At 41.0% G+C, this 352250-nt stretch carries 289 protein-coding genes, 4 tRNA genes, 1 other RNA gene and 1 pseudogene (1 of these 295 only partly in view); 176 read left to right on the top strand and 119 right to left on the bottom strand.

Annotation, left to right across the window (positions count from 1 at the left end):
• Positions 1–1224: 1224 nt before the first annotated feature.
• From EGC86_RS13705 to EGC86_RS13695, 3 genes are read left to right on the top strand one after another with little or no spacing between them, the layout of a single operon-like run.
• On the top strand, positions 1225–2250 hold the full coding sequence (locus EGC86_RS13705) for an HlyD family secretion protein (RefSeq protein ID WP_123777913.1): 1026 nt from the start codon (positions 1225–1227) through the stop codon (positions 2248–2250).
• 15 nt (positions 2251–2265) lie between these two features.
• Positions 2266–5022 carry a ribosome-associated ATPase/putative transporter RbbA gene (rbbA, locus tag EGC86_RS13700; protein ID WP_123777912.1) on the top strand — a complete coding sequence of 919 codons (2757 nt, stop codon included), beginning with the start codon at positions 2266–2268 and terminating at the stop codon, positions 5020–5022.
• Positions 5023–5025: 3 nt separating this feature from the next.
• Positions 5026–6150: an ABC transporter permease gene (locus EGC86_RS13695; RefSeq protein WP_123777911.1), complete on the top strand. Its 1125-nt coding sequence runs from the start codon at positions 5026–5028 to the stop codon at positions 6148–6150.
• Between the two features lie 89 nt (positions 6151–6239).
• Here EGC86_RS13695 and EGC86_RS13690 read toward each other — a convergent pair whose 3' ends face one another.
• Positions 6240–6470, bottom strand: coding sequence for a hypothetical protein (locus EGC86_RS13690; RefSeq protein ID WP_011637032.1), 231 nt, complete (start codon positions 6468–6470; stop codon positions 6240–6242).
• A gap of 372 nt (positions 6471–6842) precedes the next feature.
• On the opposite strand from EGC86_RS13690, the gene EGC86_RS13685 reads away from it, so the two are divergent.
• Positions 6843–7289 carry an Hsp20 family protein gene (locus EGC86_RS13685; protein WP_123777937.1) on the top strand — a complete coding sequence of 149 codons (447 nt, stop codon included), beginning with the start codon at positions 6843–6845 and terminating at the stop codon, positions 7287–7289.
• A 144-nt stretch (positions 7290–7433) separates the two neighbouring features.
• On the opposite strand, the gene soxR is transcribed toward EGC86_RS13685, so the two are convergent.
• A complete protein-coding gene (gene soxR, locus EGC86_RS13680) occupies positions 7434–7874 on the bottom strand; it encodes a redox-sensitive transcriptional activator SoxR (protein WP_102037787.1) in 441 nt (146 codons plus the stop codon).
• 101 nt (positions 7875–7975) lie between these two features.
• Here soxR and EGC86_RS13675 point away from each other — a divergent pair, with 101 nt between their 5' ends.
• Positions 7976–8398, top strand: a complete 423-nt coding sequence (locus EGC86_RS13675; protein WP_123777910.1) for a VOC family protein — start codon at positions 7976–7978, stop codon at positions 8396–8398.
• Positions 8399–8496: 98 nt separating this feature from the next.
• On the opposite strand, the gene pepE is transcribed toward EGC86_RS13675, so the two are convergent.
• Complete coding sequence (gene pepE, locus EGC86_RS13670; protein ID WP_123777909.1) at positions 8497–9204, bottom strand: dipeptidase PepE; 708 nt, start codon at positions 9202–9204, stop codon at positions 8497–8499.
• A 268-nt stretch (positions 9205–9472) separates the two neighbouring features.
• Here pepE and htpX point away from each other — a divergent pair, with 268 nt between their 5' ends.
• Positions 9473–10336, top strand: a complete 864-nt coding sequence (gene htpX / locus EGC86_RS13665) for a protease HtpX (RefSeq protein ID WP_059746198.1) — start codon at positions 9473–9475, stop codon at positions 10334–10336.
• Positions 10337–10909: 573 nt separating this feature from the next.
• Entirely contained in the window at positions 10910–13429 is a 2520-nt protein-coding gene (locus EGC86_RS13660; RefSeq protein ID WP_123777908.1) for a putative bifunctional diguanylate cyclase/phosphodiesterase, read from the top strand.
• 66 nt (positions 13430–13495) lie between these two features.
• Here the strand turns inward: EGC86_RS13660 and EGC86_RS13655 are convergent, their stop codons facing one another.
• Both EGC86_RS13655 and EGC86_RS13650 read right to left on the bottom strand, forming a co-directional pair.
• Positions 13496–13858, bottom strand: a complete 363-nt coding sequence (locus tag EGC86_RS13655) for a hypothetical protein (protein WP_102037205.1) — start codon at positions 13856–13858, stop codon at positions 13496–13498.
• Between the two features lie 63 nt (positions 13859–13921).
• Positions 13922–14185, bottom strand: coding sequence for a hypothetical protein (locus EGC86_RS13650; protein ID WP_102037204.1), 264 nt, complete (start codon positions 14183–14185; stop codon positions 13922–13924).
• Positions 14186–14321: 136 nt separating this feature from the next.
• On the opposite strand from EGC86_RS13650, the gene EGC86_RS13645 reads away from it, so the two are divergent.
• The 5 genes from EGC86_RS13645 to EGC86_RS13625 all read left to right on the top strand — a co-directional run bounded on the left by EGC86_RS13645 (position 14322) and on the right by EGC86_RS13625 (position 19728).
• Positions 14322–15818 carry an ATP-binding protein gene (locus EGC86_RS13645; RefSeq protein ID WP_165872412.1) on the top strand — a complete coding sequence of 499 codons (1497 nt, stop codon included), beginning with the start codon at positions 14322–14324 and terminating at the stop codon, positions 15816–15818.
• Positions 15819–15820: 2 nt separating this feature from the next.
• A complete protein-coding gene (locus EGC86_RS13640) occupies positions 15821–16525 on the top strand; it encodes a response regulator (RefSeq protein WP_059745107.1) in 705 nt (234 codons plus the stop codon).
• Between the two features lie 748 nt (positions 16526–17273).
• Complete coding sequence (locus EGC86_RS13635) at positions 17274–18146, top strand: 6-carboxytetrahydropterin synthase (RefSeq protein WP_123777906.1); 873 nt, start codon at positions 17274–17276, stop codon at positions 18144–18146.
• Positions 18147–18272: 126 nt separating this feature from the next.
• Entirely contained in the window at positions 18273–19106 is an 834-nt protein-coding gene (locus EGC86_RS13630; RefSeq protein ID WP_245423161.1) for a M23 family metallopeptidase, read from the top strand.
• 217 nt (positions 19107–19323) lie between these two features.
• Positions 19324–19728 carry a GFA family protein gene (locus EGC86_RS13625; RefSeq protein WP_123777904.1) on the top strand — a complete coding sequence of 135 codons (405 nt, stop codon included), beginning with the start codon at positions 19324–19326 and terminating at the stop codon, positions 19726–19728.
• A gap of 176 nt (positions 19729–19904) precedes the next feature.
• Here the strand turns inward: EGC86_RS13625 and EGC86_RS13620 are convergent, their stop codons facing one another.
• Positions 19905–21524 (bottom strand): NAD(P)/FAD-dependent oxidoreductase, encoded by a 1620-nt coding sequence (locus tag EGC86_RS13620; RefSeq protein ID WP_011637046.1) that lies wholly within the window; start codon positions 21522–21524, stop codon positions 19905–19907.
• Between the two features lie 205 nt (positions 21525–21729).
• On the opposite strand from EGC86_RS13620, the gene EGC86_RS13615 reads away from it, so the two are divergent.
• Entirely contained in the window at positions 21730–22395 is a 666-nt protein-coding gene (locus tag EGC86_RS13615; protein ID WP_123777903.1) for a DUF3047 domain-containing protein, read from the top strand.
• Positions 22396–22464: 69 nt separating this feature from the next.
• Here the strand turns inward: EGC86_RS13615 and cls are convergent, their stop codons facing one another.
• Complete coding sequence (gene cls / locus EGC86_RS13610; RefSeq protein ID WP_123777902.1) at positions 22465–23919, bottom strand: cardiolipin synthase; 1455 nt, start codon at positions 23917–23919, stop codon at positions 22465–22467.
• 417 nt (positions 23920–24336) lie between these two features.
• Here cls and EGC86_RS13605 point away from each other — a divergent pair, with 417 nt between their 5' ends.
• Positions 24337–25146 (top strand): endonuclease/exonuclease/phosphatase family protein, encoded by an 810-nt coding sequence (locus EGC86_RS13605; RefSeq protein WP_123777901.1) that lies wholly within the window; start codon positions 24337–24339, stop codon positions 25144–25146.
• Positions 25147–25473: 327 nt separating this feature from the next.
• Here EGC86_RS13605 and EGC86_RS13600 read toward each other — a convergent pair whose 3' ends face one another.
• From EGC86_RS13600 to EGC86_RS13585, 4 genes are all read right to left on the bottom strand, one after another.
• Entirely contained in the window at positions 25474–25809 is a 336-nt protein-coding gene (locus EGC86_RS13600; RefSeq protein WP_123777900.1) for a TehB family protein, read from the bottom strand.
• 259 nt (positions 25810–26068) lie between these two features.
• Complete coding sequence (gene norW, locus EGC86_RS13595; RefSeq protein WP_123777899.1) at positions 26069–27214, bottom strand: NADH:flavorubredoxin reductase NorW; 1146 nt, start codon at positions 27212–27214, stop codon at positions 26069–26071.
• On the bottom strand, positions 27211–28725 hold the full coding sequence (gene norV, locus EGC86_RS13590; protein WP_123777898.1) for an anaerobic nitric oxide reductase flavorubredoxin: 1515 nt from the start codon (positions 28723–28725) through the stop codon (positions 27211–27213). The genes norW and norV overlap by 4 nt, the downstream gene beginning before the upstream one ends.
• Before the next feature lie 346 nt (positions 28726–29071).
• Complete coding sequence (locus tag EGC86_RS13585) at positions 29072–29893, bottom strand: LysR family transcriptional regulator (RefSeq protein WP_245423154.1); 822 nt, start codon at positions 29891–29893, stop codon at positions 29072–29074.
• A gap of 114 nt (positions 29894–30007) precedes the next feature.
• Between EGC86_RS13585 and EGC86_RS13580 the strand changes: the two genes are divergently transcribed.
• The 3 genes from EGC86_RS13580 to EGC86_RS13570 all read left to right on the top strand — a co-directional run bounded on the left by EGC86_RS13580 (position 30008) and on the right by EGC86_RS13570 (position 32424).
• Positions 30008–31219: a YbfB/YjiJ family MFS transporter gene (locus EGC86_RS13580; RefSeq protein ID WP_123777896.1), complete on the top strand. Its 1212-nt coding sequence runs from the start codon at positions 30008–30010 to the stop codon at positions 31217–31219.
• 410 nt (positions 31220–31629) lie between these two features.
• Positions 31630–31938: a hypothetical protein gene (locus EGC86_RS13575; protein WP_123777895.1), complete on the top strand. Its 309-nt coding sequence runs from the start codon at positions 31630–31632 to the stop codon at positions 31936–31938.
• A 24-nt stretch (positions 31939–31962) separates the two neighbouring features.
• Positions 31963–32424, top strand: a complete 462-nt coding sequence (locus EGC86_RS13570) for a GNAT family N-acetyltransferase (protein ID WP_123777894.1) — start codon at positions 31963–31965, stop codon at positions 32422–32424.
• Between the two features lie 109 nt (positions 32425–32533).
• On the opposite strand, the gene EGC86_RS13565 is transcribed toward EGC86_RS13570, so the two are convergent.
• Positions 32534–33136 (bottom strand): VOC family protein, encoded by a 603-nt coding sequence (locus EGC86_RS13565; RefSeq protein ID WP_123777893.1) that lies wholly within the window; start codon positions 33134–33136, stop codon positions 32534–32536.
• A gap of 51 nt (positions 33137–33187) precedes the next feature.
• Positions 33188–33691 (bottom strand): L,D-transpeptidase family protein, encoded by a 504-nt coding sequence (locus EGC86_RS13560; RefSeq protein ID WP_123777892.1) that lies wholly within the window; start codon positions 33689–33691, stop codon positions 33188–33190.
• A 166-nt stretch (positions 33692–33857) separates the two neighbouring features.
• Here EGC86_RS13560 and EGC86_RS13555 point away from each other — a divergent pair, with 166 nt between their 5' ends.
• Together EGC86_RS13555 and EGC86_RS13550 are read left to right on the top strand one after the other, a co-directional pair.
• Entirely contained in the window at positions 33858–34688 is an 831-nt protein-coding gene (locus EGC86_RS13555; protein ID WP_123777891.1) for an ion transporter, read from the top strand.
• A gap of 60 nt (positions 34689–34748) precedes the next feature.
• The gene (locus EGC86_RS13550) at positions 34749–36314 is read left to right on the top strand and encodes an MATE family efflux transporter (protein ID WP_123777890.1); all 1566 of its coding nucleotides are present in this window, start codon (positions 34749–34751) and stop codon (positions 36312–36314) included.
• 208 nt (positions 36315–36522) lie between these two features.
• Here the strand turns inward: EGC86_RS13550 and EGC86_RS13545 are convergent, their stop codons facing one another.
• The 4 genes from EGC86_RS13545 to EGC86_RS13530 all read right to left on the bottom strand — a co-directional run bounded on the left by EGC86_RS13545 (position 36523) and on the right by EGC86_RS13530 (position 41412).
• The gene (locus EGC86_RS13545) at positions 36523–36720 is read right to left on the bottom strand and encodes a DUF2986 domain-containing protein (RefSeq protein WP_011637061.1); all 198 of its coding nucleotides are present in this window, start codon (positions 36718–36720) and stop codon (positions 36523–36525) included.
• Positions 36721–36936: 216 nt separating this feature from the next.
• On the bottom strand, positions 36937–37383 hold the full coding sequence (locus EGC86_RS13540) for a phospholipase D-like domain-containing protein (protein WP_102036798.1): 447 nt from the start codon (positions 37381–37383) through the stop codon (positions 36937–36939).
• Between the two features lie 165 nt (positions 37384–37548).
• Positions 37549–37905: a glutathione S-transferase N-terminal domain-containing protein gene (locus EGC86_RS13535; RefSeq protein ID WP_011637063.1), complete on the bottom strand. Its 357-nt coding sequence runs from the start codon at positions 37903–37905 to the stop codon at positions 37549–37551.
• A 120-nt stretch (positions 37906–38025) separates the two neighbouring features.
• Complete coding sequence (locus EGC86_RS13530; RefSeq protein WP_123777889.1) at positions 38026–41412, bottom strand: DUF748 domain-containing protein; 3387 nt, start codon at positions 41410–41412, stop codon at positions 38026–38028.
• Positions 41413–41724: 312 nt separating this feature from the next.
• Here EGC86_RS13530 and EGC86_RS13525 point away from each other — a divergent pair, with 312 nt between their 5' ends.
• The 4 genes from EGC86_RS13525 (at position 41725) to EGC86_RS13510 (ending at position 43580) form a co-directional block, all read left to right on the top strand.
• Entirely contained in the window at positions 41725–42120 is a 396-nt protein-coding gene (locus EGC86_RS13525) for a GNAT family N-acetyltransferase (protein WP_011637065.1), read from the top strand.
• 146 nt (positions 42121–42266) lie between these two features.
• The gene (locus tag EGC86_RS13520) at positions 42267–42968 is read left to right on the top strand and encodes a DUF445 domain-containing protein (RefSeq protein ID WP_123777888.1); all 702 of its coding nucleotides are present in this window, start codon (positions 42267–42269) and stop codon (positions 42966–42968) included.
• An 83-nt stretch (positions 42969–43051) separates the two neighbouring features.
• A complete protein-coding gene (locus EGC86_RS13515; RefSeq protein ID WP_011637067.1) occupies positions 43052–43402 on the top strand; it encodes a VOC family protein in 351 nt (116 codons plus the stop codon).
• Entirely contained in the window at positions 43383–43580 is a 198-nt protein-coding gene (locus tag EGC86_RS13510; RefSeq protein WP_011637068.1) for a DUF1289 domain-containing protein, read from the top strand. The genes EGC86_RS13515 and EGC86_RS13510 overlap by 20 nt, the downstream gene beginning before the upstream one ends.
• A 46-nt stretch (positions 43581–43626) precedes the next feature.
• On the opposite strand, the gene EGC86_RS13505 is transcribed toward EGC86_RS13510, so the two are convergent.
• Complete coding sequence (locus EGC86_RS13505; protein WP_011637069.1) at positions 43627–44142, bottom strand: GNAT family N-acetyltransferase; 516 nt, start codon at positions 44140–44142, stop codon at positions 43627–43629.
• A gap of 192 nt (positions 44143–44334) precedes the next feature.
• On the opposite strand from EGC86_RS13505, the gene EGC86_RS13500 reads away from it, so the two are divergent.
• A complete protein-coding gene (locus tag EGC86_RS13500; RefSeq protein WP_123777887.1) occupies positions 44335–45087 on the top strand; it encodes a TerC family protein in 753 nt (250 codons plus the stop codon).
• 126 nt (positions 45088–45213) lie between these two features.
• Here EGC86_RS13500 and asnB read toward each other — a convergent pair whose 3' ends face one another.
• Positions 45214–46878, bottom strand: coding sequence for an asparagine synthase B (gene asnB, locus EGC86_RS13495; RefSeq protein ID WP_123777886.1), 1665 nt, complete (start codon positions 46876–46878; stop codon positions 45214–45216).
• Between the two features lie 536 nt (positions 46879–47414).
• Here asnB and EGC86_RS13490 point away from each other — a divergent pair.
• Entirely contained in the window at positions 47415–47816 is a 402-nt protein-coding gene (locus EGC86_RS13490) for an ACT domain-containing protein (protein ID WP_123777885.1), read from the top strand.
• 158 nt (positions 47817–47974) lie between these two features.
• Here the strand turns inward: EGC86_RS13490 and EGC86_RS13485 are convergent, their stop codons facing one another.
• Complete coding sequence (locus EGC86_RS13485; RefSeq protein ID WP_123777884.1) at positions 47975–49633, bottom strand: M28 family metallopeptidase; 1659 nt, start codon at positions 49631–49633, stop codon at positions 47975–47977.
• Between the two features lie 158 nt (positions 49634–49791).
• A complete protein-coding gene (locus EGC86_RS13480; protein ID WP_011637074.1) occupies positions 49792–50538 on the bottom strand; it encodes an HAD-IIA family hydrolase in 747 nt (248 codons plus the stop codon).
• A 638-nt stretch (positions 50539–51176) separates the two neighbouring features.
• On the opposite strand from EGC86_RS13480, the gene EGC86_RS13475 reads away from it, so the two are divergent.
• From EGC86_RS13475 to EGC86_RS13460, 4 genes are all read left to right on the top strand, one after another.
• Entirely contained in the window at positions 51177–52853 is a 1677-nt protein-coding gene (locus tag EGC86_RS13475; protein ID WP_123777883.1) for an AMP-binding protein, read from the top strand.
• A gap of 1060 nt (positions 52854–53913) precedes the next feature.
• On the top strand, positions 53914–54852 hold the full coding sequence (locus tag EGC86_RS13470; protein WP_123777882.1) for a 5'-nucleotidase: 939 nt from the start codon (positions 53914–53916) through the stop codon (positions 54850–54852).
• A gap of 122 nt (positions 54853–54974) precedes the next feature.
• Entirely contained in the window at positions 54975–56003 is a 1029-nt protein-coding gene (locus EGC86_RS13465; RefSeq protein ID WP_123777881.1) for an SH3 domain-containing protein, read from the top strand.
• Between the two features lie 118 nt (positions 56004–56121).
• Entirely contained in the window at positions 56122–56739 is a 618-nt protein-coding gene (locus EGC86_RS13460) for a hypothetical protein (protein WP_123777880.1), read from the top strand.
• A 552-nt stretch (positions 56740–57291) separates the two neighbouring features.
• Here EGC86_RS13460 and EGC86_RS13455 read toward each other — a convergent pair.
• Positions 57292–58335 carry an IS110-like element ISShfr7 family transposase gene (locus EGC86_RS13455; protein WP_123777879.1) on the bottom strand — a complete coding sequence of 348 codons (1044 nt, stop codon included), beginning with the start codon at positions 58333–58335 and terminating at the stop codon, positions 57292–57294.
• Positions 58336–58544: 209 nt separating this feature from the next.
• Between EGC86_RS13455 and EGC86_RS21075 the strand changes: the two genes are divergently transcribed.
• From EGC86_RS21075 to EGC86_RS13440, 4 genes are all read left to right on the top strand, one after another.
• The gene (locus EGC86_RS21075) at positions 58545–58832 is read left to right on the top strand and encodes a hypothetical protein (protein WP_245423153.1); all 288 of its coding nucleotides are present in this window, start codon (positions 58545–58547) and stop codon (positions 58830–58832) included.
• 90 nt (positions 58833–58922) lie between these two features.
• Positions 58923–59999 (top strand): AAA family ATPase, encoded by a 1077-nt coding sequence (locus EGC86_RS13450; protein WP_245423152.1) that lies wholly within the window; start codon positions 58923–58925, stop codon positions 59997–59999.
• Positions 59996–60859, top strand: coding sequence for an HNH endonuclease (locus EGC86_RS13445; RefSeq protein ID WP_123777878.1), 864 nt, complete (start codon positions 59996–59998; stop codon positions 60857–60859). Before EGC86_RS13450 ends, EGC86_RS13445 begins: the two co-directional genes overlap by 4 nt.
• Before the next feature lie 126 nt (positions 60860–60985).
• A complete protein-coding gene (locus EGC86_RS13440) occupies positions 60986–61426 on the top strand; it encodes a hypothetical protein (protein WP_123777877.1) in 441 nt (146 codons plus the stop codon).
• Between the two features lie 582 nt (positions 61427–62008).
• Here the strand turns inward: EGC86_RS13440 and panP are convergent.
• The 8 genes from panP to EGC86_RS13400 all read right to left on the bottom strand — a co-directional run bounded on the left by panP (position 62009) and on the right by EGC86_RS13400 (position 75694).
• On the bottom strand, positions 62009–63649 hold the full coding sequence (gene panP / locus EGC86_RS13435; protein ID WP_123777876.1) for a pyridoxal-dependent aspartate 1-decarboxylase PanP: 1641 nt from the start codon (positions 63647–63649) through the stop codon (positions 62009–62011).
• 230 nt (positions 63650–63879) lie between these two features.
• Positions 63880–65049 carry a glycerate kinase gene (locus EGC86_RS13430; protein ID WP_123777875.1) on the bottom strand — a complete coding sequence of 390 codons (1170 nt, stop codon included), beginning with the start codon at positions 65047–65049 and terminating at the stop codon, positions 63880–63882.
• A 20-nt stretch (positions 65050–65069) separates the two neighbouring features.
• Positions 65070–66428 carry a GntP family permease gene (locus EGC86_RS13425; protein ID WP_123777874.1) on the bottom strand — a complete coding sequence of 453 codons (1359 nt, stop codon included), beginning with the start codon at positions 66426–66428 and terminating at the stop codon, positions 65070–65072.
• A 129-nt stretch (positions 66429–66557) separates the two neighbouring features.
• Positions 66558–67715 carry a sugar diacid recognition domain-containing protein gene (locus tag EGC86_RS13420; protein ID WP_123777873.1) on the bottom strand — a complete coding sequence of 386 codons (1158 nt, stop codon included), beginning with the start codon at positions 67713–67715 and terminating at the stop codon, positions 66558–66560.
• A 369-nt stretch (positions 67716–68084) separates the two neighbouring features.
• Positions 68085–70172 (bottom strand): MtrB/PioB family decaheme-associated outer membrane protein, encoded by a 2088-nt coding sequence (locus EGC86_RS13415; RefSeq protein WP_123777872.1) that lies wholly within the window; start codon positions 70170–70172, stop codon positions 68085–68087.
• 12 nt (positions 70173–70184) lie between these two features.
• Complete coding sequence (locus tag EGC86_RS13410; protein WP_011638088.1) at positions 70185–71174, bottom strand: DmsE family decaheme c-type cytochrome; 990 nt, start codon at positions 71172–71174, stop codon at positions 70185–70187.
• 97 nt (positions 71175–71271) lie between these two features.
• Positions 71272–73233 carry an OmcA/MtrC family decaheme c-type cytochrome gene (locus EGC86_RS13405; protein WP_102036320.1) on the bottom strand — a complete coding sequence of 654 codons (1962 nt, stop codon included), beginning with the start codon at positions 73231–73233 and terminating at the stop codon, positions 71272–71274.
• Between the two features lie 286 nt (positions 73234–73519).
• A complete protein-coding gene (locus EGC86_RS13400) occupies positions 73520–75694 on the bottom strand; it encodes an OmcA/MtrC family decaheme c-type cytochrome (RefSeq protein ID WP_123777871.1) in 2175 nt (724 codons plus the stop codon).
• A gap of 618 nt (positions 75695–76312) precedes the next feature.
• Here EGC86_RS13400 and ffs point away from each other — a divergent pair.
• An RNA gene (ffs, locus tag EGC86_RS13395) (signal recognition particle sRNA small type) lies at positions 76313–76409 on the top strand.
• 163 nt (positions 76410–76572) lie between these two features.
• Here the strand turns inward: ffs and EGC86_RS13390 are convergent.
• The 6 genes from EGC86_RS13390 to dinG form a co-directional block, all read right to left on the bottom strand.
• Positions 76573–76872, bottom strand: a complete 300-nt coding sequence (locus tag EGC86_RS13390) for a late competence development ComFB family protein (RefSeq protein ID WP_123777870.1) — start codon at positions 76870–76872, stop codon at positions 76573–76575.
• Positions 76873–76970: 98 nt separating this feature from the next.
• The gene (locus EGC86_RS13385) at positions 76971–77894 is read right to left on the bottom strand and encodes a histone deacetylase family protein (protein ID WP_123777869.1); all 924 of its coding nucleotides are present in this window, start codon (positions 77892–77894) and stop codon (positions 76971–76973) included.
• Positions 77894–78604: a DUF2057 domain-containing protein gene (locus EGC86_RS13380; protein WP_123777868.1), complete on the bottom strand. Its 711-nt coding sequence runs from the start codon at positions 78602–78604 to the stop codon at positions 77894–77896. The genes EGC86_RS13385 and EGC86_RS13380 overlap by 1 nt, the downstream gene beginning before the upstream one ends.
• A gap of 9 nt (positions 78605–78613) precedes the next feature.
• Positions 78614–79276 carry a primosomal replication protein gene (locus EGC86_RS13375; RefSeq protein WP_011638082.1) on the bottom strand — a complete coding sequence of 221 codons (663 nt, stop codon included), beginning with the start codon at positions 79274–79276 and terminating at the stop codon, positions 78614–78616.
• Positions 79273–80046 carry a TSUP family transporter gene (locus EGC86_RS13370; RefSeq protein WP_123777867.1) on the bottom strand — a complete coding sequence of 258 codons (774 nt, stop codon included), beginning with the start codon at positions 80044–80046 and terminating at the stop codon, positions 79273–79275. The genes EGC86_RS13375 and EGC86_RS13370 overlap by 4 nt, the downstream gene beginning before the upstream one ends.
• Positions 80047–80054: 8 nt before the next feature.
• On the bottom strand, positions 80055–82130 hold the full coding sequence (gene dinG / locus EGC86_RS13365) for an ATP-dependent DNA helicase DinG (protein WP_011638080.1): 2076 nt from the start codon (positions 82128–82130) through the stop codon (positions 80055–80057).
• Between the two features lie 135 nt (positions 82131–82265).
• Between dinG and EGC86_RS13360 the strand changes: the two genes are divergently transcribed.
• The 15 genes from EGC86_RS13360 (at position 82266) to glnS (ending at position 102188) form a co-directional block, all read left to right on the top strand.
• Positions 82266–84644 carry a DNA polymerase II gene (locus EGC86_RS13360; protein ID WP_123777936.1) on the top strand — a complete coding sequence of 793 codons (2379 nt, stop codon included), beginning with the start codon at positions 82266–82268 and terminating at the stop codon, positions 84642–84644.
• A gap of 575 nt (positions 84645–85219) precedes the next feature.
• Positions 85220–87826 (top strand): TonB-dependent receptor domain-containing protein, encoded by a 2607-nt coding sequence (locus tag EGC86_RS13355; RefSeq protein ID WP_123777866.1) that lies wholly within the window; start codon positions 85220–85222, stop codon positions 87824–87826.
• Positions 87827–87925: 99 nt separating this feature from the next.
• Entirely contained in the window at positions 87926–88885 is a 960-nt protein-coding gene (locus tag EGC86_RS13350; RefSeq protein WP_123777865.1) for a class I SAM-dependent methyltransferase, read from the top strand.
• Between the two features lie 384 nt (positions 88886–89269).
• Positions 89270–90052, top strand: a complete 783-nt coding sequence (locus EGC86_RS13345; protein WP_123777864.1) for a DUF3450 domain-containing protein — start codon at positions 89270–89272, stop codon at positions 90050–90052.
• Positions 90052–91407 carry a MotA/TolQ/ExbB proton channel family protein gene (locus EGC86_RS13340; RefSeq protein ID WP_011638075.1) on the top strand — a complete coding sequence of 452 codons (1356 nt, stop codon included), beginning with the start codon at positions 90052–90054 and terminating at the stop codon, positions 91405–91407. Before EGC86_RS13345 ends, EGC86_RS13340 begins: the two co-directional genes overlap by 1 nt.
• A complete protein-coding gene (locus EGC86_RS13335) occupies positions 91407–91934 on the top strand; it encodes a MotA/TolQ/ExbB proton channel family protein (protein ID WP_011638074.1) in 528 nt (175 codons plus the stop codon). Before EGC86_RS13340 ends, EGC86_RS13335 begins: the two co-directional genes overlap by 1 nt.
• 13 nt (positions 91935–91947) lie before the next feature.
• Positions 91948–92352: an ExbD/TolR family protein gene (locus EGC86_RS13330; RefSeq protein WP_011638073.1), complete on the top strand. Its 405-nt coding sequence runs from the start codon at positions 91948–91950 to the stop codon at positions 92350–92352.
• Between the two features lies 1 nt (position 92353).
• Entirely contained in the window at positions 92354–92974 is a 621-nt protein-coding gene (locus tag EGC86_RS13325) for an energy transducer TonB (protein WP_011638072.1), read from the top strand.
• Positions 92974–94221, top strand: coding sequence for a tetratricopeptide repeat protein (locus EGC86_RS13320; protein WP_123777863.1), 1248 nt, complete (start codon positions 92974–92976; stop codon positions 94219–94221). Before EGC86_RS13325 ends, EGC86_RS13320 begins: the two co-directional genes overlap by 1 nt.
• A 585-nt stretch (positions 94222–94806) precedes the next feature.
• Entirely contained in the window at positions 94807–96636 is a 1830-nt protein-coding gene (locus EGC86_RS13315) for a DUF885 domain-containing protein (protein WP_123777862.1), read from the top strand.
• A 93-nt stretch (positions 96637–96729) separates the two neighbouring features.
• Positions 96730–97008: a peptidylprolyl isomerase gene (locus EGC86_RS13310; protein WP_101087820.1), complete on the top strand. Its 279-nt coding sequence runs from the start codon at positions 96730–96732 to the stop codon at positions 97006–97008.
• A gap of 69 nt (positions 97009–97077) precedes the next feature.
• Positions 97078–97614 carry a GNAT family N-acetyltransferase gene (locus EGC86_RS13305; protein WP_123777861.1) on the top strand — a complete coding sequence of 179 codons (537 nt, stop codon included), beginning with the start codon at positions 97078–97080 and terminating at the stop codon, positions 97612–97614.
• 200 nt (positions 97615–97814) lie between these two features.
• On the top strand, positions 97815–98054 hold the full coding sequence (locus EGC86_RS13300; protein ID WP_011638067.1) for a FeoA family protein: 240 nt from the start codon (positions 97815–97817) through the stop codon (positions 98052–98054).
• Complete coding sequence (gene feoB / locus EGC86_RS13295) at positions 98047–100359, top strand: Fe(2+) transporter permease subunit FeoB (protein WP_011638066.1); 2313 nt, start codon at positions 98047–98049, stop codon at positions 100357–100359. The genes EGC86_RS13300 and feoB overlap by 8 nt, the downstream gene beginning before the upstream one ends.
• Before the next feature lie 158 nt (positions 100360–100517).
• Positions 100518–102188: a glutamine--tRNA ligase gene (glnS, locus tag EGC86_RS13290; protein ID WP_102036464.1), complete on the top strand. Its 1671-nt coding sequence runs from the start codon at positions 100518–100520 to the stop codon at positions 102186–102188.
• A gap of 68 nt (positions 102189–102256) precedes the next feature.
• Here the strand turns inward: glnS and EGC86_RS13285 are convergent, their stop codons facing one another.
• Entirely contained in the window at positions 102257–102853 is a 597-nt protein-coding gene (locus EGC86_RS13285) for a Yip1 family protein (RefSeq protein WP_011638064.1), read from the bottom strand.
• Between the two features lie 359 nt (positions 102854–103212).
• Between EGC86_RS13285 and miaE the strand changes: the two genes are divergently transcribed.
• Positions 103213–103980 (top strand): tRNA isopentenyl-2-thiomethyl-A-37 hydroxylase MiaE, encoded by a 768-nt coding sequence (gene miaE / locus EGC86_RS13280; protein WP_123777860.1) that lies wholly within the window; start codon positions 103213–103215, stop codon positions 103978–103980.
• 65 nt (positions 103981–104045) lie between these two features.
• Here miaE and EGC86_RS13275 read toward each other — a convergent pair whose 3' ends face one another.
• Positions 104046–104771, bottom strand: a complete 726-nt coding sequence (locus tag EGC86_RS13275; RefSeq protein ID WP_102036466.1) for a UDP-2,3-diacylglucosamine diphosphatase — start codon at positions 104769–104771, stop codon at positions 104046–104048.
• 2 nt (positions 104772–104773) lie between these two features.
• Positions 104774–105268, bottom strand: a complete 495-nt coding sequence (locus EGC86_RS13270) for a peptidylprolyl isomerase (protein WP_011638050.1) — start codon at positions 105266–105268, stop codon at positions 104774–104776.
• A 143-nt stretch (positions 105269–105411) separates the two neighbouring features.
• On the opposite strand from EGC86_RS13270, the gene cysS reads away from it, so the two are divergent.
• Positions 105412–106794: a cysteine--tRNA ligase gene (cysS, locus tag EGC86_RS13265; RefSeq protein WP_123777859.1), complete on the top strand. Its 1383-nt coding sequence runs from the start codon at positions 105412–105414 to the stop codon at positions 106792–106794.
• 99 nt (positions 106795–106893) lie between these two features.
• Here cysS and folD read toward each other — a convergent pair whose 3' ends face one another.
• Positions 106894–107748 carry a bifunctional methylenetetrahydrofolate dehydrogenase/methenyltetrahydrofolate cyclohydrolase FolD gene (gene folD / locus EGC86_RS13260; protein ID WP_011638048.1) on the bottom strand — a complete coding sequence of 285 codons (855 nt, stop codon included), beginning with the start codon at positions 107746–107748 and terminating at the stop codon, positions 106894–106896.
• Between the two features lie 291 nt (positions 107749–108039).
• Here folD and EGC86_RS13255 point away from each other — a divergent pair.
• The 11 genes from EGC86_RS13255 (at position 108040) to EGC86_RS13205 (ending at position 119017) form a co-directional block, all read left to right on the top strand.
• A tRNA-Pro gene (locus tag EGC86_RS13255) sits at positions 108040–108116 on the top strand.
• Between the two features lie 85 nt (positions 108117–108201).
• Positions 108202–108278: transfer RNA gene (locus tag EGC86_RS13250), tRNA-Arg, on the top strand.
• An 8-nt stretch (positions 108279–108286) separates the two neighbouring features.
• Positions 108287–108362 (top strand) — tRNA-His (locus tag EGC86_RS13245).
• 394 nt (positions 108363–108756) lie between these two features.
• A complete protein-coding gene (tig, locus tag EGC86_RS13240) occupies positions 108757–110061 on the top strand; it encodes a trigger factor (RefSeq protein WP_011638047.1) in 1305 nt (434 codons plus the stop codon).
• A gap of 90 nt (positions 110062–110151) precedes the next feature.
• Positions 110152–110763: an ATP-dependent Clp endopeptidase proteolytic subunit ClpP gene (gene clpP / locus EGC86_RS13235; RefSeq protein WP_011638046.1), complete on the top strand. Its 612-nt coding sequence runs from the start codon at positions 110152–110154 to the stop codon at positions 110761–110763.
• A gap of 130 nt (positions 110764–110893) precedes the next feature.
• Positions 110894–112174: an ATP-dependent protease ATP-binding subunit ClpX gene (gene clpX / locus EGC86_RS13230; RefSeq protein ID WP_011638045.1), complete on the top strand. Its 1281-nt coding sequence runs from the start codon at positions 110894–110896 to the stop codon at positions 112172–112174.
• A gap of 131 nt (positions 112175–112305) precedes the next feature.
• Positions 112306–114657 carry an endopeptidase La gene (lon, locus tag EGC86_RS13225; RefSeq protein ID WP_011638044.1) on the top strand — a complete coding sequence of 784 codons (2352 nt, stop codon included), beginning with the start codon at positions 112306–112308 and terminating at the stop codon, positions 114655–114657.
• A gap of 261 nt (positions 114658–114918) precedes the next feature.
• Positions 114919–115191 carry a nucleoid-associated protein HU-beta gene (gene hupB / locus EGC86_RS13220; protein WP_059745462.1) on the top strand — a complete coding sequence of 91 codons (273 nt, stop codon included), beginning with the start codon at positions 114919–114921 and terminating at the stop codon, positions 115189–115191.
• 220 nt (positions 115192–115411) lie between these two features.
• Complete coding sequence (locus EGC86_RS13215; protein WP_123777858.1) at positions 115412–117289, top strand: SurA N-terminal domain-containing protein; 1878 nt, start codon at positions 115412–115414, stop codon at positions 117287–117289.
• A 75-nt stretch (positions 117290–117364) separates the two neighbouring features.
• The gene (locus tag EGC86_RS13210; protein WP_123777857.1) at positions 117365–117988 is read left to right on the top strand and encodes a pentapeptide repeat-containing protein; all 624 of its coding nucleotides are present in this window, start codon (positions 117365–117367) and stop codon (positions 117986–117988) included.
• A gap of 123 nt (positions 117989–118111) precedes the next feature.
• Positions 118112–119017, top strand: a complete 906-nt coding sequence (locus EGC86_RS13205) for an AraC family transcriptional regulator (RefSeq protein WP_123777856.1) — start codon at positions 118112–118114, stop codon at positions 119015–119017.
• Between the two features lie 279 nt (positions 119018–119296).
• Here the strand turns inward: EGC86_RS13205 and fabV are convergent, their stop codons facing one another.
• The 7 genes from fabV to pspF all read right to left on the bottom strand — a co-directional run bounded on the left by fabV (position 119297) and on the right by pspF (position 127079).
• Complete coding sequence (gene fabV, locus EGC86_RS13200; RefSeq protein WP_123777855.1) at positions 119297–120499, bottom strand: enoyl-ACP reductase FabV; 1203 nt, start codon at positions 120497–120499, stop codon at positions 119297–119299.
• 105 nt (positions 120500–120604) lie between these two features.
• Entirely contained in the window at positions 120605–121390 is a 786-nt protein-coding gene (locus EGC86_RS13195; RefSeq protein WP_059746011.1) for a peptide ABC transporter ATP-binding protein, read from the bottom strand.
• Positions 121371–122378 carry an oligopeptide/dipeptide ABC transporter ATP-binding protein gene (locus tag EGC86_RS13190; RefSeq protein ID WP_011638033.1) on the bottom strand — a complete coding sequence of 336 codons (1008 nt, stop codon included), beginning with the start codon at positions 122376–122378 and terminating at the stop codon, positions 121371–121373. Before EGC86_RS13190 ends, EGC86_RS13195 begins: the two co-directional genes overlap by 20 nt.
• Before the next feature lie 3 nt (positions 122379–122381).
• Positions 122382–123272 (bottom strand): ABC transporter permease subunit, encoded by an 891-nt coding sequence (locus EGC86_RS13185; protein WP_011638032.1) that lies wholly within the window; start codon positions 123270–123272, stop codon positions 122382–122384.
• Entirely contained in the window at positions 123259–124290 is a 1032-nt protein-coding gene (locus tag EGC86_RS13180; RefSeq protein ID WP_123777854.1) for an ABC transporter permease subunit, read from the bottom strand. The genes EGC86_RS13185 and EGC86_RS13180 overlap by 14 nt, the downstream gene beginning before the upstream one ends.
• Positions 124291–125916: an ABC transporter substrate-binding protein gene (locus EGC86_RS13175; RefSeq protein ID WP_011638030.1), complete on the bottom strand. Its 1626-nt coding sequence runs from the start codon at positions 125914–125916 to the stop codon at positions 124291–124293.
• Between the two features lie 83 nt (positions 125917–125999).
• Complete coding sequence (gene pspF, locus EGC86_RS13170) at positions 126000–127079, bottom strand: phage shock protein operon transcriptional activator (protein WP_123777853.1); 1080 nt, start codon at positions 127077–127079, stop codon at positions 126000–126002.
• 192 nt (positions 127080–127271) lie between these two features.
• On the opposite strand from pspF, the gene pspA reads away from it, so the two are divergent.
• From pspA to EGC86_RS13140, 6 genes are all read left to right on the top strand, one after another.
• Positions 127272–127955: a phage shock protein PspA gene (gene pspA / locus EGC86_RS13165; RefSeq protein WP_123777852.1), complete on the top strand. Its 684-nt coding sequence runs from the start codon at positions 127272–127274 to the stop codon at positions 127953–127955.
• A 19-nt stretch (positions 127956–127974) separates the two neighbouring features.
• Positions 127975–128214 carry an envelope stress response membrane protein PspB gene (gene pspB, locus EGC86_RS13160; protein ID WP_086019761.1) on the top strand — a complete coding sequence of 80 codons (240 nt, stop codon included), beginning with the start codon at positions 127975–127977 and terminating at the stop codon, positions 128212–128214.
• Positions 128201–128596, top strand: a complete 396-nt coding sequence (pspC, locus tag EGC86_RS13155) for an envelope stress response membrane protein PspC (protein WP_011638026.1) — start codon at positions 128201–128203, stop codon at positions 128594–128596. The genes pspB and pspC overlap by 14 nt, the downstream gene beginning before the upstream one ends.
• A 53-nt stretch (positions 128597–128649) precedes the next feature.
• Positions 128650–130092, top strand: coding sequence for a YcjX family GTP-binding protein (locus EGC86_RS13150; RefSeq protein WP_123777851.1), 1443 nt, complete (start codon positions 128650–128652; stop codon positions 130090–130092).
• A gap of 35 nt (positions 130093–130127) precedes the next feature.
• On the top strand, positions 130128–131219 hold the full coding sequence (locus EGC86_RS13145; RefSeq protein WP_123777850.1) for a TIGR01620 family protein: 1092 nt from the start codon (positions 130128–130130) through the stop codon (positions 131217–131219).
• A 140-nt stretch (positions 131220–131359) separates the two neighbouring features.
• Positions 131360–131698 carry a ComEA family DNA-binding protein gene (locus EGC86_RS13140; RefSeq protein WP_123777849.1) on the top strand — a complete coding sequence of 113 codons (339 nt, stop codon included), beginning with the start codon at positions 131360–131362 and terminating at the stop codon, positions 131696–131698.
• An 89-nt stretch (positions 131699–131787) separates the two neighbouring features.
• Here the strand turns inward: EGC86_RS13140 and EGC86_RS13135 are convergent, their stop codons facing one another.
• Positions 131788–132525, bottom strand: a complete 738-nt coding sequence (locus tag EGC86_RS13135; RefSeq protein ID WP_011638022.1) for a YciK family oxidoreductase — start codon at positions 132523–132525, stop codon at positions 131788–131790.
• A gap of 259 nt (positions 132526–132784) precedes the next feature.
• On the opposite strand from EGC86_RS13135, the gene EGC86_RS13130 reads away from it, so the two are divergent.
• Together EGC86_RS13130 and sohB are read left to right on the top strand one after the other, a co-directional pair.
• Entirely contained in the window at positions 132785–135274 is a 2490-nt protein-coding gene (locus EGC86_RS13130) for a VolA/Pla-1 family phospholipase (RefSeq protein ID WP_123777848.1), read from the top strand.
• A 122-nt stretch (positions 135275–135396) separates the two neighbouring features.
• The gene (sohB, locus tag EGC86_RS13125) at positions 135397–136407 is read left to right on the top strand and encodes a protease SohB (protein WP_011638020.1); all 1011 of its coding nucleotides are present in this window, start codon (positions 135397–135399) and stop codon (positions 136405–136407) included.
• A gap of 86 nt (positions 136408–136493) precedes the next feature.
• Here the strand turns inward: sohB and EGC86_RS13120 are convergent, their stop codons facing one another.
• Both EGC86_RS13120 and EGC86_RS13115 read right to left on the bottom strand, forming a co-directional pair.
• Entirely contained in the window at positions 136494–137561 is a 1068-nt protein-coding gene (locus EGC86_RS13120; protein WP_011638019.1) for a DUF3083 family protein, read from the bottom strand.
• 175 nt (positions 137562–137736) lie between these two features.
• The gene (locus EGC86_RS13115; RefSeq protein ID WP_041413097.1) at positions 137737–138294 is read right to left on the bottom strand and encodes an arylesterase; all 558 of its coding nucleotides are present in this window, start codon (positions 138292–138294) and stop codon (positions 137737–137739) included.
• A gap of 61 nt (positions 138295–138355) precedes the next feature.
• On the opposite strand from EGC86_RS13115, the gene EGC86_RS13110 reads away from it, so the two are divergent.
• Positions 138356–139105, top strand: a complete 750-nt coding sequence (locus tag EGC86_RS13110; RefSeq protein ID WP_123777847.1) for an ABC transporter ATP-binding protein — start codon at positions 138356–138358, stop codon at positions 139103–139105.
• Complete coding sequence (locus EGC86_RS13105; RefSeq protein WP_123777846.1) at positions 139105–141588, top strand: ABC transporter permease; 2484 nt, start codon at positions 139105–139107, stop codon at positions 141586–141588. The genes EGC86_RS13110 and EGC86_RS13105 overlap by 1 nt, the downstream gene beginning before the upstream one ends.
• A 66-nt stretch (positions 141589–141654) precedes the next feature.
• On the opposite strand, the gene EGC86_RS13100 is transcribed toward EGC86_RS13105, so the two are convergent.
• On the bottom strand, positions 141655–141909 hold the full coding sequence (locus EGC86_RS13100; protein ID WP_123777845.1) for a TIGR03643 family protein: 255 nt from the start codon (positions 141907–141909) through the stop codon (positions 141655–141657).
• 438 nt (positions 141910–142347) lie between these two features.
• On the opposite strand from EGC86_RS13100, the gene EGC86_RS13095 reads away from it, so the two are divergent.
• The gene (locus tag EGC86_RS13095; protein ID WP_123777844.1) at positions 142348–143211 is read left to right on the top strand and encodes a DUF4010 domain-containing protein; all 864 of its coding nucleotides are present in this window, start codon (positions 142348–142350) and stop codon (positions 143209–143211) included.
• A gap of 148 nt (positions 143212–143359) precedes the next feature.
• Positions 143360–144049, top strand: a complete 690-nt coding sequence (locus tag EGC86_RS13090; protein ID WP_123777843.1) for a pseudouridine synthase — start codon at positions 143360–143362, stop codon at positions 144047–144049.
• Between the two features lie 89 nt (positions 144050–144138).
• Here the strand turns inward: EGC86_RS13090 and EGC86_RS13085 are convergent, their stop codons facing one another.
• Positions 144139–144642 carry a lactoylglutathione lyase family protein gene (locus tag EGC86_RS13085; protein WP_123777842.1) on the bottom strand — a complete coding sequence of 168 codons (504 nt, stop codon included), beginning with the start codon at positions 144640–144642 and terminating at the stop codon, positions 144139–144141.
• 326 nt (positions 144643–144968) lie between these two features.
• On the opposite strand from EGC86_RS13085, the gene EGC86_RS13080 reads away from it, so the two are divergent.
• Positions 144969–145868 (top strand): LysR family transcriptional regulator, encoded by a 900-nt coding sequence (locus EGC86_RS13080; protein WP_123777841.1) that lies wholly within the window; start codon positions 144969–144971, stop codon positions 145866–145868.
• Between the two features lie 45 nt (positions 145869–145913).
• Here EGC86_RS13080 and EGC86_RS13075 read toward each other — a convergent pair whose 3' ends face one another.
• Together EGC86_RS13075 and folX are read right to left on the bottom strand one after the other, a co-directional pair.
• Positions 145914–146813 carry a TIGR01777 family oxidoreductase gene (locus EGC86_RS13075; protein ID WP_123777840.1) on the bottom strand — a complete coding sequence of 300 codons (900 nt, stop codon included), beginning with the start codon at positions 146811–146813 and terminating at the stop codon, positions 145914–145916.
• 81 nt (positions 146814–146894) lie between these two features.
• Entirely contained in the window at positions 146895–147263 is a 369-nt protein-coding gene (gene folX / locus EGC86_RS13070) for a dihydroneopterin triphosphate 2'-epimerase (RefSeq protein WP_011638009.1), read from the bottom strand.
• A 158-nt stretch (positions 147264–147421) separates the two neighbouring features.
• Between folX and EGC86_RS13065 the strand changes: the two genes are divergently transcribed.
• The 7 genes from EGC86_RS13065 (at position 147422) to EGC86_RS13035 (ending at position 154009) form a co-directional block, all read left to right on the top strand.
• Positions 147422–148636 carry an AI-2E family transporter gene (locus EGC86_RS13065; protein ID WP_102036331.1) on the top strand — a complete coding sequence of 405 codons (1215 nt, stop codon included), beginning with the start codon at positions 147422–147424 and terminating at the stop codon, positions 148634–148636.
• A 40-nt stretch (positions 148637–148676) separates the two neighbouring features.
• Entirely contained in the window at positions 148677–149585 is a 909-nt protein-coding gene (locus EGC86_RS13060; RefSeq protein ID WP_123777839.1) for a class I SAM-dependent methyltransferase, read from the top strand.
• A gap of 392 nt (positions 149586–149977) precedes the next feature.
• Positions 149978–150136 (top strand): periplasmic nitrate reductase, NapE protein, encoded by a 159-nt coding sequence (locus EGC86_RS13055; protein WP_011638006.1) that lies wholly within the window; start codon positions 149978–149980, stop codon positions 150134–150136.
• Between the two features lie 33 nt (positions 150137–150169).
• Positions 150170–150427 (top strand): chaperone NapD, encoded by a 258-nt coding sequence (locus EGC86_RS13050; RefSeq protein WP_011638005.1) that lies wholly within the window; start codon positions 150170–150172, stop codon positions 150425–150427.
• Positions 150428–150429: 2 nt separating this feature from the next.
• Entirely contained in the window at positions 150430–152919 is a 2490-nt protein-coding gene (gene napA, locus EGC86_RS13045; RefSeq protein ID WP_011638004.1) for a nitrate reductase catalytic subunit NapA, read from the top strand.
• An 11-nt stretch (positions 152920–152930) separates the two neighbouring features.
• The gene (locus EGC86_RS13040; protein ID WP_011638003.1) at positions 152931–153401 is read left to right on the top strand and encodes a nitrate reductase cytochrome c-type subunit; all 471 of its coding nucleotides are present in this window, start codon (positions 152931–152933) and stop codon (positions 153399–153401) included.
• 8 nt (positions 153402–153409) lie between these two features.
• A complete protein-coding gene (locus tag EGC86_RS13035; protein ID WP_011638002.1) occupies positions 153410–154009 on the top strand; it encodes a cytochrome c3 family protein in 600 nt (199 codons plus the stop codon).
• A gap of 80 nt (positions 154010–154089) precedes the next feature.
• Here the strand turns inward: EGC86_RS13035 and EGC86_RS13030 are convergent, their stop codons facing one another.
• On the bottom strand, positions 154090–155100 hold the full coding sequence (locus EGC86_RS13030; protein WP_123777838.1) for a D-alanine--D-alanine ligase: 1011 nt from the start codon (positions 155098–155100) through the stop codon (positions 154090–154092).
• Between the two features lie 555 nt (positions 155101–155655).
• Positions 155656–157758: a TonB-dependent siderophore receptor gene (locus EGC86_RS13025; protein ID WP_123777837.1), complete on the bottom strand. Its 2103-nt coding sequence runs from the start codon at positions 157756–157758 to the stop codon at positions 155656–155658.
• A gap of 254 nt (positions 157759–158012) precedes the next feature.
• On the opposite strand from EGC86_RS13025, the gene EGC86_RS13020 reads away from it, so the two are divergent.
• Both EGC86_RS13020 and EGC86_RS13015 read left to right on the top strand, forming a co-directional pair.
• The gene (locus EGC86_RS13020) at positions 158013–159185 is read left to right on the top strand and encodes a PepSY-associated TM helix domain-containing protein (RefSeq protein WP_123777836.1); all 1173 of its coding nucleotides are present in this window, start codon (positions 158013–158015) and stop codon (positions 159183–159185) included.
• Positions 159185–159661 carry a hypothetical protein gene (locus EGC86_RS13015; RefSeq protein ID WP_123777835.1) on the top strand — a complete coding sequence of 159 codons (477 nt, stop codon included), beginning with the start codon at positions 159185–159187 and terminating at the stop codon, positions 159659–159661. The genes EGC86_RS13020 and EGC86_RS13015 overlap by 1 nt, the downstream gene beginning before the upstream one ends.
• A gap of 93 nt (positions 159662–159754) precedes the next feature.
• Here EGC86_RS13015 and EGC86_RS13010 read toward each other — a convergent pair whose 3' ends face one another.
• Positions 159755–160114 carry a YkgJ family cysteine cluster protein gene (locus tag EGC86_RS13010; protein WP_245423151.1) on the bottom strand — a complete coding sequence of 120 codons (360 nt, stop codon included), beginning with the start codon at positions 160112–160114 and terminating at the stop codon, positions 159755–159757.
• 247 nt (positions 160115–160361) lie between these two features.
• Here EGC86_RS13010 and EGC86_RS13005 point away from each other — a divergent pair, with 247 nt between their 5' ends.
• Both EGC86_RS13005 and EGC86_RS13000 read left to right on the top strand, forming a co-directional pair.
• Positions 160362–160919 (top strand): hypothetical protein, encoded by a 558-nt coding sequence (locus EGC86_RS13005; RefSeq protein WP_123777834.1) that lies wholly within the window; start codon positions 160362–160364, stop codon positions 160917–160919.
• On the top strand, positions 160916–162823 hold the full coding sequence (locus EGC86_RS13000; protein ID WP_123777833.1) for an alpha/beta hydrolase family protein: 1908 nt from the start codon (positions 160916–160918) through the stop codon (positions 162821–162823). The genes EGC86_RS13005 and EGC86_RS13000 overlap by 4 nt, the downstream gene beginning before the upstream one ends.
• A 109-nt stretch (positions 162824–162932) precedes the next feature.
• Here the strand turns inward: EGC86_RS13000 and EGC86_RS12995 are convergent, their stop codons facing one another.
• The 4 genes from EGC86_RS12995 to EGC86_RS12980 all read right to left on the bottom strand — a co-directional run bounded on the left by EGC86_RS12995 (position 162933) and on the right by EGC86_RS12980 (position 168223).
• Positions 162933–163382, bottom strand: a complete 450-nt coding sequence (locus EGC86_RS12995) for an excinuclease (RefSeq protein WP_123777832.1) — start codon at positions 163380–163382, stop codon at positions 162933–162935.
• 465 nt (positions 163383–163847) lie between these two features.
• On the bottom strand, positions 163848–164579 hold the full coding sequence (locus EGC86_RS12990) for a hypothetical protein (protein ID WP_123777831.1): 732 nt from the start codon (positions 164577–164579) through the stop codon (positions 163848–163850).
• Between the two features lie 100 nt (positions 164580–164679).
• Positions 164680–166599 carry an alkaline phosphatase gene (locus tag EGC86_RS12985; protein ID WP_165872411.1) on the bottom strand — a complete coding sequence of 640 codons (1920 nt, stop codon included), beginning with the start codon at positions 166597–166599 and terminating at the stop codon, positions 164680–164682.
• Between the two features lie 19 nt (positions 166600–166618).
• Positions 166619–168223, bottom strand: coding sequence for an alkaline phosphatase (locus EGC86_RS12980; protein WP_041413089.1), 1605 nt, complete (start codon positions 168221–168223; stop codon positions 166619–166621).
• A gap of 494 nt (positions 168224–168717) precedes the next feature.
• Here EGC86_RS12980 and EGC86_RS12975 point away from each other — a divergent pair, with 494 nt between their 5' ends.
• The 6 genes from EGC86_RS12975 to EGC86_RS12950 all read left to right on the top strand — a co-directional run bounded on the left by EGC86_RS12975 (position 168718) and on the right by EGC86_RS12950 (position 174367).
• Entirely contained in the window at positions 168718–168963 is a 246-nt protein-coding gene (locus EGC86_RS12975; protein WP_101088214.1) for a penicillin-binding protein, read from the top strand.
• 320 nt (positions 168964–169283) lie between these two features.
• Positions 169284–169628, top strand: coding sequence for a DUF6508 domain-containing protein (locus tag EGC86_RS12970; protein WP_123777829.1), 345 nt, complete (start codon positions 169284–169286; stop codon positions 169626–169628).
• Positions 169629–170429: 801 nt separating this feature from the next.
• Positions 170430–171680 (top strand): hypothetical protein, encoded by a 1251-nt coding sequence (locus tag EGC86_RS12965; RefSeq protein ID WP_123777828.1) that lies wholly within the window; start codon positions 170430–170432, stop codon positions 171678–171680.
• 249 nt (positions 171681–171929) lie between these two features.
• Entirely contained in the window at positions 171930–172289 is a 360-nt protein-coding gene (locus tag EGC86_RS12960; RefSeq protein WP_123777827.1) for a hypothetical protein, read from the top strand.
• A gap of 336 nt (positions 172290–172625) precedes the next feature.
• A complete protein-coding gene (locus EGC86_RS12955; RefSeq protein ID WP_123777826.1) occupies positions 172626–172976 on the top strand; it encodes a DUF4870 family protein in 351 nt (116 codons plus the stop codon).
• A gap of 515 nt (positions 172977–173491) precedes the next feature.
• The gene (locus EGC86_RS12950) at positions 173492–174367 is read left to right on the top strand and encodes an SIR2 family protein (protein ID WP_123777825.1); all 876 of its coding nucleotides are present in this window, start codon (positions 173492–173494) and stop codon (positions 174365–174367) included.
• Between the two features lie 429 nt (positions 174368–174796).
• Here the strand turns inward: EGC86_RS12950 and recD are convergent, their stop codons facing one another.
• From recD to rmuC, 8 genes are all read right to left on the bottom strand, one after another.
• A complete protein-coding gene (recD, locus tag EGC86_RS12945) occupies positions 174797–176860 on the bottom strand; it encodes an exodeoxyribonuclease V subunit alpha (protein ID WP_123777824.1) in 2064 nt (687 codons plus the stop codon).
• On the bottom strand, positions 176854–180687 hold the full coding sequence (locus tag EGC86_RS12940) for a UvrD-helicase domain-containing protein (protein ID WP_123777823.1): 3834 nt from the start codon (positions 180685–180687) through the stop codon (positions 176854–176856). Before EGC86_RS12940 ends, recD begins: the two co-directional genes overlap by 7 nt.
• Positions 180687–184484 (bottom strand): exodeoxyribonuclease V subunit gamma, encoded by a 3798-nt coding sequence (recC, locus tag EGC86_RS12935; protein WP_123777822.1) that lies wholly within the window; start codon positions 184482–184484, stop codon positions 180687–180689. The genes EGC86_RS12940 and recC overlap by 1 nt, the downstream gene beginning before the upstream one ends.
• Positions 184485–184587: 103 nt before the next feature.
• Entirely contained in the window at positions 184588–186645 is a 2058-nt protein-coding gene (locus EGC86_RS12930; protein ID WP_123777821.1) for a transglutaminase TgpA family protein, read from the bottom strand.
• Positions 186642–187760, bottom strand: coding sequence for a DUF58 domain-containing protein (locus EGC86_RS12925; RefSeq protein WP_123777820.1), 1119 nt, complete (start codon positions 187758–187760; stop codon positions 186642–186644). Before EGC86_RS12925 ends, EGC86_RS12930 begins: the two co-directional genes overlap by 4 nt.
• A 12-nt stretch (positions 187761–187772) precedes the next feature.
• Positions 187773–188684, bottom strand: a complete 912-nt coding sequence (locus tag EGC86_RS12920; RefSeq protein WP_011637982.1) for an AAA family ATPase — start codon at positions 188682–188684, stop codon at positions 187773–187775.
• Positions 188685–189129: 445 nt separating this feature from the next.
• A complete protein-coding gene (locus tag EGC86_RS12915) occupies positions 189130–191058 on the bottom strand; it encodes a transglycosylase SLT domain-containing protein (protein ID WP_011637981.1) in 1929 nt (642 codons plus the stop codon).
• A 156-nt stretch (positions 191059–191214) separates the two neighbouring features.
• Positions 191215–192711, bottom strand: coding sequence for a DNA recombination protein RmuC (gene rmuC, locus EGC86_RS12910; RefSeq protein ID WP_011637980.1), 1497 nt, complete (start codon positions 192709–192711; stop codon positions 191215–191217).
• Positions 192712–193018: 307 nt separating this feature from the next.
• Here rmuC and msrP point away from each other — a divergent pair, with 307 nt between their 5' ends.
• Together msrP and msrQ are read left to right on the top strand one after the other, a co-directional pair.
• Positions 193019–194056 (top strand): protein-methionine-sulfoxide reductase catalytic subunit MsrP, encoded by a 1038-nt coding sequence (gene msrP, locus EGC86_RS12905; RefSeq protein WP_011637979.1) that lies wholly within the window; start codon positions 193019–193021, stop codon positions 194054–194056.
• Positions 194056–194661, top strand: coding sequence for a protein-methionine-sulfoxide reductase heme-binding subunit MsrQ (msrQ, locus tag EGC86_RS12900; RefSeq protein WP_123777819.1), 606 nt, complete (start codon positions 194056–194058; stop codon positions 194659–194661). The genes msrP and msrQ overlap by 1 nt, the downstream gene beginning before the upstream one ends.
• A gap of 12 nt (positions 194662–194673) precedes the next feature.
• Here msrQ and EGC86_RS12895 read toward each other — a convergent pair whose 3' ends face one another.
• Both EGC86_RS12895 and EGC86_RS12890 read right to left on the bottom strand, forming a co-directional pair.
• Positions 194674–195003 (bottom strand): hypothetical protein, encoded by a 330-nt coding sequence (locus tag EGC86_RS12895; protein WP_102037716.1) that lies wholly within the window; start codon positions 195001–195003, stop codon positions 194674–194676.
• 240 nt (positions 195004–195243) lie between these two features.
• The gene (locus EGC86_RS12890) at positions 195244–195417 is read right to left on the bottom strand and encodes a DUF6435 family protein (RefSeq protein WP_011637976.1); all 174 of its coding nucleotides are present in this window, start codon (positions 195415–195417) and stop codon (positions 195244–195246) included.
• A gap of 410 nt (positions 195418–195827) precedes the next feature.
• On the opposite strand from EGC86_RS12890, the gene EGC86_RS12885 reads away from it, so the two are divergent.
• From EGC86_RS12885 to EGC86_RS12865, 5 genes are all read left to right on the top strand, one after another.
• On the top strand, positions 195828–196211 hold the full coding sequence (locus tag EGC86_RS12885) for a BlaI/MecI/CopY family transcriptional regulator (protein WP_123777818.1): 384 nt from the start codon (positions 195828–195830) through the stop codon (positions 196209–196211).
• A 37-nt stretch (positions 196212–196248) separates the two neighbouring features.
• A complete protein-coding gene (locus tag EGC86_RS12880; RefSeq protein ID WP_245423160.1) occupies positions 196249–197193 on the top strand; it encodes a M56 family metallopeptidase in 945 nt (314 codons plus the stop codon).
• Between the two features lie 156 nt (positions 197194–197349).
• Complete coding sequence (locus EGC86_RS12875) at positions 197350–198048, top strand: HupE/UreJ family protein (RefSeq protein ID WP_011637973.1); 699 nt, start codon at positions 197350–197352, stop codon at positions 198046–198048.
• A 13-nt stretch (positions 198049–198061) separates the two neighbouring features.
• Positions 198062–198583 carry a hypothetical protein gene (locus EGC86_RS12870; RefSeq protein WP_123777816.1) on the top strand — a complete coding sequence of 174 codons (522 nt, stop codon included), beginning with the start codon at positions 198062–198064 and terminating at the stop codon, positions 198581–198583.
• Between the two features lie 41 nt (positions 198584–198624).
• Entirely contained in the window at positions 198625–198960 is a 336-nt protein-coding gene (locus EGC86_RS12865) for a DUF6488 family protein (protein WP_123777815.1), read from the top strand.
• Between the two features lie 172 nt (positions 198961–199132).
• On the opposite strand, the gene EGC86_RS12860 is transcribed toward EGC86_RS12865, so the two are convergent.
• Both EGC86_RS12860 and EGC86_RS12855 read right to left on the bottom strand, forming a co-directional pair.
• A complete protein-coding gene (locus tag EGC86_RS12860) occupies positions 199133–199540 on the bottom strand; it encodes a MarR family winged helix-turn-helix transcriptional regulator (protein ID WP_102035743.1) in 408 nt (135 codons plus the stop codon).
• 8 nt (positions 199541–199548) lie between these two features.
• Entirely contained in the window at positions 199549–200682 is a 1134-nt protein-coding gene (locus tag EGC86_RS12855) for a cation diffusion facilitator family transporter (protein WP_123777814.1), read from the bottom strand.
• Between the two features lie 625 nt (positions 200683–201307).
• Between EGC86_RS12855 and EGC86_RS12850 the strand changes: the two genes are divergently transcribed.
• From EGC86_RS12850 to EGC86_RS12840, 3 genes are all read left to right on the top strand, one after another.
• On the top strand, positions 201308–203014 hold the full coding sequence (locus EGC86_RS12850) for an AMP-binding protein (protein ID WP_123777813.1): 1707 nt from the start codon (positions 201308–201310) through the stop codon (positions 203012–203014).
• Positions 203015–203353: 339 nt separating this feature from the next.
• Positions 203354–204238, top strand: a complete 885-nt coding sequence (locus tag EGC86_RS12845; protein ID WP_245423150.1) for a DMT family transporter — start codon at positions 203354–203356, stop codon at positions 204236–204238.
• 445 nt (positions 204239–204683) lie between these two features.
• Complete coding sequence (locus EGC86_RS12840) at positions 204684–205442, top strand: spermidine synthase (RefSeq protein ID WP_123777812.1); 759 nt, start codon at positions 204684–204686, stop codon at positions 205440–205442.
• 152 nt (positions 205443–205594) lie between these two features.
• Here the strand turns inward: EGC86_RS12840 and EGC86_RS12835 are convergent, their stop codons facing one another.
• Positions 205595–206251, bottom strand: a complete 657-nt coding sequence (locus EGC86_RS12835) for a glutathione S-transferase (protein ID WP_123777811.1) — start codon at positions 206249–206251, stop codon at positions 205595–205597.
• A gap of 1154 nt (positions 206252–207405) precedes the next feature.
• On the opposite strand from EGC86_RS12835, the gene EGC86_RS12830 reads away from it, so the two are divergent.
• The 4 genes from EGC86_RS12830 (at position 207406) to EGC86_RS12810 (ending at position 212432) form a co-directional block, all read left to right on the top strand.
• Positions 207406–209484, top strand: coding sequence for a hypothetical protein (locus tag EGC86_RS12830; protein ID WP_123777810.1), 2079 nt, complete (start codon positions 207406–207408; stop codon positions 209482–209484).
• Between the two features lie 117 nt (positions 209485–209601).
• Positions 209602–211053: an ankyrin repeat domain-containing protein gene (locus tag EGC86_RS12825; protein ID WP_123777809.1), complete on the top strand. Its 1452-nt coding sequence runs from the start codon at positions 209602–209604 to the stop codon at positions 211051–211053.
• Positions 211054–211441: 388 nt separating this feature from the next.
• Positions 211442–211597, top strand: a complete 156-nt coding sequence (locus EGC86_RS21235) for a hypothetical protein (protein WP_425376032.1) — start codon at positions 211442–211444, stop codon at positions 211595–211597.
• A 256-nt stretch (positions 211598–211853) separates the two neighbouring features.
• A complete protein-coding gene (locus EGC86_RS12810) occupies positions 211854–212432 on the top strand; it encodes a hypothetical protein (protein WP_123777808.1) in 579 nt (192 codons plus the stop codon).
• Between the two features lie 602 nt (positions 212433–213034).
• Here EGC86_RS12810 and EGC86_RS12805 read toward each other — a convergent pair.
• A complete protein-coding gene (locus EGC86_RS12805) occupies positions 213035–213262 on the bottom strand; it encodes a hypothetical protein (RefSeq protein WP_123777807.1) in 228 nt (75 codons plus the stop codon).
• Between the two features lie 1145 nt (positions 213263–214407).
• Here EGC86_RS12805 and EGC86_RS12800 point away from each other — a divergent pair.
• Together EGC86_RS12800 and EGC86_RS12795 are read left to right on the top strand one after the other, a co-directional pair.
• Complete coding sequence (locus EGC86_RS12800) at positions 214408–214800, top strand: hypothetical protein (RefSeq protein ID WP_123777806.1); 393 nt, start codon at positions 214408–214410, stop codon at positions 214798–214800.
• A gap of 114 nt (positions 214801–214914) precedes the next feature.
• Entirely contained in the window at positions 214915–215355 is a 441-nt protein-coding gene (locus EGC86_RS12795; RefSeq protein WP_123777805.1) for a hypothetical protein, read from the top strand.
• Between the two features lie 372 nt (positions 215356–215727).
• Here EGC86_RS12795 and EGC86_RS12790 read toward each other — a convergent pair.
• The 3 genes from EGC86_RS12790 to EGC86_RS12780 all read right to left on the bottom strand — a co-directional run bounded on the left by EGC86_RS12790 (position 215728) and on the right by EGC86_RS12780 (position 218162).
• A tRNA-Pro gene (locus EGC86_RS12790) sits at positions 215728–215804 on the bottom strand.
• Between the two features lie 269 nt (positions 215805–216073).
• On the bottom strand, positions 216074–217864 hold the full coding sequence (locus tag EGC86_RS12785; protein ID WP_123777804.1) for a DUF3413 domain-containing protein: 1791 nt from the start codon (positions 217862–217864) through the stop codon (positions 216074–216076).
• A gap of 85 nt (positions 217865–217949) precedes the next feature.
• Entirely contained in the window at positions 217950–218162 is a 213-nt protein-coding gene (locus tag EGC86_RS12780; protein WP_011637946.1) for a YejL family protein, read from the bottom strand.
• A 183-nt stretch (positions 218163–218345) separates the two neighbouring features.
• On the opposite strand from EGC86_RS12780, the gene yejK reads away from it, so the two are divergent.
• Complete coding sequence (gene yejK, locus EGC86_RS12775; protein WP_011637945.1) at positions 218346–219374, top strand: nucleoid-associated protein YejK; 1029 nt, start codon at positions 218346–218348, stop codon at positions 219372–219374.
• Between the two features lie 451 nt (positions 219375–219825).
• Complete coding sequence (gene corA, locus EGC86_RS12770; protein ID WP_011637944.1) at positions 219826–220773, top strand: magnesium/cobalt transporter CorA; 948 nt, start codon at positions 219826–219828, stop codon at positions 220771–220773.
• 176 nt (positions 220774–220949) lie between these two features.
• On the opposite strand, the gene EGC86_RS12765 is transcribed toward corA, so the two are convergent.
• Entirely contained in the window at positions 220950–222200 is a 1251-nt protein-coding gene (locus EGC86_RS12765) for a cyclic di-GMP phosphodiesterase (protein ID WP_011637943.1), read from the bottom strand.
• A gap of 115 nt (positions 222201–222315) precedes the next feature.
• On the opposite strand from EGC86_RS12765, the gene EGC86_RS12760 reads away from it, so the two are divergent.
• Positions 222316–223011 (top strand): 2OG-Fe(II) oxygenase, encoded by a 696-nt coding sequence (locus tag EGC86_RS12760; protein ID WP_123777803.1) that lies wholly within the window; start codon positions 222316–222318, stop codon positions 223009–223011.
• A gap of 70 nt (positions 223012–223081) precedes the next feature.
• On the opposite strand, the gene EGC86_RS12755 is transcribed toward EGC86_RS12760, so the two are convergent.
• Positions 223082–224434, bottom strand: coding sequence for an ATP-binding protein (locus EGC86_RS12755; protein WP_123777802.1), 1353 nt, complete (start codon positions 224432–224434; stop codon positions 223082–223084).
• Complete coding sequence (locus tag EGC86_RS12750) at positions 224425–225099, bottom strand: response regulator (RefSeq protein WP_123777801.1); 675 nt, start codon at positions 225097–225099, stop codon at positions 224425–224427. Before EGC86_RS12750 ends, EGC86_RS12755 begins: the two co-directional genes overlap by 10 nt.
• 238 nt (positions 225100–225337) lie before the next feature.
• Here EGC86_RS12750 and EGC86_RS12745 point away from each other — a divergent pair, with 238 nt between their 5' ends.
• From EGC86_RS12745 to EGC86_RS12735, 3 genes are all read left to right on the top strand, one after another.
• Positions 225338–226192 carry a putative selenate ABC transporter substrate-binding protein gene (locus EGC86_RS12745; protein WP_123777800.1) on the top strand — a complete coding sequence of 285 codons (855 nt, stop codon included), beginning with the start codon at positions 225338–225340 and terminating at the stop codon, positions 226190–226192.
• On the top strand, positions 226192–226869 hold the full coding sequence (locus EGC86_RS12740) for an ATP-binding cassette domain-containing protein (protein WP_123777799.1): 678 nt from the start codon (positions 226192–226194) through the stop codon (positions 226867–226869). Before EGC86_RS12745 ends, EGC86_RS12740 begins: the two co-directional genes overlap by 1 nt.
• Before the next feature lie 65 nt (positions 226870–226934).
• Positions 226935–228443: a PhnE/PtxC family ABC transporter permease gene (locus EGC86_RS12735; RefSeq protein WP_123777798.1), complete on the top strand. Its 1509-nt coding sequence runs from the start codon at positions 226935–226937 to the stop codon at positions 228441–228443.
• A gap of 113 nt (positions 228444–228556) precedes the next feature.
• On the opposite strand, the gene EGC86_RS12730 is transcribed toward EGC86_RS12735, so the two are convergent.
• The gene (locus EGC86_RS12730; RefSeq protein WP_123777797.1) at positions 228557–229231 is read right to left on the bottom strand and encodes a LysE family translocator; all 675 of its coding nucleotides are present in this window, start codon (positions 229229–229231) and stop codon (positions 228557–228559) included.
• 198 nt (positions 229232–229429) lie between these two features.
• Entirely contained in the window at positions 229430–230743 is a 1314-nt protein-coding gene (locus EGC86_RS12725; protein WP_123777796.1) for a dicarboxylate/amino acid:cation symporter, read from the bottom strand.
• A 223-nt stretch (positions 230744–230966) separates the two neighbouring features.
• On the opposite strand from EGC86_RS12725, the gene EGC86_RS12720 reads away from it, so the two are divergent.
• On the top strand, positions 230967–233429 hold the full coding sequence (locus EGC86_RS12720) for a hypothetical protein (protein WP_123777795.1): 2463 nt from the start codon (positions 230967–230969) through the stop codon (positions 233427–233429).
• A gap of 158 nt (positions 233430–233587) precedes the next feature.
• Here the strand turns inward: EGC86_RS12720 and astB are convergent, their stop codons facing one another.
• On the bottom strand, positions 233588–234922 hold the full coding sequence (gene astB, locus EGC86_RS12715; RefSeq protein ID WP_123777794.1) for an N-succinylarginine dihydrolase: 1335 nt from the start codon (positions 234920–234922) through the stop codon (positions 233588–233590).
• A gap of 391 nt (positions 234923–235313) precedes the next feature.
• Here astB and topA point away from each other — a divergent pair, with 391 nt between their 5' ends.
• A complete protein-coding gene (gene topA, locus EGC86_RS12710; protein ID WP_123777793.1) occupies positions 235314–237953 on the top strand; it encodes a type I DNA topoisomerase in 2640 nt (879 codons plus the stop codon).
• Positions 237954–238238: 285 nt separating this feature from the next.
• Here topA and pta read toward each other — a convergent pair whose 3' ends face one another.
• Both pta and ackA read right to left on the bottom strand, forming a co-directional pair.
• The gene (gene pta / locus EGC86_RS12705) at positions 238239–240386 is read right to left on the bottom strand and encodes a phosphate acetyltransferase (protein ID WP_011637931.1); all 2148 of its coding nucleotides are present in this window, start codon (positions 240384–240386) and stop codon (positions 238239–238241) included.
• Between the two features lie 62 nt (positions 240387–240448).
• Positions 240449–241651, bottom strand: a complete 1203-nt coding sequence (gene ackA / locus EGC86_RS12700; RefSeq protein WP_011637930.1) for an acetate kinase — start codon at positions 241649–241651, stop codon at positions 240449–240451.
• Between the two features lie 229 nt (positions 241652–241880).
• Between ackA and yfbV the strand changes: the two genes are divergently transcribed.
• The gene (gene yfbV, locus EGC86_RS12695; protein ID WP_011637929.1) at positions 241881–242318 is read left to right on the top strand and encodes a terminus macrodomain insulation protein YfbV; all 438 of its coding nucleotides are present in this window, start codon (positions 241881–241883) and stop codon (positions 242316–242318) included.
• A 53-nt stretch (positions 242319–242371) separates the two neighbouring features.
• On the opposite strand, the gene pflA is transcribed toward yfbV, so the two are convergent.
• The 4 genes from pflA to EGC86_RS12675 form a co-directional block, all read right to left on the bottom strand.
• Positions 242372–243109 (bottom strand): pyruvate formate lyase 1-activating protein, encoded by a 738-nt coding sequence (pflA, locus tag EGC86_RS12690; protein ID WP_011637928.1) that lies wholly within the window; start codon positions 243107–243109, stop codon positions 242372–242374.
• Between the two features lie 78 nt (positions 243110–243187).
• Positions 243188–245470 carry a formate C-acetyltransferase gene (gene pflB / locus EGC86_RS12685; RefSeq protein WP_123777792.1) on the bottom strand — a complete coding sequence of 761 codons (2283 nt, stop codon included), beginning with the start codon at positions 245468–245470 and terminating at the stop codon, positions 243188–243190.
• Positions 245471–245875: 405 nt separating this feature from the next.
• A complete protein-coding gene (locus EGC86_RS12680; protein WP_123777791.1) occupies positions 245876–247408 on the bottom strand; it encodes a DUF3360 family protein in 1533 nt (510 codons plus the stop codon).
• A 685-nt stretch (positions 247409–248093) separates the two neighbouring features.
• Positions 248094–250967: a TonB-dependent receptor domain-containing protein gene (locus tag EGC86_RS12675; protein WP_011637925.1), complete on the bottom strand. Its 2874-nt coding sequence runs from the start codon at positions 250965–250967 to the stop codon at positions 248094–248096.
• Positions 250968–252500: 1533 nt separating this feature from the next.
• On the opposite strand from EGC86_RS12675, the gene focA reads away from it, so the two are divergent.
• The gene (focA, locus tag EGC86_RS12670) at positions 252501–254093 is read left to right on the top strand and encodes a formate transporter FocA (RefSeq protein WP_425376040.1); all 1593 of its coding nucleotides are present in this window, start codon (positions 252501–252503) and stop codon (positions 254091–254093) included.
• A gap of 66 nt (positions 254094–254159) precedes the next feature.
• Here focA and EGC86_RS12665 read toward each other — a convergent pair whose 3' ends face one another.
• Both EGC86_RS12665 and cysK read right to left on the bottom strand, forming a co-directional pair.
• A complete protein-coding gene (locus EGC86_RS12665; protein WP_011637923.1) occupies positions 254160–255053 on the bottom strand; it encodes a LysR substrate-binding domain-containing protein in 894 nt (297 codons plus the stop codon).
• Between the two features lie 314 nt (positions 255054–255367).
• Positions 255368–256333, bottom strand: coding sequence for a cysteine synthase A (cysK, locus tag EGC86_RS12660; protein WP_011637922.1), 966 nt, complete (start codon positions 256331–256333; stop codon positions 255368–255370).
• A gap of 386 nt (positions 256334–256719) precedes the next feature.
• On the opposite strand from cysK, the gene EGC86_RS12655 reads away from it, so the two are divergent.
• Both EGC86_RS12655 and EGC86_RS12650 read left to right on the top strand, forming a co-directional pair.
• Positions 256720–257841 (top strand): beta-ketoacyl-ACP synthase III, encoded by a 1122-nt coding sequence (locus EGC86_RS12655; protein WP_123777789.1) that lies wholly within the window; start codon positions 256720–256722, stop codon positions 257839–257841.
• A 37-nt stretch (positions 257842–257878) separates the two neighbouring features.
• Positions 257879–259105 (top strand): response regulator, encoded by a 1227-nt coding sequence (locus EGC86_RS12650; protein WP_165872410.1) that lies wholly within the window; start codon positions 257879–257881, stop codon positions 259103–259105.
• 113 nt (positions 259106–259218) lie between these two features.
• On the opposite strand, the gene EGC86_RS12645 is transcribed toward EGC86_RS12650, so the two are convergent.
• Together EGC86_RS12645 and cysZ are read right to left on the bottom strand one after the other, a co-directional pair.
• Complete coding sequence (locus EGC86_RS12645; protein WP_123777932.1) at positions 259219–261585, bottom strand: carbohydrate binding family 9 domain-containing protein; 2367 nt, start codon at positions 261583–261585, stop codon at positions 259219–259221.
• Positions 261586–261916: 331 nt separating this feature from the next.
• Complete coding sequence (cysZ, locus tag EGC86_RS12640; RefSeq protein ID WP_123777788.1) at positions 261917–262690, bottom strand: sulfate transporter CysZ; 774 nt, start codon at positions 262688–262690, stop codon at positions 261917–261919.
• A 160-nt stretch (positions 262691–262850) separates the two neighbouring features.
• Between cysZ and EGC86_RS12635 the strand changes: the two genes are divergently transcribed.
• From EGC86_RS12635 to EGC86_RS12600, 8 genes are all read left to right on the top strand, one after another.
• Positions 262851–266285 (top strand): chromosome segregation protein SMC, encoded by a 3435-nt coding sequence (locus tag EGC86_RS12635; protein WP_123777787.1) that lies wholly within the window; start codon positions 262851–262853, stop codon positions 266283–266285.
• A gap of 21 nt (positions 266286–266306) precedes the next feature.
• Complete coding sequence (zipA, locus tag EGC86_RS12630) at positions 266307–267365, top strand: cell division protein ZipA (protein WP_123777786.1); 1059 nt, start codon at positions 266307–266309, stop codon at positions 267363–267365.
• Between the two features lie 101 nt (positions 267366–267466).
• On the top strand, positions 267467–269479 hold the full coding sequence (gene ligA / locus EGC86_RS12625; RefSeq protein ID WP_123777785.1) for an NAD-dependent DNA ligase LigA: 2013 nt from the start codon (positions 267467–267469) through the stop codon (positions 269477–269479).
• Between the two features lie 54 nt (positions 269480–269533).
• Entirely contained in the window at positions 269534–270055 is a 522-nt protein-coding gene (locus EGC86_RS12620) for a DUF2919 domain-containing protein (RefSeq protein ID WP_123777784.1), read from the top strand.
• A gap of 154 nt (positions 270056–270209) precedes the next feature.
• Positions 270210–271409 carry a cyclic di-GMP phosphodiesterase gene (locus tag EGC86_RS12615; protein WP_123777783.1) on the top strand — a complete coding sequence of 400 codons (1200 nt, stop codon included), beginning with the start codon at positions 270210–270212 and terminating at the stop codon, positions 271407–271409.
• Positions 271410–271436: 27 nt separating this feature from the next.
• Positions 271437–272243 (top strand): SDR family oxidoreductase, encoded by an 807-nt coding sequence (locus EGC86_RS12610; protein WP_123777782.1) that lies wholly within the window; start codon positions 271437–271439, stop codon positions 272241–272243.
• 50 nt (positions 272244–272293) lie between these two features.
• Positions 272294–272527 (top strand): RNA-binding S4 domain-containing protein, encoded by a 234-nt coding sequence (locus EGC86_RS12605; RefSeq protein ID WP_011637911.1) that lies wholly within the window; start codon positions 272294–272296, stop codon positions 272525–272527.
• A gap of 10 nt (positions 272528–272537) precedes the next feature.
• A complete protein-coding gene (locus EGC86_RS12600; protein WP_011637910.1) occupies positions 272538–272924 on the top strand; it encodes a ribonuclease E inhibitor RraB in 387 nt (128 codons plus the stop codon).
• Positions 272925–273016: 92 nt separating this feature from the next.
• On the opposite strand, the gene EGC86_RS12595 is transcribed toward EGC86_RS12600, so the two are convergent.
• Both EGC86_RS12595 and EGC86_RS12585 read right to left on the bottom strand, forming a co-directional pair.
• Positions 273017–273220 (bottom strand): hypothetical protein, encoded by a 204-nt coding sequence (locus EGC86_RS12595; protein ID WP_101088078.1) that lies wholly within the window; start codon positions 273218–273220, stop codon positions 273017–273019.
• Between the two features lie 384 nt (positions 273221–273604).
• Positions 273605–274282, bottom strand: coding sequence for an SDR family NAD(P)-dependent oxidoreductase (locus EGC86_RS12585; protein WP_123777781.1), 678 nt, complete (start codon positions 274280–274282; stop codon positions 273605–273607).
• A 296-nt stretch (positions 274283–274578) separates the two neighbouring features.
• Here EGC86_RS12585 and EGC86_RS12580 point away from each other — a divergent pair, with 296 nt between their 5' ends.
• From EGC86_RS12580 to EGC86_RS12530, 12 genes and pseudogenes are all read left to right on the top strand, one after another.
• Complete coding sequence (locus tag EGC86_RS12580; protein ID WP_041413055.1) at positions 274579–275340, top strand: TSUP family transporter; 762 nt, start codon at positions 274579–274581, stop codon at positions 275338–275340.
• 106 nt (positions 275341–275446) lie between these two features.
• Positions 275447–276775 (top strand): exonuclease subunit SbcD, encoded by a 1329-nt coding sequence (sbcD, locus tag EGC86_RS12575; protein WP_123777780.1) that lies wholly within the window; start codon positions 275447–275449, stop codon positions 276773–276775.
• The gene (locus EGC86_RS12570; RefSeq protein ID WP_123777779.1) at positions 276775–280473 is read left to right on the top strand and encodes an AAA family ATPase; all 3699 of its coding nucleotides are present in this window, start codon (positions 276775–276777) and stop codon (positions 280471–280473) included. The genes sbcD and EGC86_RS12570 overlap by 1 nt, the downstream gene beginning before the upstream one ends.
• A 312-nt stretch (positions 280474–280785) precedes the next feature.
• On the top strand, positions 280786–282072 hold the full coding sequence (locus EGC86_RS12565; protein WP_123777778.1) for a peptidoglycan DD-metalloendopeptidase family protein: 1287 nt from the start codon (positions 280786–280788) through the stop codon (positions 282070–282072).
• A gap of 99 nt (positions 282073–282171) precedes the next feature.
• Positions 282172–282330: an IS3 family transposase gene (locus EGC86_RS20890; protein WP_165872409.1), complete on the top strand. Its 159-nt coding sequence runs from the start codon at positions 282172–282174 to the stop codon at positions 282328–282330.
• A gap of 458 nt (positions 282331–282788) precedes the next feature.
• Entirely contained in the window at positions 282789–283151 is a 363-nt protein-coding gene (locus EGC86_RS12560; RefSeq protein ID WP_123777777.1) for a carboxymuconolactone decarboxylase family protein, read from the top strand.
• Positions 283151–283666: a VOC family protein gene (locus EGC86_RS12555; RefSeq protein WP_123777776.1), complete on the top strand. Its 516-nt coding sequence runs from the start codon at positions 283151–283153 to the stop codon at positions 283664–283666. Before EGC86_RS12560 ends, EGC86_RS12555 begins: the two co-directional genes overlap by 1 nt.
• Positions 283663–284106, top strand: coding sequence for a DMT family transporter (locus EGC86_RS12550; protein WP_123777775.1), 444 nt, complete (start codon positions 283663–283665; stop codon positions 284104–284106). The genes EGC86_RS12555 and EGC86_RS12550 overlap by 4 nt, the downstream gene beginning before the upstream one ends.
• Complete coding sequence (locus EGC86_RS12545) at positions 284103–284570, top strand: DMT family transporter (RefSeq protein WP_123777774.1); 468 nt, start codon at positions 284103–284105, stop codon at positions 284568–284570. The genes EGC86_RS12550 and EGC86_RS12545 overlap by 4 nt, the downstream gene beginning before the upstream one ends.
• Positions 284554–284883, top strand: a complete 330-nt coding sequence (locus tag EGC86_RS12540) for a hypothetical protein (protein ID WP_123777773.1) — start codon at positions 284554–284556, stop codon at positions 284881–284883. Before EGC86_RS12545 ends, EGC86_RS12540 begins: the two co-directional genes overlap by 17 nt.
• A 66-nt stretch (positions 284884–284949) precedes the next feature.
• A pseudogene (locus EGC86_RS12535) lies at positions 284950–285537 on the top strand (cytochrome b).
• Positions 285538–285672: 135 nt separating this feature from the next.
• Positions 285673–286596, top strand: coding sequence for a LysR family transcriptional regulator (locus EGC86_RS12530; RefSeq protein WP_123777772.1), 924 nt, complete (start codon positions 285673–285675; stop codon positions 286594–286596).
• A gap of 839 nt (positions 286597–287435) precedes the next feature.
• On the opposite strand, the gene EGC86_RS12525 is transcribed toward EGC86_RS12530, so the two are convergent.
• From EGC86_RS12525 to EGC86_RS12515, 3 genes are all read right to left on the bottom strand, one after another.
• Complete coding sequence (locus EGC86_RS12525; RefSeq protein ID WP_123777931.1) at positions 287436–288038, bottom strand: M48 metallopeptidase family protein; 603 nt, start codon at positions 288036–288038, stop codon at positions 287436–287438.
• 126 nt (positions 288039–288164) lie between these two features.
• Positions 288165–288602, bottom strand: coding sequence for a DUF3010 family protein (locus EGC86_RS12520; protein WP_059746685.1), 438 nt, complete (start codon positions 288600–288602; stop codon positions 288165–288167).
• A 159-nt stretch (positions 288603–288761) separates the two neighbouring features.
• The gene (locus EGC86_RS12515) at positions 288762–290117 is read right to left on the bottom strand and encodes a DEAD/DEAH box helicase (RefSeq protein WP_123777771.1); all 1356 of its coding nucleotides are present in this window, start codon (positions 290115–290117) and stop codon (positions 288762–288764) included.
• A 181-nt stretch (positions 290118–290298) separates the two neighbouring features.
• On the opposite strand from EGC86_RS12515, the gene rssA reads away from it, so the two are divergent.
• The 3 genes from rssA to nrdG all read left to right on the top strand — a co-directional run bounded on the left by rssA (position 290299) and on the right by nrdG (position 294489).
• Positions 290299–291237: a patatin-like phospholipase RssA gene (gene rssA, locus EGC86_RS12510; RefSeq protein ID WP_011637898.1), complete on the top strand. Its 939-nt coding sequence runs from the start codon at positions 290299–290301 to the stop codon at positions 291235–291237.
• Positions 291238–291904: 667 nt separating this feature from the next.
• The gene (gene nrdD / locus EGC86_RS12505; protein WP_123777770.1) at positions 291905–294022 is read left to right on the top strand and encodes an anaerobic ribonucleoside-triphosphate reductase; all 2118 of its coding nucleotides are present in this window, start codon (positions 291905–291907) and stop codon (positions 294020–294022) included.
• Positions 294022–294489, top strand: coding sequence for an anaerobic ribonucleoside-triphosphate reductase-activating protein (gene nrdG, locus EGC86_RS12500; protein ID WP_123777769.1), 468 nt, complete (start codon positions 294022–294024; stop codon positions 294487–294489). Before nrdD ends, nrdG begins: the two co-directional genes overlap by 1 nt.
• A gap of 104 nt (positions 294490–294593) precedes the next feature.
• Here the strand turns inward: nrdG and EGC86_RS12495 are convergent, their stop codons facing one another.
• Together EGC86_RS12495 and EGC86_RS12490 are read right to left on the bottom strand one after the other, a co-directional pair.
• A complete protein-coding gene (locus EGC86_RS12495) occupies positions 294594–295832 on the bottom strand; it encodes an NADH:flavin oxidoreductase/NADH oxidase family protein (protein ID WP_123777768.1) in 1239 nt (412 codons plus the stop codon).
• A 206-nt stretch (positions 295833–296038) separates the two neighbouring features.
• Positions 296039–298516: a TonB-dependent receptor gene (locus EGC86_RS12490; RefSeq protein ID WP_123777767.1), complete on the bottom strand. Its 2478-nt coding sequence runs from the start codon at positions 298514–298516 to the stop codon at positions 296039–296041.
• Positions 298517–298964: 448 nt separating this feature from the next.
• Here EGC86_RS12490 and EGC86_RS12485 point away from each other — a divergent pair, with 448 nt between their 5' ends.
• The 3 genes from EGC86_RS12485 to EGC86_RS12475 all read left to right on the top strand — a co-directional run bounded on the left by EGC86_RS12485 (position 298965) and on the right by EGC86_RS12475 (position 300918).
• Positions 298965–299321, top strand: coding sequence for a YibL family ribosome-associated protein (locus tag EGC86_RS12485; protein ID WP_011637893.1), 357 nt, complete (start codon positions 298965–298967; stop codon positions 299319–299321).
• A gap of 37 nt (positions 299322–299358) precedes the next feature.
• Positions 299359–299967: a GTP cyclohydrolase II gene (gene ribA / locus EGC86_RS12480; RefSeq protein ID WP_011637892.1), complete on the top strand. Its 609-nt coding sequence runs from the start codon at positions 299359–299361 to the stop codon at positions 299965–299967.
• A gap of 66 nt (positions 299968–300033) precedes the next feature.
• Positions 300034–300918 carry a hypothetical protein gene (locus EGC86_RS12475; RefSeq protein WP_245423147.1) on the top strand — a complete coding sequence of 295 codons (885 nt, stop codon included), beginning with the start codon at positions 300034–300036 and terminating at the stop codon, positions 300916–300918.
• Positions 300919–300945: 27 nt separating this feature from the next.
• On the opposite strand, the gene EGC86_RS12470 is transcribed toward EGC86_RS12475, so the two are convergent.
• The 9 genes from EGC86_RS12470 to suhB form a co-directional block, all read right to left on the bottom strand.
• Positions 300946–301377 carry a VF530 family protein gene (locus tag EGC86_RS12470; protein WP_123777765.1) on the bottom strand — a complete coding sequence of 144 codons (432 nt, stop codon included), beginning with the start codon at positions 301375–301377 and terminating at the stop codon, positions 300946–300948.
• A gap of 109 nt (positions 301378–301486) precedes the next feature.
• Positions 301487–302947, bottom strand: a complete 1461-nt coding sequence (locus EGC86_RS12465) for a carbon starvation CstA family protein (RefSeq protein ID WP_123777764.1) — start codon at positions 302945–302947, stop codon at positions 301487–301489.
• Between the two features lie 174 nt (positions 302948–303121).
• Entirely contained in the window at positions 303122–303832 is a 711-nt protein-coding gene (gene btsR, locus EGC86_RS12460) for a two-component system response regulator BtsR (protein ID WP_011637888.1), read from the bottom strand.
• Positions 303829–305505, bottom strand: a complete 1677-nt coding sequence (locus EGC86_RS12455; protein ID WP_123777763.1) for a sensor histidine kinase — start codon at positions 305503–305505, stop codon at positions 303829–303831. The genes btsR and EGC86_RS12455 overlap by 4 nt, the downstream gene beginning before the upstream one ends.
• Positions 305506–305800: 295 nt before the next feature.
• Positions 305801–306151, bottom strand: coding sequence for a replication protein RepA (locus tag EGC86_RS12450; RefSeq protein WP_123777762.1), 351 nt, complete (start codon positions 306149–306151; stop codon positions 305801–305803).
• Complete coding sequence (locus tag EGC86_RS12445; protein WP_123777761.1) at positions 306138–306806, bottom strand: AAA family ATPase; 669 nt, start codon at positions 306804–306806, stop codon at positions 306138–306140. The genes EGC86_RS12450 and EGC86_RS12445 overlap by 14 nt, the downstream gene beginning before the upstream one ends.
• 102 nt (positions 306807–306908) lie before the next feature.
• Positions 306909–307211, bottom strand: a complete 303-nt coding sequence (locus tag EGC86_RS12440; protein ID WP_011637884.1) for a PilZ domain-containing protein — start codon at positions 307209–307211, stop codon at positions 306909–306911.
• Between the two features lie 259 nt (positions 307212–307470).
• Positions 307471–307875: a phosphate-starvation-inducible protein PsiE gene (locus tag EGC86_RS12435; RefSeq protein ID WP_041413049.1), complete on the bottom strand. Its 405-nt coding sequence runs from the start codon at positions 307873–307875 to the stop codon at positions 307471–307473.
• Positions 307876–308145: 270 nt separating this feature from the next.
• Positions 308146–308949 carry an inositol-1-monophosphatase gene (gene suhB, locus EGC86_RS12430; protein ID WP_011637882.1) on the bottom strand — a complete coding sequence of 268 codons (804 nt, stop codon included), beginning with the start codon at positions 308947–308949 and terminating at the stop codon, positions 308146–308148.
• Between the two features lie 150 nt (positions 308950–309099).
• Here suhB and trmJ point away from each other — a divergent pair, with 150 nt between their 5' ends.
• The 12 genes from trmJ to EGC86_RS12370 all read left to right on the top strand — a co-directional run bounded on the left by trmJ (position 309100) and on the right by EGC86_RS12370 (position 321293).
• A complete protein-coding gene (gene trmJ, locus EGC86_RS12425; RefSeq protein ID WP_123777760.1) occupies positions 309100–309822 on the top strand; it encodes a tRNA (cytosine(32)/uridine(32)-2'-O)-methyltransferase TrmJ in 723 nt (240 codons plus the stop codon).
• Between the two features lie 18 nt (positions 309823–309840).
• Entirely contained in the window at positions 309841–310662 is an 822-nt protein-coding gene (gene cysE / locus EGC86_RS12420; RefSeq protein ID WP_011637880.1) for a serine O-acetyltransferase, read from the top strand.
• Between the two features lie 232 nt (positions 310663–310894).
• Positions 310895–311356, top strand: a complete 462-nt coding sequence (gene iscR, locus EGC86_RS12415) for a Fe-S cluster assembly transcriptional regulator IscR (protein WP_011637879.1) — start codon at positions 310895–310897, stop codon at positions 311354–311356.
• Between the two features lie 81 nt (positions 311357–311437).
• The gene (locus EGC86_RS12410) at positions 311438–312652 is read left to right on the top strand and encodes an IscS subfamily cysteine desulfurase (RefSeq protein WP_011637878.1); all 1215 of its coding nucleotides are present in this window, start codon (positions 311438–311440) and stop codon (positions 312650–312652) included.
• 72 nt (positions 312653–312724) lie between these two features.
• Positions 312725–313108 carry a Fe-S cluster assembly scaffold IscU gene (iscU, locus tag EGC86_RS12405; RefSeq protein ID WP_011637877.1) on the top strand — a complete coding sequence of 128 codons (384 nt, stop codon included), beginning with the start codon at positions 312725–312727 and terminating at the stop codon, positions 313106–313108.
• Positions 313109–313122: 14 nt separating this feature from the next.
• Entirely contained in the window at positions 313123–313446 is a 324-nt protein-coding gene (gene iscA, locus EGC86_RS12400) for an iron-sulfur cluster assembly protein IscA (RefSeq protein ID WP_011637876.1), read from the top strand.
• Positions 313447–313502: 56 nt separating this feature from the next.
• Positions 313503–314027 (top strand): co-chaperone HscB, encoded by a 525-nt coding sequence (hscB, locus tag EGC86_RS12395; RefSeq protein ID WP_011637875.1) that lies wholly within the window; start codon positions 313503–313505, stop codon positions 314025–314027.
• Between the two features lie 72 nt (positions 314028–314099).
• Positions 314100–315959 (top strand): Fe-S protein assembly chaperone HscA, encoded by a 1860-nt coding sequence (hscA, locus tag EGC86_RS12390; protein ID WP_102036406.1) that lies wholly within the window; start codon positions 314100–314102, stop codon positions 315957–315959.
• Positions 315960–315967: 8 nt separating this feature from the next.
• Positions 315968–316303 (top strand): ISC system 2Fe-2S type ferredoxin, encoded by a 336-nt coding sequence (fdx, locus tag EGC86_RS12385; RefSeq protein ID WP_011637873.1) that lies wholly within the window; start codon positions 315968–315970, stop codon positions 316301–316303.
• Between the two features lie 172 nt (positions 316304–316475).
• A complete protein-coding gene (gene rimK / locus EGC86_RS12380) occupies positions 316476–317372 on the top strand; it encodes a 30S ribosomal protein S6--L-glutamate ligase (RefSeq protein ID WP_102036407.1) in 897 nt (298 codons plus the stop codon).
• A gap of 165 nt (positions 317373–317537) precedes the next feature.
• Positions 317538–317969 carry a nucleoside-diphosphate kinase gene (gene ndk / locus EGC86_RS12375; RefSeq protein ID WP_041413046.1) on the top strand — a complete coding sequence of 144 codons (432 nt, stop codon included), beginning with the start codon at positions 317538–317540 and terminating at the stop codon, positions 317967–317969.
• Between the two features lie 795 nt (positions 317970–318764).
• Complete coding sequence (locus tag EGC86_RS12370) at positions 318765–321293, top strand: TonB-dependent receptor plug domain-containing protein (protein WP_123777759.1); 2529 nt, start codon at positions 318765–318767, stop codon at positions 321291–321293.
• Between the two features lie 128 nt (positions 321294–321421).
• Here the strand turns inward: EGC86_RS12370 and EGC86_RS12365 are convergent, their stop codons facing one another.
• Both EGC86_RS12365 and dusC read right to left on the bottom strand, forming a co-directional pair.
• The gene (locus EGC86_RS12365; protein WP_102037040.1) at positions 321422–321793 is read right to left on the bottom strand and encodes a TraR/DksA C4-type zinc finger protein; all 372 of its coding nucleotides are present in this window, start codon (positions 321791–321793) and stop codon (positions 321422–321424) included.
• A gap of 332 nt (positions 321794–322125) precedes the next feature.
• Positions 322126–323070 carry a tRNA dihydrouridine(16) synthase DusC gene (gene dusC, locus EGC86_RS12360; protein ID WP_123777758.1) on the bottom strand — a complete coding sequence of 315 codons (945 nt, stop codon included), beginning with the start codon at positions 323068–323070 and terminating at the stop codon, positions 322126–322128.
• Positions 323071–323395: 325 nt separating this feature from the next.
• Here dusC and EGC86_RS12355 point away from each other — a divergent pair, with 325 nt between their 5' ends.
• From EGC86_RS12355 to EGC86_RS12320, 7 genes are all read left to right on the top strand, one after another.
• The gene (locus EGC86_RS12355) at positions 323396–323842 is read left to right on the top strand and encodes an HvfA family oxazolone/thioamide-modified RiPP metallophore (RefSeq protein WP_123777757.1); all 447 of its coding nucleotides are present in this window, start codon (positions 323396–323398) and stop codon (positions 323840–323842) included.
• A 78-nt stretch (positions 323843–323920) separates the two neighbouring features.
• Positions 323921–324784 carry an HvfB family MNIO-type RiPP peptide maturase gene (locus EGC86_RS12350; protein WP_123777756.1) on the top strand — a complete coding sequence of 288 codons (864 nt, stop codon included), beginning with the start codon at positions 323921–323923 and terminating at the stop codon, positions 324782–324784.
• On the top strand, positions 324784–325545 hold the full coding sequence (locus EGC86_RS12345) for an HvfC family RiPP maturation protein (protein ID WP_123777755.1): 762 nt from the start codon (positions 324784–324786) through the stop codon (positions 325543–325545). Before EGC86_RS12350 ends, EGC86_RS12345 begins: the two co-directional genes overlap by 1 nt.
• A 376-nt stretch (positions 325546–325921) precedes the next feature.
• Complete coding sequence (locus tag EGC86_RS12335; protein WP_011637863.1) at positions 325922–326287, top strand: YbaN family protein; 366 nt, start codon at positions 325922–325924, stop codon at positions 326285–326287.
• Positions 326288–326421: 134 nt separating this feature from the next.
• On the top strand, positions 326422–326973 hold the full coding sequence (apt, locus tag EGC86_RS12330) for an adenine phosphoribosyltransferase (protein WP_041413043.1): 552 nt from the start codon (positions 326422–326424) through the stop codon (positions 326971–326973).
• A 150-nt stretch (positions 326974–327123) separates the two neighbouring features.
• Positions 327124–329955, top strand: coding sequence for a DNA polymerase III subunit gamma/tau (gene dnaX, locus EGC86_RS12325; RefSeq protein WP_123777754.1), 2832 nt, complete (start codon positions 327124–327126; stop codon positions 329953–329955).
• 143 nt (positions 329956–330098) lie between these two features.
• Positions 330099–330431, top strand: a complete 333-nt coding sequence (locus tag EGC86_RS12320) for a YbaB/EbfC family nucleoid-associated protein (RefSeq protein WP_011637860.1) — start codon at positions 330099–330101, stop codon at positions 330429–330431.
• A 61-nt stretch (positions 330432–330492) separates the two neighbouring features.
• On the opposite strand, the gene EGC86_RS12315 is transcribed toward EGC86_RS12320, so the two are convergent.
• Complete coding sequence (locus tag EGC86_RS12315; protein ID WP_123777753.1) at positions 330493–330765, bottom strand: hypothetical protein; 273 nt, start codon at positions 330763–330765, stop codon at positions 330493–330495.
• Between the two features lie 360 nt (positions 330766–331125).
• Here EGC86_RS12315 and yegD point away from each other — a divergent pair, with 360 nt between their 5' ends.
• A complete protein-coding gene (gene yegD / locus EGC86_RS12310) occupies positions 331126–332532 on the top strand; it encodes a molecular chaperone (protein ID WP_123777752.1) in 1407 nt (468 codons plus the stop codon).
• Between the two features lie 332 nt (positions 332533–332864).
• Positions 332865–333332 carry a CreA family protein gene (locus tag EGC86_RS12305; protein ID WP_011637857.1) on the top strand — a complete coding sequence of 156 codons (468 nt, stop codon included), beginning with the start codon at positions 332865–332867 and terminating at the stop codon, positions 333330–333332.
• A 207-nt stretch (positions 333333–333539) separates the two neighbouring features.
• Here EGC86_RS12305 and EGC86_RS12300 read toward each other — a convergent pair whose 3' ends face one another.
• Positions 333540–334916, bottom strand: a complete 1377-nt coding sequence (locus EGC86_RS12300) for an L-serine ammonia-lyase (RefSeq protein ID WP_059746214.1) — start codon at positions 334914–334916, stop codon at positions 333540–333542.
• 233 nt (positions 334917–335149) lie between these two features.
• Here EGC86_RS12300 and nagZ point away from each other — a divergent pair, with 233 nt between their 5' ends.
• The gene (gene nagZ, locus EGC86_RS12295) at positions 335150–336175 is read left to right on the top strand and encodes a beta-N-acetylhexosaminidase (RefSeq protein ID WP_123777751.1); all 1026 of its coding nucleotides are present in this window, start codon (positions 335150–335152) and stop codon (positions 336173–336175) included.
• A gap of 137 nt (positions 336176–336312) precedes the next feature.
• Here nagZ and EGC86_RS12290 read toward each other — a convergent pair whose 3' ends face one another.
• Genes EGC86_RS12290 through EGC86_RS12280 form a run of 3 tightly spaced genes read right to left on the bottom strand, consistent with a single transcriptional unit; the run spans position 336313 to position 341485 of the window.
• A complete protein-coding gene (locus EGC86_RS12290) occupies positions 336313–337305 on the bottom strand; it encodes a peptidoglycan binding protein CsiV (protein ID WP_102036627.1) in 993 nt (330 codons plus the stop codon).
• On the bottom strand, positions 337295–340831 hold the full coding sequence (gene mfd / locus EGC86_RS12285; RefSeq protein ID WP_123777750.1) for a transcription-repair coupling factor: 3537 nt from the start codon (positions 340829–340831) through the stop codon (positions 337295–337297). The genes EGC86_RS12290 and mfd overlap by 11 nt, the downstream gene beginning before the upstream one ends.
• 54 nt (positions 340832–340885) lie before the next feature.
• Positions 340886–341485, bottom strand: coding sequence for a hypothetical protein (locus tag EGC86_RS12280; RefSeq protein WP_123777749.1), 600 nt, complete (start codon positions 341483–341485; stop codon positions 340886–340888).
• Positions 341486–341642: 157 nt separating this feature from the next.
• On the opposite strand from EGC86_RS12280, the gene EGC86_RS12275 reads away from it, so the two are divergent.
• From EGC86_RS12275 to EGC86_RS12255, 5 genes are read left to right on the top strand one after another with little or no spacing between them, the layout of a single operon-like run.
• Positions 341643–342887, top strand: a complete 1245-nt coding sequence (locus EGC86_RS12275; protein WP_011637851.1) for a lipoprotein-releasing ABC transporter permease subunit — start codon at positions 341643–341645, stop codon at positions 342885–342887.
• Positions 342887–343606, top strand: a complete 720-nt coding sequence (lolD, locus tag EGC86_RS12270; RefSeq protein ID WP_011637850.1) for a lipoprotein-releasing ABC transporter ATP-binding protein LolD — start codon at positions 342887–342889, stop codon at positions 343604–343606. Before EGC86_RS12275 ends, lolD begins: the two co-directional genes overlap by 1 nt.
• Complete coding sequence (gene lolE / locus EGC86_RS12265; RefSeq protein ID WP_011637849.1) at positions 343603–344844, top strand: lipoprotein-releasing ABC transporter permease subunit LolE; 1242 nt, start codon at positions 343603–343605, stop codon at positions 344842–344844. Before lolD ends, lolE begins: the two co-directional genes overlap by 4 nt.
• A 24-nt stretch (positions 344845–344868) precedes the next feature.
• A complete protein-coding gene (locus EGC86_RS12260) occupies positions 344869–345450 on the top strand; it encodes a GNAT family N-acetyltransferase (RefSeq protein ID WP_123777748.1) in 582 nt (193 codons plus the stop codon).
• A gap of 14 nt (positions 345451–345464) precedes the next feature.
• On the top strand, positions 345465–345707 hold the full coding sequence (locus tag EGC86_RS12255; protein ID WP_123777747.1) for a DUF3624 domain-containing protein: 243 nt from the start codon (positions 345465–345467) through the stop codon (positions 345705–345707).
• A 200-nt stretch (positions 345708–345907) separates the two neighbouring features.
• Here EGC86_RS12255 and EGC86_RS12250 read toward each other — a convergent pair whose 3' ends face one another.
• Entirely contained in the window at positions 345908–346702 is a 795-nt protein-coding gene (locus tag EGC86_RS12250; RefSeq protein WP_123777746.1) for a siderophore-interacting protein, read from the bottom strand.
• 197 nt (positions 346703–346899) lie between these two features.
• Here EGC86_RS12250 and EGC86_RS12245 point away from each other — a divergent pair, with 197 nt between their 5' ends.
• Positions 346900–347331 carry a MarR family winged helix-turn-helix transcriptional regulator gene (locus EGC86_RS12245; protein WP_011637845.1) on the top strand — a complete coding sequence of 144 codons (432 nt, stop codon included), beginning with the start codon at positions 346900–346902 and terminating at the stop codon, positions 347329–347331.
• Positions 347332–347390: 59 nt separating this feature from the next.
• Here the strand turns inward: EGC86_RS12245 and EGC86_RS12240 are convergent, their stop codons facing one another.
• The gene (locus EGC86_RS12240) at positions 347391–347900 is read right to left on the bottom strand and encodes a DUF2062 domain-containing protein (protein WP_011637844.1); all 510 of its coding nucleotides are present in this window, start codon (positions 347898–347900) and stop codon (positions 347391–347393) included.
• A gap of 31 nt (positions 347901–347931) precedes the next feature.
• Between EGC86_RS12240 and EGC86_RS12235 the strand changes: the two genes are divergently transcribed.
• Both EGC86_RS12235 and msbA read left to right on the top strand, forming a co-directional pair.
• On the top strand, positions 347932–350427 hold the full coding sequence (locus EGC86_RS12235; RefSeq protein WP_123777745.1) for a DNA internalization-related competence protein ComEC/Rec2: 2496 nt from the start codon (positions 347932–347934) through the stop codon (positions 350425–350427).
• Between the two features lie 37 nt (positions 350428–350464).
• Positions 350465–352250, top strand: the 5' portion of a protein-coding gene (msbA, locus tag EGC86_RS12230; RefSeq protein ID WP_123777744.1) for a lipid A export permease/ATP-binding protein MsbA. The gene runs 17 nt beyond the window's last position; the window shows 1786 of its 1803 coding nt (coding positions 1–1786); it begins with the start codon at positions 350465–350467; its stop codon lies beyond the right edge, outside the window.

Raw genomic sequence — 352250 nt, 5'->3', positions numbered from 1 at the left:
AAACACAGTATCGCCGATGGTAGTGTGGGGTCTCCCCATGCGAGAGTAGGTCATTTCCAGGCGCCTAATTGACTTGAAAGAGTCGTGAAACAGCCCGCTATTATGTAGCGGGCTTTTTTACGTCTGTTATTTGTTGAATTACGGTTTGGTTAATATGAGCATAATGCTTGTGTGGACGATATACCCATGCGAGAGTAGGTCATTTCCAGGCGCCTAATTGACTTGAAAGAGTCGTGAAACAGCCCGCTATTATGTAGTGGGCTTTTTTACGTCTGTAATTTGTTGAAATTACGGTTTGGTTAATATGAGCATAATGCTTGTGTGGACGATATGCCCATGCTAAATAGGTCATTTCCAGGCGCCTAATTGACTTGCAAGAGTCGTGAAACAGCCCGCTATTATGTAGCGGGCTTTTTTACGTCTGTCATTTGTTGAAATTACGGTTTGGTTAATATGAGCATAATGCTTGTGTGGACGATATGCCCATGCGAAGTAGGTCATTTTCAGGTGCCTAATTGACTTAAAAGAGTCCCGAAACAGCTCGCTATGATATAGCGGGCTTTTTGTGTCCATAACTTAGGCAATGTTTATAAAATTGACAATGTGAAGATATAGCTAAGTTTTCAATTATTGGTATTTGACATATTAATGAGCAAAATTGATTAATTAAGTTGAAGATAACGGTACGATTTGATGGGTTTAATATTTGTTCAATATCACCGACTTATTAGCCAATAATGAGGCATAGATCAAAGTTTACTTCAGTTTGTTGTTACAAAATAAATTTAAGTTCTCGATCTTATTTATTATTTTGGTTGAATTAGGCGTTGTTCAGAGTGAACCATTGAGCCATTCAATAACGACTTAGGGATTATGCGAGAAGAATAAACATATCAACAAATGATATCCGAATTTAACGGTGACAATAGAACATTTTGCCACCATCGCCCATATGAATTTTCCGTTTATGCGATGCTAGATCAATTTTGCAAGGCTGTTATATCTGCTCATTTTATATATGACACGCTTATGCATATCTAGGCTGCCTAGCCGATTATTTAATGCTTAACAGTTCCAATGAAAACATTAAATAGGCATGTAATAACCATAGTTGATCGTACATCAGTTTGAAATAGTTAAAGGCCTTTGGTTTAAGCATCATGCAATGCCAATCTCCAGTTTTGAAACGATACTTATTGTTAAATAAAGAAGGATTTTTAGACAATGAATAACACTATTAAGAAAGCAATATATGGAGGCGTTTTAATAATTGTCATCGCTGGGTCTTGGGCTGTATGGCAGTATTTTCAAGCACAACCATTGGGTGCTGGTTTCGCCTCCGGTAACGGAAGGATTGAAGCTGTACAGGTTGATATATCAACAAAAATTGCAGGTCGCGTCGATACAATCATGGCGCAGGAGGGCGATCTTGTTCAGGCAGAACAGGTTGTCGCAAAAATCAATACAGATCAACTGCGAGCTCAGTTAATCGGTGCAGAAGCAAACGTTGCCAGTGCAGAAAGCCAAGTCGCATCCGCTTTGGCAGCCATAGAGCAGGCAAAGGCGGAACAATTACTGGCTGAACAAGAGTTGCATCGGGCACGCGAGTTGGTAAAAAATAATCACATCAGTAAGGAAACCTACGATACACGAGTAAGTCAGGTAGCCGTTGCCAAAGCCGCCCTTGAGGCTGCAAAAGCTGGACTAGTATACCGAGAACGTATGGTCGATGCTGTGAAGGCTAGCACTACAGAGATCCAGACTCAAATCGACGATTGTGTTCTCAAATCACCGGTTATTGGCAGAGTTATTTATCGACTTGCCGAACCCGGTGAAGTGCTAGGAAGTGGCGGTAAAGTACTAACCGTTGTGAACCTCGCCGATGTCTATATGGAGGTCTTTCTTCCGTCAGCTCAGGCTAATAGTATTGCTATCGGTGCAGAGGCTCGAATTAAGCTGGATATCTTAGATTTCGCTATTCCTGCGTCTGTCAGTTTTGTGTCACCGGAATCCCAATTCACACCAAAGCAAGTTGAAACACTCAGTGAACGCGAAAAACTTATGTTTCGTGCCAAAGTACGAATACCGCAAAATTTAGTCCAGAGACATATTGATGATGTAAAGACAGGGGTTCGCGGGGTTGCTTACATTCGACTGACAACAAAATCTGGAGAAAAACCTGCTCCGTGGCCGGACTTTCTTCAGAAATTACCACCGCAAGCCGAACCCGTCTCAGTCAATAATAACTAATGTGGGTGCAGTACCATGGACCAACAAGATTATCCTATCGTCTGCATTAAGGGTGTTACGCATACCTATAAGAAAGTGAATGCTATCGAAGATGTGTCACTGACCATTCCATCTGGGATGATGGTTGGCTTACTCGGTCCTGATGGTGTTGGTAAGTCGACGCTATTGGCCCTTATTTCGGGTGTTCGCAAGTTACAGCATGGCAGTCTTGAGGTGCTTGGTGGTGACATGGCTTCGGCCCGCCACCGCTCCGAAGTTGGCCCTCGGATTGCCTACATGCCCCAAGGTCTGGGTAAAAACCTTTATAGCGAGCTTAGTGTTGCCGAAAACCTGGACTTCTTTGGAAAGTTATTTGGTCAGGGGGCCTCTGAGCGTAAAGCTCGAATCGATCGTTTGACTAAAGCAACAGGGCTTCACTCTTTTCTATCAAGGCCAGCGGGCAAGTTATCTGGTGGCATGAAACAAAAACTAGGGCTCTGCTGTTCGCTTATACATGATCCTGATTTGTTGATATTGGATGAGCCGACGACTGGTGTCGACCCATTGTCAAGGCGACAATTTTGGCAACTAATCAACGCTATTCGCAGCGAAAGACCCAGTATGAGTGTGATTGTGTCCACTGCGTACATGGACGAAGCAGAAGACTTTGACTGGCTGGTTGCAATAGATGCTGGACATGTTTTGGATACAGGTACTCCAGCAGAGCTAAAAGCCAAAACCAACACCAGTAATTTAGAAAAGACGTTTGTGCGCTTACTACCGGAAGGGAAGCGGGGAAGTGGTAAAGAGCTTGTTATCCCTCCATTTGAAAAGACTGCTGGCACACCTGCTATCATAGCGAAAGGGTTGACTCGACGCTTCGGTGATTTTACCGCTGTGAACAACGTTAGCTTTGAAATTCAAGCTGGCGAGATTTTTGGTTTTCTCGGTTCTAACGGTTGTGGCAAGACCACCACAATGAAAATGCTGACGGGTTTGCTGCCCGCTTCTGAAGGTGAGGCTTTTTTATTCGGAAAGTTAGTTGATGCGAACAATCTAGAAATGCGCAAGCGTGTCGGATTTATGTCACAAGCTTTTTCGCTGTATGGCGAACTAACGGTGATGCAGAATTTAACCTTGCATGCTCGCTTATTTCATCTGTCACCGTCAAAAACAACAGAGCGGATAAATACGCTGGTTGACCGTTTTGGTCTGCGCAAACAAATAGATGATCTAGCTTCATCGCTGCCACTTGGCATCCGTCAGCGGCTTTCGCTCGCGGTTGCGGTGATCCATGAGCCCGAAATGCTCATTCTTGACGAGCCTACTTCAGGAGTTGATCCTGTCGCTCGTGACGAATTTTGGGAGCTGCTTGTTGAATTGTCACGTCGAGATAAAGTGACCATATTTATTTCTACCCATTTTATGAATGAGGCTTTACGTTGCGATCGCATTTCGCTTATGCACGCTGGTGAAGTACTTGTTTATGATGAACCGCAACATCTAGTAGAAGCCAAAGGTGCAGCCTCGCTCGAGGAAGCATTTATCAATTACCTGAAAGATGCCATTGGAACGACTGCCGAAGAATCAACCGATTTGGCTTCTGTGCAGCCAGATGATTCATCAACGTTAATAAGTTCACCTTCAACCACATTAAAACGCCACTATTTTAGCTTGAATAGGTTATTGGCATACAGCTATCTCGAAATGATGGCGGTAATGCGTGACAGGATACGTTTGGCATTTGCCTTTTTTGGCAGTGTGATCTTATTAATTGTTATTGCTTACGGTATATCGCTAGATATAGAGGATCTCACTTTTGCCGCGCTGGATCTGGATCGTACTCCAGAGAGCCGCCAATATTTAAGTAACTTTCAAGGGTCACACTATTTTATTGAGAGACCAGAACTGCAAAGTAAAGATGAACTTGAATGGCGTCTTAAGTCTAACGATATAACCTTAGCGATAGAGATCCCTCCGGGCTTTGGCCGTGATTTAAAAACGGGCCAAACACCTAGTATTTCTGCTTGGATTGATGGTGCTAATACCACCAGAGCAAGCACTATAGAAGGATATGTCACTGGTGGCCATATACGCTATCTTACCGAGTTAGCAACAAATGCAGGTATCGACGCAAGAGCTCTATATAAAGTAGATCTACAATCTCGATATCGTTATAACCCATCATTTGAGAGCATATTTTCGATTGGGCCGAAAACGCCTGCCTTGCTGTTGCTCTTTTTCCCCGCAATCTTGATGGCGGTGAGTATCTCGCGTGAGAAGGAGGTTGGCACTATCACCAACTTTTACGTCACGCCAACAAACAAACTTGAATTTCTGATAGGCAAACAGCTGCCTTATATTGGCATTGGCATGGCTAACTTTTTTATTCTGACATTCTTAGTAGTATTTTTGCTACAAGTACCGCTAAAAGGTAGCCTGCTGGGCTTAACTGTGGGAGCTTTCTTTTACGTTTGCGCTTCAACGGGTATTGGGTTAATTGTTTCCGCGTTAACTAAGACACAGGTTACCGCTGTTTTTGCGACTACAATTGTGTCTTTATTACCCACAGCACTTTTCTCCGGGTTAGTTCAGCCAACATCAACGTTAGAAGGTGGGGGATATCTTATCGGTATGGCGTGGCCCGCAACCTATTACATGCATTTGAGTGTCGCTGCATTTACCAAAGGATTGGATTTCTTTGCCCTATCAGGGGATTTAATGATGCTATCCATTTATGGTCCGCTCTTTGTCGTTTTGGCTGCAGTATGTTTGACAAAACAAGAGGCATAATTGATGAAAACCTGGAGTAACATTTTTTGGCTCGGTACTAAAGAGTTACGCAGCGTTCTTGGTGACGTTGTTATGGTAATGCTAATTATTTTCCTATTCAGCGCCCAGATTTATTCACGGTCAACAGCCATCAGCGAGTCGGTTAATAACGCTTCGATTGCCATTGTCGATGAAGACCACTCTACGCTTTCTCGTAGCATTGCCAATGCTTTTTACCCGCCTTATTTTAACCTTGCAGAGCAAATCTCTGCTACTGAGATTGACCAAGTTATGGATCAAGATCGTTTCATGTTTGTGGTCTCCATTCCACCAAAGTTTGAAGCAGATGTTCGTGATGGGCGCTTGCCGAGTGTACAGATAGATGTTGATGCTACCGCAGTGACTCAAGCGAGTCTAGGTAACCACTATATTCAAAATATCATAACTAACGAGGTGAATTTTTTTGTTAATCGTTCAAACGAAACAACAACCTATCCAGTGGCTTTAGTTCAACGCCGAGCCTTTAACCCAAATGGCACAATGACCTGGTTTAGTTCGATTGGTGCACTGCTCGATAACGTAACCTTGTTGGCCATTATACTGACTGGCGCTGCGTTATTGCGTGAGCGTGAACATGGTACCATTGAGCACTTGCTTGTTATGCCACTGACTTCGTTTCAAATTATCATGTCGAAGGTATGGGCTAACGGATTAATTGTTTTAGTAGCTTTCTCGTTATCATTGTTCTTTATGGTTGAGACCTTGTTAGATGTACCCATTGCAGGATCTCGATGGTTACTACTTGGCGGGACGACCATTTATTTATTTGCAGCAGCAGCCATCGGTATTTTTCTCGGTACAATTGCCCGTACGATGGCACAATTTGCACTACTGTTGATGATAGTGATAATACCCATGATGTTACTCTCTGGTGGGATCACTCCGATTGAGAGCCAGCCAGCTATTATTCAACCATTTACATGGCTTTTCCCTTCGCGGCACTTTATGGCTTTTTCTCAGGCCGTTGTTTTTCGGGGTGCTGATATCAGCATAGTGTGGCCAGAATTACTCAATATCATTGGTCTAGGGGCTATCTTTTTTGCTTTCAGCCTTGCGCTTTTCCGTCGGTCAATTGCCGTTAGTAAGTAGTTTATATTCTTACTTTCCATATTGTGGGTTTAATGCCTTTAAACCACAAAGCCACCAATTACGGTGGCTTTGTTATGTAGAGCACTTGATTATGCGTTATTTATTTTTTGCTTTAGATCATAAGCATCGTCGGTAACAACACGTTCAAGTACTTCAATTCGTTGACGCAGGGCGTTAATTTCATCATGCAGTGCTTTATTGTTAGTTGCTTGTTCTGCCGTCGTATGTGATTGCCGTTGCTTGAGCTTCATTATAGTGACAATAAAGCTGCCTAAAATGGCCAGAATAGGAATTAATAATGCCAATGTTGGTGGGTTCATAATGCGTCCTTAATTGTTTTTATTTATTGTCTATTATTGTGACGTTTTCAAGCAGAATTACTAGTGACAAAAGTCATCATTGTGAAATTAGCACCAACTTATTCATTATGGTATAAATTAATTATTATTTTACTTATTGATTATAAAGCCTATTTTTTATTTTCGATTATTAGTAGCAAACATTTATATCCACTGCACTTGATATAGCGCCGGTGGTCCATATATCTAATTCTGTAGCAGGAATGAATAATGAAATGCTCGATTGAGGTTTCAGTTAACTGTCTACCACAGTGCCGTAAGGGCTGTGAAAACCAAACACCACAAACATACAGTGGTTATTTTTTACATATTGCTTTAGACAAGGGTATGAACATGCGTAATTTTAATATTTCTCCAGATTTAACACCTCTTTACCGTAGTGCAATTGGTTTTGATCGTTTAGCACAACTTGCTGAACATGCAGCAGCTAACAATAGCAACAGTGGTTATCCTCCATATAATATTGAGCTTTTAGGCGAAAATCGTTATCGGATCACCATGGCGGTAGCGGGTTTTTCTATGCCAGAACTCGATATTATGAGTGAAGGTGAAAAGCTATTAGTAAAAGGTAATAAGACTGCTAACAGTGATGAACGCAAATATTTGCATCAAGGGATTGCTGAGCGTGGTTTTGAACGTAGTTTTCAATTAGCGGATTATGTGCGGGTCGTCGGTGCGGAATTAGAACACGGCTTATTAAATATTGATTTAGTACGTGAAATTCCAGAAGCTATGAAACCTCGTAAAATAGATATTGTGACTACCAAAACGCTTTGTTAAGCCTTTATTGTGAGTCTAATACGATTAGTGGCTTAGGTGTTAACAGCATTTAAGCCATATTCTCTACCTAATCGTTTATCTCCCCCCTAATTTAGCTAATTGCTTAGGCCTAGTTTGTTATTAAACTAGGCTTTTTTGTATTTATCATTTATTCAAAAGCACTGGACCAGGGCCTTGTTCTACAAGAATATCGTTTGGATTATACAGTGGACAGTTTTTCATCGATAAACAACCACAACCGATGCAACCTTCGAGCGAATCTTTCAATTTTTGCATCTGGGCTATCCGCAGCGTAAGTGATTTATTCCAAACATTTGATAATTCTGCCCAGTCTTCTTTAGTCGCTGTTCGTTCATTGGGTAAAGCAGCAAAAGCATGCTTGATATCATCCAACGATATCCCTAATTGTTGCGCAGCTTTGATGAGCGATATTCGCCTGATAACGTCTCGTGTATAACGACGTTGATTACCATTATTGCGCCAACCGCTGATGAGACCTTTTTGCTCATAAAAGTGAATCGCAGAGATGTTTATTCCACAACGTTTGGCGACTTGGCCAACACTCAGTTCTGCATCTATTGACATTCAACCTCCGATTTTTTTTATCATTTTGGCAAAAATAATGCTTTACCTCAAGTTAGCTTGAGGTATTAAGCTGTGTTGCATTAACCATAAGGAGATAAGTGATGCGATTAGAACATTTAAATTTAGTAGTTAATGACTTAGATGAATCATTAGTATTTTATAAAGCGGCCTTTCCACACTGGCGAGTGCGTGGTGGTGGCGAGTCTGTTTGGCATGGTACGCCGCGGAAATGGCTTCACTTTGGTGATGATTATCATTATTTATCGTTAAATGATTCAGGTAGTGGCGAGGTGCGCGATCTTAAAAGTAATGCATTGGGTTTGGCACATTTCGCTTACGTTGTGGACAATATTGATGCATTAGTTGCTAGATTGTCACAAGTGGGTTTTGAGGTGGCGATTATGGGCGGACATGATCCTTTTTATAAAAGCCGTTACTTTATTGACCCAAGCGGATTTGAAGTTGAGTTTGTTGAATACTCAACGGATATTCCCAGTGAGCGAAATCAATACGATGGCGAGTAGCTTATCAATATGCACCATTGGGCTTATAGAGTAAGCCCAATGGTTTTGATCAAAACCGATTATCAGCAAACGTAATAGGTTAAGAGCAGGTAAGCTGACTAAAGGTAGTGTGACAAGTCGGTGTTAGCGGTAAGTTCAACTTCTTGTTGTTTACCATGGAATAAATAAGCCGTCTCATTACCAATAAGGTGTAATTTATCGCCTTGGCGCCATAGAGCGCTGCCTTCTTGGATTCCTATCACCGGTGTCAGTGGATCGACCATGGTAAATTCTAACAGCCGTTGCGCACGAGTTTCACCATTATGGCCTGGCATTTGGTAGTTGGTGTAATGCGGATTTAATTGGAATGGCAATATACCCAATGCGGTAAAAGAGGGCGGCTCGACAATTGGCATATCATTGGTGGTACGAATGCTGGCACCAGTAATGTTTGATCCCGCACTCCAGCCCACATACGGCATGCCATTTTCTACTTTTTCACGAATTAAGTGCAGCAAGTCGTAGCGATACAATTCGTTGAGCAATTGGAATGTATTGCCGCCACCAACAAAAATACCTGCAGCATCTTGAATGGCTTGTTTTGGGTCTGCAAACTGATGAATGCTACTAATGGTAATTGGCAGAGGTTCAAGCGCTGTTTGTACTTTTGTTAAATACTCATCATAACTTACACTGACGCCAGCATAAGGAACAAACAACCATTGTTGTCCTGGCTGAGTGAGTGGACGAATAAGCTCAACGGTATGGCTTAGATATGTCGAATTACCGACCCGTGAGGCGCTCAACATTAATGCATTAATGGGCATAAAAAGTCCTTTTTGGTTTTAGTTTTTGACAGTTTATCAAAGATTAATCATTGCCGACACTGAGTTTGTTTTTGTAGTCTATTTTTCAGTTTCAATTAATCAACCCTCCCTAGAATCTGCTCGCGTGAATTTCAAGACGATGTTTTATCTAGCTATAAAAGAGTCATAAATCTTTTTTAATATAACTAAGCTTGAATTTTCATTTTATGGACATATTATGTCTATAGTAACAATCGTAAATCGGCACTTTTGCCATACAGGAGCTTTAATGAAGCGTATATTTTTGTTGATTGCAACCAACTTTGCCATTTTACTGGTTGCCTCAATTGTAATGTCTATTCTTGGGGTTAATACCTCAACGATGGGTGGACTGTTAGTATTTGCTGCCATTTTTGGTTTTGGTGGCTCGTTTATCAGTTTAGCCATTTCAAAATGGATGGCTAAGAAAACCATGGGTTGTGAAGTTATCACTCAACCACGTGACAGTATGGAACGTTGGTTAGTCGAAACGGTTGCACGCCAAGCTGAAAAGTCTGGTATTAAGATGCCAGAAGTGGCTATATACCAGTCGCCAGAAATGAACGCATTTGCAACCGGTCCAAGTAAAAATAATGCCCTTGTTGCTGTGAGTTCTGGTTTGCTTTACGGCATGACCCAAGATGAAATTGAAGGCGTACTTGCCCATGAAGTGAGCCACGTGGCAAACGGTGACATGGTGACATTAACCTTAATCCAAGGTGTGGTGAATACCTTTGTTATTTTTGCTGCACGCGTTGTTGCTGGTATTATTAACAATTTTGTTTCCAGTAATGATGAAGAAGGTGAAGGCCTAGGTATGTTCGCGTACATGGCCGTAGTATTTGTGCTTGATATGTTATTTGGTATTTTGGCATCAATGATAGTGGCTTACTTTTCACGTATTCGTGAGTTTAAAGCTGATGAAGGCGCGGCACGTTTAGCAGGCAAAAATAAAATGATTGCCGCATTAGAACGATTACGTCAAGGCCCTGAATCCGGTGCAATGCCAGCGCAAATGTCAGCCTTTGGTATTAATGGTAAACGTTCAATGGCTGAGTTAATGATGAGCCATCCGCCACTAGAGAAGCGCATCGCTGCACTAAAAAATAGCTAGTATTCATGCGTTTATCATCATTTACAGTGACATTATATTAAGGAGCCTTTTGGCTCCTTTTTTATTGGTTTTGATAGGTTATGATTGAATATGAAGTGTCATACCAATCTCTTTAAATATCTGATCAGTTCAGAGTCTCTCAGGTTTTTTAATTCAAGGCGCATTGATGTAGAAATGGTTATTCCCTTTTAAATCGATGCAACACAGAAGTGGAATACCTGAGAGACTCCATTCTGGCGGGTTTCAAAGTACTTTATGCTTAGTTAGATGTTTTCAAAATAGAATCACTATTCGCTTCAATCATCTGCCTTGCCTATAGCACTTTGAACTCCCGCTGAAAGATCACATATTTAATAGGATTGGTATTAATCGGGTAACTATAGTTAACTAATAGTATTAATCGCTCGAATCGATTGCATTTGGTTGTTAAATCACAGCGTATAGGATAGGTTCTGATGTATAGTTCAACTCGGCACTTATATTCATAACATTACTCGTGACAGAACTAAGCTTCATACACTTGTAGTACGACTCGTTTCACATGCTCAATAAAACATTATTCAGGATATTAATATGCTTAAAAAAGCTATTTCTCAAGTGCAACTAAGAGAATGGCAGCTAGAAATAAATGATATTTCTGCCGAGTTTCGTCTTACCATTATGTTTTACCAGATCAATGCTGAAAACAGTATTGAAGCTATTTGTACAAGCCAGGGTATTGATGATAATACTCAGCGACAGCATCAAGAGAGCTTGTTACAACATCTTAAAGCGGCAGACGCTCATAGTGTCAAAAAGATAGACCAACACTTTACTGTTTATCATCAGCCAATTCGTTCATCAAAAGGTCATATCATCGGTGTGATCACTTTTAGCGACAAAGCTAACGCACCGTCTGAACAAGGATTATTTCAACCCTTGTCGGCAATGCAAACACGCATTGCGGATATGTTAAGTAATGCCATTCGTTATTATATAAACTCCTTAACCATTGATTCCAATGCCTCTGAGCCTGTGTCGCTCGATGTTGATTTACAGTCATTTATTGATGCCTTTGAAGAGCATATGTGGGTTAAAGATGCTAACGGCCACTATGTTGCTTGTAATAAAAGTGTTGAACGAGCTTGGCGTAAATCTACAGAACAAATTGTTGGCAAAACTGACTTTGACCTTTTTGATCCGCGCACCGCAAATGAATTTATTGCGAGTGATAAATTAGCCATCAGTAACGGTTCGACTGTAGTGGTGTCTGAATGTGAAGAAGTTGATGTCAATTTTAATAAAGTCTGGCTCGAAACCATCAAAGCGCCCATTTATAATACCCAAGGTCAATTGACCGGGGTTATAGGTATGACACGTAACATTGCCAAACACAAAGAAGCGCAGGATCAACTCATTTTAGCTGCCAATGTGTTTCAAAATGCAGTCGAAGGGGTAGTGATAACCGATAGTAATGGCAATATTACCGAGATCAACCAAGCATTTACCGACATTACTGGTTACAGCCGCGAAGAGGTTATAGGCCAAAATCCTAGAATGCTGAGTTCAGGACGCCATCCTAAAAGTTTTTTTGAACGATTGTGGAATACCTTATTAGTTCAGGGGAAGTGGCACGGTGAAATTTGGAATCGTCGTAAGCATGGTGCTATTTTTCCGCAAGCGATAACCATCAGTGCAGTATTCGATAAGCTCAATATCATTCAGTATTATGTTGCTGTTTTTGCTGATATTTCAGCGCAAAAACAAAATGAAGAAAAACTGAAAAATTTAGCTTATTTTGATCCGTTGACACAATTGCCTAATCGGATGCAATTTATGTCACTGTTAGAGCAAGAGGTGAACCACTCTCATCGTGCTAAAAAGCAGCTGGCTATTGTGTTCTTAGATATCGATTTCTTTAAGCACATTAACGACAGTTTAGGCCATGTTATTGGCGACGAAATTCTCGTTGAATTGGCTAAACGCTTATCTTACGCTTTATCTGATTTTGACGTATTAGCACGTTTAAGTGGTGATGAGTTTGTGGTCATGTTGCCGAGCATTATGGGAACTGATTCTGTAACGTCATCGGTTGACCGTATTCGCAGTGTATTTGAACGCCCATTTATATTGGATAATACCCAATCTGTGCGTCTTACCGCCAGCATGGGAGTGGCGATATACCCAAGTGATGGTGATGATCACGACAGCTTATTACGTAATGCCGACGCGGCTATGCATCGTGCCAAGTTAGATGGGCGAAATAATTATGCCTTTTATACCGAGTCGATGACCAAGCAAGCTGTAGCACAATTAAAGCTGCAAAATGCATTACATCAAGCATTGGTTAATGAAGATTTTTATCTCGTTTATCAACCTAAGTTGAAACTGTCTGATTTATCACCAAGTGGCTTTGAAGCGTTAATTCGTTGGTCAGATCCTGTCTACGGCAATATCTCTCCTGCAGAGTTTATTCCATTAGCAGAGAAGATTGGTTTGATTTGGGATATTGGTTTATGGGTTTTAAAGGCCGCTTGTTTACAAGGGGTGGAATGGCTAACTCAAGGTAAAATGTTTGAACGTATTTCGGTCAATGTGGCCAGCTTACAGCTGCAAAGAAATGATTTTGTCGATAAAGTGCGCTCGATTTTATTGGAAACCGGATTACCAGCCAAACATTTGGAATTAGAAGTCACCGAGTCTTGCATGATGAATGATCCAGACGCGATTATTCGTGATTTGAAATTGCTTGGCGCCATGGGCATTGCTTTGAGTATTGACGATTTTGGTACAGGGTACTCATCTCTCAATTATCTCAAAAAGTTACCGATTGATAAGTTGAAAATCGATCAATCTTTTGTCCGTGATATTCCTCATGATGTGAATAATACAGCGATTGCGAAAGCGGTTATTGCATTGGGACATGCATTGAATTTGCAGATTATTGCTGAAGGTGTTGAAACCGTCGATCAAGCAGATTTTCTGCGGCTCAATGGTTGTGATTTGGTTCAAGGGTATTTGTACAGCAAACCGCGATTGCCAGACGAGCTTAATGAGTTTTTACCGATGTTCCGTAACAACAATAACATAGTCAATGAGATTAAAGTAAAGTAAGCAAAAAGGCAGCTTACACAATATGTAAGCTGCTTTAATATCACCATTGCCATTTTGAGTACTGTATTAAGCGTAAATGTCTACGTTCACAGATGTTGAATTACCGTTGGCCGTTTCGGTGTCATCACCATTATAAATACTGCTCAATGCCTCAAAGAAAATACTGCCGATGTCCTCGTCAGATAAGCCTTCCGTTAGTGGTTTTAATTCATCTAACATAGATTTCAAAGACTCTTGCTGCTCGTCGGTTAATGATGACAACATGTCTGTGGTTAATTGCTGTTGATCATCAGACAATGTCGATACCGCAGTATCTAACCCTGGTGGGACTCCGCCTTTTGGTGGCGGTGGTCCATCAGGACGTGGAGGTCTTTGTGTGCTCTCTGTCGATGTCATTTGCATCGCAGTGTTACCACTAGTCACTTGCATATATACTCCTTTGGTATTCTCTGTAATCAATTTTTGATGAAACTACCTAGCAACATAGGATTGTTAATTACGTTGTTTTGGTGGTTGTTTCATATCATCAGGACCATTAGCAGGTACAGCAACAAGCTCGCCATCGATAATTTGGCAAGTTGCTTCAAGGGTGTCGCCACGCGGAGTGTCAAAACTAACCTGATCATTTTCAGCACTGTTAGCACAGGCTTCAACAGCTTCTTTAGGTGGTTTTCTATTATGAGGATTAGCATTAGCAGCGAAAGATGCAAATAACATAAAGCTAAGTACACCAATATAGATTGGCTTCAGGGTCATAGTGACACTCCTTGGTTAGGTAACTAAAGTCAATATAACCTAACAATGTGGAGTAATTGTGCAGAATTGGAGGAGATTTTTATCAGTTATTTATCGCGACTAGTTTGTGCTTATATAGCTGGTTATAATGTATTTTATGCAAATATCTCAAAAGCTTTTCTTGGCCTTCGTTGGCCTAACCAGTATTGTACTTATCGCCACGTTATCGTTAGCGAGGTGGAGTTTTGACCAAGGTTTTTTAGACTATATCAACGGATTAGAACAAGAGCGTTTACAGCATTTATCGGATGAGCTGTTGACACTTTATGCTGCTAATCCTGAAGCGCAAACCGCTCCATCAGTAATGACAGATCAACAATCTACACGAGTGTGGCAATCGATTAATCAAGCAACATTAACACAAGCCATTTCGCTTCACGCTCCATTTCCAAAAAGAAATAGACCCGGCGACGGGGCAAGACCGCCAAGACCTGCAGGTGATAATCGGCCTCCAATGGGACCTGATCGACGTTTAGGTCCTCCAAGGCAACGGCCACCATTTTCACCACCTTCTGGTCCACCGACGGGGTTATATTCTGCTGAACAACAGTTTATTAGCGGCGTTGATATTGGCAATGTGGATAATCGGATTAGCTTAACCTTGTTATTCAATGAACATATTGTGGGCTATTTATACAGTAGCCCTATTCGTGAAGTTGAATCGTCTTCAGCTACCGCATTTTCACAGCAACAACGTTGGACCAGTGTCGGGATCGGTTTATTGTGTTTACTGCTTGCAAGTGCAATTGCTTGGTGGTTATCACGTTTTCTACTGATCCCAGTCAAACAAGTTATGCTGGGTGTATCGTATTTATCTCAAGGTAATTATGATGAACGTTTATCACCTCAGCGTGCAGATGAGTTGGGGCAATTAATGGCCAATATTGATCATCTCGCCATGACGCTATCGAAAAACCGCAGCGCTAAAAATCGTTGGTTAGCTGATATTTCTCATGAACTGCGCACGCCATTGAGTATTTTATGTGGTGAGATTGATGCGATTAAAGCAGGGATCAGAACGTTCGATAGCACTCAGCTTAACTCGCTTGAACAAGAAGTGCTGCGTATGAAGCACTTAGTCGATGATTTGTATGAACTGTCTTTATCTGATGTTGGTGGCTTACGTTATCATTTCCAACGAGTGAACGTCAGTGAGTCATTACAGAGCACGCTTAATAGTATGGCTACCAGCCTAGAAGAGAAAGGCCTAACACTACAAAGTCAGTTCCAGCCTGAGGTGTATTTATCTGCCGATGTACTTCGTCTTGAACAGCTATTTATTAATTTACTAATGAATTCTATGGCTTACACAGACAGTCCTGGGGTAATCGATGTAAGATTATCACAACAAGCTAAAACAGTAATATTAACCATCAATGATACTAAGCCCAGTGCCAGCATTGAAGAGTGTGAACACTTGTTTGAGCCATTATACCGCCAAGACAGTGCCCGCACACGTCGTGGTAGTGGTGCTGGTCTTGGTTTAACCATCTGTAAGAATATTGTCGAAGCGCATGATGGCACCATTAAAGCCATCCCATCACCATTGGGTGGGCTTTGTATTGAAGTACAATTACCTATGCACAGGGAATGACTATGAGTGGACATGTTCATCAACAACCATTGACTATATTAGTGGTAGAAGACGAGCCTAAAATAGCGCAGATTTTAGTCGACTTTTTAACCCTCGAAGGTTTTAACACCTTGGTACAACACGATGGTCGTGATGTGATTGAAACGATTAAGTCTCAACAAATTGATTTTATGATTCTAGATTTGATGTTGCCCTATAAAGACGGATTAACCATTTGTCGTGAGTTGAGGCAATTTTCAATGTTGCCAGTATTAATGTTAACAGCGCGAGTAGATGAAATTGACCGTTTAATGGGCTTAGATATCGGCGCAGACGATTATGTGTGTAAGCCATTTTCGGCTAGGGAAGTTGTTGCTCGGGTAAAAACGATTTTAAGGCGAGTCGAAAATACTCACGGCAGTCAAAGCGAGCAGGTTATTCGTTATAAGCATCTACAAATCAATATCGAACGTTTTAAATGTCAGGTCGACCAACAAGACGTAGAATTAACCCCAGTTGAATTTAGACTACTGCATACGCTGCTAAAACGGCCAGGCGTAGTGCACTCTCGAGATAGCCTCATGCAGGTGTGTTATGTCGACGATCGTATTGTTAGTTCGCGTACCATTGACAGTCATGTGAAGAATCTACGTCATAAGTTAACCCAAGCCAGCCAACAAAAGGAGTTGCTGCACTCCATTTACGGTGTGGGTTATAAGGTAGAGTAGTGCTGCATTTTATTGGTAAGTCTATTTTTACGTTTTAAAGCCGTTTAATAAACATCCTAATAAAATGGGTAAGCTTAGTAGCTGGCGATTAATGTGTATTACTGATCTGCTTTAGTTTCGGCAAAACTCCACTAAATCTGCACTGTTTTTGCGCTTTTGATTGTTAACATCACTATACCTAATGCTCCTAGCTGTATGGATTAACAAGGAATAGTTTTATGCCGTCACTAATTTTATTATTACTGCTGTGCTGTCAGGTTTTTCTGACCATTACGTTGGTCGCAGTATTTATTGGTGGTTACCAGGAACCGTCATAATTTGGCCTTAACACTATTAATATCGTTTACCTTTCAAGTAAACACGTTAATCCTTTTCTAAGCGTTTTATAAAATGCTCAGCATATCGTTGTTGCCGTTTCCTCAAGCAAGATAATTATCCAATTCAGGCGCATTGAAGCGGATTTATTGATTTATTCCATTTATCTACGATGTTTGCTCGCTCATAGCATGGCTTTTGTTTAGAATGTCGTTGATATCATTTCGGGTATCAACGTGGTCTTGTGCTGGTATTAAATATACTGGCGCGTTATTACTCATCGCTAACAGAGCGTGGCCATTAACCCGTGAATGTTAGACTAAGAGTTGATAGTCGGATAAATTCCTATCACGTAAGATAGACCTTCCACTGGCATGCGCCGTTAGGAATACATTTATACTGAGGTGGACTGTTTTTCTGCCTAGGAGCATTAATGCAACTGTTTGTAAAAGATTTAACTGTTATCGATTTCTCTTACCTTTGTCCTGTTCGTGGCATGGTTGGTGAAAGCTGGATTGTCGATGTGCTATTAGATGGCGGCCTAGATGAGCAAAATATGGTGCTCGACTTTGGTAAGGTTAAACGCATCATCAAAAACACCATTGATGATGTAGCCGATCATCGCTTGTTAATCCCTACTGCTTGTAGCGAAGTGCGCTGGCAGCAAAAGGGCGACCGAGTTTGGATGGATTTTAGTAGTGAAAAAGGCGACATACATTTAGCATGTCCTTCACAAGCATTTGCGCTTATTCCTACAGAAGTGATTGACTACCAAAGCGTTAATGACTTTTTGAAGAAAGCCTTACGTGAAGTGTTACCTGAAAATGTCCAAGGCATCAGCCTCACATTGCGCAGCGAAGTGCTCGATACCCCATTTTACCATTACAGCCATGGATTACGTAAACATGACGGTAACTGTCAGCGTATTGCGCATGGTCATCGTAGCCCGGTAACCGTATTTGAAAATGGTATTGCAGAGCCGAAATGGGACCAATACTGGGCAGAACGTTGGCATGATATTTACCTCGGCACTGAAGAAGACTTAGCGTCAGTGAAAACTCTAGAATTGTCGAAGCAGACTAAAATCAGCGACGAAACTCATTTTGGTTTTCACTATGTTGCGCCTCAAGGTGATTTTCAATTAGCGATGCCTAAGCATTGTTGTGACTTAATTCCTCACGACACCACGGTTGAGATGCTAGCTGAATACATGGCAAAGACATTGGCAAGTCAAGCGCCTGAAAGTCATTTTAAAGTTATTGCTTACGAAGGTATTGGCAAAGGGGCCATTGCGGTAAGAGGTTAATCAAGTATTATTAATGGGCTGCCTAAAGGTGGCCCTTTTTTTATGTTTTTTGTCGCTATTAACAAGGAATGCGTTTCGATTATGTTATTAAAAAATACCGTTTTAAAATCGATATCTACAGTTGCAATGCTGGTGGTCAGCTTTTGTGGCTTTTGTGGCTTAAGTGCTAGTGCGATTGCCGCTGTGGCATTTCAAGGCCAGTTTGAACAAGGTGCATTAGTGCGTGGCGCAGTGCCGGTCGGCAGTAAAGTATTACTTAATGGCCAATCGGTAAAGGTCACCCCAAATGGTCAGTTTGCCATTGGATTTGATAGAGACGCTAAGCCAGAACAAGTGTTTAAAGTCATTTATCCAGACGGATTAACAGAAATTAAGCCGTTAACAATAGCCGCAAGACAATACAAAATTGATCGGGTCACAGGCATCAGCCAAAAAATAATGAAACCGGATCCAGTTGCCCAAGCCAGAGCGGCTAAAGACGCCAAACAGACTCGCGCTGCCAGAGACTTATTTAGTCAACAACAGGCATTTATGCAAACATTTATTTGGCCGGTTACTGGCAGAATTTCAGGGGTTTATGGCAGCCAGCGGGTTTACAACGACGTACCTGGTAATCCGCATTTTGGTGTTGACGTTGCGCGTCCAACAGGCACGGTAGTGGTTGCGCCAGCAGATGGTGTTATTACATTAGCTGAGCCAGATATGTTTTATTCTGGTGGCACAGTGATTATCGACCACGGTTATGGTGTTAGCTCTACCTTCTTACACCTGAGTAAACTGTATTTAAAGGTTGGTGATAAAGTTGTGCAGGGTGATAAGGTCGCTGCCATTGGTGCCACTGGTCGAGTGACTGGCCCGCATTTAGATTGGCGCCTAAACTGGTTCCAAATGCGTTTAGATCCCGTCTCGATTGTACCGCCAATGGCGACAGTACTGGCTGCAGAGAAAGCGGCAAAATAGTGCTAAGCAATATGTTAGGGTTTCGGTACGACAATTGAACCGGAACCCTTTATTCAATCGTAATGCTATTCGCTTGATAACTTGCACTTCACGCACCACAAGGTCAACGCTATTTGCCTCACTAAACTGATTATGTTTAAACGTTTTCTCATTTTAAGCGACAAACTTATATCGAACGACTAAATGTTTATCGTCAACATCACAAAGGACTCTGGTCATGATCAAGCAAGTGGGTAATACCGTTATTCAGTTAAAGCACAAAGCAACATGTCATTGTGGCGCCGTTGAACTCGAACTCACTTTACCCAATGGTATCGAAAATCCACGACGTTGTGATTGTTCAATTTGTCGTAGAAAAGGCGCGATTGTTGGGTCTGTAAAACTTGACGGGATTAGGGTGGTAAAAGGTCAAGATGTGTTAACGCTTTATCAATTTAACACCAATACGGCAAAACATTATTTCTGTTCTCATTGTGGTATTTATACTCATCATCAACGTCGATCAAACCCGACTGAATACGGTTTTAACATAGCTTGTTTAGATGGTGTTAATCCATTTGATTTAGGTGATGTACAAACGAGTGATGGGGTAAACCATCCATCAGACCGAGACGTTGTATAGCAAATGGTAAGGCGTGTTAATAAAAGGGATTAAGTATTGTATTTCCATCTCTGAGTATCTAATAGAAAACCTCATCATGAATCGCTCTGAATTTGACAGTAAATCTAATGTTATTGTTGCGATGAAGCAATAAACAGAGCATTCAAATATGACTGCTCTGTTTATTAAAGATGGATTTAACTGTTTGTCATTTCTTTAATCATGTCTAATGCAACGGCTTCTGCAATACTGATACCGTCAATACCCGCCGATAAAATCCCGCCAGCATAACCGGCACCTTCACCCGCAGGATATAAACCTTTGGTGTTAATGCTTTGGAAATCGGCACCACGTTTAATTTGTACCGGTGAAGAGGTACGAGTTTCAACGCCGGTTAACATGGCATCTTTACTGTCAAAACCACGAATTTTCTTACCAAATGCAGGAATGGCTTCACGAATAGCATCGATAGCGAATTGCGGTAATGCATCGCTTAAATCGGTCATTTTTACGTTAGGTTTATAAGACGGCTCAACGTTTTCAAACGGTTTCCCAACGCCTGCAGCTAAAAAGTCGCCGACCATTTGCGCTGGAGCATCGTAATTGCTGCCTCCCATAATATAGGCGTGGCGTTCCAATTTTCGTTGTAGCGCAATACCTTGAAGTGGATCGTTGTCAAAATCACTTGGATCAATGCCAACCACTATGGCACTGTTGGCATTACGTTCACTACGAGAATATTGGCTCATGCCATTAGTCACTACCGCATGTTCTTCAGACGTTGCCGCCACAACCACACCACCTGGGCACATACAAAAGCTGTAAACACTGCGACCACTTTTGCAATGGTGGACTAACTTATAATCTGCTGCACCTAACATTGGGTGACCAGCGTTAATGCCAAAGCGATCTTTATCAATCATCTCTTGCTTGTGTTCAATACGAAAGCCAATCGAAAATGACTGCGCCTGCATATACACGCCTTTATCATGTAACATTTGGAAAGTATCACGGGCACTGTGACCAATCGCAGCAATGACATGTTTAGAATGCAGTACTTCACCATTTCTCAGAGTGACACCTGTCACTTGACGGTCAGTAATATTGATTTCATCAACACGGGTTTCAAAGCGAATTTCACCGCCTAAACGGATTATTTCGCGGCGCATTTTTTCCACCATGGTGACCAACTTAAAGGTACCTATGTGTGGTTTACTAACATAAATGATTTCAGCTGGTGCACCCGCAGCGACAAATTCTTGTTTGACTTTTAAGCCTTTAAATCCGGGATCTTTAACTTGGCTATATAACTTTCCATCCGAGAATGTACCAGCGCCACCTTCACCAAATTGTACGTTTGATTCAGTGTTTAACTCACTGGTACGCCAAAAGCGGAAGGTATCTTTAGCGCGTTCGTGGACAGATTTTCCACGCTCTAAAATAATCGGTTTAAAGCCCATTTGTGCCAACATAAGCCCAACAAATAAGCCGCATGGTCCCATGCCTATCACCAATGGACGTTCCGTTAAGCCTTCTGGTGCAGTAGCGACATATTTATAGTCGGTATCTGGCGACACGCGGATATTATGGTCGTCAGCAAGTGATGCCAATAACGCGGCTTCGTCTACGTTGGCTAATGTCACATCTAATGTATAAATTAACGAAATTAAATTCTTTTTACGGGCATCGTAGCCACGCTTAAACACATGTATATCAACCAGCTGATCCGCTGAGATAGAGAGCCTTTGCAAGACGAGTTGTTGCAGCGCATCTTCATTATGGTCGAGAGGCAATTTTACTTGGTTTAAACGGATCATGATTTACCTAAAAAGAGACTTAAAAAACAGCGCGTAGTTTACGTGATTTAACATTAAAATGAAATTATCTATTGATGGTACATGCTCTATGTCATGCTGCATTAATTACCATGATGATTAATGAGTAAAATAGATCACTCAGTTTAGCTCATTCTAGCGGGTGAACTCGGTGTTATATAAGTGAGTAGGGGGATAGGAAGTGCATATGTTGCGATGGATTATATTTCTTTATAGCGTAGCTGTTTGTGTGAACGTGCAAGCTGCAACCAATGTGACTTTATTGAGTGATAACGGGATTGAGAGTTGGGCTTCTAAAGTATTCTCTGGTGAATCAATTTACAGCGTTGAAGACTATAAAGGGCGCCTAGCATTAAAAGCACTCAGTCATCATTCTGCATCAGGACTGGTGCTAGAAAAGCAAATTGACCTCATTGCAACGCCTTATCTAAACTGGAGTTGGTTAGTTGAACAGACGTTGTCGCAGTTAGATGAGCAAAGTAAAACAGGTGATGACTTTGTGGCGCGAGTTTACGTAGTGATTGATGGTGGTTTTATGGTGTGGAACACCAAATCATTAAACTATGTTTGGTCGAGTAATCAAGACAAAGGCTTGGTTTGGAACAACGCTTTTGCTGGTTCAAGTGTTAAAATGATGTCTGTGCGAGGGCAACAATCGCAACAAGGTCTGTGGTATGAAGAAAAACGCAATGTGTACCAAGATTTGATTGAAACATTTGGGGATAAAGGCAGTCAAAAAGCTAACCGCAAAGCGTATCAATACATCGATATGATTGCGATTATGACCGATACCGACAACAGTGGTAAAGATGCAGAAACGTATTATGGAGACATAATATTTACTGAAAAATAGCAGCTGATCAACCGGAATTTGCTGGGTACTTAGTGGCTTAACTCAGCCGCATTGCTTTTTACTTTACCATTAAAGTAGAGGGCTAAATAAGTAAAAAAACTGCTCGACTAATCGTTTAACCAACGGTCTTTTACGCCACTGGCGCGCATCCATTTTTATCGAATTAGCCATATATTGATGTTGGACTTCACTAAGCGATTGAGTGAATTCTAAATTTTCAACAGAAAGAGTCACTTCAAAGTTAAGCCATAGGCTGCGCATATCAAGATTAACAGTGCCGATTAGACTATGGTGCAGGTCAATGACTACTGACTTTGTGTGCAGTAAACCACCGCGAAAACGATGTATATTGACACCTGCATTCAGTAACTCACCAAAGAAAGATCTGCTGGCCCATTCCACCATCATTGAGTCGTTTTTGTCGGGTATGATTAAATTCACCTCCACGCCACGTAATGCCGCTGCAGTTAATGCAAACAGTAGGTTTTCACTGGGGACAAAATAAGGGCTAGTGATGGTGATGCTGTGTTTTGCTTGATAAATACTGAGCAATAAAACTTGCTGGATCATATCCTCAGGCATACCAGGTCCTGAAGGTATCACTTGAACCATGTCAGATGGCTCTTCTTTTTGCGGAAGGCATTTTGGCGGTTCGGGTAACATTCTTTGGTCTGTTTCTGTTTCCCAATCCCACACGAGAATACAGTTAAGCACTGGCACACTGGAGCCAGTAATCCTCACCATAACATCTATCCACTCACCAACACCGGCGCTTTGATTAAAACATTTGGGGTCGACTAGATTCATTGAGCCGGTATAACCGATTTGGTTGTCTATCACGACTATTTTTCGATGAAGGCGGAGATCTAAACGGCGGAAGAGCATACGCACAAGAGAAACAGACAGTGCGGAAACCAGCTGTATACCTGCTTTACGCATTAGTTTTGGCCATTTACTGTTAAAAAAGGTTCGACTTCCTGCAGCGTCTAATAATATTCTCACTGCCACATCATGTTGAGCTGCCTGTATAAGTGCTTCGGCAACTTGGTCTGCAAGTCCGCCTGGATACCAAATATAGAACTCTAAATGAATTGAGGTTTGCGCTTGTTGTATGTCTTCAATCAGGGTTGTTAATATTGTTTCTGTAGACGATTTTAGTGTCAGTTGATTATTGGCTAACGTAGGAATACCAAGGCGTTTTTCACACAAATGGCTAATGGGAGTCGCGTAATCACTTAAGTTATGAGGGCGATATTGCTGAATGGCAAACAGCCGCCGAAACCATTCTCGATAGGGACCGTACATTTCTTTAGATCTCACGGCGCGGGTTTTGCCAAGATTCATCTCGCCAACGAGAAAATAAAGTAAAATCCCTAAGATGGGGACAACATAAATAAGCATCATCCAAGCTAAGGAAACACCAATAGATCGTCGTTTATAGACAATACGTGTGGTGATACCTGCAATGAGCAGCCAATAAGCTAATACGCTGATTATCGTTAATATTTTATAAAGCTCAACCATAGCTCGCCAATGTATCAATCATGTAGAAAAACATGCACTTATCATATCAGGTTTTCAATCAGTATTGTCTACTGTCATCCGTCTGTACGGCTGGGTATATCAAACAGTTTGTTTTATTATAAAGACGCAGATGTTAATTAATTCATCTAACTTGAACGAACCAAGCGTTAATCAGTCAAATGTTAGTAAAGCTAGAGTTACTAAAAGTTACTAACGCTAAGGAGCTAAGGAGCTAAGGAGCTAAGGAGCTAAGGCTAAAGCTACAGTTAACCAATTTCTAGCAACAATTTTAGATAGCACACCCAAAACTAATAGAGGTATTTATCCATCGGTATTTTTCGCTCAAAGCCAACATCGACCTTACAGCCAAAGCGTAAATTGCTTGGGCTTGCTCGATGGGGAAGTCTGGTTATCGTCATGTTGTTGATGACGACAGTTGTGGTTGCGCCAAAATTTGTGCATTTAGCGACAGAACCTCAAGTGATTAATAATGAACAAGAGTCGTTTGCTGCTCAATGTGTTGCTGCTACACCTATCGCTAAATTGGATGCTGATGGCCAATTGGCAGTCGCGAGCTGGAATGTCTATAAGCAGCAAAATGCTGGCTGGCAAACGCTGCTCAGTCGGTTAGCTGAAAAAAATCAATTATTGTTGCTGCAAGAGGTGAAGTTATCTGACGAATTTCAGTTATGGCGTCAACAAAATCACCAACAATTGGCAATGGTGCAAGCATTTAGCCAGGACCATATACCACTTGGAGTAATGAGTTTATCTCAGGTTGCGGCGAGTGAAAGTTGCGGTTATTTGACAGCCGAACCCCTAATACAGTTTCCCAAGTCGAGTTTGTTAAGTTACTTCCCCTTATCGAATGGTGAAACTCTGCTGGTGGCTAACCTGCACAGTATTAACTTTGAGTATGCTCTAGACAGTTATGCTGTGCAGTTACAGCAGCTACTGCCAGCGTTGAGTGCTCATAAAGGACCGATTATTTTCGGTGGTGATTTAAATACTTGGCGCCAAGCTAGGCTGACGATGTTAACTCTGATGACAAATCAATTAGGCTTAATAGCGGTCATCCCTGAAGATGACAAACGTACAACAGTGATGGGTTATCCTATTGATCACCTTTATTATCGGGGACTAACCTTAGAGTCATCCGAGGTGATTACAACCCAAAGCTCGGACCATTATCCTTTGTTAGCGCAATTTAGGTTAGGCGAAAGTTAACGATGATTGTTTTGATGATGGCTATTAATTGATTAAAATTGTATTAAAAGTCATAAAGACTGCATGGGTTTGCTCAAGATAAATTGATTGATGCGGTTGGAAAGCACAACAGTATGAAAATTGATTCACAGTCGTTTTTCAATTCGAATAAAATAAACTTTAACAATTTGATGTGTGTTTTACGCAAACTAAAACGATAAGAGCATAATACATTATGATCTTATCGTTAATTAAGCCGTTGATTAAACTTCTATATCAGTAGCTTGATATGTATCTCATTACAAGCGTTTTATCTACAACAGCTTTATCTGCCACACCTTCAATAAGTTATTTCTTATTAAACATCGCTTGGCCGGTTTTATCTTTTTCAGACCAGAAATTAATATTGAACTGGGCATCAGGGCTTAATTCAATACGGTGCCAGTATTCAGGTGGGCTGGTTGCAAACTGTCCGGCATTAATCACCACTTTCACTTCTGGCTCAGTTGCTTCGCTGTTAGCAAAACCAAAATATGTCACTACACCTTCCATTACACATAACTGCCCAAATACTCCATCGGCGGTATTGTGGTGACTCAGCAATGCATCTGGCACATTGTCTTTAGTGAAAAATGGCGTAGACCGCTGAATAGTCCAATTTGCTGGGATACGTTGATGAGACATAATGTTCTCCTAAATAACCTGAACTCGGGATAATAAACGCCTTTCAAACAGTCCTTTGCCCTGCTAACTGCGTTGAATCGACTTACAATAGGCTAGCTATTGACGCGTCAATTAGCCTTGTTAGCATAACAAATGACAAGCTTGAAAGTGAGGAGGGTAACATGCTGATTTTTAATAGCATAAGTTCATCCCTTATCCCAAATCCAGATTAAGTTGATTGATGAGTAGGCTTTATGAGTAAAGCCTACTCGATAAAATACTAAAGACTTGCTGGTAAGGCTCTGAGTAGCGGGAAGGTATTGTTCATGTGTCCTTCTGTTACTACAAAACCGATAATCTGTTTTTGCTCGTTGTAGGCTTTTACTGAACAACCCAGAGCATCAATATCCACCTGCCAAGAGGCGACATCGGTTACGGTGCTACCGCCTAATTGGATAGGCATGTGCGGCGTTTTAACTTTGACTAACATCGCCGGTAACTTCAAATCTGTTGGTTGGCCGAGTAAGGTTTTTGCTAATGCATTGGCACTTAACAAAATTGGCTGTAAGTAGGACATCACCTTGCCGTTTATTTCGGCGCAATCGCCTAAGGCGTAAATGTTATTCACTGAGGTTTGCAGCTGATTATTAACCACTAAACCGTTATTCACTTTACAGCCAGATTGACGTGCTAAGCCAACATTAGCCTTTAAGCCTGCGGCTGAAATAACACAATCCACGGTATATGTTTGGTCAGAGCTGAGTGTGGCACAAATACCTAATTCAGTTTTATTTAGCGAACTAATCGTACGGCCAAACTCAAACACCACGCCCATATTAACCATTTTCTTTTGTAAAGCACTGGCGACTAACTCTGGCAACATACTCGCCATCACGCCGTGGCTTGGGTCAACTACCACGACTTTTTTACCACTATGGTTAAGATCCATCGCTATTTCAGTGCCGATAATGCCTGCACCAATCACTAGAACCGTCTGTGCATTTTGTAGTTGCAACTGCGCGCTATCAAACTCACGTAAACTGTTTAAGGTAATAACACTGTCAGTAGCATTGCCAAGCATAGGGGGTACAAAGGTTTTTGCTCCCGTCGCTAACACCAGTTTTGCATATGGATAAGCAACGCCATTAACAAACACTTGTTGTTGAACGCTATCAATACAATCAACCTTGGTAAAAGCATGCAGAGTAATATTATTCTCGCTGGCAAATTCTTGTGCACTCAGACGGATTAAATCAGCACTGTTTTGCTTGTTACTAAATACATGGCTCAAATCTGGTTTATTATAATCGTGGCCTTCATCAAGGGTAAAAACGGTTATTGGTAAGTGCTTATCTGTGCGTCTAATGGTCTTGATAAGTTGATATGAGCCAAAGCCGCTACCAATGATAATGACAGGTGCACTCATGATGCTTTCCTCTCAGCAATAGGGACAAATACATCTTTGCCAAGGCCACAATCTGGGCAAAGGAAAAAGTCTGGTACTTCGCTCCACGGTGTTCCTGGTTCTACTTCTTGATTAGGCTCACCCAATACTGGCTCATATACCCAATTACACACAGTGCAGAGCATATTTTGTGAATCACTCATTGCTGTCGCTGTTGTACATGTCGGTTTGATTGCTTGCGTTGTTTGAACCGCTGGTGTTGGCTTAGTGGTTACAGTGGCTTGAGCGCTCTTAGCTAGCGATGCAGGTGAAATGGATTTTACATTACTTAAATCATGCCATGCCCAGCTTTTGGCTATCTGGCGACCATGCTCACGGCATTCGCGCATCGCTTTACCATCAGGTCGCCATTTTGCTTTTAAGCCGACAATGGTTTCAAATCCGGCATCCGTAAGACGGGTGTGAATACGGTCAACCGCGCCGCCGTTCCAACCATAACTTCCAAATGCACCGGCTTTTTTATCTTTAAAGCGCAAGCCTGTGATCTCTTCTAACATGCCCGCAACTTTTGGCATCATGACATTGTTCATGGTTGATGAACCCACCAAAATACCTTTAGAGCGGAACACGTTAGCTAAGATGTCATTTTTATCATGGCGGGCCACATTAAACACTTTAACTGACACCACAGGGTCAACGTCGTGGATCCCTTGGGCAATGGCATCGGCCATCATACGGGTGTTATTAGACATTGAGTCGTAAAAAATGGTGATTCTGTCTTCTTGATAATTATCTGCCCATTGCAGATATTGATGAATAATCTGGGTTGGGTTGTCGCGCCACACCACGCCATGGGCAGTAGCAATCATGTCTACAGGCAGGTTAAAACTTAGCACTTCGTTAATTTTAGCGGTAACCAGTGAGCTAAACGGGGTTAGAATATTGGAGTAATAACGTAAACACTGATCCATTAATTCAATTTGGTCTACTTCATCATTAAATAAATGCTCATCACAATAATGCTGACCGAACGCATCATTACTAAAGAGCACAGCATCTCCCGTTAAATAGGTCATCATACTGTCTGGCCAATGCAACATTGGGGTTTCAATAAACACCAACTGCTTGCCATTACCAATATCAAGAGTATCGCCGGTTTTAACGATATTAAAAATCCACTCGGTATGGTGGTGTAAGCCAGTAATGGAGTCGATAGCATTTTCGGTACAATAAATTGGCGTATTAGGGATTTTAGCCATCAAAGCAGCTAACGCACCTGAGTGATCTTCTTCTGCATGGTTAATGACGATGTAATCAATCTTATCGAGATCAATTTCCATCTCAAGGTTTTGAATAAATTGCAGGCTGAAACGATGGTCAACAGTATCGATTAATACATTTTTTTGTTCACGGATAAGGTAACTATTGTAACTCGTTCCTTTAGTTGTTTTATATTCAGTGCCATGGAAGTCCAATATTTCCCAGTCACGTTGTCCAACCCAATCGATGTTATTTTTAATGTGAATTGTCATATGTACACCTGTAATAAATGAGAAGTTAATGTTCAAAGATAAAGTTTCAAAAGTTAACTTCGTTATTGCAGGTGGCGTGCCAACTAGTTAAGTGGCTGATTAATATGAAAAGTATGATAGCCTATAAAATGTTTGGTGTCATTATAACAATTGATAGTCATGTCTTTATGACTGCCAGGTGTCATTATGACTTTGTTGGTGTGACTCTATCGGAGTGATTGTCAGAATAAATGGTCATGTGGTTGATTGTTGTATTTTATAAATAGTTAGCTGATTGATATGGCAAGGCCATGGCCGTAACGGTTATTAATAAGCCGATATTAATGACTTAGATAGTCAGAATTAATTACTTGGTTAATAGCTTTGCAAGGGTCAATATACCTGACTCTAATGGACTATCTTTACGATAGACAATTGATAGTTGAACATGTTTTGGACCATGGCTTACTGGCGTCATAACCAGAGACTTTTCATACCGACTGCCCGCCACCATATTTTTGCCAATAATGGTGTAACCTAAACCCGCCGCGATACAACCTAAAACACCATCAGCACTGCTCATTACCATGAGTTCATCATTACCTCGGCCAGCCTTTTGTTGCCAAATAAGGGCATGTTTTCTATAGCCACAGCCTTCATCGCGTACAAACAAAACCGGATCATGTTCACTGTCTCGTGGAGTCACCATAATCAGTTCTTCTTTCACAATCGGGATAATAATAAGGTTTTCATGTTTAGGCGCATTACCTATCGCAGCGCAGTCAACCTTATTGTTCAACACCGAAAATACCAGTCTTTCGCTGGTGTCAGTATGAATTTTCGTTCTAATTTCAGCGTGATTCAACTTGAGTTTTTTGAGTGCCATAGGCATATGAACCGCTGCAAATGTTTCTGGCATACCAACTCGTAATTCGTAAGTTCCTTTATTGCGCAAAATGGCAGAGGTTGCTTGGTATTCTAATTGTAAAATCTGATCTGCATACTCGCAAAGCTGTTGTCCACTAGGCGTTAACTGTAATTTTCGGCCAATGATAGTAAATAGCTTAGTATCCAGTTCTTTCTCGAGTTTTTTAATCCGGTTGGTGATGTTGGACTGAACCGTATGCAACTTATCAGCAGCACCTTTAATGCCGTCTTCATCAACAACGGCTTTAAACGTTTTTAGCATTAATATTTCCATATGGTTCTCTTAATAAGAAGTGTTTGTTCTAAATAATTCAATTTTTAAGATTAACAGATTGACGTATTGTTTGTTAATGGTTTCATTTAAAAAGTGACTTTGATGTTACTAGAGCTAACAAAAGTCCGCGTCTATTTTGCTGGTATCTGTAGTTTAATTGTCACGGTTGGGGTGGCTAGATTTTCCTATAGCTTGTTGTTACCGATAATGCAGGACGGTGCAGGCCTAACTGAATCTGGTGGAGGTTGGTTAGCCAGTACTAATTTTATGGGGTACATGTGTGGGGTGTTACTTGCCGCTAGCATGCACAATCTTAACTACAAATATAACTTACACCGGCTGTACCTTATATTAAGTGTCGTCACTTCAGCTGCAATGGTAATGACCACCGATATGGTGACTTGGGCGGTATTACGCTTTATTGCAGGAATCTGCGCCTCAGGAGGCTTTATTATTGCCTCTGGCCTGATATTAAAATGGCTAGTTAACCATAATCACCGTGCAGAATTGGGCATTCACTTCTCTGGCGCGGGGCTGAGCATCATTGTTACCTCAATACTAATAGAAGCTATGCTGACCATGTCAGCCGACTGGCAGCAACAGTGGCTAGCGTTAGCGGTGATGGCAGCAATATTCTCGATCCCAGCATGGTTATGGATGCCACATCCTTTTGTTGGTGGTAAAGCGGGAGCAGGCTTCAAAGATCATCCACCAAGCAAAGCCTTTAAATCGTTAATGATGTTGGCTTATTTCTGTGCCGGTTATGGTTATGCCGTCAGTTCGACTTTTATTGTTGTTATTGTCGAACGTGTTGAAGGTTTACAAGGGCAAGGAGGTGTTGCTTTTCTATTGGTAGGCGTCGCGGCAACACCAGCACCTTTAATATGGGATCAAATCGCCCGTCGAGTGGGTTACTTAAAAACGCTATTAGCCGCCTATATCTTACAAGCCGTAGGCATTATTCTTCCTGCAATCAATGACAGTTTACCTGTTGTTATATTAAGTGCGCTGTTGTTTGGTGGCACTTTTATCGCATGTGTCAGCCTAGTCTTGACCATGGCGGGCAAGTTTTACCCGAGTAACCCGGCTAAGTTTATGGGCACAATGACCTTAGCTTATGGTGCAGCACAAATTATTGCCCCCGTGTCTACCGGATATCTTGTTGAAGCACTGGGGAACTATGATATTGGCTTATACCTATCTGCCACTGTGGTAATGATGGGCACGCTGTTTTTGTTTGGATTATTAAATATTGATAAAGACGCGATAAAAAATACAACCATTAACATAGAAACTAAGCGCATTATTGGCTAAATTAATCGGCACTAAAATTGAGCGATATATGCGCTAATCATTTTTAAGGTTTTTATCTATTAGTGTTTCTCGAGTAAACCCATTGGATAGTAAGTGACACTCCAAAACCCGTTTTTGTCGACTTGATTAAATAGATGTTGGTCGTTTTATGGACCAGCCCTGGTGCACATGATGTTATTGGATGTTGCTTGGATGAAATTAGCTCTATTGGTATAAAGGTGCACTTACGAATAAGTGGCTTATGTCTTATTTTCTTTTATTGATGAAACGACTCGTTATGTTATTAAAAATAAAAGTAATTTATACTGAGTTAGTTTACTGCAATGAATAACGTTTAATGATGTATTAATAAAAAGCTTATTTTATTAAAGTACATTAATTGAGAAAATTTTTACAATGGAAGTGTAATAATGATTGAAATCCAAATAGATAATGTTGTTGAATCAATGGAAACGGGAAAAAATAACCAACTACGTGCTGATTTAGATAAACTGAGACCCAAACCATATACTTGGTTAATCCAATGGCTGATGTGTTTGGCGACTATTGGCGCTATTTTATATATTGCAAAAGTAGACTTACTCGTAGAACAAAACTTTGTGTGGTTGCTACTGTTATTTGTCGTTATTGGTTTTAGTCATAGGGATGATTATTTAGCTCATAAGCGCAACGATTTGGTCATTAAGCTACTTGATAACAATGCATTTCATAAACGGTAATAGTTCGACAGGAAGCCTTGGTACATGGATATTATGATTGATGATTTACAGGGCTCTGGCGTGATTGAGTTACTGCAAGCACATTTGGCTGACATGTATGCAACGTCGCCACCAGAGAGTGTTCATGCATTAGATATTGAAGCCTTAAAACACCCATCAATTACTTTTTGGTGTGCCAAACAAGGTGACATAGTACTAGGGTGCGTAGCGATAAAACAGTTAACGCCAACCCATGGCGAAATTAAGTCTATGCGAACGGCTGCAATGGCCAGAAACCAAGGTGTAGCGTCGACATTGTTACTGCACATATTGGACGTCGCTAAGTCTCGTGGTTATCAGCGGTTGAGCTTGGAGACGGGGTCTATGGACTTTTTTGCTTCAGCAAGGCGTTTGTATGAACGACATCAATTTGATTACTGCGGCCCATTTGCGAATTATGAGCTAGATCCTAATAGCTTGTTTATGACGCGATTAATTGAACGTTAAGCATTAACTGACCCAAACGCGCTACAAAGCAAAAAGCAGACATAGGTTTGATACTGGCTAAGCCTTATACCATTCCTATGTTTGTACGATGTGATATTGAATTACCCGTTTAGCCGATTTGTTCACTCTCAACAATCTTTTGAATATCGTGCGGGTGTACTTTAACGCAAATGCCATTGGCCTTAAACGCGATAGTTGGGTTAGCAAGGCGCTCTTTATCGCCTTTTGGCGAACTTTGTTTAACCTTAATATCATTGTTTTCGTCACTACCTGCAATAGCATTACTTGCAATAGTATTACCCGCAATAACATCAGCGAGTCGTGGCACTTTTTCGATAAGCTCTGCGACTAGTTCATAACAGGTTTGTGCCTGCGATGGAAACACTAATTCGATATGTTCCCAACCTTCAACCGGATAGGCTTTTTCAGATGGAAAGGGCAGCTCAACACACTGAATTTTCATCGCACCGATAACTAATGGCTCGGCTAATTTAATGATTAAAATCGGCCGACCATTGATGATGTTATTAGAGATGATTTTGCCGTGCTGACTAAATTCATCGACGAGTAACTGCGCCGTTTGATTATCGTTCACCCGCAAAGCAGCATGATCACAATCCAATGCTAAGTTCTCTAAACCTAACCGATGAATAAACGCGCTAATGCGCTGGCTAAAGTCTGCCCAAGTATGTTGTAGATGTTGGTAATTCATTTAATAACCCAAGAAACAAAGCAAAAATGGTATGGTTGAGATTGAATGAGCTTATGGCCATATTTCAATCGGTGTACCAGCATCAATCATTTGCCACAATTCATCCATTTCTTTATTGGTGACGGCAATACATCCATTGGTCCAGTTGTACTTTTGTGCTTCTTCTGGCGGTAAAGTTGAACGAGGGTTTTCACCGTGGATCATAATCATGCCACCGGCTCTAATGCCTAATGCATCAGCTCGTAATTTATCTTCTTCATTGGGATAAGAGATATGAATCGATTTATAAAATGCACTATCAGATTTTTTATAATCTAATACATAACGACCTTGCGGAGTACGTTGATCACCTTCTTTAAGCTTATGACCACTTGGCACATCGCCCATGGCAATAAGGTAACTTTTAACCACTCTTCCATCACGCATGACAGATAAGCGAGATTCAGATTTATTGACAACAACTAAATCTACTTTTGCTGTTGTTTGGCTTGAAGAAGCGACCGCCAATGACGGGCTGAAAATTAAGGTGATAAATAATATGTACAACGCGCGCATGAAATCTCCGTAAACCAATGACCTTTTTAATTTTTATTGTAAAATGACTCTATTTCGAATGTTAAAACTCGACAGTCAATGTTAGATTTTAACGACAACAAGGGTTAATTGATATTAGTTAACTGAGTTTATTTGCAATTTATTGCCCGAGACAGTGAATAATAAGATGAATATCGAAGAAAAATCCGACAGTCCAATAAAACAACAGCTTAGAAGTGTTATTTTTGGTACCGAAACCCCAGCTGGAAAACGTTTCGATATTGCCCTTATGGTCTGTATTGTACTGAGTGTGATATTGATTTTTATCGATACCACAGAATATGTTAATTCCCTTTACGGCGACTATATTAGTATCGCCGAATGGACCTTTACAGTATTGTTTACCGTTGAGTACATATTAAGACTCTATTGCTCGCTTAATCGGTTACACTATGCACGCAGTTTTTTTGGTGTAGTGGATTTAGTGTCAATTTTACCCAGTTATTTAGGGTTGATTTTCCCTGGTGCCAATGTCGCATTAGCGTTAAGAGTACTGCGTTTATTCCGTGTGTTTAGAGTATTAAAGTTACTTCGATACTTAAGCGATGGCCAAATATTGCTCAAAGCCATGGTGCAGTCCGGTCGAAAAGTGTTTATGTTTTTCTTCTCGGTAAGTCTGATTATTATGGTATTAAGTGTGGTTATGTATGTGGTCGAAGGGCCTAATAATGGCTTTACTTCCATTCCTAAGTCGATGTATTGGACCGTTGTGACCATTACCACCGTTGGCTACGGAGATATTACGCCGCAAACTCCATTGGGCCAGGGGATTGCGGCACTTACTATGCTGATTGGTTATTCGATTATTGCGATCCCCACCGGTATTTTAACAGCTGAAATTTCACATGAAATGGTCAGAACCCGTGATTTACGTAAATGCAGCAATTGTGGCAAAAAAGGCCACGATAAAGATGCTGAATATTGTAATCATTGTGGTAGCGAGCTTGAAAAACTCTAGGGCAACGGCCCTTAAACCTGAGTGAGGTTTGCTTTTTACTATTGACAATCAAGGATACTAATGACCGCCGCTAAATTTGTTGAGGGTTCTATTTTACGCCATATTTTGGTGATGAGCTCTACTGCTGCAGTGGGTATTTCGGCGCTGTTTGTGGTCGACTTACTCGATATTTTCTTTTTAAGCCTGCTTGGTGAAGTAGAGCTTGCCGCTGCAGCTGGTTATGCCAGCACAATTTCATTTTTTACCACATCAATAGGTATTGGTTTATCCATTGCTCTTGGGGCTTTGGTGTCAAAAGCCGTGGGTTCTAAGAACATCAAGTTAGCTAAGAGATTGTTTTTAAACAGTGCCATAGTGACCTTAATTACCAGTGTGCTGGTGGCCGCAGTTGTCATCGCGTTTATTCCAGAATTGTTAGCGTTAGTGGGGGCTACTGGGCGCACTGCGGAATTGGCTGAAAGCTACTTGTATATTCTGGTGCCATCCTTACCGTTTATTTGTTTAGCAATGGCGCTTGGCGGCGCACTGCGCGCTGTGGGTGATGCCAAACTATCGATGATGTCGACGCTAGCCGGTGGTGGTGTCAATGCCATACTCGATCCTATCTTCATTTTCTCCTTATCAATGGGCATTGAAGGGGCGGCGGCCGCATCAGTACTTGCTCGTATAGCCGTGTTCATTATTTCTGCCCGCGGTGTGGTGGTAAAACATAAATTATTAGGTCGCTTTTCGTTTGATGAGTTTAAGCAAGATTTAGGGGTTATTTTTTCAATTGCCGCGCCTGCAATGTTAACCAATGTGGCAACCCCAATTGGTAATGCGGTGGTAACCCGTGCAATAGCAGATTTTGGTGATAGTTATGTGGCTGGCTGGGCGGTATTAGGGCGTTTAATCCCGGTATCGTTCGGGATGATTTTTGCACTATCTGGCGCTGTTGGGCCGATTGTGGGTCAAAACTTTGGAGCCAATGAAATTGAGCGTGTCCGATTGAGTTTAACCAAAGCGATTCAATTTTGTGTCGCTTATGTGTTGATGATGTCTCTTGGGCTGTATCTGTTACGAAATGTCATTATTAGTAGTTTTGATATGAAAGGCGATGCGGCAGAACTTATTTTGTTTTTCTGTCAGTACATCGCGGTGTTCTTTATCTTTTCGGGCATTTTGTTTATTGCTAACGCCTCATTTAATAATTTAGGTAAGGCCAAATACTCGACCTTTTTTAATGTGGGTAAAGCAACTATAGGCACCATACCATTTGTGTATTTTGGCGCCCAGTGGGGCGGTGTATTTGGAGTATTAATTGGTCAGGTGATTGGGGCAATTATATTTGGTGTGATAGGTATTTTATGTGCATATCGATTAGTCGACAAAATTAGCCGCCAAGGTATGCTTTCAGCGGGTGCTAATCGACAACTACTAGAAGACGATGCCATCAACATTGATATGGTGGCCGCTCCTTCACCTATGCCTGGGCGCACTCAGATGGCCCAATTAGATGAAGAGCCGCTGTGTAAACAATTAGCTCAACAAGATAACGCCGATACAGACGATATTGAAAAAGTGGGTGCTAATAACACGAGTACCGATAAAACCGCTAGTCACAAAAGCACCGACAAAACCAATTGATCTGCAGGATGCTCTTTAGATTTAATTCTGTGTAGATGTGATTGAGTGCAGATCTTATTGGATTTAGATTAGATTGGGATCTAGGCGTGATGCTCTGGTCGATATTTAATCTCTGGCTAATGCCCTAAGAGCAGACAATAAAAAGCCCCTATTTTTGGTCAAGGCCAAGAGTAGGGGCTTTTTGATGCTGACACCTTGTAAATGGGTGTTAGTCTTTGTCTGTTTCTGTGCTGGCTTCTGTGGCAACCGTTTGTTCAGCCGCTTCTGCTAACGCAATTTTCTCACGTTCAGCTTTAGAGATATAACGCTCTACAGGCTTGTTACTTGGGTTAGCTGGCACCACTTTATTTTGGCGAGCCTTGGCACGTTTGGCCAATTTTTTGATCATCTCTTGCTTTCTATTCATCTGATTTCTTACTTTGTAAACGACAAACTATTAATATCATTTTAGACGATAAACGGCTTATCGGAGCGTGATGGCGCTGGTCTTGGAGCCTACGGCAACATCACGAGAAAATTTGGATGCTAATTTTAGCTTAATTGCTTAGCTGGATATAGTGTTTTATCCGTCGGCGACAATAATTAACCTATTAAGTCAGTTAAAGCCGCATCGGCTTGGCAATTAGGCGCCGAATTTTTTCATATCTTCAGCGGTAGCACCATCGTTACATTCGCCACGAATTTCACCGCGCTCAGTTTCAACATAACGACTTAATTCAATATAACCGGCTTTACAATAACCATTCATTTCGATGGTTTTTCTAAGGCCAAGATCAATTTGTTGATGCCATAATTCTAGGCGATTCTCTGCGTTACGTTGTTCAATTTGATAACTCTGGGCATCTTGTTTACTGCGAATTCTTCTTTCATGCGGGGCGTCACCAGGAATGCTGCGATCAAGGGCAGTAGCTAATTTGGCTTTATAAACAAATAATTTAATCCCATTGCCTTTAATTTGAGTACTGAATGCATCGCGAAACTGCCCCGCAAAGTCCATAGGATCAGGTTCGCTTGCGCTACAGGCGCTAAGCAGTATGAGACTGCAGATGATTAAGCTAATTTTTGACACTCATAACCTCATTCGTTTTGATGTTAAATGAAACGTGAATAAATGCTGCAAAATATTGTCATGACCTTTATTGATACAAGCATGGCCCGATTTGAAAATATCTATGCAGCAATATGTTAGCCACAGTGCTGAAAGAAACTGTGGCGACATGACATAACCAGTGCTTTATGCGAAACGTTCGTTGAGGTAGCTGGTAATGGCTTTTGATTCATATAACCACTGGGTGTTGCCGTCTTGCTCAATACGCAAACAAGGCACTTGTAGCTTGCCACCTTGGCTTACTAACACGCTTTTGTTGTCATCTTGTTTGGCGTCGACTAAGTTAATGGTTAAATTTTGGCGACGAATATCACGACGAACTTTGACACAAAAAGGGCAGGCGGCGTATTGATACAATGCCAATGATTGAGTTTGTTGATCGACAATAGCTTGTTGATCTTGCGGACGTTGGCGCTTTTTAGGAGCAAACACAAAATTTAACAACAAAATAATTCGACCTAAAATCCAGCGAACGATAAACATAGATAACCTCAATCTTAACAATATTAATGATACGTCATGATTGCAAACGCTTGTTATTACTCGTTTGCAATGTATGCGCAGTCTACCCGATGTCGATAGCGGTTAACAGCCACAGACAGGTTATTTTACTTGTAACTCCAGCAATGCTTCAGCGGCATCTTCTGCGGTGTTGATACGGCTTTCAAGCACAAATATTTTTCCTGGGTCAATCTCTGTTTGAGCAATGAGATAGGCTTTAACCGCCTTAGCACGCTTTTGAGCTAAAAGGCCAAATTCATCTGCAGTAAACTGTTGGTGATTTTTAAGCATATTGTACAAGCCAATGTGCCAGCGCGTAATGAGCTCTGCTTCAGTCAGTTTTGGTTTTTTCTGCTGTAACTTTTGTTTTATGTCTAATGGGTCCTGCGATAACTCTTGCTCAACCAATTGATACAATGCATCTGCTAACGGCCCCGTAGCAGGGTATTTACTGGCAGATATACTCTTTGGGAAATCTTTGAACTTTATCCCTGCAGTGTTAGCCAGTTGTTTATGCAGTTTGGTTTCAGCTAATGCTTGTTTATCGTTAATTAAGTCAACACTGCCTTTAATATTCAGATTAAGCAGCGGCCTGTCTATTAACGCTTTAGCCAGTTTGTCTAAAGTACTTTTTTGTTTAAGTGAGATGTTGCTACGTCCATACTCAAAACTGATTTTATCTATTTGTTCATCACTGTCCACAAGGCCAGCTAAGAATGAAAATGGTGAGGTAACCGCTTTGGTTATGATATTGCCTAATGCATTAATGATGATGCTACCAAAACTAAAGCTAGGAGAATCAATGTCTCCAGACACATCAACGCCTAAATCAATTACGCCATGTCGGTCTTGCAATAATGCTATCGCTAATGTCACAGGTAGGCTGGTTGCTAAACTACTGTTACTGCGTTTACCTAGCTCGAGTTGATCAATCACTACATGATTACTGCCAACTAATTCATTGTTTTTGAGCTGGTAGGTTAGGTCCAATGACAGTTGGCCTTTATCAATATAATAACCAGCATAGGTGCCAGAATAAGGGTTAACCGAGGTGAGCTCTACTTTGTCAAAGTTCAAGTTAAGGTCAAGGTAAGGTTGTGCTAATAACGGGTTAACATCGCCTTTTAATGTCACCGGAGCGTATTTGTCTATTTTGCCGGCTAAATCCACTGATGCGGTGGTTTCTGGGTTTGATGATAAGTTGGTGATTTGACCATTAAGCATTTCAATGCCCGAAGCAAAATTGGGCGTTAACGAATTGTCAGCAAAGAAGGCCGAGCTGTCTGTAAAGCCAATCTTATTAATGTTGAGCTTCATTTGCGGTGCATCGACGGGTTGCTCATTACCTGCCGATAAGGTCGCTTGGTCAGCTTTACTTGGACTAACAGCAGCTTTAACTGTCTCAACACTAGCAGTGGTTTGCTTTATGTCTGCAGGAGTGTTGATTAACTCGCTAATATTGGTGCTGCGGTCGGGTGAGATAATCAGGCGACTAAAAAGCTTATCAACGTTTATTTCATCAATATCAATGTTAGCTTGTTGGCGATCAAACGATAACTGGTTGATGTCCATAGTTTGCCATGTCAGCAAAGGTTGTTTTAACACGTTATCGTTAATGTGTAATTGGCTGATGTTTGCGCTGCCAGAGTAGGTTAGCGTGTCTTTAGCGTCTGCATGCAAAATGCCCTTAGTGGAAAACATGCCATCTTCAATAGTGATATTGATGTAAGGAGCAATATAAGGTTGTAAGCGTGACAACAACATATTACTAAAGTCGATTTCAGCATTCACCGTTTGCGCTAATGCATCTACTTGTCCTGTTGATGTTAATAAGCTTTGTTGATTGATTCCAGCCGAAAATTGATAATCAATCGGGCTGGATAGATCTGATTTTATTACCCCTGTAGTGATGTCAATTGGGCCGATTTGCCAAAGAATAATCTTATCACTGGCAATGCCTTCACCCAGTTTAACTTGATACTGCGCGATACTGATTTTGTCTAGTGTGATTAACCAAGGAGAGTCAGCCTCGATGGAGTCTGCCGCTATTGCTGTATGTTGTTGAGTAATTTGTGAGCCTGACTCAGCCGTCGCTTCTTTTGGATCATCTTGTGTCGCTGATGGTGGTGATTGCTGCGCTAATAGTGGCTCTGCATCTGTATCTGTTTTTTCAGTTGCATCGCTAGCTGCTTTTGTTTTGAGCTCAGTGGTGACTTTTTTCACTGTCTCGATGGCTTTATCAGTAATGGTATCAGCCACATCTGTGCTGTCAGCTTTTGGATCATCTGAGTTAGCAGTCTCTGAATCTGTCGTGTCTATAATAGCAGATTCGGTAGTCGTTGAGGCTGTAGAAGATAAATCTGAGGTATCTACGGTAGTTGTTAACTCAGTGTCTTTAGGCAGCAATAAAGCAACCAAATCAGCACCAGTAGGAGTGATATTGAGTTTGATATTACCTTTTTCGGTATGGAACTCACCAATGCTAACGCGCTTTTTGTGGCTATCTAGGTTGATGTTGTTTAACGCTAGTACATCAATGGCGATTTTTTCATCTTGCTGATGTAGCGCTTTAAAATGATTAATCACTATTTGTGCTTTGGTGAAATTGATATGGCTTATTGGTGCTAAGTTTTTGTCTTGTAAAGTCACTGCATACTGTCCGTTTAGGCTCAGCGTGCCTTCAGCTAAGTTAATCGCAAACAGTTGATCAACAAAAGACCAGTAACGCGATAAATCAATCCCAGTCACCTTAACATCGCCTTTTATTGCCAGTGGCGCTAACTGGAATTGTCCTTGCAGTGCGACCGAGCCTTTGAATTGATCTTCTATGCGTAAGTTATAACGATTTACTTGGTCTTGCTTGTCGTTTAATGCGCTACTCAAGCTATTGAATTGTGCCAATGACACATTGATATTGGGATAATTAATGTGGGTATCTGTGACGTTGTCGTCTAGGGTAAACACGCCTTGTTGGATTTGAATGTTAGCAATGTTTATCGCCGGTATAATAGTCGGTTCAGTACTGGTTTGCGCTGGCTGAGTATTTTGGCTTAGGCGGGTAATAATGTCACTGAAGTTAAATACAAAGTGTTGATTTGCTGTTTCAGAACGCGCCACTCTAAAGGTGGGTTGTTGTAGGCGGATATCTTCAATCACTACCGCCCAAGATGTGATCGATTGCCATAATTGAATGTTGCCATAGGCCGTGGCGAATGATGCAAAGGTTTTCGGGCTATCAAGCTCATTGATCGCAAAACCCGATACCGTTAGTTCTAACGTAAATGGGTTGATACTAATGTCTTGTAGGGTAACGTTTCTGCCTAATTGCTCGGTTAATATCGTTGGTGCTTGTTGTTTGGCAATATATGGAATTAATCCGCCAAGAACAGCACAACCCAATAGATAAACAGTAAATCCATAAAGGGCTAACTTTAGAATACGAGAGCGCGGTTTAACCGCTGAGCGCAATTGCGCGAAAAACGAGGTCATATGAGGTAATCTTGATACAAAACAGTGGCAACAGCTGGCTATTTTACCAAAGAAACAATCGTAACGGATGATTATTTTGTTTGTGAAATAGATTAATTTACATTTATGTTTATTGATGTTAGCTTTATGTTTAAGCTTATGTAATTAATAGATTTTCTATTTATCTTATTTACATCGGTTAATTTTGTTTTATGCGTTAAATACTTATAGTGACATATTGTTTTTAACCTGGTGGCTCGATGCCATCACTCAATAGGCATAATACTTGCGATATTCATACGCGGTATTTAATTCTATTTTCAAGGATGAGAAATGCAAATACGTCTAGCTTCGAGCGTCGATTTAGAACCATTGAGCCTGCTATTTGATCTATATCGGCAGCAATTACAACAACCCTCAGACTTTCCCGCGTGTCATCATTTTTTGAAGCACCGCTTGGCCGAAAATGATTCGATGATTTTTGTCTCCATCAGAGACGATGAAATGGTGGGTTTTATTCAATTGTACCCGTCGTTTTCTTCATTGCGCCTTGCTCCCGTGTGGTATTTGGAAGATGTGTTTGTAAAACCTCAATATCAGCAGCAGGATGTTGTTAGCCAAATGTACCAAAAGGCCCAATTGTTGGCACAAAGTACTGGGGTATTATTGATTAACCACCATGATTCTCAAGTACCTATCGAACCTGAATCCTTAAGTTGTACGGCGTAAATTGATCAGTATTATTTGTTTACCATTAACGATGGTAGTCAAGCCTGCGCTGAGATGAACGATGAATTATGTAGACCTCAGTTATTTCTGATAAAATAGCTGAGGTTTTTTATTATTTTTTCATCATAGATGTTAAGGAAAAGAGATTGAATAAGAGCGTATTAACCAACCTTATCGCGGCTATCTTCATGCTGGTTGGGTATGTGTTACAACAACAAATCGTCATGACAATAGGGTTATTTGCGTTGTCGGGTGCATTAACCAACTGGTTAGCAATCCATATGTTGTTTGAAAAAATCCCCGGTTTATATGGTTCCGGTGTGGTTCCATCACGATTTGAAGAGTTTAAAGCGGGCATTAAACATTTAATGATGCAGCAATTTTTTACTCAAGAGAATATCGATCGCTTTTTGACAACCAGCAGCGCCAGCAGTATTGATTTAACCCCTGTGATTGAAAAGATTGATTTAGCGCCATCATTTGATGCATTAGTGTCGACTATCGAAAAGTCATCGTTTGGTGGCATGTTAGCGATGTTTGGTGGTACTGAGGCGTTGATCCCACTGAAAGAGCCGTTTATTGAAAAAATGAAACTGTCGTTAGTTGAACTGGCTCAAAGTGAAGAGTTCAATGCTATTTTAGTCAATGAGCTTGAAAAGCCGGATGTCATCGCAGACATGCAAGCTAAAGTGGCCAATATTGTGGAACAGCGTTTAAATGAACTTACGCCAGAATTAGTGAAACAAATCATTCAAGACATGATTAAAACCCATTTGGGTTGGTTAGTTGTGTGGGGTGGTGTGTTCGGCGGTATTATTGGTGCCGTAGCGGCATTGCTGCAGCAATAACGTTAATCTACAATCTTATTATTTTTGTGGCACTGTCAGCCATATAATATTGTCAGCCAAATAACAGAGTAACAGAGGTGAGTATGAGTCAACATCATAGTATTAATTATTTAGAAATACCCGTGAAAGACCTCATCGCAACCAAAGCCTTTTTTACTCAGGTTTTCGGTTGGCAGTTTCAAGACTATGGTCCTCAATACAGTTGTTTTTTGCAGGTCGGAATTGATGGTGGTTTTTATCAAGCAGACTCTCAATTCACCTTAGCAAATGGCAGCCCGTTAATTGTGCTTTACAGCCAAGATTTGGCCGCCACAGAAGCTAAAATCATTCAGGCTGGTGGACTCATCACCAAAGCCGTATTCAGTTTTCCTGGCGGTAGGCGTTTCCATTTTAGCGACGTCAATGGTAACGAATATGCCGTCTGGTCAGAATAACGACAATCAAATTGCCTCACCTTGTGTGAGGCAATGTTGTTTAGACCAGCGTGATATCTGCTTAGGTTGTCATCGTTCGCTCGATGAGATTTTGGCTTGGCATACTATGGACCAACAACAAAAAAGTGCGTTGCTGGAAACATTACAACAACGCGCTATTGCACGTAAAAAACGCTAGTAGGGCGCTAATCTATAATTGTTGATCACTACAATATCGTATTGAGCTACACCGCTGTTGGGTTAGTTCTGGGTTCGGTATCTGTTCTAAATAAGCTAAACCCGCGAGCTTGATAGTTTTGTAATGCGCTTGGGTGATCTAACGAGCAAGTATGCACCCAAACTCGGCGAGTGTTAGGCAGCGACCATGCTTGTTCAATCGCTTGAGTCAGTAAATAGCCGCCAAAGCCTTTACCGATAAAGCGTTCGCCTAAACCAAAATACATAATCTCGACAGTTGCATCATCTTGCTGCTGTAATTCAAAATAACCCGCTGGTGCACCGTCTTTATAGGCCACAAACAAATGCAAGTTATCCGCTTCGCTGTATTCCTGCCATTGGCTATCGGACAACGCTAATTTGTCTGTCCACTCCCAGGCAGCACCCACAAATTGATATAAAAAACGATTGAATTGATATTGTTTTATTTTCACTTCAACCACGGTTAAGCCGTTGGCATCGTGCTTAGGTTTTAATTGACTGCGGTCGGTCATCTCAAGATTAAAAATGCTGATGTCTGTCATGGTATCTCAATATAAATAAAGTTTATTTCTTAAAACTAACTTTTAAAATCATTCATAGCAAATTTAAAATAAATGCTTAGAAAAAATATATTTTCACAAAACAAATGTTGTCTATTGTGGTTGATTTTTGGCTAATGTAGATTCTCTGCGAGAGTAACCTATGGCAATGTAATTCAATTATAGAGGTAGTATATGTTCGAATGGATAGCAGATCCGCAAGCATGGGTGGCACTTTTAACCCTGATAGCACTCGAGATTGTACTCGGTATTGATAATATTATTTTTATCTCGATTGTGGTTGGAAAGTTACCTGTTCATCAAAGAGATAAAGCAAGACTCATTGGGATAGGTTTAGCGATGGTAGCTAGATTAGGTCTACTATTAAGTTTATTTTGGGTCATGGGGCTCGTAGAGCCTATTTTTACCTTGCTAGATAATGCTATTTCAGGCCGTGATTTGATTTTAATTTTTGGCGGTTTATTTTTATTAGCCAAATCAACTCATGAAATTCATACGAGCTTTGATATTCCGACCGAATCAACTCATGGTGTTGCACAAGTTGGCTTTTACTCAGTGTTAATTCAGATCGCGATTCTCGATATTGTATTTTCATTAGATTCAGTCATTACTGCTGTTGGCTTGGTTGATAATATATCGATAATGATTATTGCTATCGTTTTATCTGTCATTGTGATGTTGTTCGCCGCCAAACCAATCAGTATATTTGTTGAAGAAAATCCGACGATTAAAATGCTCGCCTTGTCATTTTTATTGTTAATTGGATTCACTTTAGTTGCTGAGGGGCTCGATTTCCATGTACCAAAAGGGTACATCTATTTTGCAATGGCATTCTCGTTAACGGTGGAACTTATCAACATAAAAATCAAGAAGAGAAAAGAAACTGGCACTATTCATCTCAATAAAAAAATGTCAGAAAATGACTAGTTATATATGAACTTTTTTAAGGCGTAATTTTTTAAAATAAAAAGCACACCATTAATTGGTGTGCTTTTCTGTTAATGCCATCAGTTCTTGAAATGCGTTTACATTTTAAGAACAGAACACGTAAATCTAATATGCGCTAGCGTGAACATTTTTAACTGCGCGGCCCGATGGGTCGTTAAGTCCTTGTAAACTTGCATCCCACAATAGTGCTTCAGGGGTTGAACAGGCAACTGTTTTTCCACCTGGCACTGTTTCAGCTGCACTGGCTAATGGGAAAAACTCTTCAAAGAAGCTGCGGTAAAAATAGGCTTCTTTCGACTCTGGTGTGTTGTATGGGAAACGGAATTTTGCGTTAGCAAATTGCACGTCATCTACGTTTTCTGCTGCATGGGCTTTTAAGCCATCAATCCACGAGTAACCTACGCCGTCACTGAACTGTTCTTTTTGGCGCCATACCACTTCTTTTGGTAATTTGTGCTCAAATGCTTGACGTAAAATGTGCTTCTCGATGCGACCATCTTTAGACATCTTCGCTTCAGGGTTGATGCGCATTGCTACGTCAATAAACTCTTTATCTAAGAAAGGCACACGTGCTTCAAGTCCCCATGCTGCCATGGCTTTGTTGGCACGCAAGCAATCAAATAAATGCAGCTTATCAAGCTTACGCACTAATTCTTCATGGAACGCTTGGGCGTTAGGCGCTTTATGGAAATACAGGTAACCACCAAATAGTTCGTCAGCACCTTCGCCAGACAACACCATTTTAATGCCCATGGCTTTAATTTTACGTGCCATTAAATACATTGGCGTAGCGGCACGAATAGTGGTTACGTCGTAAGTTTCTAAGTGATAAATCACTTCTTTAATCGCATCTAAGCCTTCTTGGAAGGTATACACAATAGGGTGATGAATTGTACCAATAGCATCTGCCACTTTTTGCGCCGCGACCAAATCAGGAGACTCAGCTAACCCTACTGCAAATGAATGCAGTTGTGGCCACCATGCGCCTGTTTCGCCGTCGTTTTCAATACGGTGTTTTGCATATGTTTGAGTAATGGCAGAAATCACTGATGAATCTAGGCCACCAGACAATAATACTCCGTAAGGAACATCAGACATTAACTGGCGTTTTACCGCTGCTTCTAATGCTTCACGTAATTCTTCAATGCTAGCTGGGTTATCTTTAACGGCGTCAAAATCGCGCCAGTCACGGTGATAATACTGGGTTGGTTTACCGTCGGCAGAATATAAATACTGTCCAGGGTAAAACTCTTCAACCGTTTTACACACGGGCATGAGAGCTTTCATTTCAGAGGCAACATAGAAGTTACCAGACGAATCTAGACCTGTATAAAGTGGGATAATGCCCATGTGGTCGCGACCGATTAAGTAAGTGCCTTTGGCTTTGTCATACAGTACGAATGCGAAGATACCGTTCAGTTTGTCTAAAAAGTCACAACCGTATTCTTGGTACAGTGACAAGATCACTTCGCAGTCTGAGTTAGTTTGATACTGGTATTTGTCACCTAGCTGAGCTTTTAACTGCTTGTGGTTATAAATTTCACCGTTTACGGCTAATACTATGTTGCCATCAAGGCTGATAAGCGGTTGCGCTCCGTGGTCAACGTCAACAATCGATAAACGTTCATGCGCTAAAATGGCTTTGTCATCAGCATATATGCCAGACCAATCTGGGCCGCGGTGACGCAGTAGTTTTGACATTTCTAACGCCACTTGGCGAAGTTTGCTTGCATCAGTTTTGATGTCTAAAATTGAAAATATTGAACACATAATACGGCTCCAGCTGCGTTGGCTAATCTTTATCTGGTTCCTACTTTGCCAGCATTTGCGTTAACTGCCAAGCATGTTTTTTGAGATAACATCATAAATATGGCTATTTTAATGATTTTATCTCTTTTAAATATCTTTTTGTTTGAGTAATGTATTGTGAAACAATTGCTTCGCTGAAGTATCTTCATTTTTATCTCGATTATGGCTATTTTTTTTAAGATTTCATAATCAAATACCACTAAAAGCCATAATTGCACTAATGCTGTGCGCTTGATGTTTATTTGAACAAAATTGGGGCTTAATGGTCATTTTACGACGTTAACATCGCCATAATAGCGCCAGTGTCACATGTTGATGCGCGATAATGGGGCTTTTATTCACTCGGTGATAGCCAACCAATCAATGCCAAACTTGTTAAGTGTTTTAATTCTCGATAGGGTTATCTTGGTCACTCCTGTCAGTGACTTATATTGGTCACTTAGAAGATCGTGATTAATAAAATCACTTTATAACGAAAACATATTTAAGGAAAAGGTATGGTAGGTGAAACAAATTTAACGGCACTACTCGCATCGATGTCACCGGTATTGTTAGATGACGAATACGTTTTTTGCTCAGTGCCGGGCGGCCATTATGGCGATTATCACAGCTTATCGCCACTTGCGACCTTTCGCGAATCTGAAGGGTTGACGTTAGTATTAACCAAAACGGCAGCTATAAAGGGCGGCTTGTCTTTTGAATCAGTATTTAAAGGCATTACCTTAACGGTGCATTCTAGTCTTGATGCCGTTGGTTTAACGGCCGCCGTAGCCAATAAGCTCACCGAAAAAGGCATAAGCGCCAATGTTATTGCCGCTTATTATCATGACCATATTTTTGTGCAAACAGAAAAGGCGGCTTTAGCCATCGAAGCGCTAAATGAATTTAGTAAAGTGTAAGTCACGTTTATCTACAGGCTTAGCTTAGAGGCTAATGACACAAAGCTTGATGACACAGATGCTAATAGCCAGTACTAGCCAAATACCAATAAAAAAAGCCCATCAAATACATGATGGGCCAATCCTTGCTTGGGGGGAAGGAATAGGGTGGTGCGGTACTAATCTGCAGGACGTAATTGATTAAATTCAGAACCGGCAAAGTATCCTGGCCAATCTTGATTATTACCTAACTCAGCAGCGGCTTGGTAGTACACGCCTAAATCTTGTAATGAACCGGATAAATCCCATTCAGGACGATAATGATCGCAAACGTTATGGTAACAGCCCTTCATTTTGACCAACATTGCCGTTTTGTATTGTGCGGTAGCTTCATCAAGTGGTTCGTTACCACCACCGGCAAATACTGCTGGCACGCCTAATTTAGCAAAGCTGAAGTGGTCTGAACGAAAAAAACCGCCCGATGCAGGGTTTAGCTCGCCTTGGCTGGTGCGATTTTGTTTAGCGACAGCGCGGTCTAAATAGTTTTCTAATTCAGACTGGCCTTTACCGACAATCGTGTAATCTTTGGTTTTGCCATAAATATTGGTGCTGTCGAGGTTAAATACTGCTACGGTTTTATCAATTGGATAAATTGGGTTAGCGGCATAATAACGTGAACCTAATAAGCCTTGTTCTTCACCAGTAGTAGCAATAAAGGTTAATGAACGGGTTAAGCCATGCCCTTGTTTAGCTTGCTGGGCAAACTGACGGGCAATTTCTAAAATACCGGCGGTACCAGTGGCATTATCTAACGCGCCATTATAAATTTGGTCGCCGTCTTTGGTTTCATCTGTGCCGATATGATCCCAATGGGCAGTAAATAAAATCTGCTCATCAGCTTGTTTGCTGCCAGCTAATGTTGCAACCACATTATAACTGTCGGCATATTCGGCTTTATTGGCAAATTCAATTCTGGCTGTTTGGGCTAAATCGACATTGAGTGAATTGGTTGCGGCGCGATCCATTAATGACGTTAATGACAGGCCCGCTTTATCGAATAAGGCTGTAGCACTGTCTAAGGTTAACCAACCTTCAACTTGGACCCGCTGATCTTGTTCTGCTTTGCTTTGAACTAAATCTTGTTGAGTACCAGTCCAGCTGTTTTCAACTACCGACCAAGGGTAAGAGGCAGGTTCTGTATCATGAATGATAATTGCGCCTAACGCGCCTTGGCGACTGGCTTCTTCAAACTTATAGCTCCAACGACCATAGTAAGTCATCGCCTTACCATTGAACTTGGCACCTTCTGGATGTGCAAAGCCTGGATCGTTGACCAAAATGATGGCAATTTTGCCTTTCATGTTGAGGTCTTGGTAATCATTCCAGCCATATTCAGGCGCATTAATACCGTAACCAACAAACACTAATGGCGCATCTTTAATACTCACTTGATTGCTATCGTGACGACTGCCTAACACGATATCTTGGCGATACTGTAAATCCATCCCAGCTAAAGTAACTTGTTGTTGCTCGCTTGCGGTGTAGCTCACCATTGGAACCGGTTGCAAAAAACTTCCTTTATAAGCGCCTTTAAGCCCCATTTTGGTGAAGGCGGCAGACAAATATTCTAGGGTAAGCTTTTCGCCTTGGGTTGTCGGCGCGCGACCTTCAAATTTATCTGACGATAATGTTTCGATATCAGTTCTAAAGCGTTGTTCATCAAAGGTTACCGCAGTCACTTTAGCCGGAATAATATCGTCGGTTGCAGTATATTTAGCATCATCGCCGTTACATGCTGACAGTAAGGCAATGGCGCAAAAAGGAAACAATCGTTTCATGCTATATCCTGTTATTGTTATTAGTTTTTATTTCAGACAAGCATAATGAAGCAAGCCAGTGCTTGAAAACAAGTTCACTGGCTTGGAATTGTGTTACCTAATGTAAATTGTGTCTTGGATGCTCAGCTTATTAACTGGCGGACATTAACTGGTGCAAATTAAACGACGTCGATATCACCAGCGCAGGCAAACACGTGATTTGGTCTGAAAGGTTCTTTGTCTATATCACTCATTTGGCTCACACCAGTCGTCACCAGAATCGTTTCCAGGCCCGCTTGGAAGCCAGCCAGAATATCGGTGCGCATGTTATCGCCGATAATAACGGTGTTTTCAGAATGACCCTGAATATGATTCAACGCCGAGCGAATAATCCACGAGCTAGGCTTACCCACATAAAATGGCATCTTACCTGTAATACGCTCAATGGCTGCACATAATGCGCCACATGCTGGGCTAAATGCCGGGCCGTGGGTGTCTGGGTTGGTTGCAATAAAGCGTGCGCCGCCAGCAACAAAACGAGATGCTTTATGGATCATGTCCCAGTTGTAAGAGCGGGTTTCACCCACAATGACAAAGTCTGGGTTAATATCAGTTATGGTAAAACCTGCGTTGTAAAGCTCGTGAGTCAGTGCACCTTCGCCAATCACATAGGCTTTATTCCCTGTTTGGTGTTTCAGAAAGTCTGCTGTAGCCATGGCTGAGGTATAAAAGCAGGTTTCTGGTACATTAATACCTGCAGCGCCGAGTCGATTTTGTAAGTCTTTACCAGTTTGAACGGGATAATTAGTGAGGATAACCAGCGGATTGCCTTGTTCAAGTACGCGGTGAATAAACTTGTCGCTTCCTGGGATTAGCTTGTTGTCATGCAGTAGCACACCATCAATATCGCAAATAATATTTTTCATTCAGTCATTTCTTCCTTCAAATACAACCTGCTTACATCTAATGCTAATTCAATTAAGAAAACAACGATTAAATATAAAAAATGCCTGTTGGGTGATTGATTTACTCTTTGTGAGTGAGGGGATATTGGTTGCTTATTACTGTTTGGGGAGTAGGGGATATTGATTATAGCGTTTGTTGTTGTCGATATGGTCTGCGGCCACTAACATCGTGGCGCATCACACACACCAAAACAACAGGAAACCAACGGCTGTCACCTGTTTATTTTTTATAAATGAATAGGCCCAGCCCGCAACATTTTCTTTAATGACTTAAACACAGATACGAAAAATCGCCATGGGGATTTATCCTGCTTTTTAGTTCATTTGTCTGACTGACTAAGCTTTCTTTAATAACAAACCCTGATACACGCATGTGCCACAGTAGAAACTGTCATGATAGTGCAGTAGCTGAATGCTTTTTTCATTGATGAAGAAAGATAGAGTTAGGCGGAAAAGCGATAAAAGTAGGGACGAGTCACACTCCGAGATATTAACTACTGCCACCCCCCTAGAACAGTAGTTAATCCATTGAATTCAAGCTATTATTTTTATACTAATTAGGTGAGTTAATTTACAATAGTGATGTTTAAACAACATTAATGATGGCTATAATGACAAATGATAAACCGTGGCTAACACAATATCCTGAGGATGTGCCCACAAAAATAGATTCAAGTATGTATAACAATATCAATGATTTGTTTAAAGAGTCTTTTAATGCGCATGCTAAAAAAGCAGCATATATTAATATGGGACATAGCTTATCCTATCAAGATCTCGAAAGTAAAAGTAACGCTTTTGCTGCTTATCTGCAATCTGAACTAAAAATGAAAAAAGGCGAACGGATCGCCTTGATGATGCCTAATTTATTGCAATATCCGATCACTATTTTAGGTGCATTAAAAGCAGGACTCATTATTGTCAATGTTAATCCACTTTATACCCCTCGAGAATTAAAACATCAATTACGAGACTCAGGGGCCAGTGCTATTGTTGCCGTAACAAATTTTGGTAATAACCTTCAGCAAATACTGCATGAGACTAACATTAAGCATGTTATGTTAACCAAAATCGGCGATGAGTTAGCGATGCATAAGCGCACATTGGTTAACTTTCTTATCAAACATGTCAAAAAAATAGTGCCTAAATATCATATTCCCGACGCTATTTCATTGCGTAGAGCATTAACCGAAGGCAAGAAACTTCCCTTTATTGATCCCCAAATAACAGTAGATGATTTAGCATATCTCCAATATACAGGTGGAACGACGGGGCCTGCGAAAGGGGCAATGCTGACTCATAGTAATATTATTTCTAATGTTCTACAGGTTCATGCTCATTTTAGCCCAAGAACCTTATATGATAAGGAATATGCCGTAACCCCACTTCCGCTTTATCATATTTTTGCCAACTCAGTGAGTATGATGTTTATGCTCTTTCTCGGTGCAACAAATTTACTCATTACCAATCCAAGAGATATAGATGGTTTCGTAACAGATTTAAGTAAATATCCATTCACAATGGTTTTTGGTTTAAATACACTTTTTAATGGTCTAAACAATCATGCTGGTTTTCAAAAATTAGATTTTAGTCACGCTCGTTTTACTATTGCAGGTGGAATGCCGACGCAGAAACATATTGCTGATCGTTGGCAACAGCTCACTGGAATGCCTGTCATAGAAGGATATGGCTTAACTGAATGTTCCCCAGTAGTCGCTGCAGGTACTCATCAACAACAATCATTTATTTCTTCAATTGGTGTCCCTTTACCCAGCACTGAACTCCGTATCGTTAATGATGAAAATGAACCTTTAGGTCCTAACCAAATTGGTGAAATTCAAATTAGAGGGCCCCAAGTGATGAAAGGCTATTGGCAACAAGAAGCCGAAACCAATACTGTAATGCATGCAGGAGGGTGGTTAAGCTCTGGCGATATAGGAATAATGGATGACGATGGAGTTTTTTATATTGAAGACCGTAAAAAAGATATGATTCTAGTGTCGGGATTTAATGTTTATCCAACTGAAATTGAAGAAGTTGCAACCCTTCATCCTCACATCATCGAAGCTGCGGCCATTGGCATCCCTGATGACGCCACAGGAGAAAAAGTTAAATTATTTATTGTACGCAAAGGTAATGTGACCGTTGATGAAATAAAAAAACATTGTAGAAAATATCTTACTGGTTATAAAAACCCAAGGATAATCGAATTTAGAGATGAATTGCCAAAATCAAATGTTGGCAAGATCTTACGTCGAGAATTGCGAGATTCATAGGCGCTATTAATGATGTCCTAAGGATAACTAACATATTTGCTATAGATATGAGGCGCAGCCGAACAAATTCGACGAAACCTTATTCACATGCTGACTTAGGTCCCCGTCAACGGCCATTTCAGCAATTTGGTGCGAGAAAGGCCATGTGAGCATCATGCATTCTTGTATAAAGAGTTCTCAACGGCTTCAAGTTCAGAGTTGAATCACACCTTTTGAAAGTAAAATCTTTAACTTATTTATGCCCCAAAGCTTGTTTAGGCTATGGCCTGCGGCCACACCAGACCAAAAGGAAATCAACGGCTATTCCCTCTTTACTCTTTATAAGAATTAGCCCAGCCGCCCCGCAACATTTTCGCTATTTACAAAACAACAGCGGCGAAAAGGTCGCCATGGGGATTGATCCAGCTTTTAGCTTCGTTTGTAGTCCGCTTCGGCCAACTCTTTATAGTAAAGAATGAAAATGCTAACGCTAACGCTTCCGATGGTACATCCTGTACCGCGAAAGCTAGCCTGACATCCTGTCAGGCTCACGCTATTTTCTTCAACGACCTCAATTTTAATGTTGAATCGGTCCATTTCCAAGTCAAGAAAACTAACTTTTTTTGAGACAAAGTTACTTAGAACCAAAGCTCTATTTAACAATGCTTACCTTCGTTTTCCATACAAAATTTAATTGATATTGCTCTTTTACAGATGTCATTTTTACTGCATAGATTGCATAATTTAATGAACTGGTTTTATATACAGGTATAATGAGATTTGGCTTAATTTAAATCAAACAATTCATTAAGTAAGCCTAAAGTCGTAACGTAGGCTTAATTAGAAAACTATAATTGATTGATAATATTGAAAATAAATTTCATTGCTTGTTTTTTAAATGACATTAACACGCAAGCTCGTTTTGTTTTAGGATGTTGAGAGTGTTTTATCGCTTTACATCAAAGACATAGAGAATGTAGGATGATATAAATCAATAACTTGAACAGCCGACTTTATCGGGCGAGCCGTTCAATAAGCTGTTAGAGTTCTTAGCGATTCATCAACAATTTGGAATGTAGATATGGCCTATGAGTTAGGTAAAAGATTAGTTATTGGCGTTGCTTCAAGTGCTATGTTTGATTTAATCGAGTCGGATACTGTCTTCCGAACAAAAGGTGAGGAAGAATATAGGAAATACCAATCAGAAAATGTTGATAACCCACTTGATAAAGGTGTGTCATTTTCATTTATTAAACGCTTATTGTCTCTTAATAATTTGAGTGATAATCCAGAGACAGATCCACTTGTTGAAGTTGTACTGCTTTCACGTAATGATCCTGATACTGGACTACGAGTTATGAAATCAATTAAACACCATGAACTTCCCATTTCTCGAGCTATTTTTATGCAAGGGAAATCTCCTTATGAATATATTCCAGCATTAAGTATTTCATTGTTTTTATCTGGTAATTCGTCTGATATTAAAGAAGCAATTGGGATGGGATACCCTGCTGGTCATGTTCTAAAGTCAACTATTGTGGATGAAGACGATAATGATTTAAGAATTGCGTTCGATTTTGATGGTGTTTTAGCTGATGATGAGTCCGAAGCGGTTATGCATAATACAAGCCTTAGTGAGTTTCACGAACATGAAACCAAAAATGTATTACAACCACATAATCCTGGGCCATTAAAGGAATTTCTTGTTAAAATATCTGATATTCAAAAGCTTGAGGAACAAAAGAAACGGGATGAGCCAGAGTATAAAAATAGGCTTCGTGTATCAATTGTTACAGCTCGTAATGCACCATCGCATGAACGAGCGCTAAATACCTTAAAGGAATGGGGTGTAATGGCTAATGATGCATTTTTCCTTGGCGGTGTAGATAAAGGTTTGATATTGGGTGTTCTTAAACCTCATATCTTCTTCGATGACCAATCAGGACATTTAGATTCTACAAGCTCAGTAGCTCCTTCGGTTCATATACCTTTTGGAATTAAAAACACTGATGTCAGCTAGGAAACGAACTCTAACAAGAACTTCAAACGGAACAAAAACAGTTGGTTAGGTTCCGCTTCGCTACACATTTTAACCAACTATTTTTGTCCGCTTAAGTGGGCGTTAGATTACTAGGGAAAAGTATGCTTTCAATTCCATTTCAAGATATGCAACCAGAATCCTTCTTTGTTGGTAGAACAAAAGAGCTTGAAAGGCTGGTTGAATATACTTCTAAGAAAAATTCTGTAACTGTTATTACAGGAGTCGGAGGGATTGGTAAAACCTCTTTGTTAAGGATGTTTGAAAGAGAGTATTCTAATTTATTTTCGGGAGGGATTTACCATCTTTCTGCACATATTGGTTGTGCAAGCATACTAAATGAAATTTCTATTTTAAAACAATCATTTGAAACACAAGCTCTGGTGGTGATTGATGATGCGGAATTATTAAAATTATCTGATCTAAATAAAGTAAAAGACTTTCTTTGTGATACTACTGCATCGCTCGTTATAGCTGGAAGAATGGTTGTTCTAGAAGGAATAGAGAATATATTACCCTTATCAGGTCTTAATGCTAAAGAGTTATTACATCTTAGATCTCTGCATTATAAGATGAAAAATGAAATAGCAAGCCCAGATATAGATAAGGTAATAAATTTTATAGAAGGAAACCCTCTATTATTAAAGCTTCTTCTCAATACTCCTAGGAAGGCTCTTGAATATATTCATAAAAAAAGTAATGGCAACGATGAAAATGTTATTTCTAATAACGATAATTTAAAAGTTAATATTCAAAGTGATAAAGATTTGAATGTTGATTATATAAGTTTAATATTTGGATTTATTTTATTTCTTATTTCATATGCTAGTTCTTTAGAAACAGAAGAAAAGTTAACTCTTCAATTATTAGAATTCGAAAAATACATATCACAAGAGCTTGTTCTGGAGAGTAAAGATATTAATAACCCGCATTACTCAACTACATTTCTTAATGTAAGGAAAGAGCCGAATCCAAATGTAAATAATATTTTAATAGTATTATCTCCAAATCAAGTAGTAAACCTTCTTTTGGTCAAAAATCAGTGGGCTCAAGTTGAATTTACAAATTTAAATTCTTCTGAAATATTCTCTGGGTGGGTTCATACAAAATATATAAGTCCAATTGTCAGATAATAACCTAACAAGCACTTTAAACGGAACAAAAACAGTTGGCTATTGTTCGTTCCTCACAAAATTATAGCCAACAATTTTTGTCCGTTTAACTGGGCGTTAGCTCTCAGGGAGCATTACTGTGTCATCGGATGTCGTAAAAGAAATAGCACTTAATGCTTGGTTTGAGCCCAAAGTAATTGTTCCTGCTGTCTGTGTCATATTAGCATCCGTTTTAATACCTATCTTATTGCATTATTTGAAAGGAAAAAGGGAGCGAGAAGATCGAATTTTAGAAATAAGAACTAAAGTTTACTCCGAATACTTCAAAAAATTTGAAGATGCGGCTTCTGGTGTTGGCAACGACTATGAAGAGTTTTCTCAGGTGACGCTAAAAGATCAATTCAAAAAGCTATTGGATTCAGATAACTCAAACGATGCTTTGATTGAGTTTCAGGACGCAGTAAATGAATTCCCAATGAAGATCCAAACAGCACATAGAAAAGCAACTCAAGAAAGCACCACATTAAAGGTTTTAGGATCTCCAAAACTATTTGCGTTAACTAATGAATTTGAAGAAGCTCATCAGGAAATATTAGAGTTATCTGCTGAGTGGCTAACTGAAATGAAGCAGGCATTTACTATGCCTGATTTTGAATCGCCAATTGCTATCCAAATGAAGAGTAAGGGTAAAGAAATTGGATTTCTTCAAAAGGAAATAATTAAGCAAATGAGAGTTGAACTAAAATTAGAACAATAGCTAAATCGAGCTAACACATATGAGCCTTCCGCCAGTCAATAGGCGAGCCTAACTTATTTGACTGCTTTTGCAGTCAAATTTAAATCAATCAACAAATTCATCTACTTCGCCTGTCATTTAGCTGTCAAATCATCGTTTACAGCAAACACATATAGAGGCTCTCTTAGCGCGATCTTATCGCTGCCTGCCGCTTATCAATCCAGGGGCACTACGACTAAATGGATTTAGGAGGTAGAGCGACGCAGGAGGCTAAAGCCGAGACATTTATCGGTTAACCCTAAGATGGCACTATTCAAGTCAGAGGTGCTTTTTGCACAGTTAGTTTCAGGCTCATTTAGGGTGTAAACGACTTTGTTGATTGTATTTATTAATGCGCGCCAATAAGGTGTCATTCTTTGTAAAATCAACAGCAGGCAATGTAGCTTAAATAGCATTTGGCATAGTGATGATGGTGAGAAGTCATTGCTTCATTAGCCACATCATTCACGGTCATGCTCGCTTCTCCTTTTTAAGAGTATCTAGTTAGACGTTCAGCTCACCTTATTGCGCGACTTATCCTTTTAAGAATCGTTGTTCATCAAACACCGTTTTGTTCTTCAGCATGAAATAGACGCAGCGACCAAGCTTATGTGCCAGTGCAGACAACGCCTTTGCTTTACTCATTCGTTTTTGTAATCGATTAAGGTAGTTACGTGCTTTGTCATTGCCTCGCAGGTACAGCACCGCTGCTTCTGAGAATGCCCATTTCAAATGAGCATTACCGATTTTATTGCCATTGGTGCCATAGGTTTTACCCGCTGATTCTGCTTTGCATTTGACCAATCGAGAGTATGAAGCAAACTTTTGTACTGACTCAAATCGACTGATATCACCGATTTCATAGAGGATTGTCAGTGACAAAATCTTGCCAATACCTGGTACTGTTTTCAGTAATTCTAAATAGACGGGATTATGATTTTTGGCCTGTTTTTCAATGAACCATTCAACCTGTGCGAGTTCCTTTGCATAACAATCAAGTAGTGCCATGTCTAAATCAATGTTGCGTTGTACGATAGGATCTTGATATTGCTCGCGAAGTTTTTTTCTTGCAGAGATGTTTTTAAGGTTAAGTTCAGTGGCAGGTAAATTGTATTGGCTGTTGGTGTTAACCACATGACCTTTGAGCATGGCCCCGTGACGGACAATCTTCATTCTTCGGCGCAGTAGATCACGAGCTGCGCGCATTTCACTTGGATAATCATAAGCTATTGGAAAGTTACCACCACGCAGTAGTGTGGCAATTTTAAAGGAATCGACTTTATCATTTTTGGTTTTACCACCGTGAATCGCCTTCATATAAAGCGCATGACCTAAGATAAAATCAATCCCAAGTTCAGCACACCAGTCTGACACCCAATACCAGCAATGCATGCACTCAACCCCGACAATTACATTGCCGATATAAGGTTCTAGAATGAGTAATAAGTCATCTTTACTGGCACCTATCTTTTTATGAGCTACAACTTCCCCTTTAGAATCAATGATACAGACATAAAGTAAACGCGCATGTAAATCGATACCACAGTAGTATGGATGTGAGTTATTATAAAATCTCATTGAGCTTTCTCCTGTTGGTTTAGTCACCTTAAGCATACCGCTGATGCGGCTTGCTAGGGAGGGGGCTCAATGAGTATCAAGGCATTCAATCGGACAAAAAAAGCTTGTCTCGTTTTTTGCAAAGTAACGCAAAAAAGCAATCCAACTTATTTTGCCGTTTAATTTAGCGTTAGTTGCAAACCATCATTCTCCGAGGTATCTAATAATCTATGTTTAAAGTCAAAGGATTCAATACACCATTAATTAGCGATGTTTACCCTGTTTTTAGTTTGTCTACTGATAATTGGGATGATTTTGGTACAGTGTGTACTTTCCATCTTCGGTACCATAAGAGTAAAGCTGATGTTGTACAAATAGGTGAAATAAAGATATTACAGAAAGGTAAGGGACATAAATTACTTCCTCCTGAATTTTCAAATCTTGAAGATGAATATATCAGTTTAGGGCAAAATCTTGAATTTTATAAAAATCTCTTTAAAGCTATTGGATCTAATTAGTCTGCAGTTATCTTAGAGTCTTTAAATGATATTTCGTGGCAATCGAATAAGGCTGATGTATTCGAGAGCAAATCAGCATATAGAAATGCATTGTTTAGAGAAAATAGTGCTAGCAGTTCATTCCGTTTTGGTCGGTCTATTATCCTTGATGAAGAATACGATGAAGATTTTTCCTTTGAATATACTGTAGATATTGAAGGCGCTGATAACCCATTCAGTATTTCAGTTGATTTTGATGAGTATGATTATTTACCTGGCAGAATAGTAGGCATAATTGGTCGTAACGCAGTAGGAAAAACTCATTTAATGGGGGAATTAGCTAAGGATTTAGTTCAGGTTGGTAGAGTATCTCAAAAAACAATTGATGATAAAAATGAAAGGTCCAAAGGAAATAGACCAATATTCAATCGTGTAATAACAGTTTCATATAGTGCTTTTGATAAGTTTATTAGACCTAAAAACCCTCAGGCAAGCTATGCCTATTGTGGAATTAGAAATGAAAATGGGAATTTGTCAAAAACATCTCTTATTGAAAATTACAAAGGTAACCTGTTAAAAATTAATGAGTTGGGGCGTTCAAGTACATGGATTTCGTTTATGTCGCAAATTCTTGATAATTCAAGTGTTGAGTTTAATTCTAAACTTGAAAATGAGATAAATAATGATCATGAGTCTGATGATGGTGCATTATCATTATTAAGTTCTGGTCAATCTATTCTAGCCCATTTCGTTACTGCGCTTGTTGCTAAAATACAAGATAATACCTTGGTTCTATTTGATGAGCCAGAAACTCATTTACATCCTAATGCTGTTGCACATCTATTTAATGTGATGAATAAAATGCTAAAACAATTTAACTCTTTTGCAATTATTGCAACGCATTCTCCGATTGTTATACAAGAAATCCCTAGAAAAAGAGTGATCTTGCTGACGAGAGAAGGTAATAGTACATTGTCGTCAATTATGAATTTTGAAACATTTGGGAAAAATATTTCTGAATTAACAAGGCATGTATTTGATACAGTTAATATTACGAATCACTATAAAACAGTGTTAAAGGGGTTATCTAAAACAATGCCTTTTGAAGAGGTAAATAACTTATTTGAAAATGGATTAGGTTTTAATGCAAAAGCATACTTGCTTGCACAGTATGGTGATGATAAATGAAAACAATGGTAGCTCCTTCGGCAGTTGTAACTTACTCACAAAGGCATAAAAATGTGGTGAGTTCAAAAGCAAATACCGTTAAAGGTAACCCAAATACAACAAAAACTAATTTACTACTATTAGAGCCTCAAATACTTGCACGGTATAGTCTATTTGAACAAGCGATTGTACAGAATACGTTATTTAGCTTCCCCGAAGATCCTGCTCTTGCCGCGCATAAAGATGATTTATTAAGCTGTTATAAAGGCCGTACGAAAAAAGTAAAAGAGATCTTTAAATTAATAGAAGATACACAACCTACTAGGTTTTTAAAGCGGTGCCCCTATTGTGGGGTTACCCTACCTAAAACATATGATCATTATTTACCAGAAGCACACTTTCCAGAGTTGTCTGTCCATGCATTAAATTTAGTCCCTTGTTGTGGTTCATGTAATTCGACTAAGAATAATTTTTGGAAAAATAACACTCACAGAACTTTCCTGTATTTCTATAAAGATATAATTCCTAATGTTCAATATATTAATGTAAATATTGTTACTGGGGCAGGTTCTATAGGCGCTCAGTTTTCTATACAAAGGCCTATCAATATACAAAACGCTTTGTGGGAAGTGCTCTTATCGCATTACGAAAAACTTGGATTAATTTTTACATATAATGAATTGGCAAGTGACGAGATCACGGAGCTTTTTAATTCTTGTGTTGCCCACATTAGATGTGGGGGAGCAAATGTAAGGCTGTTTGTTGAAAATTTATTGGCTACTGAAGAAACCCTATATGGCATAAATCATTGGCGTGTAGTTCTAATGAAAAGTCTAGCCATAAATGCATATTTTTCGCGTATAGTAAACGCCAATGTTTGACTCTCCATATAGCAACTAACAAGGTGTTTAAACTGAACTAAAACAGTTGGTTACGTTTCTATTCGCTACACATTTTAACCCACAATTTTAGTCCGCTTAACGCGGCGTTATAAGCCATAGGAAGGTATGGAGTTTGTAATTAAGCCTCATGATGGAATTGGACCCATCAAACTTGGAATGTCTAGAGAACAAGTTAAAGAACTATTCTCTGGTTTTTTTACTTTGTCCGATGGATCTAGCGATTTCTATTTTGATAGTTGTCTTCAAATTGAATTTGAAAACGACTTAGTAGACTTTATCGGTGTATCTCAAAACGTTAATTACCAACTTATGTTTGGTGGTATTGACGCATTTGATGTTGAAGGCATTACTTTATTTAATGCAATTTCCGCTAATGAATCGGAGAGTCACTCGTTTAATGAGTCGGAGTATATTTTCCCTGATCAAATAGTTACTCTCTGGGACATGGACGAACAATACGATTACCTTGGCAACCACAAACGTAAAGTTTGGGCACAGGTTGGTATTGGTTCTAAGTCTTACCTTGAAGTGGCAAATGGCTTATAACAAGCGCATCAATTCAGACTTACAATTTAGTCCGAATTTTTGCAAAGAGAAACGACGCAAAAATGCGTCCAAAATTGTTCCGCTGTTTATGCGGGCGTTACACATAGAAATTTTAACCTGAAACTCACGAATTAGAATTAATGTTCTAACTCGGAAATGTCCAAAAATAAGTTAGCTTTGCTTAAAGTTTTATAAATTCAACTCTGCACTTGAGGCCGTTGAAGAAAATAGCGTGAGCCTGACAGGACGTCAGGCTAGCTTTCGTTGGCCATGGATGGCCTATCGGAAGCGATAGCATTTTCGAATAAGGCCGAAGCAGTCTGCAAATGTAGGTCAAAGTTAAATCTGACCCCATGGCGACTTTTCGTTTTTCAGAAAATGTTGCGGGGCGGCTGGGAGTTCCAAGAGGGAACAGCCGTTGGTTTCCTCTTGGTCTGGTGTGGGCGAAGCGCCACGACGTTAGTGGCCGTAGGCCTATCTTAAATCCACTTTTGTCGAAATATGAGCTAGTTCATTAACCTTTATCATGTTCTTATGCAGATAAACATAAAGTTAAATAGACTCTATATAGATAAGTCCGGCCTATAAGGCGAGTAGTTGCGGTAAATATTCGCTGTCTAAAGCTGCAATTTCGACTTGCTCGGTGAGCACATCATGCAATATTTGATGACTGGTCAACGGATTGGCCAGTACCACACGAAATACTGTCGTTGGTTGGCGTAAGTATTTTGCCGGTTTAATACGTGTGCGTGACACAAACGATTTACCTTGTTCGCGTTGATGCTTTTGAATAAATTGTGTCAGTCCATCGAGTAGTTCATTGATTGATGCAACTAAAACGCTATCTTGGTTGGCTAGAGCTGTAGTGAGTATGGCTTGCACCGATTTAGGTACATAGCGATAGGTCAGCAAGCATAACTCCGGTGCGGTGACTAACTCAAAGTCAGCATGTTGGTCGATGATTGAGCCAAAGTAACGGGCTTTTTCTAGGCTGTTATTAATGAGAATTTCATAGCCATCACGGCCAATAATCTGAAGACAAGCATGCACTAGCATTGCCATCCCAGGGCGCGAACCTTCCAGCGTTTGACTACCTAAGTCTTTTGAACCTACCCGTAGAATATATTCAGCATGGTGCACTATGGCTTTAGCCAGTTCAGGATCTTTAAATAGCACCATACCGGCGCCCATTGGAACATACATTTGCTTATGAGCATCGATAGTGACGGAGTCAGCTAATTCGATGCCTTTCAATAAGTGGCTATATTTTTTAGATAATAAACTCGCGCCGCCCCAGGCAGCGTCGACATGAAAATGGCAATTTAGCTCGCTGGCTAACGCTGCTAATTCAGTTAAGGGATCCACATTGCCTGTTTCAGTTGTGCCAGCGATACCGACAATGGCCATCACTTTAATATTTTGTTGTGCCAGCTTTTCTGCTGCATCTCGCATGGCGGCAACATCGACTTTATGATGCTCATCTGTTGGGATGCTAATGATGTTATCTCGGCCAATACCCAGCAAGTCGGCAGTTTTACCCAAAGAGTAATGACCGCGATCTGACACTAAAATAGCAAGGTCATCATAGCCATAAAAGCGCAATGCTTTCGTCATTCCTTCGCGGGTGACGCCTTTAAAATCGCCGCGTGGTTGTAGCAGCCGGTTTCGGGCAATCCACAGTGCGGTGATATTAGCAACGGTGCCACCTGAGCAAAATGCCCCGAGTGAGTGGTTAGCACTGTGCATCCATTGATGATAGAAATCATCAGATTGCTGATACACCAAATTATGCATCATGCCTAACACTTGGCGTTCTAATGGAGTAAAGGCTTTGGATGTTTCAATTTTGACTAAATTTTGGTTTAGCCCGACCATCATTTTTGACAGTGGTAACACAAAATAAGGCAAGGCCGAGGTCATGTGTCCAATAAAACTGGGTGCTGAAGTATGGACTGAATGAGCGACTAGGTTTTGCATTATTTCGTCGGCATAATCAGAAACGAACTTGGGATCTGTCGGGATCTGATAGGCGCTAAAGTCGGTTTCAATTTCTGAAAGTGGTTTTTCCAGTGCGGCGATACTATTACCTAAAAAACCTGCGAGGTCTTGAGATAGCTTTTGCTCAATAATGCTCAACGTCGAGGTTGAATCTTCAGGGGCGGTAAAAATTCGCAGTAAACTGTCTTCTGAAGCGTTTGCTTGACGGGTCATTTTCGAGGTCATTTTGCTTGCCGTAATGATGAAAACTTCATCCTGATAGCATTGACGGGTGCTTTACGATTAACGCTGCACCTTCAGGACGAAATGAGGGTGCTAACTTTACTGTATGGCTGGTTCCGCTTCAAGCATTTATCGTGTTATTACTACGGATTAGCTGCGGTTATTCAGAAGATGAAAGATGTTGATATGAATAATCCAACACAAATGTGGTAAGGCATTTGTGTTGGATATGATTACTTACTCGCAAATGAAAGTGACATGATTGCAGCAATGTTGCGCGCGGTATTGGTTAGATTAACCTGAGCTTCAGACAATACTTGCTCTAAGGGCTGCAACGCAGGAATGATAGGGAAAATAGCGTGCATACCTTCGGCTAAAATAACATCTGCATTTTTACCAAGGCATCCTGAAATGCCAATTACCGGAATATTCTGTTGTTTGGCGACATTCAATACTCCCATGGGGGTTTTACCAAATACGGTTTGACCGTCCATTCGACCTTCACCGGTGATAATGAGATCAGCATTAAGACAATGTTGTGCCAGCTTAACGCTTTTTGTGACAATATCGACCCCAGGTTTTAAGGTTGCATTTAACATTGTCATTACGCCAAACCCCATACCACCAGCAGCACCAGCCCCAGGGTGCAATTGACAGTGTCCATCAATTGGTTGGTTAAGGTGTTGGTTAATGACATGAGCAAAATGCCCCAAAGCGAAGTCAAGTTGCTCAACCATCTCGTTTGTAGCGCCTTTTTGTGGACCAAAAATAGCACTGGCGCCTCGCGGTCCACATAACGGATTATCGACGTCGCACGCCACTTCAATCACGCACTCCTTAATGGCTGGATGGCATAATTGCATGTCGATGTAATGTAATGTGGCTAGGGCTGCACCACCCAAAGGTAATGGAGTATTAGTTATATCACTGAGTTTTACGCCTAAGGCCTGCATCATGCCAGCGCCGGCATCGTTAGTCGCACTGCCACCTAGGCCTAAAATGATGTGTCTTATGCCTCTGTCTAATGCATCGGCAATCAACTCACCAGTACCAAAACTGGTGGTTAATAATGGATTACGTTGAGCGGATGGCACCAGGTGTAAACCTGATGCCGCAGCCATTTCGATTATTGCAGTTTGGTTTCCATCCTCATCTAGTTGTCCTAACACGCCATAAAATGCGTTTACAGGTAAACCTAAAGGCCCAGTGACAGTAAGATTAATAATCTGTCCTTGGGTGGCATCGACCATCGCTTGCACAGTACCTTCACCGCCGTCGGCCATTGGCACCTTATAATATTGCGCGTTTGGGAATACCTGTTTAAATCCATCTTCGATGGCATTAGCTACTTCAAGTGCGCTTAAGCTTTCTTTAAATGAATCTGGTGCAATAACGATTTTCATATAAGACTCTGATTAATAATTTACAGTAAAAATAAACTCAGTAGATAAACGGTAATCATCGCCGTGACACCTTGGACTAAAGTCGCCATTGTTTGAGCTCGATACGCTTGCTTGACGCTCATGCGGCTAAATTGAGTTACCACCCAGAAGAAGCTATCGTTTGCATGTGAGACTGTCATCGCACCCGCACCAATTGCCATTACAGTTAACACTCGGCCCATTTCTGAGGCTAAACCAATATCGCCTAGTAATGGTGCCACTAACGCTGAGGTAGCGACTAATGCCACGGTAGATGAACCTTGTGCTGATTTGAGTGCGGCTGCCACGATAAATGGCATAAAAATGCCCACACCTAAAGCGGATAAACTGCTACCTAAAAATGCGCCAATCTCGGTGGCTTTTAATACCGCACCAAATGCGCCGCCAGCCCCGGTGATTAATAAAATAGGCGCTGATACCACTAAACCTTGGCTGATACGATCGCTAAACTCTTTGATTTTTTGGTTACTTTTTAATAGTGATAATGATAAAAATAAGCCGATCATTAAGGCGTTAACAGGTTGGCCCAAGAATACTAATAAATCGAATAAGCCTTGTTCACCTAGTGGTTTTGAAGGGAAGTTAGCCACCGAGCCTAAGCAGATTAAAATGATAGGCACAAAAATAGGCGCAAATGCTTTGGTAGGACTAGGTAATTCACCATAGGTTTTCTTTAGATCATCAAAATCTTCTTGTTGTAGATTCAGTTCATCGGCGCCTTCGCCGTCAGGTTGCTCATTGGCAAAACGATTGGCCCACAACATACCGGCAAAAGCGGCAATGGCAGCAACAAACACACCGACAGCAATAACGAGTCCAAGTTGTGATTCAAGACCAAGGTTACCCGCCGCAGCAATAGGACCTGGGGTTGGCGGCACAAAGGTATGAGTTGCGTATAACCCAGTTGCTAGGGCGACGCTCATGGCAACTTGAGACACTTTCATCCGGTTTGCCATTGACTGTTTTAATGAATTTAAAATCACAAAACCTGAATCACAAAAAACAGGGATCGACACTAAGTAACCAATCATTGACATTGTTAACGTTGGGAACCGTTGACCAAACAGTTTAATCACTACATCTGCCATGGTAATGGCTGCACCACTTTTTTCGAGAATGGTACCGATAATGGTACCGATCACAATGACTAAGCCGATATAACCTAAAATACCACCGAAACCGCCAGTGATGGTTTTGGCGATTTCATTGCTAGGTAAGCCATAGGCAAATGCGGTGAGGAACGACGCTAAAATGAGGGTTAAAAAAGGGTGGAGTTTAAATTTAGAGGTGGCGATGACGATAAAGGCTATTACGCCGAGTAAGATCAATATTAGTCCCATAGAGTACTCGTTATTTATTATTGTAGGGGTGGTTTAGTATTCATCATAGTAAACCATTACCCATAAATTACTCTGTGCGTTTGCACTAATAAATAAGCAAGCTGACACTAAATTTGTGCGCACGCACAGCTAGGTGCTGGGTTGGTGAATTAACTGGCCTAAATATAAACTCAGTAATCCATTAAAACTGCGTAGGTCAATGTTGGTAATCGTTTGAATTTTATCGAGTCGATAACGCAGTGTGTTTCGATGGATAAACAAACTGTTAGCACAGGCTTGGATATCTCCCATGTGATCTAGATAAGCGGCAAGTGTTTTTTGCAATTGCTGGTTATTGTCGACTTCAATGAGTTTTAGGTACGGCCCGGCAAGCGCATTACCTCGCCAGTGGTGCCGCAGTCCTGATAACAGCACTTGTAAGCTGTAGTTTTGGTATAAATATTTGGTTTTTGTTGGATGTAATTTTTTGCCAATATCTAACGTTTCTTTAGCGGTACGATAAGAGTAACTAATACCGAGTTCACCACCGAAATAATGCCCCAATGAAATATGCAGGCTAAGCTGCATATTGGCGGGTAAGCGTTTGAGCAATTTGTTGATGCGTTGATTTTCAAGCTCTGGGTCAAATTGCTTACCATCTAAAAACGCCGGTTTTAAAATCACTAATTGAGTGAGTGATGTCATCGCAATTAAGTTATCGCGTACAGGATTTTGTAATAAATACAGTACTTGTTTTAATGCTTGATTGTCTTGTTGATATAGTGGGTTATTACTATCGAGTTCAATGATGGCAGCCACTCTCGGCACGCTTAAATCGATACCCAATTGCAATGCCCATTGTTGTAAAGAAGGTAAGTCTTGTTCATTGGCATGAATGAGTTGCGAAATAAACTCCTCTGTTTGACGATTTTGCCACTGTAATTGCTCTTGCAAGTTTGCTTGCTCGACAATCATCTCTGCTGTCATCTTAAGCAGTTCACCATAGTGGCTTAATGTGTCTGGCTCGCCAGTGATACCGATAACGCCAACCACTTGGCCATGGTAATGTAATGGTAAATTTAGCCCAGGTTTGACGCCATGTAAGTTTGAAGCGATGGCTTGGCTTATTTCAACATTGCGATTTTGGCTGATAGCTAATAGTGCGCCTTCATGTACAGTGCCAATTCGATCGATATCGCCTGAACCTAATATCACCGCCTGAGCATTCATGACATTGATATTATGCCCAATAATTTTCATGGTTCGGTCGACAATTTTAGCAGCAATTAGCGTATCAATTTGAAACATGAATTTCTCTAGGTAATAAATATTGGTACTGAATGATACCTGATGTTGGCTAAGTATTGGGAGGAGGTTGATGCTTAAATGCATTAGAGGTTAAAAAGTAAGAGGGAGTCTTGAACAGGCAATAGGGTTGTAGGATGAACAATGTAAAATGGGGGGCAACATCCTTTTGCCCAAACTTCAATCACAAGCTATTCACCTTGTTAATATAATGTTAAATCTGGTGTGATTGCAAGTTTTTTATACAATAGGATGTTAGCGACTGTTTTTGTGTCCAAACGTCATTAAATCAAATGATATAAAAACGCCAACCTAGATAAGGTTGGCGTTATTTTTTTTGTGAACGGCTCCGTTATATAACGGTTAATTCACTTACAGACTATAATTTACGTTGAGCATGATCATGTGTGCAGTGTAGTCATGCTGTAAATTGCCAAAACTCATGACATTCCAAATGGTATCTGGCTCAATATCATTGGCGTCATCATTATCAAGATATTTTTCCATTTTGTAGTCTATACGCAAGGCCATTTTTTCGGTGGCTTGATATTGTGCATACACATTAATATTATGCACTTTGGCAAAATAGTCACCGTAATCGCCACTAATACCTTGTCTTACTTGGGTATTACTGTCTGAGTCTGAGTAGGTATAATCCAAACCTAAGCGCAAACGACTGTCCATTAAATTGTTGTAGCTTAAGCCTGCGCCAACAACATCGACAGTGTCTTCAATATCGGCTTGCCAAGTCGCTATACTTAAATTGGCACTGCCAGATTGAGCGGACTTGATGATTTGATGATTATAAAATGTATTAACATTCATATCGTCATTAATCATGTAGCTCAGATTAATATCGTAGTTTGTGTCTTTTGATTCAGTTAAGCCTATTTGCGTATTTGTATAGTCATCCAATGCATAGCGAACCCCAAAATCGACGTTCAAGTTATCAAGTGGACTATGGTTAAAGCGCGCCTCTATTTGAGTGCGGTCACGGTCGGCCAAATAGTATCGACGTAGCAACGGATTTTGTTCTGCAGATGACGATTCTGATGCTTTATATTCTGAACCATCTCTCTTGCTCAAACTACCTTTAAGCCACATATCCCACATGTCAAAACTATTGACCCGTAAACGTGCCCAGACGTTATTATCGTCAGTGGTTTCTCTACCTTGATTACTGCGTTCATCTCGTTTGAAATCATAACCCGCATCGAGTTTTAAACCATGATTGATTCGATAGTCAGTTGATAATTTAGCGTTATGGGTAGTGAGATCGTATGGGGTGTTGTACCGCACTTTGCCAGTAACATCGTTAATACTAATTTGGGTCCATTGTTCGATTTGGGTGTTGTTTTCTCTGTCGTTATAATCATAACTGCCAGTGAGACGCCATGCTCGGTTGAGCTTGGTCACCGCTTTAAGTGTCATGCCGGTGATATCAACTTTCGCATCTATAGAATCTGCCGGTAATGAATAACCATAACCTATGCTAGTTAATTGCTGATCTTGAGTCATTTGGCCCAAGAGCAAACGACCACTTAAGCTGGTAATGGAATCATTATATTGGCCCATTAGTGAAATAGTATGGGCCTCGTTATCTGGGTCTAGCGCCATGTAACCACGACTTTGCGCCCCAAACGTAGGGTTAAAGGCACTGTCAAAGCCAAGCTGTTGATTGTTATTGCTAAACACTGAACCATTGTAGTTTATGCTAGTAAACCAGTTATCACCACGGAGTTTAATCCCAGCGTTTAAGATGTCTGTCGTGTAATCAACAGGCTCTGCCAACATCATTGATTGGTTGAAGAAACTGCCAGAAGCAACTTTGGTTCCGGTTTTCTCTTCACGTTGAAAATTAACGTAGGTTGTGAACAGTGATTCTGTTTGATATTCAAACCCAAGACCGGCACGTTCACGTTTAAGCGATAATTCAAATGGGGTTAAACTGCTATAAAGCATTGGCATATCTGCGCTTGAACCTGCCGTTACCCAATTATCCGCTAAAGTAAGATTATCGCTGCCGATATTCTGATAAGGGCTTAATGCATTGTTGCTTTGATACGTCGCAATGGAGCGATAGCCTAGATTAAGACGATACAATCCAAGTTTACCGACATCTATTTCCATACGGCCATTGTCCATGCCCATGTTATTTGCGACGACTTTTGCTTGGTAGCCATTGTCACCGCGATACTTTATATCGGCATCAATTTTGCCAGCAGTTTGATTACTGCTATTAAAGGCGTTAGCTGAGTTAATATCGTCTTCGCTGTTGTAACCAATACCGACACCGACATTTCCAGTGGTACCAGTTTCGACAGCACAAGCCTTACAATTCCAAGCATCATATTTAATGTTGTCGGTTTTAGCATTGGCTAGGCCATAACCATCAGCCATCAGGCTAAAGCTGGTACTAGTGAGTAACGCTAAGGTAATGAGGTTCAATTTAGTATTCATAATATAATCTCCTTAGCGCTGCAGTAACTTACCAGACGGATGGTTAGAACCATGCACCTGACTATGACAATTTAAGCAGCTACGACCACCAGTAAAGGCATTACCATTTACTGTTGAACCCATATCAGTGTTACCTAGATAAGCGTTGCTTGTGTGATTGTCACTCGCATGACATTGCTGACACAGTTGTGGCGCACGAGTTTTGAGCATTGCATCGTTCACAGAACCGTGTGGATTATGGCAATTGACGCAATTTTCGGTGACGGGTGCATGCTCCCACAGCTTTGGGCCGCGTTTCTCAGCGTGACATGAATAACACGTTTCATTGACTGTTGGCTGAACAAGATCTGAATCGCTCAAACTGCCATGTGGATTATGGCAGTCGCTACAGGTCATTTGATTCCATTTCATTGGATGACTGGTGCGCTTGTTCATGTCTGCTTTTTGTCTAGTGTGACAAGTGGTACATACTTCGACTTCTGTTTGCTTTGACAGTACTGGGTCATGTTCAGCATGTATGCTATGACAAGATGCACATGCCACATCGGCATTGGCGTGATGACTACTGTCCCATGCCACGCGTTTGTCGTCGAGATGACAGCTCATGCATACACTGTTTTGCTTGTCTGCAGCGAGTGTTGAAGTTGGGCCAAAGGTAATCATTGGCTCTTTACCACCACGATTATGTGAACCTAGTGGACCATGACACGCTTCGCACTGTAATCCAGCCATTGGACTTTTTGATGAATCAATTGCGCCATGAGCACCTTTGAATAAGTCCATGACCTTTTCTGATTTTTTATGACACATTAAACAAGTGTCGGCACCCTTTGGTGAGTATTTCCCCTCGGCGAATTTTTTATCGAGTGTAGCTTCAACTTCTGCCGGTGTCATGCTGGCATCCCACTTTGCCGCCTGTACATGACTCGACATAAACAGCGTCGATGCAGTAAGGCAGAGCAGGGCTAAAAATAAGGTATTTATTGAATGTGTGGTCTTCATAAGTAGACTTCCTAATTTGTCCATTTTGATGATCAACAAGTTGATTACGTAAGCCATAGCATGAGAGAGAAGCAGGGCTTCTCTCTCAATGGACAAATTAAAGCTTCACTTGTGTGTGGTTTTCAATGGTGGGTGCATGGCAGAAGAAACAGGTTTCTAACTGCGCAGCATCATTGGCTTCTTGATAGCTACCATTAACAACCGCACCTTGACTTTGTGCATGCTGCGAAATCGTGTCAAATCCATGACAAGATGCGCACGTTGCAGTGATAGGTGTTGTATAAAGGCCTTGCGACGTAGCAAGTGCACCTTTAACTTTGAATGCATCAAGATTAAAGTCGCTGTGACACTGAGTACAGTCTTTGATAATGCCTTGTTCACCATGAACACTGTGCAATTTCATTTCAATGGCACCTTGATTAGCACCAGAAGCATAAGTGCCATCTGGCGTATGACAAGCAACACAACCATCTAAACCTATGGTAACTTCACCATTAAGTTCACGAGCTAATTGTTCTGACATCACAAAACCAGCATGGTGTCCTTTATGTAACTCGAAGGTGTCGCCATGGCAATTATCACATGAACCAAAATTGACCGAGTCAGTGTGACGATAGCTAGGCGCATTACCAGAGAAAGTACCTACTGTGAATTCGGCTTTCATACTGGTAGTTGCTACGCCATCGACACAATCAATGGCTTGAATACCATCGTTACACATTTCAAGACCAATAAAGCTAAAGGCAGTATCTGTATCGCCAGCACCAAATGGCAGAGATGCAATGTTATAGACCAAGTTACCTGATTCAATGATTACATCTGCTTGTAACAGACCCGCTTTGATAAAGTCTTTACTGATTTTTGCTAAACCGCTGCCTGGGCTAGGGTTATATCCCATAATTGGGAAGTTAGGTCCGACGTTCGTAATGGTTTCAACGCGTTGAATTTTGCTGACTAAGCTTGTTGCGTCAATGGCCGTACCATTAGCATCTAAAATTGTTACCGATAGGGTCGCTGATTTGTCTTCAGCGCTTGATTTATTAGCCGTTAATGTTGCTGTCATTCCGTATAAATCGATAAATGTTTTTTTCTGAGTATACGAAGTTGTGTGCAACTCTTCTGTCCAACTTGCATTATGACAAGCTATACAATTTGAATTATCGACTTGTTGCGGATGACCTTGACCCGTTTTAAAGTCAATGTCGGTATGACAACTTGAACAGGCTTCCATGGTTGGAATACGAGACCAGTTGTTCGATTCGCTCAGTTGTTCTGAATTAACATGACAAGTGGTGCAATTATCTTGCACTATCGCATGCGCTGTTTCTGCACTCTTGTCTAAGTTGCGTCCATACATTTTGGCATTGTTATGAACATTATGAATTAAGTGACTGAACTCATCTTGAACCTTGCCTTTTTCAATAGCCAATTCATTGGTATGACATGATGTACAGGTTTCTAAATCAGTGTAGCTATGATAAATGCTTTCACCTTCTGCATGACAGGTATTACAAGTGGCGGTGTTAACGATGTTTTTAGTGTATTTAGCCTCGAATCCTTCACCGTCAAAATCTTCGGTAATTTCAGTGCGCGGCACTCCGGTAACGCCGTCTTGCAAGGTTGATGCACTTGCAATTACATTATAACGTTGGGTTAGCTCAGGATTAAACCCTTCAACATTGACTGTGAAACTGTAATTGCCGTTACCATGGTCGGTAAAAGCTTTTTCGGAGCCAATAAATTGCCATTGGGCTGAATTACCTGCACCGCTTGCGCCAGCTGGAATGAGTTGGACGACTTTTTTAATTTCAAAGTCTTTAAGACCTGCTACAGGGAGATCTTTTTCATTGGTCGCAAATACTTCAATAGTCGGTTTGCTGTCTTGATAAGTGACTTTAGTGATATCTAAGTTTAGTGTCTTAATCGCTTCAGCAGGCTCGCCACCAGGATTACCTGGATTACCAGCTTCACCATCATCGCCTCCGCCACAACCAACCAGTGTCATTGATGCTGACATAGCAAGTAACAATGCCATTTTTGTGTATTTTTTATTCATCATATTTTCCCTGCAAAGGTCATCCATCTAACTCACTGGCAGTATGTTCTGCAATTATCTTATTCAGTTAAGTTGATGTTGGAATTAATTTTCCCAACACTAAGATTACTTTACAAACAGCAACTCGTCTTTAAAACGAACGTAATTGTGTGATGATGATCAGCCTATTAATAAAGGGGTATATAAAATACGGAGTTTAGCGGGGGAAGATTGTTCGGATAACAAAAGACCTTAGTTATAAACTAAGGTCTTTGATGGATAAAACGCCAAGGTTGTTTATTTGTGTAGCTTAAAAACCATGTGTTTTAGTGACGCGATCTACGGTATGACAGGTAGAACATATTTCCGATGCACGATTACGAGCATCTTCCTCACTTATTCCATCTACTATACCGCCGTTAGATTCAATATGTGACACGGTGGCATCAGTACGATACTTTTGATGACAACTTAAACATGCTCCAGTATCTGATGACATCCATACATCAGCGCCTGTTTCGATATCGCCATAACGCCATACTCTGTCAGTGGCTCTACCAAGTTGGATCCCATCAGCGGTATGACAGGTTTTACAATCGGTTTTCAACACGGTTCCAGATTCAACACCGGCATATTTTAGGTAATGACCTTCAGCGCTGTGTGCTTTAAAGGCAAAGCTGGTCGATTTTTTGCCACCAGGGTAAGTGTCATCACTCCTAAGGGTCTTATCAGCGGTATGACAGGTTTGGCAATTGACACCATTGTCATAGTGATACACCTCTTGGTTATGGCAACCTTGGCAGCTTTCTGTGTTGATAATGTTTCTACGTGTAGCAGTGGTTTGGCTAGTGTCTATTGCACTTGCAGCCATAACAAAATGGAATGGGCTACTTTTAATTTCCACTTTTTGGACATCATCAGTACTACAAGCCGTTAGTTTAACTTCCGGTCTGCCGTAACCACCATAGTTAAAACAGGCTGCAACTGCTGACCATAGCTCAAATGTTTTACCCACATAATCTGTTGGTAAGGTGATCTTATCCCAAACTAAGGTCCAGCTATTATCTGTGTTGGCGGTACCTTCACTTAATTTAATACGACGATTACTGTAACTGGCATCTTGATACGCTGGATAGTTTTTGTCGCTGTCCCACGCCATAACGATGCGGCTACCTTGGTCGATAAATTCCGCTGCAATAACATTAGCTGAAGCATCGGTAAATTTAACCGTAGTACTGAATTTTCCATCTGCAGTGACAATTACGTCACTGAATACGGCGCTCATTGCTTGTGTTTCGTTATAGGCTTTCATGACATCGCCATGAGCTTCTTTTGCACTGCGACCATAGCCTTCTTCAACATGGCATGAAGTACAATTTGTGCCGACACCAACATGTTGTTGAGACGCTAATTCTGTGTGACATGCAATACAAGCAGTATTACTTTTATTAGCATTAAACAGGGCGGCATCTTTGGGAGCGTTCGTGCCCTCTACGTGACATGCACTGCAATCGGCAGCAGGTTTTTGCGGATACATCACGTTACCGTAATCGTGTATTCCACCGCCATAGCCAATCACTTTATAAGGTGCGGCAACATTGCCGTCAGCTGTGCTGGTTACGCGGTCTTGGCCTTTATGAATAGCATGGATCATGTAGGTAAAATCAACACTGTTACCGGTTTCAGGATCACCAGATGTTGCGGTATGACATGATGCACAGTTTTCAAGATCGATTCGACGACCGCCGTGCAATGCTAAGCTTTCTGGTTGGTGACAGGTATAACAAGCATTGATCGAGACGATGTCGCGCGTTGCAATATCTTCGGTTAAGCCAGTTGAAGGTTGAAAATCGTAATGAGCATTGGCTGTGATTAATGGCTGTTTTAATTCCAATGTAATGCGCTGGGTGTCGTCGGCTTGATAAGTGATGCTTAACGGCTCTGTGACTTGAGCAATATTGGTTTGAAAGGTGTACGAGTATGAACCATCTAGATTATCGACTAAGCAGTCAGCACATTTTGATGCAGCCTCAACTTCAGCCTGAAATTGTGCAGAAGGAGCGATATTGGTTTCACCATCAGGGATCCAAGTTGCATTAGGTTGTTTTGTTGTATTGATATAAGACTGCCATTGATAACCACGATCTACTTCAACTGTAGTGCCATCAGTTCCGACCATTTCGGTAACTGGGGTTAATTGCGCAATACCAAAACGAAGGTCATGATCTTTTGTTAGTCCCAATACCGCAACACCATTGGCATTTTTAAGGATAAAGCCAACACTGACTTTTCCATCGACTACGGTTGCATCGGTAAAGGTCGCTTTTAGGGTTGATGTCGCATCTATGTTTACACCAATAATACCATCTGGCCCATCTTCGCCATTGGTACCATCACTGCCTCCACAACCCGATAATGCTAGAGCAATAAGCCCTGCATTCAATACCGCTTTTGCAGCGGGACTAACTGTTATTGTATTCATCATGTATTCCCTGCATTTTTTTGTTATCTCGCATTCACTACTGGTTATAAGTGTGCGGATTTTATTCAAATCTAATGTTAGCTAACCTTGGCCACTTACTCATTGAATTATGTCTAGAGTTGTGACTAAGATCTGACTATTCCTTTATGGGTAACGTTGCTTGATGAAGATCTGCCGGTATTACTGGGATAAATAGGACAGTTCCAAGATGTTAATATTGTTATTAGCATATTCTCGAATACGACATGTGATGTTAACTTGCACCAGCATTCGTGCTCGATGTTATAAACGATTATCTAAAGGCTGTTTTCTATTTCATCTGGCTATGTATTTATTTTCAATAGATTAATGATTCACGTCTGAATTTGTATTATTGACAACATAAATAGTGTGTTTGGCATACATTACTTGTGAATAGTTCGATTTATGTCGATTAACCTATCTGTTATCCCACCCCTTATTCCATCTAGTATTCCCCGTTAAGGTTAAGTATTGCGCAGTTAGGTAGAGGATTGAAAACTTATTAAGATAAAGGCTTGATCCAGCCAATGGGTTAGGGGATAATCGCCCCGTTCTGACACATAAGCTTTGTATTTTATGATTCAGAAGTCAATGGTGACCCTAGGGTCCCCCCGCAACGATAACTTGTGAACTCGGCCAGGCCTGGAAGGGAGCAACCGCAGCAAGTGACTCGTGTGCCGGGGTGTGGCTCTAGGGGAACCTCCAATATTCCCCGTATGATTTCACCGTATTAATTCAAAACTCAAATCAAAACATATCCATGTTATATGAATGAACTATTCATTAAATGAACATAGCTAATACTGGTTTAACATATATTCATTCAATATCCCGTAAAATATCAGCTAATGCTGATTAAATTACTGTTGTTCGGCTGCGAGCTCAGCTTCTTCCTTTAAGCGTTTTTGCAAGTTTGCTTTGAGGAATTGCCTTGAACGTTCAAGTGCTTCACTGATCTCAGTTTTCATCTGTTTTAATTCTTGATAATTTTCGAAAAAATACGTGTCAACTAAATGGCGAATGTACCTGACGGGTAACTGATTCAATGTGACGCAGCATAAATCCGCTAAGTATTCTTCTGGCAATTCTTCCATTAAGCCTTCATCTCGCAGCATTTCCATTAATAGAACTTCATAATAGTTTCGGATCTCTAATTGCATTATTACGCTCCATTGAGACAGTTTAGTTTATCGACATCAGCTTAAATGCCGAGATGGTTGTTTAATTTAGTGGTGCATTATTGTTGGTTTTGTATTGCCTAATACTGTGATGCCCATAATTCATTGGCCGCAACTAACAATTGGCTATGTCGGATTGTTAATTCTTCTTCACTACGACTATAGCCTCCCCCTATTACTGCTGCAAGTGGGATGCCATGCATTTTTGCTATCGATATTACCTGTTTATCTCTAGCGAGAATACCTTGATTCGAAATGGCGAAATATCCAAGGTCATCATGTTGATGAATGTCGACCCCTGCATCATATATGATCAGATCTGGCTGATGAATGCGAATCAGGTAAGGTAATATTTGTTGTATATGTTCAAGATATTGTTTATCGGTACAACCTTTATCCAGAGCAATATCGTGATCAGATTGTTGCTTTCGGGATGGGAAATTTTGCGCACAGTGGATAGAGCAGCTAATGATGTCTGGGTTGCCTTGGGTGAGTGTCGCTGTTCCATCACCTTGATGAACATCACAATCAAAAATAAGTACTTTGTCTGCTCTTCCTGAGTCAATGGCTGATCTCGCTGCGATGACCAAGTCATTAAAAATGCAAAAACCACTGCCAAAATCATAGTGTGCATGATGATAACCACCAGTTAAATGAACCGCGATTCCATGGTCAAGCGCCAATTCAGCGCACAAACGGGTGCCATTTACAGCGTGTAAAGTGCGGGTAACTAACTCTTGGCTCCATGGAAAACCAATACGTCTTTGGGCTTTATGGTCTAAGGCACCATTGATAAATTGCTCGACATATTGCGGGCAATGCACTGTATAGAGCGTATCTTTCGATATCGGTGTAGGCGTATGGCGATATTGCTCAAACAATAATTGTTGTTTGAGCGCGTGCTGGTATAAATTGTGATATTTAGTGGTTGGAAAACGATGGGTGCTAGGTAACGCCAGCTGTGAATAGCTGGCGTGGTAAACAAAAGGGATCGATAGAGACATTACAGTTGTTTTATTGCCCAGCCCATAAATTCTTTACGGGTTTTGTCATCGGCTTGTAACCACCAATATTGCAGCATTTGTTCTGCTTGTGCTGGAGTCGGCTTTTGAGCCGTTGCTGCTGGCACTGCTGCTGGCACAGTTGCGATAATAGGTGCACTCATCGTAGCAGATTCAATATCTGATTTGACTGCTAATGCTTGTATCGGTTGACTGCCGTCACCCGTAGCTGAAGCTGATAAGGTTTCAATATCATGCTGGTTTTTATTGTTAAACAGACTAGTTATAAATGAGTTCTCAGTAAAATTAGTTTGTTCTACATTGTAAGTTACCGCAGCATTATCTTGGCGTTTAATGCTGATTTGTGGTTTTTTTGCGAATGCTTTTGGATTCTTAATGATGTCGCCATCAGCGGGTTGTAATAGATATTGATGATCGCCATCAACCGTTAACGTCACAATTAAAGGCGTTGATTTTACAAAAGATTGACTGTCACTAAAGGAATCATCAATCACATCATGATAACGAACAGCAATTTTATGGACACCATTGGTTAACGCTAAATCTGATTGATGGCTGAACATACTGGTTTCAACTTCTGCACCATCAAGTGCTAGGTACTCAAATGACATTGGAATGGTTAAATTAGCTGCTAATACTGACGATGATGTTAAAAATGCCAAAAGCGCACTTGTGGTAAATAAAGATTTCATTGTTGCTCCTTAACGTGGGTAACTTTGGCGAGGTCGTTCAAAAAGTTGAATACGCTCTTCAATATAACTGGTTGCTTGTTTACACTTTCCTAACCGACGGTGCATAGAAAGAATATCATTTTGCAGTTTTATTTTGTCATCACTATGACAGAATTCAAGAGATGCTTCCATTTGTTGTATTTTTTGCTCTATTTTTTTTGCCCAATTTAAATGTTTATTGAGTTCAGCATAGAGTTGATGGCTGTTTTGCATCACATTGCTGGCTATCCAACCAAATCCACTGTCTTGTATTGCTTGTTGTTGTTTTTTTGCATATCGGGCACGGTTACTGGCTTTGCGCTGTTGTTCAGATTTAAGATTGATGTGAGTGGTCAGTAATGCTCTGCGTAACGCACTAAATCGGTCTTGAATACGATCGCAACTGAGTTGGATAACATTACCACCCAACTTAAGATAAAGCTGTTTTTCGAGTTGTTTAATGTCTTGACGTAACTGGGTGATACAAGGGCTAAGTTGGGCTCCTTGTTGGGCAAATAGTTGACTGTTAAAGCGTTCGATTTCTTGTAAAGACTGCCGTTGTGAAGGCGCTAAATTCTGGTCGTGTATTAATGCGTCTTGTTCAAGTTTCGCGAGCTGTTGTTTTAACATCGAGACCAATTGTTGGGTGTTCATGCCCATGCACTCCACGTAAGATGGACTGCTATCGACAATACCATAATAATGAATATTGGCTTAATAAAAGGTATCCCAAATCTAATTGCACTTCTTGCACCAATAAATGAACCTGCCATCATGCATATTCCCATCCATAAGCCGAGTATCCATTGCACTTGTCCCATTGATGCAAAGATAATGAGCGCTGTGATATTACTCACCGCGGTCATCACTCGAGCTAATCCACAGCTGTGTAATAGAGGCAGTTTATGCAGCGAGATAGACGATACTGTCCAAAAAGCACCAATTCCTGGCCCTGCAAATCCATCGTATCCGCCCAAAATAAAACCTTGGCTAATCTGCTTGTATTTGGGTGAGCGATATTTTGGAGCGATAGTATTTTTGTCCCCCATCGCTTTGGGGCTAAATAAGGTATAAATCGCAATGCTAATGATCAGTAGTGGTAGTATTTTGTCTAGCCATAGTGGGTCAATTAGAAATACTAAACCACAACCTGCAATAGACCCTACCAGAGTGGCAAAAAAACATGCTTTCCATAATGCAGGGTTAAATAGATGTTGTTTATAAAAAGTATAGCTCGATGTAAGAGAACCAAAACATGCTGCTAACTTATTGGTTCCTAATGCTAAATGTGGTGGGATTCCAACCGTTAGTAATGCTGGAATAGACAGAAGTCCACCACCGCCAACAATGGCATCAATAAAACCAGCAAGTATACCGATGACCGCTAATATAGCCCAATGGCTAGGGTCTAATAATAAATCCAACTCAATACCTATTCAATAACACGTCTAAAAGGAGGAAGGGCATCAATTAATGATTTGCCATAACGTTTAGTGACCAAACGACGGTCTAAAATGGTAACTCGACCATAATCTTGCTCTTTTCGTAACAGTCGGCCACAACTTTGGACTAATTTACGTGAAGCGTCAGGAATTGTCAGCTGTAAAAAAGGATTACCACCTTTTACTTTTAAGTATTCTGCGTGAGCTTGTTCTACTGGTGAGGTTGGGACGGCAAACGGCAGTTTGGTTATGATTAGGTTTGTTAAGTAATCACCTGGTAAATCAAGCCCCTCAGAAAAACTGCCAGTACCGAAAATAACACTGGGTAGACCGTCATCACAGCGTTTTTTGTGTTGTTCTAATATCTGTTGACGCGGAATAGCGCCTTGAACAAAAAGCTGATCTTTAGGGATTTTACCTTCAACTAGCTCAACCACTTTATCCATTTGCCAATATGAAGCAAACAGCACTAATGTGGCCATTTCACCATCGATGAGTGTCACAATATGTTGTGCTAGTTCGGTGGTGTAATTATCGTCAGTCGGTTCGCACACCATTTGAGGTATAAATAAAGTCGCATTATTTTCGTAATCGAAAGGGGATAACAAGGCCAAAAAACGACTACCATCATTCATTGATAATCCCACTTGATGAGCAAAATGGTTGAAGCTGTTTAAGGCTCGAAGCGTTGCGCTGCATAACACCACTCCAGCGGCTTTTTGCCATAACATAGATTCAAGCATAAAACCGACTTCTATAGGTGATGAACAAAATAAATAATCTTGTTGTTTACCAGTAATTAATTCAGCCCAACGTGCCATTGGCGCGCCTTTTTTACTGTCTTCTTTAGCCATCATCTTCCACAACTTATGTAAATTATCCAGCCGTTGTAAAATGAATCCAGTTTCTGATAACAACCCTTCTGACTGGTGTTTAGGCACTTCACCATCTTTTATTGCTTCAGTTAATACTGATACCACTTTGTTAAATTGCTTTACTGCTGAACCTGATGCTGTGGCAAGATTTTCTGCCTGTATTAATAATGATTGAGGCAATTGGCCATGTTCAAAACGAAGTCTGGATTCAGGGTTAGCGAATAACTGCGGTTGGGTATCACAGAAATGAGCAACCTGAGTCAGTAAATTGGTTAACTCTGTGGTGTGATCAAGCATTGCTTGTACAGGGGCAATGATATGAGTGGTTTTTAGTTGATTTTGTAACTTAGAACAGGTCTTCGATGCTTTTTCTAACCAATCGCATGCTCCACGAAGTGTGGCTTGAGCACTGGAGAAATCTCTGGCGACAATAGGTAAGTGATGAGCTTCGTCGATAACATAAAACATGTCTTCTGGTTCTGGTAAAATGACGCCGCCGCCAAGTTCTAAATCGGCAAATAGCAGACTGTGGTTAACAATGAGTACATCCCAAGTGTCGACATCTTCACGGGCTTTATGAAACGGGCAATTATGGTGCGCCGATACTTGACGATGACAGCTGTGCTTATCACAGCAAATTTGCTGCCACAAAAAATCAGGGATAGGGTGCTTTAAGGTATCAATTTCACCATTCCAGCGTTTTTGATGAAAATCTTGATGCAATTTTTGTAATTCGTTAATTTGACTTTGGTCGGGTTTAGTTTGCCACATGGCTATTTGCGAGCTGTCTTGTGCCCCGATCATGGCTTCAAGCTTGGCTAAACATACGTAGCGCTGACGACCTTTTACCAAACCAAATTTAAACTCAATACCTGATTGTTGTAAAAAATGAGGTAGATCTTTATGGAGTAATTGTTCTTGAAGTGCCACGGTTGCAGTAGCAATACAGACTTTCTTTTTACTCGAGATGGCTAAAGGGATTGCACCTAAGATATAAGACAAGGATTTACCAATACCGGTACCTGCTTCAACCACAATGATACGACGGTCTTTGTCATACTCACCCGCTAAGGTTTTGGATATTTCAGCTACCATATAGTTTTGTTCGCGACGAGAACGAAATTGCGGCATAGAGGCTGCAATTTCTTTGTAAATGGTGCGAATTTGACTTTTTATGTTATCCGGTAGCATAGGAAGTATGATTTCTACATAGACTGAATTATGCTGTACATAATAACAGTGAATTAGCATGCCACGAAGTAATAAATCAAATTGAGTAAACTTGTGCAGGAATTCAAACCCGTTGTGAAGCCAACAGATTATCCAATGACTAATACCCATGTGAAGGGACGAGTATTAACTCGCCATGCTATTTATCGGCATGGAAAATTAGTCCTTCAGTATTATATCAAAACCGCTGAAGGACCTGTATTAGCTGAACTATATCACAGTGAAGTGATCTGTTTCTGTCGTCAGCAAGATGTGGATCAATTAAGTCAAAAAGTCGGTTTTGCTCTTAAGGCTGAGACAATATCATTGCTGAGTTTTGCACATGAACCTATCAGTGCGCTGTATCTTAAATCAAATACTCAATTGAAATTACTTGGTCGTATTGCTAGTGATATCGGTATTACCTTATTTGAAGCCGATATTAGGCCTGAGCAACGCTACCTAATTGAACGGTTTATCGCCTTAGATATTGAATGCTCAGGCCATTATCAAGAGCGTAATCCAACTTCAACTATTCCTTTGTTATCGATTAATCGGGCCAGAAAAATGCCCAGCAACGAACTAGTAGATATCCCATTAAAAATGGTTTCACTGGATTTTGAGTGTAGTTTTACTGGGGAACTTTATTCGGTTGGTTTATATGGTGCCGATTATCAATGTGTGTTTATGGTGGGCGAACCGCAAGCAGAATGTCATGATTTTATCGTTTGGGTACAAAATGAGATTGAACTGATACATCATTTAATAGCGTGGTTTAGCGACTATGATCCCGATATTATTATCGGTTGGGCAGTAGTGACCTTTGATTTAGCCTTGTTGTTCAAACGCTGTGTTTTACATCAAATTCCATTATTAATTGGTAGAGGACATACCGAACTGAGCTGGAAAATTGCCGATAAATATAGGCCTGAAACACTCTCTTTACCTGGGCGCGTGGTGTTGGATGGTATTGATTGGCTTAAAGCGGCATTTTATCAGTTTGATAGTTTTTCGTTAGAGTCTGTATCACGGCAATTATTATCTGAAGGTAAAGCCATTGATCATGTAGAAAATCGTGGCCAAGAAATTACCCATTTATTTGAACAAGATAAAAATGCATTGGCTTTTTATAATATTACAGACTGCCGGCTAGTGTGGGATATTTTTGAAAAAACACAGTTGTTAGATTTTGCTATTGAACGTGCTAAGTTAACGGGTTTGGAGTTCGGCCGAGTGGGTGCATCGATTGCGGCATTTTATCATTTGTATCTGCCTCACTTACATCGAAGTGGTTTTGTAGCACCTGCACAACCCGCTAGCCAAGGCTTAGAAAGCCCTGGTGGATATGTTATGTCTTCTATACCAGGTTATTATAAAGATGTTTTAGTATTAGATTTTAAAAGTCTATATCCGTCGATTATTAGAACATTCCTTATCGATCCTAAAGGCTTAGTTGAGGGGCTTTACGCTAGTGAAGTAAAAGGTGATGCAACGACAGTGGCTGGATATTTAGGTGCTCAATTTAGTCGGAAATCGCCTATTTTACCTGCATTAGTTGCCAGCCTTGCAGAGCAAAGAGAACTGGCCAAACGAGATAGAAATGCGCCGTTATCACAAGCGATAAAAATTATTATGAACTCATTGTATGGCGTACTAGGCTCACGAGGTTGTGTATTTCATGACGCTAAGTTAGCCAGTTCGATTACCATGCGCGGTCATCAAATTATGAAACTCACAAAGCAATGGATAGAAGAGTGCGGCTATCAAGTGATTTACGGTGATACCGACTCTACCTTTGTCTGGTTAGGGGGTAATCATGGTATTAAAGATATCCAAGCGGTTGGTAAACACCTATCAGTATCAATAACCCAACGTTGGCTTGAATGGTGTGTAGAAGAATATCAATTAGACAGTTATCTTGAGTTGGAATTTGAAACCCACTTTGAACAATTTATTATGCCTACTTTAAGAGGCTCGGATGAAGGCAGTAAAAAGCGTTATGTCGGCGCGATGTCAAATGATCAGCAACAATTAACTCTGACTTTTAAAGGTATGGAGCAAGTGAGAAGTGATTGGAGCCCTATTGCAAGAAGGATGCAGTACCATTTATATGAATTATTTTTCAAGGGCGAGGATGTCATTGATTTTTTGAGTAATGAGCTCGCGGCAATTAAGTGTGGTGCTCGAGACAATGAACTTATCTTTAAAAAACGATTAAGACGCAATGTTGAAGATTATACCGCAAAGTCGTCACCCCATGTTAAAGCCGCGAAACAGCTTGCCGAACTACTCGGAGATGTAAGCGTTACCCGCAAGGGACAACAGATTCGATATATAATGACGCTCACAGGTGCACAAACCATAGAAGCAAAACCTCAAAATATTGATTATGAATACTACATTTGTAAACAAATCCAACCCATAGCAGAGCCCATTCTACAACTGTGTGGTCATAGCTTTGACTCACTGGTAAATAATCAACTCCTATTGCTTTAAATTAACTCACTAAACCTTCAACTTTAAGTTTTCCAATGTCAACTAACATAAATGGTGTTTTGTTCGTATCCTTCCTTAATTAAGTCAGTAAAGACATCAAGCATGGTTTGATGAAGCACAAATCTGACTAACTCTATCAACGAAGATTTATCTAGACGATTAATGTTAAGCAATTGCTTACATAGCCTTATTTATTGTCACTTAACATTTTTATGTTTACTAGAAGTGATAAAAAAGTACCTCCATGGGGTAAATGTCTTTTTTAAACAAATAGTTAACTTTTTTACTTTAGGCCTCGTATGATATTTCTGTAATAATTAATTAAATTTAACTCATTGTTTATAATAATAAAAATAATGACCTGTTCATATTTGTTAACAGTTAAAGTTGTTACATTTGATTAACTTTTGCACTTACGACCTTTCAAATGTTGATTAGTTGTTTCAAATGTGATTTTATTGCATCTGTAGTTGAGAGGTTGTGATTGTTTTTTGTTGCATCCCCTCATTGAACTAACACCTAAAAAGGTTGTTAGCATTATAAGAAAGACATAAAAAAGTCCAGGGAGATAGACAATGCATAAGAACGTATTAGCTAAGTCGGTGCGCTTAGCACTGATCAGTGGTGCAGCAGCAGCCGCATTTGCTTCACCAGCAGTTTTTGCTGCTGATGAAGATGGCGCAAAAGTAGAACGTATCGAGGTTACTGGTTCGCGCATTAAGCGTTCTGACCTTGAAGGCGCTTCGCCAATTACGACCATTACAACTGAAGATATGAAGATGGAAGGTAACTTTACAGTTGCTGATGCACTTCGTAACAGTAACTTGAACTCTTTCGGTTCATTCTCTGAGCGTTCAGGTAGTTCTGCACAATCTCAAGCAACTATTAACCTACGTGGTGCAGGCTCAAGCCGTACTTTAGTACTTATTGACGGTAAGCGTTTCCCAGGTTCACCAACGCTAGGTGGTGCATCTGCTAACTTGAACGCTATTCCAATGGCTGCAGTTGAACGTATCGAAATTCTAACTGATGGTGCATCTTCAACTTATGGTTCTGACGCGATTGCTGGTGTTGTTAACATCATCATGAAAAAGAACTATCAAGGTATTGAATTCAATGTCGGTGGTGGTTCACGTGACCGTGATGGCGGCTTAACGAGTAAAGAATTCTCGGTTGTTGCTGGCTATCAAATGGATAAAGGTAACATTACTTTTGCATTTGATCATCAAGATCGTAAAGGCATTGCTGATGCAGACCGTGACTTTACTGCACCATGGATGGAAGACTTAAATGGTGACGGCGTTATTCAGGCATATTCTGAGACCGATGGCTGGAGTTATTATGGCGCAAGCGTAAAAGGTCCTGATGGCATTTATCAGCCATCTCCGCTTTGTGGTGATTTAGCTGCTGAATATGGTGATAATGTATTTAAACAAGTACGTGGTGATGATGCATTTGGTGCTGGTTCAGATTTGTGTATGTATGCATATGGTAACGTGTCATATAACAAAGCATCTACAGATCGCAATACGGTATATGTTGATGCTAACTATGAAATCGCTGAAGACCTAGAATGGTTTGGCCGAGTAATGGTTACACAAAACAATTCATTTGGTCGTTATGCACCTCCTGCAGCGCCTTGGAATAACATGGCAGCAGATAACCCACATAACCCATTTGATGTAGAAGCAAAAGGTTATTTCCGTTGGGTTGGTATCGGTACTCGTGATGGGAACGTAGATGATTACAACCAAGATTACCTAACTGGTTTACGTGGTACAATCAGTGCGCTTAATGATGCAGAGTGGGAAGTTTACTACCACCACAACATTGCCGATAACAAATCTATCGGTGAGTATTACTTAAGTTATTCAGGTCTTGCTTATAACCAAGCAAATGGTATTGACTTAGGTTCTGAAGCTGGCATCAATAATATGAAAGCCACAACCTTAACACAAGGTAGTGCGATATTTGATCAATACAATGCTGGTATTGGTTTTGATGCCTTCGAGTTACCAGGTGGTTCTGTAGCTCATTATGTAGGTTTAGAATATTTTGACCAACAGTTTAGCGAAGTGTATGACGCTCAGTCAGAAGCAGGTTTAATCGGTGGTAGTGCTGGTAACTCCGCAGCAGGCGATCGTCAAGTGTGGGCAATGTTCTACGAAGCGGTATTGCCGTTAACAGATGACATTGAATTAAACTTAGCGGCTCGTTACGATGATTACAGTGACTTTGGTGATAACATTGCACCTAAAGCAGCTATACGCTGGCAAGCACTTGAAAATGTTGTTGTACGTGCATCATATTCAGAAGCTTTCCGTGCTCCAGCATTGGACCAACTATTTGCAGCAACTACATACAGTGCTGAAGATGGTATTGATAAACCATACTGTGAAGCAACAGGGACACCTTGTACCGAAAGACAATTTGACACTTATATCAGTGCAAACAAAGAACTTGGTCCAGAAACATCTCAATACGTTAACTTCGGTGTAGCATGGGATATTATCGATGATGTTGGTTTAAAAGTTGATTATTTTAATCTAAACATTGATGACGTAATTGCTCAACGCTCTATTACCGGTGTAATGTCTGGTATTAATGATGGTACGTTAGCGACCAGTAATACATTCTATGTAAAACGTGATCCAGCAGCTGCAGGTCAAACAATTGGTTCTGCATATGAAGTCGGTACTGGTTATAGCAATGCTAATACCCTAGAAATTACCGGTATCGACGTTGCGTTAAACGCGAAATTTGAAACTAATATCGGTGACATCGGTTTTAATTGGACAAATAGTTTTGTTCTTGATTATACCGAAGAAGTTGATGGTGGTGCTGAGTCGCGTGATACATCAGGTTGGAACGGTCAGCCAGATTACAAGTCTGTATTCACAACTAATTATCACATGGGTGATCATAGTTTATCTTGGAATATGAATTACACTTCATCTACATTCTATTTTGAAGATGATGCAGAACAAGGTAAATTGGATTCATGGTTAATTCATAACATTAGTTATGTTTATGATGCCGGTAATTATGGTTCGATTTTACTAGGTATTAACAACCTAACTGATGAAGATCCAGTTCTTTCTCCTGATGGAAAGTTTGAGAACGCTGATCTATATAACAACTACGGTCGTGAGTATCGTGCAAGTTATACTCTTAAGTTCTAAATACTAATTAGTCATTAATTAGATATAAGAAAGGCTCCTTCGGGGGCCTTTTTACTTGGTGTATTATAACAATATGATGTGATTAATTGAGGAGTTTACATGAATAGTCACTGGAGTGAATATTGGCAGCAAGGACACACAACGTCATTCGGTGAAGCATTATCAGGTAATTATGAAGGTGTATTGAAAAATGTGTGGGAACTGGTGTTCGATGGGCTTACAGAAAATTTTTTGGTCGTCGATGTTGGCACGGGTAATGGCTCGTTACCGCTGTTATTACGTGACGGGTTATCTACAAGTGATCTAACCGGTAAGATTATTGGTGTTGATTTAGCTGAAGTCAGTTTAGCCAACTCAGTAAGTAACAATAATCAAAATATAGACATCGCTTTAATGTCTAGCACTCGCTGCGAACAGCTTCCTTTTGAACCTAACTCTGTTGATCTTTATATATCTCAATTTGGTTTTGAGTATTCAAATATTGAGCAGTCACTCGAAGAAGCGACTAGAGTATTAAAGGATGATGGTCAGTTTGTCATTGTTTGTCATCATAATCGTTCAATGATCCTTAATCGAAATAGAAGAATTTTGACGTTAATTGATAAAGATGAAGTCAATTTATTAATTAATTGTTTAGGTAAAATGGCAAATGCCATGGGCAATGTCAGCAATCAAGAAGATGTTGAGCGAATTAAGAAAGACCTTCAATGTGAACAGATTAGAGCGGAAATTAATCACTTGATTAAATTGTTAGTCATGTTTGATGAGGCAGCAGCTCAGGATTGTGATTTAATGCGTTTCGTTGCTCAATTTTTTAAAGCTGGATTATTTTGGCCTGTTACAAAAAAGTTAGAATTTATTGAATTTATTACAATACAAATGGATACGTTAAGGCTACGATTAACAGAGTTGGTTAATGCTGCATTTGATGAAACTAAATTGGCAACATTTATAGCTAAATTCCACCAAAACAATATGATTTTAAATGAACTCAAAGTATTAAAAAATGAACAAAATGAAGTCTTAGGTTGGTATTTACATGGTTCAAAATTTATTTAGTAATGATGAATAAGCTAAATAGAGAGTATTATTGGATTGACATCTTTTTATAACCCACTGAATAAAAAGAATTATTTTTTTTAGCTTAGCATTAAATTATGATACATTTATGTTGAAGACGTTTATTTATTAACCTTTCGACAACATTAACGCCTCTAACTGCTCTTTCCACAAGTTTTTAAACTTTGCAAATGTTGACATAGGTCAACATTTTGTGAAATGATGCCAACGGGTCTACGCTTTAATAGGCGTAGAAAAGGGAAGAAAAACTAACAATCACAAGAAAAAGACGTGCTTAGTTGAAGTAACATTGATTAACAATTTTAGATCATGGTTATTTTGCAAAGTTGAACTTTTTAATTCACTTCAAATTGGTTGGGAACTATGTCCAAGGTAAGCAATAGAACAAAAATCGCTACTGCACTTGTTGGCGCTCTGGCTTTAGCTGGCAGCAACTTCGTTGTTGCAGATCCTCTAGCTGACGTTCAAAAAGCCGATAGCAGCCTTAATGCTGCTTCAGCTGCGTCGCAACAGAAAGTCGACAAATATTTTGACCAAGCACAAGACATGCTTTTTGAGTATGGCAGCGTTGCTGATGAACGTGAATCATTGAAGTCATACAATGATTACGTTGCAGGCTTGGTAGCTGATCAACAAAATTCACTTGATTTAATTCAAACTGATATCAACGGCGTAGATAAACTTCGCCAGGGTGTTGTGCCATTAATGTTTAAAATGGTTGACGCTTTAGAGCAGTTCGTAAATTTAGATTTACCATTTAACATTGAAACTCGTCAGAATCGTGTTAAAAATTTAAAAGATATCCTTGATACTGCAGAAGTCACATTGGCAGAAAAATACCGTCTAATCCTTGATGCTTATAGCATTGAGCGTGAGTACGGTAGCTTTGTATCGGTTCATACTGGTAAGTTAAATTTAGATGGTAAAGAAGTACTCGTTGATTTCTTCAATTTAGGCCGAGTTGCACTTTATGCACAAAGCTTGGATCAGAAAATCGCATGGATGTACGACCCAGATGCGAAGTCTTGGAATAAGTTAGACGATAGCTACCTACGTGATATTACAAAAGGTATCCGCATTGCTCGTAAGCAAGGCGCTCTTGACCTATTCGCATTACCAATCCCTGCTGCGGAGACTGCACAATAATGAAGAAGTTAATTACATCAGTGCTAGTGGCTGCAACTTTCTCTTTAACAGCTGGTATGGTTTCTGCTGCAGATGCACCAAAAACTATCGGTCAACTGTTACAGCAAGTTAAAGCCGACCGAGCTAACGAAGGTAAGACAAACGCTAAGCGTGAAAGAGAATTTCAAGCGGAACGTGGCGATAAAGCTGAATTACTTAAGCGTGAAAAAAATGCCTTGTCTGCTGAAAAGCAACGCGGTAAAGATTTGAACCAAGCATTCTTGGATAACGAGCGTAAAATTGCTCAGTTAGAAGAAGATTTAAAAACTGCTCAAGGTGACTTGGGTGAAATGTTTGGTGTTGTTAAAGGTGAAGCTGGTGATTTCGCTGGTAAGTTAGCTGCGTCTAACATCAGTGCTCAGTTTCCTGGTCGTGACACCTTTATTGCTGAATTGGGTGCACGTAAATCACTGCCTAAAATTGAAGAGTTAGAACAATTTTGGGAAGCACAGTTATTTGAAATGGTTGAGTCAGGTAAAGTTGTTAAATTTGATGGTGATGTTACTGCTATCGACGGCAACGTAGTAAATACTGCAATTCACCGTGTAGGTCCTTTCAACTTAACTGCTGAAGGTAAATATGTTGTTTACAAACCTGAACTTGGTTTAATTCAACAGTTATCACAGCAACCAGAAGGTTATCAGGTTAGCGCAGTTGGATCGTGGGAAAATACTACTTCAGGTGTTGCTCCTTTCTATATAGATCCAGCTCGTGGCGTGCTACTGAACATCTTTACTAACAAAGCTAGTTTAGAAGATCGTTTAGAAGCCGGTGGAACTATTGGTTACATCATTCTTGCCTTGTTAGCTTTAGGTGCATTAATTGCTATTGAGCGTTTAGTGACTCTAACTATTATTGGCGCTAAAGTTAATAGCCAACGTAAAAACATCGAAAATCCTGGTAACAACGCTTTAGGTCGTATCCTAAAAGTATACCAGTCAAATAAAGATGTTGATGTTGAAACACTTGAGCTAAAACTTGATGAAGCAATCTTAAAAGAAACGCCTGCTTTAGAAGCTCGTATTTCAATCATCAAAGTTATCGCTGCTATTGCTCCTATGATGGGTCTATTGGGTACAGTTACCGGTATGATCGCAACCTTCCAATCTATTCAATTGTTCGGTACTGGTGACCCTAAATTGATGGCTGGTGGTATTTCAATGGCGCTTATTACTACCGTTCAAGGTCTTATTGCTGCATTGCCTCTAATGTTATTACATGCAATTGTAGTTGCTCGTAGTAAGTCTATTGTTCAAGTTCTTGAAGAACAAAGTGCCGGTATCATTGCAGAACATGCTGAGAAGAGGGCTGACTAATGATGCTAATCCTGATGGACGTATGGGATTCCGTCAGGGGCTTCATGGCCTCCGGAGGCGATGTCCTCTGGCTGGTTGCAGCAGTGCTATTCCTAATGTGGGTGTTAATGCTTGAACGTTATTGGTATCTAAATTGGATATCACCAAAACAACATCAAGCCGTTATCGCCTCATGGGAAGCAAGAGAAGAAACAACTTCTTGGCATGCTCACCGTATCCGTGAAGCTTGGGTATCCCAAGCGAAGCAAGATTTGAATGCACGTATGCTGTTAATCAAAACCTTAGTAGCCATTTGTCCAATGATTGGTCTATTAGGTACTGTAACCGGTATGATTTCAGTATTCGATGTGATGGCAGTTCAGGGGACGAGTAATGCTCGTTTAATGGCCGCTGGTATCTCAATGGCCACAATGCCGACAATGGCAGGAATGGTTGCAGCTCTATCGGGTGTTTTCTTTAGCACACGTTTAGACTCAAAAATGAGAATCAGTTTAGAAAAGCTAAAAGACAGCATGCCTCACCACTAGAGAGAGATTGAACATGGCACGTAAGAAGCATTCCACTATGGAAGAGGAAGCGCAAATTGATATGACCCCGATGCTAGACATCGTGTTTATCATGCTGATCTTCTTTATTGTAACAACATCGTTTGTTAAGCCATCAGGCTTAGACTACAACAAGCCTAAAGCGTCACAGGCTACGTCTAAACCTTCGGCGAACATCTTTATTGGTATCAGCAAAACTGGTGTCATTATGATGGAAAACCGTCAGGTTGATATCGAACGTGTAACTGCAAACGTAGAACGTATGTTGGCGGAAGCACCTGAAGCAGCTGTACTGATCCAAGCAGACAAAGACGCTTTACATGGTTTAGTCGTAAAAGTGCTTGATAACGTTAAAGCTGCAGGTATCGATAAAATTTCAGTATCAGCGGGGAATGAGTAATATGCTAAGAGCACTCGTATCAATAATCATTGGTGCTGCAGTGACTTTTGGGCTGTTTGCTTTCATGGCTTTCCTGGTCGGCGGCGGCGCACAACGCAACGGCGAATCAGCGGAATCCCCTGTTATTGAAATTACGATGGATAAACAGGATTCGAAGGCACAGAAAAAACCAAGGGTTACACCTAAGCCACCTCCACCACCGGAGCAGCCACCGAAGCCGGATACTACTCCGCCTGATTCATCATCTAATATTGACACTAATATGGCGTTCAATATGGGTGGGATCGAATCTGGTGGACCAAGTACTGGTTTTAAGCTTGGTAACATGATGACTCGTGATGGTGATGCTACTCCTATTGTTCGTATTGAGCCTCAGTATCCAATTGCTGCAGCTCGTGATGGTAAAGAGGGTTGGGTTCAACTTACCTTTACAATTAACGAACTAGGTGGTGTTGATGACGTTTCTGTTATCAAAGCTGAACCTAAGCGTTTATTCGATCGTGAAGCGATTCGCGCATTGAAAAAATGGAAATACAAGCCGAAAATTGTCGATGGCAAGCCATTAAGACAAAGTGGTATGACAGTACAACTTGACTTCACACTAGAGAAGGGAGGTAGATAATGCGTAAAGTTACTAGTATCGCTACAGCGTTATTACTTTCCGTCTGTGGAAGTGCATTATTGTCTAACACTGTAGTTGCTGCGGAAAAGTGTGAGATTGACAAGCGTCAATCTCGTGCCGTTGGCGAAAGCGCTGCAAAAAAAGTACAAAAATCTTTTGGAGCATATACTGAAGGAAATTTAGACCAAGCAATTGCAATATTGCTTGAGGCTAATGCTAAAAACGACTTCGACAAAGCGTATGTCGATCGTATGTTAGGTAACTTCTATGCCGAAAAAGGTCAGATGAAGACAGCAATCAAATATTTGAAGACTGCTGTTGATGCTGACATTCTTGGTGGTACAGATCATGCTGCAACAATGCGTTTGTATGCTGATTTGTTACTACAAGAGAAAAAGTTTAAAGAAGCGATTCCATATTATTACAAGTGGATGGATTTTACCTGTAAGGCAGATGCTCAAATGTATCGTCGAATTGGTATTGCCTACACTGAGTTAAAAGATTGGAATAAAGTACTACAAGTCGCTGACAAAGGTTTATCTTTAGCTGAATCGCCTGATAAAGGTCTGTATCAGATGAAGTTAACCGCTTACTTTAACCAGAAAAAGTACAAAGAAGCCGTAAAAGTATTAGAAACTATGGTGCCTTTGTTCCAAGACGACAAACGTCTCTGGGTTCAGTTAGCTCAGTTTTACTTGATGACTGAAGACTATGATAAATCACTTGCAACATATGATTTAGCATATAAAAATGGCTTTTTAGAGACTGACAGTAATATTACTCGTTTGTCTCAATTGTTAGCGCAAAAAGGTTCGCCTTACAAAGCTGCTACCATTTTTGAAAAGCACATGAAGTCTGGTTTAGTTGCTGAAAACGAGAAGAGCTTAACTACACTCGCTGGTTTTTATCATAATGCTAAAGAGCTAAAAGAAGCTGCTTACTATTATGGCAAAGCTGCTGCAGTTAGTAATAAGGGTGAACTGTATTTAAAACAAGGTCGTATTCTTGCTTTAGAACAAAAATACAATGATGCTATTCCTGTGCTTAAAAAAGCACTTGATGCAGGTATTGATAACCCGGGTGAAGCTCAATTTGAGCTAGCTTTAGCATACTTGAGCCTTAAAAAGTACAAGTCTGCTTATAACCGAGCTGTTCTTGCTGCTAATGATAAAAAGACTGAACGTAGTGCTAAGAGCTATATTTCTTACATCAAAGAAAAAGCTCGTATTCACAACGTAACGCTTTAACTTAAGCTTGATTTAAAAAGCCCCTTTTTAGGGGCTTTTTTATTTGCACAAGAAAACTACTAATACATTTTTTTCTTTATCTAGGTTAAATATTTTGTCTTATTAATGGCTTCGATTTCGTGAATTAAACGTATTGACTGATGTTCTAAATCAATAAATTGTTAGATAGTGTGTATTTGTTAAAGTTTAGTTTCATGAACCGTAATGCAAAGATACAATAAGTGAAATGATTATGTCTGCTTAGTCATGTGGCACATTGTAATGATATCGCATATTAGGAAATCAACTATCCAGAACGAGCAAACTCGATTTAAGTGTCCCTTATACACTTAAGTCGACATTGGCGGGCTGTATGAGTGAGAGCTTATGTTGTGCAATCGAATTTACGTCAGGCATAGATAAGCATTATTGGATTGTGAGGTAACTCCTCTTCTAATTAGCATACAATTACTTGGTAATGAACCCTAATAGCAGGTCTCATAAGAGTAATAACAGAGTCATATTTTTATCGAGATTAAATAGTTACACTGAGATAAATCGACACGCTAATAAGGCGTGAGTGAAATTGTGTTAAGGAATATAAAAATGAATAAAACATTGCTAGCATTGACTGTGTCCTTATTATTGGCCGCTCAAGGTTGTTCTGAAGCCACTACTGTCTCATCTGCGCCTGAAACCACCGCCGAATCTAGTGCTGCCGTGATGCTTCAGTCTGCCTCAGAGCAGTATTTGGCGATGGTCGATAATTTTTTTAATGATCAATTAAAGCTTGAGCCGATTTACGCCACCTTTGTGGGAGTCAATGACTATAACGACCAATTCGGTGGTGCATTAACTGAGGAGTATTTAAAGGCTCGTCATGATTTAAATAGCCATTATTTTAGTCAAGCTAAAACAATTGATGTTGATAAACTTCCTGCATCACTTAAACTCAGTTACGACATGTTTATTTATGATCGTAACATGGAGCTTATTGGAGAAACTTATCCTGAGTACTTTTTACCTATTAATCAATTTTATAGCACAGTATTCACAATGGTCCAGTTGGGTAGTGGAGAAAGTGCTCAACCATTTAAGACTGTTGAAGATTATCAAAATTGGTTAAGTCGCTTACGTGGGTTTATTAACTGGACTAAACTTGTACAGCAACGTATGGATGAAGGTATTGCAAGTAAAGTTGTATTACCACGAGTGCTTGTCGAGCGGATTATTCCTCAGTTGGATGCCCAACTTGTTACTGATGCACAGAGCAGTTTTTTTTATTCCCCAATTAATTTACTGCCTGAAAGTTTTACAGCTGAACAAAAAGCACAATTAACCAAAGAATACTCTCAACTTATTGATTCTGAGCTATTACCGGCATTGACTCAGTTACGTGACTATGTAAAAAATGTGTATTTACCCAGTTCACGAGCTTCAGATGGTTGGTGGGGTTTACCAAATGGTAAAGATTGGTATCAACACTTAGCTAATAGCCACACAACAACAACTTTATCAGTGGATGAAATACATCAAATTGGTTTGTCTGAGGTTGCACGTATTTTATCCGAGATGGACAAGGTGAGAGAGCAAGTTGGTTTTAAAGGTGATTTAACCGCATTTTTTGCCTCCTTATCTTCAGAATCACAGTACTTTTTTACTGACAGACAAGATTTGATTGATGGTTATATGGCAATTAAAGATCATATAAATCAAGTGTTACCTCAGTATTTTAATGTAATGCCTAAAGCGGATTACATTGTTAAGCCCGTAGAGAGTTTTCGTGAGAAATCTGCCGCTGGTGCATCGTATGAATCACCTGCTGTGGACGGTTCACGCCCAGGTGTATTTTATATCAATACTTACAACTTAAAAGCACAACCTAAATGGGGCATGACAACCCTATCATTGCACGAAGCCGCTCCAGGTCATCATTTTCAGATTGCGATTAAACAAGAGTTAACCGACGTCCCACAGTTTCAGCGCTTCCAGGGTTACACTGCGTTTGAAGAAGGTTGGGCGTTGTATGCAGAGTATTTAGGCATTGAGATGGGCGTATTTAATGATCCATATCAGTACTTTGGTAAGTTATCAGATGAAATGTTAAGAGCAATGCGGTTAGTCGTTGACACTGGACTTCATGCGAAAGGCTGGAGTCGCGAACAAGCTATTCAATACATGAAAGATAATTCTCCAATGGCGGAGTCCGATATTGTTGCAGAAGTAGAGCGTTACATGGCTATACCTGGTCAAGCGCTATCTTATAAAGTTGGCCAGTTAACTATTTTGCGCTTACGTGCAGATGCAGAGAAAGCTTTGGGTGATAAATTTGACTTAAAGGGTTTTCATGATCAGTTGCTCACGTCAGGGTCGTTACCAATGGCGGTGATGGAAAATAAAATCGCTGATTGGATAAAAGCTGAATTAGCAAAATAAATACCGTAAAAGGAACGATGACTTAAGTATGTCATCGTTCTGTCGTTATGTTAGTGTTACATTTTTATTTTATTATATTTTAGGAGCCAAATTATGGTACAAGCAACTGCTAGACACTTACTCGTAAGCACTCAAGAACAATGTGAATCACTCAAGCAACAAATCGAAGCTGGTGCTGATTTCGCTGACGTAGCCAAGGCAAATTCTTCTTGTCCGTCTGGTGCGCAAGGTGGTGAACTAGGTTCTTTTGGACCAGGAATGATGGTTAAAGAATTTGACGAAGTGGTATTTAGTGCACCATTAAATGTTGTTCAAGGGCCAGTAAAAACACAATTTGGTTTTCATTTACTTGAAGTGACTAGTCGCGGCTAGTCAATATTGAGTGAGTGACATAAAAATGGCAGCTTAGGCTGCCATTTTTATGTATTAAAAAGAGGGTATATGGATATAAATCTTTATAGTGATCGGCTTAAATTACGAAATTTACAGAGCAGGGATTGGGATTTTTTTCTTCGCTTACATCTTGATAAAGATGTTAATCAATATATTCGAAGTATTGAACCTGAATTAGATATAGTCGCTAAATTTGAGCAGCGTAAAGCTGTATGGCTTTTTGAGTCAGGAGATTGGTTAACGCTTGTTATTGAGCGAATTGATAATAGTCAGGCCGTGGGACTTATTGGTTTTAGATGTGATGATGCACAGCTAAGGCGGGCTGAAGTAGGTTATTTAATTGCGCCAGAACAGCAAGGATTAGGGTTTGCCAGTGAAAGCTTGCTCGCGGTAACCGATTGGGGGGCACTACAATTCAGTATGCATAAATACATTGGTATTTGCGCTCATGAAAATACTGCTTCGCGAAAAGTATTAGAGAAGGTGGGCTTTGTTCTGGAAGGGACACTAAAACAGAATAACTGTGTTGATGGTAAATGGTCCGATGATTGTTATATGGGGTTGTTGACCGCCCAGAGAACATAATCATTATTGAGCCAATTTTACTTCAAAATAAAAATAAAATCTTAGTTGCACTATATTCTAACGGGCATTTGTCACATAATACGTAATACAACTGAAAACTATTCTCGTTAACAAGTGAAACTTTGATCTAGATTTGAGTTTAACTTGTTTAGTTCCGATAAAATTTTTAACGTTATTAATGTTGTTGAAGGTAGTGTTACATGAAGCTGAGTGAACTTAAGCCAGGTGATCAGGCTATTATCTCTGAAATCGGTCAATTAACGTTACCGCAAACTGTTAAACGTAAATTGTTATCCATGGGCATTACACCCAACACCCGTTTTCATTTTATACGACGAGCTCCTATGGGGTCAGGTGTTGAATTAGATTTACGTGGAAGTAAATTATGTATGCGTTGTGATTTAGCCGATATCATCGAGGTAGTGCTCAAAAATGACTAAACAATTTCACTGTGTCACCGTGGGTAATCCCAATGCAGGTAAATCGACTCTTTTTAATGCACTTACTGGTGCTAGCCAGCAGGTTGGCAATTGGTCGGGTGTTACCGTCGAAAAGAAAACCGGTAAGCTAAATTATTCAGGGACTGATATTTTTCTCACCGATCTCCCTGGCATCTACGATCTACTCCCTGCAGGTAATAGCTGCGATTGTTCATTGGACGAGCAGATTGCTCAGGCTTATCTTTCTAATCAACAAGTGGATGCAATCATCAACCTAGTTGATGCCACAAATGTCGAACGTCATCTATATTTAACTACCCAATTACGTGAGTTAGGTATTCCGATTATTGTTGTTATTAACAAAATCGATGCTGCTAAAAAACTTGGGATCAACATTAATGTTGACGACATGTCAGCACGTTTAGGTTGTCCTGTTGTTGCTATTTGTTCACGAAGTAAAGCCGATGTAGAACAACTACAGGCAGAGTTAATGTCACTATTGGAAAAAGGTGACTCAACAAAATCGTTAATGCTCCAGTATCATACCGATATTGAAGCCAGTGTAACTGCATTACAGATGCAAAATGATAGCCAAGGCCTCACGGCGTTAAGCCGTGGGCAAGCGCTTGCTATTTTAGCAAATAGCCATGGAAATGGTTGTGGTACGAGTGAAGTACAATTACATGACACGGTAAAGCAATGTACTTTACGAGTCGAACAAGCAGGCGAAGACATCGATATTATGATCGCCACAACCCGTTACGATTTTGTACAGCAGGTGTTTGAAGCATCAGTAAATCAAGGGAAACATATAAGCGCCACAGATAGGCTTGATAAAGTAGTGTTACACCCGGTATTAGGTATCCCTATTTTCTTATTTGTTATGTACCTAATGTTTTTATTCAGTATTAACGTGGGTAATTCTTTTATCGATTTCTTCGATATTACTGCTGGGGCTATTTTTGTTGACCATTTTGGTGTCTTACTGTCGTCAATGGGATCGCCTGATTGGCTTGTGACTATTTTAGCTGGCGGTGTAGGGCAAGGTATCCAAACTGTCGCGACGTTTATTCCTGTTGTTGCTGCATTATTTCTTGCTCTTTCAGTACTTGAAGCATCTGGATATATGGCTCGGGCAGCGTTTGTTGTCGACGGCTTGATGCGTCGTATTGGCTTACCAGGTAAAGCTTTTGTGCCGATGATTGTTGGTTTTGGCTGTTCGGTTCCTGCCATTATGGCTACCAGAACATTAGGCAGCGAGCGTGAACGTATCGTTACTGGAATGATGGCGCCTTTCATGTCTTGTAGTGCTCGACTGCCTGTTTATGCGTTATTTGCAGCGGCATTTTTCCCTCAATCAGGCCAAAATTTGGTGTTTTTACTGTATATTATTGGCATTTTTGCCGCGATTGGCACAGGTTTGTTACTGCGTAAAACAGTATTACCAGGAACAAGCAGTGCCGTTGTTATGGAATTGCCAAGCTACGAAATGCCTAAAAGCAAAGCAGTATTTTCACGTACAACAAAACGAACTAAAAGCTTTATTATGGGCGCTGGTAAAACCATCATTATTGTTGTGACACTGCTTAACTTTGTTAATGCAATTGGCACAGATGGATCTTTTGGCCATGAAGACAGTAAAGAGTCTTTGCTCAGTGTTGCTAGCCAACAAATCACACCGCTGTTTTCTCCTATGGGAATAGAACAAGACAATTGGGCTGCAACCGTTGGTATTATTACCGGTATTTTTGCTAAAGAAGCCGTAGTCGGTACATTAAACAGTTTATATAGCACCTCAGCAGGTGATGATGAAGAGTTATTGTCTATTTGGGACAGTGTTAAAGTCGGCTTAGCGACAATTCCAACAAACTTATTAGGTATTGAACCTGGTGACCCATTATCAATTGCGATAGCAGGTATCACAGATTTAGATGAAGCAGCAATGGAGTTATCTGTTGATACATCTACCTTCAGTGCGCTTCAAACAGGCTTTAAAAGCCAGATAGCCGCATTCTCATACTTGTTGTTCATCTTGCTTTATACACCTTGTGTAGCAGCGATGGGGGCCTTGGTTCATGAATTTGGTGCGAAGTGGGCCCGTTTTGCTGCAATTTGGACATTTTCTTTAGCATATGGTTCAGCAACAGTGGTTTACCAAGGGGCTACATTTAATCAGCATCCGGTACAGTCTGCTAGTTGGATCAGTTTCTTTGTCATGGCTTTGGTTGTGTTTTATTTCTGGTTAAATAAGAAAGGTCGTAAAGCACAACAAATTATTCCTGGAATACGAATTGTCACAGAATAGTTAACTGAAATATGTTTGAATTAAACAATAAACCCAGCTTTGCTGGGTTTATTTGCTTTAACAAGCTAACTTTTTCGGTACTAGCAGTTGTAACTACATAAGATCTGTAGGATCATCTATTTTTATTCATATTGCCATTGTGCGCCAAGAGGAATTCCATGAGTCATGTGGACACCGAAGTACGTCCAAGTAACTTCATTCGTAATATCATAGACGAAGACCTAAAAAGCGGTAAGCACAGCCAAGTACATACACGTTTTCCACCAGAACCTAACGGGTATTTACATATTGGCCATGCTAAATCTATTTGCTTAAATTTTGGTATTGCAAAAGATTACCAAGGTCAATGTAACTTACGTTTTGATGATACAAACCCTGAAAAAGAAGACATCAATTATGTTAAGTCTATTCAGGAAGACGTGCGTTGGTTAGGCTTTGAATGGTCTGGCGATATCCGTTATTCATCAAACTATTTTGATCAACTACATCAATATGCAGTTGAGCTCATTACCAAAGGCTTAGCGTACGTTTGCTTCTTAAATGGCGAACAAACCAGAGAGTACCGCGGTTCATTAAAAGAGCCGGGTAAAAACAGCCCATACCGTGACACCAGTGTTGAAGAAAATCTCGCGTTATTTGAAAAAATGCGTAAGGGAGAGTTCAAAGAAGGTGAATGTGCTCTGCGTGCCAAAATTGATATGGCATCACCCTTTATGTGTATGCGCGATCCTATTATTTATCGTATCCGATTTGCTCATCATCATCAAACAGGCGACAAGTGGTGCATTTACCCAATGTACGATTTTACTCATTGTATCTCTGATGCTATTGAGAATATCACTCATTCGATATGTACTTTAGAGTTTCAAGATAACCGTCGTTTATATGACTGGGTATTAGATCATTTAAATGATTTCCAAGCGCCAAATCGCACTCGTCAATATGAGTTTTCACGCTTAAATCTTGAATACACTTTGATGTCTAAGCGTAAACTAAACGATTTAGTCACACGTAAATTGGTTGATGGCTGGGACGATCCCCGTATGCCAACTATCGCAGGGTTACGTCGTCGTGGTTACACATCAGCTTCTATTCGCGAGTTCTGCTTACGTATTGGTGTTACCAAGCAAGAAAACTTAATTGAAGTCGGCATGTTAGATGCGTGTATTCGCGAAGAATTAAATGAACATGCACCTCGTGCAATGGCAGTATTAAGACCGATTAAAGTTGTTATTGAAAACTACCCAGATGCACAGCCTGAAACTATTACAGCACCTGCTCATCCAAATAATGAAGCCATGGGCACGCGTGAACTGACGTTTGGACGAGAGTTATTCATTGATGTTGAAGATTTTAAAGAGGAAGCTAATAAGCACTTTAAACGACTTGTTTTAGGTAAAGAAGTCCGTTTACGTAATGCTTATATTATTAAAGCTGAACGTTGTGACAAAGATGCCGATGGTAATATTACTACAGTCTATTGTACTTACGATGCAGATACTTTAGGTAAAAACCCTGCTGATGGACGTAAAGTTAAAGGGGTTATTCATTGGGTTGAAGCCTCAACAGCGAAACCTGCTGAGTTTCGTTTGTATGACCGTTTATTTACCAGTGAAAATCCTGCTGCTTTTGAAACTGTTGATGAAGTGCTAAATCCCAATTCACTCACAGTAGTGAAGGGACTCGTTGAACCTGGCTTAGTCAATGCTCCGGCTGAGAAAGCGTTTCAATTTGAACGAGAAGGCTATTTCTGTGCAGACAGTAAAGATTCAAGCGCTGAACATTTAGTGTTTAACTTAACGGTACCGTTAAGAGATACCTTTGCGTAATCAGCATTATGAATAACAAAAAGGCGCTAAATGCGCCTTTTTTGTTTTATTTTTCAATAATCAATAAATTATTGCATCATCGGCCCGAAGCCAATACTCCATAAAATGACACTACTTGCCATCAGTGCCACTAATAGTACAAGACCTGCAGTAACCACTGAGCTAGCGTAAATAAAACCCTTTTCTTCAGGGATATTCATAATAATAGGAACACCTGCATACAGTAGATAAACGGAATAAGACAAGCCAATCAAACCGACTATCATAATGAACCATAACACGGGGTAGAGTGCCGCTAAACCAACCATAAATAATGGGGTTGCAGTATAGGACGCTAATTCGAGAGCTTGAGTATAAGTTGGATCAGCATCAAATGTTTTGCCCATCCAATATGCTAGATAAGCAAGAGCCATAACGCCAATAATCAAGCCGAAATACATTCCAACAGACATGAATAGTGCGCTTTTTGATGTTAGAAACAGAAGCTCTCCGGCTCCGGGATGCCAACCAATGTGTGCTGTCGCAAAATAAGCACAAATTGCAGGGATCAGTGCGATAAGCAATACATGACTCAAGCTGCTCTTTAGCGCTTCGTGATTCTTTTCAATTGTGTGCCACTCTTTTTTTGGATGAGTGTAAAGTCCCATTAAGTGATTCAATACCATTATAGTTATCCTTGTTTAGCATTTTTGACCTAGCTCGCCAAACAACGACGAACTGACTACAGCTTTTTACCAATCGCCTTAATCAGTCCACATCTACTTATCAACAGGGGAATGGTGTTGGCATAACACTGAGAGGGTTCCATTGCCAACATCTATGTTGTTAAGTTATGACTCTATCCCAATTTAGAATCATCATTTAAGGTGATCGATGGCATCTGTTATTAAATCGTTAAATTAGATGCTCAGCTTATTTATTGAACATAATTAGACTTTCGTCAAGTTGTATTACGTTTTTGGCTTCAGAAAAGATCGCTCTAAAGGTAAAATGAACCTATATTTTTGAAAGGATTATCCATTTTATGCAGCAATTACTTGTCCCTATTTACAACTTTTTAGGTTGTGAGACGCCAAACCGTTGGGTCGAACAAGCTAAACAACCCGAACAACTCACTGCATTACTGATTGATCATTGCAACTGTGAACTTAAAGCTGCACAAACTGCAATGTTAATGATCCGCAAATATGCGATTGATAAAAGTAGTTCACATCTATTAAAGACCTGGGCAAAGCCTTATGAAGATTTCGTTTATCAACAAGACCGAAATGCTCATGAATTTTTAGCTCGAGATAGCAAAAAGAATGACATTACTAGTGAATTAGTGGCCAATAAAAGTCTCGCTAATAGCACTGATTTAATGAGTAAAATGGTGCGTTTGATTAAAGAAGAGTTTCATCACTTTGAACAAGTTTTACAAATTATGACTGCGCGTGGCATCGATTACAGTAATATTCGTGCTGGTCGTTACGCCAAACAGTTAATTATTCATATGCGGACTCATGAGCCACTTACGTTAATTGATAAGTTAATAATTGGCGCGTTTATCGAAGCGCGTTCATGTGAACGATTTGCCAAACTTGCGCCGCACTTAGATGATGAGCTCGCCAAGTTCTATACTTCATTACTTCGTTCAGAAGCTCGACATTTTCAAGACTATTTGGCTCTTGCTGAGGATATTGCAGGTGAAGATATCAGTGAACGGATTGATTATTTTCGCAACAAAGAAATGGAATTAATTTTGACAGAAGATAGCGAGTTTCGTTTTCACAGCGGTTTACCGCCACAATAACCAACAAGTGCGCGATATAAGCCAAGACTCACTGATGATATCAACGTTGATACTGTTTAGTGAGCCTAGTTTGTTTCGGAAAAGGGCAATGTTACTAACTCGCAACCTTTCTCGCTGACGTTTAGCACGCTGCCTTGAGTATACCAATCACCGACCACAACACGTTGTTCTTGTGCGGTGAGTTGATGAATAGCTGGGCGATGAGTATGACCATGGATCATTCTTTGACAACCAGTACTTGCCAATAGCGCAGTAACAGCACTTGACTCAACATCCATGATTTCGTAATGTTTTTGTTGATTACCTTGAACACTTTTTTGACGAATTTTTGCCGCAATGTTTAAGCGTGTCTTTTTAGGTAGGTGGGAGTAAACCCAACGCACTATATCAAGACTTCGAAAGCGTCTGAATCGCTGATAAGCAATATCAAGGGTACAAAGGCTATCACCGTGTAAAATCACAGTGTTAACACCGTACAAGTTGATACAATACACTTCAGGCAATATTTTCATGCCCGCTCGTAGGCAAAATTGTTTGCCAACCATAAAGTCACGATTACCATGAGTAAAATATACAGGTATTGAATTCGATACTGTTTTGATGGCTTCTGCGATGGCAATGGTAAAGGATTCTGCAATATCATCACCCATCCAAACTTCGAATAGATCGCCGATGATATAAAGCGCTTCAGTATTGTCTAAACCATGGTTTAGGAAATAGATGAAGGCTTGAGTAATATCTGGGCGATCTGCACTTAAGTGCAAATCGCCTACAAAGATTGTTTTCTTCAAAATTACGCTTTAACGCTAACGCTTTTGATCACAATGGCTTCTAATGGTACATCTTGATGCATACCATTATTACCAGTGGCAACATTTTTGATTGTTTCAATAATGTCTAAGCCTTCAACCACTTCACCAAATACACAATAACCCCAGCCCTGTGAAGTTTCTGATTTAAAATCAAGGAAAGTATTGTCTTTTACGTTAACGAAAAACTGTGCTGTTGCTGAGTGCGGATCAGAAGTACGCGCCATGGCAACTGTGCCTTTACGGTTAGATAAACCATTGTTGGCTTCATTTTTGATTGATGCTTTAACACTTTTCTGGCTCATATCTTCAGTGAAACCACCACCTTGGATCATAAAACCGTCAATAACACGGTGAAAAATAGTACCCTCGAAAAAACCATCTTCAACATACTGCATAAAGTTAGCCGCTGTAATTGGCGCTTTTTCTTCATTTAGCTGTAAAGTAATATCGCCCATATTGGTATGTAAAGTAATCATGTTGTCTCACTTGAAAATAATAATTTGCGCGATTCTAACTTATCTTAACTGCCGCATAAAGTGCAGTGTTCAAAACAGGTGACATCATGTTAGACTCAGCGATAACATTTCCCGTTATAAATTAGTGTAAAAGAGAACAATCGATGTTAAAGATTTACAATAGTATTAGCCGTGATAAACAAGAATTTAAACCAATAAATCCAGGTAAAATCGGAATGTACGTCTGTGGCGTAACCATTTACGATTTATGTCATATTGGTCATGGGCGTACCTTTGTTTCGTTTGACATGATAGTGCGTTATTTACGTTATATCGGTTATGAGGTGAATTTTCAGCGCAACATTACCGATGTTGATGACAAAATTATCAAACGGGCGGCTGAAAACAACGAATCTTGTGAGTCGCTAACTGAGCGTTTGATCGCCGAAATGCACCAAGATTTTGATGCCTTGAACATGAAACGTCCAGATTTTGAGCCTCGAGCAACGTTACATATTGAAGAAATTATCGATATGGTTCAGCGTTTACTCGATCGCGATCATGCTTACGTAGCCAGTAATGGGGATGTATTATTTAGCGTTGCATCATTCCCTGAGTACGGACAGTTGTCAGGTCAAAACCTAGACCAGCTTCAAGCCGGTGCTCGCGTTGAGATAGATAATGCTAAACGCAATCCTATGGATTTTGTGTTATGGAAAATGTCTAAACCGGGTGAACCAACGTGGGAATCACCTTGGGGACCAGGTCGCCCAGGTTGGCACATTGAGTGTTCAGCCATGAACAGTAAACATCTAGGTTTACACTTTGACATTCATGGTGGCGGGTCTGATTTACAGTTTCCACATCATGAAAATGAAATTGCACAGTCTTGCTGTGCTCACGATACCCCGTATGTTAATTACTGGATGCACACCGGAATGGTGATGGTTGACCGTGAAAAAATGTCTAAATCACTGGACAATTTTTTTACCATTCGAGATGTGCTTAAGCATTATGATGCTGAAACTGTACGTTACTTCTTATTATCTGGTCATTATCGTAGTCAGTTAAATTATTCTGAAGACAATTTAAAGCAAGCTCGTGCAGCGCTAGAGCGTTTATACACTGCGCTTAAAGGTTTAGACTTAACAGTTGATGTTGCGCCTGCTGAAGCGTTTGTAGCCAAGTTTAAGTCGGCAATGGATGATGACTTTAATACTCCTGAAGCCTATTCAGTGTTATTTGAGATGGTACGTGAAATCAATCGTCTTAAAACAACCGATATGGCAGCGGCATCGGCATTAGGTGTCAGCTTGAAGCAATTAGCAGATGTGCTTGGCCTTATCAGCCAGACGCCAGAAGCTTTCTTTAAGGGGGAGGGCAGTGACGATGAAGTGGCAGAAATTGAAGCGCTTATCGTTGAGCGTAACCGTGCTCGTACTGAAAAAGATTGGCCAGCAGCGGATGTGGCCCGCGATCGCTTAAACGAGTTAGGCGTTGAGTTAGAAGATGGCGGCCCTAGCGGCACGACTTGGCGTAAAAAGTAGTTTACTTCAAGTATAAAAACAAAAGCCTGCAATAGCAGGCTTTTGTTTTTATTAATCAGCATTGTTTGCTTATCTGAGATTAGCTTATCTGAGATTTAGTTAACTATGATACTGCTCGCATGCGTATAGGGTGTTCTCTAATAAACTTGCTATCGTCATTGGGCCAACTCCACCAGGAACCGGCGTAATAAATGCAGCCTTTTCAGCGGCAACATTAAATTCAACATCACCCACTAAACTGCCGTTCTCCAAACGATTGATACCAACATCAATTACAATCGCGCCTGGCTTGATCCAGTCACCAGGAATAAATCCAGGTTTGCCAACGGCAACTACTAATAAATCTGCTTGACGCACTTTTTGTTCTAAGTTTTTGGTAAAACGATGACAGGTTGTTGTTGTGCAACCTGCTAATAATAATTCTAGTGTCATTGGGCGGCCAACAATATTCGACGCACCTACTACAGTAGCATCAAGACCATAGGTATCTATACCGGTTGATTTGATTAACGTCATAATACCCATCGGCGTACAAGAGCGGAGCACTGGGATGCGTTGAGCTAAACGGCCAACATTATAGGGATGAAAACCATCAACATCTTTATCTGGGCGAATACGTTCAATGACTTTTGAATCATCAATATGAGCGGGCAAAGGTAGCTGTACTAAAATCCCATCAATGCTTGGATTGGCATTACACTCATCGATTAGCGCTAATAGCTCTGCTTCGGTTGTCTCGGTGTCAAGGTCAAAAGATTGAGATTCAAAACCGACTTCCTCACAAGCTTTACGTTTACTGCCAACATAGACTTGAGATGCGGCATCACTGCCCACTAAAATAACCGCAAGTCCTGGCGCGCGAAATCCAGCTTGTCTACGTTGTGTTACTTTTTGTTTTAGTGTGGTGCGAATAGATTGTGCAATGGCTTTACCGTCAATAATTTGAGCAGTCATGGCTGTAGAGTTTCCTTTGAGTGACGCAGGTGTTGAAGTCAATTGTCGATCGGCCGTTATTCTAGCAGGCGTATTGAAGGGTGTCATTTGCTAGACGTGGAAAATACAGTGAATAAACTATTCGCGCTATGATGCTAATCACGATTTTTGCTGTTAAATTCGACATATAGCATTTAGGGTTAAAAAAATCGTTGACGATAGCAAAGTGACTCGTTAATATGCGCTCCGTTCTCGGGACAACATCGTTATTGTTTATAGATAATATGTGTTTCGAAAACAACGTAAGATTTTCGGTGATTAGCGCAGCCCGGTAGCGCATCTCGTTTGGGACGAGAGGGTCAGAGGTTCGAATCCTCTATCACCGACCAAATTAATGTTATTTGCTCTTGCAGTGAGTAACAGAACAAGTAAACTTGTTCAGCCAGACAGGATGCAGTATCTAACTGTAACCATGCGCCCGTAGCTCAGTTGGATAGAGCACCCGCCTTCTAAGCGGGTGGTCGCAGGTTCGAATCCTGCCGGGTGTACCATTTCAATGGTGATTGTAGCTCAGTTGGTAGAGTCCCGGATTGTGATTCCGGTTGTCGTGGGTTCGAGCCCCATCAGTCACCCCATTTTTCTGATTAAATCAAATTATCGTATAAATACCCTTTAATGGGTGTGATAGGTTTGGTTTAGTCACGATAATTGTTTTGCTGCTAAGCTTTTTGAGCGTAAGTCAAAAACTCATTTCGCACATTAAACGTGCAAACACATCAAAATTGAACATAAGTCGGCTTTTTTATCATGTAAATCGACCTTTTCAGGCTCGACTCTGTTAAAAACGGTAGCTATAATGTCGCGTCTTGATAAATATCAAAAATAAGCTATCTGTACCAACAGCGTCTTCAGCATCAATAATATCGCTGTGCTGGGTATCAGAGCTAAATTCATGGTCAAGAAACGAATATCGAATGGTTGAGTTGTCGACCATTACAAAGAACGTCAGACATATTTCGAGGTAAAACAATGCAAGTTTCTGTTGAAACAACTCAAGGCCTAGAGCGTCGCCTAACTATTTCTGTACCTGCTGAGCAAATCGAGAAATTGGTTAAAGACAATGTATTGCGCGAAGCTAAGCGTGCTCGTCTTCCAGGTTTCCGCCCAGGTAAAGTGCCTATCGGCGAAATCAACAAGCGTTATGGCAAAGCCATTCGTCAAGACATCACTGGTGAAGTGATGCAACGCAACTTTATTGAAGCTATCGTAGCTGAAAAGTTAAACCCTGCAGGTGCGCCAGTATTTACTCCTGGTTCAACTGAAGGTGATTCTTTTGAATTCGTTGCAACATTTGAAATCTACCCAGAAGTTGTTCTAACGGGTTTAGATAGCATTGCAGTTGAACAGCCTAAAGCTGAAGTTAATGATGCTGACGTTGATGTTATGATTGAAACATTACGTAAACAACATGCAACTTTTGCACCTGTTGAACGTGCAGCAGTTGCTGACGATAAAGTTAAAATGAACTTTATTGGTTCTATTGATGGCGAAGAATTCGAAGGCGGAAAAGCTGATGATTTCGAACTTCAATTAGGCAGCAACCGTATGATCCCTGGTTTTGAAACCGGTATCGTAGGGCATAAAACAGGTGATGAATTCGAAATCGAAGTGACTTTCCCTGAAGATTACCATGCTGAAAACTTGAAAGGTAAAGCGGCTAAGTTCGTTATTACGTTGACTGAAGTTCAAGCGGCTAACCTGCCAGAAGTGAATGATGAATTTGCCTCATTGTTTGGTATTGCTGAAGGTGGCTTAGATGCACTTAAAGCTGAAATCCGTAAAAACATGACTCGTGAACTTGAGCAGGCGTTAAAAGCGAATGTGAAAGAGCAGGTTATTACAGGTTTACTAGCAGCAAACGATATCGCTATTCCTAAAGCACTTGTTGAGGGTGAAGTGAATGTACTTCGTCAACAAGCTATGCAGCGTTTTGGTGGTCAAACTGAAAATATGCCTGAACTTCCGGCTGAACTTTTCACTGAACAAGCTGAGCGTCGTGTTAAAATTGGTTTGCTATTAGGCGAAGTGATCAAGACAAACGAGCTAAAAGCAGAAGATGATCGTGTTAATACATTGATCGAATCTATGGCTTCAGCGTATGAAGATCCATCTGAAGTTGTTTCATACTACAACTCAAACAAAGAACTCATGCAAAACATGCGCAACGTAGCGCTTGAAGAGCAAGCGGTGGAAGCATTGTTAAAATCATCAAAAGTAACCGTTAAAGACGTTGCTTTTGAAGAATTTATGAACAAGGCTACCGGACGAGCGTAAGCTAAGCTTGACTTAACAGGTCGTTCGCCATTTATAATGGCTCGTATGAGGTTCCTCATGCGGGCCATTTTTATTTTAGGGAAATGAATAATGCATAATGCACCAGAATCAGTACTCAACGCTCTTGTTCCAATGGTTGTTGAACAAACAGCGAAAGGTGAACGTTCTTATGATATCTACTCTCGCCTATTAAAAGAGCGAGTGATCTTTTTAGTTGGCCAGGTAGAAGAACACATGGCTAACCTCATTGTTGCTCAATTATTATTCCTTGAGTCTGAAAGCCCAGATAAAGATATATATTTGTACATTAACTCACCTGGTGGCTCTGTCACAGCTGGCATGGCTATTTATGACACAATGCAGTTCATTAAGCCTAATGTGAGTACCGTATGTATGGGTCAAGCTGCGAGTATGGGCGCATTTTTGCTAGCTGGTGGTGCTAAAGGTAAACGTCATTGCTTACCTAACTCTCGTGTGATGATCCATCAGCCATTAGGTGGCTTCCAAGGTCAAGCATCAGACATAGCAATTCATGCAAAAGAAATTCTTGGTATTAAAAATAAATTAAACCAAATGTTAGCGGAACATACTGGCCAGCCTTTAGATATTATTGAACGCGATACCGACCGTGATAACTTCATGAGTGCTACTCAAGCTGTTGAGTATGGTATTGTCGATTCATTACTCACTAGTCGCGGCTAAAACTGGTAGCTGATTTTCTAGATACTTTCAGGTATTCTGTATTGAAAGGCGTTCAGTCATCAATGTGGTTATGATAAGTATCTACAAGCAGGGCTTAGGTTCAACCTAAGTTGTAAACAGAGGTAGAATAATGGGCGATAACAAAAATAACGGTGACAGCGGCAAACTGCTGTACTGCTCTTTTTGCGGAAAAAGTCAGCATGAAGTCAGAAAACTCATTGCTGGTCCATCAGTTTATGTATGTGACGAATGTGTTGATTTATGTAATGACATTATCCGTGAAGAAATCAAAGAGATTTCACCTAAACGTGATGAAGACAAATTGCCGACACCGCATGAGTTACGCAAGCATCTTGATGACTACGTAATCGGTCAGGATCAGGCTAAGAAAGTGTTAGCCGTAGCGGTATACAATCATTATAAGCGTTTACGTAATGGCGCTATCAAAGATGGTGTAGAGCTAGGTAAAAGTAACATTTTACTATTAGGCCCAACCGGTAGTGGTAAAACTCTATTGGCTGAAACGTTGGCTCGCTCACTTAATGTTCCTTTTGCTATGGCAGATGCAACCACACTAACCGAAGCAGGTTATGTGGGTGAAGATGTTGAAAACATCATTCAGAAGCTACTGCAAAAATGTGATTACGACGTTGAGAAAGCGGAACGCGGTATCGTCTATATTGATGAAATTGACAAAATCAGTCGTAAATCTGACAATCCTTCAATTACTCGTGATGTATCGGGTGAAGGTGTTCAGCAGGCGTTGCTTAAGTTAATTGAAGGCACCGTTGCTTCTGTTCCTCCACAGGGCGGACGTAAGCATCCACAACAAGAATTCTTGCAAGTGGATACCTCTAAAATTTTGTTCATCTGTGGTGGTGCGTTTGCTGGACTTGAAAAAGTCATTGAGCAACGTGCACACACTGGAACCGGAATTGGCTTTGGTGCAGAAGTAAAAGGCGAAGCGGATAAAGCGACTATTTCACAAATTCTTAGCCAAGTAGAGCCTGGTGATTTAGTGAAGTTTGGTTTAATCCCTGAGTTTATTGGTCGTTTACCTGTTGTTGCTACGCTAACTGAGTTAGATGAAGCTGCATTAGTACAAATTCTATCTGAACCTAAAAACGCATTAACTAAGCAATATAGTGCATTATTTGAGATGGAAGATGTCGAACTTGAATTCCGTGATGATGCATTACAAGCCATCGCTCAAAAAGCAATGTCACGTAAAACCGGTGCTCGTGGATTACGTTCTATTGTTGAAAGCATCTTGCTTGATACAATGTATGATATTCCGTCGACACAAGGCGTGATTAAAGCTGTTGTTGATGAATCAGTAGTGAAAGGCGAGTCAGCCCCTATTTTGATTTATGAAAACACTGAGACACAGGCTGCTTCAGGCGAGCAATAATTGCACTGATAGTCAAGAAGTTGAAAAATAAGGAGTCCATTGGGCTCCTTTTTTCGTATTAGCCATTGAAACTGATAACATCACCCCAATATACTCAGTAATAAGTCAATTTCATTAAACGGAATCGAGCCATGACTAAAGAGCGTGAAGCGCATATCGAACTCCCCGTATTACCACTGCGAGATGTGGTAGTTTACCCGCATATGGTAATTCCGCTATTCGTGGGACGGGAAAAATCTATTCGTTGCCTAGAATCGGCAATGGAACAAGACAAGCAAATTTTATTAGTCGCTCAGCGAGATGCTGATCTTGACGAACCTACCAAAGACGATATTTTCGATATTGGTACCGTTGCCTCTATTTTACAATTGCTTAAATTACCTGATGGCACGGTAAAAGTATTAGTTGAAGGTGGCCAGCGTGCCAAAATCAAGAAATACACCCAAGAAGAAGAATTTTTTGCCGCCACAGCTGAATACCTCGAATCACAAGAGTTAAGTGAAAAAGAAGAAGAGGTGTTGGTTCGCAGTGCTATTGGTCAATTTGAAGGCTACATCAAGTTAAATAAAAAAATCCCACCTGAAGTATTAACTTCATTGTCGGGCATTGATGAAGCCGCTCGTTTGGCAGATACCATGGCTGCACATATGCCACTGAAGCTTGAAGACAAACAATCTGTCCTCGAGATGATCAATGTCGGTGAGCGTCTGGAATATTTAATGGCGATGATGGAATCGGAAATTGACTTGCTTCATGTCGAAAAACGAATCCGTACTCGTGTTAAAAAACAGATGGAAAAAAGTCAGCGCGAATACTATTTGAATGAGCAAATGAAAGCCATTCAAAAAGAGCTAGGCGATATTGACGAAAGTCATGACGAATTTGAAGTGTTGGCGCGTAAGATTGAAGAAGCTGGCATGCCAAGCGACGCCAAAGAAAAAGCCACTGCTGAGTTAAACAAACTCAAAATGATGTCGCCTATGTCAGCAGAAGCCACGGTTGTGCGCAGCTATGTAGACTGGATGACAGCGGTACCTTGGAAACAACGCTCTAAAATAAAGCGTGATTTGGCCAAAGCGCAAGAAGTACTCGACACCGATCATCATGGGCTTGAAAAAGTCAAAGAACGTATTCTTGAGTATTTAGCGGTTCAAAGCCGAGTTAAGCAGCTTAAAGGGCCTATTTTGTGTTTAGTAGGACCTCCTGGTGTAGGTAAAACCTCATTGGGCCAGTCGATTGCTAAAGCAACCGGCCGTAAATATGTTCGTGTTGCATTAGGCGGCGTACGTGATGAAGCGGAAATTCGTGGTCATCGTCGTACTTATATTGGTTCTATGCCAGGTAAAGTCATTCAAAAGATGGCTAAAGTGGGCGTTAAAAACCCATTGTTCTTGCTCGATGAAATCGACAAGATGAGTTCTGATATGCGTGGCGACCCATCATCAGCATTATTAGAAGTACTCGATCCTGAACAGAATGCGACCTTTAACGATCATTATCTTGAAGTTGATTATGACTTATCAGATGTGATGTTCGTTGCTACGTCAAACTCAATGGATATTCCAGGCCCTTTACTTGACCGTATGGAAGTTATTCGTTTATCGGGTTATACCGAAGATGAAAAACTCAATATTGCTAAGAAGCATTTACTGACTAAGCAAATTGAACGTAACGGTCTTAAAGAAAAAGAAATCAAGGTTGATGACAGCGCTATTTTAGGCATTATTCGCTATTACACTCGTGAGGCGGGTGTGCGTTCATTAGAACGTGAATTGTCGAAGATTTGTCGTAAAGTGGTTAAGCATATCCTGCTTGATAAAACGGTCAAAGTGGTTGAAGTTAACCAGGAAAATTTAAAGTCATTCCTTGGGGTGCAACGTTTTGATTTTGGCAAAGCCGAATCTAATAACCAAATCGGTCAAGTGACCGGTCTTGCATGGACTCAAGTAGGCGGCGATTTATTAACAATCGAAGCCACCTCAGTCGCAGGTAAAGGTAAACTGACCTATACCGGTTCGCTGGGCGATGTGATGAAAGAGTCTATTCAAGCGGCAATGACCGTAGTACGTGCTCGTGCTGAAAATCTTGGTATTAACAATGATTTTTATGAAAAACGAGATATTCATGTGCATGTACCAGAAGGTGCGACGCCAAAAGATGGTCCATCTGCGGGTGCGGCAATGTGTACAGCGTTAGTGTCTAGTTTAACAGGTAACCCTGTACGTAGTGATGTAGCCATGACAGGTGAAATTACTTTACGTGGCGAAGTATTGCCTATTGGTGGTTTAAAAGAAAAGTTATTAGCAGCCCATCGCGGTGGAATTAAGCATGTATTAATTCCTCAAGAAAATGAACGCGATCTGGAAGAAATTCCTGCAAATGTGATTGCTGATTTAATCATTCATCCAGTGCGTTGGATAGATGAAGTGTTGAAATTGGCGCTTGAGCGACCAGTTGAAGGCTTTGAAGTGGTTAAAAAATAGCTTGTTAGTTAAAAAATTGCTGTAGAGCATGAAAAAAATGAAAAAAGGGGCTTAACAAAACGCTGACCTGTGGTAGCCTAGGTTTGTGGATAGTCAGACGCACCAAGCCCTTGGGGCATCTGGCGTTGAGCAGTATCCAATTTCATTTTTTGGTTTTCGTACTAAGTTTGGTGTGTTATCAAGCTTATAAAATAAAGCCTCCGCAGACCGCTCTAAACATAGATTTGGTTGCGGCGCGACAATAACATTCAAGGGGATGACATGAACAAATCTGAACTAATCGAGAAAATCGCATCTGGTGCTGATATTTCTAAAGCTGCTGCTGGCCGCGCACTAGATTCTTTTATCGCTGCGGTAACGGAAGGTCTTAAAGATGGCGATAAGATTTCTCTAGTTGGTTTTGGTACATTTGAAGTACGTCAACGTGCTGAACGTACTGGCCGTAACCCACAAACGGGTAAAGAAATTAAAATTGCTGCTGCGAACATTCCAGCGTTCAAAGCTGGCAAAGCGCTAAAAGACGCTGTTAACTAAATAGTTAATAACGTGGCCTTTGTAAGGCATTCGTAATACAAGCACTGCTTAGGCGGTGCTTTTTACGAAAAGCAATATTGTTATGCAAAGCATAATACATATTGGGAGTATTGGGTCATACCCGTGGTAGCGTCTGATAACTCCATATAATTTACAATAAGGCGCATCCACAAGGTGATGCGCCTTTTTATTTTATTAATCGCAACAAGCGAGAATTCAGATGTTAGAAAAAATTCGTGAAGGATCACAGGGGATTGTTGCTAAAACAATTCTAGTACTTGTGATACTTTCTTTTGCTTTTGCCGGTGTGAGCAGTTATTTAGGCTCAAACACGGGTGTACCTGCTGCAGTTGTTAATGGTGACGAAATTGGCGCCAACGAACTTGAACAGGCTTTTCAAAATGAACGCTCGCGTATTGAGCAACAGCTAGGCGAAATGTTTACTGCATTAGCGGCTGACGACTCCTACATGAACGGAATTAAGCAAGGTGTATTGGATCGTTTAATTGCCGATAAGCTCATTGATCAAGCTGCCAACAAGTTGGGCTTACGTGTATCAGATGAGCAAATCAAGAAAGCGATTATCGAAGAGCCTGCATTTCAAACCGACGGTCAATTTGATAACGAACGCTACCTAGCGGTATTGCGTCAACTAGGTTATCAAACCACAAGCTTTAGAAACATGATGCGTGTAGATATGACCCGTCGTCAGTTATTAAATGCGCTTGTTGGTAGTGAGTTTGTGCTGGACGGTGAAGCTAAACAGCTTGCAGAAGTTCAAGGCCAAACCCGTGATATTCGCTACTTAGTCGTCGACTCAACACCGTTTTTATCAACTGTTTCTGTCGCTGATGAAGAAGCTCAAACTTATTACGATGCTAATGTTTCGCAATACATGAGCCCTGAAAAAGTCAGCCTTGAGTATGTTGAATTGAATGTTGCCGACATGGCTAAAAACAGCGAAACCTCTGATGAAGAAGTGAAAACTTATTACGAAGAGAATCAAAAGCAATATCAAACGGCTGAAAAACGTCTTGCTGCGCATATTTTTGTCGCCGCAACTGACGATGACAGCGCAGATAAAGCCAAAGCTGATGCCATTGAAGCCAAGTTAACCGCGGGTGAAGATTTTGCTGAGTTAGCAAAAACTGATTCTGACGATCAGCTTAGTGCTCAGCAGGGCGGTAAGTTAGATTGGTTTGAACAAGGCGTAATGGACCCAGCATTTGATGAAGCACTTTTTGGATTACAAAAAGATCAAGTCTCGTCAATTGTGAAAAGTGAATTTGGTTACCACATTATTAAGCTGCTTGATTTACAAGCTAGCCAAGCAACCGCTTTTGAAAACGTTAAAGCGAAAATTGTTGCTCAGCTACAAGAAAAGAAAGCCTTAGATGTGTTTTATAGCTTACAAACTAAGTTGGCTGATACCAGTTACGAAATCCCTGATACTTTAGCTGAAACTGCGCAAGCGGTTAATGCAAAAGTACAATCAACGCAGTTATTCTCGCGTGATGACGTTCCGGCTAAATTTAACAATCCTGAATTTATCAAAGCCGCATTTTCTGACCAGGTGTTAGCAAGTGGTTTAAACAGCGATGTGATTGAACTTGCGCCAAACCATGTAGTGGTTATTCGCATGAAAAAACATCAGACAGCTGGCGTTATGGGATTTGCTGAAGTAAAAGCTGGTATTGTTGAACGCTTACAGCAAGATAAAGCGAATGACGGTGCTCGTGACAAAGCTGCGGAATATATGGCACAGTTAAAAGCGGGTAATAATACGCTAACAGGTGCTTCATTGACGACATTAGCTAAACTAGGTCGCTTTAATCAGGATATTGATCAAGCTATCACCAATAAAGCCTTCAAAATTGCCGCTCCTGCTGAAAATAGTGTCACAATTGATACTGCAGCGTTAGCGACAGGTTATGCGGTTATTGTGGTTGATAAAGTCAATAAAGCTGAAGGCATTAATGACAACCTCATCAATACGCTTAAACAACGTATTGCGCCTCAATACAGCGAAGCTGATTATCGAGCAGTGGTTGCCTCACTTAAAGCTGATGCTGAAATTGAGTATCCAGTTGCCGACTAATTAAGTCGTCGCAGATGAAATACAAAAAGACCTAGGCTCACGTCTAGGTCTTTTTGTTTATAAGGTGCTTAAGGCATGAAAACCATCTCAAATATACAACCTAGTGAATTGTTTGGGTTATCAAATTACAGTGATGACTTATTCGAATCGATCAAGGGCGTTGCTTTACAGTTCAAACATATTACTTTTGAGCGCTGCCATTTTAACCAATGTGATTTTAGTCAAAGTGATTTCTATCATTGCCATTTTATTGAGTGTGTTTTTAGCCAATGTAATTTAAGTGTAATGTCAGTGGTTGCTACAGAGTTTGATGACGTTACTTTTAGCGACTGTAAAGCCATAGGTATTGATTGGACTAAAGCTCAGTGGCCACAGTTTATGACTCAAACCACGATTAAATTTGAAAGAAGTTTGCTCGATGGCAGTAATTTTTATGCTCTGCATTTACCTGAGTTTTCACTTGTAGGTTGCCGCGCCCATGATGTCGACTTTAGAGAAGCTAATTTAAGCAAAGCTGATTTGCGTTTGACCGACTTTAATTTAAGCCAATTTAGTCATACAAATTTAACTAAGGCGAATTTTACTGATGCGTTGAATTATCAAATCGATATTACTGCTAATAACGTTAAGCAAGCCAAATTCAGTCGGTTCGAAGCCTTAAGTTTACTAGAAGGTTTGGATATTCAATTAGTCGACTAGTGTACATTGCCACATTGTTAGCACAAAAAGTGTGTTTTATTGCATGTGTACAAATCGTTAATTTACATTGGGTTAGTTATAATAAATAATCAATCGTAACAATTCAATCCAAAAGGAGAGGGCATGAGCCACAGACTTGATCAGGCATTTGAGCGTGCATTAGCCTATTTAGATCAACACTTAAATGAACCTTTTGACCTACAAGTGTTGGCCGATATTGCCCACATCCCACGATGTCATTTCGACCCATTGTTTACATCGCTGTACCATATGTCTATTGACGCTTACGTTGAATTGCTCAAAAGCCTAGAAGCAGCCCATTTATTAGGTTTTGGCAAGCAAGTTTCTCTGGCCACAATAGCGGCTAAATTGGCGTATCGCAACGAGCAACACTTTATCGAATCGTTTACTCGCAGTATAGGTCAAAGCCCTGAATCGTTTCAGCAAGCTCCTGATTGGGGCAATTTCTTTGCGAAGCAACAACCGCTTAAATCCTTTCAAGCCGATGTTAGTCAGCAAATTGAACAATCTTATTCTGTTGATATTGTATCGTTTGATGCGCAGTCATTAGCGGTGATGGAACATCATGGTGATCCGGCTTTATTACCTCAAACCATTGCGCGATTTATTGAATGGCGTCGACAATTTGCTTTATCTCCTACAAGTTGCAGAACCTTTAATCTGCTTTATTCAAGCCCGGAGTTATCTGCTAAAACTCAATATCGGATTGATATAGGAGTATCGTTAAATGCCGAGACACAAGCTTTAGTGTCTGAGTCGAGTCAGATTATGCTCAAATCAATCCCTCAGGGACGATGTGCGATGATAAAATACAGTGGTGATGATAACGGTCTTGCGGCGGCAATAGATTACCTGTATCGCGATTGGGTTAATGCAAATGATATTACTCTACGCAATTACCCGTTATTTTTAGAACGACTCGACATTAATGATAATGAGTTAGCGCAATATCAGCCAAGACAAGCGTTACATCCACAACAGATACTCATTTATTTACCCGTTGTCTAACATAAGTTGTTAAGCCTTGATGAACTCATGGCTGGGTTACATATAGTTGTATTATAAAATGATGTCGCTGAATTCAATCCGAAATACTTCAGTCCCGAATTCAGATAATAAGACGGTTGTTTTAGCACGGCTTAGCAATAACGGTATGTTGATTAGCTAAACTCGCCGCTTTTTTACAGACTTTACTGTTATAAATATGAATCTTCACAATGTATCGCTCATAAAAAAGCCATAATGCAGTGCATTATGGCTTTACGTTAACAACGGTTGAAACTGAGCTTATAGCTCAATAACATCAAATATCACATTAGGATCAACTTCTGCTTCGTAATCGATACCATCAATACCAAAACCGAATAGTTTTAAAAACTCTTCTTTATATTCGTTGTAATCGGTTAATTCGCTTAAGTTTTCAGTGGTCACTAGTGGCCATAAATCACGACAATGTTGTTGGATTTCTTCGCGAAGTTCCCAGTCATCAAGGCGTAAGCGATTTTCGCTATCAACGGCTGGTGCTTGGCCATCAATACGGTATAGGCGTTCACTGAATAAGCGGTATATTTGTTCAATACAGCCTTCATGTAAGCCTTCTTGACGCATTTTCTTAAATACCATGGCGATATAAAGAGGCATTACTGGAATGGCTGAGCTCGCTTGAGTCACGACACTTTTTAGCACTGCAACGTTAGCTGAGCCACCAGTAGCTGATAATTTGCTATCAAGGGCGTGAGCTGCACGATCTAAATCCATTTTGGCTTTGCCTAAAGCGCCATGCCAATAAATAGGCCAAGTCAATTCGGTACCAATGTAACTATAAGCAACCGTTTTGCAATTGTCAGCTAATACGCCAGCGTCGCTTAGCGCACTCATCCATAATTCCCAATCTTGGCCACCCATTACCGTGACGGTATCAGCAATTTCTTGCTCAGTCGCAGGCTCTACAGAAGTGTCGATAATGGTGTTTTTATTGGTATCAACAGCCGTTGCAGTATACGTTTGGCCAATTGGCTTAAGTGATGAACGGATAACTTCACCGGTGTCGGGCATTTTACGTACTGGAGAAGCCAGTGAGTAAACCACCATGTCGATTTGACCTAAATCTTGCTTGATAAGCTCAATAACTTGTTGCTTTGCTTGATGGCTGAATGCATCGCAATTAATGCTTTTTGAATACAAGCCTTCTGCTTTAGCAAACTTATCAAATGCCGCAGTGTTGTACCAACCTGCTGTACCGGGTTTGGTTTCAGAGCTTGGTTTTTCGAAAAACACACCAATAGTGGCAGCGTCGCTACCAAATGCTGAGGTGATACGTGATGAAAGGCCATAGCCACTTGAAGAACCGACCACTAAGACTTTTTTAGGCCCATTAGCAATTTTGCCTTTGGCTTTAATGAGTTCGATTTGTTCTTTAACGTTGGCTTCACAACCTACTGGATGAGTAGTGGTACAAATAAAGCCACGAATTTTAGGTTTAATAATCATATTTAAGCTTCTTCCTTTAACATTGGCTCTAGGATAAATAGTTCGACGGCCAAATGGCACTGATTTTTTCTAAAACGCCCTCAAAACCACAGTGGTTGGAGCAGTTTAGCGCTTTTGCATAAATTGACTTTGTTCTTGAATGAGTCGTTGGGTGTATTCATGTTGTGGTGAAGTAAATAAGGCCTCAGTAGTTGATTTCTCGACCATATGACCATTTTGCAACACCATAATTTTATCGCTAACATGGCGGATAATATTCAGATTATGTGATACAAAAATATACGATAACCCCATCTCTTTTTGCAGCTTTAATAGCAGATTAATAATCTGAGACCGGACAGATAAATCTAATGCTGTTAGTGCTTCATCTGCAATAATAATTTTAGGGTTAAGCATTAAGGCACGTGCAACAGCGACACGCTGTTTTTGGCCTTCGGAAATCATGTGCGGATAAAATTCAGCGTGTTCGGGTAATAAACCGACTTTTCTTAGGGTTTCAATCACCAATGTTTTTCGTTCAGTTGAACTCAATTGAGTATTAAAGCGTAATGGTTCTTTAAGCAAGTTACCAATCGATAAACGTGGATTAAGTGAAGTTGTAGGATCTTGGAAAATCATCCGAATTAACCGACAACGTTGTTTTAAATTACGCGTTTCTAAGGCTTCACCTTCAAAAAATATGTCGCCGCCACTACGTTGTTCAGCACCTACTAAAATACGGGCGAGGGTACTTTTACCGGACCCCACAGTCCCCACAATAGCCAAGGTTTCACCGCGACCGAGTTCAAATGAAACCGGAGAGAGTGCCTGATAATATTGAGGTTTAAAATGCTTATAACCGGTTAAGTATTGTTTACTTAAATTGGTTACTTTAAGCAATGGCATCGTCATCTTCTTGCTCACTTTGGTAAGGGAAATGGCAGGCAAAATAGCGGTCTTTAATATGTTCAAGATTAGGCTGTTTTACACATTGGCGTTGAGCTTCTGGGCAACGTGGGCCAAGTCGACAACCGGCAGGTAAATGCTGCAATGACGGCGAAGAGCCTTGCAGTGTGGGTAAATTAGCTTTGTGGCGCATTTTTTCAGTATGATCGGGTAGGTTTTTTAATAACGCGCGAGTGTAAGGGTGATACGGCATTGCTACCATTTCGCTAACAGGCCCTGATTCCATAACCTGACCACTGTACAAAATCGTTAAGTTATCACACCAGTGCACCATGGTTTCTAATTCATGGCTAACCAATAAAATAGACACGTTTTGCAGTTGATTTAGTTGCGATAATAGTCTGAAAATTTGCGCTTGGGTGTTGAGCTCCATTGAGTTAGTTGGCTCATCGGCAATCAGCAGTTTAGGATGATTTGCCACAGCCATCGCAATCATCACTTTTTGACATTCGCCCTCAGACAACTCCCATGGATAGCATTTCATCAGCTGTTTTGGTTTTTTTATACCGACCTTGTGAAGCCATTTCTGCGCGTTTAAATAAGTTGCTTTTCCACGTCGCCAAAAAGGAATGTTTTTGTTGGGCACCATCGCTTCAATCAATTGACTGCCAATGGTTTTTACCGGGTCTAAACTGCCAGATGGGTCTTGGAAAATCATCGCCATTTCACTACCCATCAGGCAGCGTCGTTGCTTGGAACTCATTTCTAATAAGTTTTTTCCGTCCCACATCATACGGTCAGCAATAATATGCCAATTAGGACCTAGCACCCCTAGAATCGCTTTGGCCAATAAACTGCGCCCAGAACCTGATTCGCCAACAAGTCCATGGATTTCACCGGGATTGATAGTCAAACTGACTTTTTCGAGCACTTTTACTGTGCCCTCAGGTGTATCTAATTCAATGGTGAGATTACGAATATCGAGTAAAGGCATAGGTTAATTTCTTATCGGTGCTAGGGCTGAACGTAAACCATCGCCGACCAAGTTGACCGATAATACGGTAAACAAAATCGCGACACCTGGAATAGTAACGGTCCAAGGCGCAAGCAGTAAATTATCAAGCCCTTGTGCGACCATGGCGCCCCATTCTGGACTCGGTGCTTGTGCACCAAGGTTTAAAAAACCGAGTGCGGCAATATCGAGAATTGCTGCCGATATTGCCATAGTGACCTGAATAATCACCACATCCCATACGTTGGGCATAATGACATACCAAAAAACTTGCAACGAGTTGGCACCATCTAATTTTGCCGCTGTAACATACTCTTTTTGCAGCTCTTCATGAACCGCTAGATGGATAGCTCGAACAAATTGTGGAACCATCGCAATCCCGACGCCCCAAAACACATTATTAAGCCCAGGCCCCATAACGGCGACGACCAGAATAGCCATTAATAACGATGGGATAGACAATAATGCATCGAGCAAGTGGCTTAACACACTCGACTTTATGCCGTGCATCATTCCTGAAAGAGAACCAATAACAAAGCCAAATATCAGCGATGCAGCAACAATTAATAATGACATGCCAAAGGTTAATTGTACGCCGTGTAAGATACGACTAAAAATATCTCGTCCTAGATCGTCTGTTCCAAGGAAGTGTTCTACAGTACCTGCGGGATCCCATGATGGCGGTAAAAGTAATACTTGTTGGTCTTGCATCTCTGCTGAATAAGGCGCTATAAACGGGGCGAAAATAGTTAATATTAATAAAAAAATCACCGCCCATAGACCGATCACCGCAAATGGGTTCGCAGAAAATGTTTGCCACATTCGCCACATAGGCGAGGCTATATGGTCTTCTTGGTATATTTTAATTCGAGGCATACAATTCCTTTCTGCTCATTGGGTTGATTGCGGTATGCAGTAAATCAATCAATATGCTTAAGAAAATAATTAATAATGACACAGCTAAGATGCCCGCTTGAATAACAGTATAGTCACGCTGGTAAATGCCTGATACTAACCAACTGCCAACCCCAGGCCACGAAAATATCACTTCAACCACAATGCCATAGCTGGCGAATGATCCCAGCATTAAACCAATACTTTTTATTACCGGGATTAAGGCGTTGGGCAGTACATGACGAAGTAGTATTTTAGCCGTGTGTAAACCGCGAGCTTCAGCTGCACGAATATAAGTCTGATTCATCACATTTAAAATGGCTTGTCGAGTGATCCTTACCACCAATGTAAAAGGAAGCACTGCTAAAGTGACAGCCGGTAAAATTAAGTGTAATAAAGCATCATGAAATGCAGGAATACGGTAACTAGAATCGGATAATAAAGTGTCGACCAGCATGAAACCTGTCACAGGTTCAATTTCATAAAGTAAATTGATTTGACCTGAAATGGGCAGCCAACCAAGATTCACCCCAAACCACATAGATAAGGTCAAGCCGAGCCAAAATACCGGAATAGAATAGCCTGTTAAGGTGATGGCTAAAATACTGCGTTGCAGTGCTTTGTTATTACCTAATGCGGCTAGCACGCCAATGGGTACACCAAAAAACACAGCTATAAAACCTGAAAACAATGATAATTCAAAAGACGCAGGTAGTACTGCTTCAAGCTCTTCTAAAACCTCTTGCTGCGAGTTACTGGAAATACCAAAGTTACCCGATAAGCGTTGGCGCAAGTAGGCAGTAAACTGCAGTAATTGGTTATCATGTAGTTGATAGTCTTGGTCTATTTGCTGTTGTTGTTCAAGCGTTGGATATTGAACCCCTGATAGTGAGTACGCTTTACTGACAGGAAACTGTCCCGACGCCATAAAGAGTACGGCCACCATGACTAGAGATGTGGCCATAAACAGGGTTATGCGACTAAAAAGATAACGCCACATTTATTCAGTTCCCTCTATTGCTTGAGTTGTTTTGGCGAAGGAAATACCGCCATAAGGCCTAATTTGCATGGCGGTAATATTGCTTTTCTTCAACACCACTTTTTTGGCATGTGCGATTGTTACTAGCGGAACTTGATCGCTAATAATAGCTTCTGCTGATTGATAAAATGCTTTGCGTTCAGGTTGAGTCGATACACTCTGAGCTTGGGTTAGCAGGTGTTCAAAGTCTTTGTTGCACCAGCGAGAGCGATTATTGTTAGAGGCTAATGCGGCGCAGCTTAACAATGGAGTAAAAAAGTTATCTGGATCGCTATTATCCGCATTCCAACCAATCAACACTGAATCATAATTCGAACTGGCTAGCTTTTGGGTGAATACACTCCAATCATAGCTAATGATATTCAGTTTTACGCCAATACGGGCTAAATCGGCCTGAATGAGCTCCGCTGTTTTCAATGCACTCGGATTATAAATTCGTGCAACAGGCATGGCCCACACATTAATGGATAAGTTAGATACACCTGCTTGGTGCAGTAATACTTTGGCTTTTTCTGGGTTATATTCATTTGGAGATAAGTTTTTGCTGTAAGCCCAAGATGCTGGCGGTAAAACACCTGTCGCCTCCACAGCGGTATCGTTATATACCACGTCTAGAATATTGTTTTTATCAATAGCATGCGCAAGTGCTCGTCTTACACGAACATCATCTAATGGCGGTTTTTGAGTATTAAATGCCCAAAATGCTACGTTTAGTCCAGGTTTAGCATCGATAATAATATCTTTATGTTGGTCAAGCACTGCCAACTCACCAGCTTTGGGTAATGCAGACACGCTGCAGTCTCCGGTAATTAATTTAGCAATTCGTGCGGTGCTTCTTGGGGTGATATCAAATACTAATTGATCAATTTCAACCGTAGGGCCCCAATAGACAGGATTCTTTTTAAAGCGAATATATTCGTTTTTCACATACTGGCTGAGCTGAAAAGGTCCTGTGCCTACTGCGTAGTAATCGATATCTTCAGGAGTGCCTTGGGCTAACAGTTGATAACCATATTCTGCCGATAATACAACGGCAAAATCAGTAGCCAAATTAGATAAAAAAGAAGCGTCTTTTCGAGTTAAATGAAAGATAACCTGGTAGTCGTTTACTTTTTCAATGTAGCCAATTAAATCAGCAAAACCAATACTTTGAAAAAAAGGATAACCGGTTCTGCTGACTAGATGATATGGGTGTAATGGATCAATAATCCGATTAAATGAAAACAACACATCATCGGCATTAAAGTCTCTTGCGGGAGTAAAATGGCGAGTTTTATGAAAACTCACATGTTCACGTAAAGTAAAAACATAGCTTAAACCATCATCGGACACCTGCCATGATGTGGCCAATCCAGGTGTGATCTCGGCTTTTTCTTGGCTGTAATTAACGAGTCTACTGTAAATTTGATGTGAAGTGGCATCAATAGTGGTACCTGAAGTAACAAGTTGAGGGTTAAAGCTTTCAGGGTTACCTTCGCTGCAATACACAAGGCCAGAAGGCAATTGCACTTGTCCGCATGCAGCCAGCACGATACTGGAGAGACATAAAGACATCTGCTGATACCAGCGTTTTACTATAACAGGCATAGAGTGATCATTTTTTATCGACTTTGAGTGGGTATTTTAACAGTGTTCATTGCATTGGGGCAATGAGCATATCCTAGCTAGATTCAGCTCTTGTCGAGTAAGTTGTACTTTTTCAAAATACCTCGAAGCTGATGATAGCTTAAGCCTAACAAATCGGCGGTTTTTTTCTGATTATATTGGCCTTCAGCTAATGCTCGTTGCAATAATTCTATTTCACTGTTTTCGGTGTATTCTTTAAAATCAATCGGGAATTCGATGCTGTTAAGCACGACTGATGTTTCCGTTTTAACATTTAACTCAGTCGATTCAGTCACAGATGCTGGAGCGTGTTCAATTGGAATTGATTGACGCTCACGGGTTTTGACACGATTTACAGGGCGATAGGGTGATGCAAAAGGATCTAAAATAATATGATCAATTTCTTGGCCATCAGCCCCTTCGCGGTAAACACTTCGCTCGACGACATTTTTTAATTCACGGATATTTCCTGGCCAACTGTGCATCATTAATTGTTCTACTGCCAGCGGGCTAAAACCACTGAAATATTCCAGCGATAGTTGTCTTGCCATGCTAATCGCAAAATGTTCAGCTAGTGGCATAATGTCTTCGGTTCTATGTCTTAATGGTGGCAAGGTGATCACATCAAAGGCTAAACGGTCGAGTAAATCAGCTCGAAATTCACCATTATCAGCCAAAGTAGGTAAATCTTCATTAGCAGCACAAATAAGTCGAACATCAGATTGAACCGTTTTACTGCCACCCACTCGTTCAAATTCACCATATTCGATAACACGTAATAGCTTTTCTTGGATCAACCCGGAAGTGTTGGCTAACTCATCTAAAAACAGTGTTCCACCATCGGCACGCTCAAAACGGCCTTCGTGTCGTCCTTTTGCACCGGTAAATGCACCTGACTCATGGCCAAAGAGTTCACTTTCAAGTAAGTTTTCACTTAATGAAGAACAATTGAGTTTAATAAAACTTTGATCCCAACGAGGGGATAAGTAATGAAGTCGTTCGGCAATTAATTCTTTACCCGTACCACGCTCACCAATAATGAGCACCGGCTTAGATAATGGCGCGACTTTAGACACATGTTCTAATACTTCAAGTAGTGCATTAGATTGGCCGATGAGATTGTCTTGCTGGAATTGTTTGCTCACAGTTAGCTTACTCGCAAAATTGTTAGTGAATTAGACTAATAATTGGTGAAAATCATAATAAATGGCTTGAGTGTTAAAAGAAAGCAAAAGTTAAATATTTGTTTAAGCCTATGATGTTGTTGCATTTGTAAATGTTGGCACGTAATGTGTAATACCAACTGCGACATCCACGTTAATTATGAGGAACACATTATGGGAATTTTCTCTCGCTTCGCAGATATCGTTAATTCTAATATCAGCGCAATACTTGATAAAGCCGAAGATCCAGAAAAAATGGTCCGTCTTATCATTCAAGAAATGGAAGACACACTTGTTGAAGTACGTTCAACCTCCGCTAAAGTATTGGCAGAGAAAAAAGAATTACTTCGTCGGATTGCTCGTGTTCAAGAGCAAGTTCAAGATTGGCAGAATAAAGCTGAGTTAGCGTTATCCAAAGATCGTGAAGACTTAGCCAAAGCCGCGTTGAGTGAAAAGCAAAAAACAGTGGGTTTATTGCAAACACTTGAAATGGAACTGCAAGTTGTTGAAGAGCATGTAGCTCGTTTAAAAGATGAAATCGCTCAACTTCAAGAAAAATTGAATGATGCTCGTGCCCGTCAAAAAACCATCATAATGCGTAAGCAAACTGCCACTTCACGTTTAGAAGTCAAAAAGCAGCTTGATTCAAGCAAAATCGATGATGCAATGATGAAGTTTGAACAATACGAGCGCCGAGTTGAAGGACTTGAAGCACAAGTAGAAGCATATGATTTAGGTAAAAAGAACGTTCTAGCTGACGAGTTTGCAGCATTAGAAGCAGAAGACTCTGTGAATGATGAATTAGCAGCATTAAAAGCAAAAATGAGTGCGAAAGCACAACCTAAATCTAAAGCGTAAATTTATTCAGAGGTGAGTTATGGATATGGATCTTCTTATTGCACCAATTATCATCTTTATGGTTGTTGTGGCACCTATCTGGTTGGTTCTTCATTATCGCAGTAAGCGACAAGTGAGCCAGGGGCTCACCGAGGAAGAATTTAACCAGCTTAATGGTCTCATTGCGAAAGCTGAAAAAATGAGCGGTCGCATTGAAACATTAGAAGCGATTCTAGATACTGAATCACCAGAATGGAGAGCGAAACATGGTCCCATCTAATGGTCGTACTCTATACCGCAACCCAAAAAATGGTAAAGTGGCTGGGGTGTGTTCAGGTATTGCAGATTACTTTAACTTTGAAACATGGCTAGTGCGAGTCATTGCTGTGTCGATATTCTTACTCGGTGGAACAGGGATTGTGTTTGTTGTTTATATTGCCTTATGGATGATATTAGACATCAAACCACAAAACTTAGACAACAAAGAACATCACAAAGATATTGAAATTAAAAAGAAAATTTGGCAAGCAGGTGAACCTGCAAAGCAAGCGTTGTTTGATGTTAATCGTCAATTTAACGGATTAGAACTCCGTTTAAGACGACTCGAAGAACATGTCACCTCAGACAACTTTGATCTTAAACGCCAAATCAATAGTCTTTAATCCTTCTAATGGGCGGTTATCCGCCCGTGTTTTTTGGGGAGCCATCAGCCATCATGAGATTTTTAGATCGTTCCTTGTTTAAAGTCAGCCAAACGGCTCAGTCTATTGTTAATCGCAGTACCGATCGTCATGTTAGATTAGCCGTCACTGGGTTATCCGGTGCAGGTAAAACCGCTTTTATTAGTGGCTTAGTCAATCAGTTATTGCATGCCGGCAAAGGTGCCAAGCACAATCCTTTACCATTATGGCAAGTGGCTCGCGAAGGTCGACTAATTGCTGTCAACCGCGCCATGCAACCCGATTTAGACATTGCCAGTTTTGATTATCAAGGCGCAATGAATGCATTATGTTCGTCACCTCCGTATTGGCCTGCTTCAACCAAAAACATTACCGAATTACGTTTAGCCATTAAGTATCAGCCTCAACAAGGTTTGTTAGCAAAGCTAACTGATACCGCAACCTTGTATGTGGATATTGTTGATTATCCAGGTGAGTGGTTACTTGATTTACCTATGCTTAAACAAGATTTTACTCAATGGTGTTTATCACAACAGGTTAATGTGACATGTTTACGTCATTCCCCCTTATTTAGCGCATTTACCCAAGCTGTAGAGAAGTTAGAGTTAAGCCAATTAGCTGATGAGCAGCAACTTAAGTACATTGCTGATTTGTACCAAACTTTATTGGTCGACTTGGTTAGACAACAGGGATTTTATCACGCTCAACCAGGGCGTATGTTGTTACCGGGCGAATATGAAAATACCCCGTTATTGACATTTTTCCCATTGCTTACCTTAAGCCCAATTCAGCATTCAGAGTTATCAGCAAGTCCAAGCGATTCAAATTATCATGTCCTTAAGCGCCGTTATGAACAGTACGTATCACAAGTTGTTAAGCCATTTTACCGCGACTACTTTTCTCGATTTGATCGCCAACTAGTGTTGGTTGACTGTTTAAATGCACTTAATCATGGTCAGGCACAGTTTAATGATATGGGGCGCGCATTAAACAGCATTATGGAAAGTTTTCAGTTTGGCCAGTCGAGCTTAATTAGGCGATTATTTTCACCGCGGATAGACAAAGTGCTTTTTGCTGCCAGCCAAGTAGACAGAGTGACCCGTGATCAGCAAAGCCATGTGCTTAGTTTGTTAACCGCAATGCTGCAACAAAGCCAGCATTATGCCAACTTTGAAGGCAGTGAAGTTGAAACCATGGCGATAAGTGCGATTAAGGCTACTCAACACGGGATGGTTAATATAGAGGGTGTTCAACAAGAAGTGGTAAAAGGCACTGGGCTTGATGGTAAGCAAGTCACCGTATACCCAGGAGATGTGCCCACATCATTACCCGATGCAGAGTTTTGGCAACAACAAGGGTTTAGCTTTAGTGCTTTCCTACCGCCCAATTTGAGCCATATCCATGATAATAATCCGCAATTCGAACACATTCGTCTCGACCATCTCTTGGAGTTTCTATTAGGCGATAAATTGTCTTAATGGTTTTATTTTGAGAATAAATGTGAGCATTAGTTATGAATGAACCTACACGTAATTCGCCGATAAAAAAATCGCAAATATTTACCGAGTCAGATCTTATTGTGACAGATGAGAACCCATCGGCTGAAGAAGCAATTAAGCCGACTAAATCATTTGAAGAAATTGACTTTATTTGTGAGCAATCGCTATCAGAATTGCCAGCAGCAATGGACGACAGCATTAAACCTGCAAAGGCTAAGCGTTGGTCGTTATTGGCTACACTATCGGTAATTGGTTTGGTGTTATTGGTTATCGTACAAACCGTGATGGGGTTACTTGACTCTTTTCAACAAAGTCCGTGGTTATTTGGTTTTTATGCCTCTGTGTTATCCATTGTTAGCTTATGGGCCACAGTCATTACGGTTAAAGAATGGCGTAAGTTGGTTAATCTTAAACAAGTCAGTGATCATCAAAGCACAGCTGAGCGATTATCCCAAAGCATGCAAATGGGCGAAGCCAAAACGTTTTTGGCACCAATATTAGCCAAATACCCAAATAATCAGGCTAAACAACAATATTTACAAGCCTGTAGCCATGAACATAATGATGCAGAAATCGTGTTGTTATTTGAAGATATTGTGCTATCCGAGCGCGATTTACTGGCGAAGAAACGCGTTAACCGCTTTGCTGCTGAGTCGGCATTATTATTAGCAGCAAGCCCATTAGCTGCACTGGATATGGCGATTATCTTGTGGCGAAATCAAAAAATGATTAATGAAGTCGCTGCCATTTATGCCGTGGAGCTGGGTTACTGGAGCCGCATAAAACTGATTCGTAGTATTGTGACGAATATTATTTATGCTGGCAGTACCGAGGTGATTACCGATTTAGGTACCCAATTATTATCAGTAGAAATGACCGGCAAGGTGTCTGCTCGAATTGCACAAGGGCTTGGCGGTGGTTTACTTACTGCAAGGTTAGGGTATCAAGCCATGAGCTTGTGTCGGCCGATCGCATTTAACAAACACAACAAGCCTAAATTATCCCACGTTCATCAACATTTACTCGGTGAATTAAAGCAGTTTACTTCGTCAATGATGTCTAAAAGTAAACCGAAACAAAGTCAGACTGTTGATAGTAGCGAATAAAATAGTGTTTTTTTTGTACAATTCGATTTTGTTGACTACAGTTAGCCTCCGATTCGGAAATCGTATAGCGTTCTGAATCTTTCGAGCTTGGTAATGGAGCAGGATGCATACCAGCAAACTAAGGAAGAAAGGAGATTTTCATGAAGTTATCATTGACATTAACTGCATTAATTACGTGTTTATGTTGTTTACTCAGCAGTAATTCTTTTGCTGCAGAAGCGGCAAAAGCAATGGCAGAGCCTACAAAGAAAGTCACAAAATCGATTGAGAAAAAGTCAACGGCTATGCAAAAGGTCAATATCAATAAAGCCAGCGCTGAGGAATTACAAGCACTGAAAGGTATTGGGCAAGCCAAAGCAAAAGCGATTGTTGACTATCGAACCAAAAACGGCAAATTTACCGATCTGAAACAGTTAACCATGGTGACAGGAATTGGTGAAAAGTTAGTTAGCCAGAATACCGAGAATATGAGCTTCTAACTGAGACGCTTATTAATACAAAAACGGAAGCTATTGCTTCCGTTTTTTATTTCAGCGAGCCCAAATACAGGTTAACTAATACAGGTTAACTATTGTGCATTAAGTGCTTGGCCATTGGTGTCGATAGATTCATTACCCATTAAGAATAAATAAGTCGGCATAATTTGCTCAGCTGTTTTTAGTGTTTGTGGATCTTCAGCTGGATAAGCTTTTGCTCGCATTTCTGTACGAGTCGCACCTGGGTTAATACTATTAACCCTTACAGAGGTATTATCACACTCATCAGCTAATACTTGCATCATGCCTTCGGTGGCAAATTTAGAAAATGCATAAGGACCCCAATAAGCACGACCTTTACGTCCAACACCGCTTGAAGTAAACACAATTGAAGCATGCTCGGCTTTACGCATAATAGGCAATAATGACTTGGTCATGATGGCTTGAGCCGTGACATTAACCTTTAAAATGGTTTCAAGCGAGGTTAAATCAATATGCTCAAATGGACCTAATGCCCCCAACTGAGATGCGTTATGCAATAAACCATCTAAATGACCAAACTGCTCGGCAATGGTGTCTGCCATATCAATATAATTCTGTTCGGTCGCGCCTTTCATATCTAACGGCACAATGGCTGGCTTTGGATAACCGGCATTAACAATTTCATCGTATACATTTTCGAGTTTTTTAACGGTTTTACCTAGTAAAATTACCGTTGCGCCGTGTTTGGCAAATTCGATTGATGCTGCACGACCAATACCGTCTCCAGCGCCCGTAACCAAGATTGTTTTGTTATTGAGTAAATCTTTTGCAGCTTGATATTCCAACATGATTGATTATTTCCTCTTAGCGCAATCGCCCGTCAAATCTAGTACCGGATAAAAAATAAACGACCGTTTGAAACAAATGATTAATAATTGTATGTGAATAGGTCATTTGCATGTAACAAACTTGTAGCTAACTCAATAATTTTACGTTAACTTGAGAATAGTTAAGGACTAACATAAGTCCTTATGGTCGCATGATAGGACTATTGTGACCAATTCTTGGGGAAAACAAAATTATTAAAACAAGATTTGGGGAAAAAAGATGAAAAGACTCATTTTGGGTGTTGCAATAACATCTGCTCTTGGCTTGACAGCATGTGGTGGCGACAGTTTTAACGAAGCAGTAGATAATGCTGAGCCGTTAGTACCTGTTTCACATATGCAGTTTGATCCGGCTAATAGCAAATTACCATTACCAAACGATTTACTTTTTAGTGGCACAACCGATGGCACATTAAATATACCTGGTGAGGATGGCGTAGATTATGTTAACCCTCAGCTGGCATTAGGCGCATTAGACGGCTGGTCAACGAGTTCTCCTATTTCAATCACTGTCGAACTTGCTAATGATTTACAGGGCAATGCATTAACGTTGGATGCCGCCTCGGTATTTCAACCAGGTGCAGTACGCATGTTTGAAGCGACAGTAGGCGGCGCATTATCAAGAGATGCAGAGTGTCAATCAGCACCTTCAGTTTCAGCCTGTAAAGTGGGCGAAGAGCTTCAATTTGGCGTTGACTTCGTATCAAAAGCATCAGGCAATAAAGTTGCCATCGTACCGATTAAACCATTAAAGGCTGGCCAGTCTTATATCTATGTGACTACCGATCTTATTCAAGACTCGTTAGGCCGTGGTATTGCTCCGTCGACAACCTATGGTCTGTTAAAGTTAGATTTTGAAACTCAGCAGCTTGAAACAGAACAACAAAAAATGCTGCAGTATCTGGTCAACAGTTATGAAAAAGGTGTTGCTGCAACACATGGCGTTGACCCTGAATCGATTAGTTTTTCTGGTTTATTCACCACTCAGTCAGTCGCTGATGTGTATGAAACCACTAAATTATTGATGGCTTCTAATCCTGCTTACACACCTTCATTTGTGCAAGCTCCTACGCCAACAGGATTCACTGTTGCTCAGGCTGCTGGGTTAACGCCAGCATCGGGTGCAGCCTATGTAGTCGCCGATATGGCTGATCTTTATACTGCCAAAATTAAACTGCCAATCTACGGTGATTGTTCATCAGCTGGCTGTGTGATCCCAATCGTCGATGGTGCTCCAACAGCACCTAATGGCCGTTGGTTTGCTCAAGGCGACAGCCCTGTGTCGGTATTGCTAGCTTTACAGGCTGGTACATTAAGCCAAGCTAACTTTTTTGCACAAGCATCTGATAACGGTGTAGATCCTCAAGCAGCGTTGGGTAATCCTGCATTGCTTGCAGGTAAACAGTGGAAACTTGACGATGGTACTGCTGCAGATAAAACAAAACATTTAACTAAGTTTAACCCTATCCCGGCTATCAAAGGTTATGAAACTGTTTCAGTTCAAATTACCTTACCGAATGCGGCTAAGCTTGCAGCATTTACCGCTGCGCAAGGTGGAACTTTTGTCCCTCCAACAAGTGGTTGGCCAACAACAATTGCAATGCATGGTTTAGGTGGTGGTAAAGAAATGGCACTAGCTTATGCTGGTACATACGCAGCAGCTGGTGTTGCTACTATTGCGATTGATATGCCATTGCACGGTGCTCGTTCATTTGACTTAGACAAAGACGGCACTTATGAGATCTCTGCTACAGCCCCTGCATTTGGTCCTGTAGTAGGTACACCTGATGCGTTCACGAATGGTAATCCATTAGTGTTTGTTAACATTGCCAGCACATTAACTGTGCGTGACAATTTCCGTCAAGCAACTTTAGACCATTTAGGTTTAAGATTATTATTGACTGGAATGGCGCAACAACTCGCTGCAGCAAATCAACCTCAAGTATTTGATGTGTCTAAAATCAGTGCTCAAGGTTTGAGTTTAGGTGGCATTGTGGGCACTACGTTCTCTACTTATGCCAGTACTGGATTAGTTAATCCTATGACGGGTGATGCTTTGCCTAACGCTTATGCAATTAATGCAGCATCGTTAGTCGCACCTGCTGGTGGTTTAGCTGGAGCATTTGCGGGTTCTGCTGCATTTGGTCCACAGTTATTTGCTAATGTCACAGCCTCTAGTACGTTTGCCGCTCTCGTTACTGCTGCAAATACTGCAGGTTATGAGGAAGGTAGCGCCGAGTATGCTGCTTTAGTTCAAGCTGTGTATGCTGAATTTATACCGACATTTGCTTTTGCAGTGCAAACAGCAGTCGATTCTGCTGACCCAATTAACCATGGCGAAAAATTAGCTGCTACTGGTTTACCGGTGCATTTAATTGAAATAGTTGGCGATGGTGCAGGTAACTTAGGTGACCAAACATTACCTAACAGCGTTGAAGGTTTCCCATTATCGGGTACTGAACCGTTAATTGCCTCGCTAGCGCTAGGATGTGTAGATACAACTACACCGGGTTCTGGTGCTGTACGCTTCTCTAAAGGTCATCATAGTTCGATTGTTAGCCCTGGTGAAGTAGATGGCGTTACCGACGGTATGGCTGCTGCCGCGACTGTTGAAATACAGTCTCAAGTTGCAGGTTTTGCAAAATCAACGGGATTAGGACAAGCAACGATTGTTGTGACTAATAGCGATGTGATCCAAAGCTGTAACTAATGCTTACTAATTAGTGCGCAATATCTTAAAAAACCCAGCAATTAGCTGGGTTTTTTATTGTCTACTTATTGGTTATTACTGTTAAAATACCGCGAGATTGTCATCCCTGTATGGAGCGAGTTTTGGAATTTTTATATGAATACGGCCTATTTTTAGCAAAAGCGGTAACCATTGTTGTCGCTATTCTAGCGGTAGTAATATTTGTGCTGGCGGCTAGCATGAAAAATAAATCTGATAAAGGTGAGCTAAGACTGACTGATATTTCAGATGAACTTATGCAGTTAAAGCATCAGTTGAAAGAAGAGTTACTGCCTAAAAAGCAATTTAAAGCCTATGAAAAGCAAGTAAAAGCAGCCGAAAAAGCTGCTGAGAAACAAAACTTAACCAAAGGCAAAGTATTCGTTATCGATTTTAAAGGCAGTATAGATGCCAATGAAGTCTCGTCATTACGCCAAGAAGTGACCGCAATTATAACCATCGCAGATAAAGACGACCAAGTGTTGGTCAATGTTGAAAGTGGTGGCGGCATGGTTCATGGATATGGCCTCGCTTCAAGCCAGTTAGACCGTTTGCGTCAAGCCAATATCCCGTTATCTATTTGCGTAGATAAAGTGGCTGCAAGTGGTGGTTATATGATGGCGTGTGTGGCTAATAAGGTTTACGCCGCACCGTTTGCGATAGTGGGCTCAATTGGGGTGATTGCGCAAATCCCCAACTTTAATCGTCTGCTAAAAAATCATGATATTGATTATGAGCAGCACACTGCTGGTGACTTTAAACGTACCTTAACCGTTTTTGGTGAAAACACTGATGAAGGCAGAGCTAAGTTTCAACAGGAATTAGAAGAAACTCACGTGCTTTTTAAAGAGTTTGTCGGCCGTTATCGTCCTAATATGGACATTGCTAAAGTCGCCACTGGTGAACATTGGTATGGCCAACAAGCAATTGATTTAGGGCTTATTGATGCGGTTTCTACCAGCGATGATGTAATTTTAGACTTGGTTAACACCCATCAAGTGATTAAAATTCAATATCAAATGAAGAAAAAGCTAGCGGATAAAATTGCTCATGGCGTTTCACTATCAGTGACCACTATGATGAATCGTTTTGCGGAGCGTAATCAATCGGTGTAGTACAGTAACAGCAGTACACCGCAATTGATTAAAGAAAAAACGACAGCCAAGGCTGTCGTTTTTTATATTGCAAAGCTTATGAGTGGCTAAGCTTTGTAACTGATGTGTTGATGGAAACGTAAAATGACATCGGCGTGTTCTTTATCAATGTCGAACTCATTGGTAAATACACGTATAGCTTCTTCAACTTGATTCATAAAGCGACCATAACCTTCATCAGTTTCATCACTTTTACCTGCGACAATCACAAATCGGAAAACGTCTACAAGCTTGTTCGCATCCCAGTGACAAATTGGCTCAGGTGATTCGGCATGAGGATCAAACCCGACCATCTGAAACTCATTTGTACTGGTTAATTGCTCATACTTACTGTTACGTACTAGCGGTATTTTACCATTAGCAACTACTGCAACACGATTAAGCTGTTTGCTTTTTGTCGCTTCGATAAATTTGTCACATACCTTTTGATAAACACTGGTAAAGTCGGTGGTATCATTTGCAAGTAACTGCTTCTTGATACGACGATCAACTGGAATGTTAATGGTGACATAATTGAGCGTGCTGACATTTTCTGGAAGCTCGCAATGACGTCGGTGATAGCGACTATCAACAGCACGTAATTTATAACCGTAGGTTTCTTTTAGTCCTTTGGCTTTGGCAAAGAAGTCATAAGAAATATGCTGGTGGTCACGGACTTTAATTGGCACATTTTTAACAGGTAATAATGGTTTTAATTCAGCTATAAATTTTTTCACATGAGAGTGAAATTCCGCCGAATTACTGCGAAGGTCATTGCCTGTGGCTAAAAATACAATTCTAAGTTTTCTAGCTCTAAAGCCTGCAACGCTGTGTAAACGGTTAGCTTCATGGTGTGCAGGGTTATAGAAAAAACGTAATTGCTCGTCTGTGGTTAAGCAATAAGCCTCACTGTGATAGCGGACCATAGGTAATTTATCAGTGGTGACAACGTGAACGTTGTACAATTCTTGTTTTTCGGCTAGTTGATAGACAAGTTTACTAAACTCATCATAACAAGTTTCTAAATCACTGTATGCATTAAGATATTCATCAGTTAACGGAAAACCAATGGTAATGTATTGATTTTTACGTGTTGCTGTTGGCAGGTATACTTTTTTTTGACGACTGACGGACATATTATTTCCTTATTGCCTTTGTTGTTGTCTAAAGTTTATCGTTATATGTTTATGCTTATTTAATGCGCTTGCTGAGTGTCCATTTTAAACATTGATGCTTAAATTAAAATGACTTTCGATCACTTTATTAAAATGTTTTTAACATGCTGAACAAAACTTGTTCAATTTTAAGTGTTTACTCGGATAAAGCTTGTGTGATCCAAGGTAACATTAACAGCGTAATAGTGTCTTGAGCTTGTTCATTTGGATGAATTCCATCGCGCTGCATAAGTGCTTTGTCGGTGGCAATATCTTGCATGAAAAAAGGGATCAACTTAATTGTATATTGTTCGGCCAGTTGATGGTAAATCTGAGTAAAAGATTTGGCATACCTAGGGCCGTAATTCGGTGGTACCATAATCTCAGTTAATAACACTTTGGCGCCTTGTTGCTGCGATAGGGTAATGATTTTTGTAAGATTTGATTTCAGTTTATTAGGCGGAAAACCTCGCAGTCCGTCGTTACCACCTAGTTCAATGACAATCAGATCAGGTTTGCTTGAGGCCAGTAAACTCGGGAGTCTACGCAATCCTCCCGCCGTTGTTTCACCACTAACAGAACCATTAATTACCTGATGTTGAGGCAACTGGTTACGTAACAATTGTACCCATCCCTGATCTTCTGGCATGCCATAACCTGCACTTAAGCTATCACCTAATATCAAAATCGTGGCAGCATAGGTTGGTACACTCATAACTATCAGTATAAACACGCTGGTAAGCACGCGTTTAAGTGACGAATATAAGAAGGATTGTATGTCTAATAATATCGATCGAAATACCAGTGCCATTACTGTAACTAACCTCAATAAAACTGTCGTGACCCAAGAGGGAGAGTTGACTATCCTCAACGGCATTAATATAGAAGTCAAGCAAGGAGACAGTATCGCCATTTTGGGGCCATCAGGTTCAGGTAAGTCGACACTATTGGGGTTACTTGCAGCATTAGATACTCCTACCTCTGGTGAGATAGTGTTAGATGGCGTGGCATTATCTGGATTAAATGAAGAGCAAAAAGCAGCGCTTCGTAAGCAAAAAGTCAGTTTTATTTTTCAGTCATTTATGTTGGTTGATACCTTAACCGCGCTTGAAAACGTTATGCTACCCGCAGAGCTTGCTGGGGTGAAAGATGCCAAGCAGAAAGCCCAAACCATGCTTAATCGCGTTGGTTTATCTCATCGATTAAATCATTTACCTAAACAATTATCGGGTGGTGAACAGCAACGAGTGGCGATTGCCAGAGCTTTTATTTGTGAACCCAAAGTGCTGTTTGCAGATGAACCAACAGGCAACTTAGACATTGTAAATGGCGATAAAATTGCTGATATGTTGTTTGCGTTAAACCAAGAAAGTGACACCACGTTGGTGCTAGTGACGCATGATTTGCATTTAGCAAAACGTTGCGCACGCCAATTAGTGATGGAAAATGGTCATTTATCTGAACCATACGCAGATAATCTGAAGGCTGCCCATGTGAGCGCGGAACATGTTGAGGAGGTTAATTAATGGAGTGGCAAATTGCGTGGAGATTGTTTAAACGTGAACTCGCTCAAGGGCAATTAATTCTTATCGTGTTGGCTATTACGTTAGCGGTGTTGTCCGTGACCGGGCTAGCGCGGGTTAGTGAGCGTTTACAAGTGGCCATTAATGGCGAAGCCTCTAACTTTATTGCCGCTGACCGTATTATTGACTCTCCGGTTGAACTTGATTCACAAGTCCTTACTGTTGCCGATGAGTTAGGCCTTGCCCACGTCACTAACATGCAATTTAACTCGATGGTGTATTCGGGCGATAAATTTCAATTAGTGACCGTTAAAGCAGTAGGTGAGGGCTATCCGTTAAAAGGCGATATAGAGCTGAGTAACGGTGTCACTCGAGCATTACCAAGCAAGGGACAAGCATGGTTTGAAAATCGCTTAGGTGGTTTGCTTGGCTACCCTAAAAGCATTGAATTGGGTAATAGTGAGTTATCGCTAACCGAAGAGATTAGTCGTTTACCGGATGCGGGGTTTAATCCGTTTGCGTCTTCACCAGTATTACTCATCCGTTTAGATGATGTGGCTGCGACGGGTATTATTCAACCCGGTAGTCGGGTGACGTATTTATACCAATTTACTGGTAATGCAGAGCAATTAACAGCATTTGAACTGCAAGCTAAACCTTTGCTCAATAACAGTCAACGTTGGGTAGATGTGCAATCGGGAGATTCCCCGATAGCTTCAGCTGTGCAGCGTGCGGAGCGTTTTTTACTGCTAGCCAGTTTACTTGGGATTGCGTTGGCGTGCGCTGCCATTGGTATTGCAGCGCAGCGTTACTGCCAACGCCATTATGATGTTGTGGCCATGCTGAAAACCTTTGGCGCTTCAGGCAAGCAAATTCGGGTGTTATTCGGACTGCATTTGTCGTTAGTGACCTTGTTGGGTATTGCACTGGGGTTACTGGGCGGGTTATTGCTCGACATTGGCATTACGGCATTTTTACCACCAGAAATAGCAGCTTATTCTCCACCGTATTTACGCCCTGTTTTATTAGGTGTAAGCACGGGACTGATCAGTGCATTTATGTTTTCTGCTTATCCGTTAATGCGGCTGTTAGCCATTCCGCCATTAAGAGTATTGCAGCGCCAATTAGAAGGCTTGCAGCTGGGCATGTGGCTCCATTTACTATTAAGCTTGGCCGCAATGGCCTTGTTGGGGTATTTGTATTCAAGAAGTTTAGCATTGACGATGACAGTGGTACTTGCAGTATTGTTGTTAGGTTTTTTACTCAGTGTGCTGGGCTTTGTGATGATCCGTTTTGGTCATGGCATTGGCATGAAAACCACCAATCCTTTTCAATTAGCACTAGCCGGTCTGCGTCGTAGAGCTCGTCAAAATGCTGTGCAATTGGTTGGATTTAGCAGTGCATTGGTATTATTGCTAACCATCTTGGCTTTGCGTCAAGATTTACTCAATGAATGGCAAAAGCAGTTACCAGAAAATGCACCTAACTACTTTCTAGTTAATATTGCCCCTGAGGATGCTAAGCCGTTAAACGACTTTTTAAGCCTAAATCATATTAACGCGACTGATATTTATCCTGTGGTGCGCGGTCGACTCACTCATATAAATGACGAAGAATTGATTTCAGGTAAACAAGCTGAAAACGGTGCTGAAGGGCGAGTGGGGATTTCTCGCGAACTAAACTTGACCTATCGAGATACTTTACCGCCAAATAATAAGTTGCTTGAGGGCAAGTTTAATCAAGCTGCTGATGATGTTTCGGTTGAGTCCGGTGTCGCTGATAGGCTAGGAATTATACTTGGCGACAAGCTCACTTATAGCATCGATAATCAATCATTTTCGGTGAAGGTTGCCAGTATTAGACAGGTTCAGTGGGAAACCCTACAACCTAACTTTTACATGATATTCACCCCTGAAGCGTTGGCGCCATTTGCCTATACTTCGATGGCCAGTTTTCACCTTAATGATGCGCAATTAGCGGCGGATGGTAGCTTACTGAGCGCCAATCAAGTGGTATTACAACTAATCCAACAATTTCCAACAATATCGATTATTGATGTTGGGGCGATGGTTGAGCAGTTGCGACAAATTATCGATCAAGTGTCGTTGTCATTGTCATTGGTGTTGGCATTAGTGTTGTTGGCCAGTGCTTTGGTGTTGATTGCGCAAACGGAAGCTGGCATGGCGACTCGACAACGAGAACTCGCGGTGTTGCGAACTTTTGGCGCATCGGGTTGGTTACTTCGTGTTTCTACTGGAATTGAGTTTGCTTTGCTTGGTGCAATTGCCGGTTTATTAGCGGTGATTGTGGCAGAATTTGCTTTATACATGTTAAAAACTCAAGTGTTTGAGCTGGTTGTATATATGCATTGGCCGTGGTGGGCTATTACTCCAGTCGCAGGGGCGGTAATTGTGGCTATTTTAGGTGTTTGGCGTTGTCGACAGTTATTGAATATGTCTTGCAGTGAGATGCTAAAAGCGGGTTAAAACACCGGCTAAAAGTATAAAAGGGAGATGCTTAGTCATCTCCCTTTTTTACATTAGTTCATATGGCTACTTTGATCGCATTTTATATTGGGTTGGACAATACGCTCTATCAGTACCTTCAGGTCGTAATTTAAGGTGTTTAGTTTTACGGCCACTGACTCGTGCACGCCATAATTTAAAACTACTGTGTTTAAGTGAATTGCGCATGAGTTTAATCACATTAGATTCATTTAAACCGTAAAGATGTTCAATAGCTTCAAATGGCGTTCGGTCTTCCCATGCCATTTCAATTATCCTTGAAGTCTCGTGCGGTGATAGCATGGCGTTTGATAATGTTTATTGGGTTTGCACCTTAGTACGTGAGTTATCAGCATTTAGATTAATCAATTTAGAATATGTGTTTAACGTATTGGATGTTGAATGATTATCTGAACAGCATATTAGCGGACAGCTAGATTCTGACATTACTAGGTTGTTGCTCATTATCGATGATGAGTGCGGTAGGTTAATATTATTTCACCCGCCAAACAGTGTTATAAAATATACCAAGTCACATTAACTTCGGATTACTCAGCAGGGCAAGCACTTGTTTTATCTCTTAATCGTTTTTAAGTTGGTTTACTGTATAGTTAAGTTATATTGAATAGTGCTCCGAATCGATCTCGTGGAGTGTAGGGCTAATTTTGTGACAAAGTGTAAGTGCTGAAGATTCATAATTTAGTCCATCACGATACATAGTTGTAGAGGCAAATATTGTCGATGGAACATAAGACACCACTCTCATATCATTTTAAAGACAAACATATATGGTTTGACATGACCATGTTGGCGGCTTTGTTCGTGGTGGCAGCCTACGTCCCTCTATTAAAAATTGTTCCTTTGGTTGCCTGTCTAGAGTTATTCAGCTTTTTTAGTTTTCACTTGCTAGCAAAGCGCAGTCGCTTCCAGTTACAGGGTTTTCTGGGGGGATTTATTTCCAGCACGGCTGTTTTTTTACAAATATTGAATGATAAAAAATTTGCATCAACAAGTGAGCGTGACTTGCTACTGACATTGTTGTTTGCTTTATGTTCTATGTTACTGGAATGCCTATTTATTATCTTTTTTTTGGCAGACCAATTAGCCTTTATTTTTTATATTCCCTTTGTCATGCAATTATTGTTTTTTATTACGGCGATAATATATGCGCAGTTTCACTCCAATTTACTTTTTTTAAGTAACCAATCAGGGCAACCAACAGTTGATATTGAGTTATTAATTGATCATCCGATAAATTGGAAAAATGTTGCTAAGCTATCTATTTTTATTCTCGGACTTGTATATGCCATGCATTTTATCGGCAGTGAACTCGGTCTCTCGCGAGGGATCAGTACTTTACTGGTATCATTTTTTGAAGCTCATGCCATTCTTGTATCGGTGATGACCGAATGGTCTATGAATCCACAGGATATTGATTTAATCAATTTATTGTTGTTAATTTTACTCGGTAACACCATCAGTAAATCGTACTTGGTATTTAAAGGAAGCAATTTTTCTCACAAATGGTTTTTTATTGCGATGATGTTTGTGGGGTTTGCGTTAAGTGTCGGTGCTACGTTTTTTTGCTCTTTTTTACTTGAGTAATGTGTTTGCGATTCTCCCTAATAAAACAAACCGCACTTTACGTCTGTGGCATAATACCCTCCACCATTGACTGCATATTTGACGAGACAAAGCATAATATCCGCTTAAGTAGCCAATAATAAATGATTATCCCAAGTTAAGGTTATTTATGCGTCTTGATCGATTTATTTGTAAAAGTACTGAGCTAGTAAAGTATGACGCGATCCAGCTAATTCATAATGGTGAGGTGTTCGTTAATGGTGTGGTTGTCAGGAATGAAGCTGTTCAAGTTCATGAAAATAATGACATTAGCTTAAACGGTCAAAAGCTTGCAGCTCGAGCGTTTCGTTATATGTTAATCAATAAACCTGCAAAGACTCTTTGTTCTAATGTCGATGGTGTCTATCCGTCGCTATTCTCATTAATTGACGTCGAACGACCATCTGAGTTGCATATTGCCGGACGGTTAGATGCCGATACAACTGGGTTAGTGCTTATTACCGATGATGGCCGTTGGACATTTGCTATCACGTCCCCGTATGGACAATGCCATAAAGTTTACCGGGTTAAATTAGCTAAGCCGATAGCAGCAGATGCCGGAGAGTCTTTTTTACAAGGCATTGCTTTGCAAGGGGAGCAAGAGCTGACATTACCGGCACAGTTGCAAATTATCACACCCCAAGAAGTATTACTGACCTTAACTGAAGGTAAGTTTCATCAAGTAAAAAGAATGTTTGCTGCGGTGGGCAATAAAGTGGTGTCACTGCATCGTGAAAGTATTGGTGCTGTGAGTGTCGATGTAGCCGAAGGGGAGTGGCGTTATTTAAGTGTAGATGAAGTTCAGTCTTTTTATACATAAAAGAGCGCCGCAGAACTACAGTGTTAGTATCGTTCTGAGGCGCAACCTAGCAGGATTAAGAGCTACTTATGTTGGCTAATTAACACAGGTTAATTATAAGCACCGCTAGCATAATGTAGCTCGTAACTGTGGCTATAGATTTCTAGAATATTACCAAATGGGTCTTCCATGTAGATCATGCGATATGGCTTTTCACCTGGGTAGTAATAACGTGGTGCTTTCATGCGTTTTTTACCGCCAGCAGCAACAATTTTTTCAGCGAGTTCTTCAACATTTGGGTCTTGCACGCAAAAATGGAAGATGCCGGTTTTCCAGTATTCAAAATTATCCTTTGGATTTTCCTGATTGGTAAATTGGAATAATTCGACACCGATTCGGTCACCAGTTGAAAGGTGAGCGATACGGAATGATCCCCAACCTGCACCAAATACGTCAGTACACATTTCGCCGATAGGCGTGTCTTCTTCAACAATTTCTGTTGGCTGCATAATGAGATACCAACCCAATACTTCAGTATAGAATTTAACAGCGGCATCTAAGCCTGGTACCGAAATACCAATATGGGAAAAACTGCGTGGATATGTATTACTCATTTTAACCTCTTTACACTGAATTAATGTGTTGCCATGTTACTCGTCATTCCGAGTTGATAACGTCAGTATAGGAAGTTCAGATATGAATGTTAAATTATCAAAAATACTCATAATGATAATTTTTAGTTATTAATCGTGTCGCTATAGTATTAAGAATTGCTATGATAGCGTTGTGGTTTTTATCGTTTCGGTTAATAGCCTTAAATTAATAGCTTTAAATTAATAGCTTTAAATTAATAGCATTCAGGTGAATAACATTCAGATTAAAGCCATCCGTGAGAGTGTCATGGGTGAGATTAATATTTGGGGCAGAGTAGAGGCATGACATGTTAAATCAACAATGGTTAACAACATTTATTAAACTCGTCGAAGTTGGGCATTTTACTCATACTGCAGAGCAACTTTTTATGACGCAACCTGGCGTGAGTCAGCACATTAAAAAGCTCGAGCAGCAAGTGGGTGTTGATTTACTCATTAGAATTGGAAAAAGCTTTGAGCTAACTGAAGCTGGAATTGTGTTGTATCAACAAGCATTAGTTTGGCAGCAGCAACAACAGCAAGTTTTGTCGCAATTAGCGGTTGATGATGAGCATGTTGGCGAGTGCCGTTTAGCGTGTTCGGGATCGATGGCGTTGCTTTTATATCCTCACCTTATTGACTATCAGTTGCCATATAGTCAATTACAAATCTATCTGGAAGCGGCGCCTAATAAACGCATTATTGACAGTGTTATGACCAATACCATTGATGTGGGTATAATTACGCAGCCGATTAATATGGATGAGCTGGTGGTGACTCCATTAGCTGCGCAGTCTCTGTGTCTGGTGCTACCTCAGTCGTACTCACATCAATCGGTTACATTTGAACAGCTCATGGAGCTTGGAATGGTGAGCCACCCTGATGCGATGCATTATTGGTCGCAAATAGTCGGCCAGTATTTTACTGAAAAACAAGCGTTGGCATTGCAGGTGCCCATTCGCAGTTACGTTAATCAGTTGAACCAAATTCTTGTGCCAGTGGCTAAAGGGCTCGCATTTGCTGTACTACCACAATTTGCAGTTGACCACTTTGGCCAACAACAGCATATCCGCATAGCATCTTTTACCACCGAGCAAACCAACAATGTGGTGGTCAGTGAGCCATTGTTCATCATTTACAAAAAACACCGACCACTTGCACGTCGTTATGGACCGATAATCGACAAAATTAGACAGCTGGTGAAGTGATACTCTTTAGCTCGGTGAATTAGTTCGGTGAATGAGTTCTTTAAGTTAGCTCTTTAAATTAATAATGTGTTGTAGTGCGTTGTTGATATCAGTGTATTGAAACTCAAAACCTGCTGCTAAAGTTCGTTTAGGTAACACAAATTGACCGGTAGTAAGCAACTCTGACATTTCACCCATTGCTAGTCTTAGGGCCAATGGTGGTGTGGTTATTTTGGCCGGACGGTTTAACGCATTGCCTAATGCTTTAGCAAATTTGGCATTGCTAACAGGCTGAGGTGCGGTAGCATTAAAAATACCTTGTAAGTCTGTGTTGCTGAGTAAGTAGGCCATCAATGAAATTAAATCGTCAACATGGATCCAACTCATACCTTGCTCGCCACTGCCTATTGGGCCGCCTAAACCAAGTTTGAATGGAGGTAACATTTTTGCTAATGCGCCGCCATTCTTCCCAAGCACAATACCTATGCGAGTAATACACACTCGGGTCTGTTGTGACTGGGCTTGAAGTGCGAGATCTTCCCATTTTTGGCATATATCATGGCTAAATTCTGCATGAAAACCACTCGTTTCATCAACTGGATTTTGGTCTTGTCGGCCATAGTAACCTACTGCTGAGGCACTAATAAACGTATGCGGTGGCGTGGTACTTTTACTAATAAGCTGAGTTAACGCTGCCGTGATGTCCCAACGGCTGTCGCATATCAGTTTTTTCTGCTTGTTACTCCAACGTTTATTGACTATCGGTTCGCCGGCAAGGTTGATCACTGCATCAATATCGTTAAGGTCTGATTTATCAGTAAGGGTTTGCCAATATTGATGATGGCTACCAAGATTATTTTTAGCGTTATTAATATTTCGCGTCAATATGATCAGTTGATGCTCACTAAGCGATTTAACTAAGCGTCTGCCAACAAACCCTGTTGCACCTGTGATTAATATTTTCATCTAAGCTCCCCTTTACTCATTAGAACAATATACGATGGTAACCTTAAAAAATGATCACAAATACTGCACGTAACATGTCTGTTATTGCGGTTTTTGATAGCATAATTCCATCGACACTGAGTCTGCAAAGCGCAGTGCATGGGGTTTATCAATTTCAACACTGGCAAATTCAACCCAATCATGTTCGCTAGCAATGGCAAGAGTTTGGTTTGTTAGGTTTTCCAGTAAAGAAAAACGATTATTTTCAATCAAGGCAATGATTTTTTTAGTAATGGTGCGATAATTCAACGCATCAGCGACATTGTTGCTGTTTCGCGCTTTGTCGGCACAATAATGGATAACCACATTGATGATGACATCTTGTTGGTTATTGATTTCATCTTCTTTAATGCCGATATAGGTGCGTAAACGTAAGTTTTTAATGCGTATAATAGCGGTTTCTGGTTTCATATTGAGTGAGTGGATCCCTAAAAGTAGTTGTAAGCCAATATTGTCATCAATTGATATATGAATCGACAATTAATTTTAACTTAGTTTGCAATATGTTACTGAGTTTAGCTTAGCATATAGAATCATTTTAATAAGCAATAATAAGGATTTTTAGTTCTATGAATGGATTACAACAATCGCCCATGGCTGTACGAAGTTTTGTGGTGATGGCTTGCGTAGTGATTATTTTGGCTGGAATTAAAACGGCCAGCCCAATAGTGGTGCCGTTTGTATTATCTGCATTTTTAGCGGTTATTTGTAATCCTGCTATTGTGTTGATGACGCGCTACCGTATTCCTAAATGGTTATCGATCATCTTAATGATGGGATTTATTGTGTTAATGGGCTTGTGGCTGGCCAGTTTAGTGGGCAGTTCGGTAACTGAGTTTTCCAAAGAAATGCCCAAGTATCGGGAGCAATTGATTGAACAATTTGCGTGGATCCTTGAAAAACTGCAAGATTTTAATATCCAGATTTCTCAACAAAAAGTACTCGATTATTTTGACCCCGGCATGGCGCTATCCATGACCACCAATATGTTGTCTGGTGTTGGCAATGTGATGGCTAATTTATTCCTGATTATTTTGACTATCGTATTTATGTTATTTGAAGCGCAATCAATGCCTAGAAAGTTTCATTTAGCCCTTGATGCTCCAGATAAGCGTTTAAAGCAAATAGACAAGTTTTTGCAGTCGGTTAATCAATATATGGTGATTAAAACCCTGGTCAGTTTAGCGACAGCAGTGGTTGTTGGTATCGGTTTGACAATCATTGGCGTTGACTATGCTTTGTTATGGGCTGTCATCGCTTTTCTGTTTAATTATATTCCTAATATTGGTTCTATTATTGCCGCAATTCCGGCTGTGTTATTAGCTTTTATCCAAATGGGCCCAGGGGCTGCAGGTATTACCGGTTTATTGTATGTGGGTACCAATATGGTGATGGGTAATATGGTTGAACCCCGTTTTATGGGGCGTGGCTTAGGCTTGTCTACCTTAGTGGTTTTTTTATCATTGATTTTTTGGGGTTGGCTGCTTGGCTCTGTCGGCATGTTGCTGTCGGTACCCTTAACCATGATTGTTAAAATTGGTCTTGAATCGAGTGACTCGGGCAATTGGCTGGCAATTTTGTTGTCGGATGATAGTGATGACTCATTTAATGAATCCGCCAATAGTGTTAAAGCAGAAGCCGAAATTGCAGCTGAGGATGAACACACAAACGACGATGAAGAACAGGTTAATAATGACGTTGATAGTGGAGTCAGTAGTGACGCTGATAATGACCATCGCGTGGACAGCGACGCTAAAGCTAAGTCATCAACCACCAATGCATAACCCTATTGATTGTATTTAGTTTATTGAGTTAAGAGAGTGTATGAAAGGTTTTTTACAAATAGTTCCAAATTTGACGTTCGGTGATGATGTTTGCCGTTTATTTCATGGCCGTGGCGGATTATTCGTCGGCGATGAACACCTGTGTTTAGATTGGTATAAGCCAGTATTATTACTCACCAGTTTTAAGATGCTCGAAACCGAACAACTGGATGAATTAGTGATTGCAATAAAGGCCCTTTGGCAGCAACAGCGACCAACTGAAACACTTAATTTGGTGTACCAATACCGTCACGGTGGCCAAACATTCAGTGAGTTATTGCATGGCGAAGTACCAGAACAGCATATAGTGACTGAAAATGGCGCGCGTTTTTTAGTCCATTTATTACGCGGACAAAACCACGGTTTATTCTTAGATATGGCCAATGGCCGAGCATGGGTGAAACAACATGCAAAACATAAGAAAGTGCTAAATCTATTTGCTTATACTTGCGGATTTTCGGTAGTGGCTTTGCAAGGCGGCGCAGATGAAGTGGTCAACATGGACATGAGTAAAGGCGCGTTAAGCATTGGTAAGCAAAACCATGTATTAAATGACTTACCCGCAGGTGCGCGTTATTTAGGCCACGATATTTTTAAATCTTGGGGTAAGTTAACCAAGCTTGGACCGTATGATTTGATTGTGGCCGATCCACCCAGTAATCAACGTGGCAGTTTTGTGGCCACTAAAGATTATGAGCGCTTATTGAAACGTCTGCCGGATTTGCTTGCCCCGCAAGGTGAAGTGTTGCTGTGCTTAAATGCCCCTGAACTGGGTTGTGATTTTTTAATGCAACAAGTGGCTAATACCGCGCCACAATTATCTTATGTTGAGCGAATTGCTAATCCGTCCGTATTTGCTGATATTGATGAACAGAAATCATTAAAAGTATTACGTTACCGCATGAGCTAATTTGTTCACGAGTGACACCTAAACCGACAGTTATGTGGCTGTCGGTTTTTTTATGGCTGTAAAAAATGCCAAGGCATATCTCATGATTAACCCCTTAATAACATCTTGGCCGTGCAAGTAGTTTTTAGTGTCTTATACTTGATACCAATCAAAGAGAATACTGCTCAAAAAACCGTTAAATAATCCTTTATTTAATCGGTATTTATGCTTGATAAGCCTGATCTAGCTAATGATTTATTTAAATTGATGATCTAGATCATATTAACCTCGTTTTACCAATTTGTGAGTATATAGATTGTTACTGCATTAACGATAAAATTCACCCGAGTCGTAATAAAGAAGCAATGAAGCGATGATGATTTGTTGTTTTTATCCCCACTCTTGGAGGGTCCATGAGTAATGAAACTGAAAGTAAAAAGGGTTTAGAGCTAAAGATTTTTATCTTTTTGACCGTATTTCTAGCCCCAATTTTATCTGTCTTACTGGTTAGCGCACTAGGTTTTACTATCTGGTTTAGCCAAATTTTAACTGGGCCTCCAGGCGCAGGCTAATCCTAAAAATAATAAACAATGTGAGAACGATGTATGAGCAATGAACTTCACGTAACCAGCCTAATTGTCCAAGTACACCCTGAGCAAATGGCTGAAGTAAGACAAAAAATTATGGCCATCAAAAATGCTGAGTTGTCAGCTAATAATGACGTTAAGTTAGTTGTTGTCGTTGAAGGTCCGAGCCAACGATCGTTGATGGATGATATATCAACAATTAATGCCATTCCGGGTGTGTTGACTGCCACCATGGTGTATCACCAAAGTGAAGAGCTTGAAGAAGGTGAAGTATGAAAATGAATAGACGCGATTTTATGAAAGCAAATGCCGCTATCGCAGCGGCAAGTGTTGCAGGATTAGCACTACCTACAAGTGCAAGCAACCTGATCACTAGCTCAGAACAAACCAAATTAGAATGGAACAAAGCACCTTGTCGTTTTTGCGGTACAGGTTGTTCAGTTATGGTTGCCACCCGTGACGGTAAAGTTGTTGCAACTCATGGTGATGCCAAAAGTGAAGTTAACCGCGGCTTAAACTGCATTAAGGGCTATTTCCTTTCTAAAATTATGTATGGTCGTGATCGTCTGCAAACGCCAATGTTACGTATGACTGATGGTAAATATGACAAGCATGGCGAATTCACTCCTATCACATGGGAAAAAGCATTCGACACTATGGCCGAACGTTGGAAAGCGACCATAAAAGCCAAAGGCCCAACTGCAGTTGGTATGTTTGGTTCTGGTCAGTGGACTGTATGGGAAGGCTATGCAGCCGTTAAGTTAATGAAAGCTGGCTTTGGTTCAAACAACATCGATCCAAACGCACGTCATTGTATGGCATCTGCGGTAGGTGGCTTTATGCGTACCTTCGGCATTGATGAACCAATGGGTTGTTATGACGATATGGAAGCGGCTGATGCGTTTGTGCTTTGGGGCTCAAACATGGCAGAAATGCACCCAATTTTGTGGACTCGTGTAACCGATCGTCGTTTAAGTGCTCCACACGTTAAAGTTGCTGTGTTGTCGACCTTTGAACATCGTTCATTTGACCTTGCTGATTTACCGATTGTATTCACGCCACAAACTGATTTGGCGATGCTTAACTTTATTGCCAATTACATTATCCAAAATGGCAAAGTGAATAAAGATTTCATCAAAAAGCATGTTAACTTCCGCAAGGGAACCACTGATATTGGCTATGGTTTACGTCCAACGCATCCATTAGAAATGAAAGCTAAAAACGTTGCGACAGCAGGTGACTCTACACCGATTGATTTTGACGAATTTGCTAAATTTGTGGCTGATTATGATGTTGAATCTGTCAGTAAGTTGTCTGGTGTACCAGAACATAAGCTTATCGAGTTGGCAGAGCTTTATGCTGATCCAGATCGTAAAGTGACTTCATTCTGGACCATGGGCTTTAACCAACACACTCGTGGTGTGTGGTGTAATAACCTGATTTATAACATTCACTTGTTAGTCGGTAAAATTTCTACTCCAGGTAACAGCCCATTCTCATTAACGGGTCAACCTTCTGCTTGTGGTACAGCACGTGAAGTGGGTACATTCTCACATCGCTTACCTGCTGACATGGTGGTGACTAACCCTGAGCACAGAAAACATGCTGAAGAAATTTGGCGTATTCCGAGTGGTATTATTCCTCCTAAACCTGGCTACCATGCGGTAGAGCAAAACCGTCGCTTAAAAGATGGCGACCTAAATTGCTACTGGGTTCAAGTGAACAACAATATCCAAGCTGGCGCCAATATTAACGAAGAAGGTTTACCGGGTTACCGTAATCCAGAAAACTTCATCGTAGTGTCAGACGCTTACCCAACAGTGACGACTCAAGCCGCCGATTTGATTTTACCAACAGCAATGTGGGTAGAAAAAGAAGGTGCTTATGGTAATGCTGAGCGCCGTACTCAATTTTGGCACCAAATGGTTACTGCGCCAGGCGAGTCACGTTCAGACTTATGGCAGTTAATGGAATTCTCTAAGCGTTTCACTACCGACGAAGTTTGGCCAGCCGATGTGTTAGCTGCTAATCCTTCATTTAAAGGTAAAACCTTATATGAAGTACTTTATCAAAATGGCAACGTTGAGAAGTTCCCGTTAAGTGATGCCGATCCTAAGTACTTAAATGACGAAGCTAAGCATTTTGGTTTTTACGTTCAAAAAGGCTTATTCGAAGAGTACGCTACTTTTGGTCGTGGTCATGGTCATGATTTAGCTGATTTTGATGTATACCATAAAGAACACGGTTTACGTTGGCCTGTTGTTAATGGCAAAGAAACCAAATGGCGTTTCCGTGAAGGGTCAGATCCATACGTTAAAGCCGGTAAAGACTTTGAGTTCTATGGTAAGCCAGATGGTCGTGCGGTTATCTTCGCATTGCCTTATGAGCCAGCAGCTGAATCACCAGATGAAGAGTTTGATATTTGGTTATCAACAGGTCGTGTGCTTGAACATTGGCACTCTGGTTCTATGACACAGCGTGTACCTGAGCTTTATAAAGCCTTCCCTGATGCAGTGTGTTTTATGCACCCAGAAGATGCTAAAAAGCGCGGTTTACGCCGTGGTGATGAAATTAGAATCGTCTCTCGTCGTGGTGAAATTAAAACCCGAGTTGAAACGCGTGGACGTAATAAGCCGCCTGTTGGCTTAGTGTTTGTGCCTTGGTTTGATGCTAGTCAGCTCATTAATAAAGTGACGTTAGATGCGACAGATCCTTTGTCAAAACAAACTGACTATAAAAAATGTGCTGTAAAGATTGTTAAGGCTTAAGGAGACAGACCATGAAAACAGGTAAATTATTATCGATTATCGCGTTATTAGGTTTCTCTGTAAGTGTAATGGCTACCAGTGTACCTGAAGACAAAATCGACACATTACGTTTAGCGCCAATTAACGTAGAACCGACACCGCCTGCAATGCAAGCGGTGATCAATACCGATGTTAAGCAGGTACGTAATTACCCAATGCAGCCACCGGTGATCCCGCACAAGATTGATGGTTATCAAATCGATCTTAAAGTGAACAAGTGTATCCAGTGTCATGCCCGTACCAGTACTGGTCACTCACAGGCTCCAATGGTGAGCGTGACTCACTATATGGACCGTGATAATAATTTCTTGGCTGATTTATCACCACGTCGTTATTTTTGTACTCAGTGCCATGCACCGCAGTTAGATGCCAAGTTATTAGTTGAAAATGACTTTGTCGATATTGATCACTTAATGAAGGCGAAAGCCCCAGTTAAGCACTAGGAGTCACTATGATTGCAAAATTGTTTGAGCAACTAAAAATAGTGTGGAAAGTGCTGTGTCGTCCGAGTGTCCATTACAGCCTTGGCTTCTTAACCATTGGTGGATTCATCGCAGGGGTTATTTTCTGGGGCGGATTCAACACCGCGCTGGAACTGACTAACCGTGAGCAATTCTGTATTGGTTGTCATGAAATGGAAAACAACGTTTATCAGGAGCTGCAAACCACCATTCACTTCACTAACCGAAGTGGTGTGCGTGCAACCTGTCCTGATTGCCATGTGCCACACAACTGGACTGACAAAATTGCCCGTAAAATGCAAGCGTCTAAAGAAGTGTGGGGCAAAATATTCGGCACCATTAATACTCGTGAAAAGTTTGAAGCAAAGCGTCGCCATTTGGCTGAAAACGAATGGAACCGACTCAAAGCTAACGATTCTTTAGAGTGCCGTAACTGTCATAACTTCGACTATATGGATTTCACTCGCCAGTCTAAGCGTGCATCACAAATGCATTCAACGTCACTGGCTAGCGGCGAAAAAACCTGTATCGATTGTCATAAAGGTATTGCACACCAATTACCTGATATGGCGGGCGTAGAAGGGTTCTAAACTGTTTAACATTGTAAGTGTATAGAAAAGGCCAGCAAATTTGCTGGCCTTTTGTTTTATGCATTTTGAACTAAAATTGTTTACGTTAAATCAACCTGTTGTCCAATCACATCAATTAAATATTCAGTGAAATCATGTCCATGGTTTTGCAACATTTTCGGGAACATTGAAATAGGCGTTAACCCAGGGAAGGTGTTAATTTCATTCAAGAGAATTTGGTTATCGGCAGTTAAAAAGAAATCGATGCGCGACAAGTGACGTAACTTCATCCCTTTAAAGGCTTTTACCGCGTAATCACGGATCAGCTGACTGATCTCTGGGTTTAGGTTATCAGCAACAACGTCGGTGCGAGCCTTACTATTTGTAGCGTACTTTTCATCAAATGAATAAAAGGTATTGCTGTCGCAAATAATCTCACCCGGTAAGGTAGCTACCACTTCACCCTGGTATTGATATACGGCGACCTCTAATTCACGCGCATGGATGGTTTGCTCAACCACAACGTAAGGTGCATAACTGAATGCATCCTTAAGTACGTTAGCGATATTGGCTTTCACATCGACTTTATAGCATCCCACAGACGATCCTTGTGATGCTGCTTTAACGAAAACAGATCCCCAATTATCAAATGCCGTTTCAGTTTGCTTGATTGCATCATCATCTAGTTGATGTAAAAAGATGTAAGGCGTGTTTGGGACGCCTAAAGCTGAAAACCACATTTTAGCGGTGATTTTGTTAAAACAATTACTTGAGGCTTCAGATTCACAACCAAAGTAGGGCAGTTGTATTAAGTTAAAATACGATTGAATATCGCCGGTTTCACCCGGGAAACCATGAATACACGGGATCACATAATCAACTGACCATGCTGGCGTACTGTTATCTTCAAAACGAATTTCACGACGATTAGTCAGGTCGCATAATTTACCGTCTTCAGTGTGGTAATGGCCATGTTTATCGAGTACTAACTTAAGTACCGAAAATTTATCTGACTTTGCCAGTGATGACTCAAAAAAACGTGCAGACATTAACGAAATATCGTGTTCTGCACCGCCACCGCCGCACAATAACAGCAGATTAATCTTTGGCATGGTTGCTCCTGAAAGACCAAAAAAATGGGCTAGATTTGAATTAGATTAGCCCTAAAAAAGTAATGCTTATGATAAAGACCCACAGCCATACAGTGCAAGTAAGAGTTAATAATATTTCAGCTAATTAGGTCAATTTTAGAAGGTAAGTCGATTAAATAGCCACAAGGAGATAATAAACAGCTGTCACACCTTCATTGTCTCACGAACCAGTTATGTTTATTAGCTATGCCAGTTTTGGCTTCACAGGCTTCGGTTGTCATAGTCTTTTAAGCGGCAACACGTGTGGCTGATGAGTAAGTAATAAGGTGATATCGTTTTGCTGTCGACAAGATCAACGCCATCATTTGTGTAGGGCTGGTAAATAATGTTGTGTCTATGTTGAAAAAGAAAACCTCTTTTTATTTTCATAAAAAGAGGTTTTTTATCAATCAATATAATGTCTGCTGTCGTGATCAACCACATTGATTATATCGGTGTGGTAATAAACGCATTACAGAAGAATACTTAAGCTAATGGCATAAATTTCAGTCATTGGCTTTAGCATTTTCATGCCACCTAGAAGCGATAAGTTAAGTTCACCGAACCATTCACAGGCGCGCCGTAATAACCTATGGTCGCCAAGCTATTAATGTATTTTTCATCGGTGAGGTTATTAATGTTAGCTCTTAAATTGAGGTCCTCAGACACATCCCAACTGGCAAAAGCGTTAACCACTAAATAGGCATCTTGCTCTACATTAGAATCAACGTTTTTGGTTTCTGATTGCCATCTGCCGCCGAATCCAACGCTTACTTCTGGCAATTGTGGAATGGTATAATCCATTGAAAAGTTAACAACGTTGCGGGCTGCCCACTCATTTGCTTCAGCGCCGTTGTCATCTTCTACATCAAGCAGCGTATAAGCTAATACTGCATTGAGGTTGTCTGTTATATATCCAGTGACTTCAACTTCAAACCCTTTCGATTCGACATTGGCACCTTTATAATAATAATTTCCGTTGGCATTAAGGCCGGCGTAGCTAGCGAGGTTATTTTGCTCAGCGCTAAATAGTGCAAAGGTAGCCATTAAATCATTATCAAGCCATAGGGTTTTAAGCCCAAGCTCGTAATTTACGCCTTTAGTTGGGTCTAAAAAATACCCATCGTAATCATACTGCTCTTGCGGTTGGTAAATATCTGAATAACTGAAATAGGTGTTTATATCCTCTGTGATGCTATAAACCACACCTGCATAAGGGCTAAACTCGCTCTCGTCATTGTCTATATCAACGCCGCTATTAATACCTTCGCGGGTATATTTAATCGCATTAAAACCAGCAACCACGAATAGGCTGTCATTGATATTGAACTTAGTTGAACCATAAGCGCGAAGTAAGCTTACATCTATGTCAGAGTACTCTACTTTATCGCCCCATTCCGGTTCAGGGATCGCATTGAGATCGTAAGGGAAGGCTGGGGTTGGGCCATATGCAGGAGTCGCTGCAAAATCAAATGGGTGTTGGTACATGTATTTTTTACTTTGAGAACCGCTTAATCCCAAGGTGAGCTCATGATCTTGACCAAATAAGCTGTAATGACCAATTGTGGTGATGTCTACAATATCGGCTGAAAATTCAGTGTCGTAGCGACCAGGCCAACCATTTAATCCTAAGCCTGTGTCCTTATCAATGGTTCCAGAAGCATAAAATAACTTACTTTCATCTTCTAAACCTTGATGGTTATAGGCAACCTTGAGATCCCAATCGTTAGGCAGAATGTAAGTATACTCAACAAATGCGGTTGTGTTGCTAGTGTCCCACATGGTCCACTCTTGTGTTGTGGTCGCACTGGTATCCCACTCAGCTTGGGTGCCGTCAGTATAGTTAAATACTAATCCCCCCCAGGTATTGCCGTCTGTGTTGGCATCTTGGTATGAAAACCCTAACGTTAACGTTGAATTGTCTGTTAATTGGCCATCAACAACAGCGTAAATATAGCCACGATCGTTTTCTAGGCCATCTAGGTATGACCTTTTGTCTTCTACCACCGCAACAACTCTACCAGCCCAACTACCGCTTTCTGTTAACAGGGCAGAGTAGTCAGCTTGTACGCGCTTAAAGTCATCCGAACCGTAGGAAACGCCTACTTCGCCTTCATTTTCATTCGTTGGGCGTTTACGGACATAATTAATGGTACCAGCAGAATTACCTATTCCGGTAAGTAGCCCGTTAGCACCACGAATAACTTCAATTTTTTCATAACCATAAGCTTCCATTGCACCAGTGACGATACCCCAGTCATTAGGTAAACCGACGCCATCAATTTGGGTACTTTTAATTTCAAAACCGCGAGAAGTATATTGTGTGCGGTTAGTTTCCCATTCTTCAACATTAATACCCGTCGCAAGACGAAGTACGTCATTAAGGTTGTTGGCCCCAAAATTAGTTATCTGTTCGTTGGTCACCACACTGATTGACTGAGGAGTTTCATCAATCTCCATGGTTAGCCCGGTCGCGCCTTGGCTAACGCGTTTATAACGAACACCCAAGATTTGGATTTTTTCGATATTTTGATCATTGTTGTCAGCATTTTGTTGTTCGGCTGCAAGGGCGAAGGGCTGTACTAGAAAGCCCATAGCCAAAACTAATGATGAAAGTGCAAAGATGTGTTGAGGTTTCATGTTTTGCCTTATCTTTTTTAGCGCTAAATAATGTTAATGAGGGTACATAATAACTATCAGGTACTAATGTTATTGCTAATGATTATCATTAGCAACCGTTGATGGCGGTTACATTAATAGAAATGGGACGATTAGCACAAAATTTACAATTGATAATAATTATCACTCAATAGTTATTGAGATTCGTTATCAATCGTATTAGCATATGCGGGATATTCATCTCTATAAAGACAACGGACAAATTTGGAAAACAGATGGCAAAACTTAGTAATAAATTTTGGTTTAAGCTTCATGGCTGGTTTTCATTGCCCGTATGGATAATTTTTTGTTTCGTGTGCCTCACAGGAACAATTTCAGTGGTAAGTCATGAATTAACCTGGCTTACAAATCCTGACTCGAGGGCAAGTAACCCGCAAAATCTGGCAGAAAAACCGATGTCAGAACTCGTTGAAATTGTGCAACAAGCGCACCCCACAGCAAACATCACCACAGTGATGAGCTTTGAGTCTTATCTGGTTAATGCGGTTATTTTTAACGATAGCGATGCGCCTTTTGCCATTGCTTATGTCAATCAATACACCGGCCAAATACAAGCAATTAATCTTGGCATGACCTTCACTAATTTTATGCGCTCATTACACGGTTGGTTACTGTTTCCATGGCATGTTAATTACAGTGTCGGCTATTACATTGTCTGTTTTATGGCAATTGTGATGTTGGGTGCATTGGTTTCTGGACTGGTGATTTATAAAAAGTTCTGGCGTTCATTTATCCAGCCAAAATTACGTTTAAATCAAGGTAAAAAAACATTGCTTGCAGATTTACATCGATTGGCAGGAGTGTGGTCAATGTGGTTTTTAATGCTTATGAGCATTACGGGTTTATGGTATTTAACACAAGCTATTATGTGGCACAACCACATAGATTTGGAGCCACACGCGCCATTAATTGAAGCAAGCCAAGTGCCTACATCAGCAAATGATGCTCCCATTAGACCGTATACGTTATCTAATGCGCTGCAAGTAGCCGAGCAAAAATTTCCGGGTTTTAAAAGTACCTACATTATGCTTCCAGAGCACAATCGAGATACTTATAAAGTGTATGGCCAGGGAGATCATATTTTCTATGATCAGTATGCTTATGGTGTGACAGTGAATCCCTGGAGCGGCACTATTGAAAGTGAAAGATCGCCAGCGGCAATGACAACCTTACAAACCCTATCGCATATTGCTGATCCACTGCATTACGGCACAATAGGTGGTTTGTGGACCAAAGTGATTTGGTTTATCTTCGGTATTTTTCTAACGGGAATGTCTATCACAGGATTTTTAATGTGGGGAAGTCGAACCGTAAAAGCCGCCAGAACCGACCTAGATGCTCCGTTGGCAATACACAACCCACAACTTGTCGAGCAGGAAGGTAACTAATGGCCCGCATTAAAAACACCATATGGAATCGTTACAAATATAAAATAAATGGCTTAGTGCTAGTGCTAGTTTGTTATTTTCTATATCAGTCTCTATTCCCGCAATTCCCTGATGCATGGGAAACTAAAGCGGTTGGCGCTTTTGAAATAACACCTATGCCGTATGATCTTGATCCGCCATATCTTCACGATGGTACCTACACTAAGGATTTTTTATTATTGTTTAGTAAGGGGCAGGTAAACAAGATCCGTCAAGCATATTTAAATATTGGCACAGAGCCTCTACCATTAGAAACATTACAAATGGGCGATGCAGGTATCTTGCACGGCAGTCAGCACGGACAAGAAGTTCATGCTATTGCACCAGAAGTATTAACAGCAGAACATAAGGCTTGGTTAACCATTGAAAATTGGCAGGGGCAACAAAAAGTCATTAGCTGGAAGTTACCTAATGCACTTTTTCAGCCATCAAACTAACCGATTATAGTCCTTGGAACGGCTTGGTATTATCAAGCCGTTTGTCGATGTTAAATGTAATAGCATTGCATTTAACATCGTATTCTTAGGCAGTTAAATGCCAAAGGCTTCGCGTTCAGAAACACATTCGTATTCAGCCATTTCAAATTCACGGCATATCAGCGGCCGAACTTCGTAAATCGAACACATCATAGTATCTCGGTCTAGCGCTGCACACCAACCATCATCAAGTCGGCGCATCACTTCTCCGCCCCAATTATCTTTGGCTATATACACTTTAGGCACACCAGTTTCGGTTATTAACATTACTTCTAAACGGCAACAACAGGCTTGGCAATTTGAACAGGTCACAGCCACTGGTTGCTCTACAGCGCTTATCGATGCGGGAGTCGATGTGGGAGTCGATGATTTATCGGACGACTCAGGGAACATGGTAATGATATTGGTGGGCATTTAAGGGCTGCAGTTGAACATTTGGGATAAGGATAGCGTAAATTTGTTCATGAAAGATAAATTTACTTCAAATAGAGGTGATATTTAATTTTTGATGACAACCAAATTACTCCAGTAATCAGAATTTATATTTTATTTCAACAGTTTATTTGTTATATTTTTGAGGTAAAAAGGTTGAAAGTAATGGTGAAATCAGCTGTTTACTCATTTCATTAATAAGAATAACAAGTCAACAAGGAGTTGTTGTGTGAAAGGATATCGACGATTGCTGCAAAGCGCATTTTGCGTGGTTTTATGTTGCGTTTCAACATTGGGTTATTGCCTAACCGAACTGAGTAAAGATGAGGGATATATTCTTGTTGCGATGAAAATTGAGCAAGGTTACGTACCGAGTCATATTACGTTAGACACTGAAGGATGGTTGTCGGACTTAAGGTTTGAAAAACTTAAGTCAAACTATAATTACTGGCTCGTAGTGGTAGATGCAGGCAGCTACACTTGGAATCGCGTGTACCTAGGAAAACAGACTTATATTGACTTAGCGGATCAGAAGTACGTGATTAATGTTGAGGCCGGGAAAATCAATTATGCAGGCCATCTTTCAATGTACACCGAGATGAATGGCAGCTTAAATTACTTGATTGGTGGTGCTCGGTTTTATTTTAATAACAAAGCCAGCAAAGCGTTGGAATACATGGAATCTAGCTATCCTGAAGTATTGGCTCAATATAATTTGAACTACACAGGCAAAGAAAAAGACCACTTTTTTGAATATGCTAAAGCAATTGAAGGGAATCAATTATGAAGCTGATTAAATGTATTCTCATTGCATTATCGCTTTTCTCGATGACCGTCGCAGCAAGCCTTGAAGACGACTTCTTCAGAAATCCAGATGTCGTTGCACCGAAGTTAAGTCCGCAGGGGCAACATTTACTATATAAAAAACTGGTCGATAACAATTATACAGTGATACTTGCTGGCACAGATTTTAGTTGGGATACCAAGGTGATTAGTTTTACCCAGCAATCTAGACGGTCCATTAGTGATTTTGGCTGGTTGGGTAAAGAGTATTTTAGTGTCACGACATTTGATCGCCATTCTGGTATCCAGTTATTGATTTACAAAGTTGATACAGCCAATAGCGTCACTCAGGTTGCTTTACTAAAACAAACTTACTTATTTGATCCATTACTCGCTGTTGACGATATCTTTATCGCCCAGCGCTATAAAAATGGCAAAGCACATTTATTTACTATTAATGTAACTGATGATGCTTTTGAAGCGCAGTTTCGCAGTAAAAAGAGTATATCAATAGGGCCATTTCCTGAAGGTGCATGGTTACTTAATCCTTTTGGTGAACCTAACGTTAATTTTATTAGCAAAGGGGGCGTAACAGAGGTTCATGTTAAAAAAGCCGACAGTCGTAAGTGGCAACAAGTTTGGCGGCAAGATGATCAAACTAAATTTATACCAGTATGGTTTGATGATGCTAAAAATGAATTATTAGTGTTATCCGAACAGCAAAATGGTTATCAAAGCTTATCTCGATATGATGTTCAGTCTAAGGCTTTTACTGGTGAAGTTTACAGTCTGCCAGGGCGTGATATTGTCGGCATTATTCAAAACCCTTACGACAGCAGCATCATAGGTTACACCTATATGCTCGGTGGAGTGTTAGTGCAAAATTATGACAATAAGTTGTCAACATACACTGGTGCATCAGAGGGTAAAGGAGATAAAGAAGACAATTATGTTATTCACTTTGATCAAGATTACCAAAAAATAGTGACGATTAGTCAATCGATCGATTCACCTTCTGCTTATTATTTATTCGATGCCGAAACAGGTAAAAGCCAGCTTATAGGTGAAGAGCGACCTTGGTTAAATCAATACTCATTAGGCAAAAGTTTAGTGATTAAATCGACTTCTTCAGATGGTGTTGAAATTGAATCTTATTTAACGATGCCAAGCAATTCTGCCGCTAAAGACGTCCCCTTACTTGTGATGCCTCATGGTGGACCGTTAGGTGTTAATGATACGAGACACTTTTCAGTTGATGTACATTATTTTGTTCAAAAAGGTTATGCAGTATTAACCCCAAATTATCGCGGATCATCAGGCTTTGGCAAAAAATTTCTTAATAGTGGCAAGCGTCAATGGGGCCGACTAATAGAAGACGACATTGAGTCTGCCGTTACCAAAGCCATTGCTCGAGATGATATTGACGGCCAAAAAGTGTGTGTGTTTGGGATCAGTTATGGTGGGTACTCAGCATTAATCAGTGCTATAAGACGACCAGACTTATATAAATGTGCCATCTCTTATGCCGGTGTGACAGACATACCATTACTGTTTTCTGATCATAATATTTCTGAAAAAGATGATTCTCGGCGGGTTTTGATCGATATTCTTGGTGATCCAAATGAATCTTGGGATACCTTAATTGAGTATTCACCGGTGTATAGAATGAATGAATTATCTATTCCAATTTTTATTGCTCAAGGCGGGAGGGACCGCGTAGTCGATTCGGAACATTATTTTCGATTGAAATATGTGTTAGATAAATTAGGCAAGTCGTATGAGTCTATGTTTTTTGAAAATGAAGTTCATGGATTTAACTACATCATTACACAACAAGCGCTATACAATAGTATTGATAAATTCATGCAGCAAAGTTTTGCTCAAAGTGAAATCGCTTCATCCTTATAATCTTAAACAGTTAATCAAAGCCACTGTAATTCAGTGGCTTTGCATGCCAGTTAATAGTATTAAACCCTATCTGGCCCTGTGAATGAAAAACTTACGAAAAAATAGATGCTTACAACGTAACCACTTTACCGGTTAGTGCAACGCCTGCAACAATATTGCCAGCACCGCACTGGAAAGTGTCATTGCTGCTAGTAAGATTATTTTTATAATTTGATTTTATTTCAACGACAGCATTACCGCCTTCTTTAACCGCTCGCTCTTTTAGCGCGATCATTGCCGATAGAAACACCCAATGGCAAGCTTCGATATCAGATTTATTAAAGGCATTGGTCTTTTTGTTAGCACTGAATTCACCGATAATTTTTACTGGTTCTGAATAAGCCTGATCACCAAAATAAAACGCGACATTGCTGCCAAGTTTATTTTTTGCGTGTTCTGTACTCAGCGCATCTGCTACCGAATAACTGCCGACATCGTCGCGGGCATAAGAGATAGAAGGGGCAATAGCGAGTGCAAGAGATAACGCGATGATTTTATTTTTCGTACTATTGTTTTTCATACTTAGAAACATCCTTTTAATTGGTTTGGCTTTTACGGTGAAAATCCTTTGTGCGAAGCAAAATAACATTAACTCACTGATTTTACACCTATCAATGAGAAATATTCAATTTTTAGGTAGATGATAACGTTAGACAGATGATAACGTCAGATAGAAACAATAAAGCATCAACAGGTGTAATACAGTGTGTTGATTTATTTTGGGTAAAAATAATGTCTATGCAGTGACAACGTCTAACTGGTGTTGTCCAAATGTGAGCATATAAGCCTTATCTCATCACTTTGCCATGGCGTTACGTTGAATCAGCTTCATTAAGGGTAACGCTTCACTTCCCTGTGATGGCGAGACAAATAGCATGGTTATTACTTTGTTTGTCTTAAACAGAGGCGGGGAGAGCGGAGATAAATGTAACGGCTTGCATTACTTAAGCCCATAAGTTTTTAAGTACGATAGCTAATGCTGATGTTAATGCTGATGTGCCGACGATAATGAATTTCCTTCGCTGTCATAAAATCCTGAAGCGCTGTGTTCAATAAAACCTAAGTTGATCATTTTTCTAAAAAACGGGTCAGATTCATTATCGCCAATATCAGCAAAGTCGGTAGATTGGTACGTAGAGAATGTATCTAACTGTTGTTGAATCATTTTGTTGTCGTAAGTCACTTCGGTTAATTGCCAATTTACGGCTTTATCTGCGGATTCACCTTTATCTGACAATACAGTACTAATGCGTTGTACTAGTTTTTTTGCTGGAAACCACCATATATCAACCGTTTTTGTATTTGTTTGTTGTTGATAATGTTCTAGTTTATCGCAGCCTTGCCCAGTAGTTTCAATGAGTGTTGACTGTTTTTGAAATAATGGGTGCAATAATTGTGCATGATATTGCCATGCTTGATTAGATATCGTCTTGGTTGCTTCATATTCAATGGCGCGTTTGTCATCAATAAAGTATGAGGTTTTTTTCATGTGATTATGTGGCAGTGTTGTCCATTGTGTTGCTACTTGTTGATTGCTGATGTGAAATACAGAATTTTGGGCTCTTAATAGTACCAGTTGGTTTTGTTTGTTTGATGCTGCATCGTGAGTCGTTTGTTCAATGTTATAGGTCGCCATAAGCGTAGTTGATTGGCAAGTGTCACTTGCTGAAGCAAATAACGGGAAAGTAATAGCGGTTAGTAACAATAGAGTTTTCATGTGTTTCATCTTATTGGCTGATTAAGTATCAAGGTGGAAGCTAAAAGTTAAAGAATAGGGGCGAACCCCTATTCTTTATTGATGACTTATATAGCGGTCTTTATTGAGTTGCACCAGAAAGGTTGCCAGCGTAATCCATTACATGGAATATTAAGCTTTGCTCATTAGTCCCTGTAATTAAGTGAGCGCCAGGTCCTACAGCAAAAACGCCAACGTCTTCACCTGCATGCGTTTCACTGCCTAGTGGCACTAGCGACTCTTGGTGGAAACCTGCTGTTGATGTATCAATATCGGTTAAGTCAACACGGCCAGTTACCGCAGCCGCTGCATAACTGGCATCGGCATCAGTTTCTGTCCCTAAGTCTCTAAAGCCAAGGCCGTTGGTGTAACCTACCGTGGTATAAGGCATATCGTCTGAGGCTAAACTTGGCTCAGTCGCACCAATACCAACCACTTTACCTAAGATTGGGTTACCGCGTTTAGGGTAGCCTGCAATGGTAAATACATGGCTGTGATCAGCTGTAACAATAATTAAAGTGTCTTCTTGGCTTGTTGCATCAACCGCGACTTGCACCGCTTTAGCAAACTCAATCGCGTCATTTAGCGCGTTGTAAGCATTTCCGGCATGGTGAGCATGGTCAATACGACCAGATTCAACCGTTAAGAAGAAACCTTTATCGTTATTATTAAGCACCTTAATGGCAGTGGCGGTCATTTCTGACAAGCTAGGTTCACCGGCAATATCATTTTTACGGTCAGCTTCGTATTGCATGTGCGATTCGTTAAATAAACCAAATACCCGTGGTGTTGTTTCAGTGTCTATAGCATTAAATGAAGCCTGGTCAAATACATAAGCACTTGTTGCGTACTTCGCTTGCCATTCTGCGGTTAAGTCACGGCCATCAGTACGGTCACCTTCAATAGTACTGACTGCGTCATTGCTGTTATATGCGGCATCTTTAGGTAAAAAATGACGACGACCACCACCCATAACCACTTCAATACCATCAACATCTACACCGGCATATCGAGCTTCTAAGTTGGCTTCAAAATTGACTAACTGTAATGCAATATCTTCACAATTAGCGCGCTCAGGGTTGTTGGCAATATCCATATCTGAGATATCTTCCCAGTTACGATCTGCTGACTTTGCATAAGTTGCTGCCGGTGTCGCGTGGGTAATACGTGCGGTAGAGATAACACCCGTTGATTTACCTGCAATTTCAGCTAACTCTAACGCAGTGATCATCTCAATGCCTTTCGTGCTAGCACAGTTGCCACGAACCACATCTTCGTCAACACCTAGTACGCCAGCATCTGTTTTAATGCCTGACATCATCGCTGTCATTGTTCCTGCTGAATCTGGTGTTTGTGCATCAACGTTGTAGGTTTTTGCTAAACCAGAAAATGGGAATTTATCAAAGCTTAATTGGTTTTCTTCACCCATCATGCCTTTATTTTGACCATCTAAAATACGCGCTGCGGTTACAGTTGAAACACCCATACCGTCACCAACAAATAAAATCACGTTCTTAGCTGAGCCTTTAAGTGCGGTTATTTCTGCTGCGGTAGATGCAGTTGCAATCGATACGTTGGCATTGTTTGCTAATTGGGTATCAATTTTATTCCAAATATCGTCTGCTGTTTCTATTTCGGCAGCACCTTGTTTAAACCATGAGTTATTTAAACTGCTTAGTAGTTCGGTATCGTTTACTGTGGTCGCTGCAGGCGAACATACATATTGAGTTGATGTGATTTCTGACGCATCTAAAACGGTATCAGCATTTGTATCGATACCCGAGTCGATTTGCACACCACCATTGAGACAATTAGCATTACCTACCGCTAAAGGGGTTTGGGTAATTAACGCGTTGGATCCGTTCGTACCATTAGTACCGTTTGATCCATCAGAACCATTGATACCGTTAGTTCCATCTGTGCCATTGTCACCGTTATCGCCACAAGCTGATAATGCAAAAACCAATGAAACTGTTAATGTTGATAATATAAATTTATTCATCATAAAAACCTTATAGGGTCTATTGACCAACTAAACCAAGAGCACGATTGATTAAATGGAATACAACGCTTTGTTCAACAGTACCTTGAACTAATTGCGCACCTGGGCCTGATGTATGAATAGCCACATCTTCCCCCGCGTGAGTTTCGCTGCTCAATGGAACCGTCACTTCTTGGTGATAACCAGAGGTTGTTGTATCGATTGCGGTGATGTCTTGACGGCCTGCAACAGCTTCAGCAGCATAAGATGCATCGCCATCTGTTTCAGCCCCTAAGTCTCTGAAACCAAGTCCATTGCTATACCCTAATGTGGTGTAAGGATTACCAGCTGAATCTTCGCTAGGCTCAGTCGCACCAATACCAACCACTTTACCCAAAATAGGATTACCACGTTTTGGATAGCCTGCAATGGTAAATACATGGCTGTGATCAGCAGTGACAATGATTAGCGTTTCTTCATCATTTGTTGCGTCTAATGCCGCTTGAACAGCATTTGAAAACTCAATGGCATCATTAAGCGCTGTGCTTGCACTGCCAGCATGGTGTCCATGGTCAATTCGGCCAGACTCAACCGTTAAGAAGTAACCTTTTGGGTTATTATCAAGTATTTTAATGGCTTTTTCTGTCATTTGAGACAGGCTGGGTTCGCCTGCAATATCATTGGCTCGGTCAGCTTCGTATTGCATATGCGATTCATTGAATAAAGCAAAAACACGTTCAGTGGATTCTGTATCAATAGCATCAAATCCAGTTTGGTCGATAACGTATTGACCATTTGGATACATAGCACTCCATTCTGCGGTCAAATCGCGGCCATCGGTACGGTCGCCTTCAATAGCGCTAACGGCATCGACACTATTAAATGCGGCATCTTTAGGTAAAAAATGACGACGACCACCGCCCATCACAACATCAATGCCATCGACATCAACACCGGTGTAACGTTGTTCTAGATTTTTTTCAAAGTTAACCAGTTGAGATGCGATATCTTCGCAATCTGCACGTTCAGCATTATTGTCAATATCCATGTCTGAGATATCTTCCCAGTTACGGTCTGCTGATTTTGCATAAGTGGCGGCTGGCGTTGCGTGAGTAATACGTGCGGTTGATAGCACACCCGTCGATAAGCCTTTTATTTCGGCTAACTCTAAGGCGGTTACTACTTCATTGCCTTTGACTGAGGCACAAGTACCACGAACGACATCTTCATCAACACCCAGAACACCAGCGTCTGATTTTAAGCCGCTCATCATGGCGGTCATGGTGCCTGCTGAATCTGGTGTTTGTGCATCTACATTGTAAGTTTTAACCAGAGCTGAATAAGGAAATGTTTCAAAGCTTAAGTAACCTTCTTCACCAGAATTACCGGCTAATTGGCCTTTTAAAATCCGAGCAGCGGTAAGTGTGGAAATCCCCATACCATCGCCAACAAACAAGATGACATTTTTTGCTCTTGTTGATCTTGATTGTTGTAATTTTTCTGTGATGGTTGCTTGGCCGTCTTTATACCAAGCATTATTGAGTTGTGTGTCAGTCGTTGTCGCTGCGGTTGCAGAACCTGCGTATGTTGCCGAAGACAATATACTAGCGATAACCACTGATAAGCCTTGTTTGAGCATATTCATATTACCTATGTTGTAGTTAAGTTATTTGAGAACCTGGCCATAACATAGAGGTTTACAATGAACGTTAAGTAACACTGCGATTACAATTTGATTACAAGAGCGTTTAGGTTTTATGTGTATATAATCAAGTTGTTGATTTTATAGTTATTTGATAATAATCCTAGTATTGGCGTTATTACAGAACAATAAGTTTGCTTGGCCGCTATGCTTTTGAGTTTTTTGTATGCAATTAACACCCAACACCATGATTAAATTAACTAATACATTAATAAACGAGCATAAAACCTATCGTAACCAGAGTTGAAAGAGGTTAAGTTGATTAGCTATAAAAGAGGGGGCATAGTTGAACTCCTACCTTGCTTATGTGTTTATTGACACAATCAATCGCAACTCTACCTTATGGCAGAATAGTTAAGTAAGATGTTATTAATTCCAACAATTAGATAAGGACTGTTTGTATGGGGGAAGTTATAAGTAATCAGATGAGGGAAGTTATGAGTGAAGTAAATAGTGAAGTAAATAGTGACAAAATGAGTGAGTCTGCATTAAACGCATTGAAAATTGCGTTTACCTACATGCCTAAATCAATTGAAGTGACTAAATATGAGTATGGTGACAGCTACCAAAAAATATTAGATCACATTGAAACCGTTAGGGAAATATTACTGATTAATGATGTTGATCCTGAAGAAGTTTATGGTGAGGTTAACCCTGAGAGTACGCCCAATTCAACCTATTGATTGAGTGCAGTGAATGTCAGTTAGGGGCGGATAAAAATGGATCACTTGCCTTTTTAAAACCTCATGGTCAGTAAACGGTTCTTGTTGCAAAACTATGTTGGCGTATCTTGTCATATATTTATGATATCAAAAGATATGCTTTTATATGTTTACTCCACCATGTCGACGTTTTTAGTTGACGCTGCTACAGCATCATTTTTACCTGAATATTTTGTTAATTAATACACTGTTAGCAAGTAACATTTGGCGAGCATTCATTACTCACTATTTTAGCTATGAATACTTGCTTGTTGCTGTGGTATAGGTTTTATGGAGTAAGTATGTTTTTAAAAAATGATGTAGAAAAGCTTGAAGAGGGCTATATGCTGGCCAAACAGGCATTAGCTGATATTGATAGATCGAGTGGTTATCCCAACTATCCAGATGCCATCTCAAAATTTATGAGGGCTCTTTGTGGTCCACCATGGGGGAAAATTGATTACGATCCACGACAAATAAAGAATATTATGTCTAACATAACAACAGCATCAGCTGATGATCTTTGTAATGTCTTAACGTATGTTAATCGGATTGAACGTTTTGGTGATGGTCAATGGGCTGTTATTTTGGAAGGAGATCTTTTCCCTTTAGTTATCTCCCGTGCATACGAACTGACAAAAACCTAAGAATCAATAAACAAGGGCAAAAACAGTTGATTTGGATTTATGTTGTTAACTCATATAATACTATTCATTAAAACGCTGGAGAGTTGCTTTAGCCATTTTTTCTAAACGGTTAAATACTAAAACCTGTGGCTGGAACTGCAGTGAATGTTGGAATTAAACGCATATAACGGAGCGTTATATTACTAAGGAAAGTATAAATTATCGCATTTAAAATCTTGTTGTTAATTGGCTTGATGCAACTTTTGCTCAAAACGGAACGTCCAGGCTTGTGTGCTGGTATTTATGCCGCAATTGTTTTTATTTTCAGCTTAATAGTTGATGTTAGTTTTATCGATGTAATAATTGGTACGGCAGTTTCAGGCGTGTTAGCATTTATTTATTTTTGGTTACTCGATCGCTTCAGAGACACATTTACTTTCTGGATAATATTTGTAGTGGGGCTTGTTCTAGGTGTTATTTAGGTTCACTTGTAATCGTGATATAACAATTGTATTTAATAAGTCTACAAGATGTTTGGCTTTCACCTGCTATCACAATCTTTAGTTAAACGTTATAGTGCTTGATAATTATTGAATTATGAACAAGGATGTCATGTGTTTAAATTGAAAAAATAGTATTCATACTGGTATTAGTCTACGCCATTCATATCAATAACATGGCCATGATTATAATCCATTATCGTTAACAAAATATGATCCCGGCCAAGCTTGAGTGTTATCATTAAAATGTTACTGATTCATGTGTAAATATACATATTTTAAATTTTACCACCACTTAAAAATTTTAGCAGGATATATTCACATGTGCATAAAACATAAGTTACTTATAATGCGAAATATCTACTTGTCGGCCTTTGTATTGCTGGTTTATACAAATCACTTATATGCTAATGAACCTAGTGAGTTAGGTTTTTTGTATAAGCAAGTCATCGATGCGCCAAAAAACAAATCATATAATGATACAATTAGTAAAGTCATTGAAGTGAAAGATAAATATAAAGGCGACCTACAAAGCCAGTTTGCAATAAATCAGCCGTTAACAACGTTATATTCATATGTAGGACAGTATGAAAAGGCAATTAGTTTTCCTACTGATGATCCACTTATTACCGAAGATCTTATTGAAAGCCTTTTTCCAATATCGGCAGTAGACAAAATACTAACAATGTCCAAAGAAACTCAAATTGTCATGATAAATGAGGCGCACCACATCGCTCTTCATCGTACTTTAACAACATCTTTACTGCAAAAGCTATGGAGTAGTGGGTATCGTTACTTAGCAATTGAAACTCTATCAAAGAGAGATGTTGACATCAATATTCGAGGGTATGCTATCGAACGCTCTGGCACATATTCTAACGAACCCGTATATGCCGAAATGATCAGAACAGCTAAAAAACTTGGTTATCAAATTATAACGTATGATGATTCTTCGGGTAATGAAAGAGAGAAGGTAGCAGCTAAAAAAATATATAACGCGTCATTTTCTATTAATAAAAATGCCAAAGTTATAATTCATTGCGGCTATAGTCATATTTTAGAAAAAAATCTTAAAGACAAAAGAACCTGGCTAGCAAACGAATTGGCTAATCTTACCGGTGTCAATCCGCTTACCATTAGTCAAACTAATTTAATGGAATCGAAAACGTTAGAATTTGAAAATCCGATTTATAATAAAATTTTAAACAAATTTAACCCGATAAATCCAACCATTTTAACTGATAATTTGGGGGCCGTATGGTCAACCATGCCAGGGCAGCACGATGTTGATGTCATTTGGCCGAGAACGACATACACTAATACTCGACCAGATTGGTATATTAAAAATTACGACTTAATCTCATTTGAAGGCAAATGGTGTAGAGATAAATATCCATGCATTATTGAAATCAGAAGGGAAAATGAATTGAACGCTGTACCATTTGATCGACTACGTATTGAGCGGAAGCCAAACGAAAAAATCGTACTGCGTTTACCTTCACATAAATCCATTATATTTGGTTTCAATGAACACGGAGAACAAGTGTTTAAAGGACCAACAAAAAATCATTAGTAACGGCAGATGTTATCATAAACAAAAAATAATATGGCCATCTTAACTGAATGAATATTGGACACTCCACTACGCTTTAATTACTCATGCTAAAAATGAAGATGGCTAGATAAAGACAAACTATTGTGAGCTTAGTATCATAATAATGGATGACTGATTAATTGTATCAATTGTTCAAACTGCCTGATGGTTTAGGTCGAATGCTTGCAAATGACTTATCTAAAATAATTTCAACGGATTTTTTATAAAATGAAATATATTCTAAAAATGTTAAGTGTTACTTTTTTGTTTTTAATTTTTGCTCTGGGCTGTATACCTAAGTCTTCAGCGAATAAAGATGAAATTAATGGCAAATGGCAATTAATCGAAGTGCAGTACGAAGATGATAGTTCTAACTTTTTAGACGGTGGTAATGTTGTCGTCATTGAAGATGCTAGAATAATCGAAATTTTCTCAAATCAAAGTCGTAAAGCTTATAGTTATTATAGGGATGATAATATCCTTTATGTAACTTCAGGTGATGAGATTATTGAATGGAAAATACTGTCATTAGATAATTTTAATTTGCATCTAAAAACACCAATAGGTGTTTATATATTAAAGCGCTAGAGGCTATATTGTAGTGATCAACTACTTTTGAGCAATAAATTTGGTTTAGCGCCTGAATAGCTTCAACTCCTTAAACGTCAGGCTGTACAAATATCCAGATCTCAATAAAGCCGCGAGTGCTGCTTTTACTCTACCGTATTGCTCATCAGTTTCCATATGCCACTCAGTTTGTTGATGATTTTCGTTCAACTTTTACATTTGAATAGTCAGAAAGCTATCGCAATCAACGCTAGAAGCAGTTATGTTAATTGTCTTAAAAATGAGAGGCATAGTTTCTTGTTCAGCAAATATTGAAGAATCAATTATAAAATTCATCACAATTAAAGGATAAAATAGATGAGTGAAGTAGTAGAAAACGTCCCTACGACAAAGGAACAAACCAAAATAGTTTACTTACTTTACATGGTAGGTTTACTGTTTGGTATTACAGGTATAATCGGTGTAGTAATGGCTTACATCAATAAAGGTGATGCCCCTGAATGGTTAAAAACCCATTATCAGTTTCAAATTAGGACTTTTTGGATTGGTGCTATTTATATCTTCTTAGGCTCAATTTTATCCTTAGTTATCATTGGTTGGTTTGTACTCTTATTCTGGGCGGTTTGGCTAATAATCCGCTCACTCAAGGGCATGAAAGCACTTGAACTGGAAAAACCAATTGAGAACCCTACTGGTTGGTTATTTTAAAAGCCTAACTACCTAACAAATAGGGATACGCTGCGTCCTTAGCTCAAGTGTTGAGCCAGCCCCAATACTTGAGATGTTACTCTTTATCAAGTCAATAACAAATCAAGAATTGAAACTAAAAAAGCCACCCTGCTTATTAGCAATAAAATGGGTGGCATGATTAATTTAAACCGTTTGCTGTTGCTTTTTAGTTAAAATTATTGGCACACTAAATGGGCGTTGAACTAAGCCGCTGTGCGGAGCCAAATGATGACCAAACAAAACAATGATTAACTCCCCACTATTATTGGCTATAAAAATGGATGGCACACTTTAGGTTATCGAAATAGTGGCTTCAATAGAACCACTTATAAAAGTTAGTTAGTGTTGATTTTAATAACAAATAAAATGAAACGAGTAAATCTACAAGCTCATTATCATTATCATTATCATTATCATTATCATTTTCCATTTTCCATTTTCCATTTTCCATTTTCCATTTTCCATTTTCCATTTTCTACGAGAACTCGTTAAATATGAAACTTAAAGTCTCCCCAGAAGAAATAGCAAAATATCACCGAAATGGGGAACTTTCCTTATTTATTGGTGCTGGTATTTCTGTAGGTTGTGGTTTGCCACATTGGGATAGCTTGATAGAAACAATGGTTACTAAAGTATGGCGATACAAGAAACCAACTCCAAGCAAGGAGGTTATAAATTATATAACATCGCAATCACCAACAGACATCGCTAGGTTGGCGAAGATTGAAGCTGGTATCGATTTTAATCGAGTTGTTGCTGATTCACTTTACTCAGATCGAAGTATTAATATATCCGAAACAATAATATCAATAGTTAACTCTGGAATTCGGCATATTTGCTCACTTAATTATGATGATCTACTCGAGGAAGGTTTCGGTTTGGAAATGAAGGAGTGTCAATCCGTAGTTAAAGGCAGTAAATTTAATATACATAATCCAAGACCAATAATTTACCATCCACATGGTTATTTACCGAGGTGGGGAGCGCATGCTGAATATAGAAATTATGATGTCGTTCTTTCTGACGATGATTATAGTTCCCTATATTCTGACCCTCTCTCATGGGCAAATACTGTTCAGACTTCACTATTAGTAACTAAAAGTGTGTTGTTTGTTGGTTTGTCGATGCAAGATCCTAATTTAAAAAGGTTATTAACCCTAACTAAATCAATAGGATGTCAGCATAAACATTATGCAATTTTACCAAGTCCTAGACTTACGATGGGGGCTTTAAAGTCTAAGAGTTATGAGAATATCCAAGAAACAATCACAACAGATATGCTCGAACGTAATGTGAAAATACATTGGATCGAAAACTATGACGAAATACCTCATTATATAAATGAGATTTCTAAAATTAGTGAAAATTAATAATAAACGCTTTAATGGAACAAAACAGTTGACTACATTCCATAGTTTAACCAATGATTATTTTGTCAGTTATTAGGACATTACGACTCTAATCACCTTATTTTTTCTAATAAAAATAAGCATTATCCCTAACGTATTCTTGTTTCAATTTTCGCTAGCACCTTCGTTCTTTACCAGTAGAAATCCATAAAGCCACATCGAAGATAATAAAACGATAGAGGCCGATGAGTTAGCGAGTATCCAAAACATGGATGTTTTGGCTAAGCTCACATGGAGGTGCTTGCCGCGTCTCGCTTAATCATCGGCACTATGAGTTTCCCGTGTTCATCAATATTATGTCGTCATTATCTGTTTGTTATTGAGCACTTGCTTACCCTGAAATAGCGCTCACTACTATCTCTACAATCAGCTCTACAATAAGCTACTCAATCAACCCCACAATCTCCACGCTAACCCCGATGCGCGTGATGTCGCTTGTTTGCTGGCTTTTTCAAATATCATGCTCGTGCCTAAACAATAAAAATGATTTTTGGCGCGTGTTATGGCGGTGTAAAGCAGTTCTTTGCTGAGTAGTTGCCATTGGGCGGAGCTGGGTTTATGTGGCAATACAAAGCTGACTTCATCAAACTCGCTGCCTTGGCTTTTGTGTACTGTCATGGCGTAGCAAGTGTCGTGGCTTGGTAAGCGTGCGGGCAATACTTTAAGCAGGCTGGCATCGGCCATAACAAAGTGGGCCATTAAGCGACTTGGCTTAGTGCTGTCTTGCAAGATTAAACCAATGTCGCCATTAAATAAGCCTAAGTTGTAATCGTTACTTTGAATAATGATTGGTCGACCTAAATAGAACTCATTTTGAGGATTAATCAGTTTGGCGTGTTTAAGACTGTCGGTGATGGCGATATTCATGCCCTCAACCCCAAACTCTCCAGCTCGCATGGCACACAAGACTCGATATTGGTTAAAGCTGTCGATGATGGTTTGTTCAGAATGAGGCAGTGTTATGGCGTTGTCTTGTCGATCCGCTTGATCGATAATGGTCTGTTGATTTATCCTTTGCTGATTTTCTTGTACCAAACTCAGATACTCACCATAAGCGTTTACCGATAATGCCAATAACGCTTGTTTGCCAGTGTTATCTCCCTGGGCATTATGCTGATGTTCAAACCAATTCAATTCGGCATGATCATGTTGCCACACTTGACGAATCGCATGCACATTAGATTGATTAACCGCATTGGCTAATAGGCCAATACCGGCATCGCCTTTAAAACGATGGCTGTGCATCAACATACACAAACTGTCACCAATTTTAGGCTGTTGATGAATAAACTGACTGACATCTTGTTGGGTTAATTGCTCAATGAGCTTTGCCTGTGCTGCGCTGTAACGCATTGACCATGGTGATGCCTGTTGCGGGTTGGCTTGTTTTAAGCCAACACAAATATCCGCTAGCACTGCGCCAGCTTCTACTGATGCGAGTTGATCTTGGTCGCCTAACAATATCAAACGGCCATGAGACGGTAGGGCGCTGAGTAATTTGTACATCATGGGTAAGTCGACCATCGACGCTTCATCGACCACCAGTAAGTCTAAGCGCAACGGATTATCCTGATGATGCCTAAATTGATATGAGTTTGGGATAACCCCTAATAGTCGATGCAATGTTGAGGCTTCTTCAGGTATTTGTTTTAGCGAATCGATTAATACTTTCGCCAATGCTGGGTCGCTCACTTGGGTTAGTTGTTGCAGTAAACGATGTTTAGACGCCTTGATAGACTCACTCAGCCTTGCTGCAGCTTTACCTGTGGGCGCGACTAAACGGATGGTTAGCGGCGACTGGGTTAACAGTAACAATAATAGTTTAGTTACTGTGGTGGTTTTACCGGTTCCTGGGCCGCCAGTGATCACCGCTAATGCTTTTGCTAAGGCTGTTGCCGTGGCTATTTTTTGCCAATTAAACGGGCTGCTATTGCTGTCTTCTGCGGTAAATAAACATTCAATGAGTTGCGGCAGATTACTGTTAGCTAGGTCGATTTCAATTTGTTGATTGGCTAATTGGGTCAACTTAGCCGCCACTTGAGTTTCAAAGAAATGGTACTTATTTAAATATAAGCGCCCATGTTCAAAGATCATCGGTTTATTGTCACCGGGCTGGCCGACGGCATCAAATAGCGCGATTTGTTCAATCAATTGTTGATGGTTAAGCTCAATCCGACAATTGATTTCGGCGTTGCCGCGGTTGTCTTCTGCCATGGGATTGGCTAAATCAATTTGCTCGATGACTAAACAACTGTGCTGATTCGACAATTGCTGGCTAAGCATGGCGCAAACAAGCAAGAACAGTTGCGGCTGTTGTTCGCTAATTGCGGGATCGTTATTGATGGTTTCAATACTGGCCAGCTCTATAGCAAAATGACGATCGAGTGCGGTAATGAGCCGCTGTTCTTGCCAAAGGTGCAATAACTCAGTGATTGGATGGGTGAGTATTAGCATGATGACGTCTCCGGCGCACGATTGTCTGTATTACCTGTAAATAAACGGTCGAGTTGTTCGATTAACGCTTGCGGTGGTTTGTCATAAAACACCCCTGCGCCAGGATGCTCAGGATGCATGCCGCGTAAAAACAGGTAATAGCAGCCGCCAATATGTTGCTGATAATTGTAGCTTGGTAATCTAAGCGATAAGTAACGATGCAACGCCAAGGTATACAAGATGTATTGCAAATTATAACGATGAGCATCAATGGCTTTAGCCATGGCTGAGTGAGTGTAGTCGCTATAGTTATCGCCCAAATGGTTGGACTTATAATCGGCAATATAAAATTGGCCTTTGTGCTCAAAGGTTAAATCGATAAAGCCTTTTAACATGCCTTTTAAAGTATCAAAGTCGAGTCCAGCGACATAACCGTGCTGTTGCAAAATATGATTTAATTGCGATGCTTGTAAGGTTGAAATAGGCAAGTAAAACTCCATTTCGACCATTTTTTGCTTCATGCCTAATTGGCTTAATGTCAGTGATGTGTCCTCTGACGATGGCTCAATAAACAGCGGTGCGACCAATATTTGCTGATACCACGTCATTAGCGGCTGTTGCCATAGGGCTTCGTCAAACCCATATTGTTTCATGGCTTTCGTTAGCGCAGGTGTCAGCTCGGTGTTTGCCTGGGTAAAATCAAACAGTTCTAACACTAAATGCATAAAACTACCGGCATTGGCGCCACGTTCAAAGGTAAAACGATCAAGTTCGGGTTCGCTGGTGAGTTCATCTTGTAACTGTAATTGGATTAACTCATCGGTGAAGTCTTCATCGTCGGCACCGGGCGCGACTCTCTCGTGAGGAAGATGTTTTACCAAGCCAGAATAACTGCCCACTCGCCAAGCAAGGCTTTGTACTCGAGTGACTTTTTTGGCCACTAGCGGGTCATTATTGTCGTGGATATCGGCGAGCACTGAATCGTCAATATCGTTGCCTAAGCATTCCACACTCATCGCTGGTAAGGTGGCAATTGCATTCACTTTGGCTTGAATAAGAGCAAAGTCAGTTTTCTTGTCGGTAATGCCCAACAGATAACCAATACCTGTTTCATGTAATTGGCTGCTGATCCCCGCCTTTAATTGACGGCTTTGGTTAGCAATATACAAATAACACACGTAAACCGGCCGTGTTAACGCCACATACAGTAGGCGTAAATCTTCAGCGAGGGTTTCTTGTTTAAGTTGTTCCCAGCCTTCGTCGGTGGCGTCGATATCCCATATGAGCTGCTCATTTTTATGGTACATCATTGGCGCAGGGCGTTTTTTATTACCACGGGCTAAGCTGACAAACGGCACAAAACAGACCGGATATTCTAAGCCCTTACTTTTATGAATAGTGACAATTTGCACCAAGTTCTGTTCGCTTTCTAAGCGCAGTTGCTGCTCATCACCACCATTGTTACCAATCAGTTGTTGCTCGTACCAATTGATTAGGGCGCTGCTACCATCTAGCTCAGTGGCCTTTTGCTGCAGTAATTCGGCTAAATGCCTAAAGTCGGTTAAGCGTCTTTCACCTGAGGCTTTAAGATCTGCTGCGTTGTCGTCATCAGCATCATTAAAGCTATTGTCACTATTGTTGTCATTATTGCTGCTATAAGTACTGTCATTATTGATGTCAGCCGTGACAGATTGCGACAGATAACGATGGATCAGTTTGGTTTCGCTGGCAAAGTTAAGCAGCGCAGGCATAACGCCGCGTTGTTGCCATAACTGATGCCAATGAGTGAATTGATCTAATACCTGCTGGCGTTGTTCTTCATCTTGGTTAAATTGATGGATCCGCTGGGCATTAAAACCGACAAGCTCAGTGGCCAGTGCGGCGCGGATAGCACGCTCATCTTTAGGCGTGGCTAAGGCATACAATAAAATAGCCATTTCACGGGCTTCAATGGTGTTAAATACACTGTCTCGGCTTAAAAATACCGCGCCAATTTTACGTGCTGATAATTCCGCTTTCATCACGGCCGCTTCGTTACGGTCGCGCACCAATATGGCAATGTCTTTGGCAATGAGCGGTTTAGCTTCCTGTTCAATGCTGTTATTAACTTTACATAATCCTTGTTGCGCTTCGGTGAGTAAGCGCTTTATTTCACTGGCAGCATCAGCGGCTAAGCGTTGTCTTGCGGTAGTTTTATTGAGGCCATTAACATCGTCTTCGGCTAATAAGCGGATCCGCAACGCCGTAGGATTTGTTGTCGCTTCACTTAGGTGTTTATTGGCTGCCGATGATGGGGTTTTAACAATATCATAGGGGATAGCTTGGCTAATAAACGGATCTTGATGTTGGCTAAATAGCTGATTAACGCCATTGACTAATTGAGTCGATGAGCGGTAATTGGTGTCAAGATTATAATGAGCCTGTGTTTGTTGGCGCGCGGCAATATAAGTGTAAATATCGGCACCACGGAAAGCATAAATAGCCTGCTTAGGATCGCCAATCATTAATAAACTTAAGCGCCCCTTGTTAGCGTCATTACCAATGTTGTCATTACCATTATCATCATTACTTTTACTGTCATCATCATTTGGGCTGTGCACAGTGGTATCTGCGATTAGGTCTAGCTGTGATGCTAGCGGCTGTTGATACACCTGATTAAAAATGGTGAATTGTAGTGGATCGGTGTCTTGGAACTCATCAATTAATGCGACCGGAAAACGCTTAGCAATGGCATGGGCTAGGGTGATTGGGTTTTGGCTGAGCGCCATGGCTAAACTGAGCAATAGGTCATCGGGTGTCATTAAATTGCGTTGCTGTTTTTGGCCAGCAAAGCGTTGGCGAATTCCCTCTCGGGCACGCACTAAAAATGACGGAATAAGCTGATTAATTAACTCAAGTAAGCGCTCAATATGATCAAGTAACGGCGCTTCATCCGCACTGGGGATAACGCCACCTTTATTAAGTTTAAGCTCGGATAATGCCAATTGCTCCAGCGCTTTTATTGGCGGTAATCCTTGACCAAATTTTACCCAGTTACTAATGCTATCAAACAATTGGCTAAGTTTAGGGTAGCCGTCGGCGCCTTTACCAAATCGTTGACCGTTTAATGGCAGCGATTGCAATAATTCAAGGGTGCTGTCGTGCAGGCTTTGCCACAATAAGGTAAAGCGGCTGATGCTTTGGCTTAGCTGTTGTTGCAGGGTTTCAAAGGCCAGAGGCTGCTTTGACAGCACTGCTTGGCTTGCACCTAATAACGGTCGCAGCTTTTGTGCTAACACGTCAGGTTCGGCAAACACATCACTAATGGCTTGGGCTAAAAAGGGCGGTAAGGGATAACAGACTTCACGCCAGAAATCGCGCACCGCATGGTGTAAAAACTCACTGTCGTCGAGGGTGAATTCGGACTCAAATAGTAATGACGACTCAAATGCCATGTCTGACAATACGCGTTGGCAAAAGGCATGAATGGTAAAAATGGCCGCTTCATCTAACGACTTTAACGCTAAGTCTAAGCGTCTTAACGCAATAGGCCGTTCATCTTCCGATGTGTCTTGGTAAAGCTGTTCAATAAACTCATCGTTTACGGCTAAGCCTAAAAAGCGTTTAAACGCTAAGTTAATCCGCTTACGAATTCGGTCTCTGAGTTCTTCTGTGGCGGCGTTGGTGAAGGTAACCACCAAAATTTGCTCACAACTTAACGGCGCTTTACCACCGTGGCCTAACAATAAACGTAAATACAAACCGGAAATGGTATAGGTTTTCCCTGTACCGGCACTGGCTTCAATTAAGCTGGAACCGCTAAACGGTAAGGTGAGGGCATTAAGTGGTGTCACGGTAATAGCGTCCATTAATGCGCTCCTAGTTTAGCTGCGTTGGCAATGAGTTGCGCTTGAATATCAACCGCGGTGCCACTGACAAATGTGTCTAATTCTGCCAATTTATCTTTGTGATACTGGCTTAACATGGGTTGCAGCAAATGGATGGCTAATGCACCAAACCTAGCTTCGCTAAAGTCTTCTGGGAAATGGAATAAACGCTGGTTATGTGGGTCGTGTCCTTCGCCGAACTGGTTTTGGCCGTCATCCCATTTTTGCTGGGCTTTAAGCAGCTTTTCTTCATGGTCGCCATCAGTTTCAACATAGGCGAAAGCCGTTTTAGGCATAAAGCACAAGGGTTGAGTTTGCCCCTGAATAAAACCACTGATAAAGCGCATGAGTTGTGCCTGCGCTTGTTCAGCAGTAATAGGCGCAAAGGCATGAAAATGGCCAATGTCGAGTAAGTAACTGAATTGATTTTTACCCATGCCTGAGGTGGACGAATTTGCCATGGCGTTGATGCATAAATGACGTAAATACACCCGAATAAAATCTCGTCCGTGGGCTGTGCCGGGGCGGTAATTGACTAAGCCTTTAGGCAAAATATCGTCAATACGGCCGACAAGATTGACTCGCACGATGGACGAATGGGTTGTATCTGCTTGTTCTGGTAAACCCTGCACAGATAGAGCATGCGCTGGAAAATCTTGCATCGGTAAATCAAAGTTAAGATCAACATTCAGCGTATGCATGGTTTGTTGGTCTTGTAAAAACTGCACCCGATTAATCAACGGCGATATATCGCGTAAATATTGATTAATTAACAAGTCGTCAAACGGAGCCATGGGCAATTCTCCGCTGGTTTTGAGCTTGCTGAGTAATTCGTGATCTGGGCTGTCGAGTTGATGTTCAATGGCATTGTCGAGCATGCGTGATTGCAATAAATAGCGCTCGAGTGCATTTAAGCTAAACGGTTCGTCATTGTCATCGGCTTGAATATCCAGTGATAAATCGACTTTTAAACTGCGGTTGAAAAAGAATTGCGCTGGATTACGATAAAAACGGATTAATGCCGACAATTCGAGTTCGACCACTTTAATGCCTTCATTATTAATATGAGTATGGGCAAATACTTCATCTGCCTGTTCGGCCGACAAGGGTAATGCTTGCTCAAAAAAGTGATTGTTAATGGTCGCATTTGTGGGTGGAGGACACCATTGGGCATTATAACTGTGTTGTAGCTTAGTCACGCTATGCGCAGATAGTGGTGTTTCTCGAAATAGTTTAGCGTCAAATGGTTGTAAAGGTTGTGCTTGAATAAGCTGTGCCAGTACGGCTTTATCGGCATCATCAAGGTTGATTTCGGCTTGTTGTTCAAGCTGTTGCTGTAAGGATTGCGGTAGGTAGCTGAGTTGACAATATTCGACCAATTCAGACACTAGCATTGAGGCAATGCGCTCAGCATTATCGCGCTCACTGTGGCCAATATAACTGATGTAAAATTGTTCTCTGGCCGACAGTAATGCTTCTAAAAATAAGTAGCGGTCGTCTAATCGGCGCGAGCGATCGCCTTTTTTAGGGCCAAAATGCGCCATTAAATCAAACCCGACAGGATGTTGAACCCGCGGGTAAACGCCGTCATTCATTCCCAGCAAGCACACCACTTTAAAGGGGATTGAGCGCATTGGCATTAAGGTACAAAAATTCACGCTACCAGCCAGGTAACGTTGGCCGACCCGAGATTCAGTTAAGCGCTGATTAAACCACTGCTTTAGGACTTCAATATCGACTTGGCCTTGATGTCCAGCACTTTCAAGCTCAGTGTCTAGGGTGACTAATGCATCTCGAATGGCTTGAATTTGTTCACGCTCGTCATCTGTGGTGTCGTAGCAATCGGCGAGTAGTTGTTGTAATTGTTCAAGGCGCTCTGCGGTGCTGTAGTCATTGGCAAATAAGTTGAAATAAGTATCGATGGTTTCTAAAAAGTTGAGCAACTTACCTAATGCTTGCGATGATTGACCTTCAATGCCTTGCACCATCAAGGTATCGCGATAAATATCGGCATCGTCGTTAAAGGCGTAGCCTAGGATTAAACGCTTAATGCCAAATGCCCATGAGTTTTGCGTAAAAGGCTGCACACCTAGTTGGCTGCGAGTTTGCTCACTGCGGCCCCAACGGACATTCGCATCGTCTAGCCAACGGCGGATTAATGACAATTCGTCATCATCGAGTTGGAAACGACGCAAAATAGCAGGCACTTCTAAAATACCAATAATGTCTGTGAGGCCAAAGCGACTTTGATTGATATTTAGCAGGCTTAAAAAGCTATTAATCAGCGGTGATTCTTGCGCTGCGCCCCTGTCGGCAATGGCGTAGGGAATGTAGTAATCGCCTTTTTGCGGGTTTTTATCAGCAAAATACTGACTGTTGGCGGTGCCAAATACCGCATCAATATACGGTGCATAGGCCGCGACATCGGGCATCATGATCACGATGTCTTTAGGGCTTAAGTCGCTGTTGTTTGATAACAGCTCTAAAAGGTGATCATGTAAGGTTTCAACTTCACGCAGGGCACTGTGGCAACTGCGTAAGGTAATTGAGTCATCACTTGGCAATAAGGTGCGGCGGGCATGAATGTCTTGATACAAACTGGCGTTTGGCCCTAATGGCTGGCCGAGTGTTTCCATTTGTAAGATATCGTACTGCACCCCGTGCAGCAGATTATTCGGCTCGGGCTCAACATAACAGTCGTAACCAAAGTCGGTGTGTTCTGGCGGCAGAGACAGTAATAAATCTAAGAGTTCGCGGCCCATTTGACCATTATTAGCCAATATGGGATTACCTACTTCGAGTTTGTCTTCCCAGTCTTGGTCGAGTTGTTTTTTGTTGGCATATTGCAGCGCCATGCGGGCGCGGGTTTTCGGCTCAATAATATCGCCCCAATAATGCTGGCAAGGGCTGAGAGATAACATAATGACATCAATTCGACTGGCTAAATGGTACAGCACATCGAGGGTTTGTGGCGGCATGGATGAAATACCAAACACGTATAATCGAGCGGGCAACATCGATAAATCGGTATCTGGATTAGCCAAGGTTGCAATTAAATTGGCATGTAAATTGGCGCGATGATAATGGCTGGCGTGCAAATGATGTTGATTATAGTCGATTAATGCTCGCCACAGGATCGGTTGCCATTGCTGGTTTTCATCTAATGCTAGGCGGTTGTCTAGGCTCGATAATGGCTGGTTTTGCTCCCACGCTAAAATCCACTCGGGGCGATAGACTAAGTATTGGTCAAAAATATCAGCAATGCGGCCACACAATTGAAATAGCTTAATTGCATCATGTGATTGGTTGAGTTGCAATATGGCGTGGCTGTTTGTTGTATGAATATTAGTTTCAGTATCAGTATTCGCGTTTACATCGGTATCAAGAATATCTGTAGCAGCAATATCAGTTGTGGTATCAACTTGAGGCGATAAGTACTGTTTGAGTGGGCTAAAATCTGGGTTATCTAGCAGACTTGGTAATAAGTCTATTAACTTCCACGTCATCGCCGCTTTGGTAAAAGCGTTATCTTTTGGCACATCGGGCAGCAAGTCGTGGCATAACTGCCAAGTAAAACTCGAGGGTAACGGGAACGATAATGCGGCGGCGATACCATTGTGTTTAGCTATTTCTAAACGCAGCCAAGTCGACATCCCCGGGCTTTGAACTAACACATGCTCACTGGCTAATAAACTGACGTTATCTAAACGAATAGCCAACAGTTTGGCCAGTTGTTCAGACAACACTTCCATCTGATTAGATTGAATTAAAGTAAGCATGGTCGACCCGCTAATTTGAGATTAATTCATTCTATGGACTCTGCCTTAAATCATCAATCAAAACCGTTAATAATCAGGATGATTGCTGATGTTGTGCACAAGATCAATTGCGCAGCAGTCGCAAACGCAATCGGCGATATAACCGCTTAAAGTGTTGTTGCTGTTGCTGGGTTTGTGATTCCGACAGCGGTTGATATTTAAGTGCCACATAGGCATTGCTTAGGGCTGTAAAGTCAGCTGCCACTTGAGGGGACAGGGTACTTAAATGGGCGCTAACCGCTGCGGCGTAATCAAACGGGGCTTGACCTTGCTGGCGTGCGATGCCTTTTTTCGCTAAACGTTTGCAAATAAGTTGATAACGTTTATTAAGCGGATCTTGGTGGCGATCAACATTGAACAAACCGGCGTAATAGGCAATAACCAGTGCGATAATGATAAAGCTAACAATCATCAGTAAGGCTATTTTGGTGCTGCTAACATCACCCAATAACTTTGCTAATACTTGCTGTTTACGTTGTTCGTCAAAACCTAATACCCACACACTCCAGTAGTAATCGACACTGGCAAACTGCTGGCGTAATTCATTTAACCATGGGTATTGTTTCATGTGCAGCGTGCTAAAAGGGCTGTCTTGTAAGTAGCTGCTTTGGCTGTCAAAGGTGGCATCAAAGCCATCTAACACCCGCTGCGGTGCAATCATTGCGGTAGGGTCAAAACGTTGCCAACCTTGGCCTTCAAACCACACTTCGGTCCACGCATGGGCCATGTATTGATAAACACTGTAATAGCCCGCTTTAGCATTATAATCTCCACCCTGATAACCCGTTACCATACGGGTTGGAATGCCGCTAGCACGTGCCATAAACACTAGCGCAGAGGCGTAATGAGCACAAAATCCAGCACGGTTTTCAAACAGAAAATCATCAATTTGCTGCTCGCCGACACGGGGCGGGCTCAAGGTGTAGTAATAGGCTTGTTCAGCAAAGTAATTCATCATCGCATTAATGCGCGCTTGTGGATCTGGATAATCTTTGGCGAACTGCAAACCGAGTTTTCGGGTTTTTGGATTGCTATTGGCTGGCAACGCAAGGTTTAGCTGCTGAGTATGTGAGTCGAGTTTGAGATCCATGATCGTCTCAGGATATGAGGTCACTCTATAGCTCATACGCTGATCGACAGGCCTTAACGAATATAAGCGATAATCTGCTAATTCAACCACTTGATCATTGCTACTAAACGCTTCATCTAAGCCATATAGCCATTTTTGATGACTGGGTTCGCTAATGACCACATAGTCGATTTTTTTACTGCTAGCATTAGCAACGTTGTTAGGGGCTTGGCGCTTGGGCTTGTTAAAGTATGCTTGTCGCTGAATTTGTTGAATACTGGGGTCTTGACGCCAGGTTTTGCCGTCATAATTTTCCATCACCAGAGTACGCCAATACAAATCCTGATTGGCAGGTCCTAGGGTGCTGCCATCTGGATTATCAAAACCAACTCTAAAGGCTAATTCTGCTGAACGAGTGAGTTTACTAATGTCACCAAATGACACTTCATCAGACAAACCGGTTTTGGCCGTTTTCATGTTCGGCACTAACCATAGTGGCCCGAGGCGTGGGAACACCACAAACAGTAATATGGCTAACGGTAGGCTTTGGAGGATTATTTTAAGGCTAAAACTGAGGTTAGCGACTTTGTTTGATTTGTCTTGATAAACACTGATTAACACGCCGGTATTGAGCACCGCTACGGCCAATAAGTGCAGGGTATTAAGCATGCTTTGTTGATCAAGTAAAGTGAGGCCGATAAGGAAATAGCCGACTAACACAATGGCTTTGACGTCTCTGAGTTCGCGCATTTCAATGTACTTTAACGCGTAACCTAATATTAATAAGTTAACCAATGCATTGAGCAAACCTATTTGGCTCGACACTAAGGCGAGGGTGGTTGCGGCGCCAATGGCCAAAGTGGTCACCAATAGTTTAGGTGGCGCGGCTACTTTGCCAAGAAAAATCCCCAGGCGCCAAACAAAGCAAATCGCACAAATTCCAATGCTCCATAAGGTGGCTTGTTGATGCAAAGGGCTCAGAATGGCGACATTGGTGATTAATAACCAAAACAAGGTATTACGGCTAATGATGGCATCAAAGTTATCGGTCATGATGGTTCACCCACAGATGATTTTGCCACATTACTGGGATTAACATCGGGATTCATATTTGTGGGAGCATGATAAGTTGCAATGGCGGTATGACAAGCCACTCGATGGGCTTCGCCTGTTTGCTGATTGATAATATGCTCATCCAGAATTAAGCCAAATATTTGCTGCGATTGACTTAACTTATCGACTTGCCATGCGAGTTTGCTGAGCTTGTGTTCAATGTCATTGCCCGATGTGTTGGCCAAGGTTAACCAAACGGGTAATCCTTCTGGCTCAGCAAATTCTTTGGATAACATGCCTTTGCCCTGAGCCCATTTTTTCCACGCCACTTGTTTAAGTGATTCACCGGGAATATAGCTGCGTAAGCCTTTGTAGTCGTCAACACCTGGGCGTAATTTACCGTGTTCATTGTGGTTATCATTGTCGCTAATGTGGCTTGCCAATTCGATATCACACATTTCTGGTTTAGCGAAAATAACATGGTGGATGTCTAAGTCGACATAGGACCATGCGCGGCATAATCCTAACGGAAAGTAGGATGAGACTTTGATTCGCCCAGGGTTTAATTTGCCACGCTTAGGCTGTTCAAACGGCACAATCGCAATGGTTTGCTCGTGCATTTGTTTAACGCGAACATGGCGCTGATAACTAAATTGCAAACAAATCTGCTGGTGGGTGGTGTCGGGATTATTTTGTCGAGTATGGCCGGTTAACATGATGGGAAATGGCATGCTGTCTTCGGCATAACCTTGCGGTGGCGTGACGGCATTAAATGTTAACCCGGCGAGGTTTTTATAGCTGTATATAATGCAGGTATGGAACACACTGGCGAGTAATAAGCTTAAGCCTATCACTAAGTTATTTTGATAATTGGTGCCAAACAAATACAGTAAAACGATCAACCCAATCCACACTAATCCAAAACCACTGGGGAGAATAAAAATACCTTTGTGGCTGAGGGTAATTTGCTTTTGCGGTGGCAGGCGTTTACTTATCCACCTTGACCAGCGTTGGGTTAACGATGCTGGAATTAACCGACGTAACCGAGACGGCTTAATAGCGCCATTGGCATAGATTGCTGAAGAGTGCTTGTTTGCTGTCGTCGATTTAGCCATGTGCCTGCGCCGTTAACGTATTGGGTTGACGCTGGCGAGAATAGTGTCAGACAACGCTTGGCCTTGAAATTGACTACTGCTGCGAATGCGGTGTTCGGCAACCGAGGCAAATACTGCTTGAATGTCTTCGGGTACCACGTACTGACGTTGGTTGATAAAAGCCCATGCTTTGGCTGCTTGTAGCAAAGCAATACTGGCACGTGGCGATAACCCGTTAGCGACATTGTGTTGCCGAGAGTAATCAACCAAGGCAATTAAATAATTCAGTACCGCATCCGATGCAGACACTTGCGCCACTTGTTGTTGCAGTAGCATTAGTTCTTGCGGCGTTAAGCATTGTGATAATGATGCTGGTTTATTGGCTTGAGTGCGCGACTTTAACATGGCTAACTCGGCTTCTGCGCTGGGATATCCGATGGAAATCCGCATCATAAATCGATCGAGTTGCGATTCTGGCAACGGGAAGGTACCAGCTTGATCAACCGGATTTTGGGTGGCAATAACAAAAAATGGTGAACTCAGAGGGTGGGTGATGCCATCGATAGTAATTTGTTGTTCAGCCATGGCTTCGAGTAAAGCACTTTGGGTTTTGGGGCTGGCGCGGTTAATTTCATCTGCCAACAACATTTGATTAAATATCGGGCCTTTATGAAAGATAAATTGTTGCTGTTCTTTGCTGTAAATGGATACCCCAAGAATGTCCGCTGGTAGCATGTCGCTGGTAAACTGGATCCGCTGGTAACTCATGCCTAAACTGCTGGCAATACCTTGAGACAAACTGGTTTTGCCCATGCCGGGTAAATCTTCAATCAGTAAATGACCTTTGGCGAGGATACAAGCGACGGCAAGTTTTATCTGCTCAGGTTTACCGAGCAAAACTTGGCTAAGTTGGTTAAGTAATGTTTGAATAGTTGATTGCGACACGAAAACTCCAACTGTTGGTAATAAACCGTTGTAGGTTTATTGTAAATGACGGTTTGTAGTGATGGTTTGTCGTTTTATTCTAGCGCTCTTTCTCGCTATGGTTACTCGCTATGATTTCTAGCTATGGTTTAGCGTTTCGGTTTCTAACTTTGGTATATTGCCACGATTGCTCATTATCTGATCCAAATCGCTTACTGCATTTACCCGCAAGTGATTTGCAACATTCAGCGAGCCTGTAACATATTTAAAGCATACGTTATCTTGCTGACGGGTGTGAAACAAAATACACCGCCACAGAGTGGCGGCTATTGTAAATAAAAAAGAATAAAAACGAATACGAACTAATAAAAACTAACAACTGCAAACAACTGCAAACAACTACAAACAACTACAAACAACTACAAACAACTACAAACAACTTACAGCTAACAACGGCGACTAGCGGTTAATAAAGGTAGCTGAGCTCTTTTGCACTAAACATACCTTCATTTAATGATTTTTGTTGTTGGAATATCATTCGGTAACTTAGTACTGCTTGAACGTATTCGCGAGTTTCGGTGTAAGGAATCGTTTCAATAAAACTCATTACATCTAAGCTGCCATTAGACTGTCTTAACCAGCGCCTAACACTACCTGGACCGGCATTATACGCTGCTGTTGCTAACACGCGGTTTTGACCAAACTGCTTAAGTAATTCACTGTAATAGGCACTGCCTAACATAATGTTCACTTTCGGGTCGTACAGGTCTTTTACGTTATTAAAAGGTATTTTGTTCTTTTTGGCGGTTTGTTTGGCTGTAGCGGGCATCAATTGCATTAAGCCTCTAGCCCCCACACCAGAGGTGGCATACAGATAAAACGCACTTTCTCGACGAGAAATAGCGCGGATTTCATCAATGTCTACCGAAAACTTTTTACTGGCTTTGAGGAACTCATCGTTAGCCGCTTCAGGAAAACGCAGTGCTATTGAATCCCATAACTTGCCTTGAATACTGGATTCAACACTAAATGCATGCCAGCCATTTTTTAAAGCTAATAGACCATATTGAGCGGTCATTTCACTGTTGTGGCGGCGCATTAAATACAGCCATTCGTTACGAGCATCAATTTGCTTATCTAAGGCCATTAATTCCACAACGCGCGCTAAACCAGGGTCTTGGTTTAATGTTGCTTGCAGCTCAGGATTAGGGGTTAAATTGTCGTCGTTCATCGCCAGAGGTTTGCCTAATGCTTCAGCCGCATTAAAACCGTAAAAATTACGCTCGCCACTTAAGGTCGACTGTAATTGCGTCGCGCGGTTTTTGTCATGACGAGAGGTCATTTTAGCTTGCCAATATTGCCAGCGAGAATCAGCTTTACCTTGATCGCTCAATAACGCTAAATACTTTTCTACTGTGCTGAAGTCTTGTTCACGAATAGCCCAACGTAGGCGCATTTCGTACAAATCATCAGATTTTAGTAATGGCAGCATGGTATCAATATGCGCCACCAATTTATCGTCTTGCTTAATCAGCGCTCGGCGGACTAAATAGCGATTGAGCTGGCGCGCTTCAAGATCGCTGAAACGGTTGGCCTTTTGATATTTAACATACAATTTAATCGCTTGATGTAAATCCTTTTGCGCTAGCTTACGTAAGCCTGCATCAACAATATCACCCACTATGGGTTTAGAGCTGGAAAACTTGTTCATGTGACGCAAAATATTAGGATCGCGATACACCGACAATAGTAGTTTGGCTTCATTATTGTGTTGGGTAACTTTTTGCGATAAATAACTCAGCAAACTGGATTGCCTAGCATTAAAGCTGAGCAACATCCGCGCCCAAATGAGCTCTTGGGTGCGATAGCCCGCTTTAGTCCATTGGTTTATCACCGCATCGCATTCATTGGGACGTGAATAGCCATGAACCCATAAACGTTCTATGCCTTTGTAAGCCATGGTTTCGTTACCAGCATCAAGTTGAGCTTGGTAGTAATAACACTGTAAGCGCACATCGTTAGGTGTGTCTGGCGCTATCACTAGAAAGTCTTGCCAACGTTGTTTTTTACCAGCATTGAGCAGGTAGCGATAACGCGCATTGTTGTAAAGCGGCGTGGTATCAAATTGGTTGATGGCATTGAGCGCTTTGTCGCCAGAAGATTGCACTATGCTGTCGATTTTGGCGTGGTAATCAAGGTAAACCGTTAATGGATAGTCGCCGAGTTGGTTGCGTAGGGCTTGATACTTGTCGAGCTGCTTTTTATCCAGAGCTTGGCGGGCATCAAGATAGCGTTGCTGTTGTGAAGTCAGCGCATTAGCTTGGCCAATAAAGGCCAATGATGTGCTGAATAATAATGCGCCTGTAATTAAAGTGTTCGCCCAAGTGTTACGCATTTAAATGAGAATCCCCGCCTCTGTATTTCGTTTGCTATCAGTATGTGTGTGATAAATGATTGCTAATAAGTGTTGCTGTAAATAAATCTGTTACGGCGTTGAGTGACTATTAGCCTTGTTGCTTAAATAAAGATTAATAATCACTCATTTTATCGATTAACTATTACTGGCGTGCTTTTCAACTGACTCATCAAGTGCACGGTTGAGCAATTGTTTATCTAACTGCTTGCTGGTGTCGACGCCTAATTGCTGCATGTAATGCGCTTGTCTAATGACATTGCCTTTACCTGAAGACAGCTTTGCCATGGCACTTTGATAGGTTTTATCTGCCGTATCTAGGGCGCGTCCGAGTTTTTCCATGTCTTCAAGATAGCCGCATAATTTGTCGTAAATACGACTTGCTTGTTTGGCGATATTTTGGGCATTTTGATTTTGGTACTCATAACGCCATATATTATTGATAGTACGCAAAGCCACTAATAAATTAGTTGGACTCACCAGCATAATATTTTGCTCAAGGGCGAAATTAACCAAGCTAGGGTCGTATTCAATGGCCAGTAAAAATGCCGGCTCAATAGGAATAAACATTAGCACATAGTCCAAGCTCTTGAGGCCATGCAACTTATGATAATCTTTTTGACTAAGGCCTTTAATATGCTGCCTAATCGATAATGCATGTTCTTTTATGGCTTGGTCGCGAATGACTTTGTCTTCGCTATTAAAATAACGTTCGTAGCTGACTAGCGACATTTTGGCATCGATGACTACGTCTTTTTGCTCGGGTAAATGCACGATAACATCGGGCTTAAAACGTTTGCCGTTATCGTCTTTTAAATCTTGTTGGGTTTGGTACTCATGGCCTTCGCGTAAACCACTTTCTTGTAGTACGCGCTCTAAAATAACTTCGCCCCAATTACCTTGTTGCTTGTTGTCACCTTTAAGTGCTTTGGTGAGGTTAATGGCGTCTTGGCTCATTTTTAAGTTGAGATCGCGCAAATTATCTAACTGGTGTTTCAACGCGCTTCGTTCAGATTGCTCATGAGTATACGACTCTTGAATTTGACGTCTGAAACCTTCTAATTGTTGTTTCAGCGGCCCGAGAACGCCGTCTATTTGCGAGACATTTTGTTGTTTAAAGCTTTCACTGCGTTCTTCAAAAATTCGATTAGCAAGGTTTTCAAATTGCAGTTTAAGGCGTTCTTCAGCAGACTCGAGTAGCACTATTTTATCTTGTAATGACTTTTGCTCGGTTTCTGCTTTTACTAAAATGGTTTGTTGCACCGCGTTTGACTTGGCTAAGTTGAGCTGCGATTCCATTAAACGATGTTGGGTGTCGACCATTTGTTGTTCGACGAGATTAACCCGATCCGCTTTAGTTTCTGCGCTAGAAAGTTGGGCAATCAAATCTTCTATTTTACTTTGCAGATGATTACTGTGATCGATTTTATCATCGAGATTATCTTGTAATCTCGACATTTCAATTTGAACTTCGTTGAGCTGTTGAAGTGTTTGTTGTTCATGTTGCAGTTTAAGCTGCTCCCATCGTTTACGAGTTAATCGTTGATTGATTAGGGCGCCAATTAAAAAGGCAACAAACGCGACAGCAATCACAGCTGCAATTTGAGGAGGAGTTAACGACACTGCAAAAGGCATAACAAAAACCGATAGAAAATAATGGTTAAGGGTCGCACGGCTAATAAACAGCTGCAAGGGATAAAATAAGGATTTAATGAAATATTGTTGTTAATGATTAAATTTAAATCTACTCGCTATATTGGTTCGTATAGACAACTATGATGGCATGTTCAGTGTGTTATTTTATCGATAGATAAAGGTTGACGGTTTTTAAGTCTTTTAACCATCAGCTGAAATAAAAATAGCTTTTTACCTGTCTATTGAGAGACGTAAGGCAGATTATGTTAATACTTGGCTGTCGACAAATATTTTAACGAGGTGATTTATGACCGGTAAAAAACGTTTTACTCAAGGCATACAAAAACGTGCATCTTGGCATATTCCTGATAACCAAGTTACGCCTGAGTCGGTATTTAATGATCGTCGTAATATCATTAAAGCTTTGGGGTTAGGTGCATTGGGAGCGAGTTTACCTGGTCAAGTTCAAGCCGGTATTTTTGATTTATTTGGCGAGCAAAAAGCGCAAAATCCTTTTGTAACTCAAGGCTTGCAATACGCCACCCCTGCCAAGTTTGTGTTACCTAATCCGAAAACCCCTGAAGATAAAGTGACTCGTCACAATAATTTCTATGAGTTTGGTACCAGCAAATCGGACCCGGTTGATAATGCCCAAGGGTTTAAGGTTGATCCGTGGACGCTAACCATCGATGGTTTAGTCGATAAGCCGATCACCCTAGATTTACATGAACTGACGACCCGTTTTGCCCTTGAAGAACGCACTTATCGCTTACGCTGTGTTGAAGCTTGGTCGATGGTGGTTCCGTGGGTCGGTTTTTCGTTAGCCAGCTTACTTAAACAAGCCGGCGTGCAAAGTAATGCTACCCACATTGCCTTTGAAACCCTGTTTGACCCAGACCAAATGCCTGGGCAAAAGAGTCGCCTAATGGGCGGCGGGATCCATTACCCGTATGTTGAGGGTTTAACGGTTGCCGAGGCCATGAATGATTTATCGTTTTTAGCCGTAGGCTTATACGGTAAAACCTTGCCGCCACAAAATGGTGCGCCAATCCGCTTAGTCGTGCCTTGGAAATATGGCTTTAAAAGTATTAAGTCTATTGTGCGTATTCGGGTGATGGATAAGCAGCCACCGACAAGCTGGAATCAATTGGCCTCAAGTGAGTATGGTTTTTACGCCAATGTAAATCCAGAAGTTGACCATCCTCGTTGGTCGCAAGCATCTGAGCGCAGTATTGGCGAAGGCGGTTTATTTTCTGCTAAACGTATTCCTACGCAAATGTTCAATGGTTATGGCGATTCAGTGGCCGATTTATACAAAAATATCGATTTGAGGAAGTTTTACTAATGCGGATAAGCCCTCGAGGTCTGTTTTGGCTAAAGGTGTTGTTGCATATTAGTTTTTTGTTGCCTGCTTTTTATCTCGTGGCACTAGTGTTAACCGACAATGCGGGCGGCGATCCGGTGCAGTACATTATTCACTACACCGGCATGGGCGCGATTAATAGCCTATTAGCGACGTTGCTTATTTCACCTATCGCCAAGCGATTTAAAATAGCAGCGCTGATGCAAACTCGCCGATTGGTGGGCTTGTATGTGTGCGCCTATGCGCTGCTGCACATCAGTGCGTTTATTAGCTTAGATTTGCTGTTTGCGTGGGGATTATTGTTTGAAGAGGTCATAAAGCGGCCTTATATTTTGGTTGGCGCTGCAACCTTGATTATCATTTTATTACTGGCGATAACTTCTCCTAAGCGGATTAAACGCAGTATGGGTAAGCGCTGGCAATCATTGCACAATTGGATTTATCTGGCGGCAATATTGGCGCCTATCCACTTTTATTGGTCGGTAAAGTCTGAAATTATTGAACCTAGCATTTATATTGCGTTATTTGCGGTGTTATTGTTTTACCGCAAAGACAGTATTTATAAATGGCTGAAGCCGAAAAAATAACCCTCGCTATGACTAACGCCTCAATCTTTGATTGAGGCCGTTGGTTGAAAACGCCGCAAACACGGTAAAGATCATCACTGATATCATGATAATGGCCAATCTTAACCAAGGTTGTTCGAGTGCAATGCGCATATCAATGAAATTGAACGTGGTTACCGCCCACACAAATACCACGCTGATCAGTAACCCCAGTTTGAGCAATGTACGCACAAATGAATGTCTAATGAACATCAGCAATGGTAAACAAATGGCGATAATAGCCATTATGTGCTGATCGAATCGTAAGAAATGTGCGCCCAATAATAGGTAAGCCAAGCTAATAATGGTTACTCGCCACCACATACAAATTCTCCTCAATAACGTGCTATAACAAATGTCATCAGTAACGAGTCAATAACATCATTGCCAGTATTACTAGCGTATTAATTGACCTTGACTGACGCAGCATAACGTTAAATGGGGGCCGAATCTTGATTGTGGTTCACATATTACTTAATTACATCTGCTTAGAATATTAACGGCTATCAAACCGATCTTTGTTCCGCTAACGGCATTGCGCCTTGTTAGTAAAACAAATGACCTTTATTTTACAGCTTCTAAAGCGGCAATTTTAGCCCAAACCTGTTCTGATTCTGCAGTGAGCAACGAATAGGTTTTTATATCGCCTTTACGCTGTGCTTGCATGGCTTGCTCGAGTATTAAATCGTAGCTTTTACGTAATTTTTTGACTGGGTCTGGCTTTAAAAATGAAAACATTGTGTAGCCCTTCGTGATGATTAATTGCATATGGTACGAATGCAGCGGGGTTTCAGCCCAATATCATTCACGCTCTTTTACACCGTGTTCCTCGTTATGCAAATCTGATTACTGGGTATAAAGCGCGTTATTGCTAAAAGTATATTATGGTTGCCATTATGGTTATTGATTCATTTTCGCCATAAAAACAAATCATTACCGTGCTGGTAATGAACGGCATCGAAAGATTAGCGCTGCTAAATTATCGTTAGCGTTGCGAACTCTGAGGTTAAAATAGAAATCGTTTCAGTGATAAAATATTATTAATTATCAATACTATAAATTACCGATCACTCATGCTTACAAAAACCTATTGCCGATAGGTTTTTAGTTTGACATACTATTGCATACGTTGTTAAGAGAACTATGTAATGCAATTAGGCGATCTAGAAAAGTTAGTACTTCAATTCCTTTGGTCTGAAAAAGAAGCCGATGCGAAGCGTGTTCATATTGCCGTTGGGATGAGTCGTGGTAACTCGTTAAACACGATTCAAACTACATTAGATCGATTATTTAAGAAGAGTCTGTTAAGCCGAACTAAGCAGGGGCATGCACATTTGTACACCGCTATAGTCGATCGTGAATCTCTCATCGCCACGTTAATTACAGATGTTACAGCCGATTTTATCGAAGATGGCGAGCATAGTCTTATTGCTGCTTTTGCTTCCTCATCAGCCAATCTCGATGATGCTCAATTTGAAGTGTTGGAAAAACTTATCGAACAGCAACGCCAGTTACGTAGCAGGCAAATATAAAATGCTAGAGGGTAACGAGGCTATTTTCTTGAATTTAATGAGTGTTGCAATAACGGCTTTCGTTATCGTGACGATATTAATATCTGCCATTATCCCGTTGATTAAAAATAACCTCAATTCATTTGGTTTTATTGCTCGAAAGCGAACGTTATGGCTATTAGCAACCGCGCCTTGGTGGATAGCTTTATGTTGCGTTGTCATATTTTTTCCACGTCAGGATACTAATAATTTAATCGCTTTGATGGAAAAAATTGCTCATTGGCACCATATTGATGTGTTCAAGTTTACAAGCTGGCATGGCTTAACGTTGGTTGTTGCAGCCCTCATATTGGCTGTGATGATTAACCTTATGTTTGTTCAAGTTCGTCGACACTCAATCGCGATGCACAACCTTTTTAAATTTTCAGATGTGCAACCTATAAGTTGTGATAATAATCAGACTATTTATTCTATTGCATTAAGCATCCCAGCAGCTTTTACAATTGGCTTGCTCAAGCCTAGGGTTTATCTTACCACTGGATTACTTCAACAACTTGAACCATCGGCTCTGGATATCATTATCCAACATGAATTGGCGCATGTTCGTGCAAGAGATCCTCTATTTAAAAGTATTTACTCTTTTTTCTGTCTGCTTTATCCAAAGCCAATTCGCCGCATTTTACAACAGCATTTTACCTTGCTCACAGAACAACAAGCAGACTCCGTCGTAACGGGTTATCACGATAACCTTGATGTGGCACAAACATTAATTTCAGTAGCCAAGAAACAACGTCAGTTTCCCCAAAGTTGTGAGGGGAGTCTGGTTAGTCATTTTAGTCATGATCAAATTACTTTGCGGGTACAAAAGCTTCTATCACCACAGAGCCAAATATCCGAACTTACTCTGGTATTTACGGGACTGTGTTTTCTAACTGCAATGCTATTTACGGTATTAATGGTAGATGGTCTCCATCATCTAATTGAGACTTATTTTATCCATTGAATCAGGACTATGAATGAATTAATTCGTTAGAACCGTAAAAGTAAAAACTGATGACCAACTGATTTATTTGTTTTGCTTACCGCATTCCATTATATCGAATGTTACACACCCATAAGGAAGCTATTTTGACTGAAACAGACACTTTGGAGCCATCCAATGCTAAGTAAATTATCAAGCTATTGCGTGTTCGCAATCCTCATTGGCTGTGCTTTTATCAGTATCGAAGTATTTGCCCATGGGGTTGATGACAACACTCGAGCTTTTTTAGAACAAAATAGTGGCGTGCAGTTTGTACCTTTTCTCTACATTGGTGCTAAGCACATGATTACCGGCTATGACCACTTATTATTTCTGGTTGGTGTTATCTTTTTCTTATATAGAAGCCGGGATGTTTTCTTATATGTCACGATGTTCACTATTGGCCATAGCACTACCTTACTACTTGGTGTTTTAGGCGATATTCAAGTTAATGCCTACCTCGTTGATGCGATTATTGGTTTATCTGTCGTGTACAAAGGATTTGATAACTTAGGCGGCTTTAAGCGTTGCTTTAATTGGCAGCCTAATACCCAATGGGCAGTATTAATTTTCGGGTTGTTTCATGGTTTAGGTTTAGCGACTAAGTTGCAGGAATTCAATTTACCAAAAGAAGGCCTTTTTACCAATCTAGTGGCCTTTAATATTGGGGTAGAACTTGGTCAATTTGCTGCGCTAGTGGTTATTTTGATTGTCATTAATGTATGGCGGAAATGGCCTTCATTTCAGCGTTTTTCTACGCTTACAAACACTCTATTAATGAGCGCAGGTGTCATGTTGATTGTGTATCAACTGACTGGCTACGTAATTAACAAATAAAAAAGAGATAAATATGCAACATACAGTCAGCAGCAGTACGTTAATTAAAGCCGCTCTATCAGCGATTGTCGTAGCAGGCATTGTTTTAGTTACGCTAATTTTACCCGCCGAATACAACATCGATCCGACTGGTATTGGACAAAAAATAGGTGTCACAGTATTAGCGCAAGCGGCAGAACCAGAAGTGCAACAAAGCGTTCCTGCCGAAGGCTCTAATGAGTTTCAAACGATAGAAGTGATGGTACCTGCAGGGCGTGGAATAGAATATAAATTCGACATGCAACAATTTGAAAAAATGACCTATGAATGGATAACAGATGGGACGGCTTTATTTGTTGACCTCCATGGTGAGCCAAAGGGAGATACCTCAGGATATTACGAAAGTTATGTCATCGCGACGTCGGCTGATATGAAAGGTAGTTTTACGGCACCTTTTGCTGGTTCCCACGGATGGTATTGGAAAAATAAGTCTAATCAACCGGTAGCAGTGCAGTTATTGGTAAAAGGACAATACAAAGTCATCGGTTTAAAATGATCGGTTTAAAGTGATCGGTTTAAAATAATAAGGGGAAATTTATGAGAACATTACTTTTTACAATGGTGCTTTTGAGCAGCTTAATCAGCAGTTATTCGCTGGCACATTCAAGCCATGGCCATATGAATGATAATGCTGCCATCAGTGTTGTCATCAAGTCTGCAAAACAAATGACATTTAAGGACTTCGGCTATGCGGTTGGTCAGCTTCCGGAATCATGGAAAAATATTACCGTTGCAGATGTAACGGTCTTTAGCGTTACAGGAGGCGTTTATATTGTGAGTGCCACTAATGCAGAAGATAAAAAGACGTTATATTTTCAAATCGCTGACGATGGTGAAGTCATGGCTGTATCTGAAAGTAACACTTTTAAATAATAGATAAATAGTTTTGGACACAAACTTCGAGTGTCCAAAACTAACATTGATTCAAAAACAAGTACTAGCTAAATTAGTTTTTTACGCCCAATGTGCTGATGTATAACAGATTTCTCGTTATCTTAATAGCACTTCATTTGACGTTGTAACATCATATTCTACAATCTGAAGATTAGAATTCACGGTTCATTTTTTCAAAACTCTTGGTCAGAACATCTATCGAATTTTGATCTAAATGACGAGTAATATCTTCTGTCAGTTGTATATGCATGCGATTGTGGTGCTTATGAAGCGCCATGCCTTCGCTTGTTAATCCAACTAATATTGAACGTCTATCGTCTTCATGTGGAGAGCGGGTTATAAGTCCAAACTTTACCAGTTTATCTACCTGAACCGTTAAGGTGCCAGTGGTAATTGCAAGCCTATCTGCTAGCTCTTTCATTCTCATGGAACCGTGAGAGCCTAGCACCTCAATAGTGTGCACTTGTGCCAGTGAATAACCGGTATCTTTAACGACAGACTGCTCCCAAGAAGACAGTTTGTCGTAAAACTCAATGATTAAATTATTCAAAGAATGCATAAAGGGCCTCAGCAGTAATTCACTTCGATAGTTAAGTGGCTTAGCTTATCAAACTTATTCAATGAGTGTTTAAATGATTCTACGCTGGCGTCAGTTGTTGTGCAGATAGCGATAGACGCAGAATAATGATCTGCACTAATTCTCCAAATATGAATATCGGTGACCTTGGTTTGTTCATCATCAATAGTATTAACAATGTCTAATTGATAATCTTCGTCGATATTTTCATCTAATAGAATAGGGCTAGTTTGCTTCATTAACCCTAGAGCCCATTTAGTAATCACCACCGCACCAACGATCCCCATGATAGGATCTAACCAATACCATCCAAGGAATTTCCCTACCAAAAGTGCACAAATTGCTAACACCGATGTTAATGCGTCAGCGAGTACGTGGAAGTAAGCTGCCTTCAGATTGTGGTCGTTACCACTATGGTGCTCGTGGCTATGGTGCTTGTGGTCATCATGCTCGTGACTATGATGTTCGTGGTCATCATGCTCGTGGCTATGGTGTTTGTGGTCATCATGCTCGTGGCTATGGTGTTTGTGGTCATCATGCTCGTGGCTATGACGCTCGTGGTCATCATGTTCATGGCTATGAAGTTTGTGGTCATCATGCTCGTGGCTATGGTGTTTGTGGTCATCATGCTTATGGCTATGATGCTTGTGGTCACCGTGATCATGGCCGTGATGTTCATGTCCCAATATAAACATACTGGCGATGTTAACGACTAGACCTATGATAGCCACAAGAATAGATTGGTTAAATTGGATCTCAATAGGTGACCATAAACGGTGTAGAGATTCGACCAGCATAATGATAGCGACAATGGCTAATGCGATTGCACTTGTATATCCACCGAGAACGCCGACTTTGCCTACGCCAAAAGAGAATTTGTCACTATTAGCATGCTTTTTTGCATAACTATAAGTGAATAGCGTAATACAAAAAGCGGCGGCATGAGTCCCCATATGCCAACCATCAGCGAGCAAGGCCATAGAGCCATATATCGTACCCGCTATCACTTCGATGGCCATGGTGATGACTGTGATAACAAGCACATACCAGGTGCGTTTGACATTTTGCTCGTTAACGGAGGTGAAATTGTGTTGGTGAATATATTTTTCGGCAATTTTATTCATAAGAAAGTAGTTTGATTATCAAGTAATTCTCGATGTTATATTGTTTGATAGTCAAAGTAAATAAATGGTTACTTTATATTAAATATCCCAAATCGTTAGCTTGAGAGTCTGATGGTGATATATGTTTTGATTAAAAAGGGGTAGTTTGTTTTTTTTATAGCATGGGGAGCAAGTAATGATCACTAAAAGTGTCTAAAAAATTTGTGTTTTTCAGTTCCATTCTGTAGTTAACTTACATGATGTTGTAGTAATGTTAGTTGGTGGTGTATTTAGGTATTTAGGTATTTAGGTATTTAGGTATTTAGGTATTTAGGTATTTTAGTTTGGGCTATGGTTAATTTTTCGATTTCATCTATCGTTTCAATTATCGCTCCGGTTATCACTCCAGTTCGTCGTTCACTTTTGTTTATTGTTTTTAGGGGGCGTTAAAAAGTCGTTTTAATAAGGTTGTTTAGACATCATCAAACCGTTATTGACAAAAATGAATGCGTTACTGTTAATATTAGCCTTTGCTGTAAACATTACTCACCATGCCTCTTTAGTCTAATGCAGTGCTTTTTTACTTGTGAGTCAGGCCGTTAATTGGTTAGCTTGAGCATGACGAAACACATGCAAGGAGGCTTTAATGGTCAAACAACATCAAGCACAACTACCGCTTACCCAAAGTGAATATCATGGTGTCACCTCAACGACGCTTACCGATAAAACCATTGGTCAATATTTTGATGATATTGCCAATGCTTACCCAGACAATCTTGCGGTAGTCGTTCATCATCAACAAATCCGTTGGAATTACCGAGAATATCAAGCAAAGGTTGATGCGCTTGCCACTGGTTTGTTAGCGCTAGGTATTCAACCTGGGGATCGAGTCGGAATTTGGTCTCCTAACAATATTGAGTGGTGTTTAACCCAATTTGCTACGGCTAAAATTGGCGCCATTATGGTGTGTATTAATCCGGCTTATCGGCCTGAAGAGCTAGAATACTCCTTGAGTAATGTGGGTTGCCGAGCAGTCATTTGCGCAGATAAATTTAAGTCCAGTGATTACTTACAGATGTTAAATGAGTTACTGCCAGAGTTAAGCACCAGCACAGCAGGTAAGCTCACCACACTCGCACTGCCTCAGCTTGAGTTTGTTATTCGAATGGGCACCGACCGTACTCCCGGTATGCTCAATTTTAATGATTTGCTGCTGGAGGTTAACGACGAAGCTCAACATGTGTTGGCCACCATTGCTGACTCTCTCGATACTCATGATTCGATTAATATTCAATTTACATCAGGTACCACAGGCAGCCCCAAAGGCGCGACGTTATCACATCATAATATTTTAAATAATGCCTATTTAGTCGCAGATGCTATGGGCTTTACTCAGGCCGACAAGTTATGCATCCCAGTCCCTTTGTACCATTGTTTTGGCATGGTATTAGGCAGTTTATCCAGTATTATTCATGCATCGGCGGCGGTATATCCTGGGGAGTCTTTTGACCCACTCACCACGTTACAAGTAATAGAAAATGAACGCTGCACAGCGTTACATGGTGTACCGACCATGTTTATTGCCGAATTAGAACATCCACAATTTAACCAGTTTGATCTTAGCTCATTGCGCACAGGCATTATGGCGGGCGCCACATGCCCCGAAGAAGTTATGCGCCGAGTGCAAGAGTTAATGTACATGAAAGAAGTACTAATTGGTTACGGACAAACCGAGTGCAGCCCGTTAAATCACATCACTGAAATTGACTCCCCAATCGAAAAACAAGTGCTCACCGTCGGTCGAGCATTGCCGCATACTGAAGTGAAAATCATCAATGAGTTTGGCGACGTGGTTGCTATTGGTCAGCCCGGAGAAGTGTGCAGCCGAGGTTACTGCATCATGCAAAGTTATTGGAATGATGCAGTCAAAACCGCTGCAACCATCGACAGCGCAGGCTGGTTACATTCGGGCGATATTGGCCAAATGGACGAGTTAGGCTACGTGCAAATTGTTGGCCGCATTAAAGACATGATTATTCGCGGTGGTGAGAATATATATCCGCGTGAAATTGAAGAAAAACTTTATAGCCACAAAGACGTGCAAGACGCGGCAGTATTTGGAGTACAGAGTGACAAATACGGCGAGGAGGTATGCGCATGGATTAAAGTCCGCGCCAATGCCGATATCACCGAAGACGATATTCGCCACTTTTTAACCGAAAAATTTGCCTATTTTAAAGTGCCTCGCTACATCAAGTTTGTTGACCAATACCCAATGACAGTAACGGGTAAAATTCAAAAATTTAAGATGCGTGAGTTGATGTATCAAGAGTTACATGAAGCCATAAACTGATATTTTGCGTGTAATCATTAAAGCCCAGTGTTGAGTTATCGCACTGGGCTTTAATATTGATGGGCTATCTACTTAAAAGTGAAGTAGAGACAACACGCGACAACGAGTGAATCATTAAATAGCTGAGTCATAAGTACTGGCGTAGTTGAAATAACCTACTTGCGACAAGCGCTTCAAGTGTTGAGTTCAAGTTCAAGTTAGACACAGTTGTAAACAAATGATGTTTTCTCGATAGCATATGGTGAGTGATACCATTGCCGGCTTATATTTTTATCGGCTGAGTTCGTCAGCTTTTCCGCTTTTTCAGCTGGATACAATCGACCCATTGTTGGAGTTATTTTGAATAATACTAAAGGTAGTCTTTTTATGGTTGCTGCTATGGCGGCATTTTCTATTGAAGACATGTTGATTAAATCGGCTGCCGAAACCACTTCTATTGGTCTGATTTTAGCGTTATTTGGATTGGGCGGAATGTTGATTTTTATGCTGCTGACTTGGCGTAAAGGGCAAACAATTTTACACCCAGCACTGATGTCCAAGCCAATACTCATACGTGCAGTTTGCGAAGTTGTGGGTCGATTCTGTTTTGCATTGGCTATTACGCTAACGCCGTTATCGAGTGCCTCGGCCATTTTGCAAGCCACACCGTTGATCGCAATGATAGGTGCAGCCTTATTGTTTGGTGAACAAGTGGGTTTTAAACGCTGGATTGCTGTATTGGTTGGTTTTTGTGGTGTGCTGATGATCATTCGCCCTGGCCTTGATGGCTTTGAAGCAACGTCTTTATTTGCCGTCGTGGCGACCTTAGGTTTTGCGGGCCGCGATTTAGCCACTCGTGCAGCTTCACCAGTGTTGTCTAATATGCAACTTGGAGTATATGGATTTTTTGTATTAATCCCGGCAGGCATTGCCATACAGTTATACCAACACGAGCCATTACAACTTAGTTCTACCGCCGCAGTGCAAATTATCGGTGCAATTGTGTTTGGGGTGATGGCGTATAATGCCCTCACAATTGCTATGCGTGCTGGCGATGTATCGGTTATTTCTCCTTTTCGTTATACGCGTTTATTATTTGCCTTAGGTTTGGGGATATTTATATTTGGAGAGTCACCAGATTTAGCGACCCTTCTTGGAAGCCTGTTGGTGGTATTAAGTGGCGGATATACCTTAATTCAAACGCGTAAAACAGTCTCAGCAAGTTTGATAAAGAGTCGCGCATGAGCAGGGGGAGTCGATTCAGCCTGCTGTAAGGTATAACAAGGTTAAACACTGCAAGGTTAGAGAGTACTAAGTTAGAGATTATTAGGTTAGACATTACTAGGTTAGAGATTATTAAGTTAGGCATTACTAGGTTAGATATTAGCGATAGACATTAATGATAGAGAAAATGTTTCGCATAAGCTTGATGACGGATAAAAAGCGACCAACGTTAAATTAACGGTGGAAGATTCATTTTTATAAACCAGATATTTTTGATCTAAAACTCATACTCTGTAGCATGAAGTGTCATACTTTGTTGCGTGATAACGGTAGCAAATAAAAGTGGCTACTTACTAAATACTTTCATTTATTAAACGATAAAAATCAATAACAAAGACCTGAGCTTATTTTCCGTTATACTGCCTTACCCGCTACATACCCTTATTTAAGAGGTATCAAAAATACCATGGATATCAAAGGAACCTGCATTTCATCTACAGCAGATGAGCACGGCCCCATTTATGTTTATCAAACAAGAAACAGCCGCATTCTTAGCTTTGATGGAAAAATCTATCAAAGCTGCATGAAAATCAATGATATTAATGGATTACATCTAGGTTACACCCAAGCCATGATGGCCGGTTTATTTTTTATTCCCGCAGTAACAACAGCCACAATCATGGGGCTGGGTGCTGGTTCAATGGCTAAAATATTGCTCAGTAGTTTCGTCGATTTGAAGGTGCACGCGGTTGAATACCGTGAAGCAGTAGCGAAGGCTGCAAAAGAATATTTTTATTTACCAGAAACTGAACGTCTTGCTATTCATATAGACGATGCGGTGAATTACATTAAAAATACCGACATAAAAAGCGATATTATCTTTTCAGATCTATACAACTCACAAGGTATGGAGCCGAAACAAGTACAATCATCCTACTTACACAATTGTAAAAACGCACTCAATCAGCAAGGGGTTTTGGTGCTCAATATCTGGCATACCTCAGCTGAATTACGCCAAGAGTTAGATGAATTACTCGCGCTCGAATTTGAAAATCGATTACTCAGTTTTGACGTCGAAAGCGGCAATACCATCGTGCTTGCATTCAAAAACGACATTCCTGCGATAAAAAGCCACGATCTACTGGCGAAAGGCAAAGCGTTACAAGAGCAAATGAGTATTCCAATGGAACGTTACGCCAACTTACTCTGCGATGCACAAGGTTGATAGGCCACCGATTGTTATCTTAGGTGACGTTTATCTTAGGTGACGTTTAACTTAGATGTCTTTTATTTTAGACGGTTTTAGTTCATGTTCTGAGGCGAAATATTTTATATGTTACCGCCGCGAGTTTTTATGACTGGCTTATCAAGCCGGCCTTATACATTGGCCCCAAAAACAACTTCTTGTTTTGAGTCTAACCACATTGGGTTTTGTACCATCACCTTGCTGAACATTCGACTCTGTAAATAATCATTGAGCCATTGTCGTAATTTGGGGTAGGGGGATTGTAAATACCATTGTCGCTCAACTCTGGCAAACTGACGAATAAACGGCATTAATGCTAAATCTGTCAAACTTGGTTGGTCAGACATTAAATATGAGTGCTGGCAAAGCCTTGATTCGAGATCCGCAAGATAACGCTCACATTGTTGTCTATCTTCTACAAGCGACGGTTCATGGTAGCGTTTAGAACAGCGATATTTCTCTAAATGTCCTTTGAATTCATTATCAAATATCGCAATAACCGCCAACATTTCAGTTAACGCGTTTGGTATTGCTTTACTAATGTAATCGTCAGGGTCTGTTTGTAAAAAAGCCCATAGCATGATAGATAAACTTTCATCGATGACCTCATTATCTGCGGTGACTAAAACTGGCACTGTACCTTTGGGCGACACCGTAAGCATTTCGGCAGGCTTGTTACTTAGCGCTAAGTCGCGCAGGTTTACTTGCTGATTAGATGCATAAATGGCCAGTCTAGCGCGCATTGCGTAAGGACAATTTCTCAACGAATAGAGTACAGGTAATACCATGATGTTGTTTATTATCTCTCAGTCAGTAATGCAGTTAACAAAATAATTCTCTTCATTTTATCACTAATACATCACCCTATAAATATTGATTACGGTAGCCTTTTATGAAGATTCAACGGTATCGTTTGAAGCTCATTTCTGACTAGATAGCGGTCTACCTAATTAGAATCAGCAATAGTATCGGTGTAAATCTGTAGTAGACGTTTTATGTTAATCAGCAAGGGAATAACGTGCTGTGCTGATTAAGTGTTGCATCTTAAATGCACTGCCATCGTTGACAGTTTATTTCTCCCTGGTGTGCTTTTACTTGGCCTATTAGGCTTTAAATGTTGGATGCATTTATTTTATATGGGGAAGTACTAATGGCACCTTTTTACCCAATCAACCATTGTGGATGACTAAGCTTGCTCTTTTGTTCAATGTTTCAAACAGCAAAATAGCCATGATTTTTGCCATCTAAAGTGAGTGTTTGAGCATTAACAATGCGTGCCATATTTTATGGTGCATTAGTATCACTTTGTAGGTAAAAATTATTATAAATTATAAAAAATAATAATTATTTAGTCTGATTTATTCGTTCGAATTACTCTGTTTTTTCATCAACATTACCTTTTGGTAGTATCTAAAACGTGGTTTTTGTCTCCATTACATCATCGCCTGATTCATTTCTATGTTACTAGCCAATACAGCCTATTCGGGCTGATTTCTCAATTTTTATTTAGGCGTCATTCTAAAGGATGATGATGCTAAGCTATTGAGTAATATAGGTGAAAATATGACTTTTTATTGATCTGACCCCGTATTATTTTAATAGGTTGATGTTGAAGGATTTCCCTCGCCAAAAACGTGTTTAACGCTACTTTTATGGTTTTTTGCCTCTTGAATTTAACCATGGTTTTTCTATGGTTAATAACAGGTGCAAAAGTAAATATCTCGAGTGCTGTAAAAGTAAGATATAGCATCGTGTGGTTACAAAAATAATGTACTACTTATTGCTTACTTGCCGTCAGTTTTTTATTGAGTGACGACATTTGTTGTCAATTTGCAGTGCGTGTAGGTGTTGAAGCAGAGTTAACGTGTTTAGGTTAAAAATAAATCCAGGAGGTCGTTATGTCTAACTAGTTTAACCCCAACAATAATTACAGGAGGTTGTTATGTTATTTGTTAAATACTTTAATAAAAGGCCAATTGCCCTTGCTATCTCTTTAGCATTGCTGGCTTCAATAGGAAGTGCGGTGGCTTATGAATCGCCAGTGCATGTGTTTTCTGTTAATGACGTACTGGGAGGGTTGAATGGAGTGACCTTCGCAGACGATCAAACGATCATTTGTGGTCTTGGCCCAGTGAGTTGTCCTGATGATAATCCAGCGCTTCTCGACAAGTCGGGGGTGATGTTATATCCAGTGGATAGCGAGTTTGGCTTTTATGTGGTTGATTTTCTAGGCGCGCAGCCCAAAGCGCGTAATGGCGATTACCTAGAAGGATTCGTTGGTAATATTGACGAAGGCGGAGGGGTGATTGGTATTCAAGTTGCGAATGCTGCCACCGAAAAATACAAGGTAAAACCACCTTTGGGAACATGGTGTCAAGGGCTTGGCGGCACCTCGGTAAAATGTGAAACAGAACATTATACCGTTATGGAACATGCGCTTAGTTGTTATGAGACCATCCCATACTTTTTTGCCACCCCTGATGGTACACAAGCAACTATATCAACCCCAGACGGTAGTTTGTCTTTTGACTGTGCTGGTGCGCCACTAGATGATAATGTCCAAATTTTAGTCGGTGGACAGCCAGATCATCGTTTAACTACAGCTGTACCCTGTGAAACAGATGGTCAGCCTGAAGGGTGCCAAATGTTTCCTAACGACAAGACCAACATGCTTGATAACATCGCCTTAAGCAGTGATTATTCCGTGCAGCTTAAAGATGATGGTAAGCCACTTTATGGTTGGGGCGGAATACATAAACGGCCGAACGATATCCGCATGTATGCCCAGTTGGCACTCCCTGAAGAATGGAAAACATCCACAGAAAACTTTGTCGTTACACGTGCTGAGCTTGTGGTTAACCACTGGATCACCAATAACCCTAATGACCAACTTCGTCCAGAAGACCTGGAAAACGAAGCTGCAACAGGGCGTAAACCTTCCTATAGAATTGAAGGTGATGGTGATGCAGCCGTATGGAAAAGTACGGTCCCGTGTTATGAAGGCGACAGCGATATAATCGATACTGAAAGTGGCGCTTTCGATCCATCCTTTATCGGTGTCGGTACAATATTAAAGAATACCCCTAAAGCACTGGATCCTTTGGCTACACCAGGTGAAAGCGCTTCAGAGCACCCTTATGCTTTCTCATCAGATCTCGCTGGTGGCTATTCTAATGCTTACTATACCACCATCAATCGTGACCCATTTGAATGGTCTTATGATGCCAATCCTGATCCAAAAGTTCAGGATTTCATCGGTAGTGCACTGCCAAATGCGTCACTCGGTGAGCTTGTCTCAGGCCCCCGTTGGAGACTTAAACCTAATAAGTTTGGTCAAGACTTGCCTGGGCTGGAGATCCCGTTGATTGAATGTAGCGCGCCGCCTTTTGCCAAAGAAAATATTAAGTATGAAGTAGGTACGCCAACGACCACTGTGATCAATTTACTTGACTGGGAAGAGGGAGAAATATCTCCGCTGGCAACCAGTCGAGGTTGGGTTGATGTGACTGCAAATGAGTATGTCACTATTGTCACTGAGGACGGCGAACCAGCGGTTACCAGCAATGGTTTACCGATGACATCAGATTTTGACCTTGCGGTTTACATTAAGGGTGATAGTAAATCAACAGCCTTATATAACGCACAGCTCATTATCGAATATGAAGGCGAAGTTCCTGTGGTGAATACTGATGTCGATGTTGCACTGACTGCTTTTGCAGCATCAGCTACAGTGTCCTTTAATCAAACGGTTGCAATGGTTGTCGATGTGAGCAATCTTAAACCCAGCAGTGTCAGTGGTGAGGTAACCATTACTGGAGTCACTAACCAAGGCGTGGTTATTGAACTGCCGCCGATGGCTTTCAGCGACTTGGCTGAAGGAGATACGATTTCATTAAATGCAAGTTGGACAGCCAACATCATCAGAACGTCCGCTGTTAGCTGGACGGCGACGGTGACAGCTGAAGGCGATCTTAATAGTGATAACGATACTCGCACCGCAACAACAAAAATCCGTAGATGATAATTAAGGATTAGCAGGTGAATCAAAGGGGGAGAACTTTTGTTTCTCTCCTTTTAACTTAACCTAATTGATATTGTTATTAACGGTCTTTACGGACTTAGAAGATAGGAATAGCAAATGCGCATCATACGAATAATCTTTGTCTCGGCCATTATTTTATCCTCGGCGATTACCTCGTTATTCGCTGAAGAAAACAGCGATCCAATCCAACCGGCAACTACCATTCCACCGGCTACTGCAACCACGCCGGTGCTAGTCACACCAGCTGTCACGCCAGCTATCACAACTCCGGCAGTAACGTCGGCTGCGCCAGTAACGCCAGTTATAGCAAACCCTGCAGTAACCCCGCCAGCGCCTAAACAAAGTGCGAAAAAACCGGCAATGGGTCACGATTACCAAAAAAATATGCCCAAGCTTGGCAAAGGTGATCCCAATTATCGTGGTGGGAAGGAGGTTGTATCTGATGCTCAACCCATAATCAACAATCCAGAGAGTCAATCAAAAGAGCCATCAATCATAGATAACCAGCGCAAAAGTGGTGCAGATGTAGGTTTTCCTGGCTACCGCGGCGAGGGAGACTCGGCTTACCCACAACATCAACAATATCAAAATCCGCCACGGTTTCCGGCTGAATCAATAGAGACTACTCCAGCAGATACGTCTCCAGTACAGACTAAACCAACCGAACAAAATAGTGATGTACAGACAAATAAACCATCGGTTGATGCTTCAGCAAATAAGGTCAAAACACGTGCGATCATTAACCAACAGCGCAAAGGAATACTTCATGCAGCCGCATTTGGCGACGAGCCAGCGGTAAAAGCATTGCTCAAGCGAGGAGCTAGTCCAGATGCCAGAGCAAAAGACAGAATAGGGCGAACAGCATTAATGCTAGCGGCATTGAGTGGTCATGAAAACGTGGTTAATACACTGCTTAAACAAGGTGCTAACGTGGATTTAAAAGATAGAACAGGCCATACCGCACTTAACTGGGCGGCAAATCGCTCACACCTGAACATAGTCTCGTTACTACTCAACTATGGCGCGGATATTAATATCAAAGATAATGGCGGTACTTCTCCTTTGTTATATGCGGTTGCCACTAGCAATGTGGCAATGGTGAGTTTATTGCTTTCACATGGCGCTGAAACTGAGTTACAAAGTGCTGAAAGTAAGATGACGCCACTGCTACTGGCCATTGAGCATAACGATATTGAATCGATTAACCTTTTACTAGATAACGGAGCTGATGTTAATGGCACAAACAGTGATGATTTTTCGCCATTAATGGCCGCGGCAGAGCAAGCTCAGCCCAAGATAGTGCAAACACTCCTCTCTCATGGTGCTGAGGTCAATCGATATGATAATAAGCATTTTACGCCATTGTTCTACGCTGCCGACAAGCAACACATCGACATCATGCAGCTGTTATTAGCCCGAGGTGCAGATGTCAATTTACGCGATAATAAAGGCCGAACCGTTTTAATGCGCGCCAAGCAGCAAGGGCATGCAAACGTTGTAGCGTTATTATGCACAAAGGGAGCTAAATATAACGCCGATGGATGTTGAGATTGAAAAGAAAATCGAGTTTGGTGTTTGACCGGATTAATCAAATTAACGTTTGTTTTTAAATACAAAAAAAGCCTGTAAGCATTTTATGCATGCAGGCTTTTTTATTTTAGATTTGGTCGGTATCTTCCTGTGTTAGGAGAGGATTCTAATTTCCGCCCTATGGCAGAGCCATGAAAGCTAGCTCTGAAGCTGGTAATCACAGGGTTGTCATAGTCTAACCCCCAAATAGTTACCATAAAAGGTGACCCTTATTTTGAGCTTGAACTTATCAGCGTTGGGAACGGGGTGATGTGAGAGTGCCGTTTGATGATGTGTCGGCAATATGCGCCCAGGTGTTTAAGTTAGGGATAGATGACATAAGGGCGATGATTGATGGTGAAGAATAATGATGAAGATTAATGTGCAGCAGCTGCAACATCAACAAGTGACGCTGAACATGAAGGCGTTGCGTCATGGGTTAACACGCTGGGGTAACTATTGGGCCTATCAAGAATATGGCCAAGGGTTCGCAGGCCGAAGCCAGTGCTACAAGTTAGGCTAGGTGATTGTTTAAGGTAGTTCGGCAGTAGTCGAGGTAACGCCCCCACTAGAAGTAAGACAGTTCGACCAGATGATTGAGCGGTTAACACCGCAATGCATACGGGCCATTAGAGCGCACTACATCTGCAAAGGGCATTGGGCATTGGTGGGATTTGATAGCAAGAAGTCTTGTGTGTATTGGTTGAGAAGGGCAGAGATTTCTTTAATTAATTGATGTGGTAAAGTCAGTATAATTAATATAAATGGATTGAATTTAATTGAAAATTTATTTTTTGGTATCATGTTGTTTACTTTTTATAGGCGTCATTCTTGGTCAAGGAGTCGAGTTTGATACTTCTTTGTGGCTTGGGTTCATTTCTTTAGTTGTTACTATTGCCACTTTGGGAATTGCTTATCGTGCTTATAAAGTATGGAGAGTACCGATTTTAACCGGCTATGTTAACTCATTATCTGAAATCATGATGGAGCGAGAAATAGCTTTTTCAAACTTATCTTATTCGATGTTAAAAGGCTCAAAGGGTGGCGAAATATGTAACGTTGTAATGTTTGCTGAAGTGTCACATTTTATCAATGTAGACCGAGGCTTGTGGCTAAGAGGCCTGTTTCTCATTGAGATTATTAATAAATCTATACCTGACTCTGCTTCATTCTTAAATTTCTGGCTCGAATATCAATTAGATAAATCATCATCTTATGAGCCAGTTATTTTGGATGAGGGTGACGACAAAAATTATGACCTTTGGAAAGAGATAATGGATAAGCACAGCGAACTTCAACCTCAAATCTGGAACCAGCATAATTCATTATCAACGTTAATAATTATGAATGACAAATGACCTACGGCTATAAAAATTAACAAGTATTTTATGGGTTCTTCTGGCTCGGTGTACTGCGGGGGAGGACAAGCGCAGAGCTTCACTACATATGAGAAATTTAGGTGGTTGTGTTGTTGTTTTATGGACTATGTAAACTCTATTCGCGTTAATACCCCGTTTTAGTTTTGTTAAGTCTATGAAAGTGATGTTTAAATACTGATTTGTTAGGCATTCATTTTGGGAGTTTGTTCGATCTTTCTATATACCAACTTTTTGAACACTCAAATAGATCTAGTCGATCTGAGTGGCTGAATGAGTTTAGCAACCTAGTTAAATACTCTCGGCTTTAGATTGATAATGACTCTAGCCTATTGAATTAATGTGCTTTTGTTAAAAATCATTTACATAACGAGCCATATCATTTTCGGTTATCTACATTCTCGCTTCATCCAGACTAAAGAGTGATTGATTCGCGAGATTTAAGCTGATAAGTTACTAAAATTATTAATAATTAAAGTGGTATAGATGCTGGGTTTTGGTTGACTTCTCAAGATGTTTATCGAAATTCTAGCTAATACGCTGTTAAGCATCAGTAGAGTTTAGGCAATGTTTTATCAATCAAATTATAATAAAAACCTATTAATTGCCCCTATATGGAAATGGCTAATTATTGTCTTCTGGGTTTTATTGGTTGCAGTAATATTTTCTCCGGCCACTGAGCAAGGAAGTATCATCTGGTATCTCGGGCTTTCAGCATCCATTTTTTTAGTGGCTGCTTGTATATTGTTGGTTGCTTTTGCACTTGTTGTCATTTTCATTAAACGGAAGAAACTGGGTGTTTTGAGTTCCATGCTAGCTTCGTTATTTGTGATCATATTTAATGTACCTGGAAGCATGGTTTTATATGCATACTTAAAGAATCAGAGAGTTATTGGGTAATGCAAAGCAAGTCAATCTGACAGCTTACTCTCCACTTGTGTATGTGCGGTAAAATATTCGCGCATGCACAAGTTATGTTACTGCTGCAATTGCTTGCAGCGTTGAACTAAGCCGCAGCGCTAATGCTGACTCAATCGAGTGTATTAACCTCATTGAATCAGTTAGACTTAAAAAAGATGTGATGGAACACCATAATGACAAGGGATTTTCAATGAAATACGTACAAACCAAGCCATATTGCCAGTTCAAAATTGCTCTACAGCCCAGTGCTAGCTTCAAAAAAAGCAAATCCCTATAGCATAAAGCGTACCCATTAACCTGGACTCGGCATCGGCCAAGTCCAACAAGCGATTTATGCCTTGCAAATAGCGCAACGCATAAATACTAAAACGTTATGTATAAACCGAGACTTAGTGAGTGATCGAAATATTTTTACTTATGTATATTCCGTTGGGTACATATCTTCTAAATAAGTGGAGAATGTATTTGAGCACAACAGCTACTGGCCGGAGCGGTTCATATATCATTGTTTCAATTATTACGGGTGCAGCTCCATTGATATATGCGCGGTCAATAGCGCCAGACCATTCTGCTTTACTAGTGGTTTTGGCTGGTATAGCTTTATTTTGGTTTGCCATAGTTGGGGCGCGCAGTGTTTCCACATAACAAGTTAAATCATCGAAAAACCACTCACTGGCTGCGCCAAAGCGTTCGTGTTTTCCTCTGTTTAAAGCGTTGAACTAAGCCGCTGTGCGGAGCCAAATGCTGACTCAATCGAGTATATTATCCTCATTGGATCAGCTAGACATAAAAGAGATGTGATGGAACACCACAATGACAAGGGAATTGCAATGAAACACGTACAAACCAAGCCATATTATCAGTTCAAAACGGCTCTACAGCCCAAAGCCAGCATCAAAAAAAGCAAATTCCTTTAGCATAAAGCTTACCCATTAACTTGGTCTCGGTATCAGCCCAGGTCCAACAAGCGATTTATGCGTTGTAAACAGCGCCGTAACGCATAAATACTAAAGCGTTATACACAAGGAGTTTGTAAATGCCTTTTTCTGCCAAAATGACTTTAATGTTGCTTTACTTGAGTTCAGGAGTCAGCATTACTCTTGCTGCATGGATGATGTTCGTCGTAGATGCTAGGCCATCAACTGCAGTTTCACAGTTAATTGCTGGAGCAGCCTTTTTTTTGGTTGCTTCTGCTTTGAAAAAGCGAGATGAAAAATCTTTGATTATTGGTTTAATAGGGACTGGTGGATTACCTCTTTTTTGGCTTTGGAAGGCTTATGACCAGTATTTTTACGATCTTTCTCTGTTTGAGGCATTTAGAATTTATCCGATATTGGGAATATATATCATCCCCTTATTTGCAATGATTTTTTTGCTATTACCAGCCTCAAAAAACTACTTTAGACCTAAAGCTGAAAGTTGCGTATAACAAGCCTTTAAATTCAGACTCACCAAGGTTGTCATGCCATTTGCTGCGCAAATCACCCGCCAGCACCTAGCTCACTTATTAGAGGGACGTTAGGCAATCAATAAGGAAAGCATTATGAAGTTAATCTCCACTATTATTTTAATAGCAGCTGTAATGAGCCCGCATGCATTAGCAAGCACAGTCTCTGCAACGCAGCAGTTAGGTGTCTGTTTAACAGATTCAATGAATGGAAAAGAAAGGAAGAATTTAGCTAAATGGATCTACTTTGGTATGTCCCAGCATAGCACTATAAAACCTTATTCAAATGTCTCAGATGCTAACTTAGATCAAATGAATAAATATGTTGGAGAGCTTATTACTAGATTAATAACTAAAGATTGCAAAGAAATATCCAATAAGGCTATGGAAGAAAATTCAGCAGCATTTGAGTCTGCATTCAGTATTGTAGGGAAAGTGGCAATGCAAGAGTTAATGACAGAATCATCTGTCTCTCAAAGTTTGGGTGCATTTGAGAAGTACTTAGATACCGAAAAAATCGAAGCTGCTTTTAAATAGCGGCCTAACAAAAAGTGGGTGTTAGCACCTGCGGTGCTGGGACGGTTAAACTTCGTTGGTTACAATCGATTTAAGGCAGGTTTAAACGTTATTCAATTGATGTATTTTTGATTTGTCTCAAACCAAGTGACGTCACTCAGTTTGAGAAATATACGATATTGCCGGTCTCAAACCACCCGTTTTCATTTCTCAAACCTCGCGACCCGCTACATTTAGACATTAAAAAAAGTTATGACAGAAATAACGTAAGTTGTAATTGTAGAGCAGAGGATTTGACCGGAGTTTGACCGGATTAATAAAATTCACGTATTATCTTTAGACACAAAAAATCCTGTAAGCAGTTGATGCGTACAGGATTTTTTATTTTTAATTTGGTCGGTATGAGAGGATTCGAACCTCCGACCCCTGACACCCCATGACAGTGCGCTACCGGGCTGCGCTACATACCGAAATGACTTCGTTTGACTTTAGATATAATGAAAATATCATCATACATATCAACCACTTAGTACGGCTGTGAGCCTCGGGGTTACTAAGTGAGTAATTACTGTATCAATTGCGATTTGTTTACGCAAGTAGTTAGTTATCAGTCGGTTATCGATTGATTATAAACTATCCATTCAATAAAACGTTCGACCTTATCTATGCATAAGCAAGCATAAGCATGCATGATAGTGCTTAATGAAGAGCTCGTTTACAACGCGATATTATAAATACCTTATTGATTATAAAGTCTACGACCTTCACGCATTACTTGGATCAATTCTGGTGCGCTCATTTTCTTATCTAAACGTTTTTTATAGTCTAAATCGTAAATGCGGTATTTACCGAAACTATCCAATACTGTTATTTCAGCTTTTTGATAAATGGCAAAGCGGCGGCTGTCGCCTATGTAAACCCAGGTTTCATTATTAGGTTCTAACAAGCTGCGGCCTGAACTGTAATCTGTACTTGGATTAGTGCAGCCTAACACATGGCTTAGCAAGGTTGGCGCTATGCCGTAATGGCTGGTGCGGTAATTCACTTTATTACCATGGCTGTCGGGCCAATGGATGATCAGCGGCACTTTAACATTACCTGGCGATAAATCGCTGCGGGCGTCGCTGGTATTACTGGTAAAGACCTGGCCGTAAGTGCCAGTGATGAGCACAATGGTATCATCACTAACGTTATTGAGTAAGCTTGCCAGTTGTTGGTCTATAAAGTTAAGTGATTGACGATATTGATTAAACAGCACCTTTTGCGCAGGCTTTAATGCCATATGCGGTTTGATGGTTTGTACGCCTAAAAATCCGACTGGGGTGTCGTAATCTTTTGGTGCGGTAAGATTCACTAAGGCAAACCACGGTTGTGTTTGTTTTGGCTGCCAAGCATTCACCGCATTAATGGTGTTGATATCGGCATCTGCGCTGCCATTATCGCCTTCGCTGATATGAATGTTTATACCGCTGAACATTGCACTATTAGCAGCGTATTGATCATTTTCAGGCGCAAACATGGCTAATTGATAGCCTTGTTGTGACAGAGTGTTGGTCAATATTGGGCTGGTGCTATCAAACTCTTTGCGATCGCTATAATTGCCTTGTAAGCCATACATGAGGGTAAACATGCTGGTTTCAAAGTCTGTACCACCGCTATAGTGATTCATAAAGCGCTGATTTTGAATACGATACTGGCTTAAGAACGGCATGGTGACACTGTCGACCATGTCTGCGCGTAGGCTGTCTATGCTGATAACCATAACATTGGGTTGGTTGTCTACAGTACATTGCATCGGACTGATGGGATAGCTCAGCTTACGTGATTTAGTGTTGCGAGACTCTGTTGACTGCATGCTGCTGTCAATGCCGTGATTTTCCATAAACGAGCGTGCTGTCGCAGGGTATGACACTGGATAGGCGTCGTCAAAACGGGTGACTTCAGTCATATTGGTCGCGTCGGCCCAAATATGAAATAAATGGCTGCTGACAAAACAGATACCGACAAACAGCACCACTTTGTTGCCCCATTGTTTTTTCTGAATTTTGTCTATGCGTTTCCACAGATAATTGGCTGCGGTAAGCTCTACAATCACAATGACGATAGGTGTCACTATATATGAAGTGCTGTGTAATAGCGCGTTGAGATCTTGCCAGGCTAAGTCGAACGCAAAAGGACTTAAATGGATACCGTAGTCGTCATAAATAATGGTGTCATACAGTAGGGCATATAAACCAAGAGAGGCGATAAATGCAGCAAAACCACGTAAAATTTTGGAGTAAGGTAATAATAAGGTAATCGGGAAGATAAAAATTAAGTAACCGATAAAGGCCAAAAAGGTAAAATGACCAATGGTGCTGATTGACAGGTAAGCCCAACCAATAATGGTTTCTGGGTAGCCGACACTGCCAATATATCGAGCGCCAATTAACATCGCTAATATGCCATTAAAGAAGGCAAACCAGTGACCCCAATTAACTAAGCGTGACACTTTATCACGCGTCATTTGCTGCTTTTTGCGCTCGATCATGTTAACTCGTATTCCTACGTTATTATCACAGACTATTTTCAGTGTAACTGATTGTTAGCATTGGTGATAAATTTTATTTAGTCGATTACTTAACCGACTGTGTTAAGGCTTTAGCAAATTGCTCGGCAACTTTTTGACGTGATTCACCTGGGACTTTTTTGTCGAGTAAATGGGTCACGCAATTGCCCAATACCATTAGGCTTAAATCGGTAGGAGCTTGATGCTTAGCTAGTACTGCAAGCAGCTCGCTGATAAGAGCTTCAACTTGAGTGTTTGTGTATTTAGATTGAATTGCCATAGTCAGAAAACTTCAATAAATAATGAATTAGCTGCACATAATAACGGATTTAGCCGGCGCTCGCCTCAAGTTTTATTCGCTGTATGTGAGGAATATTGTAAACCCTTGTTCGATTTATACGGTTGGTCTGATATCATTCTTTTTTAAAATAACATCTGCGACAGACTAGGATTAACAAGGCTTATGAGCATTAGTATTGAGCAAGCAATTATTCACGAAATTTCTCAAGACAGTCAGGGACAAATGCGTTGTCGTTTACGTCCGCAACCGTTGTTGAATACTCACGCCGTTGAAACCATGTTAGAAGAGTTGCATCAAACCTATTCGGGTAAAGCGGGCAAGGGATTTGGTTTTTTTGGAACCCATGGCGATGATGGCGAAGCCAACAGTGAATTTTCTGATGCTCTGACCGGTTATCGTAAAGGCGATTTAGGTTTTGTTGAGTTTAGTGGTCAAGCGAGCCAACTATTGCAACAAGAACTTGCCAAGTACGATTTTAGCCAAGGCGGTTTTTTGTTGATGTCTTGCTACACCAGCATGACAAGCGACTATTTATTTGTGGCGTTATTAAGCGCTAAGTCGTCGATGACAGTATTAGATGACATGGAATTGTCGCAAAACAACCATTTAGATTTAAATAATATTCAGTTAGCGGCGCGTATAGATTTAACCGAGTGGCAGGCAGATAAAAGCTCACGTAAGTATATTTCGTTTATTCGTGGCCGTGCTGGCCGTAAAGTTGCCGATTTCTTTTTAGACTTTATGGGTTGTGTCGAAGGGGTGAACACTAAGGCGCAAAACAAAACCTTGATCCATGCGGTTGAAGATTTTGTCGCGGGCAGTGAGTTAACCAAAGATGAACGCCAAGATTGCCGTAACAAGGTATTTGAATATTGTTCTGAGCGCGCTGACGCTGGTGAAGTGATTGAGGTTAAAGACTTAGCTGATGAGTTAGCGGATTCTGGTATGGATTCATTTTACGATTTTGCTTGTGGCGGCAGCTATGAGTTAGATGAAGAGTTTCCAGCTGATAAAGCCAGTTTACGCAGCTTGAAGAAGTTCTCGGGTACCGGCGGTGGGGTGACATTGAGCTTTGATGGCGGCCATTTAGGTGAGCGGGTTATTTATGATCCGATATCTGACACTATTTTGATTAAAGGCGTGCCAGCTAATTTGAAAGACCAATTAGATCGTCGCTTAAAAGGCGAATAACGTAAGCTTAATTGGTGTTGTTACAACAGCGTCCTATTTGGGCGCTTTTTTATGAGCGAAGATAATAGCGAGTCTAGGTTTAACGCGTGCTATGCTTTGGTGAGTTAGTAAGTAAAGCGAGCTAACATGTTGTAGCATCTAGTATTGCGTGTGATTTTTGGGTTCAATAGCGTGCAAAGTGACATTAACTTACGCAGATTTTTTATCTCAATATACTGATGCGTAAACATTGTCAGTGGCGGTGAACTTTGCAACGTTTTGTTTGGATTTATCTAACGGCTTAGCTCATGGCTTATTTAGCAAATTACCGAACAAATTATCTAACTGGTACGATTTTTGGCGCAGTTGAATATTTTACTTTTCATTCATTTGTAGTTGAGTAAACTAGCGCCACTTTTTGAGTGTTTTTGTTTGTTATGCTTGTAATAGCCTAACGGACTTTGGGGGAGCGATGATCACTGCATACGCCTATCAAAATAGAGAATTAATCACCACCGAATTGAATGTGGGCGATAAAGTCCCTGAATCAACCTTGTGGTTAGATTTATTAAAACCCGATGATGCAGAGCGTCAATGGTTGAGGCTATTCTCTGCTGAAGAAGTTCCTGACGAAGAAGATATTAAAGAAATTGAGGCTTCGGCGCGTTTTTATCAAAACCAAGACGGGTTACACATTAACTCGTTGTTTCCTCAGCGTGTGAGTTCAGATGTACGCGCAGTGAACGTGTCGTTTAATTTGCGAGAACGTTTTTTGCTAACAATGCGTGAAGAAGATGTCGGCCTTATTCGTTTACTGCGTAATTACCTACGTTTAGGGCGCTTAGATATTACCACTCCACAAGGCTTGTTGTTAGAGCTCTTTACTTTGAAAGTTGATTATCTATCTGACTTAATTGAAGATATTTATAGTATTTTAGAAAATGTTGGCGAGCAAGTATTTAATGACGAAGAGCTTGATGGCGTTTTTAAACTGATTACCTTACAAGAAGATTCGAACGGTAAAATTCGATTAAGTTTGTTGGATACTCAGCGTTCATTACGTTATATGCAACGTTATTATCGTGATCGATTGTCGGATGAAAACTTGAAAGACATTCGTGAGATGTTATCGGATATCGAATCATTGATGCCACACAGCCAGTTTATTTTCGACAAGTTACAATTTTTACTGGATGCGGCGATGGGATTCAGTGGCTTGCAACAAAACAAAATCATTAAAATATTTTCGGTGTCGGCGGTAGTATTTTTACCCCCTACGCTAATTGCCAGCAGTTATGGGATGAACTTTCATATTATGCCAGAACTCGATTGGCGCTTTGGCTACCCAATGGCAGTGGCATTAATGCTAGCCAGTGCAGCAGGAACCTACTTTTTCTTTAAACGGAAAGGTTGGTTATAGCAGTAACTTATTTTACACAAAATAATGCCATCAATTGTTGCCGATTGATGGCTTTTTTTATGCCTCAAATACTTGAGTTAGGCGGAAATAAGTCGACTGAAAAGTGTTATGTAAGCCACTATTTAAAGGGATGAAATAGACTATTCAATATTGATTAATTCATCTCCGGCACAACACTAGTTTTGACCAATTCCTAAGCTGATTTGTTCTCTAGGATTGAGGTATTTATGGATTTTTTCTGGCAATGCTGCGGCGGGTAGACTGCGTACAATGCTCAAGCCTTCATCTTGTAAACTAATGATGGGGGCTAAATCTTTGGGTACCAGTTGATCGTAAACCACAATATTTGGGCACAATAGCTTCTGTAAGTTTACCGACATAACCATAGCAAATTGGCCACTGGATAATTCAATAATACTGCCAGGCGGATAAATACCTAACATTTTGATTAACTTGCTAATATATTCAACATTGAGTTTGTTTTTATAGTTTTTATACAGCAACCCCAAGGCGATACTGGGTGGTTTCCCTTTAGCTTGGTTGGTGCCATTACACAAATTGTCGTATTCGTTAACCACGGCGATCAACTGCGACAGCTTGTCTAATTTGTCGGCTTTGAGCCCTTGTGGGTAGCCACTGCCATCTAGATATTCGTGATGATTAGCAATTAACGGTTTGGCTTCATCTGGAAAGCTGTCAGCGAGTTTAAGAAAGTTAATACTCATCAATGGGTGCTGTTTAATAAAGTTTTCTTCTGGCGTGGTAAGCGGCACTCGCTTGTTGAGAATGTTGCTCGGAACTTTGAGTTTACCTATATCGTGAAATAACCCACCAATACCAATCGTTTCAACTTCTTCGCGGCTCCAACCTAGCTCTTTTGCCATTAACATACATAACATAGCGACGTTAAGTGAATGGTGATAAATATGCTCATCATTTTTAGCATCGCCCATTAAGTGCAAGGCTAAATTATCACTATTGAGTAACATGGTGGTCATGTTGCTGATGAGGTCTTTCGCTTCACTGACCGCATTGAGTGGTCGGCTACTGATTTTAGAGACCATTGAACGCATCATAGACACAGAACGATTAAATTGTTGTTCAGTTTTCTTTAAATCTCGTTTGAGTTTCTGTTGCTCATCGATTTTGGCCGACTTCTGGCTAATCATTTGTTCTTTTAGCGCGTTGAGAGCCTGCTCGTCGGGTTTCTGGGTGCTGGCATTCTCGGACGTTACAGGTTCAACATCACTTTTTTCGGGATCAAAAAAAACATCTTTTAGGCCTAAGCCTTTGATGAGTTCTATTTGTGCAGCGTCTTTAATTTTAAAACTGCTAAACAGGAAAGGGTGGTCTTTCCAGGAAATTGGCAAGCGGATAAAGGTGCCCACTTCTAACTGTTCTACAGAGATTTTTTGGTTTTTTTTCATATTCAATCGATAGTTACTTTGAAGAACAATTAGCTATGTTATGCATTGCCCTTTACAGGCACTTTAATTGCGTGGCAGCATACTACTATAAATTTATTAACAATAGTTACTCCCTATGGATTTTATTGAAGTATATCCCAATGCGATAAGTAATGACTTATGTGATCGTTTAATTGCTGCATTTGAAACGCATCCGAGTGTGGGTCCTGGTCATACGGGTTTTGGTGTAGATACCGAGAAAAAGCGCAGTCGTGATTTAATGTTAGATGCTTTTGATGATTTAGCCGAATTAAAAAATGAACTCTTAGCGTCGACATTTACCCATATTAGCGATTATTTTACCCAATACTCATTAACCTTAATGGGGGCTGTTTCTGTACAAGTAGCAGATGAAAATGGTCAACCACAAACGTTAACGCCTGATAATTTTGATGCGTTAGGTCGGCCAAGGTCGGCGGCATTAACCAAGTATTTGTACCGCAGTGGTACCATTAATGTGCAGCATTATCAGCAAGGTGTCGGTGGATATCCGCATTGGCATTCAGAGCAGTTTCCACAGAATGGCCATAATGAGGCGCTTCATCGGGTGGTGTTATACATGTTTTACCTGAATGATGTTGAAGAGGGCGGTGAAACGGAGTTTTATTATCAACAACGTAAAATAAGCCCTAAAAAAGGCACTATGGTGATTGCTCCAGCGGGTTTTACACACAGCCATCGTGGCAATGTGCCCATTAGTAACGATAAATATATTGCGACTTCTTGGGCGATGTTTAATCGTGCCGAGCAACTTTATGCGCCATTAAGTTAGTGATTACTGTTGAGCAAAACCAGTTGTGGCTTTATATGCTTATTTGATTGATGACTTTGCTGCTGCGTGCTTATGCTGTTGCGGGGAGCTGAATGACAAAAGCTGCTCCGCCAAGCTCGCTAGTACCAATAGTCATTGTGCCGCCATAACTGCTAACGAGCTCATGGCATACTGCTAGACCAATTCCTTGCCCAGATGATTGAGTATCGGCTCTCATACCGCGCTGGATTATATTTTGTTTAATGGCGTTGTCTACGCCGGGGCCGTCATCTTCCACACTGAGTTGGATAAGATTGTTATCGAGGCTAGCGGCGCTGATCATGACGTTATTGCCACATAAGCGAAATGCATTTTCCAGCAGATTACCCAATAGCTCCATAACATCGCCTTTGCTGAGTGGTAGTTGCAATGAAGGTGATATGTTTAGGGTGAATATGACATGTTTGTCTCGATAGATTTTATCGAGCATTTGCGCAAGTTGTTGAGCAATTGGCGCGATAACGGTTTGTTGCTGACGTAAACCTTGTTGGCCTAACATGGCGCGTTTAAGTTGATATTGTACTAAATGATCCATGTCGTTTATTTGTTCAAGTATTTTTTGATGCTGTTGCTGGCGATCTAATGAGTCATCATCAATGATGGCAATACTGGCGGCGAGACGCGTTTTTAAGCTGTGAGCAAGGTCGTTCATGGCATTTTGATAGCGAGTTTGACGTTGGTCTGTTTGGTCCATAAGTTGATTTAACGCTGTGGTGATGCCTTGTAATTCGACGGGGTAATCTTGTGATAGGCTGTTTTTACGTCCTTGTTGTAGCTGCAATAACTCTTGTTTTAGCTGAGTTAACGGCCGCATTCCCCAGTAAGCTGCACTCACTAAAAGCAGTAGTGCAATAGCCATTACCATTGCCAATCTAAAATAAGTAAGTCGATTAAATTGATTGAGTTCAGCTTTCAGTGCAGTGGCATCTTTCAAAATCAATAAATGATACATTTCGGTTTCAACGTCAATGCTGAGCAAGTAAGCAAAGTAGCTTTGTTGGCCATTAAAGTTGAGGTAGAAAGGCGGTAAATCATCTTTTATATCAAGATATTGTTCACAGATGTTATTCAAGTTTAAGCTGATAGCGTAGTCAGATCGCCATAAGGTGTTATAGCTACTATTGCAGGTAGCCATAATGTATTGCGTGTCGACGTCATCACCTTCACGGGCTTGGGTGATAGGGATTAAATTGTTTTCGCGAAACTCTGCGGCAATGATGGGTAATTGGGCGATTAAAGCGCTGGTGGTTTGGTTATAGCGGTTTTGGGCATGAAGTAGGGTAATTAACCACGCCAGACCAAATCCCACTAACGCGATAATACTCAAGGACGTTAAGAACATCCTTGTAAGCAGGCGTTTTTTAGGTTGTAAAATTAGTCGCATGGGTGATTAAATTTATATCCTTGGCCGCGAAGGGTAATGATGGACTGTTCTATTCCACCTTGAGCTAGTTTCTTTCTTAATCGGCTGACCATCACTTCAATGGTGTTGGGGTCGCCTTCTTTGTCGGCATAGACCACATCCAGTAAACGCTGTTTAGCGACAACCTCATGGCAATGACGCATCAAGTATTCCAGAATTAGGTATTCAAAGGCAGTGATCTCTAATGGTGTTTGATTTAGTGTTACTTGTTTTGCTGCAACATCTATTTGCAGTGCACCGCTGGTGATGGTTGAGCGAACAAAACCACTGCTGCGGCGCACTATAGCGTCAAGTCTGGCGATGAGTTCTTCTTTTTGAAATGGTTTAACTAAGTAGTCGTCTGCACCTGCATTGAGCCCTTCGACTTTATCTTGCCACGTTAGTCGAGCGGTTAAAATTAGAATAGGTGCTTTAACATCTGCATTACGCAGCATTTTGATGAGGCTTATTCCATCTTGATCGGGCAAACCCAAGTCAATAATGGCAGCATCAATAGGATAATTAGTGGCTTGATAAAACCCTTCTTTTGCGGTTAATGCCACTTGCACTTGATTACCTTGAGCTGATAACTGCACCTGTAAATGGTGTGATAAAAGAGGGTCGTCTTCAATAACCAATATGCGCATAATTCATCCTTGTTAAGCAGTCACTTTATGTGAAATGTGCTGGCTTATATTACCTTACTAGCCTTAAAGGTTAAATATTAAACAGACTTTTATGATAACCATATTCAAACTGAATACCATCATGGTGCTAGTGATAATTATTTTGCTAACATTTTTGCCCTGAAAGGGCTTAGTCGATGTAATCAAGTATCAGGTAAGTTAGAATAGCGTCATTGACCGACTAACTTTTAAGATTGAGATGAAACTAACACATTTATTATCGGCTAGCTTTTTAAGTTTATTTTCGACAGTTGCATTAAGTGCAACTTTTACCTTTACTGCTATCCCAGATGAAGATGAAAGTCAGCTTCGGACTCGCTTTGATAAAGTGGCTGATTATTTAACCGAGCAGTTGGGCGTGGAAGTGAAATATATTCCGGTAAAGTCATATTCTGCAGCGGTAACAGCATTTCGTAATAACCAAGTACAACTAGCTTGGTTTGGTGGTTTATCTGGTGTGCAAGCGCGTCGTTTAGTGCCCGGTTCTGAGGCTATTGCCCAAGGTTTTGAAGATCAGTTTTTCAAGAGTTATTTGATTGCTCATAAATCTACTGAAATGGCTGCTTCAACTAATTTCCCATTATTGAACGATTATACCTTTACCTTTGGTTCTAAAGACTCAACTTCAGGGCGTTTAATGCCACAGTATTTTATTGAAAAAAATACCGGTAAGCCAATTGAACAAATTTTTAAACGCATCGGTTTTTCTGGTGACCATAGCCGTACTATTAGCCAAGTTGAAGCAGGTGTTTATCAAGTCGGCGCAGTTAATTATAAAGTATGGGACACTGCAGTTGAAAATGGTGACGTTGATACCAGTAAAGTGAAAGTGATTTGGGAAAGCCCTACTTATCCTGATTATCAATGGACGGTACATTCGGGAGTTGATGAAAAATTTGGTGCAGGCTTTAAAGAAAAGCTGACTAAAACGTTAATTGGTATGACGGATAAAGATTTGTTAGCCAGTTTCCCGCGTGAGTCGTTTGTACCTGCCAAAAATAGCGATTATGAACCGATTGAGCGCGTGGCAAAAACAATTGGAATGCTCGATTAATGTTGTCGTTGGTTGATGTTGATTTAGGTTATAACCAGCAAATTATTTTACCTAAAGTGAATTTGTCATTTAAGGCAAATGAGCATGTGGCTATTTTAGGCCCTTCAGGCGTGGGTAAAACTACGCTGTTGCATCACCTATATCAACAATTGGCCGAACAAACCTGCTTGTGCTCTCAAGCACAAGGGTTAGTTGATAACCTGTCGATGTATCACAATGTGTTTATTGGTGGGTTAGCGCGTTATTCCCGTTGGTATAATTTAGCTAATTTGTTGTTGCCATTTAATAAGCCGCAACAACAAATTGCCGCTATTTGCCAGCAATTAGAACTAACCGTGCCTTTGCAACAGAAAGTCAGTGAATTGTCCGGTGGTCAGCGCCAACGTGTGGCATTGGCCAGAGCGTTATTTCAACAACAATCAGTGTTTATGGGCGACGAGCCCTTTTCTGCATTAGATCCACTAATGGGCTTACGATTACTAAACTTGATTAAGCAAACGCATCAGAGTGTTATTTGTGTGCTACATGATGCCGAGCTAGCGTTAGCAAACTTTGATCGTATTATTGTCATTAGTGATGGCAAAGTAGTACTAGATGACAAAGCGGGCCAATTATCTCTGGCTCATTTATCACAGCATTATGCTTTAGCTGATTCACCAAAGCATGCAGTGGCATAAATATGAATATGTCGATGCTGCTAAACTATTTATCTTCATTCTATCCCCGTTTTTATAATGCCTAAATGATTGCTTACAGTCGTTACTCTTTTGTAGGGCATTGGCAGAAAATCACTCTGTTGCTTTTACTTATGGTCTCCGTGTGTTGGTTTTTTGCCGATACTGAGGTGATTGCACTCGACCCTTGGTCTGAGCTTGGCCGCATGTGGCAAGGCTTCGTGCATCCTGACTTTTTCGCGACAGAGTATTTACTTGATGCGCTGTGGCAAACCATTAGTTTTGCATTGTTTGGGATTACGATTGGGTTGCTATTGGGTTTTCCACTCGCATTGTGGTATCAACATCCTTTGGTTGCGGCAATGTGTGCATTTATCCGTGCTATACATGAGATATTTTGGGCATTGATATTCTTACAGATATTTGGTCTTTCAGCCATTACCGGTATTTTAGCAATAGCGCTTCCTTATGCTGCTACTTTTGCTCGTGTGTTTGCAGATATTTTACAGCAAGCACCAATGCATACCTTATTTTCACTGCCTAAAGGCACCGATAAACTGTCTGCATTTATATATGGTCGATGGATGCACATGTATCCGCAGATTGTCGATTATATTCGTTACCGTTTTGAGTGCGCGCTCCGGAGCAGTGCCGTGTTGGGCTTTATTGGTATGCCAACATTAGGGTTTTATTTAGAATCCGCTTTTCGTCAGGGGCATTATCAGCAAGGTGGTGCACTATTAATCTTATTTGTGTTGTTAATTGGTAGTATACGTTTTTGGGCTAAACCGATAATGCTTTGGCTGTATTTACCGCTTGCAGTGTACTTCTTACCCCCCATTCCTGTTATCGACTCACAACTCATTTGGCGCTTTATCAGTGTCGATGTTTTACCGCCTATGCTTCAAGGACAACCATTTTTGAGCTGGTTTGACACAGATAAACTGGCGCAGCTCGTTAACTGGAGTTATACATTAATCAGCCAGCAAGTGTTTCCTGGGATGGTCGCGACCTTAGTTCTGGCTTTTTGTGCCTTGGGATTAACCCATGTGCTAACGCTGGTATTATTGCCTTTTAATACTCGTTTGATGATGCCAAAAGTGGTTATTTTAATCATGAGGGCCGTGAATTTAATATTACGTTCATTGCCTGAGTATTTATTGGCTTTTGTGTTTATGATGCTATTAGGGCCGTCGATGTTGCCAGCGATTATCGCGTTAGCGCTGCACAATAGTGGCCTGATGGTCTTTTTAATGTCACGTCAAGCCGACAGTGTTAGCGTTCCGCTGACATATCGACCGCGGATTGATCAGTACAGTTATTTGGTGCTGCCAGCTATATACCCTCATTTTATGGGACTGTTGTTTTATCGATTTGAAGTGATTATCCGTGAAACGGCCATCTTGGGCATGCTTGGGGTAATGACATTAGGCTTTTATGTCGACAGTAATTTTTCTGAAATTCGTTTTAGTGGGGCATTATTGCTGCTGGTGTTCACTGCGGGTTTGAATGTGGTGGTGGATTATTTAGCGCGACGATTATTGCATTACCCTCGCAACCGTTTACAGGCTTGCTAAAGTATCTTGGTTTAGAGCGATAGAAGGTTAGCGTCATTGCTCAAACAGGTAACTGTTTGAGCAAAATAGTCAGTTTATTCATCTTTTTATTTACTCGAATTCAATCATGTTTATCACTGAGAGATAATTTGATGGATTATATTATTAGCAATCGTGACTGCAACGGCAATAAAAATAATCCCAACGAGTAGATCTATAACGGTATTGGCCGCGAGCAATTTTTGCTGTACTCGAGGTTTTGATAAGATCAGTGCGAGTAAGCTAAACCACGCCAATGACAACACAAATAATAATACCGTGGCGGCAATTTTTGTTTGGTAATTGACTAGCGGTGTAATTAATACAGAAAATAAAGTAATAAAAAATATCAATGCTTTAGGATTCAGTAGGTTGGTATATAGTCCAATTTTAAATCCCTTTAATGATGATACCAGCGCCGCTTTTGCCACATTTTGCTGCATTGATGGCGTGTCTACATTACGGCGTTTGCTGATAATACTGGTGATCGCTGATTTGAGCGCCCCATATCCCATCCATGCTAAATAGCTACTGCCAATCAGTTGCACGGCCATAAAGGCAACATGAGACTGTTGGATCATCACACTGATGCCCATCAACGACAAAAAAGTGTGAATTAAGATAGCGACAGCAATGCCTAAGGCACAATAAAGCGCTGTTAAGCGTGTTTGCTGTGTGGCCATTTTAACGATAATGGCAAAGTCAGGTCCTGGGCTCATTAATGCCACAATGTGAATAACCGCTAAACCAGCCAATAAAGTCATGTCCATATATATTCCGTTTTTTTATAAATTCAAGCTGGTGAGATTTTGTTGATATCTATTTGTTGATATCTATTTGTTCATATCAATTTGTTGATGTCTATGAGAGCTTACTTCAATGTAAGTTGATGATAATGGCACATTTATGCAGGAAAAAGATAATAAAAAAGCGCTAAATTAGCGCTTTTTTATATAGGTTAAGCTTAATTATTGTTTTTTGGCATTAAGCACTTGCTCTTCAAAACTTTTGGCGGCTTTACCTGCTTGCGAATCGTTGAATACTTCTTCATTAAATTCGCCTTCAGATTTGGCAATGATCACCGTAGCTACCGCATCACCAGTGACGTTCACCGCTGTGCGGATCATGTCTAGCATTCTGTCTACACCAATAATCAAGGCAATACCTTCAACAGGTAAACCTACTTGGTTTAATACCATTGCCAGCATAATAAGGCCTACACCAGGCACACCCGCAGTACCGATAGATGCCAGCGTGGCCGTTACCACAACAGTAGCGTAATCCATGATGCTCAGTTCAATACCAAATACTTGAGCAATAAATACCGTAGCAACACCCTGCATAATGGCGGTGCCATCCATGTTGAGTGTGGCACCAAGTGGTAAAGTGAATGACGCTATTTTGTTGTCAACGCCCATTCTGTGCTCAGCCGTTTCAATGGTAACCGGCAATGTTGCATTAGAACTTGCGGTACTAAAAGCAAACAGCTGTACGTCGCGGATTTTACGTAAAAACATTAACGGGCTGAGACCCGAGAACATTTTTAATAACGTCGGGTAAACCACTAAGCCTTGGATAAATAAAACGGCAACCACGAGGAAGAAGTATTTGACGACACTACCAAATGTTTCTAATCCCAACGTTAAACTCAGCTTAGCCATTAATGCGAACACACCATAAGGTGCCAGTTGCATAATTAACGTCACCACTCGCATGATCACATCATTCAAATCATTAAAGAATGAAGCAACACGAGTACCTCGTTCACCAATATGAGAAATGGCAAATCCAAAAATTACCGCAAAAATAATGATCTGCAGCATATTGCCTTCACTCATGGCTTGCATCGGATTTGTCGGTACTATATTAATAAGAACCTCGGACAAACTTGGTGCATCTTTAACGGTATATTCTAAAGCATTACCTGCCAGACTGGCATTACCCGGGTGGATAAGTACTGCAGCTAAAATCGCAATAGTGAGTGCTATTGCAGTGGTAAATAAATAGAAAGCAATCGTTTTACCCCCTAGGCGACCTAATTTAGACGGGTCACTTAACGAGCTTGTGCCGCATACCAGTGAAATGAACACCAATGGTACAACGAGCATTTTTAAGCTTGAAATAAAGATAGTACCGATGACATGAAGGAAACCTTCAGTAATATATTCTTTAATGAATAGACTGTCTGGGAACACATTCCTTAACAACAGGCCTAAAATTATGCCTGCAGCCATACCAATTAAAATTTTGCTCGTGAGCCCGAGCTTGCGTTGTTTACTCACAGAGTGTTCCTTCTCATCATATTATTTTATGTCTTTATTGAATGCGCTAAAGACTAGCAGGAATCGACAACTTAGGAAATGGCCTAAAAGTGAAAGTTTTCGCCAATAAATAGCGAAGAAAATAGTAGAGTTATGCTAAAGTTATAAGATGTTTGCGTATTGTTAATGTATAAGTAACTATAATAATTCTTAAGTTTATTTTAATGTAACAGGGAGCCTGACAATGAGGTCAGCATATAAAGTTTATTTCGCGCTTTTATGTTCTTTTTTTCTCGTCGCATGTGGCGGCGGTGGCAGTATAACCGATGATGGAACCGGAGGTGGGACTACACCAGACCCAACCATATCTATTTCATTAAGTATCGACAACGATCAAGTTTCTGTTGCTGAACCTGCAGTTATTACTGCAACAGTGAAAGACTCAACGGGTGCAGCTGTCAGCACGCTTGTTTCATTTACGCTTAATAATGATGATTACGGTACATTTTCACCAAGTACCGGTGAAGTTGTCACCAATTCAAGCGGTGTTGCTACTATCCAACTCAATACCGCAGAAATTAATACTGGAGCAACAGTAACCGCGACTACCACGTCAGGTGAAAGTGCATCATTATTTGTCACTATGACGGGTGATGGCGGCGTTGCTGGTGGTGGTGCTCAAGTGTCATTGGTGTTAACTGATGCAGCTGGAAACGCTATTCAATCGATTAGCACTTTATCACCAGGTAAATTAACTGCAACAGTTACAGGTATTACTAAGTCCTCTATTGTTACATTTGAAAGCCCTATCGGTGATTTACCCGTTAAAACTGCAGTAACTAATGCACAAGGTAAAGCTACCGTTGATATTTATGCAGGCAGCTCGCTAGGTGCCGGTGAAGCAACAGCGACATTATCAACCAATGAAACTGGTTCAACTATTGTTGTTGTCGGAGCTACCAACGTTGTGATGGGCAGTGGTACACCATTTGTTGAAGGTGTCGCTGCTATTAGTGCTACTGATTTATCCGCGGGTGGAACAGCGACTGTAACCGTGTCTATTCAAGATGATTTAGGTAATGCTTTTACACAACCTGTGGACGTAAATTTTTCATCTACTTGTGCTACTAAAATTCCTGCGCAAGCAGTGATAAGCTCACCAGTATCGTCAAGTAATGGTGTCGCAACCTCAACGTATCGTGCTGAAGGTTGTGTGGGTGAAGACCAAATTAATGTGACTGCCAATGCTGGTGGCATCAGTTTATCTGCAGTAGGTACCATCAATATACTTCAGGCTGACGTTGGCAGTATTGTGTTTGTATCAGCAGTACCAGAGAACATCAGTATTTTAGGGACTGGCGGCACTGAATCATCAGTGGTTAAATTTAAAGTTTTGGATAAAAATGGCAATGTGGTTGCTAACCAAAATGTTAAATTTGCACTAAATACTACTGTAGGTGGGGTTAAAATCGATCCCCTGCAAGCTACTACAGATAATAGTGGTATTGTGCAAACGGTAGTAACCACAGGTACAGTAGCGACTTCTTTACGTGTGACTGCAACGGTAGACAATGGTGCAATTCCGACAATATCGAGTCAGTCTAGCCAGTTAATTGTGTCTACGGGTATTCCAGATCAAGACAGTTTCTCATTAGCTGCAACGATATTAAATCCAGAAGGTTGGAATGTTGACGGCACACAAGTGACTGTAACTGCTCGTATGGCTGATGCGTTTAACAACCCTGTACCCGATGGGACAACGGTATCTTTTACCACTGAGGGTGGTTCTATTGAGGATGCCTGTCAAACACTTAATGGTGCATGCTCTGTCGTGTGGACGAGTCAACTACCAAGACCAGAGGGTCAGACAATTCTGAATGGCGCCGGTCAGATGTATCGTAATCCTAATGCTGCATTAGCTTATGATGCCACTTTAGATCTTTATGGAAATATCTATGGCCAAAAATACGGTGGACGTGCAACCGTTACAGCCACTGCAATTGGTGAAGAGTCTTTTCCAGATTTAAATGGTAATGGTCGTTTTGATGCATCAGAAGCAAATACGTTTCTTACGGGGACAGATGTGACTGGTCAGTCATTTGATTTAAATGATGCATATAATGACTATAATGAAGATGGCCTCTTTAATCCGCAACAAACCGGTGGTCAAGCTGGTGGCACATTAGAAGAGTTAATCGATTTTAACTCCAATGGTATATTTGATGTAAAAGACGGTAAATATAATGGTGTGCTTTGTTCTGACCCTGTGCACAGTGCATGTGCTGATGGCGTAAGTGATTCAAAGTCATTATTTGTTCGCAGAAGCTTAACATTAGTGATGTCTGGAAGTACTGCGTATGCTACTGCTCCCGCTGATATTGTAGTGGACGATAGCACTGGCATTCATTCTGGTTCAAGCAGTATGGTTATTGTGGGTAAAGGCTCTGCAACTGCAACATTTACGATTTCAGATTTGCATAATCAACAAATGCCAGCAGGTTCGATCGTAAGATTTACAACGTCAGCGGGCTCGGTGGTGAGTTCAAGCGAATATACATGGCCAAGTACCAACTACAATGGTGGTCGTCAGTTTACAACAACTATTAAAGGCGAAGATGAGCCGAACTCTGGTGTCTTCCTTGTAGAAGTAGAATCACCAAATGGCTTAGTCACTCCAGTGGTATCCATTGGTGTAACAATTCTATAATTGATGTTGGTAGCTAGCTTGTTAGTTTAAATTGATTAAAAGGCGCATTTAGCGCCTTTTTTATTGGTTCGATTTTAGAATGTAAACAAAAAAGCCAACAGCTAATACTGTTGGCTTTTACAAATATGTTACTCAATTATTTATTCGGTCAGTTCAGACTATCTTTGGAACTGATACACGCTACCTAATTTTAATATTTGTGTTAATTCATCTAATGCGGTGCGTGATTCAATAATTAATTGTGGGTCGGCTAGATCGCTTACTGTGAGTTGATCACGATAATGTCTATCAACCCAGGTATTTAAGCGCGTAAATAAACCGTCATTCATTAATGTGTTTTGATTAACTGCAGCGACTTCTTGTTCGTTCATCGCGACTCGTAAGCGTAAACACGCTGGACCGCCACCGTTTTGCATACTTTGCTTAACATCGTAATAACGCACTTGTTTGATTGGTGTGCCTAAAGTAACGAGTTCATTTAAGTAAGCAAATACTGCAGGGTTTTCTTGGCAATTTGTGGGCGCAATAATAGCCATTTCACCAGAAGGTAAAGTAATAATTTGTGTATTAAACAAGTAACTACGAACTGCATCATCAATGGATACTTGCTCTGTGGTTACTTTGACAAAATACATGTCAGAGTTCATTTTTCGACGAATTTCGTCAAACTTTGTTTCGGTATCTAAAAACGCTTGTTCGTGATAAAACAGCACATTTTTATTACCCACTGAAATGACGTCATTGTGGAATACACCCTGGTCAATTACATTTGGGTTTTGCTGCATAAATACGCAGCTTTCATCTTCAAGTTGATGTAAGCGTGCTACAGCTTGAGATGCTTCCAAAGTTTGACGTGCTGGATATTTTGTTGGTTTAGGGGCGTCAGGATTAGTGGCTGTTTGGCCATAAACAAATAGTTCAACGCCAGCATGACCGTATTCAGAACATAAACGTGTGTGATTAGCGGCGCCTTCATCACCAAAGCTTGCGTGTTCTGGTAAATGTTGATGATGTTTAAAGTAGCGATCATTGTTAAATGTTGCCTGCAAAATATTGCCCGTGGTGACAGGTTCAATACTGCGATGTAATTTATCAACTAAATTAGCAGGAGTGAAGTGAACTTTTCCGTCACGAGTGTCAGCACTGGGAGAAACTGTAGCCGCATTAGCTGTCCACATACTTGATGCACTGCAACAAGCATTAAGTAACGCAGGAGCCTGCTGAGCGGCTTTTTGTAAAACCTCAGCGTCAGACCCAGAAAAACCAATTCGACGCAATGTATAAAGGTCTGGGCGCTCCTGTGGGGCTAATACACCTTGTATCATACCTAAATCTGCTAATGACTTGGCTTTTTGCAAACCTTGTTTCGCTGCCGCTTTAGGATTTGAGGTTTGGGCCGCATTACTAAATGAGGCCACATTACCAAATGATAATCCGGCATAATTATGGGTTGGTCCAACCAAGCCATCAAAGTTCGCTTCAAAATGCTTCATTCGTGATCCTTGAGAATTTTAGTGAATAATTATTATTGTAGTTACACTTATTTGTGTTACTTATAAAAAAGGAACGTGATTGTTCATGTCAGTTAACGCTAATTTAACCCCAGTATACTGAAGCTATAAGGGTTAACAAGGTGTGGTTAATTTGTACAAATGTGTATAAATGACTAAAAATGCACTGAAGGTGCTCGCAAGTATCATTAAGTGAAAAATTACGTTTAAAAAACGCATATTATTTTTTACATTTTTTATTTTTGATTCAATTCTGATTAAAAAATGACTTACTAGCCATGTAAAAGAGGGATTAACTTGAAACTATTGTCTCAACCCTCTATATATGGAATCAATTTTCTTTTTTTCGAGACTTTTTGGCGCAAATAAAACTATGGGTAAATCGCTAGTTATTGTCGAATCGCCGGCCAAAGCCAAGACAATTAATAAATATCTTGGTAAAGACTTCATTGTGAAGTCGAGTGTAGGTCATATACGTGACTTACCAACTTCGTCTACTTCTGACGGTACAACTGTGACTAAAACCGCAGCAGAAGTTAAGAAATTATCTCCTGAAGAAAAAGCTAAATACAAGCTAATCAGAGACAAACAAGCGCTTGTGGCGCGTATGGGTGTTAACCCAGATAAAGGCTGGGCAGCCAAGTATCAAATCCTGCCTGGTAAAGAAAAAGTTGTTAAAGAATTGAAAGCGTTAGCAGAAACTGCTGACCAAATATATCTCGCAACGGATTTGGACCGTGAAGGGGAAGCCATTGCCTGGCATTTACAGGAAATTATTGGTGGTGATCCTTCACGGTATCAGCGAGTTGTGTTCAACGAAATTACTAAAACTGCGATTCAAGATGCGTTTAGTAAACCGTCGGTACTTGATACCAATATGGTTAATGCCCAGCAAGCTCGTCGTTTTTTAGACCGCGTTGTTGGCTTTATGGTGTCACCATTATTATGGAAAAAAGTCGCTCGTGGTTTATCTGCTGGGCGTGTTCAGTCGGTAGCAGTTCGCTTAGTTGTAGAGCGTGAAAGTGAAATTAAAGCGTTTGTTCCAGAAGAGTTTTGGGATATCCATGCTGAATTAAATACACCTACCGCCGCTAGCTTGAAAATGCAGGTGATGAAATATCAATCTGCTGCATTTGAACCGATTAATGAAGCGCAAGCTAAAGTTGCTGTCGATGCGTTGCGTGATGCAACGTATGTTGTCACTGCGCGTGAAGATAAAGCAACCTCAAGCAAACCTTCGGCACCTTATATTACGTCGACGTTACAGCAAGCTGCCAGTACTCGTCTTAGTTTTGGTGTTAAGAAAACCATGATGATGGCGCAGCGTTTGTATGAAGCTGGTCACATTACGTACATGCGTACCGATTCAACCAATTTGAGTAAAGAAGCGGTTGAAAACTTACGCGAAATGATTGGTGCCGAGTTTGGTGACAAGTATTTACCGGCAGAACCTATTCGTTATGGTAGCAAAGAGGGCGCTCAAGAGGCGCATGAAGCTATTAGACCGTCAAACGTGGCTGTGCAGTCCGCTTCGTTAACCGATATGGAAAGAGACGCTCAGCGCTTGTATGAGCTTATCTGGCGTCAATTTGTGTCCTGTCAAATGACACCAGCTCAATATGATGCAACACGTTTAACGGTAACCGCGGGTGATTACGAATTAAAAGCCAGTGGCCGTACCTTACGTTTTGATGGTTGGACTCGTGTTCAGCCACAAGTGAGTAAGAAAAACGAAGAAGATAAGACACTGCCAGTCGTTGCAAAAGGCGACAAATTAGTGCTTGAAACGTTGTCGCCAAAACAACACTTTACCAAGCCTGCGCCGCGTTACAGCGAAGCATCTTTAGTTAAAGAGCTTGAGAAGCGTGGTATTGGTCGTCCTTCAACGTATGCGACGATTATTTCAACCATTCAGGATCGTGGTTACGTTAAAGTTGATAACCGCCGTTTCTTTGCTGAAAAAATGGGTGAGATTGTCAGCGAACGCTTAGTCGGCAGTTTTAAAGAATTAATGAGCTACGACTTTACCGCCAGCATGGAGCAAACATTAGATGATGTTGCTCAAGGTAAGCTGGACTGGAAAAAAGTATTAGACGGTTTTTATGGCGACTTTACCAAGCAGTTATTGTTGGCCGAGTTAGATCCTGATGAAGGTGGTATGCGCCCTAATGAGATGGTATTAACAGACGACATTAAGTGTCCAACCTGTGGCCGTCCAATGGGTATTCGCACTGGTTCAACAGGGGTTTTCTTAGGTTGTTCTGGTTATGCGTTACCACCTAAAGAACGTTGTAAGACCACGCTTAACTTAACCCCAGGTGAAGAAGCTGTAAGCGACAATGAAGATGGCGAAACGGAAGCGTTACGTGCTAAACATCGTTGTGGTAAGTGTGGTACGGCGATGGATAGTTATCTCATTGACGAGACGCGTAAATTGCATGTTTGTGGTAATAACCCGTCATGTGATGGTTACGAAGTTGAAGCCGGACAATTTAAGATTAAAGGTTATGAAGGTCCAATTATTGAGTGCGATCGTTGCGGCAATAATATGGAACTTAAAAATGGTCGATTTGGTAAGTATTTTGGTTGCACCAATAGCGAGTGTAAAAACACCCGTAAGTTGCTGAGAAGCGGCGAAGCGGCGCCACCAAAAGAAGATCCTATCTTCTTACCTGAATTAAAATGTACTAAATCGGATGCTCACTTTGTGCTTCGTGATGGTGCTGCGGGCATATTTTTAGCTGCCAGTACTTTCCCTAAATCGCGTGAAACACGTGCGCCGTTAGTGGAAGAGTTAGTTCAATATCGTGATTTATTATGGCCTAAATATGCGTATCTTGCTGATGCGCCAGTCGAAGATGATGAAGGCAATAAAGCCTCGGTTAAATTTAGTCGTAAAACGAAAGAGCAATATGTTGCTACTGAAGTTGACGGCAAAGCTACCGGTTGGTCTTCTAAGTTTATCGGCGGTAAATGGGTTAGTGAATCAACTAAGAAAAAAGCGAAGAAATAACTTTAGCTTTGGTTGCAACATAACCCTGTTCATTAACGCTACCCATACGGGTAGCGTTTTTTTTGTGTCACAAATGGGTATAGGCCGTAATCCGTTTTGGTAAAGATAATAGGGTTAGCGAGCAAACCTGTTTTAACTCTCGATAAGCAAGAACACTCGATATATAAGAACTTTCGATATAAAAACCAAAGATGACAGATACAAAAAAACACTGATTATTATCAGTGCTTTTTTAGTGACAAAACATTACCAATCTACATCGATGTTAAGCCGAAATATAGCAAATTATTTGGCACTATTTTGAGCAGCTTGAATGGCCGTTAACGCAATGGTGTAGACAATATCATCGACTAATGCGCCGCGTGATAAATCGTTAACCGGTTTACGCATACCTTGAAGCATTGGACCGATGCTGATTAAATCAGCACTACGCTGTACCGCCTTGTATGTGGTGTTACCCGTGTTTAAATCTGGGAACACAAATACGGTTGCTTTACCTGCGACAGGGCTGTCTGGTGCTTTAGAGAGCGCTACGTTAGGCATGACTGCTGCATCGTATTGCAATGGACCATCGATAATCAAGTCCGGACGTTTTTCTTTCGCGATTCGTGTGGCTTCACGTACTTTATCCACATCAGAACCGGTGCCAGAAGTACCCGTTGAGTAACTGATCATCGCAACGCGAGGCTCAATACCAAAGGCTTTAGCTGATTCAGCTGACTGAATCGCAATATCGGCTAGTTGTTCAGGATTTGGATCTGGGTTAATCGCGCAATCGCCATACACTAGCACTTGATCAGGCATCAGCATGAAGAAAATCGACGACACTAAGCTAGAACCCGGTGCCGTTTTGATCAACTGCAATGGTGGGCGAATAGTATGTGCCGTGGTATGAATAGCACCGGATACAATTCCATCTACTTCATCTTGTGCCAGCATCATGGTACCAAGTACCATGTTGTCTTCAAGTTGCTCACGGGCAACAACTTCTGTTAACCCTTTGCTACGACGTAATTCGAGCATAGGCTCAACGTACTTTTCACGCACGCTTTCTGGCTCAATGATTTCGATGCCTTCACCTAAAATAACATCTTGTTGCGATGCAACGCGTAAAATCTCTTCGCGATTACCGATTAACACGCAACGAGCAATACCCCGTTCAGCACAGATAGATGCTGCTTTAACGGTTCTTGGCTCTTCACCTTCAGGAAGCACGATAGTTTTACGGGCAGCACGGGCTAGCTCGGTTAACTTGTAACGGAATGCCGGAGGAGATAGACGGTGTTCACGTGGAGAATCCTGGGTAACACTTTCAATCCAGGTTTGGTCAATATGACTGGCCACGTATTCTTGCACTTTTTCAACGCGCACAGCATCATCCACTGGCACTTCATGATCAAAGCGTTGAATATTGAGCGAGGTCTGCCATGTATTTGAATCAATTAAAAATACTGGCAAGCCTGTTTCAAAAGCTTGTTCACATAATTTCATTATTTCTGGTTCAGGCGGGTAGCCCCCAGTAAGCAACAACGCGCCAATTTTAACGCCGTTCATCGCTGCTAAACATGCAGACACGATCACGTCGGAGCGATCGCCAGAAGTCACTAACAATGAATTTGTTTTGATGTGAGTAACCATGTTAGGCAGGCTACGGGCACAAAATGTTACACGGCGCATACGACGAGTATGCATTTCACCGGCATTAATGATTTTGGCATTTAAGTGCTTGGCCAAATCAGATGCACGCGGGGCAATTAGCTCTAAATTGTATGGCACACTACCTAATATACGCAGCGGACTTTTACCCGGAAGTTGGAACATTCCTGAGCTATCAACGGCATTCATATTTTTATCATCAAATACTTCAGATAAATCAGGACGAGTGCGACCTTCGTTGTCAACTGGAGCACCAATTTTATTGATGATAGCGCCAATTAAACGTTTGTTTTTCTGTCCACCCCAAGAGTTAAAGGCGATTTCTAATCGATTCATTAATCCATTAGGCGTATCGTTACCAGGGGTTGCGATGAAAATAACATCGGCGTCTAATGCTTTGGCAATTTCATAGTTAATGTCATCAGCAAATGGATGGCTACGTGTTGGTACTAAGCCTTCAACCACTAGGATTTCAGTATTACTGGCGCATTCTGCTGCGCGGGCAATAATCTGTTCCAGTAGGACATCAGTTTGCTCTGAACGGATTAACGCTTCAGCATGGACCATTGAATAAGGTTCCAACGGATTGACGGTTGGAGAAGTACTTAAAATAGTGGTTGAACGTTCTGGACCAGTATCACCAGATCGAATTTGAGCAATAGGTTTAAAAAATTGGACTTTAACGCCTTTGCGTTCAAGCGCACGAACCATACCTAAGCTTAGTGATGTTAATCCCACTCCAATACCGATTGGAATAAGCATAATATTACGAGACATAACGACCTCTTGTGTGCGTATTGTTCATATTAATTAACCGAATATAAGACCGAATAGGCTGCTTATTTAGCTGTGATTAGCTTAATGGCATCTTCGGCAATAACCCATTCTTCATTTGTCGGTATGACCATAGCAATTGGGCTACCTACTTGAGTAATGATGCCTTGTTGGCCAAAGCGAGCCGCTTTATTCAAGTTATCATCGACTTTGAAGTTAAATATTGCTAATAAATTAAGCACTTTCTCACGAATAAGGTCTGAGTTTTCGCCAATACCGCCAGTAAAGATAATGGCGTCTAAACGCCCTAATGGCACAGTGTAAGAGGCGATATATTTGGCTAAACGATAGCAGAAGATATCTAAGGCTAATGTGGCACCTTTGTGACCGTCTTGATAACCTTCTTCAATACCACGACAATCGTTGGTGAGTTCTGAAATGCCCAGTAAACCACTTTGCTTATTCAATAGGTTATTGACTTCATCAAGGGTATAGCCAAGCTGTTTAACTAAATGGAAAATAATTGATGGGTCTAAATCGCCGCAACGTGTACCCATGACTAAACCTTCAAGCGGGGTTAAGCCCATTGAAGTGTCGACACTTTTACCATCTTTAATCGCGGTTACTGATGCGCCATTGCCTAAATGAGCACAAATAATATTGGTGTCTTTAGTCTCTTTGCCTAAGACTTTGGCTGCTTCACGACAAATATAGATATTGCTAGTACCATGCATGCCATAACGACGAATGCTATGTTCACGATACAATTTGTAAGGAAGGGCATAAATATATGCCTTTTCGGGCATGGTTTGATGGAATGCGGTGTCAAATACTGCAACTTGTGGTAACGCTGGGAATGAGGCAAGTGCGGCACGAATACCAATTAAATGCGCAGGATTATGCAAAGGTGCTAATGACGCACAATCTTCAATACCCTGAATGACTTCAGGAGTAACAATAACCGAGCGAGTAAACTTTTCGCCACCATGGACGATACGATGACCAACGGCTTTAATTTGTGCCGCAAGTTCTGGGTGTTCTGCCAAGATGTTATTAACGATAAATTCTACCGCTTCGCGATGCGCAGTAAAGGCACCTAATTTGGCTTCATTCTTGCCGCCATCAAATTTCCACTTAATGCGCGAATCTTCTAAACCAAAACATTCAGCTAATCCAGAAACTTTATCATCGCCTGATTGAGCATCAATGATGGCAAATTTTAATGATGAGCTACCGCAGTTGAGAACGAGTACTAATTTGTCTGACATGTTAACGCCTTTTAAGTCAATGAAACTAAATAAAATAGTAAAATTCCATTTTGATTAAGGTTTATGATGATTCTTTCATAAACGCCACACTTCGTTGTTTTTACCGTGATTTACGACTGAAAGTTAAATCAGTATAGATGCAAATCAGCCAGTGCATTTGGGGCATGACACTGTATTATGTTATCGTTATACTCATGTCCTAAGCAGTAAAGGTAGCCGTATATTGAACATGAATTTGGTTAAATTACTTGGCGATGGTCAACGTTATATGAAGACCTGGCCAATGGTTAGGCAACTTGGGTTTTATTTCCCAGAGTACCGCGTCGTTAAAGCGACTCAATTAGCGATTATTGCTATGCCTGTGTTGGCATTAGTCGTTGCGTCTAGCCAGCTATACGTATTTGGCTGGGATTATTTACCGCAAGCATTAACTATGTTGCTGTTTTTTATTAGCCTGCCATTACAAGGCTTATTATGGCTAGGTTGGCGAGCGAGCCATCCGTTACCGTTATCATTATTTGATTGGGGCAACCAACTCACCTCAGCATTGACTAAGATGGGTATCCATTGCCAACCTTTGGGCGCAAGAGCCTGTTATTCTGATATGGCTACCATTTTGAAACTGGCTTTTGAACGTTTAGACCAAAGTTACTGGGATGAATTGTAATTCATCTTATGTATAAGTCAGTGCTAATTTACATCTGTTTATCGTTTTTGTGACTAAAATGTAGCGTTAATACCTCGGTCGACAAACACTTGCTGAATTCTCTGCATAATCTCTGTACTTGGCGGTGAAATATCCGCCAAAGTATACGTTTCGCCAAAAGCTTGCCATTTATGTTCCCCTAACGGGTGATAAGGCAGTAATTCAACTTTTTCAACATTGCTCATCGGTTTAATGAACTCAGCGAGTGCGATGGCTGATTCGACATCTTCAGTAAATCCTGCGACAACCACATAACGGATCCAGGTTTTTATATTTCGTGTGGCAAGATATTGTGCAAATTGTAGTGTTCGATGGTTGCTGACTTTCGTCAGTTCGATGTGCTTGGCATCGTCCATTTGTTTGATATCAAGTAACACTAAGTCGGTATTGTCGAGCAATTCATCTATCACCGGTTCGTATTTACGCACAAAACCGTTGGTGTCTAAACAGGTGTGTACCCCCTGGCTTTTGCAGGCTTTAAACAACTCGCTGACAAATTGAGCTTGTAAAATTGCTTCACCACCACTGGCTGTAATACCACCACCGCTGGCTTCTAAAAAGGGTTGATAAGAAATGACTTGGCTCATTATTTCATCAACAGAAACTTCCTTGCCGCCATCTAGATCCCATGTATCACGATTATGACAATATTGGCAGCGCATAAGACAGCCTTGCATAAAAGCGATGTAGCGAATTCCTGGACCGTCAACGGTTCCGAATGATTCCACTGAATGTATGCGACCTAACGTCATTGTTGTTCCTTAAAATGAATATAAAAAAGGCTGTATCGATAAGATGTTACACATCGATACAGCCAATTTTAGCAGAGACTACATACTTTTAGTAAATGTACGAGTAATCACGTCTTGCTGCTGCTCAGGGGTGAGCGCATTAAAGCGAACGGCATAACCCGATACACGAATAGTTAATTGTGGATATTTATCCGGATTAACAATTGCATCCTCTAACATTTCACGGTTCATCACGTTAACGTTTAAGTGTTGACCACCTTCACGGTTAGGCTTGCTTAAGAAGTAGCCATCCATCAGTGACGCTAGGTTAGTACGACGACCCGTATCATCTTTACCTAATGCATTCGGCACGATAGAGAAAGTATAAGAAACACCATCTTGTGCGTGGGCAAATGGTAGTTTAGCCACTGATGTTAATGAAGCAATTGCGCCATTTTCATCACGGCCATGCATTGGGTTTGCACCAGGCGCAAACGGTGCGCCTGAACGACGACCATCAGGAGTGTTACCGGTTTTCTTACCATAAACTACGTTTGAAGTGATGGTTAAGATTGATTGTGTTGGAATGGCATTACGATACATTTTTTTAGTGCGAATTTTCGCCATAAAACGTTCAACTAAATCGCAAGCAATGTCATCGACGCGAGCATCATTGTTACCAAATTTTGGATAATCACCTTGAATGTCAAAATCAACCGCAATACCATTTTCATCACGAATAGGCTTAACTTGAGCAAACTTAATCGCTGACAATGAATCGGCGGCAATTGATAAACCAGCAATACCACACGCCATTGTACGGCGGACATCACGGTCATGTAATGCCATTAACGCAGACTCGTAAGAGTATTTGTCATGCATAAAGTGAATAGCGTTAAGTGCAGACACATACTGCGTTGCAAGCCAGTCCATTAAACCATCAAGACGTGACATAACATCATCAAACTCAAGCACATCAGCAGTGATTGGATCAGCTTTTGGTGCAATTTGGGTTTTAAGCTTTTCGTCAACACCACCGTTAATGGCGTATAACATGGTTTTGGCTAAGTTAGCGCGAGCACCGAAGAACTGCATATGTTTACCCAAAATCATTGGGCTAACACAACAAGCAATGGCGTAATCGTCTGACTCAAAGTCTGGACGCATTAAGTCATCGTTTTCGTATTGAATTGAACTAGTGTCAATTGATACTTTGGCACAGTAACTTTTAAAACCTTGTGGCAATTTTGTTGACCACAATACAGTAATGTTTGGCTCTGGGCTTGGGCCCATGTTGTACAAGGTATGTAAGAAACGGAAGCTTGATTTAGTTACTAATGTGCGACCATCAAGACCCATACCTGCGATAGATTCAGTTGCCCAAATTGGATCGCCTGAGAATAGTTCGTCGTATTCAGGTGTGCGAAGGAAACGAACCATACGTAATTTCATGACGAAATGGTCAACCATTTCTTGGGCTTGCTGCTCAGTAAGAACACCATTTTTAATGTCACGTTCAATATAAGCATCAATGAACGTTGAAGTACGACCAAGTGACATTGCTGCGCCATTTTGGCTTTTTACTGCAGCAAGGTAACCAAAGTAGGTCCATTGAATGGCTTCTTTAGCATTTTTGGCTGGGACAGAAATATCACAACCGTATTTAGCTGCCATCACTTTCATTTGGCCTAAAGCACGATGTTGCTCAGCAATTTCTTCACGTAATTGGATCACACTTGATAAGTCTTCGCCTGCTTCAAACTGCGCTTGCAGTGAACTGAATTGGGCAAACTTATCTTTCATTAGATAATCAATACCGTACAAAGCAATACGACGGTAGTCACCAATAATACGACCACGACCATAAGCATCAGGTAAACCCGTTAATATACCTGACTTACGGCAAGCCATAATTTCAGGAGTATAGACATCAAACACGCCTTGGTTATGGGTTTTACGTAATTCAGAGTAAACGTAATTTACATCGCTGTTCAGTTCACGGCCATAAGCTTTGCATGAACCTTCAACCATACGAATACCACCATTAGGCAGCATGGCACGCTTTAATGGCGCTTCAGTTTGCAAACCAACGATAGTTTCAAGGTCTTTATTGATATAACCAGCATCATGAGAGGTAATGGTAGAAACCATTTCTGTGTCGAAATCGACAGGAGCATGAGTTTGGTTTTCTTGCTTGATGCCTTCCATTACTTTGTCCCACAAAGTTAATGTTGCATCTGTTGCACCTGCTAAGAATGATTCATCACCCTCATATGGTGTGTAATTTTGTTGGATAAAGTCACGTACGTTAACTTCAGTTTTCCAATCGCCAGCTACGAAACCTTCCCACGCGTTGGCAAATAGTTCGGTTTTATCTGTCATTTACTTAACCCTCTGGTTGATTTTCTACGGATATCATCACAATTAACACTAAGTGTTGTTATCCGTTGAGTACTTACATTCTGTAGTCTAGGTTGATTCGCTAGACTGAGCCGTTTACATCTTCTGCGACATTGATGGCAGAAATGTTCCGCCTGGCTTGTGTAATGACGCTAATCGATATTGTTTCGGTTAATGAACTAATTGGTAAGACCAATTATCCATGGCTTAATAATAGCACAGCGCGATGACGATATCGGCTGCTTTCGCTAACGGAATATCAAAAGTGTTAACTGGCTAACAAATCTGTTTAGAAGTTGGAGTAGCACGCGGCAATTTTTGACAAATAAAAAGCGAGATCGTTGCCGATCTCGCTTTTTATTGATGGTATTACCGAGCATAACTGGATTATAGCAACGCTGGAATCCCTTCGATCATGCCTACTGCTAACATCGCCGCCAAACAAATCACAAAGGCTAGGCTTGGGATAACAATACGGTCTGCAAACGACAAGGTTTTAGGACGTTCTTTATCACCAATCAAGCCATTGTTATCAAGTAACATGGTCAAAGCCCAAGCTAATACTGGGTTAGCAACGAATGCAGCGAAAATACAGATACCTGCGGCCTGGCTGCTAGTTGTGTCTTTAACCATCTGTAAACCCGCTTCTAATAACGGTAGGAATACACCGACTAAAAGCGCAATCGACATAACAGGACGCCACACGGTGATATCCATAGGATAACCAATGATAGCCACAATAATACATAAGCTACCGAGTAGGATAGCGCCAGCAGGAATAGGGCGTTTGGCAATGGCTGCGGGGATCATGTAAGTGCCCCACGATGAGGTAATATTACCGCCACCTACTGCCGTACCAACGATCTGTCTTACTGAACAGGTTGTCATTGTGTCATCAACATCCATCAGCACTTTTTCAGCACCTTTTGGATAATTTAACTCTTGGAAAATACGATGGCCAAGAAAGTCAGGTGACCACATGGCAACAGCAAGAATAGCGAACGGTAATGATGCAATAAAATGAGCAGCATTTGGTAAGCCTAACTGCCAACCATGTTCAGTTGAACCCCACCAATAAACAGGATTGAGATTTGGGATGCCTGGAGCGGTAGTAAATTGTAGATCTAAGCCTGCGCCAAGACCAAATGCCAGAGCAACAGCCGCGATAGAGCACAGCGGAATAGCTAACCAACGCTTACCGTATTTGGCTAATGCAGCATAAATAATGACATTGATTAACAAGATGGTAAATGCAACATAACCGAGTGAATAGTCAAGACTATGTTTGGCTTGCAGTCCTCCAGCCCAGTCAAACAAAGAACCTATCTGACTTTTAGCCCCCATAAATCCTAAGAACACTAATAAACCGCCAGCTACACCGCTACTGGTGAGGTTAACCAGTTTCGATCCCCCTTTGAAATAACTTAAAATTAAGCCAAATATACCAATGAGGATTGCTAACGCTAACGGATGAGCACCAGCGAGCGCGATGGTACCAATCAACGGGATCATTGGTCCATGGTTGCCACCAAGGTTTGCTCTTGGGTTAATAAAACCGGAGCTAATAATGCAGAAGAGTAAAGCAGGGATGAGCATTTCTACGCGGACAATTTGGATAGCAAATTCTGCCCCAAGATTGACGTGGTCCCATTTTTCACTTAAGCCTGCAGCCCAAGCAGCCATTACTGCAGAATACATAACAGTAATACCAATGGTTCCTGCTATTGCTGGGACTAAGTCTTCCCATTCAAAACGAAAATCACGCCCAGGAAGATTGAGTCCCCAGCGTTTTGGCTTCATTATCTTGAGTTCATTTTCTAGATAGGCATCGCGAGTATCAAACTCGCTAGCAGGGCGGTGAAGCTCGCTATAGCTTGCTTCATGAGCTTGTGTATCTGAATTACTGACTGTGTCTGACATAATTTCTCATTCTCCGAAAAGAACAGGTTAATCCATCAAATGATGAAGTTTAAGTGTGTTCCATTGAAGTGATGGCTATGTCCATAAGAGCAGCTTGCCGGTGAGCCGCAATGGCTCTTATCACTTTGCTCAGCTGCGATGCCTTTAATTAGGGAAGCATTACAGTGATGTCCTTATTATGATCTTTTTTGGTAAGACCAATTTACCTTGTGGATTTTAGCATAGCGATGCGATTGCATCACTTGGTATCAAGAAAGTTGATGTTTTGTTTGCTAGAAGTGAGATCTGGATAACAAGTTGACTGCAAAATTAGATCAGTAAATTAGTCTAGATTTGAAGTTTGATTGTTATACAGATGACAAATTAATACTCAGCATCAATATAATTGATATAGAGTATCATAAATTAAAAGTTTTACTTAAGGTGTTCAGACGTTATTTAAAGGTGCGACTTGGCTGGTAATGCTTGACGACATCAACATTAAAGTGATTTGCTTAATCAGTTAATGCGGTAACGCTCATAATACTGTGAGTATGACTCTGTGGTTGTTTTTCACTATGGTGTTGATACTGAGACTAGGGGAAACTTTATTGCTAGGCGATATTTAAAATAATTTTATATACATAAAAAAACGGCATCCGAAGATGCCGTTTTACAAATAAACCTATCGCTTATAACGAATAGTTTAGAACTTGTAAGTAGCCGTAGTATGGAAGAAACGGCCTACGTTATCGTAAGCAGAGCTATCAGTATCGGTACCTGTGTAGCCGTAAGGTAATTCACGGTTAAACACGTTATCGATACCAAACTTCAATCTTATACCTGAATCGAAGTTGTATGCAACTGCCATATCGTTGATAAAGTAATCGCCAAACTCCATGTTGCTATTAGGATTCGCGTTTAAGGCTAATTCCTTATCAGTATAAAGGCTTACACCCTCGACATAGCGCGTTCTCCAGCTAACATCCCAGCTATCGATTGAGTAACTTAGGCTCCAGTTTGCTTGCCATTCAGCATAGCCTGCCGTGCCTGCAAGTTCTTCAAACGTATCTGGTTCATCCTGGAATGAAAAGTCTTTACGTTTTAGTAGACGAGTCGCAATAAGGTTAGTGCGCACGTCACCACTAAAGGCTTCAAAGTTATAACCAATATCAAAGTCAATACCAGCAGCTTCAAGCGACGCAATGTTCAACGAGAACTGTCTAATTTGAGTGATTTCGTGGCTAGTTGAATCACGAGTAATCAAACTACAGTATTCATTATTCACACCAGATTTAGAATCAACACAACGATCGATAATATCTTGAGCACCAACAGCACTGATAGCGTTTTCGATCTCAATATTCCAATAATCGGTAGTGATCGATAAACCATCAATAAAATCAGGTTGATAAACAATCCCTAACGTGAAACTTTTCGATTCTTCTGCTTGTAGCTCGCGATTACCACCACTTAATCCTTCAAGCGTTTTATCGTCGTAGTCAGCGTCAAAACCAGCAGGGATCCCTAACGCCGCACAGTTAGCTTGGCGTTGAGTTGGATCAGCCAGATCATTTAAGTTTTTAGCACGACAAGAGTCATCTACAGAGAAGAATGTTTGGCTTGCAGCACCATAAAGCTCACTGATGTTAGGTGCACGAATAGCTTCTGAGTATGTAGTACGAACGCGGATCTGATCATCAACTTCCCAGCTTAAACCAGTTTTCCATGTTGTAGCATTACCAATGGTGCTGTAATCAGCAAAGCGTATTGCAAGATCTAAGTCTAGCTGACGTACCATTGGTAAATCGGCTAACAAAGGAAGCGTGATTTCAGCAAAGATTTCGCTTACATCAAAATCGCCTTTATCTTCGCCTAATGCATTGAAGAAAGTACCTGCTGCATTTGAAGGTTCAAATATCTCACTTTCTTCTTTACGGTATTCAACACCAGTAGAGAAGCCTGCATAACCGGCAGGTAATTCAAATAAACTAGAGTTAGTTAGTGAGCCACCTAATACGGTTTGCTTAATAATCGATGTACCAGTTGAAGCGGTATTAATATAATTAATCGCATCTTGACTTGGTGCACCAAAACCAAAAATGTTGACTGGCACACAGCCTGCATCTCTAGCTGACTGATCACGACATACCGCAATCCCGTTTTCTAATACAGAATCAAGGGCGTTGGTGTAATTGTCATAGATTAAGTTATTTTTATTAACGCGCTCTAAATCAGTTTGACCATAAATAGCATAGGCATCGTAATCCCAATCTTGGAATACTATACCTTCAAGACCGATAACATAACGTTGAGTTTCGCGAGTATCATCTTCAATGCGCGCACCCAAGTCCGTCATAAAACGACGAATATTAAGTGTATCTAATGGCGCTGAATTACCGTCGCTATCCTTGTTTGCTTTCATTAAAGCAACCAGTTCAGGATTGATAAAAGCGTTATCAATTTTGATATCGTTAACCGGATTGCCAAAGAAAAATGCTGGTTGACCTTCATCTGTTGATTGGCTGTTAACGTATTTAGCTTCAAAATAAACGTTATGATTATCGTTAAGCTGGTAGTTTGCTTTAAAGTTAATATTGTAACGTTCGAATTCAGGTTGTAATTCTACAAACTGGTTTAAGTTAGTGACATCGCAATTTGCACAACGAATACCATCAACATTTTGACCGCTATAAACATCGCTTAATGAGCCATCAGGGTTAAAGCTTTTCCAACCATCTAAATTGAAGGTACCGGCATTACTAATTGTGTAGTGACCTGCATTAGGAGTCCATATTTTGTCTGGATCAGATGGGTCATTATTATCTTCAGTGCGGTTTTTATTTGCTAGGCTCGAAAAAGCAGTTGAAGTCTGATCGCGATCAAATGCTCTTAATTGCTCTTGAGCGCTGTACTCAACCGCAAAGGCAACGTTACCATCACCCTGGGCAAAATCAGAACCATAAGATAATGAGAAACGGTCTTTATTGTGACCACTATCGTCAGCCCAACCTTTGGTTGCGGATACATCTAAGCCATTAATATCTTTCTTTAAAATGAAGTTTACAACACCGGTTACCGCATCGGCACCGTAAATTGCAGATGCACCGCCGGTAATTACTTCAACTCTATCGATCCATACACTTGGAATGGTATTGACGTCGACTGAAGAAGTACCTGCAGAACTTGATACATGGCGTTTACCGTCCACTAACACTAGTGTTCTGGCGGTACCCATGCTTCTTAAATCGAGCAAGTTAAGACCCGAAGTACCAATAAAGCGGCCTGAGTTGGCAAGTGAGTAGGTGTTACCCAGTGCAGGTAATTGGTTTAGCGCTTCACCAATATTTGTTACACCAGTTGATAATAACTCGTCGCCAGTAATTACTGTAACTGGTGTTGGTGCAACAGCACCTTCGCGAATAATTCGTGAGCCCGTTACCGAGATTCTTTCGACAGCTGGTGCTGTATTCGCTGCGTCTTCTGCTGCAACAGTATTGAATGTGGTTGCTGCAGAAACGGCAACTCCACTGATTAGCGCAAAGCGAATAGCTTTGGCTAAATGTGAATTAGCTTGCATATTTTAACTCCCTGAAATATTTTTTTATTATGATGTAATCATTGAGATCATTTTTAATATAAAAATGAAACAAAGTTACACAGCTATTGATATAAGCACACCTAAATAAAAAAACAATATCAGGTCATCATGTTGATGACTTGCAACACACATACAATTAAACTCATTTTTATTAACATTTATAGATCACAATCATCATAAAGTTATGATAATGTAAATCTTATCATTACAGTGTAATTTTAAATGAGTTTATTTGTTAATTAAATGATTGTAAATTATTGGTTTATTGTTTTGTGGATAGTTAATTTAGGTTAACTTGTTAATGTTATGTATATAAATTATTTTTAATTTTTATGTGAAAAAATATAACGTAGCGTTTTTTTTAGTTAAATTACACATTTCACATGTTTATAAATTTGTTTCATGCACATAATTAATATGGTTTTTACGTAAATAAATCTTGGTATTGACCTTTTTTATATTAGAACATCATTCATTAATTGAATAGTTATGGTGTTTAAGTAATTTGTTATTCGATTGTTTAACATTCGGAGCAACATAGTCTTGATTGCCTTAGTTAAATTTTTTTAAACAAAAACGCCAGTAATAAGCATTGCAGATACCTTATCAATAAGAATTATCAATAATGGCTACGATCCATGATTGATAATGCGTAATAAAATCCTGTTTTATTGATGTAGGTTTTTATAATCACAAAACCAATCTGTAAATAACACCGATGATAAAGCCTAATGTCGATAGAACGCTGCCACATAAATGAAGGTGATTCCAATTTTTTATTGGCAAATGTAGGCATATGAATTTCTGTCGTAATAGCGGATGCAAAGTAAATACTCATTAAGATATCTACTTTTTTATTAAACAGTGAACTGTAGGGATAGACTTTGCATGGGTTACTGTTTTAGCTCGGTTAATAATCATAAGATTTAAGAGTGCAACGACAAAACTAGCGATAATACTATCGGGGAAATGCGGAAGTAGTTGTACAGGTTGCCGTATTCATGCTTGCACGATAACGATGAGTTAACTGGCTCAGCAGCCGCAAAAATAATGGTTTACATTGCACTGTGACAAAACCACGTATAATAGTTAATGCGCATCACTAATAACATCAATAGTAACATCAACATCAACATTCACATCAATATCAGTACCAGCATCAGTTATAAATCCATCAACTCTTTCATCAACTTTACCACCGGTATCATTCTATTTTATGGATGCTGATATTACAGAATCGTGAATCAATAATATTGATGGTCGCCATCATTATTATCAGATTTTATTCTGATTATTTCAAAGGTAGTCTTATGTCTGACAAGAAGGCTGCCATGAATATTAGAAACAACGATGATGTGTATCTGTATATTTCTTTAATATTTATGCTGCAGCCAAAGAATAACCATTAGTGTATTTGGAATGTAGTTTATGACTGCTTTAACAACAAAAACGTCAACGGTGCCGATACAGAATGTTTACACACAAGACGCTGCGAATAGTGCAGTTATCAACATGTGCCAGCAAGCTGAACAATACGGGCAATCTAAAGTCATTAAGTCGCACTTAGAGTCATTCGGCTTAGCTATTTTTGCCGGTGCTTTCATTGCGTTGGCTTTTGTTTTTTATATTACGGTAACGACCGGAACAATTGGTCCTTGGGGGCAAGTGCGCTTTATTGGCGGCTTAGCGTTTAGCCTAGGGTTAATTCTAGTGGTTATTTGTGGAGGAGAATTATTTACCAGTACGGTATTAAGTAGTGTTGCATGGGCTCAGAAACGGGTAAATACCAAAGATTTATTGATGTGTTGGACTCGTGTCTATGTTGGCAATTTCATTGGTGCTATGTTGATGTTGTTGTTGATTTTAGGGGCTAAAATGCACCTGCTCAATGGTGGTCAATGGGGCTTGAATGCATTAAATATTGCGCAACACAAAATACATCATGATTGGAGCCAAGCATTTATTTTAGGCATTTTATGTAATGTTTTGGTGTGCCTTGGTGTCTGGATGACGTTTTCCAGCAAAGACGTACTAACCAAAGCCTTCTTACTTATGCTGCCCGTCGCCATGTTTGTCAGCAGTGGTTTTGAACACAGTATTGCTAACTTGTTCATGGTGCCGCTGGGGATCATGTTGCAGCAATTTGCATCGGCTGATTTCTTTAATGCTATTGGTGTACCCGCAAGCCAGTTTGCAGATATTACCATAACGCATTTTCTGTTTAATAATCTTATTCCTGTCACGTTAGGCAACATCGTCGGCGGTGCTTTATTCGTCGGCCTTGCTTATTTAATGATCGAACGATTAAAGCACTCTAATGCTAATCATACAGCGCCTATGGCGTTAGCAACGTTGGCATTAGCTGAATGTATTCCGGCGATTGACGCGCATATTTTAAACCAGGCTATGTCAAACCAGGCTGTTTCAAATAAGTCAGCTTCTAACCAGTCTAATTCAGATAAGCCAATACCCAACGTAACAATATCAAGTCGATCAATGGTCAGTCAATCGACCACAGACTTTTCCAAATCACATTCAGTATTAACCCAAATCCACCATGAATCTAACCTTACACCTTCGCTAAAAACGAATGGGAGAACTGCTATGCCTAAATCAATTATTAATCTTACTGTCAGTGAATTAATGGAAGCCACACCTTTTACATTGTCACCAGAACTCTCTATTCATGAAGGACTGATGCAACTCACTGCTGCGCAAGAACGCGGTGCACCAGTTGTCGACAAGCAAAATCGTTTATTAGGATTTGTATCTCAGCAAGATTTATTAAGATGCTTATGGTCTGAAGAATATAACAAACACATTAACAGTCATGTTGCTGATTTAATGCAGACGCAAGTGATGACCGTATCTGGTAACGATAAAATTGCTGATCTTGTTGAGTTAATGGTTGTCGATAGAGAGAAGCTGTTTCCTGTTACCGCTAGCGGGATGTATACCGGAAGCCACTTTATGAGTTATGAAGAACGCTTAAGACATGCTTCTGCGAATAAACCGAGTAGTTTTCCTGTGGTGAATGAAGGGTTATTGCTTGGGGTTATTACTCGAGAACAGATAGCCACTAAAATTTGTTCGGTGATGGGATAGTTAACTCAATCGATAACGCCTTTAACGAGCCATCTAGTGGTTAAGTAAAGGCGTTACCAAATACCATTAAAGCGTTTTACTCATGCGTCTTGCTTCATTTAGGACGCAATCGCGCAGCGGATTATCACCCGCATCATTACGCCATACAAAAGACAATTGACGCTGTAGGTTAAGCTGTGGTGTATCAATAATAACCAGCTTACCTTCGGCAACATCTTGCTCTACGGTAATATGGGGCAGGCAGCTTAAGTAAGCCCCATTTCTGACTAATGCCTTTAACAGCAATACATGTTCGTACTCTTTCCACACATTGAGCTTTTCAAGCACACCATGGATGGCGCCCTCAAAAATACGCCTAGTACCAGCACCTTGCTCTCTAAGTACCCATTTTGCTTGTTCCAATTGCGCTAAACTAATTTTTTCAGCATTGGCATAAGGGTGATGCGGCGCAGCAACCACCACAAGATGGTCATCAATCCACTTCTCTTGATGTAAGCGGCTATCGTCATTACGCCCCTCAATAATACCAAGGTCATAGTCGTAGTTTATTAAGCCTTCAACAACGTGTTCGGTGTTTTCAACCTCAAGATCAATCCTTAGCTCTGGAAAATCATTATCAATTTTACTGATTAAGTTCGGCAATAAATATTCAGCCGCAGTTTGGCTAGAACATAACTTAAATTGACCACTAATTACGTGTTGTTCATGCAAACCAAATTGAATTTGTTGTGCATCTTGAAGTAATTGGCGTGCTTTGGGTCTTAACCAATTACCCCAATGGCTTAGGGTTAGTCGGTTGCCTTGTCTAATAAACAGCGGACGGTCTAATAAATTCTCAAGCTGAGAAAGTGACATACTCACCGCTGATTGGGTCATCGATAACTTTCTAGCAGCTGCGCTCACACTTTCAAGACTGGCCACAGCATCAAAAACGGTAATTTGTTTAAGCGAGTATTTCATATCAGCGTAATAGCTCCGTTTTATGAATCATTTAAGTATCAATAAAATTGATGTTTACTAGTATTTGTTTCAATAAGTAAAACGGAAGGCTGTTGTATAGGCAAGCGACTTATAGCAACTTTGCAACTGAGGTTTAGTTTTTATTACAAATAAACAATAATTTATCGAAAGTTAGACAGGAAGATAGCGATATATACGATGAGCATAATGCTTTTAGTTGATCAATATTTAGGCTTTATGACGAAAATGAAACAAAAAACCAGCCGAAGCTGGTTTTTATAATAGACAAATGTAGAGTCTATTCATGCAATTTATTACTGTACGTTTTCGCTGTCGCTAAATTCGCCAGCAAATAATACTGAAGATAAGTAACGCTCAGCAGCTGAAGGCAATATCACCACAATGGTTTTGTCTGCAAATTCGGGTAATGCAGCAATACGGTTCGCGGCAACAACAGCAGCACCAGAAGAGATACCGACTAAAATACCTTCTTCTTTCATTAAACGACGAGCCATTTCAATAGACTCTTCGTTAGTAACAGCTTCAACACGGTCAATAATCGACAAGTCTAGGTTACCAGGGATAAAACCAGCACCAATACCTTGAATCTTATGTGGACCAGGTTGAATCGGTTGGCCTGCTAATGCTTGTGCAATAACTGGTGAGTCAACTGGTTCAACAGCAACAGAGGTAATGGTTTTACCTTGTGCTTTAAGATAGCGGCTTACACCTGTTAGCGTACCACCAGTACCTACACCAGCAACGAATACATCGACTTCGCCATCAGTATCATTCCAGATTTCTGGACCTGTGGTTTTTTCGTGAATTTCTGGGTTAGCAGGGTTATCAAATTGACCTAGTATTAGGTATTTTTCAGGCGCTGACAGACGAATTTCTTCAGCTTTATCAATAGCACCTTTCATGCCTTTAGCGCCTTCAGTTAGCACTAAGTTTGCACCTAATGCTTTAAGCAATTTACGACGCTCAAGACTCATGGTGTTTGGCATGGTTAAAGTTAATTTGTAACCACGTGCTGCAGCAACATAAGCAAGTGCAATACCGGTGTTACCTGAAGTAGGTTCAATTAACTCGATATCTTTGGTGAGTAGGCCTTTCTTTTCAGCATCCCAAATCATGTTGGCGCCAATACGACACTTAACACTAAAGCTTGGGTTACGTGCTTCTACTTTAGCGAGTACCTTGCCGTTACTGACGCGGTTTAAACGAACTAGCGGTGTGTTGCCTAAAGTATATGAATTATCTTCGAAAATTTTGCTCATGGATTATTTGCTCCTATGGTTGCATTGTCTAATCATAATCTGCTCAGCAGGATTTAGAAGTGAAAATTTGTTCTTCTTTATTCTTTTTAGTTATTAAGGAGTTTATTTTTATTCTAAAAACCTTATAGATGCTGCTATATTAGGCTTTCGGAGTAAATTGTCATCATTCAATGGTCTGACCATCAAACAAATTTAATTTAGTATGACGAGATTAAATCATAAAATACTAGAATAGCGTTAATCAGCAAAATGTTTCTCTGTCGTGCCACCCAAATGATCAGTAAGGTTATCGATAAGCGATGTTAAAACCTTCAGTGATTCATGTCGATATATCTGGCACTCAAATGAGCTTTCGCTAACTCATTCACTAAAAATGGTAGAGTAAAATGAATAAAGTTGTGATTTCAGGCAGTGGTTTATACACACCACCTTACAGTGTCTCTAACGACGAATTAGTTAACTGTTATAATAGTTATGTTGACCAATTTAATCAACAGAATGCGGCCGAGATAGAGGCCGGGAATACGCTTGCGTTGGCATATTCGTCAAGTGAGTTTATTGAAAAAGCCTCTGGGATTAAAAGCCGTTATGTCATGGTAAAAGACGGTATCCTCGATACCAACATCATGATGCCATTAATTGCTGATAGACCTTCTGAATCGTTGTCTATGCAAGCTGAGATGGGTATTGAAGCCGCTAACCAAGCATTACAGCAAGCAAACCTAACGGCTGAAGACATCGATTTGGTGATTGTGGCGTGTGCTTATACTCAAAGAGCTTATCCAGCCATTGCAATTGAAATCCAACAAGCCATGGGCACTAAAGGTTTTGCCTACGACATGCTAGTGGCATGTTCATCGGCTACGTTTGCGATTGTGAATGCCGTTAATGCTATTCGTGGCGGCACAGCTAATCGAGTGCTGGTTATAAATCCTGAATTAACCTCGCCGCAAATTAACTTTCGCGATCGTGACAGCCACTTTATTTTTGGTGATGTGGCAACTGCAGTGGTAGTTGAACGTGCAGAGCTATCAACATCGACGAATGCCTTTAGTGTGTTATCGACTCGCTGTGTGACCGAGTACTCAAGTAATATTCGCAGTAACTTTGGCTTTGTTAATCGCTGCGATCCAGAAAATGCAACCACATCAGATAAGCTGTTTCATCAACAAGGCCGTAAAGTGTTTAAAGAGTTATTGCCGATGATTTACCAACATTTAGACGCACAATTTACTGATGAACAAATAAAACCTGAGGAATTTAAGCGCTTATGGCTTCATCAAGCCAATATAAACATGAATTTGTTTGTAGTGAAGAAGCTGCTTGGTGATAATGTAGAACCAACTCAAGCGCCTATCGTATTAGATGAGTATGCTAATACCGCTTCTGCGGGATCGGTTATTGCTTTCCATAAGTTTAACCAAGACTTTAAAACGGGTGATTTAGGCTTGTTGTGCTCATTTGGTGCAGGTTATTCTATCGGCAGCATCGTACTTGAAAAGTGTTAAATGATTTGAGTACTAGACAGAAATAAAGGTGACTATATTGCGAGTGTTGATTGTAGAAGATAGCACCACTGTATCGAAAATATTAAAACACATGATTGTTCAGGATCTTGGATACCATGTGGACATAGCGCCTGATATGTCGAGTGCATTGACTTTTTTAGAAGAAAATCAATATTTTGTAGTGGTTGCAGATTTAAATTTACCCGATGCTTCTGACGGCGATATCGTCAAGTTAGTGGCATCGTATTCGACTCCTTGTATCGTACTGACTAGTAATTTAGATGCTGCTCAACGTCGAGAAATCTTAAAACTCAGCATCGTTGATTATATTCCAAAGGATAAACGCCACAGTTATCAATATGTGGTCAAGTTAATTGACAGACTTTATCGAAATCAAGACGTTAAAGTGTTGGTTGCCGATGATTCGTTAGTGAGTCGTAAGTTTGTAAAAATGCTCCTTGAACAGCATTTGTTCAAGGTTATAGAAGCCAATGATGGCGAAGAAGCATTAGCCGTACTACAAGCGCAGCCTGATATTCAGTTGCTTATTACTGATTACAACATGCCAAAAGTTGATGGTGTTGAACTTGTTTTACGGGTACGTGAGCAGTTTAACCGTGAAGATATCGCCATTATTGGTTTGTCTAATGACAATGATGAAAGTTTGTCGGCAAAGTTTATTAAAAACGGCGCTAATGATTTTTTGCAAAAACCGTTCGTGCATGAAGAGTTTCATTGTCGAGTGCTTAACACCCTTGATTCACTCGATATGATGCGTAATTTGTGGCGTAAAGCCAATCGTGATTATTTAACTAAAGCCTACACTCGGCGTTACTTTTTTGGTCAATACCAACAAAATGATTCGGAACAAAAACTGTTATCGGTGGCACTATTAGATATAGATTTCTTCAAAAAAATCAATGATACCTATGGCCATGATGTCGGCGATGAAGTGTTAATTGAATTTGTGCAGCGTTTAGAAAACGCCTTTGCAGCGAATTTTACTGTAGCGCGTTTTGGTGGCGAAGAATTTGTTGTAGCGTTTAAAGGTTTAGATGCCACTAAAGCTAGCCTACTAGTGAATAAATTTCGGGAACAATGTGAAAGCAACCCGATAAGAACCTCGGCAGGTGATTTGCCTGTTTCATTCAGTTGTGGCGTGTCTACCGTGAGTAATGAAACATTAGACCGGGCACTGCAACGTGCCGATGAGCTACTGTATAAAGCTAAAAATGCAGGTCGTAATAGGGTTGTTTCTCAGTAAGTTACTTCACCTGATGAGTTAGCTAATATAAGGCCGTTGATACTTGAGTATCAACGGCTTTTTTGCCTCGATGGCTGTCCCGACAAGGTTAATTGTAAACCTATTGGTTATGCCTAAAGCAGCCAAGCGTAACTGAGTTTCATGAAATAGGTTTTTTCGTCTTGGGTTAACGAGTCGATATCATCATTGGCAATAAATGCGTCTGAATAACCGAGGTAAAACACACTTTGGGGATTAAGTTTATAGCCATAGAGCAATTCATTACCAATATCTTGATACAGTGTATTTGGACGTTGGTAACGATATAAGTCAGGGTCGCGCTCTATGCGAGTATACACACTGCTTAAGCGTATAAAACTGTTTAGCGTCAGCTGCCAATTGAGTCGCATATCGGTTAGGTTAGCTGTAAATAAACGACCATCATCGACGTCTAATGTTTGGTAGCGGTGTGATATATCAAGCACTAATGATTCGGTTAATTTCCATTCGATGCCAGGATTCAACATAGTGATAGTTGCAGGCCTGTTATTAGCGAAATCAATGTCATCGCCATAGTTCACATCTAGTTCTAATTTCAGCGATCCAATAGGGGTGAAGTTGGTGTAAAACCAACCTAAGGTTTCATTAAATTCACTAGTGTTATTCTCTATATCAATAATGCTCGGGTTGTGGCGTCTGCCCACTCGTTGTCGTTGCACGATCCCTGTGGCGATAAAACTTTGAAGTCCGCCGTCAAACTCGATATACATTTCTGCTTCTTGCTCAAGTCGTTCATTGTTTTGATTATGGGTAATGTCCCAATCGCCGCCGAGGTTAATTTTGCTGAAGAAATGATTGTCTGGATACCAAATGTAGCCACCGCCAGCGACAAATTTTGCGACATCAATTTTGTCGATAAAGCCAAGATCGGCACGAAAGTCATCGCCTGTTGATTCATAATGAGTACTGGCATACCAATTACGACGTTCGTGTTGATAACTGATAGCGTACATGCTGTCGTTAAAGTTATCGTCTTTATGGGTACGTAAAACGCGTTCGTTGATATTACAATCACCAAATTCGCATTGTTCAGATTGCTGTAAACAATCATCCGTATTGCAAAATTTAGTGAATAAATCGTCCGGATAAGCTGTTTGTGAATGCGCATATTGCGCAGTGAAAGTATCTTGTTTCGTCGGTTGGTACTTTATATCAACACTGGCAACATAGTTATGATAATCATCGGCTTGCTTTAACGTCACTAAGCCACCAATTGAAAACTCTCTGCTAGGGTCAAATCGATAGCGAGCCGCCATGTTATGACTTTGCTGATCCAATATCGCCACATCAGAACTTAAATTGCCAGGGACTAAAAACTGGGTTTGAGTGTCATTGGCCGCTAATATTGCGACGGTATGGTTATCGGTTTTGTTGGTCAGCTTTACCCCATAATCGGGCGAACTAATATTGCGGGTGTGCAGTAAATCTAATTGGGTATCAAAGTAATCTTTGTTGTCTAAGAAAAAGGCGCGTTTTTCCGGAAAGAAGAGTGCAAATGTGTTGTTTACATCTAGCTGACCCGCATCAGCTTCTACTTGAGAGAAGTCTGGGTTAATTGTGGCGTTAAGTAAGGTAGTCGGTGTGATCCCCCAACGTAAATCTAATCCAACATCAACATTACTTTCATCACTCCAAGGTTGGGCCTGCGCTACGTCTCGTTGCTGGCTTTGATTTGCCACAATCGAGGGTGTTAGTTGGAGGTCTTTCCCTTGAGTTGCGCCGGCTAAACCCGATGCGATACCTAATTGGCATAACTGACATGACACGTTACGGTCTATTTTATGAGTGGATAAACGATGGGTTTCATTGCGGGGATAAAAGCGAATAAGCTCAATGCCCCAAGTTTGAATTGGATTACTGTCATCAAAATTAAACAGTCTTAAAGGGAGTTGCACCTCAACTTGAAAACCATTTTTGGTGAGTTTACCTTTGCTATACCAAATCCCGTCCCAGGCATCACTTTCTTGACCAATGAGTTCATTTTCAATGGAGTCACTTTGCGCCCCATAAGGGTTAATAAAAAATTGGTAGGCTAAACGAGCATTATTGAAGGTATCCAGTTTAATACCCACCATGTCATCGCCCCAGGATTTATCTCGATCACGTAGATTTGCTCGAATATTGTCTGGATTAGGATCGTGGGCGGTAAACGCAAAATATAGGCTGGTGTTTGACGCATAGACTTTAGCTGTGGTTATTACTGGTGCAGCGGTATTCTCACCAGGAGAGGTTTCATAACGAAGCATTACCTCGGTAGCGTGTTGCCAAGCTGATTCGTTAAAGTCGCCATCCATCTCAATATCTTCATTGATGGTCGGGATGTCGAGATGAAATTGCTGGCTCGAACCGGCAAACGCAGCGAAAGATAATACACTGCTCAATAATGCCAAAATTAATATAGCGCCACAGGTACGTGCACAGGTTTGAGTTAATCGGTTGATTGGTGTAAAGCTGTTAGTTGGAATTAAGTTGTTGATCACTTTTACTCTGTTTTTATTTTTTGTTATTTCTCTTATTGTCGCAAAAAACTCCTTAAAACGTAGGTCCGACTTGTACCAAAATAATCACTAAATTGTTACTGAATGTTAAATTAACTTGCGTGAATGTAATAAAAAGCCCGATAGTCGCTATCGGGCTTGTCTTTAAGCTGTACAGTTTAGGTTGTTCTACTACGAGAAAAGACCATGCTTCTATTGAGCCATTACCTTCCAACTGATTATTTTTCAAAAATAATCAGTTGGATTAACTCTCTACAGCTTAATTTTCTAAAGATTAATCAGGGGCGACAATACTATTTTTATAGGCATCACGATATTTATCGACCCACATAGCCGTTGCACCACAAATGGCTACCGGCATAACGATAAAGTTTACAATCGGGATCATTGAAAACACTGTCACGGTAGCACCGAAGCTAAAACTCGAACCCTTGGTATTTTTGAGAGCGAACTTCATATCGTCAAAAGGCACTTTATGATTATCAAATGGATAGTCGCAATATTGAATTGCCATCATCCACGCGGTGAATAAAAACCATAAAATGGGCGCTGCAGTTTGGCCGATAATCGGCAACCAAAATAACACTAAAAACAGTAATGCTCGTGGTAAATAGTATTTGAGCTTAATCCATTCACGACCAAAAATACGCGGCAAATCTTTGATCATATCGACCGAACTGCCAGTATTTAAGTTTTTTCCAGTGAGATGCTGCTCGACTTTTTCGGCCAATAAACCATTAAACGGCGCCGCAATCCAGTTCATGACTGAGCTGAATAAAAACGACATTACCACTAACATTGTCAAGACGGCTAATGGCCACAATAAAAAATTCAACCAGCTTAAATATTCTGGAAGTTGCCCGTTCATCCAGGTAAATAGCTCAGTTAATTGTCCTAGTGCAAAATACATCGCTGAGGCGAATAAGACTAAATTGATCATCAGCGGGATAAATACAAATGAACGTAAACCCGGCTGTTTAATTAATTGAAACCCTTGGATAAAATAATTCACACCACTTTTTTTGGCGATTATTGAATTGGTAACCATTGAGACTGCCTATTTTGTGACTTATATTGTTGATTTTGACGAGCCAAGCACAATAAAACAAGTGATAAACGGTATCAAAAGGATAAAAATCGTTACAAAAAGCTGCTCAATTGCTAAAGTGAGCTGCTTTTTCCTTTTAATGCGTACCTGAACTGGCAACATGAGATTAAAACAAATAAAACTTGCTGGATTTAAGTCGTTTGTAGACCCAACTAAAATCCCATTTGATAACGCCTTATCAGCGATTATTGGCCCTAACGGCTGCGGAAAATCCAATGTGATTGATGCCGTACGCTGGGTGCTGGGTGAAAGTTCGGCAAAGCATTTGCGCGGCGATTCGATGACCGACGTTATTTTTAACGGTTCATCGGCACGCAAACCCATTTCTGTTGCGGGTGTCGAACTGGTATTCGAGAACATTCAGGGAAGGCTCACTGGTCAATATGCCAGTTATCAAGAGATCTCGGTAAAGCGACAAGTTAACCGCGACAGTGAATCAAGCTATTTCCTCAATGGTCAAAAATGTCGTCGAAAAGACATTACCGACTTATTTATGGGGACGGGTCTTGGGCCGCGTAGTTATGCCATTATCGAGCAAGGTACTATTTCACGCTTAATCGAATCTAAACCTCAAGAGTTAAGAGTGTTTATTGAGGAAGCAGCAGGTATTTCGCGTTATAAAGAACGCCGCCGAGAAACCGAAAATCGTATTCGTCATACCCGTGAAAACCTCGAACGTTTAAATGATATTCGAGTTGAACTCGGTGCCCAATTAGACAAGCTATCGCAACAAGCTAAAGCCGCTCTACAGTACCGAGAATTAAAAAATAGTGAACGAGAGTTGCATAGCCAGCTATTAGTGATGCGCTATCAGCAATTGTTGCAGCAAACAGACAGACTTGATGCCGAAACGGCCGAAGGTGAGCTTAAATCTGAAGCGTTAGCCAAAACCGCACAGCAGGGCGACACCAGTGTTATTCAACTTAAACAGCAATTGGCTGAGCTCAGTGATGCTGAACATAAGCTGGTAGAGCAATATTACCAAGCCGGTAATACCATGACCAAGCTTGAGCAACAGCTTGCTCATCAGCAACAGCAAGACTCTCAGTTGCAGCAACAAATTCAAGTATTACAACAGCAAATCAAACAAGCTGACGATAATATTGTCAGCATGACCGATGTTCATCAACGATTGGTTGCGCAATTGGATACTCACCAACCCGCTTATGAACAGGCGAGTATTGTACTTGAGCAAATCGATGAGCAAGTTTTTGCTATCGAAGAAGCGTGTGATGATCAGCAGCAACAAGTAACCCAATATGCTGAAATCTTAGCGACAAATAAAATGCAGTTGGCACTGAGCCAATCGACGCTCAGCCATCAACAGCAAAGTTTGGTACAAAACGAACAGTACTTAGCTCAATTACAAACAGAGTTAGCTGCTTTAGCTCAGCAAGACAACCAACAGCAGTTGCACAACAGCACGGCAGAATTAGCTAATGTTGAACAACAACTAAATGATAAACAGCTGCAGCACAGTCAACTTGAGCTTTCCTTACTTGAGCAGCAACAAGCCGTCACTGAAGCGAGTGATGCTTATCAAACCCTAAAGCAAACTGTCACTCGCCATCACTCTCGATTGCAATTTATTGATGAGTTGCTGGCTGATCACACTCAAGATGATGGCCAACAATTGTGGCAAGTTATTGAGGTTGTGCCTGGTTGGGAGAAAGCGGTCGATAAAGTGTTACAAGGCTTAAGTCAATTACCTGTTCTAGGGTTGGGTCAAACATCTTCATTGAGCGTTTCTCCGCCTACAGTGGGTTTTGAGCCACAGCATCAAGTGACGTATCCTGCTTTAACAACCCCAGTTAATTTAACGCCATGGTTACAACATGTTGTGTGGGCGTCCAGTCTCAGTGAAGCAAAGGAGTTATTACCAACATTGCTTCCTGAGCAATATATTGCCACTCAAGAAGGTTACTTGATAGGCAATGGTTTTGTGCTCAATCATACTCAGGCAGGGCAATCCGCTATTGTACTGAGCCAAGAGCGAACAAGCTTAAGTCAGCAATTAATAGAACTTGAGCAACAACTGCTATTGTCTCAGCAATCTCTGACTTCGTTAACTCAACGGGCTGCGACCACTCAGGTAGAGCTGAATCAATGCCAACAGGCTTGTCATCAGTTGCAAATAGAGCAGACAAAACTGCACTCTTTGGTGACAAGTTTAACTCAACAAGCCGTTGAGAAACGCGATAAACAACAGCAATGCAGCCAATCAATCGCCAAGCTTGAACAGCAAATTGGTGATAAACAAATGCATGTCGATGCCCTTGAAGAACAAGTGTTGACGCAAGAAGATGCATTATTGCAAGCGATGAACCAACACGATGTTGCTCAACAAGCTTGGCAAACAAGCCAAGCCAAGCTGCGTGAAACCAAAGTTGTTCGCACTGATGCTGCAAATAGCGTTAAGCAGCTGCAAGCACAAGTGCAGCAACATGCTACCCAACAAGCATTGAGTGAACAAAAATTAAAGCAACAACATGAAAAACAGACAGAATTAGTCAGTCAATTGACTCAGTTACAACAAATGTTGCTCGACAATCAGCAGCAACAAGGTCAACATGATTTAAGTCAATTATCAACACAGCTGGCGCAAGCACTCGAGCAGCAACAAGCATTACAGCAGCAATTACAGCACAATCGGTCTCAACAAGCTGAGCTTCAAAGCAGTTTAGACCGTTTAGTATTGATGCAAAAACAACAGCTTGTAGTGTTACAAGACTTGACTCAAAAGATAAGCACGTTAAAGTTACGTCGTGAGGGCTTAAAAGGGCAGGCTAATGGGCAGCTGCAATTGCTGCAAGAACAGCAAATTCAGCTACAACAGGTCATTGCCGACATACCGGAACATGCATCTGTTGATGTTTGGTCGCAACAGCTTGAAAAAGTAAAACAGAACATTATACGTTTAGGTGCTATTAACCTTGCAGCCATTGAAGAATTTGAATCGCAACGAGAGCGAAAAGCTTATTTAGACAGTCAAGATGACGACCTAAATAAAGGATTAGCGATTTTAGAAGACGCTATCCGTAAGATAGATAAAGAAACCCGAAGCCGTTTTAAAGCCACATTCGAAACGGTAAACCATGATTTAGGGCTGCTATTTCCTAAAGTTTTTGGTGGGGGAAGGGCTTATTTGGCATTAACCGGTGATGACCTGCTTGAAACGGGGGTTACTATTATGGCGCAACCGCCAGGTAAGAAGAATAGCACCATACATTTACTTAGTGGTGGAGAAAAAGCGTTAACCGCTTTATCATTAGTCTTTGCCATTTTTAGACTGAATCCAGCACCTTTTTGTATGCTAGATGAAGTAGATGCACCTTTGGATGACGCCAACGTCGAACGTTTTTGTCGGTTACTGAAAGAAATGTCACAGAGTGTGCAATTTATTTATATCAGTCATAATAAAATAACAATGGAAATGGCCGATCAACTTATTGGCGTTACTATGCATGAACCAGGCGTTTCAAGAATAGTCGCAGTGGACATTGAAGCCGCCGTCGCCATGGCAGACGCGGTATAAATTAGCAAGACAGGGAATCTAATGAAAGATCTACAACTGGTGTTATTCGTATTAGGCGCTATCGCAATAATTGCGGTGTTAGTGCACGGTTTTTGGTCGATTCGCAAACAACAACCTAAATCAATGAAGCAAAGTCCGATGGCTGGATTTTATAAAGACCAAGCTAAACGTCGAGACTCTGAAGGTTTTGACGCAGATGGTATTGGCCAAGTGCGTGTACGTAAACCTGGTGAGGTTGAAGAAACTGTCATTAAGCCTGTATTAAAGACTAATTTAAGTCAAAAGCCGCACTCGGGTACAACTAAGCTAACCGATACTCCTTTACAAGATTCATTGCGTCAGCCTGGTCCGCACAAAACTGAGCCAGAACATGTTGAACCTAAAGTGGTACAGCCTGCACAACAAAGCTTATTTGTTGGAGATGATGTTAAACCTGCTCCAACGGCAAGTACGTCAATGAATACTCCTAAAAAGATATTCAATCCTTCAACCAGTACCGCCAAGTTAGAAAGCTACACAGGTAAGCCTGTTGCCGCCAGGCCAGAGCCGATTAAGCCACCAATACAACCAGCAGCGCCAAAAGTCGACGTTAAAGCTGAAGTTGAAGAGGTTAAAGCTGAAGTAGAGGTTAAATCAACCCTGAAAGCGGATGCTCCTGTAAATGAACCTTTAGAGCCGACCGATGTGTTAGTACTGCATATTGTTGCTAAAGCGGGCGAGCAAATTCAAGGTGCAGAATTATTGCCAAGCTTGTTGTCGCTCAATTTTAAATTTGGCGATATGGATATTTTTCATCGCCACATTGACAATGCAGGTACTGGGAAAGTGCTGTTTTCACTCGCTAACATGCTAAAACCAGGGATATTTGATCCAGATAATATGGAGCAATTTGTCACCCAAGGTGTGGTGCTGTTTATGACCTTACCGGGTTATGGCGATCCATTAATGAACTTCACCATTATGCTGAACTCAGCTTATCAAATTGCCGAGGATCTCGATGCTGAATTATTGGATGGACAACGTCAACCTTGGTCCGATGCCACCAAAAAAGATTATTTACGACGACTCAATGCCGCGTAGGTTGATGTGTTAATTAAGGCCGCAGCAGCGGCCTTAATTGTTTTATACCTTTACACTTTATCAAGCAAACCACGGTTACAACTTGTATGACGGATGCCACAATGCACGCTATTCAAACTGAAATGGATCAACTTACTCACACCATTAACCAACATAATATTCGTTATTACGTTGATGATGCTCCGTCAATACCCGATGCTGAATACGATAGATTAATTAAGCGCTTAACTGAATTAGAACGCGACTATCCGCAATTTAAATCGGTAGATTCACCGACACAGCGCGTAGGTGGTATGGCATTACAAAAATTTGCTCAAATTACCCACCTTAAACCGATGTTAAGTCTCGATAATGCGTTTGAACAAGCTGATTTTGCAGCATTTAATAAGCGTATAACTGATAAAGTCGATAACGTTGATTATGTTTGCGAACCAAAACTAGACGGATTGGCCGTGAGTATTACTTATCGTTTGGGCGTTCTTGAACGCGCCGCAACGCGAGGTGATGGCAGTGTCGGCGAAGATATTACCGCTAATGTGCGTACTATTCGTTCTATTCCGCTCAAGTTACGCGGTGAAGGATTTCCTGATTTAGTTGAAGTACGTGGCGAAGTGTTTATGCCTAAAGCGGCATTTGAGGCATTAAACCAGCGTCAAATAAGCAAAGGTGACAAAGTCTTTGTTAATCCCCGCAACGCAGCCGCCGGCAGTTTGCGCCAATTAGACAGTAAAATTACCGCTTCAAGGGCTCTTGGGTTTTATGCTTATGCATTAGGTGTAGTCGAAGGCGAGTCACAACCGATGCAAACAAGCCACTATGGCCAACTAACACAGCTGCAACAATGGGGTGTCCCCGTCAGTAACGAAGTGAAAGTGACTGATTCATTAGAAAAAGTCTATGCATATTACGCTGATATTATGGCCAGACGAAGTGCGCTTGAATATGAAATCGACGGTGTCGTCATAAAGGTCAATGACATTGCTAAGCAGCAAACTCTAGGTTTTGTCGCTAAAGCCCCTCGATGGGCCATAGCCTATAAATTTCCAGCCCAAGAAGAAATGACCTTGTTAGAGTCAGTTGACTTTCAGGTTGGCCGAACGGGTGCTGTTACCCCTGTCGCTCGCCTCAAACCAATATTTGTCGGTGGCGTGACTGTGTCGAACGCGACCTTGCACAATGCTGATGAAATTGCCCGTCTTGGGGTAAAAATAGGCGATACAGTGATTATTCGCCGCGCAGGTGACGTTATCCCGCAAATTGTTGCTATCGTGCCAGAAAAGCGCCCCGATGATGCACAAGATATTATCTTTCCACAGCATTGCCCTGTGTGCCAAAGCATTGTTGAGCGTTTAGAAGGCGAAGCTGTAGCGCGTTGTAGTGGTGGACTCTTTTGTGAAGCGCAACGTAAAGAGGCGATTAAGCATTTTGCATCCCGTAAAGCATTAAATATTGATGGTATGGGCGATAAAATCGTTGAACAGTTAATTGACAAAGAATTAGTCAAAACGCCTGCAGACTTGTTTTCACTTACCGCTTCAAGCGTCACGATGTTAGAACGCATGGCGATGAAGTCAGCAACAAATATTGTTGCGGCGATTAAACAAGCTAAAACCACCACGTTGGCGCGTTTTTTATATAGTCTTGGGATCCGTGAAGTCGGGGAAGCTACCGCCGCGAATTTAGCGCAACACTTTGCTGAATTTGAGCGTATTCGAACCGCTAGCGTTGAACAACTGTTAGAAGTTGCTGATGTTGGTGACATCGTTGCCAAGCACATTCGACAATTTTTTTCTCAGCCACATAACATTGAAGTAATAGATCAATTGCTTGAAGCCGGTATTACTTGGCCTGTTATTGAACAAGCTGACGAGTCGCAGCTTAGTCTTAAAGGGCAAACATGGGTGTTAACCGGTACGTTAACCCAGCTTAATCGTAACGATGCCAAAGCCCAATTACAGGCTTTAGGCGCCAAAGTGGCTGGCAGTGTCTCGAAAAATACTGATTGCCTTGTCGCTGGCGAGGCTGCTGGCTCTAAGTTAGCAAAAGCGGAAGAGTTGGGCGTTAAAGTGATAGATGAACAAGCTCTGATGGATCTATTGAATGCGGCTAACTAACATGAAAGCTGGTAGCGCTTTATTTATGCTGGTGCATGCCGATAAGAGTTTATTGTGAATTTTAGTAATATTACTTGGTTAGATGATCGTGGTCATATAAAACCGCCATTATTTTTGTATTTAATTTTGGTTTTTTTAGCGCGTGGCTGGTGTATTTTTATAGCATCCTTAACCCAGTTTAATGACCGCGCGGGTTTAGTGCGGTTATTTTATCCTGAAAAAAGCGATTTTGTATCGGCGCTAATTGCTGGTGTAGGGGCGGTACTGATTTATGGACTTATTATTGCTGAACGTAAACGCAGCTGGCCGATATTAATACCTTTGTTTAGACATAGTGGTTGGTTTTTGTGGGGATTACTCATTATTGATGGACTATTTTTGTTCCAGCGAATGATGCACGATGACTATTTGTTTAAAATTGGCTATTCGATTGATGCACTTTTTCTCTTTTGGTCAGTTATTTATGTCTTCAAATCAAAGCGGCTATATTACTATTTTGCCGACTGGACACCGGATGACAGCACTATGCAAGCTGAAACCTTATCTGATGATGAGATTAAGCCAGATACGAAATAATGTACGATTTGGTATAAATGCACTATTATTTATTGGTTTCCAAAAAAATTAAAATGTAAGACCTTGAAACACATAACTCTATTCTTAGAATGTTAGTATAAAATGACATTATCATCTCAGCCATAATGTGGCGAATGTGAAAAGGATCAATACTTTGGCTAAAGCAGAATTAACACAAATACCTGTTTCGCAAATGGTTATCGGGTTAACCGTTAAGCTGCCTTTGTCATGGACAAACCATCCTTTTTTTCGCAGTAAAGTTAAGCTAGAGCAACAAGTGCAAATCGAGATGATCAAAGGCCTCGATGTGACATTTGTGTACGTGATTGATGGCCATGATTTACTGCCTAAAGTTGATGAACCTGTTGAAGTTGAACAACCTGAAGAGGTTGTTGACCAAGAAATTGATTATCGACCATTGGCTAAAAAAAGTATGCGAGTTAGCCAACAGCGCTTTGTAAAATCGGTTAACGATAGTAGAACGGTTTTTGGTAAAATAGTTAGCGACCCTGAGGGGGCGTACCGAGAAGCTGCCACCTTAGTCGAAGATTTAGTCGATCATTTGTATGAAAGTGAAACACCTCATTTAACGTTGGTGGGCAGTGGTGAAGTAGATGTTAGTGTAACTCAACATGGTATTTCAGTTGCAGTACTTTCTATGATGATTGCCCATACACTATCACTGTCTAAAAAAGATGTTCGTGACATTGCATTAGGCAGCTTATTTCACGATATTGGCAAACTCAAAGTACCAGATGCGATTAGACGCAAACGTGGTGATTTGACCGATCATGAAAGTAACTTTTTAAAAATGCACCCCAATTTTGGTTACGACATGCTTAACCGCACCGGATTATTCCCTGAAGCCATGTTAGACATAGTGTTGCATCATCATGAGTTTATTGATGGTAGTGGATTCCCCAACCAGTTAACCGAAGCTAAAATTTTACCGACTACGCAGATAGTGTCATTAGCCAATGACTACGAAACCTTTTTACATCAATACCAGACTCCGCAAATTGCACTGGGTATTTTGTTTAAAACTCACAGCAATAAGCACAGTAATAATTTAATTTCAGTTTTAGTTAAAATATTAGGTATTTACCCTCCAGGTACTATAGTGCGCTTGACTGACGATAGTATTGCCAAGGTGATGATGACCACCGCTGACGTCAAGCAGCCGCATGTGTGGTCTTGTAATGACAGTGGTGCTGAGCCTAGCTTTCGATTTTTAATTAATGAAGATGTCCAAGTAAAGGAAGTCGTTAAGTTAGAAGACTTATCTGAGGGCGCTATTAAAACGTTGCAAGCCAATAGTCCGATTAGCTTTTATTTCAATAACTTCGATCATTAAAATTTAACAGCGTAATATCGAGAATACATGAACACAGTTACTATTATCGGATGTGGTTGGTTCGGTTTGCCGCTCGCCACACAATTAGTTAAGCAAGGTATTAAGGTAAAGGCTTCAAAACGTCACCCTGAAGACTTAGTCCAATTACAGCAAGCCGGTATTGATGCTTATCAATTAAATTTAGCCAATGTGACTAGCCAGGCAAAAAACTCGTCTTTATTCGATGCAGACGCCATCGTGATTAACTTACCACCGGGACTTAGGCGAGGCGAAACTGATTATCTAGGCTATTTAACTCAGTTAATAACCTTGATGGGTGAACACCAATATCAAAAAATTATTTTTATCAGTACGACTGGGGTTTATCCTTCGCTAGATCAAACAGTAACCGAACAAGATGCTGCAGCTTTTAATGATACCAGTGGCACATTATTACAAGCAGAGGCAATGTTTTCAGCTATGAAAAATAGCTGCATTGTAAGATTCTCAGGCTTGGTTGGGCCTAAACGGCATCCCGGACGTTTTTTTGCCGGAAAAACCGATGTCAGCGGCGCCAATGTTGCGGTTAATCTGGTGCATTTAGATGACTGTATTGCTGCTGTTAGCTTAATTCTTTCTCGCAACGATACTTTACCAATTTATAATCTTGCTGCAAACGCTCACCCTACTCGTGGGGAGTTTTATGTTGCTGCTGCAGAGCATCTTGGATTAACTGCGCCAGAGTTTAATCAGCAACAACAACCCAATAAAACTATCGACGGTCAGTTAATTTGTCATCATTTAGGGTTTACATATGCGTTTAATAATCCATTCAAAATGCTTGATGCTTGCTAAACTAGCATAGGCTATAATAGCCGGAATATTTTGATTAAAAGGCGATTATTGTGACGACTCAAACTCAAGCGTTTGCATTACTTCAAGGTGATGAATTCGTAGAACTGTACAAAGTACTCAAAGTACTCGGTCTAGTGAACGGTGGTGGCGAAGCAAAGCATGTCATTACCGAAGGTCAAGTGACCGTCAACGGTGAAGTTGATACTCGTAAACGTAAAAAGTGTGTTGTTGGCGATATCGTTTCGTTCAATGGCGCGACAATTGAAATTGTTCCTGCACAGTAAGGATTGATAAATGCAATTCCCAGAAGATGATAATGGCCAAATGTTGGCAGCAATGGCAGATGCCGGTATTGACCTTACTCAATCAATAGAAGTCGATTTCTTCTTGGTGTTTGACGATCAACGTGATGCCGAGTCAGCCTTAGAAGCATTAAGCCAAAAAGACATGCAAGGTGAGCTTGAGCTTAACTTTGATGAAGAAAGCACTAAGTGGGAAGTGATTGTTTGCCTGCAAATGGTACCTGAATACGCAACGCTTGTGGCTAAAGAAACTGAGTTGAATAACTTTGCCAAAGAGTTTGACGGTATTTCTGATGGTTGGGGCGTGATGCAAAACCAAGCCAGCGATAATGAGTTTGCAGATGATGACCATGTTCACACTGAGCATTGTAAGCACTAATATAGTCATCACTAAAGATTGATTGATTCAAGTAAACAAAAACCGTTAATGCCCTGCATTAACGGTTTTTTGATTATATAAAGCGACGTAGTTTAGTCTTCTTTTATCTCGTTAATGACTTCTTTGGTCTCATGTCCAATAGCTTTAACGGTATCGCGTGTCCCGTGACCGATAGCTGTGGTCACTTTTTTTGTGGTGTGACCGATTTCTTTGCCAGTCTGTTTTAATTCAGCACAGGCGGACAAAGATAGAATAAAGCTAAACGATATCAGTATTACGATGATTTTTTTACACATTGTAGTAGCCTTATCAATAATCTAATATGAGATGTATCATCAGCTTAGCGTCGTTGCTATTTCAGCATAACGGGTTTGATGGTTAAAGGGTGTAATCATGGAGTTAAATGGCACATTGATTGGCCAAATTATTTTCGTTTTAACCTTAGTTGTGGTGTTCTTCACCTTAAGATTTGCCAAGGGGAAAACCACAAATTTACCCTTGGTGGGTTTTTACGCTCTTGTGTTAAATCTTATTTTTGCCCCTGCTGGGTGGATATATTGCTGGTACTGGTCAACCAAACCGTTTTTATCCAAATAAACCTAAACTTAAGAACATCACGAATAGCTAACTTGGGATAATAAACTGTTCGTTCTATTTTAGGTTAACTAATTTATGGAATATTAACCGCGGTTAATGGTGATATCGGAGACATAACCATGTTCTGTCGCTATTAAGGCTTGCTTGAGCATTGTGGCGGCTTCTGTTGCCGTCATAAAGCTTGATGTATTAATGTCTTTGCCACTGGTGTGCCAAAAGTCCGTTGCCATCCCGCCGGGATACACCGAAATCAATTTCATTGGGCTGCCTTTCAATTCTAATCGTAACGATTCAACTAATCCCTTTACGGCCCACTTTACGGCACAGTAAGTCGACTCATTTGCTTTGCCTGCTTGCGCTGCGGTCGACATTACCACAACGACAGTAACGTTGTGATCACGATAGCGACTAACAAGCTCACGCAACACTAGAATGCTTGAAGTGAGATTGTTATGAATTAACTGATTAATCGCTTCTGGTGCTTGTTGTTCGATAGGGCCAAAATAACCACTGCCAGCACAATGAATAACCTTGCTTGGCGGCGCTGGTAATCGCGAAAATAATGCACTGACATCTTCGGCCACACATAAGTCAGCAGCGTAAGTTTTCACGTTTTTTTGCTCTGGCTGAGTTAGGCCAGCTATTACATCTGCTAATTTTTGCTCACTGCGACCTGTCACCAATAACGGCTGATTTTCTGCCGCATACAGTTGTGTTAGTGCAGCACCTAAGCCACTGCTCGCGCCGGTAATAACAATCATAATAAAACCTTCAGCTCAATATTTACTAGGTTGGCTACTATAACAATGCCTAAGTGAAGCGCAAAGCGGTTGTCGTCCATTTCTCAAATCGATTTTCAAATCTGTTGTTTGAGTCAATATAAGCTTATTAATAGGTAATATGTTATTTGGTCAGTGTTTATTAGCCCAAGCAGAAATTAGTTGGGTAAAGCTGAATAAATTACACAGAACGCTTTGTATTTTGACGATAAAGATTGTCTAATAACGCCTTAATTATGTCTGCCGACTTCACGCTATTCCTAATAACGAGACTCTCCATGCTTGAACTCACGCTCCAACTCGCGGTTATTTTATTTTTCGTTGCTCTGGTTGCGGGGTTTATCGACTCGATTGCTGGTGGCGGTGGCTTACTGACCATTCCCGCATTAATGTGGGCAGGATTACCTCCAGCAGCGGCATTGGGTACCAATAAACTGCAAGCATGCGGTGGGAGTTTTTTTGCGAGTTTATATTTTGTACGTAAAGGGATGGTTGATTTACGCAGTATCAAACTGTCGTTGATATGCGCTTTTATTGGTGCATCAATTGGCACAATATTAGTACAAATGATCGACGCTAAATTATTAGAAGTGGTGCTGCCATTTTTGATTTTGGCCATTGGTTGTTATTTTTTATTCTCTAAAAAAATAAGTGAACAAGATCGCCAACAAGTCCTCACTCCAAGTGTGTTTGCTTTTACTGCCGCATTGGGCGTTGGTTTATATGATGGTTTCTTTGGTCCTGGTACTGGCAGTTTTTTTGCCTTAGCATTTGTGTCATTGGCTGGCTTTGGCTTGGCTAAGGCAACCGCGCATGCAAAACTACTTAATTTTGCCACTAACATAGCGTCGTTAATTTTCTTTTTAATCGGTGGTCAAGTCGCAGTGGTATTGGGATTAATTATGCTGGTAGGCCAAGCCATTGGTGCTACGTTAGGTTCACGTTTAGTGGTGACTAAAGGCGTTAAAATTATTAAACCTTTGGTGGTAGTGATGTCATTGGGCATGAGCGGCAAATTATTGTGGTCGCAATATATGTGATAGCAGTGCATGTGATCGCGGTACATGTGATCATAGTATCGATAATTTGGGTTTATTAACGCCATCATTATGTGGTGTACGTGTTTGTTTTTATTGAAGGGATGTTATGCGCATTATTCACACATCAGATTGGCACCTTGGCCAATATTTTTATGGTAAAAGTCGCGCAGCTGAGCACCACGCTTTTATGCAGTGGTTACTTGAACAAATAAACATTCACCAGGTTGATGCGCTTATTGTCGCTGGCGATATTTTCGATACCGGCACACCGCCAAGTTATGCCCGTACGCTATATAATCAATTTATTGTTCAAATTCAACAAACAGGTTGCCAGCTAATTTTATTGGGCGGTAATCACGACTCTGTGTCGACGTTGAATGAATCTAAACATCTCCTTGCCTGTCTAAATACATTGGTTATCCCTGGTGCGTTAGAGCATTTTGAAGAGCATGTTTTTACCCTGAAAAACCGTCAAGGTGACGTTGGTGCTATTTTATGTGGCTTACCTTTTTTACGCCCACGTGATGTGGTGCTAAGTGAATCAGGTGAATCGTCGATAGATAAACAACGTAAATTGGGTGATGCCATTAGCGAGTTGTATCAGCGCTGTTTTGAGCAAGCTGAACAACTCAATAATACCTTTACCACGCCAGTACCCATTATTGCGACAGGTCATTTAACCACAGTGGGTGCAAGCACCTCAGAATCCGTGCGTGATATTTATATAGGCAGTTTAGATGCTTTTAATGCAGCGCTGTTTCCTGCCGCAGACTACATTGCATTAGGTCATATTCATCGGCCCCAAGTGGTGGCTAAATCTGAACATATTCGTTACAGCGGTTCACCAATAGCGTTAAGTTTTGATGAACTCGCGGCAGATAATACCACTAATAAATCGGTATTCTTGGTCGAATTTAGTGATGCCAAATTATCTCAAATTACACCATTAATGGTGCCTGTTTTCCAGCAGATGCAGGTGTTAAAAGGCGACTTAGATAGCATTGAGCAGCAGATAAGTGCATTTGCTTTGCAAGCAGAATCTGCAAAAACGACTTGGTTGAGCATTGAAGTGTCACAACAAGATTATTTGTCTGATTTACAATCGCGCATTGCCGACATGACTCAAGACAAAGCGGTTGAAGTATTGCAGTTAAAGCGTGCCCGTAGTCAACGACAGCAACACATTAAGCAGCTCGATAATGAAACTTTATCTGAGCTCAGTGTCGACGAAGTATTTGGGCGACGTTTGTCGCAAGAAGAGTTTGAGAGTGAATCGCAACAGGCACAGTTAGGGCGAATAAAGCAACGCTTTAACCAAGTGTATGCCGAGGTTGAGTCTGAGCGAAACAGTCAAGAAACGGCCGCGAGCCATGTGTTACAAGAAGCCTCGACAGAAGCCGTTGCTACAAAAAGTGCAACAGAGGGTGAGCAATAATGAAAATTCTAAGCCTTCGCTTTAAAAATATTAACTCACTTAAAAATGAGTGGAAAATCGACTTCACCCAATCGCCATTTGCTGAAAACGGTTTATTTGCTATCACAGGTCCTACTGGCTCAGGTAAAACAACCATTCTCGATGCGATTTGTTTAGCGCTTTACCATCGTACTCCGCGGTTAAGTAATATTTCTAAAACCACCAACGAGTTAATGACTCGTGGCACCGCAGAATGTTTAGCTGAAGTTGAATTTGAAGTTAAAGGTGTCGCTTATCGCGCTTTTTGGAGCCAGCGCCGTTCGCGCGATAAAGCAGATGGCAATTTACAAGATGCTCAAGTCGAGTTGGCAAAATTGAGTGACGGTAAAATTCTTGCCAGCCAGATAAAACGCAAAACCGAGTTAATTGAAGAAATCACCGGGCTCGACTTTGCTCGTTTCACTAAATCAATGATGTTGTCACAAGGCCAGTTTGCCGCTTTTTTAAATGCCGAAGCCAATGAGCGTGCAGAGCTATTGGAAGAGCTAACCGGTACTGAAATTTACAGCTTAATTTCAGCGCGAGTACATCAGCATTTTTCTGATGCCAAAACGAACTTGAAAGTACTTGAAGCTAAGCTTGGCAGTGTTGAGTTATTTGATGAACAACAAGTTGTGGCGCAGCAACTACAGATTGAACAACTCAATCAGGCGCTCGTGATCGATCAACAGCAATTAGCTCAATTAAGCCAATTTATAACCTGGGCAGACAGTACTGAGCAATCGCAGCAGACATTAGTTAACACTCAGGCTCAACAGCAACAAGCACTGTCTAGCGTACAGCAACATAGCGATGAACTCACTCGACTTGAGCACAGTGAGCCAGCACAGCAAATCCAGGCTCTATTTGAACAACAACAAAAAGCCCAGTTAAGCGCCCGAGCATTATCGGAACAGATTGAACAGTTAACTGAACAAGTTGGTGTAGCTGAGCAAACACTGCAACAGCATACCCAAAAGCAAACGCAAACTAAGCAAAGCGTTGATAAAACCAACCAAGCACACAAAGATTTACTTACGCTTATCGACAAACAGGTGTTGCCGTTGGACCAACACCTTAGCCAATTGAACTATCAATTGTCTCAGGTCAGATTAAGCCATCAGCAAACCGCTGAGCAACAACACAAAACGATTGAGCAGCAGCAACAGTTGATGGCATTGCAACAACAACTCACGTCTGCAAAGCAGGATATACAGCAACAACTTGATAATTTGCCGCAAGGCCAAGAAGTGGCGAAAAAGTTTGCGGCTTGGCAGACACAGTACAGCCAAGTATTGCAATTAAACCAGCAGTTGAGCCAACTTGACACTCAACGAGTTCAGCAACAACACAATATCGAGCAAACTCAAACAACGTTAACTGAACTTTCGCCACAAATTAAGCTTGCCAAAACGACGGTCACCCAAGCGTTGGCTCAACAAGCCGACAGCCAACAAGCAATAACGACATTATTGGCTGGCCAAGACGAAAATCAGATTAATCATGAATACCAACAACTGGTCGAGCAACAAGCTGGGCGTTATCAGTTAACTCAGCTATTTAGTCACTATGTGCGTCAGCAGCAACAATGCCAACAATTAAGCAGTCAATCGGTGCAATTTAATACTGATTTACAGGCCCTAGCGCAGTCACTTTCGCTGGTAAGAACCCAGTGGAGTGAAAAAAATCAGCAAGTAAAAGATCTGCAAACCATACTGCAACAAGAACAGCAAATTGCCAATTTAACCTTAGAGCGCGCCAAGCTTAAAGCCGGTGAACCTTGTGCATTGTGCGGTTCGACAGATCACCCATTAGTTGAGCGTTATGAAGCATTGAATGTGTCTGTTACCGAACAAAGAATGCAGCAACTACAAATTGAACTTGATGCGATTAAACAGCAAGGTGAGCAGCTTAAAAATCAACAAACGGCGTTGCAAGTTAACTACGACAACTCGCTCAAGCAATTGAGCCAAGCGCAAACTGAATTACAAACAACTGGGCAACAGTGGCAACAACACACTCAGGTGCTTGCGGTAACGTTTGAATTACATGAGCAGCAACAACATAAGTTAACTGATTATATTGCCCAGTCAGAAGCCAAACAGCAGCAACTTGCCCAAACGATAAGTCAGCTTAACCAATGCCAAAAAACCTTACATCAACATCAGCACAATGCTACCCAAGCAGAACAAGCGTTGGCAGTGTTGGTTAATCAGCAAGGGTTATTGCAACAGCAACTTGATAATTTATCCCAAGGCTTAGTGAGTCAGCAGCAGCAAATAGAATCTGTTAACAAGCAACTGCAGCAACTTAACAGCGCACTGGATGCACACATTATTGCCACAGGGTTAACACCGCCGACGTTAGAAAATGCCGACACTTGGCTACATCATTTACAGCAACAACTTGAACGTTGGGTTGCAGCGCAGCAGCAGGCTATTGATAACCAACAGCAGCTCAGTGTCACCGCTGAAAAACTCACCGCAAACAATCTGCACGCCACTGACATGGCAACCAAGCTAGCAGAAGTGACTGAGCAAGTGGTTACGCTTAACGAACAACTCGATGCGGTACTCGCACAGCGTAAAGCCGTGTTTGGAGATAAAATAGTTGAAGATGAAAAGCTGTTTAGCCAACAAGCAGTAGATCAAGCTCAACAGGTATTTGTCTCAATTCAACAACAATTGCAAACGGCGGATAAACATTTTGCTGGCTTACAAGCGCAGCTGCAATCGACAACGCAGCAAGTAACTAAGGCTAATCAAGAGTTACAGCAGTTGCAGGCCAAATGGCAAATGGCATTACAATCAAGTCCATTTACAGATCAACAGTCATTTGAGCAAGCCTTATTGACGCCAAAAGAGCGTCACACATTACAGCAACTAAAACAGCAACTGGATAACGACATTGTCAAAGCCAATACGTTAGTTGAACAAGCCAAAATAAAACAAACGGAGTTAGCACAGCTGGCAGAGCAACACGGATACGATATTACTCAACACGGCAATATAATGCTGCAACATCAAACGATGGAAGCTAAGCACCAACAAGACAAGCAAACACTGTGGCGCTTAAGTCATGAGTTAGAGCAAGATACCAATAAGCGGGCAGGGCAACAGCAACTGTTAGCGGAACAAGCCCGAATGCAACAAGATTACGACGATCTTGCGTACCTGCATTCGTTAATTGGCTCACAAAAAGGCGATAAGTTCCGTAAGTTTGCTCAAGGGCTTACTTTAGACCATTTAGTGGCATTGGCGAACAGGCAGCTGGAACGTTTGCAAGGCCGGTACTTACTTGAACGCAAAGAGTCCGATGCGTTAGAGCTACAAGTGCTCGATACCTGGCAAGGTGATGCTGTGCGAGACACCCGAACCTTGTCGGGCGGTGAAAGCTTTTTAGTGAGTTTAGCCCTTGCGCTCGCATTATCTGACCTTGTTAGTCATAAAACGAGCATTGACTCACTGTTTTTAGATGAAGGCTTTGGTACGTTGGATAGTCAAACGTTAGATACCGCTTTAGACGCATTAGATAATTTAAATGCGTCGGGCAAAATGATTGGTGTAATTAGCCATATTGAAGCCATGAAAGAGCGGATCGACGTACAGATAAAAGTGACTAAAATGAATGGCCTTGGTATTAGTAAATTGCAGGGTGAGTTTGCTGTAAGTGGGTCTTGATCTGCTTCAAACTCCCATGATTACTGTAATCGAGTTCAAATTAAATATTAATTAAATATCATTTTATATTTGTAAAATGATTATTTTTTGATATAAAAGAGCGTTGATATGCAGTTTGAGTGCAAAAGTCCGTATTTTTAGCTGTTTATACCGGATGCCGTAGTATCAAATATTGGGTCATATTCACCATAAAAAACGACATGAAGGCATAGAGTTAACAGACTTTATGCTCAATATCGCAATAACAATTTGCAGTAAAAGAAAAATAAAAAATATAAAGCGTCATCTTTTAGGGTGGATTAGACATTGCTAATGAGTAAAATTATGGGCTTCCAAAGGCCAGTGGTAAGTCAAGTGAACTTGCCAAACTTGCACAAGAAAATCTTGCTCGCAAGTGTGTTTGTTGTCGGTGCGGCTTTATTATGGCCAACACAACAAGAGTTTTCATCACAACGTATTCCAGTGGCAATCGATATCGATTCGTTATTGCCACACATAGCTCAACAAGAAACTACGTTGAAGCTTGTAAAGCCTATCTCACCGATTTTAGATCGCGTGATCGAAAGTGGTGATACCTTAAGCCATTTATTTGAGTTAGCCGGTATCGACCAACGAACCATGTATAAAGTACTTGAAGCTGATTTAGAAGTATTAGCGTTAGATACACTACTACCGGGTAACCGCATCCAATTTTGGGACAATGCCAATGGTGAACTTGATAAGCTAGAGCTGTACTTTAACCCTGCTCACCAAGTGGTATTCACCCGTTTTAAAGACGGAACTTACGGTGTTAATGACATTAACATCGATGGCATTTGGCAAAATCGCATCGTTGGCGGCGAAATTAACGGCTCTTTCTATGTGTCGGCTAAAAATGCTGGTTTGAGTGCAGCCGAAATTCAAAAAGTCGAATCACTGTTAAAATCCAAATTAAACTTTTCTCGTGAGCTACATGCTGGTGATACGTTTTCGGTGTTAGTTAACGATCAATTTGTTGAAGGCGAACCAACAGGTATCACATCGATAGAAGGTATTCGCATTAACACCGGCCGTCGCGACGTTACAGCTTTCCAAAATATTGATGGCAACTATTACGACATTCAAGGTCAAAGTTTAACTCCAGCTTTCCAACGTATTCCGCTAAATAGAAAAGTCCGCTTGAGTTCTCGATTTAACCCTTATCGCAAACACCCCATTACAGGCCGCGTTCGTCCTCACAATGGTACCGACTTTGCTACGCCTATTGGTACTCAAGTCGTGGCTCCTGGTGATGGCGTGGTGACGTTAGTGACTAAACATGCTTTTGCGGGTAATTACATTGTGATTGATCACGATAATAAAGTGCGTACTCGTTACCTGCATTTATCGAGGTTTTTAGTTAAAAGAGGTCAGCGTGTCACTCGTGGTCAAGTGATTGGCTTATCAGGCAATACAGGTGCTTCAACAGGCCCACATTTGCATTATGAGTTCATTGTTAATGGTCGCCCAATTGACGCAATGAAAGCCAATATTGCAGAAGCTAAAGTCTTACCTAAAAAGCAACTACAAGCGTTTCAAGCTTTGGTACGTAGCCGCAGCATGATGATGGACTTAGGCTAATAGACTTAATCTAATGGACTTAGGTTAATGAACTTGGGTTCATGAGTTGAGGCTTATTACGTAGAATTTAGATGTGATAGAACGATTAAATGCAGCCAATTGGCTGCATTTTTTATGGTCGATGTTTATCAATGCTTTGATTTTAGTTTGAATGACATCACAGTGTGGTACAACAGCCAACGGATGCATTTATACCTAAATTATCAAAGTCCTAATGAATTTGAGCGTATGGGTAAGCCGTTAAAAGAAGTGGCTTAACGAACTTAACTAGGGTGACCGAATTCAGTTAACCAGGTCATCATCTGGTGATACAGATGGTTCACTCGTTAAGCGGTGAACAGCGCTTCATACGACTTCACGTCGCACGCCCCAAAGTGCGTTAGAGCTTTAACTAAACCGCGATATTTCCTGATCGATTTGCCATACATTTTCTCATGTTAGGAATAGAAGTGTTTTGTCATATCACAACTACTCACGTTAACCCTATTGCGAACCTGCCAAAATTAGCTTGGATATTGCAAAGGCACTTTCCCCCCCATAATGCTACGTGTATCCAATTGTCCTATAAATTCAAACCTAAAACGTACCCTTTACCTGTGCATTTTTTGCATAAGTGATATGCAGCCTAGCTAGTTTTCCAATTAATTATTTTCTCTATAATCCACCTCAATCGCAAAGACGAACAAGTTATAAAGTTGAATACAGAGGAAATCACTATGACAGAAAATAAACACAAAAATGCAGTATTAGATGACCAAACACTTATCGCAGGCCTTAAATCAATTAACCCAGTTTGGGGCGATTTAACCGTCCGTGTTGCTGGGGAAGCATTTGCAATGCCACTCATTGACCAAAAAACTAAAACGCTTATCACCATTGTCATCGACCAGATGGCTTTAAATGTAAGCGGTGATGGGAATCCCTTCGGTGCCCATGTAGATATGGCACTAAAACAAGGCGCTAGCTATGAAGAAATTGAAGAGTTGATTGTATTTGCTTCTGTGTACACAGGTTTCAATAAAGGCGCGACTACGATGGGCGCATTAAACAAATTACGTCATGAACGAGGAGACATCTAATGGCTATTCCAGGATTAAAAAAAACAGATCACATTGGCTTTACTGTACCAAACATTGATGAGGCGATTGCGTTTTTTAGCCAACACTTTGCTTTCGAGCTTGCTTATAAATTCGGTCCCTTTATTGCTGAAGATAACTGGATGGCGGAGCACTTGAATGTAAACCCTCGCGCAGAAATAAAAAAAATTGCAGTGATGAGTGATAGCAGCATAAATCTAGAAATTTTTGAATACGCTGACAACATTCATCGTAGTAAAACAGCACCAAACAATGCCGATATTGGTGGTCACCACATAGCATTCTATGTCGGCGATATGGATAGCGCCGTTGCTTACTTAAAAGAACAAGGCATCGAAGTTTTAGGCTCGCCAAATATAATGACTGATGGTCCAACGGCAGGTGAAAGCTGGGTTTATTTTATGTCGCCATGGGGAATGCAACTTGAGCTGGTCTCTTCCCCTAATGGTAAAGCTTACGAGCGTTCTTCATCATTGTCATTATTTGACCCTCGATGAGAATTATAGTCATATTATTGGTGGTTTTTGCAGGTATGGGGCTGTCATTTGAGGCTGGCCTGCTTGGGCCATTAGGACATCAAGTTGGGCATCTATGGGCTACGTTAAGTATCTTTGGTGTTGGTGCCGCTTTACTTTGGTTAATCAGTATTTTCACCTCTACGGGTAAAAATCAAGACATGCGATCAATCCCTAAATGGCAATTGACGGGTGGCCTACTTGGGCCTATTTATGTGGTGGTATTAACGCTTGCTACGCCCGTGTTAGGGGTGGCAATGACAATGATTGGAGTGCTTGTTGGGCAAGTAGGTAAGAGCTTTGCCATTGATTACTTTGGTTGGTTTGGCACCTCAAAGCAACCTGTTGACAGCTTAAGAGTCACAGGAATGTTGTTTGTTATTGCTGCTCTGGTATTAACTTATTTAGGAGTGCAATCATGATGTTATTTATGCTGCTTGCTGTTATCTCTGGTATGGCATTAAGTTCACAGGCTGCTATTAACGGTCAGCTAGGGGCAAAAGTAGGGGTTATACGTAGTTCATTACTGACGTTTTCTGTCGGAACGGTAGTGACTTTATTATTAATATTTTTCTTTGAACCCAGCTATGAAGCAAATCTACTCACGGTACCTAAATGGCAACTGATGGGCGCACTGTTTGGCATTGTTTATATGGTTGTGATGGTCGCTGCGGTGCCAAAAGTGGGTGTTGCAATTGCCACTGTAGCCACAGTGTTTGGTCAAATGGTAATGAGTTTAGTCATCGATACCCAAGGGTGGTTAGGCAATGCACCGATTGAGCTTAACTATTGGCGTCTAGCGTCCATGATTTGTATTGCATGCGCACTTATTTGTATTTATTTATCTAACAAACAACAGGAAAAATATAATGTCTCAACAAGCTAGAACATTGATTGTCTTTTTTAATCTTAAAGAAGGCGTAAAAGAGTCTGAGTACCTGGAATGGGCAAAAGAAGTTGACTTGCCAACAGTCAGTAAACTCAATAGCGTGAGTTCATTTGAAGTGTTCAAAGGCATTGGCGTTTTCGGTGAGCAAAAAGCATCACCGTGGGCCTTTTTTGAAATGATCAAAATTAATTCAGAATACGAATTTTTAGCTGACATTCAAACAGACGTAATGTCGAAGGTTATTGAACAATTTCAAGTATTTTCTAAAGATGCAACGTTTGTATCAACGCAAGATATTACCACTCTTTAATCAAGTAAACGATTAGGGCCGCTATTATCATGCCGCAAAGACAATATTATCGAAGATACATTAAATATGAATTTAAAAAATAGTAATGAAAATTATGGCATGATAGCGAAGGCACTTCATTGGTTTACTGCTTTTCTATTTTTAGGTGCCTACATAAGTGTCTATTATCGGCATTGGTTTACTGAGGCAAAAACACCGGAAAACTGGAATGCGTTGCAACTGTATTTGTCCCTTGGGATATCTATTGGTGTTTTAGTACTATTAAGAGTTATATGGCGATTGGTAAATATCCAGCCATCCGAGGAACCAGGAACACGATTGGAGCATAAATCAGCGAAGGTTGGACATTATTTACTTTACGCAATAATGATTGCTATGCCAGTGACTGGTTATTTGGGTACGGGTGTTGCTACTGAATTCTTCTTTCTTTTTGATATAGCTGAATTTCCAGATACATGAGGTTTTACTTATTTTATTGAACAGGGGATGGGAGTAAACTTTCTAGACTTTGAAAAACCAATTGATTTTATACATAAAGAGATACTTGGAGCTTGGCTCGTTTGGATGCTTTTTTTGGGCCATGTTTTCGCGGCTTTCTATCATCATTTGGTTAAGAAAGATCGTACATTAAAGAAGATGTTCTTTAATGATTAAAATTTGAATTACGTATATCTCAACATGAGACATTTCCATTTTTAATCAAGTAAACGATTAAGGCACGCTATTCATATAGTTTGCCTTTTTTCCCTACAATTAACACTTTAGTGATTAAATTCATGGAAGATGCTTATGAACTACGATGTATCTCTGCTCGAGATTAAACTTTTTTTGATGACCAACCAGTTTGGTAATTTCTCTGAAGTCGCAAGACGACAAGATATGACGCCTTCGTCGGTTTCTAGAAAAATGGCGCAACTGGAAAATAAGGTGGGAACCAAATTGCTCCACCGTCATACAAGAGCTATATCACTGACAGAAGAAGGCGTGGTTTTTGTTAAGCACTGTAGTGAAATAATCAGACAGTATGAGCAAGTGACAGAACGGATCGAGCAAAAAGCCGATACGCCTCGTGGTACTGTTAAAATAAGTGCGCCAGTGGCATTTGGGCGCTTACATATTGCCCCTTATATTCCAGAGTTATTAAACAAGTACCCCCTGCTTAAAGTTGAAATTCATCAAACAGACAGTTTTGTTGATCCAGCACAAGAAGGTGTAGATTTATTGATTCGCATAGGTGTGTTGCAAGATTCTTCTATGCGAATGAAGCGGTTAGGTGTACAACAATATGTAATGGCAGCGAGTCCGGATTACATAAAGTTACACGGTATGCCAGAGGTACCGGAACAACTTGAAGGGCACAATTGTTTGGTATTTAAAGGTACCAAGGGCCTGCAACGGTGGTTTATAGGTAAAGAAGACCTATTGCCTTTTGATGTAACTGGTTCGTTATACAGTAATAATGCTGAAACCTTGGTCACAAGTGCCGTCGGTGGTGTCGGGATAGTGATGTTCCCAACCTGGCTAATAGGTAAAGCATTAGAAATGGGAAAACTAGTCCCCATTATGGCAGACCATCGTGTTTCTACTAGCTCAGAAACTCAAACTATTAATGCTTTGTATCTTGAAACCGATAATTTAGCACCTAAAGTACGTGTATTTATTGATTTTATGACAAAAAAATACGGTACACCATGTTACTGGGATGTGATTTAACTAAAATACTTGCTAGTTAGCTTATTTAGGGCAGGAAGAAAGATAAACACTGCCAATCCTACTATAACGATGTCGATTAACAGAGTGGCTAAAAGTGATGCCACTGATAATGACAGTGCTTCAAGTAGTGGCATTATCATTCTTGGGATGATAAGTGTAAGTGGAAAAATTATAATTAATACATGCCAAAATTCAAGCACTGTTTGTTTAGTAAATATTCTCATAGATATAATCCTCTAAAACCTTGAGAGGAGTTTATCGACAAACGGAGGCTTGATTAAGTAGTCAAGACAGCTAACACTTGTGCAGATCTGGCAAAGTGAAGATGGCCACTTGCTTAGACGTTTTTAATACAAAACCTTATCTAGAGAGATACAAACAGAACTAGCTTTCTAAATCGTTTATGTCCAAAACTGATTTAGATGCCTTGATTAAAAATGCTTGAACTCAACTCTGAACTTGAGGCCGTTGAAGACTCTTTATAAAAGAATGCGTGAGCTTGATAGGACGTCAGGCTAGCTTTCGCGGTACAGGTCGTTCCTTAGTATCCTGCCATCACGATATTCGTGAATCCATTCACATCAGATGTACCATCGAAAGCGTTAGCATTTTCACTCTTTATTACAAGAGGGGCCGAAGACGGTTATAAACGAAGTCCAAAGCTGGATTAATTTCCGTCGCAATTTTTTGCTGCTGTTGTTTGGTTAAAAAGCGAAAAAGTTGCCGGAACGCTGAGGGTTTGCAAAGGCTGATTCATAAACAAGAATGCGCTTTACCCCTTTGCTCTGGTGTGGGCGACGCGCCACGACGTTAGTGGCCGCAGGCCAAAAGCTTATCGATTACTTCGCGTAGGGCGATTGTCCGACTTCTTCTGCTACTAACCATACTCGCATATCAAATTCTAGCTGGTGGTAATCTGCTAGCATAAAGCTGCATAACTGATAAAAAGCTTTGTTGTGTTCTTTTTCACGCAGGTGGGCCAGTTCGTGCACTACTACCATTTGTAATAGCTCAAACGGAACGTGTTTTAAGTGTGCTGCAATTCGAATTTCATTTTTGGCTTTAACTTTATTACCTTGGCGGCGATTAACATAAGAATGCAAACCTAGGGCATGGTGGCTTACGCTGATTTTTTCGTCAAAAATAACTTTAGCTAACGGATCCGATTGACGCATATAGGTATTTTTTAACGTTATCGCCATATCGTATAAGGCTTTGTCTGTACGAACGTCGTGTATTTTGGGGTAGCGTGTTAAAAAGTGGGCGCCTAAGGCATTAGCATCAACGAGTTGGCGAATTTTCTCGACCACGTCAGGACGATAACCATTTAAATAACGTAATGCACTTTGTTCACTTTGCTGCTTTTTAATGTCGGCACTGGTGACTAACAGGCTGAGATCTGTTTTTGGTTTTAATGATTGGCTTGCCAATTTGACTGGCATTTTAGGTGGGGCTTTAGGTATTTTAGTTTTGGTATCTGACATGGCTGTAGTTCAACTGATTTTTTGGCGTTACCGCTATCTGAGTCGGTATCGATAACGCCAATATAGAACGGTGAAAGCTGTGGGTTACACTTTACCGAAGATGAGGCGGTTATGCTGAACATAAGCAACGTCAAATGCATTAAGCTGGACGCGTTTAAGATCCAATGATTCAAAGTCAACTTGTGGCGGGTTACGCTTTAATTGCTCTTTAATAGTCAATGGAGAAATAAGCGAAACAGGCATGTCCATTAATTGGAGTACCGCTTCAAGTTTGAAGCTGGTGGCACTGCCGGCAAACTTACCTTTTTGTTCACGTTCAATTATGGCTATTTCATCGACTTTATAGTCGCTCATTAGTTTTTTAAACGCAAAATCGAACTCACGAATTGAGTCCGTGCTAGCTGATTGTGAAATACTGAATGAAACTTTACGACATGCTGGCACGTTATAGGTTTCGCCTTCATAGGTCAGTAAACAGATAATGGCTTCGCCGCCTTTTAATTCCACACCACAAATTTTCATGTTAATCCTTACTGGTTTATTCATACGAGAATGCCGTTGGCATGCTCGTTATCGTTCATTTGTTGCAGGGCAGTGTTTTACCAGTACCCTACATTCATTATTCTGTTATCGCAGTTTATTGGTCATCTAGCTGGAGATTATCTGCGATTTATGAGTCATTTAGTTTTCTGTTGTGCCGTCGTCTTCGATTATGACAATAGGCTTAACTTTACGGCGCACTGGCGCATCACCGACATCGACGCCAGTAATAAAGCGTTTATCACTCTTTGGTGCCGCTTTAGCTTTTTTAGGCGCGCTAACTCGTTTACTGACGACATCTGCTTTTGCACTGGTGCCAGCTTTACCTGCTTGAGGCTTATCTCTGAGGCCGCTAAATTTGGCTTTTAGGCCTTCAATTACAGTCGGCTCAAAGTTTTTACGTAAAAACAGTTGTACCTTTTTAAAGCTGTCCCAATCTTTAGGGCCTACAAATGAAACTGCATCACCTTTAGCGCCTGCACGGCCTGTACGGCCGATTCGATGGACGTATTCTTCAGCAAACTTTGGCATATCAAAGTTAATCACTAACGATACGTTGATTAAATCAAGGCCGCGTGATGCTACATCTGTGGTCACTAATATCTGTGATTGGCCTCGAGCAAATTGATCCATAATCTGGTTACGAGCCGATTGCTTTAAATCACCACTGAGCGCGGAGGTGGTAAAGCCTTGTGATGCTAATAAAGTGGCTATACGGTCTGTATCTGAACGTGTTGCCGTAAATACAATCACTTGCTTGTGTTGCTCTTGAGTTAAAATGTGCTGCAGCAAGGCTTGCTTATGGTCTAAATGATCCACCAAAATTATACGCTGCTCAATGTCTTTATGTTCTGTGTAAGACTCACCAATCGATACATGACTCGGTGTTTTGAGTAGCGTTGCGGCAATATCATTAATTCTGTCATGATCTAACGTAGCTGAAAACATCAAGGTTTGGCGACGTTTATGATCGGCTGCATCATTAATCGCTTTTAACTGCGGAGCAAAACCTAAATCGAGCATACGGTCAGCCTCGTCAAGAACCAACAATTCTAGGCCATTTAAATACAAGTGACGCTGTTGTAAGTGGTCCGCAATACGGCCAGGCGTGGCGACAATAAAGTGAGGATCCCTCGACAAGGCTTTGGCTTGGTCATTAAAGTTCTCACCGCCGAGTACGCTAATGGCCTTATATTGGGTATTGGCGACTAATAAACGTAATTGGCCATAAACTTGCTGGGCTAATTCACGTGTCGGTAATAAGATGAGTACCCGAGGGTCTTTTTTCGACAATGCTCTTGAAGAGATCACCCGTTGCATTGCTGGCAATAAAAACGCTAAGGTTTTACCTGAGCCCGTTTTAGACGATGCCATTAAATCTTTACCTGATAAGGCAATGGGAAGTGCTTGCGCTTGAACATCGGTAGGCGTAGAAATGCCAAGGTGCTTTAAACTGTCAAGCAGGCGCTTGTCCAACGAAAAATCGGTAAATTGCAAAGGTAAATCCCCTAAAAAATGCTAGCCGGGGATTATAGCTGTTTCACCTTGCTATAGCCAACAAGAGTCGCTTTAGTTATGCTATTTTTTAGCTTTATATTATTGCCTGAGTTAGACGTCACTATGGGACGATTCAGGCAGGCGTATTAAAAATGAATACCGAGCATGGAAGGAACGAAAGATGACAAAGCTCACCGTGGGATTAGCGCTAGGCAGTGGAGCCGCTAAAGGTTGGGCACATATTGGTGTATTGAATGGTTTAGCCAAGTTAGATATTTATCCTGACAAAGTGGCAGGTTGTTCGGTAGGGGCATTAGTGGGTGCTGCCTATGCCAATAATCATTTGGGTGAACTTGAAACCTGGGTGAGTGGGTTTTCGAGTTGGGATGTACTTGGGTTAATGGATTTAGGTTGGCGTAAAGGTGGCTTAATTAGCGGCGAGAAAGTATTTGATGTGTTAGCCAATCGCATTGGCGATATTGATATTGAACAGTTAAACCGTCCCTTTGCTGCAGTGGCTACCGATTTATATTCTGGGCAAGAGATTTGGTTTAAAGAAGGTGATTTACGCCATGCTGTTAGGGCTTCATGCTCAATGCCAGGTTTTTTACCCCCAGTACAGCAAGGGCATCGCTGGGTTGTAGACGGTGCGGTAGTGAACCCTGTACCTGTATCACTGGCTCGATCTATGGGCGTTGATGTGGTTATTGCGGTGGATTTAAATGGTCATCGTCGTGGCCAAATGCACTTAATTCCAGAGCAAGTAAAAAGCCGCAAAGCCTCTAAGTCTGAACCTATTGATGAAAAGCGCGAACTTGAATCTGGCTTTATGGATTTATGGGGTAAAGGCAAAGATTACATGAATGGCTTAACCGATAAATTTTCTTTGGGGAGTTCAAAATCGCATCCGGGTATGCTGGCGGTGATGTCGCAATCGATGGATATTTTAGAACAACGCCATAAACGTTCACGTTTAATGGGCGAGCCACCTGATATTTGTATCGTGCCGGATGTGGGTGACATTGGTACCATGGAGTTTCATCGCGCTAAAGAAGCGATTAAAGCCGGTGAGCAAGCCGTAAATGACATTAAGCATTTAATCGAAGCAACCTTAAAGTAACCTTGAAGCGGTATCGAATATTGTGGTGTGTTTATCATAAATACGCCCGTTAACCGCCGCTAGGTGAATATTTGCTAGTTAATAGATGTGTTCCATTAATTCTGGGTTGTTATCCCGCAAGGGTATTGTCTAACCTGCGCAGTCTGATGTGGTTGATAAGATTATTCACTCTCTCATAGTTAACTCATAGTTAACTCATGGTGATTTAGTCATTATCTAGTAGTGACTTGCCCTCAATTATCTATCCGCAATGATCTACCCGCAACTATCTAACGATAACTACCGAGTCATTAGATACAATGAGCACGTTAGTTATGTTGTTGATCTAGCCATTTAAGGTTCGAACAATGACTTAATATCGTCATTTTGCACCATTTCAAGCCAGCAAAATACATCACTTATGGTGTTTGCACATCAGGTTATCCATTCAGAAAAACACCCAAATCGTTAAATTATGTCGATTTTCTGCCATTGTATTAGCCTGTCAAAATCAGTTGTTATTCCTACAATATCTATCGCTTATCGCAAGTGTTTTTTCAATATTAAGTACTGCCGACAATTATGATCTGGATCAAGGTAATGCTCAGCGTTAATGTGTCTAATACACTCTATCTTGTGTTGTGTGTGTATTAAAGCGCTATATATAGTGCTTGTAAAGGATGGTTGTATGCTTGTAGTAGTGAAAAGGGATGGATGCCGAACTGCGTTTGATGGATGTCGAATCAAAGAGGCTGTTGTAGCAGCAATGGAGTCTGCAGGTATAGCCGACCATCAATATGCACAGCAGTTAGCGCAGACGGTAGAGCAGCAAATGACTGTGAAGACCGAAGTTGATATTCACGAACTACAAGATGCAGTCGAAAACTTATTGATGTCGGGCCCGTTTAAGTCGGTGGCTCGTCATTACATTGAGTACCGTCACGATAGAGATAAACACCGTGAAACCCAGAGTAAATTAAATTGTGCTATTCGCGGTTTAGTTGAGCAATCGGATAGTGCGATTTTAAATGAAAATGCCAATAAAGATGCCAAAGTCATTCCGACCCAGCGTGATTTATTAGCGGGCATTGTGGCCAAGCATTATGCCAAAACCCATTTACTGCCAAAAGATGTGGTAGCCGCCCATGAAAAAGGCGAAATTCACTATCACGACTTAGATTATGCACCTTTTTTCCCGATGTTTAACTGCATGCTAATTGATTTGGCCGGCATGTTAACTCATGGTTTTAAAATGGGTAATGCTGAAATAGAACCGCCTAAGTCTATTTCAACTGCTACTGCTGTTACGGCGCAAATTATTGCTCAGGTCGCGAGCCATATTTATGGTGGAACAACGATTAACCGTATCGACGAAGTGTTAGCTGAGTTTGTGCAAATCAGTTACCAAAAGCACCTTAGCGTCGCTAAAAAATGGCAAGTGGCTGACGTAGAAGGTTATGCCATGACGCAAACCGAAAAAGAGTGTCATGACGCATTCCAGTCACTTGAATATGAAGTGAATACCTTACATACCGCTAATGGCCAAACACCGTTTGTTACCTTTGGTTTTGGTTTAGGCGTGTCGTGGGAGTCGCGTTTAATTCAGCAATCGATGTTAACAGTACGTATGGCGGGTTTAGGTAAAAATCGCAAAACAGCAGTCTTTCCAAAATTGGTGTTTGCCATTAAAGATGGCGTGAATCATAAAGCGACTGATGCTAATTATGATATTAAAAAGATGGCCTTAACGTGTTCAAGCATGCGCATGTACCCTGATATTCTTAATTATGATCAGGTAGTGAAAGTCACCGGTTCGTTTAAAACCCCAATGGGGTGTCGATCATTTTTAGGAGCATATGAAGAAAATGGCCAACTGGTCCATGAAGGTCGCAACAATATAGGTGTCGTCAGCCTTAATTTACCGCGCATAGCGTTGGAAGCAGGCAAAGATGAACAGCGCTTTTATCAATTACTTGATGAGCGGTTATTGATTGCCCGCAAAGCATTAGAAACGCGTATTGCTCGTTTAGCTGGCGTTAAAGCACGAGTAGCACCAATCCTTTATATGGAAGGCGCTTGTGGTGTACGCCTAAATGCTGATGATGATGTGAGCGAAATCTTTAAAAATGGCCGAGCATCAATTTCGTTAGGATTTATTGGCCTTCACGAAACCATTAATGCTTTATATAGCAATGCTGAACACGTGTTTGATAATGCTCAATTGCGCGATAAAGCTGTCGCCATTATTAGTCATTTAAAGCAAGCCACTGAGTCTTGGAAACAAGAAACAGGTTATGGTTTTAGTTTATACAGTACCCCAAGTGAAAACTTATGCAGCCGTTTTTGCCAGCTTGATACCACCCAGTTTGGCGTTGTGGCAGGTGTGACCGACAAAGGGTATTACACCAATAGTTTTCACTTAGATGTTGAAAAGAAAGTAAATCCTTTTGATAAGATTGATTTTGAACAACCTTATCCAGCCATCGCCAATGGCGGGTTTATTTGTTACGGCGAATATCCCAACATGCAGCACAATATTGAAGCGCTCGAAAACGTTTGGGATTACAGTTATAGCCGAGTGCCATATTACGGCACCAATACCCCCATTGATGAGTGTTACGATTGCGGTTTTATTGGTGAGTTTAATTGTACCAGTAAGGGGTTTGTATGCCCTAAATGTGGTAATCATGAGCCAAGCCGAGTGTCTGTTACTCGTCGCGTGTGCGGTTATTTAGGCAGCCCAGATGCTCGACCATTTAACTTTGGTAAGCAAGAAGAAGTTAAGCGCAGAGTGAAGCATTTATAATGCATTACAGTGCATACCATAGTGTTGATGTGATCAACGGCGAAGGCACCCGCTGTACGTTATTTGTCAGCGGTTGCGAGCATGCTTGCAAGGGTTGTTATAACCAAAGCACTTGGCGTGTAGATGCTGGCCATGTTTTTAGCCAAGCACTAGAAGATCAGATTATTGATGATTTAACCGATACTCGTATTCACCGTCGAGGATTGTCGTTAAGTGGTGGCGATCCGCTGCATTCCGCCAATCTTGAAGGTGTCTTAAAATTGGTTACGCGGGTAAAGCAGGAATGCCCTGGTAAAGATATTTGGTTGTGGACCGGTTATCAACTAACCGAACTCACACCGCAGCAACAAGCTTTGGTGAACTTTGTTGATGTGTTGATTGACGGCAAGTATGAGCAAGAGAAAGCCGATCCTGCGCTTTTATGGCGCGGTAGCAGCAACCAACAAATCCATCGTTTTACGCGCTAGCGTTTTATATGAAGGCGTTAGGACTCGTTGTTTAATGTTCAGCACGTTAACTGTTAGCGCTAATCGTTAGCAAATAAATGTTTAACCCGCCAATCGTTAACTCGTTAATGATTTGAAAGACCTACAATATGGCGATAACGTTTAGTGCGCTGTTTAGTTTTATATTGATCGATTAATAAACTCCACAATGGTGAATCATTAGTGCGTGGCTGCTTACCTTGGCTTATGCGGCGAAGCTGACGTTTAATGACGGCCATCGTCGCCAGTCCAGCCAAAGGTTTACTCTGCCAATTGACTGTTGGAATTGACGGGACAAACTCTGGCTGAATTTGCCATCTATTGGCTAAGTCGGGATAGAAGGCGAGGGCGCTAGCGATACCACACAATGCAAAACCAGCATCGATAACTTGTTGAGCCACAGGTAGGCGATGAATACCTCCCGTTAGCATTAATGGAATAGGGCTACGCTGGACCAACTGCGCTGTTAAACTTAAAAAATAAGCCTCTCGAGCTAACGTTCGTTCATCAGCACTGCGACCTTGCATGGCTGGTGCCTCGTAGCTGCCACCAGATAATTCGACCATTTCAACTTGATACTGTGCCAACATATTAATGACCTTTTCGGCGTCGTCGACATCAAAGCCACCGCGTTGGAAATCGGCAGAGTTGAGTTTTACTGCTATGTCGAAATCGGCACCACATTTAAGTCTTACTTGCTTAACCACTTCGAGTAATAACTTGGCACGATTTTCAAGCTTTCCGCCCCATTGGTCATTACGTTGATTGGTTAGCGGCGATAAAAATTGAGCCAGCAAGTATCCGTGTGCGGCATGAATTTGTACTCCATCAAACCCAGCTTGTTGAGCCAATTGTGCAGTGGTAGCAAACCGTTGGATAACCTCTTCAATGTCTGCTGTTGTCATCGCTTTTGGTTGAGAGAACATGGATGAGTGTTTGCCTAAATCCAGTGCGATGGCAGAAGGGGCTAGATTTTTACCGCCCATCGCTTTAAACACCTGACGGCCTGGATGATTGATTTGCATCCATATTCTGGCGTTATTTTGCTTAGCTGTTTTGGCCCATTGGATGAACGGCTCAAGTGCGCTGTTGGGATCTAATACTACTCCGCCAGGACCTGTCATGGCTAAGGGATCAATCATCACATTACCGGTGATCATTAATCCGACACCGCCTTTTGCCCATGCTTCATACAAGTTGAACAATGCATCGCCTGGTTGTTGCAAGGTATTGGCGAGGTTTTCTTCCATTGCGGCTTTGACCAATCGATTGGAAATGACTGCACCATTGCTCAAGGTGTATGGTGTGAAAATGGTATTAGCCATGAAATAATGTCCTAAGGTAAGCCGCTGAATTAATGTGTTGTTTATCCTACAAGTAGCCTAGATAGTCAATTATTCTCATTGGATAGCGATAAAAAAAGCACTGCCACAGGCAGTGCTTTCATCATCTCGTTACTCTATTTAGCGTTAGATTTAGCGCTAAATTGAGATCTAGATTTCGAGCAAGCAAAATCCAGATTGATATGTTTTTAAATACGATAAGTTAGGGTTAACTTCGCATTACGCTCTTCGCCGGGTAATCCGCCTAAGAACATCGCCTTATCGTAATATGTTTCATTAAATAAGTTATTAATGTTCAATTGGATTTTATAACGTTCAACGTCATAACTAATCGCTGAATCGATTACCGTATAACTTGGCACATAACCATCTGGAATACCAAATGAGCTAGAGTGTGTGCTGCGTTCATCGACATATTTAGCCCCAAGACTGATTGATACCGGTGCTGGTAAGGCAAATTCTGCGGCATAAGTTACCCAAGCGCCCGCTGTGACGTAAGGTACACCTTTTTGGCGTTGGCCATAATCACTGCTATTTGGATTTTGATTGTCTCTAGCATCTTGGTAAACCGCGTTAACGTTGACTTTCCATTGGTCACTTAAATATGCATTCAGATCTAGCTCCACCCCTTTAGTATCTTCGCTGCCGTCGTAAAAATACGGGAAGATATCTGGTGTTGCTTCGCTGCTTTCGTATTCTGGATTGGTATAAGCCACATTAGTACGTGATGTTTTGAAAAAGACCAAAGAGGCGAGCAATTGATCATCAAATGCTTTGGCACGAATACCTAAATCATTACTGATAGATTGAGAATCTTCACGGTCTGCTTCATTACCTTTTACATCGCCTAACACACTGTATGCTGTACGGCCTTTAGAATGATTCACGAAAATAGAGATATCGTCAGTAGGCATATAAGTTAGGCCTAAATTGTAGGTTACACCGTTATCTGTGGTATCCGCTTCTGGTTGAGGGTCTGCTAAGCTACTACTGTAACGAGCATCGACACCCAAGTGTTCGTAACTTTGTTTAATTTCATTGAATGCGACACCAATACGGCTAGTAAATCCGCCACCTAAATAACCCACATGTTGTAAGCCCAAGCCCCAAGCTGTGACAGACTTATTGTAGTTACTGGTTAATAATGGATCGTAGTCTTCAAATTCACCTTCGCCCCAATTTGGGTTACGGATATCATAAATATACGGTAGCGAACCTTGATATGACAAATTACCATCGGCATCTTTCAAGGTGTAATCTGCGTCGTAAATTGAATACTGTTTAAAGCGTATATCGCGATCTTCAAAGTTAGCATTAACTAATAATTCGTTACTGATATTGCCAATGTCGAAGTCATAACGTAAGTCGGCAAAATACTGCCATGACTTTTCTTCTGCCGAGACTTTGCGGTATTCCTGACGACGAGCTGCATACGGATATAGGGTGCCATCTTCAACCAAAGGTGCGCGTGGGTCGGCGTTAATTACGCCACTACGTTGCCAGTAAACATAATTGTAAGCCCCTGTTTGACGAGCAAAGCTGGTTTCATAATTACGGTATTGCAGTTGTTGGTTTAAAAATAAGTCATCGGTTAAGTACACATTATGGCTTAGTTTAAAGCGCAACTCTTCGCCTTCATTGTCTTTCGCCATTGGTGAGATAAGACCGTTATGACCAAACTCATACGGTGTTAGACCATCATTTGCGCTTAACGAGTCGGTTAATTGTTGGCGCTGATCGTCTGTTAGTTGTAAACCCTTACTGGTAGGGTCGTTGACTAAGTCTTGCCAGCTGACTTCACCAGCGGTTTTTCCATCGACTGAAGCTGTGTTATAAATGCGGATAGGATGGCCGATTGAATCAACGGGGATCGCATCGCTAATATATGCTGTTGATAGCATAATATTTTGGTTTTCATTCAATACATATTTAAGCGAGCCGTATATTTCATCGCGGTCGGTACCAAGATCTCGATAACCTGTACTACGAGCCGTTTTTGCCACGAGGCGATAGGCTAAATCGTCAGTTATTCCGCCCGTAGAATCAGCCATGAGAGAATAACTATCCCATTGACCCACTTCAGCTTCAAACAACTGTTTACTGTCAAATTGAGGTTTTTTCTCAATAAGGTTAATCACGCCACCCGCGCTGCCCATACCATATAGACCAGTGGCAGGGCCTTTGAGTACTTCAACAGAACTCACGTTGGTTAGCGAACGAGTTGGATTAAAGGTGTTACCTAATCCTGCACCGCCATACATACCATCGTAGGTGTAGTTGGCGCCTAATCCGCGAACAACTAAATTGTCGCCAATACCATAATTATTACCCGCTTGGGTTACGCCGCTGATATTACGAACTAAATCTTGCATGTTGGTGATGCCTTGCGCATCAATTAATGCTTCATCAACAATCACTACCGCCGCAGGCGTTTCCATCAGCGACATATCAGATTTGGTTGCTAAACCTGAGTTCATCACTACTTGGTTTTGTCGGCCATAAACCGTTATTCGTTCATAGCTGGCTGAGGGTGATGCATTGGCCGTATCATTTGAAGATTGTGCAGCAACCTCAGATTGGGCAACTGGTGTTTGTGCGTGAGCATAAACGGGAAACAATACACTTTGACAAGCAAGGGCAAGTAGAGATAAACGTAATGGCGTCATAACAGGTTAGGCTCTTTATTAACAATGTCGCGAATGATAATGATTATCATAAGTATTGCAATAGCGGGTTTGTTATATGTGGCAAAAAACGGGTTTTGAAGATTTGGTTGCTGATAAATCAAACAATTCCAATAAACGATTAGCATGAGTAATTGACCATTAAAGGGATCAGTCATCCATAAACTTAGCGCTTCAGCGCTATAAACGTACATTAGCGTGAGTTAACCGATGAGTGTGCTATGTGGTCGCGCTAATGGAGGCTGGTAATGTGATAATATCCAGATTGTTTGTTCTAGGTAAAAAACTTTGCCTGTACATCCATATATGAAACGTTTGCTATTCGCATCTTGGGTGCTTTTGGGTATATAATCTGCCTCCGAAACGGTGTTGTGACAAACGTATAAGCGTAAACGATTCACTAACACACCAAAGCACTTAAGGTAATCAAATGAATTTAAAGCTAGAACTGCAGACATTGAATGATAAATTAGACAAGTTTCGTCGCAAGTTAGCTGCGGCGGAAGCACGTGGCGATGCCACGATTGTCCTGCAGTTTAAGAAAGAAGTGGCGACTGTGACTAAGCGAATCGCCAGCATTAAAGGCCAGCAAACTCGCCAGTTCAGCCAAGAAGGCGTGGCGTTGAAAGCGTTAGGTTTTAAGCGTGTGCTGACTAAAGCCGAACAAGCCGATATGGGTAAGTTAAATAAGTCGGTAAAAGGTTTAGTCGTTGTGCATCCTTTAACGGCATTAGGCCGTGAAATGGGCATAAAAGATGTGACGGGTTTTGCGCCTGCTAAGTTCTAATATTTTCTTTTACAGTTAGTTGTCGTAAGGTTAATTCATGTCGGTAAAGTATATCGCAACATCTAAGTTACCCACTCCTTGGGGTGTTTTTGCTATGCACGGTTTTGAAGAAACCGCCACAGGTAAAGAACACGTTGCATTGACATTTGGTCAACTGGATCCCACGGAGCCAATGTTAGGTCGTATTCATTCAGAATGTTTGACCGGTGATGCATTATTTAGTTTACGTTGTGATTGTGGTTTTCAATTACAAGCGGCCATGCAGAGTATTGCTGAACAAGGGCAGGGGTTTCTTTTGTACTTGCGCCAGGAAGGCCGTGGTATTGGGTTACTTAATAAAATAAGAGCTTACGAGCTGCAAGATGCTGGTGCCAATACAGTTGAAGCTAATGAGCGTTTAGGCTTTGAAGCTGATATGCGTAAATACGACATGATTTTGCCGATGTTAACGCAAATTGGCGTGACTAAAGTAAAGTTGATGACCAATAACCCGCGTAAAGTGATGGCGATGCAAAATATGGGTATCGAAGTCGCAGAACGTATTCCGTTACAAGTGGGTAAAAATCGCTATAACGAATCATATTTAAAGACCAAATCAACAGAGTTGGGTCATATGATGTCGGAATACCATTTCCACGATGAATAGTCTGGCACAATAATAGTCTAAATGATGATGAAACAAGGGCAGAACATACCGCTTATTGGATCATCATTGTTTGATTATCTGCGTTTTATGTCTGTAACCTGCCGTTTTACCTTGATGATATTGCTGATTGTTTATAGCAGTATTAGTTATGCTGAGTTAACACCGTCTACACCACCTGAGCTTATCACTGAGCCTGATGCGTCTCATTATGCATTTGCCAATTACCTAGGCAGCGGTGTGTATCGAACTTCTGGCCAAAGCGCTGCAGTCGCCAATATTCCCATGGGCTTTGTGCTTGACTCAACAGATGATTATTTGTTGAAGTTACGCTTTACTGCATCATTCGGCTTTTTTGATTATTCCTTTAATGACCTACCTCAAGGCAGCATTCCTAACAGTGTGGGCACAATAACTCTCACCCCAGGTCTTGAATATCACTGGCTGGTGGACGATAAGCTAACGCTAGAAAGTTATGTTGATTTAGGCTATGGACACAATTTTTCAACCTATAGTCATGTGGGTATTTTTTCCACTGGCGTTTCTGCACTCTATAAACTTGATGCGCCATTATTTACCCCGGTTTGGGTAAATAGGATTTATTATGCGGGTTATCAAAGCAATCAAAACGACAGCACAGAAGGCTATTCGGTATTTAAAACCGGTGTAGATTTTGGCGTCAATTACGATTGGCAATGGAAAGATGTCCGGGTTGAGCCGAGATTTTTTATTGCTGGCCACTGGTATTTCGACAAACTGAAATTTGTTACCCCAGTTGGGAACGATGTTTTAACCTCATACACCTATGAAGTTGGCACAACGCTGGCATTCTCAAAGCCCATCAACTTCAGTGCGATAGGCTTAGACAGTGTCGAAATTGAACATTTTGGATTAAGTTATCAAGTCGGTGGTGGGCTTAAAGTGTGGCGCTTAATTTTCGAATTTCCGTTATAAACCCTACTGATAATTTATATTGATAAACTAATTTGAGCTCGAACCCCATATATCAGCATTAACGGGTGCCGCTGGTCCTGCTGTGGTGTTATCTGAGCTTGCTTGAGGTGATGCCGCTTTATTTGGGACTGTTTTATTTGAGCTCGCGTTAACTGAGACTGCTTTAGTTGAAATAGCTTTCCCCTTAGCTGGCCTCGCTTTACTCGCAAAAGAGCCACGGCTGTCTTCTTTTGGCGGCGGCAATGGTAACTTGTTTGCTTTAAGATACAAGTATTCAACTTTGTCGCGAGCCCAGGGCGTTTTACGTAAAAACTTCAAGGTTGATTTTACACTCGGATTATCTTTAAAACATTGAATGTTTATCCTAGATCCTAATTCTTCCCAGCCGTATTTTTCTACAAGTTGAGTAACGATAGTTTCTAGTTTAATGCCGTGAAGCGGATTGTTTGCTTGTGTCATGGGCCGTGCGAGCTAATTAAGTTTGACAATATTATACCCACATTGTCGTCAAAGTGATATCAACACAAAAAAGGCAGCCTAAGCTGCCGTTTATTGATGATAGTAACGTCTATAACTCGTTGGCTAGTTCAACTTTGTCTTCTTCGTCAGTATCAATATCGCCTTTGCCTTTGGTCTTAATAACAATCATTGTCGCAATGATTGCGGTAGTGACTAAACCTGCAATGGTTGACACTGTCATTGGTAAACCAGCACCCAATGTTGATGAGTTCAACATAAAGCTAATCACAACACAGGTCATGAACATAGCCGGTACAGTACAAATCCAATGGAATTTATTGTGTCGTAGTAAGTAAGCTGAAGCGGTCCATAACATCAATACCGCTGTGGTTTGGTTTGCAACACCAAAGTAGCGCCAGATAATGCCAAAGTCTACTTGGGTCAACACGGCACCGACGACAAATAATGGTAACGCGAGCATTAAACGCTTCGGTAACTCTATTTGCTTGATGTTAAAGAACTCTGCCAAAATTAATCGCGCTGAGCGAAATGCTGTATCGCCAGAGGTGATAGGCAATACAATGACACCCAAGATAGCCAAGAAGCCACCAAATGTTCCTAATAACCCATTAGATGCTTCGTACACAACGTTTGCTGGGTTGCCTGCCATTCCTGCATTCAATCCTTCTACACCACCAAAGAATGATAATGCAATTGCACACCAAATTAATGCAATAACACCTTCACCAATCATGGCACCAAAAAACACAAAGCGACCGTTTGATTCATTTTCAACACAACGCGCCATTAAAGGTGATTGTGTTGCATGGAAACCCGATACTGCACCACATGCAATCGTGATGAATAAGGCTGGCCATAATGGCATGTCATTAGGGTTTAAGTTGGTAAAGAAGTCACCCATTTCAAAACCAGGTAACATGGTATGTTCGGTTGATAATGCTAACGCTATAATCAGTCCGAGTGACATAAAGACCAGTAATGCGCCAAAGAATGGGTATAAGCGACCAATAATCTTGTCGATAGGTACGATGGTAGCAATTAAATAATAAACAAAAATGATACCAACAAAGAGAGTGATATCCAGTCCGGTAAGTTTGCTTAGTAATCCTGCAGGAGCAGAGATAAACACTACGCCAACTAGTAACAATAAGATAATGGCAAACAAGTTCATAAAGTGTTTGGCATTGTTACCTAAGTATTTACCGGCCAAGTTAGGAACTGATTGACCATTATTGCGTACCGATAACATCCCCGAAAAGTAATCGTGCACTGCACCGGCAAAAATACAACCAAATACAATCCATAGCATCGCCGCTGGGCCATAAAGGGCGCCTAGAATTGGACCAAAAATTGGACCGACACCAGCAATGTTTAACAATTGAATTAAATAGACTTTCCCTTTAGACATCGGTACGAAGTCGACACCGTCTGTTTGAGTGAAAGCGGGCGTTTGTCTTTGAGTGTTAATGCCGAACACTTTTTCGACAAAAGCGCCATAAATAAAATAGCCACCAATTAGCAGGCCTACACAGAGTAAAAACCACGTCATTTTGTTATCTCCCCATTTTTATAGTGACACTATTTTAAAACATCACAATAGGCGGTTGGAGGCTAACTGAGTAACAGGTTAAAAAGGCTGTGTAAGCGGTAAATTGTCATCCTGAGCGGTTTTCGTTGTTAGGTTAGTGTGGTGCATATCACGCTTAATGTGGCGTAAACAATGTTACTGAAATCCAAGCAACTGCTTTAACTCTCTAAGATAACGACGTGACACTGGCACTTTTGATCCGCTATGGGTGGTAACTTCTGCGCCCGTGTCGGTGATTTCAATTTCTGAAATAGCACTCGGGGCCAGTAGGTATTGTTTATGGCAACGAAATAACGCGGTTTTTTGCTCTAATACTTTTAGCGTTAATTGAGTGTGACTGAAACCTTTATTTGAACACACATGAATACCGCCTACATCACTGACAATAAACTCTACATCAGCGGTAGCGACAACTTTAAGTTTATTGCCACTGTAGCAGGGTAAGTGCGCTAATTGAGTTGGCAATATCTGCGTCATTGGTTGCGGTGTCATGTTGGTGCGTACTTTGTCTAAGGTTTGGTTAAAGCGCTTTTCATCGATGGGTTTAAGTAAGTAATCAAATGCATTGTTATCAAATGCTTTGATCGCATATTCGTCAAATGCGGTAATAAATACTGCTCGTGGCATTTGCTCAGGATTAAGCATGGCAATTAATTCCATGCCATTTATCCTCGGCATTTGAATATCAACAAAAATCAAATCAGGCTTTAACAGGTTAATTTGTTGTAAGGCTTCTATGGCATTACTACATTGACCTAACACTTTGATGTCAGGATGTTTGTCGAGCAAATCTGCCACTTCTTGGCGGGCGAAGGGTTCATCATCAATGATTAAGCACGAGATCATTGGTCCATTTCCTTTAACGGTAAACGCACACTAACACGAGTGAATACATCTGGTTCACACTCAACTTCAATGCCGTATTGGCTGCCAAATAAATTCTGAATTCGTTTATGGACTAAGTTCATTCCTAAACCATCAGTGTTGTTAGAGGGTTGATATAAACCTGCATTATCGGTCACGTTGAGTAATAAATCATCGCCATCCAATGTGGCTTTAACATCAATCACACCGGCATCAAGCATCCGCGATGTACCGTGTTTTACTGCATTTTCAATTAACGGCTGTAAGGTAAATGCGGGCATTTTTTGGTGATGATAAATCATAGCAATATCTATGTTGACTTGCAGTTTGTCGATAAACCGAGCGCGTTCGATAGCGAGATAAGCGTCGATGTGCTCAAGTTCATCAGCCATTGTCACCAGCCCTGTAGTTCTGGTCAAGTTGATGCGCAAAAATTGCGATAACTGCTGTAATAATTGCTTAGACATTTGCGGGTCACGCTTAATAATTGCACTGATGGTATTGAGTGCATTAAATAAAAAGTGCGGATTAACCTGAGCCTGTAACAACTTTATCTCTGCTTGCATCAATAAGCTTTGCTGTTGCTCAAAGCGGCCATAAAGAATTTGGTTAGACATTAACCTCGCAATACCTTCGCCTAATGTGCGATTAATGTTTAAAAACAATTTGTTTTTAGCTTCGTATAATTTAATTGTGCCAATGACTTCGTCGTTGCTGCGCAGCGGAATGACTAGGCTTGAGCCTAAACTACAATTGGGCGATATAGAGCAGGAATAAGTGGTATCGACCCCATCAGCAAACATCACACTATTTTGTGCGATGGCATCGAGGGTGATTTTTGAGGAAATAGGCGTATTAGGAATATGGTGATCGGCCCCAAGGCCAATAAATGCCAGTAATTTAGTAGTGTCGGTAATGGCGACTGCGCCAACTTGAGTTTCTTCTATTATGATTTGGGCGACTTTTTTACTCGACTCCAAATCAAATCCTTTAGACAGTAAGCCGACACTGCGCTCAGCTATTTTAAGTGCTTTAGTCGAAAAACTGGAAGAAAGTTTATCAAACATGGCTTTTTGGTCGCGAACAATACTCATAAACATCGCAGCGCCGAGTGAATTAATCAGTAACATGGGCGGGGCGATCAGTTTGACCAATTCCCAAGCCTGATCAAAGGGTTTTGCGACTAATACAATTATCGACATCTGCATTATTTCAGCCATAAACGTGACCCCAAATACCACAATTGGCTGATAAACCATTTCTGATTTACCGGCTTTTTTGAAGTAATAACTGATCATACCTGCGGATAAGCCTTCTAAGCTGGTGGATATGGCGCAAGCAATATCGGTGAATCCACCCATAGAATAACGGTGTAACCCACCCGTTAACCCAACCAGTAAACCAGTTACAGGTCCACCTAGCAATCCGCCTAATACAGCGCCCATAGCTCGAGTGTTAGCAATGGCACCTGAAGTTTGCTCGCCAAAATAAGTCGCCATAATGCAAAAGCTGGAGAACACCAGATAGATAAAAATTTTATGGGGTAATCGTTTTGACGTTTCTGCGAAAAGTTTAAATAATGGTGTTTTACTGACTAAGTAAACGATAACTAAGTAAACACACATTTGCTGTGTTAGCAGTAATATTAACGACATATATTCTCTTTGGATTTATTAAACGCAGTCAAATTGTGGTGGATAAATGAGTTGTATTTATACGAGCATGAGTGTGTTTGCTCGTTTGCCAATTGCTACTTGCAGCAACTCGTTTGTTGAGAAACAGGGGGGATATGGATCCATACTATTTCAATTTAAGTTATGTTCAATTTAAGTTAGTTAATTAAAAATCATCAAAAGTGAGCATAAACTTCAATCCAATACTGTCATGGAAAAGATTAATATCTGTAGATGCTCAGCTCAATGCTTACGGATTATCATTAGTGATAAGCCGTTAACGTGATGTTTTACCTAATAAATTGGATTGTTCAATGCTACTTTGCTGATAAAACTCATCAATAAGTATTCTGAGTATTTTTGATTTAGCAACATTGCTGTTTTTGGCCATCTCATCTAATTGTGAAATGCTTTTTTCGGTAAGTGTGAAAGTGGCATGACGATAAATTTTAGTGCTTTTTTTATCCAACCCTTTTAAAAAATCTTGCGTCGTTGAGTTAATATTAGCTTGACCATCAGATGCTTTAAGCCCTAACGCATAATTATTAGCATCTTCAATAAAGTCGTCTACAGATACCTTGACTCGGGCATCCTTGGGCTTCTTGCGCTTAAGGTCAGTTAAACTCATAACTATTTTCTGGTGGGATGGCAAAAAGTTCATCGGCAATAGCTCGAATTTCATCGGCCGCTTTACCAGTAGGATCGATTTCAAGCACAGAAGAGCCGCTTTCTTCGCTGTCATCATAGATGTTGCGACTAAACGTCACTGAATTGAGTGCACGCAAACCAAATGACTCAACCACTTCCTTGGCTTCTAAAATCCGTTTACCTTGAGACGGCAGTGCAGGACATTGTGTTATCACAATGGCGGCAATCATTTTAGGATTGACCATTTTACAAGTACTGAGCATGTCTTCCATATGAGGTAAGGTTTTAAGGTCACGTCGCTTAGGACGAAGTGGGATGACAACATAGGTAGCAACAGACATGGCGGCTCGCATTGCTAGGTTATCCTGGCCACCACAATCAACAATGACATAGTCAAACCGATCATTAAGACTCAGTAGATCATTACGGATTTTTCCATAAAGCTGAATACAATTGATGGCTTTTAGGCTGGGGTCATTATTACGAGCTTGGATCCAGTCGGATGTGGTTCGTTGCGGATCGCAGTCAACCATAAGTACATTAGCATCATGTTTCTGGCTAATATGTACGGCAATATTTTGTGCTAAACAGCTTTTGCCACTGCCACCTTTTTCTCCACCAACCAGCAATATCATGTTGTGATCCTTGATGCTAGGCGCTTTGTAGCACCAAAAATATTGTTTAGTATTTTATCTTGAGTATAGAGCAGTCATAGGGGGCTGCATGAAAATAATCAATTAAATTAACTGTAAAGCAATATGGAAACTATAAGGTGAGCATTCGGTGCAACGGCAAACTTGGCCTTTTATGGTATTTTGTTTGTCGGTGTTTTCATTGAAGGTTAAGGCTATCAAATCACCCACTTTAAAAGAGGTTTTAAAGTCAAATAGCACCCCTTTGCGAGCAAGGTCGATGCAAATACCATAGTCGACACATGATTCACCATGAGTATTAATCCAATCTAGGCGGATCCGCTCTGCTTCCATATCTACACGCAACGAACCGCGTTTTTCTTCGAATCCTGTTGGCTCTTGGCCCATCCTGTTTCTCCTTGAAATGATCCATCTAACGGCATCTTGATCTGTTGTTTGGCGATCGTTCATCATAATGACTACAGATGCCGAATGACCGTTAGCCTTACAACAATTCTATTGTTTAGCTGATTATTGCCGTATTTACTATTATTTAACTTTCTGCTCTCTAGTAATTTTTAGCATAACTGCTTTGTTAAGCAAGACAAAATTACGATTATAATGCTGAGTCTTCGGCACTCGGTATGTTGAGTGGCAGTTAAGATGATTAATTATCGTAGTCCTGATTTTTAGGGTAAGGCATTTTCAACTGACCCCAACGGATCACAATTACCGTGCCAGCCAGTAAAATCGTCGACAGTGAAATGGCTAAAATACGCCAATCTTCCATGCCTTTCATGTCTAAAATCAAGTATCGAGCCAAAGCCACAATCGCAATATAGAGTGGCATACGAATAGGCAGTTTACCTGATTCAATATAATTAACGACCATCGCTAAAACTTCAAGATAAATGAACAGCAACAGTAAATCTGCCAGTTCGACGGTTCGAATGGCAATCATGTGGAGAATTTCTTCACCAATAGCAAATACCGTTGCCAGTGCAATAATTAATAACACTAAATGTTCGATATTTTTTAAGGATTTTAGTCCTACTTTTCGCAGTAATGGCATAGTCATCTTCATTAATAAAATCAAAACACTATTATTGACGACTTCAAGTGAATTTCCCAGTGATCTGGGTCGATTTTTTGAGATAAACTGTGGTTTGCAGAATAAGTGGTTAATATACTCTCCACTCAATGTCGATATAGTATGATTTACGCCGTTATGAGTCGTTGGCTAGCGTTTTATCTTTACTAGGCTGAGAGTAATGCTATTGAATAGACATAAAAAAACCGCTAAAGCGATGCTCTAGCGGTTTGTCTAAATAAAGGTAAACGATTAACGTTTTAAACCTTCATTTAGTAGGGGACGCATAGTTTTAACTAATTGCGTGGTCACTTTTGGACTACCAGCCACAATGTTTCCTGAAACCATATAGTTGTGTCCGCCCATAAAGTCAGTAACAGTACCGCCAGCTTCACGACAAATTAAGTCGCCCGCAGCAATGTCCCATGGCTTAAGACCAATTTCAAAGAAACCATCTAAACGGCCTGCAGCGACGTAAGCTAAATCTAATGCAGCAGAACCACCACGACGGATATCAGCACATAATGGGAATACTTCACCCAAAATAGCCATATAGCTTTCAGTGTGTTGACGTGCTTTGAATGGGAAACCGGTACCAATCATTGTGCTGCTCAAATCATTTACGTTGGTTACACGTAAACGGAAATCATTGAGCTTAGCGCCTTTGCCGCGAATCGCTGAAAATAATTCTTCACGGACAGGATCGTAAATAACGGCAACTTCAATTTTGCCTTTATATTGTAATGCGATAGATACGGCAAAGTGAGGAATACCACGAACGAAGTTGTTAGTGCCATCCAAAGGATCAACAATCCAAATGTAGTCTTTATCAGTACCACGGTTTTCACCGTTTTCTTCACCAATAATGGTGTGGTCTGGATAAGATTTACGAATTTGATATGTAATAGTTGCTTCTACTTCCTTGTCTACACTAGTCACAAAATCATTAATACCTTTACTGCTTACCTCAACACGGTCAAGTTCAGTATAGGCGCGCATAATAGTTTGGCCCGCGGCGCGTGCAGCGCGCGTGGCAATAGTCAGCATCGGATGCATTGCAATCCCCTGGATGTTAAAGAACGAGTAAAATAGCGCCCGCATTATACTTAATTTGACAGTTATATCAAATGCAGATTTTCATATAACGTAATTTTTAACGATTGTGTTAATATATGGATAATATTTTTAGCTAAAAGAAAGTGCTACATGCTCAGTAATATTCGTGTTGTTTTAGTTGGTACCTCACACCCTGGTAATATTGGCTCTACTGCTAGAGCAATGAAAACCATGGGCTTATCAAATTTATATCTCGCAGAGCCAAGAGCTGAGCCTGATGGGCAATCGATAGCACTTGCTGCAGGTGCGTCAGATATTCTGAAAAACCTGACGCGAGTTGATTCGTTAGAAGAAGCCATAGCCGATTGTAGTCTGGTCATTGCCACTAGTGCACGCAGTCGTACTCTTGATTGGCCGATGCTTGATCCTCGCGAAGCGGGTTTGAAACTTACTCAAGAAAGCTTAAATGGCCCTGTTGCTATTGTTTTTGGTCGTGAAAATCATGGTTTAAGTAATGAAGAGTTACAAAAGTGTACTTACCATGTGGCTATTCCGGCAAACCCAGAATATAGCTCGCTAAACTTGGCTCAAGCAGTTCAAATTATTTGTTATGAAACGCGAGTCGCGCATCTAGCGCAAACAGAAACACCCGTTGTAACGGATGAATACCCATTAACCTCTGAGCTAGAACGTTTCTTCGTCCATTTAGAGTCGACGTTGTCTAAAACAGGGTTTGTGATTAAGAATCATCCTGGACAAGTGATGACTAAACTTCGTCGTTTATACACTCGTGCACGTATTGAAGCACCAGAGATGAATATTCTTCGTGGTATTTTGACTTCCATTGATAAGAAAATGGATAAACAAGATTAAGCAGTAAAGGAACATACCATGGGCGTCATCGATAGGCTAAAAGAAGACATTGAATCGATTTATCATCGAGATCCTGCCGCAAACAGTACCTTAGAGATAATATTTAATTATCCCGGTATGCACGCGATTTGGATCCACCGTATTAGTCATAAACTGTGGCTCGCTAACTGGCGATTTACAGCGCGTTGTTTATCAACATTTTCACGTTGGTTAACCGGTGTTGAAATTCATCCTGGCGCGACGATTGGTCGACGTTTCTTTATTGACCATGGTATGGGTGTCGTTATTGGTGAAACCGCCGAAATCGGTGATGACTGCACTCTTTATCATAGCGTTACTTTGGGCGGGACCACCTGGCAGCCAGGCAAACGTCATCCTACATTAGGTAATAATGTGGTTATTGGCGCCGGGGCCAAAGTACTTGGGCCGATCACTATGCATGATGGTGCTCGTGTTGGTTCTAATTCTGTGGTCGTTAAAGATGTCGCAAGCGATCATACTGTCGTGGGGATTCCTGGACGTGTAGTGGCTTCGCCAACCAACCAATCAAAAGAAAAAACTGAACGTCGCACCGAAATGGCCAAAAAGTACGGCTTTGATGCGTACGCGGTGTCACCAGACAATCCAGACCCTGTTGCTAATGCGATTGGGCAAATGCTTGACCACATGCATTTGATGGATTCTAAAGTACAAGAATTGTGTAATGCCATCCAACAAATGGGTGGCGAAGTCTGTACTAAAAAATTACCAGAGTTAACCGTTGATGCATTCGATGAGGCTTCTCGAGAAGCAGCCACTAATCGTAAACATGACATTGATAAGTTCGACCCGAGTATTTAACAATCTGTAAGTCATTGTAGATTCAAGTCAAAGAAATGACCGATAATGCGATTAATTTCCTTGTCGGCATTGAATCTTACAAGATAAAAAGGTTAAATACGCCCTGCGAAAACATGGACCTTTTTGTTATAAGCAATGCCATAATACCCGAGTGTTTTGGTAGGATTAATACTTGACTAAATTACTAGGGTATGTTGAAATTACTGCATACTTTTTGGGAGCAGTACAAGTTATGAAACTTACATCAAAAGGTCGCTATGCAGTGACAGCTATGCTGGATGTTGCGATTCACTCTGCTACTGGTCCTGTACCTTTAGCCGATATTTCTGAAAGACAAGGTATCTCTTTGTCTTATCTTGAACAGCTCTTCGCTAAGTTACGTAAACATGGTTTAGTGTCGAGTGTCCGCGGACCCGGTGGTGGTTATCGTTTAGGTTTAGAAGCCGTCGATATCTCAGTTGGCATGGTCGTGCATGCTGTTGATGAATCTGTAGACGCCACTCGTTGTCAAGGAAAAGGTAACTGCCAAAGCGGTACTCGTTGCCTAACCCATTCTTTATGGGGTGACTTAAGTAAACAAATTTCAGATTTTTTAGATGGTATTTCTCTTGCAGGTTTGATGCAAAAGCGAGACGTAAGATTTATCTCGTTAAAACAAGATGAAATACAAAAGGAACATAGAGTGAGTTTGTAACTCGGCTATGTTGATTGAATATAATTATTATTTGTACGTTGTATGTAGCCTCATCTGAGACTGCTAAGTACGGAGTGTGTTATGAAGCTTCCTATCTATTTAGATTATGCCGCAACAACCCCTGTAGATCCGCGTGTCGCAGAAAAAATGATGCAACACATGACAATGGACGGCGTGTTTGGTAACCCAGCATCGCGTTCACATCGTTATGGTTGGCAAGCAGAAGAGGCGGTTGATGTCGCCCGTAATCAAGTTGCCGATTTAATTAATGCTGATCACCGTGAAATTGTCTTCACTTCAGGTGCAACAGAATCAAGTAACCTTGCGATTAAAGGTATTGCCCATTTTTATCATAAAAAGGGTAAGCATATTATCACCAGCAAAACTGAGCATAAGGCAACTTTAGACACTTGCCGCCAGTTAGAGCGTGAAGGTTATGAAGTTACTTACCTTGTTCCTGATGCTAATGGCATTATCCCAATGGAACGTTTAGAAGCGGCGATGCGTGATGACACTATTTTAGTCAGCATTATGCACGTAAACAATGAAATTGGTGTCATCCATGATATCAACGCAATTGGTGAATTATGTCGTTCAAAAGGCATCTTTTTCCACATGGATGCGGCACAAAGTGCTGGCAAAATACCAATTGACGTTCAAACCACCAAAGTTGATTTGATTTCGATTTCTGGCCATAAAATGTATGGACCAAAAGGTATCGGCGCATTATATGTTCGCCGTAAGCCACGTATTCGTCTTGAATCGCAAATGCACGGTGGTGGACACGAACGCGGTATGCGCAGTGGCACGTTAGCAACACATCAAATCGTCGGTTTAGGTGAGGCAGCTGCTGTTGCTAAACAAGACATGGCTGCTGATAGCGCGCGCATTACTCATCTACGCGATAAGTTGTGGAACGGTATTAAACACATCGAAGAAACCTATATCAACGGTGATATGGAACAACGCTACAGTGGTATTTTTAACGTTAGCTTCAACTTTGTTGAAGGCGAGTCGTTAATGATGGCCTTGAAAGACTTAGCGGTTTCTTCAGGTTCAGCCTGTACTTCAGCAAGTTTAGAGCCAAGCTACGTATTACGTGCCTTGGGTTTAAATGATGAAATGGCACATAGCTCGATTCGTTTCTCTATTGGTCGCTTTACGACCGATGAAGAAATTGACCACGCTATCAAAACGATAACTGAATCTATCGATAAGTTACGTGAAATGTCTCCATTATGGGAGATGTTCAAAGATGGTATCGATTTAGAGCAAGTTCAATGGGCACATCACTAATTTAATCTTGTTAAATGAGTGTAATACCATTAAATCGTAAACTGATAACGACACAGATTTTGGAGCAGTATCATGGCTTATAGCGAAAAAGTAATCGATCATTATGAAAACCCACGTAACGTAGGTTCATTTGATAAGAACGACCCATCAGTAGTCACTGGTATGGTTGGTGCACCAGCTTGTGGTGATGTAATGAAGTTGCAACTTAAAATTAATGCCGACGGTATTATTGAAGATGCAAAATTCAAAACCTATGGTTGTGGTAGCGCAATTGCATCTAGCTCATTAGTAACAGAATGGGTAAAAGGCAAAAGTGTCGATGAAGCTGCAACGATTAAAAATGCAGACATCGCCGAAGAGTTAGCATTGCCGCCGGTTAAAATTCATTGCTCAATTTTGGCTGAAGATGCCATTAAAGCAGCAATTGAAGAGTATAAAAGCAGACAAGCTAAGTAATACCTGGAGTTAAGATGGCAATTTCAATGACCCCCGCTGCGGCTGATCGAGTTAGATCGTTTCTTGCTAATCGCGGGAAAGGCCTCGGCTTGCGCCTTGGGTTGAGAACATCAGGTTGTTCAGGAATGGCATACGTCATTGAGTTCGTTGATGATCTCAATGACGATGATGAACTTTATAATATCGAAGGTGTAAATATCATCATCGATGCCAAAAGCTTCATTTATTTGCAAGGTATTGAACTTGATTTTGTCAAAGAAGGCCTAAACGAAGGTTTTCAGTTCAATAATCCTAACGCAAAGGGTGAATGTGGTTGTGGTGAAAGTTTCACCGTTTAATCATTGTTCACCTAATTAAGCCGTTTTATATCAAACAGTAAGCATGATATCTGCCCATGAATTATTTCGATCTGTTTAATGTAGTACCTGCCTTTGATATCGACACCGCCTTACTTGCAGAGCGCTACCGCGAACTGCAACGGGCGGTTCATCCCGATAAATTCGCTAATGATACCGAGCAACAAAAGCTGCTATCAGTTCAGCGAACTGCACAAGTTAATGATGGTTATCAAACATTAAAAAATCCCCTACGCCGTGCTGAACACATGTTGAGCTTGCGTGGAATTGAATTAAGTCACGAAACCACAACATTGAAAGATGGTGCATTTTTGATGCAGCAAATGGAGTGGCGTGAAGCACTTGAAGATATCCAACACAATAGTGATCCACAGTCATCAATTGATGAACTGTATGAGTCGTTTGGTGAGTTTGAGTCAACATTACTGACTAAACTGGCGACGCTATTGATTAGTGATGAAAGTGCAGATGCTTTATTAGCGGCAGATCAAATTCGTAAGTTAAAGTTTATGGCAAAATTACATGATGAGTTAGCCCGTATTGAAGATGGCTTGCTCGATTAAATAGCCCTAAATTCTAAACCTTATTATTTATGATTAGCTTGGCTAATCGATAACACAACAAGTTGGAACACTATGGCACTGTTGCAAATTGCAGAACCTGGCCAAAGCGCCGCACCGCACCAGCATCGTCTTGCGGTTGGGATTGATCTTGGTACCACCAACTCACTTGTTGCTGCGGTAAGAAGTGCTCAAGCATTAACTTTACCTGATGAACAAGGTCGTCATTCGTTGCCGTCTGTAGTGCATTATGGTGAAACCAATGTGTTAGTGGGCTATGAAGCTCAAGACAAATCTGCTTTAGATCCACAAAATACCATCGTTTCAGTCAAGCGTTTTATGGGACGTAGCCTCACTGATATCCAGTCTGGTGTTCATCGTTTACCCTATGAATTACACGCAAGTGAAAACGGCTTACCGGTGTTCACTACGCCTATGGGACAAGTGAATCCTATTCAAGTGTCAGCCGAAATTTTAAAACCTTTAATTGCGCGAGCTGAAACCACACTAGGTGGCGAATTAGCGGGCGTGGTGATTACTGTGCCTGCGTATTTTGATGATGCACAACGTCAAGGTACCAAAGATGCTGCTGAGTTATTGGGTGTTAAAGTATTACGTTTATTGAACGAACCCACTGCAGCAGCCATTGCTTATGGATTAGATTCAAAGCAAGAAGGTGTCATTGCCATTTACGACTTAGGCGGCGGTACTTTCGATATCTCGGTTTTACGATTAAACCGTGGCGTATTTGAAGTATTAGCCACTGGTGGTGATTCTGCATTGGGTGGTGATGATTTTGATCACTTACTCGTGAGCCATTTACAACAGGCATGGCAGATAACAGAACCAGGCAGTCAATTAGCACGTCAATTACTCATTGAAGCTCGCCGAGTTAAAGAAGCGTTGACTGACAATGACAGCGTTGAAGCTTCTGTCGTCATGGCTGATAAAACATTAACTTGCACTGTTGATAAAAGCTTATTTAACGAGTTAATTGGCGCATTGGTGAAAAAAACCATCGGCAGTTGTCGTCGTACTTTACGTGATGCCGGCGTGAGTGTGGATGACGTTATTGAAACTGTGATGGTCGGTGGTTCAACCCGCGTACCATTGGTGCGTGAACAAGTTGAAACTTTTTTCAAAAAGACACCATTGACATCAATCGATCCTGATCGTGTTGTCGCCATTGGTGCAGCGATTCAAGCTGACATTCTTGTTGGTAATAAACCTGAATCCGATTTGTTACTGTTAGATGTGATTCCATTATCGCTTGGCGTTGAAACCATGGGTGGCTTGGTTGAAAAAGTGGTTACGCGTAATACCACTATTCCTGTTGCACGCGCACAAGAGTTTACCACATTTAAAGATGGTCAAACGGCCATGGCATTCCATGTGGTGCAGGGCGAACGAGAGCTTGTTGAAGATTGTCGCTCGTTGGCTCGTTTTACCTTACACGGTATTCCACCTCTAGCGGCAGGTGCAGCGCATATTCGAGTGACATTCCAAGTGGATGCTGATGGTTTGCTTAGTGTTACTGCGATGGAAAAATCCACTGGGGTTAATACATCAATTCAGGTTAAACCGTCATTTGGTTTATCGGATACTGAAATTGCCACCATGTTAAAAGATTCGATGAAGTATGCGAAAGATGACATTACTCGTCGTATGCTGGCTGAACAAAAAGTTGAAGCGGCGCGGGTGATAGAATCACTTAATGCAGCTTTGGCTAAAGATGCTGCGCTTCTGGATGAGCAAGAACGCGAAGAGTTAGTTGTGGCTATTGCCCAACTTGATGCCGTAGCACAACAAGATAATATTGATGCCATTGAAAAAGCGATTGCAAATCTTGATGATAAAACCCAAGATTTTGCATCAAGACGTATGGATAATTCTATTAGAGCGGCGCTAAAAGGGCAGTCGGTCGACAACATATAGGTGAAATGATGCCACAGTTAGTATTTTTACCCCATCAAGAACTTTGTCCAGACGGCGCAGTACTTGAAGCAGAAGTGGGTGAGACAATTTTAAACGTTGCACTGCGTAACGGTATTCATATTGAACATGCGTGCGAAAAGTCATGTGCTTGTACTACATGCCATGTCATTGTGCGTGAAGGTTTTGAACAGCTTGAAGAAAGCGATGAGTTAGAAGACGACATGCTAGATAAAGCATGGGGCTTAGAGCCTGAAAGTCGTTTATCTTGCCAAGCTAAAGTTGTTGATTGCGATATGATTATCGATATCCCTAAATACACCGTTAATATGGTCAGCGAAGGTTAGTTTTTGCTGAGCGAATAGCGCATCAATCATCCCATTTATAGCGGGTAATTGGTCACAAAAAAAAGAGCCAATCTATCAAGATTGGCTCTTTTTTTATCTGTGGTCATTCCAGTTATTGATTTTAAATAAACTCAGCGTATGATGCGCGAAAATTCCAATTTTGGAGCACTCTGTGCGCATCGCAATACTGTCTCAAGGCCCGCAATTATATTCTACTAAACGCTTAGTTGAAGCTGCATTAGCTAGAGGACATGAAGTCAAAGTTATTAATCCATTAAAGTGCTATATGAATATCAATATGACTAAACCTAGCATTCATATGGCGGGTAAGGATCTGGGTCATTTTGATGCTGTTATCCCTCGTATTGGTGCTTCAGTGACCTTTTATGGTTCTGCAGTATTACGTCAATTTGAAATGATGGGCGTATATGCGGTTAATGGTTCAATTGGAATTGCGCGTTCACGAGACAAATTGCGTTCAATGCAGCTGTTATCTCGTCAAGGAATTGGGCTACCTATCACTGGTTTTGCCAATAAACCCAGTGATATACCTGATTTGATTGATATGGTTGGTGGTGCACCTTTAGTCGTCAAATTGTTAGAAGGTACTCAGGGCATTGGCGTGGTATTAGCCGAAACTCGTAAAGCCGCAGAGAGCGTGCTTGAAGCCTTTATGGGACTCAAAGCTAACATTATGGTGCAAGAATATATTGCTGAAGCACAAGGCGCTGATATTCGCTGTTTTGTGCTGGGCGATAAAGTGATTGCTGCAATGAAGCGCCAAGCAAAGCCAGGTGAGTTTCGCTCTAACTTACACCGTGGCGGCAGTGCTACTTTGGTTAAATTAACTCCTGAGGAGCGATCAGTCGCGCTTCGCGCAGCAAAGACAATGGGGTTAAATATTGCTGGAGTTGATTTATTACGTTCTAATCATGGTCCGGTTGTGATGGAAGTTAATTCCTCTCCTGGTTTAGAAGGTATTGAAAAAGCGACCCAAAAAGACGTTGCTGATGCCATTATTTGTTTTATGGAAAAGAATGCCAACAAGTTCATCAAGTCAGCACAATAAGAGTTAGCGATTACCAATAGAGCATAAATTGGGTCATGTTAATAAAAATGACTCAATTTAGTGATGAAATATCACCGTAAAAGCGGATAAGGCTAGGAATATATGGCTAAATTACGTATAATCCGCGCGAATTTTTTAAACTTGCTCACATTAAGGAAGCTAGTTATGGCGATCGAACGCACATTTTCTATTATCAAGCCAGATGCAGTTGCTAAAAACCACATTGGCGCTATTTACAACCGTTTTGAATCAGCTGGTCTTAAGATCATTGCTTCTAAAATGGTACAACTATCTAAAGAACAAGCTGAAGGTTTCTACGCTGAACATAGCGCACGTCCTTTCTTTGGTGCTTTAGTTTCTTTCATGACTTCTGGTCCAGTAATGGTTCAAGTGTTAGAAGGCGAAAACGCTGTTCTAGCTAACCGTGAAATCATGGGTGCAACTAACCCAGCTGAAGCTGCTCGTGGCACATTACGTGCTGACTATGCTGCAAGCATCGACGAAAATGCAGTTCACGGTTCTGATGCAGTTGAATCAGCAGCACGTGAAATTGCTTACTTCTTCAGCGCTGACGAAGTGTGCCCACGCACTCGTTAATGGTTGCTGTAAGTTGATAAAAAGGAGCTTCGGCTCCTTTTTTGTGTTCGCTCGTCAGATATTGAGCACTTTGTTTGTTTGATAACGACTTCTTCGAGCTTAAATAGACCATTTCATCATATTGCGTTGACTAAAAGAACTACATTTTATTAACAATAATATTGCGAATTGGTGTGTTGATATAGTGTTAAATAAGATATCTGTACTCCGTCAGAAAGTTCCTAATCTTATACGAAATATCACCAAACAGGCTTTTTTGCCGTCTAATAAATAGGACTTCTCAGGCCCGATATTAAGGCTGTTTTGAATAGATTTAGTCTATAAAAATGCTAACAAGTTACTTTTCTGAATAAATACTCAGTAATATTGAAATGTCATTCTGATGTTTTTTACGACAAATAATCGATTTTATTTAAAATATTGAAAATTAATTTTTGATACATTTTGTGATCAATTGTATTTAAATTGTTAACTGTGTTTTATTTTTGTTTTTCTTTGTGTGCTTATTTGTTCTTTTATAGTCTTTAATTTGTATTTTTATTTGCGATTTAAAATGTTAACAATCTTGATAAATACCGTTAAATTCAGTAACTGGTTGATTTTAAATGAATCAGTTTATGTCAAATTAATTATCAATTCTGATGCTAAATGTGATGTTGTTCACATGTTGCCCTTATTGACTAAAGGTTTTTTATTCATTAATAATGTTTTTCAATAATTGGCACTGACCAATTATTCATAATTAAAAATATAACGACTTGTTTTATTTTATTCCAAGTTATAGGGAGTTTATTCATGAGTTCAGTCACATTAACTGCTAAGGCAATTCGCCGCAGTTTATTAGCTGTAGCAGCAACAAGTGTCGCGACAACAGGCTTATTTTCTTCAGTAGCATTTGCTGCCGATGAACAGAAAGTTGAAAGAATCGAAGTCACCGGTTCTCGTATTCAACGTCAAGACATGGAATCTGCTTCTCCAGTAACCATCATTTCAGCTGAAGCTATTCGCGCAGAAGGTTTCACTTCAGTTGACCAACTACTTCAAGCCCAAACGTCAATGGCTGGTGCTGCTCTAGGTTCTAGCTCGAACAACGGTTCAGACGGTGTTGCGCAAGTTGACTTACGCGGTATGGGTTCACAACGTACGCTAGTACTATTAAATGGTCGTCGTATGGTTAACTCTGGTTCAGGTGCAGATAGCTCTGTCGATTTGAACTCTATCCCTGTATCGATGATATCTCGTGTTGAAATCTTAAAAGATGGCGCATCAGCAGTATACGGTTCAGATGCTATCGCTGGTGTTGTTAACATCATCACTAAGAAAGATTTCGAAGGTTTTCAACTAGATCTTAACGGTAGTACTACCAGTGAAAGTGATGGTGAAACTGGCGAAATTAGTGGTTTATACGGCTTCAATACCGATGGTGGTAACTACACTATTGGTGCTGCGTATTCGAAGCGCGAAAGTGTTATTCAGTCAGATCGTAGCTGGACAGAGCCTGGTGCAAGTTCATTTTTACCTACAGGTTCATTAGGCGGGAAAGTACGCAATGACGCTGGTGAATGGGTTGCTCGTTCTACAGGTTATGACTACACCACTAGCAGTTATTACCAAACACCAAACGAGCGTTACAGCTTGTTTGCTAATATGATCCAAGAATTAGATAACAATTTAGTGCTAACAGGCGACGTGCTTTACACTAAACGTAAGTCTGATCAGCAATTAGCTCCACAACCTGCTGACGTAATGTTAAACGTATGTGGTGCTCCAGGTGTTACTGCTGGTGCAGCATGTATTACACTTGATCAAGCGATGACTGACGGTGAAATTGCTGCTGATGATACCGGTCGTGTAAATTATCGTCGTCGTACTACCGATGCCGGTCCTCGTATTTATTCTCAAGACACTGATACTTTCCGTATCTCTGCTGCATTAGCGGGTGAGCTTGATATTAATACAGGCATGAACTGGGATATCGGTTATACCTATGGCAAAAACAAAGCTGATTCAAGTGTTGAGAACTCAATCAATGCAACCAATCTTAAGCAATCTGTTTATGCTAACCAAGATGCATGGTTCACAGGTGTTCCATTAACAGGTGAAATCGTTAATGACATTAGCTTCACTGATAATGCTGACGGCGGCAATGAGCAACATGTTGTTTCTGCTGGTCTAAATGGTGAGTTGTTTGATCTGAGTGCTGGTGCAGTTGCATTTGCTATTGGTGCTGAATACCGTTATGAAAGCGGTTTTTATAATCCAGACCCTGTAACAGTGGCTGGTGACAGTACTGCTGCACAGCAAGATGCTACAGACGGCGATTACAATGTATTGTCTGTATTCCAAGAAGTCAGCGTTCCTTTCACTGAAAAATTAACCGGTGAATTTGCACTGCGTTATGACGATTACTCAACATTCGGTAAAGCGTCTACTTGGAAAGTAGGTCTAACTTATGAAGCAACTGATGATTTGATGCTTCGTACTGTAGCGGCAACAGGTTTCCGTGCACCAAGCATCAGCGAGTTATTTGGTGGTGACACTGGTTCTTACGACTACTTGGATGATCCTTGGAAAAATGCACAAGATCCACAGATTCTAGTTCGTTACACGTCTGATGATGATCTAAAAGCTGAAGAGTCTGACTCTTATACTGCTGGCTTAGTTTACTCACCAAACTATGTTGAAGGTCTATCGGTAACGCTTGATTACTGGCGCTTTAAAGTGTCCAATGCAATCACTCGTTTAGATGTTCAAGCTGGTTTAGAAGAATGTTTTGCTAATGCTTCAGCTGCAGCATGTGAAACCTTTAACATTGGTGCAAACGGTGATTTATCTAATCTTACTAACTCGTTAACAAACGTAGGTAGCCAAGACACTAGCGGTTTAGACTTCAACTTAGCTTATAACTTTGAAGCCTTGTCGTTAGATTGGAAAATCAGCAATGACACAACTTACTTGTTGAATTTCGAACAAGAAGACAATGATTACACCAACAAGATCGATGGTAACTTTGGTGCTTATGCAGAAGTTCGTAACAACTTCAGCATTCAAGCAGGTCAAGATAGCTGGAGTGTTAACTACTTCAACCGTTACATTGGCGAAATGGACGATCTAAATACAGGCGATAAAGTGGATGCGATTCTGTACCACAACTTAGCCGGTACTTATTATGTTACTGACATGATTACTCTAAGCGCTGGTGTGAAAAACATCACTGATGAAGAGCCATCAGGCGTATCGAATGGTAGTGATGGTGGTACAGTACCAGAAGTGTATGACACTATTGGTCGCCAGTACTACGGTGGCGTAACTGTTAAGTTCTAAATAACAGTTTAGTTAGTGAGCTAAACATCAGACAATGTGACAGTTACATTGTCTGACATAAAAAGGCCTACATTATTGTAGGCCTTTTTATTACGTTGATTTTAAGTCGCTAATAAAGCAAAGCATGGTTAGTGATTTAAGCGTAATTCATGTCGATGTTCTCGGCGGAATTTCTGTTCACAACCTGTGCAACGTTGTTCCGTTGGATCGGCGATTAAGCGGGGCGGCTCTATGTCCATTTCACAATCTGAACAAAGACCATATAAACCCAATTCAAGCTGGCAGTAAGCAGCATCTAGCTTCATGAACTTAGTGAAAATATCAGTATTGATTAGTTTGACTTGTGGCAAGTAATCAATCACTTTTCCAAGAGGGGTTTCCATCGAAATATGAGCAACTTCAGTAGCTTTTAATGAATCCTTTATAAGTAGCATTAACTCATGTCTCAAAATAAGTTCAAGATGTTGAAGTTTTTGCTGTATGTCCTGAGTGTTGTGCAACTGAAATAACCTTAACTGACAATGCCAATGTAGAATTTCTATTTTAGGCACAAATAAAGCAGACGTTATGATGAAGATCAATTCTCGATAAGATTTCTGCGATAAAAACATGAATAATAATTTATCATTTATTCATGTTAACAATCATTATTGTCTGTCTGGGCGTTAAGCTAGGGTTGATTGTCGCGTCAATATGGTGACTGAATCACTGTCGATTGAAGACTAAGAAACGCTTATGGTTGTGTAGGATTAACAGAGTTTATAACCTTGATGACACATTATCAAAAAGGTTAATTTAAGCCTAGATGTAAAGTTGGTGTGTTGTTGCAAGCTTATATAAGCGACCTGTGAGCATGCTTTAGAACCTTAACGATTTCTTCAGTTGTTTTGAACACTCGTAGCTCTCTAAATAGAGTATCCGCTTCAGGGTATTGACGGTTTAAGTAACTAAACCATTGTTTAATCCGTGAAGGATAATAGTCAGATTTACGACCATTAAGTTCTTTGTCGGTATAGGCCATAAGTAAACTTAAGGTTTGTTGCCAACTAAATGGCGTCGCACCTGTTTTGATGGTATCGCCTAGATTAGGCAACGATATGGCTCCTCGACCAATCATTATACTGTCACAGCCAGTGACATCCATGCATCTCTGAGCATCAGCGACATTCCAAATTTCTCCGTTAGCGATAACAGGAATTGGCAGGCGCTGTCTCACTTCAGTAATGTATTCCCAATATGCCGGAGGTTTATAACCATCGGTTTTACTGCGAGCATGAATAGCTAGCTCTGTTGCGCCAGCCTCATACACGGCTAAGGCGTTTTCCATAAATAACGATTTATCTTCGTAGCCTAAACGGATTTTAGCTGTAACAGGATGCTCAGAGGGTACTGCGTCGCGCATGGCTTTGACGATACTGTAAATATTCTCAGGATATTGGAGTAATACTGCGCCGCCTTTGCTTTTGTTGACAGTTTTAGCTGGGCAACCAAAATTTGCATCAACACCATTTGAGCCTAGCTCAATGGCTCTTATGGCATTTTGTGCCATCCACTCTGGTTCTTGTCCCAACAACTGAACACGTACAGGTGTTCCTGATGCGGTTAGCCCTTGATGAAGTAGCTCAGGACACAATTTATAGAACACTTTATCTGGTATGAGTTGATTGACGACCCTGACAAATTCAGTCACAACCAGGTCAAATGGATTGATGGCAGATAATATTTCACGCATATGGTCATCAACCACACCTTCCATTGGAGCTAAAATAACGCGCACAGTACACCTTGCTGAAGTCAAAAGTGCGCTATTTTAGCGTGTTTATTATCTGATAACAGCACTAAATGGCATTACGATTATTGTTGTCGATTCTTTCGATAAATTATTATTAATAATCATACCAATAGCACTTGTGTTGTATTTATGTTAAATCTATAAGGCGTCTTTTTTAAGGTTACCTAGCAATGATTTGTGATAAATAAATTGATTTTTTTCACATTTTTAATATATTTTGCAATAAACTTTACATACTGCAGGTCTCTTTAACCAAGCCGGCAATGATGTTGGACACCACACACAATCAAGATATAGGAAGATAATTATTATGAATTCAATCAAACAAACTACTTTAGCGGTTGCATTAGGTTCTGTTGTAATGACTGCTGGCTTTTCTGCTCAAGTAGAAGCTAACCCATTTGGTTTTCAACAATTAACTTCTGGCTATCAGGTTGATGGCGGAGAAGGCAAGTGTGGTGAAGGTAAGTGTGGCGGCGATAAAATGAAGTCTGCTGAGAAAGCTGCTGAAGGTAAATGTGGCGAAGGCAAGTGCGGTGGCGACATGAAAAAATCTGCTGAAAAAGCGGCAGAAGGTAAATGTGGCGAAGGCAAGTGCGGCGGCGACATGAAAAAGTCTGCTGAGAAAGCAGTTGAAGGTAAATGTGGCGAAGGCAAGTGTGGCGGTGACATGAAAAAGTCAGCAGTAGAGCAAGGCAAAGAAGCTAAAGCTACTATGGAAAAATCGCAAGAAGGTCAATGCGGTGGCATGAGATAGTCACTTCTCATTTGTGCTTGTAAAGGCCTGAGTTTCAGGCCTTAATTTTATCTGCTGTTTATTGTTTAAGGAGGCATTATGTCGATTCGGCATTGCAACACGCATAGTCAGGCTAGGGTCGGTTTAGGACTTCGTCGTGAAATGTTGACTGAATTTTGTCAGCAGGTGCCATCAGCCATCGATTTTTTAGAAGTTGCGCCTGAAAATTGGATGACATTAGGGGGCAAATTTGGTCGTCAGTTTAAACAATTAACGGAACAACACGCTTTTTTCTGCCACGGGCTTTCGTTATCCATTGGTAGTCCTGAAGCGCTAGATAGTCAATTTGTACATAATATAAAACGCTTTTTGGATGAGCATAATATTGAAGTGTATTCAGAGCATTTAAGTTATTGCTCTGGTACTGGCCATATGTATGACTTGATGCCGATACCATTTACTGATGATGCAGTCATCCATACCGCTAAGCGGATAAAGCAAGTCGAAGACATACTGGAGCGACCATTTATCTTAGAAAATGTGTCATTTTATGCGGCGCCTGGTGCACAAATGACAGAACAAGAATTTGTTAATGCCGTGCTGCAAGAGGCCGACTGCAAATTACTGCTCGATGTAAATAACATTTACGTTAATTCAATTAACCATCAATACGATGCAGCAGCTTACTTAGCGGCGATGCCGACCAAACAAATCGCTTATCTGCATATCGCAGGACACTATGAAGAGGAGGCCGATTTAATGGTCGATACTCACGGTGCGGATATTATCGATCCAGTATGGGCCTTATTGCAGCAGTGTTACCAAATACATGGCGTGCATCCGACGTTGCTTGAGCGTGATTTTAATATTCCTAAAACAGACATACTTCTTAATGAGATTAATCAAATTCATCAGTATCAACAAAATGCCTTAACGCAGCAGTCAATATTGAGGAAGGCATAATGGGTTTCATTGAAGTACAACAACAATTTATGGACTATATCCGTGATCCTAGTTTGCCATTGCCTGAGGGGATTGAGCCTAGGCGCATGAAAATCTATCGAGAATTATTTTTTAATAATATTGCAGGTTTTGTGTCGAGTGCATTTCCGGTGTTGAAAAGTGTATATGAGGACGACCAATGGCAGGCCTTAGTACAACAATTTTTTGTAAGCCACGATTGTAAGACACCAATATTTGTTGAAATAGCCGGTGAGTTTTTAGCGTTTTTACAACATGAATACCAGATGACAGAAGATGATCCTGTTTTTATGTTGCAGTTAGCACATTATGAATGGTTAGAATTATGTGTCGCCGTCGCGCCAGATACTCCCGCAGCTCAATCGATCAATACCATCGAACTAAACCAGCATAGGTTATGCCTAGCAGCTTGTGCCAAAGTGGCGCAATATGCCTTTGACGTTCAGCATATTAGTGTTGACTACCAACCTATAGAGCCGACAGCACAAGCGAACTTTTTTTGTGTATTTAGAGGTGCTGATGATAACGTCGCATTTTTACAACTGACACCATTAAGTGCGCAAGTGTTAGCTTACATTGAACAAATGACTCATTCTCAACAAGGTGTAACAGTCGATGCCATTATAAGTTGGTTAAGTGAGCATTACCCACAAATGCCAAATGACACTTTGTTGTCAGGCTGCTTACCTTTATTGCAACAACTGGCACAAAAGGGCATCGTTATTTCATCAATCGAGTCATAATAGACATAATATATTTAAGGTTTTTATTTTGTGAAGATGCGTCTAAAATAAGCCACTTTTTGTGATCGACTTCACGTCTGTTGTCGCGATGCTAACTGAACAGTTGGCACAATATAACAGATGAAAGATGTAAGTTATCGCAGTCAAAACATAACCTTAATGTAGGAATAATCATGAGCCAGCCGTTTAAAGACCCGTTTAACATCTTTTATTTTATTGGTTTTATTTTGGTTTTATTAATTCCAACATTGCCCGCGAGCCTTTCATGGTTGAAAGCAACAGGATTAATTTAACGCTTACTTCAGGTTAACCTGTCATGATATTGTCTTATTAAACCACTCAGATAGAGTGGTTTTTTGTTTGTATGAGGGCGTATATGGCGGTGAAACGCGGATTTTTTCTCATTATTGGCTTGTGCAGTCTAGTGTTAGGCATTATTGGCATTGCACTGCCTTTATTACCAACAGTGCCGTTTATATTATTGGCTGCGTTTTGTTTTGCTCGTTCTAGCGATCGACTTCATCATTGGCTAATCAATCACCCTTGGTTTGCTGAAGGTATCTCTCAGTGGCAATCTAAACGTGCGTTGAGCCGATCGCTCAAGCGAAAAGCCATGTTAATGAGCGGCCTTAGTTTTGCTATTAGTATCATGATAGTACCGATAATATGGGTGAAAATTATGTTGTTGTGCATGATGCTTATTTTATTATTTTTCTTGTGGCGGATCCCAGAGTTAGAATAATAAATAGCCTGGTTAATGCATGCCTGTTGCAACTGAGATTAAACGGGCATAAGATCACACCAGTATTTTTACCAGAGTCCACCAATGACGTGGACTTTTTTATTGCGTAATCACTTTCAGACAGAGTTAACTACATTATGATGAACCAAGACAGTTTAGCGCTTATTAAGCAGAGCATTAAAACCATTCCTGATTATCCAATACCAGGCATCATGTTCCGTGACGTCACCAGTTTGCTTGAAAATGCAGAAGCTTATAAAGCCACTATTGCGATTCTAGTGGCTCATTATCAATCAAAAGGTTTCACTAAAGTGGTTGGTACTGAAGCGCGTGGTTTTTTATTTGGCGCACCGTTAGCGTTAGAGCTCGGCGTCGGTTTTGTACCTGTGCGTAAACCGGGTAAATTACCCCGTAAAACCATAAGCCAAACTTATGACTTAGAATACGGTAAAGACACCTTAGAAATTCATGTTGATGCAATTAATGCTAATGATAAAGTGCTCGTTATTGATGATCTATTAGCCACCGGTGGCACGATTGAAGCGACGGTAAAACTTATTCGTGAATTAGGCGGTGAAGTGAGCCATGCTGCATTTGTTATCTCATTACCAGAAATTGGTGGCGAGAAGCGTTTACAAGGTATGGGAATTGAAGTATTAAGTTTATGCGAGTTTGACGGCGAGTAAGTAAAGTAAAATAAACTGCCATTTTATTAAGCAGTTAACTAAGTTTTACTCTATCAAATGCTTGCTCAACAATAGCATGCCAGCCCTTGGCATGTTATTGTTAACCCCTTTAAAGGGATTGACTCCCGATAGCTCTCTGTGGGGAATTTCATGTCTTACCAAGTACTAGCCCGCAAATGGCGTCCAGCTAAATTTGAACAAATGGTCGGCCAATCCCATGTATTAATGGCATTAACCAATGCATTGAGCCAACAACGTTTACATCATGCTTATCTGTTTACTGGTACCCGCGGCGTGGGTAAAACCAGTTTGGCACGTTTGTTTGCTAAAGGTCTTAATTGTGAAACAGGCGTTACTGCTACGCCGTGCGGTGAATGCTCTAGTTGTATTGAAATTGCCCAAGGCCGATTTGTTGATTTAATTGAAGTCGATGCCGCTTCCCGCACCAAAGTTGATGATACTCGCGAACTTCTCGACAATGTACAGTATCGCCCATCCCGTGGTCGTTTTAAGGTGTACTTAATTGATGAAGTACACATGTTGTCGCGTAGTAGTTTTAATGCACTCCTAAAGACCTTAGAAGAGCCTCCTGAGCACGTTAAGTTTTTATTAGCGACAACCGATCCGCACAAACTGCCGGTTACTGTGCTATCTCGTTGTTTACAGTTCAATTTGAAAAGTTTATCGCAGGACGAAATTAGCAAGCAACTTGAGTATGTTATCACTCAAGAAAAGTTACCATTTGAGTCGCAAGCACTGAGTTTATTAGCCAAAGCGGCCAATGGCAGTATGCGTGATGCGCTCAGTTTAACGGATCAAGCCATAGCATTTGGCAGTGGCCAAGTGATGCTTACACAAGTGCAAACCATGTTGGGCAGTATTGATGAGCAACATGTGCTCGCGTTATTAAAAGCCTTGTGTGATGCCGATGTTGGGCCATTAATGCAAACCGTGGCAAAAGTATTGGCATTTGGCGCAGATGCCGAAGAAGTACTACGCAGCTTATTAGAATTATTACATCAAATCACCTTAACTCAATTTGCCCCAGCCGCAGCACAACAATCGCTGTTTAGTGAGCAAATTGTGGCATTCGCGCAGCAATTAGCGCCTGAACAAGTACAGCTTTATTACCAAATGCTGCTTAACGGCCGTAAAGATTTACCCTTTGCTCCCGATCCTAAATCGGGCTTGGAAATGGCACTGCTTCGTGCGGTAGCCTTTACGCCCGAGAAACAAGTAAAACGTTGGGTAACAACGACACCAGCTAATATTGATTTAAGCGTTATCGATCACGCATCAACTTCAACACAAGAGGTCATTGAAACAGGCCCAAAGCCTGATGCTCTGCCTCAAGCGCATTATGGTTTAACGACAGCAGCAACCGCTATTCAGGCTGAAGTGTTGCCGACTGCCGAAGTTGAAGATGCTGATCCTCTCGACGATATCGCTGTTGAGCCTTCGTTGGTGGCTGAGCAAGCTTTATTGTTGGACCAAGCACAAAGCTTAGGGTTTGATTCATTGCCGCTAGAAAGTGTCGATATGCACACTGACCAGCTTGTTAATGATGATGCCGACAATGATGCCGAAGTTGACGTTGTTAATGCAACTTCATCTGATAATGTTGTTCATAGCGCAGATGCTGAAGCAACGGATGAATCCAGTACTAAAAATGTGATAAGCGATGTTATCGAGTCTGAAGAATTTGCAGAGCAACCTGCATTGGCGCCAAGTACGGCAGACACCAATTCAGTAGAAAATAGCCAATCGAGTGATAGTGCAGATAACAGCTCACTTGATGCCTATTCCTTTATGGATTATGACGAAGCAGACGATCCGTCAATGGAATATCAACCCTCGGATCATGACGAATATGTTGCGTTTTCGGTTTCAAACGAGATAACTGAAGCTAACAATGTTACTGAAGCTTCGGAGTCGATGTCTAAACCGAAAACGGTTAATCATCTCGCTGACGATAACAGCGATTTGATGAGTGATGATGCACGTCAAAACCTCGCGAGTGCAGATGATAACTTAGACGACTTTTTAGATGAAGTGCTAGCCAGCCGAGATTCTCTCATTGCAGATGTTGGCGCATTACAGCAACAAGAAGAACTTGCCAAAAAAGAGTCGACAAAAACAATCAGTTCTAGAGTGAGCAAAGCGGCTGCTGCATCAACATCACCAACGGCCGCTACTGAGCCTTCAGGTTCTGATAAGTCAGAACCTGCACCTAAGGCCAGCGAAGCGTCAACGGCAACACTCAGCGGAACAGACAAGTCTCAAGTTGTGACAGATTATGATAGGCCACCTTGGGTCGCGCCCAAAGAAGGTGAGAACGTTAATGCGTTTGCAGATACTAATCAAGAGACTAAACCAGCAGTTGAAACAACACTTCAACCATCGAATTCTGTCAGTCAGCAAGCCGGTCATCAACATCAAAAACCAGCCAGCACACAATCACTTGCTGCCGATTCACAAAACATTAATGCAGAGCCGGTGATTCAATCTAATGTGCTTGCCAAATTTGAAGCACACAGCATTCAAGGCGATGAAGTTGATTTACATTGGTATAAAATAATGACTAATGTGTCTGTTGGCGGGAGAGTTAGGCAATTAGGGGTGAACTCCGTGTGCCCAACAATGTCAAATCCAATAGTATTAGTGTTAAAACCAGACCAGAAACATTTGTCTGCGCAAACTGCTATCGATCAATTACAAGTGGCATTATCTGAGTATCTTGAGCGACCAACTGAAGTTGAAATCCAGATTGGTGTGGTGCAAAAACGAGAAACACCGCTTGAGTTACGCAAACGCTTTCATCGGGAGCTCATTGTGCAAGCGCAACAATCTATTTTGCTTGATGACAACGTTCAGTGGATGATCCAACACTTATCGGCTCAGTTAGACAGTGACACGATTGAATATCCATCGGAGCAGCTAGGGCAAATAGCGCAGGATATTGCACTAATCAACGCTTCATAAGTACACAAATAGGGTGGTTTTACAGAAAATGAATATATCTTCATCTCAAAAATGTATCTGTAATATTGCCAATCGATTTTATTTCAGTAAGATTGTCGCCATTATGACGACTTGCTAACAACCTTAATTAGAGAGAGACGACTATGTTTGGTGGAAAAGGCGGTATGGGCAATTTAATGAAACAAGCCCAAATGATGCAAGACAAAATGGCTAAAGTGCAGGAAGAAATTGCGCGCACAGAAATGACGGGTGAAGCGGGTGCTGGCTTGGTTAAAGTAACCATGACAGGTAACCACAATGTGCGTAAAGTTGAAATTGATCCAAGTTTGATGGAAGACGATAAAGAGATGTTAGAAGATCTTATCGCCGCAGCGTGTAATGACGCAGCCCGTCGTATTGAAGAAAATCAAAAGACTAAAATGGCCGAAGTGACTGGTGGTATGCAATTACCTCCAGGAATGAAAATGCCGTTTTAATCGTGCCGTGAATCAATAAAAAAGCTCAAGCATTAATGCTTGAGCTTTTTTATTTCCAGCCTTAAACCGCTTTCATCGCAGCTTGTTGGTCAATAATCACATAGCCTTGTGCTTGGTAATCATTAATGCATTGCTGAAACTTATTTTCAAGTTTAACTTTATCAAAAAAGCCTAAAGCATAAGAGTCGCATTTCACTTTCATTTTTTGATCATTAATCAATAGAGTTTCTTTTTTCAATTCAGCGAAACCTAATGAGTATGCGATTTCAACAAATTTGAAGTTGATAAAGTAACCTAGTACGACAGCAACAATAATGATGATGATTTTTTTCACAATAAAGTCCTTAATATTATTCTATATATCCATGAGTAATTCATCTAGTTATAGCAACTGGCATGCCAAAATAAAAAATATTTGTAATCAATGAGTTATTTATATTTTATTCTGTAACTTAGCCATTTTACTTATTAAGTAATGATCTTGACCAGCCTAAATTGACAATGTAGATAACCTCTCTTGTGCAGATTCATGCCGCCATATACTCAATGTAAAGTATTTAAACATTCACTCAAAGTAAAAAAAAGTTAAGTATTGATACTTACCTTTAGATAAAACAGTGATAAATGGTTTAGCAAGTGGCGTAAGTGTGTTATTTTGAGCGCTTTTTTCGATTAGATGACAGAAGGTAAGTCAATGTTTGTTGGATTTGATTACGGCAGTGCCAACTGTGCGATTGGGGTAATGATTGATGATGCGGTATCGTTATTACCATTATCAACTCATTCGGATTTTATGCCTTCAACGTTATACGCAATGGATCGCGAGCTTATTGCCGAGGCGGTATACCAAGGATTACCAGAACACTTAAAAGCAGAGTACTCTCATTTGCGCAGTTCTCAGTTAATGCGTGCAAAACTAATGCGTCATGAGCTTGATCTGTCGCCCAATGAACAAGCTGTGTTTGTTGGCCAAGCTGCGATAGATGCTTATTTAGACATGCCTGAAGAAGGTTTTTATGTCCGCTCTCCAAAGTCTTTTTTAGGTGCCAACGGATTACGTGTTGAACAAATAGCCTTATTTGAAGACATTGTCACCTTGATGATGCAACATGTGAAAACGTTAGCTGACAAAGCGTTAAACGCGAAATCGCTTAGCTCGGCCAGTCATGCGGTGATAGGCCGACCAGTTAATTTCCAAGGCATAGGTGGCGAAGACAGTAATCAACAAGCTGAAACCATTTTACGCCTTGCGGCAACTCGCTCAGGCTTTACCGATGTTAGGTTTTTATTTGAACCCTTAGCCGCAGGTATGGATTTTGAGTCAAACCTAAGCGATGACAATACCGTGTTAGTAGTCGATGTTGGCGGCGGTACGACAGATTGTTCAGTGGTGAAAATGGGGCCGTCTTACATTAAACAACAAGACCGCAGCCCAGACTGTTTTGGGCATTCAGGTCAACGGATTGGTGGTAACGATTTAGATATTGCGTTAGCGATGACTGGGTTGATGCCAAGTTTTGGTGCCGATACGTTAATGATTAACGGTAAACCTATGCCAAGAACGCCTTTTTGGAACGCGGTGGCCGTCAATGATATTAGTGCCCAACGTGACTTTGTTAGTTTACCCTCTCGTAAGTTAGTTGAGCAGCTAATCAAAGAAGCGCAGCAGCCTGAACTATTAGTTCGTTTACAAAAAGTACAAAAGAACCAAATGAGTTATCAAGTGGTACGCCAAGCTGAAGCGGCGAAAATCAGTTTGTCCGACAATGACACCATTCAATGTTCGTTAGATTTTATTGAAAAGGGGCTGTTAGTCCCGTTAACCGCAGCACAGTTTGAGCAAGCCATTAACGATCCTTTAGCGAAAGTTGAAGCGTTAATGAAACAAGCAATGCAAACGGCTATAGCTAAAGCAGAGCAACAAGATTGTGATATGCCAACCACTCCTGATATTGTGTATGTAACAGGCGGTACTGTAAGAAGCCCGGCAATATACAATAAAATCGCTAGCGTGTACCCCAATGCCAAAGTGGTGGTGGGTGACCATTTTGGTTCGGTAACTGCAGGCTTAACCCGTTGTGCTCAAAGTGCCTTTAACTAAAAAAATTACACTTAGCTCGTAAAGGGTGGTGATTATGTTAAAAGCTGATCTTTATACTAATGGTTGATCATTAAAATAATCATAGAATAATAACAAGCTTGCTTTGCCAGCCACAATTATGGTCAATTAATTTGATTATCATGCTAACCATAATAAAGGAAATGTTAGCTATTTTGGTTAGCTGTGGCGTTCTGTGGTCGTGACAACGTCAATGTGGACTTATTGTTTATTCTAGGCTTATCTTTAATAGTTTGCTTGTAATGACATAACTCATGATTTCTATCTCAGTCTATTGTGATTATATAATCTCATAATATTACAAGGTGTTACCGATGAAAAAAATACTAATAGCGCTATGTTTAACGACACTTGTTACAGCTTGTTCTGACAACGAAGTCGGTGATGTTTCACTCGGAATGTTTACTACACAAGACATAAAGCTGAATATTTTAAAAGATGAAATTGTATCTGGTGTCACTTGTCACATCGCCTCAATAGAAGAAAATCTCAGTTTTTCTGACCCAAGTGATAGTTCTATCTCTTGCAGACAAACGGGTGAGATCACTACTGATATGATTGCTAAAATAGATAAGAGTAAATCAGGTGAGGTTGTGTTTAAAAAATCAAAAAGTATTTTTTTCAAAACCATGAAAATTAGAAGAATATTTGATGCTGAAAATCAAACTCTAATGTATGTTTCTTACTCTACCAAAGAAACATCGGGAAGCTTCAAACACAGCCTTTCGACAGTTCCACTTTGGGGAACCAAGGCTTATATTAAGCCTGCACAGGCCCACTAAGAACAAAGGTCTCTCTTTGGTTCGCGCGTGCTCGTATGCATTTTATACCGTCCCTTTATATGGTGGAGCAAGGGAAAACAAGTCATTCAATTAATTGATTTCACGATGAATCATTAACTGATTAACGACCCGTTAAAAGGATACAAAAATGCCTGTTAGGTTCACTAACAGGCATTTAGAATTCAGCAGATTAAATGAATACGTTAATTAACATTCGACGATGTTCACCGCAAGACCACCTTTTGCGGTTTCTTTGTATTTACTGCGCATGTCTCTACCGGTTTCCATCATCGTTTTAATGACTTTATCCAATGACACTTTGTGATTACCATCACCGCGAAGTGCCATGCGTGAAGCATTAATCGCTTTTACTGCCCCCATAGCATTACGTTCAATACAAGGCACTTGTACTAGGCCGCCAACTGGATCGCAGGTTAAACCTAAGTTATGTTCCATGCCAATTTCAGCGGCATTCTCAACCTGTTCTACGGTTCCGCCCATAATTTCAGTTAACGCACCGGCTGCCATTGAACAGGCTACGCCCACTTCGCCTTGGCAACCCACTTCAGCGCCAGAAATCGAGGCATTTTTCTTGTACAAAATACCAATGGCAGCAGCGGTTAACAGATAGCGGCTGCACACATCGATATCGACTTCTTGCACAAACATATCGTAGTAACACAATACTGCCGGGATAATCCCTGCGGCGCCGTTTGTTGGGGCAGTTACAACGCGATCGCCTGCTGCATTTTGTTCATTAACCGATAAAGCAAATAAATCAACCCAGTCCATAGCGGTCAATGGGTCTGTGTTATTTCTCCCTTCCGCTTTTAAGCGGCGGTAGAGCGCTGGGGCACGTCGGCGTAATTTTAAACCGCCTGGCAATATGCCTTCCTTTTGATAACCGCGTTCAACGCAGTTTTTCATGGTTTGCCAAATTTTCCACAAACCTTGTTTGATCTCATCTTCACTGGCAATGCTAAGCTCATTAGCCATCATTAATGATGAAATGCTTAAGCCGTTGTCGCAGCACAATTGCAGTAATTGCAGTGCACTGTTGAAGTCATAAGGTGCTTGTTCAATTGGCGTTGCTGGAGAAGCATTACGTTGAGTTATTTCATCTTCATCAAGAATAAACCCACCACCAACCGAATAATAGGTACGCTGGTATATGCATTCGCCTTTAGATAATGCGTATAAGGTCATGGCATTAGCATGTGCCGGCAAGGTTTTGCGTCTATGGTAAGTTACCCCAGACTCGCGAGTAAATTTAACCTGACGTCCGTCTGCTAAGGTGAGTTTTTGAGTCGTAGACACTGCGTCTAAAATGGCATCAATCCCATCGGTATCTACGGTTTCTGGGTCTTCACCCATTAGCCCTAAAATGACCGCTTTACCGGTACCATGGCCTTTGCCTGTTTGACCTAAAGATCCAAATAATTCTGTTTGTAACTCGTCGGTATCCGCTAATAAATTATTATCAGCGACATGCTGTATAAAAGTTTTACCTGCCTTCATAGGACCCACTGTATGTGAGCTAGATGGACCGATACCAATTTTGAACATGTCAAATACACTAATCATGTTGTTTAACCCTTGCTGAGTCGTTTATTGTTTTCATTATAAGTGAGTATAATCGTCAAAAGTAATGTTGGCGGTTTATCTCCTATTCTTGGTAGAGTATCCCACACATTAATCAATGACTGTTCATTAGATTTTTTGATGCATTATTCTCACATTAGCCAGCCTTATACTTGATGCATAATGTGACTTGATTAACCTGACGTGATAGTCAGCTTTATAGATAAGGGAAAGATTTGAGCTATTTAATGATGGATCTTGCAGGTTTAACTGTATCTGCAACAGAAACTGCGCAATTACAGCATCCGCAGGTAGGTGGCATTATATTGTTTAGCCGCAACTGTGAAAATAAAAATCAATTAATTGAATTGGTTAAAAGTGTTCGCAGTATTCGCCCTGAATTATTAATTGCGGTCGATCATGAAGGTGGCCGAGTTCAACGTTTTCGTGAAGGTTTTAGTTTAATACCTGCCATGGGTGATATTTTACCTGCTGCTAAAGGCGATTTAACATTAGCTAAACAATGGGCGAAAGAGTGCGGATTTTTAATGGCTGTTGAGCTGTTAGCGTGTGATATCGATTTAAGTTTTGCACCTGTCTTAGACGTAAATGGTATAAGTGAAGTGATTGGTAAGCGCAGTTTTAGTGCGGTTCCTGATGAAGTCAGTGCATTAGCACAGCAGTTCATCATTGGCATGAATGAGGCCGGTATGGCTGCGGTAGGAAAACATTTTCCTGGCCATGGCAGTGTTGCTGCCGATTCACATATTGCCATGCCAGTTGATCCAAGGACTAAAGATCAAGTGGAAGCTTTTGATATGCAGCCATTTAAGCACTTGATAGGTTCTCAGCAGCTACAAGGCGTGATGCCAGCGCATGTGGTTTATTCAAATATTGACCCTAATCCCGCAGGCTTTTCATCTTACTGGCTACAAACTATTTTACGTCAACAATTAGGTTTTGATGGGGTGATTTTTTCTGACGATTTAGGCATGAAGGGGGCCAGCTTTGCAGGTAACTACCTTGGCCGTGCTAAGGCGGCGTTAGATGCTGGCTGTGATATGATTTTGGTCTGTAATGATCCTGCTGGCGTTAATGCTTTATTAACCGAGTTTGATTGGCCGGCTGCAGAGCCTACACATACCGCATTATCGCTAAAAGGTAATACTTCACAATCCTTGCTGGCTCTTGAACAGCAAACACGTTGGCAAGCTGCTCAGCAATTGGCGATGGACATCACTCGCATTGTTCAATCGTTGTAAATTGTTTAAATAACCACTGCTCGAGTTAAGGGATGTATTAATTCTCCAGAGTTGAGGTTATCGAGTAAATGAGCTATGCCATTAAGCAAAAAACCGGATCAATTGATCCAGTTTTTTAGTATTAAGCTATCGAGCTGTTAACCAGTATAGGGTGCTGGTTGGCTAGTGGTAGCACGCTCGGTTAAATCAATTGGTTTAACATTAGTAGGTTGGGCCATTTTACGAATTTGCATCACGACACCCAGCTGCGGGTGATCAAAGTAGTGGATCTCACCACTTCGCACACGGCGATTCTGAATAAGGGGGATGCTTTCTAAATAAGGTGCTAGTTGCTTTTTACCTTCAATGTCTAGAGCCGCATATTCATTAAACTCTAAAGGACTTGATTCAAGCATCTTTTGAGTCGGTTTACGCAAAGCCAGATTATTTTCAATATACAGGTAATGGCTGAGATAAATGTTTATCGAGCCATCTAACTCCCATACAGGGCCTATTTTTGGCGCTTCATAAAAGTTACCTAAAGCACCAAATTCTGTGCTTGGCATGGCTTCTGTTTGAGTTGGCTTTTTGACAGCTAAACCATGATATTCAAAACTTTTTGAAAAATCCTTTCCGCCAAATATTCGCACAGGCTTAGCGCGTCTGCGCGACTGCATATTTTGTTGCCAGGTTAAATGCACTAGGCTTTTAACATAAGGTTCGCGGCTAATGGTTCTCATTAAGTCATTAAACTTACCCTGGCTTTGAGCCAGCAGTAATGGACCTTGACCTAAATAAGCGGTTTGCGGCTTGTTGGCTCCGATATTAAACGGAACCTCGCTTGGATGAGCCGCGATACTGTTACTGATTTTTGGGTCATTACAGTTACTTGAGCCATTGGTCCAGTCGGTTGAAGTACAACCATTTAAGCCAACGGCTACTCCGGTTATGTCGGTACTGATCACTGGAGTAATGATATCCACCGTGTCTTTACTGAGTTTGGGCGGTGTAGCATTTAGCCATTTTTCAACTGACGGTTGTTGGCGTTCAAATACAAACACTTCAACTTCAAACCATGATTCTGCATGGGCTGAAAAGCTGTGGGATAGCGCTGTGATAGCGGCGATAGAAATCGCAAGTTTACGAAGCACTATTTGTCTCCAAAATTTGATGTTTAGCGAACTGTCCAAGCAGGGTGTTGATTAACTCAAGACGATCTTTGCTTGTCTCAGCAGGAATGTTGAACTTTAACTTATTTGGCCCGTCCATTCGATAGATTTGTGGTTGGTTTTGCAACAAACCAATAATAAACATCGGATCGACGTGATTTTCTTGACCAAATTCGACACTGCCACCCTTGGCATGCATTTCAATTTTATGAATACCTAACGCGGTTGCTTGATGTTTATACAGAGTAATCGCCATCAAATTACGGGTTGGCACAGGTAACATACCAAATCGGTCAATAAATTCGACTTTAAGTTCATCGAGCATGGTGTCGGTTTCGCAGTTAGCGATTCGTTTATACAATGATAAGCGCATATTAACATCACTGACGTAATCTTCTGGTAATAATGCCGGAATGCGTAAATCAATTTCTGCTTTGGCACTCATCATATAGGCTAAAGAAGGCTCTTTTCCTTCTTTGAGGGCTTTTACGGCAGATTCCAGCATTTCCATGTATAAGCTAAAACCAATTTTTGAGATATGGCCGCTTTGTTCGTCGCCCAGCAATTCACCCGCACCGCGAATTTCTAAATCCTGAGTGGCGAGTAAAAAACCTGCGCCAAGATCTTCTAGGGCTTCAATGGCTGCAAGACGCTTACGGGCATCTGGGGTCATGCGTTTAGGATGTGGCGTCATCATATAAGCATAGGCTTGATGATGCGATCGGCCAACACGGCCGCGAAGCTGGTGCAATTGTGCTAAACCAAACATATCGGCTCGGTCGATAATGATGGTATTGGCACTAGGCACATCGATACCGGTTTCGATAATGGTAGTACATACCAACACGTTAAAACGTTGGTGATAAAAGTCTGACATGACTTTTTCAAGATCGCGTTCACGCATTTGCCCATGGGCGGTTATGACGCGGGCTTCTGGCAGTAAATCGCGAATGTTTTGCGCCGTTTTTTCAATGGTCTCAACATTATTATGCAGATAATACACTTGGCCACCACGCAAAATTTCACGCAAGATGGCTTCTCGTGCCGTGGCTTTGTCATATTCACGCACAAAGGTTTTTACTGCCAAACGTTTAGCTGGAGGGGTAGCGATAATCGATAAATCTCGCATACCTGACATAGCCATGTTCAATGTCCGCGGAATCGGTGTGGCGGTGAGGGTTAAAATGTCGACATTGGCACGTAATGCTTTAATTTTTTCTTTTTGACGCACACCAAAGCGGTGTTCTTCGTCGATGACTAATAACCCGAGGTTATCGAAGTTAGCTTCTGAAGACAGTAACTTATGGGTACCGATAACGATATCGACTTTACCTTCAGACAGTTGTTCGACAACACTGCTTTGCTCTTTAGCGGTTCTAAAGCGTGACATCACTTCAATAACGATAGGCCAATCAGCAAAACGGTCTTTAAAGTTTTCGTAGTGTTGCTGGGCAAGTAGGGTAGTCGGTACTAACACCACCACTTGTTTACCGGCATTCACAGCAACAAATGCTGCTCGCATAGCCACTTCTGTTTTGCCAAAACCCACGTCACCACAGACTAAACGATCCATTGCGCGTGGTGCTTGCATGTCTTCAAGTACTGCGTGAATGGCACTTTCTTGGTCGACGGTTTCTTCAAAGGGGAAACCTTGACTGAATTGGGCGTATTCTTCTTCATCAATACTCATCGCATCGCCAGGGCGAGCTTGACGACGGGCATAGACATCCAACAATTCAGCGGCCACATCACGAATACGTTCGATGGCTTTTTTCTTGGCCTTAGCCCAGGTTTCGTTACCTAACTTATTGAGGTGAGTATTACCATCGCCGCTGGCATTGTAGCGACTGATAAGATGCAGTGACGACACTGGCACATACAACTTGTCACCACCTGAATATTCCAGTTTTAAGTATTCTGCAACCAAACCGCCAGTATCGAGCGTTTCTAATCCTTGGTATAACGCAACACCGTGCTCTAAGTGGACAATAGGTTGACCGACTTTAAGTTCAGCTAGGTTTTTAACTAAAACATCGGTGCTAACTTGCTTTTGCTTTTCGCGGCGACGTTGCTGCGAAATACGCTGACCAAACAGTTCGGTTTCACAAATGATGCTCACTGCACCTTTTGCCGTGTCGGTTAGCACACAACCTCGCGCTAAAGGTGACACGATTAAACCGATATTGTCTTTGGCTGCTAGATAGTCGTTAAGATGAGCAAACTGCTTGGGTTTAATGTCAATTTTGGCAAATAAGTCTAACAGGGCTTCGCGGCGGCCTTCCGATTCGGCACTAAACACTAATTTTGGATGCTGCTGACAATACTCTTGTAACGCAATGAGTGGTTGTTTGAGTTTATGGTTAGCATTGATGTCAGGCAGTGTTTCAACGTTAGCGATGAGGGTATGCGTTGGTAGTGCAACTTCAGCTAGCGGCTCGCCGGCATTATTGGTGTCGGTGGCAATATATTGCTGTAATAATTGGGTACGAGTAAAAGATTTAAATGCCGCGAATAATTCATCATTAAGCAAGTAAAGTTCTTTTGGCGCCAATAACGGCCTTAGTGGATCAACTCGTCGGTCTTCGTAGCGAACGTTTACTTCATGTAAGTGCGCTAAGCTGGCTTTTTCAATATTGCCTAAGGTGATGAGTTGACTGTTTTGCGGTAAATAATCAAACAATGTTGCCGTATCATCGAAAAACAACGGTAAGTAGTTTTCGATGCCTGCGGGCATTAAATTACGGCTAACGAGTTGATAAACTGACTCGGCTTCTTTTGAAATTACTTCAAAGCGACGACGATAACGTTGTCTAAAACCTTCAATAGCATGGTTGTCGGTTGGGAATTCTTTGGCTGGCAGCATACGAATCGCATCGCGAGCCATGCCTGAACGCTGAGTGTCAACATCAAAAAAGCGTATCGATTCGACTTCATCGTCAAACAACTCTATGCGTAATGGTTGTTTTGAGCCAGTAGGGAAAATATCGATAATAGAGCCACGAATAGCAAACTCACCATGTTCATATACTTGATCGACGATATGGTAACCGGTATCAGTAAGGTGTTGCCTGGCTTGCTGTAAACTGTATGTGTCGCCTTTATTAAGCACCATAACATTGGCGGTCATAAACGATTTAGGTGGTAGGCGAACCATTAAGGTATTTACTGGTACTATGACCACATTGTGCTGGCTTTGACCAATATTGGCTAAGGTTTCAAGTCGCTGCGATATCAAGTCTTGGTGCGGCGAAAAGCTATCGTAAGGCAAGGTTTCACGATCGGGGAACAAACACACATTCACATTGATATGGTTTAATAAATAACTCAGTTCGACCTCAAGCGATAACGCACTAGGCGTATCGTGAGTGACAATAATACTGGTGCCAGCATGGTTATTGATTAAATTGGCGAGGGTGATGGCTTGCGACACGCCACCCAATGTTGCCAAAGTTTGCGTTTGTTGGCCTTTTTTTACACTCGGCGGCGTGAGTACACTAAATAGGTTCATTGAAATCTTTGTCAGTTCCGTTTGCGATCAAGTCGTATTGAATGAGGCGAGGCTTCAGCTACGCTGTTTATCGATATTCTGTTTACGTTTTTTGAGCATTTTTTGTTGTACATTCAAGCTTGCTTTGACTAATTGCTCAATATCATCTTCAAGTATTTGGCTAAATTCAAGCTCACAGCGCCAATATGCGGTTTCGGTGGCGTCATCTGTTGATACTGGGATGCAGCTTTGTATTTGGCACAGACACAACAATGCCACTAATTCTGTATGCAAATAGATGTGGGTCTTAACGTGTTCATTTACAACCAATGGACGTGAAGAAATGATACTAATTCCACTGCCACCAAATTGATCACCTTTAAATAACTCACCATCTTGAACTTCTTTTTCTAATACGTGTTGCAATACTAAATCGACTTTACGCGATTGTAGCTTTAAAAAGTCGACCACAGCTTTTGCATCATTGTCTAAATTGCGCAGTTGCAGTAAACAATTTGCTTCAAGACTTTTCACTTCGGTCAGTAGTTTTAACCCAACAGATTGCATGTCGCGGAGTTCATCATCTGTGGGTAAAGCTTGGTTTGCATCCCACGAAGTTAAGTACACATTAAAGTGGTGAGGCACACTAAAATAAGAATTGCTGTCAGGTATCAAGGTTTGCCTCTTTATTTATCACACTAATAGCCCTATTATCGTGCCCAACTTAATGATTTAGCAAGTCATACACGCTGGCTTGTTGTTTTCATATTCACATTTTGCCTGATTGTCTGACTTATACGCCCCAATAGGCGCACAGGATTAGTATTTTTTTATGAATTTAGGATTTTCATTTTTTATCGGCTACCGTTACTGGCGAGCCCGAAAAGCGAATGCTTTTGCCTCTTTTATTACCTTCTTTGCGGTATCGGGTATTTTCTTAGGTGTTGCAGCATTAATTGTGGTCAGTTCTGTGATGAATGGACTCGAAGGCCAGCTAAAAAATCGCATTTTAGGGGCGGTGCCGCAGATGACCCTTATCAGTGATATGGGATTTAGGGATTGGCAACAAAGTAGCCAAAGCCTGTTGGCGGATAAATATTTATTACAAAATATTCGTGGCATTGTGCCTAGTGCGACTACGCAAGCTATGATCCAATCGAGCAGTAACATTCAAGCGATACAAATGTATGGGGTTTATCCAGAGCTTGAGCAATCATTGTCGAGCATTGCGGCTCATACTTATTCAGATGCTTTTTCAACGTTACAAGCTGGCAAGTATTCAATTGTGCTCGGCACCGATCTAGCCCGCAAATTAGACGTTAAAGCGGGCGATAAGGTTAGAGTGTTAAGCGGTGATGGGGTGGTGTATTCACCAATGGGCCCGGTGCCGAGTCAGCGTAAATTTACTGTTGCAGGTGTATTTGAAATGGGCTCGCAAGTCGATTCAAGTGTTGCCTATGTACATTATAAAGATGCGCGTAAATTGATGCGCCAAGACAGTAATACCATTAATGAATTACGGGTCTATTTGAACGATCCATTTTCCGCGCCAGCGTTAGCACCCAAACTGGTTGCTGGATTTGCGAAGCAAAATATCGACATCAAAACTCGTGATTGGCGCCAAGATTTTGGTCATTTATTTGCCGCCGTAAAAATGGAAAAAAATATGATGTCACTCATGCTCAGTTTAATTGTCGCCGTAGCGGCATTTAATATTGTGTCAGCATTGGTGATGATGGTGGTGGATAAAACAACCGATGTTGCGGTGCTAAAAACCCAAGGGTTAACGACTACTTCAGTGATGAATATTTTTATTGTGCAAGGCTCGCTTAATGCGATGTTAGGGTTAATGCTTGGCGCGATTGCGGGCATTGTGTTAACGCTTAACTTGAATGAAATATTAACCACTGTTGGTATTTCTATTTTAGGTGTCGGTCAGACGCTACCTGTGGAATTGTCATTAGCGCAATTGAGTTTCATCATCTTAGGCACTTTATTGATTACTTTAATTGCCACTCTTTATCCTGCGTTGTCCGCCGCAAGGGTTCAACCTGCTACCGCTTTGAGATACGAATAATGAGCCAGACACAACAAGCGTTATTACAAGTTCAACACGTCAGTAAGCATTATCATGACGGTGAAGTGACCACTCAGGTATTATCGGGTGTTGATTTAACCGTGTATAAGGGTGAGCAGCTAGCCATTGTAGGCAGTTCTGGATCGGGTAAAAGTACGCTTTTACATATCATGGGTACCTTAGACACACCAACGTCTGGAACCGTGTTATTAGACGGCGAAGATTTATACCAATTGTCTAGTGCGCGTCAGGCACAAATACGTAATCAGGATTTGGGCTTTATCTATCAATTTCATCATTTATTGCCAGAGTTTACCGCGATTGAAAACGTGGCGATGCCAGCATTTATTCAAGGCAGAGATAAAACGCAAGCCTTGGTAGACGCAAAAAATTTACTTGAACGTGTGGGGTTAGGTCATCGTTTGCAGCATATTCCGGCGCAATTGTCGGGTGGTGAGCGTCAACGTGTGGCGATTGCCAGAGCACTTATCAACAAACCGAAGTTAGTATTAGCCGATGAACCTACAGGTAATTTGGATGCCAGCAGTGGTGATAATGTTTATGCGATGATCCGCGAGTTAGCGCAGCAATTTGGTACGGCGTTCGTGGTGGTTACTCATGATCATAAATTAGCAGCCAAGATGGATCGTCAATTGACAATGAAAGATGGCATTTTGCAAGTTGTTGCTGCAACATCTCCAACAGGGCTAGCCGAATGAGTAAGTGGTTACCGTTAACAATTGGCTGGCGTTTTTTCCGTGCCAGACAGTCTAATGGCTTTATCGGTTTTATCTCATTTGCATCAACTGCGGGTATTGCCTTAGGTGTGGGTGTGCTAATTGTGGTGTTATCTGCCATGAATGGTTTTGAAAAAGAATTACAAGACCGGTTATTAGGCGTGGTGTCTCACGGCGAACTCGTTGGGGTTAACCAACCCATTGCCGATTGGCAGGATATTGCCAAAAGTGCTTCAAATATGCCGCAGATTACTGGCGTTGCTCCTTTTGTGCGCTTGCAAGGGTTAGTGCAAAAGCCAGGCGGGTTTCAAGGGTTAATCGTCAACGGTATTGATATTAAACATGAATCTGACGTGTCCAGCATTGCTGATTATATGTCTGTCGATGCATGGCAGTCATTAAGCAGTGATGAAAATCATATCGTGCTTGGCCGCAGTTTATTAACTAAGTTGGGCTTGAAGGTGGGTGACACCTTGGCGATGTATACCCCAGATGCTAATAACAGTCAGTTAACGTCGGCCAAAAGCCATCGCTTTGTGGTGTCTGGCGTGTTCGAGTTGGGTGGCGAAATTGAATCGACTCAAGCTTATGTGTCGCTTGATTATTTAGCCGATTTGCTCGAGCTGGGTTCTGCCGTTTCTGGGGTACGAATTCAAGTCAATAATGTGTTTAATGCAGCAAGTATCACTCGTGATTTAGGATTTGCCCAAGAGCAGTATTTATACATTAATGATTGGACTCGCACACAAGGGCATTTATACCAAGATATTCAACTCGTTCGTTTAGTGATGTATTTGGTATTAGCGCTGGTTATTGCTGTGGCGTGTTTTAATATTGTGTCGACACTTGTTATGGCAGTGCGCGATAAAGCCTCTGAAATTGCGATTCTGATGACAATGGGGCTTCATCGTGGTGCCATTATGGCGATATTTATTCTGCAAGGTGCTTTAAATGGACTGATGGGGTGCACTATTGGTGGCATATTAGGGGTCACTCTAGCATATAATTTAAGTGCTATTGCCAGCAGTCTTGAGCAGATATTAGGTATTCAACTATTAGCATCGGATATTTATTTTATTGATTTCCTTCCTTCTGAATTACATTATCAAGATGTATTAGTTGTATTGTTAATGGGCCTATTCATGAGCCTTATTGCAACCATTTACCCTGCGTGGAAAGCGACTAAAATTGCGCCAGCCACTGCATTAGCGGGCAGATAAACGCTATAAAAAAACGAGGTTGATATGGCCAGTAATGCTAGTTTGGATTCACTAAAGTGTCCTACGTTAACCTCGGGTAGTTTAATCATCAGGCCATTTAGTCTTAATGATTTAACGGCATTTACCGCCTATAGAGCTGATCCTAGTGTTGCGCGATATCAGAGTTGGACCGATTATCACTATCAAGATGCGCTAAGCTTATTCAATTCGACCCATTACCAAGATTTTGCTAAAGCAGGGCAATGGTATCAATTAGCCATTAGTGATCAGCATGAGTTGTTAATGGGCGATCTGGCGCTACATTTTATTGATAACAGCCAAGTTGAAGTCGGTTTTACGATCGCTCCTGCATTTCAAGGGCAGGGAATAGCGGCACAAGCGCTAACGCGTTTATTGCAATATTTGTTTGTAGAATTATCTCGTCATCGAGTTATTGCTCAAACAGATTGCCTCAATCTAGCCAGTGCAGCACTTTTAGAAAAGTTGCAGTTTCGTCGTGAAGGCCATTTTATTAACAATGTGTTTTTTAAAGGCGCATGGGGTGATGAGTATCTGTATGCCATGTTGGCGAGCGAGTTTGATAATCAATATCCTGAGCATAAATGATAAAGAAAGCTGTTATGTCCTGTAACCAATGTTCCGACTCTGTTTTTATACAAAAAATTGGCCGTTGTAAACGTTGCATGTGGCAATTAACCCTACTGAGCATAATTGCATGGCCACTTTGGTGGTATTGCTATGCGGACACGCCTAAGACAGTTGAATCCATTGCATTAATTTTCTTTGCGGTTAGTTTCAGTGGATTACTTACACTGCATTTAGTGGTGTGGGCTTATCGCAGTCTAACGAGCCTCCGCTTGTAATCTACCGCGTCAAAAAGTCCTTTGACCAGCTAATTGTGTTGCATTCATTGGTAATGGACATGCTATTGACGTAACCAGAAATAAGAAACAGCGCCTTTTTTAGCCACACATATGACAAGCTAAAATGACAAATAGTCGAAACGTGTGATTTTTACGACCCATCACTTAATCAGTTCTTTGCTTAACTAAACAAAAAGACACTACAACGGCTGCATCTGCTTTTGTTTACCAAACGTGTCAGCATCAGTATTTCGCTTCCAGTATCCCGTAGCACTGATTGAACTTAATGGTAATTGTTGTTGCTCAAGTAAGTATTGCTTTATTACTCTCACTTGGGTGGCCTCTAAGCCGACAAAAACTTGTGTCACAGCAGGTAAATCACCAAAGAGTTCAAGTTTATCTAATAACCAATCTATCTGTTGTTCTGCAGTGATACTGTCATTTAGTACTAACCAATGGGTTTTCAATAATGGGTGTTGACTGAGCAGCGCTTGCTCTTGATGGCTATTCACCAACATGATGATATGCCCTTTAGCGGTGGCGGGAAGCCGCTTTACCAATGCATCAACGGCATTGATAGACGTGGAATCTCCAAATAATAAGTAGTCATTGACATCGAATCGATTCATTTTTAATGGCCCAGGGCCTGCAATTGCGACGGTATCGCCAACGTTAGCTAATTTTGCCCAATCGGTTGCTGGCCCCGTATGCTTATTTATCACAAAATCTAAGCTAAGTTGACCACGCACAGGATCAAACTCCCTGATGGTATATGAGCGCTTAATCGCAGCATTAGGACCGGTTAACGTCATATTTACGTTGGTTTCACCGGGTTGCGGTATTAATACTTTTACATAGGCCCCTTGTTGATCGGCAGGGAAATTAGCCAGTTGCTCGCCACTCAACACCAATCTACGTAAATAAGGGCTTATTTCAATAATGTCACTGATATAAGTTAATCGGGTTGGAGATTTTTTAGCTGATTGGTTATTCATAATAACTTGCCTGTCGTTTGGGTTAGCAAAGCGTTGGGGGTTAATCACTCGTTTGCTGCAACTGATAATTGCATTAACCTTGCTGTTAGTAGATAATGTCAACTATATTGGTTGTTGTTGACAAAGTCAACTAGTTAGTGGTTGTTGTCATTGAATTTGATGCTGCTGGGGTATTAAAATGATTTTGAGGATGTCTTATGTCTGAAAATATAAAAGAGCCGTTGTTTAATTTATTACACAGTGTAAAGCGTTCATTGCGTCATGCTATTGATAGCGCTGAATTTGGGTTAACGCCATTACATTTACGGGTGTTAAAAATAATTGCTAACCAAGATAAACAAGTAACAGCGAATGATATAGTGCAAAAAACATTGATTGATAAGGCGCAACTTGCACGGTTAATTAAAGAATTAATTAACCTTAAGTATGCTGAGAAATCAGATAATCCCAGCGACAAACGCAGTTACTTTTTAGGCTTAAGCCCTGCGGGAATTAAGATTGTTACCAAATTATCTACCGCAGAGTCACGTGTGAATGAGTTAATGAAAAGTGGGTTAACAGACCAAGAAATTGCAGATTTTTCGCGTTTAGCAAAGCGGATGGCACAAAATTTAAATCAACATCTCTAACTTGTATTAAGGCCGCAGTAGCGGCCTTAATACAAGTACATTAATCAATCTATGAGGTGTTACTGGCCTTTACGTTTTTGCCATTTAAACAGAACTGAATAGCGCCACATGCTTTTAATGACAATAAACCCTACCAAAGCACTGATAATGGCTAGTGCTAGGCAACCAACAAGAAAAGGCGGGCCGATAGTTGATACTGAGGCTTCAATCCATGCCCAGCTGGCTTCAAATTGAAATGCTTGTGCTTTATGTCCTAGGATTTTAGTGCCTAACAAGTAGGCTCCATAAAACATAATTGGCATCGTCAGTGGATTTGTTATCCATACCAGCGCCACAGCAACGGGAAGGTTGACGTTAAACATAATGGCAAATCCTGCCGCAACAACCATTTGAAATGGCATGGGGAGCCAAGCCACAAATAGCCCAACAGCAAAGGCTCCTGGAGCTGATTTACGATTCAATGCCCACAAATTAGGCTTGTGCAATAGTTTGCCAAACATCCGCAAATACTTATGTTCACGGAGTGTTTCTGGTTTTGGCATAAATCTTTGTATTAATTTTTTTGGCATATTTGTCGATTAATGTCTTAACTAATTCATTATGAATCGATTTATCTATGGCTTTTGCGCCTGTTCTTTATCAGCGATGTTATGGCCTTCGCTGGCACCAATATGGTGTTTGCCCATTCTATTCTTGGCTATGCTTCTTTGCCTTCGCAAAGGGCCGCTTATGGCTGGCTGTTTATTCGCCGTCATTTGGCTGAGCCTGTTATTTCATTGTCTATATATGCATCAATATGCTGAAAAGTCGCAACAAATCGAGTTTAAGGCGCAGATAGTATCACTAGTTAGCCAAAACCGCGACTGGATTAGTTTTGATGTGCGCGTTATAGCAAAAACCCATCAAGACGCATTTTTTGAGACGTTGGCGCTTAATAATGTGCAGCGATATTACCGATTAACATGGCAAAAGCCAGATAAAATTGTTGTTGGCCAAATATGGCAATTTAATGCAAAAGTTAAAGGGATCTCAAGCATCCAAAATCAAGGTGGTTTTAACCAGCAAAAGTATTTTATTAGCCAGCATATTGTCGCTAAAGGTCGTGTTAAGCAAGCAGAGTTGCTTAGTAACAGTAGCTCAATTCGTCAACAAATCATGGAAATATTATCACCTTTATTGGGGCAGTTTTCTCATGGCGATATTTTACACGCTTTGATTTTTGGCGATAAAAGCGCATTAACCTCTCAACGTTGGCAGCAGTTGCAACAGACCGGAGCAGGGCATTTAGTCGCGATTTCAGGTTTACATCTGTCGGTAGTTTTCGGATTGTTTTATGGCATTTTGATTGGGATAAGTCGCTATGCATTTTCATGGCAGCATTTGGGTAAAATCCAACTGGCAATGGTATTTGCTGCAGTATTTACTTTAGGTTATGGCTACTTATCGGGTTTTGCTATTGCCACTCAACGCGCATTGTTGATGCTGTTTTTATTGTTGATATTTAGTTTTATTAAACAATTTAGTCATCATTGGGATCGACTTGCTTATGCATTATTTTTTGTGTTGTTGGTTGATCCCTTTGCATCGTTAGGTGCTGGGTTGTGGTTATCTTTTGGGGCATTGGTGATTATTCTATTGTCGGTGAAACCAGACTCGGTAGATCAGCCATCTAACCTAGACCCTGTTCTCGTTAATCGAAGCATTGATGTCCCCGAGCTTACTTTGACGGACAGATGTATTGAAAAAGTTATGCTGCTGAAGGATAACATTTTACATGGACTCGGTATTTTGTGGTCGATTCAATGGCGTTTAGCGCTGTTGCTCGGCATTTTGCAAGGGATATTATTTGGTGGCATTGCACCTCATAGTATTTGGTTGAATATGCTGCTGGTGCCTTGGTTTAGCTTGGTGGTTATTCCATTAACCCTGTTGAGTTTTTGCATTTGGTTACTGGCGTTATGGATTTTGTGGGTGCTAGGCATTGATATTGCTTCATTGCAAAGTTTTAGTTTAATGATATTTCAGTGGGCTAATTTAAGTTTGGAGCCTTTTGCATGGTTATTACAGCTGAGCGATGATTTACCGTTAAATCAACTGGTGCTAACCGAGAAAGAGTTAGCGGGGGGAATGTTTTTTGTTTTAGCATTGATGTTGTTGGTGCTACGCAGATACGTACCGAATCAGCGAAAATGGAGTTATAGCGTTGTAGTGGCAGTACTGATGCTGCCCATCATCATGAACAAGTTAGTGACTCATGAGATAGTGTTTTCACCAGCGTCTTCGTTAGGTGAAACACCATGGCAACTTCATGCCATCGATGTGGCTCAAGGAATGGCAGTGGTTTTACAACAAGGGCAACACGGAATTATTTACGACACTGGCGCTGCTTATGGGGAGTTCAGTTATGCTCAACGTGCAATATTGCCTTTTTTGGCCAGTAAAGGTATCCGTTATGTTGATTATATTGTTGTGAGTCATGACGATAATGATCATGCTGGTGGATTAAACGTGTTGGTCGATCGATTTCCACAGGCGGCATTAATTGCTGATTTTTCAGCGTCAGCCTCAGCGTTAACTGAATCATCACATAGCGTGCGAACTTGTGACGGTGAATTATTGTGGCGCGGTGTACAATTGAGTTTTATTCCAAATATTTTAAGCGCCAATAGTAATGACAATAACCGTTCCTGCGTGGTTAAATTGTTTGACGGTCAGTCAACGGTGTTGTTAACCGGAGACATTGAAGCTCCACGAGAGCAAGCACTTTTGGCGGTAAATGCAGATATTCAAGCCGATATTTTATTCGTTCCGCACCACGGTAGTCGCACCTCATCTACCCCAGCCTTTATTGATAGTGTTAACCCCCAATTAGCTATTTTTACCGCTGGCTTCTCTAATCAATATGGGTTTCCTAAACCAGATATTATGGCGAGGTATCAACAACAAGGCAGTAAAATGTTACAAACTGGCCATGTCGGCCAAATAAGCATCAACTTCACAACTGAAGGCTACAAAGTGACCACTTACCGTCAGCAAATTGCCCCATTTTGGTATAACCGTTTGTTTAGATTTGGTGAGTCACTTAAAGCAGAGTAGAATGTTATTCATGTTTGCTAGTTAAGTATTGGATTCAATGTCAGCATCACCTAAAAATGAAATGTGGGTCGTTTTCAAACGTTTGATGGCCTATGTCGTACCGATGAAAGCTATGTTTATTATGGCTGTTCTAGGTCTTATTACTTATGGCGCTGTCGATGCAGCGTTTATCGCATTTATTAAGCCGTTTATTGATGAAGGCTTCAGTCAAACGCCTGCGATAGTCGCCGGTGTCGACTTACCAACGCACGGTGGCTTTAACGCCAATAAAGACATTATGTTAATGGCCCCAATCGCGGTTATTTTAATGTTTAGCTTGCGTGGTGTGGCTAACTTCGTGTCGACCTATTGTGTGTCGTACATGAGTGCTCAGCTCATTATGGATATGCGTCAACAAGTGTTTGAGCACTACCTACGTTTACCTGTGAGTTATATTGACCGTGAAAATAGCGGTAATTTGATTTCACGCGTTACGTTTGATACCGAGCAAATTGCTCGTGCATCAGGCAGTGCGTTGATTTCAATTGTCCGTGACAGCATGACGGCCATCGGTATGTTAGGCATTATGTTCTACTATTCGTGGAAATTGTCATTATGTATTTTGGTGATAGGCCCCATCATGGGTGTGGTTATCAGTGTAGTCAGTAAGCGCTTTCGCAAGGTGTCTAAGCAAATTCAATCTGCTATGGGCGGTGTAACCGCAACCACAGAACAGATGATTAAGGGCCATAAAAACGTATTAGTGTTTGGTGGACAAAAAACTGAGGTTGAACGCTTTTTTCAAGTTAACGATCGTAATCGCTACCAAAACATGAAGCTAGCGGTTGCACAGTCAATCAGCCAGCCGCTCATTATGGTGATTGGTTCATTCGCATTGGCGTTTGTGTTGTATGCTGCCACTTGGGATAGCATGAAAACCGATTTAACCGCTGGTACGTTCGCGGCTATTTTAGGCGCCATGTTAGCCATGCTACAACCGATTAAAAACTTAACCCGTGTTAATGCGGAATTTCAGCGTGGTATTGCCGCTTGTACCACAGTATTTGAATTATTAGACACTGCGCCAGAACCTGATAATGGCGTATTTAGTATTGATAGAGTTGAAGGTAAGTTGACCTTTGATAATGTGACATTTGCATATCCTGGCCAAGAAAAGTCTGCACTTAATGGGATTGATTTTGAAGTTAAGCCGGGTAAAACGGTTGCGTTAGTAGGGCGTTCTGGCTCTGGTAAATCGACCATTGCCAGTTTGATCACTCGCTTTTACGGTGATTTATCAACTGGTGATATCCGTCTTGATGACACCAGTATTTATGATTACCAACTAAAATCACTTCGTAATCAAGTCGCTCTAGTGTCGCAACAAGTTACCTTATTTAATGACACCATTGCCAATAACATTGCCTATGCCTACCCAGGTGAAGTGACTCGCGAACAAATAGTACATGCCGCAGAGTTAGCCTATGCCATGGAATTTATTGATACTTTACCTGAAGGCCTTGACACCCAAGTCGGTGAAAATGGTGTGTTGCTTTCGGGCGGCCAGCGCCAACGTATTGCAATTGCCCGTGCCATGTTACGTGATGCGCCAGTGTTAATTTTAGATGAAGCAACATCAGCATTGGATACAGAGTCGGAAAAAGCGATTCAAAAAGGCCTCGACAATCTTCGTCATAATCGTACTTCTATTGTGATTGCACATCGCTTATCAACCATAGAAAGTGCGGATGAAATTTTGGTTATTGACCAAGGTAAAATTGTTGAACGCGGTAACCACAATGAGTTAATTGCCCAAGCAGGTATTTACGCTAACCTTTACCAGA

Source organism: Shewanella frigidimarina (assembly GCF_003797125.1).
Taxonomy (GTDB): Bacteria; Pseudomonadota; Gammaproteobacteria; order Enterobacterales; family Shewanellaceae; genus Shewanella; species Shewanella frigidimarina.
This window is presented reverse-complemented; position numbering and strand designations above follow the sequence as displayed.

Excerpts from the sequence above, each read along its gene's own strand:
- EGC86_RS13120 (WP_011638019.1), bottom strand. The coding sequence starts at position 137,561 with ATGTCCGTCAGTCGTCAAAAAAAAGTATACCTGCCAACAGCAACACGT.
- EGC86_RS12925 (WP_123777820.1), bottom strand. The coding sequence starts at position 187,760 with ATGGCTAAATCGACGACAGCAAACAAGCACTCTTCAGCAATCTATGCC.
- folD (WP_011638048.1), bottom strand. The coding sequence starts at position 107,748 with ATGACTGCTCAAATTATTGACGGTAAAGCCATTGCACAATCTATTCGC.
- EGC86_RS13455 (WP_123777879.1), bottom strand. The coding sequence starts at position 58,335 with ATGAGATTTTATAATAACTCACATCCATACTACTGTGGTATCGATTTA.
- rssA (WP_011637898.1), top strand. The coding sequence starts at position 290,299 with ATGACAAAGCTCACCGTGGGATTAGCGCTAGGCAGTGGAGCCGCTAAA.
- EGC86_RS13545 (WP_011637061.1), bottom strand. The coding sequence starts at position 36,720 with ATGAATAGAAAGCAAGAGATGATCAAAAAATTGGCCAAACGTGCCAAG.
- EGC86_RS13205 (WP_123777856.1), top strand. The coding sequence starts at position 118,112 with ATGAGCCACAGACTTGATCAGGCATTTGAGCGTGCATTAGCCTATTTA.
- cls (WP_123777902.1), bottom strand. The coding sequence starts at position 23,919 with ATGGTTGAGCTTTATAAAATATTAACGATAATCAGCGTATTAGCTTAT.
- corA (WP_011637944.1), top strand. The coding sequence starts at position 219,826 with ATGATCACTGCATACGCCTATCAAAATAGAGAATTAATCACCACCGAA.
- EGC86_RS12585 (WP_123777781.1), bottom strand. The coding sequence starts at position 274,282 with ATGATTGTTATTACCGGCGCGAGCAGTGGCTTAGGTGCTGCACTAACA.
- EGC86_RS12470 (WP_123777765.1), bottom strand. The coding sequence starts at position 301,377 with ATGACACAAGCAAACAATCCGCTTCACGGCATTAAACTAGAAACTATC.
- EGC86_RS12805 (WP_123777807.1), bottom strand. The coding sequence starts at position 213,262 with ATGGAACTCAAAACACCCAGTTTCTTCCGTTTAATGAAAATGACAACA.
- EGC86_RS13640 (WP_059745107.1), top strand. The coding sequence starts at position 15,821 with ATGAGTGGACATGTTCATCAACAACCATTGACTATATTAGTGGTAGAA.
- EGC86_RS13175 (WP_011638030.1), bottom strand. The coding sequence starts at position 125,916 with ATGCCTGTTATAGTAAAACGCTGGTATCAGCAGATGTCTTTATGTCTC.
- EGC86_RS12795 (WP_123777805.1), top strand. The coding sequence starts at position 214,915 with ATGAAGTTAATCTCCACTATTATTTTAATAGCAGCTGTAATGAGCCCG.
- EGC86_RS12595 (WP_101088078.1), bottom strand. The coding sequence starts at position 273,220 with ATGTGTAAAAAAATCATCGTAATACTGATATCGTTTAGCTTTATTCTA.
- lolE (WP_011637849.1), top strand. The coding sequence starts at position 343,603 with ATGAGTAAGTGGTTACCGTTAACAATTGGCTGGCGTTTTTTCCGTGCC.
- pflA (WP_011637928.1), bottom strand. The coding sequence starts at position 243,109 with ATGACGTTAGGTCGCATACATTCAGTGGAATCATTCGGAACCGTTGAC.
- EGC86_RS12485 (WP_011637893.1), top strand. The coding sequence starts at position 298,965 with ATGAATTTAAAGCTAGAACTGCAGACATTGAATGATAAATTAGACAAG.
- hscB (WP_011637875.1), top strand. The coding sequence starts at position 313,503 with ATGAATTATTTCGATCTGTTTAATGTAGTACCTGCCTTTGATATCGAC.
- EGC86_RS12370 (WP_123777759.1), top strand. The coding sequence starts at position 318,765 with ATGAGTTCAGTCACATTAACTGCTAAGGCAATTCGCCGCAGTTTATTA.
- asnB (WP_123777886.1), bottom strand. The coding sequence starts at position 46,878 with ATGTGTTCAATATTTTCAATTTTAGACATCAAAACTGATGCAAGCAAA.
- panP (WP_123777876.1), bottom strand. The coding sequence starts at position 63,649 with ATGACCTCGAAAATGACCCGTCAAGCAAACGCTTCAGAAGACAGTTTA.
- EGC86_RS13400 (WP_123777871.1), bottom strand. The coding sequence starts at position 75,694 with ATGATGAATACAATAACAGTTAGTCCCGCTGCAAAAGCGGTATTGAAT.
- lon (WP_011638044.1), top strand. The coding sequence starts at position 112,306 with ATGACTAAAGAGCGTGAAGCGCATATCGAACTCCCCGTATTACCACTG.
- EGC86_RS12675 (WP_011637925.1), bottom strand. The coding sequence starts at position 250,967 with ATGCAAGCTAATTCACATTTAGCCAAAGCTATTCGCTTTGCGCTAATC.
- EGC86_RS12520 (WP_059746685.1), bottom strand. The coding sequence starts at position 288,602 with ATGAAAATTTGTGGTGTGGAATTAAAAGGCGGCGAAGCCATTATCTGT.
- focA (WP_425376040.1), top strand. The coding sequence starts at position 252,501 with ATGTGCCAGCAAGCTGAACAATACGGGCAATCTAAAGTCATTAAGTCG.
- EGC86_RS13390 (WP_123777870.1), bottom strand. The coding sequence starts at position 76,872 with ATGCAATTAGAGATCCGAAACTATTATGAAGTTCTATTAATGGAAATG.
- norV (WP_123777898.1), bottom strand. The coding sequence starts at position 28,725 with ATGACAATTCACATTAAAAATAACATCGATTGGGTTGGACAACGTGAC.
- EGC86_RS12465 (WP_123777764.1), bottom strand. The coding sequence starts at position 302,947 with ATGACGTGGTTTTTACTCTGTGTAGGCCTGCTAATTGGTGGCTATTTT.
- EGC86_RS12750 (WP_123777801.1), bottom strand. The coding sequence starts at position 225,099 with ATGCGCATATTGGTTATTGAAGACGACCCTCTTTTATCACACCATTTA.
- EGC86_RS12450 (WP_123777762.1), bottom strand. The coding sequence starts at position 306,151 with ATGAGTTTAACTGACCTTAAGCGCAAGAAGCCCAAGGATGCCCGAGTC.
- pspB (WP_086019761.1), top strand. The coding sequence starts at position 127,975 with ATGGATATGGATCTTCTTATTGCACCAATTATCATCTTTATGGTTGTT.
- EGC86_RS12970 (WP_123777829.1), top strand. The coding sequence starts at position 169,284 with ATGTTTTTAAAAAATGATGTAGAAAAGCTTGAAGAGGGCTATATGCTG.
- EGC86_RS13015 (WP_123777835.1), top strand. The coding sequence starts at position 159,185 with ATGGCCCGCATTAAAAACACCATATGGAATCGTTACAAATATAAAATA.
- hupB (WP_059745462.1), top strand. The coding sequence starts at position 114,919 with ATGAACAAATCTGAACTAATCGAGAAAATCGCATCTGGTGCTGATATT.
- EGC86_RS13000 (WP_123777833.1), top strand. The coding sequence starts at position 160,916 with ATGAAGCTGATTAAATGTATTCTCATTGCATTATCGCTTTTCTCGATG.
- EGC86_RS13685 (WP_123777937.1), top strand. The coding sequence starts at position 6,843 with ATGCGTAATTTTAATATTTCTCCAGATTTAACACCTCTTTACCGTAGT.
- EGC86_RS12565 (WP_123777778.1), top strand. The coding sequence starts at position 280,786 with ATGAGTAAAATTATGGGCTTCCAAAGGCCAGTGGTAAGTCAAGTGAAC.
- EGC86_RS13505 (WP_011637069.1), bottom strand. The coding sequence starts at position 44,142 with ATGACAGACATCAGCATTTTTAATCTTGAGATGACCGACCGCAGTCAA.
- EGC86_RS13380 (WP_123777868.1), bottom strand. The coding sequence starts at position 78,604 with ATGAAATCTTTATTTACCACAAGTGCGCTTTTGGCATTTTTAACATCA.
- ndk (WP_041413046.1), top strand. The coding sequence starts at position 317,538 with ATGGCGATCGAACGCACATTTTCTATTATCAAGCCAGATGCAGTTGCT.
- lolD (WP_011637850.1), top strand. The coding sequence starts at position 342,887 with ATGAGCCAGACACAACAAGCGTTATTACAAGTTCAACACGTCAGTAAG.
- pta (WP_011637931.1), bottom strand. The coding sequence starts at position 240,386 with ATGTCTCGTAATATTATGCTTATTCCAATCGGTATTGGAGTGGGATTA.
- EGC86_RS13585 (WP_245423154.1), bottom strand. The coding sequence starts at position 29,893 with ATGCTAAAAACGTTTAAAGCCGTTGTTGATGAAGACGGCATTAAAGGT.
- EGC86_RS12260 (WP_123777748.1), top strand. The coding sequence starts at position 344,869 with ATGGCCAGTAATGCTAGTTTGGATTCACTAAAGTGTCCTACGTTAACC.
- EGC86_RS12635 (WP_123777787.1), top strand. The coding sequence starts at position 262,851 with ATGAGATTAAAACAAATAAAACTTGCTGGATTTAAGTCGTTTGTAGAC.
- suhB (WP_011637882.1), bottom strand. The coding sequence starts at position 308,949 with ATGCATCCGATGCTGACTATTGCCACGCGCGCTGCACGCGCCGCGGGC.
- EGC86_RS13675 (WP_123777910.1), top strand. The coding sequence starts at position 7,976 with ATGCGATTAGAACATTTAAATTTAGTAGTTAATGACTTAGATGAATCA.
- EGC86_RS12835 (WP_123777811.1), bottom strand. The coding sequence starts at position 206,251 with ATGGTATTACCTGTACTCTATTCGTTGAGAAATTGTCCTTACGCAATG.
- EGC86_RS13115 (WP_041413097.1), bottom strand. The coding sequence starts at position 138,294 with ATGAGTGTACCAACCTATGCTGCCACGATTTTGATATTAGGTGATAGC.
- EGC86_RS12610 (WP_123777782.1), top strand. The coding sequence starts at position 271,437 with ATGAACACAGTTACTATTATCGGATGTGGTTGGTTCGGTTTGCCGCTC.
- EGC86_RS12570 (WP_123777779.1), top strand. The coding sequence starts at position 276,775 with ATGAAAATTCTAAGCCTTCGCTTTAAAAATATTAACTCACTTAAAAAT.
- EGC86_RS13195 (WP_059746011.1), bottom strand. The coding sequence starts at position 121,390 with ATGACGATGCCATTGCTTAAAGTAACCAATTTAAGTAAACAATACTTA.
- ackA (WP_011637930.1), bottom strand. The coding sequence starts at position 241,651 with ATGTCAGACAAATTAGTACTCGTTCTCAACTGCGGTAGCTCATCATTA.
- pepE (WP_123777909.1), bottom strand. The coding sequence starts at position 9,204 with ATGCCCATTAATGCATTAATGTTGAGCGCCTCACGGGTCGGTAATTCG.
- htpX (WP_059746198.1), top strand. The coding sequence starts at position 9,473 with ATGAAGCGTATATTTTTGTTGATTGCAACCAACTTTGCCATTTTACTG.
- EGC86_RS12985 (WP_165872411.1), bottom strand. The coding sequence starts at position 166,599 with ATGAATAAATTTATATTATCAACATTAACAGTTTCATTGGTTTTTGCA.
- EGC86_RS13110 (WP_123777847.1), top strand. The coding sequence starts at position 138,356 with ATGTCTAATAATATCGATCGAAATACCAGTGCCATTACTGTAACTAAC.
- EGC86_RS13420 (WP_123777873.1), bottom strand. The coding sequence starts at position 67,715 with ATGTTTCAAATTGATACGCTAATTGCTGCTAAAATTGTCGACCGAACC.
- btsR (WP_011637888.1), bottom strand. The coding sequence starts at position 303,832 with ATGATCTCGTGCTTAATCATTGATGATGAACCCTTCGCCCGCCAAGAA.
- napA (WP_011638004.1), top strand. The coding sequence starts at position 150,430 with ATGAATAGACGCGATTTTATGAAAGCAAATGCCGCTATCGCAGCGGCA.
- EGC86_RS13650 (WP_102037204.1), bottom strand. The coding sequence starts at position 14,185 with ATGACCCTGAAGCCAATCTATATTGGTGTACTTAGCTTTATGTTATTT.
- EGC86_RS13515 (WP_011637067.1), top strand. The coding sequence starts at position 43,052 with ATGAGTCAACATCATAGTATTAATTATTTAGAAATACCCGTGAAAGAC.
- EGC86_RS12990 (WP_123777831.1), bottom strand. The coding sequence starts at position 164,579 with ATGAAAACTCTATTGTTACTAACCGCTATTACTTTCCCGTTATTTGCT.
- EGC86_RS13600 (WP_123777900.1), bottom strand. The coding sequence starts at position 25,809 with ATGTCTCATCAACGTATCCCAGCAAATTGGACTATTCAGCGGTCTACG.
- EGC86_RS21235 (WP_425376032.1), top strand. The coding sequence starts at position 211,442 with ATGATGAAGATTAATGTGCAGCAGCTGCAACATCAACAAGTGACGCTG.
- EGC86_RS13035 (WP_011638002.1), top strand. The coding sequence starts at position 153,410 with ATGATTGCAAAATTGTTTGAGCAACTAAAAATAGTGTGGAAAGTGCTG.
- EGC86_RS13510 (WP_011637068.1), top strand. The coding sequence starts at position 43,383 with ATGCCGTCTGGTCAGAATAACGACAATCAAATTGCCTCACCTTGTGTG.
- EGC86_RS12915 (WP_011637981.1), bottom strand. The coding sequence starts at position 191,058 with ATGCGTAACACTTGGGCGAACACTTTAATTACAGGCGCATTATTATTC.
- EGC86_RS13135 (WP_011638022.1), bottom strand. The coding sequence starts at position 132,525 with ATGTTGGAATATCAAGCTGCAAAAGATTTACTCAATAACAAAACAATC.
- EGC86_RS12355 (WP_123777757.1), top strand. The coding sequence starts at position 323,396 with ATGAATTCAATCAAACAAACTACTTTAGCGGTTGCATTAGGTTCTGTT.
- EGC86_RS13690 (WP_011637032.1), bottom strand. The coding sequence starts at position 6,470 with ATGAACCCACCAACATTGGCATTATTAATTCCTATTCTGGCCATTTTA.
- yejK (WP_011637945.1), top strand. The coding sequence starts at position 218,346 with ATGAGCATTAGTATTGAGCAAGCAATTATTCACGAAATTTCTCAAGAC.
- EGC86_RS12335 (WP_011637863.1), top strand. The coding sequence starts at position 325,922 with ATGGCGGTGAAACGCGGATTTTTTCTCATTATTGGCTTGTGCAGTCTA.
- EGC86_RS12300 (WP_059746214.1), bottom strand. The coding sequence starts at position 334,916 with ATGATTAGTGTATTTGACATGTTCAAAATTGGTATCGGTCCATCTAGC.
- EGC86_RS12680 (WP_123777791.1), bottom strand. The coding sequence starts at position 247,408 with ATGTCAGACACAGTCAGTAATTCAGATACACAAGCTCATGAAGCAAGC.
- EGC86_RS12850 (WP_123777813.1), top strand. The coding sequence starts at position 201,308 with ATGGTCAAACAACATCAAGCACAACTACCGCTTACCCAAAGTGAATAT.
- dnaX (WP_123777754.1), top strand. The coding sequence starts at position 327,124 with ATGTCTTACCAAGTACTAGCCCGCAAATGGCGTCCAGCTAAATTTGAA.
- EGC86_RS13385 (WP_123777869.1), bottom strand. The coding sequence starts at position 77,894 with ATGTCTCTATCGATCCCTTTTGTTTACCACGCCAGCTATTCACAGCTG.
- EGC86_RS12740 (WP_123777799.1), top strand. The coding sequence starts at position 226,192 with ATGTTGTCGTTGGTTGATGTTGATTTAGGTTATAACCAGCAAATTATT.
- fabV (WP_123777855.1), bottom strand. The coding sequence starts at position 120,499 with ATGATTATTAAACCTAAAATTCGTGGCTTTATTTGTACCACTACTCAT.
- EGC86_RS13180 (WP_123777854.1), bottom strand. The coding sequence starts at position 124,290 with ATGTGGCGTTATCTTTTTAGTCGCATAACCCTGTTTATGGCCACATCT.
- EGC86_RS12960 (WP_123777827.1), top strand. The coding sequence starts at position 171,930 with ATGAAATATATTCTAAAAATGTTAAGTGTTACTTTTTTGTTTTTAATT.
- EGC86_RS12435 (WP_041413049.1), bottom strand. The coding sequence starts at position 307,875 with ATGCCATTACTGCGAAAAGTAGGACTAAAATCCTTAAAAAATATCGAA.
- EGC86_RS13140 (WP_123777849.1), top strand. The coding sequence starts at position 131,360 with ATGAAGTTATCATTGACATTAACTGCATTAATTACGTGTTTATGTTGT.
- EGC86_RS12440 (WP_011637884.1), bottom strand. The coding sequence starts at position 307,211 with ATGGGCCAAGAGCCAACAGGATTCGAAGAAAAACGCGGTTCGTTGCGT.
- fdx (WP_011637873.1), top strand. The coding sequence starts at position 315,968 with ATGCCACAGTTAGTATTTTTACCCCATCAAGAACTTTGTCCAGACGGC.
- clpX (WP_011638045.1), top strand. The coding sequence starts at position 110,894 with ATGGGCGATAACAAAAATAACGGTGACAGCGGCAAACTGCTGTACTGC.
- EGC86_RS13090 (WP_123777843.1), top strand. The coding sequence starts at position 143,360 with ATGCGTCTTGATCGATTTATTTGTAAAAGTACTGAGCTAGTAAAGTAT.
- EGC86_RS13695 (WP_123777911.1), top strand. The coding sequence starts at position 5,026 with ATGAAAACCTGGAGTAACATTTTTTGGCTCGGTACTAAAGAGTTACGC.
- EGC86_RS12880 (WP_245423160.1), top strand. The coding sequence starts at position 196,249 with ATGAGTGTTGCAATAACGGCTTTCGTTATCGTGACGATATTAATATCT.
- EGC86_RS12895 (WP_102037716.1), bottom strand. The coding sequence starts at position 195,003 with ATGTGGTGGCGAGTAACCATTATTAGCTTGGCTTACCTATTATTGGGC.
- EGC86_RS13485 (WP_123777884.1), bottom strand. The coding sequence starts at position 49,633 with ATGAAACGATTGTTTCCTTTTTGCGCCATTGCCTTACTGTCAGCATGT.
- trmJ (WP_123777760.1), top strand. The coding sequence starts at position 309,100 with ATGCTCAGTAATATTCGTGTTGTTTTAGTTGGTACCTCACACCCTGGT.
- EGC86_RS12320 (WP_011637860.1), top strand. The coding sequence starts at position 330,099 with ATGTTTGGTGGAAAAGGCGGTATGGGCAATTTAATGAAACAAGCCCAA.
- EGC86_RS13185 (WP_011638032.1), bottom strand. The coding sequence starts at position 123,272 with ATGCCTCGAATTAAAATATACCAAGAAGACCATATAGCCTCGCCTATG.
- EGC86_RS12550 (WP_123777775.1), top strand. The coding sequence starts at position 283,663 with ATGAGAATTATAGTCATATTATTGGTGGTTTTTGCAGGTATGGGGCTG.
- EGC86_RS13660 (WP_123777908.1), top strand. The coding sequence starts at position 10,910 with ATGCTTAAAAAAGCTATTTCTCAAGTGCAACTAAGAGAATGGCAGCTA.
- EGC86_RS12410 (WP_011637878.1), top strand. The coding sequence starts at position 311,438 with ATGAAGCTTCCTATCTATTTAGATTATGCCGCAACAACCCCTGTAGAT.
- EGC86_RS12730 (WP_123777797.1), bottom strand. The coding sequence starts at position 229,231 with ATGGACATGACTTTATTGGCTGGTTTAGCGGTTATTCACATTGTGGCA.
- EGC86_RS13615 (WP_123777903.1), top strand. The coding sequence starts at position 21,730 with ATGTTGCGATGGATTATATTTCTTTATAGCGTAGCTGTTTGTGTGAAC.
- cysE (WP_011637880.1), top strand. The coding sequence starts at position 309,841 with ATGGGCGTCATCGATAGGCTAAAAGAAGACATTGAATCGATTTATCAT.
- iscU (WP_011637877.1), top strand. The coding sequence starts at position 312,725 with ATGGCTTATAGCGAAAAAGTAATCGATCATTATGAAAACCCACGTAAC.
- EGC86_RS13415 (WP_123777872.1), bottom strand. The coding sequence starts at position 70,172 with ATGAATACTAAATTGAACCTCATTACCTTAGCGTTACTCACTAGTACC.
- EGC86_RS12525 (WP_123777931.1), bottom strand. The coding sequence starts at position 288,038 with ATGCCAGTCAAATTGGCAAGCCAATCATTAAAACCAAAAACAGATCTC.
- EGC86_RS13350 (WP_123777865.1), top strand. The coding sequence starts at position 87,926 with ATGAATAGTCACTGGAGTGAATATTGGCAGCAAGGACACACAACGTCA.
- msrP (WP_011637979.1), top strand. The coding sequence starts at position 193,019 with ATGACCGGTAAAAAACGTTTTACTCAAGGCATACAAAAACGTGCATCT.
- EGC86_RS12720 (WP_123777795.1), top strand. The coding sequence starts at position 230,967 with ATGAGGTCAGCATATAAAGTTTATTTCGCGCTTTTATGTTCTTTTTTT.
- EGC86_RS12495 (WP_123777768.1), bottom strand. The coding sequence starts at position 295,832 with ATGGCTAATACCATTTTCACACCATACACCTTGAGCAATGGTGCAGTC.
- EGC86_RS12350 (WP_123777756.1), top strand. The coding sequence starts at position 323,921 with ATGTCGATTCGGCATTGCAACACGCATAGTCAGGCTAGGGTCGGTTTA.
- EGC86_RS13620 (WP_011637046.1), bottom strand. The coding sequence starts at position 21,524 with ATGATCCGTTTAAACCAAGTAAAATTGCCTCTCGACCATAATGAAGAT.
- EGC86_RS12275 (WP_011637851.1), top strand. The coding sequence starts at position 341,643 with ATGAATTTAGGATTTTCATTTTTTATCGGCTACCGTTACTGGCGAGCC.
- EGC86_RS13025 (WP_123777837.1), bottom strand. The coding sequence starts at position 157,758 with ATGAAACCTCAACACATCTTTGCACTTTCATCATTAGTTTTGGCTATG.
- EGC86_RS13010 (WP_245423151.1), bottom strand. The coding sequence starts at position 160,114 with ATGCCCACCAATATCATTACCATGTTCCCTGAGTCGTCCGATAAATCA.
- EGC86_RS13405 (WP_102036320.1), bottom strand. The coding sequence starts at position 73,233 with ATGATGAATAAAAAATACACAAAAATGGCATTGTTACTTGCTATGTCA.
- EGC86_RS13065 (WP_102036331.1), top strand. The coding sequence starts at position 147,422 with ATGAATGGATTACAACAATCGCCCATGGCTGTACGAAGTTTTGTGGTG.
- folX (WP_011638009.1), bottom strand. The coding sequence starts at position 147,263 with ATGAAACCAGAAACCGCTATTATACGCATTAAAAACTTACGTTTACGC.
- EGC86_RS12870 (WP_123777816.1), top strand. The coding sequence starts at position 198,062 with ATGCAACATACAGTCAGCAGCAGTACGTTAATTAAAGCCGCTCTATCA.
- EGC86_RS13315 (WP_123777862.1), top strand. The coding sequence starts at position 94,807 with ATGAATAAAACATTGCTAGCATTGACTGTGTCCTTATTATTGGCCGCT.
- EGC86_RS13040 (WP_011638003.1), top strand. The coding sequence starts at position 152,931 with ATGAAAACAGGTAAATTATTATCGATTATCGCGTTATTAGGTTTCTCT.
- EGC86_RS12825 (WP_123777809.1), top strand. The coding sequence starts at position 209,602 with ATGCGCATCATACGAATAATCTTTGTCTCGGCCATTATTTTATCCTCG.
- EGC86_RS13410 (WP_011638088.1), bottom strand. The coding sequence starts at position 71,174 with ATGAAGACCACACATTCAATAAATACCTTATTTTTAGCCCTGCTCTGC.
- hscA (WP_102036406.1), top strand. The coding sequence starts at position 314,100 with ATGGCACTGTTGCAAATTGCAGAACCTGGCCAAAGCGCCGCACCGCAC.
- EGC86_RS13480 (WP_011637074.1), bottom strand. The coding sequence starts at position 50,538 with ATGAAAAATATTATTTGCGATATTGATGGTGTGCTACTGCATGACAAC.
- EGC86_RS13560 (WP_123777892.1), bottom strand. The coding sequence starts at position 33,691 with ATGCGCGCGTTGTACATATTATTTATCACCTTAATTTTCAGCCCGTCA.
- EGC86_RS13020 (WP_123777836.1), top strand. The coding sequence starts at position 158,013 with ATGGCAAAACTTAGTAATAAATTTTGGTTTAAGCTTCATGGCTGGTTT.
- ligA (WP_123777785.1), top strand. The coding sequence starts at position 267,467 with ATGCACGCTATTCAAACTGAAATGGATCAACTTACTCACACCATTAAC.
- EGC86_RS13465 (WP_123777881.1), top strand. The coding sequence starts at position 54,975 with ATGCTTTCAATTCCATTTCAAGATATGCAACCAGAATCCTTCTTTGTT.
- cysZ (WP_123777788.1), bottom strand. The coding sequence starts at position 262,690 with ATGGTTACCAATTCAATAATCGCCAAAAAAAGTGGTGTGAATTATTTT.
- EGC86_RS12580 (WP_041413055.1), top strand. The coding sequence starts at position 274,579 with ATGCTTGAACTCACGCTCCAACTCGCGGTTATTTTATTTTTCGTTGCT.
- EGC86_RS13580 (WP_123777896.1), top strand. The coding sequence starts at position 30,008 with ATGTTACTAGAGCTAACAAAAGTCCGCGTCTATTTTGCTGGTATCTGT.
- EGC86_RS13530 (WP_123777889.1), bottom strand. The coding sequence starts at position 41,412 with ATGACCTCGTTTTTCGCGCAATTGCGCTCAGCGGTTAAACCGCGCTCT.
- EGC86_RS13655 (WP_102037205.1), bottom strand. The coding sequence starts at position 13,858 with ATGCAAGTGACTAGTGGTAACACTGCGATGCAAATGACATCGACAGAG.
- EGC86_RS13555 (WP_123777891.1), top strand. The coding sequence starts at position 33,858 with ATGAATATCGAAGAAAAATCCGACAGTCCAATAAAACAACAGCTTAGA.
- cysS (WP_123777859.1), top strand. The coding sequence starts at position 105,412 with ATGTTAAAGATTTACAATAGTATTAGCCGTGATAAACAAGAATTTAAA.
- EGC86_RS13605 (WP_123777901.1), top strand. The coding sequence starts at position 24,337 with ATGTTGTTGATGACGACAGTTGTGGTTGCGCCAAAATTTGTGCATTTA.
- EGC86_RS12655 (WP_123777789.1), top strand. The coding sequence starts at position 256,720 with ATGAATAAAGTTGTGATTTCAGGCAGTGGTTTATACACACCACCTTAC.
- EGC86_RS13190 (WP_011638033.1), bottom strand. The coding sequence starts at position 122,378 with ATGCCTTTACTCGATATTCGTAATCTCACCATTGAATTAGATACACCT.
- EGC86_RS13705 (WP_123777913.1), top strand. The coding sequence starts at position 1,225 with ATGAATAACACTATTAAGAAAGCAATATATGGAGGCGTTTTAATAATT.
- sbcD (WP_123777780.1), top strand. The coding sequence starts at position 275,447 with ATGCGCATTATTCACACATCAGATTGGCACCTTGGCCAATATTTTTAT.
- EGC86_RS12785 (WP_123777804.1), bottom strand. The coding sequence starts at position 217,864 with ATGATCGAGCGCAAAAAGCAGCAAATGACGCGTGATAAAGTGTCACGC.
- mfd (WP_123777750.1), bottom strand. The coding sequence starts at position 340,831 with ATGAACCTATTTAGTGTACTCACGCCGCCGAGTGTAAAAAAAGGCCAA.
- EGC86_RS12955 (WP_123777826.1), top strand. The coding sequence starts at position 172,626 with ATGAGTGAAGTAGTAGAAAACGTCCCTACGACAAAGGAACAAACCAAA.
- pspA (WP_123777852.1), top strand. The coding sequence starts at position 127,272 with ATGGGAATTTTCTCTCGCTTCGCAGATATCGTTAATTCTAATATCAGC.
- EGC86_RS13330 (WP_011638073.1), top strand. The coding sequence starts at position 91,948 with ATGGCACGTAAGAAGCATTCCACTATGGAAGAGGAAGCGCAAATTGAT.
- EGC86_RS13050 (WP_011638005.1), top strand. The coding sequence starts at position 150,170 with ATGAGCAATGAACTTCACGTAACCAGCCTAATTGTCCAAGTACACCCT.
- EGC86_RS13645 (WP_165872412.1), top strand. The coding sequence starts at position 14,322 with ATGCAAATATCTCAAAAGCTTTTCTTGGCCTTCGTTGGCCTAACCAGT.
- EGC86_RS13490 (WP_123777885.1), top strand. The coding sequence starts at position 47,415 with ATGGTAGGTGAAACAAATTTAACGGCACTACTCGCATCGATGTCACCG.
- EGC86_RS13150 (WP_123777851.1), top strand. The coding sequence starts at position 128,650 with ATGAGATTTTTAGATCGTTCCTTGTTTAAAGTCAGCCAAACGGCTCAG.
- EGC86_RS13565 (WP_123777893.1), bottom strand. The coding sequence starts at position 33,136 with ATGAATTACCAACATCTACAACATACTTGGGCAGACTTTAGCCAGCGC.
- EGC86_RS13325 (WP_011638072.1), top strand. The coding sequence starts at position 92,354 with ATGCTAAGAGCACTCGTATCAATAATCATTGGTGCTGCAGTGACTTTT.
- EGC86_RS13285 (WP_011638064.1), bottom strand. The coding sequence starts at position 102,853 with ATGGTATTGAATCACTTAATGGGACTTTACACTCATCCAAAAAAAGAG.
- EGC86_RS12780 (WP_011637946.1), bottom strand. The coding sequence starts at position 218,162 with ATGGCAATTCAATCTAAATACACAAACACTCAAGTTGAAGCTCTTATC.
- EGC86_RS13535 (WP_011637063.1), bottom strand. The coding sequence starts at position 37,905 with ATGTTTATCGTTCGCTGGATTTTAGGTCGAATTATTTTGTTGTTAAAT.
- EGC86_RS13095 (WP_123777844.1), top strand. The coding sequence starts at position 142,348 with ATGGAACATAAGACACCACTCTCATATCATTTTAAAGACAAACATATA.
- EGC86_RS12240 (WP_011637844.1), bottom strand. The coding sequence starts at position 347,900 with ATGCCAAAAAAATTAATACAAAGATTTATGCCAAAACCAGAAACACTC.
- EGC86_RS12980 (WP_041413089.1), bottom strand. The coding sequence starts at position 168,223 with ATGAATATGCTCAAACAAGGCTTATCAGTGGTTATCGCTAGTATATTG.
- EGC86_RS12555 (WP_123777776.1), top strand. The coding sequence starts at position 283,151 with ATGGCTATTCCAGGATTAAAAAAAACAGATCACATTGGCTTTACTGTA.
- EGC86_RS13100 (WP_123777845.1), bottom strand. The coding sequence starts at position 141,909 with ATGCTATCACCGCACGAGACTTCAAGGATAATTGAAATGGCATGGGAA.
- EGC86_RS12995 (WP_123777832.1), bottom strand. The coding sequence starts at position 163,382 with ATGAAAAACAATAGTACGAAAAATAAAATCATCGCGTTATCTCTTGCA.
- EGC86_RS12250 (WP_123777746.1), bottom strand. The coding sequence starts at position 346,702 with ATGAATAACCAATCAGCTAAAAAATCTCCAACCCGATTAACTTATATC.
- EGC86_RS12735 (WP_123777798.1), top strand. The coding sequence starts at position 226,935 with ATGATTGCTTACAGTCGTTACTCTTTTGTAGGGCATTGGCAGAAAATC.
- pflB (WP_123777792.1), bottom strand. The coding sequence starts at position 245,470 with ATGACAGATAAAACCGAACTATTTGCCAACGCGTGGGAAGGTTTCGTA.
- EGC86_RS13335 (WP_011638074.1), top strand. The coding sequence starts at position 91,407 with ATGATGCTAATCCTGATGGACGTATGGGATTCCGTCAGGGGCTTCATG.
- EGC86_RS13475 (WP_123777883.1), top strand. The coding sequence starts at position 51,177 with ATGATGGCTATAATGACAAATGATAAACCGTGGCTAACACAATATCCT.
- astB (WP_123777794.1), bottom strand. The coding sequence starts at position 234,922 with ATGAAGCATTTTGAAGCGAACTTTGATGGCTTGGTTGGACCAACCCAT.
- EGC86_RS12755 (WP_123777802.1), bottom strand. The coding sequence starts at position 224,434 with ATGCGACTAATTTTACAACCTAAAAAACGCCTGCTTACAAGGATGTTC.
- miaE (WP_123777860.1), top strand. The coding sequence starts at position 103,213 with ATGCAGCAATTACTTGTCCCTATTTACAACTTTTTAGGTTGTGAGACG.
- EGC86_RS13075 (WP_123777840.1), bottom strand. The coding sequence starts at position 146,813 with ATGAAAATATTAATCACAGGTGCAACAGGGTTTGTTGGCAGACGCTTA.
- EGC86_RS13570 (WP_123777894.1), top strand. The coding sequence starts at position 31,963 with ATGGATATTATGATTGATGATTTACAGGGCTCTGGCGTGATTGAGTTA.
- tig (WP_011638047.1), top strand. The coding sequence starts at position 108,757 with ATGCAAGTTTCTGTTGAAACAACTCAAGGCCTAGAGCGTCGCCTAACT.
- EGC86_RS12455 (WP_123777763.1), bottom strand. The coding sequence starts at position 305,505 with ATGTCGTTAATATTACTGCTAACACAGCAAATGTGTGTTTACTTAGTT.
- nrdD (WP_123777770.1), top strand. The coding sequence starts at position 291,905 with ATGCTTGTAGTAGTGAAAAGGGATGGATGCCGAACTGCGTTTGATGGA.
- EGC86_RS12445 (WP_123777761.1), bottom strand. The coding sequence starts at position 306,806 with ATGATATTGCTGGTTGGTGGAGAAAAAGGTGGCAGTGGCAAAAGCTGT.
- EGC86_RS13300 (WP_011638067.1), top strand. The coding sequence starts at position 97,815 with ATGAAGCTGAGTGAACTTAAGCCAGGTGATCAGGCTATTATCTCTGAA.
- EGC86_RS12235 (WP_123777745.1), top strand. The coding sequence starts at position 347,932 with ATGAATCGATTTATCTATGGCTTTTGCGCCTGTTCTTTATCAGCGATG.
- EGC86_RS13470 (WP_123777882.1), top strand. The coding sequence starts at position 53,914 with ATGGCCTATGAGTTAGGTAAAAGATTAGTTATTGGCGTTGCTTCAAGT.
- EGC86_RS13145 (WP_123777850.1), top strand. The coding sequence starts at position 130,128 with ATGAATGAACCTACACGTAATTCGCCGATAAAAAAATCGCAAATATTT.
- EGC86_RS13375 (WP_011638082.1), bottom strand. The coding sequence starts at position 79,276 with ATGAACACCCAACAATTGGTCTCGATGTTAAAACAACAGCTCGCGAAA.
- EGC86_RS13210 (WP_123777857.1), top strand. The coding sequence starts at position 117,365 with ATGAAAACCATCTCAAATATACAACCTAGTGAATTGTTTGGGTTATCA.
- EGC86_RS12665 (WP_011637923.1), bottom strand. The coding sequence starts at position 255,053 with ATGAAATACTCGCTTAAACAAATTACCGTTTTTGATGCTGTGGCCAGT.
- EGC86_RS13345 (WP_123777864.1), top strand. The coding sequence starts at position 89,270 with ATGTCCAAGGTAAGCAATAGAACAAAAATCGCTACTGCACTTGTTGGC.
- clpP (WP_011638046.1), top strand. The coding sequence starts at position 110,152 with ATGCATAATGCACCAGAATCAGTACTCAACGCTCTTGTTCCAATGGTT.
- EGC86_RS13320 (WP_123777863.1), top strand. The coding sequence starts at position 92,974 with ATGCGTAAAGTTACTAGTATCGCTACAGCGTTATTACTTTCCGTCTGT.
- EGC86_RS13270 (WP_011638050.1), bottom strand. The coding sequence starts at position 105,268 with ATGATTACTTTACATACCAATATGGGCGATATTACTTTACAGCTAAAT.
- EGC86_RS12765 (WP_011637943.1), bottom strand. The coding sequence starts at position 222,200 with ATGAAAAAAAACCAAAAAATCTCTGTAGAACAGTTAGAAGTGGGCACC.
- EGC86_RS12860 (WP_102035743.1), bottom strand. The coding sequence starts at position 199,540 with ATGCATTCTTTGAATAATTTAATCATTGAGTTTTACGACAAACTGTCT.
- EGC86_RS12840 (WP_123777812.1), top strand. The coding sequence starts at position 204,684 with ATGGATATCAAAGGAACCTGCATTTCATCTACAGCAGATGAGCACGGC.
- iscR (WP_011637879.1), top strand. The coding sequence starts at position 310,895 with ATGAAACTTACATCAAAAGGTCGCTATGCAGTGACAGCTATGCTGGAT.
- EGC86_RS12885 (WP_123777818.1), top strand. The coding sequence starts at position 195,828 with ATGCAATTAGGCGATCTAGAAAAGTTAGTACTTCAATTCCTTTGGTCT.
- EGC86_RS13550 (WP_123777890.1), top strand. The coding sequence starts at position 34,749 with ATGACCGCCGCTAAATTTGTTGAGGGTTCTATTTTACGCCATATTTTG.
- EGC86_RS13575 (WP_123777895.1), top strand. The coding sequence starts at position 31,630 with ATGATTGAAATCCAAATAGATAATGTTGTTGAATCAATGGAAACGGGA.
- EGC86_RS13525 (WP_011637065.1), top strand. The coding sequence starts at position 41,725 with ATGCAAATACGTCTAGCTTCGAGCGTCGATTTAGAACCATTGAGCCTG.
- iscA (WP_011637876.1), top strand. The coding sequence starts at position 313,123 with ATGGCAATTTCAATGACCCCCGCTGCGGCTGATCGAGTTAGATCGTTT.
- zipA (WP_123777786.1), top strand. The coding sequence starts at position 266,307 with ATGAAAGATCTACAACTGGTGTTATTCGTATTAGGCGCTATCGCAATA.
- EGC86_RS12950 (WP_123777825.1), top strand. The coding sequence starts at position 173,492 with ATGAAACTTAAAGTCTCCCCAGAAGAAATAGCAAAATATCACCGAAAT.
- EGC86_RS13625 (WP_123777904.1), top strand. The coding sequence starts at position 19,324 with ATGATCAAGCAAGTGGGTAATACCGTTATTCAGTTAAAGCACAAAGCA.
- EGC86_RS13355 (WP_123777866.1), top strand. The coding sequence starts at position 85,220 with ATGCATAAGAACGTATTAGCTAAGTCGGTGCGCTTAGCACTGATCAGT.
- EGC86_RS21075 (WP_245423153.1), top strand. The coding sequence starts at position 58,545 with ATGTTTAAAGTCAAAGGATTCAATACACCATTAATTAGCGATGTTTAC.
- EGC86_RS13310 (WP_101087820.1), top strand. The coding sequence starts at position 96,730 with ATGGTACAAGCAACTGCTAGACACTTACTCGTAAGCACTCAAGAACAA.
- EGC86_RS12890 (WP_011637976.1), bottom strand. The coding sequence starts at position 195,417 with ATGTTTTCATTTTTAAAGCCAGACCCAGTCAAAAAATTACGTAAAAGC.
- EGC86_RS12540 (WP_123777773.1), top strand. The coding sequence starts at position 284,554 with ATGTCTCAACAAGCTAGAACATTGATTGTCTTTTTTAATCTTAAAGAA.
- EGC86_RS12490 (WP_123777767.1), bottom strand. The coding sequence starts at position 298,516 with ATGACGCCATTACGTTTATCTCTACTTGCCCTTGCTTGTCAAAGTGTA.
- norW (WP_123777899.1), bottom strand. The coding sequence starts at position 27,214 with ATGAGTGCACCTGTCATTATCATTGGTAGCGGCTTTGGCTCATATCAA.
- EGC86_RS12245 (WP_011637845.1), top strand. The coding sequence starts at position 346,900 with ATGTCTGAAAATATAAAAGAGCCGTTGTTTAATTTATTACACAGTGTA.
- yfbV (WP_011637929.1), top strand. The coding sequence starts at position 241,881 with ATGAATTTGGTTAAATTACTTGGCGATGGTCAACGTTATATGAAGACC.
- EGC86_RS12975 (WP_101088214.1), top strand. The coding sequence starts at position 168,718 with ATGAGTGAAGTAAATAGTGAAGTAAATAGTGACAAAATGAGTGAGTCT.
- glnS (WP_102036464.1), top strand. The coding sequence starts at position 100,518 with ATGAGTCATGTGGACACCGAAGTACGTCCAAGTAACTTCATTCGTAAT.
- yegD (WP_123777752.1), top strand. The coding sequence starts at position 331,126 with ATGTTTGTTGGATTTGATTACGGCAGTGCCAACTGTGCGATTGGGGTA.
- EGC86_RS13635 (WP_123777906.1), top strand. The coding sequence starts at position 17,274 with ATGCAACTGTTTGTAAAAGATTTAACTGTTATCGATTTCTCTTACCTT.
- EGC86_RS13425 (WP_123777874.1), bottom strand. The coding sequence starts at position 66,428 with ATGGGACTAATATTGATCTTACTCGGCGTAATAGCCTTTATCGTCATC.
- EGC86_RS12800 (WP_123777806.1), top strand. The coding sequence starts at position 214,408 with ATGCCTTTTTCTGCCAAAATGACTTTAATGTTGCTTTACTTGAGTTCA.
- topA (WP_123777793.1), top strand. The coding sequence starts at position 235,314 with ATGGGTAAATCGCTAGTTATTGTCGAATCGCCGGCCAAAGCCAAGACA.
- soxR (WP_102037787.1), bottom strand. The coding sequence starts at position 7,874 with ATGTCAATAGATGCAGAACTGAGTGTTGGCCAAGTCGCCAAACGTTGT.
- EGC86_RS13030 (WP_123777838.1), bottom strand. The coding sequence starts at position 155,100 with ATGCCAAAGATTAATCTGCTGTTATTGTGCGGCGGTGGCGGTGCAGAA.
- EGC86_RS13105 (WP_123777846.1), top strand. The coding sequence starts at position 139,105 with ATGGAGTGGCAAATTGCGTGGAGATTGTTTAAACGTGAACTCGCTCAA.
- EGC86_RS12930 (WP_123777821.1), bottom strand. The coding sequence starts at position 186,645 with ATGACCGATAACTTTGATGCCATCATTAGCCGTAATACCTTGTTTTGG.
- EGC86_RS13500 (WP_123777887.1), top strand. The coding sequence starts at position 44,335 with ATGTTCGAATGGATAGCAGATCCGCAAGCATGGGTGGCACTTTTAACC.
- EGC86_RS12345 (WP_123777755.1), top strand. The coding sequence starts at position 324,784 with ATGGGTTTCATTGAAGTACAACAACAATTTATGGACTATATCCGTGAT.
- EGC86_RS12530 (WP_123777772.1), top strand. The coding sequence starts at position 285,673 with ATGAACTACGATGTATCTCTGCTCGAGATTAAACTTTTTTTGATGACC.
- EGC86_RS13130 (WP_123777848.1), top strand. The coding sequence starts at position 132,785 with ATGAAAAGACTCATTTTGGGTGTTGCAATAACATCTGCTCTTGGCTTG.
- EGC86_RS12855 (WP_123777814.1), bottom strand. The coding sequence starts at position 200,682 with ATGAATAAAATTGCCGAAAAATATATTCACCAACACAATTTCACCTCC.
- EGC86_RS13630 (WP_245423161.1), top strand. The coding sequence starts at position 18,273 with ATGCTGGTGGTCAGCTTTTGTGGCTTTTGTGGCTTAAGTGCTAGTGCG.
- EGC86_RS12745 (WP_123777800.1), top strand. The coding sequence starts at position 225,338 with ATGAAACTAACACATTTATTATCGGCTAGCTTTTTAAGTTTATTTTCG.
- EGC86_RS13440 (WP_123777877.1), top strand. The coding sequence starts at position 60,986 with ATGGAGTTTGTAATTAAGCCTCATGATGGAATTGGACCCATCAAACTT.
- EGC86_RS13055 (WP_011638006.1), top strand. The coding sequence starts at position 149,978 with ATGAGTAATGAAACTGAAAGTAAAAAGGGTTTAGAGCTAAAGATTTTT.
- EGC86_RS13340 (WP_011638075.1), top strand. The coding sequence starts at position 90,052 with ATGAAGAAGTTAATTACATCAGTGCTAGTGGCTGCAACTTTCTCTTTA.
- EGC86_RS13080 (WP_123777841.1), top strand. The coding sequence starts at position 144,969 with ATGTTAAATCAACAATGGTTAACAACATTTATTAAACTCGTCGAAGTT.
- recC (WP_123777822.1), bottom strand. The coding sequence starts at position 184,484 with ATGCTTACTTTAATTCAATCTAATCAGATGGAAGTGTTGTCTGAACAA.
- EGC86_RS12865 (WP_123777815.1), top strand. The coding sequence starts at position 198,625 with ATGAGAACATTACTTTTTACAATGGTGCTTTTGAGCAGCTTAATCAGC.
- ribA (WP_011637892.1), top strand. The coding sequence starts at position 299,359 with ATGTCGGTAAAGTATATCGCAACATCTAAGTTACCCACTCCTTGGGGT.
- EGC86_RS12545 (WP_123777774.1), top strand. The coding sequence starts at position 284,103 with ATGATGTTATTTATGCTGCTTGCTGTTATCTCTGGTATGGCATTAAGT.
- cysK (WP_011637922.1), bottom strand. The coding sequence starts at position 256,333 with ATGAGCAAAATTTTCGAAGATAATTCATATACTTTAGGCAACACACCG.
- dinG (WP_011638080.1), bottom strand. The coding sequence starts at position 82,130 with ATGCTACCGGATAACATAAAAAGTCAAATTCGCACCATTTACAAAGAA.
- EGC86_RS13085 (WP_123777842.1), bottom strand. The coding sequence starts at position 144,642 with ATGAGTAATACATATCCACGCAGTTTTTCCCATATTGGTATTTCGGTA.
- EGC86_RS12305 (WP_011637857.1), top strand. The coding sequence starts at position 332,865 with ATGAAAAAAATACTAATAGCGCTATGTTTAACGACACTTGTTACAGCT.
- pspC (WP_011638026.1), top strand. The coding sequence starts at position 128,201 with ATGGTCCCATCTAATGGTCGTACTCTATACCGCAACCCAAAAAATGGT.
- nrdG (WP_123777769.1), top strand. The coding sequence starts at position 294,022 with ATGCATTACAGTGCATACCATAGTGTTGATGTGATCAACGGCGAAGGC.
- rbbA (WP_123777912.1), top strand. The coding sequence starts at position 2,266 with ATGGACCAACAAGATTATCCTATCGTCTGCATTAAGGGTGTTACGCAT.
- feoB (WP_011638066.1), top strand. The coding sequence starts at position 98,047 with ATGACTAAACAATTTCACTGTGTCACCGTGGGTAATCCCAATGCAGGT.
- EGC86_RS13215 (WP_123777858.1), top strand. The coding sequence starts at position 115,412 with ATGTTAGAAAAAATTCGTGAAGGATCACAGGGGATTGTTGCTAAAACA.
- EGC86_RS12830 (WP_123777810.1), top strand. The coding sequence starts at position 207,406 with ATGTTATTTGTTAAATACTTTAATAAAAGGCCAATTGCCCTTGCTATC.
- EGC86_RS13060 (WP_123777839.1), top strand. The coding sequence starts at position 148,677 with ATGAAAGGTTTTTTACAAATAGTTCCAAATTTGACGTTCGGTGATGAT.
- recD (WP_123777824.1), bottom strand. The coding sequence starts at position 176,860 with ATGCTAATACTCACCCATCCAATCACTGAGTTATTGCACCTTTGGCAA.
- msrQ (WP_123777819.1), top strand. The coding sequence starts at position 194,056 with ATGCGGATAAGCCCTCGAGGTCTGTTTTGGCTAAAGGTGTTGTTGCAT.
- EGC86_RS12560 (WP_123777777.1), top strand. The coding sequence starts at position 282,789 with ATGACAGAAAATAAACACAAAAATGCAGTATTAGATGACCAAACACTT.
- EGC86_RS12255 (WP_123777747.1), top strand. The coding sequence starts at position 345,465 with ATGTCCTGTAACCAATGTTCCGACTCTGTTTTTATACAAAAAATTGGC.
- EGC86_RS13445 (WP_123777878.1), top strand. The coding sequence starts at position 59,996 with ATGAAAACAATGGTAGCTCCTTCGGCAGTTGTAACTTACTCACAAAGG.
- EGC86_RS13430 (WP_123777875.1), bottom strand. The coding sequence starts at position 65,049 with ATGAAAATCGTTATTGCACCAGATTCATTTAAAGAAAGCTTAAGCGCA.
- rmuC (WP_011637980.1), bottom strand. The coding sequence starts at position 192,711 with ATGCCTTTTGCAGTGTCGTTAACTCCTCCTCAAATTGCAGCTGTGATT.
- EGC86_RS12600 (WP_011637910.1), top strand. The coding sequence starts at position 272,538 with ATGCAATTCCCAGAAGATGATAATGGCCAAATGTTGGCAGCAATGGCA.
- EGC86_RS13360 (WP_123777936.1), top strand. The coding sequence starts at position 82,266 with ATGACTAATACCCATGTGAAGGGACGAGTATTAACTCGCCATGCTATT.
- EGC86_RS13305 (WP_123777861.1), top strand. The coding sequence starts at position 97,078 with ATGGATATAAATCTTTATAGTGATCGGCTTAAATTACGAAATTTACAG.
- EGC86_RS12760 (WP_123777803.1), top strand. The coding sequence starts at position 222,316 with ATGGATTTTATTGAAGTATATCCCAATGCGATAAGTAATGACTTATGT.
- EGC86_RS12940 (WP_123777823.1), bottom strand. The coding sequence starts at position 180,687 with ATGGACGCTATTACCGTGACACCACTTAATGCCCTCACCTTACCGTTT.
- EGC86_RS12965 (WP_123777828.1), top strand. The coding sequence starts at position 170,430 with ATGTGCATAAAACATAAGTTACTTATAATGCGAAATATCTACTTGTCG.
- EGC86_RS12875 (WP_011637973.1), top strand. The coding sequence starts at position 197,350 with ATGCTAAGTAAATTATCAAGCTATTGCGTGTTCGCAATCCTCATTGGC.